Annotated in this window: 429 protein-coding genes, 1 tRNA gene, 6 pseudogenes and 1 riboswitch (2 of these 437 cut by a window edge); of the genes and pseudogenes, 181 read left to right on the top strand and 255 right to left on the bottom strand. The window is 75.3% G+C overall.

The features are described from left to right. The 3 genes from ACFPK1_RS06510 to ACFPK1_RS06500 form a co-directional block, all read right to left on the bottom strand. A protein-coding gene (locus tag ACFPK1_RS06510) for a citrate synthase (protein WP_378020076.1) crosses the window boundary here: on the bottom strand, positions 1-1,058 show its 5' portion. 247 nt of this gene lie to the left of the window's left edge; the window shows 1,058 of its 1,305 coding nt (coding positions 1-1,058); it begins with the start codon at positions 1,056-1,058; its stop codon lies beyond the left edge, outside the window. Between the two features lie 233 nt (positions 1,059-1,291). Further along, positions 1,292-2,230, bottom strand: coding sequence for a carbohydrate kinase family protein (locus ACFPK1_RS06505; RefSeq protein ID WP_378020075.1), 939 nt, complete (start codon positions 2,228-2,230; stop codon positions 1,292-1,294). Next, the gene (locus ACFPK1_RS06500) at positions 2,227-3,117 is read right to left on the bottom strand and encodes an aldose 1-epimerase family protein (protein ID WP_378020074.1); all 891 of its coding nucleotides are present in this window, start codon (positions 3,115-3,117) and stop codon (positions 2,227-2,229) included. Before ACFPK1_RS06500 ends, ACFPK1_RS06505 begins: the two co-directional genes overlap by 4 nt. An 87-nt stretch (positions 3,118-3,204) precedes the next feature. On the opposite strand from ACFPK1_RS06500, the gene ACFPK1_RS06495 reads away from it, so the two are divergent. Further along, on the top strand, positions 3,205-4,680 hold the full coding sequence (locus ACFPK1_RS06495; protein WP_378020073.1) for an NAD(P)/FAD-dependent oxidoreductase: 1,476 nt from the start codon (positions 3,205-3,207) through the stop codon (positions 4,678-4,680). Between the two features lie 86 nt (positions 4,681-4,766). Here the strand turns inward: ACFPK1_RS06495 and ACFPK1_RS06490 are convergent. Then, a pseudogene (locus ACFPK1_RS06490) lies at positions 4,767-5,936 on the bottom strand (MFS transporter); the annotation flags it as partial. Positions 5,937-5,954: 18 nt separating this feature from the next. Then, a complete protein-coding gene (gene pdxH / locus ACFPK1_RS06485) occupies positions 5,955-6,578 on the bottom strand; it encodes a pyridoxamine 5'-phosphate oxidase (RefSeq protein ID WP_378020278.1) in 624 nt (207 codons plus the stop codon). A gap of 257 nt (positions 6,579-6,835) precedes the next feature. Between pdxH and ACFPK1_RS06480 the strand changes: the two genes are divergently transcribed. The 3 genes from ACFPK1_RS06480 (at position 6,836) to sepH (ending at position 10,479) form a co-directional block, all read left to right on the top strand. After that, the gene (locus ACFPK1_RS06480; RefSeq protein WP_378020072.1) at positions 6,836-7,948 is read left to right on the top strand and encodes a citrate synthase 2; all 1,113 of its coding nucleotides are present in this window, start codon (positions 6,836-6,838) and stop codon (positions 7,946-7,948) included. Between the two features lie 159 nt (positions 7,949-8,107). Further along, positions 8,108-9,244 carry a phosphoserine transaminase gene (gene serC / locus ACFPK1_RS06475; RefSeq protein ID WP_378020071.1) on the top strand — a complete coding sequence of 379 codons (1,137 nt, stop codon included), beginning with the start codon at positions 8,108-8,110 and terminating at the stop codon, positions 9,242-9,244. 191 nt (positions 9,245-9,435) lie between these two features. Next, complete coding sequence (gene sepH / locus ACFPK1_RS06470) at positions 9,436-10,479, top strand: septation protein SepH (protein ID WP_378020070.1); 1,044 nt, start codon at positions 9,436-9,438, stop codon at positions 10,477-10,479. Between the two features lie 15 nt (positions 10,480-10,494). Here sepH and ACFPK1_RS06465 read toward each other — a convergent pair whose 3' ends face one another. Then, positions 10,495-11,181: a DUF2537 domain-containing protein gene (locus tag ACFPK1_RS06465; RefSeq protein WP_378020069.1), complete on the bottom strand. Its 687-nt coding sequence runs from the start codon at positions 11,179-11,181 to the stop codon at positions 10,495-10,497. After that, positions 11,178-11,981 (bottom strand): TrmH family RNA methyltransferase, encoded by an 804-nt coding sequence (locus ACFPK1_RS06460; protein ID WP_378020068.1) that lies wholly within the window; start codon positions 11,979-11,981, stop codon positions 11,178-11,180. Before ACFPK1_RS06460 ends, ACFPK1_RS06465 begins: the two co-directional genes overlap by 4 nt. A gap of 191 nt (positions 11,982-12,172) precedes the next feature. Here ACFPK1_RS06460 and ACFPK1_RS06455 point away from each other — a divergent pair, with 191 nt between their 5' ends. Next, a complete protein-coding gene (locus ACFPK1_RS06455) occupies positions 12,173-12,721 on the top strand; it encodes a bifunctional nuclease family protein (RefSeq protein ID WP_378020067.1) in 549 nt (182 codons plus the stop codon). 232 nt (positions 12,722-12,953) lie between these two features. Then, positions 12,954-14,468, top strand: coding sequence for a glutamate-cysteine ligase family protein (locus ACFPK1_RS06450; RefSeq protein WP_378020066.1), 1,515 nt, complete (start codon positions 12,954-12,956; stop codon positions 14,466-14,468). Here ACFPK1_RS06450 and ACFPK1_RS06445 read toward each other — a convergent pair. The 3 genes from ACFPK1_RS06445 to ACFPK1_RS06435 all read right to left on the bottom strand — a co-directional run bounded on the left by ACFPK1_RS06445 (position 14,414) and on the right by ACFPK1_RS06435 (position 16,764). Next, a complete protein-coding gene (locus ACFPK1_RS06445; RefSeq protein WP_378020065.1) occupies positions 14,414-15,715 on the bottom strand; it encodes an MFS transporter in 1,302 nt (433 codons plus the stop codon). The two genes, ACFPK1_RS06450 and ACFPK1_RS06445, sit on opposite strands and share 55 nt — an antisense overlap. A gap of 100 nt (positions 15,716-15,815) precedes the next feature. After that, entirely contained in the window at positions 15,816-16,034 is a 219-nt protein-coding gene (locus ACFPK1_RS06440; RefSeq protein WP_378020064.1) for a dodecin, read from the bottom strand. A gap of 103 nt (positions 16,035-16,137) precedes the next feature. Continuing rightward, on the bottom strand, positions 16,138-16,764 hold the full coding sequence (locus ACFPK1_RS06435) for a TetR/AcrR family transcriptional regulator (protein WP_378020063.1): 627 nt from the start codon (positions 16,762-16,764) through the stop codon (positions 16,138-16,140). Positions 16,765-16,829: 65 nt separating this feature from the next. Between ACFPK1_RS06435 and ACFPK1_RS06430 the strand changes: the two genes are divergently transcribed. The 3 genes from ACFPK1_RS06430 (at position 16,830) to ACFPK1_RS06420 (ending at position 19,402) form a co-directional block, all read left to right on the top strand. Continuing rightward, positions 16,830-18,245, top strand: coding sequence for a molybdopterin-dependent oxidoreductase (locus tag ACFPK1_RS06430; RefSeq protein WP_378020062.1), 1,416 nt, complete (start codon positions 16,830-16,832; stop codon positions 18,243-18,245). Further along, entirely contained in the window at positions 18,245-18,724 is a 480-nt protein-coding gene (locus ACFPK1_RS06425; RefSeq protein WP_378020061.1) for a hypothetical protein, read from the top strand. Before ACFPK1_RS06430 ends, ACFPK1_RS06425 begins: the two co-directional genes overlap by 1 nt. Before the next feature lie 183 nt (positions 18,725-18,907). Next, complete coding sequence (locus tag ACFPK1_RS06420; protein ID WP_378020060.1) at positions 18,908-19,402, top strand: hypothetical protein; 495 nt, start codon at positions 18,908-18,910, stop codon at positions 19,400-19,402. Between the two features lie 79 nt (positions 19,403-19,481). Here ACFPK1_RS06420 and ACFPK1_RS06415 read toward each other — a convergent pair whose 3' ends face one another. From ACFPK1_RS06415 to ACFPK1_RS06400, 4 genes are all read right to left on the bottom strand, one after another. After that, complete coding sequence (locus ACFPK1_RS06415; RefSeq protein ID WP_378020059.1) at positions 19,482-20,300, bottom strand: methyltransferase domain-containing protein; 819 nt, start codon at positions 20,298-20,300, stop codon at positions 19,482-19,484. Next, positions 20,297-21,895 (bottom strand): AMP-binding protein, encoded by a 1,599-nt coding sequence (locus ACFPK1_RS06410; protein ID WP_378020058.1) that lies wholly within the window; start codon positions 21,893-21,895, stop codon positions 20,297-20,299. The genes ACFPK1_RS06415 and ACFPK1_RS06410 overlap by 4 nt, the downstream gene beginning before the upstream one ends. Before the next feature lie 87 nt (positions 21,896-21,982). Then, a complete protein-coding gene (locus ACFPK1_RS06405; protein ID WP_378020057.1) occupies positions 21,983-22,375 on the bottom strand; it encodes a VOC family protein in 393 nt (130 codons plus the stop codon). Continuing rightward, positions 22,372-22,656, bottom strand: coding sequence for an ArsR/SmtB family transcription factor (locus tag ACFPK1_RS06400; RefSeq protein WP_378020056.1), 285 nt, complete (start codon positions 22,654-22,656; stop codon positions 22,372-22,374). Before ACFPK1_RS06400 ends, ACFPK1_RS06405 begins: the two co-directional genes overlap by 4 nt. 134 nt (positions 22,657-22,790) lie before the next feature. Here ACFPK1_RS06400 and ACFPK1_RS06395 point away from each other — a divergent pair, with 134 nt between their 5' ends. Continuing rightward, positions 22,791-25,589, top strand: coding sequence for an ATP-binding protein (locus ACFPK1_RS06395; protein ID WP_378020055.1), 2,799 nt, complete (start codon positions 22,791-22,793; stop codon positions 25,587-25,589). Here ACFPK1_RS06395 and ACFPK1_RS06390 read toward each other — a convergent pair whose 3' ends face one another. The 5 genes from ACFPK1_RS06390 to ACFPK1_RS06370 form a co-directional block, all read right to left on the bottom strand. Then, the gene (locus ACFPK1_RS06390; RefSeq protein WP_378020054.1) at positions 25,590-26,021 is read right to left on the bottom strand and encodes a YybH family protein; all 432 of its coding nucleotides are present in this window, start codon (positions 26,019-26,021) and stop codon (positions 25,590-25,592) included. It abuts the gene before it with no gap. A gap of 154 nt (positions 26,022-26,175) precedes the next feature. Further along, a complete protein-coding gene (locus ACFPK1_RS06385) occupies positions 26,176-27,072 on the bottom strand; it encodes a type IV toxin-antitoxin system AbiEi family antitoxin domain-containing protein (protein WP_378020053.1) in 897 nt (298 codons plus the stop codon). Positions 27,073-27,214: 142 nt separating this feature from the next. Next, complete coding sequence (gene sfnG / locus ACFPK1_RS06380) at positions 27,215-28,345, bottom strand: dimethylsulfone monooxygenase SfnG (protein WP_378020052.1); 1,131 nt, start codon at positions 28,343-28,345, stop codon at positions 27,215-27,217. Between the two features lie 214 nt (positions 28,346-28,559). Further along, complete coding sequence (locus ACFPK1_RS06375) at positions 28,560-29,621, bottom strand: nitrilase-related carbon-nitrogen hydrolase (RefSeq protein WP_378020051.1); 1,062 nt, start codon at positions 29,619-29,621, stop codon at positions 28,560-28,562. 13 nt (positions 29,622-29,634) lie between these two features. Beyond that, positions 29,635-31,080 (bottom strand): NCS2 family permease, encoded by a 1,446-nt coding sequence (locus ACFPK1_RS06370; protein ID WP_378020277.1) that lies wholly within the window; start codon positions 31,078-31,080, stop codon positions 29,635-29,637. Between the two features lie 78 nt (positions 31,081-31,158). Between ACFPK1_RS06370 and ACFPK1_RS06365 the strand changes: the two genes are divergently transcribed. Then, a complete protein-coding gene (locus ACFPK1_RS06365; protein WP_378020050.1) occupies positions 31,159-31,425 on the top strand; it encodes a DUF2530 domain-containing protein in 267 nt (88 codons plus the stop codon). 109 nt (positions 31,426-31,534) lie between these two features. On the opposite strand, the gene ACFPK1_RS06360 is transcribed toward ACFPK1_RS06365, so the two are convergent. From ACFPK1_RS06360 to ACFPK1_RS06350, 3 genes are all read right to left on the bottom strand, one after another. Then, a complete protein-coding gene (locus tag ACFPK1_RS06360) occupies positions 31,535-32,368 on the bottom strand; it encodes an NmrA family NAD(P)-binding protein (protein WP_378020049.1) in 834 nt (277 codons plus the stop codon). Between the two features lie 73 nt (positions 32,369-32,441). Next, positions 32,442-35,444 (bottom strand): sacsin N-terminal ATP-binding-like domain-containing protein, encoded by a 3,003-nt coding sequence (locus ACFPK1_RS06355; RefSeq protein WP_378020048.1) that lies wholly within the window; start codon positions 35,442-35,444, stop codon positions 32,442-32,444. Between the two features lie 29 nt (positions 35,445-35,473). Beyond that, on the bottom strand, positions 35,474-36,277 hold the full coding sequence (locus ACFPK1_RS06350) for a DUF3027 domain-containing protein (RefSeq protein WP_378020047.1): 804 nt from the start codon (positions 36,275-36,277) through the stop codon (positions 35,474-35,476). Positions 36,278-36,348: 71 nt separating this feature from the next. Here ACFPK1_RS06350 and ACFPK1_RS06345 point away from each other — a divergent pair, with 71 nt between their 5' ends. The 4 genes from ACFPK1_RS06345 to ACFPK1_RS06330 all read left to right on the top strand — a co-directional run bounded on the left by ACFPK1_RS06345 (position 36,349) and on the right by ACFPK1_RS06330 (position 42,208). Next, entirely contained in the window at positions 36,349-37,902 is a 1,554-nt protein-coding gene (locus ACFPK1_RS06345; RefSeq protein ID WP_378020046.1) for an MFS transporter, read from the top strand. Next, positions 37,899-38,408, top strand: coding sequence for a DUF2771 family protein (locus ACFPK1_RS06340; RefSeq protein WP_378020045.1), 510 nt, complete (start codon positions 37,899-37,901; stop codon positions 38,406-38,408). Before ACFPK1_RS06345 ends, ACFPK1_RS06340 begins: the two co-directional genes overlap by 4 nt. Before the next feature lie 138 nt (positions 38,409-38,546). After that, the gene (locus ACFPK1_RS06335) at positions 38,547-40,289 is read left to right on the top strand and encodes a ricin-type beta-trefoil lectin domain protein (protein WP_378020044.1); all 1,743 of its coding nucleotides are present in this window, start codon (positions 38,547-38,549) and stop codon (positions 40,287-40,289) included. Positions 40,290-40,510: 221 nt separating this feature from the next. Then, positions 40,511-42,208, top strand: coding sequence for a ricin-type beta-trefoil lectin domain protein (locus ACFPK1_RS06330; RefSeq protein WP_378020043.1), 1,698 nt, complete (start codon positions 40,511-40,513; stop codon positions 42,206-42,208). A gap of 60 nt (positions 42,209-42,268) precedes the next feature. Here the strand turns inward: ACFPK1_RS06330 and ACFPK1_RS06325 are convergent, their stop codons facing one another. Then, positions 42,269-42,655, bottom strand: a complete 387-nt coding sequence (locus ACFPK1_RS06325) for a cold-shock protein (protein WP_378020042.1) — start codon at positions 42,653-42,655, stop codon at positions 42,269-42,271. A gap of 289 nt (positions 42,656-42,944) precedes the next feature. On the opposite strand from ACFPK1_RS06325, the gene ACFPK1_RS06320 reads away from it, so the two are divergent. Continuing rightward, positions 42,945-43,217 carry a cupin domain-containing protein gene (locus ACFPK1_RS06320; protein ID WP_378020276.1) on the top strand — a complete coding sequence of 91 codons (273 nt, stop codon included), beginning with the start codon at positions 42,945-42,947 and terminating at the stop codon, positions 43,215-43,217. A gap of 6 nt (positions 43,218-43,223) precedes the next feature. On the opposite strand, the gene ACFPK1_RS06315 is transcribed toward ACFPK1_RS06320, so the two are convergent. Beyond that, a complete protein-coding gene (locus ACFPK1_RS06315; RefSeq protein WP_378020041.1) occupies positions 43,224-44,873 on the bottom strand; it encodes an AMP-binding protein in 1,650 nt (549 codons plus the stop codon). Positions 44,874-45,012: 139 nt separating this feature from the next. On the opposite strand from ACFPK1_RS06315, the gene ACFPK1_RS06310 reads away from it, so the two are divergent. Both ACFPK1_RS06310 and ACFPK1_RS06305 read left to right on the top strand, forming a co-directional pair. Then, positions 45,013-45,720, top strand: coding sequence for a maleylpyruvate isomerase family mycothiol-dependent enzyme (locus ACFPK1_RS06310; protein ID WP_378020040.1), 708 nt, complete (start codon positions 45,013-45,015; stop codon positions 45,718-45,720). Then, entirely contained in the window at positions 45,713-46,897 is a 1,185-nt protein-coding gene (locus ACFPK1_RS06305) for a phosphorylase family protein (protein WP_378020039.1), read from the top strand. Before ACFPK1_RS06310 ends, ACFPK1_RS06305 begins: the two co-directional genes overlap by 8 nt. Here the strand turns inward: ACFPK1_RS06305 and ACFPK1_RS06300 are convergent. Then, a complete protein-coding gene (locus ACFPK1_RS06300) occupies positions 46,894-47,586 on the bottom strand; it encodes a hemerythrin domain-containing protein (RefSeq protein ID WP_378020038.1) in 693 nt (230 codons plus the stop codon). The genes ACFPK1_RS06305 and ACFPK1_RS06300 overlap by 4 nt on opposite strands. Positions 47,587-47,657: 71 nt before the next feature. Continuing rightward, on the bottom strand, positions 47,658-49,058 hold the full coding sequence (locus ACFPK1_RS06295; protein WP_378020037.1) for an FAD-dependent monooxygenase: 1,401 nt from the start codon (positions 49,056-49,058) through the stop codon (positions 47,658-47,660). 60 nt (positions 49,059-49,118) lie between these two features. Here ACFPK1_RS06295 and ACFPK1_RS06290 point away from each other — a divergent pair, with 60 nt between their 5' ends. Next, positions 49,119-49,733, top strand: a complete 615-nt coding sequence (locus ACFPK1_RS06290; RefSeq protein WP_378020036.1) for a TetR/AcrR family transcriptional regulator — start codon at positions 49,119-49,121, stop codon at positions 49,731-49,733. A 42-nt stretch (positions 49,734-49,775) separates the two neighbouring features. Here ACFPK1_RS06290 and ACFPK1_RS06285 read toward each other — a convergent pair whose 3' ends face one another. The 4 genes from ACFPK1_RS06285 to ACFPK1_RS06270 all read right to left on the bottom strand — a co-directional run bounded on the left by ACFPK1_RS06285 (position 49,776) and on the right by ACFPK1_RS06270 (position 52,985). Then, entirely contained in the window at positions 49,776-50,849 is a 1,074-nt protein-coding gene (locus tag ACFPK1_RS06285) for a sulfate/molybdate ABC transporter ATP-binding protein (RefSeq protein ID WP_378020035.1), read from the bottom strand. 134 nt (positions 50,850-50,983) lie between these two features. Next, entirely contained in the window at positions 50,984-51,757 is a 774-nt protein-coding gene (locus tag ACFPK1_RS06280; RefSeq protein ID WP_378020275.1) for an ABC transporter permease, read from the bottom strand. Between the two features lie 41 nt (positions 51,758-51,798). Further along, positions 51,799-52,584: a molybdate ABC transporter substrate-binding protein gene (gene modA / locus ACFPK1_RS06275; RefSeq protein ID WP_378020034.1), complete on the bottom strand. Its 786-nt coding sequence runs from the start codon at positions 52,582-52,584 to the stop codon at positions 51,799-51,801. Then, positions 52,581-52,985, bottom strand: coding sequence for a TOBE domain-containing protein (locus ACFPK1_RS06270; protein WP_378020033.1), 405 nt, complete (start codon positions 52,983-52,985; stop codon positions 52,581-52,583). The genes modA and ACFPK1_RS06270 overlap by 4 nt, the downstream gene beginning before the upstream one ends. A 131-nt stretch (positions 52,986-53,116) precedes the next feature. On the opposite strand from ACFPK1_RS06270, the gene ACFPK1_RS06265 reads away from it, so the two are divergent. Continuing rightward, the gene (locus ACFPK1_RS06265) at positions 53,117-54,322 is read left to right on the top strand and encodes an acyl-CoA dehydrogenase family protein (RefSeq protein WP_378020032.1); all 1,206 of its coding nucleotides are present in this window, start codon (positions 53,117-53,119) and stop codon (positions 54,320-54,322) included. Positions 54,323-54,371: 49 nt separating this feature from the next. On the opposite strand, the gene ACFPK1_RS06260 is transcribed toward ACFPK1_RS06265, so the two are convergent. After that, complete coding sequence (locus tag ACFPK1_RS06260; protein ID WP_378020031.1) at positions 54,372-55,100, bottom strand: response regulator transcription factor; 729 nt, start codon at positions 55,098-55,100, stop codon at positions 54,372-54,374. A 204-nt stretch (positions 55,101-55,304) separates the two neighbouring features. On the opposite strand from ACFPK1_RS06260, the gene ACFPK1_RS06255 reads away from it, so the two are divergent. Both ACFPK1_RS06255 and ACFPK1_RS06250 read left to right on the top strand, forming a co-directional pair. Further along, positions 55,305-56,537: a hypothetical protein gene (locus tag ACFPK1_RS06255; RefSeq protein WP_378020030.1), complete on the top strand. Its 1,233-nt coding sequence runs from the start codon at positions 55,305-55,307 to the stop codon at positions 56,535-56,537. After that, positions 56,521-57,546, top strand: a complete 1,026-nt coding sequence (locus tag ACFPK1_RS06250) for a hypothetical protein (RefSeq protein ID WP_378020029.1) — start codon at positions 56,521-56,523, stop codon at positions 57,544-57,546. Before ACFPK1_RS06255 ends, ACFPK1_RS06250 begins: the two co-directional genes overlap by 17 nt. Here ACFPK1_RS06250 and ACFPK1_RS06245 read toward each other — a convergent pair whose 3' ends face one another. Together ACFPK1_RS06245 and ACFPK1_RS06240 are read right to left on the bottom strand one after the other, a co-directional pair. After that, on the bottom strand, positions 57,547-58,026 hold the full coding sequence (locus ACFPK1_RS06245; protein WP_378020028.1) for a hypothetical protein: 480 nt from the start codon (positions 58,024-58,026) through the stop codon (positions 57,547-57,549). It abuts the gene before it with no gap. Further along, the gene (locus ACFPK1_RS06240) at positions 58,023-59,075 is read right to left on the bottom strand and encodes an efflux RND transporter periplasmic adaptor subunit (protein WP_378020027.1); all 1,053 of its coding nucleotides are present in this window, start codon (positions 59,073-59,075) and stop codon (positions 58,023-58,025) included. Before ACFPK1_RS06240 ends, ACFPK1_RS06245 begins: the two co-directional genes overlap by 4 nt. 54 nt (positions 59,076-59,129) lie before the next feature. Here ACFPK1_RS06240 and ACFPK1_RS06235 point away from each other — a divergent pair, with 54 nt between their 5' ends. From ACFPK1_RS06235 to ACFPK1_RS06220, 4 genes are all read left to right on the top strand, one after another. After that, entirely contained in the window at positions 59,130-59,417 is a 288-nt protein-coding gene (locus ACFPK1_RS06235; protein WP_378020026.1) for a hypothetical protein, read from the top strand. A gap of 81 nt (positions 59,418-59,498) precedes the next feature. After that, a complete protein-coding gene (moaA, locus tag ACFPK1_RS06230; RefSeq protein WP_378020025.1) occupies positions 59,499-60,587 on the top strand; it encodes a GTP 3',8-cyclase MoaA in 1,089 nt (362 codons plus the stop codon). Beyond that, positions 60,587-60,865, top strand: a complete 279-nt coding sequence (locus ACFPK1_RS06225; RefSeq protein ID WP_378020024.1) for a MoaD/ThiS family protein — start codon at positions 60,587-60,589, stop codon at positions 60,863-60,865. The genes moaA and ACFPK1_RS06225 overlap by 1 nt, the downstream gene beginning before the upstream one ends. A gap of 76 nt (positions 60,866-60,941) precedes the next feature. Further along, on the top strand, positions 60,942-61,418 hold the full coding sequence (locus ACFPK1_RS06220; RefSeq protein WP_378020023.1) for a methylated-DNA--[protein]-cysteine S-methyltransferase: 477 nt from the start codon (positions 60,942-60,944) through the stop codon (positions 61,416-61,418). Position 61,419: 1 nt separating this feature from the next. On the opposite strand, the gene ACFPK1_RS06215 is transcribed toward ACFPK1_RS06220, so the two are convergent. Together ACFPK1_RS06215 and ACFPK1_RS06210 are read right to left on the bottom strand one after the other, a co-directional pair. After that, complete coding sequence (locus ACFPK1_RS06215; RefSeq protein WP_378020022.1) at positions 61,420-61,887, bottom strand: HAD family hydrolase; 468 nt, start codon at positions 61,885-61,887, stop codon at positions 61,420-61,422. A 6-nt stretch (positions 61,888-61,893) separates the two neighbouring features. Further along, the gene (locus tag ACFPK1_RS06210) at positions 61,894-62,793 is read right to left on the bottom strand and encodes a DNA-3-methyladenine glycosylase family protein (RefSeq protein WP_378020021.1); all 900 of its coding nucleotides are present in this window, start codon (positions 62,791-62,793) and stop codon (positions 61,894-61,896) included. 61 nt (positions 62,794-62,854) lie between these two features. Between ACFPK1_RS06210 and ACFPK1_RS06205 the strand changes: the two genes are divergently transcribed. Then, the gene (locus ACFPK1_RS06205) at positions 62,855-63,247 is read left to right on the top strand and encodes a VOC family protein (protein ID WP_378020020.1); all 393 of its coding nucleotides are present in this window, start codon (positions 62,855-62,857) and stop codon (positions 63,245-63,247) included. On the opposite strand, the gene ACFPK1_RS06200 is transcribed toward ACFPK1_RS06205, so the two are convergent. Together ACFPK1_RS06200 and ACFPK1_RS06195 are read right to left on the bottom strand one after the other, a co-directional pair. Continuing rightward, entirely contained in the window at positions 63,236-63,901 is a 666-nt protein-coding gene (locus ACFPK1_RS06200; protein WP_378020019.1) for an AraC family transcriptional regulator, read from the bottom strand. The two genes, ACFPK1_RS06205 and ACFPK1_RS06200, sit on opposite strands and share 12 nt — an antisense overlap. A gap of 65 nt (positions 63,902-63,966) precedes the next feature. Beyond that, positions 63,967-64,983, bottom strand: coding sequence for a P1 family peptidase (locus ACFPK1_RS06195; RefSeq protein WP_378020018.1), 1,017 nt, complete (start codon positions 64,981-64,983; stop codon positions 63,967-63,969). A gap of 95 nt (positions 64,984-65,078) precedes the next feature. Here ACFPK1_RS06195 and ACFPK1_RS06190 point away from each other — a divergent pair, with 95 nt between their 5' ends. Continuing rightward, the gene (locus ACFPK1_RS06190) at positions 65,079-66,074 is read left to right on the top strand and encodes a YncE family protein (protein ID WP_378020017.1); all 996 of its coding nucleotides are present in this window, start codon (positions 65,079-65,081) and stop codon (positions 66,072-66,074) included. A gap of 69 nt (positions 66,075-66,143) precedes the next feature. Here ACFPK1_RS06190 and ACFPK1_RS06185 read toward each other — a convergent pair whose 3' ends face one another. From ACFPK1_RS06185 to ACFPK1_RS06130, 12 genes are all read right to left on the bottom strand, one after another. Beyond that, positions 66,144-67,019 (bottom strand): SRPBCC family protein, encoded by an 876-nt coding sequence (locus ACFPK1_RS06185; RefSeq protein WP_378020016.1) that lies wholly within the window; start codon positions 67,017-67,019, stop codon positions 66,144-66,146. 103 nt (positions 67,020-67,122) lie between these two features. Continuing rightward, positions 67,123-67,974 (bottom strand): FAD binding domain-containing protein, encoded by an 852-nt coding sequence (locus ACFPK1_RS06180; protein WP_378020015.1) that lies wholly within the window; start codon positions 67,972-67,974, stop codon positions 67,123-67,125. Then, on the bottom strand, positions 67,971-70,469 hold the full coding sequence (locus ACFPK1_RS06175; protein WP_378020014.1) for a xanthine dehydrogenase family protein molybdopterin-binding subunit: 2,499 nt from the start codon (positions 70,467-70,469) through the stop codon (positions 67,971-67,973). Before ACFPK1_RS06175 ends, ACFPK1_RS06180 begins: the two co-directional genes overlap by 4 nt. Then, positions 70,469-70,990 carry a (2Fe-2S)-binding protein gene (locus tag ACFPK1_RS06170; protein ID WP_133825742.1) on the bottom strand — a complete coding sequence of 174 codons (522 nt, stop codon included), beginning with the start codon at positions 70,988-70,990 and terminating at the stop codon, positions 70,469-70,471. Before ACFPK1_RS06170 ends, ACFPK1_RS06175 begins: the two co-directional genes overlap by 1 nt. 411 nt (positions 70,991-71,401) lie before the next feature. Then, positions 71,402-74,083, bottom strand: coding sequence for a pyruvate, phosphate dikinase (gene ppdK, locus ACFPK1_RS06165; protein ID WP_378020013.1), 2,682 nt, complete (start codon positions 74,081-74,083; stop codon positions 71,402-71,404). 106 nt (positions 74,084-74,189) lie between these two features. Continuing rightward, positions 74,190-74,825: an MOSC domain-containing protein gene (locus ACFPK1_RS06160; RefSeq protein ID WP_378020012.1), complete on the bottom strand. Its 636-nt coding sequence runs from the start codon at positions 74,823-74,825 to the stop codon at positions 74,190-74,192. Next, a complete protein-coding gene (locus ACFPK1_RS06155; protein ID WP_378020011.1) occupies positions 74,822-76,354 on the bottom strand; it encodes a glycosyltransferase in 1,533 nt (510 codons plus the stop codon). The genes ACFPK1_RS06160 and ACFPK1_RS06155 overlap by 4 nt, the downstream gene beginning before the upstream one ends. 114 nt (positions 76,355-76,468) lie before the next feature. After that, positions 76,469-77,104 carry a phosphoribosyltransferase gene (locus tag ACFPK1_RS06150; RefSeq protein ID WP_378020010.1) on the bottom strand — a complete coding sequence of 212 codons (636 nt, stop codon included), beginning with the start codon at positions 77,102-77,104 and terminating at the stop codon, positions 76,469-76,471. Positions 77,105-77,115: 11 nt separating this feature from the next. After that, entirely contained in the window at positions 77,116-77,550 is a 435-nt protein-coding gene (locus tag ACFPK1_RS06145) for a PaaI family thioesterase (protein WP_378020009.1), read from the bottom strand. 108 nt (positions 77,551-77,658) lie between these two features. Then, on the bottom strand, positions 77,659-78,330 hold the full coding sequence (gene mftE / locus ACFPK1_RS06140) for a mycofactocin biosynthesis peptidyl-dipeptidase MftE (RefSeq protein ID WP_378020274.1): 672 nt from the start codon (positions 78,328-78,330) through the stop codon (positions 77,659-77,661). 94 nt (positions 78,331-78,424) lie between these two features. Next, on the bottom strand, positions 78,425-80,311 hold the full coding sequence (locus ACFPK1_RS06135) for an oxidoreductase (protein WP_378020008.1): 1,887 nt from the start codon (positions 80,309-80,311) through the stop codon (positions 78,425-78,427). Next, positions 80,308-82,224 carry an oxidoreductase gene (locus ACFPK1_RS06130; protein WP_378020007.1) on the bottom strand — a complete coding sequence of 639 codons (1,917 nt, stop codon included), beginning with the start codon at positions 82,222-82,224 and terminating at the stop codon, positions 80,308-80,310. Before ACFPK1_RS06130 ends, ACFPK1_RS06135 begins: the two co-directional genes overlap by 4 nt. Before the next feature lie 58 nt (positions 82,225-82,282). Between ACFPK1_RS06130 and ACFPK1_RS06125 the strand changes: the two genes are divergently transcribed. From ACFPK1_RS06125 to ACFPK1_RS06095, 7 genes are all read left to right on the top strand, one after another. Then, positions 82,283-82,843 (top strand): DUF1707 SHOCT-like domain-containing protein, encoded by a 561-nt coding sequence (locus tag ACFPK1_RS06125; protein ID WP_378020006.1) that lies wholly within the window; start codon positions 82,283-82,285, stop codon positions 82,841-82,843. 197 nt (positions 82,844-83,040) lie between these two features. Then, entirely contained in the window at positions 83,041-87,012 is a 3,972-nt protein-coding gene (locus tag ACFPK1_RS06120; protein WP_378020005.1) for a Pls/PosA family non-ribosomal peptide synthetase, read from the top strand. A 16-nt stretch (positions 87,013-87,028) separates the two neighbouring features. After that, positions 87,029-87,859 carry a dimethylarginine dimethylaminohydrolase family protein gene (locus ACFPK1_RS06115; protein WP_378020004.1) on the top strand — a complete coding sequence of 277 codons (831 nt, stop codon included), beginning with the start codon at positions 87,029-87,031 and terminating at the stop codon, positions 87,857-87,859. Beyond that, positions 87,856-88,470, top strand: coding sequence for a BPL-N domain-containing protein (locus tag ACFPK1_RS06110; protein WP_378020003.1), 615 nt, complete (start codon positions 87,856-87,858; stop codon positions 88,468-88,470). The genes ACFPK1_RS06115 and ACFPK1_RS06110 overlap by 4 nt, the downstream gene beginning before the upstream one ends. Then, a complete protein-coding gene (locus tag ACFPK1_RS06105) occupies positions 88,467-89,834 on the top strand; it encodes a M1 family aminopeptidase (protein ID WP_378020002.1) in 1,368 nt (455 codons plus the stop codon). The genes ACFPK1_RS06110 and ACFPK1_RS06105 overlap by 4 nt, the downstream gene beginning before the upstream one ends. After that, positions 89,831-91,048: a heparan-alpha-glucosaminide N-acetyltransferase domain-containing protein gene (locus ACFPK1_RS06100; RefSeq protein WP_378020001.1), complete on the top strand. Its 1,218-nt coding sequence runs from the start codon at positions 89,831-89,833 to the stop codon at positions 91,046-91,048. The genes ACFPK1_RS06105 and ACFPK1_RS06100 overlap by 4 nt, the downstream gene beginning before the upstream one ends. A 105-nt stretch (positions 91,049-91,153) precedes the next feature. Beyond that, positions 91,154-92,563, top strand: a complete 1,410-nt coding sequence (locus ACFPK1_RS06095) for an Hsp70 family protein (protein WP_378020000.1) — start codon at positions 91,154-91,156, stop codon at positions 92,561-92,563. Positions 92,564-92,880: 317 nt separating this feature from the next. On the opposite strand, the pseudogene ACFPK1_RS06090 reads toward ACFPK1_RS06095, so the two are convergent. Continuing rightward, a pseudogene (locus ACFPK1_RS06090) lies at positions 92,881-93,381 on the bottom strand (HAD family hydrolase); the annotation flags it as partial. 26 nt (positions 93,382-93,407) lie between these two features. After that, positions 93,408-94,352: a phosphoribulokinase gene (locus ACFPK1_RS06085; protein ID WP_378019999.1), complete on the bottom strand. Its 945-nt coding sequence runs from the start codon at positions 94,350-94,352 to the stop codon at positions 93,408-93,410. 135 nt (positions 94,353-94,487) lie between these two features. Between ACFPK1_RS06085 and ACFPK1_RS06080 the strand changes: the two genes are divergently transcribed. Genes ACFPK1_RS06080 through ACFPK1_RS06055 form a run of 6 tightly spaced genes read left to right on the top strand, consistent with a single transcriptional unit; the run spans position 94,488 to position 100,222 of the window. Beyond that, positions 94,488-95,150 carry a response regulator gene (locus tag ACFPK1_RS06080; protein WP_378019998.1) on the top strand — a complete coding sequence of 221 codons (663 nt, stop codon included), beginning with the start codon at positions 94,488-94,490 and terminating at the stop codon, positions 95,148-95,150. Next, positions 95,147-96,361 carry a GAF domain-containing sensor histidine kinase gene (locus ACFPK1_RS06075; protein WP_378019997.1) on the top strand — a complete coding sequence of 405 codons (1,215 nt, stop codon included), beginning with the start codon at positions 95,147-95,149 and terminating at the stop codon, positions 96,359-96,361. Before ACFPK1_RS06080 ends, ACFPK1_RS06075 begins: the two co-directional genes overlap by 4 nt. 36 nt (positions 96,362-96,397) lie before the next feature. Next, entirely contained in the window at positions 96,398-97,822 is a 1,425-nt protein-coding gene (locus tag ACFPK1_RS06070) for a form I ribulose bisphosphate carboxylase large subunit (protein WP_378019996.1), read from the top strand. Between the two features lie 10 nt (positions 97,823-97,832). Continuing rightward, the gene (locus tag ACFPK1_RS06065) at positions 97,833-98,309 is read left to right on the top strand and encodes a ribulose bisphosphate carboxylase small subunit (protein ID WP_378019995.1); all 477 of its coding nucleotides are present in this window, start codon (positions 97,833-97,835) and stop codon (positions 98,307-98,309) included. Further along, positions 98,296-99,285: an AAA family ATPase gene (locus tag ACFPK1_RS06060; protein WP_378019994.1), complete on the top strand. Its 990-nt coding sequence runs from the start codon at positions 98,296-98,298 to the stop codon at positions 99,283-99,285. Before ACFPK1_RS06065 ends, ACFPK1_RS06060 begins: the two co-directional genes overlap by 14 nt. Positions 99,286-99,343: 58 nt before the next feature. Then, positions 99,344-100,222 (top strand): LysR family transcriptional regulator, encoded by an 879-nt coding sequence (locus ACFPK1_RS06055; RefSeq protein WP_378019993.1) that lies wholly within the window; start codon positions 99,344-99,346, stop codon positions 100,220-100,222. A 63-nt stretch (positions 100,223-100,285) separates the two neighbouring features. On the opposite strand, the gene ACFPK1_RS06050 is transcribed toward ACFPK1_RS06055, so the two are convergent. Further along, a complete protein-coding gene (locus ACFPK1_RS06050) occupies positions 100,286-101,299 on the bottom strand; it encodes a class I fructose-bisphosphate aldolase (RefSeq protein ID WP_378019992.1) in 1,014 nt (337 codons plus the stop codon). Positions 101,300-101,457: 158 nt separating this feature from the next. Here ACFPK1_RS06050 and ACFPK1_RS06045 point away from each other — a divergent pair, with 158 nt between their 5' ends. Then, positions 101,458-102,048, top strand: a complete 591-nt coding sequence (locus tag ACFPK1_RS06045; RefSeq protein WP_378019991.1) for a hypothetical protein — start codon at positions 101,458-101,460, stop codon at positions 102,046-102,048. On the opposite strand, the gene ACFPK1_RS06040 is transcribed toward ACFPK1_RS06045, so the two are convergent. The 5 genes from ACFPK1_RS06040 to mftA all read right to left on the bottom strand — a co-directional run bounded on the left by ACFPK1_RS06040 (position 102,049) and on the right by mftA (position 105,159). Beyond that, positions 102,049-102,879 (bottom strand): alpha/beta fold hydrolase, encoded by an 831-nt coding sequence (locus ACFPK1_RS06040; RefSeq protein ID WP_378019990.1) that lies wholly within the window; start codon positions 102,877-102,879, stop codon positions 102,049-102,051. 111 nt (positions 102,880-102,990) lie between these two features. Then, positions 102,991-103,290: a hypothetical protein gene (locus ACFPK1_RS06035; RefSeq protein ID WP_378019989.1), complete on the bottom strand. Its 300-nt coding sequence runs from the start codon at positions 103,288-103,290 to the stop codon at positions 102,991-102,993. 200 nt (positions 103,291-103,490) lie between these two features. After that, a complete protein-coding gene (mftC, locus tag ACFPK1_RS06030) occupies positions 103,491-104,747 on the bottom strand; it encodes a mycofactocin radical SAM maturase (protein WP_378019988.1) in 1,257 nt (418 codons plus the stop codon). Next, positions 104,744-105,070, bottom strand: coding sequence for a mycofactocin biosynthesis chaperone MftB (mftB, locus tag ACFPK1_RS06025; protein ID WP_378019987.1), 327 nt, complete (start codon positions 105,068-105,070; stop codon positions 104,744-104,746). Before mftB ends, mftC begins: the two co-directional genes overlap by 4 nt. Next, complete coding sequence (gene mftA, locus ACFPK1_RS06020) at positions 105,070-105,159, bottom strand: mycofactocin precursor MftA (RefSeq protein ID WP_378019986.1); 90 nt, start codon at positions 105,157-105,159, stop codon at positions 105,070-105,072. The genes mftB and mftA overlap by 1 nt, the downstream gene beginning before the upstream one ends. Positions 105,160-105,320: 161 nt before the next feature. Here mftA and ACFPK1_RS06015 point away from each other — a divergent pair, with 161 nt between their 5' ends. Continuing rightward, complete coding sequence (locus tag ACFPK1_RS06015; protein WP_378019985.1) at positions 105,321-105,878, top strand: acyl-CoA-like ligand-binding transcription factor; 558 nt, start codon at positions 105,321-105,323, stop codon at positions 105,876-105,878. Then, positions 105,875-106,240 carry a GntR family transcriptional regulator gene (locus ACFPK1_RS06010; protein WP_378019984.1) on the top strand — a complete coding sequence of 122 codons (366 nt, stop codon included), beginning with the start codon at positions 105,875-105,877 and terminating at the stop codon, positions 106,238-106,240. The genes ACFPK1_RS06015 and ACFPK1_RS06010 overlap by 4 nt, the downstream gene beginning before the upstream one ends. A gap of 93 nt (positions 106,241-106,333) precedes the next feature. On the opposite strand, the gene ACFPK1_RS06005 is transcribed toward ACFPK1_RS06010, so the two are convergent. Beyond that, entirely contained in the window at positions 106,334-107,041 is a 708-nt protein-coding gene (locus tag ACFPK1_RS06005) for an SDR family NAD(P)-dependent oxidoreductase (RefSeq protein WP_378019983.1), read from the bottom strand. Between the two features lie 260 nt (positions 107,042-107,301). Here ACFPK1_RS06005 and mdo point away from each other — a divergent pair, with 260 nt between their 5' ends. The 4 genes from mdo (at position 107,302) to mftM (ending at position 112,470) form a co-directional block, all read left to right on the top strand. Then, positions 107,302-108,594 carry an NDMA-dependent methanol dehydrogenase gene (mdo, locus tag ACFPK1_RS06000; RefSeq protein WP_378019982.1) on the top strand — a complete coding sequence of 431 codons (1,293 nt, stop codon included), beginning with the start codon at positions 107,302-107,304 and terminating at the stop codon, positions 108,592-108,594. 97 nt (positions 108,595-108,691) lie between these two features. Further along, positions 108,692-109,960 carry an AAA family ATPase gene (locus ACFPK1_RS05995; RefSeq protein ID WP_378019981.1) on the top strand — a complete coding sequence of 423 codons (1,269 nt, stop codon included), beginning with the start codon at positions 108,692-108,694 and terminating at the stop codon, positions 109,958-109,960. A 30-nt stretch (positions 109,961-109,990) separates the two neighbouring features. Beyond that, on the top strand, positions 109,991-111,532 hold the full coding sequence (locus ACFPK1_RS05990; RefSeq protein WP_378019980.1) for a VWA domain-containing protein: 1,542 nt from the start codon (positions 109,991-109,993) through the stop codon (positions 111,530-111,532). After that, entirely contained in the window at positions 111,529-112,470 is a 942-nt protein-coding gene (mftM, locus tag ACFPK1_RS05985; RefSeq protein ID WP_378019979.1) for a mycofactocin oligosaccharide methyltransferase MftM, read from the top strand. Before ACFPK1_RS05990 ends, mftM begins: the two co-directional genes overlap by 4 nt. On the opposite strand, the gene ACFPK1_RS05980 is transcribed toward mftM, so the two are convergent. Both ACFPK1_RS05980 and ACFPK1_RS05975 read right to left on the bottom strand, forming a co-directional pair. Further along, on the bottom strand, positions 112,467-113,966 hold the full coding sequence (locus ACFPK1_RS05980) for a long-chain-fatty-acid--CoA ligase (protein WP_378019978.1): 1,500 nt from the start codon (positions 113,964-113,966) through the stop codon (positions 112,467-112,469). The two genes, mftM and ACFPK1_RS05980, sit on opposite strands and share 4 nt — an antisense overlap. 49 nt (positions 113,967-114,015) lie before the next feature. Then, positions 114,016-115,359 carry a nitric oxide synthase oxygenase gene (locus ACFPK1_RS05975; protein ID WP_378019977.1) on the bottom strand — a complete coding sequence of 448 codons (1,344 nt, stop codon included), beginning with the start codon at positions 115,357-115,359 and terminating at the stop codon, positions 114,016-114,018. Positions 115,360-115,939: 580 nt separating this feature from the next. Here ACFPK1_RS05975 and ACFPK1_RS05970 point away from each other — a divergent pair. Further along, entirely contained in the window at positions 115,940-116,821 is an 882-nt protein-coding gene (locus tag ACFPK1_RS05970) for a hypothetical protein (protein WP_378019976.1), read from the top strand. A gap of 282 nt (positions 116,822-117,103) precedes the next feature. After that, complete coding sequence (locus ACFPK1_RS05965; RefSeq protein ID WP_378019975.1) at positions 117,104-118,798, top strand: FAD-binding oxidoreductase; 1,695 nt, start codon at positions 117,104-117,106, stop codon at positions 118,796-118,798. Positions 118,799-118,920: 122 nt separating this feature from the next. On the opposite strand, the gene ACFPK1_RS05960 is transcribed toward ACFPK1_RS05965, so the two are convergent. Then, positions 118,921-119,445 (bottom strand): OsmC family protein, encoded by a 525-nt coding sequence (locus ACFPK1_RS05960; RefSeq protein ID WP_133825776.1) that lies wholly within the window; start codon positions 119,443-119,445, stop codon positions 118,921-118,923. A 32-nt stretch (positions 119,446-119,477) separates the two neighbouring features. Continuing rightward, the gene (locus tag ACFPK1_RS05955) at positions 119,478-120,860 is read right to left on the bottom strand and encodes an MFS transporter (protein WP_378019974.1); all 1,383 of its coding nucleotides are present in this window, start codon (positions 120,858-120,860) and stop codon (positions 119,478-119,480) included. Positions 120,861-120,919: 59 nt separating this feature from the next. On the opposite strand from ACFPK1_RS05955, the gene ACFPK1_RS05950 reads away from it, so the two are divergent. Beyond that, positions 120,920-121,456, top strand: coding sequence for a winged helix-turn-helix transcriptional regulator (locus ACFPK1_RS05950; RefSeq protein WP_378019973.1), 537 nt, complete (start codon positions 120,920-120,922; stop codon positions 121,454-121,456). A 62-nt stretch (positions 121,457-121,518) separates the two neighbouring features. Here ACFPK1_RS05950 and ACFPK1_RS05945 read toward each other — a convergent pair whose 3' ends face one another. Then, the gene (locus tag ACFPK1_RS05945; RefSeq protein ID WP_378019972.1) at positions 121,519-121,971 is read right to left on the bottom strand and encodes a carboxymuconolactone decarboxylase family protein; all 453 of its coding nucleotides are present in this window, start codon (positions 121,969-121,971) and stop codon (positions 121,519-121,521) included. Positions 121,972-122,052: 81 nt separating this feature from the next. Here ACFPK1_RS05945 and ACFPK1_RS05940 point away from each other — a divergent pair, with 81 nt between their 5' ends. Then, positions 122,053-122,937: a sigma-70 family RNA polymerase sigma factor gene (locus ACFPK1_RS05940; RefSeq protein ID WP_378019971.1), complete on the top strand. Its 885-nt coding sequence runs from the start codon at positions 122,053-122,055 to the stop codon at positions 122,935-122,937. Between the two features lie 73 nt (positions 122,938-123,010). On the opposite strand, the gene ACFPK1_RS05935 is transcribed toward ACFPK1_RS05940, so the two are convergent. The 7 genes from ACFPK1_RS05935 to ACFPK1_RS05905 all read right to left on the bottom strand — a co-directional run bounded on the left by ACFPK1_RS05935 (position 123,011) and on the right by ACFPK1_RS05905 (position 131,093). After that, positions 123,011-123,688, bottom strand: a complete 678-nt coding sequence (locus tag ACFPK1_RS05935; protein ID WP_133825781.1) for a MadR family response regulator transcription factor — start codon at positions 123,686-123,688, stop codon at positions 123,011-123,013. Further along, positions 123,685-125,112, bottom strand: coding sequence for a GAF domain-containing sensor histidine kinase (locus ACFPK1_RS05930; protein WP_378019970.1), 1,428 nt, complete (start codon positions 125,110-125,112; stop codon positions 123,685-123,687). The genes ACFPK1_RS05935 and ACFPK1_RS05930 overlap by 4 nt, the downstream gene beginning before the upstream one ends. Before the next feature lie 39 nt (positions 125,113-125,151). Continuing rightward, on the bottom strand, positions 125,152-126,456 hold the full coding sequence (locus ACFPK1_RS05925) for an iron-containing alcohol dehydrogenase (protein ID WP_378019969.1): 1,305 nt from the start codon (positions 126,454-126,456) through the stop codon (positions 125,152-125,154). A gap of 145 nt (positions 126,457-126,601) precedes the next feature. Further along, positions 126,602-127,315, bottom strand: coding sequence for a PIG-L family deacetylase (locus ACFPK1_RS05920; protein WP_378019968.1), 714 nt, complete (start codon positions 127,313-127,315; stop codon positions 126,602-126,604). Continuing rightward, positions 127,312-127,617 carry an AzlD domain-containing protein gene (locus tag ACFPK1_RS05915; protein ID WP_378019967.1) on the bottom strand — a complete coding sequence of 102 codons (306 nt, stop codon included), beginning with the start codon at positions 127,615-127,617 and terminating at the stop codon, positions 127,312-127,314. The genes ACFPK1_RS05920 and ACFPK1_RS05915 overlap by 4 nt, the downstream gene beginning before the upstream one ends. Beyond that, positions 127,614-128,342, bottom strand: a complete 729-nt coding sequence (locus ACFPK1_RS05910; RefSeq protein WP_378019966.1) for an AzlC family ABC transporter permease — start codon at positions 128,340-128,342, stop codon at positions 127,614-127,616. Before ACFPK1_RS05910 ends, ACFPK1_RS05915 begins: the two co-directional genes overlap by 4 nt. Before the next feature lie 117 nt (positions 128,343-128,459). Further along, positions 128,460-131,093, bottom strand: a complete 2,634-nt coding sequence (locus ACFPK1_RS05905) for an ATP-binding protein (RefSeq protein ID WP_378019965.1) — start codon at positions 131,091-131,093, stop codon at positions 128,460-128,462. A gap of 178 nt (positions 131,094-131,271) precedes the next feature. Between ACFPK1_RS05905 and ACFPK1_RS05900 the strand changes: the two genes are divergently transcribed. After that, complete coding sequence (locus ACFPK1_RS05900; RefSeq protein ID WP_378019964.1) at positions 131,272-132,114, top strand: class I SAM-dependent methyltransferase; 843 nt, start codon at positions 131,272-131,274, stop codon at positions 132,112-132,114. Here ACFPK1_RS05900 and ACFPK1_RS05895 read toward each other — a convergent pair. The 3 genes from ACFPK1_RS05895 to ACFPK1_RS05885 are packed head-to-tail and all read right to left on the bottom strand — an operon-like array spanning position 132,111 to position 135,386. Next, a complete protein-coding gene (locus ACFPK1_RS05895) occupies positions 132,111-133,277 on the bottom strand; it encodes an XdhC family protein (RefSeq protein WP_378019963.1) in 1,167 nt (388 codons plus the stop codon). The genes ACFPK1_RS05900 and ACFPK1_RS05895 overlap by 4 nt on opposite strands. Next, positions 133,270-134,499 carry a vWA domain-containing protein gene (locus tag ACFPK1_RS05890; RefSeq protein WP_378019962.1) on the bottom strand — a complete coding sequence of 410 codons (1,230 nt, stop codon included), beginning with the start codon at positions 134,497-134,499 and terminating at the stop codon, positions 133,270-133,272. Before ACFPK1_RS05890 ends, ACFPK1_RS05895 begins: the two co-directional genes overlap by 8 nt. Further along, positions 134,496-135,386, bottom strand: coding sequence for an AAA family ATPase (locus ACFPK1_RS05885; RefSeq protein ID WP_378019961.1), 891 nt, complete (start codon positions 135,384-135,386; stop codon positions 134,496-134,498). The genes ACFPK1_RS05890 and ACFPK1_RS05885 overlap by 4 nt, the downstream gene beginning before the upstream one ends. A 523-nt stretch (positions 135,387-135,909) precedes the next feature. Here ACFPK1_RS05885 and ACFPK1_RS05880 point away from each other — a divergent pair. Then, complete coding sequence (locus ACFPK1_RS05880) at positions 135,910-136,551, top strand: LysM peptidoglycan-binding domain-containing protein (RefSeq protein WP_378019960.1); 642 nt, start codon at positions 135,910-135,912, stop codon at positions 136,549-136,551. 392 nt (positions 136,552-136,943) lie between these two features. Beyond that, the gene (locus ACFPK1_RS05875) at positions 136,944-137,639 is read left to right on the top strand and encodes a LysM peptidoglycan-binding domain-containing protein (protein ID WP_378019959.1); all 696 of its coding nucleotides are present in this window, start codon (positions 136,944-136,946) and stop codon (positions 137,637-137,639) included. A gap of 27 nt (positions 137,640-137,666) precedes the next feature. On the opposite strand, the pseudogene ACFPK1_RS05870 reads toward ACFPK1_RS05875, so the two are convergent. From ACFPK1_RS05870 to ACFPK1_RS05850, 5 genes and pseudogenes are all read right to left on the bottom strand, one after another. After that, positions 137,667-138,592: pseudogene (locus tag ACFPK1_RS05870) on the bottom strand (molybdenum cofactor biosynthesis protein MoaE). A 19-nt stretch (positions 138,593-138,611) separates the two neighbouring features. Beyond that, positions 138,612-139,100: a cyclic pyranopterin monophosphate synthase MoaC gene (moaC, locus tag ACFPK1_RS05865; protein ID WP_378019958.1), complete on the bottom strand. Its 489-nt coding sequence runs from the start codon at positions 139,098-139,100 to the stop codon at positions 138,612-138,614. Continuing rightward, complete coding sequence (locus ACFPK1_RS05860; protein WP_378019957.1) at positions 139,093-140,559, bottom strand: NAD-dependent malic enzyme; 1,467 nt, start codon at positions 140,557-140,559, stop codon at positions 139,093-139,095. The genes moaC and ACFPK1_RS05860 overlap by 8 nt, the downstream gene beginning before the upstream one ends. A 22-nt stretch (positions 140,560-140,581) precedes the next feature. Then, entirely contained in the window at positions 140,582-141,145 is a 564-nt protein-coding gene (locus tag ACFPK1_RS05855) for a nucleotidyltransferase family protein (protein WP_378019956.1), read from the bottom strand. A gap of 53 nt (positions 141,146-141,198) precedes the next feature. Then, positions 141,199-141,414, bottom strand: coding sequence for a hypothetical protein (locus tag ACFPK1_RS05850; protein ID WP_378019955.1), 216 nt, complete (start codon positions 141,412-141,414; stop codon positions 141,199-141,201). Between the two features lie 85 nt (positions 141,415-141,499). On the opposite strand from ACFPK1_RS05850, the gene ACFPK1_RS05845 reads away from it, so the two are divergent. Beyond that, positions 141,500-143,845, top strand: a complete 2,346-nt coding sequence (locus tag ACFPK1_RS05845) for a helicase-associated domain-containing protein (RefSeq protein ID WP_378019954.1) — start codon at positions 141,500-141,502, stop codon at positions 143,843-143,845. A 239-nt stretch (positions 143,846-144,084) separates the two neighbouring features. On the opposite strand, the gene ACFPK1_RS05840 is transcribed toward ACFPK1_RS05845, so the two are convergent. The 4 genes from ACFPK1_RS05840 to ACFPK1_RS05825 are packed head-to-tail and all read right to left on the bottom strand — an operon-like array spanning position 144,085 to position 150,232. After that, a complete protein-coding gene (locus tag ACFPK1_RS05840; protein ID WP_378019953.1) occupies positions 144,085-144,687 on the bottom strand; it encodes a GTP-binding protein in 603 nt (200 codons plus the stop codon). Continuing rightward, positions 144,668-145,354, bottom strand: a complete 687-nt coding sequence (locus ACFPK1_RS05835; RefSeq protein WP_378019952.1) for a DUF742 domain-containing protein — start codon at positions 145,352-145,354, stop codon at positions 144,668-144,670. The genes ACFPK1_RS05840 and ACFPK1_RS05835 overlap by 20 nt, the downstream gene beginning before the upstream one ends. Positions 145,355-145,376: 22 nt before the next feature. Then, the gene (locus ACFPK1_RS05830; protein WP_116707154.1) at positions 145,377-145,799 is read right to left on the bottom strand and encodes a roadblock/LC7 domain-containing protein; all 423 of its coding nucleotides are present in this window, start codon (positions 145,797-145,799) and stop codon (positions 145,377-145,379) included. Beyond that, entirely contained in the window at positions 145,796-150,232 is a 4,437-nt protein-coding gene (locus ACFPK1_RS05825) for a sensor histidine kinase (protein ID WP_378019951.1), read from the bottom strand. Before ACFPK1_RS05825 ends, ACFPK1_RS05830 begins: the two co-directional genes overlap by 4 nt. 497 nt (positions 150,233-150,729) lie before the next feature. On the opposite strand from ACFPK1_RS05825, the gene ACFPK1_RS05820 reads away from it, so the two are divergent. Then, entirely contained in the window at positions 150,730-152,448 is a 1,719-nt protein-coding gene (locus ACFPK1_RS05820) for a DNA repair helicase XPB (protein ID WP_378019950.1), read from the top strand. A gap of 48 nt (positions 152,449-152,496) precedes the next feature. On the opposite strand, the gene ACFPK1_RS05815 is transcribed toward ACFPK1_RS05820, so the two are convergent. Beyond that, positions 152,497-152,898: a MaoC family dehydratase gene (locus ACFPK1_RS05815; protein WP_378019949.1), complete on the bottom strand. Its 402-nt coding sequence runs from the start codon at positions 152,896-152,898 to the stop codon at positions 152,497-152,499. Next, entirely contained in the window at positions 152,895-153,359 is a 465-nt protein-coding gene (locus tag ACFPK1_RS05810; RefSeq protein WP_378019948.1) for a nuclear transport factor 2 family protein, read from the bottom strand. Before ACFPK1_RS05810 ends, ACFPK1_RS05815 begins: the two co-directional genes overlap by 4 nt. 254 nt (positions 153,360-153,613) lie before the next feature. Between ACFPK1_RS05810 and ACFPK1_RS05805 the strand changes: the two genes are divergently transcribed. The 7 genes and pseudogenes from ACFPK1_RS05805 (at position 153,614) to ACFPK1_RS05775 (ending at position 160,494) form a co-directional block, all read left to right on the top strand. Then, on the top strand, positions 153,614-154,186 hold the full coding sequence (locus ACFPK1_RS05805; protein ID WP_378019947.1) for an OsmC family protein: 573 nt from the start codon (positions 153,614-153,616) through the stop codon (positions 154,184-154,186). A gap of 65 nt (positions 154,187-154,251) precedes the next feature. Further along, on the top strand, positions 154,252-155,412 hold the full coding sequence (locus ACFPK1_RS05800) for an NAD(P)/FAD-dependent oxidoreductase (RefSeq protein ID WP_378019946.1): 1,161 nt from the start codon (positions 154,252-154,254) through the stop codon (positions 155,410-155,412). Between the two features lie 10 nt (positions 155,413-155,422). Further along, positions 155,423-155,815 carry a hypothetical protein gene (locus ACFPK1_RS05795; RefSeq protein ID WP_378019945.1) on the top strand — a complete coding sequence of 131 codons (393 nt, stop codon included), beginning with the start codon at positions 155,423-155,425 and terminating at the stop codon, positions 155,813-155,815. A 24-nt stretch (positions 155,816-155,839) separates the two neighbouring features. Beyond that, a pseudogene (locus ACFPK1_RS05790) lies at positions 155,840-156,232 on the top strand (GNAT family N-acetyltransferase); the annotation flags it as partial. Between the two features lie 89 nt (positions 156,233-156,321). Next, a complete protein-coding gene (locus tag ACFPK1_RS05785; RefSeq protein WP_378019944.1) occupies positions 156,322-158,850 on the top strand; it encodes an ATP-binding protein in 2,529 nt (842 codons plus the stop codon). Between the two features lie 76 nt (positions 158,851-158,926). After that, positions 158,927-159,337 (top strand): YciI family protein, encoded by a 411-nt coding sequence (locus tag ACFPK1_RS05780; RefSeq protein WP_378019943.1) that lies wholly within the window; start codon positions 158,927-158,929, stop codon positions 159,335-159,337. Between the two features lie 5 nt (positions 159,338-159,342). Further along, complete coding sequence (locus ACFPK1_RS05775) at positions 159,343-160,494, top strand: RNA polymerase sigma factor (RefSeq protein ID WP_378020273.1); 1,152 nt, start codon at positions 159,343-159,345, stop codon at positions 160,492-160,494. On the opposite strand, the gene ACFPK1_RS05770 is transcribed toward ACFPK1_RS05775, so the two are convergent. Beyond that, a complete protein-coding gene (locus ACFPK1_RS05770; RefSeq protein ID WP_378019942.1) occupies positions 160,395-161,675 on the bottom strand; it encodes an FAD-dependent oxidoreductase in 1,281 nt (426 codons plus the stop codon). The genes ACFPK1_RS05775 and ACFPK1_RS05770 overlap by 100 nt on opposite strands. Before the next feature lie 235 nt (positions 161,676-161,910). Here ACFPK1_RS05770 and ACFPK1_RS05765 point away from each other — a divergent pair, with 235 nt between their 5' ends. Then, positions 161,911-162,483: a GNAT family N-acetyltransferase gene (locus tag ACFPK1_RS05765; RefSeq protein ID WP_378019941.1), complete on the top strand. Its 573-nt coding sequence runs from the start codon at positions 161,911-161,913 to the stop codon at positions 162,481-162,483. A gap of 26 nt (positions 162,484-162,509) precedes the next feature. Then, the gene (locus ACFPK1_RS05760) at positions 162,510-163,037 is read left to right on the top strand and encodes a cysteine dioxygenase family protein (RefSeq protein WP_378019940.1); all 528 of its coding nucleotides are present in this window, start codon (positions 162,510-162,512) and stop codon (positions 163,035-163,037) included. Here the strand turns inward: ACFPK1_RS05760 and ACFPK1_RS05755 are convergent, their stop codons facing one another. The 6 genes from ACFPK1_RS05755 to ACFPK1_RS05730 form a co-directional block, all read right to left on the bottom strand. Beyond that, entirely contained in the window at positions 163,038-163,469 is a 432-nt protein-coding gene (locus ACFPK1_RS05755; protein ID WP_378020272.1) for a YccF domain-containing protein, read from the bottom strand. A gap of 44 nt (positions 163,470-163,513) precedes the next feature. Beyond that, a complete protein-coding gene (locus tag ACFPK1_RS05750) occupies positions 163,514-164,812 on the bottom strand; it encodes an MFS transporter (protein WP_378019939.1) in 1,299 nt (432 codons plus the stop codon). A 64-nt stretch (positions 164,813-164,876) separates the two neighbouring features. Beyond that, positions 164,877-165,902 (bottom strand): zinc-dependent alcohol dehydrogenase family protein, encoded by a 1,026-nt coding sequence (locus ACFPK1_RS05745; protein WP_378019938.1) that lies wholly within the window; start codon positions 165,900-165,902, stop codon positions 164,877-164,879. Position 165,903: 1 nt separating this feature from the next. After that, the gene (locus tag ACFPK1_RS05740; RefSeq protein ID WP_378019937.1) at positions 165,904-167,556 is read right to left on the bottom strand and encodes an AMP-binding protein; all 1,653 of its coding nucleotides are present in this window, start codon (positions 167,554-167,556) and stop codon (positions 165,904-165,906) included. After that, complete coding sequence (locus ACFPK1_RS05735) at positions 167,553-168,362, bottom strand: alpha/beta fold hydrolase (RefSeq protein ID WP_378019936.1); 810 nt, start codon at positions 168,360-168,362, stop codon at positions 167,553-167,555. The genes ACFPK1_RS05740 and ACFPK1_RS05735 overlap by 4 nt, the downstream gene beginning before the upstream one ends. Further along, positions 168,362-169,147, bottom strand: a complete 786-nt coding sequence (locus ACFPK1_RS05730; RefSeq protein ID WP_378019935.1) for a MaoC/PaaZ C-terminal domain-containing protein — start codon at positions 169,145-169,147, stop codon at positions 168,362-168,364. Before ACFPK1_RS05730 ends, ACFPK1_RS05735 begins: the two co-directional genes overlap by 1 nt. Positions 169,148-169,244: 97 nt before the next feature. On the opposite strand from ACFPK1_RS05730, the gene ACFPK1_RS05725 reads away from it, so the two are divergent. Both ACFPK1_RS05725 and ACFPK1_RS05720 read left to right on the top strand, forming a co-directional pair. After that, positions 169,245-169,865 carry a TetR/AcrR family transcriptional regulator gene (locus ACFPK1_RS05725; protein WP_378019934.1) on the top strand — a complete coding sequence of 207 codons (621 nt, stop codon included), beginning with the start codon at positions 169,245-169,247 and terminating at the stop codon, positions 169,863-169,865. Positions 169,866-169,933: 68 nt separating this feature from the next. Next, entirely contained in the window at positions 169,934-171,316 is a 1,383-nt protein-coding gene (locus ACFPK1_RS05720; protein WP_378019933.1) for an MFS transporter, read from the top strand. Between the two features lie 493 nt (positions 171,317-171,809). Here ACFPK1_RS05720 and groL read toward each other — a convergent pair whose 3' ends face one another. Both groL and ACFPK1_RS05710 read right to left on the bottom strand, forming a co-directional pair. Next, entirely contained in the window at positions 171,810-173,441 is a 1,632-nt protein-coding gene (groL, locus tag ACFPK1_RS05715; RefSeq protein WP_337718332.1) for a chaperonin GroEL, read from the bottom strand. 179 nt (positions 173,442-173,620) lie between these two features. Beyond that, positions 173,621-175,120 (bottom strand): serine/threonine-protein kinase, encoded by a 1,500-nt coding sequence (locus ACFPK1_RS05710; RefSeq protein WP_378019932.1) that lies wholly within the window; start codon positions 175,118-175,120, stop codon positions 173,621-173,623. Positions 175,121-175,270: 150 nt separating this feature from the next. Here ACFPK1_RS05710 and moeA point away from each other — a divergent pair, with 150 nt between their 5' ends. The 4 genes from moeA to ACFPK1_RS05690 all read left to right on the top strand — a co-directional run bounded on the left by moeA (position 175,271) and on the right by ACFPK1_RS05690 (position 180,913). Next, on the top strand, positions 175,271-176,485 hold the full coding sequence (gene moeA, locus ACFPK1_RS05705) for a molybdopterin molybdotransferase MoeA (RefSeq protein WP_378020271.1): 1,215 nt from the start codon (positions 175,271-175,273) through the stop codon (positions 176,483-176,485). A 347-nt stretch (positions 176,486-176,832) separates the two neighbouring features. Continuing rightward, positions 176,833-177,594, top strand: coding sequence for a phosphatidylserine decarboxylase (locus ACFPK1_RS05700; protein WP_378019931.1), 762 nt, complete (start codon positions 176,833-176,835; stop codon positions 177,592-177,594). Continuing rightward, complete coding sequence (locus tag ACFPK1_RS05695) at positions 177,591-178,658, top strand: CDP-alcohol phosphatidyltransferase family protein (protein ID WP_378019930.1); 1,068 nt, start codon at positions 177,591-177,593, stop codon at positions 178,656-178,658. Before ACFPK1_RS05700 ends, ACFPK1_RS05695 begins: the two co-directional genes overlap by 4 nt. Next, a complete protein-coding gene (locus ACFPK1_RS05690) occupies positions 178,655-180,913 on the top strand; it encodes an AAA family ATPase (protein WP_378019929.1) in 2,259 nt (752 codons plus the stop codon). The genes ACFPK1_RS05695 and ACFPK1_RS05690 overlap by 4 nt, the downstream gene beginning before the upstream one ends. A 30-nt stretch (positions 180,914-180,943) precedes the next feature. Here ACFPK1_RS05690 and ACFPK1_RS05685 read toward each other — a convergent pair whose 3' ends face one another. Then, positions 180,944-181,708, bottom strand: coding sequence for a LytR C-terminal domain-containing protein (locus ACFPK1_RS05685; RefSeq protein ID WP_378019928.1), 765 nt, complete (start codon positions 181,706-181,708; stop codon positions 180,944-180,946). Between the two features lie 79 nt (positions 181,709-181,787). Beyond that, positions 181,788-182,087 carry a DUF3263 domain-containing protein gene (locus tag ACFPK1_RS05680; protein WP_116707140.1) on the bottom strand — a complete coding sequence of 100 codons (300 nt, stop codon included), beginning with the start codon at positions 182,085-182,087 and terminating at the stop codon, positions 181,788-181,790. Positions 182,088-182,232: 145 nt separating this feature from the next. Here ACFPK1_RS05680 and ACFPK1_RS05675 point away from each other — a divergent pair, with 145 nt between their 5' ends. The 6 genes and pseudogenes from ACFPK1_RS05675 to thiD (ACFPK1_RS05650) all read left to right on the top strand — a co-directional run bounded on the left by ACFPK1_RS05675 (position 182,233) and on the right by thiD (ACFPK1_RS05650) (position 188,958). After that, complete coding sequence (locus ACFPK1_RS05675) at positions 182,233-182,820, top strand: peptide deformylase (protein WP_378019927.1); 588 nt, start codon at positions 182,233-182,235, stop codon at positions 182,818-182,820. Positions 182,821-183,054: 234 nt separating this feature from the next. Next, positions 183,055-183,288: pseudogene (locus ACFPK1_RS05670) on the top strand (trypsin-like peptidase domain-containing protein); the annotation flags it as partial. Continuing rightward, entirely contained in the window at positions 183,264-183,860 is a 597-nt protein-coding gene (locus ACFPK1_RS05665; RefSeq protein ID WP_378019926.1) for a S1C family serine protease, read from the top strand. The pseudogene ACFPK1_RS05670 and the gene ACFPK1_RS05665, both read left to right, overlap by 25 nt. 78 nt (positions 183,861-183,938) lie before the next feature. Then, positions 183,939-187,127, top strand: coding sequence for a BTAD domain-containing putative transcriptional regulator (locus ACFPK1_RS05660; protein ID WP_378019925.1), 3,189 nt, complete (start codon positions 183,939-183,941; stop codon positions 187,125-187,127). Positions 187,128-187,219: 92 nt separating this feature from the next. Then, the gene (gene thiD / locus ACFPK1_RS05655) at positions 187,220-188,065 is read left to right on the top strand and encodes a bifunctional hydroxymethylpyrimidine kinase/phosphomethylpyrimidine kinase (RefSeq protein WP_378019924.1); all 846 of its coding nucleotides are present in this window, start codon (positions 187,220-187,222) and stop codon (positions 188,063-188,065) included. 53 nt (positions 188,066-188,118) lie between these two features. Next, the gene (thiD, locus tag ACFPK1_RS05650; RefSeq protein WP_378019923.1) at positions 188,119-188,958 is read left to right on the top strand and encodes a bifunctional hydroxymethylpyrimidine kinase/phosphomethylpyrimidine kinase; all 840 of its coding nucleotides are present in this window, start codon (positions 188,119-188,121) and stop codon (positions 188,956-188,958) included. Between the two features lie 25 nt (positions 188,959-188,983). On the opposite strand, the gene ACFPK1_RS05645 is transcribed toward thiD (ACFPK1_RS05650), so the two are convergent. The 3 genes from ACFPK1_RS05645 to ACFPK1_RS05635 all read right to left on the bottom strand — a co-directional run bounded on the left by ACFPK1_RS05645 (position 188,984) and on the right by ACFPK1_RS05635 (position 191,522). Then, positions 188,984-189,661, bottom strand: a complete 678-nt coding sequence (locus ACFPK1_RS05645; protein WP_378019922.1) for a hemerythrin domain-containing protein — start codon at positions 189,659-189,661, stop codon at positions 188,984-188,986. A gap of 79 nt (positions 189,662-189,740) precedes the next feature. Continuing rightward, positions 189,741-190,454: a hemerythrin domain-containing protein gene (locus tag ACFPK1_RS05640; RefSeq protein ID WP_378019921.1), complete on the bottom strand. Its 714-nt coding sequence runs from the start codon at positions 190,452-190,454 to the stop codon at positions 189,741-189,743. A 93-nt stretch (positions 190,455-190,547) separates the two neighbouring features. After that, positions 190,548-191,522, bottom strand: coding sequence for a D-2-hydroxyacid dehydrogenase family protein (locus tag ACFPK1_RS05635; RefSeq protein WP_378019920.1), 975 nt, complete (start codon positions 191,520-191,522; stop codon positions 190,548-190,550). A 42-nt stretch (positions 191,523-191,564) separates the two neighbouring features. Between ACFPK1_RS05635 and ACFPK1_RS05630 the strand changes: the two genes are divergently transcribed. The 3 genes from ACFPK1_RS05630 to ACFPK1_RS05620 all read left to right on the top strand — a co-directional run bounded on the left by ACFPK1_RS05630 (position 191,565) and on the right by ACFPK1_RS05620 (position 194,278). Further along, positions 191,565-192,380, top strand: coding sequence for a hypothetical protein (locus ACFPK1_RS05630; protein WP_378019919.1), 816 nt, complete (start codon positions 191,565-191,567; stop codon positions 192,378-192,380). A 69-nt stretch (positions 192,381-192,449) separates the two neighbouring features. Further along, positions 192,450-193,736 (top strand): cytochrome P450, encoded by a 1,287-nt coding sequence (locus ACFPK1_RS05625; RefSeq protein ID WP_378020270.1) that lies wholly within the window; start codon positions 192,450-192,452, stop codon positions 193,734-193,736. A 104-nt stretch (positions 193,737-193,840) separates the two neighbouring features. Next, a complete protein-coding gene (locus ACFPK1_RS05620; RefSeq protein WP_378019918.1) occupies positions 193,841-194,278 on the top strand; it encodes an SRPBCC family protein in 438 nt (145 codons plus the stop codon). Positions 194,279-194,438: 160 nt separating this feature from the next. Here ACFPK1_RS05620 and thiG read toward each other — a convergent pair whose 3' ends face one another. From thiG to thiO, 3 genes are all read right to left on the bottom strand, one after another. Further along, positions 194,439-195,206, bottom strand: a complete 768-nt coding sequence (thiG, locus tag ACFPK1_RS05615) for a thiazole synthase (RefSeq protein ID WP_378020269.1) — start codon at positions 195,204-195,206, stop codon at positions 194,439-194,441. A 2-nt stretch (positions 195,207-195,208) separates the two neighbouring features. Continuing rightward, positions 195,209-195,412: a sulfur carrier protein ThiS gene (gene thiS, locus ACFPK1_RS05610; protein WP_378019917.1), complete on the bottom strand. Its 204-nt coding sequence runs from the start codon at positions 195,410-195,412 to the stop codon at positions 195,209-195,211. Beyond that, positions 195,408-195,513, bottom strand: a riboswitch (TPP riboswitch). (Overlaps the previous gene by 5 nt.) Before the next feature lie 20 nt (positions 195,514-195,533). Beyond that, positions 195,534-196,676: a glycine oxidase ThiO gene (thiO, locus tag ACFPK1_RS05605; RefSeq protein ID WP_378019916.1), complete on the bottom strand. Its 1,143-nt coding sequence runs from the start codon at positions 196,674-196,676 to the stop codon at positions 195,534-195,536. Positions 196,677-196,702: 26 nt separating this feature from the next. Here thiO and thiE point away from each other — a divergent pair, with 26 nt between their 5' ends. Continuing rightward, entirely contained in the window at positions 196,703-197,368 is a 666-nt protein-coding gene (gene thiE / locus ACFPK1_RS05600; RefSeq protein WP_378019915.1) for a thiamine phosphate synthase, read from the top strand. Here the strand turns inward: thiE and ACFPK1_RS05595 are convergent. The 7 genes from ACFPK1_RS05595 to ACFPK1_RS05565 all read right to left on the bottom strand — a co-directional run bounded on the left by ACFPK1_RS05595 (position 197,346) and on the right by ACFPK1_RS05565 (position 202,480). Beyond that, positions 197,346-198,266, bottom strand: a complete 921-nt coding sequence (locus ACFPK1_RS05595) for a S1 family peptidase (RefSeq protein ID WP_378019914.1) — start codon at positions 198,264-198,266, stop codon at positions 197,346-197,348. The two genes, thiE and ACFPK1_RS05595, sit on opposite strands and share 23 nt — an antisense overlap. Before the next feature lie 97 nt (positions 198,267-198,363). Then, positions 198,364-199,650: a hypothetical protein gene (locus ACFPK1_RS05590; RefSeq protein ID WP_378019913.1), complete on the bottom strand. Its 1,287-nt coding sequence runs from the start codon at positions 199,648-199,650 to the stop codon at positions 198,364-198,366. A gap of 183 nt (positions 199,651-199,833) precedes the next feature. Then, positions 199,834-200,502 carry a DUF3159 domain-containing protein gene (locus ACFPK1_RS05585; RefSeq protein ID WP_378020268.1) on the bottom strand — a complete coding sequence of 223 codons (669 nt, stop codon included), beginning with the start codon at positions 200,500-200,502 and terminating at the stop codon, positions 199,834-199,836. Between the two features lie 2 nt (positions 200,503-200,504). Continuing rightward, a complete protein-coding gene (locus tag ACFPK1_RS05580; protein ID WP_378019912.1) occupies positions 200,505-200,945 on the bottom strand; it encodes a VOC family protein in 441 nt (146 codons plus the stop codon). Positions 200,946-201,026: 81 nt separating this feature from the next. After that, positions 201,027-201,695 (bottom strand): TetR/AcrR family transcriptional regulator, encoded by a 669-nt coding sequence (locus tag ACFPK1_RS05575; protein ID WP_378019911.1) that lies wholly within the window; start codon positions 201,693-201,695, stop codon positions 201,027-201,029. A gap of 50 nt (positions 201,696-201,745) precedes the next feature. Beyond that, entirely contained in the window at positions 201,746-202,153 is a 408-nt protein-coding gene (locus ACFPK1_RS05570) for a hypothetical protein (RefSeq protein WP_378019910.1), read from the bottom strand. Positions 202,154-202,195: 42 nt separating this feature from the next. Next, a complete protein-coding gene (locus ACFPK1_RS05565) occupies positions 202,196-202,480 on the bottom strand; it encodes a hypothetical protein (RefSeq protein WP_378019909.1) in 285 nt (94 codons plus the stop codon). Positions 202,481-202,655: 175 nt separating this feature from the next. Between ACFPK1_RS05565 and ACFPK1_RS05560 the strand changes: the two genes are divergently transcribed. The 6 genes from ACFPK1_RS05560 (at position 202,656) to ACFPK1_RS05535 (ending at position 211,205) form a co-directional block, all read left to right on the top strand. Beyond that, positions 202,656-203,645, top strand: a complete 990-nt coding sequence (locus tag ACFPK1_RS05560) for a chemotaxis protein CheB (protein ID WP_378019908.1) — start codon at positions 202,656-202,658, stop codon at positions 203,643-203,645. After that, on the top strand, positions 203,642-205,627 hold the full coding sequence (locus ACFPK1_RS05555; protein WP_378019907.1) for a CheR family methyltransferase: 1,986 nt from the start codon (positions 203,642-203,644) through the stop codon (positions 205,625-205,627). Before ACFPK1_RS05560 ends, ACFPK1_RS05555 begins: the two co-directional genes overlap by 4 nt. Next, positions 205,624-206,874 carry a helix-turn-helix transcriptional regulator gene (locus tag ACFPK1_RS05550; RefSeq protein ID WP_378019906.1) on the top strand — a complete coding sequence of 417 codons (1,251 nt, stop codon included), beginning with the start codon at positions 205,624-205,626 and terminating at the stop codon, positions 206,872-206,874. Before ACFPK1_RS05555 ends, ACFPK1_RS05550 begins: the two co-directional genes overlap by 4 nt. A 157-nt stretch (positions 206,875-207,031) precedes the next feature. Further along, on the top strand, positions 207,032-208,048 hold the full coding sequence (locus ACFPK1_RS05545; protein WP_378019905.1) for an AraC family transcriptional regulator: 1,017 nt from the start codon (positions 207,032-207,034) through the stop codon (positions 208,046-208,048). Between the two features lie 42 nt (positions 208,049-208,090). After that, positions 208,091-209,935: a helix-turn-helix domain-containing protein gene (locus tag ACFPK1_RS05540; RefSeq protein WP_378019904.1), complete on the top strand. Its 1,845-nt coding sequence runs from the start codon at positions 208,091-208,093 to the stop codon at positions 209,933-209,935. A gap of 226 nt (positions 209,936-210,161) precedes the next feature. Then, positions 210,162-211,205 carry an alcohol dehydrogenase catalytic domain-containing protein gene (locus ACFPK1_RS05535; RefSeq protein WP_378019903.1) on the top strand — a complete coding sequence of 348 codons (1,044 nt, stop codon included), beginning with the start codon at positions 210,162-210,164 and terminating at the stop codon, positions 211,203-211,205. Here ACFPK1_RS05535 and ACFPK1_RS05530 read toward each other — a convergent pair whose 3' ends face one another. The 6 genes from ACFPK1_RS05530 to ACFPK1_RS05505 form a co-directional block, all read right to left on the bottom strand. Next, positions 211,206-211,439 (bottom strand): hypothetical protein, encoded by a 234-nt coding sequence (locus ACFPK1_RS05530; protein ID WP_378019902.1) that lies wholly within the window; start codon positions 211,437-211,439, stop codon positions 211,206-211,208. 111 nt (positions 211,440-211,550) lie between these two features. Beyond that, positions 211,551-211,709 carry a hypothetical protein gene (locus tag ACFPK1_RS05525; protein ID WP_378019901.1) on the bottom strand — a complete coding sequence of 53 codons (159 nt, stop codon included), beginning with the start codon at positions 211,707-211,709 and terminating at the stop codon, positions 211,551-211,553. 76 nt (positions 211,710-211,785) lie between these two features. Continuing rightward, positions 211,786-212,166 (bottom strand): DUF1636 family protein, encoded by a 381-nt coding sequence (locus ACFPK1_RS05520; RefSeq protein ID WP_378019900.1) that lies wholly within the window; start codon positions 212,164-212,166, stop codon positions 211,786-211,788. 78 nt (positions 212,167-212,244) lie between these two features. Next, positions 212,245-213,543, bottom strand: coding sequence for a metal-dependent hydrolase family protein (locus tag ACFPK1_RS05515; RefSeq protein ID WP_378019899.1), 1,299 nt, complete (start codon positions 213,541-213,543; stop codon positions 212,245-212,247). 31 nt (positions 213,544-213,574) lie between these two features. Further along, complete coding sequence (locus tag ACFPK1_RS05510) at positions 213,575-214,339, bottom strand: alpha/beta fold hydrolase (protein ID WP_378019898.1); 765 nt, start codon at positions 214,337-214,339, stop codon at positions 213,575-213,577. Between the two features lie 20 nt (positions 214,340-214,359). After that, the gene (locus ACFPK1_RS05505) at positions 214,360-215,232 is read right to left on the bottom strand and encodes a fumarylacetoacetate hydrolase family protein (RefSeq protein ID WP_378019897.1); all 873 of its coding nucleotides are present in this window, start codon (positions 215,230-215,232) and stop codon (positions 214,360-214,362) included. A 175-nt stretch (positions 215,233-215,407) separates the two neighbouring features. Here ACFPK1_RS05505 and ACFPK1_RS05500 point away from each other — a divergent pair, with 175 nt between their 5' ends. Then, positions 215,408-216,121: a FadR/GntR family transcriptional regulator gene (locus ACFPK1_RS05500; RefSeq protein WP_378019896.1), complete on the top strand. Its 714-nt coding sequence runs from the start codon at positions 215,408-215,410 to the stop codon at positions 216,119-216,121. Between the two features lie 23 nt (positions 216,122-216,144). Here ACFPK1_RS05500 and ACFPK1_RS05495 read toward each other — a convergent pair whose 3' ends face one another. Beyond that, a complete protein-coding gene (locus ACFPK1_RS05495) occupies positions 216,145-217,248 on the bottom strand; it encodes a mandelate racemase/muconate lactonizing enzyme family protein (protein ID WP_378019895.1) in 1,104 nt (367 codons plus the stop codon). Between the two features lie 834 nt (positions 217,249-218,082). On the opposite strand from ACFPK1_RS05495, the gene ACFPK1_RS05490 reads away from it, so the two are divergent. Beyond that, positions 218,083-219,465: a rolling circle replication-associated protein gene (locus tag ACFPK1_RS05490; protein WP_378019894.1), complete on the top strand. Its 1,383-nt coding sequence runs from the start codon at positions 218,083-218,085 to the stop codon at positions 219,463-219,465. A gap of 210 nt (positions 219,466-219,675) precedes the next feature. Beyond that, positions 219,676-222,129 (top strand): ATP-binding protein, encoded by a 2,454-nt coding sequence (locus ACFPK1_RS05485; RefSeq protein ID WP_378019893.1) that lies wholly within the window; start codon positions 219,676-219,678, stop codon positions 222,127-222,129. On the opposite strand, the gene ACFPK1_RS05480 is transcribed toward ACFPK1_RS05485, so the two are convergent. Further along, positions 222,126-222,563, bottom strand: a complete 438-nt coding sequence (locus ACFPK1_RS05480; RefSeq protein ID WP_378019892.1) for an NUDIX hydrolase — start codon at positions 222,561-222,563, stop codon at positions 222,126-222,128. The two genes, ACFPK1_RS05485 and ACFPK1_RS05480, sit on opposite strands and share 4 nt — an antisense overlap. A 75-nt stretch (positions 222,564-222,638) precedes the next feature. Here ACFPK1_RS05480 and ACFPK1_RS05475 point away from each other — a divergent pair, with 75 nt between their 5' ends. The 8 genes from ACFPK1_RS05475 (at position 222,639) to ACFPK1_RS05440 (ending at position 227,535) form a co-directional block, all read left to right on the top strand. Next, positions 222,639-223,415 (top strand): GntR family transcriptional regulator, encoded by a 777-nt coding sequence (locus ACFPK1_RS05475; RefSeq protein ID WP_378019891.1) that lies wholly within the window; start codon positions 222,639-222,641, stop codon positions 223,413-223,415. 105 nt (positions 223,416-223,520) lie between these two features. Then, the gene (locus ACFPK1_RS05470; protein ID WP_378019890.1) at positions 223,521-223,934 is read left to right on the top strand and encodes a hypothetical protein; all 414 of its coding nucleotides are present in this window, start codon (positions 223,521-223,523) and stop codon (positions 223,932-223,934) included. Further along, the gene (locus tag ACFPK1_RS05465; protein WP_378019889.1) at positions 223,931-224,290 is read left to right on the top strand and encodes a WhiB family transcriptional regulator; all 360 of its coding nucleotides are present in this window, start codon (positions 223,931-223,933) and stop codon (positions 224,288-224,290) included. The genes ACFPK1_RS05470 and ACFPK1_RS05465 overlap by 4 nt, the downstream gene beginning before the upstream one ends. Beyond that, the gene (locus tag ACFPK1_RS05460) at positions 224,287-225,552 is read left to right on the top strand and encodes a hypothetical protein (protein WP_378019888.1); all 1,266 of its coding nucleotides are present in this window, start codon (positions 224,287-224,289) and stop codon (positions 225,550-225,552) included. The genes ACFPK1_RS05465 and ACFPK1_RS05460 overlap by 4 nt, the downstream gene beginning before the upstream one ends. Beyond that, positions 225,549-225,779 (top strand): hypothetical protein, encoded by a 231-nt coding sequence (locus ACFPK1_RS05455; RefSeq protein WP_378019887.1) that lies wholly within the window; start codon positions 225,549-225,551, stop codon positions 225,777-225,779. Before ACFPK1_RS05460 ends, ACFPK1_RS05455 begins: the two co-directional genes overlap by 4 nt. Further along, positions 225,776-226,126 (top strand): hypothetical protein, encoded by a 351-nt coding sequence (locus tag ACFPK1_RS05450; protein WP_378019886.1) that lies wholly within the window; start codon positions 225,776-225,778, stop codon positions 226,124-226,126. The genes ACFPK1_RS05455 and ACFPK1_RS05450 overlap by 4 nt, the downstream gene beginning before the upstream one ends. 3 nt (positions 226,127-226,129) lie before the next feature. Then, positions 226,130-226,312: a helix-turn-helix domain-containing protein gene (locus ACFPK1_RS05445; RefSeq protein WP_378019885.1), complete on the top strand. Its 183-nt coding sequence runs from the start codon at positions 226,130-226,132 to the stop codon at positions 226,310-226,312. Beyond that, positions 226,312-227,535 (top strand): tyrosine-type recombinase/integrase, encoded by a 1,224-nt coding sequence (locus ACFPK1_RS05440; RefSeq protein WP_378019884.1) that lies wholly within the window; start codon positions 226,312-226,314, stop codon positions 227,533-227,535. Before ACFPK1_RS05445 ends, ACFPK1_RS05440 begins: the two co-directional genes overlap by 1 nt. A 63-nt stretch (positions 227,536-227,598) precedes the next feature. Here ACFPK1_RS05440 and ACFPK1_RS05435 read toward each other — a convergent pair. Then, a tRNA-Thr gene (locus ACFPK1_RS05435) sits at positions 227,599-227,674 on the bottom strand. Between the two features lie 304 nt (positions 227,675-227,978). Here ACFPK1_RS05435 and ACFPK1_RS05430 point away from each other — a divergent pair. Beyond that, complete coding sequence (locus tag ACFPK1_RS05430) at positions 227,979-229,391, top strand: threonine/serine exporter family protein (protein WP_378019883.1); 1,413 nt, start codon at positions 227,979-227,981, stop codon at positions 229,389-229,391. Beyond that, positions 229,357-230,784 carry an alpha,alpha-trehalose-phosphate synthase (UDP-forming) gene (locus ACFPK1_RS05425; RefSeq protein WP_378019882.1) on the top strand — a complete coding sequence of 476 codons (1,428 nt, stop codon included), beginning with the start codon at positions 229,357-229,359 and terminating at the stop codon, positions 230,782-230,784. Before ACFPK1_RS05430 ends, ACFPK1_RS05425 begins: the two co-directional genes overlap by 35 nt. Here ACFPK1_RS05425 and ACFPK1_RS05420 read toward each other — a convergent pair. Then, positions 230,781-231,869: a LacI family DNA-binding transcriptional regulator gene (locus ACFPK1_RS05420; protein ID WP_378019881.1), complete on the bottom strand. Its 1,089-nt coding sequence runs from the start codon at positions 231,867-231,869 to the stop codon at positions 230,781-230,783. The genes ACFPK1_RS05425 and ACFPK1_RS05420 overlap by 4 nt on opposite strands. 165 nt (positions 231,870-232,034) lie before the next feature. On the opposite strand from ACFPK1_RS05420, the gene ACFPK1_RS05415 reads away from it, so the two are divergent. Genes ACFPK1_RS05415 through ACFPK1_RS05395 form a run of 5 tightly spaced genes read left to right on the top strand, consistent with a single transcriptional unit; the run spans position 232,035 to position 236,720 of the window. Continuing rightward, positions 232,035-233,000, top strand: a complete 966-nt coding sequence (locus ACFPK1_RS05415) for a metal ABC transporter solute-binding protein, Zn/Mn family (RefSeq protein WP_378019880.1) — start codon at positions 232,035-232,037, stop codon at positions 232,998-233,000. Between the two features lie 10 nt (positions 233,001-233,010). Continuing rightward, positions 233,011-233,808, top strand: a complete 798-nt coding sequence (locus ACFPK1_RS05410) for a metal ABC transporter ATP-binding protein (protein WP_378019879.1) — start codon at positions 233,011-233,013, stop codon at positions 233,806-233,808. Next, entirely contained in the window at positions 233,805-234,653 is an 849-nt protein-coding gene (locus ACFPK1_RS05405) for a metal ABC transporter permease (protein ID WP_378019878.1), read from the top strand. The genes ACFPK1_RS05410 and ACFPK1_RS05405 overlap by 4 nt, the downstream gene beginning before the upstream one ends. 43 nt (positions 234,654-234,696) lie before the next feature. After that, positions 234,697-236,295, top strand: a complete 1,599-nt coding sequence (locus ACFPK1_RS05400; protein ID WP_378019877.1) for an adenylate/guanylate cyclase domain-containing protein — start codon at positions 234,697-234,699, stop codon at positions 236,293-236,295. Positions 236,296-236,354: 59 nt separating this feature from the next. After that, entirely contained in the window at positions 236,355-236,720 is a 366-nt protein-coding gene (locus tag ACFPK1_RS05395; protein WP_378019876.1) for a hypothetical protein, read from the top strand. A gap of 78 nt (positions 236,721-236,798) precedes the next feature. Here the strand turns inward: ACFPK1_RS05395 and rlmB are convergent, their stop codons facing one another. Both rlmB and cysS read right to left on the bottom strand, forming a co-directional pair. Next, positions 236,799-237,821 carry a 23S rRNA (guanosine(2251)-2'-O)-methyltransferase RlmB gene (gene rlmB / locus ACFPK1_RS05390; RefSeq protein WP_378019875.1) on the bottom strand — a complete coding sequence of 341 codons (1,023 nt, stop codon included), beginning with the start codon at positions 237,819-237,821 and terminating at the stop codon, positions 236,799-236,801. Positions 237,822-237,826: 5 nt separating this feature from the next. Continuing rightward, a complete protein-coding gene (gene cysS / locus ACFPK1_RS05385; RefSeq protein WP_378019874.1) occupies positions 237,827-239,227 on the bottom strand; it encodes a cysteine--tRNA ligase in 1,401 nt (466 codons plus the stop codon). Positions 239,228-239,389: 162 nt separating this feature from the next. Between cysS and ACFPK1_RS05380 the strand changes: the two genes are divergently transcribed. Genes ACFPK1_RS05380 through ACFPK1_RS05370 form a run of 3 tightly spaced genes read left to right on the top strand, consistent with a single transcriptional unit; the run spans position 239,390 to position 242,519 of the window. Beyond that, on the top strand, positions 239,390-240,514 hold the full coding sequence (locus ACFPK1_RS05380; RefSeq protein WP_378019873.1) for an NDMA-dependent alcohol dehydrogenase: 1,125 nt from the start codon (positions 239,390-239,392) through the stop codon (positions 240,512-240,514). Between the two features lie 26 nt (positions 240,515-240,540). Next, on the top strand, positions 240,541-241,533 hold the full coding sequence (locus ACFPK1_RS05375; RefSeq protein ID WP_378019872.1) for an AAA family ATPase: 993 nt from the start codon (positions 240,541-240,543) through the stop codon (positions 241,531-241,533). A gap of 59 nt (positions 241,534-241,592) precedes the next feature. Then, entirely contained in the window at positions 241,593-242,519 is a 927-nt protein-coding gene (locus ACFPK1_RS05370; protein ID WP_378019871.1) for a VWA domain-containing protein, read from the top strand. Positions 242,520-242,668: 149 nt separating this feature from the next. On the opposite strand, the gene ACFPK1_RS05365 is transcribed toward ACFPK1_RS05370, so the two are convergent. From ACFPK1_RS05365 to ACFPK1_RS05345, 5 genes are all read right to left on the bottom strand, one after another. Continuing rightward, positions 242,669-243,487, bottom strand: coding sequence for an ESX secretion-associated protein EspG (locus tag ACFPK1_RS05365; RefSeq protein WP_378019870.1), 819 nt, complete (start codon positions 243,485-243,487; stop codon positions 242,669-242,671). Next, positions 243,484-245,085, bottom strand: coding sequence for a hypothetical protein (locus ACFPK1_RS05360; protein WP_378019869.1), 1,602 nt, complete (start codon positions 245,083-245,085; stop codon positions 243,484-243,486). Before ACFPK1_RS05360 ends, ACFPK1_RS05365 begins: the two co-directional genes overlap by 4 nt. A 65-nt stretch (positions 245,086-245,150) precedes the next feature. Then, positions 245,151-245,615 carry a 2-C-methyl-D-erythritol 2,4-cyclodiphosphate synthase gene (gene ispF / locus ACFPK1_RS05355; RefSeq protein ID WP_378019868.1) on the bottom strand — a complete coding sequence of 155 codons (465 nt, stop codon included), beginning with the start codon at positions 245,613-245,615 and terminating at the stop codon, positions 245,151-245,153. Then, complete coding sequence (ispD, locus tag ACFPK1_RS05350; protein WP_378019867.1) at positions 245,612-246,304, bottom strand: 2-C-methyl-D-erythritol 4-phosphate cytidylyltransferase; 693 nt, start codon at positions 246,302-246,304, stop codon at positions 245,612-245,614. Before ispD ends, ispF begins: the two co-directional genes overlap by 4 nt. Before the next feature lie 27 nt (positions 246,305-246,331). Beyond that, positions 246,332-246,814: a CarD family transcriptional regulator gene (locus ACFPK1_RS05345; protein WP_116707106.1), complete on the bottom strand. Its 483-nt coding sequence runs from the start codon at positions 246,812-246,814 to the stop codon at positions 246,332-246,334. A 216-nt stretch (positions 246,815-247,030) separates the two neighbouring features. Between ACFPK1_RS05345 and ACFPK1_RS05340 the strand changes: the two genes are divergently transcribed. Further along, entirely contained in the window at positions 247,031-247,573 is a 543-nt protein-coding gene (locus ACFPK1_RS05340; RefSeq protein ID WP_378019866.1) for a copper chaperone PCu(A)C, read from the top strand. 11 nt (positions 247,574-247,584) lie between these two features. On the opposite strand, the gene ACFPK1_RS05335 is transcribed toward ACFPK1_RS05340, so the two are convergent. Next, positions 247,585-249,915: a TIR domain-containing protein gene (locus tag ACFPK1_RS05335; RefSeq protein ID WP_378019865.1), complete on the bottom strand. Its 2,331-nt coding sequence runs from the start codon at positions 249,913-249,915 to the stop codon at positions 247,585-247,587. A gap of 498 nt (positions 249,916-250,413) precedes the next feature. Here ACFPK1_RS05335 and radA point away from each other — a divergent pair, with 498 nt between their 5' ends. After that, positions 250,414-251,829 (top strand): DNA repair protein RadA, encoded by a 1,416-nt coding sequence (gene radA / locus ACFPK1_RS05330; protein WP_378019864.1) that lies wholly within the window; start codon positions 250,414-250,416, stop codon positions 251,827-251,829. Here radA and ACFPK1_RS05325 read toward each other — a convergent pair. Continuing rightward, positions 251,813-252,706 (bottom strand): DUF4232 domain-containing protein, encoded by an 894-nt coding sequence (locus ACFPK1_RS05325; RefSeq protein ID WP_378019863.1) that lies wholly within the window; start codon positions 252,704-252,706, stop codon positions 251,813-251,815. The genes radA and ACFPK1_RS05325 overlap by 17 nt on opposite strands. A 111-nt stretch (positions 252,707-252,817) precedes the next feature. On the opposite strand from ACFPK1_RS05325, the gene ACFPK1_RS05320 reads away from it, so the two are divergent. The 3 genes from ACFPK1_RS05320 to ACFPK1_RS05310 all read left to right on the top strand — a co-directional run bounded on the left by ACFPK1_RS05320 (position 252,818) and on the right by ACFPK1_RS05310 (position 254,908). After that, a complete protein-coding gene (locus ACFPK1_RS05320; RefSeq protein ID WP_378019862.1) occupies positions 252,818-253,756 on the top strand; it encodes an HhH-GPD family protein in 939 nt (312 codons plus the stop codon). A 4-nt stretch (positions 253,757-253,760) separates the two neighbouring features. Then, positions 253,761-254,075, top strand: a complete 315-nt coding sequence (locus ACFPK1_RS05315) for an antibiotic biosynthesis monooxygenase family protein (protein WP_378019861.1) — start codon at positions 253,761-253,763, stop codon at positions 254,073-254,075. A gap of 83 nt (positions 254,076-254,158) precedes the next feature. Next, on the top strand, positions 254,159-254,908 hold the full coding sequence (locus tag ACFPK1_RS05310; RefSeq protein ID WP_378019860.1) for an SIR2 family NAD-dependent protein deacylase: 750 nt from the start codon (positions 254,159-254,161) through the stop codon (positions 254,906-254,908). A 52-nt stretch (positions 254,909-254,960) separates the two neighbouring features. On the opposite strand, the gene ACFPK1_RS05305 is transcribed toward ACFPK1_RS05310, so the two are convergent. After that, a complete protein-coding gene (locus ACFPK1_RS05305) occupies positions 254,961-256,103 on the bottom strand; it encodes a DNA glycosylase AlkZ-like family protein (RefSeq protein ID WP_378019859.1) in 1,143 nt (380 codons plus the stop codon). 62 nt (positions 256,104-256,165) lie between these two features. On the opposite strand from ACFPK1_RS05305, the gene ACFPK1_RS05300 reads away from it, so the two are divergent. Together ACFPK1_RS05300 and ACFPK1_RS05295 are read left to right on the top strand one after the other, a co-directional pair. Continuing rightward, the gene (locus ACFPK1_RS05300; protein WP_378019858.1) at positions 256,166-257,215 is read left to right on the top strand and encodes a YihY/virulence factor BrkB family protein; all 1,050 of its coding nucleotides are present in this window, start codon (positions 256,166-256,168) and stop codon (positions 257,213-257,215) included. 33 nt (positions 257,216-257,248) lie between these two features. Continuing rightward, positions 257,249-258,283 carry a helix-turn-helix transcriptional regulator gene (locus ACFPK1_RS05295; RefSeq protein ID WP_378019857.1) on the top strand — a complete coding sequence of 345 codons (1,035 nt, stop codon included), beginning with the start codon at positions 257,249-257,251 and terminating at the stop codon, positions 258,281-258,283. Here ACFPK1_RS05295 and ACFPK1_RS05290 read toward each other — a convergent pair. From ACFPK1_RS05290 to ACFPK1_RS05250, 9 genes are all read right to left on the bottom strand, one after another. Beyond that, positions 258,271-259,341 carry a GNAT family N-acetyltransferase gene (locus ACFPK1_RS05290; RefSeq protein WP_378019856.1) on the bottom strand — a complete coding sequence of 357 codons (1,071 nt, stop codon included), beginning with the start codon at positions 259,339-259,341 and terminating at the stop codon, positions 258,271-258,273. The two genes, ACFPK1_RS05295 and ACFPK1_RS05290, sit on opposite strands and share 13 nt — an antisense overlap. Then, on the bottom strand, positions 259,338-260,798 hold the full coding sequence (locus ACFPK1_RS05285; protein ID WP_378019855.1) for an oligosaccharide flippase family protein: 1,461 nt from the start codon (positions 260,796-260,798) through the stop codon (positions 259,338-259,340). The genes ACFPK1_RS05290 and ACFPK1_RS05285 overlap by 4 nt, the downstream gene beginning before the upstream one ends. Further along, positions 260,798-262,081, bottom strand: a complete 1,284-nt coding sequence (locus tag ACFPK1_RS05280; protein WP_378019854.1) for a glycosyltransferase family 4 protein — start codon at positions 262,079-262,081, stop codon at positions 260,798-260,800. Before ACFPK1_RS05280 ends, ACFPK1_RS05285 begins: the two co-directional genes overlap by 1 nt. Beyond that, positions 262,078-263,415, bottom strand: coding sequence for a hypothetical protein (locus tag ACFPK1_RS05275; RefSeq protein WP_378019853.1), 1,338 nt, complete (start codon positions 263,413-263,415; stop codon positions 262,078-262,080). The genes ACFPK1_RS05280 and ACFPK1_RS05275 overlap by 4 nt, the downstream gene beginning before the upstream one ends. A gap of 4 nt (positions 263,416-263,419) precedes the next feature. Beyond that, positions 263,420-265,390, bottom strand: coding sequence for an ArnT family glycosyltransferase (locus ACFPK1_RS05270; RefSeq protein WP_378019852.1), 1,971 nt, complete (start codon positions 265,388-265,390; stop codon positions 263,420-263,422). Positions 265,391-265,512: 122 nt separating this feature from the next. Next, the gene (locus tag ACFPK1_RS05265; RefSeq protein WP_378019851.1) at positions 265,513-266,967 is read right to left on the bottom strand and encodes a glycosyltransferase family 4 protein; all 1,455 of its coding nucleotides are present in this window, start codon (positions 266,965-266,967) and stop codon (positions 265,513-265,515) included. A gap of 191 nt (positions 266,968-267,158) precedes the next feature. After that, positions 267,159-267,890, bottom strand: coding sequence for a glycosyltransferase (locus ACFPK1_RS05260; RefSeq protein ID WP_378019850.1), 732 nt, complete (start codon positions 267,888-267,890; stop codon positions 267,159-267,161). 159 nt (positions 267,891-268,049) lie between these two features. Next, positions 268,050-269,150 (bottom strand): GNAT family N-acetyltransferase, encoded by a 1,101-nt coding sequence (locus tag ACFPK1_RS05255; protein ID WP_378019849.1) that lies wholly within the window; start codon positions 269,148-269,150, stop codon positions 268,050-268,052. Then, positions 269,147-269,941 carry a PIG-L family deacetylase gene (locus ACFPK1_RS05250; protein ID WP_378019848.1) on the bottom strand — a complete coding sequence of 265 codons (795 nt, stop codon included), beginning with the start codon at positions 269,939-269,941 and terminating at the stop codon, positions 269,147-269,149. Before ACFPK1_RS05250 ends, ACFPK1_RS05255 begins: the two co-directional genes overlap by 4 nt. Positions 269,942-270,165: 224 nt before the next feature. On the opposite strand from ACFPK1_RS05250, the gene ACFPK1_RS05245 reads away from it, so the two are divergent. Further along, entirely contained in the window at positions 270,166-271,113 is a 948-nt protein-coding gene (locus ACFPK1_RS05245; RefSeq protein WP_378019847.1) for a hypothetical protein, read from the top strand. Positions 271,114-271,257: 144 nt separating this feature from the next. Here ACFPK1_RS05245 and ACFPK1_RS05240 read toward each other — a convergent pair whose 3' ends face one another. Continuing rightward, complete coding sequence (locus ACFPK1_RS05240) at positions 271,258-273,795, bottom strand: ATP-dependent Clp protease ATP-binding subunit (protein ID WP_378019846.1); 2,538 nt, start codon at positions 273,793-273,795, stop codon at positions 271,258-271,260. A gap of 304 nt (positions 273,796-274,099) precedes the next feature. Continuing rightward, positions 274,100-275,377: a M23 family metallopeptidase gene (locus ACFPK1_RS05235; RefSeq protein WP_378019845.1), complete on the bottom strand. Its 1,278-nt coding sequence runs from the start codon at positions 275,375-275,377 to the stop codon at positions 274,100-274,102. Positions 275,378-275,547: 170 nt separating this feature from the next. Between ACFPK1_RS05235 and ACFPK1_RS05230 the strand changes: the two genes are divergently transcribed. Then, positions 275,548-276,252 carry a Crp/Fnr family transcriptional regulator gene (locus ACFPK1_RS05230; RefSeq protein WP_378019844.1) on the top strand — a complete coding sequence of 235 codons (705 nt, stop codon included), beginning with the start codon at positions 275,548-275,550 and terminating at the stop codon, positions 276,250-276,252. A gap of 4 nt (positions 276,253-276,256) precedes the next feature. On the opposite strand, the gene ACFPK1_RS05225 is transcribed toward ACFPK1_RS05230, so the two are convergent. From ACFPK1_RS05225 to exaC, 4 genes are all read right to left on the bottom strand, one after another. After that, entirely contained in the window at positions 276,257-276,619 is a 363-nt protein-coding gene (locus tag ACFPK1_RS05225; RefSeq protein ID WP_378020267.1) for a histone-like nucleoid-structuring protein Lsr2, read from the bottom strand. Positions 276,620-276,732: 113 nt separating this feature from the next. Further along, complete coding sequence (locus ACFPK1_RS05220) at positions 276,733-277,332, bottom strand: cysteine hydrolase family protein (RefSeq protein WP_378019843.1); 600 nt, start codon at positions 277,330-277,332, stop codon at positions 276,733-276,735. A 102-nt stretch (positions 277,333-277,434) separates the two neighbouring features. Beyond that, positions 277,435-277,872: a DUF779 domain-containing protein gene (locus ACFPK1_RS05215; protein ID WP_378019842.1), complete on the bottom strand. Its 438-nt coding sequence runs from the start codon at positions 277,870-277,872 to the stop codon at positions 277,435-277,437. Further along, positions 277,872-279,395, bottom strand: a complete 1,524-nt coding sequence (exaC, locus tag ACFPK1_RS05210; RefSeq protein WP_378019841.1) for an acetaldehyde dehydrogenase ExaC — start codon at positions 279,393-279,395, stop codon at positions 277,872-277,874. Before exaC ends, ACFPK1_RS05215 begins: the two co-directional genes overlap by 1 nt. A 249-nt stretch (positions 279,396-279,644) precedes the next feature. Here exaC and ACFPK1_RS05205 point away from each other — a divergent pair, with 249 nt between their 5' ends. Then, a complete protein-coding gene (locus ACFPK1_RS05205; RefSeq protein WP_378019840.1) occupies positions 279,645-281,141 on the top strand; it encodes a helix-turn-helix domain-containing protein in 1,497 nt (498 codons plus the stop codon). Between the two features lie 21 nt (positions 281,142-281,162). Here the strand turns inward: ACFPK1_RS05205 and ACFPK1_RS05200 are convergent, their stop codons facing one another. The 21 genes and pseudogenes from ACFPK1_RS05200 to dacB form a co-directional block, all read right to left on the bottom strand. Further along, complete coding sequence (locus tag ACFPK1_RS05200) at positions 281,163-281,987, bottom strand: type III pantothenate kinase (RefSeq protein WP_378019839.1); 825 nt, start codon at positions 281,985-281,987, stop codon at positions 281,163-281,165. Between the two features lie 246 nt (positions 281,988-282,233). Then, positions 282,234-282,608: pseudogene (gene panD / locus ACFPK1_RS05195) on the bottom strand (aspartate 1-decarboxylase); the annotation flags it as partial. A 1-nt stretch (position 282,609) separates the two neighbouring features. Then, positions 282,610-283,509 carry a pantoate--beta-alanine ligase gene (gene panC / locus ACFPK1_RS05190; protein WP_378020266.1) on the bottom strand — a complete coding sequence of 300 codons (900 nt, stop codon included), beginning with the start codon at positions 283,507-283,509 and terminating at the stop codon, positions 282,610-282,612. A gap of 14 nt (positions 283,510-283,523) precedes the next feature. Continuing rightward, the gene (locus ACFPK1_RS05185) at positions 283,524-284,432 is read right to left on the bottom strand and encodes a Rossmann-like and DUF2520 domain-containing protein (RefSeq protein ID WP_378020265.1); all 909 of its coding nucleotides are present in this window, start codon (positions 284,430-284,432) and stop codon (positions 283,524-283,526) included. Between the two features lie 320 nt (positions 284,433-284,752). Then, positions 284,753-285,994 (bottom strand): PrsW family intramembrane metalloprotease, encoded by a 1,242-nt coding sequence (locus ACFPK1_RS05180; RefSeq protein ID WP_378019838.1) that lies wholly within the window; start codon positions 285,992-285,994, stop codon positions 284,753-284,755. Positions 285,995-286,066: 72 nt separating this feature from the next. Next, the gene (locus ACFPK1_RS05175; RefSeq protein WP_378019837.1) at positions 286,067-286,963 is read right to left on the bottom strand and encodes a DUF6779 domain-containing protein; all 897 of its coding nucleotides are present in this window, start codon (positions 286,961-286,963) and stop codon (positions 286,067-286,069) included. Between the two features lie 62 nt (positions 286,964-287,025). Further along, positions 287,026-287,508, bottom strand: a complete 483-nt coding sequence (locus tag ACFPK1_RS05170) for a DUF3180 domain-containing protein (RefSeq protein WP_378019836.1) — start codon at positions 287,506-287,508, stop codon at positions 287,026-287,028. A 24-nt stretch (positions 287,509-287,532) separates the two neighbouring features. Then, positions 287,533-288,042 carry a 2-amino-4-hydroxy-6-hydroxymethyldihydropteridine diphosphokinase gene (gene folK / locus ACFPK1_RS05165; RefSeq protein WP_378019835.1) on the bottom strand — a complete coding sequence of 170 codons (510 nt, stop codon included), beginning with the start codon at positions 288,040-288,042 and terminating at the stop codon, positions 287,533-287,535. Between the two features lie 10 nt (positions 288,043-288,052). Then, a complete protein-coding gene (folB, locus tag ACFPK1_RS05160; RefSeq protein WP_378019834.1) occupies positions 288,053-288,421 on the bottom strand; it encodes a dihydroneopterin aldolase in 369 nt (122 codons plus the stop codon). Beyond that, on the bottom strand, positions 288,418-289,236 hold the full coding sequence (gene folP / locus ACFPK1_RS05155; protein ID WP_378020264.1) for a dihydropteroate synthase: 819 nt from the start codon (positions 289,234-289,236) through the stop codon (positions 288,418-288,420). Before folP ends, folB begins: the two co-directional genes overlap by 4 nt. Positions 289,237-289,315: 79 nt before the next feature. After that, a complete protein-coding gene (gene folE / locus ACFPK1_RS05150) occupies positions 289,316-289,900 on the bottom strand; it encodes a GTP cyclohydrolase I FolE (RefSeq protein WP_378020263.1) in 585 nt (194 codons plus the stop codon). Between the two features lie 161 nt (positions 289,901-290,061). Next, on the bottom strand, positions 290,062-292,680 hold the full coding sequence (ftsH, locus tag ACFPK1_RS05145) for an ATP-dependent zinc metalloprotease FtsH (protein ID WP_378019833.1): 2,619 nt from the start codon (positions 292,678-292,680) through the stop codon (positions 290,062-290,064). A gap of 186 nt (positions 292,681-292,866) precedes the next feature. Next, positions 292,867-294,432: a helicase HerA-like domain-containing protein gene (locus ACFPK1_RS05140; protein ID WP_378019832.1), complete on the bottom strand. Its 1,566-nt coding sequence runs from the start codon at positions 294,430-294,432 to the stop codon at positions 292,867-292,869. 252 nt (positions 294,433-294,684) lie between these two features. Next, positions 294,685-295,269 (bottom strand): hypothetical protein, encoded by a 585-nt coding sequence (locus tag ACFPK1_RS05135; RefSeq protein ID WP_378019831.1) that lies wholly within the window; start codon positions 295,267-295,269, stop codon positions 294,685-294,687. 22 nt (positions 295,270-295,291) lie between these two features. Beyond that, a complete protein-coding gene (locus ACFPK1_RS05130) occupies positions 295,292-296,500 on the bottom strand; it encodes an ABC transporter permease (RefSeq protein WP_378019830.1) in 1,209 nt (402 codons plus the stop codon). Then, positions 296,497-297,258 carry an ABC transporter ATP-binding protein gene (locus tag ACFPK1_RS05125; protein ID WP_378019829.1) on the bottom strand — a complete coding sequence of 254 codons (762 nt, stop codon included), beginning with the start codon at positions 297,256-297,258 and terminating at the stop codon, positions 296,497-296,499. The genes ACFPK1_RS05130 and ACFPK1_RS05125 overlap by 4 nt, the downstream gene beginning before the upstream one ends. Beyond that, positions 297,255-298,970: an efflux RND transporter periplasmic adaptor subunit gene (locus tag ACFPK1_RS05120; RefSeq protein ID WP_378019828.1), complete on the bottom strand. Its 1,716-nt coding sequence runs from the start codon at positions 298,968-298,970 to the stop codon at positions 297,255-297,257. Before ACFPK1_RS05120 ends, ACFPK1_RS05125 begins: the two co-directional genes overlap by 4 nt. Positions 298,971-299,048: 78 nt before the next feature. After that, positions 299,049-299,594 (bottom strand): hypoxanthine phosphoribosyltransferase, encoded by a 546-nt coding sequence (gene hpt, locus ACFPK1_RS05115; protein ID WP_378019827.1) that lies wholly within the window; start codon positions 299,592-299,594, stop codon positions 299,049-299,051. A 14-nt stretch (positions 299,595-299,608) separates the two neighbouring features. Then, positions 299,609-300,646, bottom strand: a complete 1,038-nt coding sequence (gene tilS / locus ACFPK1_RS05110; RefSeq protein WP_378019826.1) for a tRNA lysidine(34) synthetase TilS — start codon at positions 300,644-300,646, stop codon at positions 299,609-299,611. 6 nt (positions 300,647-300,652) lie between these two features. After that, positions 300,653-301,729, bottom strand: a complete 1,077-nt coding sequence (locus tag ACFPK1_RS05105) for a zinc-dependent metalloprotease (RefSeq protein WP_378019825.1) — start codon at positions 301,727-301,729, stop codon at positions 300,653-300,655. 30 nt (positions 301,730-301,759) lie between these two features. After that, a complete protein-coding gene (gene dacB / locus ACFPK1_RS05100; protein WP_378019824.1) occupies positions 301,760-303,226 on the bottom strand; it encodes a D-alanyl-D-alanine carboxypeptidase/D-alanyl-D-alanine endopeptidase in 1,467 nt (488 codons plus the stop codon). Positions 303,227-303,403: 177 nt separating this feature from the next. On the opposite strand from dacB, the gene ACFPK1_RS05095 reads away from it, so the two are divergent. Beyond that, entirely contained in the window at positions 303,404-303,886 is a 483-nt protein-coding gene (locus ACFPK1_RS05095; protein WP_378020262.1) for an inorganic diphosphatase, read from the top strand. 45 nt (positions 303,887-303,931) lie between these two features. On the opposite strand, the gene ACFPK1_RS05090 is transcribed toward ACFPK1_RS05095, so the two are convergent. Beyond that, positions 303,932-306,547, bottom strand: a complete 2,616-nt coding sequence (locus ACFPK1_RS05090) for an MFS transporter (RefSeq protein WP_378019823.1) — start codon at positions 306,545-306,547, stop codon at positions 303,932-303,934. After that, positions 306,544-307,065, bottom strand: a complete 522-nt coding sequence (locus ACFPK1_RS05085; RefSeq protein ID WP_378019822.1) for a MarR family winged helix-turn-helix transcriptional regulator — start codon at positions 307,063-307,065, stop codon at positions 306,544-306,546. Before ACFPK1_RS05085 ends, ACFPK1_RS05090 begins: the two co-directional genes overlap by 4 nt. 197 nt (positions 307,066-307,262) lie before the next feature. Between ACFPK1_RS05085 and ACFPK1_RS05080 the strand changes: the two genes are divergently transcribed. Beyond that, positions 307,263-308,042 carry an enoyl-CoA hydratase/isomerase family protein gene (locus ACFPK1_RS05080; protein ID WP_378019821.1) on the top strand — a complete coding sequence of 260 codons (780 nt, stop codon included), beginning with the start codon at positions 307,263-307,265 and terminating at the stop codon, positions 308,040-308,042. A 231-nt stretch (positions 308,043-308,273) separates the two neighbouring features. On the opposite strand, the gene ACFPK1_RS05075 is transcribed toward ACFPK1_RS05080, so the two are convergent. The 3 genes from ACFPK1_RS05075 to ACFPK1_RS05065 are packed head-to-tail and all read right to left on the bottom strand — an operon-like array spanning position 308,274 to position 311,019. Next, entirely contained in the window at positions 308,274-309,485 is a 1,212-nt protein-coding gene (locus tag ACFPK1_RS05075; RefSeq protein WP_378019820.1) for an acetyl-CoA C-acetyltransferase, read from the bottom strand. A 14-nt stretch (positions 309,486-309,499) separates the two neighbouring features. Further along, a complete protein-coding gene (locus ACFPK1_RS05070) occupies positions 309,500-309,952 on the bottom strand; it encodes a MaoC family dehydratase (RefSeq protein ID WP_378019819.1) in 453 nt (150 codons plus the stop codon). A gap of 11 nt (positions 309,953-309,963) precedes the next feature. Continuing rightward, positions 309,964-311,019, bottom strand: a complete 1,056-nt coding sequence (locus ACFPK1_RS05065; protein ID WP_378019818.1) for an LLM class F420-dependent oxidoreductase — start codon at positions 311,017-311,019, stop codon at positions 309,964-309,966. Between the two features lie 51 nt (positions 311,020-311,070). On the opposite strand from ACFPK1_RS05065, the gene ACFPK1_RS05060 reads away from it, so the two are divergent. Then, positions 311,071-311,499 carry an acyl-CoA thioesterase gene (locus ACFPK1_RS05060; protein WP_378019817.1) on the top strand — a complete coding sequence of 143 codons (429 nt, stop codon included), beginning with the start codon at positions 311,071-311,073 and terminating at the stop codon, positions 311,497-311,499. Here the strand turns inward: ACFPK1_RS05060 and ACFPK1_RS05055 are convergent. From ACFPK1_RS05055 to ACFPK1_RS05045, 3 genes are all read right to left on the bottom strand, one after another. Further along, positions 311,469-312,098 carry a flavin reductase family protein gene (locus tag ACFPK1_RS05055; protein WP_378019816.1) on the bottom strand — a complete coding sequence of 210 codons (630 nt, stop codon included), beginning with the start codon at positions 312,096-312,098 and terminating at the stop codon, positions 311,469-311,471. The genes ACFPK1_RS05060 and ACFPK1_RS05055 overlap by 31 nt on opposite strands. Positions 312,099-312,100: 2 nt before the next feature. Next, positions 312,101-313,435, bottom strand: coding sequence for a hypothetical protein (locus tag ACFPK1_RS05050; protein WP_378019815.1), 1,335 nt, complete (start codon positions 313,433-313,435; stop codon positions 312,101-312,103). Between the two features lie 199 nt (positions 313,436-313,634). Next, complete coding sequence (locus tag ACFPK1_RS05045; protein ID WP_378019814.1) at positions 313,635-313,802, bottom strand: hypothetical protein; 168 nt, start codon at positions 313,800-313,802, stop codon at positions 313,635-313,637. 228 nt (positions 313,803-314,030) lie between these two features. On the opposite strand from ACFPK1_RS05045, the gene ACFPK1_RS05040 reads away from it, so the two are divergent. The 4 genes from ACFPK1_RS05040 to ACFPK1_RS05025 are packed head-to-tail and all read left to right on the top strand — an operon-like array spanning position 314,031 to position 316,092. Continuing rightward, positions 314,031-315,116 carry a sulfite oxidase gene (locus ACFPK1_RS05040; RefSeq protein WP_378019813.1) on the top strand — a complete coding sequence of 362 codons (1,086 nt, stop codon included), beginning with the start codon at positions 314,031-314,033 and terminating at the stop codon, positions 315,114-315,116. Positions 315,117-315,172: 56 nt separating this feature from the next. Further along, complete coding sequence (locus ACFPK1_RS05035) at positions 315,173-315,355, top strand: hypothetical protein (protein WP_378019812.1); 183 nt, start codon at positions 315,173-315,175, stop codon at positions 315,353-315,355. 57 nt (positions 315,356-315,412) lie between these two features. After that, positions 315,413-315,775: a YidH family protein gene (locus ACFPK1_RS05030; protein ID WP_378019811.1), complete on the top strand. Its 363-nt coding sequence runs from the start codon at positions 315,413-315,415 to the stop codon at positions 315,773-315,775. Then, positions 315,772-316,092 carry a DUF202 domain-containing protein gene (locus ACFPK1_RS05025; protein WP_378019810.1) on the top strand — a complete coding sequence of 107 codons (321 nt, stop codon included), beginning with the start codon at positions 315,772-315,774 and terminating at the stop codon, positions 316,090-316,092. Before ACFPK1_RS05030 ends, ACFPK1_RS05025 begins: the two co-directional genes overlap by 4 nt. Here ACFPK1_RS05025 and ACFPK1_RS05020 read toward each other — a convergent pair. Continuing rightward, positions 316,064-316,969: a DMT family transporter gene (locus ACFPK1_RS05020; RefSeq protein WP_378019809.1), complete on the bottom strand. Its 906-nt coding sequence runs from the start codon at positions 316,967-316,969 to the stop codon at positions 316,064-316,066. The two genes, ACFPK1_RS05025 and ACFPK1_RS05020, sit on opposite strands and share 29 nt — an antisense overlap. Before the next feature lie 46 nt (positions 316,970-317,015). Beyond that, on the bottom strand, positions 317,016-318,260 hold the full coding sequence (locus ACFPK1_RS05015; protein ID WP_378019808.1) for an acyl-CoA dehydrogenase family protein: 1,245 nt from the start codon (positions 318,258-318,260) through the stop codon (positions 317,016-317,018). A 178-nt stretch (positions 318,261-318,438) separates the two neighbouring features. Between ACFPK1_RS05015 and ACFPK1_RS05010 the strand changes: the two genes are divergently transcribed. Both ACFPK1_RS05010 and ACFPK1_RS05005 read left to right on the top strand, forming a co-directional pair. Next, positions 318,439-319,401 (top strand): MSCRAMM family protein, encoded by a 963-nt coding sequence (locus ACFPK1_RS05010; protein WP_378019807.1) that lies wholly within the window; start codon positions 318,439-318,441, stop codon positions 319,399-319,401. Then, on the top strand, positions 319,398-320,237 hold the full coding sequence (locus tag ACFPK1_RS05005; protein WP_378019806.1) for a YceI family protein: 840 nt from the start codon (positions 319,398-319,400) through the stop codon (positions 320,235-320,237). Before ACFPK1_RS05010 ends, ACFPK1_RS05005 begins: the two co-directional genes overlap by 4 nt. Before the next feature lie 263 nt (positions 320,238-320,500). Here the strand turns inward: ACFPK1_RS05005 and ACFPK1_RS05000 are convergent, their stop codons facing one another. After that, positions 320,501-322,501 (bottom strand): MFS transporter, encoded by a 2,001-nt coding sequence (locus tag ACFPK1_RS05000; protein ID WP_378020261.1) that lies wholly within the window; start codon positions 322,499-322,501, stop codon positions 320,501-320,503. Between the two features lie 137 nt (positions 322,502-322,638). On the opposite strand from ACFPK1_RS05000, the gene ACFPK1_RS04995 reads away from it, so the two are divergent. Next, positions 322,639-323,157: an FBP domain-containing protein gene (locus ACFPK1_RS04995; protein ID WP_378019805.1), complete on the top strand. Its 519-nt coding sequence runs from the start codon at positions 322,639-322,641 to the stop codon at positions 323,155-323,157. A 1-nt stretch (position 323,158) separates the two neighbouring features. Here ACFPK1_RS04995 and ACFPK1_RS04990 read toward each other — a convergent pair whose 3' ends face one another. The 6 genes from ACFPK1_RS04990 to ACFPK1_RS04965 all read right to left on the bottom strand — a co-directional run bounded on the left by ACFPK1_RS04990 (position 323,159) and on the right by ACFPK1_RS04965 (position 327,892). After that, positions 323,159-323,785 carry a hypothetical protein gene (locus ACFPK1_RS04990; RefSeq protein ID WP_378019804.1) on the bottom strand — a complete coding sequence of 209 codons (627 nt, stop codon included), beginning with the start codon at positions 323,783-323,785 and terminating at the stop codon, positions 323,159-323,161. A gap of 143 nt (positions 323,786-323,928) precedes the next feature. Continuing rightward, a complete protein-coding gene (gene pcaC / locus ACFPK1_RS04985) occupies positions 323,929-324,327 on the bottom strand; it encodes a 4-carboxymuconolactone decarboxylase (protein WP_378019803.1) in 399 nt (132 codons plus the stop codon). After that, on the bottom strand, positions 324,324-325,649 hold the full coding sequence (locus ACFPK1_RS04980; protein ID WP_378019802.1) for a lyase family protein: 1,326 nt from the start codon (positions 325,647-325,649) through the stop codon (positions 324,324-324,326). The genes pcaC and ACFPK1_RS04980 overlap by 4 nt, the downstream gene beginning before the upstream one ends. A gap of 7 nt (positions 325,650-325,656) precedes the next feature. Next, on the bottom strand, positions 325,657-326,241 hold the full coding sequence (locus tag ACFPK1_RS04975) for a type 1 glutamine amidotransferase domain-containing protein (protein WP_378019801.1): 585 nt from the start codon (positions 326,239-326,241) through the stop codon (positions 325,657-325,659). Between the two features lie 91 nt (positions 326,242-326,332). Continuing rightward, positions 326,333-326,803: a DUF309 domain-containing protein gene (locus ACFPK1_RS04970; RefSeq protein WP_378019800.1), complete on the bottom strand. Its 471-nt coding sequence runs from the start codon at positions 326,801-326,803 to the stop codon at positions 326,333-326,335. A 9-nt stretch (positions 326,804-326,812) separates the two neighbouring features. Then, positions 326,813-327,892: a TerC family protein gene (locus ACFPK1_RS04965; protein WP_378019799.1), complete on the bottom strand. Its 1,080-nt coding sequence runs from the start codon at positions 327,890-327,892 to the stop codon at positions 326,813-326,815. Positions 327,893-328,144: 252 nt separating this feature from the next. Between ACFPK1_RS04965 and ACFPK1_RS04960 the strand changes: the two genes are divergently transcribed. Continuing rightward, on the top strand, positions 328,145-329,344 hold the full coding sequence (locus tag ACFPK1_RS04960) for a phosphodiester glycosidase family protein (protein ID WP_378019798.1): 1,200 nt from the start codon (positions 328,145-328,147) through the stop codon (positions 329,342-329,344). Between the two features lie 326 nt (positions 329,345-329,670). On the opposite strand, the gene ACFPK1_RS04955 is transcribed toward ACFPK1_RS04960, so the two are convergent. The 3 genes from ACFPK1_RS04955 to ACFPK1_RS04945 form a co-directional block, all read right to left on the bottom strand. Then, on the bottom strand, positions 329,671-330,237 hold the full coding sequence (locus tag ACFPK1_RS04955; RefSeq protein ID WP_378019797.1) for a DUF4190 domain-containing protein: 567 nt from the start codon (positions 330,235-330,237) through the stop codon (positions 329,671-329,673). Between the two features lie 213 nt (positions 330,238-330,450). Further along, complete coding sequence (locus ACFPK1_RS04950) at positions 330,451-332,481, bottom strand: acyl-CoA dehydrogenase family protein (protein WP_378019796.1); 2,031 nt, start codon at positions 332,479-332,481, stop codon at positions 330,451-330,453. A gap of 44 nt (positions 332,482-332,525) precedes the next feature. Beyond that, positions 332,526-333,230 carry a TetR family transcriptional regulator gene (locus ACFPK1_RS04945; RefSeq protein WP_378019795.1) on the bottom strand — a complete coding sequence of 235 codons (705 nt, stop codon included), beginning with the start codon at positions 333,228-333,230 and terminating at the stop codon, positions 332,526-332,528. Positions 333,231-333,339: 109 nt separating this feature from the next. Between ACFPK1_RS04945 and ACFPK1_RS04940 the strand changes: the two genes are divergently transcribed. Genes ACFPK1_RS04940 through ACFPK1_RS04930 form a run of 3 tightly spaced genes read left to right on the top strand, consistent with a single transcriptional unit; the run spans position 333,340 to position 336,884 of the window. Continuing rightward, a complete protein-coding gene (locus tag ACFPK1_RS04940) occupies positions 333,340-334,644 on the top strand; it encodes an acetyl-CoA C-acetyltransferase (RefSeq protein WP_378019794.1) in 1,305 nt (434 codons plus the stop codon). Between the two features lie 3 nt (positions 334,645-334,647). Beyond that, a complete protein-coding gene (locus tag ACFPK1_RS04935; protein WP_378019793.1) occupies positions 334,648-336,021 on the top strand; it encodes a 3-oxoacyl-ACP reductase in 1,374 nt (457 codons plus the stop codon). Then, positions 336,021-336,884: a MaoC family dehydratase gene (locus ACFPK1_RS04930; RefSeq protein WP_378019792.1), complete on the top strand. Its 864-nt coding sequence runs from the start codon at positions 336,021-336,023 to the stop codon at positions 336,882-336,884. Before ACFPK1_RS04935 ends, ACFPK1_RS04930 begins: the two co-directional genes overlap by 1 nt. 163 nt (positions 336,885-337,047) lie before the next feature. On the opposite strand, the gene ACFPK1_RS04925 is transcribed toward ACFPK1_RS04930, so the two are convergent. Together ACFPK1_RS04925 and ACFPK1_RS04920 are read right to left on the bottom strand one after the other, a co-directional pair. After that, positions 337,048-337,845, bottom strand: a complete 798-nt coding sequence (locus tag ACFPK1_RS04925; protein ID WP_378019791.1) for an MBL fold metallo-hydrolase — start codon at positions 337,843-337,845, stop codon at positions 337,048-337,050. Continuing rightward, on the bottom strand, positions 337,842-339,023 hold the full coding sequence (locus ACFPK1_RS04920) for a zinc-dependent alcohol dehydrogenase (RefSeq protein WP_378019790.1): 1,182 nt from the start codon (positions 339,021-339,023) through the stop codon (positions 337,842-337,844). Before ACFPK1_RS04920 ends, ACFPK1_RS04925 begins: the two co-directional genes overlap by 4 nt. A 164-nt stretch (positions 339,024-339,187) precedes the next feature. Between ACFPK1_RS04920 and ACFPK1_RS04915 the strand changes: the two genes are divergently transcribed. After that, the gene (locus ACFPK1_RS04915; RefSeq protein ID WP_378019789.1) at positions 339,188-341,200 is read left to right on the top strand and encodes a PhoX family protein; all 2,013 of its coding nucleotides are present in this window, start codon (positions 339,188-339,190) and stop codon (positions 341,198-341,200) included. 14 nt (positions 341,201-341,214) lie between these two features. On the opposite strand, the gene ACFPK1_RS04910 is transcribed toward ACFPK1_RS04915, so the two are convergent. Continuing rightward, positions 341,215-342,237, bottom strand: coding sequence for an NADP-dependent oxidoreductase (locus tag ACFPK1_RS04910; RefSeq protein ID WP_378019788.1), 1,023 nt, complete (start codon positions 342,235-342,237; stop codon positions 341,215-341,217). Between the two features lie 198 nt (positions 342,238-342,435). On the opposite strand from ACFPK1_RS04910, the gene ACFPK1_RS04905 reads away from it, so the two are divergent. Beyond that, the gene (locus ACFPK1_RS04905) at positions 342,436-345,000 is read left to right on the top strand and encodes an ATP-dependent Clp protease ATP-binding subunit (protein WP_378019787.1); all 2,565 of its coding nucleotides are present in this window, start codon (positions 342,436-342,438) and stop codon (positions 344,998-345,000) included. 186 nt (positions 345,001-345,186) lie between these two features. Next, entirely contained in the window at positions 345,187-345,522 is a 336-nt protein-coding gene (locus ACFPK1_RS04900) for a DUF1918 domain-containing protein (protein ID WP_378019786.1), read from the top strand. Positions 345,523-345,592: 70 nt separating this feature from the next. Here the strand turns inward: ACFPK1_RS04900 and ACFPK1_RS04895 are convergent, their stop codons facing one another. Next, positions 345,593-346,882 (bottom strand): hypothetical protein, encoded by a 1,290-nt coding sequence (locus tag ACFPK1_RS04895; RefSeq protein WP_378019785.1) that lies wholly within the window; start codon positions 346,880-346,882, stop codon positions 345,593-345,595. A gap of 217 nt (positions 346,883-347,099) precedes the next feature. On the opposite strand from ACFPK1_RS04895, the gene ACFPK1_RS04890 reads away from it, so the two are divergent. After that, positions 347,100-347,567 carry a hypothetical protein gene (locus tag ACFPK1_RS04890; protein ID WP_378019784.1) on the top strand — a complete coding sequence of 156 codons (468 nt, stop codon included), beginning with the start codon at positions 347,100-347,102 and terminating at the stop codon, positions 347,565-347,567. Between the two features lie 3 nt (positions 347,568-347,570). Here ACFPK1_RS04890 and ACFPK1_RS04885 read toward each other — a convergent pair whose 3' ends face one another. From ACFPK1_RS04885 to ACFPK1_RS04875, 3 genes are read right to left on the bottom strand one after another with little or no spacing between them, the layout of a single operon-like run. Beyond that, positions 347,571-348,287, bottom strand: a complete 717-nt coding sequence (locus tag ACFPK1_RS04885) for a DUF1707 SHOCT-like domain-containing protein (protein WP_378019783.1) — start codon at positions 348,285-348,287, stop codon at positions 347,571-347,573. Continuing rightward, the gene (locus ACFPK1_RS04880) at positions 348,284-349,762 is read right to left on the bottom strand and encodes a sensor histidine kinase (protein WP_465252219.1); all 1,479 of its coding nucleotides are present in this window, start codon (positions 349,760-349,762) and stop codon (positions 348,284-348,286) included. The genes ACFPK1_RS04885 and ACFPK1_RS04880 overlap by 4 nt, the downstream gene beginning before the upstream one ends. A gap of 5 nt (positions 349,763-349,767) precedes the next feature. After that, positions 349,768-350,502, bottom strand: coding sequence for a response regulator transcription factor (locus ACFPK1_RS04875; RefSeq protein WP_378019781.1), 735 nt, complete (start codon positions 350,500-350,502; stop codon positions 349,768-349,770). Between the two features lie 183 nt (positions 350,503-350,685). Between ACFPK1_RS04875 and ACFPK1_RS04870 the strand changes: the two genes are divergently transcribed. Continuing rightward, positions 350,686-352,227 carry an alkaline phosphatase D family protein gene (locus ACFPK1_RS04870; RefSeq protein WP_378019780.1) on the top strand — a complete coding sequence of 514 codons (1,542 nt, stop codon included), beginning with the start codon at positions 350,686-350,688 and terminating at the stop codon, positions 352,225-352,227. 40 nt (positions 352,228-352,267) lie between these two features. Here ACFPK1_RS04870 and ACFPK1_RS04865 read toward each other — a convergent pair whose 3' ends face one another. The 7 genes from ACFPK1_RS04865 to ACFPK1_RS04825 form a co-directional block, all read right to left on the bottom strand. Continuing rightward, positions 352,268-353,194: a hypothetical protein gene (locus ACFPK1_RS04865; RefSeq protein ID WP_378019779.1), complete on the bottom strand. Its 927-nt coding sequence runs from the start codon at positions 353,192-353,194 to the stop codon at positions 352,268-352,270. Beyond that, positions 353,191-354,201, bottom strand: a complete 1,011-nt coding sequence (locus tag ACFPK1_RS04860) for a hypothetical protein (RefSeq protein ID WP_378019778.1) — start codon at positions 354,199-354,201, stop codon at positions 353,191-353,193. Before ACFPK1_RS04860 ends, ACFPK1_RS04865 begins: the two co-directional genes overlap by 4 nt. Continuing rightward, positions 354,198-354,728, bottom strand: a complete 531-nt coding sequence (locus ACFPK1_RS33060; RefSeq protein WP_465252218.1) for a UGSC family (seleno)protein — start codon at positions 354,726-354,728, stop codon at positions 354,198-354,200. Before ACFPK1_RS33060 ends, ACFPK1_RS04860 begins: the two co-directional genes overlap by 4 nt. After that, complete coding sequence (locus ACFPK1_RS04845; RefSeq protein WP_378019775.1) at positions 354,728-355,555, bottom strand: NAD(P)/FAD-dependent oxidoreductase; 828 nt, start codon at positions 355,553-355,555, stop codon at positions 354,728-354,730. Before ACFPK1_RS04845 ends, ACFPK1_RS33060 begins: the two co-directional genes overlap by 1 nt. Next, positions 355,552-357,255: a UGSC family (seleno)protein gene (locus tag ACFPK1_RS04840; RefSeq protein WP_465252217.1), complete on the bottom strand. Its 1,704-nt coding sequence runs from the start codon at positions 357,253-357,255 to the stop codon at positions 355,552-355,554. Before ACFPK1_RS04840 ends, ACFPK1_RS04845 begins: the two co-directional genes overlap by 4 nt. A 10-nt stretch (positions 357,256-357,265) precedes the next feature. Continuing rightward, entirely contained in the window at positions 357,266-358,594 is a 1,329-nt protein-coding gene (locus ACFPK1_RS04830; protein WP_378019772.1) for an MFS transporter, read from the bottom strand. A gap of 105 nt (positions 358,595-358,699) precedes the next feature. Next, on the bottom strand, positions 358,700-359,374 hold the full coding sequence (locus tag ACFPK1_RS04825; RefSeq protein WP_378019771.1) for a GntR family transcriptional regulator: 675 nt from the start codon (positions 359,372-359,374) through the stop codon (positions 358,700-358,702). A gap of 109 nt (positions 359,375-359,483) precedes the next feature. Here ACFPK1_RS04825 and ACFPK1_RS04820 point away from each other — a divergent pair, with 109 nt between their 5' ends. From ACFPK1_RS04820 to ACFPK1_RS04795, 6 genes are read left to right on the top strand one after another with little or no spacing between them, the layout of a single operon-like run. Further along, positions 359,484-361,580: an acetate--CoA ligase family protein gene (locus tag ACFPK1_RS04820; RefSeq protein WP_378019770.1), complete on the top strand. Its 2,097-nt coding sequence runs from the start codon at positions 359,484-359,486 to the stop codon at positions 361,578-361,580. Next, the gene (locus ACFPK1_RS04815; RefSeq protein WP_378019769.1) at positions 361,581-362,318 is read left to right on the top strand and encodes an enoyl-CoA hydratase/isomerase family protein; all 738 of its coding nucleotides are present in this window, start codon (positions 361,581-361,583) and stop codon (positions 362,316-362,318) included. Further along, the gene (locus ACFPK1_RS04810; protein ID WP_378019768.1) at positions 362,315-363,460 is read left to right on the top strand and encodes an acyl-CoA dehydrogenase family protein; all 1,146 of its coding nucleotides are present in this window, start codon (positions 362,315-362,317) and stop codon (positions 363,458-363,460) included. The genes ACFPK1_RS04815 and ACFPK1_RS04810 overlap by 4 nt, the downstream gene beginning before the upstream one ends. Next, positions 363,457-364,494, top strand: coding sequence for an acyl-CoA dehydrogenase family protein (locus tag ACFPK1_RS04805; RefSeq protein ID WP_378019767.1), 1,038 nt, complete (start codon positions 363,457-363,459; stop codon positions 364,492-364,494). The genes ACFPK1_RS04810 and ACFPK1_RS04805 overlap by 4 nt, the downstream gene beginning before the upstream one ends. Further along, complete coding sequence (locus ACFPK1_RS04800; protein ID WP_378019766.1) at positions 364,494-365,297, top strand: enoyl-CoA hydratase/isomerase family protein; 804 nt, start codon at positions 364,494-364,496, stop codon at positions 365,295-365,297. The genes ACFPK1_RS04805 and ACFPK1_RS04800 overlap by 1 nt, the downstream gene beginning before the upstream one ends. Before the next feature lie 52 nt (positions 365,298-365,349). Beyond that, positions 365,350-366,033 carry an NAD(P)-dependent oxidoreductase gene (locus ACFPK1_RS04795; protein WP_378019765.1) on the top strand — a complete coding sequence of 228 codons (684 nt, stop codon included), beginning with the start codon at positions 365,350-365,352 and terminating at the stop codon, positions 366,031-366,033. Positions 366,034-366,037: 4 nt separating this feature from the next. Here ACFPK1_RS04795 and ACFPK1_RS04790 read toward each other — a convergent pair whose 3' ends face one another. The 8 genes from ACFPK1_RS04790 to ACFPK1_RS04755 all read right to left on the bottom strand — a co-directional run bounded on the left by ACFPK1_RS04790 (position 366,038) and on the right by ACFPK1_RS04755 (position 375,282). Next, on the bottom strand, positions 366,038-366,403 hold the full coding sequence (locus ACFPK1_RS04790) for a hypothetical protein (protein ID WP_378019764.1): 366 nt from the start codon (positions 366,401-366,403) through the stop codon (positions 366,038-366,040). Between the two features lie 119 nt (positions 366,404-366,522). After that, positions 366,523-366,912, bottom strand: coding sequence for a hypothetical protein (locus tag ACFPK1_RS04785; protein WP_378019763.1), 390 nt, complete (start codon positions 366,910-366,912; stop codon positions 366,523-366,525). Positions 366,913-366,932: 20 nt separating this feature from the next. Beyond that, a complete protein-coding gene (locus ACFPK1_RS04780; protein ID WP_378019762.1) occupies positions 366,933-367,559 on the bottom strand; it encodes an SRPBCC family protein in 627 nt (208 codons plus the stop codon). Between the two features lie 25 nt (positions 367,560-367,584). Beyond that, entirely contained in the window at positions 367,585-368,607 is a 1,023-nt protein-coding gene (meaB, locus tag ACFPK1_RS04775; protein ID WP_378019761.1) for a methylmalonyl Co-A mutase-associated GTPase MeaB, read from the bottom strand. Position 368,608: 1 nt separating this feature from the next. After that, positions 368,609-370,321 (bottom strand): carotenoid oxygenase family protein, encoded by a 1,713-nt coding sequence (locus ACFPK1_RS04770; protein WP_378019760.1) that lies wholly within the window; start codon positions 370,319-370,321, stop codon positions 368,609-368,611. Between the two features lie 118 nt (positions 370,322-370,439). Next, entirely contained in the window at positions 370,440-372,647 is a 2,208-nt protein-coding gene (gene scpA / locus ACFPK1_RS04765; protein ID WP_378019759.1) for a methylmalonyl-CoA mutase, read from the bottom strand. A gap of 2 nt (positions 372,648-372,649) precedes the next feature. After that, positions 372,650-374,572: a methylmalonyl-CoA mutase family protein gene (locus tag ACFPK1_RS04760; protein WP_378019758.1), complete on the bottom strand. Its 1,923-nt coding sequence runs from the start codon at positions 374,570-374,572 to the stop codon at positions 372,650-372,652. Between the two features lie 134 nt (positions 374,573-374,706). Next, the gene (locus ACFPK1_RS04755; protein WP_378019757.1) at positions 374,707-375,282 is read right to left on the bottom strand and encodes a helix-turn-helix domain-containing protein; all 576 of its coding nucleotides are present in this window, start codon (positions 375,280-375,282) and stop codon (positions 374,707-374,709) included. A 49-nt stretch (positions 375,283-375,331) separates the two neighbouring features. Between ACFPK1_RS04755 and ACFPK1_RS04750 the strand changes: the two genes are divergently transcribed. Beyond that, a complete protein-coding gene (locus ACFPK1_RS04750) occupies positions 375,332-376,285 on the top strand; it encodes an NAD(P)/FAD-dependent oxidoreductase (RefSeq protein WP_378019756.1) in 954 nt (317 codons plus the stop codon). Continuing rightward, positions 376,282-376,917 (top strand): SAM-dependent methyltransferase, encoded by a 636-nt coding sequence (locus ACFPK1_RS04745; RefSeq protein ID WP_378019755.1) that lies wholly within the window; start codon positions 376,282-376,284, stop codon positions 376,915-376,917. The genes ACFPK1_RS04750 and ACFPK1_RS04745 overlap by 4 nt, the downstream gene beginning before the upstream one ends. A 52-nt stretch (positions 376,918-376,969) precedes the next feature. Here the strand turns inward: ACFPK1_RS04745 and ACFPK1_RS04740 are convergent, their stop codons facing one another. The 4 genes from ACFPK1_RS04740 to ACFPK1_RS04725 all read right to left on the bottom strand — a co-directional run bounded on the left by ACFPK1_RS04740 (position 376,970) and on the right by ACFPK1_RS04725 (position 381,338). Then, on the bottom strand, positions 376,970-378,397 hold the full coding sequence (locus ACFPK1_RS04740; protein ID WP_378019754.1) for an acyl-CoA synthetase: 1,428 nt from the start codon (positions 378,395-378,397) through the stop codon (positions 376,970-376,972). A 102-nt stretch (positions 378,398-378,499) separates the two neighbouring features. After that, on the bottom strand, positions 378,500-379,348 hold the full coding sequence (locus ACFPK1_RS04735; RefSeq protein ID WP_378019753.1) for an ABC transporter permease subunit: 849 nt from the start codon (positions 379,346-379,348) through the stop codon (positions 378,500-378,502). After that, positions 379,345-380,304, bottom strand: coding sequence for an ABC transporter ATP-binding protein (locus tag ACFPK1_RS04730; RefSeq protein ID WP_378019752.1), 960 nt, complete (start codon positions 380,302-380,304; stop codon positions 379,345-379,347). The genes ACFPK1_RS04735 and ACFPK1_RS04730 overlap by 4 nt, the downstream gene beginning before the upstream one ends. Beyond that, entirely contained in the window at positions 380,301-381,338 is a 1,038-nt protein-coding gene (locus ACFPK1_RS04725; protein ID WP_378019751.1) for a LolA family protein, read from the bottom strand. The genes ACFPK1_RS04730 and ACFPK1_RS04725 overlap by 4 nt, the downstream gene beginning before the upstream one ends. Before the next feature lie 82 nt (positions 381,339-381,420). Here ACFPK1_RS04725 and ACFPK1_RS04720 point away from each other — a divergent pair, with 82 nt between their 5' ends. Further along, the gene (locus ACFPK1_RS04720) at positions 381,421-382,077 is read left to right on the top strand and encodes a response regulator transcription factor (protein WP_378020260.1); all 657 of its coding nucleotides are present in this window, start codon (positions 381,421-381,423) and stop codon (positions 382,075-382,077) included. Beyond that, on the top strand, positions 382,074-383,369 hold the full coding sequence (locus ACFPK1_RS04715) for a sensor histidine kinase (protein ID WP_378019750.1): 1,296 nt from the start codon (positions 382,074-382,076) through the stop codon (positions 383,367-383,369). The genes ACFPK1_RS04720 and ACFPK1_RS04715 overlap by 4 nt, the downstream gene beginning before the upstream one ends. Positions 383,370-383,721: 352 nt before the next feature. Here the strand turns inward: ACFPK1_RS04715 and ACFPK1_RS04710 are convergent, their stop codons facing one another. After that, complete coding sequence (locus ACFPK1_RS04710) at positions 383,722-384,765, bottom strand: hypothetical protein (protein WP_378019749.1); 1,044 nt, start codon at positions 384,763-384,765, stop codon at positions 383,722-383,724. An 80-nt stretch (positions 384,766-384,845) separates the two neighbouring features. On the opposite strand from ACFPK1_RS04710, the gene ACFPK1_RS04705 reads away from it, so the two are divergent. Continuing rightward, entirely contained in the window at positions 384,846-385,334 is a 489-nt protein-coding gene (locus tag ACFPK1_RS04705) for an Lrp/AsnC family transcriptional regulator (protein ID WP_378019748.1), read from the top strand. 10 nt (positions 385,335-385,344) lie between these two features. Here the strand turns inward: ACFPK1_RS04705 and ACFPK1_RS04700 are convergent, their stop codons facing one another. The 5 genes from ACFPK1_RS04700 to pcaH form a co-directional block, all read right to left on the bottom strand. Beyond that, complete coding sequence (locus ACFPK1_RS04700) at positions 385,345-386,721, bottom strand: glycosyltransferase (protein WP_378019747.1); 1,377 nt, start codon at positions 386,719-386,721, stop codon at positions 385,345-385,347. Positions 386,722-386,828: 107 nt separating this feature from the next. Beyond that, positions 386,829-387,557: an MBL fold metallo-hydrolase gene (locus ACFPK1_RS04695; RefSeq protein ID WP_378019746.1), complete on the bottom strand. Its 729-nt coding sequence runs from the start codon at positions 387,555-387,557 to the stop codon at positions 386,829-386,831. A 305-nt stretch (positions 387,558-387,862) separates the two neighbouring features. After that, on the bottom strand, positions 387,863-389,062 hold the full coding sequence (locus ACFPK1_RS04690; RefSeq protein WP_378019745.1) for a 4-hydroxybenzoate 3-monooxygenase: 1,200 nt from the start codon (positions 389,060-389,062) through the stop codon (positions 387,863-387,865). Next, the gene (gene pcaG / locus ACFPK1_RS04685; protein WP_378019744.1) at positions 389,059-389,667 is read right to left on the bottom strand and encodes a protocatechuate 3,4-dioxygenase subunit alpha; all 609 of its coding nucleotides are present in this window, start codon (positions 389,665-389,667) and stop codon (positions 389,059-389,061) included. Before pcaG ends, ACFPK1_RS04690 begins: the two co-directional genes overlap by 4 nt. Then, positions 389,667-390,374, bottom strand: a complete 708-nt coding sequence (pcaH, locus tag ACFPK1_RS04680; RefSeq protein ID WP_378020259.1) for a protocatechuate 3,4-dioxygenase subunit beta — start codon at positions 390,372-390,374, stop codon at positions 389,667-389,669. The genes pcaG and pcaH overlap by 1 nt, the downstream gene beginning before the upstream one ends. Positions 390,375-390,489: 115 nt before the next feature. Here pcaH and ACFPK1_RS04675 point away from each other — a divergent pair, with 115 nt between their 5' ends. Next, positions 390,490-391,299 carry an IclR family transcriptional regulator gene (locus ACFPK1_RS04675; protein ID WP_378019743.1) on the top strand — a complete coding sequence of 270 codons (810 nt, stop codon included), beginning with the start codon at positions 390,490-390,492 and terminating at the stop codon, positions 391,297-391,299. Here ACFPK1_RS04675 and ACFPK1_RS04670 read toward each other — a convergent pair. Beyond that, positions 391,296-391,580: a DUF6343 family protein gene (locus ACFPK1_RS04670; protein ID WP_378019742.1), complete on the bottom strand. Its 285-nt coding sequence runs from the start codon at positions 391,578-391,580 to the stop codon at positions 391,296-391,298. The genes ACFPK1_RS04675 and ACFPK1_RS04670 overlap by 4 nt on opposite strands. A gap of 91 nt (positions 391,581-391,671) precedes the next feature. Between ACFPK1_RS04670 and ACFPK1_RS04665 the strand changes: the two genes are divergently transcribed. From ACFPK1_RS04665 to ACFPK1_RS04655, 3 genes are all read left to right on the top strand, one after another. After that, positions 391,672-392,553 (top strand): Rieske (2Fe-2S) protein, encoded by an 882-nt coding sequence (locus ACFPK1_RS04665; protein ID WP_378019741.1) that lies wholly within the window; start codon positions 391,672-391,674, stop codon positions 392,551-392,553. A 65-nt stretch (positions 392,554-392,618) separates the two neighbouring features. Beyond that, on the top strand, positions 392,619-392,906 hold the full coding sequence (locus ACFPK1_RS04660; protein WP_378019740.1) for a hypothetical protein: 288 nt from the start codon (positions 392,619-392,621) through the stop codon (positions 392,904-392,906). A 205-nt stretch (positions 392,907-393,111) separates the two neighbouring features. After that, positions 393,112-394,137 carry an acyl-CoA desaturase gene (locus tag ACFPK1_RS04655; protein WP_378019739.1) on the top strand — a complete coding sequence of 342 codons (1,026 nt, stop codon included), beginning with the start codon at positions 393,112-393,114 and terminating at the stop codon, positions 394,135-394,137. On the opposite strand, the gene ACFPK1_RS04650 is transcribed toward ACFPK1_RS04655, so the two are convergent. Genes ACFPK1_RS04650 through ACFPK1_RS04640 form a run of 3 tightly spaced genes read right to left on the bottom strand, consistent with a single transcriptional unit; the run spans position 394,134 to position 396,504 of the window. After that, entirely contained in the window at positions 394,134-395,009 is an 876-nt protein-coding gene (locus ACFPK1_RS04650) for a DUF1206 domain-containing protein (protein ID WP_378019738.1), read from the bottom strand. The genes ACFPK1_RS04655 and ACFPK1_RS04650 overlap by 4 nt on opposite strands. A gap of 59 nt (positions 395,010-395,068) precedes the next feature. Continuing rightward, positions 395,069-395,395 (bottom strand): YrhK family protein, encoded by a 327-nt coding sequence (locus tag ACFPK1_RS04645; RefSeq protein WP_378019737.1) that lies wholly within the window; start codon positions 395,393-395,395, stop codon positions 395,069-395,071. A gap of 32 nt (positions 395,396-395,427) precedes the next feature. After that, a complete protein-coding gene (locus ACFPK1_RS04640; RefSeq protein WP_378019736.1) occupies positions 395,428-396,504 on the bottom strand; it encodes a hypothetical protein in 1,077 nt (358 codons plus the stop codon). An 83-nt stretch (positions 396,505-396,587) separates the two neighbouring features. Here ACFPK1_RS04640 and ACFPK1_RS04635 point away from each other — a divergent pair, with 83 nt between their 5' ends. Next, entirely contained in the window at positions 396,588-397,808 is a 1,221-nt protein-coding gene (locus ACFPK1_RS04635; protein WP_378019735.1) for an aromatic acid exporter family protein, read from the top strand. 610 nt (positions 397,809-398,418) lie between these two features. On the opposite strand, the gene ACFPK1_RS04630 is transcribed toward ACFPK1_RS04635, so the two are convergent. From ACFPK1_RS04630 to ACFPK1_RS04610, 5 genes are all read right to left on the bottom strand, one after another. Then, on the bottom strand, positions 398,419-399,966 hold the full coding sequence (locus ACFPK1_RS04630) for an FAD-dependent oxidoreductase (protein WP_378019734.1): 1,548 nt from the start codon (positions 399,964-399,966) through the stop codon (positions 398,419-398,421). A gap of 83 nt (positions 399,967-400,049) precedes the next feature. Further along, entirely contained in the window at positions 400,050-401,015 is a 966-nt protein-coding gene (locus ACFPK1_RS04625) for an FUSC family protein (protein WP_378019733.1), read from the bottom strand. 129 nt (positions 401,016-401,144) lie between these two features. Then, the gene (locus ACFPK1_RS04620) at positions 401,145-401,939 is read right to left on the bottom strand and encodes a SigB/SigF/SigG family RNA polymerase sigma factor (RefSeq protein ID WP_378019732.1); all 795 of its coding nucleotides are present in this window, start codon (positions 401,937-401,939) and stop codon (positions 401,145-401,147) included. Positions 401,940-402,107: 168 nt separating this feature from the next. Continuing rightward, positions 402,108-403,121, bottom strand: a complete 1,014-nt coding sequence (locus tag ACFPK1_RS04615; RefSeq protein WP_378019731.1) for an alpha/beta fold hydrolase — start codon at positions 403,119-403,121, stop codon at positions 402,108-402,110. Between the two features lie 132 nt (positions 403,122-403,253). Then, positions 403,254-404,945 carry a CocE/NonD family hydrolase gene (locus tag ACFPK1_RS04610; RefSeq protein ID WP_378019730.1) on the bottom strand — a complete coding sequence of 564 codons (1,692 nt, stop codon included), beginning with the start codon at positions 404,943-404,945 and terminating at the stop codon, positions 403,254-403,256. A 110-nt stretch (positions 404,946-405,055) separates the two neighbouring features. Between ACFPK1_RS04610 and ACFPK1_RS04605 the strand changes: the two genes are divergently transcribed. Together ACFPK1_RS04605 and ACFPK1_RS04600 are read left to right on the top strand one after the other, a co-directional pair. Beyond that, positions 405,056-406,747, top strand: coding sequence for a metallophosphoesterase (locus tag ACFPK1_RS04605; protein ID WP_378019729.1), 1,692 nt, complete (start codon positions 405,056-405,058; stop codon positions 406,745-406,747). Between the two features lie 82 nt (positions 406,748-406,829). Continuing rightward, positions 406,830-407,807 (top strand): patatin-like phospholipase family protein, encoded by a 978-nt coding sequence (locus ACFPK1_RS04600; RefSeq protein WP_378019728.1) that lies wholly within the window; start codon positions 406,830-406,832, stop codon positions 407,805-407,807. Between the two features lie 60 nt (positions 407,808-407,867). Here ACFPK1_RS04600 and ACFPK1_RS04595 read toward each other — a convergent pair whose 3' ends face one another. From ACFPK1_RS04595 to ACFPK1_RS04560, 8 genes are all read right to left on the bottom strand, one after another. After that, positions 407,868-408,290, bottom strand: coding sequence for a glycerol dehydratase reactivase beta/small subunit family protein (locus ACFPK1_RS04595; RefSeq protein WP_378019727.1), 423 nt, complete (start codon positions 408,288-408,290; stop codon positions 407,868-407,870). Continuing rightward, complete coding sequence (locus ACFPK1_RS04590; RefSeq protein ID WP_378019726.1) at positions 408,287-410,125, bottom strand: diol dehydratase reactivase subunit alpha; 1,839 nt, start codon at positions 410,123-410,125, stop codon at positions 408,287-408,289. Before ACFPK1_RS04590 ends, ACFPK1_RS04595 begins: the two co-directional genes overlap by 4 nt. Before the next feature lie 109 nt (positions 410,126-410,234). Further along, on the bottom strand, positions 410,235-410,813 hold the full coding sequence (locus ACFPK1_RS04585) for a propanediol/glycerol family dehydratase medium subunit (RefSeq protein ID WP_378019725.1): 579 nt from the start codon (positions 410,811-410,813) through the stop codon (positions 410,235-410,237). After that, positions 410,810-412,522, bottom strand: a complete 1,713-nt coding sequence (locus ACFPK1_RS04580) for a propanediol/glycerol family dehydratase large subunit (RefSeq protein WP_378019724.1) — start codon at positions 412,520-412,522, stop codon at positions 410,810-410,812. The genes ACFPK1_RS04585 and ACFPK1_RS04580 overlap by 4 nt, the downstream gene beginning before the upstream one ends. A 1-nt stretch (position 412,523) precedes the next feature. Next, entirely contained in the window at positions 412,524-412,949 is a 426-nt protein-coding gene (locus tag ACFPK1_RS04575; RefSeq protein WP_378019723.1) for a diol dehydratase small subunit, read from the bottom strand. Then, positions 412,946-413,848, bottom strand: coding sequence for an MIP/aquaporin family protein (locus tag ACFPK1_RS04570; protein WP_378019722.1), 903 nt, complete (start codon positions 413,846-413,848; stop codon positions 412,946-412,948). Before ACFPK1_RS04570 ends, ACFPK1_RS04575 begins: the two co-directional genes overlap by 4 nt. Before the next feature lie 50 nt (positions 413,849-413,898). After that, on the bottom strand, positions 413,899-414,303 hold the full coding sequence (locus ACFPK1_RS04565; protein WP_378019721.1) for a GlcG/HbpS family heme-binding protein: 405 nt from the start codon (positions 414,301-414,303) through the stop codon (positions 413,899-413,901). A gap of 343 nt (positions 414,304-414,646) precedes the next feature. Continuing rightward, a complete protein-coding gene (locus ACFPK1_RS04560) occupies positions 414,647-415,300 on the bottom strand; it encodes a GntR family transcriptional regulator (protein WP_378019720.1) in 654 nt (217 codons plus the stop codon). A 95-nt stretch (positions 415,301-415,395) separates the two neighbouring features. Between ACFPK1_RS04560 and ACFPK1_RS04555 the strand changes: the two genes are divergently transcribed. Further along, positions 415,396-416,850: a LuxR C-terminal-related transcriptional regulator gene (locus tag ACFPK1_RS04555; protein WP_378019719.1), complete on the top strand. Its 1,455-nt coding sequence runs from the start codon at positions 415,396-415,398 to the stop codon at positions 416,848-416,850. Here ACFPK1_RS04555 and ACFPK1_RS04550 read toward each other — a convergent pair whose 3' ends face one another. The 5 genes from ACFPK1_RS04550 to ACFPK1_RS04530 are packed head-to-tail and all read right to left on the bottom strand — an operon-like array spanning position 416,851 to position 421,221. Further along, a complete protein-coding gene (locus ACFPK1_RS04550) occupies positions 416,851-417,843 on the bottom strand; it encodes an aldo/keto reductase (protein ID WP_378019718.1) in 993 nt (330 codons plus the stop codon). Positions 417,844-417,853: 10 nt separating this feature from the next. Then, positions 417,854-418,846, bottom strand: coding sequence for a glycosyltransferase family 9 protein (locus ACFPK1_RS04545; RefSeq protein ID WP_378019717.1), 993 nt, complete (start codon positions 418,844-418,846; stop codon positions 417,854-417,856). Beyond that, positions 418,828-419,988, bottom strand: coding sequence for a glycosyltransferase family 4 protein (locus tag ACFPK1_RS04540; RefSeq protein ID WP_378019716.1), 1,161 nt, complete (start codon positions 419,986-419,988; stop codon positions 418,828-418,830). The genes ACFPK1_RS04545 and ACFPK1_RS04540 overlap by 19 nt, the downstream gene beginning before the upstream one ends. A 25-nt stretch (positions 419,989-420,013) precedes the next feature. Then, positions 420,014-420,361: a hypothetical protein gene (locus ACFPK1_RS04535; protein ID WP_378019715.1), complete on the bottom strand. Its 348-nt coding sequence runs from the start codon at positions 420,359-420,361 to the stop codon at positions 420,014-420,016. Continuing rightward, positions 420,361-421,221 carry an MBL fold metallo-hydrolase gene (locus ACFPK1_RS04530; protein WP_378019714.1) on the bottom strand — a complete coding sequence of 287 codons (861 nt, stop codon included), beginning with the start codon at positions 421,219-421,221 and terminating at the stop codon, positions 420,361-420,363. Before ACFPK1_RS04530 ends, ACFPK1_RS04535 begins: the two co-directional genes overlap by 1 nt. A gap of 38 nt (positions 421,222-421,259) precedes the next feature. Between ACFPK1_RS04530 and ACFPK1_RS04525 the strand changes: the two genes are divergently transcribed. Genes ACFPK1_RS04525 through ACFPK1_RS04515 form a run of 3 tightly spaced genes read left to right on the top strand, consistent with a single transcriptional unit; the run spans position 421,260 to position 423,111 of the window. After that, positions 421,260-422,330, top strand: a complete 1,071-nt coding sequence (locus ACFPK1_RS04525; RefSeq protein ID WP_378019713.1) for a glycosyltransferase family 9 protein — start codon at positions 421,260-421,262, stop codon at positions 422,328-422,330. Then, positions 422,330-422,647: a hypothetical protein gene (locus ACFPK1_RS04520; protein ID WP_378019712.1), complete on the top strand. Its 318-nt coding sequence runs from the start codon at positions 422,330-422,332 to the stop codon at positions 422,645-422,647. Before ACFPK1_RS04525 ends, ACFPK1_RS04520 begins: the two co-directional genes overlap by 1 nt. Before the next feature lie 17 nt (positions 422,648-422,664). After that, the gene (locus tag ACFPK1_RS04515; RefSeq protein ID WP_378019711.1) at positions 422,665-423,111 is read left to right on the top strand and encodes a DUF2267 domain-containing protein; all 447 of its coding nucleotides are present in this window, start codon (positions 422,665-422,667) and stop codon (positions 423,109-423,111) included. Between the two features lie 52 nt (positions 423,112-423,163). Here the strand turns inward: ACFPK1_RS04515 and ACFPK1_RS04510 are convergent, their stop codons facing one another. Continuing rightward, the gene (locus ACFPK1_RS04510; RefSeq protein ID WP_378019710.1) at positions 423,164-424,564 is read right to left on the bottom strand and encodes an aldehyde dehydrogenase family protein; all 1,401 of its coding nucleotides are present in this window, start codon (positions 424,562-424,564) and stop codon (positions 423,164-423,166) included. A 71-nt stretch (positions 424,565-424,635) separates the two neighbouring features. Between ACFPK1_RS04510 and ACFPK1_RS04505 the strand changes: the two genes are divergently transcribed. The 4 genes from ACFPK1_RS04505 to ACFPK1_RS04490 all read left to right on the top strand — a co-directional run bounded on the left by ACFPK1_RS04505 (position 424,636) and on the right by ACFPK1_RS04490 (position 426,933). Further along, positions 424,636-425,382, top strand: coding sequence for an SDR family oxidoreductase (locus ACFPK1_RS04505; RefSeq protein WP_378019709.1), 747 nt, complete (start codon positions 424,636-424,638; stop codon positions 425,380-425,382). An 82-nt stretch (positions 425,383-425,464) separates the two neighbouring features. Further along, positions 425,465-425,890: a MerR family transcriptional regulator gene (locus tag ACFPK1_RS04500; protein ID WP_378019708.1), complete on the top strand. Its 426-nt coding sequence runs from the start codon at positions 425,465-425,467 to the stop codon at positions 425,888-425,890. 88 nt (positions 425,891-425,978) lie between these two features. After that, positions 425,979-426,368 carry a hypothetical protein gene (locus tag ACFPK1_RS04495; protein WP_378019707.1) on the top strand — a complete coding sequence of 130 codons (390 nt, stop codon included), beginning with the start codon at positions 425,979-425,981 and terminating at the stop codon, positions 426,366-426,368. Between the two features lie 175 nt (positions 426,369-426,543). Next, entirely contained in the window at positions 426,544-426,933 is a 390-nt protein-coding gene (locus ACFPK1_RS04490) for a hypothetical protein (RefSeq protein WP_378019706.1), read from the top strand. Here the strand turns inward: ACFPK1_RS04490 and ACFPK1_RS04485 are convergent. Genes ACFPK1_RS04485 through ACFPK1_RS04470 form a run of 4 tightly spaced genes read right to left on the bottom strand, consistent with a single transcriptional unit; the run spans position 426,924 to position 429,574 of the window. Then, entirely contained in the window at positions 426,924-427,616 is a 693-nt protein-coding gene (locus ACFPK1_RS04485) for a CPBP family intramembrane glutamic endopeptidase (RefSeq protein WP_378019705.1), read from the bottom strand. The two genes, ACFPK1_RS04490 and ACFPK1_RS04485, sit on opposite strands and share 10 nt — an antisense overlap. Continuing rightward, the gene (locus ACFPK1_RS04480) at positions 427,609-428,013 is read right to left on the bottom strand and encodes a ChaB family protein (protein ID WP_378019704.1); all 405 of its coding nucleotides are present in this window, start codon (positions 428,011-428,013) and stop codon (positions 427,609-427,611) included. The genes ACFPK1_RS04485 and ACFPK1_RS04480 overlap by 8 nt, the downstream gene beginning before the upstream one ends. Positions 428,014-428,030: 17 nt before the next feature. Next, a complete protein-coding gene (locus tag ACFPK1_RS04475; protein ID WP_378020258.1) occupies positions 428,031-428,777 on the bottom strand; it encodes an HAD-IIA family hydrolase in 747 nt (248 codons plus the stop codon). A 35-nt stretch (positions 428,778-428,812) separates the two neighbouring features. Beyond that, complete coding sequence (locus ACFPK1_RS04470) at positions 428,813-429,574, bottom strand: dienelactone hydrolase family protein (protein ID WP_378019703.1); 762 nt, start codon at positions 429,572-429,574, stop codon at positions 428,813-428,815. Positions 429,575-429,605: 31 nt separating this feature from the next. Between ACFPK1_RS04470 and ACFPK1_RS04465 the strand changes: the two genes are divergently transcribed. The 5 genes from ACFPK1_RS04465 (at position 429,606) to ACFPK1_RS04445 (ending at position 433,096) form a co-directional block, all read left to right on the top strand. Next, positions 429,606-430,385: an enoyl-CoA hydratase/isomerase family protein gene (locus ACFPK1_RS04465; protein ID WP_378019702.1), complete on the top strand. Its 780-nt coding sequence runs from the start codon at positions 429,606-429,608 to the stop codon at positions 430,383-430,385. A gap of 70 nt (positions 430,386-430,455) precedes the next feature. Continuing rightward, positions 430,456-430,872, top strand: a complete 417-nt coding sequence (locus ACFPK1_RS04460) for an organic hydroperoxide resistance protein (protein ID WP_378019701.1) — start codon at positions 430,456-430,458, stop codon at positions 430,870-430,872. 2 nt (positions 430,873-430,874) lie between these two features. Continuing rightward, positions 430,875-431,843 (top strand): alpha/beta hydrolase, encoded by a 969-nt coding sequence (locus tag ACFPK1_RS04455; RefSeq protein ID WP_378019700.1) that lies wholly within the window; start codon positions 430,875-430,877, stop codon positions 431,841-431,843. Positions 431,844-431,903: 60 nt separating this feature from the next. Then, complete coding sequence (locus ACFPK1_RS04450) at positions 431,904-432,536, top strand: hypothetical protein (protein WP_378019699.1); 633 nt, start codon at positions 431,904-431,906, stop codon at positions 432,534-432,536. After that, the gene (locus ACFPK1_RS04445; protein WP_378019698.1) at positions 432,473-433,096 is read left to right on the top strand and encodes a copper resistance CopC family protein; all 624 of its coding nucleotides are present in this window, start codon (positions 432,473-432,475) and stop codon (positions 433,094-433,096) included. The genes ACFPK1_RS04450 and ACFPK1_RS04445 overlap by 64 nt, the downstream gene beginning before the upstream one ends. 79 nt (positions 433,097-433,175) lie before the next feature. On the opposite strand, the gene ACFPK1_RS04440 is transcribed toward ACFPK1_RS04445, so the two are convergent. Further along, positions 433,176-433,616 (bottom strand): L,D-transpeptidase, encoded by a 441-nt coding sequence (locus tag ACFPK1_RS04440; RefSeq protein WP_378019697.1) that lies wholly within the window; start codon positions 433,614-433,616, stop codon positions 433,176-433,178. 252 nt (positions 433,617-433,868) lie between these two features. After that, positions 433,869-434,387, bottom strand: coding sequence for an O-acetyl-ADP-ribose deacetylase (locus ACFPK1_RS04435; protein WP_378020257.1), 519 nt, complete (start codon positions 434,385-434,387; stop codon positions 433,869-433,871). 57 nt (positions 434,388-434,444) lie between these two features. Here ACFPK1_RS04435 and ACFPK1_RS04430 point away from each other — a divergent pair, with 57 nt between their 5' ends. Then, the gene (locus ACFPK1_RS04430) at positions 434,445-434,894 is read left to right on the top strand and encodes an SRPBCC family protein (protein WP_378019696.1); all 450 of its coding nucleotides are present in this window, start codon (positions 434,445-434,447) and stop codon (positions 434,892-434,894) included. Between the two features lie 41 nt (positions 434,895-434,935). On the opposite strand, the gene ACFPK1_RS04425 is transcribed toward ACFPK1_RS04430, so the two are convergent. Continuing rightward, a complete protein-coding gene (locus ACFPK1_RS04425; RefSeq protein WP_378019695.1) occupies positions 434,936-435,643 on the bottom strand; it encodes an RluA family pseudouridine synthase in 708 nt (235 codons plus the stop codon). Next, a complete protein-coding gene (locus ACFPK1_RS04420) occupies positions 435,640-436,821 on the bottom strand; it encodes an isochorismate synthase (protein WP_378019694.1) in 1,182 nt (393 codons plus the stop codon). Before ACFPK1_RS04420 ends, ACFPK1_RS04425 begins: the two co-directional genes overlap by 4 nt. Before the next feature lie 164 nt (positions 436,822-436,985). Between ACFPK1_RS04420 and ACFPK1_RS04415 the strand changes: the two genes are divergently transcribed. Together ACFPK1_RS04415 and ACFPK1_RS04410 are read left to right on the top strand one after the other, a co-directional pair. Further along, a complete protein-coding gene (locus ACFPK1_RS04415; protein WP_378019693.1) occupies positions 436,986-438,338 on the top strand; it encodes a cytochrome P450 in 1,353 nt (450 codons plus the stop codon). A 92-nt stretch (positions 438,339-438,430) separates the two neighbouring features. Further along, a complete protein-coding gene (locus ACFPK1_RS04410) occupies positions 438,431-438,826 on the top strand; it encodes a VOC family protein (protein WP_378019692.1) in 396 nt (131 codons plus the stop codon). On the opposite strand, the gene ACFPK1_RS04405 is transcribed toward ACFPK1_RS04410, so the two are convergent. After that, a complete protein-coding gene (locus tag ACFPK1_RS04405; protein ID WP_378019691.1) occupies positions 438,757-440,079 on the bottom strand; it encodes an FAD-dependent oxidoreductase in 1,323 nt (440 codons plus the stop codon). The two genes, ACFPK1_RS04410 and ACFPK1_RS04405, sit on opposite strands and share 70 nt — an antisense overlap. A 191-nt stretch (positions 440,080-440,270) precedes the next feature. On the opposite strand from ACFPK1_RS04405, the gene ACFPK1_RS04400 reads away from it, so the two are divergent. From ACFPK1_RS04400 to ACFPK1_RS04380, 5 genes are read left to right on the top strand one after another with little or no spacing between them, the layout of a single operon-like run. Next, positions 440,271-440,948 carry an energy-coupling factor ABC transporter permease gene (locus tag ACFPK1_RS04400; RefSeq protein WP_378020256.1) on the top strand — a complete coding sequence of 226 codons (678 nt, stop codon included), beginning with the start codon at positions 440,271-440,273 and terminating at the stop codon, positions 440,946-440,948. After that, on the top strand, positions 440,945-441,298 hold the full coding sequence (locus tag ACFPK1_RS04395; protein WP_378019690.1) for a PDGLE domain-containing protein: 354 nt from the start codon (positions 440,945-440,947) through the stop codon (positions 441,296-441,298). The genes ACFPK1_RS04400 and ACFPK1_RS04395 overlap by 4 nt, the downstream gene beginning before the upstream one ends. Next, entirely contained in the window at positions 441,299-442,063 is a 765-nt protein-coding gene (gene cbiQ / locus ACFPK1_RS04390) for a cobalt ECF transporter T component CbiQ (protein WP_378019689.1), read from the top strand. 34 nt (positions 442,064-442,097) lie between these two features. Continuing rightward, entirely contained in the window at positions 442,098-442,829 is a 732-nt protein-coding gene (locus ACFPK1_RS04385) for an energy-coupling factor ABC transporter ATP-binding protein (RefSeq protein WP_378019688.1), read from the top strand. A 20-nt stretch (positions 442,830-442,849) separates the two neighbouring features. Then, entirely contained in the window at positions 442,850-443,281 is a 432-nt protein-coding gene (locus ACFPK1_RS04380) for a pyridoxamine 5'-phosphate oxidase family protein (protein ID WP_378019687.1), read from the top strand. Here the strand turns inward: ACFPK1_RS04380 and ACFPK1_RS04375 are convergent. Next, complete coding sequence (locus ACFPK1_RS04375; RefSeq protein ID WP_378019686.1) at positions 443,269-444,015, bottom strand: Clp protease N-terminal domain-containing protein; 747 nt, start codon at positions 444,013-444,015, stop codon at positions 443,269-443,271. The genes ACFPK1_RS04380 and ACFPK1_RS04375 overlap by 13 nt on opposite strands. A gap of 118 nt (positions 444,016-444,133) precedes the next feature. Further along, positions 444,134-444,670, bottom strand: a complete 537-nt coding sequence (locus ACFPK1_RS04370) for a GNAT family N-acetyltransferase (RefSeq protein ID WP_378019685.1) — start codon at positions 444,668-444,670, stop codon at positions 444,134-444,136. 114 nt (positions 444,671-444,784) lie between these two features. Here ACFPK1_RS04370 and ACFPK1_RS04365 point away from each other — a divergent pair, with 114 nt between their 5' ends. Further along, the gene (locus ACFPK1_RS04365) at positions 444,785-445,534 is read left to right on the top strand and encodes a tyrosine-protein phosphatase (protein WP_378019684.1); all 750 of its coding nucleotides are present in this window, start codon (positions 444,785-444,787) and stop codon (positions 445,532-445,534) included. A 174-nt stretch (positions 445,535-445,708) separates the two neighbouring features. Then, positions 445,709-445,912 (top strand): hypothetical protein, encoded by a 204-nt coding sequence (locus tag ACFPK1_RS04360; RefSeq protein ID WP_378019683.1) that lies wholly within the window; start codon positions 445,709-445,711, stop codon positions 445,910-445,912. On the opposite strand, the gene ACFPK1_RS04355 is transcribed toward ACFPK1_RS04360, so the two are convergent. Both ACFPK1_RS04355 and ACFPK1_RS04350 read right to left on the bottom strand, forming a co-directional pair. Further along, on the bottom strand, positions 445,902-447,842 hold the full coding sequence (locus tag ACFPK1_RS04355; RefSeq protein ID WP_378019682.1) for a homocysteine S-methyltransferase family protein: 1,941 nt from the start codon (positions 447,840-447,842) through the stop codon (positions 445,902-445,904). The genes ACFPK1_RS04360 and ACFPK1_RS04355 overlap by 11 nt on opposite strands. Beyond that, a complete protein-coding gene (locus tag ACFPK1_RS04350; RefSeq protein ID WP_378019681.1) occupies positions 447,839-449,158 on the bottom strand; it encodes a PucR family transcriptional regulator in 1,320 nt (439 codons plus the stop codon). The genes ACFPK1_RS04355 and ACFPK1_RS04350 overlap by 4 nt, the downstream gene beginning before the upstream one ends. 145 nt (positions 449,159-449,303) lie before the next feature. On the opposite strand from ACFPK1_RS04350, the gene wrbA reads away from it, so the two are divergent. Together wrbA and ACFPK1_RS04340 are read left to right on the top strand one after the other, a co-directional pair. Then, a complete protein-coding gene (gene wrbA / locus ACFPK1_RS04345; RefSeq protein WP_378019680.1) occupies positions 449,304-449,912 on the top strand; it encodes an NAD(P)H:quinone oxidoreductase in 609 nt (202 codons plus the stop codon). A gap of 49 nt (positions 449,913-449,961) precedes the next feature. Beyond that, the gene (locus tag ACFPK1_RS04340; RefSeq protein WP_378019679.1) at positions 449,962-450,570 is read left to right on the top strand and encodes a maleylpyruvate isomerase N-terminal domain-containing protein; all 609 of its coding nucleotides are present in this window, start codon (positions 449,962-449,964) and stop codon (positions 450,568-450,570) included. A gap of 66 nt (positions 450,571-450,636) precedes the next feature. Here the strand turns inward: ACFPK1_RS04340 and ACFPK1_RS04335 are convergent, their stop codons facing one another. The 3 genes in view from ACFPK1_RS04335 to ACFPK1_RS04325 are tightly spaced (at most 40 nt apart) and all read right to left on the bottom strand, a layout consistent with a single transcriptional unit that may run on beyond the window. Further along, positions 450,637-451,338 carry a DUF2267 domain-containing protein gene (locus ACFPK1_RS04335; protein WP_378019678.1) on the bottom strand — a complete coding sequence of 234 codons (702 nt, stop codon included), beginning with the start codon at positions 451,336-451,338 and terminating at the stop codon, positions 450,637-450,639. Between the two features lie 40 nt (positions 451,339-451,378). Beyond that, the gene (locus ACFPK1_RS04330) at positions 451,379-451,933 is read right to left on the bottom strand and encodes a dimethylsulfonioproprionate lyase family protein (RefSeq protein WP_378019677.1); all 555 of its coding nucleotides are present in this window, start codon (positions 451,931-451,933) and stop codon (positions 451,379-451,381) included. Further along, a protein-coding gene (locus ACFPK1_RS04325; protein ID WP_378019676.1) for an ABC transporter permease crosses the window boundary here: on the bottom strand, positions 451,930-452,000 show its 3' portion. Its footprint extends 733 nt past the window's final position; the window shows 71 of its 804 coding nt (coding positions 734-804); its start codon lies beyond the right edge, outside the window; its stop codon occupies positions 451,930-451,932. The genes ACFPK1_RS04330 and ACFPK1_RS04325 overlap by 4 nt, the downstream gene beginning before the upstream one ends.

Raw genomic sequence — 452,000 nt, 5'->3', positions numbered from 1 at the left:
GCGTACTCCTCGAGGCGCATCGCGATGTCGAGCATCTCGTCGCCGCCGCCGAGCTTGTCGATGATCCCGCGCGCGGTGTCGCGCACGATCGCCGCGCGGGGGTCGTAGTTCTTGTAGACCCGGTGGCCGAAGCCCATGAGCCGGACGCCCGGCTCCTTGTTCTTGACCTTGCGGACGAACTCGTCGGCGTTGCCCTCGTTGTCGCGGATGCCCTCGAGCATCGTGAGGACCGCGGCGTTGGCCCCGCCGTGCAGCGGACCGAACAGGGCGTTGATGCCGGCCGAGATCGACGCGAAGAGGTTGGCCTGCGCCGAGCCGACCATCCGCACCGTCGACGTCGAGCAGTTCTGCTCGTGGTCGGCGTGCAGGATGAGCAGCATGTCCAGGGCCTTGGCGACCTCGGGGTCGATCTCGTAGTTCTCGGCGGGCAGCCCGAAGGTCAGGCGCAGGAAGTTCTCGACCAGGCCCAGGGAGTTGTCCGGGTAGAGGAACGGCTGGCCGATCGAGTTCTTGTAGGCGTAGGCCGCGATCGTCGGGACCTTGGCCAGCAGGCGGACGCTGGAGAGGTCGACGTTCGGCTCGTCGAACGGGTCGAGGGACGACTGGTAGAAGGTCGACAGCGCCGACACCGCCGAGGACAGCACCGGCATCGGGTGCGCGTCCTTCGGGAAGCCGTCGAAGAACTTCTTCAGGTCCTCGTGCAGCATCGTGTGCCGCTGGATCTGGTCGGTGAACGTGTCGAGCTGCTGCTTGCCCGGCAGCTCGCCGTACATCAGCAGGTAGCTGGTCTCGACGAACGTCGAGTTCTTCGCCAGCTCCTCGATGGGGTAGCCGCGGTAGCGCAGGATGCCCGCGTCACCGTCGATGTAGGTGATGTCCGACCGGCAGGCGCCGGTGTTGACGAAGCCCGGGTCGAGGGTGATCAGACCCGTCTCGCCGAGCATCTTCCCCAGGGAGACGCCCGAGGAGCCCTCGGTCGCCTCGACGATCTCCATCGTGTGCTCGCCGCCCGGGTACGACAGCGTGGCGGTGCGCTTCTCGGAATCCTCGCTGGCCATCGGCAGTCAGTCCCTCTCGCGCGCGTCGTGAGCGGGAGGGCGGCGGCGCCGGCTCGGCGAGCGAGGTGCCGGGCCGCCCGGCCGCCGGGGGTGTCCCGCGGCGCGCTCCCGCAAGCTGTGGGGGTCGTACGAGCGCGAACCGTAGCGCTCGCGAGGTCCGCCGTGCAGTACGAGTGGCGCAGGCGCGCGACGTGGTCCCCGTCACTCTGCGACAACCGCGTTACCGCGTACCGTCACGGGTCCGCCATCTCGCGGCGCCACGGCGGCTCGGCCCCGGCGCGCGAGACCGTCCACGCCGCGGCGCGGGCGGCGAACCCGAGGGCCGCCGCCCAGTCGTCGGCGTCGAGGCGGGCGACGGTGTCGCGGTGGAGGGCGTCGTGGTCGGCGAGCCAGGCCAGCAGCGCGCCGTGGACGCTGTCGCCCGCGCCGATGGTGTCGACCAGCGGGCCGACGGACGCCGCGGGCGCCGTGACGACCCCGCCGCCGCGGGTGTACGCGGCGAGCCCCGCGGACCCGCGGGTGAGCACGACCGCGCCGGCCCCGGCGTCGAGCACGTCCTCGGGCGTGCGGCCCCAGCGCTCGGCGTCCTCGTCGGAGAGCTTGACCAGCCCCGCCACCCGCGCGATCCGGTCGAGGCGGGCGACGACGGCGTCGGGGTCGTCGACGAGCCCGGGCCGCAGGTTGGGGTCGAGGCTGACCAGGCGCCCGCGCTCGGCCTCCCGCACTGCGAGGTCGGCGTAGCGCGACGCGCCGGGCTCGAGCACCAGCGACAGGGTGCCGACGGCGACCGCGGCGGTGTCGGCGGGCAGCTCGCCGGGGTCGGCGACCAGCCGGTCGGCGCTGCCCGCGACGTGGAACGCGTAGCGCGCCGCGCCGGCCGCGTCGAGGGTGACCACGGCGAGCGTGGTCGGCTCGGGGCCGCGCTGCACGAGCCCCGTGTCGACCGCGTTGGCCTCGAGGCGGCGCACCAGCGCGTCACCGAAGGGGTCGGTCGACAGGCGCGTGAGCATCGTCGTCGGCACCCCCAGGCGCCCGAGGCCGACGGCGGTGTTGAACGGGCCGCCGCCGAGACGCGGCGCGAGCGGGGTGAGGGCGGGGTCGTCGGGATGACCGTCACCGGTGGGGACCAGGTCGACGAGCGCTTCCCCGCCGACCACGATGCGACCGGTCATGACCCCTCGATCCCCCAGCTCACCGTCCACGTCTCCCCCGGCGCGAGCACCCGCAGGTCCGTGCCCGAGTTGGCCGCGTCCGCCGGGCAGGTCATCGGCTCCACGGCCACGGCGCGGCCCCGCCCGGCGAGGTCGTCGGGGGTGAAGACCATGACCCAGCCGAAGGCCGCGTCCGCCCACAGCGTGGTGGCCCCGCCGTCGGGTGCGGTGAGCACGCCGAGCACCCCGTCGGGGCCCGGCGCGGCGCCGAAGCAGGTGTCGAGTGCGAGGTCGCCGACGCGCCGGCCCCCGCGCAGGTCCTCGTCCGGGGCCACGGGGCGCACGGCGACCGGGATCATGCGCTCGTCGGTGTCGACGACGCGGTCGGCCGCGACGGTCAGCGTGCAGTCGCCGGGCGGGACGTCGCCGACGCGCAGGTAGGGATGGGTGCCGACGCCGGCGGGGACGTCGCCCTCGCCGGTGTTGGTCAGCGCGTGGGTGACGGCGAGCCCGGTCGGCGAGGCGGCGTAGGTGGTCTCGACGTGCAGCGGGCCGGGCCAGCCGGACGCGGCGTCGACGTCGGCGGCGAGGCGCACGGAGTCGCCGGCGCGGTCGACCACCCGCCACGGGCGGCGCCGCAGCAGCCCGTGGATGGCGTTGCCGCGGGCGGCCTCGGTGGCCTCCAGGCGGTACTCCTGCCCGCGCCAGGTGTAGGCGGCGCCGGCGATCCGGTTGGGCCAGGGGACGAGGACGCCGCCGGCGCCCATCGGTGGGGTGGCGTCGGCGTCGAAGGTCTCGACACGGGCCCGCCCGTCGACGTCGAGCGCCCGCAGGCCGGCACCGACCTCGGTGACGACGGCGCGGGTCGGCCCGGCGACGAGGTCGAACTGCTCGCCGGTCGGCTGCACGGCGGCACACGCTAGCGGTGTGACGATCTGTTTGCGTCCCTCCGTGCGGGGTTTCGTCCCCCGGCCGGAACGGTCACTGCACCGGACATGACGAGCGACGAGGACACCGCGTCCGGAACGCCCAGGGTCGTGGTGGTCGGCGGCGGGTTCGCGGGCTTCCAGGCGGCGCGATCCCTCGCGAGGCGCATGGGGGACGCGGTCGACATCGTCCTCGTCAGCCCGACGAACTACTTCCTCTACCTGCCGCTGCTGCCCGAGGTCGCCGCCGGCATCCTCGAGCCGCGCCGCATCTCGGTGGCCCTCGCCGCCGCGCTGCCCGCCTGCGTGCGCCACGCGCCCGGCGAGGTCGACGAGCTCGACCTCGACGGGCACCGCATCGGCTGGCTCGACCCCGAGGGCGTCCACCACGAGACCACGTTCGACCGCCTGGTGATCGCGGCGGGCAGCGTCCACAAGGTGCTGCCGGTGCCCGGCGTCACCGAGTACGCGCAGGGCTTCCGCGGCGTGCCCGAGGCGCTCTACCTGCGCGACCACCTCATCCGCCAGGTCGAGCTGGCCGCCATGTGCGACGACCCCGACGAGCGGGCCGCGCGGCTGACCGTGGTGGTGGTCGGCGGGGGCTACACGGGCACCGAGGTCACCGCCCAGGGCTTCCTGTTCACCCGCGAGCTCGCGGCGAGCCGGGGCCTGGCGGAGGTGCCGCGCTGGGTGCTGGTCAGCCGCGGCGAGCTCCTCTCCGGGCTCGACCCGCACCTCGGGCGCAACGCCGACCGGGTGCTGCGCGAGCGCGGGGTCGACGTCCGCACCCACGAGGAGGTCGACGAGGCCACCGGCGACGGGGTGTGCCTGAGCTCGTCGGGCGAGCACGTGCCCACCCGCACGCTCCTGTGGTGCGTCGGGGTGCGCCCCGACCCGCTCATCGACGACCTCGGCGTCGAGGTCGAGCAGGGCCGGATGGTCGTCGACACCCACCTGCGCGTGCCCGGGCACCCGCACGTCTTCGCGTGCGGCGACGCCGCGGCGGTCCCCGACCGCGCGCGCCCCGGCGAGTACACGGCGATGACCGCCCAGCACGCCGAGCGCCAGGGCCGCCTCGCCGGGCGCAACGTCGCCGCGTCGCTCGGCCACGGGCGCAGCAAGGCCTACAAGCACCGCGACCTCGGCTTCGTCGTCGACCTCGGCGGCTACGACGCGGCGGCGAACCCGCTGGGCCTCAAGTTCACCGGGGTGCCCGCGCACGTGGTCGCCCGCGGCTACCACCTGCTCGCGATGCCGGGCAACCGCGTCCGCACCGCCGTGGACTGGCTGCTCGACGCCGCCCTGCCGCGCCAGACCGCGCAGCTCGGGCTGGTGCGCTCGCCCGCCGTGCCGCTGGACTCCGCGTCGCCCGAGGTCCCGCAGCACGGCCTCGGGTTCCCGCACGCCACCGATCAGTCGTCGTCGCGGGCGACCTTCCCGCCGCGACCGGGCGGGTCGGCCGAGGCGGCGTCCCCCGAGGCGTCCCCCGAGACGTCCTCGGAGGCCCCGTCGGATGCCCCGTCCTCGCCGAGGGGCGCCCGGTAGCGCCAGAACACCGGGAAGATCGCGACGACCAGCACCGTCAGCACGATCACGCCGATGCCGCCGACGAACGTCGCGGTGCCGGTGCCCCAGGCGTCGGCGGCGGGGCCGTGCCAGAGGTCGCCGACGCGGGGACCACCGGCCACGACGACCGTGAAGACGCCCTGCATCCGCCCGCGCATCTGGTCGGTGGCGACGACCTGCAGCATCGTCTGCCGGAACACCGCGCTGACCAGGTCGGCGGCGCCGGCGACCGCGAGCAGCGTCACGGCGAGCCAGAGCATCGAGGTCAGCCCGGACAGGGCGACGCCGAGCCCCCAGACGCACACCGCGACCGTGACGGCCACGCCCTGGCGCCGGATCCCGTGCAGGCGCCCGGAGAACAGCCCGCCGAGCGTCGCGCCGATCGCGATCGAGGCGAACAGCGCGCCCAGCGCGAAGCCGCCGCCGGGCGGGTCGCCGAACACCCGCTCGGCGGCCTCGGGGAACACCGCGCGGGGCATGCCGACCGCCATCGCCACGATGTCGACCAGGAACGACACGAGCAGGACCTGGCTGGTGGCGATGTAGCGGAAGCCGGCCACCACGTCGGCGAGCCCGGCGCTGCGGCGCACGGCGTGGAACGCCCCGCGCAGCCCGCCCGGCCCCTCGCCGACCGGCAGGCGCGGCAGGTTGAAGGCGGCCCAGATCGCCGCGGCCAGGCAGGCGGTGTCGACGAAGTAGAGGATGCCGACCGAGCTGAAGGTCAGGACGACGCCCGCGAGCAGGGGCCCCGCGATCGCGCCGACCTGGTTGACCGTGAACAGCAGCGTGTTGGCCGCCGGCAGCTGGTCGTTGGGCAGGATCCGGGGCAGGACCGCGGCCCGGGTGGGCTGGTTGATCGCCAGGAACGCGGTCTGCACGGCGTAGAGCGACAGGATCGTCCACGGGCCGCCGATGTGCGTGACGGAGACGACGCCGAGCAGCGCCGAGGTCACGGCGATGCCCGTGCCGGTGAACACCAGCAGCCCGCGCCGGTCGACGGCGTCGGCGATCGCGCCGCCCCAGAGCCCGAAGACGATCAGCGGGACGAGGCCGAACAGGCCGACGAGCCCGACCCACGCCGACGAGCCCGTCAGCTGGTAGAGCTGCGTGGGCACCGCGACGACGGTGAGCTGCGCGCCGACGACCGTGACGATCGCGGCGATCCAGAGCCGCTTGAAGGCCGGGGTGCGCAGCGGCGTCGTGTCGGCGAGGAATCCGCGTCCCGTGCGTGGCACGGCGACGATCCTGCGCTCCTACGGCGCGAGGCGCTCCACGACCCACCCCGGATCGGTCCGCCGGAAGCGCAGCCGGTCGTGGAGGCGGTCGCTGCGGCCCTGCCAGAACTCGACGTGGGTCGGGACGATCCGCCAGCCGCCCCAGTGCGGCGGCGGCGGGATCTCCTCGTCGTCGGCGAAGCGCTCGGTGACGGTCGCCAGGAGCTCCTCGAGGGCGGCGCGGTCGCGCAGCACGCCCGACTGCGGCGACGCCCACGCCCCGAGCTGCGACCCGCGGGGCCGGGAGCGCCAGTAGACCGCGGTGTCCTCGCGCGGCAGCAGCTCCACGGTGCCGATCACCGTGGCCTGCCGCTGCAGCGCCAGCCACGGGAAGGTCGCCGACGCCTGGCGCGTCTGGCGCAGCTGGTGGCTCTTCTCCGAGGTGTAGTTGGTGAAGAACGTGACGCCGCGGGCGTCGACGTCCTTGGCCAGCACGGTGCGGGTGGTCAGGCGGTGCTCGTCGTCGCCGGTGGCCAGGACCATCGCGTTGGCGTCGGGCAGGCCGCCCTCGCGGGCCGCGCCGACCCAGGCGAGCAGCTGCTCGTGCCAGGTCGGCGCCAGGTCCGCGGCGTCGAGCGTCGCCGACCGGTAGTCCTCGCGCATGCCCGGCAGGCCCGTGCTCCGCTCCGCCACCCGACCTCCTCGTCCCGTTCGTGTCCGGCCGTCCGCCGCACCGTAGGCGACGGCGGGGTGCACACCACGTGAGCAGTCACACAGGCCGCTCCGTTGCCCGCCGGTCACGCCGCGGAGCACGGTGCTGCTGGGCGTGCCGCACCCCCGTACCCGGGCGGACGGCGCGCCGCGATGGGCGACGGGGCCCCGACCGGGATCCCCGCGCCGCCAGGCGAGGAGGTCCGGCAGTGAGCACGACGGTCCCCACCGCTCCCCCCGGCTTCTCGCCGGGCCTCGAGGGCGTCGTCGCCTTCCGCACCGAGATCGCCGAGCCCGACCGCGACGGCGGCGCGCTGCGCTACCGGGGCGTCGACATCGAGGACCTGGTGGGCACCGTCGGCTTCGGTGACGTCTTCGGCCTGCTCGTCGACGGCGAGCTCGGCCGCCCGCTGCCGCACGAGGAGCCGGGGCTCGAGCCGCCGTTCAGCGGCGACGTCCGCGTCGACGCCCAGGCCGGTCTCGCCCTGCTCGGGGCGCGCTGGACGCTGCCGCCGCTGCTCGACGCCACCCCGGAGCGCGCCCGCGACGACCTCGCGCGCGGCGCGGCCGCCGCCCTGGCCCTGGTGGCCCGCGCGGCCCGCGGGGCGGAGCTGCCGGCGGTGCCCGAGCACACCCTCGCCGCCGTCGACGACCCGGTGGAGCGGTTCCTCACGCGCTGGCGCGGCGAGGCCGACCCCACCCACGTCCGCGCCCTGGACGCCTACTGGGTGTCGGCCGCGGAGCACGGGCTCAACGCGTCGACGTTCACCGCGCGCGTGGTCGCCTCCACGGGGGCGGACGCCGCCGCCGCGCTCTCGGCGGCGGTCGGCGCGATGTCGGGCCCGCTGCACGGCGGCGCCCCGGCGCGGGTGCTGCCGATGATCCACGAGGTCGAGCGGACCGGGGACGCCGACGCCGTCGTGCGCGGGATCCTCGACCGCTCCGAGCGGCTCATGGGCTTCGGGCACCGCGTCTACCGCGCCGAGGACCCCCGCGCCCGCGTGCTGCGCCGGGTCGCCCGCGACCTCGGGGCACCGCGCTACGAGGCGGCCGCGGCGCTGGAGACGGCGGCGCTGGCCGCGCTGCGCGCGCGCCGCCCGGACCGGGCGATCGAGACCAACGTCGAGTTCTGGGCCGCGGTGATGCTCGACCTCGCGGGCGTGCCGGCGCCGATGATGCCGGCGATGTTCACGTGCGCCCGCACGGCCGGTTGGGCCGCGCACGTGCTCGAGCAGCGCCGCACCGGGCGCCTCGTGCGCCCGTCGGCGCAGTACATCGGCCCGGGCCCGCGCGCCGTCGACACGGTGGCGCGATCGGCCTGAGGGTCGATCCGGAGATCACGGGAGTCGTGGTGCACCTCGCTCCACGAATCCGGATCAGCGGCGCAGGCCGGGCGCTCGACCGGCGATCCCGCTCCCCGCGGCACCCGCGCAGTGGCCCACGCGACAGCGATGGGGCGGGCACGCTGGGAGGATGACGCGGTGACCACGTCGACCGACACGCTGCAGATTCCCGCCGAGCTCCTGCCCACCGACGGGCGGTTCGGGTGCGGGCCCTCGAAGGTGCGCCCCGAGCAGCTCGCCCGCCTGGCCGAGAGCGCCGACGTGATGGGGACGTCGCACCGGCAGAAGCCGGTCAAGGCGATCGTCGGGCGCGTGCGCTCCGGGCTGCGCGACCTGTTCTCGGTCCCGGACGGCTACGAGGTCGTGCTCGGGGTCGGGGGCACCACCGCGTTCTGGGACGCCGCGGCCGCCGGGCTGGTGCGCGAGCGCAGCCTGCACCTGACCTACGGCGAGTTCTCCTCGAAGTTCGCCTCGGTGACCAAGGGCGCGCCCTTCCTCGCCGACCCCATCGTCGTCTCCGCCGACCCGGGCAGCGCCCCCGAGCCGACCTCCGACCCGAGCGTCGACCTCATCGGCTGGGCCCACAACGAGACCTCCACCGGCGTCGCCGTCCCCGTCTCCCGGCCCAGCGGCTCCGGGGACGCGCTCGTCGCGATCGACGCGACGTCGGGCGCCGGCGGGCTCCCGGTGCAGATCAGCGAGTCCGACGTCTACTACTTCGCGCCGCAGAAGTGCTTCGCCTCCGACGGCGGGCTCTGGATCGCGATCATGTCGCCGGCCGCGCTCGAGCGCGTCGAGCAGATCGACGCCGACAAGCCGGGCGGGCGCTGGATCCCCGAGTTCCTGTCGCTGTCGACCGCGCTGGACAACTCCCGCAAGGACCAGACCTACAACACCCCGGCGGTGGCGACGCTGCTGCTGCTCGCCGACCAGATCGAGTGGATGAACGCCGGGGGCGGCCTGGACTGGGCGACCGGGCGCACCAAGGACTCGTCCGACCGTCTCTACCGCTGGGCCGAGGAGTCGTCGTTCGCGACGCCGTTCGTCGCCGACCCCGCGCACCGCTCGCAGGTCGTCGGCACCGTCGACTTCGACGACGCCGTGGACGCCGCGGCCATCGCCTCGACGCTGCGCGCCAACGGCGTCGTCGACACCGAGCCCTACCGCAAGCTCGGGCGCAACCAGCTGCGCATCGGCATGTTCCCCGCGGTCGAGCCGGACGACGTCACCGCGCTGACCCGCTGCATCGACTGGGTCGTCGAACGCCAGTCGTGACCACGCTGGGCCGAACGGGTCACCGGACCCGGTGAGGACGTCTCGCCCGTGTCGCCCGTCCACCGAGACGCGCGACGCGGGCGCGGCGCGCCTCCCTCGTCCGGGGATCCCCGTCGCCTAGCGTCGGTGGGCGAGCACCGAGCCCCACCGGTCATGCGGGGCGAGGGCCGCGAGCCGACGGGGAGGCCTTGATGCGTCAGCTGCGCGTCGTCGGCCTGGGTGACGACCACGAGACCGTGATCCTGGAGGACCCGATCCGCCACGAGCGGTTCGCGGTCTCGGGCGACGAGCGCCTGCGGGCCGCGGCCCGGGGCGACGTCCGCCGCCTCGGGCAGATGGAGATCGAGGTCGCGAGCCCGCTGCGGCCCCGCGACATCCAGGCACGGGTGCGTGCCGGCGAGTCGGTCGACGAGGTCGCCTCGGCCGCCGGCGTCAGCGCCGCGCACGTCGAGCGCTTCGCCTACCCCGTGCTGCTCGAGCGCGCCCGGGTCGCCGAGATCGCCCGGCGGGCGCACCCCGTGCTGCCCACCGACCCGGCGCGCACCGACGGGCGCACGCTCGGCGAGATCGTCGCCGCCACGTTCCTCACCCGCGGCCAGGACCTCGACGACGCCCGCTGGGACGCCCACAAGGGCGACGACGCGCAGTGGGTCGTGACGCTGTCCTGGCAGGCGGGCCGCTCGGACAACGTCGCCCGCTGGTCGTTCCGCCCCGGGAGCTCGGGCGGCACCGTCGACCCGCGCGACGACCCCGCCCGCGAGCTGCTCGGCCGCGAGCCGGTCGGCGGCCCGCGCCGCGTCGACGCCACGGCCCCCGAGCCCGCCCACGAGGCGCCGGCGGAGGCCGAGACCCCCGAGGCGCTCGACGAGACGCCCGCGCTCGCCGTCTCCGGGGACACCGCGCCCGCCCGCCGCGGCGCCCCGTCCGCGCACCCGCACCACCCGCACACCGGGTCGGGCTCCTCGAGCCCGCGCCGGGGCGAGCGCGGGACGGCCCGGCGCGCCCCGCGCGGCGAGCGCCGCGGCACCCCGCCGGTGCCGGGGGCGGGCATCGGCGACGACCAGGTGCCGACGCCCCGGACCGCGACCGCGACCCCGGCCGAGCCCGCGCCCGGTGCCGCGGAGCCCGCCGACGCGCCGGAGGCCCCCGAGGTCACCCGCCGCGGCAAGCGCTCGCACCCGATCGTCCCCTCGTGGGAGGACGTCCTGCTTGGCACGCGCTCGCCGCGCGGCTGAGCCGCCCGGCACGGTTCAGAACGCCGCGACGGCCAGGAACACCAGCGCGAGCCCGGCGCCCGCGAAGGTGCCGTACACCGCCCAGCGCCAGGTCGGCACGTGGCGGTTGAGCCACAGCGCCGGCACCAGGCCCGCGACCACCGCCGCGTCGACGGCGAGCCCGATCGGGCCGAGCCCGGCGATCAGGGGCGCGGCGAGGGCCAGGTTGGCGAGCAGCACCACGCCGGCGACCAGGACGGACAGGGTCAGCCCCACGCCCCACGGGGTCGGCTCGGCGGCCGCGGTGACCGCGGAGAGCTCGGCCTCCTCGACCACCGGGCCGGGCGCCGGGGCGCCGTCCCCGGTCCCGTGGCGGGGCAGCGGCGGCACCGGCGGCGGGTGCGGGGTGCGCGTGACGCGGCGCAGCGCCACGCGGTGGCCGGTGACCGGGTCGCAGTAGTCGACCGGGGCGGCGAGCTCCACGGAGAGCCGGGCGGCGAGCTGGCGCCCGCGGCGGCTGATCGCGTCGGCGGCCGGGTCGCGCGCCGCTCCCGCGCCGACGGGCAGGCTCGCCGCCACCCGCGCCCACTCGCGCAGCGCGTCGACCAGGTCCGGCGGCAGGCCCCAGGTGCGGCCCTCGCCCCCGTGCGGGCCCGGCTCGGCGAGCGCGACCCCGGCGACCAGGGCGGCGCCCCGCTCGGCCCGCACCTCCACGACCCTCACCGGGGCACGCCCGCGACGGCGTGGAACGCGACGGCGCCCGCGGTGGCGACGTTGAGCGAGTCGACGCCGCCGGCCATCGGGATGCGGACGCGGACGTCGGCGCGCTCGAGCGCCTCGGCGGACAGGCCCGGGCCCTCGGCGCCGAGCAGCAGCGCCACCCGCTCCCGGTCCGCGAGCGCCGCCAGCGCCCCGGGGTCGCCGCCGGGCGTCAGGGCGGCGAGGACGAACCCGGCGTCCCGCAGCCCGGCCACCGCCTCGTCGAGACCGGCCGTGGCGAACGGCACCCGCAGCACGTGGCCCATGGAGACGCGCACGCTGCGCCGGTAGAGGGGGTCGGCGCAGCCCGGCCCGACGATCACCGCGTCGACGCCGAGCGCCGCGGCGTTGCGGAAGAGGGCGCCGAGGTTCTCGTGGTCGTTGACGCCCTCGAGCAGCGCCACGCGCCGCGCGCCGGCGAGCAGGGCGGGGAGGCCGGGCGCCGGGGCGCGGTCGGCGCTCGCGAGCACCCCCCGGTTGAGGTGGAAGCCGACCACGTGCGCCATGGTGTCCGCGTCCGTGACGTAGGCGGGCACGTCGACCCCGGTCAGCTCGGGCGCGAGGTCGTCGACCCGGCGGGCCACGCCGAGCAGGGCCCGGGGCGGGTACGGCGAGGCCAGCAGGCGGCGCACCACCACGGTGCCCTCGGCCAGCACGAGGCCCCGTCCACCGGGGCGGTCCGGCCGGCGATCGGCCCGCGCGAGGTCGCGGAAGTCGGCGAGGCGCGGGTCGGCCGCGTCGTCGACCTCCACCACACGCGCCACGTGCGTATCGTTCCAGACCGCGCTGCCGGGGGCCGGACCCGGCGAGCGCCGGGCGCCGGGACCGGCTCCCGGGTACCAGGTGTCGAGCGCTCCGGGTCGGGCATCCGGGGGGCGACGCCGAGCCGGTGGCCGACGGAGACGAGCGCGACGCAACCCTCCGGCGGGGCCCGGGAACGTGGGAGGCTGGGGCCGTGAGCGAGATGCGGGTGGTCGGTGTACTGGCCGTCGACGACGCGACGCAACAGGGCGGGTCGTCGGGATCGGGCGAGAGCCGGCACCCCGTCGTGCTGCTGCAGGAGACCGACGGCAAGCGCTGCCTCCAGATCTGGATCGGGCTGGCCGAGGCCGAGGCGATCGCCCTCGAGCAGCAGGGGCGCCTGCCGGAGCGTCCGCTGACCCACGTGCTGATCTCCGACGTGGTCTCGGCGCTCGGGCGCCGGCTGGAGCGCATCGAGATCACCGAGGTGCGCGGCGGGACCTTCTACGCGGACCTGGTGTTCGACCGGGGGCTGCGCGTCTCGGCGCGCCCCAGCGACTCGATCGCCATCGCGCTGCACGCCGACGTGCCGATCCACGCCACCGAGGGCGTCCTCACCGACGCCGGTGTGGTGGTCGAGGACGACGAGGGCGACGAGGCCGCGGGCACCGGCGGCGCCGCGAGCAGCGACGAGGACGAGATGGACCGCTTCCGCGCGTTCCTCGACAACATCTCGCCCGAGGACTTCGGACGAAGTGGCTGACCTCGGGACGCAGTCGGCGGGTCAGAGGTCACCATCCGGCGACCAGCGGTCGGCCTCCGGGGTGTCCTACGCTGAACGGACGCTTTCCGCGGGCGGACGGTGTCGGCGTCTGGCGTGATCTCGCGGGCTGTGTCAGCGTGACCGCTCGTCGGGGTTCGCGTGAGGGGTCGTGGTCCGCCGGGCGTGGCGGCACGCGGTGGTTGTCGGATCGTGGACGGGAGCCGGGCGGGTAATGGGCCAGCACCTCACCGCCACCCTCTTCACGGCCTCGGACCAGGCGCGCTACCGGCACCGCATCCACCGGTGCCTCGAGGCCTTCGGGACGATGGTCAGCGAGGGTCGGTTCGCCGCGGCGGAGCCGAGCACCGGGGTCGAGATCGAGCTCGCCCTGGTCGACGAGGACATGCGCCCGGCGATGCTCAACCACGCGGTGCTCGACCGGTCCGCGTCCGACGTCCTGACCTCGGAGCTGGGGCGCTGGAACCTCGAGATCAACCTGCCGCCGCGGATGCTGCCCGGCGCCACCGCGCACGACCTCGAGCAGGACATGCTCGACGCGACCACGAACGCCGGCGACTGCGCCCGCGACCTCGGCGCCCGGGCGGTGACGATCGGCATCCTGCCCACCCTGGCCGCCGAGCACCTCGCGTCCGACCAGCTCACCGAGGACCCGCGCTACGCCCTGCTCAACCGGCAGATGCTCACCGCGCGCGGCGAGCCTTTCCGCCTCGACATCACCGAGCCGCCGGCCTCGCGCCACGGCCCCACCGACGGCGGCCCCGCCGAGCACCTCGTCCTCGACGTCGACTCGATCGCGCCCGAGGCGGCGTGCACGTCGCTGCAGCTGCACCTGCAGCTCACCCCGGACCTCTTCCCCGCCTACTGGAACGCCGCGCAGGCGATTGCGGGGCTGCAGGTGGCGCTCGCCGCCAACTCGCCGTTCCTGCTGGGTCGCCGGCTGTGGGCCGAGACGCGGATCCCCCTGTTCACCCAGGCCGTCGACACCCGCCCCGTCGAGCTGCGCAACCAGGGCGTCCGCCCGCGGGTGTGGTTCGGCGACCGCTGGACGCAGTCGGCGTACGACCTGTTCGAGGAGAACGTCCGCTACTTCGGCGCGCTGCTGCCCCTGGCCGAGGACGAGGACCCGTTCGCCGAGCTCGACGCGGGCCGGCCCCCGAGCCTGCAGGAGCTGCGGCTGCACAACGGCACGGTGTGGCGCTGGAACCGCCCGGTGTACGACGTCGCCGACGGCGTCGCGCACCTGCGCCTGGAGAACCGGGTGCTGCCCGCGGGGCCGACGGCCGTCGACGCCGTCGCCAACGCGATGTTCTTCTACGGCCTGATCCGTGCGCTCGCGGAGTCCGACCGCCCGCCGTGGCAGCTGATGTCGTTCGACGCGGCCGAGGCCAACTTCACCGCCGGAGCGCGGCACGGCATCGAGGCCGCCCTGTACTGGCCGGGCATCGGCACCGTGCGCGCCGACGAGCTGGTGCTGCGCCGCATGCTGCCGCTGGCGCAGGAGGGCCTCGCGGCCTGGGGCGTCGACTCCGAGGCCGCCGACCGCTACCTGTCGGTGATCGAGCAGCGCTGCGTGCGCCGGTCGACGGGCGCCACCTGGCAGGTCCGGGCCGTCGGTCGGGCCGAGCGCCGCGGGCTCGACCGGGGCAACGCGGTGATGGAGATGATGAAGCGCTACCTCGAGGGCATGGAGGCCAACGTGCCGGTGCACGACTGGCCGCTCGACTGACGCCGCCGGCGCTGCAGCACCAGCCACACCCCGGCGACCACCACCGCGGCGACCACTGACGCCGCGCCCCCGAGCACCAGCGGCGCGCGCCCGCCGAGCTCCTCGGCGAGCCACCCCAGCGCCGGGCCGCCCACCGGCGTGCCGCCGAGCAGCACGACCATCCACAGGCCCATGACCCGCCCGCGGACCTGCTCGTCGACGCCGAGCTGCACGGCGGCGTTGGCCGCGCTGGTGAACAGCAGCTGGGCGGCGCCCGTGGGCACGAGCAGCAGGGCGACCAGCGGGTAGCTGGGCATCAGGCCGGCGGCGACCTCGCAGGCGCCGAACACGACGGCGGCGACCACCACGGTGCGCAGGCGCGGGCGTCCCACCCGGCGCGCGGCGGTGAACGCCCCGAGCAGGCAGCCGACGGCGAGCGCCGAGGTCAGCAGGCCGTACGACTCGGCGCCGCGCCCGAACACGTTGCGGGCGACGATGGCCAGGGTCACGAAGAAGTTGATGCCGAGCGTGGAGACGAAGAAGACGAGCACGAGCAGCAGCACCACGTCGGGGTGGCGCCGGACCTCGCGCAGGCCCGCCCGCACCGCGCCCCGCTCCCGGGGGGCGCGCGCGTAGGCGAACATCTCGGCGGGGCGCATCCGCTGCAGGCCGGTGAGGACCGCGACGAACGTGACCGCGTTGAGGAGGAAGACCCACCCGGTGCCGACCCCGGCGATGAGCAGGCCGCCGACCGCCGGGCCCAGCACGCGCGCGGTGTTGAAGGTCATCGAGTTCAGGGCGACGGCGTTGGCCAGGGCGCCGGAGCCGACCATCTCGCCGGCGAACGACTGGCGCACCGGCCCGTCGAGCGCCGAGAAGCAGCCCAGCAGCACGCACAGGACGTAGACCTGGGTGAGCGACACCAGGCCCGTCACGTCGAGCAGGCCGAGCACGAGCGCGCACGCGCCCATCGCGACCTGCAGGCCCATGAGCAGGCGGCGCTTGTCGTAGCGGTCGGCGATCGAGCCGCCCCACAGGCTCAGCAGCAGGGTGGGGCCGAACTGCAGCGCCGCGGCGACGCCGAGGGCCACGGGGCTGCCGCCGGAGAGCTCGAGGACCAGCCAGTCCTGGGCGACGCGCTGCATCCAGGTGCCGACCAGCGAGACGACCTGGCCGGAGGCGAAGAGGCGGTAGTTCCGGACGCGCAGGGCGGCGAAGACGCTGCCCCGGGTGTCACGGGCGGGATGCGTGCTGTCGACCTCGCTCACCGGAGATCGCCACCGCACGCCACAGTCGTGAGCTTACCTAACGAGTTGGTCGGGGGTCGGGCGGAGCGACTCCGAAGAGCCGCCCCGCCGACGTCGACCCTCAGGGCTTGGTGTCCTCGAGGGCGAACCCGATCTTGAGGGTGACCTGGAAGTGCCCGACCTCACCGTCCTGCACGTGCCCCCGGATCTCGGTCACCTCGAACCACTCGACCTGCCGCAGGGTCGTCGAGGCCCGGCGGATGGCGCCGCGGATCGCCTCGTCGACGCTCTCGGCCGAGCTGCCGACGATCTCGGTCTTGCTGTAGGTGTTGTCAGCCACCCGGGGGCTCCTTCGCTCGTTGCGGATTCGACCTTCCGTCGAACCGGTACCCGTTCTCCCCCGGACGCCCACGTGTCGCGCCGCGCGGCGACCCGGGCCGGGCTCAGACCGACCGCGGGCGAACGTGATCGACGGCCGCATCGAGGGCGAGGGCGAGGACATGGAGGTCCCGGTGGACGCGCGCGAGCATCAGCCCGCCCTGCACGGCGGCGAGGACGGCGACGGCCATCTCGCCGGCGTCGCGCGAGGGATCCACCCCGCCGCCGTCGCGCTGGCCCCGCACGAGCAGGGCGGCGATGCGCCGCTCCCACTGCGCGAAGGCCGCGGCCTGGTGCTCGCGCCAGGCGGGGTCGTCGTCGACCTGTCCGCTCAGCACCCCCAGGGGGCAGGCGAACGGCCCGCCGCCGTCACGGTGGAGCTCGTAGATCGACGCCGCCCAGGCCCGCACCTCGTCGCCGGGCCCCTCACCGGAGGGCTCCCCCAGCGCCGGCTGGGCCGCGAGCACCTTCTCGAGCTGGCGGTCGATGACGGCGAGGACGAGGTCCCGCTTGCCCCGGAAGTAGTGGTAGAGCTGGGACTTCCCCGTGCCGCTGACCCGCAGGACGTCGCCGACGCCGGTCGCCCCGATGCCGCGGGCCTCCATCAGCCCGGCCGCGGCGTCGACGATGGCCTCCCGCGTCCGACGACCCCGAACCGTCGGCGGGACGGTCGGCGCGTGCTCCGTCGTCACGGCACCAGCCTAAGGCCGGGAACATGGACTGTACCGCTAGGTACAGTCCTGGTTAGGCTCCTGGCATGACGAGCACCGGCGCGTCCGGACGATCCGGCACGGCCGAGCCCCCGGCGTCGGCCGCGCGTCCCGGCGAGGACGAGGCCGTGCCCGAGCCGTCCTACGGCTTCCCGCGGCCGTTGTGGCGAGGGCTCGCGCGCGTCCCCGTGCCGCCGCCGTTCACCCCGCGGACCTGGCGCAGCCCGCTGCGGGGACGCTGGCTCACCTCGGTGCTCGGGCTGGTCCTGCTGATCGGGCTGCCGATCGTCGTCGTCACGGGGCTGCTGTCGTGGCTCGCCTACGGCCCGCAGTTCGGCCAGGCCATCCCGGCCGACGTCGGGTACCTGCGGCCGCCGCCGATCGAGTGGCCCACCTCGCCCTCGTGGCTCTACCGCCTCACCCAGGGACTGCACGTCGGGCTCGGCCTGGTGCTGGTGCCGGTGATCCTGGCCAAGCTCTGGTCGGTGGTGCCCAAGCTCTTCGCCTGGCCCCCGGTGCGCTCGGTCGCCCAACTGCTGGAGCGCGTCTCGCTGCTCGCGCTGGTGGGCGGGATCCTCTTCGAGCTGGTCACCGGCATCATGAACATCCAGTACGACTACTCGTTCGGCTTCGACTTCTACACCGCGCACTACTGGGGCGCGTGGGTGTTCATCGGCGGGTTCGTCTCCCACGTGCTGATCAAGCTGCCGACGATGATCCGCGCCCTGCGCGCGGGGGCGCCCGGGCGCTGGCTGCACGACACGGTCGAGGAGACGGTGCCCGAGCCGCCCGACGACGAGCCCGGCCACAGCCTGGTCGCGACCGCGCCGAGCCCGCCGACGATGAGCCGGCGCACGCTGCTCGGCACCATCGCCGGGGGCAGCGCGCTGGTCGGGCTGCTGACCATCGGGACGACGGTCGACGCGCTGCGCCCGCTCGCGGTGCTCTCACCGCGCGGGCGTTCCTACGGCCCCGGCCCGAACGACTTCCAGGTCAACCGCACCGCGTTCGGGGCCGGGATCTCCCCTGGCGTCGGCGACGGCTACGTCCTGGCCCTGCGCGGCGGTCCGGCCGGCGAGGTGCGCCTGGACCGGGCCGCGCTGGCCGCGCTGCCCCAGCACACGGCGGTCCTGCCGATCGCGTGCGTGGAGGGCTGGTCGGTGACGCGGGCGTGGAGCGGGGTGCGGCTGCGCGACCTGGCTGCTCTGGCCGGGGTGCCGGCGCCGGCGAACGCGTTCGTGCAGTCCCTCGAGCGCGCCGGTCCCTTCGCGCGGACCACCCTGCAGGCCAACCAGGTGCTCGACCCGGACTCGCTGCTGGCCCTGCGGGTGGGCGACGACGCCGGCGGCCCGATGGCCGGCCTGTCGCTCGACCACGGCTTCCCGGCGCGCGTGATCGTCCCGGCGCTGCCCGGGGTGCACAACACCAAGTGGGTCGGCGCCATCGACTTCCGGAGCGCGTGATGGCCTGGTTCAAGCGCGTCTACGGCGAGAACCCGCTGCACCTGCTCGCCCTGCTCGGCTGCTTCGCGCTCGCGGGCGCCGCGGTGCTCGCCCTCTACCCGAACCCGGGCGCGGTGACGATCGCGATCTGGTTCGCCGCCGCGGTGATCGGCCACGACCTCGTGCTCTACCCGCTGTACGCGCTCGCCGACCGCTCGCTGGTGCTCGCGCGATGGGTGCGCCGGCGGGTGTCGTCGCGGCCGGTGACGGTGGCGGCCACCAACCACCTGCGCCTGCCGGTGCTCGGGTCCGCGCTGCTCGGGCTGATCTGGTTCCCGACGATCTCCGGAGGCGGCGCCGACGTGCTGCTCTTCGCGGCCGGCCTGCCGACGACGATCGACTACGTCGCGCGCTGGCTGCTCGTCACCGCGGTCCTCTTCCTGGCCAGCGCCGTCCTGTACGCGGTGCGCCTGGGCCGGTCGGCCATGCGTCGTCCGTGAGCGCGAGCGCGATGCACCCACTCCGGTGATGGACCGTGCCCGGATGGGTCACTCCCCGGTGCCCACTTCCGCTAATGACAAACGTTCTGCAATCACTCGCCCGAGTGAATAACCCACTCGTGGATTCGTCGTTATCTAGTCGTGACCCCGAGGGGGGGATCACCACCAATTCTGGAGGATTTCGTGGGCACCCACTCCGCTCCCCGCACGCCGCGCGTCGGACGACGCACCCGCGCCGGCGTCATCGCCGGCCTGGCCGTCGTCGGCTCCGGACTCGGCGCCGGCAACGCGCTCGCGCACGACAACGAGCACGGCCACGAGAGCGACGAGTCCTCGAGCTCGAGCTCGAGCTCCGACTGCAACATCAACGGCGGCAACGCCGAGGCCAACGGCGGCATCGCGGGCAACGCCCTGCTCGGCAACGTCCTGGCGCAGGCCCCGGTCGGCAGCAACGTCGGCAACGTCGTGTGCAGCGACATCCTCAACGGCAACCTCAGCGGCAACGACGTCGCCGTGAACGTCGGCGGCAGCGACGAGGAGCCCATCAACCCCGAGCTCCCGGAGATCACGCCGGGCGGCACCGAGGGCGGCACCGAGGGCGGCACCGAGGGCACCGACGAGGGCGCCGGCGACGAGGGCGCCGACGACGAGGGCGACGGCAGCAGCGAGATCTCCTGATCCTTCGCGCGCGACGAAGGCCCTCACCGTCCCGTCGGGGCGCGGTGGGGGCCTTCGTGTGTCCGCCGTCCTCGGGGGCTCACGGCGCCGGGCCAGGACGGCGGGCCACCACGGCGAAGATCGCCATGACGAGGTCCGGGCGCTCGGTCCACGCGTCCATCGCCTGCGCCGCCGCGTCCCAGCGCGCGACGTCACGAGCGTCCGCGAGGCCTGCCGCCACCAGCGTGTCCCGCGCCGCCCAGGCCGGTCCCCGCATGCCGACCGGCAGCGCCGCGATCTCGAACCACCCCCGGAACGCCTCGACCTCGAGCCCCGCGCCGCGGGCCAGGACCGCCAGCCGCCGGCCCACGCGGACGTCGTTGCCGCGGTCGGCGTGCCAGCGGGTGTACCGCGCGTTCATGTCGTCGATCTCGGGTGGTGCGGGAATGAGGCCGGTTGCGAGCCCGTCGGCGTCGAGCAGGTAGACGTGCCCGCCCGGGTGCACCAGCGTCGCGAGGTGCTCGACGATGCGCTGCTCGGCACCCCCGTTGTGGGCGAGGACGTGGCGCGTCATCGCCACGTCGAAGCTGCCCTCGGGCAGCCCGGTCGCCTCGGCGCGGCCCCGCCGCACGCCCGCGCGGTGGACACCCGCGGCCGCGAGCACGGAGCGCGCCGCCGCGACGGCCTCGGGATCGGCGTCGACCCCGGCCACGGCGCCGTGCGGGCCGACGCACGCGGCGAGCACCGGCAGCATCGCCCCCGGGCCGCAGCCGACGTCGACCACGCGCGCGCCGGGGCCCAGCCCCGCGAGCGCCCACAGGTCGGCCTCGCGCTCGCGCGCCCGCTGCGCCATGAGCCGGTAGCGGGCGATCTCCTCGTCGGAGAGGCGCAGCGCGTAGCCGCCCTCCACCGTGGTCACCGCGCCGCCAGCGGCCGGTCGGGCGCCCGCTCGCCGGCCGGCAGCGCGCCGGCCCGGTCCTGGGCGACCAGGAGGCGCCGCAGGATCTTCCCGGACGGCGAGACGGGGATGGCGTCGACGAACGCGACCTCGGTGATCCGCTTGTGCGGCGCGACCCGGTCGGCGACGAAGGCGACGATCTCCGCGGTCGCCACCGGCCCGGCCGCGACCACCACCGCCTTGGGCCGCTCCCCCGCGCGCTCGTCGGGCACCGGGATCACCGCGGCGTCGGCCACCGCGGGGTGTGCGCGCAGGACGGCCTCGAGCTCGGCCGGCGCCACCTGCAGGCCCTTGACCTTGACGAGCTCCTTGAGCCGGTCGTCGACGAACAGGTTGCCCCCGGCGTCGAACCGGGCCAGGTCGCCGGTGTGCAGCCAGCCCTCGGCGTCGATCGTGGCGGCGGTGGCCTCGGGGTTGCCCAGGTAGCCGCGCATGAGGTTGGGGCCGCGGACCAGCAGCTCGCCGGTCTCGCCCGTGCCGAGGTCGGCGCCGGTCATGACGTCGACGATCCGCGCCTCGACGCCGGGCAGCAGCTCCCCGACCGCACCCGGCACCACCGGGACGGACGCGTCGAACAGCGCGATGGCGGCGACGGCCTCGGTCATGCCGTAGCCCTGGCCGACCGGACAGCCGACCCGCGCCGCGCACTCCTGCTGCAGCTCGGCAGCCAGCGGCGCGGCGCCGGACCCGAGCAGGCGCAGCGACGAGAGGTCGTGGCGGGCCACGGCGGGGTGCCGGGCCATCGCCAGGATGATCGGCGGCACGACGACCGACACCGTGACCCGGTGCTCCTCGATCGCGGCGAGGTAGGCGTCGACCTCGAAGCGCGGCAGCGTGACGATCGTGCCGCCGGCCCGCAGCGTGACGCCCGCGACCACGACGAGCCCGACCGCGTGGAAGAACGGCGCCACGGCCATGGCCCGGTCGTCGGGCCTCGGCGCCATGACGGCCCGCATCTGCTCGATGTTGGTGACCATCGCCCGGTGCGTGAGCATCACGCCCTTGGGGAGCCCGGTGGTGCCCGACGAGTAGGGCAGCAGCGCGAGGTCGGTCGCGGGGTCGACGAGCCCGCCCGGGAGCTCGCCGTCGGTCAGGACCTCGGCGAACGGGGTGGCGCCCTCGGCCTCGCCGAGCACCATCACGTCGATGTCCGCGCCCGCGGCCGCGGCGCGGACCACGGGCAGGAACGGCGGGATGGTCAGCAGGAACCGCGCGCCGTTGTCGCGCAGCTGCGGGGCGATCTCCTCGGCGGTGTAGAGCGGGTTGATCCCCGAGACGATGCCGCCGGCGGACATCGCCCCGAGGCACGCGACGAGCCACTCGGGGCTGTTCGGCGCGACGATCGCGAGGACGTCACCGGGCCGCATCCCGCGCCGGCGCAGCCCGACCGCGCAGCGCCGGACGTCGCGGCGCAGCTGCGCGTAGGTCACCGTGCGCCCGGTCGCCGCGTCGATCACCGCGGGCGCGTCGGGCCTCTCGTCGGCCGCGCGCAGCAGGTGGTCGGGCAGCGGGACGTCGGGGACCCGCACGGCGGGCCACCGGCTGGTGACGATCATGGAGTGCCTCCTCCGGCGGACGCGGTCCGCTCCAGGGGACCCGCGGGAGCACCCCGGGGGCGTCGGGGAGGCACCCCGAGAAAGCGGTCAGGCGGGCTTCTCGGACACGATCTGGACGAGGTTGCCGCAGGTGTCGTCGAGGACGGCGACCATCACCGGGCCGGCGTCGGTGGGCGGCTGGGTGAACACGACGCCGCGCGCGACCAGGCGCTCGTACTCGCCGGCCACGTCGTCGACGGCGAACTGGACCAGCGGGATGCCGTCCTCGGCGAGCGCGTCGCGGTAGGGCTTCACCGCCGGGTGCCCCGCCGGCTCGAGCAGCAGCTCCGGCCCGTCCGGGTCCTCCGGGGAGACGACGGTGAGCCAGGCGGCGTCGCCCAGGGGGATGTCGTGGCGCACGGTGAAGCCCAGGACGTCGGTGTAGAAGGCGAGGGCGGCGCGCTGGTCGTCGACGAAGATGCTGGTCAGGCGGATTCTCACGGGGTGTCCTCCTCGCTGGTGGGCCAGCGCCGTGTGATGGCGGCGAGCGGCTCGCCGCGGAAGTGGTGGATCTTGGTGCGGCCGCGGCGCTCGGTGACGACGAGACCGGCCTCCTCGAGCACGCCGAGGTGCTGGGAGATCGCCTGGCGGGTCGAGGACAGGCCGTGGCGGGTCACGAGCACGGTGCAGAGCTCGAAGAGCGTCTGGCCGTCACGCGCGACGAGCTCGTCGAGGAGGAGACGCCGGGTCTCGTCGTCGAGAGCGCGGAACACGTCGGCCACCCCGGAGACGATAGGCAAGTAGCCACTTGCCTTTCAAGGGCAAGCAGCGACTTGCCTGTCCGGGTTCCTGGATCGCCCGCCGCCGGGGCTCTACGGTCGGCGACGGGGAAGGCGCGGGGAGCTCGGGGGGCCGCATGGCCGTGATGCCGGCGACGCACGGCACGGCGATCCTCGAGCGCGACCGCGAGCTGGCCGCGCTCGCGGCCGTCGTGGACTCGGCGCGGGCGGGCCGCGGCGCGCTCGCGTGGGTCGAGGGCCCGCCCGGCATCGGCAAGACCCGCCTCCTCGACGCGGCGCGCGCGCGGGCGGGTGCCGGTGGGGACACCGTCCTCGCAGCCCGGGGCGGGCGCCTCGAGCGCGACTTCGCGTTCGGCGTCGTGCGCGGCCTGGTCGAGCCGCTGCTCACCGGGAAGGGGTACGAGGAGCTCCTCGCCGGCGCGGCCCGGCTGGCCGCGCCCGCGGTCACGGTCGGCGCCGTCGACGCCGGCGAGCACGACGCCGCCAGCACCCTGCACGGGATCTACTGGCTGGTCGCGAACCTCGCCGAGCGCGGCCCCCTGCTCCTGGTGGTCGACGACGCGCACGTCGCCGACGCGCCGTCCCTGCGCGCGCTCGCCTACGTGGCGCGCCGGCTGGCCGAGCTGCCCGTCGCGGTCGTCATCGCGGCGCAGAGCCCGGTCGACCACGTCGAGCCCGCCGTGGTCGACACGCTGCGCGACGCGGCGACGGTGCTGCTGCCGGCCCCGCTGAGCCCGGACGCGGTCGGCGCGCTCGTCGACGCCCGGCTGGGCCGGTCCCCCGCCGCGTTCGTCACCGCCTGCCACGAGGCCACCGGCGGGAACCCGCTGCTGGTCGCGGCCCTGCTCGACGCTGTGGCCGAGTCTGGGGCCGAGTCGGGGGCCGAGTCGGGGGCCGAGTCGGGGGCCGCGACGTCCGACGCGGTCGCCCGACTCGCCCCGGGCGTCGTCGCGGCCTTCGTGGACCGCCGGCTGCGCGAGACCGGGCCGGACGCCGTCGCCGTCGCGGACGCCGTGGCCGTGCTCGGGGGCTCCGCGGCGCTGCGCCACGTGGTCGCCGTGTCCGGGCTCGACGCCGACCGCGTCGCCCGCGCGGCGCAGACCCTCGTCGCCGCGCGCCTGCTCGCCCCCGGGCGCCCGCTCGCGTTCGGCCACTCGCTGGTCGAGCAGGCCGTCACCGACCGGATCGGGCCCGCCGAGCGGCACCGCGCCCACCGCCGCGCCGCCGAGGCCCTGGCCGCCGAGGAGGCGCCCGCGGAGCTCGTCGCCACGCACCTGCTGCACACCGAGGCCCTCGGCGACCCGAGCGTCGTCGCCGGGCTCCGCGAGGCCGGGCGGGTCGCCCTGGCCAAGGGCGCGCCCGAGACGGCGTGCCTCTACCTGCGGCGCGCGGTCGCGGAGCCTCCACCGGCCCCGGAGCGCGCGGCGGTGCTGCACGAGCTCGGCACGGCGACCGCGCGGGTGTCCTACCGCGAGGGCGTCGAGCTGCTCGAGGAGGCCTTCGCCGTCGCCGCGCACCCGATCCGGCGCGGGCTGGTCGCCCTGGAGCTCGCCCGCGCGCTGAGCGTGACGCTGGCGTTCGACCGCGCGCTGCAGGTCCTCGACGAGGCGGCCGCCGGGCTCGACGACGGCAGCGAGCTCGCGACCGAGCTGGCCGCCGCGACCGTGAGCCTGGCCCGGCGGGACCCGGCGCGCCGGGCGGCGGCCGCCGAGCTCACCCGCACGCTGCGCCGCGACGGCCGGCTGCCCCCGCAGGGCGGGCCGGCGCTGCTCGCGTTCGCCGCCCTCGACGGCCTGCAGACCGGGGACCTCGCCGCCGCCGACCTGGCCCGCGAGGCGCTGACGGCGACCCTGCGGGCGCACGCCCCCGACCCGGGCGTCGTGCTCCCGGCGACGATGGTGCTGGTCGCCATCGACCACCTCGACCCCGTGCGCGCCAGCGCCGAGGGGATGCTCGCGAGCGCGCGGCGGCGCGGATCCACCTACGACTTCGTGTCCGCGAACGTCCTGCGCGCGCAGACCCGCTACCTCGCGGGCGACCTCGCCGAGGCCGAGGCCGACGCCCGTCTCGCCGACGCCCTCGCCGCGGAGCACGAGGTGCACGCCGCGCGCCGCTACACGGTGGCGTGGCTCGTGCTGGTGCTCGTGGAGCGGGGCCGGGCGGACGAGGCGGAGGCGGTGCTCGAGGCCAGCGGGGTGCGGGGCGACCTCGCCTACCTGCTCGCCGCGCGGGGCCGTCTGCACCTCGCGCGCGGGCGGCCCGCGCAGGCCGTCGCCGACTTCCGGGCGTGCGGGGAGCGCCTCGTGCACCGCGGCATCCACCACCCCGGCCTGTTGCCCTGGCAGGTCGGCGTGGCCAGTGCGCTGCACGCCCTCGGCCGCGAGGACGAGGCCGTCGACGCCGCCGACCGGGCGGTGCGCGTCGGGCGACGGTTCGCCGCGCCGCGGGCGCTGGCGATGGCCCTGCGCACCCGCGGGCTCGTCGGCGGGACGCTCGAGCCGCTGCGCGAGGCGGTCACGCTGCTCGGGCCCACGCCGGCCCGGCTCGAGCTCGCGCGCACCCACGTGGAGCTGGGCGCCTCGCTGCGGCGTGCCAACCAGCGCGTCGCCGCCCGGAGCGAGCTCGCGCTGGGCCAGGACCTCGCGGCCCGCTGCGGGGCCGTGGGCCTGGTGGAGCGGGCGCGCCAGGAGCTGCACGCCGCGGGCGCGCGGCCGCGGCGGGTGGCGGTGACGGGGGTCGGCGCGTTGACCGCGGGCGAACGGCGCGTGGCCGAGCTCGCCGCCGACGGCCTGTCGAACCGCGAGGTCGCGCAGGCCCTGTTCGTCACCACCAAGACCGTGGAGACGCACCTCGGGCACGTGTACCGCAAACTGGGGGTGACGGGACGCGACGAGCTGGCCGAGCGGCTGGCCTGATCAGCGGGGGTCGGTGGGCGGGAAGTCGGCGTGACGGTGGGTGAGCCACCACCGGCCGCCGATCTTCCGGAACCCGTGCGTCACGCGCAGGACCATCGGCGCGGGCTCGCCGCCGTCGACCCGCGCCATACCGCGTTCGAACCCGACGGTGTAGGCGAGGTCGCCGTCGACCGCGACGACGCGGTAGTCGACGGGCTCCATGACGCCGTCGCTGAACCGCGAGGCCGCCCATCTGAAGGTGCGGGTCACGTCGGCGCGACCCTGCTCGACCGTGCCCCAGCCGCCGAAGAGCGTGACGTCGTCGCGCTCGGGCCACAGGTCGGAGTACGGCTGCGCGTCGCCGGTGTAGACGGCGCCGAGCGCGGCACCGACGCGGTCGAGGAACGCGAGGAAGTCGGCGGGCGCCTCGGTGGCCGCCGGGATGGTGGTCATGGCTCCGAGGCTCCGCCGTGCCCCTCGGCGTCGGCGTCGGGACACCACCCCGAGGTTGCGGGGCGCTGCGTCGGCGGAGGTCCGGCGGTTACTGGCTGGTATCTCTCGCCTGGCGAGGGATACCAGCCAGTAACGCCGCCACGGTGAGCTCGCCTCACGCCGCGGCGCTCGCGGCCAGGGCCCGGCGCAGGACGTCGGCGAGGTAGCCGGGATTCTCGTGGAGGTCGTACCAGGTCACCCTGATCACCCGCCAACCGCCGATGACGACCTCGTTCTGCCTCAGGCCGTCGCGTCGGAAGCGATCGACGTCGCGGTGGAACGCCCACCCGTCGATCTCGATGGCGATCCGGTGCTCCGGGAAGGCGATGTCGAGGACGGCGCGCCCGGGACCCGGGAGGTCGACGGGGAGGTTCGCGGTCCAGCCGGAGATCCGCGCGCGCCTCAACTGCCGGTGGGCGTCCCGCTCCGCCTCGGACCGCGCGCCACCCTCGGCAAGGGCGACCAGCCGGCGGGCGAGGACCACCCCGTGCCGCTGACCCATGCGCTCCAGTGCCCGGCGCAGCGACGGGACCGCGACGCGCTCCTGCTGCAGCGCGCGGTCCAGGAGACGCGCTCCCTCGAGGAGCCCGAGTCCTGCGGCGGCCTCCAGCGCGGCGTCGGCGCGGTGCGCGACCCACACCTCGTCGAGCTTCACCCGGGCGGCGTCGCCCACGTCCCGCCGGACCGCACGGATGCCCTCGGGCGGTGAGTGCCCGCCGCCGCGTCCGACGGCGACCGCGACGGTCTCCGGCGCGAGATCGGTGAGGTGCCACCAGGCCGCGCCGGCGAGCCCGATCAACGTCGCCCCATCGCCCGCCCACAGCGCGGCGGCGCGGAGTCGCGCGCGGGGCGTCAGGTCGTGGGTGGCCGAGAGGTAGACGCGCGGATGGATCTCGAGCCACTCGCCGGCCTCGACGCGGCGCCAGATCGCCGCCGGGGACATGCCCAGAGCCAGGGCCTGGTCGTGGCGGACGAGGCCGTCCTGGGTGCGCAGGAGGTCGAGGAGTTCCACACCTCGTTCGACGCAGCCGCCGGGCGAACGGCTCCATCGAACCCGGCCTGCCGCGTCGGCCCGGCCGTTACTGGCTGGTATCTCTCGCCTGGCGAGAGATACCAGCCAGTAACCGCTTCGGGGGTGCCGCGGCGAGCGGCGGTCAGGCCTGGGCGAGCACCGGGGCCGGCTCGGCGTCGGGGAGCTCGGCCTCCTTCTCCCGGATGATCGGGAGCACCTTGTCGCCGAACTGCTCGATCTCCTCCTTCACGTGCAGGAAGCACAGGAGGTTGAGGTCGACGCCGAGCTTCTTGTACTCGATCACGCGGTCGGCGACCTGCTCGGCGGTGCCGATGAGCTGGGTCTTGAAGCCGTCGTTGTACTGCACGAGGTCCTCGAACGAGGACTCCGCCCACATGCCCTTGCCGTCCGAGGCGGACGCGCCGGCCTGCTGCACGGCCTGGCGGAAGCCCTCGACCTGGTCCTTGTTGGCCTTGTCGACGATCTCGCGGAGGGTGTCGCGGGCCTCCTTCTCGGAGTCGCGGACGATCATGAAGCCGTTGAGGCCGAAGTTCACCGACCGGTCGTTCTCCGCCGCGGACGCGTTGACGTCGCGGAGCTGCTCGACGACGCCGTCGAAGTCCTTGCCGTTGGAGAAGTACCAGTCCGACACGCGGCCGGCCATCCGCCGGGCCGCCGTGGAGTTGCCGCCCTGGAAGATCTCCGGGTGCGGGCGCTCCGGGGTGTTGAGCGGCTTGGGCTTCAGCGAGTAGTCGTGGAAGCGGTAGAAGTCGCCGCGGAACGTGAAGTCGTCCTGCTCCCAGATGCCCTTGAGGCAGGCGATGAACTCCTCGGTGCGCCGGTAGCGCTCGTCGTGCTCGAGCCACGGCTCGCCGAAGGCGGTGAACTCGCCCTTGAACCAGCCGGACACGACGTTGGTGGCGAAGCGGCCGCCCGTCAGGTGGTCGGCGGTGGCGCCGAAGTTGGCGAAGACGCCCGGGTGCCACATGCCCGGGTGCACCGCGGCCATGACCTTGAGCCGCTCGGTGGCCATCATGATCGCGAGCGAGAGCGAGGTCGACTCGTGCTGGTACTCGGCCGAGTAGCTCGCCATGTACCGGACCTGGGACAGGGCGTACTCGAACCCGCTGTTCTCCGCGGCGATCGCGGTCTCGCGGTTGTAGTCCCAGTTCCAGTCGGTGCGCTGCTCGATCTCGCTGGTGACGAGGCCACCGGACACGTTGGGGACCCAATAGGCGAACTTGAGTGGCTTGGTGGGGATGCCGACGGACACGGCGGGATGCCTCCTCGTCGAGGGGGTGGGGCCGCGCGGAACCGCGCGGGGGAACGGGCAGACGGGACGAACGGGGCTCAGCGACAGAGAGACGTCGCGAGCTTCCCGTGGTCGACGTGACGACGGCGCGTCAGCGGTGCCCAACCCATCGCGCCCGACGCTTCCGGTACCGCGCGACCCTGTCAACCGGTGACCGGCCCGCGTCACACCGTGGTCAGGGGCGCCGCCACACGTCACGCTCGTGGAGCAGCTCGATCTGCTTCTCGGTGACCTCACGCCGGTAGTCGGCGTGGTCGTAGGGCGGGCGGTCGAGGTAGAGGTTCTTCGGGTAGATCGGCTCGCGGTAGATGGCGTGGTACTGCTCGGTGGTCAGGTCCTTGAGCCAGTTGCCGAACTGCGCCCGCGCCCGGAAGTCCCGCAGCGCCTGGATGTCGATCGTGCCCGCCATGTACGTCGAGTGGCCCGCGTACCCGACCTCGCCGACCACCTGGCCGCGGTAGTCGCAGATCATGCTCGGCGAGCCGAACGTGTCGATGGGGACGTCGGAGTCGGTGTGCAGGTAGTAGGTGCCGACCTGGTTGGCCACCACGTACATGTTGTTGTCCAGCGCGCGGGCCTTGTTCTGGATCTCGTAGAAGCCGTTGCCGGCGTGCGGGTGCGGGTACGGGCCGCGGTAGGCGACCTCGCAGCCGTTCATCGCCAGCCCGCGCGCGTTCTCCGGGTACGACGCCTCGTTCGCCATCATGATCCCGAGCCGGCCGATCTCGGTGTCGGCGACGGGGTAGAACGCGTCGAGACCGTCGCCGTAGAGCTCGACCCACCGGTCCCACACGTTGTGCGGGGTCACCGAGTGCTCGACGGGCAGCAGCGGGACGACCTTGTAGTGGGTCAGCACGATCTCCTGCTGCGGGGAGATCGCGAACCCGACGTTGAAGAACCGCCCGGGGAACTCGGGGTGCCGCGCCTTCGCGGTCGCCATCACGTACGCGTCCCACGTCGCGGCCATCCGCCCGAGCGCGTCGGTCTCCGGCCCCGGGATGTCGATCGCGCACTCGCGGGCGAACCACTCGTGGTCGTGGTCGAGGACCTCGTCGTTGAAGCCCTGCAGCGCGCCCTCGGGGATGGTGATCAGCCGTACCGGCAGCGCCATCGCCGAGAGCCACGAGGCGGCCTTCGCCAGGTGCTCGAGGTGCTCGATGTTGACCTTGATCTCGTCGCGGTACCGGATGCCGCGCATCGTCGGGATGAGGCCGACCACCTGGTAGGGCTCGATCACACGGGTCAGTACCTCACAGCCCGAACAGCACCCGCAACGGTGTGACGGCGAAGTAGAGGACGAACGCGACGGCGACGACCCACATCAGCGGGTGGATCTCGCGCACGCGGCCGGTGGCGGTGCGCAGCAGCACCCAGCTGATGAAGCCCGCGCCGATGCCGTTGGCGATCGAGTAGGTGAACGGCATGACGACGATCGTGAGGAACACCGGCAGCGCCACCGAGAAGTCCGACCACGCGACGTCGCGCACGCCACCGATCATGAGGGCGCCGACGATGACGAGCGCCGGTGCGGCCGCCTCCACCGGGACGATCTCGTAGAGCGGGGTGAAGAACATCGCGGCCAGGAAGAGCAGGCCGGTGACGACGTTGGCGAGCCCGGTGCGGGCGCCCTCCGCGATGCCCGAGGCCGACTCGACGAACACGGTGTTGGAGCTCGACGACGCCGCGCCGCCGGCGATCGCGCCCGCGCCCTCGACGACCAGCGCGCGCCCGACCCGGGGCAGCTGCCCGTTCTCGTCGAGCAGGTTCGCCTGGCGGCCGAGGCCGGTCATGGTGCCCATCGCGTCGAAGAAGTTGGCGAGCACGAGGGTGAACACGAGCAGCGTGACCGCGAGCGCGGGCAGCCGCGCGAACGCGCCGAACGAGACGTCGCCGACCAGCGAGAGGTCGGGCAGCGACACGATGGAGTCCGGCAGCCCCGGGTAGCCGAGGTTCCAGCCCTTGGGGTTGGTGCCGTTCGAGGGCCCGACCGCGACGATCGCCTCGACGACGATCGCCAGCACCGTCGTCGCGAGGACGCCGACGAGGATGCCGGCGCGCACGCCGCGCGCGACCAGCACACCGGTGAGCAGCAGGCCGAAGCAGAACACGGCCGTGGGCCACGACGCGATCGAGCCCTCGATGCCCAGGCCGACCGGGACCGTGGTGTTCGCGGCGTCGGGCAGGCGGCGCACGAACCCGGCGTCGACGAAGCCGATGAACGCGATGAACGCGCCGATGCCGGCCGCGATCGCGATCTTGAGTGGGTCGGGGATGGCGTTGAACACCGCCGTGCGGAACCCGGTGAGACCCAGGATCACGATGATGACACCGTTGACGACCACGAGGCCCATCGCCTCGGGCCAGCTCACCTGCGGCGCGATCGTGACCGCGACCAGCGTGTTGATGCCCAGCCCCGTCGCCATCGCGAACGGGAAGTTCGCGACGAGCCCGAAGATGATCGTCATGACGCCCGCGACCAGGGCCGTCACCGCCGCGACCTGCGGCACGGTGAGCGTCGCCCCGAGGATGTCGCGCTTCGCCGACGGCGAGGCCGGGTCGATGCTGCCGAGGATCAGGGGGTTGAGGACCACGATGTAGGCCATCGTCACGAAGGTGACGACGCCGCCGCGGACCTCCTGAGTGACCGAGGTCCCCCGCTCGTTCAGGCGGAAGAAGCGCTGCAACACGGCGGGCAGGCTAGCCGTCTCACAGACATTTCATGTCTGTGATCTTCGCTGCTCATCGCGCCCGGCCGCTCACGTAGGGTGCGTCCCGTGGCCCGACGGTTCGACCTGCACGCCGAGCCGCCGCCCCTGCCGAGCCGGCTGACCGACCCGGTCCTCGCGATCCTCGTCGGATCGGCGGTGTGGGTGGCGGTCGCCGTCGTGCTGGGCGTGCTCGCCGCGACCGGCGTGCGCCCGCTCGACGCCTGGTTCGTCGCCGCGCTCATCGGCGTCGGGCTCGGCGGCGTGGGGCTCGTCGTGCTCGCCCTGCAGCGCCGCGCGATCCGTCGCGGGGTCAAGGGCGCGCAGAAGGTCTAGCGAAGACGGCCCCCAGTTCGGCTCGTCCCTTCACGCCGAGCTCGGCGTACGCCGAGCCGAGCGCGGCGCGGCAGCGTCGTCGGACACCGTCACCGGCGCACCGTAGGACTCAGCCGGGGACCGCCCGGAACGCGTCCGCGTTCTCCTGCGCCCACGCCGCGAAGGTGCGCGGCGGGCGGCCGGTCACCTCGGCGACGGTGCCCACCGGGAGCGCGCCGACCGGCGGCGGGTCGCTCTCCAGCGCGATCGTGAACTCGATCATCTCCGCGCTCGTCCCCGCCGCGGCGAGGTCGGCGCGGGCCTGCTCCTCCGAGAGCCGGGTCAGGGTCACCGGCTGCCCCGTCGCGTCCGAGACCGCGGCCAGCTTCTGCTCGAGGGTGACCGCCTCGCCCCCGGTCAGCAGGTACTCCCGGCCGGTCGGGGCGGCGCCGGTCAGCACCGCCAGCGCCACCGCGGCGATGTCCGCCTCGTGGACCGCGGCGCTCGTGCGGCCCAGGTCGAGGACGCGCACCTCGCCCGTGGTGCGGATCGCCTCCGCGTGGTCGACGAGCGTGTTGGCCATGAACTCCGTCGGCGAGAGCAGCGCCCACGCCACCCCGGCGGCGTCGAGCGCCGGCTCGAGGGTGCCGGTGTCCCACCCGCCGAGCACGCTGACCCGCGCCACCCCCGCCGCGACCAGCGCGTCCACGATCTCGGGGCCGTTCGTCAGCCAGTCGCCGAACGCCCCGGTGAACGTGATCAGGTGCGCGGCCTCGACGCCCCCGAACGCCGCGGTCAGGGTGCCGGCGTCGGTGAGGTCGCCGCGGACGACCTCCACGCCCGCGGGCAGCGCCGCCCGCGCGGGGTCACGGGTCAGCGCGCGCACCGCGTGCCCCGCGTCGCGCAGCTGCCCCACCAGCGCGCGCCCCACCGTCCCCGTCGCCCCGGCCACCAGGATCGTCATGCGGTCCCTCCTCGATCGGCTACGCGACGATCATCGAGGGAGGAGCGGACAGGTCCGGTCCGCTACGTCCGATTCATGCGGCCAGGGCCGCGAGGAGCCCGCGCACGGGGTCGTCCGCGTGCACGACGCCGTCGTCGTCGACCCACGCCGACGGCGTGTACTCGACCGGCGCGCCGCCGCGCTCGTCGTCGACCACCAGCACGCGCAGGCGCTCGTGCAGGACCAGCGCCCCGTCGGGCAGCGGCCGGCGCAGCGCCGACGCCCACGCCACGGCCGCCGGCAGCTCCTCCCAGGGCACCGCACGGCCGCCCGCGCGCACGGTGACGCGCACGCGCTCGGAGGCGGGCGCGAGGTCGAGCAGGTCGGCGAGCAGCGCCGGGTCCCCGGTGCCGGGCAGCACGAGCACCCCGGGGGGCAGGACCCCGGCGAGCTGGGCGCGGTCGAGCACGGCCGGCGGGACGTCGCGGGCCGGGTCGGCGTCGCGCGCCACCCCGTCGGCGGTGCGGACGCGGTCGGGCGGCTCCACGTCGGCGACCGAGACCCGCCCGGCGGCCACGGCGTCGGCGAGCGCGGCGTGCGCGGCGGCCGCGCGGGCCGGGGGCACGACGCGGGCCGGGTCGGCGAGGCGGGCGAGCAGGTCGGTCGCGTCCTCCGCCGAGCCCACCCGCGCGCGGGTCCGGACGCCGATCGCCGCGAGGAACGCGGGGTCGAGGCGCGCGGCGACGTCGTCGGGGACGGGGTCGTAGAGGCCGTCGACCGCGCTCGCGCCGGGCAGGCGCCACGCCGTGGGCGGATGCCCCGCGAGGCGCCCGTGGCGCCCCAGCCACCAGGCGGTGTAGGGCCGCGGGCCCTCGGGCGCGCGCGACTCCACCGGCCGGGCGCCGCCGAGCGCCTCGCGCACCTCCCGGTCGCCCGCCAGCACCGACCACGCGGCGTCCCAGCGGTCCTCGGCCACCAGCTCGAGGTCGCGCACCGCCACCAGCGGGCCCGGCGCGTCACCGTCGGGGCCGTCCGGGCGTTCCGCGACGGGGTCGACCTCCTCGGCCCACCACGTCTCCTCGTCGTCGAGGTCGTGGTCGGGGCCGGCGGGGGTCTCGTCGCGCAGCACGGCGAACCCGTCGAGCACGCCGACCGCGGTGAGCGCGGAGCGCGGGAACGCCTCGGCGACGGCGGGGTCGAGCACCCCGAGCGGGCCGTCGGGGTCGACGAGCCCGCGCAACGCGCCGTCGGGCAGCACGAGCTCGTCGGCGCGCCGGTGGCCGCCCTCGGCGTCGCGCAGCGCCACCGCCCCGAGCGCCCGGTCGGCGTCCCCGCCGGCGGCCACGAGGGCGAGCACGAGGGCACCGAGCGCGTCGAGCGCCTCGGGATCGGCACCGGCCTCGGCGTCGTCGGCCGAACGGTCCACGGCCTCGCGCAGGGCCGGGTCGGCGAGCAGCGCGGCCCCGTCGACGCGGCGGGCGCCGAGCGCGACGAGCAGGTCGCGGACGGCGGCGTCGTCGGCGAGCCCCGGGGCGGCCACCCGCAGCCCCGGCACGGCGGCCGCGGCGAGGCGGGCGGCGAGCGCCTCGTCGTCCCCGGCGAGCAGGACCCCGCGGGCCCCGCCGACCACCCGGCCGTCGGCCAGCGGGACGGGCAGCCCGGCGAGCTCCTCGCGGGTGCCGGGGGCGACGAGCGCGGGCAGCGCCGCCAGCCGCCCGTAGAGCGCGCGCCACCAGGCCACCGGGCGGTCGAGGCCCGCGAGGGCGTCGGCGAGCGCGGCCGGCCCGACCCGCGCGACCCCGACCGCGGCGAGCGCCGGCGCGTGGCGGGGCGCGGCGAGGCGGGCGTCGGCGAGCCCGGGCAGGACGTCGGCGAGCTGGGCGGCGAGCTCGGTCGGGGCGCCGTCGAGGTCGAGCACCCGCGCGCCCGCCGGGGCGAGGTCCTCCCCGGCGACCGCCGGGAGCCACGCCGAGGTCCGCAGCGCGTCGAGCACCGCGTCGCGCAGCGTCGCGTCGACCGCCGAGGCGGGCAGCGCGGGCAGGGGCACCAGGGCCGGGCGCTCCGGCCCCGGGCGGGCGCGCACGAGGTCGGGGTAGCGGGCCGCGGCGGCGCGCAGCACGTGCTCGGTGACCGGGCCGGCGCGCACGTGGCGGCGGTCGGGGTCGAGGGGGACGGTCGCGAGCAGGCGCGCGGGCAGGGTGGTCCGCTCGTCGGTCGGGGTGGGCGCGTGCAGCACCTCCGCCGCGTCGGGGGGCACCGCCCAGGTCGCCCGCCACCCCGTGCGCGCGCGGTCCTCGACGGCGAGGTCGGCGAGCAGCGCATCCGGGACCGTGCCCTCGGCGCGCAGCACGTGCCAGGCGCGGTCACCGACGCGCACGGTGTCCCCGTCCTGCGTGCGGGTCACGACCCCGCCGGGCAGGTCGACGGCGTCCAGCGGGGGCAGGGCGAGCAGGAGATCCGGGGCCTGGGCCGCGGCGGCGACGAGCAGCTCGTCGGCGTGGACGCCGGGCCGCAGGGGCAGGCGGACCTCGGTGTCGGCGCCCGGGGGCAGGGCGGGCTCCGCGCCGTCGGTGGGCCACGCCAGCCGCAGCGCCGGCGCCGCCCCGTCACGGCGGGCCAGCTCGTCGGCGAGCGCCCCCACCCCCAGCCCGGCGACCGTCGACGCCGTCCGGGCCCGGTCGAACGCGACCCCGGCCGTCGCGCCGTCGGCGGTCCGGCTGACGACGCGCGGCGCGTCGCTGATCGCCGTGACGGCCGCGAACCCGACGCCGAAGCGCCCCACCCCGCCCTCGCCGCGCTTGCCCGACGCGCGCAGCGACGCCAGGCCCGCGACGCCGTCGGCGTCGAGCGCGGCGCCGGCGTTCGCGACGTGCAGAGCGCCGTCGACGACCCGCACCCGCAGCACGGTCGTGGTGCCGGCGCGCTCGGCGGCGTCGGCGGCGTTCTGCGCGAGCTCGACGAACCAGCGGTCGCGGTACCCGCCGCGCAGCAGGTCCTCCTCGGCGTTGGCGTCCTCGCGGAAGCGGGCCGGCGAGGCCGCCCACGCGTCGAGGACCGCCTGCCGCAGCGCGGCGGTGCCGAAGGGATCGGGGGTCACGGCTCCCCTGTCCCCGTTCCTCGTGTCGCTCAGCCGCCCGATCCGGCGGTCTCGGTCTCCATCTCGACCCCGTCGTCGTAGACCAGGTCGGCGACCGCGACGATCGCGCCGCTGTCGATCTGCAGCTCGGAGTGGCCGCCGCACCCGTACTCGGCGTGCACGACGTGCCCGTCGGCGGGGACGTTGCCGTTGCCGCACACGCCGAACGCGGCGCGCAGCGACCCCGCCACCGGCAGGTAGAACCCGCAGGTCCCGCAGTGCGCGGACGCCGCGCGGGCCATGTCGGCGCCCGGGCCGAAGTCGCCGTCGGACCATCGCACGGCGGCATCGAGGCGGCCCTCGCGGCTCATGACGCGTGGGCGGCCCATGCCCAGCTCGTCGCCGACCTCGCGGACACCCGAGCCGGCGCCGTCGTCGTCCTCGGCCTCGGGGTCCAGCGCCGCGGAGGCGGGCACGAGGCGCTCGTCGTCGTCCTCGACCGGCAGCAGGTCGCCGGGGCCGAGGTCCTCGGCGCGCAGGCGCTCGTTCCAGGGCACCCACGTCGGCGCCACGACCGACTCCGGGCCGGGCAGGAGCACGACCTCGCTGACGTTGACGTCGAACTCGGGGCCCGCGACGGTCACCGCCCAGTACCAGCCGCGGTAGCCGGGCTTGTCGGCCGCGAAGTAGTGGGTGGCGGCGTCGGGCACGTCCTCGGCGCGCACGGCGACCGACGCACCGACCTGGGCGGCGTCGCCGTCGGCGGTCTCCACCGCGGCGGCGCGCGCGAGGTCGGCCGCACCGGCGAGGTGGGCGGCGACGGCCTGTTCGGGGTCGGCGAGCTCGGGGACCACGTCACGATTGTGCCCGTCGATCCCGTGCGCGCGAGAGGCGGGCGCCCACCACCGTCGGTCATCATGGACGCGTGACCGGACCGTCGCAGGATCCCCACGGTCCGTACGGTCCCCGACCCCGGCACCGGCCAGGGCGCCTGCCGCCGACGGCGCGCTCGACGCGGCCGTTCCCCTCCGGTGAGGAGCCCGAGGGAGCCGACGACGACACCCGCTACTCGACGCGCTACGACCCGCGAGCCGACACCCGGTTCGACGCGCGGGACGAGGAGGACCCCGGCCCGCGCAAGATCACCGTCACGCGGGTCGCGGCGTGGCGGGCCCGGCGCCTGACCCAGCAGGGCGCGCGGGCGTTCCACCGCGCGGCGTCCGCCGACGGCGCCGACCGCTCCGGGCTCACGGCGCTGACCTACGCCTGGATGGCCAACTACGCCTCCGACGCGACGCTCGCCGTGGCGCTGGCCAACACCCTGTTCTTCTCCGCGGCCAGCGCCGAGAGCAAGAGCCGGGTGGCGCTCTACCTGCTCATCACGGTGGCGCCGTTCGCGCTCGTCGCCCCGGTGATCGGGCCGGCGCTCGACCGGCTCCAGCAGGGCCGGCGCGCCGCGATGGCGGTGTCCACGGCCGGGCAGGGCGTGCTGGCCGTGGTGCTGGCGCTGTGGATGGACACGTGGGCGCTCTACCCCGCCGCGCTGGGGATCATGGTGCTGAGCAAGTCGTTCGGCGTGCTCAAGGCCGCCGTGACGCCGCGGGTGCTGCCGCCGGGCATCACGCTGGTGACGACGAACTCGCGGCTCACCGTGTTCGGGCTCGTCGCCTCCGGGGTCGCCGGGGGCGTCGCGGCGGGCGTGGCGTGGCTGTTCGGGTCGCCGGGCGCCGCCTGGCTGACCGCGGCGATCTGCCTCGCCGGCGTGTGGCTGTGCCTGCGCATCCCCGCCTGGGTCGAGGTCACCGAGGGCGAGGAGCCGACGCAGATCCTGCCGGTGCACGACCCGTCCGGCGAGCGCCGCCGCACCCGGCTGAGCCGCGACGTCGTCACCGCGCTCTGGGCCAACGGCACGATCCGCAGCCTCACCGGGTTCCTCATGCTGTTCTCGGCCTTCGTCGTCAAGAACGAGACCGAGGGTGCGCCGGGCGACCAGCTCCTGCTGCTCGGCGTGGTCGGCGCCGCCGCCGGGGCGGGCGGGTTCGCCGGCAACTTCATCGGCGCCCGCCAGCGCTTCGGCCGGCCGCGCGTGCTGATGATCGTCTGCCTGGTGCTGGCGCTCGCCGGGGTCGTGCTCGCCGCGACGGTCACCGGCCTGACCACCGCCGCGGTCGCCGCGCTGGTCGCCGCGACCACGAGCGCGCTGCTCAAGGTCTGCCTCGACGCGGTGGTGCAGCGCGACCTGCCCGAGGCGAGCCGCGCCTCGGCCTTCGGGCGCTCCGAGACGATCCTGCAGCTGTCCTGGGTGTTCGGCGGCGCGCTCGGGGTGCTGCTCCCGCCGACGTGGTGGATCGGGTTCACCGTCATCGGCGTGGTGATGGCGATCGGTACGGTGCAGACCGTGCTGATCACGCGAGGCTCGTCGATGATCCCGCGGAGACGGAGCGGAGCGGAGCTCGACCCGGAGACCGGCCGCCGGTGAGGTCGCTCTCCCGGCGCACCGTCGTCGTCGGTGCCGTGCTCCTCGTGGTGGTCGTGGCCGTCGTCGTCGTGCTCGTCGTGCGCGCCACGGCCGGCCCGTCCTCCCCCGGCGACGTCACCTTCGCCGCGGGCGGCGCCGGTGCGTCGGTGGGCGCGAGCCAGTTCTGCGACGTGCAGGTCACCGAGTGCGGCGACGACCCGGAGGCCACCGCCGTCCTGCGGGTCCCGCCGAACACGCCGCTCACGGTGACGGTGCCCGAGGAGGTCGTGGGCACCCCGTGGCAGCTCGCCTTCACCTTCCGCGACACGGCCGGCGCGCTCCAGCAGGGCCGCAGCCCCGTGTTCGCGCCCGGCACGACGCCGAGCTTCACGCTCGTGCTGCCCGCCGCCACCGACCAGCTCGAGAGCGCCGAGGTCCAGCAGTACGGCGCGCGGATCAGTCAGGGGCCGAACGGCCTCGAGTTCGCCACCCGCTCCACCTGGGTGCTCAGCGTCGACGACCGCTGACACGCCGGGTCCGCCGCCCGGTCCAGTGACAGCCCATCGAGTGGCGCTGCGTGCTTTCACCCGTTCGGCGCTGGGTACGAGTCCCTGAGAGGGCCACGGTGCACGACGGCACGGGCCACTCTCGGGGGGAGACCGCACATGGACACGGCGCGCGCGAGCGTCCGTCATCGCACGTCACGCTGGTTGGCCGCGCTCGGCGTCCTGGTCGCCACCGCGCTCGCGTTCTCCACCGTCGTCACCGCCCCGCAGGCCGAGGCCGCGACGGTGCTCGGCCAGTTCCGCAACGCCGCGGGCCGGTGCCTGGAGAACCTGAACAACGCGACGACGGCGAACAACAAGATCCAGATCGCCGCGTGCGGCGCCGCGACCAACCAGGCCCAGCAGTTCAGCCGGTGGGCGAACGACGAGGCGATCAAGACCCCGGCGGGCCGCTGCCTCGGCACGCTCAACAACGGCACGGCGGCGGGCACCTCGGTCGTCCTCCAGACCTGCGCGCCCGCGAACAACAGCCAGCACTGGGTGGTGCGCACCGACGGGCTGATCGTCAACCGGGCCGCGGTGCGCTGCCTCGCCCCGCTGAGCAACAGCAGCACGGCCGGCACGCGCATGGTGATCGCCACCTGCACCACCGCGACCGCGATGCGCTGGACGGTCCCGGCCGCCTCGACGCCCACCACGCCCCCGACCACGACCACCACCACGCGGCCCACCACCACGACCACGGTGCCGCCGACGACCACCACCACGACGACCCCGCCGCCCACCCGCGACCCGCTGCGCCAGCCGTTCGCCTCGAGCTCGATCTGGAACATGCCCATCGGCAGCGGCGCGCGGTACGTGCCGGCGAACCTGCCCGCGCTGCCCGGCGGGAGCACCGGCGCCCGCGTCCCGCAGGTCGACGACGAGCCGCTGGTGCTGACCCCGACCGCGCCGCTGACCCCGATCCTCGCGAGCCCCGGCGGGTGGGGCGGCAACCGCTGCGTCACCGACCCGGCCACCACCCTGGCGACGGTGCCGATCCCGGCCGGCTACGTGCTGCCCAGCGACAACAAGAACCAGAGCGCGGCGTTCCTCGCCGCCGACGGCCGCACCGTCGTGCAGACCCAGCCGCTGGCCCGCTGCGCCGCGGGCGGCCCGGCGACGAGCTACGTGCGCTACCCCGACCAGGACATCTACGGCCCCGGCATCCAGGGCTCGCACGGCGGGTCGGGCATGAGCGCGCTGGGCGGCTCGATCCGCATCGGCGAGCTGCGCCCGGGCCAGGTCGGCCCGCGCCACGCCCTGAAGATCAACCTCTACGCGCGCGGCGAGCTGGGCCAGTGCGCCTCGCGCCCGGAGTGCTTCCGATGGCCCGCGGTGAAGTCCGACAGCTACGCGGTCGGCTGGTACGGCTCGGTCGGCGGCAACACCAACACCGCGATGCGCATGGGCTCGCTGCTCGCGATCCCGCCGACGGTGAACATCGGCTCGCTGGGCCTGACCACCGAGCCCGGCCGCCAGATCGCCTGGACCCTGCAGAACTACGGCGCCTACGTCGTCGACGACACCTACGGCCCGTCGTTCGCCTTCAACGCCGAGAACGGGCCCGGCGGCAACATGCGCACGCAGTTCCGCGCCGACTACGGCCAGGACTTCGAGGTCTACGCGAGCTCCACGAACGCCTGGGGCCGCGACGTGCAGCGCCTGCGCCAGGTGCTGCAGGTGGTCGACAACAACGGCCCGAGCAGCGTCGGGGGCGGGGGCACCCCGCGCCAGCCGCTGCTGCCCGAGCTCGTCGAACCGCTCGTGACGATCCCGCCGACGATCCCGACGGCGCCGGCGACCACCGAGTCGGCGGCCCCGATGCCGGTCACGTCGACGCCCGCCATCCCGGCCAACTGACGCGGCCGAGCGGAGCAGGCCGCACCGAACGTCGACGGCGTGTCAGCCCGAGTGGGCGGCACGTCGTCGACATTCACCCGTCCGGCCCTGGCCTGTGGTCACCCCGTCACTGAACGCTGTCGCGGCTGCCGCATCCATGGGGGGATCGCACCGTGCCGAGGCCGATCACGAGACACGTCCACGTCCGTCCGCGCACGAGGCGCTCGCTCAGCGCACTCGCGGTGCTCGCCACCGCGGCCCTCGTGGTCCTGTCGGTCCTCTCGGCACCGGCGGCCGTGGCCGACACCGTCCTCGGGCCGTTCCGCAACGCGGCCGGTCAGTGTCTCGAGAACCCGAACGATGCCACGGCGGCGGGCAGCCCGACGACGATCAACGTCTGCGACCCGGCAGGGCCGACGAGACAGCAGTTCAGCCGCTGGTCGGACGGGACGATCCGGACGCCCGCGGGCCGGTGCCTCGACACCGCCGGCGGCGGGTCCGGCAACAACACCGCCGTCGTGCTCGCGGCCTGCGGCACGGCCACCTCGCAGCGCTGGACGTTCCGCCCCGACGGGACGGTGCAGAACCAGAAGGCCGGCCGGTGCCTCGCGCCCCGCAACAACGGCACCGCGCCCGGCACCGCCGTCGTCATCACCGGCTGCTCGACCAACGCCGCCCAGCGCTGGACCGTGCCGGCGGTCTCCACCCCGACGACGACCACCACCACGACTCCGCCGCCGACGACGACGACCACCACCACCACGACCACGACCCCGCCGACGACCACCACGACCACCACCACGACCCCGCCCCCGACCGGCTCCCGCGACCCGCTGCGCCAGCCGTTCGCGTCCAGCTCGATCTGGAACATGCCGATCGGCAGCGGAGCGGTGTACGTGCCGGCGAACCTGCCCGCCCTGCCCGGTGGCTCCACCGGGGCGCGGGTCCCGCAGATCGACGACGAGCCCATCGTGCTCACCCCGACCGCTCCCCTGACCCCGGTGCTGGCCAGTTCCGGTGGCTGGGGCGGCGACCGCTGCAAGACCGAGCGGACGACGCTCGCGACCGTGCCGATCCCCGCGGACTACGTGCTGCCCAGCAACAACAAGAACGAGAGCGCGTCCTTCCTGTCCGCCGACGGCCGAACGGTGGTCTCGACGCAGCCGCTGGCGCGCTGCGCGGCCGGCGGGCCCGCCACCAGCTACGTCCGGTACCCCGACCAGGACATCTACGGCCCCGGCATCCAGGGCTCGCACGGCGGCTCGGGCATGAGCGGGCTCGGCGGGTCGATCCGCGTCGGCGAGCTGCGCCCGGGCAGCACCGAGGGACCGCGGCACGCCCTGAAGATCAACCTGTACGCCCGGGCGGAGCTCGCGCAGTGCGCCACCCGCGCCGAGTGCTTCCGGTGGCCCGCGGTGAAGTCCGACAGCTACGCCGTGGGCTGGTACGGCTCGGTCGGCGGCAACACGAACACCGCGATGCGGATGGGCTCGCTGCTCGCGATCCCGCCGACCGTCGACATCGCGTCGCTCGGGCTGACGACCGAGCCGGCGCGCCAGATCGCGTGGACGCTGCAGAACTACGGCGCCTACGTCGTCGACGACACCTACGGCCCGTCCTTCGCGCTCAACGCCGAGAACGGGCCCGGCGGCAACACGCGCACCCAGTTCCGCAACGACTACGGCATGGACTTCGAGGTGTACGCCAGCTCGGCCAACGCCTGGAGCCGCGACCTGCAGCGGCTGCGGACCGTGCTCGCCGCGGTCGACAACAACGGTCCGGGCAGCGTCGGCGGCGGGGGCACGCCGCGCCAGCCGCTGCTGCCCGAGCTCGTCCCGCCGGCCACCGCGGCGGCGCCGACGAGCCCGACCGCCCCGGCGACGGCCGAGTCGGCGGCCCCGGTGCCGGTCACCTCGAGCCCGGCGGTGCCGGCGAACTGAGAACCTGCGGTCACGTGAGTGATATGGGTCGTCGGGACGACCCATATCACTCACGTGGCGTCAGCCCTCCAGCTCGCGCGCCACGGCGCGGACGACCTCGGCGAGCTGCTTGGTGTGACGGCGGTCGGGGTAGCGGCCCCGGCGCAGCTCGGGCTGCACGCGGGCCTCCAGGACCTTGATCATGTCGTCGATGAGGCCGTGGAGCTCGTCGGGCGAGCGGCGGGCGGCCTCGGCCACGGAGGGCAGGGGGTCGACGAGCCGCACCTGGAGCGCCTGCGGCCCGCGCCGCCCCTCGGCGATCCCGAACTCCACCCGCTGCCCGGACTTCAGCGCCTCCACCTCGCGGGGCAGCGCGCCCTTGGGCACGTAGACGTCCGCTCCGCCCTCCTGCGAGAGGAAGCCGAACCCCTTCTCGGCGTCGTACCACTTGACCTTGCCGGTCGGCACCGTCGTCTCCCGTCCTGCTCGATCACGACAAAGCGCCCCGGCGACCGTGCCGGAGCGCAGGCGTCCAGTTTATCCCCGCGCGGCCACCCCGAATCCGCCCCGAAGCCGCACGGCGTTCGCCGTCCGGCTCAGCCGGCGTGCAGTCCGGCGTGCAGTCCGGCGTAGGTCCCGAGGAACAGCGCCGCCTGGAGCTCGGCCCGCCCGGAGACCCCGAACTTCGCCAGCACGGCCTTCACGTGGTCCTGCACCGTCCACTCCGAGAGCCCCAGCGTGGCTCTCGGGCGACAAGCTGTTCGCGGTCGTGGCCGGCACCGTGACCATCGAGGTCGGCGACGAGACGCGCGAGGGCGGCGCCGGTCCGGTCTGGATCCCCCCGGGCACCCCGCACTGCTACCGCAACACCTCCGGCGCGCCCGCCCGCATGCTCGTCGTCGTCACCGGCCGCAGCCAGGTGGAGTTCCTGCGCGGCATGAGCCGGCTGACCGCCGACGGCCCGCCGGACCCCGCGGCCGTCGCCGAGCACACGGCCGCCCACGGCGTCGCGATCCTGCCCGCCCCGTAGACGGCGTCAGGCCGTCGGCGCCTGCTGCAGGCCGAGGAGCTCGACGGCCTCCTCCCGCATCTGGACCTTGCGGACCTTGCCGGTGACGGTCATCGGGAAGTCCTCGACGACGTGCACGTAGCGCGGGATCTTGTAGTGGGCGAGCTTGCCGGTGGAGAACTCGCGCAGCGCCTCGACGGTGAGGGGCTCGCTGCCCGGCCGCATCCGCACCCACGCCATGAGCTCCTCGCCGTAGCGCTCGTCGGGGACCCCGATGACCTGCGCGTCGACGATGTCGGGGTGGGTGTAGAGGAACTCCTCGATCTCGCGCGGGTAGATGTTCTCGCCGCCGCGGATGACCATGTCCTTGATCCGCCCGGTGATGTTGATGTAGCCCTCGTCGTCCATCACGCCGAGGTCGCCGGTGTGCATCCAGCGGGCGCGGTCGATGACCTCGGCGGTCTTCTCGGGCTGCTCCCAGTAGCCGAGCATCACCGAGTAGCCCCGGGTGCAGAGCTCGCCGGGGGTGCCGCGCGGGACGGTGCGCCCGGTCTCCGGGTCGACGATCTTCGACTCGAGGTGGGGCATCGTGCGGCCCACGGTCGACACGCGGCGGTCGAGGGAGTCGTCGACGCGGGTCTGGGTGGACACCGGGCTGGTCTCGGTCATGCCGTAGGAGATGGCGACCTCGGACATGCCCATCCGCTCGACGACCTGCTTCATCACCTCGATCGGGCACGGCGAGCCGGCCATGATCCCGGTGCGCAGGCTGCCCAGGTCGTAGGACTCGAAGTTGTCCAGGCCCAGCTCCGCGATGAACATCGTCGGCACGCCGTAGAGCGAGGTGCAGCGCTCGGCGGCGACGGCCTCGAGGGTCAGGGTCGGGTCGAACCCGGGCGCCGGGATCACCATGGTCGCGCCCGAGCTGGTGCAGGCCAGGTTGCCCATGACCATGCCGAAGCAGTGGTAGAAGGGCACCGGGATGCACACGCGGTCGACGTCCGAGTAGCCGATGAGCTGCCCGACGAAGAAGCCGTTGTTGAGGATGTTGTGGTGCGAGAGCGTCGCGCCCTTCGGGAACCCGGTGGTCCCCGACGTGTACTGGATGTTGATCGGGTCGTCCGGCGTCAGCGTCGCCTGCACCTCGCGGACGCGTGAGGTGTCCCCGTCGCGGACGAACAGCGCGTTCCACTCGTCGGAGTCGATGATCACGACCCGCTGCAGCGCCGCCCGCTCGGGCCGGACCTCCTCGATCATCCCGGCGTAGTCGGAGGTCTTGAAGCTGCGCGCGGCGACCAGCAGCGAGATGCCGGCCTGGTCGAGCACGAACGCCAGCTCGTGGGTCCGGTACGACGGGTTGATGTTGACCAGGATCGCGCCGATCTTGGCCGTCGCGTACTGCAGCAGCGTCCACGGCGCGCAGTTCGGCGCCCAGATGCCGACCCGGTCGCCCACCTGGACACCCAGGTCGAGCAGCCCCAGCGCCAGCGCGTCGACCTCGGCCACGAACTGCGACCACGTGAAGCGCTCGCCGCGCGCGCGGTCGACCAGCGCCTCGGCGTCCGGCCGCGCCCCCGCGGTGCGGTCCAGGTTGTCGCCGATCGTGTCCCCGAGCAGCGGGATGTCCGAGATGCCGGACGTGTAGCTGGGCACGAGGGGCTGGGCTGGCGCCGTCACGTTCGACCTCCGGGAGAAGCACACCTGTGGTTGCCGACACGATGTCACGTCGATCGGCCGGAATGACAGCGATGACTCCGGGGCCCCCGCACCCGTCCCACCCTCGACACCGCCTCCCGCGACCCCCGAGGAGTCACTCGTGCGATCCGCCCGGCGCCGCTACGTCACCGAGTTCCTCCCCCACGTCGCGGCCGAGCGCCGCGACCTCGCCGACCAGCTCGCAGCGCTCGACGACGACGCGTGGGCGACGCCGTCGCTGTGCGCGTCGTGGACCGCGCACGACGTCCTCGCGCACCTGACGTTCTCGGTGGAGCTGCGGACCGTGCCGCTGATGCTCGAGGTCGCGCGGGCCCGGGGCGACCTCGACGCGGTGTTCGCCCGCCAGGCCCGCGCGCGGGCCGCCGCCCTCGGTCCGCGGGCCCTGCTCGACCGCCTGCGCGACACCGCCGACGTCCCGCGCCGCCTCGCGGTCAGCGCGCCGGCCGACCCCCTCGACGACGTGCTGGTCCACGGCCAGGACATCACCCGGCCGCTCGGGATCGTGCGGCCGATGCCCGTCGAGCGGGTGCTCATGGTGATCGACACCGTGTGCGCGACGCCGATGTACGGGGCGCGGGAGCGGTTCGCGGGCGTGCGGACGGTCGCCACCGACGCGGACTGGGCGCGCGGCGACGGCCCCGAGGTCCGCGGGCCGGTCGGCGAGCTGCTCCTCGTCGCCACCGGGCGTCCCGCCGGGCTCGACGCGCTCGACGGGCCGGGCGTCACACTCGTCACCGGACGGATGACCGGGACCGCCGCCGTCGGCCGGGGCTGCGACGATGCGCCCATGGGTGACGTGCATGGGTGACGTGGTCGAGGTGGACGGCGCCGGCCTGGGCGAGGACGACGTCGAGAAGGCGACCGACCGGCTCGTCGACGTGCTCGTCGCCGCCGACGAGGACGGCTGGTACGGCCGGCTCGAGGTGGTCCGCCCGTGGTCGGTGCACAACCCGCACATCGACGGCGAGTTCGCCCGCGCCGGTGCGATCCGCCGCTACCTGTGCCGCGAGCTGGCGTCGCTGCTCACGATCGGCGCGCGGATCACGGCGCGCCCGTCACGGGAACAGCCGCCGTTCGACGACCCGGCGTTCTTCGCCGCCCTCGACGAGGACCGCGTCGACACCCGGTCCAAGAAGCTCTTCCTCTTCTCGCCCGAGCGGATGGCGCTGTCGATCGACCGGATCGGCCACTACACGGGCACGCCCGCGGGGTCGTTCCAGCGCCACGTGCTGTTCACGAACTACGCGATGCACGTCGAGGCGTTCCTCGAGCGCTTCCCCGACGCCGTGCGCCCCGACCGCCCGGGCGCCCAGATGCCCTCCTACCACCACGTCACCGAGGCCGGCGACGGCGTGAGCCTCGTGAACATCGGCGTCGGGCCGGCCAACGCGAAGACCGCGACCGATCACGTCGCGGTGCTCCGCCCCGACACGATGATCATGATCGGGCACTGCGGCGGGCTGCGGAACCACCAGCAGAAGGGCGACTTCGTGCTGGCCACCGGCTACCAGCGCGCCGACCACGTCCTCGACGAGGTGCTCCCCCTCGACGTCCCGGTGATCCCCAACCACCGGCTCAACACGTTCCTGCTCGCCGCGCTCCAGGCGGCCGGGCGCCCGTACCGCCTGGGCACGGTGCACACCACCGACAACCGCGACTGGGAGTTCAACCAGCAGGCGACCCTGCGGGCGATGCGGCTGAGCCGCAGCGTCGCCGTCGACATGGAGTCGGCGACCATCGCGGCCAACGGGTTCCGCTACCGCGTGCCGCACGCGACGCTGCTGTGCGTCTCGGACAAGCCGCTGCACGGCTCGCCGAAGCTCGCCGCCGGGGCGCAGGAGTTCTACGAGGCCTCCAAGCGCCACCACCTCGACCTCGCGCTGACCGCGCTGGAGTCGGTGCGCCGCGAGCACCCCGAGGGCCTGCCGGGCCAGGAGATCCGCGCCGTCGACGAGCCGCTGTTCGGGGGCCCGCCCGACCTCTAGGCCGCGACCTGTCCGGCGTCCGGCCCGAAGAGCCGCTCGGTCCGGGCCCGGAAGCCTCGTTCGGTGACCGCGAGGATCGCCCGCAGCGGGGGCGGCGCGTCGGCGAGGAGAGCCCGGCGCTCGTCGGGGCCGGCGTGGGAGACCACCCACAGCACGACGAAGGTGAGCACGCGCAGCCCGAGCGTGCCGCGGAAGCGTTCCTGCAGCCGCGCGTAGTCCTCGACCCGGACCCGGTCGACGATGATCGGGAAGACGTCGCGCTCCTCGTCGGCCACGTGGCGCGCGAGCAGGTCGGCCACCTCCCGCAGGGTCGCGGCGAGCTCCGGGATCGCCGTGTGCGCGCTCGCGAGCGCCGCGGCGCGGTCGAGCAGGGGATCGAGGCGCTCGTGGTCCTCGGTGAGCGCGACCAGGGAGGTGCGGTCCCCGGCCACCGCCTCGAGGAAGGGCCAGACGTCGGCGTCCTCGACGCGGTGGTGGTTGACGATCTCGGCCGTGACCCCGCGCAGGTGGCGGCGCAGGAGCCGGAGCCGACGTCGGTCCGGACATCGCACCAGCTCCTCGGCCACGGCGGCCAGGCGCGCCGTGTCCGTGGTCATGGCGCGGTGCACCACGCGGTAGTCGAGCAGGTCGGGCGCGGGCTCGTCCGGGCGGCGCGGAACGGCGGGGTGCGGGGCGGTCGGAACGGTCATGGTGGGTCCTCTCGTGCTGGATCGGATGGAGTCAGACCAACTCGAATTGAGTAAGAGTCAAACGAAACTTCTCACGCCGCCGCGTCCACGAGCCGGTCCGGGGCCGCCGCGCCGCTGCGCAGGCCGGCGGGGACGCCGTCGGGGCGGGCGAGCAGGGCGGCGTCGGGCGCGAGGCCGAGCGCGCGGGCCGAGAGGGCGTCGAGGGCGTGGACGACGACGGGCGCGGTGCCGGCGCGCTCGGCGGCCAGCGCGCGGGCGGGCCCGTCGCCCGCCGGGCCGGCGAGGACCGTCCAGCCGGGACCGAGCAGGTCGAGCGTCGAGCGGCCGTCGGGCAGCGCGACGTGCGGGAGCCGGGCGCCGAGGTCGACGGCGAGCTCGGCGGCGACGTCGCGGCGGCTGCCGCCCGGGTCGGCGGAGCGGGCGACGACGTGCTCGGCGACGGGGCGGCGCTCGGCCTCGTAGGTGTCGAGCAGCTCCGGGCCGGCCCAGCCGCGCAGCACCCAGGCCAGCTTCCAGGCGAGGTCGACGCCGCTCTGCAGGGCGGTGTTCATCCCGGTGCCGCCGCGCGGGGTCACGCGGTGGGCGGCGTCGCCGGCGAGGAACACGTCGCCGACGCGGAACGTCTCGGCGAGCCGGGCCGCGGCGTGCACCGCGCGGATGCTCTCGACCCGCACGTCGAGGTGGGCGGCGCCCGCGCCGCGGCGCACGCTCTCGACGATCTCGTCGGGGCCCGGCGTCGTCCCGGGACCGGTGCCCGGCGCGTGGATCCAGCGGTCGTCGGGGCCGGTCGGCAGGAACAGGCCCGGGGTGTCGGTGGTCCAGTAGAGGCCGAAGCGCACCTCGCCCAGCACCGCGGCGAGCGGGGCGCGGACGACGGCCTGCGTGCCCATCAGCGTGCCCTCGTCGTCGCCGTGCACGGCGACGCCCAGGCCCTGACGGACCCGGCTGTGGGCGCCGTCGGCGGCGACGACGTAGCGGGCGTGCAGCGCGCGGCCGTCGGCGGTGGTGGCGACGGCGCCGTCGGGCCCCGGCGTCACCGTCGCGATCTCGGTGCCGGTCTCGACCCGCACCGAGGGCAGCGTGGCGAGGTGGCGCCGCAGGACGGCCTCGAACCGGTCCTGGGCGACCACCACCGGCGTCGTCGGGCTGACCAGGGCCGCCTGCTCGCGGGTCGGGTAGCCGACGGCGCGGGCGCGGCCCTCCCCGGCCGTGGCCAGCGTGGCGCACTCCCACAGCCAGACGTCGGCGTCGACGCCGGCCGCGCGGACCGCCGGCTCCAGGCCCCAGGAGCGCACGTGCTCCATCGCGCGGGTGCTGACCACGGTGGCCCGGGGCCAGGCCGATGGTGACGGGCGTTTCTCGACCACGAGCGTGCGGATCCCGTGCCGGCCGAGCGTGACCGCGGCGGCGAGCCCGGCGGCGCCGCCGCCGATCACGAGGACGTCGGACTTCTGCTGTACATGCTGTCTCATGGAAGACAGGCTGTGCAGTCGAATACAGAGTGTCAAGCCAAATCTGCTAGGTTCGGCCCGGTGGCCACCCGGAAGTACGAGCAACGGTTGCGCGCCGTGTCCGCCGAACAGACGCGCCGGGACGTGCTCACCGCGCTGGAGCACCGGCTGACCGAGACGCGCGGCGCCGCGATCGGGCTCGAGGACGTGGCGCGGCGGGCCGGTGTCTCGCGGTCGACGGTGTACCTGGTGTTCGGGTCGCGGGCCGGGCTCTTCGACGCGCTCGCCCGCGACCTGTGGGAGCGCTCGGGGCTCGCGCGGCTCACCGAGGCGGTCGCGCACCCGGACGCCCGCGAGCACCTGCGCGGCGGGCTGCGCGCCGGCACCGAGATCTTCGCGGCGATGCGCGACGTCGCCGCCGTGCTGTTCGCGATGTCGGCGCTCGACCCGGACGCGGTGGGCGGGGCGATCGTGCGCATGGAGGACCACCGGTGGGGCGGCATGCTCCACCTCGCCCGCCGCCTCGCCGAGCAGGGCGAGCTGCGCGACGACGTCACCGAGGCCGAGGCCGCCGACACCCTCTGGGTGCTCGCCGGCTTCGAGAGCTTCGACGCGCTCTACACCGGCCGCGGGCTGTCCACCGACGAGGTCGCGCGGCGCCTGGTCGCGACGGCCGAGCGCTCCCTCTGCACGTGAGTACTTTCGGGGCCTATAGCCCCCGAAAGTACTCACATGGGGTCAGCGGCGGCGCGGGTGCACGGCCACCTCGGTCGCCTTGACCGAGAACCAGAGGTCGTCGCCGGGCTCCACGCCGAGCTCGGCGACCGCGGCCGGGGTGACGTCGGCGGCGAGGCCCTCGACCCACGGCGGGCCGTCCGGGGCCGCGCCCGCGCGCAGGCGCACGACCTCGCCCTGCGGCTCGAGCGCCGCGAGGCGGACGGGGAGCACGTTGCGGGGGCTGCCCTCCGGCGGCTTGCGGTGCACGGCGACCGCGCTCGGCGGGAACACGGCGACGGCCGGCTCGCCGGCCTCGACCTGCTCGGAGGCGCGCCCGAACACGGTCTCGCCCCCGGGCGTGGTCAGGCCGTCCCCGGCGGCGACACCGGTGACCAGGTCCAGCCCGGCGATCCGGGCGGCGAACGCCGAGCGCGGGCGGGCGAGCACCTCCGCGGTCGGGCCCTGCTCGACGACCCCGCCCTCGGCGAGCACGACGAGCCGGTCGGCGAGCACCACGGCGTCGACCACGTCGTGGGTCACGAGCAGCGTGGTCTGGCCGGTGTCGCGCACGAGGCGGCGCAGCACCGAGCGCACGGCGGGGGCGGCGTCGACGTCGAGCGCGGCGAACGGCTCGTCGAGCAGCAGCAGGTCGGGCTCGACGGCCAGGGCGCGGGCGATCGCGACGCGCTGGGCCTGCCCGCCCGAGAGCTCGGCGGGACGGCGGCCCGCGAGCTCGGCGACACCGACGTCGGCGAGCCGCTCCCGGGCGGCCGCCAGGGCCTCGCGCCGCCCCCGGCCGGCGCAGCGCGGGCCGAAGGCGACGTTGTCGCGGGCGGTGAGGTGCGGGAAGAGCAGCGCCTGCTGGCTCAGCAGTCCCACCCGGCGCTGGTGGGCGGGGACGGCGATCCCGGACGCCGTGTCGGTGAGCACCCGCCCGCCGAGCGTGACCCGGGCGTCCTCGGGCGCGTAGAGCCCGGCGAGCGTGCCGAGCAGCGTCGACTTGCCCGACCCGTTGGGTCCGAGGACGGCGACGACCTCGCCCGGCGCGACCTCGACGGCCACGTCCAGCGTGAAGCCGCCGCGGCGCGTCGTCACCCGCGCCTGCAGGCCCCCGGATTCCGAGCGAAGGGCCCCTTCGCTCGATACAGCCGGCGAGAGGCGCCCCTCGCCGGAACGGCTGGCACGGTCGGGGGCGTCGAACGCGCGCGGACGGCGCCGGATCGGGGGCCTCACCGCACGCCCGAGACGTCGCGGGTGCGGGTCGCGACGATCACGAGGACCGCGACGACGACGAGCACGAGCGACATCGCCACCGCGCCGTCGAGGTCGTTCTGCGACTGTATGTAGATCAGCAGCGGCAGGGTCTGCGTGGTGCCCTGCAGGTTGCCGGCGAAGGCGATCGTCGCCCCGAACTCCCCCAGCGCCCGGGCGAAGGCGAGCACCGAGCCGGACACGAGACCGGGCAGCACCACGGGGATCGTGACCCGGCGCAGCGCGGTCAGCGGCGAGGCGCCCAGGGTCGCGGCGACCACCTCGTAGCGCTCGCCGGCGGTGCGCAGGGCGCCCTCGAGGCTGACGACGAGGAAGGGCATCGCGACGAAGGTCTGCGCGATGACGACGGCCGTGGTGGAGAACGGGACCGTGATCCCGAACCAGGCGTCCAGCAGCTGCCCCACCGGCCCGGTGCGCCCGAGCAGGAACAGCAGCGTCAGCCCGCCGACCACCGGCGGCAGGACCAGGGGCAGCAGCACGATCGAGCGCAGCACCGGCAGGCCCGGCAGGTGCGACCGCGCGAGCACCAGCGCCAGGGGCGTCCCCAGCAGCAGGCACAGCGCGGTGGAGACGAGCCCGGTCTGCAGCGAGAGCAGCAGCGCGTCGAGCGCCGCGTCGGTGGTGATCAGCGCGCCGAAGTCGCGCCAGTTCGTCCGGACGACCAGCCCGGCCACCGGGACCGCGATGAGGCCGAAGCCCACCACCGCGGGCACCCACACCGGCCAGGGCAGCGCGAGGGTGACCGCACCACCCCGGGCCGGACGGGTGCGCGTCACTTCAGCGTGAACCCGGCCTGCTGCAGGGCCGCGTCGCCCTGGGGACCGGTGACGAACTGGATCCAGCTGGTGGCCAGATCGGCGTTCTGGCTGCCGGCGACCGCGCCGATCAGGTAGTTCTGCGCCGCGCCCTGGGCGGTCGCCTGCGGGAAGTCGATGCCCTGGACCTGCCCGTTCGACGCGCGCACGTCGGTGACGTAGACCAGGCCCGCGTCGACGTTGCGGGTCTGGACGCGCTGGAGCACCGAGCGGACGTCCTGCTCCTCGCTGACGGGGTCGAGGGTGACCCCGGCCGCGCGCTCGGCGGCCTCGGTGGCGGCACCGCACGGCACCGCGGGGGCGCAGATCGACTCGGTGACCTGCGGGCCAGCCAGCGAGGACAGGTCGACGACCCCCTTGGGGTTGCCCGGCTGGACGGCGATCTGGAGCTGGTTGGACGCGTAGGTGACCGGCTCGCCCTGGATGCGCCCGGCCTGCTGCGCGGTCTGCATCGTGCGGGTGCTGGCGGTGGCCAGGACGTCGGCGGGCACGCCCTGCACGACCTGCTGGGCCAGCGTGTCCGAGCCGCCGAAGTTGAAGCGCACGGTGGTGCCCGGGTTGGCCTGCTCGAACTGCGGCTTGAGCGCCTCGTAGACGTCGGTCAGGGACGCGGCCGCGGAGACGGTCAGCGTGCGGGCGGGCGCGGGCTGTTGTTCCCCACCGGACGATCCGCCACAGGCGGCGGCACCGAGGGCGAGGGCGGCGGTCAGCGCCGTGAGGACGAGTCTGCGGGCGCTGCTCACGCCATGCCTCCGGGGGTCTCGACGATGATGTGCGACGCCTTCACGACCGAGACCGCCAGCGACCCGACCTCGAGCCCGAGCTCCTCGACGGCCTCGGTGCTCATCAGCGAGACGACGCGGTGGGGCCCGCACTGCATCTCGACCTGGGACATGACCTTGTCGCTGGTGATCGCGGTGACGAGCCCGACGAACCGGTTCCGGGCCGACCGGCCCACCCCGGACGGGTCGGGGGTGGCGTGGGCCTGCGCCCGGGCGAACGCCGCGAGGTCCGACCCGGCGATGACCTTGCGGCCGCTGGCGTCGGCGGTGACGGGCAGGGAGCCGCTGTCGGTCCAGCGGCGCACCGTGTCGTCGCTCACGCCGAGCAGCCGGGCGGCCTCGGCGATCCGGAAGTGCGTCACGGTGGGGAGTGTAGAGCCGTGAACGCGTCTGTACACGGTCGGGGCAGCCGCATGTCCGGCTCCGGCGCCTCCGCCGGGGGCGTCCACGCTCTGTCTCGCGCGCCCGGGGCGCGCGGTGGGAAGGTGCGGAGGTGGACTTCGCACCCAGTGCCGCGGCGCAGGACTACACCGACCGCATGCGCGCCTTTCTCGACGAGGCCGTCCTGCCCGCCGAGAAGGCCTACGACGCCTGGCGCGAGGAGCGGCGCGGGACGCCGGCCGAGCACGACCTGCCGCCGGTGATCGAGGAGCTCAAGGCCGAGGCCCGCGAGCGCGGGCTGTGGAACCTCTTCCTGCCGGACGTCTCGGGGCTGTCGAACCTCGAGTACGCGCCGGTCGCGGAGGTGTCCGGCTGGTCGCCGGTGATCGCCCCCGAGGCGATCAACTGCCAGGCCCCCGACACCGGCAACATGGAGACCCTGCACCTGTTCGGCACCACCGAGCAGAAGCAGCAGTGGCTCGAGCCGCTGCTCTCCGGCGAGATCCGCTCGGCGTTCGCGATGACCGAGCCGGCCGTCGCGTCCTCGGACGCCACCAACATCACGACCTCGATCCGCCGCGACGGCGACGAGTACGTGATCACCGGCCGGAAGTGGTGGATCTCGGGCGCCGCCGACCCGCGCTGCCAGATCTTCATCGTCATGGGCAAGACCGACCCGGACGCGCCGACCCACCGCCAGCAGTCGATGGTGCTGGTGCCGCGCGACACCCCGGGCATGACGATCACCCGGCCGCTGCCGGTCTTCGGCTACCAGGACCAGCACGGGCACTGCGAGCTCGAGCTGAACGAGGTCCGCGTGCCGGTGTCGAACCTCCTGGGCGAGGAGGGCGGCGGCTTCGCGATCGCCCAGGCGCGCCTGGGCCCCGGCCGCATCCACCACTGCATGCGCCTCATCGGCATGGCCGAGCGCGCGGTCGACGCGATGGTGCGCCGCGCCAACGAGCGCGTCGCGTTCGGCAAGACCCTGGGCGAGCAGGGCGTGGTGCGCGAGCAGATCGCCGAGAGCCGCATCGAGATCGAGCAGGCCCGCCTGCTGGTGCTCAAGACGGCCTGGCTGATCGACAACGTCGGCTCGCGCGGAGCGGCCACGGAGATCGCGGCGATCAAGGTGATCTGCCCGCGGATGGCGTGCAACGTCATCGACCGCGCGATCCAGATCCACGGCGGCGGCGGGGTCTCCGACGACTTCCCGCTCGCCTACGCCTACGCCTGGGCCCGCGCGCTGCGCCTCGCGGACGGCCCGGACGAGGTGCACCTGCGCTCCGTCGCGCGCCAGGAGCTCAAGGCGCACACCTAGTCCTCCGTGAGCGAAGTTCCCGGCGATAGCCGGGAATTTCGCTCACATGTCAGGCGCCGGCGCGACGGGTCGGCGCCGGCACGAACAGGCCGAGGCGCCACGCGTGGCTGACCGCCTGCGCGCGGTCGCTCGCCCCGAGCTTGCGGAACAGGTGCCCGGTGTGGGACTTGACCGTGTGGTCGGAGAGGTAGAGCCGCCGGCCGATGTCGGCGTTGGTCAGCCCGCGGCTGACGCCGATGAGCACCTGGACCTCGCGGACCGAGAGCTCGAGACGCTGCTGCGCGGCGAGGTCGACGACGACGTCGTACAGGCCGTCCTCGGGCGCGGCGACCGCCTCCACCGACCCGCGCGCCGAGGGCCCGGCCGGGCGCGGCACGAGGTCGTCGCCGGCCGCGGTGCTGGCGAGGCTGCGGACCAGCGTGCGGATCATCGCCCGCGGCGCCTCCCAGCGCAGGAAGCCCGCGGCGCCCTCGGCGAGCGCCTGCTGGGCGGGCGCGTGCGCCTCCCCCGACCCGGCGACGAGCACCGCCGTGCCGGGCGCGTCGGCCAGCACGCGGCGCACCACGTCCAGCCCGGTGGGCTCGGTCTCGGCCAGCCCGAGCACCGCGATCGCCCGCGGCGTCGCCGCCAGCAGGGCGAGCAGGTCGTCGGCGTCGCGGGCGACCGCGACCGCCTCCGGGCCCGCGACCGTGTCGACGAGCATCTGCAGCCGGCGCCGCGCCTGTGGTCGCCCGTCGTGGACGACACACGTCTCTCCTGAGCCCCCGCTCTCGTGCACCCCGATAGACGTACCTCATCGGGGTGATGTCCGGTGTGGCGACGCGCGGGGTCGCGATCACCGTAATGACAGTCATGTAAGTCGCCTCACCGGCTATCACCCACATGCGTCTCCCTGCTTTCGCTTGTCCACAGAGAGTCGGCGACCTTCCATGGTCGCCGACGTCCTCGACCCCGAACGAGGACCCGACGTACGGGAGCTCCGATGGCGGGACGCCGGACCGGATCGTGGACCCGGGGGGCGCTCGGCACCGCCGTCGCGGCGGGTGCGGTGCTCGCGTCGGTCCTCGCCGCGCCGGTGGCCGGTGCGGTGCCGACGAGCGAGTCGTGGATCGCCGAGCTCGCGATCGAGGGCGGCGACGACACCAACGTGGTCACCGGCGACGGCGCGGTGCGCCTGCGCGACCGCGAGCCCCGGGCGACCAGCACCGGCTCGGCGCCGGCCGAGGGCCAGCTCCTGCTCGCCCCGCGACGGCCCGCCGCCGTGACCGACCGGGTGTCCGCCGACGTCGCCGCCGACGTCCCGGCCGGCGCGCAGGTCGTCGTCGCGGTCCGCGGCATCCGGGACGACGACACGTGGAGCGAGTGGCGCGAGGCCGAGCCCGGCAGCCCCGCCCGCCTCGAGCAGCCGACCTTCGAGATCCAGGTGCGCGTTACGCTCGTCGCCGCACCGGACGGGTCCGGGCCCGCGCTGCGCCGCCTCGGACTGACCGCCGACCGCGGCCCGCAGCGCCTCACGGCCCCGGAGCCGACGACCACCACGCCCCTGACCTCGCGCGTCTTCGCCACCCGCATCGGCCTCGTCGGCAACGACACCGCCAACGGGCACGAGGTGGAGCGGAACGACCGCTTCGCCGCCCTCCCGTCGCGGCGCAGCCTGAGCCCGCGCGGGACGGGCGACTACACCGCGCGCGTGTGCGCCTCCGAGACCCGCTGCACCTGGGTGCCGCTCTGGGACGTCGGCCCGTGGAACACCCGCGACGACTACTGGAGCGAGAGCGCGGTGCGCCAGGAGTTCGGCGACCTGCCCCGCGGACGCCCGCAGGCCGAGGCCGCCTTCACCGACGACTACCGCGGCGGGCGCGACGGCTCGGGGCGCCGCGTCGCCAACCCGGCGGGCATCGACCTCGCCGACGGCACCTTCCGCGACGACCTCGGGCTCACCGACAACACCTGGGTGACCGTGACCTACCTCTGGACGGGCACCGGTCCCTCCGGCACGGCGATCGACCGCGCCGCCCGCCTCGAGGTCCGCGCCGCGCCCGGCGCCGACGCGCCCGTCGTCGGCGTCGTCGCCCCGCAGGCCCGCATGTCCTACGAGTGCGCGGTGGACGCCGGGGCCGGACGCACCGGGGTCGGCACCCGGTGGATCCGCCTCGGGACCGCCCAGTTCGTCCCGGCCGACCTGGTGGAGGCGCGCGATGTCCCGTCCTGCTGACTCCCGGCGTCACGGCGCCCTGGCCGTCGCGGCCGGCGCCGTGGGGCTCGCGATCGCGCTCGCGGTGCCCGCGGGCGCGTCCACGGACCCGCCCCGCACCGAGAGCTGGTCGCCCGAGCTCGCGATCGACGGCGGCGACGACCGCGGCGTCGTGCTCGACGGCGGTGCCATCCGGCTCGACGACTCGGGCGTCCGCGACGGCGAGCTGGTGCTCGCGCCGCGGCGCACCACCGGCGTCGTCGACTCCGTCGCCGGCGTCCCCACCGCCGACGTCCCCTCCGGCGGGTCCCTGGTCGTCGAGGCGCGCGGGCTGCGCGGCGACGGCACCTGGGGCTCCTGGGTCACCGTGCCCCGCGGCGGCACCGCCCGCCTCGGCGACCCGAGCACCGAGCTCTCGGTCCGCGTGCTCCTGCGGCGCGCCGACGGCGGCGCGAGCCCCGTCCTGCGCGCGCTGTGGCTCACCACGACCGCCGTGCCGGCCCCGGTGACCACCGAGACGCGCACCGAGACGCGCACCGAGACGCGGACGAAGACGGTCACGCCGGACCCGACGACCACGACGACCTCGGCGACACCGACCACGACCACCACGACCGAGTCCACGACCGAGCCCACGACCACCACGACGACGCCGCGGCCGACCACGACCACGACGACCCCGGCGCCGACGACCACCACCACGACCGTCGCGCCGACCACGACCACGACCACGACGTCGGCCGAGCCCACGACGACGACCACGACGACGACCGTCAGCGATCCCCCCGAGGAGACCCGGCCCCCGCGGCCCGGCCGGCCGGGTCGGCCGCCGGTCGAGGACACCTCGACGACGACGAGCACGACCACCACCACGACGACCACACCCCCGGTGGTGCCCCCGGGCCTGCTCACCGGGCCCCCCGGGCTGCCGGCGCCCCTGCCGGCGCCCCTGCCCCCGGCGCGGCCGGTGAACGACGCCGGCACCTCGTGGGGCCAGGGCCTGCTGGACTGGCTCGAGCGCGCCTTCTAGCTAGCCCGGCACGCCGAGCGTGTCGGCGGTGAGCACGCCGTCGGCGTCGGGCACGCCGAGCACGCTGACGCGCGTGCCCCGCGCCAGGCCGGTGACCGGCCCGGGGCGCTGCGCCTGGTCGACGACGCGGGTGGCCGGCGAGGTCCGCACGGGCACGAGGCGGCCCTCCGGGGTGCGCACGGCGATCAGCCCGTCAGCGGTGCTCTCGAGCGTGCCGACGAGCGGGACGCCGATCCCCGCGGGCGGCGCGCAGGTGCGGCAGCCGACCGCGAGGTAGCGGTCGGCGACCACACCCCCGACGACGCCGAGGACGAAGACGGTGAGCAGCGCCAGGGCGATCACCCAGCGCCGCGGGCGGGGACGCTCGCGGGAGGCCGGCTCCGGCGGGGGGCCGTCCCCGGGGTCGGTCGCGTGGTCCCGGGCGCGGTAGTACTCGTCCTCCCAGTCGTCGCTGCGCCCGAACTCGTCGCGATCGGTCACGGCCGCGGCCCCGGATCCCGCGGGACGAGGACGCGGTCACCCTCGCGCAGCCCCGCGCGGATCTCGACCGACGTCGCGTCGGCGAGCCCGGTGGTGACCGCGACGGCCCGGTCGGGACCCCGGCCGTCCGGCGGGCGGACGAGGACGGTGCCGCGGTCGGGGCCGGTCGGGCGCACGGCGGCGGGCGGGACGACGAGGACGCCGATCGCGCGCTCGACGATCACGCGCACGTCGGCGGCCTGGCCCACGCGCAGCGTCGGCGGCGGGAGCGTGCCGGCCACCGAGACGCCGTAGGCGCCGTCCGGGCCCGGCGCGGGCTCGACGCCGACGACCTCGCCGAGCACCGGGTCGCCGACGCCGTCGACGGCGGCCGACGCCGGCTGGCCCGTCGCCACCTGCGGCACGTCACGGGGCGGCACCGCGGCGCGGACGACGAGCGCGGCGAGGTCGGCGAGGCGCACGAACGGCCGCCGGCTCGGGGCGTCGTCGGGGGTGGGCGCGCCGGCGACGACGCGGTCGCCGACCTGCCCGGCCACGGCGGTCACCGTGCCGCCGCGCGGGGCGCGCAGCACCGTGCCCTCGAGCTGGCGGTTCGCCTCGGCGAGCTCGGCGCGGTCGCGGGCGGCGGCGGCCTCGAAGCGCCCGACCGCCACGAGGTCGACCGGGACGGCGCTGCGCGCGGCGGTGATGTCGCGGGTGTCGGCGGTGAGCGCGGTCTGCGCGGCGGTGATCCGCGCGCGGATCGGGGCGTCGTCGAGGGTCGCGAGCACGTCCCCGGGGGCGACCACCGTGCCCGGCGCGACGTCGACGGTCCGCACGACCCCGCTCACCGCGAACGACACGTCGGCCTCACCGCCGCTGCGGACCACGCCGGGCGCGCGGATCTCGGTGACGACGTCGGCGCGCACCACGGGCACCACCGCGGCCGTGCGCCCGGGCAGGAGCTGGGGCTCGCGCAGCAGGACCACCGCGCTGCCGGCGCCGGCGAGCAGGACCACCACCAGCACCGTCGGCAGCAGCCAGCCCAGGCGGCGCCGACCCGTGGACATGGTGTCCGACCGTAGTGCGGCGCGCCGCCCGCCTCGGGGAAGCGCGCACCCGGCGTGTCACCCGTCCGGGGCGCGCGTCGAGCGGGTGCCCTCGCGCTCGCCGCCGAGGCCCGGGCGGGACGCCTCGACCCCGCGGTCGACCCGCGCGCGTCGGCCCTGCTGCTGCTCGGGGCGTGCCAGATGACGACGTTCCTCGCGGCGTTCGGGGACACCGACGAGCGCGCCACGGCGCCGAGCCGGCGCGGGCCGCCGTGCGCGGGCTGCTCCCCCGCTGAGCGACCTCTCCGATCGGCCCGTTTCCCCGCACCGTGCGCCGCAGCTGCGATCTTCTCCGCGTCCTGATCACCGCATCTGCGGAGTAGCCCTCCGACCTGCGGAGACGCTACTCACGGCACCCCCGCGACGCGGTTAGGGTGGACGGTGATGACCGCCCTCGACCTCGGTGTGCCGGCCGTCCCCGGAGCCGCCACCGCCACCACGGACACCAGCGGACGCCCCGCCGACGCACGCCTGGTCGACTCCTGGGGACGTGTCGCGACCGACCTGCGGGTCTCGCTGACCGACCGCTGCAACCTGCGCTGCACCTACTGCATGCCCGCCGAGGGCCTGGAGTGGATGCCGACCGAGCAGGCGCTCACCGACGACGAGATCGTGCGCCTGGTGCGCATCGCCGTCGAGCAGCTGGGCGTGCAGGAGATCCGCTTCACCGGCGGCGAGCCGCTGCTGCGCAAGGGCCTCGAGGACATCGTGGCGGCCACCGCCGCGCTGCCCCACCGCCCCGAGATGTCGGTGACCACCAACGCGCTCGGGCTGACCCGCCGTGCGGCCGGTCTCGCCGCCGCGGGCCTCGACCGCGTCAACGTCTCGCTCGACACGCTGCGCCGCGACCGGTTCGCCGAGATCACCCGGCGCGACCGGCTCGACGACGTCCTGTCCGGCCTGCGCGCGGCGCGCGAGCACGGGCTCGACCCGATCAAGATCAATACGGTGCTGATGCCCGGGCTCAACGACGACGAGGCGCCCGACCTGCTCGCCTGGGCCCTCGAGGAGCGCTACGAGCTGCGCATCATCGAGCAGATGCCCCTCGACGCCGGCCACTCCTGGCAGCGCGACCGCATGATCACCGCCGAGCAGGTGCTGGCCGCGCTGCGCACCCGCTTCACGCTCACCGAGGACACGGCCGATCGCGGGGGCGCACCCGCGGAGCGCTTCCTCGTCGACGGGTGGACCGGCCACGACGGCGCCCCCGCCAAGGTCGGCGTGATCGCCTCGGTGACGCGCCCGTTCTGCGGCAACTGCGACCGCACCCGCCTGACCGCCGACGGTCAGGTGCGCAACTGCCTGTTCGCCCGCTCGGAGAACGACCTGCGCGGCCTGCTGCGCGGCGGCGGCACCGACGGCGAGATCGCCGACGCCTGGCGCGTGGCGATGTGGGGCAAGAAGCCCGGCCACGGCATCGACGACCCGGGCTTCCTGCAGCCCGACCGGCCCATGAGCGCGATCGGAGGATGATGACCGCCTCGACCGACGTCCGCGTCACGACCGTGACGGTGCGCTACTTCGCCGGGGCCAAGGCCGCGGCCGGCACGCGCAGCGAGGCCGTCGCCGTCCCGGTCGGCGCCACCGTCGCCGACCTGGTGACGGCCCTGGCCGCCGACCACGGCGACGCCCTGGCCCGCGTGCTGGGCGCCGCGAGCTTCCTGCTCGACGAGACCGCGGTCCACGACCGCACCACGGTGCTCGCCGACGGCGCGACCGTCGACGTCCTCCCCCCGTTCGCCGGCGGCTGAACGTCAGCGGTGGGCCATCGCTGACACTGGACGTCCGTACCGCCACACGCTCGACCGCGGTGGTGTTCTGTCAGGCATGAGCGTCGTCCACGAGACCCGGATCGGTCCCCTGCACCTCGAGGCGTCCGAGCACGGGCTGACCCTGCTCGGCTTCTCCCCCGTCGACGGTGACGTCACCCGCGGCGAGGCCGCCGAGGCGATCCTCGACCTGGCGCGCCGCGAGGTCGACGCCTACCTCGACGGCACGCTGCGGGAGTTCAGCGTGCCCGTCGACCTGTCCGCGCACCCCGCGTGGGACCGCCGCGTCCTCGACGAGCTCCGGTCGGTCGGCTACGGCGACACCGTCAGCTACGGCGCGCTGGCCGCCGCCACCGGGCTGGCCGCCGGCGAGGCCCGTCGCGTCGGCGGGGCCATGGCCCGCAACCCGGTGGCGATCGTCGTGCCGTGCCACCGCGTCGTCGGCGCCGACGGGAGCCTCACCGGCTACGCCGGGGGCCTCGAACGCAAGCGCGCGCTGCTCGACCTCGAGTCCCGCGACCAGGTCCTGTTCTGAGCTAGGGGCTGCGGCGCAGGCCGGCGAGCTCCTCGAGCAGCTCGCCGACCTCGTCCACGTCCTCGACCTCGTAGGGCGCGCCGGCCCCGAGCTCCTCGCCGACGCCGACGATCACGTCGGCGGACGTCCCGGTGACCGCCACCCCGACAGCGACCAGGGCGGTGGCCCCGACCTCGTCGCGCAGGGCGTCCAGCCCCTCCGGCGCGACCATCCGGAGCCCGCCCTTGGCGCCGGAGAGGAACATCAGCTCGGCGACCTCGTCGCGCGGCCGGTCGGACACCACCGCGACCGTGGTGTCCGCCAGGGCGACGAGGACGTTGAGCGCCTCGGACGACACCTGCTCGGCGCGGGCCTCGGCGGGGTCACCCTCGTCCGGCGCGAGGGCCCCGTCGAAGGCGCAGGCCACGAGCAGCGTCGGTGTCTCCGCGACCCGGTCGAGCGCGCCCCACAGCGGATCGTCGGTGTCCACGACGGATCACCCTGGCATGACGTTCACGGCGTGGTCCAGCGCCGCCCAGAGGTACTGCGTCGCGTACGCCCGGTAGGGCCGCCAGGGCTCGGCGTGGGCGACGAGGTCGCGGTCGCGGGCCGGCAGGCCGAGGCGTTCGGCGGCCGCGCGGATGCCGAGGTCGGAGGGCAGGAACGCGTCGGGGTCGCCGAGCGCGCGCATGGCGACCGAGTCGACGGTCCACGGGCCGATCCCGGGCAGCCCGCCGAGCGCGGCCCGGGAGGCGGCGACGTCGGCGGGGTCGAGCACCACCTCGCCGTCGGCCAGCGCCCGCACGAGCCCGAGCAGCGTGCGCTTGCGCGTGCGGGGCATGCCGAGCTCGTCGGGGTCGACGGCGGTGAGCGCGGCAGCGCCCGGGAAGAGGTGGGCCAGCGTGCTGCCGGGCCCGGCGAACCCGTCGGGCAGCGGCGTCCCGTGCCTGCGCACGAGGCGCCCGGCGTGGGTGCGGGCCGCGGCGGTGGAGACCTGCTGGCCGAGGACGGCGCGCACGGCGAACTCGTCGGCGTCCGGCGACCCGGGCACCCGCCGGCCCGGGGCCTCGTCGACGAGCGCCGCGAGCACCGGGTCGGCGCGCAGGGTGGCGTCGACGGTCGCGGGGTCGGCGTCGAGGTCGAGGATGCGGCGCGACAGGCGAGCGGCCTCGTCGGCGTCGGCGGGGTCGGCGAGCGTCAGCGTCGCGACGACCGCGTCCGTGCCGGGGAGCAGCGACACGACCCCCGGCCCGCCGGGCAGCGTCAGCGTGCGGCGGTACGCCCCGTCGTGCCACTCCTCGACGCCCGGCACGGCGGTCGCGACGAGGTGGCCGAACAGGTTGTCGGGGCACAGCGGCGGGGTGAAGGCCAGCGTGCGGACCTCGACGTGCACCACCCGATCATCCTGTCCGATCGGTCCAAGCCCGGCCGCGCGGGCGGTCCCTACGGTGAGCGCCATGGCACCCCGACTCTCCGTCGTCGAGCTGGTCGTCGCCGACATGGCCGCCACGCTCGCCTTCTACCGCCGCCTGGGCATCGACGCCCCGCCCGAGGCCGACGGCCAGCCGCACGTCGAGGTCGACCTCGGCGGCGGGCTGCGCCTGGCGTTCGACACCGAGGCCACGATCCGCTCCTTCGACCCGTCCTGGACCCCGCCCACCGGCCATCGCGGCGCGCTCGCGTTCGCGTGCGACTCGCCCGCCGAGGTCGACGCGACCTACGCCGCGCTGGTCGACGCCGGCTACCACGGCGAGCTCAAGCCCTGGGACGCGTTCTGGGGCCAGCGCTACGCCACCGTGCAGGACCCCGACGGCGGGTCGGTGGACCTGTTCGCTCCCCTACCGACGTAGCAGCTCGCTCGGCGTCGTGCCCGCCAGCGCCCGCACCTCGCGGGCCAGGTGCGGCTGGTCGGCGAAGCCCTCGACGGCGGCGACGTCGGCCCACGCCGAGCCGGCCCGCGCCCGGGCCAGCGCGCGCTGCAGGCGCAGGATGCGCCCGAGGTGCTGGGGGCCGTAGCCGAAGACCGGCAGGCAGCGCCGGTGCAGCGTGCGCGGGGTGGTGCCGAGGTCGTCGGCGAGCCCCGCGACGTCGCGACCCCGTGCGAGGGCGCCGAACACCCGCGCCCCGAAGCGCTCGTCCGCGTGCGGCGGCGTGGCGGTGGCGACACCGTGCAGGACGCCGGCCGGGTCGTCGGCCGCCCGCTCGGTGAGCTCGCGGGCGGCGGCGTCGCCCCGTAGGGCGTCGAGGGGCACGGTGGTGTCGCGCAGCTCGTCGGCGCGCAGCCCGAGCAGCGCGGGCCCGCGGCCGTGCGAGAAGCGCAGGCCGACGTGGCGCCGGCCGCCGCCGTCGTTGAACCGCGCGGCCCCGTCGGGCCCGGCGACCACCAGCCCGCGCCCGGTCCAGATCAGGTCGAGGCAGCCGTCGGGCAGGATCGTGCCCGGCGCCCCGTCGCTGCTCCAGAGCACGACGCCCGGCGCCACCCCGCGCTCGCGGTAGCCGGCCACGCGCCCATGGTGCCCCGGGTGGGCGGCGAGGGTCACCCTGGCTGCGTCGCGTCGTGGAGCCAGGTTCAGACGCCCGCCACGAGATCCCGGTACGCGCGCCAGTGCCCGGCGGGGGTCTCGACGGTGCGCGCGGCCAGGACGGCGTGCACCACCGCGCGGGTCACGCAGTCCGCGCCCGCGGTGAGGATCTCCTGGACGGCACCCAGGTCCGGCGCCGGGCGTGCGCTGGTGGCGAGGCCGAAGAACGTGTCGCCGTCGGTCATGCCGTGGGCGGGGCGCACGGCCCGGGCGAGGCCGCTCTGCCCGACGGCGGCGAGCTTCGAGCACTGGGCCACCGTGAGCCCCGCGTCGGTGGCGACGACCCCGATCGTCGTGTTCAGCGTGGGCGGCGCGGCGGCGTCACGCAGGGCGGCGAGGAGCGCGGCGCGGTCGTCGGGCAGGGCCGGGAGCTCGGCGTCGCCGTCGAGGTGGTGGCGCGCGCCCCACAGCTCGCCGGTCGTGGGATCCACCGCGGACCCGGCGGCGTTGGCGACGACGAGCGCCGCGACGACCGTGCCGTCGGCGAGCACCGTCGACGCCGAGCCGATCCCGCCCTTGAGCCCGCCGACCACCGTGCCGGTGCCCGCGCCCACGACGCCCTGGGCGGGCGGCGCGTCGGTGGCGGCGGCGAGGGCCGCCGCGCCGGTGTCCGCGCCGGGCCGGGCGGCGAAGCGCCCGCCGCGCCCGAGGTCGAAGACGACGGCGGCGGGCACCACCGGCACCACCTCGCCCGGACCGCCGACCGGGAACCCCCGCCCCTGCGCGCCCAGCGCGTCGGCCACCCCGGAGGCCGCGGCGAGCCCGTAGGCGCTGCCGCCGGTGAGCACCACGGCGTGCACGCGCTCGACGAGCGTGCGCGGGTCGAGCGCGTCGGTCTCGCGGGTTCCGGGTCCGCCGCCCCGCACGTCGACCCCCGCGACCGCGCCGTCGGGGCCCGGCAGCACCACGGTCGTCCCCGACAGCGCCCCCTCCCCCGTCAGCTCCGCGTGCCCGACCTGAAGGCCCGGGACGTCGACGAGGGTGTTGGTGGGTCCGCTGCGCACGGGATGAGCCTCGCAGACCGGCGCGACGGCGACCGCGCTGAGCCGAACGGGGGAAGGCCTCGCTGAGATCGGTCACGCTGTGCTACATCATCACGGTGCGCTCCCGCCCGTTCTGCGCCCTCCTCGCCCTGCTGGGCGGTCTGCTCGCCCTGTCCGCCTGCACCGGGCCACCACCCCGGCCCCCGGCGGTGGACCAGGCCGCGCTCACCGGGGCGCTCGACATGGCGCTGACACCGGACGGCACCCGGGCCTACATCGTCTGGCGGGGCGGGGTGGTGTCCGCGATGGACGTGGCGACCTCCGAGCAGCTGTGGAGCGTCCCCGTCGGGGCGACGCCCTCCGACGTCGCCGTCACCCCCGACGGGCGCGTGCTCGTCTCCACCTGGGCCGACGAGCTGGTCACCGTCGACCCCGTCGCCCGCGCGGTCACCGCCCGGACGCCGATCCCCCGCCAGCCCGACGAGGGCGACGCGGTGTCGGCCCCGGGCTCGCTGGAGATGGTGGTGACCCCCGACGGATCCCGTGCGGTGCTGGCCCGCGGCGACGCCGGCGTCACCACCGTGGACCTGCGCACGATGGCGGCGACGTCGAGCCGGCCCGGGACCGGGGAGATCAGCGACGTCGTCCTGCTCCCCGACGGGACGCAGCTGTTCAGCCAGTACATGCGCAACGTCGTCATCGCCGTCGACCCGGCCACGGGGAACCAGGCGTGGTACGCGCAGGTCGCCGACGCCCGGGAGCTCGTGGTGTCCCCGGACGGCGGCACCGCCTACGTCGTGTCGCCCCGCTACGGGACGATCTGGGTCGTCGACCTCGCGACCCGGCAGTACACGCGGGAGATCCAGCCCGGCCTCGACGCCGACGACGTCGCGATCGACGCCACCGGGCGCCGGCTGGCCGTGAGCGACCCGGGTGGCCGCGTGGTGGTCGTCGACGCCGCGACCGGCGCGCCGCAGCAGGACGCGCTGGTCGACCGGATGCCCTCGGGCCTGGCGTTCACCCCCGACGGGCGGCGCCTCGTCGTGGTCTCGGCGGGCGCGGGCGTCGGGTCGGGCACGCGGTCGATCGAGCTGCGCGGCACCGGTCCGTGACGAGCGAAGGGCCCCTTCGATCGATCTACTCGACCGGAGGGGCCCTTCGCTCAGAACGGGTGGAACGGACTACGACGAGCGGCCGCGCGCGATCAGGATGATCGCGATGATCGCGGCGAGGACGCCGGCGCCGATGCCCACGGGCGCGAGCCGCTTGAGCACGGCCTCCCGCGAGCTGTCGAGCAGGTCGATGGCCTCGACCTGCTGGCGACGCGGCTGGCTGGGCTGCGCCGCCGCCTCGCCGGCCGCGGCGGCCGCGTTGCCGGCGGACGCGCCGGGCTTGGCGCCCGTGTCGCCCTTGGCCGCCTCGGCGACGCTGGTGGGCATCGCCGCCGCCTGCGGGGCGCCCGAGCCCGCGGCGACGGGCGTGGGGGCCGCCGGCGCGCTGACCGGGGCGTCGCCGCCGGACACGGCGACGGACTCCGTGGCCGTCGGGCCGGTGCCGTTGCCGCCGGTCGAGCCGGTGTCGGACACGCTGGCCGCGCCCGACCCGCCCGCGCTGCTGCTGCCGAACTCGTCGGCGAGGCAGGACGCGAACTGGCCGAGGATCTTGTCGCCGACGTCGGACATGACGCCGCGGCCGAACTGCGCCGGCTTGCCGGTCACCTGCATCTCGGTGAGGACGTTGACCTTCGTCTTGCCGCCCTCGTCGGTCATCGTCAGCGTCGCCTTGGCCGACGCGGTGCCGTTGCCCCGCGAGTCGCGGCCCTGGGCGTCGACGACGACCTTGTGGTTGGTCTTGTCGCGCTCGACGAAGGTGCCCTTGCCCTTGTAGGTCATCGAGATGGGGCCGAGCTTGACCTTCACGGTGCCCGTGAAGTCATCGCCCTCGTGCGAGTCGAGCGTCGCGCCCGGGAAGCACGGCGTGACCTTCTCCGGGTCGTTCAGGGCGTCGAACACGGTGTCGATGTCCACCGGGACGGTGAACTCGTTCTCGAGCTTCACTGGCGTACCTCCTGGGAGGGTGCGGTTCACGACGGAGGCCCGCCCCCGCGGGTGCGGGAGCGGGCCGGCGTCGTGACGATCGGTCGTCGTCGGTCGGCGGGACTCAGCCCGCGGCTGCGAGGACGGCCCGACCGGTGAGCACCCGGGCGAGGTGCTCGCGGTAGTCGGAGCCGGCGTCCGCGTCCGCGGTCGGGCTGGTGCCCTCGGCGGCGGCCTGGGCGGCCTTGCGGACATTCTCCTCGGTCGCGGACTGCCCGACCAGGGCCGACTCCACACCGCGGGCGCGCACCGGGGTGCCCGCCATGTTGGTGAGGCCGATGCGGGCCTCGGAGATCGTGCCCCCGTCGACCTTCACGGTGGCGGCGACCGCGACGATCGACCAGGCCTGGGCGACCCGGTTGAACTTCTCGTACCGCGCGCCCCAGCCGGTGTACTTCGGGAAGCGGATCTGCGTGAGGAGCTCACCCTCGCCGATGGCGGTGGTGAAGTAGTCCTCGAAGAAGTCCGCCGCCCCGACCGTGCGGGTGCCGTTCGGGCCGGCGATGACGAACTGCGCGTCGAGGGCCAGCGCCGGCGCGGCGAGGTCGCCGGCCGGGTCGGCGTGGGCCAGGGCCCCGCCGAGCGTGCCCCGGTGGCGGACCTGCGGGTCCGCCACCGTCTTCGTCGCCTCCTGGATGAGGGCGACGTGCTGACGCAGGGTGTCGTCACGGGCGACGTCGTGGTGCGACGTCATCGCGCCGACGACGACCTCGTTGCCCTCCTCGCGGACGCCCTTGAGCTCCGCGATCCCGCCGAGGTCGATGATCAGCGACGGGTCGGCCATCCGGAGCCGGAGCACCGGGAGCAGGCTCTGGCCGCCGGCCAGGAGCTTGGCGTCGTCGCCGCCGTCGCGCAGGGCCTGGACCGCCTCCTCGACGGTGGTCGGCCGGACGTAGTCGAACTGGGCCGGGATCACGTGTGTCCTCCCTGGGTGTCGCCCCTCGAGATGTCGCTGGCGGTGGAGCCGAGGCCGGCACCGGGCGAGGCCACGTTCGCCTCGTCGGCGCGCCCGGCGTGACCCGAGGCGTTCTGGATCGCGGTCCAGACGCGGTACGGGGTCGTGGGCATGTCGATGTCCTTGACACCGAGGTGCCGGATCGCGTCGAGCACCGAGTTCACGACCGCCGGCGTGGAGGCGATCGTCCCGGCCTCGCCGACGCCCTTGACCCCGAGCGGGTTGGTGGTCGACGCGGTCGTGGTGTTCGCGGTGTCGAAGCTGATCAGGTCGGCCGCCGTGGGCAGCGTGTAGTCGACCAGCGTGCCCGAGAGCAGCGTGCCCTGGTCGTCGTACGCGGCCTCCTCGTACAGGGCCTGCGCGATGCCCTGCGCGAGACCGCCGTGAACCTGGCCCTCGACGATCAGCGGGTTGATCACGTTGCCGACGTCGTCCACGCAGACGTACTTGTACAGCGAGACGAAGCCGGTCTCGGTGTCGACCTCGACCGCCGAGAGGTGCGTGCCGTGCGGGAACGAGAAGTTCTCCGGGTCGAACGTCGCGTGGGCGTCGATGTCGGGCTCGATGCCCTCGGGGTAGTCGTGGGCGGCGAACACCGCGAGCGCGATGTCCTGGATGCCCACACCCTTGTCGGTGCCCTTGACCGTGAACTTCCCGCCCGAGAACTCGAGGTCGCCCTCGGAGGCCTCCAGCATGTGCGCGGCGATCGGCTTGGCCTTCTCGATGACCTTCTCGGCCGCCTTGACCACGGCGATGCCGCCGACCGCGAGCGAGCGCGAGCCGTAGGTGTCGAGGCCCTTGTACGACGACTGCGTGTCGCCGTGGAGGATCTCGACGTCGTCGAACGGCACGCCGAGCTGGTCGGCGACGATCTGCGAGAACGCGGTCTCGTGGCCCTGCCCGTGGGGGCTGACGCCGACGACGACCTCGGCCTTGCCGGTGGGCTGCATCCGGATGGACGCGGTCTCCCAGCCGCCGGCGCCGTAGTCGAGCGAGCCGAGCACGCGGGACGGGGCCAGGCCGCACATCTCGGTGAAGGTCGAGATGCCGATGCCGAGCTGCTTGACGTCGCCGCGCTGACGACGCTCCTGCTGCTCACGCCGCAGGCCGTCGTAGTCGAACATCTGCTTGGCCTGCTCGGTGGCCGCCTCGTAGTTGCCCGTGTCGTAGGTCAGCGTGCTGACCGTGGTGAACGGGAACTCGTCGTGCTTGATCCAGTTCTTCTCGCGGAACTCGAGCGGCTCGATGCCGAGCTCGAGGGCGACCTCGTCCATCATCCGCTCGATGCCGAAGGTGGCCTCCGGACGACCGGCGCCGCGGTACGCGTCGGTGAGCGTCTTGGTGGTGAAGACGTTGGTGCAGTCGAACCGGTACGCCGGGATCTTGTAGATCGCGTTGAACATGAACGCGCCGAGGATCGGCACGCCCGGGCCGACGAGGCCGAGGTAGGCGCCCATGTCGGCGATGAGCTTCACGTCCAGACCGGTGATCTGCCCGTCCTTCGTGACGGACATGGCCAGCTCCTGCACCTGGTCACGGCCGTGGTGGGCCGTGAGCAGCGACTCGGAGCGGGTCTCGGTCCACTTGACCGGCTTGCCCAGCTTGCGGGCCACCAGCAGCGTGAGGACCTCCTCGGGCGCGACGGCGATCTTGCCGCCGAACCCGCCGCCGACGTCCGGCGCGATGACGCGGATCTTGTGCTCGGGCAGGCCGAGCGTCAGCGCGAGCATCGTCTTGAGGATGTGCGGCACCTGGGTGGACGACCACATCGTCAGCTGCTCGCTGTTGGGGTCGACCACCGTGGAGCGCGGCTCCATGAACACCGGCACGAGGCGCTGCTGCCGGAAGCGGCGGCGCACGACGATCTGGTCGTCGTCCGACTCCGCCTTCTTCAGCGCCTCGGCGACGTCGCCGCCCGAGCCCGCCTCGCCGGAGTCGAACACCCACTGCGCGTTCGCGTTGGTGCCGATCTCGGGGTGCACGAGGGTGGCGCCGTCCTTGAGCGCCTCCTCCATGTCGAGGACCGGCTCGAGCTCCTCGTAGTCGACCTCGACGAGCTCGGCGGCGTCCTTGGCGATCGCCGCGCTGCGGGCGACGACCACCGCGACGCCCTCGCCGGCGAAGTTGACGCGGCTGCCCGCGAGCGCCGGGCGCTGCGGGGACTTCATGTCCTTGGTGATCGGCCAGGCGCAGGGCAGCTGCACCTGGTCGGCGCCGATGTCGGCCGCCGAGTACACCGCGACGACGCCGGGGACCTGCTTGGCCGCCGACGTGTCGATGCCCTTGATGTTCGCGTGGGCGAACGGGCTGCGGACGATCGAGAGGTGCAGCAGGCCGGTGAGGGCCTGGTTGTCGACCCAGCGGGTGCGCCCCGTGATGAGTCGACGGTCCTCCTTGCGCCGCCGGTCCCGCCCGATCTCGGGGGCCGGGGTGCTCGGGTTCTCCGTCGTCGTCATCAGGCGCCACCCCCGGCCACGGGCTGGGCGGAGGACTGCTGGGTGGCGGACGCGCCCGGCTTCATCTTCGAGGCGGCGTCCTGGACGGCGCGCACGATGTTCTGGTAGCCGGTGCAGCGGCAGAGGTTGCCCTCGATGCCTTCACGGATCTCGGTCTCCGACGGGTCGGGGTTGTCCCCGAGCAGGTCGATCGACTGCATGATCATGCCGGGCGTGCAGTAGCCGCACTGCAGGGCGTGGTTGTCGTGGAAGGCCTGCTGCATGGGGTGCAGCTGCCCGTCACGCTCGAGACCCTCGATGGTGAGGACCTCGGCACCGTTCGCCTGGACGGCCAGCACCGAGCAGGACTTCACGCTCATGCCGTCCAGGTGGACGGTGCAGGCCCCGCAGTTGCTCGTGTCGCAGCCGATCACCGTGCCCGTCTTGCCGAGTCGTTCCCGCAGGTACTGGACGAGCAGCATGCGGGGCTCGACGTCGTCCTCGTAGACGAGTCCGTCGACGGTGGTCCGGATGCGTGCCATGGACCTCTCCTCACTCGGCCGCCCGACGCGGTACCGGAGACCGACCGTCGTGCGCCGAGGACGTGGTGGCGTGTGCCTGAACCGCGCCTGCCACGGACGTGGCGAGCGCAGGTTGCCGACCACCTCCGGCGTGGTGGCCGACACATCACACCCCCCTCGCCGGACCAGCGCAACATCCACTGCGGCCCCGCGTGGTGGCCGTGAACACCCAGGTGGGACCCCGCCCCCGGCCGGTTTCCGCAGGCGCGGAACGATCGCGGTCGACGGGCCGATTCTGCGGCGGGACAGGCGCTGGGTGCGGGGATGCGCCGCCCGAAAGAGACCGGTCCAGGCAGTCCTGCCCCCCTCCGTTCGGAGGGGTGCAGCCGTCACGCGGAGCACACGCGACGCGACCGCCCGGAGCCGCTCCCGTCAGCCCGGCGACGACGTCGCCGCGCGGCCGGCCTCGAGGCGCGCCACCGGCACGCGGAACGGCGAGCAGGACACGTAGTCGAGCCCCGCACGGTGGAAGAAGTGGACCGAGTCCGGGTCCCCGCCGTGCTCGCCGCAGATGCCGAGCTTGAGGTCGTGGCGCACCTCGCGGCCGCGCCAGGACGCGATCTCGACGAGCTCCCCGACGCCCTCGGTGTCGAGCGACTCGAACGGCGACACCCCGAAGATCCCGCTCTCCAGGTACTCCGAGAAGAACGAGCTCTCGACGTCGTCGCGGGAGAAGCCCCACGTCGTCTGGGTGAGGTCGTTGGTGCCGAACGAGAAGAACTGCGCGGTCTCGGCGATCTGGGCGGCGACGAGGGCCGCGCGCGGCAGCTCGATCATGGTGCCGACCTGGTGCTCCACCGGCGCCCCGTCCACCGCCGACTCCGGCTCCGCGACCACCTCGGCGATCTCCGCGGCCACGGCCTGCAGCTCCTGCACGGTGCCGACCAGCGGCACCATGATCTCCGGGAGCACCGTGACGCCCTCGGCGGCCAGCGTCGCCGCGGCCCGCGTGATCGCCCGCACCTGCATGGCGAACAGCCCCGGCACCGCGATGCCCAGGCGGACCCCGCGCAGGCCGAGCATCGGGTTCTGCTCGTGCAGCCGGCGCACCTGGGCGAGCAGCTCCTCCTTCTCGTCGGTCAGCTCGCCCCGCTCGCGCGCGACGGCCACCTCCACCGACAGCTCGGTGTAGTCGGGCAGGAACTCGTGCAGCGGCGGGTCGAGCAGCCGGATCGTGACCGGCAGGCCCTCCATCGCGCGGTAGATCGCGGTGAAGTCCTCGATCTGCAGCGGGAGCAGGGCCGCCAGGCTCTTCTCCCGGTCCTCGCGGGTCTCGGCGAGCACCAGGTGCTCGACGAGCTCGCGGCGCTCCCCGAGGAACATGTGCTCGGTGCGGCACAGGCCGACGCCCTCGGCACCGAACGTGCGGGCGGTGGCGCAGTCCTCGCCGGTGTCGGCGTTGACCCGCACGCGCAGCCGGCGCACCCCGTCGGCGTGGCGCATGATCCGGTCGACGGCGGCCACCAGGTCGTCGTTCTCCGCCAGGCCGGTGGACCCCTCGAAGTACGACATCACCGGGCTCGCCACCACCGGGACCTCGCCCAGGTAGACCTCGCCGTTGGTGCCGTCGATCGACAGCATGTCGCCCTCGACCACCTCGCGGCCGTCCGGCAGCGTCAGCTTCTTCGCGCGGACGTCGACCTCGAGCTCCTCGGCGCCGCAGACCGCGGTCTTGCCCATGCCGCGCGCCACCACCGCGGCGTGGGAGGTGCGTCCGCCGCGGCTGGTGAGCACGCCCTGCGCGGCGATCATGCCGTCGAGGTCGTCGGGCGTGGTCTCCCGGCGCACCAGGATCACCTTCTCGCCGGCCTTCGCCCGGCGCACCGCGGTCGGGGAGTCGAACACCGCGGTGCCGCTGGCGGCGCCGGGCGAGGCGTTCATGCCCGTGGTCAGCCGCTCCTTGTCCGCGTCGCGGTCGAAGCGGGGGAACATCAGGTTGGCCAGCTGCGCGCCGGTGACCCGCTGGAGCGCCTCGTCCATGTCGATGAGGCCCTCGTCGACGAGCTGGACGGCGACGGTGAAGGCCGCGGCCGCGGTGCGCTTGCCCACGCGGGTCTGCAGCATCCAGAGCTTGCCGCGCTCGATGGTGAACTCGATGTCGCAGAGGTCCCGGTAGTGGTTCTCGAGCGTCGACATGATCTCGAGGAGGCGGTCGTAGGACGCCTTGTCGATCCGCTCGAGCTCAGTGAGGGGCAGGGTGTTGCGGATGCCGGCGACGACGTCCTCACCCTGGGCGTTCTGCAGGTAGTCGCCGTAGATGCCCCGGGCCCCCGACGCCGGGTCGCGGGTGAACGCGACGCCGGTGCCGGAGTCCATGCCCAGGTTGCCGAAGACCATGGAGCAGACGCTGACCGCGGTGCCGAGGTCCGCGGGGATGCGCTCCTGGCGGCGGTAGACGTGCGCGCGGGGCGAGTTCCACGACTCGAACACCGCGCGGACCGCGAGGTCCATCTGCTCGCGCGGGTCCTGCGGGAAGTCACGGTCGGCGTGCTCGCGGACGATGCCCTTGAACGTCTCCACCAGCGCGGCCAGGTCGCCGGCGTCGAGGTCGAGGTCGTTCTCCGTGCCCTTGGCCTTCTTCGCGGCGTCCAGCGCCTCGGCGAAGTGCTCGCCCTCGATGCCCAGCACCGTCGCGCCGAACATCTGCACGAGGCGGCGGTACGAGTCCCAGGCGAAACGGTCGTCGCCGGCCTGGGCGGCCAGCCCCTTCACCGACTCGTCGTTGAGCCCGACGTTGAGGACGGTCTCCATCATCCCGGGCATCGAGAACTTCGCCCCGGACCGCACCGACACCAGGAGCGGGTCGTCGGCCTGGCCGAGCGCCTTGCCCATCGCCTTCTCGAGCGCCACCAGGTGCTCGGTGACCTCGTCGGCCAGCCCGGGCGGCTCGCTGCCCTCGGCCAGGTAGACCCGGCAGGCCTCCGTGGTGATCGTGAACCCGGGCGGTACCGGCAGGCCGAGATTGGTCATCTCGGCCAGGTTGGCGCCCTTGCCGCCGAGCAGGTCCTTCTGGTCGCGGTCACCCTCGGCGAAGTCGTACACGAACTTGGTCATGAGGTGCGTTCCCGTCCCCCGGTGGTCCGACCGTGGAACTCTGGCACGCGGCGACCCGCCCGGACACGTCCGAGCGGCCGGGCCTGACCGGTCCAGTGCTGGGACGTCAGTCTCTTGACACGCGCCGCTTCCGGGCCCAGTCGTGGTACCAGGACGGCAGGCCGGGGGCGTCGAGCAGCCGCGCCGCGCGGTCGCGGTGGTGGTGGTAGATCGCGAAGACGTCGGCGACGGTGAGGCCGTGGCCGGGTTCCTCGGTGATCGTGACGGGGTCGCCGGCGGTGATCGTCCCGGGCGTGGCGACGCGGAGGTAGACGCCCGGTCTCGTGGCCGCGACGAACCGCCGGGGCATGGTGGGGTCGCCGGCGCGCAGGCCGAGCTTGAAGCACGGGATGCGGGGCTGGACGACCTCCAGCTCGGCGGTCCCGACGCGCCAGCGCTCGCCGATCACGGCGGTGCGCAGGTCGCGGCCGGCGGTGGTGAGGTTCTGGCCGAAGACCTGGTCGTCGATCCCGCCGAGCTGCTCGCGCCACCACGCGAGGTCCTCCGCGCCGTAGGCGTAGACCGACTTCTCCGGCCCGCCGTGGTGCACGCGGTCGGCCTGCTCGTCGCCGGCGAGGTTCTCCGGGCCGACCTCGACCGGCCCGTCGACGGGGAGCTTCCAGATCGCGGTGCTCGTCGTCTCGCCCGGTCTCGGCCCGGCGACCTCCTGCGGACGGCCGACGGCGACGGTGCGGATGATCATGTCGGCGCCTTCCCGGAGAGGTCGGGGCGCAGCGGGGCGAGCGTGCGGTGGCGCCACGCGCCCCACCAGAGCCCGGCGCCGTAGGCGAGGTCGTCGAGCCGGTGGGCGACGACGTGCCCGAGGGCGTCGCTCGACCCGGGCTCGCGGAACCGCCACCAGTCGGCGAGGCCTTCCGCGACGGCGGCGGCGAGGAGGGCGCGCCGGATCCGGCGGGAGACGAGCGCGCCGAGCACGGCCGCGGGCCACCAGTGCCGCGTCAGGGCTCCGGCGGCCTGCCAGAGCGCGCCCCCGAGCCCCCACGGCGCGAGCACCGCGGCGAGCCGCGCGGCGCGGAGGAGCTCGCGGGGCGTGTCAGCGGCGTGGCGCTGCAGACGTTGAGTGTCCGTGACGCCACGCGCTCGATCCTTGCCGCGGCGCGCGTCGTACAGGCCCTTGGCCAGCCGGACGGTGGCGACGAGCGTCACCGCGCCCGCCGCGGCCGTGCTCCAGCGCCGCTGGACGCCGAGGAGCGTCATGGCGGCGGCGGTCCACGGGGCGAGCGCGACCGGGGGCACGCGGCGCGGGTGGCGCAGGGCGAGCGGGGCGGCGCCGGTGCCGTAGAACGCCTTGCGGGTCAGCCAGGGGCCGACGGTGTCGCGGTGCTCGTGGGCGACCCGCGAGACGGGCTCGTAGCGCAGCCGCCAGCCCTCGCCGGCGAGGCGCCACACGAGGTCGACGTCCTCGGCGACGGGCATGTCCTCGGCGAACCCGGCGCCGAGGGCCGCGCGGCGCACCACCAGCGCGGCGCTGGGCACGTAGGCCACCCGCGAGCGCGCGGTCACCGGGGCGGGGCGGGCGCCGAGGTCGAGGCTGGAACGTCGCTCCTCGTAGCGCGCGACCACCCGGCGCGCGATCGAGCGGGGGGCTTTCCTGACGTTGAGTGTCAGCGTGGCGGCCACGCTGGCACCGGCGCCCGCCCCGGACCACGCCACGATGCGGGGGGCGGCGAGGCCGACGGCGGGGTCGGCGAGGTGGCCCAGGAGCGGGGCGAGCCAGCCGGGCTCGGGGACGACGTCGGAGTCGAGGAACGCGACGAGCTCGCCCGCCGACGCGGCGGCGCCGGTGTTGCGCGCGGCGGCCGGGCCCCGCGAGACGTCGTGCCGCACCACGCGCGCCCCGGTCGCGGCGGCGACCCGGGCCGTGGCGGCGGGGTCGGCGGACCCGTCGTCGACGACCACGACCTCGCCCACCCCGGAACCGGCCAGCGCCGCGAGGAGGCGTGCCAGCTCGCGGGGGCGGTCGCGCACGGGCACGACGACCGAGACCGCCGCGGCGTCCGGGGCGTCGGCGTGCGCCGGCTCCGGGTGCGCGACGCCGGCGTCGGTGAGCAGGCGGGCGAGCGCCGCGGACGTCGGGTCGCCGACCACCAGCCGGGCGTCGGCGGGCACGCCGGACGGGCCCGCGAGCCGCTCGTGCGCGACCCGCGAGAGGTGCAGCACGCGCGGCGGCGACCCGCCGACGAGCGTCCGCCCGCCGTCGACGCGCAGCACGCGGCGGTCGAGGACGACCGACCAGCCCTCGGGCAGGCGAGCGGGGCGCGCGGACGCATCGCGGGACGTGGAGGTGGCGATGGGCGGCGAGTCTAGGCAGCGCGGGCGCGGCGGTCAGCGACCGAGGACACGTCGCACGTCGTCGTCGGTGAGCTGGGCGAAGTCGTCGTAGACGTCGCCGACGGCCCGGAAGTCCTCGGGCACGAGCACGGCCACCACCTGATCGGCACGGTCCCGCAGGCGCTCCAACGACGGCGGCGAGGCGACGGGGACGCCGAGCAGGAGCCGCGCCGGGCCGGTCGCGGCGATCGCCCTGAGAGCCGCGCGCACCGTCATCCCCGTCGCGATCCCGTCGTCGACGAGCACGACCTCGCGGCCCGGCGCCCGCGCGCGCCAGCCCGCGCCGTAGGCCTCCTCGCGCCGCGCGGCCTCGTCCCGCTCGGCGGCGACGACGCCGGCGAGCGCCTCGGGGGTGAGGCCGGCGTGGCGCAGGGCCTGCTCGAACCACACCGGCTCGCCGTCCGCCGCGACCGCCCCGAGCCCGGCCTCCGGACGGCCCGGCGCGGTGATCTTGCGGGCGACGCCCACGTCGACCTCGGTACCCGCGCCCATCACCGCCGCGGCGGCGACCGCGACCGGCACCCCGCCGCGCGCCAGGCCGACGAGCAGCGGGCGCTCGAGCCCGGCCGCGGCGAGCTGCTCGCCGAGAGCGCGGCCGGCGGCGGCCCGGTCGGCGAAGGGGCGGGGCATCGCCGGTCAGCCTAGATCGCTCCGACGATCGACTTGGTGAGCTGGCTGAGCGCGACGGGCCGGGCGGGGGCGTCCTCGAGGCTCGCGGTGACGGCGACGAACGCCAGCTCGCGGGCGCGCCTGGTCAGCGTGCCGACCACACGGACCCGCCGGCCCCCCGGCGCCGGGCGCAGGTACTGCGTGGCGATCTGGTGGGTGACCGCGTGCTGCGCGGGCGTCAGCGTCGGCAGCACCGCGAGGTAGCCGGCGAGCTCGATCGCGGCGCCGAGCGCCGCGGCGTGGGCGGTGGCGGCGGGGGTGACGGCGAGTCCGGCGACGGGCAGGACGACACCGTCGAGCGGGGCGTGCGGGTCGACGAACTCGACGCCCAGCGCGTCGGGCAGTGCCACCGCGAGCGCGGCCTCGGCGCGGGCGAGGAGGTCGTCGCCGGCGAGCAGTCCGGTCATGGGCCCCGAGTGTCCGCCGGCCCCGTGAACGACGCGAGGACGGGCGTGGTCACGGGGATGATCGCGCCGTGACCCCGCGCATCACTCTGGCCGCGGTGGTGCGCCGGCTCAGGTGAGGCGGCCCGTCGTCTCGTCGACGGCCCAGCGCTCGACGGCGGTGACGAGCCCCGCGACCATCACCGACACGGTCTCCGCGCCCTCCGCCGCGCTCGCAGCGGTGGGGTCGCCGAGCACCCCGTTCGGGCTGACGTCGCGCACCGAGCCGGCGGCGATGGCCGGCATGAGCTCGCGCAGCGGCGCGGTGTTGCCGGGGGCGGCGAGGTCCTCGCGGACGGTGCCCGGGGCGAGCGCCAGCATCACCGCCGTCTCGTGGCGCCCGGCGTGGGCGTCGGCGCCCGGCACGCCGCACGGGAACCAGGCGACGTCGCGCCCCTCGGCCCGCAGCATCGGCACGGCGACGCGCAGGGCGCCGACGTTGCCGCCGTGCCCGTTGACGAGCACGAGCCGGCGGGCGAAGCGGCACGCCGAGCGACCGAGCTCGACGGTCACGGCGGCGAGGGTCTCGGTGCCGATCGACACGGTGCCGGGGAAGCCCTCGTGCTCGCCGGACGCGCCGTACGGCAGGGCCGGCGCGGTCGGCAGGCCGCTGCGGGCGGCCACGGTGGCCGCGACGGTGGTGTCGGTGCCCAGCGGCAGGTGCGGGCCGTGCTGCTCGGTGGCCCCGACCGGCACGAGCAGCACCGGCACGTCCTCGCACTCCGCCCACCGCGCGTCCCCCATCTGCACGCGCCCGACCCTATGTGAGCACTTTCCGGCCCTATAGCGCCGGAAAGTACTCACGTGACCGACCGGAGTACGTGAGCGAACTTCGGGGCTATGGCCCCGAAGTTCGCTCACGGATCGACTCGCCCGCGGCCGTGCCCTCGCGGACGGCGGCGTCGACGTCGCGGGGGGCGAGGCAGTCGCCGACGCGGACGACGGGCACGGCGACGTCCCCGAGCGACGGCACCTCGGGCGTCGGCGGGCCCGCGTGCACCACCCAGTCGGCGGGCCACGGCGTCACCGTGCCCGTGAGGTGCTCGAGCACGTCGACCACCAGCCCCTCGCGACACGCCACCACCACCCGGTCCGTGTGCTCCGCGACGCCCACCTCCGCCGCGCGCCGGCGCCAGCGCTCGCGGTCGAGGGTCGGGGCCAGCGCGTCCGCGGCCACGAGCGCCGGGGTCAGCGTCGCGACGTCGGCACCCCGGCGCGCCAGCAGCTCGGCCACCGAGGTCGCCGCGTGCCCCCGCCCGGCGTCGACGACCAGCACGCGCTCGCCCGGCGCCACCCGCCCCGCGAGGACGTCGGTGACGTCGACGACCCGCTCGAGCCCGCCCGCCCAGGACGGCAGCGCGGGGCGGGCGCCGGTGGCTAGCACGACGGCGTCGGCGTCCTCGACCGCGGTGACCGGCGTCCGCAGCCGCACGACGACCCCCAGGTCGCGCGCCTCGTGCGCCAGGTCGGCGACGAGGTTCGCCAGCTCCCGGCGCTCGGGGGCCCGGGACGCGAGCGCCAGCTGCCCGCCGAGGACGTCGGAGCGCTCGGCCAGCGTCACCGCGTGCCCGGACCGCGCCGCCGCGACCGCCGCCGCCAGCCCCGCGGGCCCGCCGCCGACCACGAGGACGCGCGCCGAGCCCGACACCGGTGCGGCCGTGACCGCCTCGCGGCCCGCGGAAGGGTTCACCGCGCATCCCAGTCGCTGGTTGAGGCCCACGCGCGCGATGCACTCCTGGTTGCACCCGATGCACCGGCGCACGCGGGCCCCGCGCAGCGCCTTCGCCGCGAAGGACGGGTCGGCGATCTGCCCCCGCACGACGCCGACGAGGTCGCACGACCCCGACGCGACGGCCTCGCGCGCCTGGGCCGGCGTCGTGAAGCGCCCGACCCCGATCACCGGCACCGACACCGCCGCCCGCACCGCCGATGGCACGTGCGCGGCGTAGCCCGCCGGGACGCCCATCGGCGGCTCGATCAGCGGCAGGGTCCGGGTGGCGACGCCGACGGCGGTGTTGACGTAGTCCACGAGCGGCTCGACGGCGACGGCGACCCGCACGGCGTCGGGCGTCCCCAGCCCGCCGGGCAGCCCCTCGTCGCCCTGCAGCCGCACCCCGAGCACCCGCTCCGGCCCGATCGCCGCGCGCACCGCGCGCAGCACCGCGGTCAGGAACGGCAGCGCCCGCGGCGAGCGCGCCGAGAACAACTGGCGGATCAGCGACGCCTGCGAGCACTGCACCTCGACGCCGTCGAGCCCGCCCGCCGCCACGTGCGACGCGACCAGCCCGAACCCGGTCACGAGCCGGTCGTAGTCCCCGGCGCCGAGGACCCGCGGCACCTCCCGGAACATCGGGTCGGGCTCGTCGTCGGCGCCGTCGACGGGGGCCCGCGAGTAGATCGACGACGACTGCCCGCCGTTGTGCCCGAGCTGCGCGAGCACCAGCGCGCCGTGCGCGTGCACCGCGTCGGCGATCGCCCGGTAGCCCGGCACCACGGCGGGGTCGGTGCCGTCGACGAGCTTCTCGTAGGGCCGGTCGGCGGGATCCACCGACTGCTCCTCGGTGATCACCAGCCCGGCGCCGCCCGCCGCCCGCGCGCCGTAGTAGGCCGCGTGCTGCGGGGTCGGGCGCCGCGCCACCGCCGCGTTCGTCAGGTGCGCGGGGAAGACGATCCGGTTCCGCGCCACGAGGGGCCCGAGCCGCACCGGCTCGCCGAGGACGCTCACGCCAGCAGCTCCCGCGCCGCCGCCCGGCCCTCGCGGATCGCCTCCGCGACGGTGCGCGGGGCCACGGCGTCGCCGACCGCGATCACCCCGGGACGCGACGGCAGCACCGGCGCCCGCCGCGGCCCGGCGTCGACGAGCACCGCCGCCGGCCACGACGACACCGCGCCGGTCACCACGTCGGCGACCGCCACCACGCCGTCGGCCCACCCGGTGACCGCCGACTCCGTCACCCGCCGCACCCCCGCCCGGGCGAGCCGCGCCTGGGCGTCGACGAGGTCGCCGGTGCGCGCCAGGCCCGGCCCGACGAGCAGGCCCGGCGCCACCACGGCGACCTCGCGCCCGTCGGCCGCCAATAGCTCGGCCATCGCCACCGCCGCCCCGTCGCCGACCGGGTCCTCGATCACCACGGGTCCCGGCGGCAGGCCGTCGCGCAGGGCCGCGGCGATCGGCGTCCCGCGGGCCGGACGGTCGACGCCGCCGGTCGCCAGCACGACCCGCCCCCACCCAGCGTCGAGATCGTGGTGGGTTTCCTGACGTTCAACGTCAGCATGGCCGCCAGGCTGGAACACCCCGTGCTCCGCGTCGACGTCCGCGGCGACACCGAAGGTCACCGCCACGCCCAGCGCCGCCAGCTCATCGGCGTACCAGTCGACGAGCCGCGCGAACCGCTCCCGCCCCGGCAGCCCGGCCACCCACCGCAGCAGCCCGCCCACCTGCTCGGAGCGTTCCACCAGCCGCACCGCACACCCCGCCCGCGCCAGCGTCCGCGCCGCTTCGAGCCCCGCCGGCCCCGCCCCGACCACGAGCACCGGCTCCACCGAGCGCCCGACCACCCGCTCCGGCACCTCCCGCGCCGCGACCGTGCAGGAGATCCGCGGATTGCGGACGTCGCGCACCCGGCACTGCTGGTTGGTCAGCACGCAGGGCCGCGGGGCGAATCCGGCGCGGACCAGGGCGACGAGGTCGGCGTCGGCGAGCTGGGCGCGGGTCATCTCGACGAGGTCGGCGTCCCCGGACGCCAGCACGGCCTCGGCGAGCTCGACGTCGACGACGCTGCCCGCCAGCACCGTCGCCACGCCCGGGACCCGCACCTCGCGACAGGACGCCCGCAGGAACCCCGGCGCCGTGTGCGCGTCCGGCCGCGTCGCGCCGACCGTGAGCGCCGACCCCCGCACGGGCACGACGAGGTCGACCAGACCCGCCACCCGGGCCACGACGGACGCGGCGGACGACGCCGTGATCCCCGCCCACGGCGCCAGCTCGTCCACGGTCAGCCGCAGGCCCACGACGGCGTCGGGACCGACGGCCGCCCGCACCGCCGTCAGCACCTCGACCAGCAGCGACGCCCGGTCCGCGCCGTACGCGTCGTCACGCACGTTGGTCAGCCCGGACAGGAACTGGCGCAGCAGCGCGTGCTGGCCGGCCTGGATCTCCACCCCGTCGCAGCCGGCCTCGACGGCCGAGGCGGCGGCCGTCGCGAACCCCGCCACCACGGCAGCGATCCCGGCCATCGACAGGACCGCCGGCACCTCCCCGCTCGCCGGGTCCGGCACCGCCGACGGTGCCCAGAGCGGGCCCCGGGTGTACGCCGAGGAGCCCTGCCCGCCCGCGTGCCCGAGCCCCGCGAGCACGAGCGTCCCGTACGGCCGGCAGGCGTCGACGACACCGGCCCACCCGTCGGCGCACGAGGAGGCCAGCGGCGCGTCCTCGTACGGATGGTCCTCGGCCACGACCGACGCGACCTCGGTGACGACGACCCCGGCACCCCCGGCGGCGCGGGCGCGGTAGTGCGCCACGTGGCCGGGGCCGAGCGCGCGGGGCCGGTGCGGATCGGCGAGGTGGGTGACGTGGGGACCGAACAGCACCCGGCTCGGCGCGGTGCGCCGGCCGAGCCCGATCTCCTCGCCCAGCACCTGCGGCACGGTAGTCGCGCCCCGGACGACGGGGCGGGAGACGTCTAGATTGTCCGGTATGACCGGTGACCTCAAGGCGGGCGACGCCGACCGGGAGGCCGTCGCCGAGATCCTCCGTACCGCGCTCGGCGAGGGCCGCCTCGAGCTCACCGAGGTCGACGAGCGCCTCGCGCAGGTCTACGCGGCGCGGACGTACGCCGAGCTCGAGCCCCTCGTCGCCGACCTCCCGGCGACGCTCCCCTGGGAACGACGGGTCGCGACGACCGACGAGAAGCCCCTGGTCATCACCGCGGGCTGGTCGAGCGAGAAGCGCACGGGGGCCTGGCGGGTGCCGTCGCGCATCGTCGCCGAGGCGGCGATGTCGGACGTCAAGCTCGACTTCCGCGAGGTCTCGACGTCGCTGCCGCGCATCGACCTCGAGATCAAGGGCGGGATGGGCAGCGTCGTGCTGGTGCTACCCGAGGGCTGGTCGGTGGACACCGACGAGCTGCGCTCGGCCTGGGGCACGGTGAAGAACCGCCACCAGGCGCAGGCGGCGCCGGGTCGCCCGACGATCCTGGTCACCGGCTCGATCGGCATGGGGACGTTCAAGACCCGCGGGGCCTGGTTCTACGAGTAGGTCACCCCATCGTGACCGAAATCGGTCACGGAGCGCCCACCACGATCACACTGCGTGGTGACGTTACCCGTCTGTGACGTGGTCGACGGTCCTCCCCGGTCGCGTTTCGCAGTCGGAGCCCACGAGGTACCGGTGGGGTTGGCCCGCGGCCGAGCACCACCACGCCACCGATCGCCCGGGCCGAGGGAGGGACGCCGGTGATCGGCAGCGCGACAGGGGCCACACAGGAGCTCCCGACCCCGGTCGGGCCGCAACGCGTCCGCGAGGCCCGCCTCGAGCACGTCTTCGAGCGCACCGCCGACCTTTCCCCCGAGGCCACCGCGATCGAGCACGAGGGGCGGCCGACGAGCTACGCCGACCTCGACGCCCGCGCGAACCAGCTCGCGCACGTCCTGCACGACCGCGGCGTGCGCCCCGGCGGCCGGGTCGCGCTGTTCCTCGAGCGCTCGCCGGAGACCTACGTCGCGCTGCTCGCCACCCTCAAGGCCGGCGCCGCGTTCGTCCCGATCGACCCCGAGTCGCCCGCCGACCGCGTCGGTTACGTGCTCGAGGACGCCGACGTCGACCTGGTGCTGACCTCCGACGCGCTCAGCCGGACGCCCCTCGAGCGCCCCTGGATCGCCGTCGACGCCGAGGCCGCCATGATCGACCGCGCGTCGATGCGGCGTCCCGACGGCCGCGGCCCGCCCGGGGACGACGACCCCGCCGCGTACGTCATCTACACCTCCGGCTCGAGCGGGCGCCCCAAGGGCGTCGAGGTCGCGCAGTCGAGCATCACCAACTTCGTCGCCGTCGTGCCCACCGTCTACGACGTCCGCCCCGACGACCGGGTGCACCAGGGCATGACCGTCTCCTTCGACTTCTCGATCGAGGAGATCTGGCCGACGTGGGCGGTCGGCGCCACGCTGGTGATCGGCCCGAACGACGAGCGCCGTCTCGGCGCCGACCTCGCCGACCACCTCGAGCGCGCCCGCGTCAGCGTCCTCTACGCCGTCCCCACGCTGCTCGCGACGATCCCCCGCGACCTGCCCGGCGTGCGCAGCGTCCTCGTGGGCGGCGAGGCCTGCCCCGCCGAGATCGTCGAGCGCTGGGCGCGCCCCGGGCGCCGGATGCTCAACACCTACGGCCCCACCGAGGCCACCGTCACCGCCACCTGGTGCGAGCTGGTGCCGGGCCGGCCGGTGACGATCGGGCGCCCGCTGCCGACCTACGGCGTCGAGCTCCTCGACCCCGACGGCACCGGGTACCGCCAGGTCGCCCCCGGCGAGGTCGGCGAGATCGCCCTCGCCGGGCCGGGCGTCGCCCGCGGCTACGTCGGGATGCCCGAGAAGACCGCCGAGAAGTTCGTCGCCCACCCCGCCGGCGGCGCCACCGTCTACCGCACCGGCGACCTGGGCCGCTGGACCGCCGACGGCGAGGTCGAGTACCTGGGCCGCGCGGACGCCGAGGTCAAGGTCCGCGGGCACCGCGTCGACCTCGGCGAGATCGAGAGCGTGCTGCTCGCCGACCCGGGCGTCGGCAGCGCGGTGGTGGCCCTGCACGAGGGCGACCTCGCGGCCTACGTCGTCAGCGACGACACCGAGGAGGCCCTGGCCGCCCGCCTCACCGAGCTCACCCGCGACCGCCTGCCCGCCTACATGATCCCGACGACCCTCGACCTCCTCGCGACGCTGCCGACGCAGGCCAGCGGCAAGGTCGATCGCTCCGCGCTCCCGCCGCCCGCGGGCCGGCGCCTGGTCGCGGCCACCGGGCCCGTCGTGGCGCCCGTGGGCGAGCTCGAGGAGGACCTCGCCGCGATCTGGGCCGAGGCCACCGGCATCCCGGCCGCCGAGCTCTCGGTCGAGGCCGACTTCTTCGACGACCTCGGCGGACACTCCCTGCTCGCCGCCACCACCGTGACGCTGATGCGCGAGCGCGGGGTCGGCGGCAGGGCGGGCGGGGGTGTCGCCGTCCGCGACCTCTACGCCCACCCGAGCGTGCGCGCCCTCGCCGCCCACCTCGCGAGCGCCGGCGCCGGCGAGGCGACCGCGGCCGCCGCCCGCCCCGGACCGATCCGCCACTCCGGACGCCGGGTGGCCGCGGCCGGCGCGGCCCAGGCCGTCCTGATCTACCTGCTGCTGCTCGCGGTCACGCTGCCGCTGAGCTGGGTGTACACGGCCAACGACGGCACGGTGTCGACGGGCGTGCTCGCGCAGGTCCTCGCGGCCGGCGCCGCGGCGTGGCTCGGCGTGCGCTGGGTCCTGCCCGTGCTGCTCGCCCGCCCGCTGGCCGCGGGCCTGCGCCCCGGCCGCTACCGGCTCTGGGGGCCCACCTACCTGCGCCTGTGGACCCTCGACCTCGTCCTGCGCCAGGCGCCGCTGCCGGTGCTCGCCGGGTCGCCGTTCCTCGCGCCCTACCTGCGCCTGCTCGGCGCCCGCGTCGGGCGCCGCGTCCACGTCGCGGCCAGCGACATCACCCTGCCCCGCCTGCTGCACCTCGACGACGACGTCGCCGTGGGCTACGGCGCGGTGCTGCACGCGTGGGCGGTCGAGGACGGCTGGGTCGTCGTCGGCCCCGTGCACCTCGATCGCCGCGCGGTCGCCGGCGCGAACAGCGTGCTCTCCCCCGGCAGCCGCATCGCCGAGCGCGGGATGCTCGCCGAGCAGTCCGCGCTCGGGCGCGACGAGGTCGTCCCGCCGGACACGACGTGGGCCGGCTCGCCGCCCCAGGAGGTCACCGGCCAGGACGCCGCGCTCGCGGCGATGCGCGCGGCCGGCCCGCTGCCGGGCTGGAAGGCGCGCCACCTGCCGGGCGCGCTGGCCGGGCTGGTCGGCCTCGAGCTCGCCGCGGTGCTCATGGTCGTGCCGTCGGTGCTGGTCGTGTGGGGTGCGCTGCTCGCCGCGGGCGTGCTCGCCGGGCTCGCCGCGACGCTCGTCGCCGGGCCGGTGTTCGTGCTGACGGTGTGCGGCGTGGTCGCCCTCGGACGCCGCCTCGTGCTGCCCCGCACGCCCGTCGGCATCCACCCGGTGCGCTCGCCGCTCGGGCTGCGCAAGTGGGTCGCCGACGCGCTGCTGGCCTACAGCCTCGCGTTCACCAACACGCTCTACGCGACGCTCTACACCGTGCCGTGGCTGCGGCTGCTCGGCGCGAAGGTGGGGGACGGCGCGGAGGTCTCGACGGCCGCCCACCTCGACCCCGACCTGCTCACGCTCGGCGACCACAGCTTCGTCGCCGACATGGCGAGCGTCGGCGCCGCCACCTACGCCGACGGCCGGATGCTGCTGCGCCCGACCCGCGTGGGCGACCGCGCGTTCGTCGGCAACGCCGCCCTCGTCCCGTCCGGCGTCGGGACCGGCGACGGGTCGCTGGTCGGCGTGCACACCGTGCCTCCGCCCGAGGGCGTCCCCGACGACTCGTCCTGGCTGGGCTCGCCCGCGATGCACCTGCCCCAGCGGCAGGACTCCGGCGACTTCGCCGAGGAGGACACGGTCCGCCCGGGCCGGCGGCGGGTGCGCCAGCGCCTCGCCGTCGAGTTCGTCCGGGCCACGCTGCCCGCGTCGCTGCTCGGCATCGGGCTCTACCTGTACCTGCTGGCCCTGTCGCTGGTCGCCCGCGGCCGCGACCTGCTGCCGGTCGCCCTCGTCGCGCCCCTGATCGCGCTGGCGGCGAGCACCGCGGTCGTCGCCTACGTGGTGGCGGTCAAGCGCCACGTCGCCGGCACCTACCGGCCCCGGGTCGCGCCGCTGTGGGACCCGTTCGTCCGGCGGACCGAGCTCGTCACCGGGCTCTACGAGGCGGCCGCGGTGCCGACGCTGCTCGGGATGCTCACGGGCACCCCGTTCCTGCCGGTCGCCCTGCGCCGCTTCGGCGCGCGCATCGGGCGGCGCACCTGGATCGCGACGACGTACCTCACCGAGTTCGACCTCGTCGAGATCGGCGACGACGCCGCCGTCGGCCCCGGGGTCTCGCTGCAGACCCACCTGTTCGAGGACCGCGTCATGAAGATGTCGACGGTCCGCGTGGCGCCCGGCGCGACCGTCGGCGCCCGGTCGGTGGTGCTCTACGACGCCACGGTCGGGGCGGACGTCGACCTCGACCGGCTCTCGCTGCTGATGAAGGGCGAGGAGCTCGGCGAGGGCGGCCGCTGGCGCGGCATCCCCGCCCGCGGCGTCGCCGAGCCCACGCCCTGATCCCCGGAAGGACCCCGTGCACCAGCACCTGCTCGTGTCCGACACCCGCCACTTCCGGGTCGAGGACGAGATCAACCCGTACATGGACCGCGCCCGCCAGCCCGATCCCGCCGCGGCGCGCGCCGAGCACGACGCGCTGGTCGCCGCCCACGCGGCGGCCGGGCGCACCGTCGAGCACCTGGCGAGCGCGCCCGGCGAGAGCGACATGGTGTTCACCGCGAACGCCGCCCTGGTCCGCGGCGACCGCGCCGTGCTCGGCCGCCCGCCCGCGGCCCGCGCCGGCGAGATCGCGCACGTCCGGGCCTGGCTCGCGGCCCGCGGTGTCGTCGCCGAGGACGCCCCGTACGCGTTCAGCGGGCAGGGCGACGCCCTCGCCCTGCGCGACGACCTGCTGCTCGCGGCGACCGGGCAGCGCACCGACCCGCGCATGCTCGGGGTCCTCGCCGAGCGCCTCGACCACGAGGTGGTGCCGCTGCGCACCGTCTCGCCGGAGTTCTACGACCTCGACCTCGCCGTCGGCGTGCCCGACCCCGACGGCCTGCTCGCCTGGTGCCCCGAGGCGCTGGACGAGCCCAGCCGTGCGCGCGTGCGCGGGCTGCGCCGACGCGGGTTCACGCTCGTCGAGGTGGACCTCGCCGAGGCCCGGGCGTTCGCGCTGAACCTCGTCGGCGACGGCCGCCACGTCACCATGACCCGCGGCGCCCCGCGCCTGGCCGCCGCGCTGCGCGCGCACGGTCTGACCGTCACCGAGCTCGCCACCGAGCAGCTGGCGCGCAGCGGCGGTGGTGTGCGGTGCACGGCCCTGACGCTGGACGTGCCGGGGACCCGGACGGCGGTGGCCGCGTGACGGCGCTCGTGTACCGGGGCCCGGCGAGCCTGCCCGGCTGCCCCGAGGCGGTCGCGTCCGTGGTGGCCGCGTCCGGGCTCGACGTGCGCTACGTCGGCCCGGACGAGGACCTGGCGCTCACCGACGACGTGCTGGCCGGCGCGACGCTGTACGCCCAGCCGGGCGGCGGCACCCTGCGGCAGGGGTGGCGCCGGATGCGCCGGCACCGCCGCGCCGTGCGCCGCTTCGTCGGCGACGGCGGGCACTACGTCGGGTTCTGCCTCGGCGCCTACCTCGCCGGTTCGACACCCGGGTTCGGGCTGCTGCCCGGCGACACCGACCAGGCCCTCGACACCGAGGACGACACCGTGATCGAGGTCGACTGGGGCGGGACGCGGCGCGCGGTGTTCGCGCAGGACCCGGCGGCGCTGCTGGTCGACGGGCGCGCCGACGTGCTGGCGCGCTACCCCGACGGGCAGGCCGCGGCGGTCGTGGCCCCGTACGGCGCCGGGCGCGTCGGCGTCGTCGGGCCGCACCCCGAGGCGACCACCGACTGGTTCACCGATGTCGGCCTGCCGGTCACCGACGCCCGCGACCTGGCCCGCGACCTGATCGTCAGGACCCTGTCGTGAGGGCCCTGCTGCTCGGCCTCGCCGTCCTGCTGGCCCTCGCCGGGTGCGCCACCCCGCCCGCCCAGGCCGCGCCGTGGCCCGAGCGCCCGTCGGTCGACCTGTCCTACGACCTCGCCCCCGACCTGTCCGGCGCCACCGGCCGCGAGTCGGTGACGTTCACGCCCGACCGGCGGATCTGCGAGCTCGTGTTCCGCGCCTGGCCCAACGCGCCGTCGCCGGCGTCGGAGGGCAACGCGCTGTCGGTCACCGACGCCGCGGTCGACGGCCGCCCCACCGCGCCGGTCGTCCGGCCGGGCGGCGGCGCCGGGACGCTGGTCGAGCTGCCCCTGGCGTCGTGCGTCGAGGCGGGCACGCCCGTGCGCGCCGAGCTGGGCTTCGCGCTGCGCCTCGGCCGGGACGCCGACGAGCGCCTCGGGACCTCCGCCGGCACCGCGTGGTTCGGGTCCGGGTTCCCGATGCTCGCCTGGGTGCGCGGGCAGGGCTGGGTCCGCGACGACGCCGTCCGGATCCCCGGCGAGACCGCCGTCAGCGAGGAGTTCCGCCTCGACGCGCTGCGCGTCACCGCCGCCGAGGGTGCCGCGGTCTCCGGGGTCGGCCGTGCCGAGGGCACCGCGCCGGGCCCGCGTCCGGGCACCACCACGCACACGTTCCGCGCCGACGGCGTCCGGGACGTGTCGGTCGCGGTCGGCGCCTACGAGGTGCTCGAGCGCGAGGTCGCCGGGGGCACCCGGCTGCACCTGTTCACGCCGGTCGCGGGCACCCGCGTGCCCCCGCAGCGCTGGGCCGACGAGATCGACGCGTCGCTCGGGCGGCTCGAGGACCTCCTCGGCCCGATGCCGCAGCCCGACCTGTGGGTGGCGATCGCGCCGTCGCAGTCGTCGGGCATCGAGTACCCGGGCGCGCTGCAGTTCGGCGACACCGCCCCGGACGAGCTGCGCGGGCTCGTCGCCCACGAGCTCGCCCACCAGTGGTTCTACGGGCTCGTCGGCAACGACCAGGGCCGCGATCCGTGGCTCGACGAGGCGTTCACGACCTACGCGCAGGCCCGGGTCACCGGGACCGAGGAGAGCTACGTGGTCGACGAGGACCGCGACGACCTGGGCGACCCCATGTCCGCCTGGGCCGAGCGCGGCTTCGGGCCCTACAACACCGGCGTCTACGTCCAGGGCGCCGCGGTGCTGCTCGCCGCCCGCGAGCGGGCCGGCGCCGACCGCTTCGACGACGCCCTGCGCGCCTACGTGGCCGCGAACGCGCACGGCGTGGCGACGCCCGACGACGTCGCGCGCGCGTTCGCCGACCTGCCGGCGGTGACCGACGCGCTCACGCGCGCCGGGGCACTGCCCCCGACCGGAGGAGCCCGATGACCGCCACCCCCACCGCCGCCCACCGGCGGGACGCCGCGCCCGCCGCGGCATCCCCGCCGCAGGGCCGCGTCCTCGGTGTCGACGCCGCCCGCGGGGTCGCGCTGCTCGGGATGATGGCCGTGCACGCGCTCTACGTCACCGACGCGCAGGGCCAGGAGACCTGGGTCGGGCTGATCGCCACCGGCAACGCCGCGGCGCTGTTCGCCGTGCTCGCCGGCGTGGGGATCGCGTTCCTCACCGGCCGGGCGCGGGTGCGCGGCGCCGTGGACACCCGGCGCGCGGCGGCGTCGCTGACCGCGCGGGCGGTGGTGATCGGGCTGCTGGGGCTGGCCCTCGGGGGTGCCACCGACCCCGAGGTCGCCACGGTGATCCTCGCCTACTACGCCGTGCTGTTCGTGCTCGCGATCCCGCTGGTGCTGCTGCCGACGCGCGTGCTCCTCGCCGGCGCGGTGCTGGGGGCGGCCGCGATCCCGGTCGGATCGCACCTCGTCCGCGGGCACCTGCCCCCGCCGGACCTGGACAACCCGTCCCTGTCCTGGCTGGTCACCGACCCCGCCGAGCTGCTGCGCGAGCTCTTCCTCACCGGCTCCTACCCGGCGCTGTCGTGGCTGCCGTACCTGGCCGTGGGCCTGGCGATCGGGCGCGCGCCCCTGCGCTCGCCCCGGCTCGCGGCCGGGCTCGCCGGGGGCGGGGTCGCGCTGGCGGCGGCCGCGTCCGGGGCGTCGGCGCTGCTGCTCGGCCCCGGCGGCGGCCTCGCCCGGATCACGGCGGCGTCGTCGGCGCTCGACCCGGCGGACCTGCAGGAGATCCTCACGGTCGGCCCCGACGGCACCACCCCCACGACGACGTGGTGGTGGCTCGCCGTCGACACCCCGCACTCGTCGACCCCGCTCGACCTCGCCCGCACCACGGGCATCGCGCTCGCCGTGATCGGGGCGCTGCTGCTGCTCGACCGGGTGCGCCACCCGGTGGCCACCGTGCTGCACGCACCCCTGGCCGCCGCCGGGGCGATGACGCTGACCTTCTACACCCTGCACGTGCTGTTCCTGAACTCGCCGGTCGACGTCTACGACCCGGTGCCCGGGTACGTGCTGCAGGTCGTCGCGGTGCTGCTGCTCGGGCTCGCGTGGCGGGCGAGCGCGGGGCGCGGGCCGCTGGAGTCGCTCGCGTCGGCGGCCGGCGTCCGGGCGGCGCGGTGGGTGACGCCGGGCTGATCAGCGGGTCCTCCCCCGGCGGGGTCGGGTCTTCCCCCCTCCCCGGGCGGCGCGGCGGCGTCAGGCTCGTGATCGTCCCGCCCGCCCCGTCCGCCGGAGACGACGATGACCTACCACCTCGGTGTCGACCTCGGCGCCACCATCACCACCGCCGCCGTGCACCGCGACGGCCGGGCGGGCGTCGTCCTGCTGGGCGAGTCCAGCGCGGCGATGCCGTCGGTGCTGCTCTGGCCCGCCGAGGGCGCCCCGCTCGTCGGTGACGCCGCGGTGCGCGCGGCCGTCGCCGAGCCGGGCCGCGTCGCCCGCGACATCCGCGCCCGCCTCACCGACCCCGCACCGTTCCTGCTCGACGGCGCGCCGTTCGCCGCGGGCGCGCTGCTCGGGGTGCTGCTGCGCCGGGTCGTCGACCTCACCGCCGAGCGCGAGGGCGGCGCGCCCGACGCGATCGTGCTGACCCACCCCGCGACCTGGGGCGACGAGGAGCGCGCCGCCCTCGCGGGCGTGGCCGCCTCCCTCGGGCTCGGCGCCGTCGAGCTCGTGGCGGCGCCCGTGGCCGCCGCCGTCGCGCACGCGGCCGACCACCCGGTGGGAGAGGGCGCCCCGGTCGCCGTCGTCGAGCTGGGTGGCGGGCGTGTCGAGGCCACCGTGCTGCGGCGGGCGGCGGGCTCGTTCGCGGTGACCGGCACGCCGGTCAGCGAGGAGGGCGACCCGGCCGTCGCCGACGTGCTGGGCTCGGCACTGGCGGGGGCCGGGGTCACGGCGACGGAGCTCGAGAGCGTGCTGCTGGTCGGCCGGTCGACGCGGATCGGGTCGACGGCCGCCGTGCTGGGCGCCGAGACGGGGCGCCCGGTGGCGACCGGCCCGGAGCCCGAGCACGCGGTCGCCGCGGGCGCGGCGCACCTCGCGGCCCGGCGCAGCGAGGCGATGACCTCGCTCGCTCCCGTCGCGGCCGCTCCCGTCCCCCGCCCCCGCCCGGCGGTCGCCGAGGACCCGGCGACGGGCCCGGTGCACCTGCCGCCCCCTCCCCCGGCGCCGGGCAGCCCTCGCCGGCGGGGTCTCGTGGCCGCGCTGGCGGCCGCGGCGATCGTGCTCGGCGGCGTCGGGGGCGGCGCGTACGCCCTGGTCGGGGCCGCGAGCCCCGCGCAGGCCGCCCCACCGGCCGTCGTCACCACCGAGTCCGCCCCGGTGCCCACGACGACCACGACGACCACCACGACGAGCGCCCCGGCACCGGCCACCGCGGCCGTCGCGAGCACCGCCGAGCCGACCGCCCCGCGGTCGCGCGAGACCCCACGCCGCCCGCGCAGCACCACGACCCCGGACCGGGGTGCGAGCCAGGGCAGTGGGTCGCACGGCACGACGACCACCCACGACACCGACACCCACGGCACCGACACCCACGGCACCGACACCCACGGCACCGACACCCACGGCACCGACACGGACTCCGGCGACACCGACCACGGCGGCGACGACGGCGGGGACACCGCCCCGGCCCCGGCCCCGAGCTGGTGACCGTGGGGAGTGTCAGCCTGGCGGCCACGCTGACGTTGAACGTCAGGAAAGCCACCACGATCTCGGCGACGCCGAGCTGGCGGCGAAACTGACGCTGAACGCCAGCCTGGCCGCCAGGCTGGTTCAGAAGGCGCGCACGTGCGGGGTGCGGACGAGGGCGGTACCCAGTTCGGCGGCGGTGAGCAGGGTCGGCGCGTCGAAGGCCTCGCGCACGATCGCGGCCCGGTGAGGTCGTGGTCGGCGGTGTAGTCGTTGGTCACCACGACCGTCGCCAGCCCCGCCGCCAGTGCCGCGCACAGCCCTGGCCCCGAGTCCTCGACCGCCACGGTGCGCGCGGCGTCGACGTCGAGGCGGGCGAGCGCGAGCCGGTAGGCCTCAGGGTCGGGCTTGAGCGCCGCCACGTCGTCGCCGCACACCACGACCTCGGCGGTGCCCTCGCCGAGCAGGTGGGCGAGCAGCGGCTCCACCCACGCCCGCCGCCCCGTCGTCGCGACGGCGATCCGCACCCCGTGCGCGCGCAGGTCGTCGACGAGCGCCGGCAGCCCCGGGCGCGGACCGATCTCACCGCGGCGCACCACCTCGGTGAACAGCGCGGTCTTCGTCCGGTGCACGCGCGCCGCGAGCTCGTCGGCGTCCCCGACCCCGCGCTCCCGCAGCGCCGCGGCGACCCGCCGGCGCCCCCCGGTGATCGCGAGCAGCTCCCCGTACCGCGCGACGTCCCACGCGAGGTCGATCCCGTGCGCGGCGAACGCGTCGTTGAACGCGATCCGGTGCCCGTCGCGCTCGGTGTCGGCGAGGGTGCCGTCGACGTCGAACACCACCGCGTCCGGGAGCTCCGCCGTCCTCACCGCGCCGCCTCCATCAGGTGGTAGAGCAGCAGCAGCTGGGCGATGGCGAGCGGTTCGCTGCGCGCGTCGCCGAGGCGCCCGAGGCACTCGGGGGTCTCGGTGTCGGGCGACCCGAGCGAGGTCCAGATCGCCTTCTCCACCGCGATGCTCTCCTCGCGCGGCACGTAGCCGTGCACGTGCAGCGACTCGACCGGCCGGCCGTCGGGGTCGCGCTCGAGCTTGAGGTGCATGGCGCGCGAGAGCCCGGGCTGCAGGGCCTCGGTGAGGTCGGGGTGGTCGATCGTCGGGCGCATCATCATCGTCGCCGACAGCGGCGTGTCCGGCGGATCGTTGCGGCCCTCGATCGGCGCGAACCGCACGACGAGGTCGGCGTTGCCCCGCTGCGGGCGGATGTGGGCCTCGGACTCGGGCTCGCGACGCTCCAGCTCGGCGAGCACCTTCTCCTCGGTGTAGCCGCGCTTGCTGGTGTCGCGCGCGACCTTCCACCCGCGGCGGATCTCCTCGGGCGGGTCGAGGAAGACGGTGACGTCGAAGCAGGCCCGCGAGAGCTTGCTCCACAGCGGGAAGAGCCCCTCGACGATGACGAACTCCGCCGGCTCGACCAGCTCCGGGCGCACGAGCTGCCCGGTGCCGTGGTCGTAGACCGGCTTGAGCACCGGGGAACCCGTCGCGAGCAGCTGCAGGTGCTGCTCCATGATCTCGAGGTGGTTGCAGTCGGGGTGGAGCGCGGTGAACGGCAGCTCCTTGCGCTCCTCCCGGTCGTAGCGGTGGTAGTCGTCGGTGCACAGCGACACGCACCGCTCGGGCCCGAGAGCCTCCACCAACCCCTTCGTCATCGTCGTCTTGCCGGCCGCGCTGTCCCCGGCGATCGCGAGCATCACCGGACGGCGGACCGGGGGCGCACCACCGGCACGCCGGATGCGCAGGGACTTGTCGGGCACGAGGTCTCCCTTCGACGGCCCCGACGCTAGGCAGCGGCGCCCGGCGTGTGCTCCCCCGTCACGGGGGGTCCGACGGGGGAGACGAAGCCTGCGGAGCTCGACCATCGAGACAGATCAGTGCCTAGGGTGAGCAGGATGACGGGGTCCGCACCGCTGCGCGTGGTCCTCGTCGACGACCACGAGATGGTGGTCGCCGGGCTCAAGGCCATGCTCGCGCCCTTCTCGGGGCGGGTCCGCGTGGTCGGCAGCGCCAACAGCGCCCGCGAGGCCCTCGACGTCGCGGTGTCCCTCGCACCCGACATCGTGCTGTGCGACGTGCGCCTGCGCGGCGACAGCGGCCTCGACCTGTGCCGCAGCCTCGCCGAGCGCGCGCCGGGCCAGAAGGTCGTGCTGCTGTCGGTGTACGACGACGAGCAGTACCTCTACCAGGCGCTGCGGGCCGGGGCGGCCGGCTACCTGCTCAAGCACATCGGCGGCGAGGAGCTCGTGCGCCACCTCGAGCTCGCCGCGTCCGGCACGACGGTCGTCGACGCGACGATGGCCGGACGCGCAGCGGCGTCGGCCGCCCGCCTCGAGCGCGACGAGTTCTGGCCGGGCGCGCACCTGGGGCTCACGCAGCGCGAGAGCGAGGTGCTCGCGCTGCTCGTCGCCGGGCACAGCAACCGCGCGATCGCCGCCGAGCTCGTCATCGGCGACGAGACGGTGAAGAGCCACGTGCGCGCGCTGCTGCGCAAGCTCTCGGTGCCCGACCGCACGGCGGCCGTGGCGGCGGCGCTGCGCGAGGGGGTGTTCCGGTGACGGCGCCCCGGGGCCTGGGCCTCGCCGATCCCGAGCGCGAGAACGCCGTCCTGCTCGCGATCATCGAGGCCGCGACGAGCGGACCCGGCGTCGAGCCGCTCGCCGCCGCCGTCGCGCACGTGATCACCGAGGCCACCGCCACCGACGTCTGCTTCGTGCACGTGCTCGACGACGCCGAGCCCTCGCTGACCCTGGCCGGGGCGACGCCACCGTTCGACGCCCAGGTCGGTGCGGTCCGGCTGCCGCTGGGCACCGGGGTGACGGGCTGGGTCGCGAGCCACCGCGAGCCGGTCGTGATCCCCGCCGACAAGCAGGACGACCCGCGCTACGTCGCGATCCCGGGGCTGCGCGGCGAGGCGTACACGTCGATGGTGTCGGTGCCGATGGAGAGCGAGCCGGCGGGGCTGGTCGGGGTGCTCAACGTGCACACCGTCGCGCGCCGCGAGTTCGACGACCGCGACGTGCGGCTGCTGCGCACGATCGGCCGGCTCGTCGCGGGCGCGGTGCACCAGGCCCGCACGCACCGGCGGCTCGCGGCCCGCGAGGAGGCGCACGGGCGGTTCGCCGAGCAGATGGTGGCCGCGCAGGAGGCCGAGCGGCAGCGCCTGGCCCGCGACATCCACGACGGGATCTCCCAGCGCCTGGTGACGCTGTCGTTCCACCTCGACGCGGTGCGCACGTTCCTCGACCGGGCCGAGGCGCAGGCCGCGCAGGCCGACCTCACCACCGCCTGTGACCTCGTGGTCACCACCCTCGACGAGGCCCGCGCGGCGATCGGGGCCCTGCGCCCGCCGGTGCTCGACGACCTCGGGCTCGCGGGCGCGCTCGCCGCGCTGGCCCGCGGGCTGCCCGACGTGCGCGTCGTCCTCGACCTCGACGACCGCCGGCTGCCCGAGCACGTCGAGGTCGCGCTGTACCGGATCGCCCAGGAGGCCCTGCAGAACGTCCTCAAGCACGCCGACGCCGAGGAGGTCACCGTGCGCCTCGAGTCGTCGCCGGACGGGGTGGCGCTGACGCTGGCCGACGACGGCGGGGGATTCGACCCGGCCGCCGGGTCCCGGGGCTACGGCCTCGCCTCGGTCCGGGAGCGCGCGGAGCTCGTCGGCGGTTCCGTGCGCGTGATCTCGCGGCCCGGCACCGGGACGACGGTGACCGTCACCGTCCCGCTCGACACTCAGCCGAACGACGAAGAGTCCGCCGGGAACACTTGATTGTCCTGCGCACGGTCGGCCCCGCACCCTCGTGCCATGGCCGATCGATGGAGCGCGGGCGTCATCCCCTACGCGGAGATGGGGTACTGGCAGCCCGACTACGAACCCAAGGACACCGACCTGCTCTGCGCGTTCCGCGTGACGCCGCAGGACGGCGTGCCGCCCGAAGAGGCGGGCGCCGCGGTCGCCGGCGAGTCCAGCACGGCGACGTGGACCGTCGTCTGGACCGACCGGCTCACGACCTTCGAGCACTACCAGGCGAAGTGCTACCGGGTGGAGCCCGTCCCGGGCGCCGAGGGGCAGTGGATCGCCTACATCGCCTACGACCTCGACCTCTTCGAGGAGGGGTCGATCGCCAACCTCACCAGCTCCATCATCGGCAACGTCTTCGGCTTCAAGCCGCTCAAGGCCCTGCGCCTCGAGGACATGCGCATCCCGCCGCACTACGTCAAGACGTTCCAGGGCCCGGCGCACGGGATCGTCACCGAGCGCGAGTACCTCAACAAGTTCGGCCGCCCGCTGCTCGGCGCGACCACCAAGCCGAAGCTGGGGCTGTCGTCGCGCAACTACGGCCGTGTCGTCTACGAGGCCCTGCGCGGCGGGCTGGACTTCACCAAGGACGACGAGAACATCAACTCGCAGCCCTTCATGCGCTGGCGCGACCGCTTCCTGGCCTGCATGGAGGCGGTGAACCGGGCGCAGGCCGAGACCGGCGAGGTCAAGGGCCACTACCTCAACGTCACCGCCGCGGACATGGAGGACATCTACGAGCGCGCCGAGTTCGCCCGCGACCTCGGCAGCGTCATCGTCATGGTCGACCTGACCGTCGGCTACACCGCGATCCAGTCGCTGGCCAAGTGGGCGCGGCGCAACGGCGTGATCCTGCACCTGCACCGCGCGGGCCACGCGACCTACACGCGCCAGAAGAACCACGGCGTGAGCTTCCGCGTGATCTCCAAGTGGATGCGCCTCGCCGGCGTCGACCACATCCACGCCGGCACCGTCGTCGGCAAGCTCGAGGGCGACCCGGCGTCGGTCCACGGCTTCTACGACGTGCTGCTCAAGGGCCGCTACGACGCCGACCCGTCGAAGGGGCTGTACTTCGAGCAGGACTGGGTGTCGATGCCCGCGACGATGCCGGTGGCCTCCGGCGGCATCCACGCCGGCCAGATGCACCAGCTGCTGCACCACCTCGGCGAGGACACGGTCCTGCAGTTCGGCGGCGGCACCATCGGCCACCCGATGGGCATCGCCTCGGGCGCCGAGGCCAACCGCGTCGCCGTCGAAGCGATGATCAAGGCGCGCAACGAGGGCAAGGACTTCCTCGCCGAGGGCCCGGAGATCCTCCGCGACGCCGCGAAGCGCAACAAGCCGCTGGACATGGCGCTGTCGACGTGGGGCGACGTCACCTTCGACTACGCCTCCACCGACACCGTCGACGCCACCCCGACGCCCGCCTGAGGAGGACACCGTGCGCATCACCCAGGGAACCTTCTCGTTCCTGCCCGACCTGACCGACGACGAGATCACCGCGCAGATCGCCTACGCGCTCGAGCACGGCTGGCCGTGCTCGGTGGAGTACACCGACGACCCGCACCCCCGGAACACCTACTGGGAGATGTGGGGCCTGCCGCTGTTCGACCTGGCCGACCCCGCGGCGGTGCTCGACGAGGTCCGCGCGTGCCGCGAGGAGCACCCCGAGCACTACGTGCGCGTCAACGCCTACGACGCGAGCCTCGGGCGCCAGACCGTGGCCCTGTCGTTCCTGGTGCAGCGGCCGAGCGAGGAGCCCGGCTTCCGCCTCGACCGCCAGGAGGGCGTCGACCGGCGCATGCACTACAGCGTCCACTCCTACGCCACGGAGCGGCCCGCGGGCTCGCGCTACGGCGCGACGGCGGGTCCGTCGACCCGGGGGAACGGCCAGGGGAACGGGCATGGCCGGCACTGACAACGGACGGGTCTCCTTCGCGACGGGCGGGCGGGCGTCCCGCCCGTCCGTCGCGTCGGCCCCCGAGCCCGAGGACGCACCCGACGAGACGCTCGCCCCCGACGCCGTCGTCGACCTCGACGCCGTGCGCCGGGAGGCGGGTGTCGACGACGTGCTCGACGGCCTCGACCGGGAGCTGGTCGGGCTCGCGCCGGTGAAGGAGCGCCTGCGCGAGCTCGCGGCGCTGCTGGTGGTCGACCGGATCCGCGAGCGCTTCGGCGTCGCCACCGACCGCCCGACCCTGCACATGTGCTTCACCGGCAACCCCGGCACCGGCAAGACGACCGTCGCGCAGCGCATCGGCGACCTGCTCAAGGGCCTGGGCTACCTGCGCCGGGGCCACCTGGTCACCGCGACGCGCGACGACCTCGTCGGCCAGTACGTCGGGCACACCGCCCCGAAGACCAAGGAGATCGTCGGCAAGGCGCGCGGCGGCGTGCTGTTCGTCGACGAGGCGTACTACCTGCACCGGCCCGGCAACGAGCGCGACTACGGCGGCGAGGCCATCGAGATCCTCCTGCAGGCGATGGAGGAGAACCGCGACGACCTGGTCGTCGTGCTCGCGGGCTACGCCGACCGGATGGCCACGTTCTTCGAGGCCAACCCGGGGATGCAGAGCCGGATCGCGCACCACGTCGACTTCCCGGACTTCAGCGCCGACGAGCTCGTGACGATCGCCGAGGGCATGGTCGCCGAGCAGGGGCTGGCGTTCTCGGCCGAGGCGCACGAGGCGCTGCGCGAGTACCTGGCGCTGCGCCGCGAGCAGGAGTGGTTCGCGGGCGCCCGCAGCGTGCGCAACGCGCTGGACCGCGCCCGCATGCGCCAGGCGCGCCGGCTCGCCGAGGGCGGCGGCTCGATCGGCCTCGCCGACGTCACCACCCTCGAGGCCGCCGACCTGCGCGCCAGCCGCGTCTTCGCCGGTGGCCACCGCACCTGACCCATGTGAGTACTTTCCGGGCCTATAGGCCCGGAAAGTACTCACATAGGTTCGGCGGGTGACCACCACCGCGCGCCTGCGGGCGTTCGTCGCCCTCGCCGACCAGGGGTCGGTGCGCGGGGCGGCCGCGGCGCTCGTGGTCACCGAGTCCACCGTCTCCGCCGCGGTGCGCGCGCTGGGCGACGAGGTCGGCGTCGCCCTGCTCGAGAAGGACGGGCGCGGCGTGCGCCTCACGCCCGCCGGCGCCCGCTACGCCGACTACGCGCGCCGGATCCTCGGACTGCTCGACGAGGCCACCACCGCCGCGCGCGGCGAGGCCGACCCCGAGCACGGCCACGTGCGCCTCGGCGCGGTCACCACCGCCGGCGAGCACCTGCTGCCCGCCCTGCTCACGTCGTTCCGCGCGCGCCACCCGCACGTCGGCGTCGGGGTCGAGGTCGCCCCCAGCGCCGCGGTCTGGTCGATGTTGCGCCACCACGAGCTCGACGTCGTCGTCGCCGGCAGCCCGCCCGGAGACGACGTCGACGCGCACGTCCGTGCCCGCCGCGAGAACACCCTGACCGTCGTCGGCGCCCCCGGGACGGCCGCGGGCTTCGACCCGGCGACCGCGACCTGGCTGCTCCGCGAGACGGGCTCGGGCATCCGCGCCACGCTCACGGCGCTGCTCGAGGACCTGCCCGGCGAGCCGCCGCGGATGGTGCTCGGGTCGCACGGCGCGACGATCGCCGCGGCGCGCGCCGGGCTGGGGGTGACGCTGGTGGCGCGCGAGGGCGTCGCGCGCCTGCTCGGCGAGGGATCGCTGATCGAGCTGGCGGTGCCGGGCGTGCCGATCTCGCGCCCGTGGCACGTCGTGACCCACCCGGACGCGACGGCCAGCACGGAGCTCCTCGTCCACCACCTGCTGGCGGACGAGGAGCTCGGGTGGCGGCGGGCGTGAGCCACGCCGGAGTCCCGGACCGCGACCCGTGTCCCGAGGACACGGGTCGCGCCCGGCGCGGTCTCAGGCGGCCACGGCCCGGTCGACCTCACGGCACAGGGCCGCGCGGCCCGCGTCGGCCGCCGCCGGGTCGCCGCGCCACGCGAGCAGCGCCGGCGAGACGAGCGCCCGGCCGAACGAGAACGTCAGCGGCCACGGACCGCCGCGCGCCCGGATCGCGGCGAGGTTCGCGGCGGCGACCTCCGAGGGCTGCCCGCCGGAGAGGAACGCGACGCCGGCGAGCTCGACGGGCATCGTCGCGCGCAGGGTGTCGACGGTGGCGCGGGCGACCTCGGCGGGCCCGGCCGTCTGCCGCGCGCCCTCGCCCGCGGTGACCATGTTCGGCTTGAGCACCATCGCGGCCGGGTCGACGCCGGCGCGGTCGAGGGCACGGGTCAGGGTGGCGAGCGTGCGGCCCGTCGCGGCGGCGCAGACCTCGATGCGGTGCCCGCCCGCGCTGAGGATCTCGGGTTCGACGATCGGCACGAGGCCACCGTCCTGACAGGTGCGCGCGTAGACCGCGAGCGCGTCGGCGTTCGCCTCGAGGGCGCGGCTCGACGGGCGGCCGGCGCCGAGGTGCAGCACCGCGCGCCACTTCGCGAACTCGGCGCCGAGCCGCACGTACTCGGCGACCCGGTCGGCCAGGCCGTCGAGGCCCCCGGTCAGCGTCTCGCCGTCCTCGCCGCCCGCGAGGGGCACGGTGCCGGTGTCGACCTTGATGCCGGTCTGGATCCCGGCGTCGGCGAGCGCGGCGGGGAACGGGCGGCCGTCGGCGAGGTGCTGGCGCAGCGTCTCGTCGCAGAGGATGACGCCGCTGACGCCCGCCGCGAGGTCCTCGCCGGTCACGAGCAGCTCGCGGTAGGCCCGGCGGTGCTCCTCGGTCGGCGCGACGCCGGCGTCCTCGAGGCGCTTCGACATCGTCGTCGGGCTCTCGTCGGCGGCGAGGATGCCGCGTCCGCCGGCGACGAGCCGCGCGGCGGTGGCGCGGAGCTCGTCGGTGGTGCTGGTCGGGCTGGTGGTGCTGGTCGTCGTGGTCACGGCGGCCTCCCTCGGCGTTCTGCGTCGACCGACGCTACGAACGCGCGCCCCGTGGGACGTCCCCTGCGCGGTGGAGCCGAGGGGGGAGATCGATCCCGACTACTCCTCCTCGTCATGACTCTGGTCCGGCCGTGGCGCCCCGACCAGGATCACCGGTCATGAACCCCCAGCCCCGGACCGCGGGCGTGCTGCTGGCCGCAGCGATCGTCCTCGAGGTGGTCGTCGTCCTCGTCCTCGTCACGGTCCTCGTGACGAGCCGCTCGACCGGCGCCCTCGTCGGTGCCGTGCTCGCCCTCGCGGTGGCCTCGATGCTGACGGTGCTCGCCGTCATCAACCTCGTGCGCAGCCGGATGCACCACGCGATGCACGGGTTCGCCGGCGCGGCCCTCGCCGGACGCTTCGGGCCCGGCACCGGGTTCGGCGCCGGTCCCGGGTTCGGCGCCGGTCCCGGGTTCGGCGCCGGTCCGGGTCGCGGTGGGTTCGGCGGCGGTGTCGGCCCGGGCGGCGCCCGCGGCGGCAGCAGCCCGGGTCCCTGGTACGACCCGACGTGGGAGACCTGGCCGGGCCCCGACCAGTACCACCACGGGCACCACGACCACGGTCATCACCACGACCACCACCACGGCGGCTGGTCCGACCCGGGGTGGTCCGGCTCCGACTCGGGGTCCTCCTCCGACTCCGGCTCGTCGAGCGACTCCGGGTCGTCGTCGAGCGACTCGGGCTCCTCGTCGAGCAGCTCGTCGGACTGATCAGGCGTCGACGGGCGCGGCGAGGCGGGCGAGGACCGGGCGCACGATCGCCGCGTACTCGTGCAGGTGGGTGGCCTGCGGGAGGTGCGCCCCGGGCGTCTCGATCAGCGGCACGCCGAGCCCGTCGGCGGCCCACTGCGCGGCGCCGTGGAGGCAGTGCAGGCGCGCCTCGGGGTCGGCGTTGTCCGTACCGGCCAGGACGACGGAGGGCACGGCGATCTGCGCGAGCTGGCCGGCGGTGGGCAGGTAGCCCACCGAGGACGCCATCTCCATGCCGAACACGACCTCGCCGTCGTCGAGCATGCGGTCCCGGAAGGCCGGGTCCATCGCCTCGTAGACCTCGTCCCCGTCCGCCCACCGCAGGAACAGCTCCATCGCCAGCCGCGGACCGCCCCGCGCCATCGCGTCGGCCACGATCCCCTGCAGCCCCTCGACGACCGCCCGGCCCGCCGGCGTGACCGTGAGGAACGCCGGCTCGTGGAACACCGCGCCCCGCAGCACCTCGGGGTGACGCAGGGCGAGGTTCGTCAGGACGAGCCCGCCGCCGCTGTGCCCGTACCCCACGGCCGGGGCGAGGTCGAGCGCCTCGAGCAGCGCCGCGGCGTCGTCGGCCTGCTCGTCCATCGAGGTGTTGGTCCAGCCCTCCGGCCGGGGGCTGCGCGAGGTGCCCCGACGGTCGTAGCTCAGCACCGTGAACTCGTCGGCGAGGAGATCGCCGATCTCCGTCCAGAACCCCGCGTCGCCCGGCGCGCCGGAGATGAACACGACCGGCGGGCCCTCGCCGCGCCGCTCGTAGTACAGCGTCGTGCCGTTCACCGCGATCGTCGCCATGCGCGCTCCCCTGCCCGACGGCTCCCGTGGGTCGGGGCCGTGGTCGCGAGACTCGCGCGCGGATCGATCCCGCGGACGGCCGAGGCGGGAAGTACGTACGCCGCGGCAGGGTCAGTCGCCGACCACGCGCAGGGCCGGCGCCCGGCCGTGGGCCTCGGGCTCGACGTGGTCGGTGGAGGAGACCAGACGCAGCCCCGGTCCGCTCGCGTCGATCACCTCGAGGGCCTCGATCAGGCTGCGCAGCAACGCCTCCCGCGGGACGGCGCGCGAGATCCACACCTGCCGGGTGTGGGCGTCGGCCACCCAGGCGGTCCTGCCGTCGAGGGGCACCCAGTAGACGCTGACGCCCGCCTCGGTCAGCAGCGGCAGGGCGGCGAGCGGCTCCGGCGTCGGGTCCGGTGTCGCGGTCATACCCGGCAAACGCGCTGGTCGGCGGATCGGATCGGTGCCCGCCGGGAAGTGACGACGTCCGGACCGATCACGTGCAGCAACAGGACGAACGCGCTGCGCTCATCGTCGCCGGGACGACCGGGAGAGCTCACCCCGGCGCCGCGAGGATCGCCCGCGGCGCCGGGGGAGATTTCTGCCGACCCACCCTCCGCTCCAGAGCGTCAGCCGACGCGGATCCCGGCGGGCAGGCGCGTGCCCTCGCCGGCCAGCGGGTCGGAGTCGCACGCCCGGTCGGGTCGCCGCACCGACAGCTCCAGCGGCACCGGTCCACTTCCACCGGTCGAGCTCCGCTGCGCTCCGTCTCCCGCGTCCTTGCGGGGACCCCGGGTCGTCCGGTGCGAGTGGTCCAGCGAGGGCTTGGGGATGACGGTGTCCATCTCCAGCTTCGCCAGCTCGCGCTCGCCGTTGCCGAGCACGCACTCGGGGTCGGGACCGTCGAGCGGCAGGCCGGTGAAGAACTTCGCCGCCATGCAGCCGCCCTGGCAGGCGTCGTAGTGCGAGCACTTGGTGCACGCCCCGCCCGACTGCGGCCCGCGCAGCTCCGCGAACAGCTCCGACTCCTGCCACACGGTCTTGAAGCCGCCCTCGGACCGGACGTTGCCGGCGAGGAACTGCTCGTGGATCGCGAAGGGGCAGGCGTAGACGTCGCCGACCGGGTCGATGAGGCACACCACCCGCCCGGCGCCGCAGAGGTTGAGGCCGGGCAGCTCCTCGCCGAACGCGGAGAGGTGGAAGAACGAGTCGCCGGTGAGGACGTCCTCGCCGCGCGCGACCAGCCAGTCGTAGAGCTGGCGCTGCTGCTCGCGGGTGGGGTGCAGCTCGTCCCACGAGTCGGCGCCGCGGCCCGACGGGCGGAAGCGGGTGATCCGCAGCTGGGCGCCGTAGCGGTCGGCGATCGCCTTGAAGTCGTCGAGCTGGTCGACGTTGTGCCGCGTGACCACCACGCTGATCTTGAACTGGCCGAACCCGGCCTCGTACAGGTTCTCCATCGCGCGGATGGCGGTGTCGTACGAGCCCGGGCCGCGGACGTGGTCGTTGACCTCGGCCGTCGCGCCGTCGAGGGAGATCTGGACGTCGACGTAGTCGGTGGCCGCGAGCTGCGCGGCCCTGGCCTTGTCGAGCTTGACCCCGTTGGTGGAGAACTTGACGCCGACGTCGTGGGCGATCGCGTAGTCCAGCAGCTCCCAGAAGTCGCTGCGGACGGTCGGCTCGCCGCCACCGATGTTGACGTAGAAGACCTGCATGCGCTGCAGCTCGTCGATGACGGCCTTGGCCTCGTCGGTCGACAGCTCGTTCGGGTCGCGCCGCCCCGAGCTGGACAGGCAGTGCACGCAGGACAGGTTGCAGGCGTAGGTGAGCTCCCAGGTGAGGCAGATCGGGGAGGTCAGGCCTTCGACGAAGTGCTCGACGAGCTTCATGAGGTGGTGTCCCGTCGCTGGATCGTGCCCGCCTTCGCGAGGCCGGCGAGAGCCTTCAGGTACTGCTCCCGCTGTGGTGCAGGAACCTCGGCCGCCTCGAGGGCGCCGTGGACGTCGGGGTGGTCGGCGAGCGCCTCCACGACCCGGACCAGCAGCCGCGTCTTGAGGAACGACAGCCGGCGGGTGTGGAAGTCGTACACGAGGGCGCCGAACGACTCCGGGCGCACCGAGACCGAGCCGGAGATCCGGTACGGGCTCTCGGCGTCGAAGTCACCGACGCCGGCGGGAGCCTTGGGTCCGGCCCCCGCCGCCGTCGTCGACATCAGTAGACGCCGCACATGCCGTCGATCGAGACCTCTTCGACGAGGGTCTCCTCGACGAGCTCGTTCTCCTCCATGGCCGTCCTCCTCACCAGCGGGTGCCTCGGGCGCTGCGAACGGTAAGCGGCACTCGGTGCCACCGGAAGACCGGCCGCGGACGGGATCCGCCCCTCCGTTCGGTGGGGGCGTTCTCCGTGCGGCGTTGGTAGGAGATGCTCTGATGATGGCGACCAGGAGTGCACGACGGGTTCCGGTGGCCCAGCGCCTCGAGAACGTCGCGCTCGAGCTGTTCGCGTCGCAGGGGTTCGACGAGACCACCGTCGACGAGCTCGCCGTGGCCGGCGGGGTCGGCCGGCGCACGTTCTTCCGGTACTTCCCCACCAAGCTCGACGTGGTGCTCGGCGAGCTGGACGACGGCCTCGCCGCCCTGGTCGCCGCCCTCGCCGACGAGCCCGGCGACGACCCGGTGGCCGCCGCGCGCGCCGCCTTCCTCGCGATCAACCACTACGCCGCCGCCGAGCTGCCCGCCCTGCGCCGCCGTCTCGGGCTCATCGAGGACGTGCCGGAGCTCGCCGCGCGCGCCACCGTCCGCTACCGCGACTGGGAGTCCGCGCTCGCCGCCGACGCCGCGCGCCGCTGGGACGACGACCCGGCCTCGCTGCGCGCCCAGGTGTTCGGCCGGGCCGTCGTGGCCTCGATGCGCGCGGTGTTCAGCGCCTGGCACGGCCGGCCCGAGGCGGACGCCGACGCGCTGGGCGGCCTCGTCGAGGAGGCGTTCGACGCCCTGGCGCGGGGGTTCGCGTCGCGGTGAGCGCCGACCTGATCGACCTCGACCCCGCCTCGTCCGACCCGCCCTACGAGCAGCTGCGCGCCCGGGTCACCGAGCTCGCCCGCACCGGCGCGCTGGCCCCGCACACCCGCCTGCCCGCGGTGCGCCGCCTCGCGGGCGACCTCAACCTGGCGCCCGGCACCGTCGCCCGCGCCTACCGCGAGCTCGAGGCCGCCGGCGTCGTCGAGACCCGCGGGCGGCTCGGCACGTTCGTCGTCGGCGCGGACACCGCCGCCGACCCGGCCCGCGAGCTCGCCGCCGAGTACGCCCGCGCCGTCACCGCGCTCGGCGTCTCCCGGGAACGCGCGCTGGACCTCGCCCGCGCGGCGCTGGCGGAGCGCTGACTTCGCGACCTCGCCACCTCGTTACTGGCTGGTATCGCTCGCCAGGCGAGCGATACCAGCCAGTAACCGCCGTCGTCCCGGTCGCTGAACGCCTCACCACGGCACCTCGGCGCGGTCCTCCCACAGCCGTCCGGTCGGCGCCGGGTCGGACGGGGTCGAGGCGCGCCGGCAGAGCCAGATCGCCGTGTCCGCGCCCTCCTCGATCGACCGGGGCGCGTCGGGCCCGCCCATGTCGGTGCGGCAGTGGCCCGGGCACGTCGCGTCGACGAGCACGCCGCGCCGGCCCAGCGCGAGCTCGTGGGCGAGGTTGCGGGTCAGCGAGTTCAGCCCCGCCTTGGCGACGCGGTAGGGCGCGAGCCCGCCCGCGGAGCCGGGACCGGTCATGCGCCCGAGGCAGGCGCTCAGGTTGACCACGCGTCCCCACCGCCGGCGCGCCATCCCCGGCACGAGCGCGGAGATCAGCGCGAAGGGGGCGTCGAGGTCCACGGCGCGGACGTCGCGCCACGCGGACAGCGACGCGTCGAGGGTCTTCGAGCGGGGCGCGCTCATCACCGCCGCCGCGTTGACCAGCACGTCCACCTCGAGCCCGTCCACCCGCGCGGCGATCCCGTCGACGTCGGCGAGGTCGTGCACGAGGGCCCGCCCGCCGAACGACGCGGTCGCGGCCTCGAGGGCCCCGCCGTCGCGCGCCACGCCGATCACCGTCGCCCCCGCGCCCGCGAGCCCCGCGGCGATCGCCCGGCCCAGCCCGCGGCTCGCGCCGGTGACGAGCGCGGTGCGCCCGGAGAGATCGTCGGTCACCGCACAGACGTTCCCCGCGCCACCCCCTTCCACCCGCTTCCGTTGTCGCGTATGAATGGCAACAACTCGAACCGGACAACGCCGCACGGTGGGCAGGCCCGGAACCTGTCCGAAGGTCCAGGGCGGGCACCGTCGCCGTGGTCGGGATCACCGCGCGCCTCTGTCCCGGTGACCCGCGCCACGCCTAGCGTCGCGCCGGATCGCGAGGAGCCCGCTCCCCGGGGCCGGGCTCCCGGACCGACGTCGACGAGAGGACCCCCATGCAGGTTGACGAGCTGCTCAAGCCGTTCCCGATCAAGGAGTTCCACCCCTTCCCGCGGGCGCTGCTCGGGCCCGGCTCGCACGAGCTGATCGGCCCCGAGGCCCTGAAGATGGGCTTCAAGAAGACGCTGATCATGACCTCGGGTCTGCGCGGCACGGACATCGTCCACAAGATCTCCGAGTCCATGAAGTGGCACGGGATCGAGACGGTCATCTACGACCAGGTCGAGTCCAACCCCAAGGACTACAACGTCATGGACTCGGTGAAGCTGTACCAGGAGAACTCCTGTGACAGCTTCGTCTCCATCGGCGGTGGCTCCTCGCACGACGCCTGCAAGGGCGCGCGCATCTCGGTGGCGCACGACGGCCGCAACGTCAACGAGTTCGAGGGCTTCAACCAGTCCGAGAACCCGAAGAACCCGCCGCACATCGCGGTCTCCACCACGGCCGGCACCGGCTCGGAGACCTCGTGGGCGTACGTCATCACCGACACCACGACCGACCCGAACAACCCGCACAAGTACGTCGCGTTCGACGACAACTCGGTCACGAGCCTCGCGATCGACGACCCGGTGCTCTACTACGACTGCCCGGTCGACTTCACCGCGCAGTGCGGCTTCGACGTGCTCGCGCACGCCTCCGAGCCCTACGTCTCGCGGCTGAACTTCGAGCCGAGCCTGGGCAACGCGATCCGCGCGATCGAGCTGACCAACGAGCACCTGCGCGAGGCCGTGTGGAACGGGCAGGACCTGCCCGGCCGCCAGGGCATGATGTACGCGCAGTACATCGCCGCCCAGGCGTTCAACTCCGGTGGCCTCGGGATCATCCACTCGATCTCGCACGCGGTGTCGGCCTTCTACGACACCCACCACGGCCTGAACAACGCCGTCGCGCTCCCCCGCGTGTGGGCGTTCAACATGCCGGTGGCCTACAAGCGCTTCGCGCGCATCGCCCAGGCCATGGGCGTGGACACCACGCACATGACCGACGTCCAGGCCGCGGAGGCCGCGCTCGCCGCGTCCATCCGCCTGCTGCGCGACGTGGGCATCCCGGAGAAGTTCACCGACGTCACCCAGGACTCGTACTCGAAGAACCGTCTGGGCCAGGGCCCGACGAAGTTCTACGAGGGCCAGAAGACGATCACGGGCAACGACGCCGACGTGGACCGCATCACCAACCACGTCCTCGGGGACGCCTGCACCCCGGGCAACCCGAAGGAGTGCACCTTCACGACGGTGCGCCCCGTGGTCGACCACTGCCTCAACGGCGACCTGGACGACCTGCTCAGCTGATCGGTCCTGCCCGGTGCCCGGTGAGGTCGGCGTCTTCCGCTGGCCCACCGGGCACCGGTGTGTTCCCCTCGCTCTGCCACCTCAGGAAGGACCCCGCGTGACCAGCACGACCGAGCAGTCCGGCGTCGGTGCCCCGTTCCCCTTCGATTCGGTCGACGAGGTCGTCGACGCGCTCGCGGAGCAGGGCTACATCGCCGACCGACGGCTGGCGACGACGGTGTTCCTGCTGACGCGGCTCGAGAAGCCGCTGCTGCTCGAGGGCCCGGCCGGCGTCGGCAAGACCGAGCTGGCCAAGATGCTCGCGCTGGCCACGGGCCGGCGCTTCCTGCGCCTGCAGTGCTACGAGGGCCAGGACGAGACCAAGGCCCTCTACGAGTGGGACTACGGCAAGCAGCTGCTCTACACCCAGATGCTGCGCGAGAAGATCGCCGAGATCGTCCAGGACGCCCCCGACATCAAGACGTCGGTCGAGCGGATCGCCAACCAGGACAGCGTCTTCTTCTCCGAGGAGTTCCTCGCCGAGCGGCCCCTGATGGAGGCCATCCGCTCCGACGAGCCCGTCGTGCTGCTGATCGACGAGGTCGACCGCGCCGACGAGGCCCTCGAGGCGGTGCTGCTGGAGACGCTCGGCGAGTTCCAGATCTCGGTGCCCGAGGTCGGCACGTTCACGGCCGAGAACGCGCCCTACGTCATCCTGACCAGCAACAACACGCGCGACCTGGCCGCCGCCCTCAAGCGCCGCTGCCTGCACCTGTTCCTCGACTACCCCAGCGCCGAGCGCGAGCTGGAGATCGTCCGGTCGAAGCAGACCGGGCTGCCCGAGGCCACGGCGCGCGAGCTCGTCGAGGTCGTCCGCGGCCTGCGCGAGCTCGAGCTGCGCAAGGCGCCGAGCATCTCCGAGACCATCGACTGGGCCCGCACGCTGGCCGTGCTGGGCGTCGACGAGCTGAACAGCGCGATCCTGTCCGACACGGTGTCCGTGGTCGTCAAGTACGACAAGGACGTCACCAAGGCCCTCGGCGCCCTGCCGAAGCTCGTCGACCCGAACGCCGTGGTCGACGACGCGCACGGGCACGGCCACGGGCACGGGCACGGCCATGGGCACGAGGACAACGGCCGCTCGAGCGGGCCCGCCCCGGCCACGTCGCGCCGCGTCGACGACGACGCCGACGACGGCCCCGACGGGCGGGCCGTGCGCGCCGCGAAGGACGAGGAGGGCCGGCACGTCGGGCACTACGCGGCGGGTGTGGAGGCCAAGGAGAAGGCCCGCAGCGGCGAGGTCGACCCGCCGAAGAAGCGCCCGGTGAGCTCGGGCCAGGGCAGCCGCTCGTTCGGTGCCGGCCTCGGCAAGCGCCGCGCGCTCTAGCCCGCCCGGACGCTCGAGAGGAGGGCCTCGATGGAGGCCAGCATCCACCGCTTCGTCCGGCTGCTCCGCATCCGGCAGGTCCGGATCTCCACCTCGGAGGTCCTCGACGCCATGCGCTGCGCGCGCGAGCCCGGCGTGCTCGCCGACCGCGAGACGCTCAAAGCCGCGCTGCGGGTCGCCCTGGTCAAGGACATCCGCGACGAGGACACCTACGACCAGATCTTCGACATGTTCTTCGCGCTGGTGCGGATCGGCGCGGAGGACCGGGGCCACGGCCACGGCCACGGCCACGAGGACCTCTCCGACGACGGCGCCCTGGAGAACTTCACGCTCTCCGAGGAGCCGAGCGAGACCCCGCAGGAGGGCCACGACCACGGCACGCCGGTCGACATCAAGGAGTTCTTCGACCCCGAGGACATGGCCCAGCAGTACAACCTGCACCAGGAGGCCAACAAGATCGACCTCGCGGCGATGACCGACGAGATCGTCTTCTCCAAGGACGGCGCCACCGACGAGACCGGGACCGGCGAGAAGGTCCAGATCGAGACCGACCGCCTGCACGGCGGCGGGCTGCCCGGCGACGTCGCGACCGAGGCCGGCACCAAGGTCGACGCCGACCTCAACGTCGCCCAGCAGGAGGCCCTGCTGGGCTGGCTGCAGGGCGTCGAGGACGGGGTGTCCGACGAGGGCGACGAGACCGACGCGATGGCGCTGCGCCGGCGGCTGGCCGGAATGCTCGAGAACCTGCCCGAGGCGATCAAGCGCCACCTCGAGCGGCTCCTGGAGATCGAGCAGCGCATCGTCGAGGGCGGCCACGACGAGGACGCCCACCGCGCCGAGGTCGACCGCGCCGAGGAGCACGAGCGTCAGCAGCTCGAGGACTCCCTGCGCCGGCTCGCCAAGACCCTGCACGGCGCGCTGACCCACAAGCGCCACGAGTCGGCGCGCGGGCGCATCGACCCCGGCCGCACGATGCGGCGCAACATGCGCTTCGACGGCATCCCGTTCCGCCCGGTGACCGTCGAGCGCACCGAGGACAAGCCGCGCCTGGTGATCCTCGCCGACGTGTCGCTGTCCGTGCGCGCCACCGCCCGCTTCACCCTGCACCTGGTGCACGGCCTGCAGGACATGTTCGGCCAGGTCCGCTCGTTCGCGTTCGTCGCGGACCTCATGGAGGTCACCGACCTCTTCGCCGACCACACCGTCGAGGACGCCCTCGGGCTGATCTTCGGCGGCGACCTCATCGACGTGGACGCCAACTCCGACTACGGGACGGCGTTCGGCACGTTCCTCGACGACCACGGGTCGGCGGTGAACCGGCGCTCGACGGTGATCATCCTGGGCGACGGCCGGGGCAACGGGAACGACGCGAACATGGAGGCGTTCGCCGAGATCACCCGGCGGGCGCGCGAGACGATCTGGCTGACCCCGGAGCCGCGCTACTCGTGGGGTCTCGGGGCCTGCGACCTGCCGCGCTACGCGGAGTTCGTCGACCGCATCCGCGTGGTGCGCGACCTCACCGGGCTCTCCGAGGTCAGCCACGACATGGCCGCCGAGATGATGGGGCGTTGACCGGGCTGCACGCCCCGGCGGCGGACTCGACGGGCACCGTGCTCATCGACCCCCTCGCCGCGCAGCACCCGGGGCGCTGGGAGGACGCGCGGGTCGTCGTGTGCCACGTCGACCGGGCCCCGGTGCCCGTGCGCCTCGTCGCCGCGCGCCCGCCCGAGCGGGTCACCGACCACTTCGAGGTGCACCGGCCCGGCGAGCGCCTGCTCGTGCTGCACCGGTTGCGCCCCGACGAGCTCGACGACGACATCGCCGGCCTGGTCGCCCGCGAGCTCTCCGGGCTCGTCACCTCGGCCGGCGACTTCGAGCGCATCTTCACCGGGATCGTGCGCTCGACGATCAGCGACCCGCTCACGGCCTGGTCGACGTTCTACGCCAACAGCCTCGCGGTGCTGCGCGACCCGCGGGCGCCGATCGACCCCGCCGCGCCGCCGGAGTCGTCGCTGGCGGCGTTCGCGCCGGTGCACGACCGCGCGCTGGCCGAGCTGCGGGGCCGCACCGTGCTCGACGTCGGCACCTGCTTCGGCTTCCTGCCCCTGCGCCTGGCGCAGGAGGGCTTCGACGTGATCGCCACCGACCACACCCCGGGCACCATGGGCCTGCTCGGCGCCGTCGCCCGTCGGCGCGGTGAGGCCGTGCGCCCCGTCGTCGCCGACGCCCGCGCCCTGCCCGCCGCGGCGCGCTCGGTCGACACGGTGACCGCGGTGCACCTGCTCGAGCACCTGCCCGCCGCCGACACCCTCGGGGTGCTCGACGAGATGCTGCGCGTCGCGCGCCGGCGCGTGGTCGTCGCCGTGCCCTACGAGGACGTCCCCGAGCCCGTGTACGGGCACGTGCGCACGTTCGACCACGCCGCCCTGCACGCCCTGGGCGAGCGCACCGGGCGCCCCTTCTCCGTGGCCGACGACCACGGCGGCTGGCTCGTGGTCGAGGCGGGCTAGAGGTCCTCCGGCGGCCGGACCTCGCGGCGGAGGATCTTCCCGGTCGGGCCCTTCGGCAGCTCGTCGAGCAGCCAGACGTGGCGGGGGTACTTGTAGGCCGCGACCCGCTCCTTGGCGAAGTCCCGCAGCTCCTCGACGTCCACCTCGGCGCCGGGGCGCAGGGCGACGGCCGCGCCGACCTCCTCGCCCAGGTCGCGGTCCGCGATCCCGACCACGGCCACCTCGGCGACCGCGGCGTGCTCGTAGAGGGCCTCCTCGATCTCCCGCGGGTAGACGTTGTAGCCCCCGCGGATGATCATCTCCTTCTTGCGGTCGACGATGAAGTAGTAGCCGTCGTCGTCGCGGCGGGCGACGTCGCCGGAGCGGAACCAGCCGTCGGGGATCGACTCGGCGGTCGCCTCGGGCCGGCCCCAGTAGCCCTTCATGAGGCCCTCGCCGCGGATGGCGATCTCCCCGGGGTCGTCGCCGGTCACGTCCTCGCCGGCGTCGTCGACCAGGCGCAGCTCCATGCCGGCCACCGGCCTCCCGACCGACCCGGCCCTGCGCTCGGCGTGGGGGTGGTTGAACGAGGCCACGGGCGAGGTCTCGGAGAGCCCGTAGCCCTCGAGCACGATGCAGCCGAAGGTGTCCTCGAACTCGCGGAGCACCTCGACCGGCATCGCCGAGCCCCCGGAGATGCAGCAGCGCAGCGACGACACGTCGTACTGCTCGCGGTCCTCGACGTGGAGCAGGCCCGAGTACATGGTGGGCACGCCCTCGAAGACGGTCACGCCGTCGCGCCCGATCATCGAGAGTGCCTTCGTCCCGTCGAAGCGCGGCAGCAGCGTGAGGCAGGCGCCGGACAGCACCGCGGAGTTCAGCCCGCAGGTCAGCCCGAACACGTGGAACAGCGGCAGGCACCCCATCACGACGTCGTCGGCGGTCAGCTCGGTCAGCGTGCCCGCCGAGGTGCGGGCGTTGGTCGACAGGTTCGCGTGGGTCAGCTCGGCGCCCTTGGGCGACCCCGTGGTGCCCGAGGTGTAGAGGATGACCGCGGTGTCGTCGTCGGCGCGCTCGACCGGCTCGTCGACCGGGGTGGCGCCCTCGAGCTGGGCGTCGTCGGGGCCCGCGGCACCGACCGCGATCACCTCGATGTCCCGGTCGCGCGCGGCCTCGCGCGCCGCGTCGGCGGCCTGGTCCCAGGCGAACACCACGGACACGCCCGCGTCGTCGAGGTAGAACTCGATCTCCCGGCCCTTGAGCAGCGGGTTCATCGGGACGACCACGCAGCCGGCCAGCAGGGCGCCGTAGAAGACGACCGGGAACGCCGGCACGTTGGGGAAGACCATCCCCACGCGGTCACCGGCCCCCACGTCGCGGGCGCGCAGCAGCCCCGCCACCCCCTGCGCGGCCGCGAGGAACTCGCCGTAGGTCACGGTCCGGTCGTCGAGGCGCAGCGCCGGCCGGTCACCGTGCTGCTCGGACGCCGCCACCAGCGCCGTTGCGAGATTCGTCACGGCCGCCCTGTGCCCCGTCCGGAGCAGCGTCAACCGCTCCCGGTGCGGCTCAGACCGGGCAGCCGCCCGCCCGCGCCGTGGCCTGGTCGTCGAGACGGAACATCGGCCCGGTGTCGGTCGGCTCGTCGTAGTACCGGTGGAACACCGGGGTGAGACCGCCCGAGATCGGCGGGACGATCCAGCTCCAGTCCACCGGGCACTTCCGGCCCGCCGCCTCCTCCTTCTCCACGAAGCGCAGGAAGCGGCGGGACTCGCCGTGGTGGTCGGCGAGCGAGACGCCGGCCTCGTCGAACGAGTGCTGCACGGCGGCGGTGAGCTCGACGGCCGCGCGGTCGCGCCACAGCGTGCGGTCGCTCGAGGTGTCGAGGGCCATCGCCTCGGCGACCTCGGCGAGCATGTCGTAGCGGTCGGCGTCGGCGAGGTTGCGGGCCGCGATCTCCGTGGCCATGTACCAGCCGTTGAACGGCGCGGCCGGGTAGGAGACGCCGCCGATGTCGAGGCGCATGTTGCTGATCACCGGCAGCGCGTGCCAGCGCAGCTCCAGGTCGGAGAACCACGCGTGGTCGGGGTGGGTCAGCGGCACCTCGAGCACCGCGTCGGCGGGGATCTCGTGCAGCTGCGGGCCCTCGACGACGTGCTCGCCGCCGCCGCTGACGACCAGCGGCAGGATGTCGAAGCGCCCCATCGGGCTCGGCGGCGTCCAGCCCAGGGTGCGGGCGGTGTCGGTGAAGCCGGCGTAGCGCGGGTCGCCGAGCACGCGCCCGCCGGCGCGGTAGCCCGCGTACCGGATGAGCTGCTCGTTCCAGATCCGCGGCCCGCGCCCGGACGGGCCGTCGGGGGCGAACACGGTGATCGTCGAGCGGATGCGCCCCTTGCGGGTCGCCTCGCGCAGGTGCCCGACGCACTCGGCCGCGACCTCGTCGGGCGCGGTGACGCGGCGGCGGTCCCGCAGGTGCAGGCTGCGCCAGTAGAGGCGGCCGATGCAGCGCGCCGAGTTGCGCCACGCGATGCGGGCGCCGAACTCGAGCTCGGCCGTGGTGTGGACGTAGGTCCCGGTGCGGGCGATCTCCTCGCGCACCGCGGCGACGCGGGGCTCGGCGGGGCCCGCGCCCTCGTCCTCGGCGTGGAAGAGGCGGATGAACTCCTCCGCCTCGGCGGGGTCGACGCCGGGACGGCCGGCGGGGCGCTCGGCCTCCTGGCCGCCGACGCGCGCGGCCGGGACGACGGGGGGCGCGACGGGCGCGGCCGGCGTGACCTCGGGCGCGCTCTCGGGCCCGGGGAGCGGCGCGACCGGGGCGCTCACCCGCGTCACGGCGGGGGCGCCGGCGGCGGCCACGAACGGCCGTCCGGCGCCGCGGGCGCCGACGGGCCAGCCGCCCTCGGGCGCCGGCATCGCCGGGTCGGTCGGTGGCCCGGGGGACGTGGGGGTCGGTGGTGGCGTCCGACCGTCCGGGGGTCGCGGGGAGGGGGACGTCCGGTCCCCGGTGCTGACGACCTCGATCGCCGAGCCGCGCGTCATGCCACCTCCGTGTCTCGAGCCGTCCCCGCGCGGCCACCGCTCGTCCACTCTGCCGCCCCGTCGCCGGGAACGGATCTCGCTGTTCGGATCAACCTGCCCGCGGTACGTCCGAACCGTGATGGCCTGTTCGGCGCAGCAGCAGGCCCGCGCCCGGCATGATGACCACGAACGAGGTCGCGGCGGCGGCGAGCGCCACGGGGCGTCCCGTCCGCGAGCTCGCGCGCGTGCCGGCGCGCCGAGACGGCTCCACGGCGAGCCACTGTAGAGGGTGGCTCGACCACCCAGCGCAGCCACCGCACCCTTCCGGCGACCTCCCGGATCGTCCCTGCGCACGGGTCGTCCGCAGCCGGTCGATCACGTCTGGCACGCTGTCCGGTCGACAACGTGTGATGGCCTCGTACACAGCGCGTGACGTCGTCGGGGACGACGCGCCGGCGGGGCCGGGAGGTGCACCGTGACGCGAGCCCCGTGGCCCGCGGGCCACGAGCCGGACGGCACGAGTGGGTCGCGCGCGCCCGGCGCCCCGCCGGCGGGCCCGTCGGCCGACGACGGCGAGACCGTCGTCCTGCCCGTCGTCTCCCCCGCCCCCGGGAACACCCCGCCCGGGCGCACCCCACCGGCCGTTCCCGAGGTCCCGGCGATCGCCGACATCGCCGCGCCCGGGCGCCCCGACGTCGACGCCGTGGTCGCGCCCGAGCAGCCGGCGGCCCACCGCCGCCCGCGGCCCTCGCGGCACATGCGCGCCCGCGCCGACGAGATGGCCCGGCTGATCTCCCGCGCGGCGCCCGCGGCGACCCGCCGGCGCGGGCTGTCGTCGCTGCCCGCCGCGGCCGCCGTGATGGCCGCCGTCGCGGTCGGGGGCGTCGGCATCGCGCTGGGCCTCGATGCGCAGCGCACCGGCGCGGAGCTCGCCCTGCCCGACATCCCGGACGTGCCCGCCGAGCAGACGCCGGTCCCGGAGACCCCCGAGGGCACCATCGCGACCGTCGACACCAGCGTCGTCGAGGCGCTCGACCCCGACGTGTCGAGCCGGGGGCCGGAGCCCTCGTCGGCGGTCGCCGCCGAACGCCGCGCCCCGCAGCCCGCCGCCCCGCCGCGGGCCACCACGACCAAGCCCCGTCCGACGTCGACGACGGCGCGGTCCACCACCCCCGAGCGCTCCACCACGACCTCGTCCCGGACGCCGCGGTCGACCACGCCGAGCCCGGCCCCTCGCGCGGACACGGGCGCGAGCAGCGGGACGGGCGGCGACGCCGGCGACCGCGGGCTCGGGGAGCTCGACGACCCCGGGGCGTCCCCGTCGGCCCTCGACGGCGCGGCCACCACCGCCGGCTGACGCCCGCCCGGCGACCCGCCCCGGCGCGGGACGGCCGACGTGGAGATCGACCACGGGGAACGGTCGCCCGACGAGGCCGGATGACGCGTCCGTTCGGCCCTGTCACCCGATGCGGGCCTCGGCGGGCTCCACTCACCGGGCGTGGCCGTACGCTGACCGCACGGGCACACGTCAGAGCGGTGTGCAGCGCGACCGGGAGTAGCGTTCGCAGGTCGAAGACAACCGCTAGGGTGGCGCGACGCCGGGGGAGACCAGTCATCCGGGACGAGGAGTCGACCAGACGTGACCGCAGCGAGGGACGACCGCTCCCTGGCCGGGGGACCGCTCGGCGGGTCCCGCGCGATGGGGGCGGGGCATGCCGGGCGTGACGCCGCACACCCCGTCGACGGCCGCTACGGTGCCCGGTCCGAGCCCGACGGCTACGAGACCTCCGGTCCCTTCGCCCGCCCCGACGACGGCGCCCGTCCCGCCGAGTCCGACAGCTCGGTCTTCGACATCGCCGACGACCACCGCGACGGGCGCTACCGCTCGTCCCCGCCGTCCGCACCCGGGCACGACCGCACGGGTTCCTACCGCCTCGCGTCCGAGGGGAGCTCGATGACCTACCCGCCCGGGCCGCACGGTCCGCCGTCCGGTGGCCGATCCCCCTATCCGGGGTCCGCGCCGGCGGCCGCGCCGCCGCCGCCGTTCACGGGTGGCCGGCACGCGGGCTCGTCATCGGGGTCCGGGCCGTTCGGCCCGATCCCGACCGCGCCCCCGCCGCCACCCCCGCCGCAGCCGGAGCCGACCACCGCCACCGGGTCCTTCACGCCCGACGGTGTCGGCCTGCCCGCCCCGCGGGAGGCGTCCTCGTCCAACGACGTCAACCAGATGGTGTCGTTGATCCGCTCCAGCTGGGCGGCGGTGGCGCACCGCTCCGACGAGCTGGGCAGCCTGTTCTACGGCTGGCTGTTCCGTATCGCCCCGGAGACGCGCGACCTGTTCCCGGTGACGATGGAGCTGCAGCGCACGCGGCTGCTGCGCGCCCTCGTGCACGTGGTGCAGATGGTCGACCGGCCCGAGGAGCTCTCGACGTTCCTGCGGCAGCTCGGCCGTGATCACCGCAAGTTCGGGGTCATCGGTGAGCACTACGACAAGGTCGGCGAGGCGCTCCTGGGCGCGATCCGCGAGACCGCGGGCCCGAGCGTGTGGACCCATGAGATCGAGGACGCCTGGGCGGGCGCCTACGACCTGGTCGCGCAGATCATGCGCGAGGCGGCCGACGCCGAGCGCGGCCCCGCGGTCTGGATGGGCCGCGTCATGGAGCACCGCCGGATCTCCCAGGACCTCGCCGTGGTCCGCGTGCAGACCAGCCAGCCGGTGCCCTACCTCGCCGGGCAGTACGTCAGCGTCGAGACCCCGCAGCGCCCGCGCATGTGGCGCTCGATGTCGCCGGCCAACGCGCCCGGGCCCGACTGCGTGCTCGAGTTCCACGTGCGCACGGTGCCCGGCGGCTGGGTGAGCCGCGCGATCGTGTCGCACGCCCGCGTCGGGGACGTCTGGCGCATCGGCCCGCCCATGGGCCAGATGACGCTCGACCCGCGCTCGCGCTCCGACCTGCTCATGGTCGCGGGCGGCACCGGCCTCGCGCCGGCCCGCTCGATCATCGAGCAGCTGATCGTCGAGGGCACCGACCGCAAGGTCGCCCTGTTCGTCGGCGGCCGCACGTGGAGCGACCTCTACGACATCGAGGCCCTCCGGCGCAGCGCGCAGGAGAACCCCTGGCTGTCGGTCATCCCCGTGGTCGAGGACGACGGCCGCCAGCACGGGGCCGAGACCGGGACGGTCGGCGAGGTCGTCGCCCGCTACGGCGCCTGGGCCGACCGTGAGATCACCGTCAGCGGCTCGCCGGCGATGGTGCGCGCCACCGTCAACGCGCTGCTCGACGCCGGCACCCCGTTCCTCAACATCCACTACGACCCGTACCACACGGACTGAGCGGGCCCCGGGTGTCGCAGCGAACGCGCTGTTCGCTGCCTCTAGGCGCCCGAACTCCCCGTTGATCACCGGCGAAGGCGCCGCCCACGTCGTGGGCGGCGCCTTCGTCGCGTGGCGGGGCCCTAGGCGGTCGCGGCCTGGCGCGGGGTCATCTCGACCGAGAGCTCCGGCGGCTTGGCGAGGGTCTGGAAGACGACGCAGTAGCGCTCGGTGAGCTTGTGCAGCGTGGCGAGGGTGTCGGCGTCGGCGTCCGTGTCGAGGTCGAAGCGCAGGCGGACCTCGCGGAACCCGACGGGCGCGTCCTTGGCGACGCCCAGGGTGCCGCGGAAGTCGAGGTCGCCCTCGGCGTGCACGTTGCCGCCGCGGATCTCGACGCCCATCGACGTCGACACGGCGCGCAGGGTGACGCCCGCGCAGGCGACGAGCGCCTCGAGGAGCATGTCGCCGGAGCACAGCTGGGTGCCGTCACCGCCGGTGGCGGGGTGCAGGCCGGCCTCGACCAGCGCCTGCGAGGTCTGCACCCGGCACGCGATGCCGGAGCCGTCGACGTCCCCGTCGGCCTTCAGCGTGACGACGGCCGACTCGGGGTCCTCCTTGTACTGCGACTTGAGCGGGCCCTGGGTCTCGGCGAGCTTCGACTTGTCCATGCCCCTGATCCTCCCCCGGACGTGGCGCTGCGTCACCCGGTCGTCACGGGTGTGCGCACCCGTCGAGGTCGGCAGGTGGCCACGGCGGCCGCGCCGGCCAGCGAGAAGCCGATCAGCACCGGCAGGGCGTCGTTCCAGCCCGCGACGAGCCCGGCCGCTCCCCCGCCGAGCGACGGGCGGGTGGCGACCACCGCGATCACCGTGGTGCCGATCGCGGAGCCCACGTAGCGCGCGGTGTTGTTGGCGCCGCCGCCCATCGCGCCGCGGCCCGGCGGCACGCTGGCGACGGCCTCACGGCCCAGCGCGCTGTTGACGATCCCGCTGGCCGCGCCGGCCACCACGAGCCCGGGCACCAGCGAGAGCGGGGCGTCATCCGGCGCGAGCCCCAGGAGCAGCAGCTGACCGCACGCCACGACCAGCAGGCCCCCGGCGAGCAGCAGGCGCCCGGACCACGCCGCGGGCAGGCGGCGGGCGAGCAGCGCGGTCACCACGCTCGTGCCGGACCACGCGAGCAGCAGCAGGGCCCCGACCATCGCGGTGCTGCCGAGGCCGCGCTCGACGACGGTGGGCAGGAAGGACGTCGACGCGATGATCCCCATGCCGGTGGCGAGCGCCCCGACCGTCGCCGCGACGAACGCCGGCGAGGCGAACAGCGCCATGTCGAGCATGGGGGCGGCGCGGCGGCGCTCGAGGACGACGAACAGGGCGAGCAGCAGCACGCCGGCCGCGAGCAGCGCCAGGACGCCGGGACGGGCGAACCCCGAGCGGCCCTCGACGAGGCCGGCCAGCAGGGCCGCGAGGCCGGCGGCGAGCACGAGGACGCCGGGCAGGTCGATCGGGCGCGGGGTGTCGGCGCGCGACTCGGGCACCGCGCGGTGGGTGATGACCGCGAGGACGACCGCCGCGACCGCGGCCGTCCAGTAGGCGCCGGTCCAGCCGACGACGCGGTCGAGGCCCGCGGCGAGGAACGGGCCGGCGGCGATGCCGGCGCCGAGGCTCGCGCCCCAGACACTGCTCGCGGTGCGGGCCGCCGGTGTGCCCGCGGGGAAGGCGTGGCCCAGCAGGCCCTGGCTGCACGCGACCAGCGCCGCCGCCCCGAGGCCCTGCAGGATGCGGGCGATCACCAGCACGAGGGCGTTCGGCGCGAGGGCGCCGAGGACCGACGACGCGGCCAGCACCGCCGCGCCGAGCACGAGGACCCGGCGGCGGCCCAGGTCGTCGCCCAGCGCGCCCACCGAGAGCAGCGCGACGCCCAGCCCGATGCTCATCGAGCTGAGGATCCAGGCCTGGGCCTCCGGGCCGGCGCCGAGCGCGGTCGCCGTCGACGGCAGCGTCGCCAGCGGCGTGGTGAACACGACCAGCGCGAGGAACGTCGCGGTGCCGGCGATGACGAGGGTGGCGCGGGGCGAGCTCACGGGGTCGGACGCTAGCAGGTCCGGTTCGATGACTGAACCGAACTGCTAGGCTGGTCACCGTGCCGCTGGGGCAGAACTACGACCGTCAGGACTGCGCCCTCGCCCGCGCCCTCGAGGTCGTCGGCGAGCGCTGGACGCTGCTGGTGCTGCGCGACTGCTTCTTCGGGGTGCGCCGCTTCGCCGACCTGCGCGCCCACCTCGACATCCCCCGGGCGGTGCTGTCCGACCGGCTGACGACCCTCGTCGACGCGGGGCTGCTCGCGCGGCGGAACTACGCGCCGGGCCGCGACGAGTACGTCCTCACCGACACGGGGCTCGACCTGTGGCCCGCGGTGTACTCGCTGGCCCGCTTCGGCGATCGCCACCTCGTGGGGCCGGGCGGCGGGCGCCGCCGGTTCCGGCACGCCGACTGCCGCGCCGGTGGCGCCGACCTCGCCGCCGGCGCCGTCTGCCCCGCGTGCGGGACGCTGCCGGCGCCGTCGTCGCTGGAGACGTACCTGCTCGCGCCCGCGGCCGACGCCGACCGCCCGGCACGCGACGACGCCGTCAGCGTCGCCCTGCGCCGCCCCCACCGCCTCCTGGCCCCGCTGCCGTGATGGCTTCGCCACGTGAGTGATATGGGTCGCCCTGGCGACCCGGATCACTCACGTGGCGGCCATCACCAAGCGCCCACCGGCCGGCGGATGGCGACGTTGGCGTGGTTGAACAGGTTGGTCAGGGCGATCTGCGCGACGAGCCCGGCCAGCGCGGTCTCGTCGAAGTGGCGGGCGGCGTCGGCCCAGACCGCGTCGGGCACCGGGTCCGGACGGTCGGCGATGCGCGTCGCCGCCTCCGCCAGCCCGAGCGCGGCCCGCTCGGCGTCGGTGAAGCCCGGGGCCTCGCGCCACACGACGAGCATGGCCAGCCGGTCCTCGCTCTCGCCGTTCTTGCGCATCGTCCTCGTGCCCGACTCCACGCAGAACGCGCAGCCGTTGATCTGGCTCACCCGCAGGTGGACGAGCTCACGGATGCCGTCCGGCAGGCCCGTGGCCCGGATGCTGCCGATCATCGACCCGACGGCCTCGCCGAAACCGGGCAGGGCGCGGGTGAAGTGCTCGAGTCGTCCGGTCACGATGGTCTCCTGTCTCGCGGTCACATCCGCCGGGGCGCGGCGGTCTTGGAGGAGACGCACCACGACCCGAGGATGTGACCGATGGACGCCACCGATCTCGCGGAGACCTTCGAGACCCACCGCCCGCACCTGCGTGCGGTGACGCTGCGGCTGCTCGGCAGCCCGGCCGAGGCCGACGACGCGGTGCAGGAGACGTGGCTGCGCCTGGCGCGCACCGACGTCGCCGAGGTGGAGAACCTGCGCGCCTGGCTGACCACGGTCGCGAGCCGCGTCGCGCTGTCGATGCTGCGCTCGCGCGGCACCCGGGCCGAGTCCCCGATGGACGACGCCCCGGACGCCGCCGACCCCGAGCCGGACCCCGAGGCCCGGGCGGCCCAGGCGGACGCGCTCGGCGGTGCGCTCCTCGTCGTCCTCGAGCGCCTCGACCCGGCCGAGCGCCTGGCGTTCGTGCTGCACGACATGTTCGCGGTCCCGTTCGACGAGATCGCGACCGTCGTCGAGCGCAGCCCCGCCGCGGCCCGCCAGCTCGCGAGCCGGGCCCGGCGGCGCGTGCGCGGCGGGTCGGCCGAGACCGAGCCCGACCCCGCGCGTCGCCGCGAGGTCGTCGAGGCCTTCCTCACCGCCGCGCGCGAGGGCGACTTCGCCGGGCTGCTCAGCGTCCTCGACCCCGACGTCGAGCTGCGCGCCGACCGTGTCGCCGTCGCCGCCGCGGAGGCCTACCGCGACCGCGGCGCGCCCGACGTCGCCGAGTCGATGCGCGGGGCCGAGGCCGTCGCGCGGGTGTTCAGCGGGCGGGCGCGGGCGGCGCAGCCGGCGCTGCTCGACGGCCTGCTGGGCGCCGTCTACGCGCCGGGCGGGCGGATGTTCTCGGCGTTCGACATCGTCGTCGTGGGCGGGCGGATCGCGGCGATCGAGATGATCGCCGACCCGGACGTGCTCGCCGACCTGGACGTGGAGCTGCGATGATCGTGGGGGGTTTCCTGACGTTGAACGTCAGCATGGCCGCCACGCTGACACACCCCCGTGCGTCGGTGCGGCCCTAGATCAGGCCCATCTTGGAGGCGGCGTAGACGGCCTCGGCGCGGCGGGTGACGTCGAGCTTGCGCATGAGGTTGCCGACGTGGAACTTCACCGTCGTCTCGGAGATGAACAGCTCGCGGCCGATGGTGCGGTTCGACATGCCGCGGGCGAGCAGGCGCAGGACGTCGAGCTCGCGGCCGGTCAGCGGGTCGCCGTGGGGCTGCTGGCCGTTGAGTGAGCGGACCACGGCGGCCGCGGAGCGCGAGTCGAACGCCGACTCGCCGCGCGAGACCGCGCGGATCGCCGAGGTCAGCTCGGTGGTGTCGACGTCCTTGACGACGTAGCCGCGCGCGCCGGCGTGGACGGCCTCGACCACCAGGCGGTCGTCGAGGAACGTCGTCAGCACGAGCACGCCGACGCCGGGGTGCGCCTGGGTCAGCTGGCGGCACAGCTGCAGGCCCTCGGAGTCGGAGCTGGTGGACAGCTTGAGGTCGAGCAGCACGATCGTCGGGCGCTGGTGGGCGACGACGGCGAGCGCCTCGGCGGCGCTGGACGCCTCGCCGACGATGGCGAACTGCGGCTCGCGCTCGAGCACGGAGCGCAGGCCCTGCCGGACGATCGCGTGGTCGTCGACCAGGACGATGCGCACCTCCCCGCGCTTGGCGGTGGTGCGTGCGGGCACGCGGATCTCGGTCATGACCGGCTCCCGGCTTCCTCGGGGTTCAGTGACGTCGGCCCGGCGGGCGCGACCGGGCCCGGGCAGGCGCCCAGCGGCACGCCGACCTCGACGCGGATGCCGCCCTGGGGTGCGCGACGGATGCGCAGGCTGCCGCCGATCTCGCGGGCCCGCTCGGCCATGTTGACCAGGCCGCGGTGGGAGCCGTCGAGGTCGCCGGCCGCGGCGACGCGCAGCGAGCGGCGCACGTGCTCGGGGTCGCCGGTGCCGTCGTCGGACACCGACAGCACCAGGCGGTCCTTGCGGTAGGCGAGCCGGACGACGGCGACGCTCGCCTCGGCGTGCACGGCGGCGTTGAACAGGGCCTCGCCGGCCACGCGGAACAGCGAGCGCTCGGCGGCCGACGACAGCGCCACCGGCCGGCCCTCGAGGCGCACCTCGACCCGCAGGTCCGAGGGCATGTGCACCGTCGAGAGCTCCTCGAGCATGGCGGGCAGGCTCTGCGGGCCGCGGTCGCCGGAGTGGTTGAGCGCGTAGATGGCGCTGCGCAGCTGCTCGACCGCGCGTCGGGTCAGCGCCTTGGCGGTCTCGAGGCGCTCGCGCTGGCGCTCGTCGCGCATCTCCGAGCGCACCACCTCGATCTGCATGCCGGCCGAGAGCGCGTACTGGGTGACGGAGTCGTGCAGCTCGCGCGCGATGCGGTGGCGCTCGGAGTCGAGCACCTCGCGCTGGCGGGCGACGGTCAGCGCGTCGCGGGTGCGCTGGAGCTGGTCGTTGCGCGCGGCGAGGTCCTCGGCGTGGCGGCTGGCCTCGCCGTAGAGGCGCATCGTGCGCTGGTGCAGCGCCGAGTTCTGCAGCGCCGCCGCCGTCTGCCCGGCGAGGACGCGCAGCACCGACGCGTCGGTGGCGTCGATGGCACGCTCGGCGCCGGTCCAGGCCACGATCTCGCCGACGACGTCGCCGTCGAGGTGCACCGGGACGTGCAGGTGGTGGGGGTCGTGCTCCATGTCGGACGAGCCGGACGAGCCGGACGACCCGGAGCCGCTCGAGGTCCGGGTGGCGCCGTCCTCGTGCCGGTGACCCTCCCCCGAGCGCACGGCACGCAGGTGGGACACGACCCACGGCGGCAGCTCGGGGTCGGCGGCGTCGACCTCCTCGCCGGCCGGGCCCAGCACGAGGTGGCGCGGCGCGGCCTCGGGCAGGGCGCCGTCGGCGAGGGCGAACACCACCCAGTGCGCGGTGAGGTGGTCGGCGGCGGCCTCGGCGACCGAGCGCACGAGCGTGCCCGGCCCTTCGGTGGTGCGCACCAGCGCCCGGGAGATCCGGTCGAGGGCATGGATGACCCGCCGCAGCCGCTCGGCCGAGGCCAGGTACTCGATGTAGAAGGACGGCTTGCCCGACCGGATCCCGGTGAGCTGGTCCAGATCGTGGTGGTCGACGGACACTGCTCTACCGGGTCCAGCTCCGCTGCGCTGCGTGTTCCATCACAGCGCCGCGCGGAAGAGCGTCTCGATGTCCGCCTGGCCGGCCTCGCGCGGGTTGGTCGACAGGCAGGCGTCGGCCAGCGTCATGGTCGACAGCACCGGGACGTCGGCCTCGGTCACCCCGATCTCGCCGAGCCCCGTGGGCACCCCGAGCTCGTCGGCGATGCGGCGCACCTCGGCGGCGGCCCACTCGGCGGCCTCGGCGGCGCCGGCGGTGGAGTCGGGCGCGATCCGGCCGGGCAGGCCGAGGGCCTGGGCGATCGGCACGAACCGGTGCGGGTCGGGCTCGGCGTTGAAGCGGATGACGTGCGGCAGCAGCACCCCGTTGATGACGCCGTGCGGCAGGTCGAGCAGCCCGCCGACCTGGTGGCTCATCGCGTGGGCGGCGCCGAGGATCGCGTTGGTGAACGCCAGCCCGGCCTCGAGCGCCGCCTGCGCCATGCAGGTGCGCGCGGACTCGTCGGCCGGGTGGTCCATCGTGCGCTCGAGGTGCTCGCCGACCAGCGCGATCGCCTGCAGCGCGTGGTGGTCGGTGAGCGGGTTGTGGGCGCGCGAGACGTAGGCCTCGATGCCGTGCGTGAGCGCGTCGAGGCCCGTGGCGGCGTTGAGCCAGTCGGGCATCGTCGTGAGCAGGTGCGGGTCGACGATCGACATGTCCGGCACCAGCGCGCGGCCCAGGATCGTGATCTTGGTGTTGCGCGCGGTGTCGGTGACGATGCAGAACTGCGAGACGTCCGCGCCCGTGCCCGACGTCGACGGCACCATGACCATCGGCGGGATGGGCAGCGCCATCCGGTCGACACCCTCGTAGTCGGTGATGCGCCCGCCGTTGCCGGCGAGCAGGGCGATGCCCTTGGCCGCGTCGATCACCGAGCCGCCACCGAGCGCGACGATGACGTCGCAGCCCTGCTCGCGGTAGACGACGTGGCCCGCCGCGATCTCGTGGTCCTTGGGGTTGGGCGTGACGCCCTCCCACACCGTCGGGCGCAGCCCGGCCTCCGCCAGGTGGGCACACAGCTGCGTCGGCCAGCCGGCGGCGCACAGGCCGGGGTCGGTGACGAGCAGCGGGCGGCGGGCGCCGAGGCGTACCGCGGCGTGGGCCGCCTCGACCAGCGAGCCGGGGCCGAAGAGGATCTCCGGGACGTGGAACTTCGCGAGGCGGGGGGTCCCCGTGCTCGACCGCGTGGCCGCCCGTTCGGCCGGGCTCCGCGGCGGGGCGACGGCCGCGCCGCCCACCGGCTCCTGCGAGCGACGATGGGCGATGACCGACTCCCCGGCACGGGTCACGCTGTCGACGAGGACCACGCTGCCCCCCTCTCTGCCGACCGGCCGGATGGCCGACCCGCACGACGATGTAGGCCACGTTACAGAGGGACAGCGGGCGACGGCAGGGTGACGGATGAGTTCGGACGCGTCCGATCGGAGCAGCTCGCGAGGGACGTCACACCGGTCAGGCCGCGCCCGCCGTCGCGGCCCGCGCCGGGCGGTCGACGAGGAACGCCTCCTCGGCCCACCAGCGCCGGAAGGCCGCGAGGCCGACGCCCTCGACCAGCCGCCGGGTCTGGCTGTCCTGCGCGAGCATCGCCTCGATCTTCCGGTCCAGGCGGGCGCCCTCGAGCCGCAGGTGCAGGCCCGGGTCGACGTCGTCGGCGGGGTCGTCCATGAAGACGCCGAACGCCGCGTTGGCGGCGGCGAAGCGGCGGGTGAAGCCGGGCGCGAGGACCGCCCGTAGCAGCTCGGTGTCGGGGGCGACGGCGTCGCGCGCGCGGGTCGTCCACCGGCCGACGGCGCGGTGGTCCGCGTGGCCGGTGACGCCGTCCGGGCCGAAGGTGACGATCGTGTCCGGGGCGACGTCCTCGATGATCGTGGCGATCGCCCGCGCCGCCAGCGGTTCGGCGGCGTCGGCGCACCGGCCGTCGCCGAAGCCGAGGAAGCGGTGCTCGTCGACGCCGAGCACGGCGAGCGCGGACTCGAGCTCGCGCTCGCGCAGCCGGCCGAGGCGCTCGGGCGGCCAGGCGGCGGGGTCGTCGGTGCCGTGCTCGCCGCGGGTCGCGGTGACGAGGACGACGCGGTCGCCGCGCTCGCGCGCCGCGAGGACGAGGCCGGAGGACAGGAAGGTCTCGTCGTCGGGGTGGGCCCAGACGCCGAGCAGGGTGCCGGTCACGACAGGACCTCCACGACGATCGCGACCGCGACGGCGGCCAGCACGGGCAGGGCGGGGTTGCGGGAACGCCAGGCGACGACGCCGGCGGCCGCGAGGGCGGCGAGGAAGGCGAGCCGGTCCGGGCCCGGGGCCGCCGGTCCGACGTGGCCGACGAGCGCCACGGCGACCAGGCCGGCGAGGGCGGCCGGGGCCAGGTGGGGCAGGCCGCGACGCAGGACGGCGGGCAGCCGGTGCGCGGGGACCAAGGTGATCAGCACGACCCGCAGCCCGTAGGTCGCGACGGCCGAGACGAGCAGGGTCATGACGGGCTCCGGTCGGTGAGGGTCGCCGCGGCCAGGCCGGCGGCGATGCCGCACAGCAGGCCGAGGCCGGCGGGCAGGGACGCGGCGAGGGCGGCGGTGATCGCGGCGGCCGCGGCGCCGGCCCGGGCGGGGCGGGCGCGCAGCTGCGGGACGAGCATCGCCAGGAACATCGCGGGCGCGGCGACGTCGAGCGCCGCCGACGTCGGCAGCACCGGCGCCAGCAGGGCGCCCACCGCGGTCAGGCCCGTCCACGCCACCCCGAGACCCACGCCGACGGCCGTCCACCAGCGGCGGAAGGTGGCCGGGTCGTCGAGGTCGGCGCCGGAGAGCTCCCGGCGGCGGGTGACCATCGCGTAGGTCGGGTCGACCACGAAGTGCGGGGCGATCCAGCGGAACCAGCGCGGCTGGTCGCGGAACCGCGGCTCGAGCGCCGCGGCGTAGAGCAGGAAGCGCGCGTTGACGAGGCCGACGGCGGCGAGCACGGCCCCGAGGCCGGCGCCGCCCGCCATCAGCGTGAGCGCGGTGAGCTGGCCGCTGCCGCCGTAGAGCAGCGGGGCGCTGAGGATCCCGGTACCGGCCCCGACGCCGGAGCGGACGGCGGTGACGCCGATCAGCAGGGCGAAGGGCGCGAGCCCGAGGACGACCGGCGCCAGGTCGCGCACGGCCGTGCGGACCTCGCCGCCCCGGATGGTGCGGCTGCGGGTGTGACGCTCGGTGATGGACATGGGATGACCATGCCGCCGGCCCCGGTCAGCGACATCGGTGTCGGCTCCCCATGTTGCTCAGCGTCACCACCCACGCCGGGCACGGGGGACCGCCCACGTCGCCCGGCGACGCGGAGATCAGGTCGGCTGCGCGACCCGGCGGTCCGGCACGATGCCGAGCGCGCGGGCGGCCGCGGCCGCCTCGCGGCGCGTGGGCACGTCGAGCTTCGCGAGGATCGCCGAGACGTGGTGGTCGGCGGTCTTCTCGGAGATGAACAGCCGCGCGGCGATGCCGGCGTTGGTGAGGCCCTCGGCGAGCAGGCGCAGGACGTCGACCTGGCGGGCGGTGAGGTTCGCCGGGTTGGTGCGCGTGGTGGTGCGGGGGCGGGCGGGCACGCCGGCGACCCCGCGCGCCCGCAGGTCGCGCCGGACCTTCGCCGCCACCGCGTCCGCCCCGAGCCGGTCGAGCAGCTCCAGCGCGGCGAACGCCTCGGCGGGCTCGCCGGTGTCGAGGAGCGCGAGGGCCTGCTCGTAGGGCGCGCCGAGCTCGGCCCACCGGCGCGCGGCCGCGGCGGGCTCGCCGTCGAGCAGCAGGCGGTAGGGGCCGTCGGGCGGCGGGGTCGGCGGCGCGGCCGCCCCGAGGTCGGGTCCCCCGAGCCGGCGGAGCCACACCGCGAGCTCCGCGGCGGACCACTCGGTGCCGGGGCGGGCGCCGGCCTCCGCGAGGAGCGCCGGCACGTCGTCGAGGCGGGCGTCGGGCGCGCCGGTCACCCAGCTCCGCTCGGCGAGCGCCGAGGCGGCCGGCAGCAGCCGCAGCGGCTCGCCGAACCGCGCGGCGATGTCCCAGCCCCGCTCCAGGTGGGTGTCGGCCTCGTCGCCCCCGCGGCGCAGCGCGACGAGCCCGATCATCAGCGACGGCCAGGTGTGGGTCAGCAGCGACCCGCTCTCGGTGAGCACGCCGTCCGCGTCGTGCACGGCCTCGTCCCAGGCGCCGCGCATGACGCGCAGGCGCGCCCGCACCCCGCGCTGCCAGTGCTCGCAGATGGGGTACTCCCACCGCACGGTCAGCGGCAGGCTCCGGTCGAGGACCTTCTCGGCGGCGTCGAGGCGCCGCTGCTCGACGTCGAGGTTCGCCAGCTGCGTCCAGCAGGTGGAGTGCTCGACCTTGACCTGGTCGCCCACCGCCTCGAGGGCGCCGAGGAGGCGGTCCCGCGCGGCGGCGTCGCCGGTCATGATCGAGCTGACGAGGTCGACGAGCATCAGCCGGACCTCGAGGGCGTCGTCGGTCCCGTCCGTCTCGACGGCGCGGGCGCGGTCGTGGAGCTCGCGGGCGGACGCGAGGTCGTTGTCCTGGATCGCCAGGAACCCCCGGGCCGCCAGCGCGTGGCCCAGCAGCGCGGCGGCCGGAGTGCCGGGCGCGGCCCGGGGCCCGAGCACCTCGATCGCGGTCGCCGCGTGCTCCACGGCCAGCTCGCGGTCGCCGTGGTACCACTCGAACGACGCGAGCGACCGGTGCCCGGCGCCGACGCCGTCGAGGTCGCCCTCCGCCCGGTGCCACCCGATGGCCCGGTGGCAGGCGGCGATGGCCTCGCCGAGGCGGTTGGTGAGGAAGAGCTCGTGGGCGAGCAGCTCGCAGAGCCCGGCCCGGGCGCCGAGCGCGTCCGGCGGGGCGTGCTCCAGGGCCGTCGCGAAGAACCGGGCCGCCTCGGTGTGCGCGCCGGCCGTGGCGGCCACGCGGCCCGCGCGCGCCGCGTACCGGAACACGCGCCCGTCGTCGCCCGCGGCCAGCGCGTGGTGCGCGAGGACCGCCGGGTCGGGGTCGGCGAGCGTCTCGAGGGCGTCGACCATGCGCCGGTGCAGGGCGATCTCGCCGCCGGGCGGGATCGCGCCGGCCACGGCGAGCCGGCAGATGTCGTGGCGGTAGGTGATGCCGCGGCGGTCGCGCGCGAGCAGGCCCGCGGAGTCGAGCGTGCGCAGCGGCCCGATGCCCACGCCCAGCGCCGGGAGCAGCGTGTCCGGGACCGGGCCGGGGGCGCAGGCGAGCAGGTCGGCGAGGTCGCGGGCCTCGGCGTCCAAGCCCGCCGTGCGGGCGAGGACCGCGTCGCGCACCGAGACCGGCAGCTCGCCCACCCCGCCCTGGCTCACCACCTCGGTGACGAAGAACGAGTTGCCCCGCGTCAGCGCGTGCAGGTGGTCGGGGTCGATGGCACGCCCGCCGACCAGCGCGGTGACCGCCGCGACCGAGAGCGGCCCGAGCTCCAGGCGGGTGGCGGCCGGGGTGCGCGCGACGTCGCCGAGCAGGGCCCGCAGCGCCGGTTGCGGGTCGGGCTCGTCGGCCCGGTAGGTGGCGAGGACCAGCGAGCGGGTGCCCGCGATGCGGCGCAGCAGGAAGCGCAGCAGGTCGACGGTGGCCTCGTCGGCCCACTGCAGGTCGTCGACGACGAGCAGCAGCGGGCGCGCGCCGAGGACGTCGAGCAGCACCCGGTGGATCTCGTAGGGGGGCGCGCCGGTGTGCAGCAGCCGGGCGATCGGCTCCCCGAGGTCGTCGGCGACGTCGTGGAGCGGGCCGAGGGGCCGGGGCACGCCCAGCGGGTCGCACACGCCCCACAGGACCTCGCCGCCGGTGAGGCCCGCGGCGAACTGCCGGGCCAGCGAGGTCTTGCCGATGCCCGACTCCCCCGCGAGCAGGACGACCGAGCCCGCGCCGGAGCGCGCCTCCCGCCAGGCGCGCGCGAGGAGGCGCTGCTCGTCCTCGCGCTCGAGCAGGTCCACACCCGTGACACTAAGTGATCGAGAACACCCACGGAATGTCCCGGACGGCCTAGTCCTCCCGAGAAACGTAGGGAGGTCCTCCCGATGACCGGCGCTCTCGGTGAGCGGACCGTTCTCCCCGACACCGCAGGACCACGGACCGGCGACCGCGCCGGACCCCGCAGGACGGAGAACCTCCATGACCGACACGACCGCGCCCGTCACCGACGCCGCCGCCGCCGACGCCGCCCTCAAGGCCCGCCACCGGACCATGTGGGGCCTCGGTGACTACCCGGACGTGGCCGCCCGGCTCATCGCCGATCTCGGCCCGACGCTCGTCGCCGCCGCCGGGGTCCGCCCCGGGGAGCGCGTGCTCGACGTCGCCGCCGGCACCGGCAACGTCGCCGTCCCCGCCGCGCTCGCCGGCGCGGACGTCGTCGCCTCCGACCTCACCCCCGAGCTCTTCGTCGCCGGCCGCGCGTTCGCCCAGCGCCAGGGCGTGGCGCTGCGCTGGGAGGAGGGCGACGCCGAGGCGCTGCCCTACGACGACGACACCTTCGACGTCGCCACCTCGTGCGTGGGCATCATGTTCGCGCCGCACCACCAGCAGGCCGCCGACGAGATCGTCCGCGTCGTCCGGCCCGGCGGGCGGATCGCACTGATCAGCTGGACGCCCGCGGGCTTCGTCGGCGACCTGTTCAAGACCATGAAGCCCTACGCGCCGCCGCCCCCGCCCGGCGCGCAGCCCCCGCCGCTGTGGGGCGACGAGGCGCACGTCCGCGCCCTGCTCGGCGACCGCGTCACCGACGTCGAGACGCGCACGCAGACGGTGCGCGTCTCGGCCTTCGACTCGCCGGAGACCTTCCGCTCGTACTGGAAGGAGACCTACGGGCCGACGATCGTGGCCTACCGCAACGTGGCCGACGACGCGGAGCGCACCGCCGCGCTCGACGCCGACATCGCGGGCGTGGCGCAGCGCCACGACCGGGGCGACGGGTCGATGGACTGGGAGTACCTGCTCCTGACCGCCCGGGTCGTCTAGGGGGTCGTCTGCAGCGAGGCCGCCGACACGGCGGGCTCGACGTTGGACTCGGAGTGGATGGGGCCCTCGCGATCCGAGAGCGGGGTGCCCCGTCCGCCCCACTGCTGGGCGATCATCTCCGCGGCGATCGACACCGCGGTCTCCTCCGGGGTGCGGGCGCCGAGGTCGAGGCCGATGGGGCTCGACATCCGGGCCAGCTCGGCCTCGGTGACACCGGCCTCGAGCAGCCGTTCCTGCCGGTCGAGGTGCGTGCGCCGCGAGCCCATCGCCCCGATGTAGCCGATCTCGGGCAGGCGCAGCGCCACCTCGAGCAGCGGCACGTCGAACTTGGGGTCGTGGGTGAGCACGGCCAGCGAGGTCCGGGAGTCGATGCGCCCCGCCTCGGCCTCCTTGGCGAGGTAGCGGTGGGGCCACTCGACGACGACCTCGTGGGCCTCGGGGAAGCGGCTCGACGTCGCGAACACCGGGCGCGCGTCGCAGACGGTGACCCGCATGCCGAGGAACGTGCCCATCCGCGCGACGGCGGCGGCGAAGTCGATGGCCCCGAAGACGATGAGGCGCGGCGGCGGGGCGAAGGACTCGACGAACACCTGCAGGCCCTCGCCGCGGCGCTCGCCGTCGGTGCCGTAGGACACGAGCGCCGAGCGGCCGGCGGCGAGCAGGCCGCGGACGTCGTCGCGCAGCGCGTCGTCGAGGCGCGCCGAGCCGGTGCTGCCCTCGACCTCCTCGGGCCAGACGACCAACCGGCGCCCGATGCGGTCGGCAGGACCGGACACGACCGTGGCGACGGCGACCGAGCGGTGCTCGCGCACGGCCGCGGCGATGGCGCCGAGCTGGGGGAACGACTCGCGGTCGACCTTCTCGACGTAGACGTCGAGGATACCGCCGCAGGTCAGGCCGACGGCGAACGCGTCGTCGTCGGAGACGCCGTAGCGCTGCAGGGTCGCGTCGTCGGTGCCCTCGAGGATGCCCGAGCCGAGCTCGTAGACCGCGCCCTCGACGCACCCGCCCGACACGCTCCCCACGGCCTGCCCGTCGTCGCCGACGAGCATCGACGCGCCGGGCTGGCGCGGCGCGGACCGGAACGTGCCGACCACGGTGGCCAGCGCCGTCGGGCGCCCCGCGTCCCACCAGGACTCCAGGGTCGGCAGCACGTCACGCATCCCGCAGCACCTCCAGCAGCTCGGCCAGCGTCGTCAGGGAATGGCCCGCCAGCAACCGGTCAACGTGCGGGAGGGCCGCCGCGATTCCCCCCTGCACGGGCAGGTAGCCGCTCTTGCCCGCGTGCGGGTTGACCCAGACCACCTGGTGGGCCAGGCGCCGCAGCCGCGCGGACTGCTCGCCGAGCAGGTCGGCGCCCCCGCGCTCCCAGCCGTCGGAGAACACGACGACGACCGCGCGGCGGGCGACGCCGCGCTGGCCCCAGCGGTCGAGGAACGCGCGCAGCACCTCGCCGAGCCGGGTGCCGCCCGACCAGTCGGGGATGGCCTGGCCGGCGTCGCTGAGCGCGCGCTCGGGGTCGCGCTGGCGCAGCTCGCGGGTCACCCGGGTCAGGCGCGTGCCGAGCGTGAACGTCTCCACCGCGGTCGGCGTGCGCCGGGTGACGACGTGGGCGAAGCGCAGCAGCGTGTCGGCGTAGGGGCTCATGGAGCCGGACACGTCGATGAGCAGCACCACGCGGCGCGGGCGCTCGCGGCGGGCGCGGCGGCGCAGGTCGGCGATCTCGCCGCCGTTGGCCAGCGCCGCGCGCAGGGTGCGCCGCGCGTCCGGCTCGCCGCGCCGCGCCGGCCGGCGGCGCCGGGCCCGGCGTCGCGGCGGGGCCGGGCGGAGCAGGGCGAGCAGCTGTTTGAGGTGCTCGCGCTCGCCGATGGAGAGCTCGGCGATGTCGCGGTCGCGCAGGATCTCCTCGCCGGAGGCGGCGACCCGCAGCTCCGGGGTCTCCTCCTCCTCGCCGTCGTCCCCCGTGCCCGGCGGCGGCTCGGTGAGCGCGGCCATCGTCGAGATGCGGGGCTTGGGCTGCGAGGGCCGCCCCATCCGCTGGTCGCGGGGGTCGGCCGAGAACCAGGCGGCGAAGGCGTGGTCGTAGCGCACGACGTCGTCGGGGTCGGCGCACAGCGTCAGCCGCCCCGCCCAGTAGGTCGAGACCTCGCTGGTCAGGTCGGACAGGCGCAGCGCCTGCAGGTAGGCGGCGACGCGGTCGGTCGTGACCGGCACGCCGGCGTTGCGGACGAGCCGGGTGAAGGCGACGAAGTCCTCGAGGACGGCGTCGGCGTCGGGGCCGGAGGCGCCACCGAGCTCCTGGACGACGCCGGAGGCCAGGACGGCGCCGGCGTGCGGGCGGGGAGCAGGCGCGTCGCTGCTACCGCCCCGGTCACCGGTGGTCATGAGGCGAGCAGGGCGTCCAGCTTGTCGCGCGCCCGGTCCGCGTCCTCGCGGTACTTCAGCACCGCACCGAGGGTGGCGGTGGCCGACGCGAGGTCGAGGTGGCGCGCCCCGATCAGCTGCAGCGCCTGCGCCCAGTCGATGGACTCGGCGACCCCGGGCGGCTTGAGCAGGTCGAGCCCGCGCAGCCCGTGCACGGCCTGGGCGACCTGCTCGGCCAGCTGCTCGGGGAGGTCGGGCAGCCGCCGGCGCAGGATCGCGGTCTCGCGCGCGAGGTCGGGGTGCTCGAGCCAGAGGTAGAGGCAGCGGCGCTTGAGGGCGTCGTGCACCTCGCGGGTGCGGTTCGAGGTCAGCACCACCAGCGGCGGCGTCGCGGCCTTCACGACGCCGATCTCGGGGATCGTGACGGAGTTCTCGGCGAGCACCTCGAGCAGGAAGGCCTCGAACTCGTCGTCGGCGCGGTCGACCTCGTCGACGAGCAGCACGCAGGGCGCCTCCTGGATGGCCTGCAGCACGGGGCGGGCCAGGAGGAAGCGCCGGTCGTAGAGCGAGGACTCGACGGCGTCGACGTCCAGCTCGGTGTGCGAGGCGCTGGCCGACGCCTCGAGCGCGCGCAGGTGCAGCAGCTGGCGGGGGAAGTCCCAGTCGTAGAGCGCCTGGGAGGCGTCGATGCCCTCGTGGCACTGCAGGCGCACGAGCGGCAGGCCCAGGGACTCCGACAGCGCCTGGGCGAGCGCGGTCTTCCCGGTCCCGGGCTCGCCCTCGCAGAAGAGCGGGCGACCCATGCGCAGCGCCAGGAACGCCGCCGACGCGAGGCCGTCGTCGGCGAGGTAGCCGGTGCCGTCGAGGGCGCGCGCCAGGTCGTCCGGGCTGGTGGGTTCGGTGGTCACGCTCACCTCCCCAGCATGTCGTAGCACCGGTGGGGTAGCCACCGGACGGCCCTGTGACGGCGGGCGCGCCTGAGACCCGTTGGGCCGAACGGTCGTGCGGTTTCCGTGAGGCCAGGCACAGATCGGATCTGTGATCGGCGGCCCGAAAGCGCTTGCTTCGGTGATCGACTCGCGCCTGGAGCAGGGAATTCGTGCTCGCGTCGATCACGAACCGGTCACGGGACGGTGACGAGCGCCCGATGAGGCCGGGTTGAAAGACGAACTGTGCTCCGTACCGTCCCTGGCGGCCCTCCACGAGCACCCGACCGGTGCCGAGGGCCGGACACTCCCGGGGCCGCCGCGCCGACGCTCGTCCAGCGTTCCCGGGTGACCTGCCCCGAAACGAAAGTGGCGGACCGGACGAGCGCGAGGACAGCAGGGCCCCGGGTGCTCCCCGAGCACCCACGGGCGGTGAGGCCGCGTGGAACCGGCCGTCGACCCGCTCGCGAGGCCCCGCCCGCGCGGCGCGGTACGGAGAGAGGTCATGGCTCGGAACACCGATCAGTCGCTGGCGCGCGCCCTCGGACGGCGTGCGGCCCAGATCGCCCTGGTGGGCGCGGTCGCCGCGACCCCGATGGCCTTCACCACCGGGCTGGCGTCCGCGGACACGGACTGGGACGAGCTCGCCCAGTGCGAGAGCGGCGGCGACTGGAGCATCAACACCGGCAACGGCTTCGGCGGCGGCCTGCAGTTCACCGACTCCACCTGGCGCGCCTTCGGCGGCTCGGGCCAGCCGGAGGACGCCAGCCGCTCGGAGCAGATCCAGGTCGCCGAGCGCGTCAAGGCCGAGCAGGGCATGAACGCCTGGCCGACGTGCTCCAAGAAGACCGGCAACACCGACAGCTCGGCCAACACGGAGTCCGACTCCGGGTCGTCGAGCTCGAGCTCGGACTCCGAGTCGTCCGACTCCTCGGACGCCGAGGGCGTGCGGTCCTCCGCCTCGACGGAGAAGCCGGCGCAGTCGGTCGCGCCGGCCGCCCCCGGCGCCGGCCACACCGTCGCGGCAGGCGAGACCCTGAGCTCGATCGCCGCCGCCAACGGCGTGTCCTGGCAGTCCGTCGCGCAGCGCAACGCGCTCGCCGACCCGGACAGCCTCAGCGTCGGGCAGCAGCTCGCCCTGCGCTGATCCCGAGTACCGCGCCCGACGGCCCCGGCTCCCTCGTGGAGCCGGGGCCGCCGTGTGTATGAGCTGGGTCACAGCGTCTCAGGCACGGAGCGCTCGCGACCGGTCGCTGATCGTGAGATCGAGTCCCCGGAGCTGCACGTTCGTCACCCGTTCGTGACCTGAGCGGCTCCTCACGAACCTGAGAGCCACGCGCCGTGACCCCGGTGGAGATCTAGCCTCGGTCCGTCGGCCCGTGCGGCGGTGCCGACCGAGGCCCGGGCGCTCCCCCTGTCCGACGGGCCCCGTCCCCGCCTCACCCGTGCCCGGACAGGGGCGCCCGCGACCGGTGCTCCCCCGTCCGCTCCCCCACGCGACGGCCCGGTGCGGCGTCCGCGCGGCCGTCGTGGAGACCCATGGACATCGTCGACCCCGTCCTGCCTGCTTCTCGCGGACGTCACCGCGCCGCGCGCCGCCCCGGCCGCGTCGGACGCGCCGCGCTGGCCGTCGTCGCGGCCGGCGCCCCCGTCGTGCCCGCCGCCCTGCTGGCCGCCCCGGCCGCGCACGCCGACACCGACTGGGACGCGCTGGCCCAGTGCGAGAGCGGCGGCGACTGGAGCATCAACACCGGCAACGGCTTCGGCGGCGGCCTGCAGTTCACCGACTCCACCTGGCGCGCCTTCGGCGGCTCCGGCCAGCCGGAGGACGCCAGCCGCGAGGAGCAGATCCGCGTCGCCGAGCGCGTCAAGGCCGGGCAGGGCATGGGCGCCTGGCCCACCTGCTCGCGCAAGACCGGGCAGACCGACAGCTCGCCGAACACGGAGTCGTCGGGCTCGTCGTCGTCCTCGTCGGCGAGCGATTCCGGAGCCGACGCCGACTCCGCCTCCGACGCCGAGGACGACGACTCCGGTTCGAGCCGCTCCGAGACCCGCCAGGTGCGGGACTCCGGTTCGTCGTCGTCCTCGTCCTCCTACACCGTGCGCGAGGGGGACACGCTCAGCTCGATCGCCGCGTCGCAGGGCACGACCTGGCGCGCGCTCGCCCAGGCCAACGGCGACGTCCTCACCGACCCGAACATGATCTTCCCGGGGCAGACCATCGCGACGGCCTGACGCCGCGTCCCGGCACCGGGGAGCGGGTCAGGGGCAGTTGACCCATTCCTCGGTGCCGTCGGTGAACTCCTGGCGCTTCCACACCGGCAGCTCGCGCTTGACGGCGTCGACCAGCTCGCTGCAGGCGTCGAACGCCTCGCGGCGGTGCTCGGCGGCCACGGCGCACGCCAGGGCCACGTCGCCGATGCCCAGCGGGCCGACGCGGTGGGTGACCGCGAGCGCGCGCACGCCCGCGAACTGCCCGGCGACCTCCGCGGCCACCTTCTCCACGACGGTCGCGGCGCTCGGGTGGCCCTCGTAGTCCAGGGCGGTCACCGAGCGGCCGTGGTCGTGGTCGCGGACGACGCCCGCGAACGTGACGACCGCGCCGGCGGCGGCGTCGTCGACCAGCGCGGCGTGCTCGGAGACGTCGAGCGGCTCCTCGGTGACGGTCGCCCGCAGGACGCGCGCGGGCTGTGCCCTCGGGTCCGGCTCCGCTGCGCTTCGCGTCCCGCTCACTGGTGGTCCCCTCCCAGGATCTGGTCGACGGCGTGGGCCAGCACCGGCTCGAGCACCGCCAGGCCGTCGCGCACCCCGCCCGGGGAGCCGGGCAGGTTCACCACCAGGGTGCGCTTGGCGACCCCGGCCACGCCACGTGAGAGCACCGACGTCGGGACCTTGTCGGCCCCGGCGCGGCGGACGGCGTCGGCGAGGCCCGGGATCTCGTAGTCGAGGACCGCGCGGGTGGCCTCGGGGGTGGCGTCGGTGGGCGAGATGCCGGTGCCGCCGGTGGTGACGACGACGTGGGCGCCGTCCGCCACGGCCTCGCGCAGTGCCGCGGCCACCGGCTCGCCGTCGGGCACGACCACGGGGTCGGGCGTCGTGAAGCCCTGGCCGCGCAGCCACTCGACGATGATCGGGCCGCCGCGGTCGGTGTAGACGCCCGACGAGGCACGGTTGGAGGCGGTCACCACGCGCGCGCGGCGCGTGGGGTCAGCGGCCGTCGGGGCGGGTCCAGACACCGGAGCGTCCCCCTTCCTTGCGCTCGAGGCGCACCGCGTCCAGCGTCGCCGCCGGGTCGAGCGCCTTGATCATGTCGTGCAGCGTCAGCCCGGCCACCGCGACGGCGGTGAGGGCCTCCATCTCCACGCCCGTGCGGTCGGCGCTGCGGGCGGTGGCGGTGATGGCGACGTGGTCGTCGCCGACCTCGAGGTCGACGGTGACGCCGGCCAGCGGGATCGGGTGGCACAGCGGCACGAGGTCCGGGGTGCGCTTGGCGCCCATGATGCCCGCGACCCGCGCGACACCCAGCGCGTCGCCCTTGGGGACCGTGTCGTCGCGCAGGGCGGCGGTGACCTCGGCGGTCGTGCGCACGACGCCGGTCGCGGTCGCCGTGCGGCGCGTGACCTCCTTGTCGCCGACGTCGACCATCCGCGCGGCGCCGGTGGCGTCCACGTGGGTCAGACCGGAGTGCTCACTCATCCGCCCCCTCCAGCGCCTTCGCCGTCTCCTCGCCGAGGGCCAGGGCGGCCCCGACGTCGACGCTCGCCGTCCCGTGCTCGCGGGCGCGCTCGACGGTCTTGCGGACCGCCCCGGCCACCGCGGGCGCGACGGTGTTGTCGAAGACGCTGGGCACGATGAACAGCGGGTTCGGCTCCGCGACCACGTCCCCGATGGCGGCGGACGCGGCCAGCAGCATGTCGTCGGTGATCGCCCGCGCCTGCGCGTCGAGCAGCCCGCGGAAGATGCCGGGGAACGCGAGGACGTTGTTGATCTGGTTCGGGTAGTCCGACCGGCCGGTGGCGACGACCGCGGCGTGCCGCTGGGCCAGCGACGGGTCGATCTCGGGGTCGGGGTTGGCCAGCGCGAACACGACGGCGTCGTCGGCCATCGCGGCGACGTCCGACTCGTGGAGCAGGTTCGGCGCCGAGACCCCGATGAACACGTCGACGCCGGGCATCGCGTCGCGCAGCGCCCCGGTGCGGCGCTCGCGGTTGGTCTGCTCGGCGACCCATTCCAGGCTCGCGTGCAGGCCGGGGCGCTCGGGGTGGATGATCCCGTCGACGTCCACCGCGATGAGGTCGGCGGGCTGCAGCGGCAGCAGCAGCCGGATGATCGCCGAGCCGGCCGCGCCGACCCCGCAGACCACGATCCGGCAGTCGTTCATCTCCTTGCCGACGACGCGCAGCGCGTTGCGCAGGGCGCCGAGGACGACGACGGCGGTGCCGTGCTGGTCGTCGTGGAAGACGGGGATGTCGAGCTTCTCGCGCAGCCGCTCCTCGATCTCGAAGCAGGCCGGCGCGGCGATGTCCTCGAGGTTGATCCCGCCGTAGGCCGGGGCGAGGACCTCGACGGTCCGGATGATCTCCTCGGTGTCCTGGGTGTCGAGGCACACCGGCCAGGCGTCGACGCCCGCGAACCGCTTGAACAGGGCCGCCTTGCCCTCCATCACCGGCATCGCCGCGGCCGCGCCGAGGTTGCCGAGCCCGAGCACCGCCGAGCCGTCGGTGACCACGGCGACCGTGTTGCGCTTGATCGTCAGGCTGCGGGCGTCGTCGGGACGGCGGGCGATCGCCTGGCAGACCCGGGCGACGCCGGGCGTGTAGGCGCGGGAGAGGTCCTCACGGGTCCGCAGACCGACCTTCGCGGTGACCTCGATCTTGCCGCCGAGGTGGACCAGGAACGTGCGGTCGGAGACGTTGCGGACCCGCACGCCGTCGAGGCCGCCGAGCGCGTCGGTGATCTGCTCCGCGTGCTCCTCGGACAGGGCGTTGCAGCTGATGTCGATGATGATCGAGTCGGTGCGCGACTCGACGACGTCGAACGCCGTCATGACGCCGCCCACGCGGCCGACGGCGACGGCGAGGTCACCCGCCGCGGTCGCGCTCGCCGGCGCCTCGACGCGGGCCGTGATCGCGTAACCGGGTCCCGGGACGGTCACCGTGTCTCCTTCCTGGCTGTGTTCATCGGTCCGGCTCCCGCTCCGCTCCGCGTCCGGCCCATCGCTGCAGATCCGCCGGTGTGTCGAGGTCGTCGTCGACCGCCACGTCACCGATCTCGACGGAGACCACGTCGTCCCGGCCGCGCAGGAAGCCCCGCGCGCCGGCATCGCCGCCGGCCGCCGCGTGCACAGCCTTCCAGTGCGCCCTCCCGAGCAGCACGGGGTGGCCCGCGCGCCCGCCGACGGCACCGCGGGCGAGCACCTCGGGGTCGCGGGCGTGCGCGGCGACGCGGGCGAGCGCGTCGGGCCCGATGCCCGGGGTGTCGACGAGCGCGACCAGCACGGCGACGACGTCGGCCGTCTCGAGCGCCTCCAGCCCGGCGCGCAGGGAGGCGGCCTGGCCCTCGGTGTCCCAGCCCGGCGCGGGCACCCACGGGGTGCCCTCGTCGAGCAGCGCGGCGGTCCCGGGCAGCCCGGCGCCGAGCACGACCACGACCGGCGCGAGCCCCGCCTCGTGCAGGGCCCGGGCACCGCGGCGCACCAGGGGCTCGCCGTCGAGCTCGACGGCGGCCTTCGGGCGTCCCATCCGCCGACCCCCGCCCGCGGCGAGCAGGAGGCCGGCGACCGCGCTCGGGGTGCTCAGCGGTTGATCTCGGTGACCGGGTGCTCGTAGCCGAGCTGGTCGGCCGGGAGGGGGAACTCCGTCTCACCGAACGGCGACGGCGAGCCCTGGGTGGGCGCCATCAGCTCGGTGATCGGGTGGCCGCCCTCGACCTCCGGCCACCAGGGGTCCTGGCGCGGCGGGACCTCCTCGGACGTCTCCGACTGTCCTCCGGTGGCGTGCTGGTCGGCCATCTCTCCCTGTCCTCCCGGTCGGCGGAGCACCAGTCTGCCGCACCTCGGGGGTGTGCGCGCCCAGGCCCGACTACCGTGGACGTCGATGTCCGGCCGGACCCTCCTCGACCACCTGCGCGCCCAGGACGACGACACCCTGGGCGCGCTGCTGCGTGCCCGCCCGGATCTCGCGCTGCCCGCGCCCGCCGACATGGGCGTCGTGGCCACCCGGGCGAGCGTGCGGATGTCGGTCGGGCGGGCGTGCGAGGACCTCGACGCGTTCACCCTGCAGGTGGTCGACGCGCTGCTCGTGGTGCGCGCCGACGAGGCGCCCGCGGCCCTCGGCGACGTCCTCGCGCTCCTCGGCCCGGACCGTGCCGCCGCCGGTCGCGCCGCGCTCGCCGACCTCGAGAGCCGCGCGCTGTGCTGGCCCGACGGGTCCACGCTCGTCCCGGACCTGCCCGCCGCCGACCCGGAGGCGACGACGGGCCTGCGGGCCGTGCCCGCCCTGCGCGACGTCTCGGTGCGCTATCCCGGCGGGCTCGGGCGCCCGGCGCCGGAGTTCTCGGCGATCGCCACCGCCGACGACTTCGCCGCCGTCGTCGACGCCCTGCCCGCCGACGAGCGGGCCGTCGTCGAGGCGCTGGCCGCCGACGGCCCGGTCGGGCGCAGCCGCGCACAGGGTCCCGACGACGGGCCGGTCGGCCGGCTGCTCGCCGCGGGCCTGCTGCACCGCGTCGACCACGAGACCGTCGAGCTCACCCGGGAGGCCGCCCTCGGGGTCCGCGGCGACCGCCCGCTCGGCGACGTCGCGCTCACCGACCCCATGCCGGCCCCGCGCGTCCGGGCGCCCGCCGACGTCGACGCCACCGCCGCCGGGGAGATCCTCGAGCTGGTGCGCCGCGCCGAGGTCGTGCTGGCGTCGTGGTCGGACGCCCCGCCCGCGGTCCTGCGCTCCGGCGGGCTCGGGGTGCGCGACCTGCGCCGCGTCGCCCGCGAGCTCGGGCTCACCGAGGCGGACGCGGCCCTGCTGGTCGAGGTCCTCGCCGGGGCGGGGCTGATCGCCGTCTCCGAGGGCGCCGACCCGGCCTGGACGCCCACCGTCACCGTCGACCGCTGGTTCGCCGCGGGCCCCGACGTGCGCTGGGTGATGCTCGCCCGCGGCTGGCTCGACACGCCCCGCGCGCCGTCGCTGGTGGGCGCGCGCGACGTCGGCGACAAGCTCATCGGCCCGCTGTCGGACGAGGCGCGTCGGCCCTGGGCGCCGGCGCTGCGCCGGCGCGTGCTCGACCGGCTGCGCGAGTTCGACGACGGGGCGGGCCCGCCGAGCGCCGACGACCTCGTCGCGTCGCTGGCGTGGCGCGCGCCGCGCAAGGGCGGGAGCCGGCGCGACGACATGATCCGCACGGTGCTGCGCGAGGCCACGACGATGGGCCTGGTCGCCCACGACGCGATCACCTCGGCGGCGCGCGAGCTGCTCGTCCCCGCCCGCGGCCCCGGCGACGACCCGGACGGCGCGGCCGCGGCCGCCCTGCGCAGGGCGCTGCCCGACCCCGTCGACCACGTGCTCCTGCAGGCCGACCTCACCGCGGTCGCCCCCGGGCGCCTCGAGCCCGAGCTCGCCGCCGCGCTCGACCGCGTCGCCGACGTCGAGTCCGCCGGCGGCGCCACCGTCTACCGCATCAGCGAGGCGTCGGTGCGGCGCGCGCTCGACCTCGGGCAGACCGCCGCCGACCTGCACGAGCTCTTCGCGACCCGCTCGGCCACCCCGGTCCCCCAGGGCCTGACCTACCTCGTCGACGACGTCGCCCGCCGCCACGGGCGCCTGCGCGGCGGGGCGGCGGCGTCGTTCCTGCGCTCGGAGGACGAGGCGCTCATCGCCGAGGTGATGGTGCACCCGGAGGCCGAGCGCCTCGAGCTGCGACGGATCGCGCCGACCGTGCTGATCAGCACCCAGCCGCTGGTCGACGTGCTCGAGGCCCTGCGCGCGGCCGGGCTGTCACCGGTCGCGGAGGACGAGGTCGGCGGGGTGCTCGACCTGCGCCCCCGCGGCCGGCGCACCCCGGCCAAGCGGCCCGAGCGCGCGATCGGCACCACCCCGACGCTGTCCGAGGACCAGATCACCGCGCTCGTCGCCCAGCTCCGTGCCGGCGACCGCGCCGCCACCGCCGCCCGGGGTCGCGCGACCGGCACCGGCCAGGGCCGCACGGCCACCTCGGCCACCGTCGCCGTGCTCGCCGAGGCCGCGCGCACCGGACGCAGCGTGTGGATCGGCTACGTCGACTCCCACGGCACCGCGTCCCAGCGCGTCGTGCGCCCGCTGCGCGTCGGCGGCGGCGTGCTCGAGGGAGTCGAGGACGACGGCGAGACCAACGGCGACGTCGTCGGCGGCGCGGCCCTGTCCTTCGCGCTGCACCGGATCACCTCGGTGAGCGTGCTCGCCGACCGCTGAGGCGCGCCCGCTCGCTCGCTCGCCCGGTTCGCAGCGAACGGGTATCTCGCTGCTTCTAGGCGCGCGAAGTCCCCGTTGATCACGCGGGCGCGCGGTGCCGTCGGAGATCACGAGTGCGTGGTGCACCCCGCCGGCGCGCGTCAGGTGGACGAGGTGCTCGTGATCTCCGGAGCGACGGCGCCCGGGGCACGGGTACCGCCGTCCGGACGCCGGCGAGCACCCGTGCGCGCGGGGCACGCTCAGGCCCGGGCGCCGACCGCCCAGACCTGCATGGCGTGCTCGACGAGCGCGATGAGCGCCTGCTTCGTCGACTCACGGTCGCGGGCGTCGACGGTGAGGATCGGCACCGAGGGGTCGATGGCCAGCGCCTCGCGGACGTCCTCGAGATCGTGGCGCAGGACGCCGTCGAAGACGTTGACGCCGAGCACGTAGGGCAGGCGGCGGTCCTCGAAGAAGTCCACGGCGGCGAAGCAGTCGGCGAGCCGGCGGGTGTCGGCGAGCACGACCGCGCCGATGGCGCCGCGCACGAGGTCGTCCCACATGAACCAGAACCGGTCCTGTCCGGGGGTGCCGAACAGGTAGAGGATCAGGTCCGAGTCGAGCGAGACGCGACCGAAGTCCATGGCGACCGTGGTGGTGCGCTTGTTCGGCACCGCGGAGAGGTCGTCGACGCCGGCGCTGGCGTCGGTCATCACGGCCTCGGTCGTCAGCGGGTCGATCTCGGAGACCGAGCCCACGAACGTGGTCTTGCCGACCCCGAACCCACCGGCCACGACGATCTTGGCTGAGGTGGTGCTCGGGACCGGTTCGGCGACCGCTGCGTCAGAGCCGTCGTAGTCCACTCAACACCCTTTCCATCAATGCCATGTCCGGGACGTCGCCCGAGGTCGAGGCGGTCTGGTGCACCACGACCGTTCCCTGCGACGCCATGTCGCCGATGACGACCCGGGCCACGCCGAGGGGCAGCTTCAGCATGGCCGCCACCTCCGCGACGGACCGGGGCTCGGCGCACAGCTCGGCCACGGCACGGTGCTCGTACTGGGGGATCCGCGACGGGTCGCGGCCCGCGGTGCCGACCGAGACCAGGGTCTCGACGGCGAGGTCGTAGACCGGGCGGGTCCGCCCGCCGGTCCAGGCGTAGGGGCGCACGATCGCGACGTCGTCGGCGCGCTCGGCGGGCGGCTCGGGCTCGGGGAGCTCGTGCCGCGGCGGGCCGCCGGGCTGCGGCACGCCGTAGGGAGCGGTCTGCGGCTCCCCGGGCGCGAGGGCGTGCGCGCCGTCGGGCACGCCCTCGCCGTAGAGGTAGCCGTCGGGGGCGACGGTGCCGTCGGTCGGCGGGCCGACCTCGTCGACCGGCGGGGCGGCCGGCTCCGGCGGCGCCACCGGCTCCGGAGGCTCCTCGGCGTTGCGGCGTCGCCGGAAGAGCCCACGGCGCTCGCCGCGCGGCTTCGCCGGCCCGCTGATGCCGTTGAGGACGTCGGCGAAGGACTCGCCGGGCTCATCGCTCACCGGTCGTCACCCCCTTGTGACGTCATCGCACTGCCGACCCCTGGAGCTCGGCGCGGAGCTCGGGGGTGAGCAGCTGCCCGACCCGGTCGACCAGGAGGGTCATCTCGTAGCCGACCAGCCCGATGTCGCAGTTCGGGGCGGCGAGTGTCGCCAGGCACGATCCGTCGCTGATCGACATCAGCAGGACGATGCCCCGCTCCATCTCCACCACCGTCTGCACGACCTCGCCCGCCTCGAAGCAGCGCGCGGCGCCCTGCGTGAGGCTGACCAGGCCGGACGCGACCGCGGCCAGCTGGTCGGCGCGGTCGCGCGGCAGACGGTTGGACGCCGTGAGCAGCAGCCCGTCGGCCGACACGACGACCGCGTGCGCCACCCCCGGCACCCGCTCGGCGAAGTTCGAGACCAACCAGCCGAAGCGGCTCGGCTGCGACTGGGCTCCGGTCACTGCTCCTCCTCATCCCCGGGGCGAGCGTCCTGCGGCGCGCCCTCGGTCTCCCCCGGCCGGCCGCGGCGGGTGGACCGCCCGTCGGCCACGCCCTGCTGATAGCTCGCGAGACGGCCACGGATCGCGTCGGCACTGCGCCGCGGGGCCGCGGGGCCCGGCGCCGCGGGGCCGTCGCCCGGACGAGCGGCACCCGGCACGAGCTGCGCGCGGGGCCGGCGCTTCGGTAGACCGGCCTCCGTCGTGCCGCCCGCGCTGATCCCGGCGTCCAGGGCGTCGGCGCTGGCCGCGGCGGCCCGCCAGCCCTCGTCGCCCGAGGTCGAGGCCCACTCGGCCTCGTCCGGCCCGGCCGCCGGCGGCGCCTCGCGGAACCACGCCGACGCGACCTCGTCGTAGATCGGTGTCCGCTCCCGCTGCGGGCGCCCGGCGCGGGTGGGCAGGCGTTCCGGCACCGCCCGCGCGGGCGCGCCGACGCCGCCGCCCCCGTTGCGGGGGTGCCCGTTGCCCTCGGACGCCGGTGTCGGGTCGAAGAGACGGTCCGGGGGGCCGCCCGCGGCCGGCGCGCCGGCGGGCACGAGCGGTGCGGCCGGACCGGGCGGACCCGGGCGCTGCGGACCCTGGGGACCCGGAGGGCCACCGCGTCGCGGCAGGGCACCGGGGCTCTGCGGGCCCGCGGCCGGGCGCTGCGGCTCGGGCGGGGTCAGGGGCTCGGCCGGGGCCGGCGGCTCCGGCGGGGTCACGGGCTCGGCGGGCGCCACCTCGGGAGCTGCGGTTGCCTCGGACGCCTCGGCGACCTCCGTCGGCTCCGGCGCCTCGTCCGGCTCCCCGGCCGTGCGCCGGGGACGCAGTCGCGGCGCCATGCCCGGCGAGAACGCTGCCCCGGTCGGCGGCAGGCGCCGACCCGAGGGCCGCATCCCGCGGGGCTCGCCCGGGGTCGACGGCTCCTGGACCTCCGGGGTCTCCGGGGACTCCGGGGCTCCGGAGGGCGCCTCGACGTCCGGGGCGCTCGCCACGGGCTCGTCGACGGCGGGCGTCTCCGGCGCCGGCGACGCCTCGGCCTCCGGCGACCCCGCCTGCCACGCCGGGCGCGCCTGCGGGCGCACCACGCGCGGGCGCAGCGGGAGCATGCCTCGCCGCGGCAGCGCCTCCGGGGCCGGTGCCTCGTCCTCCGCCGCCGGGGTCTCCGGGGTCGCCGGGGTCTCCGTCACCTCGTCGGCGACGGCGTCCTCGACGGGCGCGGACGTCTCGTCGACCGGCGCCTCGGCGGGCGCGGCGACCTCGTCGCGCTCCTCGACCTCGTCGGCCTGCTCCTCGCCGGCCACGGGACCGGGCGGGGGCACGACGGGCGCGCCGTTCCACATCGGCGGGCCGGCGACGGGCTGACGCGGCGGGCCACCGGGCGGCGGGGGGCCGTACGGACCGGCCGGGCCGCGTCCGGGCGGGGCACCGCGCCATCCCGGGGGCGGCACCTGCCCGGGGCCGGGGCCACCGGGTCCGGCGGGCCCCCCGGGCGGCGGGCCCCAGACCGGGCCGGCGGGCCGGCCGGGCGCGCCCGGGGTGGTCGCCCCGCCGCCACCGCCGAAGCCGCCGGGGCCCGTGGGGGCACCCATCCCGCCGGGGCCGCCGGGCTGGCCCGGGAGCCCCGGGAGCGGCCCCTGCGGCGCGCCCTGCGGCGGGCCCTGCTGCTGCCCCTGCTGCGGGCGCTCCGGCGCCGGGGCGTCGGGCGCCTCCTCGGGCGCCTCGGCGTCCTCCCGCTTCCACGAGAGGTCCTCGTCGTCGTCGGCGAGCTCGTCGTCGGCGAGGTCGTCGTCGGCGAGGTCGTCCTCGTCCTGCTCGACCGGCTCGGCGGGCGCCGCGTCGTCGTCGCCGGGCTTCTCGGCCCGGCGACTGCGCCGGCGCGCGGCGGCCGCGCCGATCAGCGCCGCCGCACCGCCCCCGGCCGCCGTACCGCCGACGAAGCCGTGACGGCCCTGTTCCTCCTGCTCGGGCGCCTGCTGGTCGGCCGCGGACGCCTCCTGCTCCTCCGCGCCCTCGGCCGGCTCCGGGGCCGGCCCGCGCTCCGGCGGCCGTCCGGGACCGGTCGGCCCGCCGGGGCCGCCGGGACGACCGGGGAAGCTCGGCCGGCCGGGACCCGCGTGCCCGTTGCTGCCGTGCCCGTTGCCGTCGTGCCCGTTGCCGTCGTGCCCGTTGCCGTTGGTGGCCGGCACGCCGTTCGACGCCCCGCGCCGCGGCAGCAGCGGGCGCCGCTCCCCGGTGCCGTCGGGCGTCGAGGGGCGGCCCTGCTCCTCGCCGGGCGCGAAGAACGACCCGGGCGCGCCGGCCGCGCGCCGCTCGCGCTGGGGCAGGCCGCCCGCGGCGCGCGCCTGCTCGGGGACCGCGCCGTTGCCCGTCGGGGCCTCGGGACGGCGGGGTGCCGACCCGGCCCCGAGCGCGGGCCGGCCCTCGCTCGTGCCCGCGAGCACCGCGGACGCCGGCACGAGGGCCGTGGCGGCGACGCCGCCGTCGTCGCGGTTGCGCAGCTCGACCGTGATGCCGTGGCGGGTCGCGAGGCGGCCGACCACGAACAGCCCCATGCGCCGGGACGCCGACACGTCGACCGTCGGCGGCGAGTCGAGCCGCACGTTGGCCTCGTGCAGGTCGTCCTCGCTCATCCCGACGCCGGAGTCGAGGATCTCGACGAGGACCGAGCCGTCGCCGTTCTGCGTCGCCTGCACCCGCACGCGCGTGTCGGGGGCGGAGAACGTCGTCGCGTTCTCGAGGAGCTCGGCCACGAGGTGCACGACGTCGCTCGCGGTGCGGCCCAGCAGCTGGGCCTGCGGCGGCGGCGCGAGGTCGATGCGCTGGTACTGCTCGACCTCCGAGGCCGCGGCGCGCAGCACGTCGACCAGCGGCACCGGCCGGCTGCCCCGCCGCGAGAGGTCGGTGCCCGAGAGCACCAGCAGGTTCTCGGAGTTGCGGCGCATGCGCGTCGCGAGGTGGTCGAGCTGGAAGAGGTTGGAGAGCGCCTCCGGGTCCTCCTCGGAGTTCTCCAGCTGCTCGATGAGCCGCAGCTGGCGCTCGACCAGCGCCTGCGAGCGCCGGGACAGGTTGACGAAGATCGAGTTGAACGCCGAGCGCAGGCCGGCCTGCTCGGCGGCCAGGCGGACCGCCTGCTCGTGCACCTGGTCGAAGGCGCGGGCGACCTGCCCGATCTCCTCGCGGGTGTTGATCGGCGTCGGGACGATCGTGGTGTCGGGCGTCTCGCCCTCGCGCAGGCTCTTGACGGCCTGGGGCAGGCGCCGCTCGGCGACGTCGAGCGCGGTGCGCCGCAGCAGGCGCAGCGGGCGCAGCAGGGAGCGGGTGACGAAGAAGACCACCGCGGCGCCGGCCATGAGGGCCAGCAGCAGGATCACCGAGGCGACGCCCGCGCCGTTGCGCGCCGCGGCCTGCAGCGAGCCCGCCTGCTCCTGGAGCTGGCCGCGCAGCTGCTCGGAGGTCGCCGCGTCACGGTCCTCCACCGCGGCGGAGGCGCGCTCCCAGTCCGGGCCCGCGACCTGCAGCGGGAGACCCGCCGCGCCGCGCCCGAGGACGACCTGGGCCAGCAGGTCGCGGTTGTCGACGTCGGGGCCGACGACGGCGTCGGCGAGCCCGGCGTTGTCGGTGCCGACGGCCGAGCGGAAGTCGTCGACGGCGATCGAGCGGCGCAGGGTCGCGTTGCGCGCCTGGTCGATCGAGGGCGCGTCGATGCGGCCCGCGGCGATGCCGGCGGCGACGACGGCCTGGACGTAGGCGTCCTCCTCGCGGACCACCGAGAGCGAGTAGAGCCCGGAGGAGAGGCCCGCGACGCTCGGGTCGGCGGCCTCGCGGGACAGCGAGCGGTCGAAGACCTCGAGGGTGTCGATGGTCTCGGTGTAGCGGGCGATCGCCCCGGCGGCGTCGACGCGGCCGTCGATGACGTCGTCGCGCAGCCGGTCGAGCTGGTCGATCTCGTCGTCGGCCTGGTCGAACGCGGTGACCGTCTGCTGGTCGAGCGAGTCGGCCGCGCCGGCGGAGCGGCGCAGCTCGGAGGTCGCGTCGCGCGTGGCGTCGATGCGCTGCTCGACGGGCCCGGAGCCGCCGGCGCGGTTGGCCGCGACGTAGACCGCCGCCGCGGAGCGCTCGTCGGCGAGGTCGCCGAGCACGCGCGACGTGCTGTCCTCCAGGGCCACGGCCTGCTGGACGCTGTCGTAGGACGCGGCCTCCTGCGTCTGCTCGACGATGCGGAGCACGCCGAGGGTCAGCACGAAGATCGTCGGCACCAGCAGGACCGCGGTCAGCTTGACCGGCAGGCTCCAGTTGCGCAGGGCCAGCCGCTCGGTCCAGTCGCCGCCGGCGCGGTCGTCCGGGCCGGGCCGGCCGTCGGGCGCCTCGCCGTACCGCACGGGCGTCCGCTCGGGTGCTCGCTCAGGGGTGGTCACGGACGGGTCCTCCCGGTTCCGCCGGTCGGTCGGACTTCGCGCGCCGACACCCCGCGCCGACCGCGTCCCTGGTCGACGCTGGGTGACCGGGGATGGGCTATGGTCGCGGCCGTCCGGTTCTCGGAGTGGCACGTGGGTGACACCGCGCGGCCACACGGAGACACGTCGGTCCGACGACGGGGAAGCAGGGCGGGCGAGCGCATCAGCGTTGTCAGGTGTCCAGAGCGGTCGGCGCGAGGTTCCCGGGCGGCGGGACCGCAGGGCACGTCGCTGCAGGCGCCACGACGACCGCGGGCGCGGCGCCGTGAGCCCATCGGGTCGGTGGTCACTCCTCGAGGGCGGGGTCGAGCGCGCCCACTGTAGCCGTCCGGTGACGGGGAATGTCCGGCCCGCCTGATGCGCTCCCCGAGCGGCGTCCCAGCTCCGCCCGACGGTGTGTCGGTCCCCCGGAGGACAATGGGACGGACCACCCGCCGACGTGCCCGGAGGTCGAGAGGTTGAGTCAGCCCGGCAACGGACCGCTCATCGTCCAGTCCGACAAGACCCTGCTGCTCGAGGTCGACCACGAGGCGGCGCCCGCCGCTCGTCAGGCCATCGCGCCGTTCGCCGAGCTCGAGCGCGCCCCCGAGCACGTCCACACCTACCGGGTGACGCCGCTGGCGCTGTGGAACGCGCGCGCCGCGGGCCACGACGCCGAGCAGGTCGTCGACGCCCTGGTGCAGTACTCCCGCTACGCCGTCCCGCAGGCCCTCCTCGTCGACGTCGTCGACACCATGGGCCGCTACGGGCGCCTGCAGCTCACCAACTCCCCCGTGCACGGCCTGGTCATGCTCTCCAACGACCGCGCCGTGCTCGAGGAGGTCCTGCGCAACAAGAAGATCAGCCCGATGCTCGGCGAGCGCATCGACGACGACACCGTCGCGGTGCACCCCTCGGAGCGCGGGCGGCTCAAGCAGGCGCTGCTCAAGGTCGGCTGGCCCGCCGAGGACCTCGCGGGCTACGTCGACGGCGAGGCGCACCCGATCGAGCTCGACCAGTCCGACTGGGAGCTGCGCGACTACCAGGCCGACGCCGTGGAGGGCTTCTGGCACGGCGGGTCCGGCGTGGTCGTGCTGCCCTGCGGCGCGGGCAAGACCCTGGTGGGCGCGGCCGCGATGGCGAAGGCCGGGGCGACGACCCTGATCCTGGTCACCAACACCGTCGCCGGGCGGCAGTGGAAGCGCGAGCTCGTGGCGCGCACGTCGCTCACCGAGGACGAGATCGGCGAGTACTCGGGCGAGCGCAAGGAGATCCGCCCGGTCACCATCGCGACCTACCAGGTGATGACCCGCAAGACGAAGGGCGAGTTCCGGGCGCTCGAGCTGTTCGACACCCGCGACTGGGGCCTGATCATCTACGACGAGGTCCACCTGCTGCCGGCGCCGGTGTTCCGCATGACGTCCGACCTGCAGTCGCGGCGCCGCCTCGGGCTCACCGCCACGCTCGTGCGCGAGGACGGCCGCGAGGGCGACGTCTTCTCGCTCATCGGCCCGAAGCGGTACGACGCCCCGTGGCGCGACATCGAGGCGCAGGGCTGGGTCGCGCCGGCCGACTGCGTCGAGGTCCGCGTGACGATGACCGACAACGAGCGGATCATCTACGCCACCGCCGAGGCCGAGGAGCGCTACCGGCTCTGCGCCTGCGCCAACACCAAGATCCCGGTGGTGAAGAGCATCCTCGCGCGCCACCGGGGTGAGCCCGCGCTGGTCATCGGCGCGTACCTCGACCAGCTCGACGAGCTGGGCGTCGCGCTCGACGCCCCGGTGATCCAGGGCTCGACCAGGAACAAGGAGCGCGAGGTCCTGTTCGACCGGTTCCGCCGGGGCGAGATCCCGGTGCTGGTCGTGTCGAAGGTCGCGAACTTCTCCATCGACCTGCCCGAGGCCTCCGTGGCCATCCAGGTGTCGGGGACGTTCGGGTCGCGACAGGAGGAGGCCCAGCGCCTCGGCCGGCTGCTGCGTCCCAAGGGCGACGGGCGCCAGGCGCACTTCTACTCGGTGGTGGCACGCGACTCGGTGGACGCGGAGTACGCCGCCCACCGCCAGCGCTTCCTCGCCGAGCAGGGCTACGCCTACCGGATCGTGGACGCCGACGACCTGCTCGGCCCGGTGATCCCCGACGTCGAGTCCGAGGGCGAGCCGGAGTCCGAGCGCCAGGACCCCTCGAGCGGGGCCTGAGGGCCGAGCGGGACCGGCGGACCCGTGTCCGGGGGACACGGGTCGGCGTCAGGGACGTGCCGTCCAGCAGACCGCCGTGCCCTCGACGGCCACGACGTCGTCGTCCCGCGTGACGCGCACGGCGAGCGTGGTGATCGGCTTGTCGGTGCGCGCGGCCGTCACCTCGGCCGTTCCGGTGATCACGTCGCCGGGCCGGACCGGGGCGAGGAAGCGCAGGTCGAGCTGCAGGAACACGCTGCCCGGCCCGGGCAGGTCCTCGGCGACGACCGCGTTCAGCACGGCGGTGGTGACCCCGCCCTGCACGACGATGCCGCCGAACCGGGTCGCCGCGGCGAACTCCTCGTCGTAGTGCAGGGGGTTGCGGTCGCCGGAGATCGCGGTGAACTGCTCGATGTCGCGGGACGTGACCGCGCGGGACCGGCTCGCCCGCTGCCCCACCCGCGCGTTCACCGGTCGTCCCCCGTGGTGAGGGCGACCGCGCCGAGGCGGTGCAGGTTCGCGAGCTCGTCGGCGACCATGACGATGCCGCTGATCCGGCCGTCGGTGAGCGTCAGGACGTCGACGACGCGCAGGTCGACGGGGCCGCCGGTGGCGGGCACGGTGCCCAGGGGCGTGGCGAGCGGGCCGGTGTGGGTCCCGAGCATCCGGAAGGCCACGACGACCTTGCCCGGGGCCTCGACCACGTCGAGCACCTCGCGGTCGAGCCCGCCGAACGCGCCCTGGACGCCGCGGGCGCGGGTGAGCAGGTCGGCGAGCGGCATCGCCGTGCCGTTGATCGTCACCGGGTCGGTGTAGAGCTCGGCGAACGCGGCCAGCGCGGCGGCGTCGTCGTCGGGCAGCGGGGTCGACCACAGGTCCATCAGGCGGGTCACGAGGGCCGTGCCCGGGGTGGTCGTCGACGGGGTGGTCACCGTGGCCTCCTGGGGTCGTGGGTCGGTGTCGCACCGACGCTAGGAGCCCGCCGGCGCCGCCGGGCCCGTCCCGCCTGCCCATCTCGGCGGGCCCGGTGCCCATCTCTCGCCGCCGCGGCCGGTCCCGGTGACCGGGGCGGGCGACCTGGGCAGCCGCCCGCCCGGCTTGGGCATGTGCTGCCGATGTCGGGGTGGGTGCCCGCGGCCGACCGTGGTGGGGCCGAAGAACAGCCCACCGACACCGGGAGCACACGATGACCGAGACGATCACCCACACCGTCCGCAACGGCGTGGACACCACCAACCTCTTCGCCACCCTCGACGTGCTGAAGGCCCAGCCCGAGCTCGCACGGTTCCGCTTCCGGGCCCGCAACCAGTGGATGGGCGGCTCGCACAACCGCAGCACGATCAAGGACTTCTACGCGGCGGGCGGCGAGGACACCTCCCGCGCGGCGGCGTTCACCCTGGACGCCGGCGAGCCCGCGATCCTCATCGGCTCCGACGACGGCCCCAACCCGGCCGAGTTCCTGCTGCACGCCCTCGCGGCCTGCGTGACGACCTCGCTGGTCTACGCGGCGGCCGCCCGCAAGGTGAAGCTCACCGCGGTGTCCTCGACCCTCGAGGGCGACCTGGACGTGCAGGGCGCGATGGGCCTCGACGACGGCATCCGCAACGGCTTCGAGCAGATCCGGATCACCGTCCACATCGCCGGCGAGGCGACCCCGGAGAAGCTCCGCGAGGTCGTGCAGCGCGGCACCGACCGCTCGGTGGTGTTCGACAGCATCACGCGCGGCGTGCCGGTGTCGGTCGAGGTCATCACCGACTGAGACCCCGCCCGGGGGCCGGGCGCGATCCGCCCGGCCCCCGGCGGCCACCACGCCAGGAGGCACCCGTGAGCACCCCGATCCGCCGGTACGACGCCGTCGTCGTCGGCGCCCGCGCCGCCGGCGCCGCGGCCGCGATGCTGCTGGCCCGCGGCGGCCAGGACGTCCTCGTCCTCGAGTCCGCCCGCCTCGGCACCGACACCCTGTCCACCCACGCGCTGATGCGCGGCGCGGTGGTCCAGCTCGAGCGCTGGGGCCTGCTGCCCGCCGTGGTCGCGGCGGGCGCCCCGGCGATCACGGCCACGGAGTTCCGCTACGGCGACGAGGTGGCGACCGTGCCCAGCCGCTCGCCGCTGCGCGCCCCGCGCCGCACCGTCCTCGACCCGATCCTCGCCGACGCGGCCCGTGCCGCCGGCGCGCAGATCGTGTTCGGCGCCCGGGTCACCGGGCTGCTGCGCGACGCGCGCGGCGCGGTGACCGGCGTCGAGTACGTCGAGCGCGGCACCCGGGCCGCGGTGCACGCCCACGCCGCGGTCGTCGTCGGCGCCGACGGGCGGCGCTCCACGGTCGCCGAGGCCGTCGGCGCCCCCGTCGAGCACGCCGGCACCGCGTCGAGCGCGGTGCTCTACTCCTACCTGCCCGGGCCGACCGGGGACCGCTACCGCTGGCACTACCGGCCCGGGCTCACCGCGGGCGTCATCCCGACCACCGGCGGCGAGTCCTGCGTCTGGGCGGGCGTCCCGACCGACCGCTTCGACGCCCTGCGCGGCGACCTCGAGGGCGCCTACCGGGCGCTGCTCGCCGAGGCGGTCCCCGAAGCGGACCCCGGCCCGGGACCCCTGCGTGTCCGGGGCTTCCCCGGCGCCCCCGGCCACGTCCGCCGCGCCGGGGGGCCGGGGTGGGCGCTGGTCGGGGACGCCGGCTACTTCAAGGACCCGCTGACCGCGCACGGCATCACCGACGCGCTGCGCGACGCCGAGCTGCTGGCCCGCGCGCTGCTGGGCTCGTCGGCACGGACCCGCGCCGACGCCCTGCGCGAATACCAGGACACCCGCGACCGGCTCTCCGCCGAGCTCGCGGCCCTCACCGAGCGGATCGCCTCGTACCGCTGGGACCTCGCCGAGCTGCGCGAGCTGCTGCCCGCGCTCAGCCACGCGATGCGCCCCGAGGTCGAGACGCTCCGCGCCCTCGACACCCCGACCGACACCCCATCCGACCTGGCCGCCTGAGGAGACCGCCATGACCACCATCACCGACCCCGAGCTCGACCTGCGCCTCGGCGTCCTCGACGCCGCGGAGACCGAGCGCGTCGAGAGGTACGCGACCGCCGCCTTCCTGTGGCGCCGCCTGCCCCAGGCCGACGCGCTCGACGTCGCCCGCGGCCTGCACTGGCGCGCCGTCGGGCGCGACCTCGGCGCCGGCGCGGCGGAGGTCGTCGACGCCCTGTCCCTGGTCCCGCCGCCGGACGCCGCGCGCGCCCGCCTCGCCGCGGTGCTCACGACGCACTGGCAGCTCGACCACACCGCGCCGGAGCCCATCGCCGGCACCCCGCGCCTCGACGACCTCCGCCGGCTCGGGCGCCGCCTCTCGCTCGCGCTCAACCTGCTCGACAGCGCGCGCACGATCGCCTGAGAGCACCGCCACGAGGGGGACACGATGACCGGCGACCTGCGCTGGGCCCGCGAGGACGAGGTGCCCGCGCTCGAGGACCTCATGCGCGAGGCGTCGCTGATCTGGCCCGACCACCGCGACGACCTGCTCGCCCACCCCGACGCGATCGAGGTGCCGGTGGACGGGGTGCGCCGGCGCCGGGTCCGCGTGCACGAGCAGGACGGCGAGGTCACCGGCTTCGCCACCGTGCTGCCCGCCGCCGGCGGGGAGGCCGAGCTCGACGCGCTGTTCGTCCGCCCCGCGCGCATGCGCCGCGGCATCGGCGCCCGGCTCGTCGAGGACGCCGCGCGGCGGGCCCGCGACGAGGGCGCGGCACGGCTCGCCGTCACCGCGAACCCGCACGCGGCGGTGTTCTACGGCCGCTGCGGGTTCCGCGCGGTCGGCGAGACGCCCACCCGGTTCGGCCCGGCGATCCGGATGCTGCGGGATCTCCCCTCACGAGTGCCCCACCGGCCTACCGTGGGACCGTGGGGGTGGGGGTGCGGGTGCTCGAGCGCGGGGAGGTCCTCGCCGAGCTCGACGCCGCCCTGGCCGCCGCGCGCGACGGTGCCGGCCGCACGGTGCTGCTGGCCGGCGAGGCCGGGCTCGGCAAGACGACCGTGCTGCGGACCTGGACCGCCGAGCTGGGCGATGTCCGCCTCCTCGAGGGCGCGTGCGACGACCTCGTCACCTCCCGCACCCTCGGGCCCTTCCACGACGCCGCGCTCGACGCCCCCGCGCTGCGGGCCGCGCTCGCCGGCGGCACCGACGCGGTGTACGACGCGGTGCTCACCGAGCTGGCGACGCCCGTGACCGTCCTCGTCGTCGAGGACGGGCACTGGGCCGACGAGGCGACCCTCGACGTCCTCGCCGTCGCCGCCCGCCGCGTGGCCCGGCTGCCCGCGGTGCTGGTGCTGAGCTACCGCGACGACGAGGTCGACCACGGCTCGCACCTGCAGCGCCTGCTCGGCGGCCTGCCCGCCGCCACCACGCGGCGCCCCGAGCTGCGGCCGCTGACGGTCGGCGCGGTCACCGAGCTCGCCGGGGCCGCCGGTCTGCGCGTCCACGCCGCGACGCTGGGCAACCCGTTCCTCGTCACCGAGCTCGTCGCCGCGCAGAGCGAGGGCCTGCCGGTGTCGGTGCGCGACGCCGTCCTGGCCCGGGTCGCCGACCTCCCCCGCCCCGCCCAGGAGCTGCTCGAGCTGCTCGCGGTGGTGCCCGGCCACGCCGACGCCGCGCTGCTCGACGCCGTGCGACCGACCTGGCGCGACGACGTCGAGGTCCCCGAGCGCCGCGGCATCGTCGGCCTGCACGAGGGCGCCGTGGCCTTCCGCCACGAGCTCGCCCGCCAGGCCGTGGAGCAGGCGCTCCCGCCGATCCGCCGGCTCGGGCTCGAGCGCGCGGTCCTGGCCGCGCTGCTGGCGCACGACCCGCCGGACCGGGCGCGCATCCTGCACCACGCGGCCCGCTGCGCCGACGTCGACGCGGTGCTCGCGCACGCCCCCGCCGCCGCCCGCGCCGCCGCCGCGGCGGGCGCCCACCAGCAGTCGCTCGCCTGGTACGCCCAGCTCGCGCCGCACGCCGCGCTCCTGCCGCCCGCCGAGCAGGCCGCGCTCGCCGAGGAGCACGCCTGGGAGCTCTACGCCGCCCACCGCGTCGAGGAGGCCGTCGCGACCGCTCGCCACGCCGTGGCCCTGCGCACCGCGGGCGACGACCCGGCCGCCACGGTCCGCGCGCTGGTCGGCCTGTCGCGCCACCTCTACATCCGCGGCGACGTCGCCGACGCCGTGGCCACCCTCGACGAGGCGGCCGCGCTGGAGCCGACGTCGGAGCTCGCGCACACCCACCGCGGCGTGCTGCGCGTCCTCGCCGACGACGAGGAGGCGGGCCTCGCCGAGCTCGCCTCGGTGCCACCGACCGCGCTCGGCACCGTCTACCGGGGCCTCGGGCGCGCGTTCCTCGGCCACGCCGACGGCCCCGACCTCGTCCGCGAGGGCCTGGACGCCGCGCGGGCCTCGGGCCACCGCGAGCACGCCGCGCGCGGCTGGACGAGCCTGGTCAAGGCGCTGCGCCGGCTCGGTCGCGACGACGAGGTCGCCGCGGTGGTCGCCGCCGGGCTGGAGAGCACGCGCTCGGGCGACTTCCTGTCCCACGGCTACTCGCTCGAGGCGTTCGGGCTGCAGCTCATGGTCGACGACGGGCGCTGGGACGCCGCGGAGGCCGGCCTGCGCCGCCTCGTCGACACCGTGCCCGAGGCCGGCATCCTGGCCCGCGAGACGCTGCCGCCCATCGGGCGCCTGCTGGCCCGCCGCGGCGACCCCGACGCCGACGCGGTCCTCGCGCGGGCGTGGGAGCTCGCGACCCGGTCGGACAGCCTGCCGGTCCTGCTCACCACCGCCGCCCGCCTCGCCGAGAAGGCGTGGCTCGACGGCGACGGGGAGCGCGAGCACGCCCGGGTCCGCGGGCTGCTCGCCCGCTCGCGGCGCCCGGGGCTGGCCGGGGCCCGCGGGGACCTGCTGCGCCAGGGCCTGCGCTGCGGGCTGCCCGTGGCGCCCGACGAGCCGGTCGGTGACCTCTGGCCCCGCCACGCGCTCGCCCTCGCGGGCGACCACCGCGCCGCCGCCGCGGCGTGGCCCGCCGGGTCGTACGAGGGCGCGCTCGAGCTCCTGGACACGCCACCCGGCGACGATGCCGAGGACGCCGTCACCGCCGGCCTGCGGGTCCTCGACGACCTCGGTGCGGCACCCGCCGCCCGCCGCGCGCGCCGCCGCCTGCAGGCGCTGGGGGTGCGGCGCATCCCGCGCGGGCCGCAGGCCGGGACCCGCGCGCACCCCGAGGGCCTCACCCCACGCCAGGCCGACATCCTCGCCCTCGTCGCCGACGGGCTGACCAACGCGCAGATCGCCGCGCGCCTCGTGCTCTCGGTCCGCACGGTCGACCACCACGTCTCGGCCGTCCTCGCGAAGCTCGGCGTGGCCTCGCGCGAGGAGGCCGCGGACCGGTTCCAGAATTCGTGACCCGGAAGCTGTCGAGAACGCGCGGGCCGCTCCGTCCCCGGGGTACGGACCGCACGACCGACGGAGGAGATCGACCATGAAGTACCTGATCCTCAAGCACTACCGGGGCGGACCGGGCCACCCCGGGATGGACTTCACGCCGATGGACGAGTGGAAGCCCGAGGAGGTCGACGCGCACGTGCAGTTCATGTCCGACTTCGCCTCCCGGCTGCAGGACACCGGGGAGTTCGTCGACAGCCAGGCACTGTCGGCCGAGGGCGCCTTCGTGCGCTTCGACGGGGAGGGCCGGCCGCCGGTCACCGACGGCCCGTTCGCCGAGACCAAGGACCTGATCGCCGGCTGGATGATCGTCGACGTGGAGAACTGGGACCGGGCGGTCGAGCTGGCCGGGGAGCTGTCGGCCGCGCCCGGTGCCGGCGGCCGCCCGATCCAGGAGTGGCTCGAGGTCCGGCCGTTCCTCACCGGGGTGCCCGGGAACGCCGAGTGACCACGGTGGACACCGCGGAGCTGCGGGACCTCGTGCCCGCGGTGATCGCGGTCCTCGGCCGGCGCGGCGCGGACTTCGCGTCGGCCGAGGACGCCGTGCAGGAGGCCCTCATCCGGGCGCTCGAGACCTGGGCGGACGACCCGCCGCGCGACCCGAAGGGCTGGTTGGTCGCCGTCGCGTGGCGCAAGTTCCTCGACGCCGCCCGCTCGGAGGCCTCGCGACGGGACCGGGAGGTCGTCGTCGACGCCGAGCCGGCCGCCGAGCCGGGCCCCGCCACCGACGACACCCTGCGGCTGTACTTCCTGTGCGCCCACCCCACCCTGCCCTCGAGCGCCGCGGCGGCGCTGACGCTGCGCGCGGTCGGCGGCCTGACCACCCGGCAGATCGCCGCCGCGTACCTCGTCCCCGAGGCGACGATGGCGCAACGGATCAGCCGGGCGAAGAAGCGGATCGCCGGGCTGCCGCTCGACCAGCCCGGCGACCTGGCGACCGTGCTGCGGGTGCTCTACCTCGTGTTCAACGAGGGGTACCTCGGCGATGTCGACCTGGCCGCGGAGGCCATGCGCGTCACCCGGCAGCTCGCGGCGCTGACCGACGAGCCCGAGGTCGCGGGCCTGCTCGCGCTCATGCTGCTGCACCACGCCCGTCGCGACTCGCGCACCGGTCCGGGCGGGCGCCTGGTGCCGCTCGCCGCGCAGGACCGCCGCCGCTGGGACACCACGCTGATCGCCGAGGGCGTCACGGTCCTGCAGACCGCGCTGGCCCGCGACCGGCTCGGGCAGTACCAGGCGCAGGCCGCGATCGCCGCGCTCCACGCGGACGCCCGCAGCGCCGCCGAGACCGACTGGGTGCAGATCGTCGAGTGGTACGACGAGCTGCTCGCGATCACCGACAGCCCGGTCGTGCGGCTCAACCGCGCGGTGGCGGTCGGCGAGGCCGACGGCGCAGGGGCCGGCCTCGCCGCCCTCGCCGCGGTCGACCCCGACGTGCCCCGGCACGCCGCGGTCGCCGCCCACCTCCACGAGCGCGCCGGCGACCTCGAGCGCGCGGCCGGCCTCTACGCCGAGGCCGCGGGCGCCGCGACCAGCGTGCCCGAGCGCGACCACCTCACGCGCGAGGCGGCGCGGGTGCGGGAGCAGTCGCGCTCCACGAGGTGACCGGCGAGGAACTCGGCGTCCGCGCCGACACCGTCGAGGAAGCTCGACGAGCGGCGGTGCAGCCACTTCAGGCCGAGGAAGTACAGGCCCTCGGCGGCCGTGACGCCCCGGTCGTGCACCGGCTCCCCGGCCGCGTCGAGCACCGGCGCGTGCACCCACGAGAAGTCGCGGCGGAACCCGGTCGCCCAGACGGCGGTGGCGATGCCGTCGAGGTCGAGGGACGTCCCGGCCTCCTCGGCCCACGGCGCCGGGCGGGGCAGCCGGGCCGGCTCGGCGGGCGCCTCGAGGCCGGTGCGGGCGACGAACCCGTCGACCCTGGCGCGGAAGCGCACGGCGTTGTCCTCGGCCTCGGCCACCATGGCCGGCAGGGTGTCGTCGAAGGTCGCCACGCCGCCCCGGAGCCCGACGAGCCGGCCGTGCGGCACGACGCCCTCGGCGACGAGGCGGTGCAGGTCGAGGTCCCGGATGCCGCCGGTGAGCACCGCGTTGGGGGTCCGGGTCGCCGACGGGTCGGGCAGGGAGGCCCGGGTGCGGCGCAGCGTGCCCATGCGGTCCATCCACCAGTAGGCGTCGTGGCCCCGGTAGCGCCGCGGCAGGCACTTGTGCCGCCCGACCGCCAGGTGCACGGTCCGCCCGGCGCGCGCGAGCTCGGCGGCGATCTGCTGGCCCGACGGTCCGGCCCCCACGACGAGCACGCCGCCGGGCGGCAGCGCGCCGGGGCGGCGGTAGTCGCGGGTGTGGAGCGGCAGGATGCGCGCGGGCAGGTCCGCGGCGAGCGCGGGCACCGCGGGGCGGTCGAGGTCGCCGGTGGCGACGACGACGGCCGGGGCGACGAGCTCCCCGTGGTCGGTGGCGACCCGCCAGCCCCGCGCGTCGCGGTCGACGGCGCGCACGGTGACGCCCTCCCGGACGTCAGCGCCCGTGTGCGCCGCGTAGTCGGCGAGCATCGCGGCGACCTCGCGTCCGGTCATGAAGCCGTCCGGGTCCGGGCCCGTGTAGGCGCGCCCCGGCAGGCGGGTCTGCCAGTTGGGGCTCAGCAGCGTGAAGGAGTCCCAGCGCTCGCGACGCCACCGTTCCCCGACCCGTCCGCGCTCGAGCACCACGTGCCCGACGCCACGCCGGGTCAGGCAGCGGCTCATCGCGAGACCCGCCTGACCTGCGCCGATCACGATGACGTCCATGGCTTCTCCTCTGTTCGTCGGTGTTCTCGACGCTAGGGAGACCGCGGCGCCCCGGGATCGGCGTCGCCTGCCCATCCCGGGCCACTGCCCTGCCCACCTCCCGACGTGGGGACCGGCATAGGTACCGCCGCGGCGCGAGATGGGGAGCGCTCACCGACGAGGGGGTCCGCCGCGCGGAGCACGCTGAGTGACATCGCCGGACACCGGGTCCGGCGACGCGGAGGAAGGACCCGTGATGACTGCCCTGCACCTCGTCACCGGCACCGCGACCGCTGCGGCGGACGGCAGAACGCTGTCCCGGCCCCGCGGTCGTTCGCCCGGGGTGACCCTGCGCGAGCTGGGCGCCGACGAGTTCGACGTGCTCGACACCGTGTTCGCCGGCCTGTCGGAGCACAGCCGCTACCTGCGCTTCCACGGCGCCACCCCGCGGCTGCGCGGCACCGTGCGCCGCAAGCTCGCCGCCGTCGACGGGCGCCGCCACATCGCGGTCGCCGCGTTCGGCCCGGACGGCGCGCCGATCGGCATCGCCCGCCTCATCGGTCTGGGGCTGCGCGAGGCGGAGCTCGCGATCGAGGTCGTCGACGCCTGGCAGGGCCGGGGCATCGGGCGCCGGCTGCTCGCCGCGGTCGCCGTCCTGGGCCGCGAGCAGTGCTACTCGCGCCTGGTCGCCGACGTGCTGACCGAGAACACCGGGATGCGGGTCCTGCTCGCCTCCGTGCTGCCGATCCTCGCCGTCGAGACCGACGGGTACGAGACCACCCTCACCGCCGACCTGCGCGCCGGCACCCCCGCCTTCGTCGCCGCCTGACCCACCGCACTCCCGAGGAGACCGCCATGACCACGACCATGATCACCCCGCTGGCCGCCCTGACCTCCGACCTCGACGCCGCCGTCCGCCACTCCGTGCCGGGTCGCGCGCGCGTCGGGGCGGTCGGCGAAGCCCTGGCCCCGTACCTCGGTGATCCACGATTGCTGTCGCCGGCCCAGTGCGTCGGCGACCCGGAGCACTACCGCCAGCACCTCCTGCACGTCGCCCACGACGGCGCGTTCTCGCTGGTCGCGCTGGTGTGGCTGCCCGGGCAGACCACCCCGATCCACGACCACCTCTCGTGGTGCGTCGTGGGCGTCCACGCCGGCGAGGAGCACGAGACCCGCTACCTGCGCGTCGCCGACCGCCTGATCGTCGACGGCGAGGACGTCGCCGGGCCGGGCACCGTCACCGGCCTGCTCCCGCCCGGCGACATCCACCGGGTCACCAACACGGCGCCGACCACCACGATCTCGCTGCACGTCTACGGCGTCGACGTCCGCAAGCTCGGCTCGAGCATCCGGCGCCGCTACGACCTGCCGGTGCAGGGGTGATCAGCGGGCGCCCACCGGCGGCGCGGCGTGGTGCCCGTCCACGCCGAAGCCGCGGGGGTCGTCGGTGTCGACGATGCGGCGCCCGAGCGGCGTGAGCGACACCGGGATCATCTTGAGGTTGGCCCAGGCGAACGGGATGCCGATGATCGTCACGGCCAGCGCGATCGCGGTGACGACGTGGCCGATCGCGAGCCACCACCCGGCGACGACGAACCAGACGATGTTGCCCAGCGTCGACCCCACGCCGGCGTCGGCGCGCCGCTCGATGCTGCTGCCGAAGGGCCACAGCGCGAACATCGCGATGCGGAACGACGCGATCCCCCACGGGATCGTGACGATGAGGACGCAGCAGATGATCCCGGCCACGACGTAGCCGAGCGCCATCCACACCCCCGCCAGCACCAGCCAGACGAGGTTGAGCAGGGTCCGCAGCAGCGCCATGACACCAGGGTGCCACCACGCGCCTGGAACGTCCCCTACGTCAGCTCCCGGCCCTTCGTCTCGGGCAGCGTCAGGATGATCAGGAAGGCGATCAGTGCACCGCCGGAGACGTACCAGAAGAAGAGGTCGGGACGCCCCGCGCCCGACAGCGCGGCGATGAGCAGCGGGGCGGTCCCGCCGAAGATCGCGACGGTGAGGTTGTACCAGGCGCCGATGCCCAGGGCGCGGAGCTCGGTCGGGAAGATCTCGCTCATGATCGCCGGCGCGATCGAGGAGAACACCGAGTAGAGCCCGAGGCCCACCACGAACACGATGATCAGGTTGATGAGCGGTGGTCGCTCGGTGATGAGCAGGCTCAACGGCACGGTCAGGACCACGAACGCCGCCGACCACACCAGCATCTGCGGCTTGCGCCCGAACCGGTCGGCCAGGGCACCCATGGGGTACTGGCCGAGGATGAACACGACGGTGCCGATCGAGAGCGCGAGGAACACGTCGCTGCCGGCCGCGTCGCGGAACTGCACCGCGAACGGCGTCAGGGCGCTGAAGAACGTGTAGTAGCAGAGCGTCGAGAGCAGCGTGAAGCCGAAGAGCTGCAGCACCGACTTCGGGTAGTGCGTCAGGGTCTTGAGCAGCGGGTTCTTCGTCGCGCGGGCCGACTCGACGTTCGCCTCGAACTGCTCGGTCTCGGCCAGCGTGCGGCGCAGCCACAGCCCGACGAGCCCGAGCACGCCGCCGACGAGGAACGCGATGCGCCAGCCCCACGACTCCAGCTGGGGCCGGGTCAGCGTGGTGGTCAGCAGGAGGCCGAGCAGGCTCGCGGCCAGCAGCGCGGTGCCGGTGGAGATGTAGAAGAAGCTGGAGTAGCGCCCGCGGCGGTTCGGCGGGGCGATCTCGGCGAGGTAGGCGCTCGCGTTCGAGACCTCGCCACCGAGGCTGAGGCCCTGCGCGATCCGGGCGAGCAGCAGCAGGATCGGCGCGAGCCACCCCACCGCCTGGTAGGTCGGCAGGATCGCGATGACCAGCGACCCGCCTGCCATCAGCAGGATGGTCACGAGCATCGCGAAGCGGCGGCCGCGCAGGTCGGCCAGGCGCCCGAGGAACACCCCGCCCAGCGGGCGGAAGAAGAACGCCAGCGCGTAGGTGCTGGTGGTGCCGATGAGCGCGAGGGTCGGGGACGACTTGTCGAAGAACTGCGACGAGAAGTAGACGGCGAACGTGGCGTAGATCGTCCAGTCGAACCACTCGACCGCGTTGCCGATGCTCGCCGCGACCAGCGTGCGTACCGGCAAACGGTGGCTCTCGGTGCTCGTCGCACCGGACACCTGACTCATCCGTACCCCTCTCGTGGCCCCCTGCGCGACGGAGGGTAGGCGAGCGCGCGCGGTCCGTATAGGTTCAGTCGCGCACGATCGCGACCTTGCCCCGCGCCCCCGCGTCGGCGACCTCGTAGGCGCGGGCGGCGTCGTCGAGCGCGAACCGGTCGGTGACCACGCGCTCGGGGTGCAGGTCCCACCGCGCGAGGCGCTCGAGCAGCTCGGCCATCCGCCACGTCGGCGCCACCCAGGAGCCGTGGACGGTGAGCTGGCGGTGGATGAGGACCTCGCTGACGTCGACGGTCAGCGTCCCGCCCTCCCCGACGAGCGCGCACCGGCCGTGCCGGCGCGTGTGCCGCAGGGCGGTCAGCTGGGCGACGCCGGCGCCGGAGCAGTCGACGGTGACCTCGGCGCCGTCACCGAGCAGGTCCTGCAGCTCGCCGTCGTCGCCCTCGACCGCGACGTCCACCGCGCCCAGGTCGCGGGCCAGCGCGCGGCGCTCGGGCGACGGGTCGGTACCGACGACCCAGGGCGAGCCCATGGCCGACGCCAGCATCCCGGTCGCGAGCCCGACCGGCCCGAGTCCCGTCACCAGCACCTGCTCGCCGCCCGCGAGCGCCACGCGGCACAGCGCCTCGTAGGCCGTCGCGAACCCGCAGGCCACGCACGCGCCGTCGAGGAACGTCAGGCCGTCGGGCAACGGGACGAGGTCGCGCTCCTCGGCCAGCAGGAGGTCGGCGTGCCCGCCGTCGCGCTGCCAGCCGTAGGCCGCGCGCCGCGGCGAGGTGCAGCTGATCTGGTAGCCGCGGCGGCACTCGTCGCACTGGCCGCAGCCGCTGATGTGGTAGACGACGACGCGGTCGCCGGCGCGGATCCGCTCGACCCCGGCGCCCACCGCGAGGACCTGCCCGCAGGGCTCGTGCCCGCCGACGACGTCCTGGTAGGCCTCGGGGCCCTCGCCGAGGTGCTCGCGGTAGATCGCCCGCAGGTCGCTGCCGCAGATCGTCGAGGCCCGCATCCCGACGACGACCTGGCCGGGCCCGGGCTCCGGGTCGGGGACCTCCCGCAGGTCCACCCGGCGCCCGCCGGGCAGGTACACGCCGCGCACGTCAGCTCCTCTCGAGCGCCCACTGCCGGAGCGTCGCCGCCTTGATCTTGGTGCCGTTGGTGCCCGACGTCGTCGGCATGGCGTCGACGACGTGCACCGCCGCCGGCACCTTGAAGCCCGCGAGCGCCTCGCGGCACCACGCGACCAGATCCTCCCCCGACGGCGTCCGTCCTGCCGCGCCGACCACGAAGCCGACGGCCCGGGTGGCGCCGTCGTCGCCCTCGACGCCGACGACCTTGGCCGTGCCGACGTCGGGGTGGGCGGCGAGCCGCAGCTCGATCTCGGCCGGGTCGACGAGGAAGCCGCGCAGGCGCAGGGCGTCGCCGCGACGGCAGACGTAGGCGAAGGCGCCCTCGTCGACGAGCACGCCGAGGTCCCCGGAGCGGAACCAGCCGTCGGCGGTCCAGACGTCCGGGGTGTCGGCGCCCAGGTAGGCGTCGACGACGTTCGGCCCCCGGAACTGGATCTCGCCCTCGCCGCCGGGCTCCAGCACGGCCTCGGTGTCGGGGTCGACGACGCGGACGGCGATGCCGGGGTGCACGACGCGCCCGCCGCCGATCCAGCGCGCGGGCGCGGGCTCGTCGTCCGGCCAGGTCGCGGTGAGCGCGAAGACCTCGGACGAGCCGTAGACCCCCGCGACCCGCGTGCCGGCCTCCGCACCGAGCCAGGCGGCCAGCTCGTGGCTGCGGCCCTGGAAGTCGGCGACGCCCCACCAGCGCCAGCTCGCGAGGTCGCGGGGCCGCGCGGTCCAGGCCTCGTGCAGGCGCAGCACCAGGTCGTCGCCGCTGGCGAGGTGGGTGACGCGGTGGGTCGCGACGTGATCGAGCACGCGGTCGGCGTCGAAGGTGGGCTCGAGCAGCACCGTCGCACCGGCGGCGAGCCCGGCCATGACGGCGTTGTAGCCGAAGACCCCGGAGAGCGGCAGCGCGCCGAGCACGACGTCGCCCTCGCCGAGCCCGAGCACCGCGGCGTCGGCCACCGCGTGCGACAGCACCGCGGTGCCGCTGTGCGCGGCGAGCTTGGGCAGCCCGGTCGAGCCGGAGGTCGTGAACGCGACCGCCAGCGCGCCCGGGTCGCTGCGCGCCGGCTCCGGGCCGTCGTCGCGGCGCGGGGTCCAGGCGCCGGCGCCGACGTCGTGCGCGGCCGGGTCGGGCTCGGCACCGAAGGGCCCGCCGACGACGGCGACCTCAGGGGTCACGCCCGAGTGCTCGGCGGCGGCGCGCAGGCGTTCCAGCAGGTCGAGACCGTGGAAGCCCACCGCGAGGGCGACCAGCTTCGGGCGCGCGCGGGCGAGCACGTGCCCGGACTCCTCGGTGCCGTAGCGGGTGTTGACGCCGACGACGTGCGCGCCGCGGGCGGCGACGGCGAACTGCCAGACCAGCGCGTCGCTCCAGTTCGGCATCCACACCGCGACCGCGTCGCCCGCACCGACGCCGTGCTCGCGGAGCTCCTCGGCCAGCGCGCGCACGCGGCGCCACAGCTCGCCGCGGGTGACGGGGTGGGTGGTGCCGTCGGGGGTCGTGTCGAGCACGACCGTCGCGTCGGGGTCGCGGTGCGCGAGGCGTCCGAGCAGGTCGGGGAGGTCCGCGGGCACCGGACCCGGCGCGGGGAAGGCGGCGACCGGGTGGGGCGTGATCGCGGGGCGCCCGGTCATGCCGTGGCCGCCGTGAGCTCGGTGAGCCAGCCGTCGAGGACGGCGTCGAAGTCGGCGATCTCCTCCATCGGGTAGTGCCCGATGCCCTCGAGGACCGTGCAGCGGGCGCCCGGGATGGCGGCCGCGGCCGCACGCACCCGCGCGACGTCGAGCCAGAGGTCGTCGTCGCCGACGACGAGGTGGGCGGGGCAGGTGATGCTCGGCAGCGCGTCGCGCAGGTCGTGCGTCGCCCAGCCCAGCAGGTCGGAGGTGGACACGGCCGGGTCCTCCCGTCGGTGCATGGTCGCGATGAGCTCGGCGCGCTCGCGGGGGACGTCGCGCCCGACGACCGCCAGTGTGCCGAGATGGGTGCGGTCGGTGCGGCTCGGCGCGGCGACGTCGGAGAGCTCGCGGCGCAGGCCGCGCACCGACGGCCGGCCGCCGGTGTGGGCGTCGGCGGCCATGGCGACGACGGCGGAGAGTCCTTCCGACTTCACGGCGATGTCCAGTGCGATCTTGCCGCCGATCGAGCAGCCGACGACGGCGGGCCTGTCCAGGCCCAGCCGCTCGATCAGCGCCAGGCACCACGCGGCGTAGGCGCCGAGGTCGGTGACGGGCCCGCCCGGCGCCGGCTCGGAGCGCCCGTGCCCGGGCAGGTCGGGCACGACCACGCGGTACCCGCGGGCCGCGAGCGCCGGGGCGACGTGGCGCCACTGCACGCCGCTCTGGCCCGCGGTGTGCAGGCACAGCACGGGCGGGGCGTCGTCCTCGCCGTGCTGCTCCACGAACGCGAGGCCGCCGGCCAGCGGCAGGTAGTCGGCACGCATCAGGCGATCTCCCGGGCGGCGTCGGCGAGGCGGTGGAGCGCGGAGGTCAGCCGCAGGTACTCGTAGCCGTCGCCGGTGGCGGTGAAGCGCCCGGCCATCGCGAGGCGCATGAACGGGTTGTCGGCGGCCTCGACCAGCTCGAGCCACGTCGCCGCGTCGGCGCCGAGGACGAACGTCGCGCCGCGCGGGGACCGGCGCGCGACCTCGATGACCCGCCCGCGGTAGACGCGCAGGTGCACCTCGTCGTCACCGCTGCGCAGCCCGATCGTGCCGTCCCAGCTCGCGAGGTCCGCGGCGAGGTCCGTCTTGTCGCTCAGCGCCTCGGCCCAGCCGACCGTGCCGAACGCGCGCCCGACCGGGTCGGGACCGGCGCCCCGGGCCGCGATCATCGCGGCCGTCGTGCCCTCCTGCACGGTCTCGCCGCGCTCGTTGCGCAGGACCATGGCCCGGGTGACGACGCCGCGGTCGCCCGACGAGGTGCGCCGGGCGCGCACGATCGTCACCTCGAGGGCGAGGGTGTCGCCGACGCGCACCGGGCGCCGGTAGGCCCAGTGGGTGTCGAGCAGGCCGAGCACCGCGTCGCCGTGGATCCCGAGCCCCTGCAGCAGCCCCATCGCGACGGCGACGCCGAACGGCCCCTGCAGGATCGCGTCCGGTCCGGCGTGCAGGGGGTGGTCGTCGCCGGAGACGCGGGTGAACGCCGCGAGGTCCTCGGCGGTGACCTCCCGCGGCGGGCTGGTCCACCGCTCCCCCACCGCGAAGTCCTCGAACCACCGATCGCCCACCCGGCACCTCCACACGAACGACTGTTCGTATGCCAATCCATCATCCGGCGCGCCGACGCGTCAAGCAGGGGCCGCGCGGACCTCTAGGCTGGCCGACGTGAACGCGCGTTCGACGGTCTCGCTGGTCGGGGACACGGGCCGGGGCAACGAGGCCGCGATCCTCAACGCCGCCCTCGAGGCGTTCGGCGCCAAGGGCTTCCACGGCGCCTCCATGCGCGACGTGGCTCGCGGCGCGGGCACCAGCCTGTCGAACCTGTACAACTACTTCCCGTCGAAGTCGCGCCTGCTCGCCGAGGTGCTGCGCCACGCCAACGACGAGCTCGTCACGCGCCTGCACGTGGCCGTCGACGAGGCGGGCGACGACGCGGTGCCGCGGATGCGCGAGGCGGTGCGCGCCTACGTCCGCTTCGTCGTCGACCACCAGCTCGCGATGATCGTGTCCACCAACGAGGTGCGCTACCTCGACGGGGAGGACCGCGAGCGCCTGGTCGTCGACCGCGACGCGACGCAGGCGGTGTTCGAGGAGATCGTCACCCAGGGCGCGGCGTCCGGCGAGTTCCGCACGCCGTACCCGGCCGACGCCGCGCGCACCGTGCTCTCGGGGCTCGCGGGCGTGGCGCAGTGGTACCGCCCGGACGGGCGTCTGTCGCGGGGCCAGCTCGCCGAGCAGCAGGCGCGCTACGCCCTCGCCCTCCTCGAGAGCCCGCTGCCGCACTGACCTTGTGGCGGGCGGCATCGCGCTCGTACGGTACGAACGATCGTTCATGTACCGAGAGGTTGGCGCCCGTGACCCCGCAGAACCCCACCGACGCACCGCCGCGCATGGGCCGGCTCGCGACGGCCGCCGTCTTCGCCACCACCCTCGAGTGGTTCGACTTCCTGATCTACGCCACCGCCGCGGCGCTGGTGCTCGGGCCGCAGTTCTTCCCGTCGTCGAACCCGGTGGCCGGGACGCTCGCGTCGTTCGCGACGTTCGCGGTCGGCTTCGTCGCGCGCCCCCTCGGCGGCATCATCGCCGGCCACGCGGGTGACAAGTACGGCCGCAAGCCCCCGCTGGTGGCCGCGATGCTGGTCATGGGCGTGGCGACGTTCGCGATCGGGGTGCTGCCGAACTACGCGGTCATCGGTGTCTGGGCGCCGATCCTGCTCGTCGTGGCCCGCCTGGTACAGGGCCTGGGCGTCGGCGCGCAGTGGGGCGGGGCGGCGCTGCTGCTCACCGAGCACGCGCCGGTCGAGCGGCGCGGGTTCTACGGCAGCCTCGTGCAGACCGGCGCCGTCCTCGGGGCGGTCGCCGGCAACCTGTTCTTCCTGATCCTCACCGCGACCCTGTCCGACGAGCAGTTCACGAGCTGGGGCTGGCGGGTGCCGTTCCTGTCCGGGCTGGTGCTCGTGCTGATCGGGCTCTACGTGCAGCTCAAGATCGAGGACACCCCGGTGTTCGCCGCGCTGCGGGAGCGCTCGACGGCCGCGAAGCGCGAGGCGGGCCTGCGCAAGGCGCCGCTGGTGGAGGCCGTGCGGAAGTACTGGAAGGAGATCCTCCAGGCGACCGGCGCGTTCTTCGTCGTCAACGCGACCTTCTACATCCTCATCAGCGGGGTGCTCGACTACGCGACCAAGACCGTCGGGATGTCGCGGACCTCGATCCTGCTGTGCGTCATGGGCGCCGGGCTCACCCAGGTGATCACGATGCCGTTCTTCGGCGCGCTCACCGACCGCATGGGCACCCGCAAGAAGCTCTACCTCGCCGGCACCGTCGGCATGGCGATCTGGGCGTTCCCGCTGTTCTGGCTGATCGACACCGGCTCGGTGCCGCTGGTGTTCCTCGCCCTGCTGGTCGGCTTCACGATCCACGCGACGATGTACGGCCCGCAGGCGACGCTGTACGCCGAGATGTTCCCCGCCGACGTCCGCTACTCGGGCGCGTCGCTGGGCTACCAGTTCGCGTCGGTGTTCGCGGGCGGGCTCGCGCCGTTCATCATGACCGCGCTGCTCGCCGCCACGGGGGCGTCGTGGTCGGTGTCGCTGTACATCATCGGCACCGCCGCCCTGACCTTCCTCGCCGTGATCACCATCCGCGAGCGCTTCCGCCGGGACCTCTACGAGACCTCGGAGGACGAGGCGGCCGCGACGTCGCCGGAGTCGGTGCGCGCCGGGACCGCTCGTCGGTAGCAGCGAACGCGCTGTTCGCTGCTTCTAGGCGCGCGAAGTCCCCGTTCGCGCTGCCGGGTCCGCCCGACCCCTGAAGATCAGGGGCGCGGGGTGCACCCCGGCGCGCGCTCGGGGTGCACCAGGTGCTCGTGATCTCGGACGGTCGGCGGCGCTCGCCCTCGCGCCGCGTCGCCCTCGCCCTCGCGCCGCGCCGGAGATCACGAGTACCGGGTGCACCCTCTTTCCGCGATCCCTGTGCACCAGGTGCTCCTGATCAGCCGACGCCCGCCACCGCTCGCGTGCGCGGGGCGCTCCGGGGCGAGGTGCGCGCGGGCGAGCCCGAGAGCGAGGGCGTCCCTCGCTGCGTCCCACGCAGCCGGGGAGTCCCTCGCTCGACACACCAGCGCCGGCGCACACCCCCTCGACACACCAGCGCCGTGCACCGCCCCGTGGAACGACGAAGGGCCGCACCCCCGCGGGGGTGCGGCCCTTCAGGTGCCGTAGTCGGCGTGGACTAGAAGTCCATGCCGCCCATGCCGCCGGTCGGGTCGGCAGCAGCGCCGCCGCCCTTCTCCGGCTTGTCCGCGACCACGGCCTCCGTGGTCAGGAACAGCGCGGCGATCGACGCGGCGTTCTGCAGCGCCGAGCGGGTGACCTTGGCGGGGTCGATGATGCCCGCGGCGATCAGGTCCTTGTACTCGCCGGTGGCGGCGTCGAGGCCCTCACCGGTGTTGAGCCCACGGACCTTCTCGGCCACGACGCCGGGCTCGTGGCCGGCGTTGTGGGCGATCTGCTTCAGCGGCGCCTCGAGCGCGGTGCGCACGATGTTGGCGCCGGTGGCCTCGTCCCCGTCGAGCCCGAGGCCCGAGAAGACGTCGCCGACCGAGGCCTGCAGGAGCGCGACGCCGCCGCCGGCGACGATGCCCTCCTCGACCGCGGCCTTGGCGTTGCGGACCGCGTCCTCGATGCGGTGCTTGCGCTCCTTGAGCTCGACCTCGGTCGCGGCACCGGCGCGGATGACCGCGACGCCGCCGGCGAGCTTGGCGAGACGCTCCTGGAGCTTCTCGCGGTCGTAGTCGGAGTCGCTGCGCTCGATCTCGGAGCGGATCTGCTGCACGCGGCCCTGGATCTGGTCGGCGGCGCCGGCGCCGTCGACGATCGTGGTCTCGTCCTTGGAGACGGTGACCTTGCGGGCGCGGCCCAGCAGGCTGAGGTCCGCGGTCTCGAGCTTGAGGCCGACCTCCTCCGAGATGACCTCGCCGCCGGTGAGGATGGCCATGTCGGCCAGCATCGCCTTGCGGCGGTCACCGAAGCCGGGGGCCTTGACGGCGACCGACTTGAAGGTGCCGCGGATCTTGTTGACGACCAGGGTGGCCAGGGCCTCGCCCTCGACGTCCTCGGAGATGATCGCCAGCGGCTTGCCGGACTGCATGACCTTCTCCAGCAGCGGGAGGAGGTCCTTCACCGACGAGATCTTGGAGGACATGAGCAGGATGTAGGGGTCGTCGAGCTCCGCCTCCATCCGGTCCTGGTCGGTGACGAAGTAGGGCGAGATGTAGCCCTTGTCGAAGCGCATGCCCTCGGTGAGCTCGAGCTCGAGCCCGAAGGTCTGCGACTCCTCGACGGTGATGACGCCTTCCTTGCCGACCTTGTCCATCGCCTCGGCGATGAGCTCGCCGATCTGGGCGTCGCCGGCGGAGATCGACGCGGTGGCGGCGATCTGCTCCTTGGTCTCGACCTCCTTGGCCGACTTCAGGAGCTGCTGCGAGACGGCCTCGGTGGCCTTCTCGATGCCCTTCTTCAGCGACATCGGGTTGGCACCGGCGGCCACGTTGCGCAGACCCTCGCGGACGAGGGCCTGGGCGAGCACGGTCGCGGTGGTCGTGCCGTCACCGGCGACGTCGTCGGTCTTCTTCGCGACCTCCTTGACGAGCTCGGCGCCGATCTTCTCCCAGGCGTCCTCGAGCTCGATCTCCTTCGCGATCGAGACGCCGTCGTTGGTGATCGTGGGGGCGCCCCACTTCTTCTCCAGGACGACGTTGCGGCCGCGCGGGCCGAGGGTCACCTTGACGGCGTCCGCGAGGCTGTTCATACCCCGCTCGAGGCCGCGACGGGCCTCCTCGTCGAACGCGATCATCTTGGCCATGCGGGTGGTCCTCCGATGAGAGACACGTAACTCGGCCAGGCGCGGTGCCCGCGACGGACGACCGGCATCCAGACCACCGGTCTCACCGTCCCGACCTGGCACTCGACGATACCGAGTGCCAAATCCATGTTGGCACTCGGGTGGGGTGAGTGCAACCGAACCCCTCGGGGGTGTCGCCGTCAGAGGATCAGCAGCACGAGGAGCACGACCACCGCGACGACGACCACGCCACCGACGACCAGCACCAGCGGCTTCGGGCGGTCGGCGGCGGCCCGGACGAACGAGCCGTCGCGGTCGGGCGGCAGCGGGTCGCGCAGACGCATCGGCGGGGCCACCGACGAGCGCGTGAGCGGCCCGGGCGGCGGGCCACCGGGCGGGCCCGCGGGTCCCGGCGCCGCCGGGAAGGGGCCGGACGCCGGACCGAACGGGCGCGCCGGCGGCATCGGCGGGCCGCCGCGGGGCGGGGTGGGCGGCGGGAGCGGGCGGCCGACGGGCGGGTCCGCCGGGCTCCGGAGAGGACGACCGCCGTCGGCCGGCCCCGGCGCGGCCGACCCCGGCGCGGACGCCTCGCTCGAGGCCGACCCCGGCGCGGCCGCCTCGCTCGAGACCGACGTCGCCGACGTCGCCGATGCCGCAGCACCCTCCGGGGCGTCCCGGTCCTGCCCCGAGCCGGACTCCCGAGCGACCGGCGCGACCGGCGCGACCGGCGCGACCGGAGCCACGGGACGCACCGGCGCCACCGGACCCACCGCGCCGACGGGCGGCACGCGTCCGGGATGCCGCGGCGGCCCGGCGGGTCGGCGCGCCGCCGGCGGGGCGACCAGCGGCCGCGGGCCCGGTCCGGTCAGCGCGCCCCGGGCCGCCTCGATGACGGCGCTCGCCGACTCGTGGCGCCGCGGCCGGTCGGGATCCATGCCGCGGCGCACGACGTCGTCGATGCGCGGGTCGAGGCCGACGAGGTCGGCGACCGAGGGCAGCTCGCCGGCGAGGTGGCCGTCGATCACCTCGGTGACCGACCCCAGGTACGGCGCGCGCCCGGTGAGGCAGGTGAACAGCACGCAGGTCAGCGAGTAGACGTCGGTGCGGGCGTCGACGGGCTCGCCGCGCAGGTGCTCGGGGGCGGCATAGGTCGGGGAGCCGAGGAAGTCGCCGCCGGAGGTCCGGTGGCCGGTGGCGCCGCGGCGGGTCAGGCCGAAGTCGGCCAGGTAGACGTGCTCGCCGGCCGACTCGCGGGTCGTGACCAGGACGTTCGCCGGCTTCACGTCGAGGTGCACGAGGCCGCGGGCGTGCACGGCGTCCAGCGCGTCGGCGACCTGCCCGAGCAGGCGCAGCGTGCGCGCCACCGCCACCGGGCGGTTGTCGATGACGCTCGCGAGGTCGGGCCCCTCGACGTGGCGCATCGCGATGTAGAGGTGGCCGTCGGTCTCGTCGAAGTCGTAGAGCGGGACGACGTGGGAGTGGTCGACCGCGGAGGTGTTGCGGGCCTCGTCGACGAACCGCTCGCGGAACTCGCGGTCGGCGGCCAGCGCCTCGTCGATGACCTTGAGCGCGACCCGGCGACCGAGCCGGGTGTCGGTGGCGCGGTAGAGCACGCTCATGCCGCCGCGGCCGATGACGCCGTCCACGCGGAAGTGGCCGAGCCGCTGCCCGGTCAGGTCCTGCGCGCTCCGGTCCGCCACGCGACGACCCTAACGCCGCGCCCCCGCCGTCCCGGGCAGAACGGCGCACCCGCCGGGCAGGTCGGCGGGGCGGGCGGGACGATGCCCGCCGTGACAGGACACGGCCACGGACACCACGGGCACGGCCACGACCACGGCGACCCCTCGGCGATGCGACCGGTGGCCGAGCACGCCGCCACCGTCGCCGCCCTGCTCGGCCCGACGGCGACGGAGATCGTCGCCCTCGCCGACGCCCGGGGGCGGGTCCTCGCCGACGACCTCGTCGCCTCCCACCCGCTGCCGCCCTTCGCGAACTCGGCGATGGACGGCTACGCGGTGCGCAGCGCGGACCTCGGCGAGACCCCCACGGTGCTGCCCGTCGCCGCCGACGTCCCGGCCGGGCGCACCGACGGCCCGCCCCTGGCTCCCGGCACCGCCCACCGGATCATGACCGGCGCGGCGATGCCGGCGGGCGCGGACGCGGTGGTGCAGGTCGAGTGGACCGACGGCGGCACCGAGCAGGTGCGCGTCGAGCGGGCCGTGGGCGCCGGGCAGAGCGTGCGGGGTGCCGGCGAGGACGTCACCGCGGGGCAGGTCGTGCTGCCCGCCGGGACGGTGCTCGGGCCGGCGCAGATCGGGCTGGCGGCCGCGATCGGGGCCGGCACGCTGCGGGTGCGCCGCCGGCCGCGGGTGCTCGTGCTGTCCACCGGCTCGGAGCTCGTCGCGCCGGGCGAACCGCTGCGCCACGGCCAGATCCACGAGTCCAACGGCCCGATGCTCGCCGCCGCGGTCGACGACGCGGGCGGGCGCGCCGAGCTGCTGCGCTTCGTGCCCGACGACGTCGAGCAGTTCACCCGCACCCTCGACGAGGCCCTCGCCGCCCGCGCCGACGACCCCGTCGACCTCGTGCTGACCTCCGGCGGGGTCAGCGCGGGCGCCTACGAGGTCGTCAAGGACGCGTTCGCCGGCCGGGGCGTCACGTTCACCAAGGTGGCGATGCAGCCCGGGATGCCGCAGGGCGCGGGCCACCACGCCGGCCCGCTCGGCGACGTCGCCGTGGTGACGCTGCCCGGCAACCCGGTGAGCTCGCTGGTCTCGTTCGAGGTGTTCGTCCGCCCCGTCCTGCGCGCCGCGCTCGGGCACCCGCAGCCCGACCGGCCGCGGGTGCGCGCGCGCCTCGCCGAGGCGCTCGACTCCCCCGCGGGACGACGGCAGTTCCGCCGGGGGCGGATCGACGCCGTCGCGGGGACGGTCGCGCCGGTCGGGGGAGCCGGGTCGCACCTGCTCGCCGCGCTGGCCCGCGCCGACTGCCTGGTCGTCGTGGACGAGCAGGTCACGCGGGTCGAGGCCGGGGAGACCGTCGAGGTCTGGCTCCTGGACGGGTGATCCCGGAACGGCTCGATGGAGCCCCGTCAACCCCTGGTCGAGCGTCCCGTCGAGCGTCATCGTTGGACCGTTGGGGCGACTCGGCCTTCCGCCGCCGCGCGACATCGGGCACCATGTGTGACAGGTGTCATGGACCCGTGCCACGTGTGTCCTGACATCGTCCGGGTGGGCCCGTCACAGGACCAACCGCTTGTCGCTGGGGAGCGGACGAGCGGTTCCCGGCCGGGGTCGCCGACTCGGGGGTTGGCGGCCCCGGCCCCATCCCGGGCCTTCCCACCTCGTCCCGCCTCCGGCTCGGCCGATAGGTTTCGGTCGCGCGCCGTCGAGGAGAGGGATCCGTACCGACGATGGTCACGTCCGACCAGTCCGCCGCCCAGCACGCCGACCGCCCGGAGATCCCCTCGGGGCTCGGCGGCACGGTGCGCCACGCCCTCGCCCTCGTGCGCGACACCATGCCCCCGCTGCACCCCGGGGGCGCCCCCGTCATCGGCGCGGTGGCCGCCGCGGCCTTCGGCGTCCGCGCCCTGCGGGGCCGCGGGACGTTCGGGGCGCTGGCCGTCACCGCCGGGGTCGCCGCGTTCTTCCGCGCGCCCCACCGCACGACGCCGCGGCAGGCGGGCATCGCGGTGGCGCCCGCCGACGGGACGGTGAGCCTGGTCGACACCGCCGAGCCGCCCGAGGACCTCGTCGCCCGCGGCTTCCCGCCCGGGCCGCGCCCGAGGGTCAGCGTCTTCCTGTCGGTGTACGACGTCCACGTGCAGCGGGTGCCGGTCGACGGCCAGGTCCAGGCCGTCGAGCACCGCCCGGGCGGCTACCTGTCCGCCGACCTCCCCGCGGCGAGCGACACCAACGCGCGCACGGCGATGTGGGTGCACGGCACCGACGGGCACGACCTCGCCGTCCTCCAGATCGCCGGGCTGGTGGCGCGGCGCATCGTCTGCGACGCCGCGCCCGGCGACGAGGTCCGGGCCGGAGACGTCTACGGGCTCATCCGCTTCGGGTCGCGCGTCGACCTGCTCCTGCCGCCGGGCAGCACGGTCCGCGTCGAGCCCGGGCAACGGGCCGTCGGCGGCGAGACGGTGCTGGCCGACCTGCCGGGGACGTCGTGACCCCCGAGGCGGCACGCGGCGGCGGGCGCGGCGTGCGGCTGCTGCCCAACGCCGTCACCGTCCTCGCGCTGTGCTCCGGGCTGTCCGGCGTGCAGTTCATGATCGCGGACAACCGCGTCGCCGCGCTGGCCGCGATCACCGTCGCCGCGGTGTTCGACGCGCTCGACGGCCGCCTGGCCCGCCTGCTCGACGCGACCAGCCGCATGGGCGCCGAGCTGGACTCGCTGTCGGACTGCGTCTCGTTCGGCGTCTCCCCGGCCCTGATCCTGTTCCTGTGGACGCTGGACGACATCCGCATCGGCTGGGTGGTCGCGCTGGTGCTGGTGGTGTCGGCCGCGCTGCGCCTGGCGCGGTTCAACACGCTCTCCGACGACGAGGAGGCGCCGCCCTACGCGGGCGAGTTCTTCGTCGGCGTCCCCTCGCCGGCCGGCGCGCTCATCGCGCTGGCCCCCCTCGCGCTCGAGGTCCAGCTCGGGCCGGGGTTCTGGTCGCTGCCCGCGGTGGTCGGGGTGTGGACGGTGCTGGTCGGCGGCCTGATGATCAGCCGCGTGCCGACCGCCTCGCTCAAGAGCGTCCGCGTGCCGCCCCCGTTCGTCGCGCCCCTGCTCGTGGCGGTCGCGTTCGCCGCCGCCGCGCTCGTGACGTTCCCGTTCGTCGTCTACGCCGTGGCGGTGGCCCTCTACCTGCTGCACATCCCGTGGGCGGTCAGCCGCTACCGCTGGCTCGGTCGGCACCCCGAGGTGTGGCACGTGCCGCCGCGCCAGCGCCGCGCCGTGCGCCGCGCCCACCGCCGCCTGGGTCTCGCGCCGCCGCGGCGCAACCTGCGCCGCCGGGTCGCGGGCGCTGCGGCCCGCGCCGGCACCGCCGCACGCAACATCGGGCGTGACCGCGACCGCCGCGTCGGCGACCCCACGGCGCCCCTGCCCCCGCCCGGCCCGATCGAGCGGCCCCCGGGACGGCCCGCCGACCGCAACGGTCACGGCGACGGGCACGGCGACCGCCGGCCGCGTCCGCGCGGCTCGCGCCGCCTCGGGCTGCGCCGGCACCGGGACGACGAGCAGTGAGCGCCCCGGTCGGCGTCGACCTCCTCGCCCGGCTGGGCACCTCGGCCGGCGACGCGCGCCGCGGCGTCGTGCGCCTGCACCCCGAGGTGATCACCGCGCTGGGCCTCGAGGCCTGGGACGCGGTGCGGGTCACGGGTGCGCGCGCCACGGCCGCCCTCGTCGCCCCCGCCGTCGCCCCCGCCGCGCCCGGCACCGCGGTGCTGGACGAGACGACGATGGTCAACGCGGGCGTCGTCGACGGGTCGACGGTCGGCGTGGCCGCCGCGCCGGTCGCGGTCGCGCGCCAGGTCGAGGTCGCCGGCTCCCGTCTGGCCACGGCCGCCCTGCCCCCGGAGACCCTGCGCCTGGCCCTGACCGGCAAGGTCCTGCTCGCCGGCGACACGCTCTCGCTGCTCCCCCAGGACCTCAGCCCGATCCCCGGCGCGGACGCCGCGGGCGCGCGCCGGGGCCTGGCCGCCGCGCTGGGCGGCACCTGGACCACCGAGCTCGTCACCGTGACCGCCGCCGAACCGCCGCACGGCGCCGACCCGTCCGCGGCTCTCGTGGTCGCGCCGACGACGGTCGTGCGCTGGCAGAACGGGGCGAGCACGGGAGCAGGCACCGGGGGCGCACCGCCCACTCCCGTCGTCCCCGCCGCGCAGGCCCCGGCGCCCGCGGCCGCCCCCGCCCCGGTCGTCGAGGAGCCGGCGGTCGCCGTCGCCGACCTCGTCGGGCAGGCCGAGCCCGCCCGACGCCTCGGCGAGTGGTTCGACCTCGTGTTCCGGCGTCCCGAGCTCCTCGAGCGCCTCGGCGCCGCGCCGCGGCTCGGGGTGCTGGTCAGCGGGCCCGAGGGCGTCGGCAAGACGACGCTCGTGCGGGCCGTCGCCGCCGACGAGGACGCGCGGGCGGTGTGCCTGCCCGCCCCCGAGGTCGCCGCGATCGAGGCGGGCGCGGCTGCCGCGCGCGTCCGCGAGGCCGTCGACGACGCGACGGCGAGCGCCCCGACCGTCCTGCTCGTCACCGACGCCGAGGTACTGCTCCCCGCGTCCGACCCCCCGCCGCTGTCGACGCTGGTGCTCGAGGCGCTGCGCCGCGCGGCGAACGCGGCCGGCACGGCGCTGGTGCTCACCTCCGCGCGGCCCGAGGCCCTCGACCCCCGCGTGCGCGGCGCCGACCTCGTCGACCGCGAGCTGACCCTGCCCGCGCCGGGCGACCGCGACCGCGCCGAGCTGCTGGGGGTGCTGCTGCGCGGGGTGCCGCTGGCGAAGGACGTCAACCTGGCGGCCGTCGGCGCACGGACCCCGGGCTTCGTGGCCGGCGACCTGGTCGCGCTGCGCCGCGAGGCGGCGGTGCGGGCGGCGCTGCGGGCGGGCTCCGGGGAGGACGACCCCACCCTGACCACCGACGACCTGCTCGGCGCCGTGTCCTCGGTGCGCCCGGCGTCGCTGTCGTCGGGGTCGCAGACGCTGTCGTCGGGCGGGCTGACGCTCGAGCGGGTCGGCGACATGGTCGAGACCAAGCAGGCGCTCACCGAGACGATCCTGTGGCCGCTGCGCTACCCCGACTCCTTCGCGCGGCTCGGGGTGTCGCCGCCGCGGGGCGTGCTGCTCTACGGGCCGCCGGGGTGCGGCAAGACGTTCCTGGTGCGGGCGCTGGCGGGCACCGGCTCGCTGAACGTGTTCGTGGTCAAGGGCGCCGAGGTGCTCGACAAGTTCGTCGGCGAGTCCGAGCGGGCCGTGCGCACGCTTTTCCGGCGCGCGGCGGCGGCCGCACCGGCGCTGGTGTTCCTCGACGAGATCGACGCCCTGGCCCCGCGCCGTGGCGGGTCGACCGACGCCGGCGTCTCCGACCGGGTCGTCGCCGCCCTGCTCACCGAGCTCGACGGCGCCGAGCCGCTGCGCGACGTCGTGGTGCTCGGCGCCACCAACCGCCCCGAGCTCATCGACCCCGCCCTGCTGCGGCCCGGGCGCCTCGAGCGGCGCGTGTACGTGCCGCCGCCGGACGCCGCCGCGCGGGCGGACATCCTGCGGGCCTCCGCCCGGGACACCCCGCTCGCCGACGACGTGGACCTCGACGCGCTCGCCGCGGACCTCGACCGCTACTCGGCCGCCGACTGCGCCGCCCTGATCCGCGAGGCGGCGCTGACGGCGATGCGCACGTCGCTGGAGTCGACCGAGGTCTCGGCGCGCGACCTCGCCACCGCCCGCGAGGCCGTCAAGCCCTCGCTGGACCCGCGCCAGCTCGCCGAGCTCGAGGCCTACGCCGGGGAGAACTAGGCGCCGGGGAGAACTAGGCGCCGGGGAGAACTAGCCCCGGCTCTGGCCCCAGTTGTTCGTCGCGATGACGATGACGCCGGGCGAGGCGCTCGCGATGCCGTCGAAGCGGGGCATCGAGCGCAGCCCGAACTCGCGGGCGATCGCCTCGGCCGCGCCCTGCTCGCCCGTGCCCGGGCGGTAGTAGACGGTGCTCTCCGGGATGATGCCGCTCGGGTAGTTGCCGACCTCGACGACGTTCCAGCCCTGGGCGCGCATCTCGGCGGCCGCGCGGTCGGCGAGACCCTGGATCGTCGAGTTGTTGAAGACCCGCACCGCGACCGACGAGTCCACGCCGCCGCCCCCACCGGAGCCGCCACCGGAACCGCCGGCGCCACCGGCCACGGCGCCACCGCCGCCGGGCGCGCCGCCCCCGGGGACGATCGGTGCGCCCACCGCGGGACCGCCGGCCGGAGCGCCGCCGGGCTGGCCGGGGGCGCCGGCGACACCGCCGGGGGGCACCGGGCCACCGGGCGGGACGGGGCCGCCGGGCTGTCCGGGCTGGCCGGGCTGGCCGGGCAGGCCCTGGCCGGGGACGCCGGCCTGGTTCGGTGCGGGCGCCGGCTGCGGGGCCGGGGATCCGTTGCCGGTCGCCCCGGGGAGCGGCGCCGCCGGGCTCGCGGGCGCGGCCGTGGGGCTCGAGGGCCCCTCACCCCCGAGGGCGAGCAGGCCGACCACGGCGGCGACACCGGCGATCGCGAGCAGCACGATGCCCGCGATGCGCATGCGGGAGGCGTCGGCGGACCCGGGCCCAGTCATGTCCTGCTCCCCTCAGCGGACCGTCGGTCCGCTCCCTGCTCGCTCGGCGGAAATGCCGCGTCAGGGAGTCAGGAGACCATCAACGAGGCTCGACTCCGAGGCGACGCGCCGCACGGGCCCGCTGCCGACTCTGTCGCAGGCGCCTCAGGCGTTTCACGAGCATGGGATCGGCCGCGAGGGCCTCCGGCCGGTCGACCAGGGCGTTGAGCACCTGGTAGTAGCGGGTGGCGGACATGTCGAAGAGCTCGCGGATCGCCTGTTCCTTGGCGCCCGCGTACTTCCACCACTGGCGCTCGAACGCGAGGATCTCGCGGTCGCGTCGGTCGAGCCCGTCCGACGGCTCGTCCTGCGGGGGATGCACCCGAACCGCGTCCGCCACGCTCCTCGCCTCCTACCCCACGGCGTCCCGCTGGCCGCGAATGACACGCCTGTCATTCGGGCTCCTCCATTCAATCACGGCGCCCCGACAGCGCGGGGCCCAACGCGTGAGAACCGCGCGATCGCGGGGCACTACGGTGCCCGCCGTGACCGTCAGGCCCGTCGTCATCGTCGGCGACCCGGTGCTGCACCGGCCGACCCGGCCCGTGACGCCCGAGGAGCTCGGCGGCGCCGCGCTGCGCACCCTGGTCGAGGACCTCTTCGACACGATGGACGCCGCCAACGGCGTCGGGCTCGCCGCCAACCAGATCGGCGACGACCGCCGCGTCTTCGTCTTCGACTGCCCCGACCCCGAGCTGGACGGGGAGCGGCGCCGCGGCGTCGTCGTCAACCCCGTCCTCACCGCCGACGCGCCCGCGGAGACGATGCCCGACCCCGACGACGACGAGGAGGGCTGCCTGTCGGTGCCCGGCGAGTCCTTCCCGACGGGGCGCGCGCCGTGGGCCGAGGTGCGCGGCGTCGACGTCGAGGGCACCGAGGTCGTCGTCACCGGCACCGGCTACCTGGCCCGCTGCCTCCAGCACGAGACCGACCACCTCGACGGATACCTCTACGTCGACCGCCTGGTCGGCCGCTACCGCCGCGCCGCCAAGCGGGCCCTGCGCGACCACGGCTGGGGCGTGCCGGGGAACTCGTGGATGCCGGGCGTCGACCCGGACCCGTTCGGGCACTGAGGCCCGGGCTGTTGCAGCGAACGTGGCGTTCGCTGCTTCTACGCGTGCGAACTCCCCGTTGATCATCCGCGCGGTTCCGCCCACGGCGGACACCGCAGCCGTGCGCTCTGCAACGGTGTAAGCACGGGAGGTATGGACGAGCTCGACGCCTACTCCCGCACCGTGAGCACGGTCGCGGCCGCCGTGGGCCCGTCGGTCGCCGCGGTGCGCGCCGGCCGGGGCAGCGGGTCGGCCGTGGTCGTCGACGACGGTGTCCTGGTCACCAACGCGCACGTCGTCGCCGGCAACCGCGACGGCGAGGTCGCCTACGCCGACGGCACCGAGGGGCGGGTGACGGTGCGCGGCACCGACCCGCTCTCCGACCTCGCCGTCCTCACCACGCGCGACCCCACCCCGCCGGCGCTCACGCTCGGCAACGCGGGCGAGCTGGTGGTGGGCAGCTCGTGGTGGCGGTCGGCAACCCGCTGGGGCTCGCCGGGTCGGTCACCGCCGGCGTGGTCAGCGGGCTCGGGCGCGCCCTGCCGGTGCGCAGCGGGCGGGCGAGCCGGGTCGTCGAGGACGTCATCCAGACCGACGCCGCGCTCAACCCCGGCAACTCCGGCGGCGCGCTCGCCGACGCGGCGGGCCACGTCGTCGGCATCAACACCGCGGTCGCCGGGGTCGGGCTGGGCCTGGCGGTGCCGATCACGGGCACGACCCGGCGCATCCTCGACGCCCTGCGCGACGAGGGCCGCGTGCGGCGCGGCTACCTGGGGCTCGTCGGGGCGCCCGCTCCCCTGCCCGCCGACGTCGCCGCCCGCCTCGGCCGCCAGAAGGGCCTGCGGGTGGCCGAGGTCGTGCCCGGCAGCCCCGCCGCGCGCGCCGGGCTGCACGCCGGCGACCTCGTCGTCTCCGCCGACCGCGAGCCGGTCAGCGACGCCCAGGGCCTGCAGCGGCGCCTGTTCGCGCCGTCGATCGGGCGCACGATGCCGGTGACGGTGCTGCGCGGCGAGGCGATGGTCGACGTCATCGCGGTCCCGTCGGAGCTGACGGACCACTGACGGGCCACTGACGGACCACTGAGAGGGCCCCGCGCGGCCGAGCTGCCGACGCCCGGGTGCACGACCTACCCTCGGCCGGTGGGGGGAACCGGGTCCACCGTGGAGATCGGGGTCCTGGGTCCGTTGCGCGCCACCGTCGACGGCGCGCCGGTGGAGCTGGGCGGCCCGGCCCGGCGCGCCGTGCTCGCGCGGCTGGCCGTCGCGGGCGGGGAGGTCGTCACCGCCGACCGTCTCGTCGACGACCTCGCCGGCGGTCACCCCGGGCCGAACGCGCTCGCGTCGCTGCAGGTCCACGTGTCGCACCTGCGCCGGGTCCTCGAGCCCCGCCGGGCGCCGCGCACCCCGTCGCGGGTCCTCGTCACCGCCGCCCCCGGCTACGCGCTGCGCCTGCCCGGCGCCGACGCGCTCGACGCGGCCCGCCTGACCCGCCTCGTCGACCGCGCCCGCGGCGAGGCACCCGACCGCGCCGCCGCCCTGCTGCGCGAGGCCCTCGGGGTGCGGCGCGGCCCGGCGTACGCCGAGTTCGCCGACGAGGGGTGGGCGCGGGCGGAGGCGGCCCGGCTGGACGAGGTGGTCCGCTCCGCCCGCGAGCGCCTCGCCGCCGCCGAGCTGGCCCTGGGCCGCCACGCCGACGTCGTCCCGCTGCTCGAGGGCCACGTCCGCGACCACCCGCTGCGCGAGGAGGGCGTGCGGCTGCTCGCGACCGCGCTGCACCGCGCCGGGCGCGCCCCCGAGGCCCTCGAGCTGCTGCGACGCACCCGCGGCCACCTGCGCGAGGAGCTCGGCCTCGACCCCGGCCCGGCGCTCGTCCGCCTCGAGTCCACGGTGCTGACCGTCCGGGGCCCTGAGGCCCCGGCGTCGGCACCGCCGCTGGGCCGCGACCGCGAGCTCGCGCGCTGCGACGCCGCGGCCGAGCGCGTCGCGGCCGGCGCCGTGGAGCTGGTGCTCGTGGCCGGCGAGGCCGGGTCGGGCAAGACGACGCTGGTCGACGCCGTCGCCGAGCGGCGCGCCCGCGCGGGCTGGACGGTGGCGCGGGGGCGGTGCCCCGAGGTCGACGGCGCCCCGCCGGCCTGGCCCTGGACCGAGGTGCTGCGGGACCTGGGTGCCGGCAGGACCGACACCGACGGCGACACCCCCTTCGCCCGCGACCGGGCCGTGCTGGACGCCCTCGTGGACCGCGCGCCCGTGCTCGTCACCCTCGACGACCTGCACCGCGCCGACGACGAGACCCTGCGCCTGCTGCGCATGGTCGCCACCGGCGCGGGCGCCGGGCTGCTCGTCGTCGGCACCCACCGCGGCGAGGAGGACACCGCCGCCCTGCACGCGACGTGGGCCGCGCTGGCGACGGTCGTCTCCGACCGCCTGGCCCTCGGCGGGCTCGCCCCCGACGCGGTCGGCGCCCTGCTCGCGCGCCACGGGCTGCATGCCGACAGCGCCACCGCGGCCGCCGTCGCCGACCGCACCGGCGGCAACCCGCTGTTCGTCCGCGAGGTGGCCCGCCTGGCCGTGACCACCGGCGAGCACGGGCTGCCCGCCGGGGTCCGCGACGTCCTGCGCCGCCGGCTGCGCGAGCTGCCCGGGCCCTCGCGAGCGGTGCTGACCCACGTGGCGCTGCTCGGGCGCTCCGCCGACGTCGACCTCGTGCTCGCCGTCGAGGCCGCGGTCACCGGCCGCACGACCGCCGAGATCGAGGAGGAGGTGCTCGACGGGCTCGAGGACGCGGTGGGCGCGGGGGTGCTCGGCGAGGACGACGGGGCGCACGCGGTGCGCTTCGTCCACGACCTGTGGCGCGAGGTCGTCGCCGCCGAGGTCCCGCGCCTGCGCCGGGCCCGGCGGCACGCGCGCATCCTCGACGTGCTCGAGGCCGGCGTCGCCGGGCCCGCCTCCCCCGCCGCGCTGGCCCACCACGCCCTGGCCGCCGGCGACCGCGTCGCTCCCGACCGGATGGTCGCCCACGTCGCCGCGGCCACCGACGCCGCGATGGCGCGCGGGGCGTTCCGGTCGGCGGTGGCGCTGTGCCGCGCGGCCCTGGCGCGCGTCCCCGACGGGCCGTCGGTGGTGGGGCTGCGCTGCGCGCTGGTCGCCGCCCTCGCCGCGTCGGGGGCCGGCGAGCACGCCCACGCCGAGCGCGGGCTCGCCGTCGAGGCCGCGCGCGCGACCGGCGACCCGGACCTCGTCGCCCGGGCCCTGACCAGCGTCGACGCGCCGATGCCGTGGCCGGTGCGCGGCACGGGCGGGCGGATGGCGCCGCTGTTCGACGACCTCCTCGCCCTGCCCCTCGACGACGAGGGGCACACCCGGCTGCTGGTGGCGTTCGCCCGGGAGATCGAGTTCGTCGAGCCCGCGCGGGCCGCCGCGCTGGCCGAGGAGGCCCTGCGGCGCGCCCGCGCGTCCGGCCGCACCCGGCTGCTGTGCACCGCGCTCAACACCGTCTTCCTCGTCAACTCGCAGCCGGAGTGGTGGGACCGGATCGAGCCGGTGGGGCGCGAGATGCTCGAGGCCGCGCAGGCCGGCGGGCACGCCGACCACCGGGCCGAGGCCCACCACGTGCTGTTCTGCGCGGCGGTGGTCCGCGACGACCCGGCCGCCGCGCGCCACCACGCCGACGCCGCGCTGGCCGCCGCGACCGACGGGCAGCTGGAGATGACGCTGGCCTTCGTCGGCCTGCACGAGGCGATGCTGGCGCTGACCGGCGGCCAGGACGACCTCGCCGAGCGGACCTACGCCGCGGAGGGCGAGCGCCTGGCCGCGGCGGGGGTGCCGCACGCGGTGGTGCTCGTCGAGGTCGCCCGGTTCACGCTCGCGCTGGCCCGCGGGGACACGTCCGCGACGCTGCCGGCGCTGCGGCGCATCGACGCCGCGTTCCCGCGCTACGCCCACGACCTGCTCGCGCTCGCGCTGCTCGACGCCGGGCACGAGGAGGAGGCGCGGGCGCTGTGGGCGCAGCGCCTGCCGGTGCCGCGCGACTGGAGCTGGGGCGGCCTGCTCACCGTGCAGGGCCTGGTGGCCGCGCGCCTGGGCGACCGCGAGCGCGGGGCGGAGGCCTTCGCGGCGCTCGAGCCGTACGCGGGGCGGTGGGGCCTGTCGGTCACCGGGATCCTGGCGTTCGCGCCGATCGACCTCGTGCTGGCCCGGCTCGCGCGGACCCTGGGGCACGGCGACGCCGCCGTCGCGGCGCACCTGGCGCGGGCGCTGACCGTGGTCGGCGGGGCGGGGCCGTGGCGCGACCGGGTCGACGAGTTGCTGCCCCTCGACGCGCGCGGTTAGCGTCCGCGCCGATCGTTCGCGCGGGAGCCCGTCATGACCGGGCTGAGAGGGCGGGGAGCCGCCGACCGCTGGACCGGCCGGGTCATGCCGGCATGGGAGGAACCGTGGCCCCGTCGACCCCGCCCGTCGCGCTCGCGATCGCCGGCACGGACTCCGGCGGCGGCGCCGGGCTCACCGCCGACGTCCGCGCCTTCACCGCCTGCGGGGTGCACGGGGCGGTGGCGGTCGCCGCGGTCACCGTGCAGAACTCCGTGGGCGTCGAGGGCTTCCACGCGATCCCGCCCGACGTCGTCGCCGCCCAGATCCGCACGGTGGCCGGCGACATGGGCGTCGACGCGGCCAAGACCGGCATGCTCGCCTCGACCGAGATCATCACCGCGGTGGTGGAGGCCGGCGACGAGGTGGGGCTCGGGACGCGCGTGCCCTTCGTCGTCGACCCCGTGGCCGCCTCGATGCACGGGCACCCGCTGCTGGCGCCGGACGCGCTCGACGCCGTGCGCACCCTGCTGATCCCCCGCGCCACGCTGGTGACACCGAACCTCGACGAGGTGCGCCTGCTGGTCGGGGTCGACGTCGTCGACGACGACTCCGCGCGCGCGGCGGCCCGCGCGCTGCTCGACCTGGGAGCGGGCGCGGCGCTGGTCAAGGGCGGGCACCTCGCCGGGTCGCCCGAGGTCGTCGACCTGCTGGTGACCGCCGACGGCACCGAGCACCGGTTCACCTCGCCGCGACGGCGGACCGAGCACACCCACGGCGGCGGCGACTCGCTGGCGTCGTCGGTCACGGCCGGGCTGGCGCGCGGGATGGCGCTCGTCGACGCCGTCGCGCTCGGCAAGGCCTACATCACCCGCGCCGTCGAGCACGCCTACCCGCTCGGCGCCGGCCACGGCCCGGTGTCGGCGCTGTGGTCGGTGGCGCGATGGGCTCCGCCCACGTGAGTGATATGGGTCGTCATGGCAACCCGAACCACTCACGAGGGCGGAGCCCATCCATGGCCGAGACCCCACCGCGCGCGCTGACGATCGCCGGCTCCGACTCGGGCGGCGCCGCCGGGCTCGAGGCCGACCTGCGCGCGATGACCGCCTGCGGGGTGCACGGGTGCGTGGCCGTCACCGCGGTCACCGTGCAGAACTCGCTGGGCGTCTCCGGGGTGCACCTCGTGCCCGCGGACACGGTCGCGGCGCAGGTCCGGGCCGTGGTCACCGACATCGGGGTGGGCGCGGCCAAGACCGGGATGCTGGCCTCGCGGGAGATCATCGACGCGGTCGCCGACGTCGTCGACGAGGTCGGCATCGGGCGCGACGCGGACCTCGTGCCGTTCGTCGTCGACCCCGTCGCGGCCTCGATGCGCGGCGACCCGCTGCTCGCCGACGACGCGATGGAGGCGATCCGCACGCGGCTGTTCCCGCGCGCCGCGCTCGCGACCCCGAACCTCGACGAGGTGCGCCTGCTCGCCGGCGTCACCGTCACCGACGCCGCCACCGCCCGCGAGGCCGCCGCGGCCCTGCACGCGATGGGACCGCGGTACGTGCTGGTCAAGGGCGGGCACCTGCGCGGGTCGCCCGAGGTCGTCGACCTGCTCTTCGACGGCGAGCAGACCTGGGAGTTCTCCGGCCCGCGCATCGACACCCCGCACGTCCACGGCGCGGGCGACGCCCTGGCCAGCGCGACCTGCGCCGCGCTGGCCCGGGGCGCCTCGATGCCCGACGCCGTCGCGTCCGCCGAGCGCTACATCCGCCGCGCCGTCGCCGAGTCGTACCCCCTGGGCGCCGGCGTCGGGCCGGTGTCGCCGCTGTGGGCGGTCGACGATGCGCTGCGCGCACGTGAGTGATCCGGGCCGCCGGGACCCAGATCACTCATAAGCGCGAAGCGCCTCCGAACACGAGCCTCTCGGCGCGGCGCAGCCGCCGGCGGGTCAGGGGCAGCAGGACCGTGAGCACCGGGCCGGCGACGCGACGCAGGGCGGCCCTCTGCTCCGGGCTCGCCACGGCGGCGACGCGGGGCAGGACGAAGCCCATGTCGCCGCCCCGGTCGCGCACCGCGGCCTCCACACCGTGCCACTCGTGCTGCGGGACGTGCGCCAGGATGATCGGGAAGACCTCGCGCTCCTCCTCGGCGATGTGCTCCGCGAGCAGGTCGGCCAGCGCGCCGAGGTGGCGGGCCAGCGCCCGGGCCGCCGCGGCGTCCGCGGGCGCCTGCGCGAGGTCGTCGGCCGCCGCGCGCACCTGGACGAGCAGCGGGTCGAGCGCCGCGTGGTCGTCGGTCAGGGCGGCGAGGTCGACGCGGTCGCCGGCGCGGGCCTCGAGGACCGGCCAGAGCACGTCGTCCTCCGCCTCGTGGTGGTGAAGGATCTCGTCGGCGAGCCGCCCGACCCAGCGGGCGATCGCGACGGCGCGGGTCCGGTCCACACGTTCGGTCCCGTCCACGACGCGCGCGGCCAGGTCGGCGAGGCGGCGGCTGTCGGCGCACATCGCGCGGTGACCGAGGGTGATGCCGAGCAGGTCGTCCTGGCGGGTCGGCGTCGCGGTGGTCATGGTCGCTGCTCCGTTCGTGGCGGTCGCCGACCTCGGTGATCGGCACACCGTGAGCATCGGCCGCGCCACTTGCGAACGACTAGTCGCCGAACACCAGACGCTCGCGCCGCCGCAGGGCGCGCCGCGCCAGCACGCCCGCCAGGCCCCGCCCGCCGAGCGCGGCGTCGACCGCGGCGAGCTCGCCGGGCGCGGCCGTGGCGTGCGCGCGGGCCGCGGTGAACGCCGGGTCCGGGGCCTCGGCGTGGTGGTCGCGGGCGGCGCGCAGCCACTCCGCGCGCGGCACCCGGGGCAGCAGGCCGCGCAGCTCGCGCTCGGCGTCGCGGCGGTGCTCGTCGAGCAGGTCGGCGAGCTCGCCCAGCAGGCGCGCCAGGCGGCGGATGCGGGCGAAGTCCTCGGCGCTCGCCACCGCGATCGGGCGCACCAGCACCGCCCCGACGAGCCCGCGGGTGGCGCGCCGGACCTCGCCGAGCAGGCCGCGCAGGGCGACGTGGTCGTCACGCAGCCCGGAGAGGTCCAGGGTGCGTCCGGCGTGGCGCTCCAGCACCGGCCAGAGCCCGGCCTCCTCGCCCTCGTGCCGGTGGCGGATCGCCTCGCAGACGTGCTCGACCCAGTCGCCGACGGCCAGCGCACGCCGCTCCCCGAGGGGCACCGTGCCCGCCGCGATGCCGTCGGCGAGGCGCGCGAGGCGCGCGACGTCGGCGAGCAGGGCGCGGTCGGTGACCCGCAGCGGGGCGAGGTCGCGGTCGGTCGGCGAGGCGGGGTCGGTGTCGGTGTCGGGCGGGGCGGTGGGCACGCCGGGCTCCTGGGGATCACGTGCTGCTCGTCGGATGCCGAGAGCGTGACCCGTCCCGCTTGTCGTCGACTTGTCGCGCGCTTACCGCGCGGGTCAGCCCCCGTCCTCCGGGCCCAGCTCGCGGATCGGCGCCCCGTCGGCCCACGCGCGGACGTCCTCCACCGCGTCGCGATAGAAGACCGCGTAGCTGCCCTCGGTGACGTAGCCCAGGTGCGGCGTGAGCACCGTGCGCGGCGCGGTGCGCAGCGGCGCGTCGAGCGGGAGCGGCTCGGTGCCGAACACGTCGAGGCCCGCCCCGCCGATCGTCCCGGCGTGCAGGGCCTCCACCAGCGCGTCCTCGTCGACGATCGGGCCGCGCGAGGTGTTGATCAGCAGCGCGGTCGGCTTCATCCGCGCCAGGTCGTCGCGCCCGACGAGGCCCCTGGTGCGCGCGGAGAGCTTGAGGTGGATCGTCACGACGTCGGACGTCGCCAGCAGCTCGTCCCTGCCGACGGGCGTGACGCCGTGCGCGCGGGCCTCGTCGGGGTCCAGGTGCCGGCTCCACGCCACCACGTCCATTCCGAACGCGAGCCCGACGGCGGCGACGGGGGCGCCGATGCCGCCGAGCCCGACGACACCGAGGCGCCGGCCGGCCAGGTCGCGGCCCACGGTGTGCTGCCAGCGGCCCTCGCGGATCGCCCGGTCCTCGGCGGGGACGTGCCGGGCCAGGGCGTGGATCAGCGCCCACGTCATCTCGACGGTCGGGGCGTTGCTCGAGACGCCGCCGGTGCCCGACACCGTGATGCCGCGCTCGCGGGCCGCGGCGACGTCGATCGCGACGTTCGCCGGCCCGGTCGTCACCAGCAGGCCGAGGTTCGGCAGCCGCGCCAGGACGTCGGCGGGGAACGCGGTGCGCTCGCGCATGGCGACGACGACGTCGAAGGGCTCGAGGGCGGCGACGACGTCGTCGGGGCCGCCGAGGTGCCCGGCGAAGGACGTCACTTCGGCGCCGAGGGCGTCCCAGTCGGCGTACGAGGCCGCGACCTGCTGGTAGTCGTCGAGCACGGCGATCCGGCGGGGCTTCGGCACGGGCGGGGTGTGCCCTCGGGGGTCCGGGGGCACACACCCGTCGTGCCTGCCGACCTCCCGGTGCTGCGCCCGACCCGGGCGGGCTGGCCGGTGTACGCCGAGCGCCCCCGCCGGCGCACCCGCCAGTTCCTGGCCGACGTCGCGGTGCTCGTGTGGGTGGCGGTCGTCGTGTCGCTCGCGGTGGTCCTCTACGACACGGTGCTGACCCTGCAGGGCCCCGGCCGGCAGATCGGCGCGGCCGGGACCCGGGTGCGCGACACGTTCACCGGCGCCGCGGACACCGCGTCCGGCGTGCCGTTCGTCGGCGACGACCTCGCCCGTGCCCTGTCCGGCGGCGCCCGCGCCGGCGACGACATCGTGGCGGCCGGCGACCAGCAGATCGCCGCGGTGGAGGCGCTCGCCACCGGGGTGTCGTGGACGGTCACGCTGCTCGCGATCGTGCCCGTCGTGGCGGCGTGGCTGTGGTTCCGGGTGCGCTGGATGATCGCGGCGCGGGCCGTCCTGGCCCTGCGCGACGGGCTGCGCGGCGGCGTCGGCGACGCCGACCTGCTCGCCCTGCGCGCCCTGGTCCACGCCACGCCGCGCCGCCTCGCCCGGGTGCCCGACGCGGCCGCCGGCTGGCGTCACGGCGACCCCCACGTGCTGTCCCGGCTCGCCGAGCTGGAGCTCGCCCGGCTCGGTCTGCGGGCCCCGACCCTCGTGCGCGCCCCGGCCGGGGGCGTACGGTTCGGGGCCTCAACGGACGAAACGGACGACGCCGCCGAGGCGCCCCCGGGGCATCCGCCCCGGGTCGACCCCGACGAACGGTGGGGTGACACACCCCCGTCACCGGGTCCATCGGGCACTCGAACGTCCTAGCCTCGGCCCCCGAGCGGCGTCGTCGCGCGCGGGGAGGGCAGAGTGGTGACGGTGGTGGACCGTTCACGGCTGGCCGCAGTGCGGTCACGGGTCGTGGGCTGGGCAGCGCGCCGGTACCTCGCCTGGCGCAGTCGTCGCGGCCTCGACCCGGTAACCATGCTGCCGGATCACGCTCTGATGCCCCTGCGCCGCGACGGGCTCGACCCCGTGCCCGCGCTGCGCGAGGCCCGCGAGGACAACCCCGTGCGGCACTTCCCGCTGCCGTTCGGGGTCACGGCGTGGCTGATCACCGGCCACGAGGAGGCGCGCACCGTCCTGGGCCGCACGCGGGGCCTGTCGAACGACTTCGGGCACCTCGTCGGGCAGGCCGGCGTCAACGAGGGTCAGAATCCCGGCGGGCTGGGCTTCACCGACCCGCCCGAGCACACCCGGCTGCGTCGCCTGCTGACCCCGGAGTTCACGTCGCGGCGTCTGGCCCGCCTCGGCCCGCGGATCACCGAGATCGTCGAGGGCCGCCTCGACGCCATGGCCGAGCTGGCCGCGGCGGGCGAGCCCGTCGACCTCGTCCGCGACTTCGCGACCCCGATCCCCTCGCTGACGATCTGCGAGCTGCTCGGCATCCCCTACGACGAGCGCGACGAGTTCCAGGCGCTGTCCACCGCGCGGTTCGACCTGTTCGGCGGGGCCGGCGCGGTGTTCGACAACATCTCGGGCTCGCTGCAGTACCTCCGCGGCGTCGTCGAGCGCCAGCGCGTCGAGCCCGGCGACGGCCTGCTCGGCCAGCTCATCCGCGAGCACGGCGACGAGCTCGACACCGACGAGCTCGCCGAGCTCGCCGACGGCCTGCTCACCGGTGGTCTGGAGACCTCGGCGTCGATGCTCGCCCTCGGTGCCATGGTGCTGCTGCGCGACCCCGACAGCTTCGCCCTCGTGCGCGACGACCCCGGCGCCGTGCACGGGTTCGTCGAGGAGCTGCTGCGCTACCTGACCGTCGTCCAGATCGCCTTCCCGCGCTTCGCGACCGAGGACATGACCCTGGGCGGCGTGCAGATCAGCAAGGGCGACGGGCTGCTCGTGTCGCTCTCGGGCGCCGACCGCGACCCGCGCCTGGTGTCCGACCCCGAGCGCTTCGACCCCCGCCGCCCCCCGACGCCACACCTGGCCTTCGGGCACGGCATCCACCGCTGCATCGGGGCGGAGCTGGCGAGGATGGAACTGCGCACGGCCTACCCCGCCCTGCTGCGCCGCTTCCCGAACCTCACGCTGGCCCCGGACGCGGCGTCGCTCGACGACCAGCCGTTCCGCAAGACCTCGATCGTCTACGGCGTCGACGCCCTCCCCGTCGCCCTGGGCTGACTGACCCACGGAGTGCGTCAGCGTGGCGGCCACGCTGGCGTTGAACGTCAGGAAAGCCACCACGTCATGCGTCCGGCCCGCCACCGGCGGGTAGGCGGCTCCACGTGACCGACCGCCGGGTGTCCCGCTCCATCGAGATCGACGCGCCGCCGCGCACGGTCTTCGCGCTGCTCGCCGATCCGCGCCGTCACCCCGACTTCGACGGTTCCGGCACCGTCGAGTCGTCGATCTCCGGGCCGGCGCGGCTCTCGCTGGGGTCACGGTTCGGTGTCGCCATGCGGATCAAGCTGCCGTACCGGATCTCCAACACCGTCGTCGAGTTCGAGGAGGACGAGCGCATCGCGTGGCGGCACGTCAACCGCCACCGCTGGCGCTACGAGCTCGAGCCCACCGCGAGCGGCGGGACGAGGGTCACCGAGACCTTCGACTGGTCGACCGCCCTCGTCCCCGTGCTCCTCGACCGCAGCGGCTTCCCGACCGCCAACGCGCGCGGCATCGAGAAGACGCTGCCGCGGCTCAAGGCGCTGGCCGAGGGACGCTGACCTCGGGCTGCGCCCGGTTCGAGCGGGCGGCTTTCCTGACGTTCAACGCCAGCGTGGCCGCCACGCTGACACACCCCGTGCGTCAGCCGAGCCCCCGGCGTGTCGCGCGGGCGAGGATGTGGCGTGCGATGCCAGGAAAGCCGCATCGCTCGCACCGGGACTAGTCCACGTGCGAGTCCACGTCCGGGCTCGAGGCCTGCGCCCAGTACCGGCGGGGGATGCGCCCCGCACCCCGGGCCGCGCGGCCCGCCTCGACGGCCAGGCGCATGGCCGTCGCCATCAGCTCCGGGTCCGAGGCGCGGGTGACGGCGGTGGCGAGCAGGACCGCGTCGCAGCCCAGCTCCATCGCCTGCGCGGCCTCGGACGCCGTGCCGATGCCTGCGTCGAGGACGACGGGCACGGGCGACGCCGCCGTGATCATCTCGATGTTGTGCGGGTTGCGGATGCCCAGCCCGGTGCCGATCGGCGACCCCAGCGGCATCACCGCCGCGCACCCGGCGTCCGCCAGCTTCGCCGCCAGGACCGGGTCGTCGTTCGTGTACGGCAGCACCGTGAACCCGTCGTCGACGAGCTGCTCGGCCGCGTCGAGGAGCTCGATCGGGTCGGGCAGCAGGGTGCGCTCGTCGGCGATCACCTCGAGCTTCACCAGATCCGTCGACAGCGCCTCGCGCGCCATCCGCGCCGTGTGCACCGCCTCGGCCGCCGTCCGGCACCCCGCGGTGTTGGGCAGCGCCTCGATGCCCAGGCGCCCCAGCAGCGCCAGCACGCCGGGGCCGCCGGCCGCGTCGAGGCGGCGCATCGCCACCGTCGTCAGCTCGGTGCCCGACGCGACCAGCGCGCGCTCGAGCACCGCGAGCCCCGACGCGCCGCCGGTGCCCATGATGAGGCGCGAGCCGAACTTGCGGCCCCCGATGACCAGCGGATCCATGCTCATCCCCCCTGCACCGCGGTGAGCACCTCGACGCGCGAGCCCTCGATCAGCGCCACCGTCGCCCAGCTCGCGCGGGGCACCACCGTGCCGTCGACGGCCACCGCGACGCCCCGCTCGGGCACGCCGTGCTCGGCCATGAGCGCGGCGACCGTGGTGCCGGGCCCGATCTCGCGGCGCTCGTCGTTCAGCCAGACGATGGTCATCGCTGCCCCTCCCTCCCTGCGCCGGCATGACCCGGATCAGGTTCGACGGTCGGGGCCGGCCGGCCCCCTCTCAGCCCCGCAGGGCTCCCGTGGTGTCCGATTCCCACCGTACGCGCGGTGCTCAGCCCGACGCGACGGCCGAACGATCCGCCGCGGCCGCCCGGGCCGCGTCGGGCAGCGGGTCGCCGCGCAGCGCCGCCACGACCGCGTCCACGCTCACCGCCACGAGCAACATCCCGTTGCGCCCGTGCCCGGTGGCCGCGACCAGCCCCGCCGGCCCGACGGGCCCGAGCAGCGGCAGGTTGTCGTCGGTCCCCGGACGGAACGAGGCGGCGGACTCCTCGAGGGCGTAGTCGGCGATCCCCGGCAGCACGCGCTCGACGTCGGCGACGAGGTCGCGCACGCCGCCGACGGTCACGTCCGGGTCGAAGCCCGCCTCGTACTGCGTCGCCCCGACCACCAGCCCGCCGGCGTCCCGCGGCACGGCGTAGACCGGCCGCCCGCTCACCGCCGCCCGCACGGTGCGCGACGGCGGCGCCAGTGACGTCCGGCGCGCCCGCACCCGCAGGATCTCCCCCTTGACGGGCCGCACCCGGCCCTCGAGCACGGCGTGCAGCGTCGACGACCACGCCCCGGCGGCCACGACGACGCGCGACGCCTCGAGCACCCCGCCGTCCTCGAACGACACTCCCGTCACGCGCGCCCCGTCGTCGAGCACCCGCACCACGCGCCGTGCGAGCGTCACGACGCCGACGGCGGACCCCGCCGCCCCCAGCGCCCCGAGCAGCACCCGGTTGTCGACGGCCAGGTCGTCGGGCACCGCGAACCCCGCCCGCACCGACGGCCCCAGCGACGGCTCCAGGCGCCGCAGCTCGCGACGGGTCAGCCGCTCGACCGGGCGCCCCCACGCCTCGAGGTGCGCGGCCACCCGGTCCAGGTCCGCCACGTCGGCGGCGTCCACGGCCACCTGCAGCGTCCCCTCGCGCCGCAGCCCGACCGGCCGCCCGGCGTCCTCGGCCACGCGAGAAGCGAACGCCGGCCACGACGCCAGCGACGCCGCCCCGAGCTCCAGGACGTCGCGCTCGCCGGGCCACGCCTCGCTGATCGGGGCGAGCATCCCCCCGGCCACCCGCGAGGCGCCCGAGCCCGGGTCGGGGTCGACGAGCACCACCTCGTCCGCGAGCCCCTCGCGCGCCGCCGCCCAGGCGATCGCGGAGCCCACGGCCCCTGCCCCCACGACGACGAGCCGGTCCCGCACGGTCACCGAAACTACGCGATACCGTCGTCACGGTGAGTGCATCGAGGACCGACCGCCGCGCCCGCCTCCAGGACGCCCGGCTCTACCTGTGCACCGACTCCCGCGCCGCACGCGGCGACCTCGCCGCGTTCGCCGACGCCGCCCTGCGCGGGGGCGTCGACGTCGTCCAGCTGCGCGAGAAGGGCCTGGAGGCGCGCGAGGAGCTCGCCGCGCTCGAGGTCCTCGGCGACGCGGCCCGCCGCCACGGTGCGCTGCTCGCCGTCAACGACCGCGCCGACATCGCCCTCGCCGCCGACGCGGACGTGCTGCACCTCGGGCAGGACGACCTGCCCGTGCCGTGGGCGCGCCGGGTGGTCGGCGACGACGTGCTCGTCGGGCGCTCCACCCACGACGCCGACCAGGCCGCCGCCGGCGCCGCGGAGGTCGGTGCCGACTACTTCTGCACCGGCCCGTGCTGGCCCACGCCGACCAAGCCCGGCCGGCCCGCCCCGGGCCTCGACCTCGTGCGCAGCACCGCCGCCGCGGCCCCCGCCCGGCCGTGGTTCGCGATCGGCGGGATCGACCACGCCCGCCTCGACGAGGTCCTCGCGGCCGGCGCCACCCGCGTCGTCGTGGTCCGGGCGATCACCGAGGCCGACGACCCGGAGCAGGCCGCCCGCCGGCTCAAGGACGCCCTCAGCGCGCCACCGACAACGTGAGCCGCTCGGAGGCCAGGACCTCGTCGATCGGCTGGTAGAGGCTCGTGCCGCCGGCCGTGGTGCAGTCGCCCGTGCCGCCGGAGAGCAGCCCGAGCGCCGAGCTGCCGGACACGAACGGCCCGCCCGAGTCGCCGCCCTCGCTGCAGGCGTCGGTGAGCACGAGGCCCTGGACGGGGCCCGCGGCGTAGTTCGCGGTGACGTCGACGGCGGTCACCTTCCCGCAGCGCCATCCCGTCGTGGAGCCCGAGCGGCAGACGGTGGCGCCGACGGGCGCGGTCGCGGTGCCCGTGATCGACCGGGTCGTCGACCCCTCGGCGGCCACCGACGGGGTCGCCCGCCAACCGGGGCCGACGTCGACGACGCCCCAGTCACCCGTGCGGTCGAACACCGAGCTGCGGACCGGACCGACGGGGGCGTTGTTCGCCCCGGTGACGTCGCCGCCGCGGTTGGTGCAGTGTCCGGCGGTGATCAGCCGCGGCGCCCCCGACGCGGTGGTCGCCGTGAACGCCAGCGAGCACCGCGTCCCGTTGACGCGCACGGCGTCGCCGCCGACGAGGTCGTAGACGGGCGGGTCGGCGCGCGGGGTCGGCGCGGCCACGCCCTCGACGACCCGCACCGACGCGTCGACCTCGCGCGCCTGCTGCACGTAGGCCGCCGACCGGGAGTCCCGCGGCGCCGTGTTGAGCGCCAGCACGACCGCACGGTCCGCGAGGTCGACCCACCAGGCGCTCACCGCGGGCGGCGCGCCGTGGCGCTCCGCGAGGGCGTCGAGGCGCTCCTTGACCACCCCGAGCTCCGCGGGTGACGAGGCCGGCGCGGCCGCCACCGCCGGCGCCGGTCCGGCGAGCAGCGAGGTGAGGACCGCCCCCGCCAGCACCAGGAGGACCGCCCGACCCATCGCCACCCCCGACTCGATCGTTCGTCGGCACAGACGCCGACGGCCGGACGAACGCTAAGGCGTCCGTCCGGCCGTCGGTGGGAGCCGGGGTGGGATCTCAGCCGTTGGTGGAACCCCCACCGGAACCGCCCGAGTCGCGCGGCACCAGGTTGGGCAGGGGGTTGTTCTGCGAGGTCCGCGTCGACTGCTGCGAGGTGGTCGTGTCGGGCTGCCGGGTCCCGGTGCTGCCGGTCCCGCCGCCCTGCTCGTCCTGCAGGTTCGACGAGGTCGTCGTGCTCGGGGCGTCCGTCTCCTCGGTCGCCGAGTCGGACGGCGCCGTGGTGGCCTCGGACGTGCCGGTCTCCTGACCGAAGAGGCTGCCGACCGACGTCCCGCTCGACCCGCCGGAGAGCGGGCGCCCGGCCGCGGTCTCGACGCCGACCGTCGCGATGAGCGCGATGACGAACACGCTCGCCGCGACGCCGCCGAGGGTGACCCAGGTCTTCCACCCGAGGCCCTTGAGCACGGCGAGCATCGCCGCCGGGTCGAAGCGGCGCCGGGCCGGCTCCGGCTCGAGCGGGGCGACCCGGGTGACCGCGTCGTCGCCGCCGGGAGGACCGCCGGGGCCGCCGGGGCCGCCGGGGCCGCCGGGGCCACCAGGACCCGTCGGGCGCCCGGGCTGGCCCATCATCGCGGTCGGTCCGCCGCCCGGAGGCGTGCCCGTCTGGCGGCTCTGCGGGATGAACGCGGTCGGGCGCACCTCGGTGGGCGCACCCGGCGCACCCGGCGCGAGGGCGGTCGCCGGGTCGACGCGCGAGTGCACCCGCGTCGGGTCGGCGCCCTCCGCGCGCAGCGCCACCCGCCCCGGGTGGACCGGCTGGCCGGGCTGCCCCGGCTGCCCCGGCTGGCCGGGGCGACCGGTCGGCGGGCCCGCGGCACCGGGGACCCGGCGCGTGGGGTCGGCCGGCGGCATCCCCGGGCGCACCTGGCGCTGGCCCGGCGGCACCGGGACGCCGGGACCGGGCGTAGGCGGACCCGCGACCGGACGGCCGGGCGGGCCGGGCTGCTGCACCGGCGTCGGCGCAGGCGCGGACGACCGGGCCGACGCGCCGCCGGCGATCTTGCCGACCGCCGTCGCCACGCGCGTGTTGTTCGGCCCCGCCACGACGAGGCGCTGCTTGACCCGGTCGCGGGTCACCTCGAGCGACTTCTGGTACAGGGCCGAGCCGACGGTGGAGACGATGGAGGCGACCGCCGCGCCGCCGATGGTGCCGAGCACGCCCATGAACGACCCGAGGATCGCCGCGGTCGCGGCGGCCAGCGCACTGGCGATGATCTGCGGGAAGGTCAGGCCGATGCCGGAGGAGGCGGTCTCGGACTTCGCTTCAGGGTTCGCTGGTGACATGGCTCCCGGTGGGCGCGGATCGGGGTGACACGGGCAGGTCGGGGTGCGTCCGGAACGTGGTGACGTACCCGCCGACCACTACGGACGACGCCCACCATCGTGCCGCGTTGCCCCCCGGTGAGAGCGTTCACCCACGGACGCAGTCACCTGCCCCCGAGCAGAGCAATCGCTGGACCGAACGGCTCAGGCGTCGGGCACGACAGGGCGTCGTGGGCCCGGATGCCCGGGCGGCAGGGCCGAACGAACCAACGGCCAGGACGCTGCGACGCACACCACCACCAGGGGCCACGTCAGCACGAGCTGGGCGACGGCCAGCGCCGCCGTCTGCCCCGCCGCCCACAGCCCGAGGAACACCACCACCCGCACCGCGTACTGGGCCGCCCACACCCAGCTCGCGCGGCTGTAGCCGCGGACCAGGTCGGGGTCGCGGCGCCACAGCGTCGGGTGGCCCGTGAGCGTGCCCACGACGACCCCGAGCAGCGGCCACCGGATCGCGATCGAGACCAGCCAGGCGACGAGGCTGCCCGCGTTGGCGACGATGCGGGGCAGGAAGAAGTCCTCCGCGCGCCCCGTGTAGAGCGCGAGCAGCGCCGCGCCGACCGCGAGCAGCAGGCCCACCGCGAGCGCGCGGGGCCGCTCGCCCCGGCGCAGGCGCCACACGGCGATCACCGCGGCGACGGCGACCGCGGCGACCCCGCCGAGCAGGATGGGCTGCACCCACGCCAGGGCGTCGGCGGTCAACCAGACGGCGACGAACACCACGCCGGGCACCGACGCGTCCACGGCCTGGCCCCGACCGCCGAGGAGCTCGGTGAACGGGTTGACCCCCTGGGCGCGGTCGTCGTCGGGCACGGTCAACCGAGGGGCTCCGCGGCGCGGCCCCGGCGCGCGAGCTCGGCGGTGAAGGCCGGGGACGGCGTGCTCGGGCTCGAGATCTCCACGAGCATGCCGTTGGGGTCGGTGACGAGCATCTGGCGGCGGCCGTGGAAGAGGTCCCGCGGCGGGGCCACGAGGGGCAGGCGCAGCCGCCGCGCCTCGGCGTGCACCGCGTCGACGTCGTCGACCACGAACGTGAGGATCACCCCGGCCGGGTCGGCCCGGTAGGGCGGCGGCACGAGCTCGTGGCCGACGGCCCAGATGGCGAGCTCGTGGACGTCGTCACCGTCGGTGCGGGAGAGCGCCACGTACCAGTCGCTGTCGAACGCGACCCGGAAGCCGAGCAGCGCGACGTAGAAGTCCCGCGTCTCGGGCAGCCGGTCGGACAGCACGGTGGGGAACGAGCGGCGCATCGCCATGCCTTGAGATCCTCTCTCCGGCGGGGTCCCCATCGTCGCGCACCGCCGCCGTTCCCCGGGTCGCGGGGCCGATCACGCCGGTCACACCTCGAGCGGACCGACCGTCACCCGGATGACCGCCCAGCACGCCTCGGTCAGCTGGGTCGCCAGCTGGTCGCGCGTCGCCCCGTGCGGGTCGTCGAGCCAGTGGGCGCTCGCGGAGTCGACCATCCCCACCAGCCCGAAGGCGAGCGGGTGGGCCACCGGCGGCGGGAGCTCCGCCCCGAGCGACCCGTCGACGAGCATCCCCGCGACGTGCTCGGCGACGGTGGCGCGCACGTTGGTCGTCGCGGACTCGCCGCCGGTGCCGAACGAGGTGCGCTTGAGGTAGCGGTAGACGTTCGCGTTCGCCTCCAACCAGCCCAGATGCGCCCGCAGGGCCTTGGCCAGCATCTCGAACGGGCGCCCCGAGGGCCGCCACACCGGCTCCAGCTCGTGGACGAGCCGCTCGACCGAGCGCGCGGCGATGGCGCTCTGCAGGTCGTCGCGGCCCTCGAAGTGCCGGTAGAGCCCGGGCCGCGAGACGCCGGCCCGCGCGGCGATCTGCTCGGTGGTGACCTCGGGACCGTGCTCCCCGATCGCGGCGACCGCGGCGTCGACGAGCTCGAGCCGCCGGGCCGCGCGGTGCCCGGCCCACCGCGCGGCGCGCCCGTCCACGGGCGTGTCCCCGGTGGTGTCCTCGGGGGTCTCCCCGGCGGGTGCGTCGGTCATGGTCGTCCCAGGGTGGCACCGCGGGGGGCGAGCGGCCAGTGAAGCGCAGGTCAGGACCGGGTTCCGACGTGCTCGCTCGCGCGGCCCACCAGCACCAGCACGCACCCCGCGAGCAGTCCCGCGACCACCGCCCGCCCGCCGTGGGCCGGGTCGGCGAGGGCCACGAGCGACGAGAAGATCGTCACCGCCCACCCGAACACCGCGAGCCAGCTCGAGATCGGGCGCAGGCCGTCGACGTTCGTGGTGTCCCGGCGGGCGCGCACCGAGCGCCACGCCGCGAGCACGAACGCGAGGACGACGGCGACGACGACGGCGACCGTGCGCCCCGGCCCCGGCGGCACCAGCCCGACGACCAGCAGCGTCGCCGCGGCCACGACCAGCGCCGCCCCGGTGACCAGCCAGCCGGCGCGTCGCACGCGGGCGGCACCGCCCTCGCCGGCGGCGGTCCCGATGGGCATGCCGGGCAGCGTAGCCGCGCCCCGGCCCGCACCGGTCGACGATCACCCCGCGCCGCGCGGCTCCTCGTCGCCGTCTCCCTCACCGCGCGCGAACGCCCGTTCCCGTGCGGCGTACTCCCGCGCCTGGCGGGCGCTCTCGCGCAGCCGCTCGGCCGCGTGGGGCCGCAGCCGCGCCGACTCCTCGTACACGTGCGCCACGGTGTCCTCCGACTCGGCGATCCGGCCGGCGACGGCCTCGATGCGGCGCCGGAGGTGCTCGGCGTGCTCGAGCGCCGACCGATGGTCGGCCACCACGTGACGCTCCACGTGCCGCGGGGTCTCGTCCATCGGTCCTCCGCACGGGTTCCGGGCCGAGCACCGTGTGCCCGGCGCCACCCTGTCCGGACTAGCATGGCCCAGCTACCCGGTCGACGCCTCCGGCCGTTCGGCGACATCGCCGGCACCGGCCGTCCGCCGTCGGGGTGGACGTCGTGGGAGAGGCAGGCGCCAGAAATGGAAGCGGATGTGCCCCCCCGTGATCGGGGTGGGCGCCTCGGCCGGGGGCGTGGAGGCGCTGCTCGAGCTCGCCGCGGGCCTCGAGCCCGACCTGCCCGCCACGGTCCTCGTCGTACTGCACCAGCCCGCCGAGGCCCCGACGGTCCTGCCGCAGCTCATGGACAAGCGCTGCGCGCTGCCCGTCCGGCACGCCGAGAACGGGGACGGCCTCGTGCCCGGCACGGTCCTGCTGGCCCCGCCGGACCACCACCTGCTCGTCGTCGGCGACCGGGTGGAGGTCACCCGCGGACCGCGGGAGAACGGCCACCGCCCGGCGATCGACCCCCTGTTCCGGTCGATGGCCGTGGAGCTCGGGCCGAGCGCGATCGGCTGCGTGCTGTCGGGGCTGCTCGACGACGGAGCCGCCGGCCTGCTGGCGCTGGTGCGCCACGGCGGCACGGCCGTCGTCCAGGACCCGGAGGAGGCCCACTTCCCCTCGATGCCCCGGTCGGCCCTCGACCAGGTCCCGGGTGCCGTCGTGCGGCCGGTCGCCGACCTGGGCGTGGTGTTCTCGACGCTCGCCGCGCGCCCGGTGATCGGCGGGCGCCGCCCGAGCCCCGAGCTCGTGCGCGAGGTGGCCCTCGTCCGGTCGGGAGGCAGCGTGGACGACCAGGAGAAGCCGCCCGGGCCGCCGGCCGGGCTCGTGTGCCCCGACTGCTCGGGGCCCTTGTTCGACCTCAGCGAGGGCAACCTGCTGCGCTACCGCCGGGTGGGTCACGCGTGGTCGGAGCAGAGCCTCTCGAGCGTCCAGGAGGACGGGATCGAGCGGGCGCTCTTCACCGCGCTCCAGGCACTGGAGGACAAGGCGGACCTGCAGCACCGGATCGCGCGGTCCGCGGGAGATCGCGGCGCCGCGCGCACCGCGGAGCGGGCCCGCGAGACGGCACACCAGGCCCTGCACTCGGCCGGTCTGGTCCGTGACCTGCTGGCCGATCGGAGGGCCGGGGACAGCGCATGAACGAGGACGAACGGGTGGACGAGGCCGAGGACGGGGTCGGGGACGAGACCGTCGACGGGACCGCGGGCGCCACCGGGGAGGGACCCGAGGCGACCGTCGCGGGGCAGGAGGCCGCGTTCGAGACGCTGCTCGAGTTCCTCAAGGAGAGCCGCGGCTTCGACTTCACCGGCTACAAGCGCTCCAGCATCTGGCGACGGGTCACCCGGCGGATGCAGCAGCTCGGTGTCGCATCCTTCAACGACTACCTCGACGTGCTGCAGGTCGACCAGGACGAGTTCACGCACCTGTTCAACACGGTGCTGATCAACGTCACCGGCTTCCTGCGCGACCCCGAGGCGTGGCGCGAGCTGCAGGAGGAGATCGTTCCGCAGCTGCTCGCCCCCAAGACCCGCGGCGAGTCGGTGCGTGTGTGGTCGGCGGGGTGCGCGAGCGGCGAGGAGGCCTACGGCCTGGCGATGGTGTTCGCCGAGGCGCTCGGCATCGAGGAGTTCCGCCAGCGGGTGAAGGTGTACGCCACCGACGTCGACGAGGACGCGCTGGCCACGGCGCGCCAGGCGACGTACGGCGACCGCGAGCTGCAGGCCCTGCCCGACCAGTGGCGCGAGCGCTACTTCGAGCGCGCCGCGGGCCGGTACACGTTCCGCAGCGACCTGCGGCGCAGCGTCATCTTCGGCCGCAACGACCTGGTGCAGGACGCGCCGATCGGGCGCCTCGACCTGCTCGTGTGCCGCAACACGCTGATGTACCTCAACGCCGAGACGCAGGCGCAGGTCCTGCGGCGCTTCCACTTCGCGCTCAACCCGGCCGGCGTCATGTTCCTGGGCAAGGCCGAGATGCTGCTGTCCCACGGCCGCCTCTTCCTGCCGATCGACCTCAAGCGCCGCTTCTTCCGCAAGTCCGACCAGGTCGACCAGGCCGGCCGGCTGGCGGTCATGGCCGGGCGGGACGGTCAGTCCGAGACCCGCCGCGACGTGCAGCTCGAAGACGAGACGCTGCTGTTCAGCCCGCTCGCGACGATCGTCGTCACCTCCGACGACGTCGTCGCCAAGGCCAACCAGCGCGCCGAGGCCCAGCTCGGGGTCTCCACCCGCGAGATCGGGCGCCGCTTCACCGACCTGGAGATCTGTCACCGGATCACCGGTCTGCGGTCGTCGTACGAGGACGTCCGGCGCCACCGCACGTCGATGTGGCAGCACGAGGCGGAGTTCTCGCGCTCGACCTCGGAGACCCTCGTCTTCGACATCCAGATCGTGCCGCTCGAGGCCCACAGCGACGACGGCGTCTCCATCGCCCTGTTCTTCACCGACGTCACCCGCTACCGCCGGATGACCGTCGAGCTCCAGTCGGCCCACCGGCAGGTGGAGACCGCCTACGAGGAGCTCCAGTCCACCGTCGAGGAGCTCGAGACCACCAACGAGGAGCTCCAGTCCACCGTCGAGGAGCTCGAGACCACCAACGAGGAGCTCCAGTCCACCGTCGAGGAACTGGAGACCACCAACGAGGAGCTCGAGTCCACCAACGACGAGCTCCAGTCCATGAACGACGAGATGCGCGAGCGTTCGAGCCAGCTCGACCGGGCCAATGATTTCCTGGAGTCGGTTCTGGGCAGCCTCCGGACAGCAGTGATCGTGGTGGATACGGAGCTGATCGTGCAGGCGTGGAACGGCCGCGCGGACGACCTGTGGGGCGTGCGCAGCGACGAGGCCGTCGGCCAGCACCTGCTCAACCTCGACATCGGCCTCGCCATGGACCGCGTGCGCCCGCTCGTCCGCGACGTCCTGGCGGGCAACGTGCCGCGGGAGGACCCCCTGCGCACCGACGCCATCAACCGGCGCGGGCGCTCGGTGCAGCTCGCCATCGCCGTGTCCCCGCTGACCGGGCGGGAGAGCCGCCCCGGCGGCGCCATCATCCTGATGGACCACGTCGACGGGACGGGACCGAGCGCCGCCGAGCCAGTGCCGGAGGACCGGACGACGTCGTGAGTGGCACCGAGCAACGCCGAGGCGGGGCGGGGACCGACGCGGGACCCGGCCCGGCGGGCGTGGACGTCGACGGGCTGGCCGACCTGCTCGACGACATCTCGGCCGAGCTCGAGGCCCTCGGCGGTCCCGACCGGGGTGCGGTCACCGGCGACGGGCCGGAGGCCAGCGAGAACCGCACGGTCCAGGGGACCCAGGCGTCGCTGGCCCGCGCGGCGGCGCGGGCGCTGCGCGGGGAGGCCGGCGAGGCCCGGCGGGCGATCCGCGCGACGCTCGACGACGTGCAGCGCGCCAAGGACCGGGCCCGTCGCGCCGGTGCGGCCCGTCCCGGGGTGTCGGACGTGCCCCTCGCCGACCTCGAACGGCTGGCCCGGCAGGCCCTCGCCGTGGCCGGGCCGGTGGTGTGGGCCGAGCTCGCGGTGCCGGCCGCCGACGGCTCCGTGGTCACCGCGACGGCCGGACGTCTCCCGCCCGCCGTCGCCGAGGCACTGCGAGCCGGACCGCGGGCCGCGGTGCTCCGCGGCGGCGTGGGTGTCGCCGTGGAGGGCGCCGACGCCCGCTGGCCCGAGCTGCGCTCGTCGGGCGCGGGGTTCCTCGTGCTCCCGCTCGGTGTGTTGGGTGCCGTGTCCCTCGCGGCGGCGGAGCCGGCGGCCTTCGACGAGGCGGCCCGCGCCATCGCGCGCGAGATCGCGGCGCACGGCGCGGGCCTGCTCACCCGCGAGGGCACCGGTCCCGCCGCGCGGGCCCACGCGCTGGTGGTCACCGCGAGCACGCTGCTCGCCCGCACGCTCGAGCTCGACCCGTCGGACGGCCTCGACGCGCTCCTCGAGCGGGCCACCACGGCCGGCAGCACGATCCTGGACAGCGCCCGCGTCGTCGTCGACGAGCTGGGTCCGCCGGGGGAGGACGGGACGTCCCGGGCGCCCGAGCCCGCGACCCTGCGCCGGGCGATCGCGTACCTCGAGGACCACGCGGCCGAGGAGGTCGACGTCGCCGCGGTGGCGGCGGCCGCGGGCCTGGGCGTGCGCGGCCTGCAGACGACCTTCCGCCGGTGGCGCGGCACGACCCCGCTCAGCCACCTGCGCGAGATCCGTCTCGCCCGCGCCCACGAGGAGCTCCGGGGCTCCGACCCCCGCCGGACCACCGTCGGCGACGTCGCGCACCGGTGGCGGTTCTCCAACCCCGGGCGCTTCTCGGTGACCTACCGCGGGCGCTACGGCTGCTCGCCCGGCGAGACGCTGCGCGCCTGAGGATCACCTCGGGCCGGTGTCCCGATGTGGGGCAGGTGCGTCCGGTCGTCCGCGATACCATGGCCGCCCATCGGTTGACGTCCCAGCCGTCGCTCGACTCTGCCGTGCCCGCGGCACAGTCGACGATCTTCAGGGCCCTCGTCCTGAGAGGACCACGATGGACTCGACCGCTCCTGCGGCGCCGAACCACACCGCGCGCCCCGGCCCGCTCCGCCTCGACGCCGAGCAGGTCCCCGTCCCCGACCTGACCCGCTTGTGCCGGCACGCGCTGCGCGTGTCGGGCGCGGTGCGGTGGGCCCAGATCGCGGTGCCGGTCCGGCACGGCACCAAAGTCACGTCCTCGGCGGGCGAGCTCTCGTCCGCCGCGGCCGACGCCGTCGGCCGCGGTCCCCGCGCCGCCGCCGCCCGCTCCGGCGTCCCGGTGGTGGTCGACGACGTCGCGTCGGACCAGCGCTGGCCCGCGCTGCGGCGCGAGAGCCCCGGCGCCCCGGCGTCGCTGCTCGTGCTCCCGCTCGGCCCGGTCGGCGGTACGCTGAGCCTCGCCGCCGACACCCCGTGGACGTTCGACCCCGAGGTGCGCGCCGTCGCCGGCGAGGTCGCCCGCCTCGCGGGCCGCGTCCTGACCGCGCGCGACCAGCCCGGCAGCGACCCGGGGGCGCGGGCCCGCGACGTGGTGGTGGCCGCCCGCGCCCTGCTCGCGCGCCACGAGCAGGTCAGCCCGGACGCCGCGTTCGAGCTGCTCCTCGAACGGGCGCACCGGTACTCCGAGACGGTCCTCGCCTGCGCCGAGCAGGTGCTCGACGAGCTCGGCGGCGCGCCGGCGGACGAGCAGACGCGCCCGCCCGAGCCGGCGACGCTGCGCCGGGCGATCGCGTACCTCGAGGAGCACGCGTCCGTCGACGTCGACGTCGCCGACGTGGCGGCCGCCGCGGGGCTCGGGGTGCGCGGGCTGCAGATGGCGTTCCGGCGCTGGCGCGACACCACGCCGCTCGCCTACCTCCGCGAGGTGCGCCTGGCCCGCGCCCACCAGGAGCTGCGCGACGCCGACGCGCGCACCAGCGGCGAGACCGTCGCCGACATCGCCGCGCGCTGGCACTTCACCCACCCCGGGCGCTTCTCGGTGACCTACCGGGAGCGCTACGGCTGCTCGCCCAGCGAGACGCTGCGGGCCTGACCTCTTGGGCGCCGCCCCGGCCGCGGGCTAGCGTGTCGTGACGTGGGCCACGCGCGGGAAGTGGACGCCGCGCGGCGGCGCTTCCTGCGCCACGGCCGGGAGGCGGTGGCGGCCGGCGCCGTCCGGCCCGCGGTGCTCGCCTCGTGGGAGCGGGCCCGGGGCGTCGACGTCGGGCGCCTCGCCCCCGCCGCGCGGGCCCTGCCGGAGGGGCCGCGCACCGCGGCCGCGCAGCGGGTGGCCGACCGCGTCCACGCCCGCGACCCCGACCTCGACGCGTCGGTCCTCGTCGTCGACCGCGACGGCACGGTGGTGGCGCGCCGCGACGGCGACGCCGCCCTCGCGGAGATCCTCGACGCGCTGCGCCTGGCGCCGGGGTGGTCGCACGCCGAGCGCGTCGTCGGCACCACCGCGGCGGCGCTCGCCCTGCACGAGGGCGTCGCGGCCGTGGTCGAGGGGCCCGAGCACCTGCACCCCGCCCTCGGCGTCCTCGCGGGCGCCGCGGCCCCCGTCGACCCCGGCGACCTCGCCGTCGTCGTCGTGCGCCACGCCGAGGACGGCGCCGCCCGCGACCTCCCGCTGGCCCGGGCGCTGGCCCGCGAGATCGCCGACGAGGACGCGGCCGCGCGGCGCGGGCGGATCCTCGCCGTGCACGACGCCCTGGCCGCGGCGGCCGCGGAGGGCGCCTCGTGGGTGGTGGCGACCGACGGCGACGACCTGGTGCTGGGCGCCGGCGCGCGCCGGCTCCCGCCCGCCGACCAGCAGGTCCTCGCCGACCTCGCCCTCGCGGGCCTGGCGCTGGAGAGCCCCGACGACCCGTACCACGTCGACCTGCCCTCGGGCGGCTGCGCGGAGGTGGCGGTCCGCGAGATCCGGCACGAGGGCCGCCTCGTCGGCTGCGTCGTGGGCGGGTGGCCCGCGGTCGACGAGCACAGCCGCCGCGAGGCCGAGGCCCGCCGCCGCCAGGGCTCGCACGTCGCCCCCACCTCGCGGCGCGACTTCGCCGCCGACGTCCGCGGCGCCGGTGCCGCCGAGCGGGCCCACGCGGAGGCCCGGGTGCGCGCCAACCGCGACCTGCTGACCCCGTCGCTGCGCGCCCGCCAGGAGCTCGCCGCGAACCTCGGCCAGCGCCGCCACCAGGTGCTCGTCGGCGAGGCCGGGGTCGGCAAGCGCACGCTGGCCGTCGAGCAGTTCGCCCGGCTGCACCGCGACGGCACCGTCAGCGTCGTCGGCGCCGACGCCTCCGACGACGGCGTCCGGGCCGCCGAGCCCCTCGAACGCCTCGCCCACCGGCCGCCGGCGCGCCCGCACCTCGTCGTGCTGCGCGGGCTGCAGGGCGTCACCCCGCTGACCGCCCGCCGCCTCGACGAGCAGCTGGGCCTGCTGCTGGCGCGCTCGTCGACCGTGGTCGTCGTCGCGTGCCTGGACACCACCTCGGTGGACGCGAGCCGCCCCTACGGCCTGCTGCTGCGCCACTTCCACGAGACCGTCCGCGTGCCCGCGCTGCGCCACCGCGCCGACGAGCTCGCCGACATCGCGCTCTCGGTGCTGCGCGCGATCGGCGGCGGGCGCTCGCTGCGGCTCTCGCACCAGGTCATCCGCGTGCTCGAGGGCTACGCGTGGCCGGGCAACATCAACGAGCTCGAGGACGTGCTGCGCTACGTCGTGGCCCGCAAGCCGGTGGGCGTCATCCAGGCGCCCGACCTGCCCGCGCTGTGCTTCACGAGCCGCCCGCGCCTGACGATGCTCGAGACCGCGCAGGCGGACGCGATCATCCAGGCGCTCTACGAGGCGCGCGGCAACCGCTACCAGGCCGCCGCGATGCTCGGGATCGCCCGCTCCTCGCTCTACCGCAAGATCGACGCCTTCGGGATCAGCTACATCGCCTGAGGGCCTGCGGCCACGTGAGTGATATGGGTCGTCAGGGCCACCCATTTCACTCACGTGGCCGCAGGCCATCTGTCCCGGAAGCGGGTCAGTGATCGACTTCTGGGCCGGGGCCGCCCGGCGGGACGTCCCATCATGGGACAGGTCCGTGTGTGCCACGCCACTAGCGTCGGATCCCGGCGTCCCGGGGAGCGGCCGGGGCGCCGGCGGCGAACGACGGGAGCACACGATGAAGGCACTGGTGTACCACGGCCCCGGCAACAAGGCCTGGGAGGACGTCCCCGACGCGACGGTGCAGGAGCCCACCGACGTCGTGGTGAAGGTCGAGACGACGACGATCTGCGGCACCGACCTGCACATCCTGCAGGGCGACGTCGCCGCGGTCACCGACGGACGCATCCTCGGGCACGAGGCGGTCGGGACGATCACGGCGGTCGGCGACGCCGTCCGCGGGTTCTCCGTGGGCGACCGGGTCCTCGTCCCGGCGATCACGAAGTGCGGCCGGTGCGAGTACTGCCAGCGCGGGATGCCGTCGCACTGCCAGACGGTCGGCGGCATCGGCTGGATCTTCGGCCACCTCATCGACGGCACCCAGGCCGAGTCCGTGCGCGTGCCCTACGCCGACACCTCGCTCTACGCCGTCCCTCAGGGCGTCTCCGACGAGCAGGCGATCTTCCTGGCCGACTCACTGCCCACCGGCTACGAGGTCGGCGTCCTGGCCGGCGGCGTCCGGCCCGGCGACACCGTCGCGGTCGTGGGCGCCGGGGCGGTCGGCCTCTCGTCGGTGCTGACGACCGGCCTGTGGGGCGCCTCGAAGGTCATCGCCATCGACTCGAACAAGTTCCGCCTGGAGAAGGCGATCGAGTTCGGCGCCACCGACGCGGTGGAGGTCGGGCCGGGCACCGTCGGCGACGTCGTGGCCCTCACCGACGGGCTGGGCGTCGACGTGGCCATCGAGGCGGTCGGCTACCCCGAGACGCTGCTGACGGCGGCCTCGCTGGTCCGCCCGGGCGGCACGATCGCCAACGTCGGCGTGCACGGCACCCCGGTCGAGCTGCCGATGCAGGACATGTGGATCTCGAACGTCACGCTGACCATGGGCCTGGTGGACACCGTGTCCATCCCGACCCTGCTGAAGATGGTCGCCTCCGGCCGCATCCCGGCCGAGAAGATGGGCACGCACTCGTTCACGTTCGACCAGATCGACGAGGCCTACGACGTCTTCGCGAACGCGGCGGCGAACCAGGCCCTGAAGGTCGTCATCACGCCCTGATCAGGGCAGCAGGACGAGGACGGCAACCAGGCCGACGGCGACGAGCAGCGCCAGCCGGCCGACCCACGAGACGGTCGCCGCCTGGCCGACGAGCCGGGCGGCGATCAGCTCGGGGTGCTCCGGCGGCGTCGTGTCCTGCCGGGCGCCCGCGGCCCGCACGGTCATCGGCACGGTGGCCGGGCGGGCCAGGGGCGTGCGCGGCGCCGGGACCTCGACGTGCTGCTCGGTGATCATGAGTCTGCCTCCCCGCGGACGTGGTCTCGCGGGGGACGTCGAGGCCGGTCAGAGCATCGTTAGCGGATCTCCATGGAGATCCACCCACCGGGTGGCGGGTCGTGGCGCCGACTACTGACCGTCGACGAGGAACCGCCCGAACGAGCCGTGGACGAGACGTGCCGCGCGGGCGTAGTGCGCGAGATCCATGAGGTCCTGGCGGGCGATCCAGACCGAGAGGTCGACGACGTCGAGCTCGCCCGAGGGGTGGGGGTCGTCGTGGTCCGGCACGGGCGCTCCTCGATCCATCGCTCACGCCCGTCCGGCGGAGCGTGGACGCCGACCGTACACCTCGCTCGCTCCGTGGCTACAGCGGCGCCTCGCCCCCGACCCGGCCGAAGCGGCCGCTGTCGATGATGCGCTTGGGGGTGACCGCGGTGAGCCGGCCCTCGAGCGGGGCCGGCACCTCCCAGTCGCCCGGGACGCCGGTGGCGCTGGCGTCGTACGCCGCGCTGGCCTCGACGAGGTCGTCGGCGTCGTCGGCGGTGAGCGAGGAGAACCGGACGCGGGGCTTGCCGGGCCCGTCGAGGGCGACGTTGCCGGCGCGGGGGCACCCGCCGACGCACGGGACGTGGCGGACGCGCACCCCGCGGGCCGCGGCCCGGGTCAGGGCGGGGTCGAGCTCGTCGCCGAAGGAGCCGCTGTCGGACTCGTAGCGCGGGCAGGTGCGGCAGACCAGGAGCGGCACGACGGGTGGCCTCTCGAGCGGGAACACGCCGCGGCGGGCGCCACCCGGTGGTGACGCCCGCCGCGCTGTGGGAGCCGGTCAGGGACGGGCCTCGACGTACTGCCGGGTCGTGTCGCTGACGGGGCCGGCGGGGTCGTCGAGGGCGTTGTGGCCGGCCAGCGGCGCGTCGGCCTTGTGGAACTTGCCGTCCTTCATGATCGCGTGCAGCTTGTCGTGGTCCTGGAGCACGGTGATGTCGGCCAGCGGGTCGCCGTCGACGAGGATCAGGTCGGCGAGGTAGCCGGGCTGGACCTTCCCGAGCTCGTCGGGGCGCAGCATGATCTCGCCGCCCCATGCGGTGGCCGAGATGATCGCCTCCATCGGCGTGAAGCCGAGGCGCTCGACGAAGTGCTCGAGGTCGCGGGCGTAGGTGCCGTGCGGGGTCCACGCGAAGCCGTAGTCACCGCCGGGCAGGAGCTTGATGCCGCGACGGTGCATCTCGCGCAGCCCGTCGGTGGCCATCTCCAGTTCCTTCTTGTACCCGACGGCCTCGGCGGCCTCCTGCGGGAAGCCAAAGGCCTCGGCCTCGTAGAGGGTCGCGATGAGCCAGTTGATGCCGGGGGCGACGAACACCCAGTCCTTGTTGGCCTCGAGCATGTCCATGCCCTCGGCGTCGGTGAACGAGGCGTGGTAGATGATGTCGACCTTGTTCCGCAGGCACATCTTCACGCTCTCCGCGGACCGGGCGTGGGCGCAGACGCGCTTGCCGCGGCGGTGGGCCTCGGTGACCGCGGCGGCGACCTCCTCGTCGGAGAAGTAGGTGTCCTCGGCGCGCTGGGTGCCGGTGATCTCCTCGCCGGTCATCGACAGCTTGATCTGGTCGACGCCGAGGTCGATCAGCTGGCGCACCGCGAGCCGCATGCCCTCCGGACCGTCGGCGAACTTGGTGATCGACTTGATGAGCGCACCGCCGGTCACGGCGATCTCGGGCCCGTTGGCGAGGTAGCGCGGGCCGGGGATGCGCCCCGCGTTGATCGCGTCGCGGCACACGACGTCGAGGCGCTCCTTGGCCGACGCGGCGCCGACGCACATCGTGTAGCCGGAGTCGATGTACTTCTTCGCCGACTCCATCGAGAAGAGCAGGTGCTCCTCGACCGGCATCGTCCCGAGCCCGTCGAGGTCGGCGGAGTTGTTCCAGCTGAAGTGGGTGTGCGCGTCGCACAGCCCGGACATCAGCGTGCGCCCCCGGCCCTCGACGATCTGCGCGTGCAGCGCGCGGGCCTCCTCGACGGTGCCGACGGCGGCGATCCGGTCGTCCTCCACGAGCACGTCGCCGGGATAGGGGTCGGCGCCGGTGGAGTCGAGGATCGAGACGTTGCGGAAGAGGACCTTGCTCATGACGATCTCCTCGTCGTCGAGGGGTGTGGGGTCAGAAGAACTTGAGGAGGTGCTCGGTGACCTCGTGCGGCCTCTCGAGCGCCGTCCAGTGGCCGCAGTCGCCGAAGATCTCGAGGACGGCCGAGCCGTGGGCGTCGGCGAGCGACCGCGAGACCGCCGGGACGCCGACGCCGTCCTCCGCGCCGGTGAGCAGCAGCAGGGGCAGGGCCGGGTCGACCGGTCCGGGATCTCCTGCGCCGGCCAGCGCCTCGCACGAGCGGGCGTAGCCCTCGGGGTCCTGGCGCAGGACCAGCTCACGGACGCACGCGGCGGTCGCGGGATGGTCGCGACGGGTCGCCTCGGCCGTCGCGTTGGTCATCACCGCGTCGGCCACGGCCGCCATGCCCTCGGCGCGGACCTTCGCGGCGCGGTCGTGCTGGCCCTGCTGTCCGGCCTCGGGCAGCGGCGCGGGCACGGCGCCGAGGAGCGCGAGGTGGCTGACGAGCTCCGGGCGGCGCGCGGCCAGGCTACGCACGGTGATCGTCCCCATCGAGTGCCCGACGACCCGGGCCGGCCCGGCGTCGAGGCCCTCGACGAGGGCGGCGAGGTCGTTGGCGAACCCCTCGATCGAGAGCGTGCCCGCGACGGCCGAGCGCCCGGAGCCCTCCGTGTCCGGGCGGACCACGGTGAACCGCTCGGCCAGCGCTTCGACCTGCGGCTGGTAGAAGTTCGAGGTCCCGCCCAGCCCGTGGACCAGCAGGACCACCGGGCCCTCGCCGGTGATCTCGACGGCCAGTTCCTTGCCGTTGACCTGCACGCGGTCGTCCTCCTCGAGGTTCAGCGGATGGTGTTGCGGAGCGAGCCGAGGCCCGTGATCGCGCACTCGACGACGTCGCCGGGGTGCAGGAAGCGGGGCGGGTCGAACCCGATGCCGACGCCGGCCGGGGTGCCGGTGGCGATGACGTCGCCGGGCAGCAGCGTGATCCCCGCGGAGATGACGCGGATGAGCTCGGGGACATCGAAGATCAGGTCGGCGACCGGCGCCTTCTGCCGGGGCTCGCCGTTGACCGTGCAGGACACCTCGAGCGCGCCGAGGTCGCCGACCTCGTCGGCGGTGACCGCCCACGGGCCCATCGGGGCGTGGGTGTCGAGCGACTTGCCCAGAAGCCACTGCTTGTGGTCGCGCTGCACGTCGCGGGCCGTGACGTCGTCGACGATCGTGTAGCCCCACACGTGCTGCATCGCCTGCTCGCGGGCGATGCCGCGCCCGCCCCGGCCGATGATGACCGCGAGCTCGGCCTCGTAGTCGAGCTCCCGGGTGACCGACGGGTGGGCCTCGACGTCGTCGTACGGCCCGGTCACCGCGGTCGTGGCCTTGGAGAACACGATGGGCTTGTCGGGCAGGTCCTCGGAGCGCTGCGGGGTGTCGTAGCCGGAGCGGCCGAACTCGGCGACGTGCTCGCGGTAGTTCTTCCCGACCGCGAACAGGTCGCGGCGCGGCTCGGGGATCGGCGCCCGCAGGCGGGCCCCGTCCACGACGGCCAGGTCGCCGGCCGCGGCGATCGCCGGGCCGAGGCGGTCCCACTGCTCGATGACCTCGAGCAGCGAGCGGTCGCCGACCACCGGGCCCAGGTCCCGCACGGTGGTCGCGTCGTCGTCGACCCGCCCGAGCGCCTCGCGCCCGCCGGACACGAACGTCACCAGTTTCACGGACACCTCCACCGCCCTCGGCACCCTCACGAGTGGCGTATTACCGACCGATCTTGACCAATCGCGGCGTGTGGTGCGCCACCTCGCCGCCCATCCGACCGTACGACGCGGCGCGGTGGATGCCAATAGAGCGAATGAGATAGCATTGGTCCGTTATTGGTCAGGAGGTGGGACGATGGCCGCGCCCTTCGCCGACGGGTCGCCGGAACCGGCGCCCGGTCCGGTGGTCCGGCGCCTGCGCACCCTGCTCGAGCAGGGGCTCTCCGACGGCACCCTGGGCACCGGCTCGAAGATCCCCACCGAGCGCGCCCTGAGCGAGAGCCTCGGCGCCTCGCGCGGCGCCGTCCGCGCCGCCCTGGCCGAGCTCGAGCGCGAGGGACGGATCACCCGTCACGTCGGGCGCGGGACGTTCCTGGCCGAGCTGAGCCAGGACCTCGGCCTGCCGAGCGGTCTGGCCGGACCATTGCAGACCAGCCCGGCCGAGATCATGGCGACCCGGCTGGTGCTCGAACCCGAGGTCGCCGCGCTCGCCGCCCGGCACGCCACCCAGGCCGACATCGACCACGTCGAGCACTGCCTGCGCCGCGGCAACGCCACCACGACCTACGAGGAGTTCGAGGCCTGGGACTCCGCCCTGCACCGGGCCATCGCCGCCGCCGCGCACAACGGGCTGCTGCTCCGGCTGTTCGACACCATGAACGCCGCCCGCGACCTCCCGGTCTGGGGCAACATCAAGCGCCGCTCCGCCACCCCCGAGCGGCGCCGCGGCTACGAGCAGTGCCACGGCGAGATCGTCACCGCCCTGGTCGAGCGCGACCCCGACGCCGCCCGCGACCACATGCGCGCCCACCTCGTCGACGTCCGGACCAATCTGCTCGGGGCGCACTGAGGGCCGGCCCCCGGGACGCCGACCTAGGCGAACGACGCGACGGGGTCGCCGAGGGCGCCGCCGTCGGGGACCACGCCGAGCCCGGGACCGGTGGGCACCCGGATGCGGCCGCCCTCGACCCGGACCGGGTGCGCCGGGTCGTAGTGGAGGTCCATGAAGGGTTCGGCGAGCCAGACGCCCTCGAGCAGGCGGGGATCCACGGTCGCGGCGATGTGGACGCAGGCCGCCGCGATGACGTCCCCGCCCCAGGCGTCGTCGCAGGTGTGGGGCAGCGAGCGCGCCTCGCAGACGTCGCGGACCGTGGCCATCGGCCCGAGGCCGCCCAGCCGGGTGACCTTGAGGCCGAACCCGTCGCACACCCCGAGCGAGATCGCCCGCAGCACCTCGCCGAGGTTCTCGGTGCTCTCGTCCAGGTAGACCGGGTGGTCCAGCTGGGCGCGGATCGCGGCGATCTCCTCCACGGTGTCGCAGGGCTGCTCGAACGCGAACGGGATGTCGGCGCACTCCCGGTCGATCCGCAGGACGTCGCGCGTGAGCAGCGCCCGGTTGGCGTCGACGACGAGCCGTGGGCAGCCGGTCGCCTCCCACACCTTCCGGATCGCCTCGATGTCGGCCTCGACCGGCCGCCCGCCGACCTTCACCTGGAGCCGGGGATAGCCCTCCGCGATCCTCTGCGCCGCGATCCGGGCGGTCTCGTCGGGGTCGTCGAGCGTCAGCGACCAGTAGGAGTCGACCTCATCGGTCGTCGCGCCGCCGAGCATGTCGCACACCCGCAGGCCGTGGGCCTTGCCGAGCAGGTCGTGCACCGCGATGTCGATCGCGGCCTTCGCGTAGTCGTGACCGTGGAGCAGGCCGTGCAGCGCGCGCCGGACCGCCGCGGGCCCGGTCACGGTCCGGCCGATCAGCCCCGGGGCCATCTGGGTCAGGGCCGCGCGGGCACCGAGGGCGTGGGCCGCGGCGTGGGTCGGGCCGATGGGGCACGTCTCGCCCCATCCGGAGAGCCCGGTGTCGGACACGATCTGCACGAGCGTCGAGTCCAGGGCGGTGTGGGCGCCCTCGGACATCCGGTAGACCGTGCCGTTCAGCGGCAGGTCGACCTGGTAGAGGTGGATCTCGGCGATCCGCACGGCGCTCCTCCCCGATGGCGGTCAGCGAAGGATGCACGACGGGCGCAAGGCCGTTGATCTGGAGCCGGCGCGGGGAATCGAACCCCGGACCTTTCGCTTACAAGGGCCAGGCAACTCGTCTAGAGAAGTACGAGGCGTCGGGCTGACTCGCGCCCGTGAGCTGGTCCCGTTCTGCTGGACCGCCTCGGATCGCCTGCCGCTGCTACACGGCTGCTACACGGCGCCCGCCGCACGGAACGGCCTCGGGGTCTCTCCCTCGGCGGCGCGGGGTCGTCTCGGACAGGTCGATCGTGCCGGGGCAAGGGCCGCTGCGTCCACACCGCCGGCCTGCTCGCTGATCCTGGCCCTTGCGGCGGGGCGAGTGGGCTGTCAGACCCCGGAAGCGCCGCCGAGGGCGAGACCTCGTCCCGACCACCACCGCACTCCCGACCCGCTCGCCACTCGGGCTCCCTCTCCTGAGGTCGGTGCCCTGGTCCAGGGCGGAGTGCCTGGTCGCCGAAGGCCCGCGAACTCCTGCCCGCTGATCCCGTCCGCCGCCGTCTCGCCGCTCTGACCGCCAGGGCCCGCGCGACGGCCCTCCTGACGCGCGCCCCCGCAGACCCCGACGGGTCCTGCGGTGATGCCGCGCGTCCGCATCCGGTCACACGCCGCGAGACGGCCTCTCCGAGAGGCCTCGCCGTGTCCCCCTCCGCCACCTCGAGCACACGGTCCCGCGCGTCCTCGTCGCCGTCGCCGGCTCGCACGTCGCGGCGGTCGCTACCCGCCCTGCCTGATCCATGGCGCACGTACACGCCCGGTGGCTCGCTCTCGTCGTCCGTGGCGGCCGTGGGAGGCGTGGCCGGCCCGCCGGCGCGGGTCGAAGACAGGAGCGGCCGGCGGAAGCCGGCCGCGTCCGACCCGGCCGCCCCGGTCGCCGAAGGCGGCCGGCCTGGGCTTGTTCTATGTGCCATATCGGGCCGCGGGCCCAGCGACCACGTCGACACAGAGCCTGACGACCTCGACGAGACGCCGGTCCCGGACTCGGTCGCGGGGCTGTGGACCCCGGCGTTCCCCTCCCCCGAGCTCGTCGACGCGGCCGCCGCGATGCTGCCCGCGATCCACGAGGAGTCCGGCACGCTCGCGGAAGGGCCGCGGTGGGAGCTGACCGTCGGACCCGGCATCTTCGCGGTCGCCTGCCACGACTGGGCGAGACGAGAGCGCACCGAGGAACGCGCGAGGGCCGCGCACGTAAAGGACGTCGACGCCGCGGTGGCCGCGCACATCGCCACCGGTGAGTGGCCCGACCCGCCGACGCCGCGGACGGCGATCACGTCCTGGTCGCGGAAGTCGCGGGCGAACATGGTGCGCCGGCTCTGCGAGCTGGACTACACACCCCTGTACGGCTCGGGTCGGCTGCCGGCGATGGTGACGCTGACCTACCCCGGGGACTGGCTGACGGTCGTCCCGACCGGCGCCGATCTGAAGCGGCACCTCAAGGCTCTGCGCAAGCGCTACGTGCGCGCCTGGGGCGAGGAGTGGGCGTGCGTGTGGAAGCTGGAGTTCCAACGCCGGGGCGCCCCGCACGTCCACATGCTCTGCACCCCGCCGCACGGTCGCGCCCGGACCACCGGGGAGACCTTTGCGGTGTGGCTCTCCGCGGCGTGGGCCGACGTCGTCGACCACCCCGACCCCGAGCAGCGCCGCCGCCACGAACGCGCCGGGACGGCCCTGGACTACGCCGAGGGTCTGCGCGCCACCGACCCGCGCCGGGTCGCGGCCTACTTCACCAAGCACGGCCTTATGGCCTCGAAGGAGTACCAGCACCACGTCCCGCCCGAGTGGTCCGAGCCAGGCACCGGGCCCGGCCGCTTCTGGGGCGTCTGGACCCTCCACCGCGCCGTCCGCACCGTCCGTGTCTCGCCCGAGGACGGCGTCCAAGCTGGCCGGATCGCTCGCCGCTGGGCCCACGCCCAAGGCCGCGTCCAGTCCCGCTGGGTGCAGCGCATCGACCAGAGCACCGGTCGCATCCGACACCGACGGAGTCGGACCCGTGTCCGCCTCCTGACCAACGGCAACCGTGGCTGGATCGCTGTCAATAGCGGACCAACGTTCGCAAGAACGCTCGCCAGACTCGCCTCCACTCACATAGCTGGATCTGACTCCGGAGTGCTACATCCTGCTAGTGCGGTCGGGTACTCCTGCAAACACGAGCGCGTCACAACCCCGAAACAGAGGTGAGCGTCGATAAGTTGTCGTTAGGGGAGGAACGCATATGTCGCAGATTGAAGGAAACATATACTCCGCGTTCTTTGAGAGACTCGAAGCGTCGGAGGGGTTGCCAGACACCCTCGTCTCGGCACTACGGGAAAGGATGACAGCCAATGCGCCGGCCCTGAAGCCGGATGAGCTGGTGTCACTCGTCAATGAACATGTGAATCCGGAGCAGCTTTGATTCAGCTGGGCAAACTTTCGATTCGAGAGTTTCGTGGTATCAGAAATCTGACCTTGGAACTCGGCCGCAAACCATTTGTGGTTTGGGGACCCAACGGGTCCGGCAAGAGCGGAGTGGTGGACGCGATCGATTTCGCACTGACCGGTGACGTGACTCGATTGAGAGGAAAGGGCTCAGCCGGAGTATCGCTCACAAAGCACGGCCCGCATGTTCACAAGCGTAACGACCCGGCAGCAGCAGAAGTTGAGTTGGAAGTAACATCGACAGGTAGCGGAAAGACTGCAACGCTACGTCGTAGCGTTCGCTCGCCCCTAACCTTCCACTTAGAGCCCGAAATACCTGAAGTACGTAACGCGATCGAACAAGCAGCCTCGCACCCGGAGATCACTCTATCGCGGCGCGAGATCATTAAGTACGTCGCGTCGGAGGCTGGACAGAGAGCAAAAGAAGTCCAAGCACTCCTTAAACTCGAGCGGCTTGAGAACCAGCGCTCTACGTATCGCACAGCTCTTACACGGATAGATAACGCGACAAAGAGCGCGGCCGACTCGCGCGACACTGCACGGAACGCGCTAAAAAGACAACTGGACGTGGCCCAACTGACTGGCGACGAGATTCTCGAGTCCGTGAATCTTCGCCGAAGGACGCTCATTCTCGACGAGTTCACCACTTTCGACGCGTCAACTGACGTGAGCCAAGGCGTTGATCAATCCGCGACATCGAGCTTCGATAAAGGCGGAAGCCTCAGAGACATCGAGGCACTAACCACCTCAATCGCCACTCTTCGCGAGAACGGCGTGGAAGGCCAGAGCGAGATCGTAGAGCTCTTGCACACCATTGACTCCGACCCCGAGCTCTTGGACGCAATCAAGCACCAGGACTTTTGGACGTCCGGGCTCGCGCTAGTTGTCGACGCCTCTTGCCCTCTCTGCGACCACCAGTGGAATGATGCGGAAAGCTTGCGGGCCCACATAGAACACAAGCTAAGTCGTGCTGCGCATGCGAAGGAAGTGCGAACGTCAATCCTGACCCACGCACGGAAGCTTCAAAGTCGGCTCAACGGCCTTGCCGGCGAGGTTGCTAGCGTACAGCGACACGCGGTTCACCTGGGAGACGCCGACCTCGGGGCTCAGCTAGCTGCCTGGGAACAAGCCCTGAGAACGACGTCCAATGCTTTGACCTCGCTTGACAAAATCCGAGAAAACGCGGAAGCGAGCGTGTTGGCAGACGTCAGCCAGGGCAACGCAATCGAGCTCTTTGCCGAAGCTGTTCGGTCGCGACCGGACCAAAGCGCGCAGGTTACAGCGCAGAAGTTCCTCATAGTGGCGCAGGATCGCCTCCGAGCATCGCGACAGGAGGCCGCTAATCACAAACTTGCCGAGAAAGCGTCTGCGGCCGCCAAGGCCTTGTACGACTCTTACGTCAGCGCGGTCGAGGATGGCCTGAAGAGTTTGTACGATTCAGTAGAGGCAGACTTGAGTAGCTTCTACCAAAAGCTAAACAGCGACGACGAAGCGGCCTTCAAGGCCGAGCTCACACCGTCCGGCGGAAAGCTGAATATGGCCGTAGACTTTTACGGGCTTGGAATGTTTCCGCCGACTGCATACCATAGCGAGGGCCATCAGGACGGCATGGGTGTTTGCTTGTACCTCGCTCTAATGCGACACCTACTTGGGCCGGAGTTTCGACTCGCCGTCCTAGATGATGTTGTCATGTCGGTCGATTCCGAACACCGGCGTCAATTCTGCACACTACTTAAAGAGCAGTTTCCCAATGTGCAGTTCATCGTGACCACTCACGACACAGTCTGGGCGCGTCAGATGATGGCCGCCGGGGTCATGCAGAGGACGAGTCAAGCGCGGTTCTTCGGATGGTCCGTGGACGGTGGACCAATTGTCGAGCACGCCGCCGACTTCTGGAAGCTAGTTGACGACGACCTGGCCAAAGACGCAGTCCCCGACGCGGCGGCGAGATTGCGCAGGAATCTGGAATCGACGCTGTCGGATGTAGCAGAAGGACTTGGCGCAAAGGTAGTTTACAATCCGACGGGGAAGTACGATTTTGGCGACCTCGCATCCGGCGTGAGGGAGCGCTTTCGCGAGCTACTCAAGAAGGCCAAGAAATCGGCAGAATCCTGGGGGCAGACTGATCGGGTAGCGGCGATCGAGCAGATGGATTCAAAGCGAAAAGAGATAGAATCGGAGCTGGGTCCGGAAGGCTGGGTGGTAAATCCTGCGGTCCACTACACCTCTTGGGCCGACCTGTCGGCCGCCGACTTCGCGCCTGTGGTCGCAGCCTACAAGAAGTTTCTGGGCCAGTTCGAATGCAGTAATGCAGGGTGCGGCTCATGGTTGTACGTGAGCGGCTCAAAGACGTCGCCTGACTCCCTTAGGTGCGGCTGCTCAGCGGTCTCTCTAAATCTACAGCCGAAGTCCAGCGCTTCCAATTAGCCGTAGAGTGCACCAAGCAGGTCATGTCCATCGTGCGACCGAACAGAGACCTCGTCGCTAAACGCGTCCCTTACTCGAACAGAGAACGCGGGAGACATACTCAGGTCCACCTCGTTCAGTGTGATCCAACGCGCGTCTCGGCTCTCGTCGGTAGTCACTGGGATGCCGATCTCTGGTCGACAGAGAAACACGAGGGCGACAATGCCTTTGGACATGTTCTTGTAGACGCCTGTCAGGCGCTCGACGACCACACGAACACCGGTTTCTTCCAAGACCTCTCGCCGGGCGCCCTCGTCCGGGGTCTCATCTAGTTCGAGGACGCCGCCTGGCGGCTCCCAGCGATTGTTGTCGCGGCGCTGGATAACGAGGACGCGGTCCTGGTCGTCGACGACGATGCCAGCGACGCTGACCGAGTGCTTGGGCGTGTCTGCCACTCTCGCCTCCTGACGTCCATGACTGTTCGGTAGCGTTCGGCACCGATCGTAGAGGTCCAGTCGTCTGGAGGAGTCGTGCAGCTCGGGGCCATCGACCGCGCGGACGACCGGCCGCCGTACCGGCAGATCGCCGACCACCTCCGTGCCGCGATCGACCGCGGCGACCTGGTGGCCGGTGACAAGCTGCCCAGCGAGGCCGAGCTCATCGGCAACTACGGCGTGGCCCGCATGACGGTCCGCCAGGCCGTCCAGGAGCTGCGCAACGAGGGCCGCGTGGTCGCCGAGCACGGGCGTGGGACGTTCGTGCGCCCGCCGGTCCAGGTGCGCCGGCTCGCCTCGGAGCGCTTCGCCCGCCGCCACCGTGAGGCTGGCCTCGCGGCGTTCAGTGTGGAGGCGCAGAAGACGGGGTTCACGCCGAACGTCGACCAGCTGGAGATCGCGACCGGACCGGCGACGCCGGAGATTCGCGACCGGCTTCGCCTGGCCGAGGACGAGGAGGTCGTGAGCCGGTCGCGGCGCTACCTCGCCGACGGGCAGCCGGTCGAGACCGCAGTCTCGTACCTGCCTGCCTCCGTGGCCGCCGGCTCGCGCATCGTCGAGGCCGACACCGGCCCGGGCGGCATCTACGCGCGCCTGGAGGACATGGGCTTCGAGCTGGACCACTTCACCGAGGAAGTCTCGGCTCGGATGCCCAGCGCCGAGGAGCGCCGCCGGCTCCAGCTCACCGATGGCGTGCCCGTCGTGGTGCTGGTGCGCACCGCGTACGACACGACCGGTCGCCCGCTGGAGGTCTGCGACACCCTCAAGGCCGCCCCTGCTTACGTGCTGGAGTACGAGGTTCCAGCGCGCTGACCAGGGCAGACAACGGCTCGGTAACAGCTCGCACAGCTCCTCTAGACGTCTATCTGACTACTGCTAGTCTCAGGACGTCTAGAGGAGTTCGAGCGAGGAGAAGTAGTGATCCAGAACTACGTCATCGACCAGGCGGCCACCTTCGAGTGGCTGATGTTCCTGTCGTCCGGGCCCAAAACGGCGTTCGGCGACAACTACCGCCAGGAGACGACCAAGGACGGGCTGCCCAAGTGGCAGCTGCAGTTCGCGGCGTGCTTCCGGCAGTTCGGGCGCCCGACCAACGAGATCGTCACCGTCGGCATCGCCGCCGAGCGAGACCCGGGCGAGGACCTCGCCCCGGCCACCCCGGTGCAGCTCGTGGGCTTCGAGATCGGCGTCATGGACAAGAAGAACCGCGAGGGCCAGGCCATCGGCGCTCAGGTCTGGTACCGCGCCCAGGAGGTCCGGCCGCTGTCCGCGACCGGTAGCGGCGCCCGCAGCACCAAGCAGGCGCCCCATTCCGAGGCGGCTGCGTCATGACCTGGCAGACCGACGCGGCCTGCCGCGACACCGATCCCGAGCTGTTCTTCCCACCTTCCGAGGACGACACCAGCACCATCGTCGCCCGCCACCGGATCGCCGTCGCCCCGATCTGCGGCGGCTGCCCGGTCGCCACCGAGTGCCTGCGCTGGGCGCTGGACACCGGCCAGGACTACGGCCTGTGGGCCGCCACCACGCCCACCGACCGCCGCGCCATCCGCCGCGCCCGCCTCGCTGGCGTCCCGGACCCGGTCGCCGACGCCGAACCCATGTGCTCGGGGTGCGCGCTGCTGTTCCCCATGCCCGCTGTCGACGGCCAGCTCTGCGCCACCTGCACGGAGAGGACCCTCCGATGACCGCCCTGGAGCACACGCGCCGCCTCGAGCACCGCTCCGGGCGCACCCGCGGGCCCGGCGCCCACGGGTCCGGGCTGTTCGCCCGGCTCCGCGCCGAGTGCGCCCGCCGCGAGTACGAAGCGTCCGTGCTGGCGTTCGCCGCCTCGCTCAAGGCGGTGTTCCGGGAGGCCTGCACCGGCATCGCCCTCTGCCAGTACGTCCACGTCGCCGCGGGCGTCACGATCCGCACCCCGCGGGTCGGGGAGGTCCGCCTCGGCCCACCGACGTCGTTCACCGTCGAGCTGATGGCCGGCCAGGAGCCGGCGGACTTCACCAAGGGCGAGAACGGCGCCCGGCTCGCGCACACCCTCGGCGCCCACGGCCTGCGCGTCGAGCCGGTCGCGGGTCGCTGGGTCCGTATCCACCTGCTCGACCACGACCCGCTGCGCGACGGGTTCACCCTGCCTTCGCTGAGCGTGGCCTCCGGCATTGAACCGGTGATCATCGGTCGGACCGAGGACGGGCTGACCCTCGGCCACGCCCTCACCGAACCCGGCCACCTTGGGGTGCAGGGGCAGAACGGCTCGGGCAAGACCCAGCTCGCCGAGGGCATCCTCACCCAGCTCGCCGCCGCCCCCGATGTCCTGATCACCGGCTCGGACATCACCGGGCTGTTGCTCGGCCGCCCGTGGGACGGCACCGTCCATAGGCCCCACCAGGTCACCGGCACCCAGGACATCGCCGCGCACGCGGCACTGCTGGAGGACCTGGTCGCCGAGATGGACCGCCGGCTGGCGACGATCCCGCCGCGACAGGACAAGATCGCCCCTGACGCGGTCACGCCGACCAAGTTCGTGGTGCTGGAGGAGTTCCCCGGCCTGCTGCGCGCCGCCGACGGGCTCCCCAGGCCCAAGCGCGGCGAGGGCGTCCCGGTCGGCGATCGCATCCGCACCGCCGTGCTTCGCCTGCTCTCGGAGGGCCGCAAGGCCGCGTTCCGGGTGCTGATGCTGGCCCAACGGTTCGAGGCCACCGCTGTCGGCGGCGGCTACGCCCGCGATCAGTTCGCCCTGCGCATCTCGTTCCGGGTCCCGGCGGACTCGCTGGAGATGCTGCACGGCGTCGACGCTCGCCCGCTCGGGCAGGAGCACGCCAACGCCGCCCCCGGCGTCGCCTACCTCTCCGGGCTCGGCCGGGACTGCCAGCGCATCCGCGTGCCCTACCTCGGCGACTACGGCGAGTACTGCGACCGCATCGCCGCGCACGGACGGCGGGCCCACCGATGAACCTCCTCGCGATCGTCATCATCGCCGGCCTCGTCACCGCCCTGCTCATCAAGAGCCATAAGGCTGCCCCCGCGCTCGTCTCCGGCGTCGTGACCCTCGTCCTGCTCTTCGCCGCCTTCCCGACCCTCGGGCCCGCGGTGTCAAGCAGTGCCGGCGAGTTCGCCCACCAGCTCGGCGCCGCCACCGACCGCGCCGCCGACGTCCCGCCGCAGGAGGTCCAGCGATGACCAACCTCGTCGCCCGCGACATCGAGCGCGCCGCCGAGGCGGTGCGTAGTGCCAACCACGCCAGCATGCGCGGAGTCCTCGACGGACCCCAGTCCGCCGTCGTCGTCGGCAACCTCGTCGAGCTGGCCCAGCGCCTCCCCCAGGTCCTCGACTTCCTGTCGCGCTCGCTGCGTCGCGCCGACCCCGCCGAGCACTACGACGACCGCGGCGCGGATGTCGCCTGGCTGCTCCAGCTCGCCGGAGCCGAGGTCGACGACGCCCGCACCGCGCTCGGCGACGCCGCCGGCCACCTCACCCACGCCCACAACCACCTCGGCCACCTCGGCCACCGGCTCTCGGAGGACTGATCGATGGACGCGCTGCTCTACACCGCCGAGGAAGCGGCGGAGCTACTCAAGATCAGCCGGTGCAAGGTCTACGACCTCCTCCGCAACCACGACCTCCGCTCGGTGAAGATCGGCGGGTCTCGCCGCATCCCGCGCGGCGCCCTGGAGGAGTACGTCGCCCGCCTGCTCGACATGGAGCCCGACTGATGGCCGGCGAGAAGCGGCCCCGGCGAGCCAACGGGGAAGGGTCGATCTACCAGCGCTCCAGCGACGGCAAGTGGGTCGGGAGCGCCTACGTCTACACCTCGTCCGGGCAGATCAAGCGGCGGCCGGTGTACGGGTCGAGTTTCGACGAGGTCCGGGCCAAGCTCGACGAGCGCAAGGTCAACTCGGCCCACGGCATCCCGGTCCCGGACCGCTCCTACAGCGTCGCGCAGTGGTTCGAGCGCTGGCTGGTCACCGTCCGCGAGGAGCGCCGGCCGACCACCTACGTCGGCTACGAGAACGCCGTCCGGCTCTACATCGTCCCCGGACTGGGCCGCAGAGCGCTCCCCCGGCTGACGGCCGCCCACGTCCGCGCCTTCATGGCCGGCGTCCGCGAGCGGTGCCTGTGCTGCATGCACGGCTGGGACCTGCGCCGGCCCGAGGAGGACCGCTGCTGCTCGGTCGGACGCTGCTGCGGGCACCGGCCCTCGCAGCGACAGGTCCAGTACGTCCACGCCGTGCTCCGGAACGGGCTCGCGGCGGCCGAGCGCGAGGAGCTGGTCACGCGCAACGTCGCCAAGCTCGTCCGGGTTTCCGTGCCCCGCTACAAGGTCGGGAAGGGCCTCACGGTGGCCCAGGCGCACAAGCTCCTCCAGGCGGCCAAGGGCCGGCGCCACTACGCGCTCTACGTCGTCGCCGCGACGCTCGGGCTGCGCCACGGCGAGCTGCTCGGGTTGCGCTGGCAGGACGTCGACTTCGAGCGCGCCACGGTGACCATCGCCCAAACCGTCCAGCGGGCCGACGGCCGGCTCTACGTCGCCGAGGCCAAGACCGAGGCCTCCGAGGCGACGATCCCGCTCCCGAAGGTCACCCGTCGCGTCCTGGAGGAGCACCGCACCCGGCAGGACGAGGAGCGAAGGACAGCCGGCGACGCCTGGCAGGACCGTGGCCTCGTGTTCGCCTCGACCGTCGGCACACCCACCGAGCCCCGCAACCTCGGCCGCGACTTCGAGCGTGTTCGAGAGCTGGCCGACATGCCCGACGTCCGCCTCCACGACCTGCGGCACACCGTCGTGAGCCTGCTGCTCGACCTCGGCACCCCGCCGCACGTCGTCCAGGCGATCGCCCGCCACGCGCACATCGACGTGACCATGGCGATCTACGCCCACACCAACCTCGACGCCATGCGCCAGGCCCTCGACGCCATCGAGTGGAAGGAGCTGTGATGGCTGTTGCTACACGCGTTGCTACATCGCGATCATGGTCGGCCCCGGACACACGGTCTGACTTGGAGCCGACGGACGGACTCGAACCGTCAACCCCTCGCTTACAAGGCGAGTGCTCTGCCGATTGAGCTACGCCGGCACGGGTGCCCATGGTACGAGGGTCCGCGAGCGGCCGAGACCCCGCCCACAGGTGCGGGCACGTAGCCTCGGCCGGTCGGCACGGTGGTCGGGCGGGGGCCGCCACCAGCCCGTCGGGTGGGACGTGGCGCACGCTCCCCGGCCGGCAACCACGATCGACTCCCGCGCGTCTGGGCAGGTGGTCCGTGATGAAGTTTCCCGGGATGCCCCGATCGCGCTTCGCGCATCCCGATGAGCAGGGAGAGGAAGGTCCGCCCGTGGGGGTGGCCCAGCGAGCCCGCGGCTCGCTCCGTCGACAGTTCCCCGTGGACGACATCCGTCGTGCCGCCGTGGACGCGCCGACCGTGCGCGACAACCTCCTGCCGGCGATCACCGGCCCGGAGGTCGCCGACGACACGCTGGTGCTCCGGGTGCTCGACCTCGCGCTGCGCATCGGCGAGGTCCAGATCGCCTCGGGCGCCGGCGCGGCGGTCGCGCACGACACGATGCTGGCGATCGCCGGCGCGTACGGCCTGCCGGCCTGCGACGTCGACATCGCGTTCTCGACGATCACCATGTGCTGTCACCGCGGCAACGAGGCCGGCCCGGTGACCACCATGCGCAACGTCCGCTACCGGACCCAGGACTACACCCGGCTCACCGAGGTCGACGACATCATCACCGCCATCGTCGACCGCGACGAGCCGATGCGCGTCGAGGAGGCCATCACCCGCCTCGGCAACGCGGTGCGGGCGCCGCACCCCTACCCGCGCTTCGTCGCCGCCATCGCGCGGTCGCTGTTCGCCGGGGCGGTCGCGTTCCTCCTCGGCGGCGGGCTGTTCGTCGCCGCGCTGGCGACGGTGGCCACCGGCGTCATCTGGGGCGTGGCCCGCTGGCTCGGGCGGCGCCGCGTGCCGATGTTCTTCCAGCAGATGGTCGGCGCGGCCATCGTGACGCTCTCCGCGACCTCCCTGGCCTGGTCCGGGACGCTCGAGGACTCCCCCGCCTTCGTCATCGCGGCCGGCATCGTCGTGCTGCTCTCGGGCCTGTCGCTGGTCGGCCTCGTGCAGGACGCCATCTCCGGCTTCCCCCTCACGGCCGCCGGGCGCGCCGTCGAGGTGGTGCTCGCGTCGGCGGGGCTGCTGGTCGGCGTCGTCGTCAGCATCAAGCTCGTCGGTGCGGTCCTGGGCACCGACGCGGGCGCCTACGCGGCTGTGGTGCCGCCGAGCCCGGCGCCGTCGCTGCACCCGATCTCGCTGCTCGCCGCCGCGGCCGCCGGCATGCTGTTCGCCCTGTCGGCGTACGCGCCGTGGCGGTCGCTGCCGTTCGCGGCGCTCGCCGGGGCCGTGGCGTGGGCCGGTTACGGGCTCCTGGGGATCCTCGGCGCGGGCGAGGTCGTCGCCGCGGCCCTCGCGGCCGCCACGCTGGGGCTGGTCGCGATGGTCCTGCCCCGCATGTTGGGTACACCCCCGCTGGTGCTGGTGATCGCCGGGATCACGCCGCTCCTGCCCGGCCTGACGATGTACCGCGGGTTCTCCCAGCTCGCGTACGGCAGCGTCGCGGTGGGGGCGGTGACGATCCTGCTGGCCCTGACCTTCGGCCTCGCGCTCGCGGCCGGGGTCTCGGTCGGGGAGCAGATCGGCTGGCCCCTGCAGCGGCTCGCCCGCCGCCTGCTGCCCGGAGTCACCGCGGAGGACAGAGAACGTGACGCACGCCGAGGACGCCCCCGGGTCTTCTGACCTGCTCGTGGTGGCCAACCGGTTGCCCTTCGACCTCGACGCCGACGGGGAGTGGCACCGCAGCCCGGGTGGGCTGGTCACCGCGCTGGAGCCGACCCTGCGCGCCCGCGGCGGCGCGTGGGTCGGCTGGCCGGGCCGGCCCGACGCCGACCCCGACCCGTTCGTCGAGGACGGGCTGACGATCCGCCCGGTGCCGATCAGCGCCGACGAGGTCGCCGCCTACTACGAGGGCTTCGCCAACGCGACGCTCTGGCCGCTCTACCACGACGTCGTCGCCCGGCCGCACTTCGAGCGCTCCTGGTGGGAGATCTACCGGCGCGTCAACGAGCGCTTCGCCGACGCCGCGGCCGACGCGGCGGCCGACGGCGCGACGGTGTGGGTGCAGGACTACCAGCTCCAGCTCGTCCCGCGCCTGCTGCGCGAGCGCCGTCCGGACCTGCGGATCGGCTTCTTCCTGCACATCCCCTTCCCGCCCGCCGAGCTGTTCGCCCAGCTCCCGTGGCGCCGGCCGGTGGTGGACGGGCTGCTCGGGGCGGACGTCGTCGGGTTCCAGACGGCCGGGGGCGCCGAGAACTTCCGCCGCGTCGCCGCCCGGCTCACCGAGGCGAGCGCCGACGACGTCCCCATCACCGTCGGCGGCGACCCGGGCCACGTCACCGCCCCGGACGGGCGCACGATCACGATCGGCGCGCACCCCATCTCCGTCGACGCCGCGGACCTGGAGGCGATCGCCCGGCAGGACGACACCGTCGAGCGCGCGCAGGCCCTGCGCCACGAGCTCGGCGACCCGCGCACGGTGCTGCTCGGCGTCGACCGCCTCGACTACACCAAGGGCATCGACGTGCGCCTGCAGGCGTACGCCGAGGTCCTCGACGACCGCCGTCTCGACCCGGCCGAGACCGTGCTGATCCAGGTCGCGACGCCCAGCCGCGAGCGCGTCGAGCACTACGCCGAGACCCGCGACGCCATCGAGCTCACCGTCGGGCGGGTCAACGGCGAGTACGGCTCGGTCGGTCACCCCGTCGTGCACTACGTGCACCAGTCGACCCCGCGCGAGGAGCTCGTCGCCTTCTTCCGGGCCGCCGACGTCATGCTCGTGACGCCCTACCGCGACGGCATGAACCTCGTCGCCAAGGAGTACGTCGCCAGCCGCCCCGACGGCGCCGGCGCGCTGGTGCTCTCGGAGTTCACCGGCGCCGCCGACGAGCTGGGCGAGGGCGCCTTCCTGGTCAACCCGCACGACCTCGACGCCGTCGGCGACGCCATCGTCACCGCGGCCACCCAGGACCCCGCGGACGCCCGGCGGCGCATGGAGCACATGCACGCCCACGTCCTCGAGAACGACGTCGAGCGCTGGGCCGAGGGGTTCCTCGCGGCCCTGGGCGTCACCTAGCCCTCGCGGGCCGGCCCGGAGGTCGCGCGGGCGAGGAGCTCGGTGGGCAGCAGGAGGGTCCGCGAGCGCTGGCGGTCGCCCCGGTCGAGCAGGAGCTCGCCGGCGGCGCGGCCCTTGTCGAGGGTGGGCTGGCGGATCGTCGTCAGCTCCGCGCGCTCGGCGGCCGGGACGCCGTCGAACCCGGTGACGGTCAGCTCGTCGGGCACCTTGCGGCCGGCCTCGCGGGCGTGGCGCAACGCGCCCAGCGCGAGGATGTCCGAGGTGCACACCAGGGCGGTGACGTCGTGCTGGGCGAGCAGCTGCTCGGCGGCCGAGGCGCCCGCCGACTCGCTGTGGTCGTAGCGCTCGACCACCGGCACCCTCGACCAGTCGACGCCCGCCTCGGCGAAGCCCTCGCGCAGCCCGGCGAGGCGCCGGCGCTGGACCTCGTAGCGGGCGCGCTGCTGGCGGTCGACGCTCGCGAAGCCGTCGTTGCGCTCGGTCGACAGGCGCATGCAGAGCACGCCCACCTCCCGGTGGCCCAGCCCGGCGAGGTGGCGGGCCATGTCGACCATCGCGGCGTGGTCGTCGATGCCGACGCGGTCGACGTCGGGGACCGCCGTCGGCTGGTCGCAGACGACGACGGGCACGGGGCGCTCGAGCACGGCGGCGAAGTTGTCGTCGTCGTCGGGCATCGAGTACACGACGAAGCCGTCGACGCCCGCCCGCGCGACGGCGCCGGGGTCGTCGGCCTCCGGGCTCACCGGGACGAGCAGCAGGCCCGATCCGTTGTCCTCGCAGGCCAGGGCCAGTCCCTCGAGGAACTGGACGGCCACCGGGTCGCGGAACGCGTAGGAGAGGGCCTCGGTGAGCAGCAGGCCGACGGCTCCGGCCTTGCGGGTGCGCAGCGAGCGCGCGACCGGGTCCGGGCCGGGGTAGCCGAGGCGCCGGGCAGTGTCCAGCACGCGGCGCCGCAGCGCCGGCGACAGCTGGTCGGGGCGGTTGTAGGCGTTCGACACCGTCGTCCGGGACACGCCCAGTTCCGCCGCCAGCGAGGCCAGCGTGGCGGTACGCCGCGACCGGCGCCCCTCGAGTGCCTCACCCACTGCCCGAACGTATCGACTGTTTCGATCTAGGGCCACTCCGGGCGACCGATGGTGGTCCTCGTGCGCCGGGTGTGACCTGGTCGGACGAACCACGGCTCCCACTCGCAATCGATAACCGTTATCGTTTGCGGTCGTCGGGAACCCACCGCCACGAGGAGCTGCACCGTGCCCGTTCGTCCCCGCGCCCGCCTCGCGTCCCTGGCGGCCGCCCTGCTCGGCACGCTGCTGGTGCTCGCCGCCTGCGGGGGTGGCGGGCAGACCGCCGCCCCGGCGCCCGCTCCGGCTCCGGCGCCGGCCCCGGAGTCGCCCGCACCCGCCCCGGGGCGCACGCTGACGGTCGTGGCCACCACGAACGTCTGGGGATCGGTCGCGAGCGCGGTCGCCGGGCCCGGCGTCGAGGTGCGCTCGATCATCCAGGACCCCGCCGCCGACCCGCACTCGTACGAGAGCACGCCGGCCGACGCGGCGGCGCTGACGAACGCCGACCTCGTCGTGTTCAACGGTGGGCACTACGACGACTGGGTCGAGCAGGTCATCGACGGCGACCCGGCCCTGCGCGAGCGCTCGATCGAGGCCTTCGCGCTGCGCGGCGACCAGGCCCAGGAGAACGAGCACGTGTGGTTCGACCCGACCGCGGTCAAGGGCGTCGTGAACCAGGTCGCCGAGCGCCTCGCCGCCGTGGAGCCGGCCCAGGCCGCGGCGCTGCGCGAGCGCGCGACCGCCTTCTCCGCCCGCGTCGACGACCAGGCCGCCCGCCTCGCGACCATCGGCCAGACCCGCCCGGGCGCGCGCGTGCTGGCCACCGAGCCGATCGCGCAGTACCTGCTGACCACCGCGGGCGTCGCCGACGCCACCCCGCCGCAGTTCAGCGAGGCCATCGAGAACGAGACCGACCCGCCGGCCGCCACCCTCGCCGAGACGAACCAGCTGGTCGCGAGCCGCGGCGTCGACGCGCTGGTGTTCAACCCGCAGACCGAGACCCCGATCACCACGCAGCTGCGCGACGCCGCGACGGGGGCGGGCGTGCCGGTGGTGAACGTGACCGAGACACTGCCCGCCGGGCAGGACTACCTGACCTGGCTCGACGCGACCCGCGCCGAGCTCGCCCGTGCCCTGGGAACGCCTGCGTGAGGTACCGATCGTGACCCCGTCCATCCGCCTGTCCGGAGCGGAGGTCCGCCGCGGCGGGCGCACGCTGTGGACGGGGCTCGACCTCGACGTCGCGCCCGGCGAGTTCGTCACCGTGCTCGGCCCGAACGGCTCGGGCAAGACGACGCTGCTGACCGTCCTGCTCGGGCTGCTCCCGCTCGCGGCGGGGACCTGCGAGGTCTCCGGGCGCCCGCCGCGGCGGGGCAGCGCCGACGTCGGGTACGTCCCGCAGCAGACCAGCGTCGACCCGCTGACGCCGCTGCGGGGCCGCGACCTCGTCGGGCTGGGGCTCGACGGGCACCGGTTCGGCCTGCCGTTCCGCGGGCGGGCCGAGCGCACGCGCCGCGTCCACGAGGCGTTGCTGCAGGTCGACGCCCTGGAGCTCGCCGACGCCCCCGTCGGCGCGCTCTCGGGTGGCGAGCAGCAGCGCCTGCGGATCGCGCAGGCGCTCGTCGGCGATCCGGGCCTGCTGCTCGCCGACGAGCCGCTGCACTCGCTCGACCTCGCGCGCCAGCGCACCGTCGTCGAGCTGCTCGAGCGCCGCCGCCGCGATCACGGCACGGCGGTGGTGTTCGTGACCCACGAGCTCAACCCGGTCCTGCCCGTCACCGACCGGGTGCTCTACCTCGTCGACGGACAGTTCCGGATCGGGACGCCGGACGAGGTGATGACCTCGGAGACGCTCTCGGAGCTCTACCGCACCGACGTCGACGTCGTGCGCGTCCGCGACCGCATCGTCGTCGTCGGCGCGGAGGACCGTCTCGTGCACACCGGGGGCGGTCCGCGGTGACGACGCTCGACCTGCTCTCGCTCGACTTCGTGCGCAACGCGCTGATCGCGGGCGTGGTGCTGGCGGTGCTCGCCGGCCTGCTCGGCCCGATCGTCGTCGGGCGCGGCATGGCGTTCTCGGTGCACGGCACCGCCGAGCTCGCGTTCGCGGGCGGGGCGGGCGCGCTGCTCGTCTTCGGCACCGACGCGATCGGCTGGGGCGCGCTCGCCGGGGCGGTGCTCGTCGCGCTGCTGTTCGGCGCGCTCGGACGGGCCCAGCGCGAGCGCGACTCGGTGATCGGCGTGCTCCTGTCGTTCGGCCTCGGGCTCGGCGTGCTGTTCCAGGCGCTCTACACCGGGCGGTCGGCGAACAAGTTCGGCCTGCTGGTGGGCCAGATCGTCGGGGTGGACGTCGGCGACGTGCTGACGCTGACGGGTGTGGGCGTGGTCGTGCTCCTGGTCCTCGCCGTCGTGCGGCGCCCGCTGCTGTTCGCCAGCCTCGACCCCGACATGGCGGCCGCGCGCGGCGTGCCGGTGCGCCTGCTCTCGATCCTGTTCGCGGTGCTGCTGGGCGTCACCGTCGCGCTCGGCGTCCAGATCGTCGGCGCCCTGCTGGTGCTCTGCCTGCTCATCACCCCGGCCGCGGCCGCCGCCCAGGTGACGGCGTCCCCGACGCTGGCCTCGGTGCTCGCGGTGGTGTTCGCCGAGGTCGCGGTGATCGGCGGGATCGTGGCCTCGCTCGACGCCGGTCTGCCGATCAGCCCGTTCGTCGCCACGATCGCCTTCGTGATCTACGTGGTCTGCCGCGGGCTCGGCGCGCTGCGCACCCGGCGGCGTGTCGCCCGAACGGCGGTTGCCGCCCGGTGAGCTGCGGTGAGCGGGGGGGGCGCCCGGCGCTAGAGTCCGCCCCATGCCCGGAGCCACCCGCGGGGCGAGCGCGGAGGACCACGGCCTGCGACTGGTCACGCGCGTCGCGCTCGGCCTCGTCGTCGTCACCCCGAACATCGTCGGTGCCGGGGTCGTGCTGGTCGTGGCGGCGTGGGTGCTCCCGCTCGGCGAGCTCGTGGCGTTCGACCCCGCCGCCCTCGTGCGCAACCTCATCGCGTTCGGCGCCTACCTGCTCGGCGCGATCCTCGTCGGCTCGATCTGGGGCCACTTCCGGATGCGCGTCCCGCGCGCGCCCGGGCCCGGCGCCGACGAGGCCACCGTGCGGCGCCACCGCCGGCGTGTCCGGCGCGTGGTGCTGCGCGGGCCGCTGCGGCTCGCGACGGTGCAGGCCGTCCTCTGGATCGCGGCCCTGGTCCTGTTCGTGCTGATCAACGTGTTCTCGAGCCCACGGCTCGGGGCGTCGGTCGGCGTGACGGTCGCGCTCGGCGGGGTCGCGACGGTCGCCGTGACCTACCGCCTCGTCGAGCGGGTGCTGCGCCGCGAGGTCGCACGCGTGCTCAACGACCGCCCCCCGCAGGGGCGCCTGCTGCCCGGCGTCGTGCTGCGCGCGGTCGGATCCTGGGCGCTGGGCACGGCGGTGCCCCTCGTCGGGGTGCTGCTCGCCGCCGCGGCCGCGCTGGTGTTCGGCGGCTACACCACCGAGCGCCTCGCCATCGTCGTGCTCGTGCTCGGCGGCGTCGCGCTGGTCGTCGGGCTCCTGGTCACCGTGCTCACCGCGAACTCCACGGCGGCCCCGGTGCTCGCCGTCCGCCGGGCCCAGCGCCGCGTCGAGGACGGCGACTACGACGCCGAGGTCCCCGTCTTCGACACCACCGAGCTGGGCGTGCTGCAGGCCGGCTTCAACACGATGGTCGCGGGGCTGCGCGAGCGCGAGCGGGTCCGCGACCTGTTCGGCCGCCACGTCGGCGAGGACGTCGCCCGCACCGCGCTCGAGAACGACGTCGAGCTCGGTGGCGAGGTCCGCGAGGTCGCCGTGCTGTTCGTCGACCTCGTCGGCTCCACCCGCCTCGCCGCGACCCGCCCGCCGCACGAGGTCGTCGAGGCGCTCAACGCGTTCTTCGCGGTGGTCATCGACGTCGTCGAGCAGAACGAGGGCTGGATCAACAAGTTCGAGGGCGACGCGGCGCTCGCCGTCTTCGGGGCGCCGACCGAGCTGCCCGACGCCGCCGCCTGCGCCCTGCGCGCCGGGCGCGAGCTGTCCCGCCGCATCGCCGGGGAGCTCGACGACATCTCCGCGGGCATCGGGGTCTCGGCGGGCGAGGCGGTCGCGGGCAACATCGGCGACACCCGCCGCTACGAGTACACGGTGATCGGCGACCCCGTGAACGAGGCCGCCCGGCTCACCGAGGCCGCCAAGGAGATCGACGGCTGCGTCCTGGCCTCGGGCGCGGCGCTCGAGCGCGCGGGCGGCGAGGCGCGGCGCTGGTGCGTGATCGAGTCACGCGTCCTGCGGGGTCGCGAGGACGAGACGGACCTCGCCGTGCCGAACGAGCACGCCGGCGCGTGCGTGGGCGCCGAGGTCTCCGATCTATCCGAGCGAAGGGCCCCTTCGCTCGGATAGAGGGGCGAGGGCGACCCCTCGCCGGAACGCCGGGTGCGGCTCGTGGAGATCAGGAGCACGTGGTCGACGTCGGCGCGGCCCTCGGGGTCGATGACGTGCCCTTGATCTTCGCGGAGGCGCCGGCCCGTCGGGCTGGCGGAGATCAGGAGCACGTGGTCGACGTCGGCGCGGCCCTCGGCGTCGATGAGGTGCCCTTGATCTTCGCGGAGGCGCCGGCCCGTCGGGCTGGCGGAGATCAGGAGCACGTGGTCGACGTCGGCGCGGCCCTCGGCGTCGATGAGGTGCCCTTGATCTTCGCGGAGGCGCCGGCCCGTCGGGCTGGCGGAGATCAGGAGCACGTGGTCGACGTCGGCGCGGCCCTCGGCGTCGATGAGGTGCCCTTGATCTTCGCGGAGGCGCCAGCCGGGTGGAGCGCGCGCTCCTGATCTCCGCGCGTCGCGCCGCCGCCCCACACGAACGGGGACTTCGCGCGCGTAGAGGCAGCGAACCGCCCGTTCGCTGCGTCAGGCCCCCGCAGCGCGCCGGCGCCGCGCGACCTCCGCGAGCGCGACGCCCGCCGCCACCGAGGCGTTGAGCGACTCCACGTCGCCCGCCATCGGGATCGACACGACGCCGGTGCAGGTCTCGCGCACGAGGCGGGAGAGGCCCTTGCCCTCGGAGCCGACGACGAGCACGAGCGGCCCCCGCGCGGCGTCGGGGGCGACGTCGTCGAGGTGGTCGAGGTCGGCGCTCGCCTCGCCGTCGAGCCCGATCGTCACGAGGCTCTCGTCGAGCCACGCCGACAGGGTGCGGCTGAGGTTGGTCGCGCGCCCGACGGGGATGCGGGCGGCGGCGCCGGCCGAGGTCCGCCAGGCCACCGGCGTCACGCCGACCGAGCGGCGCAGCGGCAGCAGCACCCCGTGCGCGCCGAACGCCGCCGCCGAGCGCAGCACCGCGCCCAGGTTGCGGGGGTCCTGCACGCCGTCCAGGGCCACGAGCAGCGGCTCGACGCGGGCGAGGTGCGCACGCTGGCGCGCCTCCTCCAGCAGGTCGTCGGGGTGCAGGTACTCGAACGCCGGCACGGCCAGCGCGAGCCCCTGGTGCACCGCGCCGTCGGCCATCTTGTCGACGTCGCCGCGCGGCACCTCGAGCACCGAGATGCCCCGCTCGGACGCCATCTTGATCGACTCGCGGACCCGGTCGTCGACCTCGATGTTCTGGGCGACGTAGAGCGCGGTCGCGGGACTGTGCGCCCGCAGGCTCTCGACCACCGGGTTGCGGCCCAGCACGACCTGCGGGCCATCGGGGTCCTCGCGACGCCCCGGGGAGCGCTTGGCCGCGGCGCGGTCGTCGGACGCGGGCTTCCGCGGCGCCGACGACGCCGCACCGCCGGACCGGTAGGCCTTGTGGTTCGGGCGCTTCTCGGCGGGCGGGGTCGGCCCCTTGCCCTCGAGGCTCCGGCGGCCCTTGCCGCCCGAGCCCTTCGTCGGGCCCTTCTTGGAGCCCGGGTTGCGGCGGGCCCCGGGGCGCCGCGAGTTGCCGGCCATCGTGCTCAGGCACCGTCCTTGAGGGTCCAGGTGGGTCCGTCGGCGGTGTCCTCGACGACGACACCGGCGGCGGTCAGCTCGTCGCGCAGGGCGTCCGCGCGGGCGAAGTCGCGCTCGGCACGGGCGCGGGTGCGCTGCTCGAGCAGCGCATCCACCAGCGAGCCCAGGGCCTGCCGCGCGCCGTCGCCCGAGCTACCGGCGCCGGTGGTCTCGGCCCAGACGACGGGGTCGAGGCCGAGCACGCCGGTCATGGCGCGCACCGCCCCCGCGAGGGCCAGGGCCTCGCTGCGCCGGCCCGCGTCGAGGGCGGCGTTGCCGCGGCGCACCGACTCGTGCACCTCGGCGAGCGCGGCGGGGGTGGCGATGTCGTCGTCCATCGCGGCGGCGAACGCCTCGCTGACGCGCCCGACCTCGACCGCGCCGACGCGCTCGTGCACGCGGTGCACGAACGTCTCGATGCGGTGGTAGGCCGCGGCGGCCTCGGCGAGCGCCTCCTCGGAGAACTCCAGCGTCGAGCGGTAGTGCGGCGCGACGAGGTAGTAGCGCAGCTCGACCGGGCGCACGCGCTCGAGCACCGCGGGGATCGTCAGCGTGTTGCCCAGCGACTTCGACATCTTCGCGCCCGACATCGTCACCCAGGCGTTGTGCATCCAGTACTCGGCGAACCCGTCGCCCGCGGCACGCGACTGCGCCAGCTCGTTCTCGTGGTGCGGGAAGACGAGGTCGAGCCCGCCGCCGTGGATGTCGAAGCGCGGCCCCAGGTACCGGGTGGCCATCGCCGAGCACTCCAGGTGCCAGCCCGGGCGCCCCCGGCCCCACGGCGTCGGCCAGTCCGGCTCGCCGGGCTTGGCGCCCTTCCACAGCGTGAAGTCGCGGGGGTCGCGCTTGCCGCGGGGGTCGCTGCCCTCGCCCTGCTCCATCTCGTCGACGCGCTGGCCGGAGAGCTCGCCGTACGACGGCCACGTGCCGACCGCGAAGTAGACGTCGCCGTCGACCGCGTAGGCGTGCCCGCGCTCGATGAGGCGCTCGATGAGCTCGACCATCTCCGTGACGTGCCCGGTCGCGCGCGGCTCCACCGACGGCGGGATGCACCCCAGCGCGTCGTAGGCGGCGGCGAACGCGCGCTCGTGGGTCGCGGCCCACTCCCACCACGGCCGCCCGGCGGCGTCGGCCTTGGTGAGGATCTTGTCGTCGATGTCGGTGACGTTGCGGACGAGCAGCACGTCGTAGCCCGTGTGCGCGAGCCAGCGGCGCAGCACGTCGAAGTCGAGACCCGAGCGCACGTGCCCGACGTGGGGCACGCCCTGCACGGTGGCCCCACACACGTAGATCGACGCCGTGCCGGCGTGCTGCGGGCGGAACTCCCGCAGCGCGCGTCGTGCGGTGTCGTACAGGTGCAGGCTCACCGCCCGGATCCTACGGAACGGCCGTCGGAGTCCTGTCGGCCCATCAGCCCAGAGGGGCAGGCCGACCGATCGATCGTTCGGGACGGCCCTTCCCAACCTGTGAGGGGGGACATAGAGTCGCGTCGTCATTCGACGGTTTCGCTACGCAAGGAGTGGTCAGCGTTGTCCATCACGTGCCGGACGTCTCTCGTCCGCCAGGCCCCGGGCAAGTACGAGACGGCGACGGTCGAGGTCGACGACCCGCGTCAGGACGAGATCCGGGTGAAGATGGTCGCCTCGGGCCTCTGCCACTCCGACGACCACATCGCCACCGGTGACATCCCCGTCGGCACCTATCCCTTCGCGGGCGGCCACGAGGGCGGCGGCATCGTCGAGTCGGTCGGCCCGAACACCTCGGGCTTCGCGCCGGGCGACAAGGTCCTCTTCTCGTTCCTCCCCGCCTGTGGCCAGTGCCGCTGGTGCGCCACCGGACACTCGAACCTCTGCGACCTCGGCGCGGGCCTGCTCGCCGGCACCCGCTGGACCGAGGACTCCACCCGCCTGCACCTCGAGGACGGCACCAACGTCGGCCAGATGTGCGGCATCTCGACGTTCTCCGAGTACACGACGGTCGCCGTCGACTCGGCCATCAAGGTCGCCCCGGACACCAAGCTCGAGGTCGCCTGCCTGCTCGGCTGCTCGGTCGGCACCGGCTGGGGCACCGCCGTCAACACCGGCGAGGTCAAGCCCGGCGACACCGTGATCATCCAGGGCATCGGCGGCATCGGCGCCAACGCCGTCCAGGGTGCCGCGCACGCCGGCGCCGCGAACGTCCTCGCCGTCGACCCGGTCGCCTTCAAGCGCGAGAAGGCCCTCGAGCTCGGCGCCACCGAGGCGTTCGAGTCGATCGAGGAGGCCACCGAGGCCGCCAAGAGCTACACCAACGGCCAGGGCGCGGACGTCTCGATCGTCACGATCGGCATCACGAAGCCCGAGCACGTCGGCAACGCCTTCGCCTCGATCCGCAAGCAGGGCACCGTCGTCGTCACCGGCCTCGGCGACATCACCGAGGTGGGCGTGCCGATCCCGATCGGCGAGCTGACCCTCTTCGAGAAGAAGCTCAAGGGCTCGCTGTTCGGGTCGTCGAACCCGAAGGCCGACATCCCGAAGATGCTCGACCTCTACAACAAGGGCAAGGTCAAGCTCGACGAGCTCGTCACCAAGCAGTACAAGCTCGACGAGGTCGCCCAGGGCTACGAGGACATGCACGCCGGCAAGAACATCCGCGGCGTCCTGATCTTCGACTGACTCACCGATCGAGGTATCCACACCCCGTGACCAACGGTTCCGCGGCCCCGGTGTCCCTGGTGGACACCGGGGCCGCCCCCGGTCTGCCCACCGCCGGCCCCCTCCCGGTCCGCGCGATGATCGAGGCCTCGCACGCCCGCGTCGTCGGACGCGAGCGCGAGTCCGAGGTCATCGCCGCAGCGCTCGCCGCCGGGCGCAGCATCCTGCTCGAGGGACCGCCCGGCACCGGCAAGACGACCCTGCTGCGCGCGCTCGCCGAGGGCGCCGGCGTCGGCCTCGAGCTCGTCGAGGGCAACGCCGAGCTGTCGCCGGCGCGCCTCGTCGGCCACCACGACCCCTCCCGCGTGCTCACCGAGGACTACCGGCCCGACAACTTCGTGCCCGGTCCCCTGGTCCGGGCGCTGACCTCGGGCGCCCTGCTGTACGTCGAGGAGCTCAACCGCGTCCCCGAGGAGACGCTCAACGTGCTGCTCGGCGTGCTCTCCGAGCGCCGCCTGCACGTGCCCCGCCTCGGCGTCGTCGACGCCGCGCCGAGCTTCCGGCTGGTCGCGGCGATGAACCCGTCCGACGCCGTCGGCACCGGGCGCATCACCCCCGCGCTCTACGACCGCTCGTGCCGGGTCGGGTTCGTCCACCAGAGCGCCGACGAGGAGACCGCGATCGTGCGCCGCGACCACCACGTGGTCGACGCCGCGTTCGTCGAGCGGGCCGTGCGCGCCACCCGCTCCACGCGCGAGCACCCCGACCTGCGGCTCGGGTCCTCGGTGCGCGGCGCGCTCGACCTCGTCGCCGTCGCGGAGTCGCTCGCCGAGCTGCGCGCCGTCGCCCTCGCGGGCCGGCTCGCCCCGGCGGCCGAGACGACGGGTACCGACGCCGCGCTGGCCGCCCTGTCCGGGCGCGTGCAGCTGCTCGAGGGCTCGACGCGCACGGTCGAGGAGGTCGTCGCCGAGCTGTGGGCGGCGAGCGCCCCGGTCGATCCGTCGGAGTCGTCGCAGGACGGGGACCCGGGAAAAGCCTGAGCCCCGGCGCCTCGCCCCCGCAGGAGCAGGGGCGCTCCCCCGGGGCCCCGCCGCGCGTGGTGTCCGACCCCAAGGAGGTCGAGGCGCTGCTGCGCGACCAGGCCCGGCGCACCGAGACCCGCGCCGACCTGCAGCGCCGCCACGACGACCTCCAGCAGGTCAGCCCGACGGTGGGTGTCCTCGACGAGGCCGCCGTCGCGGGCGCCTACGACGAGGACCCGGACGGGACCGTCGACCTGCTCGCCGACCTCGCCCGCGCCACCGATCCGACGCTGCGCGCCGCCGCCCGGCGGCTGGCGGTGCGGCTGCTCGTGCCGCCGGCGCGGGCGGGCGAGACCGAGCGGCGGGGCTCGAGCCGGCTCACCACCGTCGCCGGCGACGGTCTCGACCTGGACCTCGACGCGACGCTGGAGCGCTCGCTGGCCCACCGCCCCATCCGCGCGGAGGACCTGCGCTGGCGGGGCTGGCGGTCGCCGGCGCGGGCGCTGATCCTGCTGGTCGACGCGTCGGGGTCGGTGGCCGGGAAGCCGCTGACGACGGCGGTGACCACGGCCGGGGCGCTCGCGGCGGGGCTGCGGACCGACGACGAGCTCGCGGTCGTCGCGTTCTGGTCGCGCGCCGTGGTGCTGCGCCACCTGCACTCGCCCGCGCCCGCCTCCGCGGTGCTCGACGCCCTGCTCGACCTGCGCGGCGGGTCGACCACGGACCTCGGGCTGGGGCTGCGCGTGGCCCTCGCGCAGGCCACGGCGGCGCGGGTCCCGCACGCGGACGTCCTCGTGCTCACCGACGGCGCGTGGAACGAGGGCGAGGACCCGGCGCCGATCGCGGGCGGCTCGGGCGCGGCGCGCGTGCACACCCTGGTCACCGTGGACGACGACGAGGCCCGCACGTCCTGCGCGCGCCTGGCCGCCGCGGGCGGCGGGCGCTCGGTGCCGCTGCACAAGCCCTCGGACGCGCCGGCCGCGGTGCGGGCGGTGCTGCGCTGAGGGCCCGGCTGTTCTGAGCGAAGGGCACCTTCGGTCGGATAGATGGGCGAGGGGCGCCCCTCGCCGGATCGTCGTGGTCCGCGAGGGGCACGGTCGGCATGATCGACAGGCGTGCGGGCCTGCGGAACGTGCCTCTCGCGGGGGATGTGCTACGCCGGGCCGCGGCGGTCGGCGACGTCGCGGGCGTGGCCGTCGAGCAGCCGGCGGAGCTCGGCGTGCAGGCGGGCGCGGTCGAGGGGCTGGGCGAGGACGCGGCGACCGGTCGCGTCGAGGCCCCAGGCCACGCGGCCGGCGGCGGTGTCGAGGACGGTGACGGTGCGCGGGCCGCGGCGGGGCGCGCCGTCGGCGTCGCGGGCGGTGACCCCGAAGGTCATCGCCCGGTCGGGGGTGCGCGCCCATAGGGCCCGGAGACGGTCGACGTGGTGCGACGGCACCCCGGCCCGGCGCAGGCGCCGCGCGCGCTCGTCGAGGGTCAGGCCGGCGCCGAACAGGGCGTCCGCCGGCAGCGCCAGCGGCACCCCGGGCGCCGGGCGCACGTCGGGGAGGCGGGCGAGCAGCGCGCCGGGGAGGTCGTGCGGGTCGGTGGTCTCGAGCAGCAGGCCCGCGTCGTCGAGGCGGGTCACGAGGCCGAGCGCACCGCGCGCCGCCGCGAGCGTCGCCCGGGCCCGGCGTCCGTCCCGCGCCACGACGTCGAGCTCGAGGGACGGGCGCGCGAGCACCCCGAGCGCGTCGGCGAGCCCCGGGTCGGGCGCGCCGTGCTCGTCGAGCAGCCCCTGGTCGGCGAGGCGGCGCCAGGCGGCCGCGTCGAGGGCGTCGCGCTCGGCGTAGGTCTGCCCGTGGTCGAGGACGTGCAGCACGGCCGGGCGCGCGGCGAACCCCAGCCGGCGCCACAGCGCGCGGTACTGGCCGACGTCGAGCCGTGCGCCCGCGAACTGCGTGCCCAGCGCCATCGGCAGGACGCCCCTCACTCGCCGATCACCGGCGGCGCCGTCGCGGGCAGCACGCCGGCGATGGCGTCGGGGTCGTCCTCGGAGAGGTAGTCGGGGCGCCGGCGCTCGCCGTCGCCGCCCTGGCCGCCGACCATGCCGGCGGGCGGGATCATCGGCACCGCGCCGCCACGCCCCTCGGCCGCCGCGGCACCCGCCGCCCGTCCCGCCGCCGTCTCCGCCACCGCGCCCCCGCCGACGCCCGCCCGCGCGCCGGAGCCGAGCTCGCCGGCGGCTCCGCCGGCCCGGGCCCCGGAGCCCGGCTCGCCCGCGGCACCACCACCGCCGAGAGCCCCGCCCAGGCCCCCGCCGAGAGCCCCGCCGAGCCCCCCGCCCGTCCGGCCGCCGGCGACGCCGCCCTCGCCGGCGCCGACCGCCGTGCCCGGCAGCCGGGGCACTCCGCCCGTGCCGCCGGCCCGGCCGGCGCCGCCGCCCTCCCCCGCCGCACCCGGCAGCGCGGGGACCCGTCCGGCGCCCGTCGCGGGCCCCGGTGTGACGCCCACGCCGACGCCGCCCGCCGCCCTCCCGGCGCCGCCCGGGACCGCGCCGACGGGCGGCACGGCGCCGGCACCGGGGACCGCGGCGCCACCGGCCCCGGGCGCGCCAGCAGCACCTCCCGGCCCGGCACCTCCCGGCCCAGCACTGCCCGGAACGTTCGGTGCGGCCGGGACGGCGGGCGCCCCGGTCGACGTCGTCGACGACGGACCCGACGGCACCCCGCCGGCGCCCCCGGCACCACCCGTCCCGGCACCACCCGCCCCGGCACCACCCGGAGCTGCGCCGCCCGGCACGGGCACCCCGCCGGCCGGGACGGCCCCGGGCGGGACACCGCCGCCCGGCACCCCGCCGCCCCCGCCGGGCACCGGCGCCGCGCCCCCGGTCGCTGCGGGCACCCCGCCCGCGCCACCGGGCAGGCCGGCGCCCCCGCCCGGCGCGGTGAGGGACGACGCCTGGGACGACGACACCGCGGGCCCCGCCCCGGGCTGGACGGCGGAGCCCTCCGGGCCCACGAACTGCGGCAACGTCGCCATGCCGCCACCGCTCGCCTGCTGGTAGCCGGTCATCGCCTCCTGGGCGAACTCCTCGGCCTGGTGGTACCGGATCGCGGCCGCGACCGCGTCGACACCGCCGATCGGCGCGGTCAGCGGGGCGGCGACCACGGGCGGCACCGTCCCGTTGAGCGAGGTCCCGTCGAGGAACCCGTCGATCCCGGCCTCCATCATCGACCCGGCGGACGGGGGTCCCTGGCCGAACACCGTGTTCTGGACCGTCGTCAGCCGGTCGCCCTGCTCGACGTTGACGTTCTTGACCTGCGCGGCCAGCTCGCGGGCCTGGTCGGCCCAGGGGCGCAGCGGCTCGATCTTCTTCTGCGCGCTCGCCGAGGCGTTGCCGTCCCAGACGGCGTTCAGCGTGGCGTTGGCGCGGCCGACGGCGTCGGTGACCGCGATCATCCGGTCGGCCAGCCCCTGCCAGCGCCCGCCCGCGCCCCCGAACCCGTCGCTGCCCTGCGGCTGCAGCGCGTCCCAGATCGCCTGGTGCGGGACCGCGAACCAGTTGTGTCCAAACGCCTGCTCGGGCACCGGCCACCTCCCCTCGCGCGGAGCGTAGGAACGTCGCGCGACCGGTGGGTGCGGTTTCGGGAAAGTCAGCCCGCGAGCAGGAGCGCCGTCGCCACGGCGGCGAGACCTTCGCCACGTCCGGTGAGCCCCAGCCCGTCGGACGTCGTGCCCGACACCGCCACCGGGCCGCCGAGCGCGTCGGACAGGGCCGCCTGGGCCTCGGCGCGACGCGTTCCGATCTTCGGTGCGTTGCCGATGACCTGCACCGCGGCGTTGCCCAGCACCCACCCCTGCGCGCCGACCAGCCGGCGGACCTCGCCCAGCAGGCGCACCCCCGACGCCCCGGCCCACTCGGGCCGCCCGGTGCCGAAGACCGCGCCCAGGTCCCCGAGGCCGGCGGCGGACAGCACGGCGTCGCACAGGGCGTGCGCGGCGACGTCGCCGTCGGAGTGCCCGGCGCAGCCGTCGACGCCCTCCCACAGCAGGCCGGCGACCCAGCAGGGCACGCCGGGCCGCACGGGGTGCACGTCGGTACCCACGCCGACCCTCACGCCGGGCCCGCCGTCACGAGCGCCTCCGCCATGGCCAGGTCGAGCGGGGTCGTCACCTTGAACGCCCGCGGGTCGCCGGGCACCGTCACGACGGTCACCCCGAGATCCTCGGCGAGCCCGGCGTCGTCGGTCGCCGCGACCGGTCCGCCGGCCGCGCGCAGCGTCCGGGCGCGCTCGTGCGCGGCCCGCAGCGTCGCGGGGGCGAAGCCCTGGGGGGTCTGGACGGCGGCGAGACCGCTGCGGTCGACGGTGGCGGTGACGACGCCGGCCTCCCCGGTGCGCTTGAGGGTGTCGGCGACGGGGGTCGTCGGGACGACGGCGAGATGGCCCGCGCGGACCGCGTCGATCACCGCGCGCACCACCTCGGGCGGGCAGAGGCACCGGGCGGCGTCGTGCACCAGCACCACGTCGGCGTCGCCGGGCAGCACGTCGAGCGCCGCCCCGACCGAGCCGACACGGTCGTCGGCTCCGGTCACCACGACGGCCCGGCGCGACCCGAGGGCCGCGCGCATCGCGTCCTCGCCGCCGGGCGGGGCGGCCACCACGACGGCGTCCACCCCACCCGCGACGAGGCCGTCGACGGCCCGCGCCACCAGCGCGAGCCCGCCGACGACCGCGAGCGCCTTGGGCCGGCCGAGGCCGAGCCGCTCACCACGTCCCGCCGCGGGCACGATCGCCGCGACGGTCACCGCGTCACCGCGGTCATCGTGCGCGGTTCAGGACGCGAGGACCTGGTCCAGCAACGACTCGGCGGCCACCTCGTCGGTGCCCTCCGCGAGCGCCAGCTCACTGACCAGTATCTGCCGCGCCTTCGCCAGCATCCGCTTCTCACCCGCGGACAGGCCGCGGTCCTTCTCGCGGCGCCAGAGGTCGCGGACGACCTCGGCCACCTTGTTCACGTCGCCCGACGCGAGCTTCTCGAGGTTCGCCTTGTACCGGCGCGACCAGTTGGTCGGCTCTTCGGTGTGCGGTGCACGCAGCACCTCGAACACCCGGTCCAGCCCCTCCTGGCCCACCACGTCGCGGACGCCGACGATCTCGGCGTTGTCCGCGGGGACCCGGACGGTCAGGTCGCCCTGGGCAACCTTGAGGACGAGGTACTTCTTCTCCTCGCCCTTGATCGTCCGGGTTTCGATGGCCTCGATGAGTGCGGCACCGTGGTGCGGGTAGACGACGGTCTCGCCGACCTTGAAAACCATGTGTCCCGAGCCCCTTTCGCTCCTCCCAGATTAACACGCCCGGCGCACGGGCATCGCAGGGGATTGCGCCGTCTTCGCAGGTCAGGGACTTGACAACTCGCCATGCGCCGTGCTCGCCCCGGTGACGGGCGCGCCCGGACGGCCGGGAGACGGCCGCGGTACTAGGGTGTCGCTGCCGCTGGAGCACCAACCCCCACCCGAGAGGACGCTCGGACCATGAGCCGCCGCCCGCGCGGGCCCCGCCCCGGGATCGTCGCCGCGACCCTGCTGACCGCGGCTCTCGCCCTCGCGGGCTGCAGCGCCGGAGCCGTCACCCAGACCGACACCATCGTCTCCCAGGCCGACGGCGCCCGGGGCCAGGTCGGACCGGTCTCCATGGAGGACGTATCGATCGAGCCCGGTCCCGCCGGTGCCGTGCCCCCGGGCGCCGAGGCCACGATCCGCGGCTCGATCATCAACGACGGCCCGACCACCGACCGCCTCGTCGCCGTGTCGACCCCCTACGCGCAGAACGTCCGGCCCGAGGGCGCCCTGGTGATCCCGGCCAACAACGCCGTGCGGCTCGTCGGCGACGAGCCCGGTCCCGTCGGCCCCGCGGACGCCGCGCTCGGCCTCGGCGCCACCGCCCGGCTCACGCTCACCGGTGTCACCCAGCAGCTGCGCCAGGGCCCGACCTACCCGGTCACCTTCACCTTCGAGCGCGCCGGCACGGTGACGGTGCCGGTCATCGTCTCCGGCCTCGGCCCGCCCGCGGGCTGAACCCACGACGGTCAGGCGGGGATCTGACTGCTCGGGAGCAACGGTAGCTGGGACAACAGCTCGTCGGAGTCGGCCAGGGTCGGGGTCGTCATCAGGAACCCGTAGGGCACGCGGCCGTAGACGGCGGACGTGGCGACGCCGGGGTCCGTGGAGCGGGCATGGAGCGTGCCCTGGGGCACGCCGTCGACGTCCCAGCGGTCGATCCCGTCCAGACTCTTCCCCTTCTGGATCTGGTTCGCCTGCCACCGCTGCGTGTCGGCCACGGTGGCCCACTGGAAGTAGACGACCTTCGCGCCCGGGGCCACCTCCGGGTGGGGACACTCGACGGCCGCCGAGGCGGTCTGGCCGGCTGCGACGGCGACGGGCCGGCAGGCCGAGTCCGGACGCTGGATCTCCGGGAAGGCCACGGCGAGAGTCGCCACGCCCGATTCCGCGCCCGGCGGCTCGGGCGCCTGCTCGAACGGCGGCGCCGCCGTCGTCCGCGGCGCTGCCGCGGACGATGCGGGCGGCGGGGCGTTCGCGCTGTTGACCCCGATGGCGATGCCGATCACCGCCAGCACGGTCGTCGCGGCGCCACCCACGAGGGTCCACCGCGTCCGGCGACCCGGGCGGCGGGCAGGTCCGGCGGGCGGCGGCGGTGCCGACGGTGCCCGGGAGCCGCCCGACCGGAGATGCGGCGACCGACCGAGCGGGGTCGACGGCGATCCCCGCCGCGGATGCGGAATCTGCACGGCGGGCGGAGATTCCGGGCGGCGGGGCTGCGGTCGAGGCGCCGACGTGGCGACGGTTGCCGGGGGCGGTGTGCCACCGGCCCGGCCGACGGGGATCAGGGCCGGGCGGTCGGAGGCGCCGGGCGGGGGCGCCGGGGGGAGCCACGCCCAGTGCAGAGCCCCGATCTCGGGGGGCGGCAGTCGCTGTGCCGGGTCGACCGGGCGGGGCTCCTCCCAGTAGACGGGGCGGATGAAGCCCTCGCGACCGAGGCGCAGGGCGAACTCCCATTCGCGGCGGACCTGCGGCGACCGCATCGCGTTCCGCGACCAGAAGAGCTGGAAGACGTCCGCCCGCGCGATCAGCTCGTCCAGCCGGCTCTCCCAACGTTCCCCGCTGCGCAGCGCCTGGCTGTCGATCACGTAGCGATCCCCGGTCACCGCGACGGTGCTGGCGACCGCCCGCACGATCGCGACGTCCCGTCGTGAGTAGGAGGCGAAGATCTCCCGGTACCAGCGCGCCGAGACGGGCTCCGGGGAATCGGCGAGGGCGGCGGATCCCGAGACCGACACCGTGAAGGTGACCTCGCTCACGAGCACGACGCCCAGGAACACCCGAAGGCCTCCCGACAGCCTCCGCCCGTCGCGCTCGCCCGGGACGCGGAGCCGGAAGGGGAGCCGGTGGACGGGCTCCTCCCACGCGAGCCACGCGCGGGGCGGGTTGACCACCCCGCCCTCCAGCCACGGCTCGACGACCAGGGTGCTGCCCCGGGCGAGCGGAAGAGCGGTGTCCGCGACGACGGGGCCGAAGACGCCCTCCTCGTCGGCCAGGAAACGATCGGCCTGCTCCCGGACCATCGCCAACGGGTCGAGCCGCCGCCCGGTGTCCGTCTCGGTCGTCGGCTCGCAGCGGTGGACGAAGGCGAGCAGCGTGTACCACCGCTCCGGCCGGATGCGTGTCGGGCGGTAGACGGTCACCTGGACGTCGTCGTCGAGCACCGGCGACGAGGGCAGGGCCGGATCGGCGGCATCGTCGTGGACGGACGGAGAGCCTGCCTCTACCGACCCGACCTCCGACCCGACCTCGCCCACCGCGGCCGCCGCCCCGAGGACGACCGTCATCTCGGTGTCGGGGTCGACGGAGACAGGGCGACCGATGAGCTCCGAGAAGAGCGACGCCGAGCCCGGTTCCCGACTCCACCTCCCGACCAGGAGCACCTCGGCGACCGCCCGGAGCTCCGTCCCCGCGTCGCGCAGCGCCTGGTGCACGGCCTCGGTCGACGAGGCAGCCGCGGCCGTCACGCGCCGGTGCCGGTGCGGCGAGAAGGTGCTCGGAGGTCCCGCGAGCTCGGGTCCGGCCCGTTCGGTCCGGAGCACGGAGGCCTCGACGCCCTGCTCGTCGAGAAGGACCACGAGGACGTACACGCCGACGGGGAGCGGGTCACGGCCCCGCAGAGCTGCGACCGGGGCCGGGACGAGCCGCACCGACGTCACGCCGGCGTCGCGGGCGATCGAGCCCAGGTGCGCCAGCGCGGAGGAGGGGCAGGCGGCGGGATGCGCGAGCACCAGCTCGTCGGGAGGCTCGCCCTCGCGTTCGACGACCGAGGCCAGGACCTCGTCGAGCAGAGCACGCACGCGCTCGGCCGTCGTGGGCCCGCCGCCGTCCCCCTCGGAGCTCGTCGGCCGGTCGAGATCGGCCAGGTGGAGAGGCGAGGGAGCGCGGGCGGGCGCGTGCGTCGACATCGGCAGGCGGTCGCCGCCGAGCGGCACGACGGTGACGACACCCCCACGTTCGACGGCGGCCGTGACCGTCGCGACGCCGATGTCGATCGCCAGGGTGTAGGACCCCGGCCCGGCCGTGGTCCGCGCCCCCTCGCCAGGGCACCCCGAACTCGCCGCCCGACGATTCGGTACGCCGGGCGACCGCGAGCCAGCTCGGACCTCATCGCCGGACAAGGAGCTTCCCCCCGTGATGCACGTACAGTAACGATGCGCCCGCCGAACTTCCCTGTGGTACCGCCACGCGTGCTACCCAGCGTGCGCAATATTCGGCCAGTTGACGGCACGGCGTGACCGTTCGCCGGATGTCGCCGCACCGCCACCGTTGTCGGGGGTCCGTCCTACGGTGCGCTCGTGCCGTCACGCGCCCGCGCCAGCCGCTTCGAATGCACCGCCTGCGGCCACCTCGCCGCCAAGTGGGTCGGCCGCTGCCCCGACTGCGGGGGCTGGGGCACCGTCGAGGAGGCCCCGCCGCTGCCCGCCGCGGGGTCCGCCGGGCGGCCCGGCCTGTCGCCGGCCCCGGCGGTCCGCCCGAGCAGTCCCGTGCGCCAGATCGGCGAGGTCGGCCTCGAGACGGCCACGGCGCGGCCGACGGGCGTCTCCGAGCTCGACCGGGTGCTCGGCGGCGGGCTCGTCCCCGGCGTGGTCGTCCTGCTCGCGGGCGAGCCCGGGGTGGGCAAGTCCACACTGCTGCTCGAGGTCGCGGCCCGGCGGGCTCGCGACGGCGCCACCGTGCTGTACGTCACGGGCGAGGAGTCGGCGGGCCAGGTCCGGCTGCGCGCCGAGCGCACCGGGGGCATCGCGCCCCACCTGTTCCTGTCCGCCACCGGCGACCTCGAGGAGGTCGCCGCGCACGTCGAGGCCGTCGACCCCGAGCTGCTCGTCGTCGACTCCGTGCAGACCGTCGGCACCGCGACCGTCGACGGGACGCCGGGCGGGGTGTCGCAGGTGCGCACGGTCACGACGGCGCTGGTCGCCCTGGCCAAGCAGCGCGACCTGCCCGTGGTGCTCATCGGCCACGTCACCAAGGACGGGGCGGTCGCCGGCCCGCGCACGCTCGAGCACCTCGTCGACGTGGTGCTGTCCTTCGAGGGCGAGCGCCACTCCCCGCTGCGCCTGGTGCGCGGGCTGAAGAACCGCTTCGGCGCCACCGACGAGGTCGGCTGCTTCGAGATGAACGACTCGGGCATCGCCGAGGTCACCGACCCGTCGGGGCTGTTCACCGCCGGCCTCGAGCGCACGGTCGCGGGCCAGGCGGTCACCGTGGCGATGGAGGGCAAGCGGCCGATGATGGCCGAGGTCCAGGCGCTCGTGGCCCGGCGCGTGAGCGACACCCCGCCGCGCCGCGTCGTGTCCGACCTGGACAGCGGCCGGGTGGCCAAGATCCTCGCCGTCCTGCAGGAACGGTGCCGGCTGCCCCTGCACGACAAGGACGTCTTCGTGGCGACCGTCGGGGGGATGAAGCTGCGCGAGCCGTCCGCGGACCTCGCCGTGGCCGTCGCCGTCGCCTCGGCCTTCCACGGCGAGGCGGTGCGCTCCGGGCTCGTCGCGATCGGCGAGGTGGGCCTGGGCGGCGAGATCCGCCGGGTGGTCGCCCTCGAGCGCCGCCTCGCCGAGGCCGCGCGGCTCGGCATCAGCCGCGCGATCGTGCCGCCCGGCGAGGTCCGCACACCGAAGGGGCTCACCGCGGCCCCGGTGGACGACCTGCGTGGTGCGCTGATGCGCACCAGCCTGGGCGGCGTGAACGAGGACTTCAGCCCTCGAGGGTGAACGGCGCCGGGTCGCTGATGATCCCGTCGAGGCGGGCGAGCAGCTGGTAGGAGCCCGGCGGCACGGTCGTGCGCTCGCCGACGCAGCCCGGCTGCGACGTGCGCCCCGACCAGGTCACCGAGAACACCGCCTCCTCGCCCGGGGCGAGGGTCCGGACGTCGGTGGTGTCGCCGGGCGAGCAGTCGTTGCTGCCCCAGAGCCCGTCGCCGACCTTGCGCACGACGGCGACGGCCTGCTTGGCGGCGTCGAGGTCGCGCACGCACGGGGCGTCGCCGGTGTTCGTCACCACGAGGCTCAGCACCGGCTTGCGGCCGGGCGCGTAGCTCGGGGCGTCGGTGCGCGCGGTGACACGGATGTCGCCGTCGGCGCAGGGACCCGGCGCCGGTTCGGCGGCCCGCTCCGGCGGCGGCGCCTCGGTGGTCGCCGGCGTGCTCGGCGCGGGCGTCGTCGTGGGCGTCTCCAGCAGGGGGCCGGACGAGCCCGTCGGCACACCGGGCGGGAGGAAGCCGCGGAAGTTCCCGCCGCCCGGCGGGACGAGCAGCGCGTCGCCGGGCGCCGGGGTGCCCACGAGCCCGGGCGCGTCCCCGGGCGGGAGCACCGAGGGCAGGGCGGCGGCGATGGGTCCCGGGGCGGCGTCGGGGGTGCCCTCCGGTGCCACGTCGGGCGGGACGTCGGTGTCGGTGGTCTCGGTGGTCTCGCTGCTCTGCATCGCCGCCGCGCGGGCGCGCGCCTCCACCGTCGCCGGGTCGGGCTCACCGCCCGACAGGCCGGCCAGTCCCCAGACGAAGCTGCCGAGCACCAGGACGGCGACCGCGAGCGCGACGGAGCGACGCCGCCAGTAGACCGACGGCGCGAGCGGTCCGACCGGCTCCCACACGTCACGGAAAGTAGGGTCGACCTCGCGCAGCGCGACCGTTCGGCACGCGGTGACCCGTCCGTTTCACCCGACGGTGGCGACGGCGGGGGCCCGGGGCAGGATCGGCGGTCGATGGGCACCACCACGTCCGCCGCGTCCCACGCCGCCGCACCCACCGCAGGCGGGACCGCGCTCGCCGACGTCCTCGTCCCCTGGTTCCGCGCGCACGCCCGCGACCTGCCGTGGCGACGCCCGGGGACGACGCCGTGGGGCGTGCTCGTCTCCGAGATCATGTTGCAGCAGACCCCGGTGGCGCGGGTGGAGGAGCCGTGGCGGGCGTGGCTCGAGCGCTGGCCGCGCCCCTCGGCGATGGCCGCCGCGCCCGCGTCGGACGTGCTGCGCGCGTGGGGGAAGCTCGGCTACCCGCGCCGCGCGCTGCGCCTGCACGCGGCCGCCCAGGCGATCGCCACCGACCACGGCGACGTCGTGCCCGCCGACGTCGAGACCCTCGAGTCGCTGCCGGGGATCGGGACCTACACCGCCCGCGCGGTGGCGGCGTTCGCCCACGGGCAGCGCGTGCCGGTGGTCGACACCAACGTGCGGCGCGTCGTCGCCCGGGCGGTGCACGGGGCCGCCGAATCGGGCGCCGCGGCCGCGCGGGATCTCGCCGACGTCGAGGTGCTGCTGCCCGAGGACGAGGCCGACGCGGCGACGATGTCGGCGGCGCTGATGGAGCTCGGCGCCACCGTGTGCGTCGCCCGCGGACCGCGCTGCGCCGACTGCCCGGTCCTCGACCGCTGCGCGTGGCAGCGCCGCGGGCGCCCCGCCTGGGACGGACCGGTGCGCAAGGCGCAGACGTGGGCGGGGACCGACCGCCAGGTGCGCGGGCGCCTGCTCGACGTGCTGCGCGGGGCGCCGGGCCCGGTCGTCGCCGAGGCCCTCGAGGCGGCCTGGCGGACCGACCCCGGCCAGCGCGCCCGCTGCCTGGACTCGCTGCTCGTCGACGGCCTCGTCGAGCAGCTCGCGGACGGCCGTTTCGCGCTGCCCGGCGAGGCGGGCGACGTAGGCTGACGGCATGGCCGTCGTGAAGATCAACGCCATCCACATCCCCGAGGGCAGCGGCCCCGAGCTCGAGAAGCGCTTCGCCGCGCGGGGCGAGTCGATCAAGGACACGCCCGGCTTCCTCGGCTACGAGCTGCTGCGCCCCACCGCCGGCGACACCCGCTACTTCGTCTACACGAAGTGGGAGTCGGAAGAGGCCTTCGCCGCCTGGCGCGACGGGGGTGCCGCGGCCGCCGCCCACGCCGGCGAGCGCAAGCAGCCCGTGTCGTCGGGGGCCGACCTGCTGGAGTTCGAGGTGGTCCTGCGCGTCGACGGCGCGGACTCCTGACCGCACCCGAGACCGACCGCGTCGCCGGGGCGGCCCAGCTCCTCGGCGACGCGTCGGCGCTCCTGATCTGCGCGGGCGCGGGGATGGGCGTCGACTCGGGCCTTCCCGACTTCCGCGGGCCGGAGGGCTTCTGGCGCGCCTACCCGCCCTACCGCCGGCTCGGGCTGCGCTTCGAGGAGATCGCCGACCCCGAGCACTTCGACGACGACCCCGAGCTCGCGTGGGGCTTCTACGGCCACCGGCTGGCGCTCTACCGCCGCACCGACCCGCACGCGGGGCACACGGTGCTGCGGCGGTGGGCCGACCGGTGGCCGGCGCGCGTCTTCACCTCCAACGTCGACGGGGCGTTCCAGCGCGCGGGCTTCGCCGACGAGACCGTCACCGAGTGCCACGGCGCCATCGGCACGCTGCAGTGCACGGCGCCCTGCCACGAGGGCACCTGGTCGGCCGACGGCGTCGACGTCGCGGTCGACGAGGACACGATGCGCGCCCGCCCGCCGCTGCCGTCGTGCCCGCGGTGCGGACGGGTCGCGCGCCCGAACATCCTCATGTTCGGCGACGGCGCCTGGGTGCCCGGGCACCACGAGGCCAAGGAGACCGCCCACCGGACCTGGCTGCGCGGCCTCGACGCGCGCCGGCTGGTCGTCGTCGAGCTCGGTGCGGGCACCGCGGTGCCGACCGTGCGCCGCCACGCCGAGCTCGCCGCGGCGGCGTCGGGCGCGCTGGTCCGGATCAACGTCCGCGAGCCCGGGATCCGGCACGGCCGCGGGATCGCGCTCGCCTCGGGCGCCCGCGCGACGCTCGAGGCGATCGACGCGGCCCTCGCTGGGTGATCGACGGGGACTTCGCGCGCGTAGAAGCAGCGAACGCCACGTTCGCTGCGACCTAGACGCCGGTGAGCCCCGCCAGGCGCAGGCCCCGGGCGGCGGCGACGCGTTCGGCCTCGTCGTCGAGGCGCGCCCGGACGTCGGGGGCCAGCGGCACGACGGGCGCGACGTCCACCGTCAGCTTCTTCCCCGACGCCTTCGGCCGCCAGGTGCCGACGATCTCGCCGTCCGCCAGCAGCGCCCCCGGGTTCCCGATGATCTTGTACAGGTCCTTGCGGAGCGCCTCGTCGGGCGCGAGGAGCGGGCGGTCGCGGGCCTGGAGCATCGGGTCCAACGGCGGCAGGAGGCGCACGACGTCGGGGTCGGGCGCGCGCAGCGCGGCGTCGAGGTCGTCGGCGGGCAGCCACGCCGGGCGGACATCCCGGGTCGAGCTCCGCTGCGCTCCGTCTCCCGCCTCGACCGCCACCTCGACCAGGCCGGGCAGCGCCGCCTCCCACGCCGGGGCGAACGCCGTCGTGGACGTCCCGACGAAGTCGGCGACCTCGCGCGGCCCGGCCGGTCCGAGGACGCGCAGGTAGTCGAGGACCAGCCGGGCCGCGCGCGCCGGGTCGCCCTCGACCGGCCGCTCCCACCCGGCCGGCGGGGGCGTGAGCAGCAGCGTGCGCCCCGTCGGGTCGAGGCCCACGCCGACCGGGAACGCCGAGAGCCGGAAGAGCTGCTCGTTGACGTGGACCGTCCCGCAGCCGCGGCAGTCGCGGAGCAGGGCGTCGGGCAGCAGCTTCGTGACCCCGGTGCTCGCCGCGCCCTTGGTCATCGGCTCGGTGACGACCTCGACCAGCGCGTCCGCCGCCCGGTCGACGGCCTCGCGCGCCGGGATGCCGACGCGCCGCTGCTCGGGGCCGCTCCAGTTCAGGCGCGCGGCCGCGTCGGCGTCGCCGAAGGGGTGCGCGGCGGCGGCGATCGCGTTCCGCTCGGCGGGCGGGTGGTGGTGCGGCGCGCCGCGGTGGGTCCAGCCGTCGACGAGGCCGAGGGCGAGCGGGTCGGTGTCGCCGTCGGTGCGCGCGGCGAGCGCGAGCCGCGCCGTCGGCCCGGAGTCCTGGAGGCCGAGCGAGAACAGCGGGTCCAGGGCCCGGTCGCGGTGCAGGCCCTGCGCGGCGATCCGGTGGGCCATGACCTGCTCGCGGGTCAGCGTCTCGACCATGCGCGCCAGCTTCCCGCACCGTGACTGACACCCACGGTCAGGTTCCGGGGAAGAATGGCGTCGTGAGCTCGGTGCGCGCGGTGCCCGTCACCACGGACATGGACGGCGAGGAGCTGTCGGCCGACGACGCCTGGCACACCGCGCGCCGCGTCGGGCTGGTGACCCTGCTGCGCGACGCCCTCCTGCGCTTCCGCTACGGCGACGGCTTCAGCCACGCCCGGGGCTTCGCGCTCCAGCTGGCGCTGGCGATCGTCCCGCTCGTCATCGCGGGCAGCGGGCTCGCGACGGCCATCGGCGCGGAGTCGGTCTCGCAGGTCGTCGCGCGGACGGTGGTGGCGGTGTCGCCGGGGGCGGGCGACCAGCTGCTCGCCGACGTCGTCGCCCGCGGCCCGGCGGAGCTGCCCGAGGAGGACGGCGAGCCGGAGGACTCGCGCAGCGAGAACGTCGGTGAGCTCGCGGTGGCGCTGGGTCTCACGACGGCGTTCCTCGCCATGACGAGCGCCATCGCCCAGCTCGAGCGCGGCACCAACCGCATCTACGGCACCGAGCGCGACCGCCCGTTCCTCCGCAAGTACACGCGCGCCGCGCTGCTGACGCTGACCGCGGGCACGGCGCTCGGCGTCGGCCTCGTGCTGATCATCGCGGGCGGTCCGCTCGGGGACGCCGTCGAGGACGTCTACCGGTGGGGCGACGTCGCCGAGACGGTCTTCGACGTCCTGCGCTGGCCCGTGGGGCTCGGCGCGCTGGTGGTCGCGGTGACCGTGCTCTTCCGGCACTCCCCGCGGCGCCACCAGCCGGGCCTGTCGTGGCTCGCGCTCGGCGCCGGGCTGACCGTGCTGCTCTGGCTCACCGCGTCAGGCGCCGTGGCCCTCTACGTCGCGGTCTCCGGCGACTTCAGCGACACCTACGGCCCGCTCGCCGGGATCATGGCGCTGCTGCTCTGGGCCACCGTCACCGGCGTGGCGCTGCTGCTCGGCGTCGCGGTCGCCGCCCAGCTCGAGGCGGCACGGGCCGGGATGGGCGACCCGCTGCTGCGCGACGAGGACGCCGACGGCATCCCGGACGAACTGCAACCGGCTGAACCCGTCGGGCCGGACGGGGGACGTGCCTGACAGGGTCTGTCAGCCATGGGGTACATCTGACCTGTGCGCGCCAGCCGCCTGCTCTCCGTCCTCCTGCTGCTGCAGAGCCGCGGGCGCCTGACCGCGCGCGAGCTGGCCGACGAGCTCGAGGTCTCGATCCGCACGATCTACCGCGACATGGACGCGCTCTCCGCGTCCGGGGTGCCCGTCTACGCCGACCGCGGCCCCGACGGCGGCTACTCGCTGCTGGAGGGCTACCGCACCCACCTCACGGGCATGACCGCCGACGAGGCCGACGCGCTGGCGCTGTCCGGGATGCCCGAGGCCGCCGCCGAGCTCGGTCTCGGCCGGGTGCTGGCGGCCGCCCAGCTCAAGGTCCAGGCGGCCCTGCCCGGCGAGCTCTCCGACCGCGCCGGGCGGATCGCCGAGCGCTTCCACCTCGACGCGCCCGGCTGGTTCCGCGAGGCCGACCACGTCCCCACCCTCACCGGCGTCGCCGACGCCGTGTGGAACCAGCGGCTGCTGCGCGTGCGCTACCGCCGCTGGGCCACGGGCGGGCGCGAGCCGGAGGTGGAGCGCGAGCTCGCCCCGCTCGGTCTCGTGCTGAAGGCCGGCACCTGGTACCTGGTCGCCGTGCCGAGCGGCGAGTCCGGCGCGGCGGGGACACGAAGCGGAGCGGGAGCTGGACCATTGACACAGCCGCGCACCTACCGCGTCGCGCGCATCCTCGAGCTCGAGACCCTCGACGTGCGCTTCGACCGCCCCGAGGGCTTCGACCTCTGGAAGTACTGGCACCAGCGCACCCAGGAGCTCACCGAGGCGCTCTACCAGGCCGAGGCCACCGTGCGGTTCTCCCCGCGCGCGCTCGAGCTCGCCCCGGTGATCCTGCGCCCGCACACCGCCCGCGCGCTCGCCGAGGGCACCTGGCCGACCGAGGACGACGGCTGGGTCCGCGCCGTGATCCCGATCGAGTCGATCGCGCACGCCCGCTCCGAGCTGCTCGCGCTCGGCGCCGAGGTCGAGGTGCTCGGCCCGCCCGCGCTGCGCGAGCAGATGGCCGAGACCGCCCGCACGCTGGCGTCGCTCTACCCGGTCTGACGCTCCTCCTGGCCCTCACGACGCCGCGCCCGCCACGCCGACGCCTCCGCGACGACGTGCCGCAGGCCCCGGTCGGCGCGGGTGAGCGGGAGCCGCTCGAAGCGCAGCGCCTCGTACGGGCGGGACGCCGCCCCGAAGTAGGCCTTGAAGCGCTCCGGGGCCGAGCCGGGGTCGGACTCGCCCATGTGGAACCAGTGCACGCCCTCGGACGCGGCGTCGGCGAACGAGCGGGTGTGCAGGACGTAGGTCGCGAGCGTCTCGCGGGCCAGCGCGTCGTCCATCGCGGACAGCCAGCCCAGCGCGTGCTGCCCGTGCTGGAGGACGACGTTGACCGCGACCGGCCGGCCCTCGTGGAACGCCGACCACACGATGCACCGCTCCCCCAGCGCGGCCGCCACCGCGGCGACCTGGCCCGGGCGGTCCTGCGCCGCGGCCACGCGGTGCGCGAGCCACAGCGGCTGCCCGCGCTGGGCGGCCCAGCGGTCCACCTGCTGGCCGTAGAGCTCGGCGAACGCCCGGACGCCGACGCCGTCGGGGTCGTCGCCGCGCTCGCGACGGACGTCGAGGGCGAAGCGCTCGGCCTTGCGGACGGAGTTGCGGACCTGGCGCTTGAACACCTTCTCCCAGAGGTGGTCGTAGCCCGGGGACAGGTCGACGACCTGGGCGGTGTAGGGCACGCGGATCGCGCCCGCCGGTGCCGCCGCGGCCCAGGCGTCGCCGGCGAGCGAGGTCGGGACGACGCCGGTGCGCACCACCGGGCGGCGGGCGAGGTCGGCGAGCACGACGCGGCAGTCGTCGGCGGTGACCCCGCCCTCGGCGACCAGGCCGCCGTAGCCCCAGCCGTACGGGAACGACTCCTCGGCCACCCGGACCCCGGCCACGGTCCGCGCGACCAGCGGCAGCACGCCCCGGCGCCCGCCCGGCAGGTCGTAGAGCCGGCTCGCGTCGGTCCGTCCGGTCCGGGCGCACAGGCAGTCGAGCCACGCGGGGGTCTGGGTGGCGACCGCCAGCGGGTCGGCCTCCAGGACCCGGTGCCACTCGGTGTGGGGGACGTTCACGCGGCGACCTCCTCGGCGGGCGCACGGCGGGTCAGGCGGGCGAGCAGGTCGCGGGCGCGGGCGACGTCCTGGGCGGGCACGACGCCCCACCGCACGGCGAGCACCGCGTAGCCGACCAGCCCCAGGGCGATCAGCGGCAGGTCCAGCCCGGCACCGGCCACGGCCGCGGCGGCGAGCAGGCCGGCGAGGACGGCGACCGCGGCGCTCCAGCGGACGACGACGCCGGCGCGGACACGGCCGGGGCGGTGGTGGCGCAGGTACACCGAGGCGAGGGCGAGGACGCCGACCCACGCGCCGACGGCGAACCCGGCGGCGGCGCCCATCGCGCCGTGCCCCGGGACCAGGACGATCATCGTCGCGACCTCGGCGACGGCGGCGAGCGGGATGCGCGCCGCGGCGGACCCGGCGAACCCGCGGGCGAACAGGGCCTTGAGCAGCATGTCGCCGACGATCAGGCCCAGCGCGCCGATCGCGACGACGCGCGTCGGGCCGACGGCGGCCGCGTACTCGGCGGGGAACAGCCGCCCGACCAGGGTCTCCGGGGTCACGACGAGCACGAGCACGACGGGCGTCAGGGCCAGCGGGACCCAGCGGAACGCGGTGACGAACCACCCGTGCGCCTCGGCGGCACCGCGGGAGCGGGCGATGAACGGGAACACGGCCTCGGACAGCGCGCTGCCGGCCAGGAACGGCGCCTTGGCCAGGATCGCGGCCACCTGATAGATGCCGACCGCGGTGAAGGTGACCCCGTGGCCGTGGCCGAGCGCCCCCAGCAGCAGCACGTCGAGGGTGCCGATGAGGCCGAAGCCGGTGGTGCCGGCGGCCATCGGGGCGGCGGCCGCGAACGAGCGCCACCCGGCGACCGCCCCGCGCAGGCTCGGCAGCCGGTCGCGCAACGTCCACCACGCCCAGCCCGCGGCCCCCGCCGCGCCGAGCAGCAGCGCCCAGCCGACGCCCAGCGCGCCGGAGCCGAGCAGCGCGACGATCCCGACGCCGAGCACGACCTTGAGGACCACCTCGACGATGCGGGCGGTGCCCACGGCGGTGAACCGCTGGGCGCCCTGCAGCCCGCCGACGAGCACCTGGCCGAGCGCGAGCAGCACGATCGTGCCCGCGACGAGCAGCGTCAGGCCGGCGCCGACGCCGGGCAGGATCGCCCCGGTCGTCAGCTGGACGGCGGCGAACCCGCCGGCGAGGGCGAGCCCGAGGCCGACGTTGCCGACGAGCGCGCCGCGGAAGGCGGTGTCGGTCCCCGCATCGGTCTCCGTGTCCGTCTCACGGGCCTGCGCGACGGTGCGCGCCAGTGCCCACGGGAAGCCGGCGGCGAGCACCGAGGTCGCGAGGAGCAGCACGGTCAGCAGCACGCTCACCACGCCGAACTCGGCGGTGGGGAGCAGCCACGCCAGGGCGAGCCCGAACCCGTAGTTGAGCGGGGCCGTGAGCACGATGCCGATCATCAGGACGGCGGTCCCGGTGGCGGCGGACTGGTGTCCCCGAAGCGATCGCATCCTGGTTCGCCCTCCCCGTTCGCTGGTGGTACCAGCGTCGTTCCCGGGGCGTCGGGCGAGGAGGGAGCCGACCCCCGGGCGGCGGGGGCTGTCCCTACTCCTGCACGGGGTTCGGGGATCCGGTCGGTGACGTCGGGCAGCCCGCTGGCGACCTCGCGGAACACCGCGAGCTGCGCCTCGGCGAGCCGGTCCCAGTCGTAGCCGCGGGCGAACGCGCGTCCGCGGGCGCCCATCGCGGCCAGGCGCTCCGTGTCGCCCGCGGCGTCGACCAGGCACGCGGCGAGGGCGTCGACGTCGAACGGGGGCACCGTCCACCCGACCTCGGGCGGCACGACCTCGCGCAGGCACGGGATGTCGAACGCCACGACCGGGGTGCCGGTCGCGAGCGCCTCGACGGCCACCATCCCGAACGTCTCGTGCCGCGACGGGACGACGACGAGCCGGGCGCCGGCCAGCAGCGCGGCCTTCTCGGGGCCGTCGCGCCAGCCGAGGAAGCGCACCCCGCGCACGCCGAGCTCCTCGGCGAACCGCCGCACCCGCGGCTCCTCGGGGCCGCCGCCGGCGATCAGCAGCTCCCCGCCGACCCGGTCGCCCACCCGCTGCCACGCCCGCAGCAGCAGGTCGAGGCCCTTGCCCTCGAGCTCGAGCCGCCCGAGGAACACGACGTCGCGGCCCACGGTGGTCGGGGCCTCGAGCAGGGCGGCGTCGACGCCGTTGCCGACGACGTCGACCCGCGCGGCCGGGTTGAGCCCGCGCAGCTTCTCGGCGGTGCCCTCCGAGACGGCGACGAGCCGGTGGTGGCGGCGCACCCCCGCGCGCTCCACGAGGTGGAGCGGCAGCCTGTACTGGCGCGCCTTGTCGCGGGCGTGCAGCCACTGGACGACGCCGACCGTCGGGCGCCCGGTCCAGCGCGGCGCGCCCATGGTGGAGAACGGCGCGAAGAAGTCCTCGACGACGACGTCGGCACCGGCCCGGTGGCGGCGCACGGCACCCGGCAGCCCGAGCACGTAGCCGGCGAGGCGGCTCAGCCGGTTGCTGCCCGTCCACGGTCCGACCGGGACGTAGCGCACGCCGTCGACCACGGCGTCGGTCGCGCCGGGGAACCGGGTGGTGAGCACCGTGACGCGGTGGCCGGCCGCGGCGAGCCTGCGGTCGATCTCGTGGGTGCGCCGCGACCCGCCGCCCGCGCCGGGCATGCCGGGGTGCTCGAAGCCGAGGTGGAGGATCCTCACGAGCCACTCCCCGCGATCACGCGCCCGTAGGCCTCGGGGTCGACACCCGAGCCGGGCGTGAACAGGTCGTCCTCGAACGCCAGGTAGAACGCCTCGAGGCCGCACTCGCGGGCGTAGCGGGCGCCCTGGACCATCTGGTCGGCCTCGCTGTCGGAGAACGCCGAGCCGCCGGTGGTCGGTCCGGGCGGGCCGGGGTTCTCGGCGACGACCCCGAGCCCCGCCGACCGGGCCAGCGCGATCGTCCAGCGCTGCGCGGCGCCGCGCTCGAGCCCCGCCGCGGTCAGGCTCTCGGGGGTGTCGCCGGGCCGGCAGGTGTCCTGCGGCGGGTCGGCGGCGCGGGCGCGCGTCGCGGTGTCGTCGTCGAGCCCGGTGTAGTCGACGACGACGCGCGCCGGCGGGGTGAGCGCGCGCGAGCGGGCATCGAGGTCGGCGAGGACGCCGAACTGCTGGGGGTAGTCGAGACCCCGGCCCAGGGCGCCGTCCGGGTCGGCGCGCCCGTCGAGACGCCCGGCGATGGCGTCCTCCCTGTCGGCGGGGAGCACCCCGCGCCCCGCCAGCGGCACCTGGAGGTCGCCGGTGAAGCCGACCGCGCGCCACGTCTCGGCGAGCCAGACGACGCTGCCGACCAGGGCGGCGGTGTACCAGTCGTACCAGCCGGCGACCTGCTCCGGGCTCACCGGCGAGCCCTGCCAGACCGGCACCGCGGGCAGCCAGCCGGGCATCGGCGTCGGGAACACGCCCTCGGCGAGCCCCGGGCCGCCCTGCGCCGCGTCGTCGAACGCCCAGAACGAGGGGCCCTCGGCGCGATTCGCGGGCGCCGGGTACCCCAGCTCCCCGACCAGGCGGACCGCGGCCACCCCGTCGAAGCCGACGCCCTCGGCGATCTCGCGCAGGTAGCCCGCGGCCGCGTCCCGGGCGGCGGCACCGAACACCAGGTTCGCCTCGCCCTGCGACGACGTCGTCCCGTACTGGTCGACGTAGCCGGCGCCGGGCAGGTCCAGGACCCAGGCCGGCGGGTTGTGCACCCCGGCGCCGAGCACCACGCGCATCCCCGCGCCGGTGCAGGTCGCGATGCGCTGCCGGACGCCGGCGAGGTAGTCACGGTCGACGACGTCCCGGGCGGGCTGGGCCTCCGCCCACTGCATCTCGGTCATCACGGTGGTGACGCCCGCCCGGCGCAGGGCCGCGACGCGCTCGGGGTCGCACGACGACCCGAGCACGCCGAACGCCGGGACGCCGCCGGCCGCCCGTGCCCCGGACTGCTCGCCGGAGGCGCAGGCCGCGAGGACGAAGGTCAGCGTCGCGACCAGGGTGACGACACAGCTCCGGGACACCGGCTCACCCGCTCTCGGAGACCGGTGGCACGTCCTGCCCGGCGGCGACCGCGGCGTCGAGGCGCTCGCGGTCCACCCGCCAGACCACGGTGTCGCCGTTGGAGGGGCCGGTGGCGACGAACACCGGCTCGGCGTTCTGCTCCAGCCACGTGAGCACCTGCGGGGCGGCGTCGCCGTAGCCCTGCTGCAGCGGGCGCTGCGAGGTCAGGACGTACTGCGCGTCGTTGTCGCGCAGCGCGGTGAGGCTCGGCCAGTCGCCCCAGTTCGGGCGGGGCAGGAACGCGAGCTGGGCGACGGGGCCCGTGAGCCCCACCTTGGCGTCCGGCGGCAGCGTGTCCAGGTACGCGCGCGCCTGCGGGAAGCCGTCGTCGACGGTGAGGCGCGCGGAGACACCGAGCACGAGCGTGGCCGCGACGAACACCGCCCCCGCGACGGCCAGGGGCCGGCGCAGCGGGGGCCGGCGGTCGCGGAGCTCGGCGATCGCCGTCGCGCACACCACGACCGAGACGACGACCGTGTAGTAGCCGAACTGCTCCTCGAGCGCCCCGGCCGACGCCGCGTACACCCCGAAGAGGCCGGTCGAGACCCCGATCAGCCCCATCAGGCGGCGGCCGGTCGGCTTGGCGAACACCGTGCCGAGCCCGGCGAACAGGCACAGGCCCAGCAGCACGTAGCTCGTGCCGAAGCGCGAGAGCTCCGCGATCAACCGGTCGACCAGGCTGACGTTGCTCGCGTGGAAGCCGGTCATCTGGTCGATGCCGAGCATCCGGCGCACACCGCTGAGCTTCTGGAAGGTGAAGTCGCCGAGCATCCCGTTCGCGGCGATCACCGCGATGTAGACCAGGTAGGGCACCGCCGCGCCGAGCGCGATGCGCCCGACCTGCACGGCGGCCAGGGTCCGGCGCCAGAAGATCGCGAGGACGAGCGGCACCACGATCTGGAAGGCCGTCATGTCCTTGGTCGCCAGCGCGCACCCGAAGACGACGCCGACCCCGACCTCGCGCCAGTGCCGGGTCCGCTCGCTCGCCGGGTTCGTGAGCACCCCGAGCAGGAGCAGCCAGGCGAGGAGGGTCCACATCGTCGCGGGCGTCTCGAGCATGACGCGGCTGTCGCTGCGCAGGACGAACGGGTCGAATGCCAGCACCGCCGCCCCGCCGAGCGCGATCGGCAGCGGGGTGACCTTGCGCAGCAGGCGGAAGGCCAGCACCACCGTGATCGCGCCGAGGATCGCGGTGAGCCAGCGCAGCCCGTAGACGAGATCCATCACCGGCAGCGAGCCGAGACCGAAGACGTTGATGAACACGGCGTCGAGCAGGAACGAGCCGACCGGGTGGAGGAAGAACGGGCTGTTCTCGAACGTCGGGAGGTGCCCGTCGGCGACCGACGCGCCGATCTGCGCGTAGAGCAGCTCGTCGACGAACAGGTCGTTGGCGCGCCCGAGGCCGACCGCCCGGAAGACGAAGGCGACGACCCCGATGGCCGCGGTGAGCGGCCACGCCCGGCCGACGGTCAGCGCGCCGAGCTTCTCGCGCGCCGCGAGCGGGACCAGCATCGTGCCCGTGGCGGGCGGGGCGCCGGCGGCGGGGCGCGCGGGCGTCCGGCTCGTGTCCCGGCCCTTGTCCGCCTCGCTCCCGTCGCCCCTCGCGGGCCACCGGGGCCGCCAGCCCCGGCTCTTGCCCTTGTCCTTGCCGGTGTCGCCGAGCGGCGGGGGTGGCGTGCCGGGCGCCAGCGGCGTCACGCGGGAGCCACCGGGGGCCGCCGGACGCTGCGGGGCGGGCTGCTGGCGGTCGGGCTGCCGGCGGTCGGGCTGCTGGTGGGGCTGGGCGCCGGGGTGCCTCGGCGGCTGTCCCGCCGGGCGTCCGGGCACCGGCCCCTGCGGGCGTCCCGGCGGCGGGCCCGCCGGACCGGGGCGCCCGGCGCCGGCCGGTCCCGGGGGTCCGAGGCGCCCGGGCGGCGTGCGGTGGCCGTCGCGCACGCCCCCACCTCCCCCTCGCGACGCTCGGTGCGATGACGCCACGGACCGTGACGATGGCCGCGCCGGCTCGTGATCCGTCACTCTAAAGCCTGATTCCTGATCACGGACAGTCCCGATTTCGCTCACGCCGCGACGCCGACGCTCGCGGCGGGCCCGGCGAGAAGGTCGCGCTTCTCGGCGAGCCGGTACGAGGCCTCGGTGACCCCGAGCCGCGCGAGGACCGCGGCGGCGTCCGTCTCGTCGCAGCCGGTGAGCAGGACCGCCACCTCGCCGCCCTCGACGTGGACCTGGTCGGTGCTGCGCAGCGCCGCGGCGAGCGCGCGGGCGTCGAGCCCGGCGGGGCGGCGGAAACGGGCGACGGTGGCCAGGTCGGAGCGGGCGGGACGGGCGTCGGCGAGCAGCGCGCCGGCGAGCAGGTCGGCGCTGCGCTCCCAGGTGAAGGCGCCCGCCCACTCGCGGCAGGCGTCCTCGCGGACGCGCGCGCGGGCGTCGTCGGCGAGCTCGCGGAGCACCTCGGTGATCGCCGCGCCCATCGCGGTGACGTCCGGGACGAGGCGGCCGGTGCGGCCGTCGACGACGGAGTCGCGGATGCCGGGGACGTCGACGGCGACGCACGGCACGCCCTGCGCGGCGGCCTCGATGACCGTGCAGCCCCAGCCCTCGGCGTCGCTGGTGGAGGTGGTGACCCACGCGCGGGAGATGATCGCGTCGCGGACGGCGTCGGGCGCGAAGCCGTGCAGGGTGACCGTCCCGGCGAGCCCGAGCTCGTCGACGAGGGCCTCCAGGCGCGGGCGCTCCGGACCGTCGCCGACGATGTCGACCCGCAGGCCGGGGACCGCGCGGGCGACCTCGGCGACCTGGCCGAGCAGCGCGTCGATGCGCTTGTGGGGCACCAGCCGGCTGACCACCGCGACGGTCGGCGCGGTGGCGCGCTCCGCCCGCGGCGCGGGCAGCGGCGCGCTGCCGTTGGGGACGATCGCGACGGGGCCGCGGAAGCCGAGGCGGCGGCGCAGCTCCCGGCGCGTCGACGGGGAGACCGCGGCGACGGTGCGCTCGCCGTAGACGCGGCGCGCGGCCCGCCCCTCGAGGAACCGGCCCAGCGCGGCGAGCGGGGCCGGGAAGCGGGTGGCGAACTGGTCCTGGTGGACGTGGTGCAGCACCTGCAGGACGGGCAGGTCGCCGGCGACCAGCGGGGAGAAGAAGGGGATGCCGTTCTGGCAGTCGACGATCGCGTCGAAGCGGCTGCGGGTGCGGGCCAGGCGGGCGAGCACGCGGGGGTAGAGGGTCAGCTCGCCGCCGCAGCGGACGATCTCGATGCCGTCGACGACCTCGCGGCGCGACAGGCCCTCGGGGCGGGCGGCGTACCAGGTGACCCGCACGCCCGCGGCCACCCAGCGGCGCGCGATCTCGTGCATGTACTGCTCGGCGCCGCCGGCCTGCGGGTGGCGGACGTCGCGCCAGTTGAGCACCAGCACGTGGCGGCCGACCAGCCGCGCGACCTGTCCGTCGGCCGGCACCGGCGCCTCGCGGCGGGCGCGACGCTCGGCGGCGAGGTCGATGATCTGCGTGGCGCTCATGGTGTGCTCCTCGGGCCGTTCTCCTGCTGCTGGTGACGACCTTGCTCCGCGCGCGCCGGAGATCGGATGGTGCGGACCCGCCGCCGCCCGGGGCGGACCCGCTTTCCGGGGTGGGGTTCTCCCCCCATGGCCTCCGGCCACGTGAGCGATGTGGGTCGCTCCGGCGACCCACATCGCTCACGTGCGCGGCATCAGGCGGCGTGCAGCTGCAGGACGGCGAGGAAGCTCGGGATGCCGTCGCGCACCGGGTGGAAGGTGGAGCGGGCGTCGTCGGTCCAGGTCACCGAGACCTCGACGATGTCGCCGCCGGCCTGGCGCACCCGGCGCAGGAGCTCGACGTCGAAGGCGAAGTTGGTGACCCGGCACTCCTCGAGCGCGCGGACGACCAGCTCGCGGGCGAAGAACTTGAAGCCGCACTGCGAGTCGTGCACGCCGGGGACCAGCGACCGGCTCAGCGCCCGGAAGGCGGCGCCGCCGAGGCGGCGACCGAGCGGCTGCGGCTCGGCGAACGCGGCGCCCGGGGCGTGGCGGGAGGCGATGACGGCGCTCGCGCCGAGCTGGAGGTGGTGCATCGCCGCAGTCAGCGTCTCGACGGGCGTGCTCAGGTCGGCGTCCATGAACCCGACGAACGTCGACGTGCTCGTCGACAGGCCGCGGGCGACGGCGGCCCCCTTGCCCCGGATCGAGCAGCCGATGACGTCGATCTCCACGACGCCGGCCCAGCGGGCGGCCGCGCGGCGGGCGACCTCGGCCGTGTCGTCCACGCTGCCGTTGTCGACGACCACGATCCGCACGTCCCACGGCTGGCGCGCGAGGAACGCGGCGGTCGCCTCGAGCGTGCGGGGCAGCCGCTCGGCCTCGTTGTACGCGGGGATGACGATCTCGAGGTCGGCGGCCCGGCGGGTGGCGGTGACGGCGTTCACGGCGGGCTCCTGGGGGTGTGCCGCCCGGGTGGGCGGCGTCCGTTCTGGCAGGAACCAGAGTCGTGAGTGATCGCCCGCGAGCCATTGGTGCGGACCCGCCGACCGTCGGTGGGGACCCGCCTCCCGGGGTGGGGTGTTCCCCCGTCCGGCGGGTGGGGCTCAGCGCTGCAGGCGGTTCCGGAGCGCGAGCAGACGCGCGCGGGTGGAGTCGGAGAGGCGGTCGACGGCCTTCCGGCGCAGGTCGGCGACGGCCTCCGTGGCCGCGCGCTGCACCCCGCCGAGGACCGGGGTGGGGTACACCCGCACCCGGACCTGCTCGCGGACCCCGCTGGCGAGGTCGGCCTTGTAGGACTCGTTCTCGCCGAGCAGGTCGAGCTCGCGGACCCCGGGCTGGGCGAAGGCGTGGTCGATCAGCCGCTTGGTGATCATCATCCCGGGCCCGAGCTTGGCGTGCTCGTCGTCCATGCCCAGCTTGAGGAAGTGCAGGGTGGGTCCCTGCTGCAGGCAGTAGCCGAACGCGATCGCGCGCCCGTCGAGGCGCAGGAACGCCAGGCGCAGGACGCCGGCGTCCGCGGCCCACCGCGCCGCCCGCGTGTAGAAGGCGACGCGGGCGGGGCTGGAGGCGATCGCCGTCCCCGCGGCGAGCTTCCAGTCGCGGGCCTCGAGGCGCAGACCGTCCCGGAGCAGCTCGTCGAGGTCGTCGTCCCCGCTGTCGTTCCTGCCGTCGGACACGTCGAACGAGACCTCGCCGGCCTCGTCGAGCCGCTTGGCGAGGCGCTTCAGGCCGTGGCGGCGGTTCTTCGACAGCCGCCGCAGGAAGTCGGCGGGGTCGCCCGACGTGTCGACCCAGGGCGACGAGCAGCGCACGGTCTCGAGCGCCGGGGTGCTCCCGGCGGCGGTGCGCAGGGCGGCGGTCAGCGGGTGGTCGGCGAGGACGGCGTCGAGGTCGACGGTCCCGGCGCGGCGGGCCAGCAGGCGCTGGGCGAGATCGCCCGCGGCGTCGTCGTCGGCGACGACCGGCGCGATCAGCGCGGTCTCGGAGTTCGTGGGCGTGCGCAGGCCCAGCGGACCGGAGATCACGGGCAGCAGGGCGACGAGCGCGCCGTCGCGGTGGACGGTGAGGGCCCGCAGGTGCTCGCGCGCGCCGAAGGCGTCCGCCCAGGCCGTCAGCCACCCGGGGCGCGCGAAGACGGGCGCCCCCGTGGCGAGGGCGAGGGCGTCCCAGGCCTCGAGGAGGTCGGGGTCGAGGCGCTGGATCACCGGGCGCCCGCCGCGTAGTAGACCTCGGGCGTGGCCGGGACGGTGCCGTCACCGAAGAGGGCGTCGACCTGGGTGGCGTACCCGCGGACCAGGCGCTCGCGGTCGGCGGTGCCGTCGGCGAACGAGCGTCTCGTGGCGCCGTGGGCCGCGAGGAAGGCCGGGTCGGTGGCGTGGGTGAGGTCGTACGGGAAGTCGGAGTAGTGGATCACCCGCAGGCCGAGGGCCTCTCCGACGCGCCGGGTGAGCAGGTGGTCGACGTGGCGTCCGACGCCGACCGGGCAGAACACGGTGCGCGCGCCCGCCTCGTCGGCGAGCGCGCGGACGCGCGGGGTGACGGCGTCCACGAGCGCCCCGTCGCCGCCCGACACCCGGCCGAGGGCGATGTCGAACCGATAGGTCGGGTAGCGGTGGACGAGCTCGGGGACGGCCCGGCCCGCCCGGTCGAGGGCGGCGGGGACGTCGCGGCGCCGGAACAGCGCGTCGACCTCGCCGAGGTGCACGGTCCGCGCGCCGAGCCCGTCGAGCACCGCCCGGTCCTCGGCCCGGCGTGCGGCGAACAGCGACGCGGCGTCGTCCGCCCCGCACTGGCGCAGGAAGGTGCGCGCCGCCCGCGTGTGGGGCGGGTCGCCGGCCTCGCTGAAGACGGTGACGACGACCAGCGGGTGCCGGTCGGCGAGGTGCGCCATCAGCCCGCCACAGGAGAGGACGGCGTCGTCGAGGTGCGCGGAGAGGAACAGGAGCGCCTCGCCGGGTGCGACGTCGGCGAGGAACGGCGGCGTCTGACCCCTCACGCCAGCGGATCGTAGACCGGCGTGGTGTGTCAGCGGAGTGCCGTCGCAGACGTTGAGTGTCCGTAACGCCACGCGCTCGATCCGGAGGTCAGGCACTTGTGCACAGGGTTCGCTGCGCTCGGACGCCGCTGACCGAGTTGTCCACAGCCTGCGCGAAATCGCCCCCGCACCAAGAGGCCGGTCGCCAACCTCGGTGCGTGCGGCGAGGGAAGTGGGCCCAGGAGATGGAGCGGCTGCGTGCCGCGAGCTGGGAGGGGGTCATCGGGATCGACGAGCTGGTCGCCCAGGGAGTCCCCGAGCGCACGGCCTATCGCCGAACCCAGGAAGACGGGCCGTGGCAGCTTCTCGCGCCGGCCACGTTCCTGCTCTCCAACGGGGAGCCCACGTACCGTCAGCTGGAGATCGCAGCGCTCGTCTACGCGGGCGAGGGCGCCGTCATCACCGGCATCGGTGGAGCCCGGCACCACGGGATCCGGGCGGGCGACGATCCCTCGACGGTCCATGTCCTCATCGACGAGCCGCGACGGGTCCTCAGTACGTCGCGGATCATCGTCGAGCGCACCAGACGCCTCCCCAGGCCGGTTACTCGAGACGGACTCGCCGTCGCGCCCCTCGTTCGCTGCCTCACCGACGGCACGCGGCGGATCAAGGACCTGGCGGTGATCGCCGCCGTGCTGTCCGAGGCGGTGCGTCGTCGGATGGCGCTGGCAGCCGCCCTGCGCCGAGAACTGGACGCCGGATGCCGCAAGGGCTCCGCGGCCCCGCGACGCGTTCTGCAAGCCGTGGACGACGGCGTCTGGTCCGCCGCGGAGTACGAGGCTCGCGAGTTCTGGAAGGCGTGGGACGACCTTCCCGAGATCGAGTGGAACGTGCGCATCTGCGATGAAGCAGGCCGCTTCCTGGCCATCGCCGACGGAGTCGTCCGGGAGCTGGGCTTCGTCTGGCAGATCGATTCGGTCGAGCACCACTTCGCCACACCGGAGCAGGTGGAGGAGACGCTCGCCTATCAGCGGCGGTTGAGGGCGGCCGGGCTCCATGTGCTGAGCACCCGGCCCGCACAGCTTCGCGGCGACGCCACCGGCCTGCACGCCGACGTCCTCGACGCGCTCGCCACGGCCGCGCTCCTCCCGTCGCCGCGGGTCCGCTACGAGCCGCCGCGCACCACGACCTGAGCAAGATCGAAGCGAGCGCGTGGCGTTACGGACACTCAGCGTCTGCGACGCCACGCCGCTGACACGACACGCCGACCCCGGACACGCCGGAGCCCCGGCCCCTCGCGCGAGGGACCGGGGCTCCGGTGACGTGCTACAGGCGGATCACTCCGCCGCGGCGACCTCCGGGGTGTCCGGAACCGGGGTCGGCTTGGCCTCACCGCGGAAGGTGAAGGTGGCCGACTCCGGGGCCGGCTTGGTGACCCCGTTCTCGTCGGGCTCGGGCGACCAGCCCTCGACGTCGACGAGCACGATCTGGCCGGACTCGACCTCGCCGAAGAGGATCTTCTCGGAGAGCTGGTCCTCGATCTCGCGCTGGATCGTGCGGCGCAGCGGACGGGCGCCGAGCACCGGGTCGAAGCCGCGCTGCGCGAGCAGCTTCTTCGCGGCGTCGGTGAGCTCGATCGACATGTCCTTGTTCTGCAGCTGCTTCTCGGTGCGACCGATCATCAGGTCGACCATCTGCACGATCTCGTCCTCGCGCAGCTGGTGGAACACGATGATGTCGTCGATGCGGTTGAGGAACTCGGGACGGAAGTGCTTCTTGAGCTCGTCCGTGACCTTGTTCTTCATGCGCTCGTAGTTCGAGCCCGAGTCCTGCCCGGACTGGAACCCGAGGCCGACCGCCTTCGAGATGTCCTGCGTGCCGAGGTTCGACGTGAACACGATGACCGTGTTCTTGAAGTCGACGATGCGTCCCTGACCGTCGGTCAGGCGGCCGTCCTCGAGCACCTGCAGCAGCGTGTTGTAGACCTCGGAGTGGGCCTTCTCGATCTCGTCGAAGAGGACCACCGAGAACGGCTTGCGGCGCACCTTCTCGGTGAGCTGGCCGCCCTCCTCGTAGCCGACGTACCCGGGGGGCGCGCCGAAGAGCCGCGAGGCGGTGTAGCGGTCGTGGAACTCGCCCATGTCGATCTGGACGAGCGCGTCGTCGTCGCCGAAGAGGAACTCCGCGAGCGCCTTGGTGAGCTCGGTCTTACCGACACCCGACGGGCCGGCGAAGATGAACGAGCCCGAGGGGCGCTTCGGGTCCTTGAGGCCGGCCCGCGTGCGGCGCATCGACTGCGAGACCGCCTTGACGGCGTCCTCCTGGCCGATGATGCGCTTGTGGAGCTCGTCCTCCATGCGGAGCAGACGGGTGGTCTCCTCCTCGGTGAGCTTGAAGACGGGGATGCCGGTCCAGTTGGCCAGCACCTCGGCGATCTGCTCGTCGTCGACCTCGGCGACGACGTCGAGGTCACCCGACTTCCACTGCTTCTCGCGCTCGGTCTTCTGCCCGATGAGGGTCTTCTCCTCGTCGCGCAGGCGCGCCGCCTTCTCGAAGTCCTGCGCGTCGATCGCGGACTCCTTCTCGCGACGGACGTCGGCGATCTTCTCGTCGAACTCGCGCAGGTCCGGCGGCGCGGTCATGCGGCGGATGCGCATGCGGGCGCCGGCCTCGTCGATGAGGTCGATGGCCTTGTCCGGCAGGAAGCGGTCGTTGATGTAGCGGTCGGCCAGGGTGGCCGCCGCGACCAGCGCCGGGTCGGTGATCGAGACGCGGTGGTGGGCCTCGTAGCGGTCGCGCAGCCCCTTGAGGATCTCGATGGAGTGGGCCACCGAGGGCTCCCCCACCTGGATCGGCTGGAAGCGGCGCTCGAGCGCGGCGTCCTTCTCGACGTGCTTGCGGTACTCGTCGAGCGTGGTCGCGCCGATGGTCTGCAGCTCGCCGCGGGCCAGCATCGGCTTGAGGATCGACGCGGCGTCGATCGCGCCCTCGGCGGCACCCGCGCCGACGAGCGTGTGGAGCTCGTCGATGAACAGGATGATGTCGCCGCGGGTGCGGATCTCCTTGAGGACCTTCTTGAGGCGCTCCTCGAAGTCACCGCGGTAGCGCGAGCCCGCCACCAGCGACCCGAGGTCGAGGGTGTAGAGCTGCTTGTCCTTCAGCGTCTCGGGGACCTCGCCCTTGACGATGGCCTGGCCGAGCCCCTCGACGACGGCGGTCTTGCCGACGCCGGGCTCGCCGATGAGCACCGGGTTGTTCTTGGTCCTGCGGGACAGGACCTGCATGACCCGCTCGATCTCCTTCTCCCGGCCGATGACCGGGTCCAGCTTGCCCTCGCGGGCCGACTGGGTGAGGTTGCGACCGAACTGGTCGAGCACCAGGGAGGACGACGGGGTGCCCTCGCCGCGCTGGCTGCCGGACTCCGCGGGCTCCTTGCCCTGGTAGCCCGAGAGCAGCTGCAGCACCTGCTGGCGCACGCGGTTGAGGTCCGCGCCCAGCTTGACGAGCACCTGGGCGGCGACGCCCTCGCCCTCACGGATCAGCCCGAGCAGGATGTGCTCGGTGCCGATGTAGTTGTGGCCGAGCTGCAGCGCCTCGCGCAGCGACAGCTCCAGCACCTTCTTGGCGCGGGGGGTGAAGGGGATGTGGCCGGACGGGGCCTGCTGGCCCTGGCCGATGATCTCCTCGACCTGCTGGCGCACGCCCTCGAGGGCGATGCCCAGCGACTCGAGGGCCTTGGCGGCGACGCCTTCGCCCTCGTGGATCAGCCCGAGCAGGATGTGCTCGGTGCCGATGTAGTTGTGGTTGAGCATCCGGGCCTCTTCTTGGGCCAGGACGACCACCCGCCTCGCGCGGTCGGTGAACCTCTCGAACATCTGTCACTCCTGACTGCTGCGCCGGCGGTCCGCCACCGAGTGTCCCCGACGAGACGGCCCGGTGGCCCCTTGGCTGGTGCCCGATGACGGATCGGGACCCCCACGGTGCCCGAACTGCCCTTGCACCGTAAGGCCATCGTAGTCGTCGCGCGTGACGTCACGGGACGGTGACGGTTGCACCACCGTGACGGCGGACACGCGCGACGGACCGTCATGGGCCGTCCTCGTTCCGTCCTGTCCAACCATCCACGACGTTCGCGTCATCCCCCGGAGGCGTTCGCGGCGGGCGAACCACTCTCTCGGATCACGGGTATCCCATGATGTCCAGCCCCAGCGGCGACACCCCCGACCGCGGACCCGCGCCGGCCCGGTCGATCGCGAAGGGGTTCGGGCCCGCCGTGCCCTGCTGCAGCGACTCCTCCGAGGTCACCCGGCCCTCGAGGGTGAAGGTGTCGAACTCGAACGGCAGGCCGTTCGCCGCGAGCGGGTCCGGGCGGTCCATCACGTGGAAGTGCAGGTGGGGCGCATCGGAGTTGCCGGAGTTGCCCAGCTTGCCGAGCACCTGGCCGCGCGTCAGCTGCTGGCCGACGGCGAGGTTCATCGGGTTGCCTGTCTGCAGGTGCGCGTAGAAGGCGTAGCGCCCGCCGCCGATGTCCTGCACGACGTGATTACCCCCGTACTGCTGCAGCGTCAGGCCGCTCGGGTTCCCCCCGGGCGGCTGCTGCGGGAGGTCGCTGACGAGCCCGACGACCGGCCCGTCGGCGACGGCCAGGACATCGGCGCCGACGTAGGCGTAGCTCGCGATGTCGGTGGGCGGACCGCTCATCATCCGGCCGGCCGGGTCGACCTGCACGTAGTCGATGGCGAAGCGTTCGGGCGCGTACAGCTGCCCGTCGATCGGGCTGACCGCGCCCCGGTGCGCGCCGAGGCGACAGCAGCTGTCGCCGTCGAGCCACCCGGCTCCGCGCAGCGGCGGCGCGATGCGCGCCGGCGGCGTCCGGTCGACCGTGGTCGGGGCCATCGTGGCGGTGAGGGTCGGCGGCACGAGCGGCGGCGCGGGCTGGGCGAAGGACAGGTCGAGCCGGTGCTCGAGGCGCGCGGGGACGGGGTCGGTCGGCGCGAGCGTCACGTCCAGCCAGAGCAGCCCGCCCTGGCCGCCGGCCAGGTCTCGCGAGCCCGGCTGCCCGCCGAAAGGTCTGATCCAGGAGGCGAGGGCGTCGCCCTCCAGCCGCAGCAGCGAGCGGCCGTCACCGAGGACCTCGACCGCGTTGACCGTCGCGGGCGAGGCGAGGACGTTACCGAGCTCGAGCTCGTAGGCCAGGTGGACGCGGCCGTCCGTGGCGGGCACGGGGATCGGCGCCCGGAGCACCGACGCCGTCACCGGGGTGAACACCGACACCGCGCCGGGCACGACGTCGGGCGCCGACGGTCCGCCGAACGGACCCTCCTCCACCGTGCCGGGGGGCGGCGCCGGGCTCGGCGGTGCCGCGCCCGCCGTCGGCCCGCCGCACGCCGCCAGGACCGTCACCGCCGCGAGCAGGGCACCGACCAGTGCCGCCCGCCTGCTTCTCCCGACCCGCACTGCGTCTCCCGGTGCTCGTGCCCCGCGACCCGTGGTGTCGGAGTTCCGACCGGACCGTCGACGCCGGACGCTAGGGGCTCGCATGATCGACGCGCTGTCATGGCGATGACCACGCCATGAGGCCGAACGGGTGAAGAGCATCCGGGCCGGAGCACCAGGGGGTGGTGAGGGTGACGGTGACCGTGTCGGCGCCGGAGGCGCGGGGCGAGCACGCCCGGGACGTCCTGCGGGCCTGCCCGCAGCTGCGCGGGCTCGACGTCGCGGCGGTCGAGATGCTCGCCGCCGCCACCACCACGCGGCACTACGCCGCCGGCGAGCCGGTCTTCCTCGAGGGCGGCCCCGGCGACGCGATGTTCGTCCTGCGGCGGGGCTCCGTCGTCGCCCGCATCAGCTCGGCCGGGGGCGACGTCATCGACCTCGGGGTGGCCGCCGTCGGCGACGCGTTCGGCTACTTCGAGGTCCTGCACCCGGGGCCGCGCACCGAGGACGCGGTGGCCGTGCGCGACTCCGTCGTGCTCGTGATCCCGGCCGGCGTGGCCCTCACGGCGCTGCGCCGGTGCCCGGAGACCCTGCTGGCGCTCGCGGGCGACCTCATCCGGATCGTGCGCTACCAGAACCGCACCTGGACCGGGCGGGCGCTGCGCAGGCCGGTGACGCAGCGGGTGGCGGGCCTGCTGCTCGAGCTCGTGGCCGACGGCGACGTCATCGTCTTCGACGGCCCGCAGACCCTCCTCGCCCAGCGCCTGGGCATCGCCCGCCAGACGCTGAACACCGCCCTGCGGGCCCTGGCCGACCGGGGCCTCATCGCGATCCACCCGGGCGGGCGCACCGTGACGCTCGACCGGCGCGCCCTCACCGCCTACGCCGAGCGGTGAGCTCCTAGTGGGCCTTGTGGTAGGCCTCGCTGACCTCGCTGGGGATGCGCCCGCGCTCGGACACCGTCATCCCCTGCTTGCGCGCCCACTCGCGGATCGCCTGGTTCTGCTCGCGGTCGACCGCCGCGCGGCCGCCGCTGCCCCGGCGCGCCGCGGGGGCCGGGGACGCCGTCGACGACGACTTCCGCCGGCCCCCGCTGCGCCGGGCGTGGGCGACGAAGTCGGCGAGCGCGTCGCGCAGCGCGGACGCGTTGGCGTCCGAGAGGTCGATCTCGTACGTGGCGCCGTCGAGCCCGAACTCGACGGTCTCGTCCGCCTCCGACTGGTCCAGGTCGTCGACGAGGGACACCACGACTTTCTGCGCCATCACGCGACCTCCGCAGCCGACTCGCATTGAATACGGCCGGACCCTATTTCCGGGATCGGGACGTTGTCGAGTGATCCACGCCGCGATTTCGGGTCGGATCGCAGAATTGCGCGTCAGTCGGGGATCGCGGCGGTGTCGGGAACCACGACCGCGAACATGTCGGAGAGCGCGGCGAGACTGGCGCTCTGCAGTGACGAGGCCGAAACCGTACCGTCCGGTCCGGGAAGGGCGCGGGTGGCGGTGGCCCCGGCGACCACCGAGGGCGCGAATCCGGCGTTGAACGCGCCGCGCGCGGTGGAGTTCACGCACATGTGCGTCATGAAGCCCGCGAGCACGAGGTTCGAGGCGGACTTGCTGCGCAGGTGCTCCTCGAGGTCGGTGCCGACGAACGAGTTCGGGAAGTTCTTGACGACGATGTGCTCGCCCTCGCGCGGTGCGACGCGGTCGACGATCGCCCCGATCTCGGCGCGGACGTCGTAGGGCGTGCCCTCCCCCGCGTCGTGCTGGACGTGCACGATCGGGATGCCGGCGCTGCGCGCGCGGTCGAGCAGGGCGGCGGCCTCGTCGATGGCCGGCTCGACGTTCTCGAGGGCCATGACGCCGCGGGTGTAGGTGTTCTGCAGGTCGATCATCACGAGCGCGGACTCGCGCAGGGATGCGGGCGCCGCGGGCATGCCGGTCAGCTCGCGCAGCGTCGTGGACGGGGTGCTCATCGTCGAACTCCTTCGTCAGGGTCTCGGGGCCGGACGTGCGAGGGGCGCCCCTGCTGCGACCTGCGCAGCGGGGGCGCCCCTCGATCGTGCTCCGGTGACCGGCTACAGGTCACCCAGCTCGCGCATCTCGTCGTCGGTGAACAGCCGCGAGCGGATGATGAAGCGCACGCCCTCGGGCGCCTCCACCGAGAACCCGCTGCCGCGGCCCTTCACCACGTCGACGGTGAGGTGCGTGTGCTTCCAGTACTCGAACTGCGAGGCGGACATGTAGAAGCCGATCGGCTTCTCCAGGCCCCCGACGGTGAGGTCACCGAGGTGCACGTCCTGGCCCCCGATCTTGAAGTCCCCGTCCGGGTAGCACATCGGGGCGCTGCCGTCGCAGCACCCGCCGGACTGGTGGAACATCAAGGGCCCGTGGATGTCGGTGAGCGTCACCAGGAGCTCGGCGGCCTGCGGCGACAGGGCCACGCGCCCGGTGCCCGAGCCCGGCACCTCCGGCACCTGCTCGGTGACGTCGGTGCTGGTGCTCACCCCGTCCATCAGAAGAACCCGAGCGCGTTGTCCGAGTAGCTCTGCAGGATGTTCTTGGTCTGCTGGTAGTGGTCGAGCATCATCTTGTGGTTCTCGCGGCCGATGCCCGACTGCTTGTAGCCGCCGAAGGCCGCGTGCGCCGGGTAGGCGTGGTAGTTGTTCACCCAGACCCGGCCGGCCTGGATCTCGCGGCCCGCGCGGTAGGCCGTGTTGGCGTCACGCGACCACACGCCGGCGCCGAGGCCGTAGAGCGTGTCGTTGGCGATCGCCATGGCGTCGGCGTAGTCGGAGAAGCGCGTCACCGACAGCACCGGCCCGAAGATCTCCTCCTGGAAGATCCGCATCGAGTTGTTGCCCTCGAAGACGGTCGGCTGGACGTAGTAGCCGCCCGAGAGGTCGCCGCCGAGGTCGGCGCGCTCGCCGCCGGTGAGGACCTTCGCGCCCTCCTGACGACCGATGTCGATGTAGGACAGGATCTTCTCGAGCTGGTCGTTCGAGGCCTGCGCGCCCATCATCGTGTCGGTGTCGAGCGGGTTGCCCATCTTGACCTGCTCGGCGCGCTTGACGCCCTGCGCGACGAACTCGTCGAAGATGCCGCCCTGGACCAGCGCGCGCGACGGGCAGGTGCAGACCTCGCCCTGGTTGAGGGCGAACATCGCGAAGCCCTCGAGCGCCTTGTCGTAGAAGGCGTCCTGGTAGGCGGCGACGTCGTCGAAGAAGATGTTCGGGCTCTTGCCGCCCAGCTCGAGCGTGACCGGGATGAGGTTCTCCGAGGCGTACTGGGAGATCAGGCGACCGGTCGTGGTCTCGCCGGTGAAGGCGATCTTGCGGATGCGCGGGGACGACGCGAGCGGCTTGCCCGCCTCGACGCCGAAGCCGTTGACGATGTTGAGGACACCGGCCGGGAGCAGGTCGCCGACCACGTCGATGAGCACGTGGATCGAGGCCGGGGTCTGCTCGGCGGGCTTGAGGACGACCGCGTTGCCCGCGGCGAGGGCCGGGGCGAGCTTCCAGATCGCCATGAGGATCGGGAAGTTCCACGGGATGATCTGGCCGACGACGCCCAGGGGCTCCTGGAAGTGGTAGGCGACCGTGTCCTCGTCGATCTGCGAGAGGTGGCCCTCCTGCGCGCGGATCGCGCCGGCGAAGTAGCGCAGGTGGTCGACGGCGAGCGGGATGTCGGCGACGAGGGTCTCGCGGACCGCCTTGCCGTTCTCCCAGCTCTCGGCGACCGCGATCTTCTCGAGGTTCGCCTCGATGCGGTCGGCCATCTTGTTCAGGATGTTGGCGCGCTCGGTCGTCGAGGTCCTGCCCCACGCCGGCGCCGCGGCGTGGGCGGCGTCCAGGGCCTTCTCGACGTCCTCGGCCGTGCCGCGGGCCACCTCGGTGAACGTCTGCCCCGTCTGCGGGGTCGGGTTCTCGAAGTACTGACCCTTCACCGGCGCGACGTACTCGCCGCCGATGTAGTGGTCGTAGCGGGGCTTGAACGTGACGACGCTGTCCGCCGAGCCCGGTGCCGCGTAGATGGCCATCGGTTTTCCTCCACATCTCGGGACTCCGTGATCGCGGACACTAGGGACGCGGGGGTTGCAGGGGCGTTGCAACGCATCTGCGGCGACTTCCTTGCCGTGCAGCCGCTCCCGAGGTTGTGATGAAGGGTTGCCTCACCGGAGGGCATGCAGCACCATCCGTCGGGAGGGGTCCCTCGCGGCCCCCCGACGGGCAGGATCGGTGCCGATGACGGCCCTCACCCGCCGTCAGGTCCAGCGCAGGGGGCGCCGATGCCGGAGAGCCAGCGTGGCGCGCGCGGGACCGCCCGCCTGACCGTCCCGGGGACGCTGTCGACCCGCCTCGGGCCGTCCGACCCCCTCGAGCGCGCCCACCTGCTCGAACGCATCCGTGACGCCGTCCTGTCCGGCACCGCGGGGCCCGGCTCGCCGCGGGAGGTCGTGTCGGCGTCGTGGCGGCGCTCGCTCGACGCGCACATCGACCCCGAGGGCGGGCGCCCCCAGCACGTCTACTCCGACGGCGAGCTCCGCGACGTCCGCGGGGGCCACCTGCTCGCCCCGGTGCTGCCGCTGCTGCGCCGCACGCTGCTCGACGTGGCCGACGACGCCGTCCACATGATGATCGTGACCGACGTGCGCGGGCACATCCTGTGGCGCGAGGGCAACCGCACCGTGCTGCGCCGCGCCGAGCGCTTCGAGCTCGTCGAGGGCACCCGCTGGAGCGAGGACTCGGTGGGCACCAACGCGATGGGCACCGCGCTCGCGTCCGGCAACGCCGTCCAGATCCACTCCGCCGAGCACCTCGTGAAGCTCTACCGCTCGTGGACGTGCGCGGCGGCCCCGATCCGCGACCCGGACTCCGGCGAGGTCGTCGCGGCCATCGACCTCAGCGGGCCGCTGCAGACGTTCCACCCGAGCACGCTCGCCCTGGTCAAGGCGGCCGCGGAGCTCGCCGAGGTGCACCTCGCGGCCCGCCTGGTCGAGCGTGACGAGCGGCTGCGCCACCGCAACCTGCCCCACCTCGAGGGCCTGCACGGCGCCCCCGGCGCGCTGCTCGCCCCCGGCGGACGCGTCATCAGCGCCCAGTCCGCCGACTGGCTGCCCGAGCGTCTCGACATCCCCGACGGCGGCGGGCGGGTCGACCTCGGCGCGCGCGGCGAGGGCGTCGTCGAGCCGCTCGCCGAGGGCTGGCTGCTGCGCCTGGTGCCGCGGGCGTCGCACGGGCCGACCCTGTCGCTGACCTTCCTCGGCGCCGAGCGGCCGGTCGCCCGCCTCGACGGGCGCCCGGTGCGGCTGAGCCTGCGCCACGCCGAGATGCTCGTCGTGCTGGCCCTGCACCCCGAGGGGCTCACCGCCGACGGCCTGGCCCAGGCGCTCTACGGCGACGCCGGCAACCCCGTGACCGTGCGCTCCGAGGTGCACCGGCTGCGCAACACCCTCGGCTCCTCGATCATCAGCACCCAGCCCTACCGGCTGCGCGCCCGCGTCGACGCCGACTTCCTCGACGTCCGCAGCGCGCTGCGCGACCGCCGCCTGCCCCCGCCCGCGGTCCTGCGCCGCGGCGCGCTGCTGCCCACCTCCGACGCCCCCGGGGTGCGCGAGGAGCGCGACCACCTCGACGTGGCCGTCCGCAGCGCGGTCCTGCGCCGCGGCGACGTCGAGGCGCTCTGGGCGCTCGCGGGCGCCGTCGGCGGTGACGATCCCGAGCTCGCCGAGCGCCTGCGCCTCCTGCTGCCCGAGGGCGACCCGCGCCGCGACGAGCTGGTCTGACCCGGCGCCCCGGGACGTCGCTCAGGAGCGGGCGGCGCGGCGGGCGGCACGGTCGTCGCGCCGTTCGAGCCAGCGCCGGTGCACCGAGCGCAGACCCAGCAGGGTCAGGTCGGGGACGTGCTCGGTGATCGTCACGCACTCGTCGACGACCACCGGCGCGAGGCCGCCGGAGGCCACGACGGCGACCGGGGTGCGGCCGTCGGGGTCGCGGGCGCTGAGCTCGCGGCCGACCCGGGCGACGAGGCCGTCGACCTGCGCCGCGGCCCCGAGGACGAGCCCGGCCTGCATGCTCTCCACCGTGTTGCGCCCGAGCACCGAGCGCGGCACGACGAGCTCGACCGGGCGCAGCGCCGCCGCCCGGATCGCGAGGGCCTCGGCGGACACGGCGACGCCCGCGGCGATCGCCCCGCCGAGGAACTCCCCGCGCGCCGACACCCCGTCCACCGTCGTCGAGGTCCCGAACGTGACGACGACGCAGGGCCCGCCGTGGCGCTCGAACGCGGCGAGCACCTGCACGACGCGGTCGGCGCCGACCTCCTTGGGGTTGTCGACGAGCAGCGGCACGCCGGTGCGCACCCCGGGCTCGACGAGCAGGTGGTCGAGCCCGGCGAAGTGCCGCGTGACCATGCCGCGCAGCTCGCGCAGCAGCGCCGGCACCGTCGACAGCGCCGCCACCGCCGTCACGTCACCGACCCGGGCGCCGAGAACGCCCCGCACCAGCAGCGCCATCTCGTCGCCGGTGGCGCGCGGCTCGGTGCGCAGCCGGGCGTCCCAGACCGCGGGACCGTCCTCGGGGTAGAGGGCGAGCGCGGTCTGGGTGTTCCCGACGTCGATGCAGAGCAGCACGGCCGGGTCGCGTCCTCAGTGGTCCGCGGAGAGCAGCGCGTCGAGGCGCCGGGCGTCGGTGGTCTCGGAGCCGTCGCGGCTGCCGCGGCGGCGGCGCGGCGGGGCCGCCGGCGGCTCCTCCGGCTCCGTGCCCCAGCCGCCCACCGTGGTCATGGCCGGGCCCGCAGCGGCCCCGTGGCGGCGGGGCGGGCGGGCCCCCTGGGCGTCCGCGCCGGGCCGCAGCAGCGACGTCGTCGGGGCGGCGTCGGGCACGTGGGTCGGGTCGGTGCCGCGGTCGAGGACGCGGTTGGCGTCGTCGACGAAGACGACCCGCGGCTGGTAGGTGCGCGCCTCGGCGTCGTCCATCACCCCGTAGGAGATGAGGATGACGAGGTCGCCGGGCGAGACGAGGTGCGCGGCGGCGCCGTTGATCCCGATGACCCCGGAGCCGGCCTGCCCCGTGATCACGTAGGTCTCGAGGCGCGCGCCGTTGGTGACGTCGACGATCGCGACCTGCTCGCCGGGCAGCAGGTCGGCCGCCCGCATGAGGTCCTCGTCGACGGTCACCGACCCGACGTAGTGCAGGTTCGCGTCCGTCACCGTCGCGCGGTGGATCTTGGACTTCAGCATCGTGCGCTGCACGTCAGACTCTCCTCACGAGGGACACCGCGGCGTTGTCGATCAGGCGGGTGCTGCCGGCCCGGGCGGCGACGAGCAGCCGCGCCGGACCGATGTCGGGGGTGGGGCCGAGGTCCTCGTCGCGCAGCTCGAGGTAGTCGACCTGCAGGCTCGGCTCGGCGGCCAGGACCTCGCGGGCGGCGTCGAGCACGGCCTGCGCGCCCTGCTCCCCGGCGTACTGGCCCGCCGAGAGCGCCGCGGACAGCGCCACGGCGGCGTGGCGCTCGGCCTCACCCAGGTAGGCGTTGCGGCTCGACAGGGCCAGGCCGTCGCGCTCGCGGACGGTCGGGACACCGACGACGTGGATGTCGATGTCGAGGTCGCGGGCCATGCGGCGGATCAGCGTGAGCTGCTGGTAGTCCTTCTCGCCGAAGAACGCGACGTCGGCCACGGTGATCGCGAAGAGCTTGTTGACCACCGTCAGCATCCCGGCGAAGTGCCCGGGCCGCACGGCGCCCTCGAGCTCGTCGCCCAGCGGGCCGGGGTGGATCGACGTGGCGAAGCCGTCGGGGTACATGTCCTCGACCGACGGCGCGAAGACCAGCTCGACGCCCTCCTCGCGGCAGAGCTCGAGGTCGGCCTCGAAGGCGCGCGGGTAGCGGTCGAAGTCCTCGTCCGGCCCGAACTGGCGCGGGTTCACGAAGATCGACACGACGGTGGTGGCGCCGGGGACGCCGCGGGCGCGGCGCATCAGCTCGCGGTGGCCCTCGTGCAGCGCGCCCATGGTCGGCACGAGCGTGACGCGGCGCCCGCTCGTGCGCAGGGCGCGGGTGACGCGGCGCAGGCCGGCGGGGTCGCGGTGCACGGTCAGCTGGTCCGCGCGGTACTGGGGCCGGGCGCGCCCGACGAGGTCGTTGGTGCGCAGGCTGGAGGGTCGGGTCACGGTCGGGGCCTCTCGAGGGCGGCCACCACGTCGTCCGCGGCGGCCGGGTCGACCAGTCCGCCGGCGCGGGCGCGCTCGGCGGTGCGCCGGGCCAGGGCCCGGTAGAGCGGGGCCGCGTCGGGGGCGCGGTCGTCGAGGTGGCGCAGGTGCGTGGCCACCGTGCCGGCGTCGCCGCGGACGACGGGGCCGGTGAGCGCCCGGTCGCCGTGGCGCAGCGCGTTGTCCAGGGCGGCCGAGAGCAGCGGGGCGAGGACGCGCTCGGCCGGCTCGATGCCGGCGCCGGAGAGGATGTCGGCGGCCTCGCGCACGAGCGTGACCAGGTGGTTCGCGCCGTGGGCGAGCGCGGCGTGGTACAGCGGGCGCATCGCCTCGGGGATGCGGACGGGCTCGGCGCCCATCTCGACCACCAGCGCCTCGCCGACGAGCCAGGCGGCGTCGGCGTCTTCGGAGACGGAGCCTGCGGAGCTCGACCATCGATCCAGCCCCGGACCCTCGGGACCGGTGACGCCGACGCAGGCGCCGGTCAGGCGCGCGACGTCCTCGGCGCGCCCGGTGACCGTCATCGCCGGGTGCAGGGCGATCGGCAGCACGGCGTGCTCGGCGGCGGGGGCCAGCACGCCGACCCCGGCCGCCCCGCAGGTGTGGACCACGATCTGCCCCGGGCGCAGGCAGTCCGAGGCGGCGAGCCCGCGCACGAGGCCCGGGAGCACGTCGTCGGGGACCGCCAGCAGGGCGAGGTCGGCGCGGCGCACGACCTCGTCGGGCGGGAGGATCTCGGCGCCGGGCAGCAGCTCCTCGGCGCGGGCGCGCGAAGCCCGCGAGACCGCGGAGGCGGCGACCACCGTGTGGCCGGCGTTCGCGAGCGCGGCGCCCAGCACCGCGCCGACCCGCCCGGCGGAGACCACGCCGACCGCGAGCCGTGAACCTTCCCGAGGGGTGGGTGACGGGGCCGGTCCGGCCTCTCCCCACCGCCCGGCGTCCTCGCCGTCGGTGCCCACGCGCCACCTCACTCGTTCGGCTCGTTCCCGTCCCGCTCCCGCGGGTACCGGACGATCACTGACGCCCACGGTAACCGCCCCGGAGCGCCGCGGCGGGCGCGGTGAGCGGGTTCACGCGCGCTCGTCACCCGGGGTGGGGGGGTGGCCGAGCGAGGGCGTCCCCGACGGCGTGCGACGCACCCAGGGCGTCCCTCGCTCCCCCGGCGCGTCCCCTCCCCGACCGGACCTCACACGCCGGGCGGGCGGTGCGCGCCGTACGACCCCGCGGGCCCCTGGGGCGCGCCGGGCCAGTTCGGCGGCGGGCCGCCGGGCCCCGGGGGCGGGCCGGTCGGGCCCTGGACGCCCGGCGCGTTGATGGCCGCGAGGCGGGTGCGCACGACGTTGTCGAGCAGCTCCGCGTGCCAGTCCGACCGTGGCGGCAGCGCGCCCTTCTCCGCGCGGGCGCGCAGGAAGGCGAGCTCGGTCACGGCGTGCTGGTAGTCCTCGACGGCGCGGGCGGCCGGGGCGCCGGCGCGCCGGTGCACCGCGGTGCGCCAGCGGCGGCGCCCGGCGAGGCTCGAGAGCAGCGGCACCTCGCTCGGCGCGATCCACCCGGCGGCGGCGAACCCCGGCATCTGGCGGGCGAGGACGTCGGCCTCGCGGCGTCGCTGCCACACGACGAGCCCGATCATCCCGGCGAACAGCGGCAGCATGATCAGTACGTAGATGCCGAAGAAGCCGGCCCCGAGCTGGGTGGACGAGTTCCACAGCGCGTGCAGCACCACCGCGAGCACGTAGCCGCCGAGCACCGCGAGCGTGCCGACGACCCGCGACCGGGCCTGCGAGGCGATCCCGACCCCGATCCCGATCATCGACGTGAACAGGGGGTGCGCGAACGGCGAGAGGACCCCGCGCAGCACGAACGTCGCGAGCACGGCGGGCCCGACGGCGCCCTCGTTCTCGGCGAACGCGCGCCCGAAGTAGATGATGTTCTCGGTGAACGCGAACCCGGCCGCCGTGATCCCCGCGTAGACGACGCCGTCGACGATCCCGTCGAACTCGCGGCGCCGGATCAGCAGCAGCCCGACGACGAACGCGCCCTTGACGAACTCCTCGACCAGCGGCGCCGAGATCACCGCGCCGACGACGTCGCCCTGGCCCCGCCCGAGCAGCAGCTCCGCGGCGATGATCGCGCTGGAGTTGATGACGACGGCGACCAGCGCCGAGATCCCCGCGCCCCACAGGAACGCGCCGAGCAGCAGGCGCGGCGGCTCGGGCTCGAAACGGTCGATCCACAGGAACGCCGCCACGACCGGCGCGACGGGCAGCAGCGCGAGCACCACGCCGATGACGACGCCGACCGGCCCGATCTCGGTGCTCGCGAGCCCGACCGTCACGAGGGCGCACATGCCGAGGACGATCAGGCCGACGACCGGCCACACGAGCGTCCGGCGCTGCTGCGGCGCCAGGCGGACGGGAGGGGCGATCACTCTGCCGGAGGGTAACGACTCGTCCGCAGGTCGGCCCGCCCGAGGGGTGTCCGGATCACCCCGCCGACCGGGTCAGGGCTCGCGGCGACGGCGGCCGACCGTGCCGCCGGAGGCCGCGTGCGCGGCGAGCAGCTCCGCCACCGTGCGGCCCGTGGTGGCCGACTCCCCCGGCGCGCGCCGGGGTCGGCGGTCGTCGGGCTCGTCGGGCGCGTCCGCCGCGGGGTCGTAGCCGGCGGAGCGGACGTACTGGTCGACGAACGAGCCGGCGGCGAGCACCGACGGGTCGGCCTGCGGGGCCTCGGGGTGCGGGCGGGACGCCGCGCGCCCGGGCGGGGCTGTGCGCAGGGCCGCGGGCGCGCGGGGGGCCGGCGCCGCGGGGACGATCGGTGCCACCGGCGCGACGGGCATCGACGGCCGCCGCGGGGCGGGCGGCGGCACGGCGGGCAGGCCCGGCTGCGGGCCGGAGTCGCCGACGACCCGCAGGCGCGGCCCCGGCGGACGGGTCGGGACGCCGGGGAGGGCGATGCCCTGCAGCGTCACGGCGTCGGCGCCGCTGCGGGCCCGCTCGAGCTCCTCGCGCAGCGACGCCGCGTCCTCGCGGGCGCGCGCGGCGTCCTGCTCGGCCTCCTCGCGGGCGGCGACCTCGCGCGCCACGCGCTCGTCGGCGTCGCGCTCGAGCGCGGCGACCCGCTCCTCGGCGTCCTCCTGCGCGGCGTCGAGCTCGTCGGCGGCCGCGCGGGCCTGCCCGGCGAGGTCGGCCTCGGCGCGGGCGCGGCGCGCGAGCACCACACCCGCGAGCACCGCCGCCCACAGCGCGGACACCACGCCCAGACGCAGCAGGCGGGCGTCGTCGGAGAGCAGCACCGCCATCGCGGCGAGTGCGGCGAGCACGGCCGCGGCGGTCAGCAGCGCGGCCCGTCGGCGGTCGGGGCCGGCGCGTCCGCGCAGCTCCCCGTCCGGGGTGCTCATCGCTGCAGCGTACCGAGCCCCTCCGGCCGCCCCGATCCCCCCGCGCAGGCGCCAGGTCGCCGTCACGACCGGCCCCGCGCGGAGTCCCGGGGGTCGTCGTCGCGCGGGTCGTCGGGCGTGCGCAGGCTGTACTCCAGCCACAGCCCCGCCCCGACGAGCACCGCCGACCCCACGACGCCGACCACCGCGCTCGCGGTGTCCGCGCCGGCGGCGTCGACGCTGTCCTGCAGCGGGAGCACGTAGGCCAGGACGCCGAGCCACGCGCCGCCGACCAGGGACCCCGCCAGCGACGACGCCTTCGCCAGCGCGACCGCGCGGGCGGTGGCCAGCGCGTCGACCGGGCGGGCACCCGGCCGGCGGCGGATGCGGGCGCGCAGGACGACGGCGAGCACCAGCTCCGCGATCCCGAGCACCAGCGGGGTCAGCCCCGCGAGCAGCGGCAACGGCGGCAGCGCGCCGTAGGCGGCCTGCAGGAGCACGTTGACCGCGAGGCCCGCGGCGACGGCGGCCACGAGCAGCAGCGACGGGCTCGTGCTGGTCCTCACGGTGCCTTCCTCACGGTGCCGTCCTCACGGTGTCGCCCCCAGGCTCGTCGCCTCGGCGCGCACGCCCTCGCGCTCCGGGGCCGGGAGCGCGGCGAGCAGGTCCGCGACCCGCCCGCGGCCGGCGATCTCGGCATCCGGGTCGACGTCGAGCCACGGCACCAGCACGAACGCCCGCTCGTGGGCGCGGGGGTGCGGGAGCGTCAGCACCGGGTCGTCGTCGACGGTGCCGTCCACGTCGAGGACGTCGACGTCGAGCGTGCGGGGCCCCCAGCGCACATCGCGCGTGCGCCCGGCGCGGCTCTCCGCGGCGCGGGCGCGGGCCAGCCAGTCGCGGGGCCGGGAGTGCGGGTCCTCGAGCACCACCACGGCGTTGAGGAAGTCGTCCTGCTCGACCCCGCCCCACGGCGCCGTGGCGTAGACCGGCGACACCGCGACCACCCGCGCCCCCGCCGCGCGCAGGGTCGCCAGCGCGCCGCGGAGGTGGGCCGCACGGTCGCCGATGTTCGACCCCAGCGACAGCACGGCGCGGCTCACGGCGGGCACCTCACGAGCCGGCCCGCTCCCGCCGCAGGACCACCGCGACGTCGTCGAACGGCACCGTGATCGGCGCCTGCGGCTTGTGCAGGGTGACCTGGACGGCGGTCACCCGCTCGTCCTCGAGCACCCTGTCGGCGACCTCGCCGGCCACCGCCTCGATCAGCCGGCGCGGCGGGCCCCCGACGATCGCCGCGGCGCCCTCCGCGAGGGCCCCGTAGTCCACGGTGTCGACGAGGTCGTCGGACGCGGCGGCCGCGGTGAGGTCCACCTCGAGCGCCAGGTCGAGGACGAAGTCCTGCCCGTCGCGGCGCTCGTGGGAGAACACGCCGTGGTGCCCGCGCACGCGCAGGCCGGTCAGCTCGATGCGGTCGCTCACGGCTCGATCTCCGCCGGCGACGTCCCCCACGACCAGGCCGCGGCGACCGCGACCGCGTCCAGGGACGGCCCCACCTCGTGCACCCGCACGCCCCAGGCGCCGTTCGCGGCCGCGAGCGCGGACACCGCCGCCGTCGCGATCTCCCGGCCGTCGGGCGGGCGCGGGGTGCCGTCGTCGTCGGCGAGCAGGGCACCCAGGAACCGCTTGCGCGAGGCCCCGACCAGCACCGGGAAGCCCAGCCCGGTGAACACCGGGAGCTTGCGCAGCAGCTGCCAGTTGTGCGAGGCGGTCTTGGCGAACCCGAGCCCCGGGTCGAGGACCAGCAGCGACGGGTCGACGCCGGCGAGCACCGCGCGGTCGACCTGCTCGACCATCTCGGCGCGGACCTCGCCGACCACGTCCTCGTAGGTCGCGAGCTCGGACATCCGGTTGCTCGGCCCGCGCCAGTGCATGATCACCCACGGCACGCCGGTCTCGGCGACCGTGCGCGCCATGTGCGGGTCGGCGAGGCCCCCCGACACGTCGTTGATCATCGTGGCGCCCGCCTCGACCGCCGCCGCCGCGACCGCCGCACGCGTGGTGTCGACGCTGACCCGCACGCCGTCGGCGACCAGCTCGCGGATCACCGGCACCACGCGCTGCGTCTCGGTCTCCGCGTCGATGCGCTCGGCGCCGGGCCGCGTCGACTCCCCGCCGACGTCGACCAGGTCCGCGCCGCGGCGGTGCAGGTCGATGCCGTGGGCCACCGCGTGGTCGCGGTCGAGCCAGCGGCCGCCGTCGGAGAACGAGTCGGGCGTCACGTTGAGCACGCCCATCACGACGCAGCGCCCCGGTTCCGGCAGGCGGTGCGCGCGGGGTCCCGGGTCGGGCACGGAGTCGGGCGGACCGCCCACGTCAGCCGCTCCGGATGAGGTTGAGGGCCTCCGCCCGGGTGCTGGCCGACGTCTTGAAGATGCCGCGGACCGCGGAGGTGGTGGTGCGGGCGCCGGGCTTGCGCACGCCGCGCGCCGACATGCACTGGTGCTCGGCGTCGATCACCACGAGCGCGCCGCGGGTGTCGAGCTTGTGGTCGAGCGCGTCGGCGATCTGGCTGGTCAGACGCTCCTGGACCTGCGGGCGGCGGGCGTAGAGGTCGACGAGCCGGGCGAGCTTGCTGAGCCCGGTGACGTGACCCTGCGGGCCCGGGATGTAGGCGACGTGCGCGACCCCGTGGAAGGGCAGCAGGTGGTGCTCGCACATCGAGAACATCGGGATGTCGCGGACGAGCACGAGCTCCTCGTGGTTCTCGTCGAACACCCGCTCGAGCACCAGGGACGGGTCGGACCGGAGCCCCGCGAAGAGCTCCTGGTACGAGCGCGCCACGCGGGCCGGGGTGTCCCGCAGGCCCTCGCGGTCCGGGTCCTCGCCGATCGCGAGCAGCAGCTCGCGCACCGCGGCCTCGGCGCGCGGGGCGTCGAACCCCGACCACTCCGGGGCCACCTCGGCGCCGACCGGGCCGCCGGCCCCGTCGTCGGTCGGGCGCACCCGGCCGTCCAGGTCGCCGTCCAAGTCCTGACTGGTGGTCACGTCTCCCTCGCGGTCTCCCTCGACCCGACCGGCACGCCCGTCAGGACGCGCCGGCCCTCTACGCCTCGGCCGTCTCAGCCGCGCGGGGTGTCGGACGAGCCGCCGGCCCCGTCGGCCCCGGAGGAGCCGTCGTGGCCCCAGCCCGGGGACGTCCCCGTGTGGCGGCCCTCCGACCGGCCCTCCCGGGTACGGCCATCCGGGTCACCGTACGGGTTCGCGGCGGGCTCGCCAGCCGAGCGTGACGTGCCGTACGGGCTGGTCGCGCCGTCGCCGTAGCCACCGGACCCACCCGAGCCGCCGGACCCGCCGTCGCCGTACTGGCCGGCGCTGCCGGAGCGCCCGGCGCCGCCGGGGTTCCAGGTGGTGCCGTGCGGGACGGTGGCCGGGGTCCACCCGGGCGGGGCGCCGTAGTTGGGCGCCACCGACGAGGGCTTGTCGCCGCTCTCGGCGCCGCGCCGCCCGTTGGCGCCCGTGCGGTAGACGTCCGGGATGCCCGTGGCCGGCATGCCGGCCGGGGGCGTCGGCGTCGAGCCGCCGTCCTGGGCCGGGCGGCCCGCGCCGTACCCGGTGTCGTGGCCGGACCCGTACCCGGCGTCGTGGCCGTTGCCGCCGGCGTGGGCGCCGGCGTAGCTGCCGTTGGCGCCGTGCGCCGCGTGCCCGTTGCCCGCGACCGAGCCCACGGCGGTGCGCTCGGTGCGCTCGGTGCGCTCCGGGTCGGTCGCCTCGCCGGGCGGCGGCCACGGCTCGCCGCGCTCGGTGGCGAGCTCGCGCCGCGTCTTGATCGGCGGGCGGTCCGACGGCACGCGCTCGCCGAAGTCGTTGAACGTCGTGATCCGCGGCCGCTTGGTGACCGACGCGAACACGCGCTCGAGGTCGCGGCGCTGCAGCGTCTCGTGCTCGATGAGCTCACCGGTCAGCGCGTCGAGCGCGTCGCGGTGGGTGTTGAGGATGTCCCACGCCTCGGTGTGCGCGGCCTCGATGAGCTTGCGCACCTCCTCGTCGATCTCGTGGGCCACCTCGAGCGAGTAGTCGGCCTGGCGGCCCGCGGTGCGGCCGAGGAAGGGCTCGCCCTGCTCCTGGCCGTACTTCACGGCGCCGAGCTTGGCGCTCATGCCGTACTCGGTGACCATCGCGCGGGCGATCTTCGTGGCCTGCTCGATGTCGGACGACGCGCCCGTGGTGGGCTCGTGGAACACGAGCTCCTCGGCGGAGCGTCCCCCCATCGCGAACACCAGGCGGGCGATCATCTCCGAGCGGGTCATGAGCTCCTTGTCGTCCTCGGGGACGACGAGGGCGTGCCCGCCGGTGCGGCCGCGCGGCAGGATCGTGACCTTGTAGACCGGCTCGATGTCCGGCATCGCCCACGCGGCCAGCGCGTGGCCCGCCTCGTGGTAGGCCGCGACCTTCTTCTCCTGCTCGGAGATGATGCGGCTCTTGCGGGCCGGGCCGCCGATCACGCGGTCGACCGACTCCTCGAGCGCCGAGCCGGTGATCTGCGTCTGCCCGAGACGGGCGGTGAGCAGCGCGGCCTCGTTGATGACGTTGGCGAGGTCGGCGCCGGAGAAGCCGACGGTGCGCTTGGCGAGCCCGTCGAGGTCGGCGTCGGGCGCCAGCGGCTTGCCCGCCGAGTGCACCTGCAGGATCTGGCGCCGGCCCGCCAGGTCGGGCGCCGCCACCGGGATCTGGCGGTCGAACCGGCCGGGGCGCAGCAGCGCCGGGTCGAGGATGTCGGGCCGGTTGGTGGCCGCGATGAGGATGATCCCGCCGCGGGAGTCGAACCCGTCCATCTCGACGAGCAGCTGGTTGAGCGTCTGCTCGCGCTCGTCGTGGCCGCCGCCCATGCCGGCGCCGCGGTGGCGCCCCACGGCGTCGATCTCGTCGACGAACACGATGCACGGGGAGTTCTGCTTGGCCTGCTCGAACAGGTCGCGCACCCGGGAGGCGCCGACACCGACGAACATCTCGACGAAGTCCGAGCCGGAGATCGTGTAGAACGGCACGCCCGCCTCGCCCGCGACCGCGCGCGCCAGCAGCGTCTTGCCGGTGCCGGGCGGGCCGTACAGCAGGACACCCTTGGGGATCTTCGCGCCGAGCTGCTGGTAGCGCGAGGGGTTCTGGAGGAAGTCCTTGATCTCGTAGAGCTCCTCCACCGCCTCGTTCGCCCCGGCGACGTCGGCGAAGGTGGTCTTCGGCATGTCCTTGTTGAGCTGCTTGGCCTTGGACTTGCCGAAGGACAGGACGCGGTTGCCCCCGCCCTGGGAGTTCATCATCCAGAACAGCAGCAGCAGGACCAGGCCCAGCGGGATCAGGTAGATCAGCATCTGGGTCAGGAAGGAGTCCTGCGTGACCCGGGTGTCGAAGCCCGAGGGGGCCGGGTTGTCGCGGACCAGGGCGAACACCTGGTCGGTCGCGGCGGCCGGGTACTGCGCGTAGATCTGGTTGGTCGTCGTCGGCTGCGCGCCATCGGCGCCCGGCACCTGCACCGGGTTGGTGAGCGTCAGCCGCAGGCGCTGTTCCTTGTCCTCGATCGTGATCTCGGACGCGTTGCGCGCCTCCACCTGCTGCAGGGCGAGCGACGTCGGGGCCTCGGTGTACCCGCGGGTGTCGCTGAGCAGCGACGAGATCCCGAGGTAGACCAGGAAGAACACCACGATCCAGATGAGTGGATTGCGGAGAAGGCGCTTGCGGTCCATGCGGTTGCGGCCTCCAGGCGGCCCTCGACCCTCCCCGGGTGGACCCTGCGGTCGGTGTCAGTCGTCTCGGCTCCGGGTCCGCGCACGCACGGACGTCCGTGGGGCCCTGATCTGCTCAATGTACCCCCCGGTCACGACACGGGTCCGCGCGCGACCGGCCGAACCGGACAGGCCGGGTATCCGCCCTCAGCGCCGCCGGCGGGCGGTGCCGAACAGGCCGCGGGTGATCTCGCGACCGAGCTGGCTCGCCAGCGAGCGCACGAACGACTTCACCGCCGGGTTGCTCGCGGCCTTCTCGAGGAAGCCGGGGCCCTCGTCCTGCTCGGGCGGCGGCGCCTGGGGCGGCGCCGGCTGCGGCGGCTGACCGGCCGGGACGGGCTCGGCGGGGGTCGGGGCGGTGGTCGCCCCGGTGCTCGCCGAGAGCTTCTCGTAGGCCGACTCGCGGTCGACCGGCGTGCCGTACCTCCCCCACAGCGGCGACGCCTTCGCCGCCTCGGTGACGGCGGGCTCGCCGATCGCGGCCATCAGCGAGCGCGGCGCCCGCACCCGCGTCCACGCCACCGGCGTCGGGGCCCCGCGCTCGGAGAGGACGGTGACGATCGCCTCGCCGGTGCCCAGCGACGTCAGCGAGGTCTCGATGTCGTAGACCTTGCTCTTCGGGTACGTGCGCGCGGTGCGCGAGAGCGCCTTCTGGTCGTCGGGGGTGAAGGCCCGCAGCGCGTGCTGCACCCGGGCCCCCAGCTGCGAGAGCACGTCGTTGGGGACGTCGGTGGGCTGCTGGGTGCAGAAGAAGACGCCGACGCCCTTGGACCGGATGAGCTTCACCGTCTGCTCGATGCGGTCGAGGAACGCCTTCGACGCGTCGGAGAAGAGCAGGTGCGCCTCGTCGAAGAAGAAGACGAGCTTGGGCTTGTCGATGTCGCCGGCCTCGGGGAGGTCCTCGAAGAGCTCGGCGAGCAGCCACATGAGGAACGTGGAGTAGAGCATCGGGTCGGCCTGCTGGTCGGCCAGCTCCAGCAGCGTCACCCGGCCCTTGCCGTCGCCCTCGACGACGAGCAGGTCGGCGGGGTCGAACTCCGGCTCGCCGAAGAACCCGTCGCCGCCGCGCGCCTCGAGGTTGACCAGCGCCCGCAGGATCACGCCCGCCGTCGACGTCGAGACCCCGCCGATGCCCTTGAGCGCCGCCTTGCCCTCGTCGGAGAGCAGGTGCTGGATGACCGAGCGCAGGTCCTTGGTGTCCAGCAGCGCGAGGCCCTGCTGGTCGGCCCAGTGGAAGATCAGGCCGAGTGTCGACTCCTGGGTCTCGTTGAGCCCCAGCACCTTCGCCAGCAGGATCGGCCCGAACCCGGTGATCGTCGCGCGCACCGGGATGCCGATCCCCGCGCCCAGCGAGAGGAACTGCACGGGGTACGCGGTCGGCGTCCAGTCGTCGCCGGTGTCGGTGGCTCGCTGGGTGACGCGGTCGTTCTGCTCGCCCGGGCGCGCGAGCCCCGACAGGTCGCCCTTGATGTCGGCGAGCAGCACCGGCACCCCGGCCGCCGAGCACTGCTCGGCGAGGTTCTGCAGCGTCTTCGTCTTGCCGGTGCCCGTCGCGCCGGCCACCAGGCCGTGCCGGTTCAGCGTCGCGAACGGGATCCGGACCCTCGCGGCGGGGTCGACGGTGCCGTCGACGACGACGGTCCCCAGTTCGAGGGCCGCGCCCTCCGTCGCGTACCCGGCGGCGATCTCTGCAGCAGCACCCTGGTCGGCCACGGGAGGCAGGCTAGCGGGGTCGGGGCTCGCGGGGGTGGATCAGCGTGGCGGCCACGCTGACGTTGGACGTCAGGAAATCCGCCGGCTCGATGCGGTCAGCACGCTCCGGGGACGCGGAGGCGCCACGACCGGCACGTTCGGCAGGCTTTCCCGCCTGTCGATCATGCGCAACGTGCCCCTCGCGGCGCGAGGGCGTCCCTCGCTGCCTGCTACGCAGCCGGGGGGTCCCTCGCTCGACGTGGTGCGGCGCGCTCAGGGCCCCGCGGGGACGTCGACGCGCACCGCGGTGATCGCGCCGTCGGTGCCCCGCTCGGCGTGCACCGTGACCTGCTGCCCGACGCGCAGGCCCGCCGGCCCGTCGGGGCGGGGCACGGCGACGCTCGTGCCCGCCGTTGTGCGCAGGGCGGTCTGGGTGCCGTCGCCCGAGCGGATCGTGACGATCGGGTAGCCGCCACCGGTCGGCTGGACCGACTCGACGACGCCCAGCAGGTCGGGCACCGAGCCGGGCCCGGTGTCGGGGGCCGTGGCGCGGCCGATGAGCGCGCCGAGCGCGACGCACACGATCGCGCCGAGCACCAGCAGCAGGATGCGCGTCGAGCGCGCCAGCCCGGGGCGGCGCAGCCGGGTGGCGAGGTCGACGTCGTCCACCGGCTCGTCGAGCACCGCCGCCGCGTGGTCCTGCCGGCTCCGCTCGACGTCCGCGTCAGGGCGCTCCTGCTCGGCCGTGCGGGTGCTGCCCGGCGGCGGGTCGGAGCGCCGGGCCGCCGGAGGCACCGCGATCTGCTCGGTGGCCGGGGACGAGTCGGTCGGGCGGTCGCCGTCGGACGGCTGGGTCACGAGATCCTCCCGGGAGCGCGCCTCACTCACGGCGCAGCGCTTCGATGGGCCGCAGGCGCGCGGCGCGGCGGGCGGGGTAGGCACCGAAGAAGATGCCGATGGCGGCCGAGACGCCGACCGCGGCGACGACGGCGGAGGGCAGGACGACGGGCCGGAAGTCGCCGAGCGGCACGAGCGTGCCCGCGTAGCCGACGGCGACGCCGAGGACGCCGCCGACCACGCTGAGGATGATCGACTCGACGAGGAACTGGCCGAGGATCGCCGATGGCGGGGCGCCGAGGGCCTTGCGGATGCCGATCTCGCGGGTCCGCTCGGTGACCGACACCAGCATGATGTTCGTGATCCCGATGCCGCCGACCACCAGCGAGATCGCCGCGATCGCCGCGAGCAGCAGGGTGAAGGCACCGAGCGTGTCGTCGAGGACGTCGGCGAGCTGGCGGGCGGACAGCACCTGGTAGTCGCGGTTGTCCGGGTTCTCGATTCCGTGGCGGCGGTCCAGGATGCTGTTGATCTCGCTCTCGGCGGCGGCCTGCGCCTCCGTCGACCGCGCCTGCACGACGATCTGGCTGAGGTCGCCGAACCCGGTGAGCGAGCCCTGCACGGCCGTGATCGGCGCGAGCACGTTCTCGTCGGGGTTCGCCAGCCCCTGCCCCTGGCCGGCGGGCGCGAGCGTCCCGATCACGTCGAACGGCACCCCGCGCACGAGCACGTCGCGCCCGACGGGGTCGGAGCCGACGCCGAAGAGGTCGTCGGCGACGGTCCGCCCGAGCAGGATGACCTTGCGGCCGGCCTCGACGTCGGCGTCGGTGTAGGCGCGGCCGGTGCCGATCTGGACGTTGGCGCCCGGGAAGTAGGACGGGGTGCTGCCGACGACGGTGGCGTCGGTGCGCGAGCGCCCCGCGTCCACCGAGGCCGACAGCTGCGCCACCGGCGAGACCGACGCGACGTCCGGGGCGCCCTGCGGGTCGGCGAGCGCGCGCACGTCACCGGTGGTCAGCGGGCGCCCGCTGGTCCCCGCGCTCTCGGGCGGCTGGCGCGGCAGGACCGTGATGCTGTTGGCGCCCAGGCCCGCGATCTGGCCCTGGATGTACTGCGACGCCCCGTTGCCCAGCGCGGTCAGCAGGATGACCGCGGCGATCCCGATGATGATCCCGAGCATCGTCAGCAGCGACCGCAGCCGGTTCGCGATGAGGCCCCGGACCGCGAAGCGGACGATCTCCACCACGCTCATCGTCGGGCGCCCGCGGTGCCCGGCCTCCGGCGCGGCAGCTCCCCTATCGGCGTGCTCCCCTGGATGCTGCGTGCCGCCTCGGTGAGCCGCCCGTCGGAGACCACCACGACGCGCTCGGCCCGCTCGGCGACCTCGTCGTCGTGGGTGATCAGCACGATCGTCCGCCCGCTGGCGTGCAGGCGGTCGAAGAGGGCGAGCGCGTCGGCGGTGCTCTGCGAGTCGAGGTTGCCGGTGGGCTCGTCGGCGAGCAGCAGTGCCGGGGACGTGACGAGGGCGCGCGCGACGGCGACGCGCTGCTGCTGCCCGCCGGAGAGCTGGTTGGGGCGGTGGTCCTCGCGGCCCTGCAGCCCGACGAGCGCGAGCGCGGCCATCGCCCGCTCGCGGCGCACGCGCCGCCCGACCCCCGCGTAGACCAGCGGCAGCTCGACGTTCGCGAGCGCGGTCGTGCGCGGGATGAGGTTGAACGCCTGGAACACGAACCCGATCTGCCGGTTGCGCAGGACGGCCTGCTGGCGCTCGTCGAGGTCGGCGACGTCGAGGCCCTCGAGCAGGTAGCGCCCGGAGGTCGGGGCGTCGAGGCAGCCGAGCATGTTGAGCAGCGTCGACTTGCCCGACCCGGAGTGCCCGATCACCGCCACGTACTCGCCGCGGCGCACGGTCAGGTCCACGTCGCGCAGCGCGTGCACGGCGGTCTCGCCCGCGCCGTAGACCTTCGAGAGCTTCCGGACGTCGAGGACGTGGTCGACCTGCCCGGTCATCCTCCGCCGCCGCCCTGACCGCCCTGGGTGCTCGGCGGCGGGCCCTGACCGGGACCGAACGGGTTGGCCGTGTCCGGACCCGGCAGGACCACGAGCTCGCCCGGCGCGAGGCCCGAGCGGACCTCGGTGGTGGTGTCCGAGCTCAGCCCGAGGCCCACGGTCCGCGGCTGCGGCGTGCCGTCGGGCCCGAGCACCTGCACCGTCCCGGCGATCGCCCCCTCCCCGCCGATCGGGATGACCGCCACCGACGGCAGGAACGTGACGTTCGGCGACTGCTGCACGGTGACCGCGACGCTCGCCGACATCCCGGGCCGCAGGTTCGGCGGCGGCCCGGTCAGCGTGACGACCGTGCCGTACTGGACCGACGTCCCGGCGCCGGGCAGCAGGTCGATCGCCGTGACGGTGCCCGGCAGCGCCTGCCCGGGCAGCGCGTTCACCGACACCTCCACCGGCTGGCCCACCGCGAGCCGGCCGACGTCGAGCTCGGGGACGTCGGCGCGGATCTGCAGCGACGTGAGGTCGAGGACGGTCATGGCGGCCGGCGTGCTCGGCGACCCCGTCACCGACGAGCCGCCGCCGCCCGTGGCGCCGCCACCGCCGGCCGCGCTCGCCCCGGAGGCGCCCGCCGCGGCCGCGCCGGCCGCGGCGCCGGTGCCCCCGGCGGTGCCGTCCGGCAGCGTGCCGCCGGTGGGGTTGCCCGACGACGTCGAGCTCGTCGTCGTGCCGCCGGCCGGGACCAGCTGCCCGGGGCCGATGTCGAGGCTGACGACCGTGCCGTCCTGCGGCGAGGAGAGCTCGAGGTCCTCGGTCGCGTTCTCGGCCTGGATCACCGACGCCTCGGCCTGCGCCAGCGCCGCCTCGGCGGACGCGACCTGCCCCTCCGGCGTCGTCCCGCCGGCTGCACCGCCGGCCGCCCCTCCGGCTCCGGCACCGGTCGAGCCACCGGCCCCGGCCGAACCACCGGCACCCGGCGTCGGCGTCGGCGTGGGCGCCGGCGCGGCCTTCGGATCGGCGGCGGGCATGCTGCGCAGCCCGTTGACCCCGACGAGGGGCCTGCTCTGCGGCTGGGACTGCGGGGCCGCGGGCGCCTGCGGGCCGCCCGGCCCACCTGCACCGCCGTGACCGCCCTGGCCACCGTTGCCCCCGATGACGCCCGGACCGCCCTGGCCGCCGGTGCCACCGGTCCCGCCGTTACCGCCCGCGCCGGCGGGGGCCGGAGCGGGCGCGACCGGGGCCGCCGCCCCTCCCGCGGGAGGCACGGCGGCGCCTCCCGCGGCCGGGGCTGCCGGCTGCTGGGCTGCCGGCGCCGCCGCGGTCGTGGACGGGTTGTCGCGCGCCTCGCGGGCGTCGCGCAGCTGCTGGCGGGCGGAGTCGCGCTGGGCGCGGGCGGCGTCGAGGTTGGCCTCGGCGTACTCGGGGTCGAGGGTCGCGAGGACGTCGCCGGCCGCGACGCGGTCGCCGACCGCCACGCGCACGTCCTCCACGCGCCCGCCGGCGGCGAAGTTCAGCGTCGAGCTCCGGGCGCTGGTGACCGCGCCGGAGGCGGTGACCGTCTCGGCAACCGTCCCCCGCCCGACCGGCGTCGTCCGCAGCCCCGCGTCGTCGCTGCCGCCGCTCGCCGTGAGCCCGACGACCGTGCCGCCGATCGCGAGCAGCACCACGAGAGCAATGGCTCCGTTGACGAGCCACAGAGAGCGACGCGCACCCGCCATGTGGCGGACGCTATCCAGTCGTCACCGGAGGCCGTCGGCCGGGGTCCGATCGACTGAGTGACGGTTCACCGACCGCGCTCAGGCGTAGACGTGCGGGTCCAGCGTCCCGATGTAGGGCAGGTCGCGGTAGCGCTCGGCGTAGTCGAGCCCGAAGCCCACGACGAACTCGTTGGGGATGTCGAACCCCACCCAGGCCACGTCGACGTCGAGCTTGGCCGCCTCCGGCTTGCGCAGCAGCGTGACGACGTCGAGCGACGCGGGCCCGCGCGACTCGAGGTTCTTGCGCAGCCACGACAGCGTCAGCCCGGAGTCGATGATGTCCTCGACGATGAGGACGCGACGCCCGGAGATGTCGCGGTCGAGGTCCTTGAGGATGCGCACGACCCCCGAGGACGAGGTCGACGACCCGTACGAGCTGACGGCCATGAACTCGAGCTGGGTCGGCACCGGCAGCCGGCGGGCCAGGTCGGTCATGAACATCACGGCGCCCTTGAGGACGCCGACGAGGACGAGGTCCTGGTCGCCTTCGCCGTGCGTGGCGCCGATCTCCTCGGCCAGCTCGGCGATCTTGTCCTGGATCTGCTCCTCGGTGATCAGTACGGACGCGATGTCGCCGTCGTACACCGTTGTCGGGCTCCTCACCGGGTCGGGGACGGCCCGGCGGTACGGGCCGGGGCCGTCGGGCCCACGAGCACCCGAAGCCTGCCATGAGCCCGCACCACCACCAACTCGCCCGGCAGCGGCGGCACCCCCTGCCCGCGCCACTGCGCGACGACGCTGTCCACGGCACGAACATGCGCGTCGGAGAGCTCCCGGGCGCCGGCCGCGGCCAGCCACGCCCGCAGGACCCGGCGGCGCACGGCGGGCGCCTCCCCGGCGAGGGCGACCGCGTCGAGCGTCCCGTCGGCGCCGACGAGCACCTCCAGACGCCCCGCGGCCAGCGCGGAGAGCGCGGCGTCGTCGTCGGCCAGCTGCGCGGCGGTGCGGGCGAGGGCGGGCGCGACACCGCCGCCGAGCGCCTCCTCGAGCACCGGCAGGACCTCGTGGCGCAGGCGCACGCGGGTGTAGCGCGGATCGTCGTTGTGAGGGTCGTCCCACACCGCGAGGTCGAGGGCCGCGCACGCCGCGCGGGTCGTCGCCCGGCGCACGCCGAGCAGCGGGCGGCACCACGGTGGGGCCCACACCGCCATGCCGGCGAGCGAGCGCGCCCCCGAGCCCCGGCCCAGCCCGAGCAGGACCGTCTCCGCCTGGTCGTCGAGGGTGTGCCCGAGCAGCACCGGCGCGTCCCCCCGGTCCCGCGAGGCCGCCCGCAGCGCGGCGTACCGGGCGTCGCGGGCCGCGGCCTCGGGTCCGCCCGCAGCGCCGACCTCGACGGCGACGACCTCCGCGCTCGCCACCCCCAGCTCCCGCAACTGCCCGGCGACCCGCTGCGCCTGGTCCGCGGAGCCGTCCTGCAGCCCGTGGTCGACGACGACGCCCTGCACCGCGCCCGGCGCGACGTCCACCGCCGCGGCGGCGAGCGCGAGGGAGTCCGCACCGCCCGAGCACGCGATGATCAACGGGGAGTTCGCGCGCCTAGAAGCAGCGAACCGCGCGTTCGTTCCCTCGGGGCGAGCCTCCAGCGCCTCGCGCACCGCGCGCCGGACCTCGGCGACCGGTGCCGGCACGCGCGCCACGGGACGTCAGCCGTGGACGCGGGCGAGCCAGGCGTCCGGGTCGGTGATCTCGGCGCGCCGGGGCAGGGTCTCGGGCGAGGTCCACACCGCGTTGAGCCCGTCGATACCCGCGCGGGCGACGACGTGGTCGACGAAGACGCGGCCCTGCTCGTACTGCCGGATCTTGGCGTCGACGCCCAGGAGCGTGCGCAGGAGCCGGTCGACGAGGCTGCCGCCCCGGCGGCGGTGGGTGAAGCGCGCCCGGATGGTGGCCACCGACGGCACGACGGCCGGGCCCACCTCGTCCATGACGTGCTCGGCGTGGCCCTCGAGCAGGGTGGTCAGGGCGAGCAGGCGGTCGAGGACGGCGCGCTGCTCGGGGCCCTGGAACATCTCGACCAGCGCCATCCCGTCGCGCGGGGGCTCGCGGCGGATCGCCTTGACGATCTCGGGCAGGCGGTCGACGGCGCCGGACGCGGTGCGGTCGAAGCCGCCGGCGAACGTCGCGACCTCGCCCTGGAAGTAGTCGCGCAGCCAGTCGACGGCGGTGAACTGGAGCCGGTGGGTGGCCTCGTGCAGGCACACCCACAGCGCGAAGTCGTCGCCGTCGACGTCGAGCGCCTGGCGGGCGGCGACGACGTTCGGCGCCACGAGCAGCAGGCGCCCGGCCTGCTCAGGGCCACCGAACGGGTCATACTGGCCGAGCACCCGGCTGCCGAGGAACGCGAGCAGGGTGCCCATCTGCAGCCCGGCCGCGGAGCGCGTGACGCGTCCGACCGTGCTGCCGACGATGCCGTCGGGCGGGCCGGGCAGCGGCGCGTCGGCCAGCAGCGCGGCGATCCCGTCGACGGCGGAGCGGATCCAGCCGGGGCGGTCGACGACGTCGGCCTCGGGCACCGGCAGGCCGGCGCCCATCCCGGTGAGCGCGCGCACGTGCTGCTCGCCGACGCGGGCGCCCTCGCGGAGCCGGGCCACCTCGGCGGCGGCCTCCGCGGGCGAGACCGCGGGCCCTGCGGGCACCAGGCGCGTGCCGGTGGCGATCGCGAGGCCCCAGTCGACGGGCAGCCCCGTGCCGCGGGGCGCGGAGGTCAGGTCGACGGACACGGCTCCACCGTACGTCGCGGCCGGCACTCCTCAGCGGCAGCCGCAGTCGTGCAGCGCCGCGGCCAGTGCGTCGAGGCGCGGGCGGGCCGTCCCCGGGTCGACGCCGTTGCTCATGAACGAGAAGACGAGCGTGCGTCCGTCGGCGGTGTCGACGACCCCGGCCAGCGCGTTCGCGGCCGTCAGCGTCCCGGTCTTCGCCCGCACCCAGCCGCGGCCGTCGGCGCTGGGCGTGCCGGCGACGTAGCGGTCGGCGAGCGTGCCGCCCCCGCCGGCCACGGGCAGCCCGTCGAGCAGGGGGCGCAGCGCCGCGGTGCGCGGGTCGGTGCCGGTCGGGGCGGCGGCGGGCGCGAGGACCCCGGAGAGCGCGGTGGCCGGGACGCGGTCGTTCACCGAGAGCCCGCTGGTGTCGGCGAGGACGACGCCGGTGGTGTCGATGTTCGCCTCGCCCAGCACCCGGGTCACCGCCCGCGCGGCACCGTCGAACGTCGTCGGCTCCCCCACGGCGCGCGCGACCTCGCGGCCGAGGGCCTCGGCGAGGACGTTGTCGGAGTTCTGCAGCGCGGTCCGGACGAGCTCGGTGACCGGCGGCGACTGCACCTGGCCCAGCACCGGCGCGTTGGGCGGCGCGGACCCGACGGCGACGGTCGGCGCGGCACCACCCGGGGACAGGCGGGCGCCCAGCTCGCGGGCGGCGTCGGAGGCCGGGGTGGCGGTGCGGGGCACGTCGAGCACCGTCGGGTCGCTGCGCCCGCCGTCGAGCATCACCGGCACGATCGGCGCCACGAACCCGCTGGCCACGTCGGTGGGGTCCCAGCCGGGCGCGACACCGTTGCCCCCGCCGTTCTCGTAGTGCGAGACGTCGACGAGCACGCGCGTCACCGGCGGCTGACCCGCGCGGGACGCGTTGACCGCCGCGACGAGGTCGTCGAGGCGCGCGGCGTCGGGGTAGACGGTCTGGCGCCCGGCGGGCAGCGACGACAGCGTCGGGTCGCCGCCCCCGACCAGCACGACCGTGTCCGGCGTCGGCCCGGCGACCACCGAGGTCGTCAGCCGCATCGTCGGGTCGAGCCGCAGCAGGGCCGCCGAGCTCGTGAGCAGCTTGGTCACCGATGCCGGCACCTGCGGGTCGTTCGGCCGGCGGCTCCACAGCGCGGTGCCCGTGGCGGGGTCGAGGACGGCGCCGGTGAGGTCGCCCAGTGCTGCGGCGCGCGCGTCGAGCACGGCCGCGAGCCCGGCCTGGGTCGGCACCGGCGCGTCGGCGCCGACGGCGGCGAGGCGGATCGGCGGCGTCGAGGGCTCGGGCGGGTCGGCGGTCTCGCCGCCGAGCAGCGTCACGGGCAGCCCCACCGCGCGCGCGAACGACGGCGCGGTCAGCGTGACGCCGACGACGACACCGGCGAGCAGCGCGACGACTACGGCCACCGACAGCAGGCGCGGTCCCCACCGGCGAACGGCGGACGACGCGTCGGGGACCGCGCGGTGTCCTTCGCCGCTCACGACCCCGCACCCCTCCTCACCTGCAGTTCACCTCACCCGGACGAGAGCCGGGTCACCCCGTGGTGTGCCGGGTCACCCCGATCGGTGCCCCACACTAGAGAAGGGCGGGGGCCTCCGGCCGACCCACCGGGGACCGACGGACACGACGACCGAGCACAGGAAGCGGTGAGCGACGCCGTGGAGTTCGACGTACTGATCGAGATCCCCAAGGGGGTCCGCAACAAGTACGAGATGGACAAGACCACCGGCCGCCTGCGGCTGGACCGCACGCTCTTCACGGCCACGCAGTACCCGGCCGACTACGGCTACATCGAGGACACCCTCGGCCAGGACGGCGACCCGCTCGACGCGCTGGTCCTCATCCAGGAGCCGACGTTCCCGGGCTGCGTCGTCTCGGCCCGCGCGATCGGCATGTTCCGCATGACCGACGAGGCCGGCGGCGACGACAAGGTGCTCTGCGTGCCCGCGGGCGACCCCCGCCAGGAGCACCTGCGCGACATCCACCACCTCTCGGAGTACGACCGCCTCGAGATCCAGCACTTCTTCGAGGTCTACAAGGACCTCGAGCCCGGCAAGAGCGTCGAGGGCGCCTCGTGGGTCGGTCGCGCGGAGGCCGAGGCCGAGATCAAGGCGTCGCTGGAGCGCGCGCCCGCGAAGTGAGACGCCGCCGGCCGCCGGGACCTGGTCCCGGCGGCCGGCGTGCTCTCAGCCCCCCGTGGGGGTGAGGTCGGGCTCCTCGTGGCGCCCCGCCGCGGCGGGCTGCGGGGGCGTCACCGTCAGGGTCACGTCGCCCGGCACGGCGCCGCCGTCCACGACGATCTGCCGGCTGACCGGCGCGAACCCGCTCGCGGTGAGCATGTGCCGGCCGGGGGCGAGGTCGTCGAAGCGGAACCGGCCGTCGGCCCCCGTCACCGCGGACGCCACCACGCCGCCGTCGCGCCCGACGAGTACGACCAGCGACTCCGGCACCGGCGCCCCGCCCGCGGCGCGGACGGCCCCGGCGAGCGTGTAGCGCGCCGCCGGCACGGTGACGTCGCGGCGGGCCCCCTCGTCGCCGACGTCCACGCGCGTGGCCTGCGGCGCCCGGCCGGGGGCGAGCACGGTCAGCGTGTAGGCGCCGGCCGCGATCTCCCCGGCGTCCCAGAGGCCGTCGGCGTCGCTGCGGCGCACGCCGACCACCCCGCCGGCGCCGTCGGTGACGGTCACCGTCGCCCCGGGGACCGGTGTCCCGTCGGCCTCGGTGACCCGCCCGCCCAGCGTGGTGACGCGGGCCAGGGCGACGTCGCGGCGCACGGGGGTGCCGTCGACGGTGACGAGCTCGGCGAACGGCCGGCGCCGCGGCGAGGCGGCGATGAGCACGTAGGTGCCCGACGCCGGGGCGACGAGGGTGTAACCGCCCTGCTCGTCGAGCTGCGTGCGCTCCATCGGGGCGCCGTCGAGCCCGTGCAGGGAGACGGTGACCTCGTCCTGCGCGGTGACCGGGCTGCCGCCCGTCCCCGTGATCCGCCCGTGGACCGTCGGCCCGGGGGCGCGCGTGTGCCGCCCCGCGTCGGCGGTGTCCGGCGGCCCCCACCCGGTGGTGGTCGGCGCCGCGACCGGCGGCGTCGAGGCCGGGGTGTTGACCGCTGCCGCGCTCGCGGCCTCCGTCGCGGGCGCCGCGCTCTCGGCGTCACGGGCCTGGATGCCGGACTGGGTGCGCAGCGGGACCTCGCGCAGGAAGAGCACCAGCACGAAGCCGACGGCGATCACGCAGGCGGCGATGAGGAACACCGTGTCCATCGCGGTGGAGAACCCGACGAGGTACGGCTCGGCCAGGCGCGGGTCCATCCGCTGCAGCACCGAGGAGTCCTGCGCGACCTGCGCGGCGCCGGCGACCGGGTCGAACGCGACCTGGTTGGCCGGGTTGGCCAGCGCCGCGGGGTCGGTGAGGGCGGCGCGGAACTCCGGCGTGGGCGCGATCGTGGTGAAGGCGTCGCGGATGCGGTCGCCGACGGTCGAGAACAGCACGGAGAGGAAGACGGCCACGCCGAGCGTGCCGCCCATCTGCCGGAAGAAGGTCGCCGACGCCGTCGCGACGCCCATGTCCCGGGCCGGTACGGCGTTCTGCACGGCCAGCACGAGGGTCTGCATGCAGTTGCCGAGCCCGAGGCCGAACACGACCATCAGCAGCGCGATCTCCCAGTACGGGGTGTCCGCGTGCAGCCGGAAGTGGAACAGCAGCATGCCCGCGGTCACCAGCGCGAGGCCGATCACCGGGAAGATCTTGTAGCGGCCGGTGCGGCTGGTCAGCTGCCCGGAGACGATCGAGGCGACCATGATGCCGCCGACCAGCGGGATCATCTGGAGGCCGGCCTGCGTCGGGTCGGCGCCGGTGACGATCTGCAGGTACTGCGGGACGATCGCGATGCCGCCGAACATCCCGACGCCGGTGATGACGGCGATGATCGAGGTCAGGCTGAACACGCCGTTGCGGAACAGGCGCAGCGGCAGCAGCGCGTCCTCGCCGTAGGCCCGCTCGGCGAGGTAGAAGGCGACCAGGCCGACGGCCCCGATGGCGTAGCAGATGATCGCGGACGTGGAGCCCCAGCCCCACTCGCGGCCCTGCTCGGCGACGATCAGCAACGGCACCAGGCCGACGGCCAGCGCGGCCGCGCCGGGGAAGTCGAGCCGGTGCTCGCGGCGGGTGTGCGGCAGGCGCAGCACGTTCCAGACGACGAGGAACGCGATGGCGCCGATCGGGACGTTGACGAGGAAGACCCAGCGCCAGCCGGTGATCCCGAGGATCTCCTGCTGGCCGGCCAGGAAGCCGCCGACGACGGGGCCGATGACGCTCGACGTGCCGAACACGGCGAGGAAGAAGCCCTGGTACCGGGCGCGCTCCCGCGGCGGGACGATGTCGCCGATGATCGTCAGGGCCAGCGACATGAGGCCGCCGGCGCCGAGCCCCTGGACGGCGCGGAAGGCCGCCAGCTCGTACATCGACGTCGAGATCGTGCACAGCACCGAGCCGAGCACGAACAGCGCGATGGCGATGAGGAAGAACGGCCGGCGCCCGTAGAGGTCGGAGAGCTTGCCGTAGAGGGGCGTCGTGATCGTCGCGGTGATCAGGTACGCGGTGGTCGCCCACGCCTGGAGGTTCAGGCCCTGCAGGTCGTCGGCGATGGTGCGGATCGACGTCGAGACGATGTTCTGGTCGAGGGCGGCCAGGAACATGCCCAGCATCAGGCCGCTCAGGATCACGAGGATCTGGCGGTGGGTGAAGCCGGTGCTGCTCCCGGTGGATGCCGCCGGGGGAGCCGCGGCGACGGCGGGCGTGCTCATGAGGCCTCCTGGCCGCGCAGGGCGGCCGACGGCGGGGTGGGGGCGTGGTGGTGCTCGAGGTCGCCGGCCAGCTGTTCGAGCAGTTCGGCGAGGCGGACCCGGTCGGCCTCGTCCCAGTGCTCGGTCATGGCGCCGATCTCGCGGTTGCGGCGGTCGCGGTTGGCCTGGAACACGCGCAGGCCCTCGTCGGTGGGGGCGAGCAGGGTCGCGCGGCCGTCCTCGGGGTCCGGGCGGCGCTCGACCAGCCCGGCGCGGACCAGGCCGGCGACCTGCCGGCTGACCGTCGAGGGGTCCGAGTGCACGGACTCGGCGAGCGCGTTCGACCGGCGGGGGCCCTCGAGCACGAGGCGGGCGAGCAGCACGTAGGCGGCGCGCTCGACACCGTCCGGGCCGACGGACTTCCCGGCCTTCGCCCGCTCGACCGCGCGCATGACGCGGATGAGCTGGTGGCCGAGGCGGTCGGAGACGAACCAGCGGTCGTCCACCCCCGGCGGCGCCGGGAGCCGCGAAGATTCCATTGCATGCTCCGTACAATCGGTTGCTGCGTACAAGCATGCGCCAGCCCCGCGGTCAGCGCCACCGGGGTCCCCCCGACGAGCGCGTCACACTCGCGGCTGGGCCCGCCCGTGGGTTCTGAGCGAAGGGCACCTTCGGTCGGATAGACGGGCCGTGGGCACCCTTCGCCGGCACGCCGATCGCCCTACGGTGTCGGACCGTGGAGAGCGAGCGCGTCACCTACGAGCGCGACGGGCACGTCGCGACGATCACCTACTCCCGCCCGGAGAAGCTCAACGCGATCGACGGGGCGATGCGCGAGGGCCTCAACGAGGCGTTCGACCGCTTCCGCGCCGACGACGAGGCGTGGGTCGGGATCGTGACCGGCGAGGGGCGCGCGTTCTGCGTCGGCGCGGACCCGCGCGGCGAGGGCAACCCGGCCGGCGACTTCCCCGGCTCGTTCTGGGAGCGCCCGACCGTCAACTCGTTCGAGAGCGGTTGGGAGATCTTCAAGCCGGTGATCGCGGCGGTGAACGGGCACTGCCTGGGCTACGGGCTGACGCTCGTGACCTGGTGCGACCTCGTCGTCGCGAGCGAGAACGCGACGTTCGGCTTCCCCGAGGTCCGGCTGGGCATCCCGACGATCGTCGGCGCGATCCGCCTGCCCCAGCGCATCGGCTGGCAGCCCGCGATGGAGCTCCTGCTCACCGGCGAGCGGGTGGACGCCGAGCGGGCGCGCGAGATGGGGCTGGTGTCGCGCGTCGTGCCGCACGACGACCTGATGAGCGAGGCCCGCGCCCTCGCCGACCGCCTGCTCGCCGGCGCGCCCCTGGCCCAGCGCGCGATCAAGGAGATGGCGCGCCGGGCCCCGGACCTGCCCGCGAGCGAGGCGATCCGCTTCGGCGAGACGATGCGCCGCGTCGCCGGGGCCACCGAGGACGCGGCCGAGGGCGCCGCCGCCGCGCGGGAGAAGCGTGTGCCCCGCTGGCAGGGCAAGTAGGTGATCGCTCCGGGTGCTCCGCCGGGTCGACGTCATCGACCGGCGGGAGCACCCGGGCGGATCATCGACCCGCGCACCGGCCCCGGGGTGACGTGGGGGCTTTCCTGACGTTCAACGCCGGCGTGGCCGCCACGCTGACACACCCCGTGCGCCAGGCGAGCCCGGCGTGTCGGGCGAGCGAGGATGTGGCGTTCCTGGCGTCGGACGCCAGGAAAGCCGCATCGCTCGCAGTCAGGCGGTGCGTTCGAAGATCGCGGCGAGGCCCTGGCCGCCGCCGATGCACATCGTCTCCAGGCCGTAGCGGGCCTCGCGGCGGTCCATCTCGCGCACCATCGTCGCCAGGATCCGCACGCCCGTCGCACCGACCGGGTGCCCCAGCGAGATGCCCGAGCCGTTGGGGTTCACGCGCTCGTCGGTGACGAGGTCGATCCCCCACTCCCGCCCGACCCCGAGCGCCTGGGCCGCGAACGCCTCGTTCAGCTCGATCACGTCGATGTCCGCCAGCGACAGCCCGGCGCGCCCGAGAGCAGCCGCCGTCGCCGGCACCGGCCCGATCCCCATCACCTCGGGACCCACGCCCGCGAGCCCCCACGACACCAACCGCGCCAAGGGCCGCAGCCCCAGCTCCTCGGCCTTCTCCGGCGTCGTCACGATGCACACCGCGGCGCCGTCGTTCTGGCCCGAGGCGTTCCCCGCGGTCACCGTGGCTTCCGGGTCCTGCTTGCCCATGATCGGGCGCAGCCCCGAGAGCTTCTCCAGCGAGGCGTCCGGACGGATGTGCTCGTCGGCGTCGACGATCGTGTCCGACTTGCGCCCCGGCACCGTCACCGGCACCAGCTCGTCGGCGAAGCGCCCGTCCTTGACCGCCGCCGTCGCCTTCTCGTGGCTGCGCACCGCGAGGCGGTCCTGCTCCTCGCGACCGATCGCGTACTGCTTCCGCACGTTCTCCGCGGTCTCGATCATCCCGCCCCACACCGGGTGGTTCACCCCGCCGGCGTGCACGCGGCCCTGGGCCAGCGCGTCCTTGAACTCGAACCCGCCGGCCTTGGTGCCCCACCGCGGCGCCTGGCTGTAGTAGGTCGCGCCCGACATCGACTCCGCGCCGCCGGCCAGCACCAGCGACGCCCCGCCGGTCTGCACCGCCATCGCCGCGTAGAGCACCGCCTGCAGCCCCGACCCGCAGCGCCGGTCGACCTGGATGCCCGGCACCGACACCTCGAGACCCGCGTCCAGCGCCGCGACCCGGCCGATCGCCGGGGCGTCCATCGTCGGGTAGCAGTGCCCGAACGCGACGTCGTCGATCTGGTCGGCGGTGATCCCGGTGCGCGACACCAGCTCGCGGATCACCGTCGCCGCCAGCTCCTGGGGCGCCACGTCGCGCAGCGCACCCCCGAACCCGCCCACCGGGGTCCGCAGGGGCTCACAGATCACCGCATCGGCCACGACAGGACCCTCCTCTAGTACGCGTAGCGCAGGATGACCTCGGCGACGCACGCCGGCTTGGGCCACCCCTCGATCTCCACCGTCCCCCCGATCGTCGCCTGCACGCCGTTCGGGACGTCGGAGACGTCCACCAGGCGGCAGTGACCTCGCACACGGCTGGGCACGGGGACCGGCGCCGGGAACCGCACCTTGTTCAGCCCGTAGTTCACGGTCATCGACACCCCCTTGACCTCGAAGGTGTCCCACCCGAACTTCGGCATGAGGGCGACGGTGAGGAAGCCGTGGGCGACGGTCTTCCCGAACGGCCCCTTCGCGGCGGCGTCCGGGTCGACGTGGATCCACTGATGGTCGTCGGTGGCGTCGGCGAAGATGTCGACGCGGTGCTGGTCGACCGTGACCCACGCGCTCGTGCCGAGGTCCTCCCCCACGGCAGCACGCAGCTCTTCGACGTCGGCGAACACACGCATGGGAGGCGCTCCTAGAGATCGGCGGCGAGTTCCTTGACCTGCCCGACCAACGAGACCCGCTCGGCCGGCGTCCCCGCCAGCGGCGTGACGTTGATCGTCGTGACGCCCGCGCCCGCGAACGCCTGCAGCCGCTCGGCGACGTAGGAGCGCGGCCCGATGAGCGACATCGCCTTCACGAGGTCCTCGGGCACCGCGGCGGCGGCCTCGTCCTTCTTGCCGTCGAGGTAGAGGTCCTGGACCTTCGCGGCCTCCTCCTCGTACCCGTAGCGCTGCGCGAGCTCGTTGTAGAAGTTCTTGCCCTTGGCGCCCATCCCGCCGACGTAGAGCGCGACGAACGGCCGCATGCCGTCGAGCATCGCCTGCGCGGTGTCCGCGTCCTCGGTGATGCACAGCGACGCCTGCAGGTAGGTCTGCAGCTCGCCCAGCGACGGGTCGCGCTTGGCCTTGCCGGCCTCCAGCGACTCGCCCCACACCTCGTGCGCGCGCTCGGGCACGAAGAGGATCGGCAGCCAGCCCTCGGCGATCTCGGCGGTCAGCGCCACGTTCTTCGGGCCGATCGCGGCGAGGACGATCGGGATCCGGTCGCGCACCGGGTGGTTGATGATCTTCAGTGGCTTGCCCAGCCCGGTGCCCTGGTCGGGCGGCAGCGGGATGTCGTAGTAGCGGCCCGAGTGCTGCACCTTCTCGCGGCGCCACACCTGACGGCAGATGTCGACGATCTCGCGGGTGCGGCCCAGCGGGCCGTCGTAGCGCACGCCGTGGAAGCCCTCGATGACCTGCGGGCCCGACGCCCCGATACCGAGCGTGAAGCGCCCGCCGGAGACGTAGTCGAGGCCCGCCGCGGTCATGGCCGTCAGCGACGGGGTGCGGGTGTAGATCTGCAGGATGCCCGAGGCGATCTCGAGCCGGCTGGTGCGCGCGGCGATGAAGCCGAGCTGGCTCACCGCGTCGAAGCTGTACGCCTCGGGCACGAACGCGATGTCGAGCCCGGCCGCCTCGTGTTCGGCGAGCTCCGCGACCGTCTCCTCGAACCCGCCGCTGTAGTTCAACCCCATCCCGATGCGCACGGGGGCAGCCTGCCACGATCGCGTTGATCACGGCGCGGTGCGGGAGGTCCGGTGTTCACGACGACGGTGACGGTGCGCGGCTACGAGTGCGACGCCAACGGGCACGTCAACCACGCGGTCTACCACCAGTACGGCGAGCACGGCCGGACCGAGACCTTCCGGGAGCTCGGCCTGGAGATCACCGACCTCTCGGCGGCGGGCATCGGCCCGGTCATCCTCGAGACGACGGTGCGCTTCCTCGCCGAGCTGCGCGCCGGCGACGAGGTCGACGTCGTGCTCGACCTGCGCTTCGGGCAGGGCAAGACGTTCCGGATGGACATCGAGCTGCGCCGCGGGGACGTCGTCGCCGCGACGATCACCGGGACGATGGGCCTGCTCGACCACACCACCCGGCGCCTCGTCGCCGACCCGCGCGGCCGGCTGAAGGCCCTGGCCTCCCCGGCGGGGGCTCAGCTGCTCGAGGACTCCCCGGAGAAGTGACCGGGCCAGTCGCGGTAGCGGATCCGCGGCGTCGCGACGACCTCGCCCAGCGTCGACCACTCGTCGCCCCCGAGCCGCGCGAGCGGCGCGAGCCGCCGGGCGTCGGGGCGGCCGTCGACGAGCACGTCGTCGGCCACCGCGATGTGCACGACCCGCCCGAGCACCAGCGTGCAGTTGCCGACCTCGAGGGTGCGCTCGAGACGGCACTCCAGCGCCACCGGGGACTCGGCGATCCGCGGGGTCGCGATCACCGACGACGGCTCGCGGGTCAGGCCGGTCGCGTCGATCTCGCTCTCGTGCGCCGGGAAGTCGGTGGCGGTGGCGTTGATGTGCTCCAGCAGCGGCTCGGGCGTCAGGCACACCGTGAACTCCCCGGTGTCGTGCGCGTTGCGCAGCGAGTCCTTCTCCCCCACCGACGTGAACTGGACGACCGGCGGGTCGGTGCTCGCCACGGTGAAGAACGAGTGCGGCGCGAGGTTGTCGACGCCGTCGGCCGAGCGCGTCACCACCCAGGCGATCGCGCGCGGGACGATGACCGCGGTCAGCAGCTTGTAGACGCCGCGGGCGCCCACGGCGTCCGGGTCGAAGTCGGTGCGCACGGTCAGTTGTTACCCGGCAGCAGGCCGCTCGGGACCAACTGTGGGGCGCGCGACGTGGTGGTCGTCGACTCCGGCTCGCTGGTCTCCTCGGCGCCGCTCGCCGGCGCCTCCGAGGTCGTGGTCGCGTCGGCGCCGCCCGTCGGGGCGCTCGGCGTGGTCTCCGGCGCCGAGGGCTCGGTGGAGGTGGACGGGGCCGTGCCGATCACCGACCCGACGCTGGTGCCCGACTCCCCGCCGGACAGCGGTGAGCCCTTGATCCGCTCGATGCCGGTGATGGCGAGCATGGCGATGAGGAAGATCAGCAGCGCGGTGGCCGCGAGCAGGGCGTAGCGCTTCCAGGGCGGGCGGCGGGGCGGCTCGTCGTCGCCGTCCCCGTCGTCGCCGCCCGGCCCGTCGGGACCGCCCGGGCTGCCGACGAGCGCGGTCGCCTGGTCGTCGTCCGGGGACAGGACCCGCGTGCCGGGTCCGTGGACCTGCGTCGCCTCGCCGGCACCCGACCCGATCACCATGGTCGGGGTGTCGTCCGGGGACGTGCCCGTGACCCGCGTGCGGTCGTCCGCGCCGTCCCCGGCGGACATCGCGCTCGCCACCACGGTGCGGTCGTCGCCCACGCGCCCGGGACTGTCGGTGGGGCGGCGGGTGGTGCGCAGGCGGCCGCGGACGTGGTCGCGGGTCCGCTCGATCGAGCGCTGGTAGAAGGCGTCGCCGACCGTGGTGATCACGGCGGCGATGCCCGCGCCGGCGACGGTGCCCATGGCGCCGCCGACGAACGAGCCGACGCCCGCCGTCGTCACGGCCGCCGCGGCCCCGCCGCTGAGCTTGACGACCGACAGCTGCGACCCGGCCGACCCCGTGGCGGCGTGGGTGGTCGGGGTGTCGGTGGGCCCGGCCGCGGGGGCCGCCGCGTGCCGGGTCGGGGGCTCGGCGGACACGGCCGGCCGCGGCGGGACGTCGGCGGGCGGGTGACCGGGGCCGGACCAGCCGTTCGGCGCCGGCCCGGGACCGGGCGTGCCGTACCCGCCGGCCGGCCCGGCCGGGGGACGACCGGGCGGCCCGTACGGGCCGGGCGGCGGGCCCTGCGGGGCGCCGGGGGGCGGGCCGGCGTGGCGCGGCGGCATCGGGGGGCCGGGCGGCGGCGATCCCGGCGGCGGGGGACCGGACCACCCGGGCGGGCCGCCGGCGGGCGGCCGGGCACGGCCGTCCTGGGGGCCGTCGCGGGGGCCGTCGTGGTCCGCGCCGTGCCGCCCGGAGGCCGGCGGGGCGGCGGCGTCGTCGGGATCCGGCCCGGGCGCGGCGTGTCGCCCGCGGGGCCCGGGGGGTCCGGACTGCTCGCTCATCCTGCCCTCGCTGACCTCGACGATGCGCCCGCCGGCACCGGCCGGGCCGCCCTCAACCCTGCCCCACGGCCCCGACGGCACGCGGCCTGGGGCCCCGGGAGGCCACCGGACGCGGTCGTCCGCGCACGGACGGTCATCGGGCGGCCCCGGGCATCACGGTGTCGGGGTCACCCCGACGAGATCGGCCCGCGACCGGCGCTCAGTCGCCCGAGCGGCGGTGCCGGCCGCCGTTGCCGCGCAGCATCACGGGCCGGGACGGCCGCTCCTCGCTCCCGCCCGCGTCCTCGCGGAACGCACGCCGTTCGAAGCCGCGGTCGGTACGACCGAACGCCCGGCGGACTTCCTCGTAGATCGGCGTCTGCGACATGTGCGGCACCCTACGACTCCGTCCGGGGGTGCCGACGGGCACACCGTTTTCGCTGCCACGCGTGTGATTCGGCCCCTGACCTGGGAACACGCCAGGGAGGGCGACCGCGCGGAGATCAGCTTCTCGGGCATCGGAAGGGTCGATCACGAACCCGGATCCGAGGTCCACCCGGTCGGATCAATCTCTCCGGCGCGGCCCTCACCCGGTGTCGCCGAACCCAGGAGGACCATGACCACCCACCCGGCCGAGATGACCGTCCACTCGTCGCAGCCGTACAACGCCGAGCCGGTGCGCACCGTCCTCGCGGGCCGCGACCTGACGCCCGTCGAGGCCTTCTACCACCGCAACCACGCGAGCGAGCGGCCGCGGATCGACCCCGCAGCGTGGTCGCTCCGGGTCGACGGGATGGTCGAGCGTCCGGCGACGTTCTCGCTGGGCGCGCTGCGCGAGCGCTTCGCGGAGCACGCCGAGGTCGTCACCCTGCAGTGCGCGGGCAACCGCCGGGCGGGGCTGATGGAGGTCGCCGACCTCCCCGGCGAGACCCCGTGGGGTCCGGGCGCCACGGGCACCGCGCGGTGGGCCGGCGCGCGGCTCGCCGACGTGCTGCGCGACGCGGGCGTGGACCCCGCCGCGACCGACGTCGTCCTCACCGGCGCCGACGTCGCCGACGAGCCCGGCGAGCCCTACGCGGTGTCGGTGCCGCTCGAGAAGGCGCTGGGCTCCGAGGTGCTCTTGGCCTGGTCGATGAACGACGACCCGCTGCCCGCCGCGCACGGAGCGCCGGTGCGCGTCGTCGTCCCCGGCTGGATCGGCGCCCGCAGCGTCAAGTGGCTCGACCGCATCACCGTCGCGGACGCGCCGTCGCCGGGCTTCTACCAGGCGGTCGCCTACCGCCTCCTGCCCGCCGACGCCTCCCCCGCGCCGGGCCGGGGCGTGGCGCTCGGCCCGATCGCGGTCAACGCCGACGTGCTGTCGCCCGCCGACGGCGCCGAGGTCGCCGCGGGACCCGTCCACGTCACCGGGTACGCGCTGGCCGGGGGCGACCGGACGGTGGTGCGCGTCGACGTCTCCACCGACGACGGCACGACCTGGACCGAGGCGGACCTCGCGCCGCAGGCGAGCCGGTGGAGCTGGCGGCACTGGCACATCGACCTGGACCTGCCCGCCGGCACCACGCGGGTCGTCGCCCGTGCCTGGGACTCCGCCGGCGGTGTGCAGCCCGCCGACCCCGCCGAGCTGTGGAACCCCAAGGGCTACGTCAACAACGCCTGGGCCCGCGTGACGCTGCACGCGGTCGCGGCCGCCGACGGGTGAGCCGACGCCCAGCGGGCACCCGCCCGGGTCATGGACACGGGGTGGAGGAGAAGCTCATGAGCACGGACCCGCGGGGATCGACCAGTCGCCGCGTGACGATCGGGATCGTCGTCGCGGCGTTCCTCCTCGCGCTGATCGCGCTGGCCGTCGGGCTGTTCCTCGCCGCCCAGAGCACGGTCGCGCCGACCAGCCCGCAGACGAACGGCATGGTCGTGGTGCTGGCCCCCGGACTCGTCTGAGCGTGCCCCGATCGGGCACGATGCGGGGACCAAATGTCCCTACATCCGGGGGTGCGCGTGGGTCAGGCGCCCGATGAGGAGCAGGAGCACGAGCCCGACTACCGCTTCACCCTGGCCAACGAACGCACGTTCCTCGCCTGGCTGCGGACCTCGTTGTCGCTCCTCGCGGCCGGTGTCGCGGTCGTGCAGCTGCTGCCCGAGTTCGCCGTGCCCGGCACCCGCGGGGTGGTGGGCGGCCTGCTCGCGGCGCTGGCGGTCGTCACCGCGGCGGGCGGGGTGCTGCGCTGGCGCGGGGTGGAGTTCGCGATCCGCCGCGGCCGGCCGCTGCCCCGCCAGCGCCTGCCCTGGGTGCTCGCCGCCGGTCTCGTGGTGCTCGCCCTGTTCGGCCTCGCCCTCGTCGCGCTGCGGGCGCTCGCGTGAGCTCGCCCTCGGACGCGGGGCTGCAGGCCGAGCGGACGGGCCTGGCGTGGAGCCGGACGTCGCTGGGCGTCGCCGCCAACGCGGTGCTGCTCGCGGTCCGCGAGCTCACCCACGACGGCCCCGGCCCGTCGCTGGTCCTGGCCGGGGCGGCGGCCGTGCTCGCCGTGGTCGTCGCGGTCTACGGCCGGTGGCGCACCGCGCGGATCAGCCACGCCCCGCTGCCCTCGCCGCTCGCCCCGCACCGTGCGGTCCCGCTGCTCGGCGGCGCGGTGGCGCTGCTGGCCCTGGTCACGGGCGTGGTGCTGTCCCTGCGGTAGCCGGCACCCGCTGCTCGGGGGTGGGCCCGGAGCGGATGAGCGTGACGAGACCCGTCACCGCCACGACCGCGCTCAGCCCGGCGAGGACCGCACCCGAGACCCCCAGCGAGAACCGCTCGCCGAGCACCACGATGCCGATCGCCATGGCCGCCACCTGGTCGACGGTGATCTGCGTCGACAGCCCGGCGTCGAGCCCGCCGTCGCGGTAGGCGGTCTGCAGCAGCAGGATCGAGGCCACCGGCAGGATCGTCGCCGCGCCGAGCACGGCGGCGATGAGCCACGGCGAGCGCCCGTCCTGGACCAGCCGGAACGTGAGCCGGACCAGGCCCGACGTCGCGCCCGCGCACAGTCCCGAGACCGCGGCGCGGACCACCGCCCGGGGCACGGGCGGGGCGCGCCCGCTGGCGACGGTGACCACCGCCGCGAGCACCAGGACGACAACCAGGGTCCCGAGCACGAGGTCGGCGTCCGGGGGGACCTGCGAGGGCTGGTGCTCGGCCAGCCCGAAGAGCCCGGCCAGCCCGATCACCAGCACGACCGCGCCGAACCACTCCGCGCGGTGGATCCGCCGCCGCTCGAGCCACGCGTCGAGGGGCAGGGCGAGGATCAGCGCGGTCACGCCGATGGGCTGGACCAGCGTGATCGAGCCGAAGCCGAGCGCGACGACGTGGATCATCGCCCCGACGACCATCGCCGCGACGCCGCCCCACCACCAGGGCCGGCGCAGCAGCGCACCGAAGAACGGCAGGCCGGCGCCCGCGTGCTCCGCGCCGTCGACGGTGCGCCCGGTCTCGCGCCGCTGCAGGGCCGCCGAGAGCGCGTACGCCAGGGCCGAGCAGCAGGCGAGGGCGACCGCGATCGTCGAGTTCGCGGTCACGCGAGGGGCACCGGGTGGTGAGGCACGGCGAGGTCTACCCGGGCCGTCAGCGCACGAACGCGCTGTGGCCGGTGATCGCCTTGCCGACGATCAGCGTGTTCATCTCGCGGGTGCCCTCGAAGGAGTAGAGCGCCTCGGCGTCGGCGAAGTAGCGGGCGACGCCGTTGCTCAGCAGCACCCCGTTGCCGCCGACGACCTGGCGGGCCCAGGCGACGGTCTCGCGCATGCGGGTCGCGCAGAACTCCTTGGCCAGCGCCGAGTGCGCGTCCGACCCGCCCCCGGCGTCGAGGAGCTGGGCGTTGCGCACCGCCATGCCCAGCGACGACGTCACGTTGCCCAGCATCTGCACGAGCAGCTCCTGCATGAGCTGGAACCCGGCGATCGGGCGCCCGAACTGCTCGCGCTGCTGCGCGTAGGACAGGGCCGTCTCGTAGGCGCCCATCTGTGTGCCGGTCGCGCCCCAGGACGCGTTGGCCCGCGTGACCCGCAGGACCCCGCCCGCGTCGGCGAACGTGCCCGAGCCGCCCGCGAGGCGGTGGTCGTCGGGGACCCGCACGCCGCGCAGGGCGATGTCGGCGTTCTGGACGATCCGCAGGGCCGTCTTGCCCTCGATCTTGGCGATCGTCATGCCCTCGGTCTCGCGCGGCACGACGAACCCGCGCACCTCGCCCGTCTCGAGGTCCCGGGCCCAGACGACGACGATGTCGGCGAAGGTCGCGTTGCCGATCCAGCGCTTGTCGCCGTCGAGCACCCAGTGGTCGCCGTCGCGGCGCGCGGTGGTCTCCATGCCGCCGGCGACGTCGGAGCCGCCGTGGGGCTCGGTGAGCCCGAAGGCGCCGATCGTCTCCATCCGCGCCATCGACGGCAGCCAGCGCTGCCGCTGCTCCTCGGTGCCGCCCGCCCAGATCGAGCCCATGGCGAGACCCGAGTGGATGCCGAAGAAGCTGTTCACCGACGGGTCGACGCGCGCGATCTCGGCCGCCACGAACCCGAGGAACAACCGGCGCGCGGGCTCGTCGGTGCTCGCGCCCAGCCCGTAGGGCAGGCCGGCGAGGTCGAGGGCCGCGAAGCCCTTGACCAGCTGCATCGGGAACTCGGCGCGCTCCCAGGCCTCCTCGACCAGCGGGGCGACGTCCTCGGCGAGGTACGAGCGCAGGCGGCGCAGCGTCGCGGTCTCCTCGGCGGTGAGCAGGTCGGCGTAGTCGTAGAAGTCGGCGATCGCGTCGCGGTCCGCGGCGAGGTCGAGCACGGGATGCGGCAGCGCCGGGAAGTCCGACGGGAGCTCGGGCATGCCCCCAGCCTGGACCGCACCACCGTCCGGGCGCCATCCGGCCGGCGAGCCCGCCCAGGATGATGCTTGTACTATCCAAGCAAATGCGCCCCGTCGAGGGATCGTCCGGGCGCGGGGTGCGTGATCGGTGGACGATGGGTCGCGCAGGACGCGGCGCGTTCGAGAGAGGTGGACGTCGGTGGACGGTCAGGAACCGATCATGATCTTCGGTCGGGTGACGCGGGGCGACGGCGCGCCGGTGCCCGGCGCGGCGCTGACGCTGTGCGACCTCTCCGGCGACCAGCTCGACCGCGCCGCCTCCGACGAGGGCGGCCACTACCAGCTTGTGCCGCCGACCGGCGGGACCTACCTGGTCATCTGCGCCTCGTCCACCCACCAGCCGCAGGCCTCGCTCGTGGCCGTCGCCGACCGCCCGCTGCGCCACGACGTCGGCCTCGCCGGCGGCGGCGCGACGCTGGGCGGCACCGTCGGCGTGCGCCACGCGGCCGGCACCAACGGTGACGGCGCGGGCGTCGGCAGCGGCTGGGGCGACGTCGTGCTCACCCTCACCGACGTGCGCGGCACCGTCGTCGCCGTCACCCGCTCGTCCCCCGACGGCGGCTACCGCTTCGCCGACCTCACCGAGGGCACCTACACGCTCACGGCCGCCGCGCCGCGCCTCGCGCCGGTCGCCGAGACCGTCCGCGTGCCGGCTGAGGGGCACGTCGCCCACGACATCGCCCTGGCCACCCGCACCCGGCTCTCGGGCACCGTGCGCTCCGCGGGCGCGGGGCGTCCGGTCGCCGAGGCCCTGGCCACGCTGGTCAGCGAGGACGGCCACGTCGTCGGCTCGCGCGTCACCGGCGAGGACGGGTCGTTCCGCTTCGACGACGTCGCCCACGGCGTCTACACGATCACGGCGAGCGGCTACGCCCCGGTGGCCTCGGAGATCGAGATCGGCCCGGGCCACCCGTCGGACGTCGTGCTGAGCCTCGTCCCACCGGCCGTCGACGCGCCCGCCGGCGCCTCCGAGCCGCCGTCGCGCCCGGACGCGCCGCGTGGCGACGACGGCGCTGCGGCCGGCAACGGGTTCGGCGGCCGCCACGGCCAGCACGAGGACGCGACCGAGCCCCGCAGCGGGTCGGGCGGCGAGCGCCGGTGAGCTCCGGGCACACCGCAGGCGGGGTCACCGAGGTGACCCGCGGCGGCGGCTGGGTCCGGGGCGCCGCCGTCACCAGCGACGGGTGGCCGGTGCCCTTCGCCGTCGTGACGGTGATCGACGCCGCCGGCACCCAGATCGGCGGGACCTCGGTCGGCGGCGACGGCACCTTCCTCGTCGAGGGGCTGCCCGAGGGCCCGGCCACCGTGATCACGTCCGCGGTCGGGCACACCCCGGCCGCGCGCCCGCTGGCCGGGAGCGGCGACCTCGGCCGCGTGGTGCTGACCCGCTCGGGCGCCCTGTCCCTGCCCGCCCCCGGGCGCTGGGAGATCGACCCCGTGCACTCGCGGATCGCCGCGTCGGCGTTCCACCTGGGCATCACCAAGGTCCACGGCCGCCTGCGCACCTTCACCGGCGCGATCGAGATGGCCCGCGACCTCGCGGGCACGCGCGTGCACGCCGCCATCGACCCGGCGAGCGTCGACACCGACGACGACACCCGCGACCAGCACCTGCGTGCCGGCGACTTCCTCGACGTCCTCGCCTTCCCGCGGATCGAGTTCACCTCGACGCGTATCGTCGGGCACACCCCCGACCACTGGACGATGACCGGCGACCTGGTGCTCAAGGGCGTGCGCAACACCGTCGACCTCGACGTCGTCTACCACGGCGCGGGCCCCGACCTCTGGGGCGGCGAGCGCGCCGGGTTCTCCGCGACGACCCAGCTCTCGCGCGACGACTTCGACATCCGCTGGAACCAGTCGGTGATCGCCGGCATCTTCGCGGTCGGCCGGACCCTGCGCATCGAGATCGACATCGAGGCGGTGCGGACCGCCTGACCCGCGTGCGCCGTGCGGAGGGTCGGCAGGGGCCCGGCGTGGCCCGGCGTGGCCCGGCGTGGCCCCGGGAGATCACGAGCACGTGGTCGACCCCGGGCACGCCGGCCGGGGCGACGAGGTGCCCCTGATCACCGGGCGCCCGCCGACCACGACCTTCCCGGGCCCCCGCGCGCGCCGACCCCGCGTTACTGGCTGGTATCCCTCGCCAGGCGAGCGATACCAGCCAGTAACCGCCGGCCACGGGTCCGCGCGGCGAGCAAGCCTCAGCCCGGCAGCGCCGCCCGGGCGCGCAGGACCACGTCGATGTGCACCGGGGTGCCGTTGACGGTCACGCGCGTGACGGCCGGGGCCGCCGCGCCGGGCCCCCGCGGGCTGGCGATCACCAGGTAGTCACCGGAGCGCCCGTCGGCGCTGAGGGTGAAGTGCCCGTCGTCGTCGGTGGTCGCGCGGTCGGCCTCGTGCCCGCCGGCGTCGACGAGCGTCAGGACCGCGGACGCGGGGCCGTCGTCGGGCGCCACGATCCGCCCCGCCACCGCGACAGGACGCTCGGGGGCGAGCTCCTGCCCCAGCGCCTCCCCCACCGCCCCGGCCTCGGACACCGACGGCTTCGCGTCGTCGAACAGCGACGCGATCGCGGCGACGAGGCAGCATGCGGCGGCGAAGCCGAGCGCCAGGAACAGGCCGTCGGCGAACGGTCCGGAGATCAGCTCGGGGAAGAAGCTGCGCCCCGTCAGGAACTCCGCCTGCTGCGGGCCGACCTGGGCCAGCACGCCGGGGCCCAGCAGCGTCTCGATCGGGTTGTAGCCCAGGAGCGCGGCGAACAGCGTGCTCACGGGCGGCAGCTCGGAGATGCGGCCCGCGACGTCGGGCGGGACGCCCTGGCCGGTGAGCCCGCCGAACAGCGCGCTCGGCAGCGTCGAGGCGAGGCCGAGGATCAGCATCGAGAAGAAGATGCCGATCGAGAGCACGGTCGCGCCGTTCATGAACGTCGCGGTCATGCCCGCGGCCGCCCCGCGCTGGCGGGCCGGCACGCTGTTCATGATCGAGGCGCGGTTCGGCGAGGAGAACAAGCCCATCGCCAGCCCGTTGACCCCGAGCAGGACCGCGAACAGCGGGTACGGGAAGTCGACCGGCAGGAAGCCCATGAGCAGGAAGCTCGCGGCGGCCACGAGCATCCCGCCCGCGGCGTACCAGCGGGCGCCGTGCCGGTCGGAGAGGAAGCCCGAGACCGGTCCGGCGACGAGGAAGCCGATGGTCAGCGGGACCATGTAGATGCCGGCCCACAGCGGCGTCGACTCGTAGTCGTAGCCGTGGCGGGGCAGCCAGATGCCCTGCAGCCAGATGATGAGGATGAACTGCAGGCCGCCGCGCCCGAGCGCGGAGAGCAGGTTGGCGATGTTGCCGGCCGTGAACGAGCGGATGCCGAACAGCGACAGGTGGAACATCGGGTGCGCGACGCGCCGCTCGACGGCCACGAACACCGCGAGCACCACGACGCCGCCGATGAGGCAGACGAGCACCGTCGGGCTGGTCCAGCCCATGACGTGCCCGCCGTAGGGCTGGATGCCGTAGGTGATGCCCATCAGCACCGCGACGAGGCCGACGGCGAAGGTGATGTTGCCCCACCAGTCGATGCGGCCCTCGTGGCGCTCGCTGGTCTCCTTCAGCTTCACCCAGGCCCAGATCGTGCCGCCGACGCCGATCGGCACCGACACGACGAACACCAGGTGCCAGGCCACCGGCGCGAGCACCCCGCCGATGATCAGGCCGAGGAACGAGCCGGCGATCGCCGCGATCGAGTTGATGCCGAGCGCGAGGCCCCGCTGCTGCGCGGGGAAGGCGTCGGTGAGGATCGCCGTGGAGTTGGCGAGCAGCAGCGCCCCGCCGATGCCCTGCAGGACGCGCATGCTGATCAGCCAGATCGCGCCGGCGTCGCCCTGCAGCCAGGTGACGGCCAGCAGGATCGAGAACACGGTGAACACCGCGAAGCCGAGCGTGTACATCCGCGTGCGGCCGTACATGTCGCCGACCCGGCCGAACGTGACGACGAGGACGGCCGTCACCACCAGGTATCCCATGATCAGCCACAGCAGGTAGCTGATGTTCTCCGGCCGCAGCGGGTCGAGCGCGATGCCGCGGAAGATGTCGGGCAGCGCGATGAGCAGGATCGACATGTTGATCGTCACGATCAGCACGCCGAGCGTCGTGTTCGTCAGCGCGACCCACTTGTACCGCGGGCCCAGGTGCGCCACCGCGGGCGCCACCGCCGTCCTGCTCGCCACGTCGCCTCCGGGCTCACACCGAGTTGATTAGGTTCGGGCAACTATCCTAAGCATGCCCCGGGCCGCCGCGCGGCGCGACGTCGGGAATCGGCTCGCCGGCGTCGGTAGCGTGCCGAGCCATGCCCACCCTGCTCACGGCCGACGCCGTGCGCCGCTCGATGATCAACTGCTCGAAGGGCGACGCGAAGCGGATGACGGTCGTCGACGCCGTCGTCGGCACCGACCTCGACGCCGTCGAGTTCGCCGGCTGGCACGACCCCCGCATGCCGCAGCGGGCCTACCTCGTGACGCTGCACGAGGGGGCGGTCACCGGGGTGCTGCTGCGCCCGGCTGCCGGCGGCGCCCGGCGGACCGCGATGTGCGCGCTCTGCCGCACGACCCACACCGACGGCGAGGTCACGCTCTACACCGCGGCGCGCGCCGGGGCGGCGGGCCGCGAGGGCAACAGCGTCGGCACCTACGTGTGCACGGACCTGGCCTGCCCCGCCACGACCCGCCTCGAGCGCAAGCCCAGCGCGAGCGTGACGCCCGACCTCAGCCTGCCGGTCGACGAGCGCGTCGCCGGCCTGCGCGTGCGCGTCGACGGCTTCGTGGCCGCCGTGCGCGGGACCGGGGACGCGGCGCGGACGCCTGCCTAGATCACGACCCGGACTGCGGCACGAGCACCGGCAACGCCCGCAGGGCCAGGTCGACGAGCACCGGCTGGGCCTGGTCCAGCGGCACCGGGCGGTTCGGCGTGAGTGTGAAGCTCGCCGTCACGCGGCCGTAGACCACCACGAGGACCGGGCCGTCGGGGTCCGGGTAGTAGATCGCCTCAGCCGCGCCCAGCGGCACCGGCTGGGCCGGCACCCCGGCGCTCGCCTGCGCGTCGCGGTTGACCCGCGACTGCGCCGCGGCGGCCGGCGGGTCGGTGTAGCCGCTGGTCAGCACCTTGAGCACCAGCGTGTTCGACGGCGGGGCGCCCGGCCCGCCGAGCGAGGTGTAGTTGCAGGTGACGCGCTCGAGGCGCCCGACGGACGGGGCGGGCACGTCCCGCAGCGCCGTCACGCGCACCGAGCCGAGCGGCAGCCCGAGGTAGTTGGGCACCTGGTCGGACGCCAGCACCTGGTCGCACTCGGTGGGCAGGATGCTGTTGCGCGGCGGCGGCGCGCTGGTGACCGGCGCGGCGCCGGGGCCGGGGAACTCCGGGATCGGCGGGGTGCCCGACGACGCGCCGGAGGAGCAGGCGGCCGCCAGGAGGGCCGCGGCGGCCAGCGTGCCCGCCACCAGCGCGCGTCGTGCCCTCAGTGCCGCTCCCGCGCGCCCCATCGCCCCCGCCCGTCGTGTCTCGCCCCGTGGCCTGTCCCCGGGGACCGTACTGGCCACCCGCCCACGGTAGTGCCGTCGGCCGGGACCCGGCGCGGCGCGGGTCAGTCGCCCTCGTCCAGCTCGCGCAGGACCCGCTGGGCCACCGCGAACGCCCGGTTGGCCGCGGGCACCCCGGCGTAGACGCCGACCTGGAGCAGCACCTCCACGATCTCCTCGCGGGTCAGCCCGTTGCGGCGCGCGGCGCGCACGTGCAGGCCCAGCTCGCCCTCGTGGTGCAGGGCGGCGAGCACCGAGAGCGTCACGATGCTGCGCTCGCGCCGCTCGAGGCCCGGGCGGGTCCAGATGCCGCCCCAGGCGTAGCGGGTGATGAAGTCCTGGAACTCGGCAGTGACGTCGTCGGTGTTCGCGACGGACCGGTCGACGTGCTCGTCGCCGAGCACCGCGCGGCGCACCTCCTCGCCGGCGGGGTCCCAGTGCTCGGTGGAGGGGTGGGGGCTCACGGGCGGTCCTTCCTCGTCCTGGACTCCAGGAAGTCGTCGACGAGCGCGGCCGCCTCGCCCACGGCCGCGGCCGGGTCGAGCAGGGCGCGCGCCTCGTCGGGGTCGCCGAGCGCCTCGGCGAGCACGTCGGCGAACGGCCGGCCCTCGTCCTGGGCCGCGCCCGCCGCGGTCGTGACGAGGTCCTTCGCCGCGGCGTGCCCCAGGCGGGCGCGCAGGCCGGTCGTCGCCTGCTCGGCGAGCAGCAGGCCGCCGGTGACGTCGAGCGCGGCCGCGACCCGGTCGGTGTCGACGACCAGGTGGCCCAGCGCGTCGGCGAGCCACGCGGCGCCGGACCCGACGGTGCGCAGGAGCTCGGTGAGCGGGCGCCACTCGGCGTGCCAGGGACCGGCGGCACGCTCGTGCTCGTGCAGCGACGCGCCCGTGAGCACCGAGGCCACGAGGCCCGCCACGGCGATCGCGGCGGCGCGGGCGGACACCGCGGCGACCGGGTTGCGCTTGTGGGGCAGCGTCGACGAGCCGCCGCGGCCCGGGACGTCCTCGCGGACCTCGCCGACCTCGGTCTGCGCGAGGAGCACCAGATCCGTGGACACCGAGCCGACCGCGGCGCCGGCGCGGCCGAGCAGCCCGGCGAGCTCGGCGACCCGCCCGCGCTCGGTGTGCCACGCGAGCGTCGGTTCGGCGAGGTCGAGGCGACGGGCCAGCGCCGCGCGGACGGCCCGCCCGTGCCCGTCGAACGCCGCCAGGGTGCCGACCGCGCCGCCGAGCTGCACCGCGGGGCGCCAGGCCGCCAGCGCGGCGGCGGCGTCGTCGAGGCCGCCGGCCCAGCCCGCGAAGCGCAGCCCGGCGGTGATGGGCGCGGCCTGCTGGAGCAGGGTGCGCCCGGCCGCGGGGCGGTCGCGGTGGGCCGCGGCGAGGCCGGCGGCGGCGTCGGCGGCCTCGCGCAGGTCCGTGGTGATGGCCGCGACGGCCCGGCGCGCCACCAGCATCGCCGCGGTGTCCACGACGTCCTGGCTGGTGGCGCCGCGGTGCACGCCCGACGCGGCGGAGCCCTCGAGCCCCGCCCGCAGCCGCGTGACCAGCGGGACCACGGGGTTGCCCGACGCCGCCGCCTCCTCGCCGAGCTCTTCGGCGTCGACGGGCCGGCGGCAGGCGTCGCTGATCGCGTCGGCGTCGGCGCGCTCGAGGGTACCGACGTCGGCCGCGGCCTGCGCCAGCGCCGACTCGACCTCGAGCAGCGCCTCGATCCAGGCCGCGTCGGCGACCGCCGCCCGGGCCTGGCCACGCGCGAGCACGGGGTCGAACAGGCCGGGGCGGTCGGTCACCGGGGCATCATGCCTGCGCAGTCGCGCCCTCGTCGTGGACCGGGTGCGCGCCCTCGCCGAACTCCTCGACGATCTTCGCGCAGAACGCGTCGAGGTCGTTCGGGTTCCGGCTGGTGACGAGGCCCTTGTCGACGACGACCTCCTCGTCGACGGCGTGGCCGCCGGCGTTGCGGATGTCGGTGCGCAGGCTCGGGTAGGACGTCAGCGTGCGGCCGCGCACGAGGTCGGCCTCGACCAGCGTCCACGGCGCGTGGCAGATGGCGCCGACCGGCTTGCCGGCCGCGAAGATCGCCTGCACGAACGACACGACGTCGCCGCTCTGGCGCAGCTGGTCGGCGTTGATCGTGCCGCCGGGCAGCACGAGGGCGTCGAAGTCGTCGGCGGACACGTCCGAGATCGCCGCGTCGGGCGTGAACGTGTCGCCCTTGTCGATGTCCGAGTTCATCGCCTGGATCGCGTCGGTCGACAGGGACACGAGTGTCGAGCGCGCACCCGCCTGGTCGACCGCCTGGCGGGGCTGCTCCAGCTCCGCCTGCTCGACGCCGTTCGTGGCGATGATCGCGACCCGCAGTCCGTCCAGTGCGCCGGCCATACCCGGGGGTTCCTCCTCGCGTGCGTCGACGGCGGCGCGGTGGCCGCCCCTGCGCCCCTCGGGTCCCCCATCGACGGCGGGCCCGAAACGGTCAGCGGTGGCGCAGCACGAGCCCCGGCGCGAGCGGTCCGGACGTCTCGCGGGCCGCGGCCCAGCCCGCGAGCGCGGTGAGGTCGACCCGGTGGCGGTGGGCCGCCTCCGGCGCCTGCGCGGCCGTCTCGACGCCGCGACGCAGCAGGGACGAGGCGCCCCGGGCGTTGCCGCGCTGCTCGTGGGTGAGCCCGACGGCGAGCTGCGCGAGGCCCTTCCACAGCAGCCGCTCGTCGTCCGGCGCCGCCTTCCACGCGGCCTCGAGCACGTCGTGGGCGTCGAAGGGCCGGTTGTCGTCGAGGAACGCCTGGGCCCGCGTGAACACCTCGTCGGGGGTGAGGTGCTCGTCCTCCTCGTCGGCGCGCGGGACGCCCGTGGCCCCGTAGGGCAACGGGCGTCCACTGGCGTCGCGGGGCCGCGCGTTGCGCGCCCGGCCCTCGGCGTCCCGGTCCCGTTCGCGATCTGGGGCCATGCCCCGACCCTAGGACGAGGAGCGGGTCTCCTGCTCGGCGCTCCCCGGGCCGGCACCCTCGGCGCTGTCCTGCGTGTCGGCGCTCTTCTCGCCGGACTCGACCTCGGCGCTCTCCTCGGAGTGGCCGCCCTTCCCGTTGCGCGTCGCCATCAGGCTGGTGACCGTCACGACGGCCAGCGTCACGACGATGACGACCAGCGAGAGCCAGGTCGGCACCTCGGGGATCGACGGCGAGATGTCCTCGTGCAGGTAGAGCAGGATCAGCTTGACGCCGATGAAGGCCAGGATGAACGCCAGGCCGTAGGACAGGTGCACGAGGCGGTCGAGCAGCCCGACCAGCAGGAAGTACAGGGCGCGCAGGCCGAGCAGCGCGAAGGCGTTGGCCGTGAACACGATGTACGCGTTCTGCGTGATGCCGAAGATCGCGGGGATCGAGTCGAGCGCGAACACGAGGTCCACCGAGAGGATCACGGCGACGACGATGAACAGCGGGGTGACGCCCCACTTGCCGTTGATCCGGGCGGTGAGCTTGCCGTCGTCCTTGTAGCCCTCGTGGTCGCCGGCGTCCTCGTGCACGGTGACAAACCGGCGGACCAGCTTGACCGCCCGGTTGTCGTGCATGTCCTTCGGCTCCTGGCCGTGCTGCTTGATCAGCGTGTAGGCCGTGTAGAGCAGGAAGCCGCCGAAGATGACGAACACGAAGGCGAAGGCGGAGACGACCGCGGCGCCGATGGCGATGAAGATCGCGCGCATGACCAGGGCGCCGATGACGCCCCAGAGCAGCACCTTCTGCTGGTGGCGCTTGGGTACCGCGAACTGGCCCAGGATCACCGCGAAGATGAACAGGTTGTCGACCGAGAGGCTCTTCTCGACGAGGTAGCCGGCGAAGTACTCGGTGCCGGACTGCGTCCCCATCGTGAACAGCAGGATCACGCCGAAGACCACGGCGACGACGATGTAGATGACCGACCAGAGGGTCGCCTCGCGGAAGCTGACCTCGTGCGGCGACCGCGCGTGCCAGATGTCGATGGCCACGAGCACGGCGATGCCACCGATCGTGGCCGCCCAGACCCAGAAGGGGACCGTCACGCCTGCTCCTCCACCACTCGCCTGCTCGTCCGTTCGGGATTCCGCGCTCGCCAACGGGTGGCTCGGAGCGGGGGTTCCCCGGTGTGACGATACCGACGCCTGCGCGTTTCGTTCCGCGATGTCGGTTTCTCTCACCTCGTCACCCGACCGGGCGGCGCCCGACGGCGTCCCGTGTGTCGCCGCGGGCCGCCGGCGGCGCCGCGCCGAAGGTCGTCGCCGACCGCCGGACCGTCCGGCCGACGGGAGGCAGGCGTGGCCCCGAGCCGGTGGCGGGCCGCGCTCGCGCTCGTCGCGGGCCTCGCGCTCGGCGCCGCGGTGCCCCCGCCCCCGGACGGGCGGGTGCTCGACGAGCTCCTCGTCCCGCGGGGAGCCGCCGCCGACCTGCCCGGCACCACCTACCGCGAGTTCACGACCACGCTGCCCGACCCGCGCGGCGGGCCCCTGCGCGGTGACGTCGTCGAGGTCGACCTCGCCTCCCCCGCGGTGCGGGTCGAGCTGCTGACCCCGCCGGTCGTGCCCGCGGTCGCGACGGTGCCCGAGCTGGCGGCGCGGGCCGGGGCGATCGCCGCGGTCAACGGCGGCTTCTTCGACGAGGGCGCCACCGGGGCACCGGTGGCGGCGGAGATCGTCGACGGTGCGGCGCGCACGTCGGGGGTGCCGGCCGGCCGCCGCCCGGCGCCACCGGGCGAGGGAGCGGACACGGTCGTGGGCCTCGACGACGGGGGCCGGGCGCACCTGGCGCGGGCGCGGTTCCGGGGAGCGCTGGTGGCCGCGGACCGCACGGTGCCGCTCGACGGGCTGGACGGCTACGCGGTGCCCGTGGACGGCGTCGGGGTCTTCGACCCGTCGTGGGGCGACCTGGCGCGCGGCCCGGCGACGTGCGGGTCCGACACCGACCCCGACGTCCCGTGCAGCGCGGACACGCTCGAGGTCCGGGTGGCCCACGGGCAGGTCGTCGCCGTGGGACCGCCGGGCGCCGGGCGCCTGCCGGGCGGGACGGTGGCGCTGGTCGGCCGCGAGCGCGGGGCTGCGGCGCTGCGGGGAGTCGCCGTCGGGACGCGGGTGACCGTCTCCACCGGGTTCGAGGCGGTCGGCTCACCGCCGCTGCGGGTGGCCGTCGGCGCGCTGCCGCTGGCCCGGGGCGGACGCGCCCTGCCCGGGCTGCAGGACACCGAGCGCGCACCACGGACCGCGGTCGGCCTCGCCGAGGACGGCCGGCGGCTGTGGCTGGTCACCGTCGACGGGCGCCAGGACGCGAGCACCGGGGTGACGCTGGCCGAGCTCGCCCGCCTGCTGACCGACCTCGGCGCGCCCGTCGCGGCGTCCCTGGACGGCGGGGGCTCGACGACCATGGTCCGCCGCGGGCGTGACGAGGCCCTCAGGATCGTCAACGACCCCGCCGCCGCCCCCGTGCGCGCCGTGACCGACGCTCTCGCCGTGGTGCCCCGCTGACCTGCAAGCCTGGCGGCCACGCCGGCGTTCACCGTCAGGAAAGCCCCCAGCTCGCTCGGCGCCGTCACGCCACGTGGCGGACAGCCCGGACGAATCCGTCGGCATCCCCGGGAACACACGGCGCCGTCATGGGGTTCAATGAGGCGTCCGGACCGGGCGCCATGTGCCCCCGGGTCTCATTAATAAGAGCCGCCAGGGACGATCGTTCGGCTGAAGCCCTGGTGTGCCACGCGCCGCGAGGCGGCTCATCGCCCGGTCCGGACACCCGACGCAGAACGGCCCCCGCACCCATCGGGTGCGGGGGCCGTCGTCGTCCGGGGGGTGGCTCAGCCGCCGCCCTCGCCCTCGGGCTGCGTGCCCGGGAGCTGCTGGTTGAACTGCTGCCCGCACTGCTCCACGGCCTGCTGCACCGCCGCGGGGTTCGGCTGGTTGGAGGCCTGGGAGAGGCAGTCCTGGAACTGCTGGACCGACGCCCCGCCACCGAAGTTGAGGAACGCGATGCCGGCGACGAACACCAGGATGCTCAGAACGATGTTGAGGAGCAGACTGATGATGCCCAGGACGAGGCCCGTCGTGGCCACGCCCTTGTTGTTGGCCTCGAGCCGCTTGGCCCGGCCCCGGCCGACGACGCCGAGGACGATCGCGACGATGGCGAGGATGCCGCCGACGACCGGCAGCCACCAGCACGTCAGCAGCGCCAGGATGCCGAAGACGAGCGCCGCGATGCCCATGCCGTTGCGCGGCTTGGTCGGGACCGCCGGCTGGCCCCAGCCCGGCGTCTGACCCCCCGGCCCCGCGTAGCTCGGCTCGCCGTACGGCTGCTGCCCGTAGCCACCCTGCTGCCCGTAGCCCGGCTGTCCCTGCTGGCCGTAGCCGTCGCCCGGAGTGCTCACATCGACGTCCTCTCACCCTGGATAGGCCCGGCCCGCGGCCGGGGCGGCCATCGTGCCACCGGTACCCGTTCCGACCGGAGACCACCGAAGGGGGCGATTCGAGCGGGGGGATTTCCTGACGTTGAACGCGGTCGTCCGCCTCCGGCGCGGCAGCTCCGCTTCGCTGCGTGCCGCCGGTGGCCGCCACGCTGACACCACTCCGTGCGTCGCCGCTCAGGCCAGGGACGCGGCGTGGGCGCGGGCCTCGTCCTGGCGGCGCTGCTCGGCGCCCGTCGCGATCGGGGCCCCGATCCACGCCTCCGGGATCCCGAACGCGTCGACCAGCGCGCGGGCGTGGGGGCGCAGCTCCCCGCACAGGCGGTTGACCTCGGCCGTGATCGCCTTCGACCGGGTCGCCGAGATGCGCCCGTGCTCGAGGAACCAGCCCTTGTCCTCCTCGATCAGCGACAGGGCGTAGAGGTCGCAGACCTTGCCCAGCAGGGCGCGCGCGGACGGGTCGGTGCACGCGTCGATCCCGCGCACGAACGCGTCGAGCACCAGGCCGTCGAGGTGGGCCCGCGCCGCGCGCAGGAGGTGGTCCTGCGCGCCGTTGAAGATCGCGAACTGGCGCTCGGGGCTGATCCCCTTGTCGCGCGCGGGGCGCAGGCGGCGCACGAGCCCGTCGAGCGTGTGCTCCTCGCGGTCGTCGAGCAGCTTGACCTGCCACGACCGGTCGCGCACATCCTCCTCGTCGCGGCCCGGCGCCACGGCCCGCAGGCGCTCGGCGAGCTGGCGCAGCGAGGTGCGCTCGGCGACGGTGTCGAGCACCTGGTCGGCGACGAAGCGCACGGTGCCCAGGGTGTCGAGGTGGCCGAAGTCGTCGGCGTAGCCCGAGATCAGGCCCTTGGCGACGAGCTGGAGCAGGACGGTGTTGTCGCCCTCGAACGTCGTGAACACGTCGGTGTCGGCGCGCAGCTGGCCGAGGCGGTTCTCCGACAGGTAGCCCTGCCCGCCGCACGCCTCCCGGCAGGCCTGGATGGTCGCGGTGGCGTGCCAGGTCGAGAGCGCCTTGGTGCCCGCCGCCCGCGACTCCAGCTCGCGCTGACGCTTCTCGTCGACGTCCTCGCCGGCCTCCCGGGCGGTCTGGACGTCGTGGAGCATCTCGACGAGCTCGTTCTGCGCGAACCGCATCGCGTAGGTGCGCGCGAGCCCCGGCAGCAGCTTGCGCTGGTGGGCGAGGTAGTCGAGGACGGTGATCTCCTCGTCGCTGCCCGGTGCCGCGAACTGGCGGCGCGCCTCGCCGTAGCGCACCGCGATCGTCTGGGCCAGCGACGCCGCCCCGACCGCGCTGCCCGACACGCTGACCCGCCCGCGCACGAGCGCGCCGAGCATCGTGAAGAAGCGCCGGTTCTCGCTCTCGATCGAGCTGGAGTACGTGCCGTCCGCGGCGACCGTGCCGTAGCGGTCGAGCAGGTTCTCGCGCGGGACCCGGACGCCGTGGAACGCCAGGCGCCCGTTGTCGACGCCGTTGAGGCCCTCCTTGTGACCGTCGTCGACGATCTCGACGCCGGGCAGCACCTCGCCGTCGTCGCCGCGCAGCGGCACCAGCACCGCGTGCACGCCGTGGCGCTCCGGTGCCTGACCGGCCGGGGCGGACCACAGCTGCACGAACACCGCCGCCATCCGCCCGTCGCGCGCGGCGTTGCCGATGTAGTCCTTCTTCGCGGACTCGGTCGGGGTGTCGATGACGAGCTCGCCGCTCGAGGCGTCGTACGTGGCCGTCGTGTGCACCGACTGCACGTCCGAGCCGTGGCCGGTCTCGGTCATCGCGAAGCAGCCCGGCAGCGAGAGGTCCATGACCCCGGGCAGCCAGCGCGCGTGCTGCTCGGCGTTGCCCAATGCCTGGATCGCCCCGCCGAACAGCCCCCACTGGACCCCGCTCTTCACCTGCAGCGACAGGTCGGCGTAGGCCAGCATCTCGAACGAGACCACCGACCCGCCGATGTCGCCGCGCCCGCCGACCGCGACGGGGAAGCCGTGCACGGCGTGCCCCTCGTCGGCCAGGCGCGCGAGCATCTCCCACACCGCGGCGCGGTGGGACCCGACGTCGGTGGCGGGGTCGACGCGCAGGTCGGCGAAGTCGCGCCGGTCGCGGATCTCGTCCCGCAGCGCGTGCCAGCGGCCGTCGAGGGTCCGCCGGACGGCGGCAACGGTCGCGTCGGAGAGGTCGTACTGGTCGGTAACCGAAGGGGTGGGGGTGTTCACGGGGTCCTCCCGGGGGAGCGGTGCGTGATCGCGGAAGTGCCCCGTCAGGACGCGGACGACGCGGCCGACGGGGTGACGGTGCGGGCGAGACCCGACCAGGCGAGGTCGGCGAGCTGGCCGGCGAGGGTCTCGCGCTCGAGGTCGGGACGGGCGGCGAGCCACTGGTCGCCCGCGGCCCGGACCATGCCGACGAGGGCGTGGCCCCAGGTCTGGGCCGGTGTGGTGTCGCGGTTCTGGCGGCGCAGCTCGGTGGAGATGATCTCCGCGATGTGGTCGCCGATGACCGTGCAGAGGTCGGTGACGGGGTCCTCGCCCTCGGGGCGGTCGAGCTTCGGCGGGCGCATCACGTAGCGGTAGACCTCGGGATCGGCCTCGATGAGCCCGAGGTAGGCGTCGATGCCCGACACCAGCGTCTGGCGGGGGTCCTCGGCGGCGTCGCGCATCGCGCTCTGCAGCTGGCCGACCAGCACGGCCGCCACCCAGTCGCAGACCGCGAGGTAGAGGTCGTTCTTGTCGGCGAAGTGCCGGTACACGACGGTCTTGCTGGTGCGGGCCTGCGCGGCGACCTGGCTCATGCCGACCTCGGCGCCGTGCGCGCGGATCGCCACGATGGTGGCCGCGGTGAGCTCCTGGCGCCGGGCGCGACGGTGCTCGTCCCAGCGGCTGGAGCGCCGGTCGCGCCGCGGGCGGGACGCGTCGCGCTCACCGTCACGCCCGGACTCGGGGTGATGTGCGGAACGACGGCTCACGTTACCGACGGTACCTGATACTTTCGGGTAACTACGGCCGCACGGCGCACGTCACGCCGCCGTGCCCGCCGGGCGGAACCCCGCACCCCTGCAACGACCGGGAGGAATCGTGCCCTCCGCATCATCTGCCCTGCCCCGCCGGGCGGCGATCGTCGGCGCCAACCGCATCCCCTTCGCCCGCTCGAACGGCGCCTACGCGCGGGCCTCCAACCAGGACATGCTCACCGCCGCCCTCGACGGGCTCGTCGCGCGGTTCGGGCTGGCCGGCGAGCGTCTCGGGGAGGTCGCGTCGGGCGCGGTGCTCAAGCACAGCCGCGACTTCAACCTCACCCGCGAGGCCGTGCTCGGCAGCCGGCTCTCGGCCGCGACGCCCACCTACGACCTGCAGCAGGCCTGCGGGACCAGCCTGCAGACGACGCTGCAGGTCGCCAACAAGATCGCCCTCGGGCAGATCGAGAGCGGCGTCGCCTCGGGTGTGGACACCACGAGCGACGCGCCGATCGAGGTCAACGACGACCTGCGCCGGGTGCTGCTCGCCGCCAACCGCGCGAAGTCCACCGCGGGCGTCCTCAGGGCCCTCGCCGGCCTGCGCCCCGGCCAGGTCGTCCCCGAGATCCCGGCCAACCGCGAGCCGCGCACTGGCATGGCCATGGGCGAGCACGCCGCGCAGACCGCCGCCGCGTGGGGCATCAGCCGCACCGCGCAGGACGAGATCACGGTCGCGAGCCACCACAACCTCGCCGCCGCCTACGACCGCGGCTTCTTCGACGACCTGCTGACGCCTTTCCTGGGCGTCACCAAGGACAACAACCTGCGCGCCGACTCGACCCTCGAGGGCCTGGCCAAGCTCAAGCCGGTGTTCAAGCCGGCCGGCTACCCCGACACCGAGGCCACGATGACCGCGGCGAACTCCACGCCGCTCACCGACGGCGCCGCCACCGTCCTGCTCGCCAGCGACGAGTGGGCCGCCGAGCGCAACCTGCCGGTGCTCGCGCACTTCGTCGACGCCGAGACCGCCGCGGTCGACTACGTGCACGGCGACGAGGGCCTGCTCATGGCCCCGACCTACGCGGTGCCGCGGCTGCTCGAGCGCCACGGGCTCACGCTGCAGGACTTCGACTTCTACGAGTTCCACGAGGCCTTCGCCTCGACGATCCTCGCCACGTTCGCCGCGTGGGAGGACCCGATCTTCTGCAAGGAGCGTCTGGGCCTCGACGAGCCGCTGGGCACCTTCGACAAGAGCAAGCTCAACGTCGCGGGGTCGTCGCTGGCCACGGGCCACCCGTTCGCCGCCACCGGCGCCCGCATCGTCCCGACGCTGGCCAAGCTGCTGCACGAGAAGGGCTCCGGTAGGGGTCTCATCTCGATCTGCGCAGCCGGTGGCCAGGGCGTCGTCGCGATCCTGGAGGTCTGATCCGTGAGCAACGACTGGTACTCCGACTTCGTCAACTCCGGCTTCGGCAAGTCGATCGCCGGCACCGTCGGGCTGCCCCCGGTGCCGCGCCTGCGCCGCTACGAGCCCGGGCAGCCGCTGCTGTCGGGCGCGGCGCTGCTCGGGACGGCCACGGCGCACGGGCGCGTCGCGAAGGTCGTGCGCTCGCTGCTGACCGACCTGGGCGTCGAGGTGCACGACGACCCGCAGGCCCCGGTCGGCGGCGGCAGCTCGACCTCCAAGGTCGCCGCCGGGATCGTCGACGCCACCGGGCTGTCCTCGCCCGCCGACCTCGCCGAGATCCAGGCCTTCCTCACCCCGGTGATGCGCCGGGTCGGGCCGTCGGGCCGCATCCTCGTGATCGGCGACGTCCCCGGTGAGGCCACCTCGCCGTCGGTGCGCGCCGCCCGCCGCGCGCTGGAGGGCCTCGTGCGCTCCGCGGCCAAGGAGGCCCGCTACGGGGCGACGGCGAACCTGATCCACGTCGCCGACGGCGCCGAGAACGACATCGAGTCGACGCTGCGGTTCTTCCTGTCCTCGCGCTCGGCGTTCGTCGACGGGCAGCGCCTCGAGGTCGGGACGGTGCCCGGCTTCGCCGGATCGAGCCAGGGGGTCGACTGGGACAAGCCGCTCGCCGGGCGCACCGCCGTCGTCACCGGCGCCGCCCGCGGCATCGGCGCGACGGTCGCGAAGACGCTGCGCCGCGACGGCGCGACGGTGATCTGCGTGGACATCCCGGCGGCCGGCGACGCGCTGGCGCGCACGGCCAACGACGTCGGCGGCAGCGCGCTGCAGCTCGACATCACCGCCGACCACGCGCCGGGCACGCTGCTCGACCACGCGCAGCGCCACGGCGGGCTCGACATCGTCGTGCACAACGCCGGCATCACCCGCGACAAGCTGCTCGCCAACCAGGACCGCGACCGCTGGAACTCGGTCATCGACGTCAACCTCAACGCTCAGCTCGCGATCAACGACGCGCTGCTGGCCTCCGACGTCTTCCACCGCGGCGGGCGCATCGTCACCGTGTCCTCGATGGCCGGGATCGCCGGCAACCGCGGCCAGACCGCCTACGGCGCCTCGAAGGCCGGGGTCATCGGGATGGTCGACGCCACGGCGCCGCTGCTCGTCGAGAAGGACGCGACGATCAACGCCGTCGCGCCGGGCTTCATCGAGACCGCGATGACCGCGGCGATGCCGGTCGGCACCCGCGAGGCGGGGCGACGACTGTCGTCGATGACGCAGGGCGGGCTGCCGGTCGACGTGGCCGAGACGATCGCATGGTTCGCCCAGGGCGCCTCCTACGCCGTCAACGGGCAGGTCCTGCGCGTCGACGGCCAGAACTACCTGGGGGCCTGATGGGGACCGAGACGCTGGACGCGTCCCCGACCCTCGGCGTCCTCTACGGCCGCGCGCTGCTCACGGCGCGGTCGGGCGGTACGACGCTGCCCGACCGCGCCCTCGAGCTCGCCGGAGTGCGGATCGACGCCGACGCGGTCGCCGACTACGACCACGTGTGCGGGTTCTCCGTCGGCGGCGTCGTGCCGCCGACCTATCCGCACATGCTGGCGTTCCCCCTGCAGATGCGGCTGATGACCGACCGCGAGTTCCCCCTGCCCGCGCCGGGCATGGTGCACCTGCGCAACGTCATCACCCAGGCGCGCCCGCCGGAGATCGGCGAGCCGCTGCGCGTCCTCGTGCACGCCGAGCGGCTCGCCGCGCACCCCAAGGGCGCGCAGGTCGACCTCGTCACCGCGGTGACCGACGTCGACGGCGCGGAGATCTGGGGCTCGCGCAGCACCTACTTCGTGCGCGGCGCCCCGGCCCCGGCGGGTGCCGACGACGTGCCCGCGGCGCCCCGCGAGCCCGATCCGCAGGTCGGACGGCTCCCGCACGCGATCTGGCGGATCCCCGGCGACATCGGCCGGCGCTACGCGGCGGTGTCCGGCGACGTCAACCCCATCCACGTCAACGGGCTCGCCGCCAAGGCGTTCGGGATGCCGGGCACCATCGCGCACGGGATGTGGACCAAGGCCGGCGCGCTCGCGGCGCTGGCGGGCCGGCACGGCCCGGCGTTCACCGTCGACGTCGTCTTCAAGGCGCCGGTGCGCGCGCCGTCGACGGTCTACTTCCACACGGCGGCGGCCGATGGCGGCTGGGACGCGAAGCTCGTGAGCCCGAAGGGCCGCGACCACCTGCTCCTGACGCTGCGCGAAGCCTGACGCTCGCCAGCCTGTTGCAGCGAACGCGCTGTTCGCTGCTTCTATGCGCGCGAACTCCCCGTTCGCGTCGACGCCCCCGAGAACGGCCCCGGCACGAACGGGGAGTTTGGCCGCCTAGAAGCAGCGAGATACCCGTTCGCTGCAACAACCCCGGCGAAGCGCGCTACAGGTCGATCGTCTCGCCGCGGCCGACGACGTCGACGCGGTCGCGCCAGCCGCGCCGGTCGACCTCGTCCAGGAACGCCGAGAGCGGCGAGCGGAACACGCTGTAGTCGTCGTAGTGCACCGGCGTCGCGCGCCTCGGCGCGATCGTCTCGAGGACGTCGGCGCCCATCTGACCGTCCATGGTGACGACGAGCCCGCCGGGCAGGGTCGTGCCGCCGAGGTGCAGGACGGCGCGGTCGACCTCGCCGATGTGCTCGCGGATCATGGAGATGCCCTCGAAGGGCAGGGTGTCGCCGGAGAGGTAGATGCGGCGCAGCACCGCGCCCGAGGCATCGGCGAACTCGAGCAGGCTGCCCATCACCGGCGGCAGCAGCCTGGTCAGCGGGCGGGGCGAGTGGCGGCCGGGCAGCGCGGTGACCCGCAGCGTCGCGCCGTCGGGGCGCACGAGCGTGTGCGACTCCCACACCGCCAGCCCCAGCGCGCGCCGGAAGCCCTGGCGCGACTGCAGGGTGCGGGCGGCCTCCGGCGTCGTGACCACGGGGACGGAGCGGTCGAGACCCCGGCGTGCCACCCGGTCCCAGTGGTCGCCGTGCAGGTGCGAGAGCACGACGGCGTCCAGGGCGGGCAGGTCGTCCGGGGTCAGCGCGGGCTCGGTGAGCCGCTTCGACACGAGTCCCTTGCCGAGGTAGGCCCGCTGGCCGCGGTGCAGGAAGTTCGGGTCGGTGAGGACCGTGAACCCCGCGCACCGCAGCAGCGTCGTCGCCGTCCCGATGAAGAACAGCGATGGGTCGGTCACGGCGACAGGACCACCTTGATGCACTCGTCCTGCTTCTTCTGGAAGATCTCGTAGCCGTGCGGCGCGGACTCCAGCGGCAGGCGGTGGGTCTCCAGGTCGTGCACGCCGAGCGGGTCCTCGTCGGTGAGCAGCGGGAGGATCTCCGGGGTCCAGCGCTTCACGTGCGCCTGGCCCATCTGCAGCGAGATGCCCTTGTCGAAGATCTTCAGCATGTTGATCGGGTCGGCGGTGCCGCCGTAGACGCCCGACAGCGAGACGACGCCGGCGCGGCGCACCGCGTCGACGGCCCCGACGAGCGCGGCGGTCCGGTCGACGCCGGCCACCTGCATCAGCGGCGCCGAGATGGCGTCCGGGAGCTTGTTGACCATCTTCTGCGCGAGCTCCGGGATCGCCGAGCCGCCGTGGGCCTCCATGCCGACCGCGTCGATCGCGGAGTCGGTGCCCCGGCCGTCGGTGAGGTCGCGGATGGCCGTGGTGACGTCGTCGACCGTGCCCGCGTCGACCACCTCGATGCCGTGCCGGCGCGCCATCGCGTTGCGCTCGGGCACGCTGTCGACGGCGATGACCCGGTAGCCCCGGTGGCGGGCGATCCGCGAGGCCATCTGCCCGATCGGGCCGAGCCCGAACACCGCGACGCTGCCGCCGTCGGGGACGCGGGCGTACTCGACGGCCTGCCACGCGGTGGGCAGCACGTCGGAGAGGTAGAGGAAGCGCTCGTCGGCCGGGCCGTCGGGGACCTTGATCGGACCGAACTGCGCCTGCGGCACCCGCAGGTACTCGGCCTGGCCGCCCGGGACCTGCCCGTAGAGCTTCGTGAAACCGAAGAGCGAGGCACCCATGCCCTGGGAGCGGTTCTGGGTGGTCTCGCACGCCGCGAACCACTGACGCTCGCACATCCAGCAGTGCCCGCACGAGATGTTGAAGGGCACGACGACGCGATCGCCCACCTTCAGGTCGCCCGCGTCCGAGCCGACCTCCTCGACGATGCCCATCGGCTCGTGGCCGAGGATGTCGCCCTTGTCGAGGAACGGGCCGAGCACCTCGTAGAGGTGCAGGTCCGAGCCGCAGATCGCGGTGCTCGTGACCTTGATGATGGCGTCGGTCGGCGCCTGGATCGTCGGGTCGGGGACGGTCTCGACGCTGACGTCGCCCTGCCCCTGCCAGGTGAGTGCTCGCATGGATTCGGCTGCCCGACGGCGGCGACGGCCGAAACGGACCGTCGGATCGGTCACGCCGTGGAGCTGGGCGTGTTCGACCCGTGTTCACCTCCCCCACCCCGCCGCGACGCCCGGACGTCCTAGCGTCGCGGCGACCACCACACCCGGATACACGCGGAGATTCCGTGCGCCTGCTGCCGCTCGCCGTCCGCCGCCCCCACGGACGCCCGGCCGTCTCGTGCCGCTACCGGTGCGCCGACGCCTGCTCCCGCGAGGCGCCCAACCCCACGGACAGCACGCCGTTCCGCGAGATCGCGGCCGCCGCCCTGAGCCGCCGGCGCGTGCTGCAGGCAGGCCTGGTCGCGGGGATGACCGGAACGCTGGCCGCCTGCGGAATGGGTGGCTCCGGCGGCGCCGCCCCGGCCCCCGGCGCGAGCGCCCCGATGCCCTCCCCGTTCGGCTTCACCGCGGTCGCGCCGAACACCGACGACGCCGTGCGCGTCCCCGCGGGGTTCGCCCAGCAGGTCGTCATCCGCTGGGGCGACCCGGTGCTGCCCGGTGCGCCCGCCTTCGACGCGAACGCGCAGACCGCCGCCGCGCAGGCCCAGCAGTTCGGGTTCAACAACGACTTCCTCGCGCTGCTCGACGTGCCGGGCAGCCCGGGCCGCGCGCTGCTCGTCGCCAACCACGAGTACACGACCGAGCCGTTCATGATCCCGGGCTACAACGGTGACGCGCCGACGCCCGAGCAGGTCGCGATCGGCATGGCGGCGCACGGGATGTCGGTGGTGACGGTCCAGCGCGACCCCGCGTCGGGACGGCTGACACCGGTCATGGACGCGGTCAACCGGCGGATCACTGCGAGCACCCCGATGACGCTGACCGGCCCGGTCGCGGGCGACCCGCTCGTGCGCACGAGCGCCGACCCCGAGGGCCGCACCGTGCTGGGGACGCTGAACAACTGCGCGGGCGGGGTCACGCCGTGGCGCACGGTGCTCACCGGCGAGGAGAACATCGACCAGTACTTCGCGAACGGGGAGGCGGTGGGCGACCCGGCGCTCGCCCGCTACGGCATGGACGGCGGCGCCACCGAGCGCAAGTGGGAGGGCGTCGACCCGCGCTTCGACCTGACCCGGGAGCCGACCGAGGCCAACCGCTTCGGCTGGGTCGTCGAGGTCGACCCGTTCGACCCCGCCTCCACCCCGCGCAAGCACACCGCCCTCGGGCGGTTCAAGCACGAGGGCGCGAACGTGCGGGTCGGTCCCACCGGCACCGTCGCGGTGTACATGGGCGACGACGAGCGCTTCGAGTACCTCTACAAGTTCGTCTCGTCGCGCACCCACCGGGCCGGCGACACCCCGGCCGACCGCGAGTCGAACGCGCGGCTGCTCGACGAGGGCACGCTGTTCGTCGCCCGCTTCTCCCCCGACGCCCCCGGCGGCGGGCCCGACGGCGGCGGCGAGTGGCTGCCGCTCGTGGAGTCCCTGGCCGACGGCACCGGGCGCTCGTTCGTCCCGTCGATGAGCGCGGCGCAGGTGCTCGTGCACACCCGGATGGCCGCCGACACCGTCGGCGCGACCCCGATGGACCGCCCCGAGGACGTCCAGCCGCACCCGACCACGGGCCGCGTCTACGCCGCGCTGACCAACAACGACGAGCGCGGCACCCCGGGCAAGCCCGGGCCCGACGGCGTCAACCCGCGCGGGGAGAACACCAACGGCCAGGTCCTCGAGCTCACCGAGGCCGGCGACGACCCCGGCGCGCGGAGCTTCGCCTGGTCGCTGCTGCTGGTGTGCGGCGACCCCGCGGCCGCCGACACGTACTTCGGCGGCTTCCCGAAGGACCAGGTCTCGCCGATCTCGTGCCCGGACAACATCGCGTTCGACGCCGCCGGCACCCTGTGGATCGCGACCGACGGCAACGCGCTGGGCTCGAACGACGGCCTGTTCGCGGTGCCGCTGGAGGGCCCGCAGCGCGGCCGCGTCCAGCAGTTCCTCACCGTGCCGCGCGGTGCGGAGACCTGCGGGCCGGTGGTCGAGGAGCGGCTGGCGCTGGTGGCGGTGCAGCACCCGGGCGAGTCGGACGACGCGAGCCTCGCGAACCCGATCTCGCACTGGCCCGACGGCGGGACGAGCATCGCCCGTCCCGCCGTGGTGTCGGTCTGGCGCGCCGACGGGGAGGCGCTGACGCGCACGTGAGTGGCCTCCGGCCATCACACCGTGACGATCATCTTCCCGGTGTTCTCGCCGCGGAGCATGCCGCGGAAGGCCTCGACGGCGTTGTCGATGCCCTCCGCCGTGGTCTCGGCGAACTTCACCCGGCCCTGCGCCACCCACGGGGTGACCTCCTCGAGGAACGGGCGCATCCGGTCGATCGAGTCGGTGACGATGAAGCCCTGGATCGACAGGCGCTTCTTGACGATCTGGAAGAGGTTCGCCGGGCCGGGCGTCGGGTCGTCCGCCGTGTCGTTGTAGTGCGCGATCGCCCCGCAGGCCGCGACACGGGCGAAGTCGTTGGCGCACGCGATGGCGGCCTCGAGGTGGTCCGCGCCGACGTTGTCGAAGTAGACGTCGACGCCGTCGGGCATCGCCGCACGGAGCTGGTCGACCACGGGGCCGTCCTTGTAGTTGAACGCCGCGTCGTAGCCGAGCTCGCCGGTCAGCCACGCGACCTTCTCCGCGCTCCCGGCGCTGCCGACCACGCGCGAGGCGCCCTTGAGCTTCGCGAGCTGCCCGACCAGGCTGCCGACCGCGCCGGCCGCCCCGGAGACGAACACGGAGTCGCCCTCGCGGAACGCGGCCTTGTCGAGCAGCCCGACCCAGGCGGTGAGGCCCGGCACGCCGAGCACACCGAGGTAGGCCGTCGGGTCCACGCCCTCGGGCGCGGCCACCTTCTGCACCTGCTTCGCGGGCACGACGCCGTGCGTGCGCCACGCCAGGTTGCTGGTCACGGTGTCCCCGACGGCGACGTCGGCGCTGTTGCTCGCGATCACCTCGCCGACCGCGCGCCCGTCCATCGGCTCGTCCAGCGCGAACGGCGGAACATAACTCGGCACGTCGTTCATGCGCCCGCGCATGTAGGGGTCGACCGAGAACGACCGGTTCGCCACGAGCACCTCACCGTCACCGGGCTCGCCGAGGTCGCGGTCGACGAGGGCGAAGTCGTCGGGCTCGGGCATCCCGTGCGGGCGGCGGACGAGGTGGACCTCGCGGGCGGTGACGGTGGCGGTGCTCATGTGTCCCGCGTGCCCGCGCGAGCGCGTGCCCATGCCGTGATCCGGGTAGCCCCCGAACGTGAGCGCAATGGACTCATGGCCCGCGTCACGACTTGAGTCGCACTCACTCAGGAATGAATGATCCCCGCGCGTTGCTGAGCAGATCAGTGCCGGCACCACCGCCGGCTCGAACTTCGCCAGACCCCCCTGAGGAGCTTCATGACCAGCGCCTTCGGGCCCGGTGGTCCCGGGTCCGGCCCGTTCGACGACTTCCTCGCGAGCTTCCTGGGCGGAGCGTCCCCGCGAGGCGTCCAGCGCATCGACATCACCCAGCTCATGACCGAGCCCGCGCGCCAGCTCGTCGGGGCCGCGGCCCAACAGGCCGCCGAGCGCGGCAACACCGACCTCGACGCGTGGCACCTGCTGCTCGTCGTGACGCAGGTGCCGCCGCTGCGTCAGCTCCTGTCCGGGGCCGGCGCCGACGTCGACGCGCTGCAGCGGACCGCCGACGAGCAGCTGCCCCGCGGCGAGGCGCGCACCGAGCCGCCGTCGCTGACCCCGACGGCCAAGCGCACGCTGCTCGACGCGCACCAAATTTCCCGGGCCCTCGGCTCGAGCTACATCGGCCCCGAGCACATCGTGCTCGCGCTGGCCGCGAACAACGACAGCCCGGTCGGCCGCGCGCTCGGCGCGCAGGGCGTCACCCCGCAGTCGCTGCAGCGGTCCGCCGCGTCCGGCGGCCAGCGCCCCAGCACGGGCGGTGGCCAGGGCGGCTCCGGCGGGCAGGGCAGCGAGAGCGACACCCCGACCGTCGACCAGTTCGGGGTCGACCTGACCGCCAAGGCCCGCAACGGCGAGCTCGACCCGGTCGTCGGGCGTGAGGACGAGGTCGACCAGACCATCGAGGTCCTCTCGCGCCGCACCAAGAACAACCCCGTGCTCATCGGCGAGGCGGGCGTCGGCAAGACCGCGGTCGTCGAGGGCATCGCCCAGCGCATCGTGTCCGGCGACGTCCCCGAGCAGCTCGAGGGCAAGCGCATCGTCCAGCTCGACCTGTCGGGCATGGTCGCGGGCACCCGCTACCGCGGTGACTTCGAGGAGCGGATGACCAAGCTGGTCGCCGAGGTCCGCGAGCACTCCGACGAGCTCATCGTCTTCATCGACGAGCTGCACACCATGGTCGGTGCCGGCGGCTCGTCGGAGGGCGGCATGGACGCCGGCAACATCCTCAAGCCGGCCCTGGCCCGCGGCGAGCTGCACATCGTCGGCGCGACCACGTTGGACGAGTACCGCCAGTCGATCGAGAAGGACGCCGCGCTCGAGCGCCGGTTCCAGCCGGTCCTCGTGCCCGAGCCCTCGGTCGAGGACACGGTCTCGATCCTGCACGGGCTGCGCGACCGGTACGAGGCGCACCACCAGGTGCGGTTCACCGACGAGGCGCTGACGGCGGCCGCGGAGCTCTCCGAGCGCTACGTCACCGACCGGTTCCTGCCCGACAAGGCCATCGACCTCGTCGACCAGGCCGGCGCGCGCAAGCGGCTGCAGGCCAAGGGCCCGCACACCGACTCGCGCGAGCTCGAGCGCAAGCTCGAGTCGCTGACCCGCGACAAGGACCAGGCCGTCGCCGACGAGGACTACGAGCGGGCCGGCGCCCTGCGCGACGAGATCGCGCAGACGCAGCACCAGCTCGAGCAGGCGCGCACCGACCGCCGGTCGGACCACCCGGCCGTGCTCGAGGTGACCGTCGAGGACATCGCCGAGATCGTCGCGCGCTCGACCGGCATCCCGGTCAGCCAGCTCACCGAGACCGAGCGGGACCGCCTGCTCAAGCTCGAGGAGCAGCTCCACGAGCGGGTCGTCGGCCAGGACGACGCGGTCACCGCGATCGCCGAGGCCGTCCGCCGCTCGCGCGCCGGGCTCGACGACCCGAACCGGCCGATCGGCAGCTTCCTGTTCCTCGGCCCGACCGGTGTCGGCAAGACCGAGCTGGCCAAGGCCCTGGCGGCGACGATGTTCGGCGACGAGGACCGCATGGTCCGCGTCGACATGAGCGAGTACTCCGAGCGGCACACCGTCTCGCGGCTCATCGGGTCGCCCCCCGGCTACGTCGGGTACGGCGAGGCCGGTCAGCTCACCGAGGAGATCCGCCGCCGGCCGTACTCGGTGGTCCTGCTCGACGAGATGGAGAAGGCCCACCCCGACGTCTTCAACACGCTGCTCCAGGTGCTGGACGACGGGCGGCTGACCGACTCGCAGGGCCGCACGGTCGACTTCCGGAACACGGTGCTGATCATGACCAGCAACGTGGGCTCGGAGCTGATCACCACGAACACGCAGGCCCTGGGCTTCGCGCCCTCGAGCGTGAACCCCGACCAGTCCCTGCAGGAGCGGCTGATGCCGCGGCTGCGGGAGTCGTTCCGGCCCGAGTTCCTCAACCGGATCGACGAGGTCATCGTCTTCAAGCGGCTCGACGAGGCGCAGCTGCGCCGGATCACCGACCTGATCCTCGACGAGACGCGCGAGCGCCTCGACACCCAGGACATCGGGTTCGCCATCACCGAGGCGGCCGTCGACCGCCTGGCCGAGCTGGGCTTCCAGCCCGAGTTCGGGGCCCGGCCGCTGCGCCGGACGATCCAGCGCCAGGTCGGCAACCGGCTGTCGTCGATGCTGCTCGGCGGCGAGCTGCACGGCGGCCAGACGGTCACCGTCGACGTGGCGGACGGCGAGCTCACGTTCGGGGTCGCCGAGACCCCGACCGGGGCTGCGGCGGTCGCCGCCGGCTGACCCCCGGCCCGCCCGTACTGAGCGAAGGGCACCTTCGATCGGCTAGATCGGCCGGGGGTGCCCTTCGCCAGTGGGCGCGGTTCTGAGCGAAGGGCACCTTCGATCGACTAGATCGATCGGGGGTGCCCTTCGCTCGTCTCGGGGGTACCTGTCGCGGCGAGAGCCGTTCGAGAAGGAGGACCACCCGTGAGCGCGTCCGTGGGCGACCGCATCCGCATGCACTCCAACACCACCGACGTCCCCGACCGCACGGGGACCGTGGTCGGCGTGCTCGGCGACGACGGGCCGCCCTACCGCGTCCGGTTCGACTCCGGCGAGGAGACGATCGTGACGCCCGGCCCCGACGCGACGATCGAGGCGGGCTCGGTGGGCGACAAGCTCGGCCTCGCCGCCGAGCAGGCCGGCGACAAGGCCGCCGAGGTGGCCGGCGCGGCGAAGGCGCAGGCCGAGGGCGCCGCGGGTGCCGCCGCCCGCGTCGTGTCCGATCTCGCCGACGACGTGGCCCAGCGCTTCGAACGCTGATCCGACCCCCACGCACGCCACGACCGGCGACCGCCACTCGGGCCGGGTCGCCGGTCGTGTCGCGCAGCGGTCACTGACCGCCGTGGCCCTGCCCGCTCGAGGAGGACCCGGAGCTCGAACCGCCGGAGCTGCCGGAGCTGCCGGAACTGCCGGAGCCGTTCGACGTGCCCGAGCCCGAGCCCGAGCCGCCCGAGGTGTCCGTCCCCGACTCCGGGGTGGTGCCCGTGCCGGTCGCGGCGTCCGTCCCCGCGGGCGTGGCGGACTCGTCCGCGGGCGCGGCGGGCTCGTCCGCGTCGACCGGGGTGCCGCTCTCCGGGTGCGTCACCGGCGCCGGGTGGGCCGGGTCGGCGGGCTGGTGGGGGGTGTCCGTGGCCGGGTGCCGCGGGTCGACGGTCGTGCCGCCCGGCAGGGTCACCGGCGTGCGGGTGGTCGAGCCGTTGGGGTCGGCGACGGTGCCGTCGGCGCGGGTGATCGAGCCGTCGTGGTTGACGGTCTCGCCGGGCTTCGCGTCGTAGCGGGAGGCGAAGTTGCCGTCCTTGTTCCAGACGTCGACGTGCCCGCCGGTGATCACCGTGGCGGTGCCGTCCCAGTTCCACACGACGCGGGCGTCGGCGTTGGCCGGGGTCAGCGTGCCGTCGGCGTTGATGGTGAAGCCGGGGACGGTGATGGGCCCGCCCTCCGGGGTGTTGACGGTGCCCGGCGGGATGACGATCGCGGCGCGCGGCGTCCCGTTCGCGTTCAGCACCGTGCCGTCGGCCAGGGTGATCGAGCCGTCCGGGCCGCGGTGGGCCCCGTGCGGGAGCGGGAACGCCGGTGAGCGCACCACGCCGTCCGGGCCCACGACCCGGCCGTCGGAGAGCAGGATCGAGCCGTCGTAGGTGAAGCGGCCGGTCAGGGCCGGCGCGGGCGCACCGGGCGCGCCGGGCACACCGGGCCACGGGGAGCCGCCGGCCTCGGGAGCGCCCGGCGAGCCCCCGGCGGCGGCGCCGGCGGGGCCGCCCGCCCCCGCGCCCCCACCCGGCGAGGAGCCCGACGCACCGTCGGCGCCCGACGCGCCTGACCCACCCGGTGCACCCGACTCGTCCGAGGACGCCGACGCGTCCGCCGCGCCGCCCGTCGTCTCGCTGGAGGAGGCGGGCGCGAACGCGCCGGCGATGGTCCCGTCGGGGCTGGTCGCCATGGCCACGAGGGCGCCCAGCCCGAGGCCCGTGCTCACGGCCACCACCGACGCCACGACCATCGTCGCGACCCGGCGGGCCCGCGGCGGCGGTGCCTCCCGGACCGGAGCGCTCCCGTGGCCGTACCCCGGGCCGCCCGCCACCGGGCGCTGGGGGCGGGTCTGGTCGGGGCTGGTGCGCATCGCGGGCTCCTCGGGGGGATCGGGCCGGCCACCGCGGCCGGGCTCCTCGAAGCCTCCGATCTCGCGGGGCCCGCGACGATCGCGTACTCCCTACGATCAGTGGGGGCTGTCCCTACCCCGTCCGATCCGATCACCCGTCTGCCGCTGTCGCCGTCGCGCTGACGGTCACCTAGAGTAGCCATGCCGTGAGTGATCGACCGACGCGGAAGGGACGACCGTGACCGAGCCCTGGGGACAGCCGCCGCCGCCCGGCCCGCCGCCCCCGCCGCCCCCGTTTCCGCCGCCTCCCGGGCCGCCGGTCGAGCAGCACGTCCACCACCATCACCACGAGGAGGAGGACGGCTTCCTCGAGGAGCTCCTCGACCGCGACGACCACCGCCACCGCGCCCACCGCCCCGCGCACGGCGGCGGCGACGTCCTGCGCCAGCGCGTCCGGACCCGCTACGGGCGCACGATGGACGTGGGCGACCTGCTCGCGTGGCTCGACTTCCGCGTCAACGAGCTCCACGCGGCCGTGCTCGAGGGCGAGCGGCACCCGTCGCGGGTCCCCGGGTCGCCGGTGCGGATGTCGGGGCTCGACGCGCTGCTCAACACCGACGCGACGGCGTTCCGCACGCTGACCGAGCTCGGCGCGCGGATGGACCGGATCGAGGAGAAGCTCGACCGGCTGTTGGCGACGGAGTAGCGCTCAGCCCTCGATCTCGAGCGGCTTGCGGTTCACCGACACCCCGCCCATCAGCGCGAGCCCGCTCACGCGCACCCGCGCGCCGTCGGTGGACGTCGGGGCACCGGAGCCGTCCTCGAACGCGCCCATGAACCCGAACCCGTCCTCGATCACGGTGGTGCCCGGGTCGACGGTCACGTCGATACCGCCCATGATCGCGACGGCCTGGATGGTGACCTCGACGCCCGCGGGGACGCCCCGCAGGTCGATGGTGACGCCACCCATGATCGCGATCGCGCCGATCGACAGGCCGGCCTCGTCGAGGCGGGCGTCGCGGAAGTACAGCTCGGCGCCGCCCCAGAACGCGATGACGCGGTGGGTGTGGCCCGGCGTCCAGTCGCCGCGCTTGGTCACCCCGGACAGCACGGCCACCGACGTCGTCGACGGCGGCCGGTCGAGACGGCCGACCGGGCGGCGGGCCGGCGACGCCGACGACCCCGCGGCCGACTCGACGGGCTGGAGGTCCGCGGTGAGGGGCTCGAGGTCGCGTCGGTGGATCGCGGCGTAGACGTCGCGCAGGCGCTCGTCGCCCTCGACCATCGTGAGCCGCCCGTCGGAGACGGCCTGACGGACGACCTCGGCGACCTGCTCGCGGTCAGCGTCGGAGGCCCGCATCGGCGGCGGGGCGGGCACCGCCGGGCGGTGCTCGGGCTCCGGTCCGTCCTGTGCGGGCTCGCTCATGGCCGGGAGGATAGGCCGACGCCCGGATCGGCGGCAGTGATCGCGGCGGGCAGGTCGACGGTGAAGCGGGTGTCCCCCGGCTCGCTCGCGATCCGCAGCTCGCCGCCGTGCTCGGCGACCACCGCCGAGACGATCGAGAGGCCGAGCCCTGTGCTGCCCGTGGTGCGGGCGCGCCCGGTGTCGCCGCGGGCGAAGCGCTCGGCGACGTGGGGCAGCAGGTCGGGCGGGATGCCGGGCCCGTCGTCGGCGACGTCGAGGCGCACGGCACCGTCCACCGTGTGGAGCCCGACCGTGACGCGCGTGCCGGGCGGGGTGTGGGTGCGGGCGTTGGCGAGCAGGTTGGCGACCACCTGGTGCAGCCGCTCGGGGTCGCCGACGACCTCGACCGGCTCGTCACCCAGGTCGAGCGACCAGCGGTGCTCCGGTGCGGCGGCGTGGGCGTCGGTGACGGCGTCGACGACCAGGCGGGTGAGGTCGACGGGCTCGCGGGCCAGCGGCCGCCCGGCGTCGAGGCGCGCGAGCAGCAGCAGGTCCTCCACCAGCGCGGTCATCCGCTGCGTCTGCGAGCCCATGCGCTCGAGCAGGCCCGCGACCTCGGGCGGCAGCTCGCCGGCCCGCCGCGCGGCGAGCTCGTTGTAGCCGCGGATCGCGGCGAGCGGGGTGCGCAGCTCGTGGCTGGCGTCGGCGACGAAGCGCCGCAGCCGGGTCTCGCTGTCCTGGCGGGCCGCGAGCGCGGCGCCGACGTGGCCGAGCATCCGGTTCAGCGCGGCCCCGACCTGGCCGACCTCCGAGCGCGGGTCGGCGTCGGCGTCGGGCACCCGCTCGGCGAGCTCGACCTCGCCCGACGACAGCGGCAGCTCCGAGACGCGCCGGGCCGTGGCCGACACGCGGTGCAGCGGGCGCAGAGTCCGCCGCGTGGTGAACGCGGCCGCGACGGCGGCGAGGACGACGCCGATCCCGAAGATCACCGCCTCGCGGACCACGAGCTCGCCGACGGTGTTCTCGAGCGCGTCGGTCGACAGCCCCACGACGGTGACGGTGCCGTCGTCCCCCCGCGCGGCGGCGAGGCGGAAGCTGCCCAGGCCCTCGAGCTCGAGGGTGCGCGGGGGCTGCCCGGGCGTCGTCGCGATCGCCGGGGCGACCTGCTCGGGCGCCACCGGGCGGCTCGTGCCCGGCCGCCCGAGCAGGACGGCGCGCACGATCCGGCCGTCGTCGACGGTGACCTCGAGGGTGCCGGCGGGGCGGTCGGGACCGCCGCCGACGAAGCCGCCGCCGGCGTCGGGCGGGGGCGGGCGGCGATCGGGGTCGCCCGGCGGCGGGTCGCTGCGGAAGCGGGCGACCTCGGTGACCTGGTCGTCGAGCTGGCGGTAGAGGTAGCCGCGCAGCGAGAGCGCCGCGCCCACCCCGACGACGAGGAAGACGACGGTCAGCAGCAGCACCGTGGACAGGACCAGCCGGTGCTGCAGCGAGCGCACGCGGCTCATCCCGCCGCCGGCTTGAGCACGTAGCCGGCGCCGCGGACGGTGTGGATCATCGATGGGCGCCCGGCGTCGATCTTCTTGCGCAGGTAGGAGATGTAGAGCTCGACGATGTTGGACTGGCCGCCGAAGTCGTAGTTCCACACGCGGTCGAGGATCTGGGCCTTCGACAGCACGCGGCGCGGGTTGCGCATGAGGAAGCGCAGCAGCTCGAACTCGGTCGCCGTGAGCTCGATAAGCGCACCCCCGCGGGTGACCTCGTGGCTGTCCTCGTCGAGGGTCAGGTCGCCGACGGCCAGCGTGGCGTCGCCGCGGACCGCCGTCGCCACCGCCGCGCGCCGCAGCAGCCCGCGCAGGCGGGCGACGACCTCCTCGAGGCTGAACGGCTTGGTCACGTAGTCGTCGCCGCCGGCGGTGATGCCGGCGACCCGGTCCTCGACGGCGTCGCGGGCGGTGAGGAACAGGACGGGCACGTCGGGGCTGTCGGCGCGCAGGCGGCGCAGCACCTCGAAGCCGTCGATGTCGGGGAGCATCACGTCGAGCACGACCACGTCGGGGCGGAACTCGCGGCCCTGCCGGACCGCGCCCAGCCCGTCGCCGGCGCTGCGCACGTCCCAGCCCTCGTAGCGCAGGGCCATCGAGAGCAGCTCGGCGAGGGTCGGCTCGTCGTCGACGACGAGCGCGCGCACCGGTGTGCCGTCGGGTCGGCGCAGGTCGGCACGGGTCGCGGCGTTCATGGGCGTCAGCCTCGCAGCCGCCGGTCGGGCTCCGCTGGGTGCTTCCTGTGCGTCCGCTGTGTGCGCTGCGTCGGTCCGGTCACGGAACGTCCGAACCACCGGGGAGGGGTCATCCGTTGGTGAGGGTGGGGGAACGGCTCCGACCGTCGGCGCTTCCCCGGTCCGGCCGGACGGAGGAGGCGCATGGGTGGAGCCCGGGTGTCTCGCCGGACGCTGCTCGGCGGCGCGGTCGCGCTCACCGGCGCGGCGGTCACCCTCGGGGCGCCCTGGGTGTCCGCCGCGGACGCGCCGGCGGCGATGCCGTACCCGTTCACGCTCGGGGTCGCGTCCGGTGACCCGACGCCCGACGGGATCGTGCTCTGGACCCGCCTCGCCCCCGACCCGCTCGCCCCCGACGGGCGCGGCGGGATGGGCGAGCGGCCCGTGCTCGTGGCCTGGGAGATCGCCGAGGACGAGGGGTTCGTGCGGGTCGTCGCGCGCGGCAGTGCCGTGGCGCGCCCCGAGGACGCGCACGCCGTGCACGTCGAGGTCGCCGGCCTGCGCCCGCGGGCCGACCACTGGTACCGCTTCCGCGCCGGCACCGACATCAGCCCGGTGGGCCGGACCCGCACGGCCCCGGCGCCGGGCACGCGGGTCGAGGAGTTCGCGTTCGCGGCGGCGAGCTGCCAGTGCCGCCAGGACGGCTTCTACGACGCCTGGGCCGCGATGGTGCGCGACGACCTCGACCTGGTCGTGTGGCTCGGCGACTACATCTACGAGAGCCCCGCCGCGAGCGCGATCGGGCGCGGGCACCTCCCCGCCGCCGAGGCGTCCTCGCTCGCCGACTACCGCGTGCGTCACGCCCAGTACAAGACCGACCCCGACCTGCAGGCCGCGCACGCCGCGTTCCCGTGGGCGGTGACCGTCGACGACCACGACGTCGAGAACAACTGGGCCGGGGACGTCTCGCAGGCCGACGGCGAGCCCGACGACGACCCCGCCGTGTTCCGCCGGCGGCGCGCCGACGCCTACCGCGCGTTCTGGGAGCACCTGCCGCTGCGCCGTGCCCAGCGCCCGGTCGGCCCCGACATGCTGCTGCACCGCCGCCTGGCCTTCGGCGACCTCGTCGACCTGCACCTGCTCGACACCCGCCGCTTCCGCAGCGACCAGGACCCCGCGCACCCCCGCGACCCGTCCCGCACCCTGCTCGGTGCCGGGCAGCGCGCGTGGCTGTGGGACGGCCTCGCGCGCCCGGCCGCGCGCTGGACCGTGCTCGCCCAGCAGGTGTTCTTCACCCCGCGCGACCTCGCCGCCGGCCCGGCCGTCGCGCTCGACGAGGACTCGTGGGACGACTGCGCGGCCGAGCGTGACGCCCTGCGCGACCACCTCGTCGCCGCGCGGACGCCCAACCCCGTGATCCTCACCGGCGACGTGCACGCCCACCACGCCGCCGACGTGCTCGCCGACTTCGCCGACCCGGGCTCGCGGACCGTGGCGACCGAGCTGGTGACCTCGTCGATCAGCTCCGGGGGCGACGGGGCGCCGCGGTTCGCGGGTGATGCGGCGTTGCTGGCGGAGAACCCGCACATCCGCGTGCTCGACCGCCGTCGCGGCTACGTGCGCAGCACGGTGACGCCGCGGGAGTGGCGCGCGGACTTCCAGGTCGTCGACCGCGTGTCCGTGCGCGGCGCGCCGCCGCGGACGGCGGCGACGGTCGTGGTCCCGGACGGCGGCGCCCGCGCCTGACCACGTGAGCGAACTTCGGGGCTATAGCCCCGAAGTTCGCTCACATAGCCAGAGTGACCGGGCGGCTGCCGCCCATCCAGCCGGGCAGGTGCAGCATCTTGACGCCGGGGCCGCCGGCCACGATCGGGAGGATCTCCGCGGCGCACGGGCGGCCCCCCAGCGCCGCGGCGCCGCGTTCCCGCAGCGCGGACACCAGGGCGTCGACCTCCGGGAACGTCGGTGCGAGCCGGGTCGCGACCTCGGGCGGGAGGACGACGGCCTGGGTCATCTCGCCGCCCCGGCCGAGGTCGCCCGCGGCGCGGACGGCGCCGGCGAGTGCGTCGGCGAGCGCCTCGAGGACCGCGTCCGGGTCCGGGTAGTCGTCGCGCGGCAGGACCTCGGCGGTGCCGCCGATCGGCAGCACGGTGACGGCGTCGACCGGGGTCGTCCAGGGACCGTCGGGGTCCGCCGCGAGGCAGCACGTGTAGCGGGCGGGCTGGGCGGTGGTCGCCATCGTCGTCTCCCCCGCCCGCACGCCGCCCGCCGTGGCCAGGGTCAGCGCCAGCGCGCGGCCGACCGCGCCGTTGGTGTGCGGGCCGGGACCGAGCATCCCGGTGCGGTGGGTGAGGCCGATCCGGGCGCCGACCGGTCCGGACACGACCACCGCGACCGCCGCCGTCCCGGTCGTCGTCGCGACCCCGAGCAGGTTGAGCTCCGGCGCGAGGCACGCCGTCGCCGCGGCGAGCACGACGGGCAGCGCGGCCGCCGGTGCCCCCGCGATGACGCAGCAGGTCGCGACGAGCCGCGGCGTCAGCGACCCGAACAGCGGCGGCACGAGACCGAGCACGGCGTCCGGGTCGTCGACGCCCTCGAGCGCGGCCGCCACCCGCGACGGGGTCGGCGGCACCACCGGCAGCCCGTCGCCGATCCCCTCGGCGAGCAGCGCCGCGGTCGCCGCGACGACGTCGGTGCCCTCGGGAACGATCACGGCACCGCGCGGGACACCAGCGCCGTCCCGCCGAACGACGGGATCCACGCCGAGTGCTTGCCGGCCCCGCCCGCGACGGCGATGTGCAGGTTCTCCGGGTCGTCGCTGACGGTGTAGTGGTCGCCGTCGGGCTCGACGCCCCATTCGACGAACTGCCGCCGGTTGCCCTCCGAGACCTTCTCCACCGGGATCCGCGCGTGCGCCCAGAGGTGCGCGCGGATCGACGCCGGCGTCCAGCCGTCGCGGTGCAGCGTCGCGGCGTGCTCCGGGCCGAGCAGCAGCAGGTGCGGGCCGCGCACGTAGACGTTGTTCGATCCCGGCTGCGCCATCGTCCCGGCGACGGTCAGCAGGATCTCCGCGCCGGTGGTGCTGCCGTGGTCGTTGACGTTGTGCGGCGGCTCGGCGGCCATCACCGACACGACGCTCTCGTCGGCGGCGAACCCCCGCTGCACCGCCAGCGACGCGAACGGCGAGTCGGCCTCCGCGAAGCAGAACGTGTACTTGGCCGGCGATCCCTGCGTCGAGCGGTCGAGCACGCCCGGCCGTGCACCGCCGACGTGCAGCAGCACCAGCGAGAGCGCCCGCCCGATCACCGCGTTGGCGCGCGTGCCCTGGCCCAGGCAGTTGCCGCCCGAGTTGAGCCCCAGCGTCTCGCGCACCGGGCCCGAGACCAGCACCATCGGCGCGCACGGGTGCGTCGTCGCGAGCGAGCCGTGCAGGTTGTAGGCCTCGTCCTGCACCGCGGCGAGCGCGGCGAGCAGCACCGGCAGGTCCGCCGGGCGGCACCCCGCCATCACCGCGTTCGCCGCGACCGAGCGCGGCGTCGGCGTGACCCCGCGCGGCGGGAGGGGGCCGAGGTCGACGGGCGGCGCGCCCGCCAGCATCGCCGCCACCCGCTCCTCGGTCGGCGGGATCGTCGGCAGCCCGTCGCCCCAGCCGCGCTCCTCGCAGGCCGCCATCCAGGCCCAGGCGTCGTCGACGTCGGGCAGGTCCAGAACATCGCTCACGTCAGCTCCCCCATCGACCGCAGCTCCGCGACCACCCCGGCGTAGGCGGCCTCCTCGCGTCCCGCGAACTCCGCCGGCGACAGCCCGCCGATCGGGTGGTCGATCACGACGAGGCGCGGGTCGGCGCGGCGGGCCTTCGCCTGGGCGGTCACCAGCGGCAGGAACGACGAGGTGACGACGAGGACCGAGCGCACGCCGCGGCGCTCGAGCTCGAGCGAGTCGTGGAGACTCCACGACGAGCACGAGCCTCAATCGCCGATGGCGACGACGGCGAGGCGGTACTGCGCGGCGAGGTGGTCGAGCAGCTCCGGGTCCGCGCCGACCGCCGCGCTCGGCTTCGCCTCCAGCCCGTTGGGCCCGATCCCGTGGTCGTCGGCGAGACGCCGGCCGATGGCCGCGAGCAGGTCGTGGGCGCCGGGCTTGGAGTTCGACAGCCCGCACAGGGCGCCGGCGGGGGTGCCCGCCGCGGCCGCCACCGCGACCGGCTCCGACGGCGACGTCCCCGACGTCGGGTCGACGATGCGCATCAGGCCTCCTCGAGGTGGGTGACAACGGCGAGCCCCGCGCGCAGCCCGTCAGCGGCGGCGGTCAGCAGGGTCCGGTCGGCGCCGGTGACGTCGCCGGCCGGGAACACCGGGGCGTCGCCGGGCAGGCCGTCGAGCAGCTCGGCCCGCGGGTCGGCGTGGGTGTAGACGAAGATCCCCGACGCGTCGAGCACCTCGCCGTCGGCGAGCCGGACGGCGCCGAGCGTCCCCTCCCCCTCGAGCGCCGCCACCGTCGCGGTCCGCCGGTCGACGGCCTCGCCCAGGCGACGCCGGAGCGACGCCGGCCAGGCCGGCGCGGCGCTGACCAGCGTCACCCGCTTCGCGATCCCGGCGAGCTCGAGCGCCTCGCGCGCCGTCCACTCGTCGTCGCCGACGACCACGACCTCGCGCCCGGCGTGCAGCGGCCCGTCGCAGGTTGCGCAGTGCGAGAGCCCGCGGCCCTCCCAGGCCTCGGCGCCGGGGACGTCGAGGCGACCCGGCCGCCGCCCGGTGGCGACGACGACGGCGCGCGCGGTCACCGGCCCCTCCGCTCCCTCGACGGTGAGCGGGTCGGTGCGCAGGCCCGTGACCTCGCCGTAGGCGATCTCCACGCCGCGGTCCACGACGTCGGTGAGCAGCGCGCCCATGAGGTCCGGGCCGGTGGTCGCCTCCCCCGGCCAGTCGGCCAGCGCGCCGAGGTTGATGAGCTGCCCGCCCGGCGCGAGCGCGTCGTGGGCGACGACGCGCAGGTCGCGCTCGGCGCAGGCGCGGGCCGCGGTGAGCCCGGCGATCCCGGCCCCCACGACCACGACGTCCCAGTCGGTGCTCACGTGACCTCCTCGATCCGCCGGCTCACCGGCACACCCTGCACGTGGTTCTGCACGAAGCCGCGGGACTGGTTGCGGCTCGCGTTGCCCGCCAGCACGATCCCGATGTCCCCGGCACGCGGCACCATCGGCACCAGCCGGTCGGGGTCGGTGCCGGCGTAGCGCCCGTCGAGCTCGCCGGCGGCGACGGCGGCGTCGAGGTCGAAGCTCGTCGAGCCGACGTTCCAGGCGCAGGCCTGCAGCTGGCGCACCGGCACCCGCATGTGCTCGGCGAGGTGGCCGCGCAGCGCGTCCTTGTCGACGCCGAACCCCGCGAGCGCCGTCGCCACCGCCGGTCCGAGCACGAGCAGCGGGTGGAACGCGCCGAACTCCAGCCCCGTGTAGGCCCAGGGGCCGATGGCGTTGCCGAAGATCGTCGTCAGCGCCTCGAGGTGGTCGGCCGCGGTCTCGCCGCCCGAGTAGATCGGCGCGCTCACCGCGACGACGCTCTGCACGGTGACGACGCTGTCGGCGTCGTCGAAGCCGCGGTCGGCCCGGAACGACGGCCAGCCGAGGGACCGCACGGCGGCGTCGTCCTCGGCCAGCGCGACGTGCCAGGTCGAGGCGATCGCGCCCTGGTCGGTCTGCCCGGGTGGGATGCGCAGCCCGGCGACGTTGCGCAGGTAGAGGCGCAGGAAGCGCCCGACCGCGGTGTTCGCGCGCCGTCCCACCCGCAGCGCGCCCGTGCCGCTGTGGAAGCCGAGCCGCTCCACCACCGGCCCGGACAGCACGACCAGGGGCTCCCACCCCGGCGTCGAGCCCGCGTCCTGCACCCGGAAGACCGGGTCGGCGGCGCACTCGACGATCGCCAGCAGCACGGGGAGGTCCGGCGGGCGGCAGCCCGCCATCACCCCGTTGACCGCGACGCTGCGCACCGTCGCCTGCCGCTGGTCGGGGGCGAGCACGCCGAGGACCTCGTCGGGATCGCGGCGGGTGTGGTCGAGGAACGCCGCGACCCGCTCCGGGGTGGGCGGCACGATCGGCAGGCCGTCGGTCCACCCGCGGGCCTCGAACAGGTCGGTGATCGCGTCCAGGTCGCCGCGCGCGACGACGTCGGTGGGGCCGTGCTCGGCCTCGTCCTCGACGTCGTCGACAGCCGCAGACCCCGCCACCAGCGCGTCCACCACCGCCGGCGCGACGGTGTCCCGCATCTTCGACCGGAACACCTCGGTCGGGTCGGTGAGGATCACGCCGGGGTAGCTGACGATCGGGACGTGCCCGACGCCCAGCGAGCGCCCGACGGCCCGCCCCATGCCCTCGAACCCCGCGCCGCCGATCGCGACCGCCGGCACCCCGGCGCGCTCGGCGGTGGCCGCTGCCCGCATCACGGCAGGCATGCAGGAGCCTCAAGCACCGACCGCGGCGACCACGAGGTCGACACGGTGAGTGCGCAGGAGCTCCGGCAGGGCCTCGAGGACGCGACGCTCCTCGGCGGCCGAGGCGTGGAAGTTGCCGAACTCCTCCCACCCGACGAACCCGACCTCGCCGTGCCGCTCGCGGGCGACCTCGGAGATCACGTCGAACATCTCCGGGCCGCGGAAGAGCTCGTCCCACAGGTAGGCCACGCGCCGGCCCGCCAGCGACGACGGGCGCTCGTGCTCGGCGACGTCGCCTACGACGCGCGGACCCAGCGGCCCCAGGACCTCGTAGCGAGGCTCGCTCACGGTGCTCCCCCTACTCGTCGGCGGTGATGACGCGACCGGCGCGGTCGCGCAGGAACAGGGCGGCGACGGTGACGATCGCGGCGCCGACGACGGCGATGCCCACCGCGATCCCGTAGCCGGCGCTCGTGGCGACGACGCCGCCGATGATCGTCCCGATGCCCGAGAGGCCGCGGCCGATGTTGTAGGCGGCGGCCGAGCCCAGCGAGCGGATGCGCGTCGGGAACAGCTCGCCGTACCAGACCCCGAAGATGCCGAAGTAGCCCAGGAACAGGCTCGAGGCGAGGTAGAGCCACACGAAGTTGCCGAGCCCCTCGCCGGAGACGGCGAGCGCGAGCATCACCGCGAAGGTCACGGTCTGGAGCGCGGCGAACGCGACGAACACCGGGCGCCGCCCCCAGCGGTCCGACAGCCAGCCGGCGAGGATGAAGCCGACGAACGAGATCGCCGCGGCGACGTAGAGCACGGTGCTCGCGGTGCCGGCGTCGAAGCCGAGGTCGCTCTTGAGCATCGAGGGCATCCAGGCCGTGGCGGTGTAGGGCACCCACTGCGCGCCGAACGCGACGACCAGGCCCACGAGCACGATGGGCAGCGAGTCCTTGGCGACCAGCTGGCGCCACGGCGAGCGGGAGGTCTTGGCGGCGGTGGTGTCGGTGAGCAGGCCCGCGGCCTTGCGGGCCTGCAGCTCCTCCCACTGGCGCGACTCGCGGCAGCCGAAGCGGATCCAGATGCAGGCGAGCGCGGGCAGGACGCCGAGCAGGAACGCGACCCGCCAGTCGACGACGAGCTGGGCGACGAGCACCGCGAGCGCGTACGCCGGCCACAGCGAGGCCTGCACCACGCCGCCGCCGAGCCCGCGGCGCTTCGGCGCCCACGCCTCGTTGAGCCAGGCGAAGCCGACCGCCCACTCGCCGCCGGTCCCGATGCCGGTGAGGATCCGCAGCACGAGGAACACCGCGAAGTTCGGCGCGAAGAAGACCAGGCCGGTGGCGATCGAGTAGATCAGGATCGACCAGATCAGCGTGCGGCGCCGGCCGTAGCGATCGCCGAGCCAGCCGAAGAGCACGCCGCCGATCGCCGACCCGACGAGCTGGCCCGCGATCGCGACGCCGAACACGCCGGCCGAGACGCCGTAGTGGTTCATGATCGCGCCGGCGAGCAGCGTCGGGAGCATGAAGTCGAAGTACTCCATGCCCCAGCCCAGGCAGGCCGCGCCGAGGATGCGCCGCCGTTCGCCGGGGGTGTACTCGGGCGGCTCGGTGCCGGGTGGTGCGGCGGTCCGCGTGCCCGTGCCGGAGGTGTCCGTGCCGGAGGTGTCGGGGCGGTCCTGCTCGGCGGTCATGGGCTCCTCCGCTGCTGACCGCGCGTCGCTGCGCGCGCCGTTCGTGTGGCGGAGGTTAGGTGGGTCACACGACGGAAGTCCAGAGTGGATTGGATACGATCTCGGCTACGGCCGGGGCGGCAGCCCCAGCGCGGCACTGAGGTCGGCGACCGTGTGGTCGCGGTGCGCGTCCATGAGCGCCACCAGCGCACCGGTGTCCCCGCGCCGCAGCGCGGTGATCATCTTGCGGTGCTCGCGGACCACCCGGGCGCGGCCGCCGGAGTCGTAGAGGTGGACGGTCCGGTAGGGCTCGCTGCGCCGCCAGAGCCGGTCGATCTCGTCGACGACGAGGTCGAGGCCCGAGAGCCGGAACATCGCGAAGTGGAACGCCTGGTTGGCCGCGACGATGCCGGCGACGTCGACGTTCTCGACCTGCTCGGTGATCGCCTCGTTGAGGGCGGTGAGCTCGCGCAGCTGGTCGGCGGTCAGGCGCGGGAGAGCGCGGAGGACCTCGGTCTCCAGGGCCCGGCGCATGAGGTAGACCTGCGCGAGCTCGTCGGCGTTGAGGCGCGCGACCGCGTAGCCGACGTGCGGCTCGTGACGCAGGACGCCCTCGGCCTCGAGGGTCTTGAGGGCCTCGCGCACCGGGATGCGGCTGACGCCCAGGCGCGCGGCGAGGGTCTCCTGGCGGACCTGCTGGCCGGGCACCAGCTCGCGCGAGCGCAGCATCCGGCGGATCTCCGTCACCGCGCGCTGCACGCTGGTCGCCCGCCGGGCGGGCTCCGTCTCGGTACCGACCACGCTGCACCTCCCCCGACGCAGGGTACCGGGGCGCTTCCTGCCTTCATTGGATACGAAACGGTGTTCGATCGGTTGTGCGAGGCCGGGGTGCCGACCTAGGTTCGCGGTCGTGAGCACCGACTGGCACCGGGTCCTCGCGCCGCGCTCGGTCGCGCTCATCGGCGCCACCGGCCGCGCCGACAACCCGATGGCGCGCCCGCTGCGCTGGCTCACCGAGCGAGGGTTCGCCGGGCGGGTGCACCCGGTCAACCCCAAGTACGCCGAGCTGGGCGGGGTGCCGTGCGTGTCCTCGCTCGCCGAGGTCCCGGGCGGCGTCGACCTCGCGCTCGCCCTCGTCCCCGCCGAGCGGGCCGCGGCGGCCGTCACCGAGGCGGGGGCGGCCGGCGCGGCCGCGGTCGTCGTCTTCGCCTCCGGGTTCGCCGAGGTCGGCGACGAGGGCCGGGCGCGGCAGGAGGAGCTGGTCGCCGCCGCGCGCGCGTCGGGCACCCGCGTCCTCGGGCCCAACTGCCAGGGTCTCTACGACGCGCGCAGCCGCCTGTTCGCGACGTTCACCGGCGCCGGCGAGCGCCCGCTGACCGGCTCGAGCGGCATCGCGTACGTCGGGCAGAGCGGGGCGATCGGGGGCTCGGTGCTCGACGTGGCCGCCGAGCGCGGGCTCGACCTGTCGGCCTGGGTGAGCACCGGCAACGAGGCCGACGTGTCGCTCACCGAGATCGGGCGCCACCTCGTCGCCGACCCGGAGATCACCGTCCTCACCGTCTACGCCGAGTCGCTGCCCGACCCGGACGACTACGCCGCGCTCGCCGCCGAGGCCCGCGCGCACGGCACCGCGCTCGTCGTGCTGCGCTCGGGGCGCTCCGAGCCCGGGCGGCGCGCCGCGGTCTCGCACACCGGCGCGATGCTCGGCGACGACACCGCGTTCCGCCTGGTCTCGCGCCGGTACGGGGTGGTGCTCGTCGACGACGTCGAGGAGCTGCTCGCCGCGGCCACCATGCTCCGGGGCCGGCGCGGTCCGGCCGGGCGCGCGGTCGGGCTGGTCACGAGCTCCGGCGGCGCCGGCATCCTCGCCGCCGACCGGGCCAGCGACGCGGGGCTCGCCGTGCCCGAGCTGACCACGCAGACCCAGGAGAAGCTCGCGCGGATCGTGCCCCCGTTCGGGGCGGTGGCCAACCCGGTCGACGTCACCGCGCAGCTGTTCAACACCGGCGGCGGGGGCTTCGGCGAGGTCTGCGGGATCGTGCGCGCCGACGCCGAGGTCGACGCCGTGCTCGTGCTGCTCACCATGCTCGTCGGCGAGACCGCGATGGCCCTGGCCCGCGACCTCGCCGCCACCGTCGCCGAGCAGGGCCCCGACGCCCCGCCCGTCGCCGTCGTCTGGATGGCCGGCGAGGACGGCACCGCGCCCGCCCGCGCGCTGCTGCGCGAGGCCGGCATCCCGGTCTTCTCGTCGATCGCGCTCGCGGTCCGGGTGCTCGACGCCGTGGCCGCGCCGCCCGGGGCGGATCCCGCGCCCGTCGAGCCCGCGGCGCCCGTGTCCGGCGACGGCTGGGCCCTGCTCGACGCGCTGGGGGTGCGCCGGCCGCGGTCGGTGCTCGCGACCGACCCGGCCGCCGACGTCGACGCCCTCGGCGGGGTCGCGGTCCTCAAGGCCGCGGGGCTCGCGCACAAGACCGAGACCGGCGGCGTGCGGCTCGGCGTCCGGAGCGAGGACGCGGCCGCGGTGCACGCCGAGCTCTCCGGCCTGCCCGGCGTCACCGGCGTGCTCGTGCAGGAGCAGGTGCCGGCCGGGGTGGAGCTGCTCGTGGCGGTCGACGGCGGGCGCGACGGCTGGCCGCCGGTGCTCACGGTCGGCCACGGCGGCACGGCGACCGAGGTGCACCGCGACGTCGTCCACGCCCTCGCCCCGGTCACCCCCGACACCGCGCGGGCGATGCTGCGCGAGCTCCGGTGCTGGCCGCTGCTCGCGGGCCACCGCGGCGCGCCGGGCGTGGACCTCGACGCCGCCGTCGACGCGATCGTCCGCCTCTCCCGCGCATCCGCCGTGCCCGGGCTCGGCGAACTGGAGGTCAACCCGTTGGTCCTCCTGCCGAGCTCGCATGTCAGCGGCGTGGCGTCGCTGACACCGAACGACAGCAACGCCACGCGCTCGGATCCGCGACACGCCGGGGCAGCGATCGCCGTCGACGTCCTGAGAACGGAGACCTAGATGGGCAGCATCGGGCTCGAGATCGCCGACGGCGTGGCGGTGCTGACCGTCGACGCCCCGGACGTCCGCAACGCGCTGACCCCGGCGATGGGCCGCGAGCTCGCCGACGCGTGCGACACCGTCGACGCCGACCGCTCCGTCGGGGCCGCCGTGATCCGCGGCGCGAACGGCGCCTTCTGCTCCGGCGCCGACCGCCGCACCTGGAATCCCGGCGCCGACCAGGCCGAGGACTCCGCGTTCCGCGACACCGGCGCGGTCTACGGCGCGTTCCGCCGCGTCGGCACCCTCGCGGTCCCGACGATCGCCGCCGTCCGCGGCCCGGCGGTCGGCGCCGGCCTCAACCTCATGCTCGCCACCGACCTGCGCGTCGTCGCCCGCGACGCCCGCCTGCTCGCGGGCTTCCTGCGCATCGGCCTGCACCCCGGCGGCGGCTTCTTCACGATCGCGCACCGCACGGCCGGCCGCGAGGCCACCGCGGCGATGGGCCTGTTCGGCGAGGAGATCGACGGCACCCGCGCCGCGGAGATCGGGCTCGCGTGGCGCGCGGTCGCCGACGAGGACGTCGACGACACCGCCCTCGCGCTCGCCGCCGTCCCGGCGAAGGATCCCGACCTCGCCCGCGAGGCCGCCCGCTCGTTCCGCACCGAGATCGGGCCGCCGGGCCTGCCGTGGGACGCCGCCGTGGAGTTCGAGCGCGCGACGCAGATGTGGAGCCAGCGCCGGAGGGGGACCCAGTGATCTTCGACCCGACCCCGCTGTCGGCCGACGAGGAGGCGCTGCGCGAGGAGGTGCGCGCGTTCCTCGCCGAGACGCTGCCCGACGACTTCCGCCCCGGCCTCGGGCTCGGCGGTCGCCACGACCCCGAGTTCACGCGCACCCTCGCCAAGCGCGGCTGGGTCGGCATGTCGATACCGACCGAGTACGGCGGCGCGGGCGCGAGCACGGTGCGCCGGTTCGTCGTCATCGAGGAGCTGCTGGCCGCCGGCGCCCCCATCGCCGCGCACTGGATCGCCGAGCGCCAGTCCGCGCCCGCGTTCCTGCGCTTCGGCACCGAGGAGCAGCGGCAGTGGTTCCTGCCGCGCATCGCCGCCGGCGAATGCTGGTTCTCCCTCGGCATGAGCGAGCCCGACGCCGGCTCCGACCTCGCGTCGGTGCGCACGACGGCCACGCCGGTCGAGGGGGGTTGGCGGGTGTCGGGCACGAAGGTGTGGACCACGAACGCCCACCTCAACCACTTCGCCGCGATGCTCTGCCGCACCACGCCGCAGGGCGAGGGCGACCGCCACGCCGGGCTCTCCCAGCTCATCGTCGACCTGTCGGACGACGGCGTGCACGTCTCGCCCATCCCCCTGATCGACGGCGAGGAGCACGTCAACGAGGTGGTGCTCGACGGGGTGTTCGTCCCCGACGAGCGGGTGCTCGGCGAGGTCGGGCAGGGCTGGGCGCAGGTCACCGCCGAGCTCGCCCACGAGCGGTCGGGCCCCGACCGCTACCTGTCGATCCTCGGTCTCTACCGCGCGTTCCTCGACGTCCACGGGCGCGATCCCGACGACGTCCGCGCCGCCGCGATCGGCCGCGTCGGCGCCCGGCTGTGGACGATCCGCCAGCTCTCGCTGGCCGTCGCGCGCTCGCTCGACCAGGGCGAGGCGCCGGCGGTGGAGGCGTCGCTGGTCAAGGACATCGGCACGACGTTCGAGCAGCAGGTGGTCGAGACGCTGCGCGACGCGGCGGGCATCGAGATCGACCCCGGAGGCCCGACCATGTTCGACCGGCTGCTCGCCGAGTGCGTGCTCAACGCCCCGACGTGGACGCTGCGCGGCGGCACCACCGAGGTGCTGCGCGGGATCGCGGCCAAGGCCCTGACGCGGGGTGCGCGATGAACGCCGACGTCCGGGAGGCCGTCGCCGACCTGCTCGCCGACCGCGTCACCCCCGAGGTCCTCGAGGCCGCCGAGCGCGACGGCTGGTCGGCCGGGGTGTGGGAGCCGCTGCACGCCGGCGGGTTCACGACGGTCGGCGTCCCCGAGGCCGCCGGGGGCGCGGGCGGCTCGGTCGCCGAGGCGTGCGCGGTGCTCGAGGCCGCCGGGGCCGCGGCCGCGCCGGTGCCCGTCGCGGAGACGGGACTGCTCGCCGGTCGCCTGCTCGCGGCGGCCGGCCTCACGCTGCCGGACGGGCCGCTGACGACGGGGACGGGGTCGGTGACGCTGGCCGACGGCGCCCTGACGGGCCGGCTCGCCCGCGTCCCCTGGGCCTCGGCGTCGGCGCGGATCGCCGTGCTCGCCGACGGGCCCGACGGCTCCGTCGTGGCCGTCGTCGATCCGTCGGACGCCCGCATCGCCGCCGGCCACAACCTCGCCGGCGAGCCCCGCGAGACCGTCGACCTCGACGGCGTCGTCCCCGAGACCACCGCGCCGGCCCCCGCCGACGCCGCCGACCTGCTGGCGAGGAGGAGCGCCCTGGCCCGCGCCGCGCAGATCGCCGGGGCGGCGCGCCGGGTCCTCGAGGTCACCGTCGCCTACACCGGCGAGCGCGTGCAGTTCGGCCGCCCGGTGTCACGCTTCCCGGCCGTCGCCGACCACCTCGTGCGGATCGCGGAGCAGGCCGAGATGGCCGCGATGGCCGCCCGCTCGGCCGCCGTGGGCGCGGGCCCGGACGGCGAGCCGGCCGAGCTGGACGTCGCCGCGGCGGCGGCCGTCGCCTCCGAGGCGGCGGGGCTCGTCGCCGCGGCCGCGCACCAGGCCACCGGGGCGATGGGCGTGACGCGCGAGTTCGCGCTGGGCGTGCTCACCCGGCGGTTGTGGTCGTGGCGCGACGAGTGGGGTGGCGAGCGGGCGTGGTCGACGCGCCTCGGTCACACTCTCGCCGCGGGCGGCCCGGAGCAGCTGTGGCCGACGCTGTCGCGAGGGGTGCGGTGATGGAGGCCGGGAAGGGGAGCCGCACCGAGGACGGGCTGGTCGTCGAGGTCGCCGACCGGGTCGCGACGGTCACCCTCGACCGGCCGGAGCGCCTCAACGCGCTCTCGACGGGCCTGCAGCGGGACCTCGTGGCGGCGTTCGACGGGTTCGCCGACGACCCGGACGTCTGGGTCGTCGTGCTCACGGGCAGCGGGGAGCGGGCGTTCTGCGCCGGGGTCGACCTGCGCGAGATCCGCGAGAACGACGGCGCCTCCGACCGCGGCATCCGCCCGATGGGCGGCGTGTCCCGCAACGTCTTCGAGACCGTGCTCGAGTGCCCCCGCCCGACGATCGCCGCGATCAACGGCTGGGCCCTCGGCGGCGGCTTCGAGCTGGCGCTGGCCTGCGACATCCGCCTGGTCGCCGACCACGCCCGCGTCGGGCTGCCCGAGGCCAGGCGGGGCATGGGCGCGAACTTCGGCGCCCACCTCGTGAGCCGCATGCTCCCGCCCGGCATCGCCTACGAGATCCTCTACACCGGCGACGACATCGCCCCCGCCGACGCCGCCCGCTGGGGCCTGGTCAACCGCGTGGTGCCCGCCGCCGAGCTCGCGCGGGAGGCCGCGGCACTCGCGGCGAAGATCGCCGCCAACGCGCCGCTGACCGTGCGGCGCTACAAGGCGGCGCTGGGCAAGGGCGGCTCGTTGCCCCTGTCGGCGGCGCTGCGCCTCGATGTCGGCCCCGACCCCTACACCAGCGAGGACCGCGTCGAGGGCGTCGCGGCGTTCGTCGAGAAGCGGGACCCGGTCTGGCGGGCGCGCTGAGCCGTGTGACGCGCGTGACGCGCGGCCATCTGCGCAGCGGGTACACGGCTGTGTGGACGTCACCGTGTTCGGCGGCACCGGCAAGATCGGCCGCCTCGTCGTGGAACGCCTGCTCGACGAGGGGCACGAGGTCACCGCGCTCGTGCGCTCGCCCGAGAAGCTGACGATCGACGACCAGGGCGGCACGCAGCGAAGCGGAGCTGCCGCGCCGGAGGCGCGTGGCAGCCTCGAGGTCGTCGTCGCCGAGCTGGACGACGCGCCCGCGATCCGCAAGGTCGTCGACGGCGCCGACGCCGTGATCAGCGCGCTCGGCCCGGCGATCGACCCGTTCCTGCGCAGCGGCCCCCTCACCGAGGCGACGCGCACGATCGTCGCCGCGATGCACGAGTCCGGCGTCCGGCGGCTCATCGCGCTCGGGACCGTCAGCGTCCCCGACCCGCGCGACCGCCCCGGTCTGGTCGAACGGCTCGTCCCGGTCGGCATCGGGCTGCTCATCCCCGGCGCGCTCGAGGAGGTCCAGGGGATCAGCGAGGTCATCTCCACCTCGGGGCTGGACTGGACGCTCGCGCGGATGTTCGCGCCCGTGGACGTCCCGTCCAACGGAACTCTGCGCGCCGGGTTCCTCGGCCGCGACGACATCGGGACGCCGATGGCGCGCACCGACGTCGCCGCCTTCCTCGTCGACCAGCTCACCGACGACCGGTTCGTCGGCGCCGCGCCGGCGATCAGCAACTAGTCGCTCAGCGACCCCGGCGGAAGTCGTCCTCGAGGCTCTCCTCGCGGCGCCGGCTGCGCGCACGCTCCAGCGCCAGCACCGCGAGCCCGTACACCCCGCCGAGGACCAACAGGAAGATCCCGATCCGGACGACGATCTGCTGGACGCCGGTGAGGCCGACGTCCGCGCCCGCCACCAGGGTCAGCAGACCCAGGGCGAACAGGTGGTAGAGGGTGACCAGCAGGTAGTTCAGCGAGGTCGAGAACGACCGGTCGCCGTACACCTCGGCGAGGAAGTCGCGCCCGATCCGGCGCAGCAGCACGCCCACCACCAGCGTGATGACGATGCCGACGACCACCGTCGTCACGAAGCTCGCCGTCGAGACCCCCATCGGTGACCGCCCTCGTCGATCCGGTGCGCGACGGGACCGCCATCGACGTGGGGTCCCGGAGCGCGCGGTGTACCGGTCGGGCTACCCGGGCCCCGGCCGCCACCAACCCGAACGGCCGCTCACGCCTCGCCGTGGTCGGTGTCGGCGTCCTTGGCCGGCCGGCCGCCGGGGACCACGCGGCTCTCCAGCCGCGCCCAGGTCGCGCTCCACTCCGCGAGCGGGACGAGCAGCCGCTGGAGCACCTCGAGCTGCTCGTCGAACGCCGCGAGCTGGCTCTGCATCGCCGCCACCGCGTCGCGCTGCGCCTGGATCGCCGAACGCATCGCCCCGAGCTGGGCCGCCGACATGGCGCCGGGGTGCGTCGCGACCTCCGGCAGCCCGGGCAGCTCGCTCAGCGGCGACGTCGCGGTCCCGGCGGCCTTCACGACGTTCTCCGCGATGCCGCGCAGGCCGGTGACGACGCTCCACAGCGGGTTCTGGCCGCCCGTGGGCTCCGGTGCCTCGCTCATGGACACCGGTTACCCGCGCGTCAGACCTCCGCACCCGTGTAGAACGCGACCGTGCGGTCGGCGCGCGCCTCGGCCTCCCCGCGGTCCATCCCGGATGCGACGCTCGCCTCGGCCCACGCCCGCCCGGCCGCGACGATGAACAGCCGTCCCTCGTCCGACGTCGACCACGCCTCGGCCTGGTCGGGCGTGATCCCGGAGCCCGTGAGGTGCGCCGCGAGCCCGAGCAGCCCGAGATCCCACCCGATCCCGGCGGCCCCCGGACCGAACCGACGCCAGTGGTCGTCGTCGACGTGCGCGATGTGGGTCAGGGTGAAGCGCGCCCCGCCGTCGTCGGGGGTCAGTCGCACCTCGATCCAGCTGACCCCGCCCCCGAACTCCCACGTCGCGTCGAACCCGCTCGGGGGGTCGCAGGCCGTGACGGTGCCGCCGGCGTTGCCCTCGAGCTGGTAGCGCCCGCCGAGGCGCAGCTCGCCGCTGACCGGCAGGAACCAGCGGGCGATGCGGTCGGCCTCGGTGCACGCCGACCAGAGGTCGGCGACGTCGGTGGGGAACGCGCGGCTCAGGGTGACGACCGCCGCCTCGCCGGCCTCGAGGGTGCGAGCGCCGACGACGCGGCGGGTGGCCGCGATCTCGTGCTGGATGTCCATGAGTATCAGTATCGACTGATATTAGTCAGGACTCAAGGAACGCGTCGAGGATCCTGTCGGCCGCCAGCGCCGCCGTGAGCTCGCCCGCCTCGACCTCGCGCTCCAGCTCGCCGCGCAGCTCCTTGACCTGCGGGTGGTCCTGGAGCCGCCCGAGCAGGCGGTCGCGCACCATCTGCCAGGTCCAGTCGACCTGCTGGCGCGCGCGCTTCTGTCTCAGGCCGTCCTCGGCGTCGAGGTGCTCCTGGTGCCGCACGAGCGCCGACCACACGTCGTCGAGCCCGGTCTTCTCGGCCGCGCTGCAGGTCAGGACGGGCACCTTCCACGTCTCGCGCTCCCCCCGCAGCATCGCGAGCGCCTGCTCCAGCTCCCGCGCGGCCCGCTTGGCCTCGCGGGCGTGCGGCCCGTCGGCCTTGTTCACCGCGATGACGTCGGCGATCTCGAGGATGCCTCGCTTGATGCCCTGCAGGGAGTCGCCGGTGCGCGCGAGCGTCAGGAAGAGGAACGAGTCGACCATCTGCGCGACGGTCGTCTCGGACTGCCCGACGCCGACGGTCTCGACGATGACGACGTCGTAGCCGGCCGCCTCCATCACGACCATGGTCTCCCGCGTGGCCTTGGCGACCCCGCCGAGCGTGCCCGCCGTCGGCGACGGGCGGATGAACGCGTCGTCGTCGGTCGCGAGCTCGTTCATCCGCGTCTTGTCGCCGAGGATCGAGCCCCCCGACTTCGTCGAGCTCGGGTCCACGGCCAGCACCGCGACCTTCGAGCCCTGGGCCGTCAACGTCGAGCCCAGAGCACCGATGAACGTCGACTTCCCGACCCCGGGCACCCCGGAGATGCCGATCCGCCGCGCTCCGCCGGCGTGCGGGAGCAGCTCGACGAGCAGCTCCTGGGCGGCCTCGCGGTGGTCGGGACGCGTCGATTCGACGAGCGTGATCGCCCGCCCGATCCAGAGCCGCGAGCCGGACCGGACGCCCTCGACGTACTTCTCCAGGTCGATGTCGCTCACGTCGCCTGCCCGATGAACCCGCACGACACGGTCGGTCATCCTACGGACACGGGTCGACCCCTTCGTCGAGATCGCCGGGCCTCCGCCGCCGCCGCGGTGCACAGCACACCCCGCCGCCATGGCCGGGAGCGGACAGTGGAGGACGACCGTCGGCGACACGGAGGTGCGGCACGTGCCCGGGCAGGGGCTCTCCCCGAACATCCTGGACGGCGTCCTCGTCGTCGTCGCCCTGCTCGCGCTGCTCCGGGGCTGGCGGCAGGGCGCGCTGGTCCAGCTGCTCTCCCTCGGCGGGCTGGTCCTCGGGCTGCTGGCGGGGGCGTGGGCCGCGCCCCGGATCACGGCCTGGTTCCTCGACGACCCGGGCGCCGGCACCGCGCTGCTGAGCCTCGGCCTCCCGCGGCTCCGGGATCCAGGAGCCGTGGAAGCCCGAGGGCACGCCGCGGGGCAGGGTGACCGCGGCGACGGTCCGGGTCACGTCGGTGGCGTCGAGCACGAGCAGCCGGGACGCCGAGCCGTCGGCGCGCGTGGTGATCGTCAGCAGCCAGCCGTCGTCCTCGCTCCGGTCGGCGCGCCCGGCCGGGACGAACACGGCCTCCCCGGCCTTGACGTCGGGCCCGAGCTCGTGGGCGACGGTCGTCCCGGTCGCCAGGTCCATCTTGACGATCGCGTTGGCGGCCGGCGACGACGTGACGCCGTAGCGGTGGCGGGCGGCGCGGCCGACGCGCTCCGGGTCGAGCGTCGGGAACTCCACGGGCCGGTCGTCGAGCGGGCCCTCGGACACGCGGCCGGTGGCGGGGTCGAGCACCCAGCGGTGCATCCGGGCCGCGCCGGTGCCGGCCGCCCGGCCCGCGGGGTCGGCGCCGGCGGCTCCCGCCGCGGCGCGGGCCGCCTCCGGGGCGCCGGGTCGGCCACGTCGCCGACGTCGCGGCGGCGCCCACTGCGCCGCCATGTCCGCGGCGTCGTAGCGGGACCCGTCGACGACGATGCGCCCGTCGGCGTCCTCGTGCGCATTGCCGACGTGGAAGACGTAGCCGGGCTCGATCTCGAACCACCGCACCCGCGCGGCCGGGTCGTCGTGGCGCATCACGCCGAGGCGCGCGCCGTAGGACTCGTCCCAGACGAACGGGAAGCCGGCCCGGATGTGGCGCAGCGAGAACCTCAGCGGGAGGTCCAGCCACACCGTGTGCCGCGCCGTGACCGCGGCGTCGTGCATGAGGGTGGGGCGCCGGACCGAGACCCGTCGGCTCACCACGAGCTCCCCCGCCGCGGAGAGCCGATGGTAGGTCAGGAAGGGCGGCACCGGCGAGTAGCCGTAGAAGTGCAGCTCGCCGGTGACCGGGTCGGCCTTCGGGTGCGCCGTCATCGCCGTGCGCAGCCGCCCCCCGAAGTCGCACGGGCCGACGGTGCCGAGGTCGCGGTCGACCTCGTGGGGCAGGCCCTGCTCGACGAGGGCGAGCAGCTTCCCGCCGTGCTCGATGACGTGGGTGTTGGCCGGCACCGCGGAGAGGTCGACCCCCCGCCAGGTCAGGTAGCGGCGGCCCGCCAGCGCGCCCGTGCGCACCCAGCGGTTGCGGTACCAGAGCGCCCGCCCGCGCGCCAGGCGCACGCCGTGCAGCATCCCGTGGCCCCGGAACCAGTGCCCCGGGTCGGCGCCGGGCAGCGGGTTCGGTCCGTTGCGGACGTAGCGCCCGTCGAGCTCCGGCGGCAACGTGCCCTCGACGGGCAGGTCGACCGCGTCGATCTCGTCGGGCACCGGCGCGTAGTGACCGGACAGGTGGAGAGGGCGGGCGTCCTCGGCGGCGGTCAGGAGAACCTCCGTGCTCGACTCCTCCGAGCCTCCCCCGCGGGGTCCGGGCCTGCCACCCGGGCGCTCAGCCGGCGGTGTGCCCCAGGCGCTCGGTCAGCGTGCCGAGCAGCTGGGTCGCGGCCTCCGCGATCACCGTGCCCGGCCCGAAGATCGCGCTGGCGCCGTTGTCGAGCAGCTCCTGGTGGTCGCCGGGCGGGATGACGCCGCCGGCCACGATGAGGATCTCCTCGGCGCCCGCCTCCGCGAGCTCGTCGCGCAGCGCCGGGACCAGCGACAGGTGCCCGGCCGCCAGCGACGAGACGCCGACGACGTGCACGTCGGCCTCGACGGCCTGGCGCGCGACCTCGGCGGGCGTCTGGAACAGCGGGCCCACGTCGACGTCGAAGCCGAGGTCGGCGAACGCGGTGGCGATGACCTTCTGCCCGCGGTCGTGGCCGTCCTGACCCATCTTCGCGACGAGGATGCGGGGCCGGCGGCCCTCGGCCTCCTCGAACCTCGCGGCCGCGGCGCGCGCCTGCTCGACGGCGGAGTTCTCGCCCACCTCGTCACGGTAGACCCCGGAGATCGTCCGGACGTCCGAGCGGTGCCGGCCGTAGACCTCCTCGAGCGCGTCGGAGATCTCGCCGACGCTGGCCTTGGCCCGGGCGGCGTCGATGGCGAGCTTGAGCAGGTTGCCGTCGAGACCGCTGTCCCGCGTGCCCTCGTCGGCGGCACGGGCGGCGTTCGTCAGCTGCTGCAGCGCCGAGCGGACCGCATCGTCGTCCCGGTTCTCCCGCAGCTCGCGCAGCCGCTCGACCTGCTGGCGCAGCACGTCCTTGTTGTCGACCTTGAGGACGTCGACCTCCTCGCCGGAGGTCAGCGGGTACTTGTTGACGCCGATCAGGGGCTGGCGCCCGGAGTCGATGCGGGCCTGGGTGCGGGCGGCGGCCTCCTCGATGCGCATCTTGGGCAGGCCCTCGTCGATCGCCTGCGCCATGCCGCCGGTGGACTCGACCTCACCGATGTGGGCCCAGGCGCGCTGCGCGAGCTCGCGGGTCAGGCGTTCGACGTACGCCGAACCGCCCCACGGGTCGACGGTGCGCGTGGTGCCCGACTCCTGCTGCAGCAGCAGCTGGGTGTTGCGGGCGATGCGCGCGGAGAAGTCGGTCGGCAGCGCCAGCGCCTCGTCGAGGGCGTTGGTGTGCAGCGACTGGGTGTGGCCCTGGGTCGCGGCCATCGCCTCGACGCAGGTGCGGACGACGTTGTTGTAGACGTCCTGGGCGGTCAGCGACCAGCCGGAGGTCTGGCTGTGCGTGCGCAGCGACAGCGACTTCGGGTTCTGCGCCCCGAACGCGTGCACGAGCTTGGCCCACAGCAGGCGCGCGGCGCGGAGCTTGGCGATCTCCATGAAGTAGTTCATGCCGATGCCCCAGAAGAACGAGAGGCGCGGCGCGAACTTGTCCACGTCGAGGCCGGCGTTGCTCCCGGCCCGCAGGTACTCCACCCCGTCGGCCAGCGTGTACGCCAGCTCCAGGTCGGCCGAGGCCCCGGCCTCCTGGATGTGGTAGCCGGAGATGGAGATCGAGTTGAACTTGGGCATCTTCTCCGAGGTGTAGCTGAAGATGTCCGAGATGATCTGCATCGAGGGCTTGGGGGGATAGATGTAGGTGTTGCGGACCATGAACTCCTTGAGGATGTCGTTCTGGATGGTCCCGGCCAGCTGCTCCGGCGACACCCCCTGCTCCTCGGCGGCGGCGACGTAGAGCGCCATCACCGGCAGCACGGCCCCGTTCATGGTCATCGAGACCGACATGCGGTCCAGCGGGATGCCGTCGAACAGCTGGCGCATGTCGAGGATCGAGTCGATCGACACCCCGGCCATCCCGACGTCGCCGGAGACGCGCGGGTTGTCGGAGTCGTAGCCGCGGTGGGTGGGCAGGTCGAACGCGACCGACAGGCCCTTCTGCCCCGCGGCGAGGTTGCGGCGGTAGAACGCGTTGGACTCCGCCGCGGTCGAGAACCCGGCGTACTGGCGCACGGTCCACGGCTGGGTCACGTACATCGTCGGGTAGGGCCCGCGCAGGTAGGGCGTGACGCCCGGGTAGGTGCGCAGGAAGTCGAGGCCCTCGAGGTCGGCGTCGGTGTAGAGCGGCTTGACCCCGATGCCCTCGGGGGTCTCCCAGACGAGGTCCTCGGCGCCCTTGCCGGTGGCCTCCTCGAGGGCGGCCTCCCAGTCGCCGGACGGGCTCTCGGGCGTGCCGAGCTCGACGTCACCGAAGTTCGGGATGCTCATCGTCAGGCTTCCCCCTGATCTTTGGCTAGGGTGTCGAGCGTGTCGCGGAGGACGGCGGCGGCGTCGCATCCGGCGTAGAGCGTGGCGTCGACGCCCTCGACGTCCTTCTTCCCCGCCAGCAGGATGCGCGTCGCCCCGGCCTCGCGCAGGGCGGCCGCGACGTCGGCGGCGTGCTGGTCGTAGACCTTGTCCGACGACGCGATCACCGCCACCGGGGTGCCGGCCTCGCGGAAGGCGTCCGCGATCTCCTGGGCGTCGGTCCCGCCCGGCCCGTCCACTCCTGCGACGCCGCCGGCGTTCATGAGGTTCGTGGTGAACGACGCGCGGGCGGTGTACTCGGCGAGCGTCCCGATGCTCGCGACGAAGACGGTCGGCCGCTCCCGGGCGGCGTCGGCGCGGTCGCGCAGCTCCTCGAAGACCTGTGCGTAGCGCCGCCGCGGCAGGCCGCCCTCGTGCTCGGCGTCCGGGAGCGGCTCCCGCTGTGGGAGGACCTCCTGCAGGTTCGGGAACTCGCTGACGCCGGTGATCGGGTCCTGGCGGCGCGCGATGCGCGTCGCCCGGCGCTCCCACGTCGCGTCGAGCCTCCCGGCCAGGCTGCCGTCGTCGAGGACGGCCTCGATCCCGCCGTCGCGCTCGATGCGCGTGAACTCCTCCCACGCGGCGTGGGCCAGCGCGTCGGTGAGCGACTCGACGTACCAGGAGCCGCCGGCGGGGTCGATGACGTGCGCGAGGTGCGACTCCTCGAGCAGCAGCGCCTGGGTGTTGCGCGCGAGGCGCCGGGCGGCCTCGTCGGGGCGGCCGAGCTCGCTGTCGAAGGGCAGCACGGTGACCGCGCCGGCCCCGCCGAGCCCGGCGCCGACGGCGGCGACGGTGGTGCGCAGCATGTTCACCCAGGGGTCGCGGCGGGTGACCATCGCCGGGCTCGTGACGGCGTGCTGGTCCATGGCCCGGGACGCCTCGGACGCGCCGCTGACCGCGCCGATGCGCTCCCAGCACCGGCGCGCGGCGCGGAGCTTGGCGAGGGTGGCGAACTGGTCGGCGGTGGCGGCGAAGCGGAACTCGAGGCGGGCGAAGGCCTCGTCGGTGGTGAGCCCTGCGTGCGTCAGGACCCGCAGCGCGTGCACCCCGGCGGCCAGGGCGGCGCCGAGCTCCTGGGCGTCGCTGCCGCCCGCGCGGTGGTAGGGCAGGGCGTCGGCGACGACGGTGCGCAGCTGGGGGTGGCTCTGCGCGGCGGCCCTGCTGTGCTCGACCAGGGCGTCGCGGTAGGCGTCGGTCAGGGCGGCGCCGCCCTGCGTGCGGTCGAGCAGCGGGTCGTAGCCGAGCGACCCGCCGATCGCCCCGGACCCGGCCTGCTCGGCGAGGCGCAGGAGCGCGGCGGCGGCCTCCGGGGTGTCGCGGCCGGCCTCGAGCGCGATCGGCGCGAGGTCGACGAACACGCCCTCGAGCAGCGTCGGCAGGGCGTCGACGGGCGGGCCGCCGGCGTCGCCGAGCACGAGCCAGAGCGACGAGACGCCGTTCTCCAGCTCGGCCATGAGCACGTCGTGGGCGTCGGCCGGGGACGCGTCGCGCGCGAAGGCGTGGCGCTGGCGGACCAGCCAGCCCTCGGCGACCTGACCCTCGGGCCTCGCGCCGCGCACGAACGGCGGCAGGCCCGGCACCCCGGTGGGGACGTCCGGCGCGTCCTCGGCGGCGTAGAGCCCGGCGATGGTGATGTCGTCGTCGGTGACCGTGGCGAGCGCCGCCTCGGCCTCCTCCGGCGAGAGCTCGCGGCCGGACTTCGCCAGCACCCCGGCGACCAGCTCGCGCCACTGCTCGCGCGTCGGGGCCTCGAACTCCCCGGCCAGGGTGAGCTCCTCCGGGGCCTCGTCGTCCAGCTGAGCGGAAGGGTCCAGCTCCGCTGCGCTCCGTGTCCCGCCCGATGTCATGCGCCGGATCGTAGAACGGTCGCTACCGACTGTTTCCTCACCGTGCGACAGGCCACCGGTGCGGGCGAGCGGAATCGTTCGAGATGGGCTGCGCCCACGTGAGTGATATGGGTCATCAGGACGACCCATATCCCTCACCTGGGCGGAGCCCCTCGCATGTGCACCCGCTCGCCCTGGCGCCCGAAGAGCGCGAGGACCTCGACGGGGCCGTCGCCCGTGCTGCCCAGCCAGTGCGGGCGGCGGGTGTCGATCTCGGTGGCCTCGCCGGGACGCAGGACGAGGTCGGCGTCGCCGTTGATCACGCGCAGGCGCCCGGCCAGCACGTACACCCACTCCCAGCCCTGGTGGGTCGGCAGCTCGGCGGGCGGGGTGTCGCGCGTCGGGGCGAAGACGAACTTGTAGGCCGCCGGCTGCCCGGGGCTGCGCGAGAGCCGGTACATCACCGTGTCCTCGGTGCGCGAGACCGGCGCGTCGCGCGCCGGCGCGGCCTCGCGGATCCCGATCAGCTCGTCGATCCCGGTGCCGTAGACGGTGGCGAGCGGGAGCAGCAGCTCGAGGGTGGCGCGCCGCCCTCCGTGCTCGAGCCGCGAGAGGGTGCTGGTGGAGATCCCGGTGCGCGCGGAGAGCTCGGCCAGGCCGAGCCCCTCGCGGCGGCGGCGGGTGGCGAGGCGGGCACCGAGGTCGTCGAGCACGTCGGTCACGTTTGCCATCCTGGCAAGAATCCTCGTCGTCCGTCGACCGCCGTCGCACGCTGGGGCCATGACCGACGAACCCCTCGACGTCCTCGTCCTCGGGGGCGGCGCGGCCGGCCTGTCCGGCGCGCTGACCCTCGCCCGCTCCCGCCGCTCGGTGCTCGTGCTCGACGCCGGCGAGCCCCGCAACGCCCCGGCCGACGGGGTGCACGCGTTCCTCACCCGCGACGGCCTGCCGCCCGCCGAGCTCGTGCGCCTCGGGCGCGCCGAGGTCTCCTCCTACGGCGGCGAGATCCGCTCGGGCACCGCGGTGACCGCGCGCCGCGACGGCGACCTGTTCGCCGTCGACACCGCCGACGGCGACACGCTGCGCGCCCGCCGGCTGCTCGTCGCCACCGGGCTGGTCGACGAGCTGCCCGACCTGCCCGGCGTCCGCGAGCTGTGGGGTCACGACGTGCTGCACTGCCCGTACTGCCACGGCTGGGAGGTCCGCGACCGGGCGGTCGCGGTGCTCGGCACCGGGCCGAACGCCCTGCACCAGGTCAAGCTGTTCTCCCAGCTCACCGACGACCTCGTCTACCTGCGCCACCACGCGCCCGCGCTCACCGTCGAGGAGGCCGAGCAGCTGGCGGCGCTGGACGTCGCCGTCATCGAGGAGGAGGTGACGGGCCTCGAGATCACCGATGGTCGGCTGGTCGGCGCGCGCCTGGCCGACGGACGCGTCGTCGCCCGCCAGGCACTCGTCGTCGGGCCGCGGTTCGTCGCGCGCAGCGGAGTGCTCGAGGATCTCGGTATCGAGGTCCTCGACCACCCCCTCGGCGGGCGCTACGTCGCCCCCGTCGACGCCACCGGGCAGACGGCCGTGCCCGGGGTGTGGGTGGCGGGCAACGTGAGCAACCTGTCCGCCCAGGTCGTGGCGGCGGCCGCCGAGGGCACGCTCGCGGGGGCGCGCATCAACGCCGACCTCGTCGACGAGGACATCGCACGGGCCGTGGCCCGCTACCGGGAGGACGCCGCATGAGCATCCACGACCAGTTCACCGCCGCCTTCTGGGACGAGCGGTACGGGAGCTCCGAGAGGATCTGGAGCGGCGCGCCGAACGACGTGCTGGTGCAGGAGATCGCCGACGTCGCGCCCGGCACGGCGCTCGACGTCGGCAGCGGGGAGGGCGGCGACGCGGTGTGGCTCGCCGCGCGCGGCTGGACGGTGACGGCGATCGACGTCTCGCCCGTCGGGCTCTCCCGCGTCGCGGCGCGCGCGGCGGCCGACGGCGTGGCGGACCGGGTGACGACGACCCCGGTCGACGTCCTGCACGACCCGATCCCCGGCACGCACGACCTCGTCACCGCGCACTTCCTGCAGCTCCCGGCCGACGTGCGTCCCCGCGTCCTCTCGGCGCTCGCCGGGGCCGTCGCGCCGGGCGGGCGGCTGCTGATCGTCGGGCACGACCCTGAGGGCATGCCCGCGGAGTTCGCGGGCCACCACCCGCCGGAGATGTTCGCGACCGCCGACCAGCTGGTGGCCGAGCTCGCCGGCGCGCTGGCCGGCTGGTCGATCGAGGTCGCCGAGCGCCGCGCGCGCACCGGCGTCCAGCCCGACGGGCGCCCCGGCTTCCCCTACGACGCGGTCCTGAGGGCCCGTCGGGCCACGTGAGTGGAATGGGTCGTCCCGACGACCCATTCCACTCACGTGGGCCGCAGGCCCCTCACAGCCGCGCCTTCTGGACCTTGCCCATCGCGTTGCGGGGCAGGGCGTCGACGACGCGGACCTCGCGGGGGCGCTTGTGGGCCGAGAGGCGGTCGGCGACGAAGGCGATGACCTCGTCGGGGTCGATCGGGTCGCCGGTCACCACGACGTGGGCGACGATCCGCTGGCCCAGGTCGTCGTCGGGCTCGCCGACCACCGCCGCCTCGCTGATGCCGACGTGCTCGAGCAGCGCGGTCTCGATCTCGCCCGCGCCGACGCGGTAGCCGCCGGTCTTGATGAGGTCGACCGAGCGCCGGCCGACGATGCGGTGGTAGCCGTCGGCGTCGATCACGGCGGCGTCGCCGGTGCGGAACCAGCCGTCGGCGGTCCAGGTCGCGGACGTCGCCTCGGGCCGCCCGAGGTAGCCGGAGAAGAGGCCGGGGCCCTGGAGCTGCAGCTCGCCGATCGTCTCGCCGTCGTGCGGGAGCAGCTCGCCGTCCGACTCCTCGTCGGTGGAGACGAGCCGTGTCCGCACGCCGGCGACGGGCTGCCCGACCCAGCCGGGCCGGCGCTCGCCGTCGGCCCGGACCGACAGTGTGATCATCGTTTCGCTCATGCCGTAGCGCTCGACCGGCGCCTGGCCGGTGAGCTCGTGCAGCCGCTCGAACACCGGCACGGGCAGCGGCGCACTGCCGGAGACCAGCAGGCGCGCCGGGCGCAGGGCGGCGGCCGACTCCGGGTCGGCGGCGATGCGCGACCAGATCGTCGGCACCCCGAACAGCAGGCTGGCGCCGTGGTCGCGGACGGCGGCGGCGTACGACTCCGGCTTCGGGCGCCCGACGTGCACGAGGCGCGACCCGATCCGCAGCGCGCCGAACACGCCGAGCCCGAGCCCGTGCACGTGGAACAGGGGCAGGCCGTGCGCGAGCGTGTCCTGCGCGGTCCAGTCCCACGCGTCGGCGAGGCCGTCGAGCCCGGCGGCCATCGCGGCGCGGGACAGCAGCACGCCCTTGGGCGCCCCGGTGGTCCCCGAGGTGTAGAGGATCAGCGCCGGGCCGTCGTTCGGCGCCTCCCGGGCGGCGTCCCCGCTGCGCCGGCTGATGTCGACCCGGCGCACCGGCAGCGTGACCTCCGGTGGCCGCTCGCCGATCCACAGCGAGGCCCCCGAGTCGGTGAGCACGTGGCCGCGCTCGCCCGGCCCGGTGTCGGGCGGCACCGGGACGACGGGCACGCCGGCGAGCAGGGCGCCGACCATCGCGACGACGGTCTGCGCGGTCGGCTCGGCGAGCACCGCGACGGGGCCCTCGTTGGGCCGGTCGACGATCTGGTCGGCGACGACGGCCGCCGCGCCGAGCAGTTCGGGACCGGACATCGCGACGTCGCCGACCCGGATCGCCTCGGGGTCGTCGAGTCCCCCGTCGAGCAGCGCAGCGAGCAGCGTCGTCATGGCGCCCATCATGGGCACCGCCTCCCCGCGGCGCGCGCCTACCCCTGCCTCACCAGCCCGTCCACGATCACCGGGAGCTGCCACGCGTGGCGTCCGGCCGACCTAGCCGTCCCGGCGCCGCATCCGCCAGACCGTCACGGCGACGCCGAGGACGAGGTAGACCAGCGCCCGCAGGCTGCTCGAGGCCAGGCCGTCGAGCGGGAGCGGGTCACGCAGGGCGTCCGCGCCCGCGGCCCAGCCCGAGGTCAGCAGCAGCGGCTGGAGCCACTCGAGCGACGGGATCGCGGCCAGCACCCCGAACACGATGAGCCCGCCGAGCACGGCCGCGAGCACCACGAGCGGGTGCTCGGTGAACGCCGAGATCGCCAGCGCCACGGCCGCGACCGCGAGGAGCTGCACGACGGTCCAGCCGGCCACCAGGGCGACCCGGCCGAGCGCCTCGCCGAGCCCGAGCGTCGTGCCGGACAGGGTGATCAGGGTGCCGCCCGGGCCGCCCACGACGACCATGCCGGTGATCACGCCGACGACCGCGACGACCACGACGGCGAGCACCGCGACCGCCAGCACCCCGACGGCCTTCATGACCACCAGCCGGCCCCGACCGACCGGCGCCAGCAGGAGCCCACGCAGCGTGCCGTGAGAGGACTCGCCGGCCAGGGCGTCGGCGGCCGCGGTGGACACCGTCAGCGGCAGCAGCAGCGTCAGCGCGAGCCCCAGCGCGGCGATCGGCAGGACCAGCCCGTTGCCGGCCACCGCCGCCACGAGCCCGGGGCCGTCACCGTCGCCGCCGCCGGGTCCGCCGGTGAGGGCGATGCCCACCCCCAGCGCGACCGGGATCAGCCCCAGCAGGACCAGCAGCACCAGCGTGCGGGGCCGGCGCAGCACCCAGCGGACCTCGGCGGCCGCGAGCCGGCCCAGCGGCGCCGTCGTGCGCGTCGCGACCGTCGTCACGCGTCCTCCTCGGTCAGGCGGGCGAAGAGCTCCTCGAGGTGGGCGCGGCGGCGGTGGACCTCCCACACCGCCACCCCGGCCCCGACGAGCGCCGCGACGATCTCAGGGGCCTCCAGCGAGCCCGGGGGCACGGCCACGCCGCCGTCGGCGCGGTACGACGGCGCCCCGGCCCCGCGCAGCGCGAGGATCGCGTCGTCGACGTCCGGGGTGCTCACCACCAGCCCGCCGGCGTCCGCGTCGAGCAGCGCGCGCAGCTCGCCGGACACCAGCAGCGTCCCGGTCTGCAGCACGGCCACGTGGGTGCACACGGCCTCGACCTCGGCGAGCAGGTGCGACGACAGCAGCACGGTCGCGCCGGCGTCGCGGAGGTCGGCGACGACCCGGCGCACGTCGCGCGTGCCGGCGGGGTCGAGCCCGTTGGTCGGCTCGTCGAGCACCACCAGCCGGCGCGGCACGAGCAGCGCCGCCGCGAGCCCGAGGCGCTGCTTCATGCCCAGCGAGTAGCCGCGGTAGCGCCGGCGGGCGGCGTCGGTGAGCCCGACCCGCTCGAGTGCGGCGTCCACCGGCGCGCGCAGGTCGCCGTCGAGGCGGGGCTCGGCGGCGGCGCAGCGCAGAAGGTTGTCGCGCCCGGACAGGAACGGGTGGAAGCCGGGGCCCTCGACGAGCGCGCCGACGTCGGGCAGCGCCGCCGCCAGGTCGTCGCCGGCGTGCCCGAGGAGCTCCACGGTGCCGGCGGTCGGGCGGGTCAGCCCGAGCAGCATGCGGATCAGGGTGGTCTTGCCCGACCCGTTGGGCCCGAGCATCCCGAGCACGGCGCCGGCGGGGACGTCGAGGTCGACGTCGTCGATCGCGACCGTCGACCCGAACGTCTTGCGCAGCCCGCGGACCCGCGCGGCGACCGCGTCGGTGCCCGACGCGGCCGCCTCCGCCGGCGGGGTGGAGGTCGCCGCCGTCACTGCGCGAGGGCCTCGGTGAGCACCTGCTGCGGCACCGCGCCCGCGGCGATCCGGCCGTCGTCGGTGACGATCACGGTGGCGACCGCCGTGGTGATCACGCGCCCGCTGCCCCACGGGCCGCTGACCGGGGTGCCGATCGCGGAGAGGTCCGGCGCGCCCTCGGGTCGCTGCTGCTCCCCACCCTCGCGCGCGGGGGCCTGCCCGACGACCACGGTGTCCCACCCGTGGCCGACGGTCCGGCGCTCGCCCCCGGGACGGTCCTGCTGCCCGTCGGGCCGCTGCCGGTCCTGCGCGTCGCGCACGGTGGTGCCCGGCGGCGGGGTGAAGGTGAACAGCGCCGGGTCCTGCGGGCCGTAGGTGAGCTCGGAGAAGCCGACCTGCAGCGCCGGCTCGGCCGCGCCCTGCGCGAGCACCGTGAGCTGCAGCGGCAGGCGCGTCTCGGCGTCGACCGCGACGCGGACCTCGCGCAGCAGCGTGCGCTCGGTGGGCTGCGGGGTCAGCACCAGCTGGTAGGCCGCCCGCCCGGCGACCTCGGCGGTGCCGTCGACGGCGACCGTGCTGGTCTGGCGCAGGGTCGCGATGGCCTGGGTGGCCGCCGCGGTGGGGTCCTGCTGGCCGTGGCCCTCCGGCGGGCCCTGCTGGTCGCCGGCGGGCGAGCGCGTCGCGGTGCGGTCGCGCGAGTCGTACGCCCAGCGCGTGGTGCCGTCGGAGACCAGCGTGCGCTCGCCGTCGGGCGACGGGATGGCCACCCGCCCGCGGTCCTCGCCGCCGGACCACACGCGGATCGTCGAGGTGCCGTTCGCGAGCTGCGGCACGCCGGGGACCGCGGGCAGCCCGAGGGCGTTGTCGACCTCGACCTCGCCGGCGAAGGGGCCGCGCTGCGCGGTCATCACCGAGGACACGAGGTCCTCCGGGCTCACCGGCGGCAGCGGCGGCGCCGCGGCGGCACCGGCCGGCGCGACCACGAGCCCCACGCCGACCGCGGCCACCAGCGTCGCCCCGAGCCCTGCCCCGACCCAGCTCCTGCGTCCCATGACCCCATCGTGGCCGCGCCTCGCTGAGACGGTCTCAGCATCGGCCGGCGAGTGACGCCCTACCGTCGGGGGCGTGCCGAGGGTGCTGGTGGTCGACGACGAGCTCGGGGTGCGCGAGGCCCTGACCCGCGGGCTCGTCGCCGAGGGCATGGAGGTGCACGCCGTCGCCGACGGCCCCGCGGGCCTGCGCGAGGCGGCGACCGGCGCCTACGACGCGGTGGTCCTCGACATCATGCTGCCCGGGATGTCGGGCTACCGGGTGCTCGAGACGCTGCGCCGCGACGGGGTCACGACCCCGGTGCTGCTGCTCTCGGCCAAGGACGGCGAGGTCGACCAGGCCGACGGGCTCGACCTCGGCGCCGACGGCTACCTGGTCAAGCCGTTCTCGTTCGTCGTGCTCGTCGCCCAGCTGCGCGCGATGCTGCGCCGCTCGGGCCCCGCGACGGCGCGGGTGGAGCGCGGGGCGCTGCGCCTCGACCCGACGACCCGGGCGGTGACGTGGGAGGGCCGCGACGTGGAGCTCTCGGAGCGCGAGTTCGCCGTGCTGTACGCGCTCGCCGTCCACCCCGTGCTGACGAAGGACGAGCTGCTCACGGCCGTGTGGGGCGGGGGCGGCTCGGCGAGCCGCAACGTCGTCGAGGTCTACGTCGGCTACCTGCGCCGCAAGCTCGCCGCCGTCGGCGCGGACGACCTGGTGCGGACCGAGCGCGGGCGCGGCTACCGCCTGGGGGTCGGGTGAGCTGGTGGGCGCGGCGCTCGCTCCGGACCCGGATCACGCTCGTCGTGGGGGTCGTCGCCGTCACGGCGCTGCTCGCGCTCGGCCGGGTGGCCGGCGGGCTGCTGTTCTCGGCGGCGCTGACCAGCGGGGACGGCGCGCTGGGCGAGCGCGCCGCCGTCGCGGCCGGGGCGGTCGGCGCGGGCACGGCGGTGCCCCCGGGGGTCCGGGTGACCGACGTCGCGGGGACGCCCGTCGACGGCCGCGGGCCGCGCCCGGTGGACGCCGACGCGATCCGCCGGCTCGGGGCCGGCGAGCCGGTGACGGTGCCGGGCGGGCCGGACGGGCCGCAGCGGTGGGTCGCCGTGGCGGTCCCGGCGCCGGACGGGTCGCCGCGGCTGGTCCTCGCGTCGGGCGACCTGGTCGGGGCGGCGGGCCTGTTCGCCGACGCCGCCCGCGGGCTGGCCGTCACCGCCCTGCTCGGGGCGATCGCCGTCGTCGCCGCGACGTGGACCGCGACGCGGCTGGCGCTGCGCCCCGTCGACCGGCTGCGCGCGTCGGCGGCCGCGCTCCCGCCCGGCGAGCGCCTGCCCGTCCCGCCCGCCCGCGACGAGCTCGCCGCCCTCGCCGTCGAGATCAACGAGCTGCTGGCCCGCCGGGACGACGCCGTCGCCCGCCTCGAGCGCTTCACCAGCGAGGCCGCGCACGAGCTGCGCTCCCCCATCGCCGCCCTGCGCGCCCAGGCCGACGTCGCCGTCGCCCACCCCGACCGCGCCTCGGCCGACGAGACCTGGCGCTCGGTGGCGCGCGAGGCCGAACGCCTGTCGGGGCTGGTCGGCGACCTGCTGGCGCTCGCCCGCGCCGACGCCGGCGAGCGGATGCCGGCCCGGCCGGTGGACCTCGTCGACGCGGTGGGCGACGCGTTCGCCCGCCTGCCCGAGGAGCCGACGGTCGCGATGACGCTGTGGGCGCCGATGCCCGTGGCGGTCGCGGCGACGCCCGCCGAGGTGGCGATCGTGCTCGACAACGTGCTCGCCAACGCCCGCCGCCACGCCGCGACCGTGGTGCACGTGTCCGTCGTGCCCGCCGGGCGGTGGGTGCGCCTGCTGGTGGACGACGACGGGCCCGGGATCCCGCCCGACGAGCGCGAGCGGGTCTTCGACCGCTTCACCCGCCTGCAGCCCGACGCCGGCGAGGGCAGCGGGCTGGGCCTGGCGCTCGTCGGCCGCCTGGTCGCCGGACGCCACGGCACGGCGCGGGCCACGACGTCCCCGGACGGCGGTCTGCGCGTGACCGTGCGCTGGCCGGTGGGCTGAGCGCGTGCTCGTCGACGGGGCGGGGTACGAGGTCGCGCGGCGGTTGTCGGAGCGACGGACGCCCTGACTGCCTGCCACGCACCGAGGGACGCCCTCGCCCCCACCCCGGACCCACCCACCCGCAGCCCCGCGCGCCGCACGGGGGCGCCGTTGTCGGGGGTCGCGGGCAGAATCTCCCCCGTCGCGCTTCCCCCGCGGCACCGCCGAGACGGCCCTGCCCGAGGGGAGCCCGCATGTCCTCCGTCGACCACCGCCGCGCCCGCGCGCGCCTGGACGCCGAGACCATCGACCGCGCCGCCGCCGTGCTCCGGCGGCGGGTGGCGATCGGTCGCTACGCCGGCCTCGCCGGCGACTACGCCGGGTTCGAGGTGTGCGCGCTGCTCGAGGCCGTCGCCCACTCCTCGGCCGAGGACCCGCGATCGTCGCGCATCCGCGACGCGGCGCTGCGGGTCGCGCGCGCCGTGCTCGCCGACGAGCCGGGGGCGGGAGGGGCGTCATGAGCCTCCGCGCGCTCGCGACGCCCGTCGGCCACGACCGCGAGGGCGACGCCGGCGACGAGCGCCACCTCGCCGATGAGGGCGATCGAGCCGGGCAGGGCGCCGGCGAGCAGGGCCGCGAACACGAAGCCCCACGCGGTCTCGAGCGCCATCAGCTGGCTGACCAGCACCGGCGAGAGCCGGGCGGCGGCCGCGTGCCACGCCCGCACGGCCAGCCACGACGACACCAGCCCGAGGAAGAGCACGACGAGCAGCGCGCGCACCGGCTCGGCGGGCACGCCCCCGCTCGCGAGCAGCCAGATCGCGATCGGCAGCGCGAGCACGCCCGCGGCCAGGCCCTGGGCGCCCGCGAGCACCGGGCCGAGGTCGGGGCGGGCGGCGAGGAGGCGGTGCGAGTCGAGGCCGTACCAGCTCCACGAGGCGACGGCGACCAGCGCGAGCACCGTGCCGAGCACCGCCGACGCCCCGCCGGGCCCGGGCACGGGGCTCAGGTGCACGAGCACCTGCCCGACGCCGACGAGCACCAGCGCGGGCAGCAGCGCCCGCACACCGGCGACCCCCCGGCGGTTGGAGAGCAGCGCCATCACCACGGGCACCAGCCCGATCGTCGCGACCGCGATGGTCGGGCCGGCGAGGCGCACCGCCACCGCGACCAGGCCGAAGTACAGCAGCGAGCCGGTGACGGCGTGCCCGAAGACGCGCAGCCACGGCACGTCGGCGCGCAGCACCGCGCGCGCCTGGGGCAGCGAGACCGCCCCGAACGCCACGAACCGTCCCATCGCGAGCAGCAGGGCGGGGGCGAGCGGCGCCAGCTCCGGCGCCACGAACACCGCGGCCCACCCCGCGCACGCGAGCGTCATCAGTACCAGTGCCGTCCGTCGCGACATGCCTCCCGCCATGACTCCACGATGCGCGCGCCGGGGCGGGCGATGTCGGGCGATCTCGGACCCCGGGGGCCGCCGAGGCGCACGATGGACCCATGACCGCGCCGAAGCGTGCACGATCCGCCCAGCCCACTCTCGACCGTGTCGACCGTCGCATCCTCGATCACCTCGCCGATCACGGGAGATCGAGCATCGCCGACCTCGCGGAGGCGGTGTCGATCTCCGCGTCGTCGGCGCAGCGGCGGCTGCGGCGCCTCGAGGGCGAGGAGGTCGTGCGCGGCTACCGGGCCGTGCTCGACCCGGAGGCGGTCGACCGCGGGCTGGTGGTGCACCTGGCGGTGACGCTCGTCGACCACACCACCAACACCGTCGGCCGGTTCGAGCGCCACGTCCTCGACCTGTCGGGGCTCGTGAGCTGCCACCACGTCACCGGCGACATCGACTACCTCATCCGGATGGACGTCGCCGACGTCGAGGCGCTCGACGTGCTACTGCGCCGCACGCTCGCCCGGGTGCCGGGCGTCGCGCGGTTCACGACGATGGTGGCGACGTCGGCGGTGGTCGACCGGGTCACGCAGGTCTGACCCCGGCCGATCAGGAGGTGAGCCGGTCCACCTCGCCGAGCAGGTCCGACACCTGCTTGACGACGCTGAACCCGTCGCGCGCGTAGCGGGCCGCCTCCGGACCCTTGGCCTCTTTCCAGCCCTCGTCCAGCGCGCGCGCCACGGCGGCGGCCAGCGAGTCGGCGAGCGCCTGCCGGTCGTCGGTCTCGGGCACGAGCGTGCCGACCGCGTCGGTGACGAAGTCGCGCGGGCCGCCCGAGTCGGCGCCGATGACGGGCGTGCCGCAGGCCATGCACTCGAGGAACACGAGCCCGAACGGCTCGCGGTAGGAGGGGAAGACGCCGACGTCGGCGCAGGCGAAGATCGTGGCGAGCTCGTCCTGCGGACGCGGGCCGAGGAAGTAGGTGCGCTCCAGGCCGAGCTCGGCGGCCAGCTCGTGCATCTTGACCTGCTCCTCGACGGGCCCCGAGCCCGCGACGAGGGTCAGCACGCGCCGCTCGCCGCGCTCGTACTCGGCGGCCGCGCGCAGCAGCGCGTCGAGGCGCTTCCAGTCGGCGAACTTGCCGACGAAGGCGACGACGGCGTCGAACCCGCCCTCGGGCGCGACGGCCTCCGGGGTCCGCCCGCCCCCGGGCGGCGGCTGCGTCGTGACGCCGGCGAGCACCCGCTCGCGGTCGGCGTAGGTCTCCGGCGCCGGGTGGAAGACGTCCTGGTTGTAGCCGTTGTGCGAGAGCACGATCCGCTCGCGCGGGAACTCCGGGAAGACCGACGCGAACGCCTCGATCTGCTCCGACGAGATCGAGGCGACGACGTCGACGCCGTGCTCCGGGCCCGCGGACCAGTCGAAGATCTTCTCGTCCTGCATGAACGGCAGGAAGCGCCACGGGAACTCCGCCGGGTTCTCCCCGCGCTGCTCGTGGACGTACATCTTGAGCTCGGTGCCGTGCGCGAAGTCCAGCAGCGGGATCCGCGGCCGGCCCGCGACGACCCGCGCCCGGACGACGTCGCGCATCACCACGGCGTTCATGAAGGCGTGGTGGGCGATCGCGAGGGAGAACTCGTCGCCGGTCGCGGCCTCGACGTCGTCGATGAACGCGGTGACCTCGGCGGTCAGCCGCGCCCGGTAGGCGGCGACCTCCTCGGGAGGCATGGCGTGCCAGCGGTAGCTGCTGACCGGGGAGATCGACTCGCAGATCGGGATGTCGTGGTCGAGCGCGAACACCCGCACGTCGTCCTCGCCCGGGCGCGTGCGCTGCACCCGCGAGGGATACATCGAGTAGCAGCGCACGCCCGGCAGCTCGTTGTACGCGCGGTGGTGGGCCTCGTGGAGGATCCCCGAGCCGGGGGCGAACTCCCCGTCGCGCTGCCAGTTGTTGGTGCCCAGCTGGAAGATCAGCCGGTCGCCCATGCGGTACCCCCGGGTCTGGAGATCGTCGGGAGCCGCAGCCTAGGGCGCGGCACCTGCTCCCGGCACGAGGGTCCGGACCCCCGCGGGTCCGCCGCGGGACCGCCCCGTCAGGACTGCTCGGCGGCCGCCATCCAGGCGTCGAGGTCGGTCTGGGTGAACTCCTGCCACGGCTCGACGTCCGGGAGCCGGTGGAGCAGGTCGAACGCCTCCGCCACCCGGGGCCCACGCAGCACCGGCGTGTGACACCCCGCGATGACCTCGGCGCCGAGCGAGGAGAAGCGGTCGACGACCGCGCCGAACCTGTCGCTGTCCAGCCACGCCGTCCACGGCGCCACGAGACGGCCGCCGAACAGCTGGCCGTCGCGGAAGTCGCCGTCACCCAGTTCCCCGATCTCCCCCATGGGCGCCGGCAGGTTCGTCGCGAAGGTGTCGACCGACCACAGGACGCTGGTCGCGGGGTCGAAGAGGGCGCGGGTGGTGGGGTTGTCGAACAGCGGCGGGCGCATCGCGACGAGCGTCCGGTCACCGACGTCGACCGTGCCGCCGTCGGTGACGAACCGGCACCGCTCGATCGGTGTCTCCCACTCCTCGGCCATCCGTCCGAGCGAGAACCAGGTGGTCAGCAACGTGGCGTTCGGGCAGGCCGCCAGGACCGGCAGGAGGTTGCCCGCGTGGTCGCGGTCGTCGTGGGTGAGGAACACCCACCGCACGTCGAGCGGGTCCACGATCGACCAGACGGCGTCCAGCCACTGGGCGCGCACGGCCGGGCAGCCGGTGTCGACGAGCACCGGCTCCGCCCCGCGGATCACCATCGAGTTCATGGGGAAGTGCCCCATCGGCGGGGCCTCCAGGACCCACCGGGATCACGAACGTCTCCTCGGCGATCGGGTACGGCTCGAGGATCTCGAAGGTCTCGGTCGTCGTCATGACACCTCCCGGACGAAGCCACCGCGCGGCGCGGGCGTCGCCGCTCCCGGTGAGCGGCGTCCGTGCACGGTGGACCCGCGTGGGGGCGCCCACAGCGGCCCATCGGGTGAGGGCGCGGAAGTTCGGCCGGGAGGTCTACGGAGATCCCCGCGGACGGGGTCCTGCGTACCGGTCGTCGGCGTCGGGAGATCCGCGCGGCGCGGCCGGCGCGCCGTCAGACCGCGCCGAGCGCGAGTCCCCGGTAGTTCTCCGCGAGCGCGCGGCGGGCGGACTCCGAGGACTCGATGTGGTGCAGGTGCGACAGGGCGAGCTGCTCGTCGAACGGGTCGCCGTCGGGGTCGACGTGCAGCATCGTCGTCATCGTCCAGGAGAAGTGCGAGGCCCTCCAGACGCGGCGCAGCACCGTGTCGGAGTAGGCGTCGATCAGGCGCTCGTCCTTGCTCGCGAACCACTCGCCCAGCGCCTCGGCCAGCACCCGCACGTCGGCGACGGCGAGGTTGAGGCCCTTCGCGCCGGTCGGCGGCACGATGTGCGCGGCGTCGCCGGCGAGGAAGAGCCGCCCGTGGCGCATCGGCTCGGTGACCATGCTGCGCATCGGCGTCACCGACTTGTCGGTGATCGGCCCGCGCGCCAGCGTGAACGACCCGTCGTCGAGCGCGAAGCGGGCGGCGAGCTCGTCCCAGATCGCCTCGTCGGCCCACGCCTGCGGGTCGGTGCCGTTGGGCACCTGGATGTAGGCGCGGGTCACCGACGGCGAGCGCATCGAGGCCAGCGCGAACCCGGTCCGCCCGCGCGCGTAGATCAGCTCGTGGGACGAGGGCGCGACGTCGGCGAGGATCCCCAGCCACGAGTACGGGTAGACGCGCTCGAAGCGGCGCACGAGGTGCTCGGGGATCGCGCGGCGCGCCGGCCCGTAGGACCCGTCGGCGCCGACGACGACGTCGGCGCGCAGCTCGTGCTCGGCACCCTGGTGCCGGTAGCGGACGAGCGGCGAGTCGGTCTCGACGTCGGAGACCGAGAGCACCTCGGCGTCGAACACCAGCGGCTCACCCTGCTCCAGGCGGAGCGCGATGAGGTCCTTGGTGACCTCGGTCTGCGCCCAGATCATCACCCGGTGCCCGGTGAGCTCCTGCATGTCGACCCGCACGCTGCGCCCGGCGAAGCGCAGCTCGAAGCCGTCGTGGGGCAGGCCGAGCTCGTCCATCCGCGCGTCGGCGCCCACCTCGCGCAGGGCGTCGACGGTGCCGTGCTCGAGGATGCCGGCGCGCTGGCGGGTCTCGACGCGGTCGCGCGGGCGGGCCTCGAGCACCACGGCGTCCACCCCGCGCAGGCGCAGCAGGTGCGACAGCATCAGCCCGGCCGGGCCGCCCCCGACGATCGCGACCTGGGTGCGGGCGGGCGCCGGGGCGCTCATGCCGGGGTCTCGGTGGCGGCGGCCGGCGGCTGGGCGAGGCCGTGCGTCGACAGGTCGAGGAACACGGTCTCGCCGGGGCCCTGCATGCGGACGTCGAAGCGGTAGCCGGGGCCGGTGAAGCCGCCGTCGGGCACCGCGACGAGCGTGGCCCGGCGCTCCTCGTCGAGGGACGAGAGCAGCGGGTCGGCGGCGTTCGCCTCGACGTGGTTCGGGAAGTAGACGCGGGTGAACAGGTGGTGCAGCAGGCCGCGGGCGAACACGGTGACCGCGAGGTGCGGGGCGTGCGGCGCGCCGGTCGGTGCGGCCGGGCGCAGGGTGCGCAGGTGGTAGTCGCCGGCCCGGTCGGTCGGCACGCGGGCGAACCCGGTGAAGCTGCGCCCGTCGCGGTGCAGGGAGCCGGGCCGGGTGGGCAGGCGTCCGTCGGGGCCGGCCTGCCAGAACTCGAGCAGCGCGTCGGGGACCGGGGCGCCGGCGCCGTCGCGCACGGTGCCGTACAGCGTGATCGCGCCGGGCGTGCCGACGGGGACGACGTCGCCGCCGCCGTCGAAGGGCAGGCCGAACGCGAAGAACGGCCCCACGGTCTGGGAGGGCGTGAGGTCGAGCATCAGTCGCGGTCCTCCGGGGTGGCGTGGGCGCCGTCGAGCACGATGTCCCAGGTGTAGCCCAGCGCCCACTCCGACCGGGTGACGTCGTGGTCGTAGGCCGCGACCAGGCGCTGCTGGGCCTTCTCGTCGGTGACCGACTGGAAGATCGGGTCGAGGCCGAACAGCGGGTCGCCCGGGAAGTACATCTGCGTCACCAGCCGCTGGGTGAACGCGGTGCCGAACAGCGAGAAGTGGATGTGCGCCGGACGCCAGGCGTTGTGGTGGTTGCGCCACGGGTAGGCGCCCGGCTTGATCGTCACGAAGCGGTAGCGGCCGTCGTCGTCGGTGAGGGCGCGCCCGCCGCCGGTGAAGTTCGGGTCGAGGGGCGCCGGGTGCTGGTCGCCCTCGTGGCGGTAGCGCCCGGCCGCGTTGGCCTGCCAGATCTCGACGAGCTGGTCGCGGACCGGACGGCCGTCGCCGTCGAGCACCCGGCCGGTGACGATGATCCGCTCGCCGAGCGGCTCGCCGGCGTGGTGGCGGGTCAGGTCGGCGTCGAGCGGCGCGACGTCCCGCGGGCCGAAGACCGGGGCCGCGAGCTCGGTGAGGCTCGGCGGCGACACCACCAGGGGCTGCCGGGGAGCCCGCAGCGCGGTGCTGCGGTACGGCCCGTAGGCCCGGTCGGGGTGGCCGCCGGGCAGCGGCGGGGCGGCGGCGGCGGCCGCGGCGATCTCGACCGAGACCTCCTGCTGCGTCGCGGGCTGCTGGGGTGCGCTCACCCGCGACAGGGTGCCTTCTCCGCCCGGCGTGCCAGAATCGAGCTTCCGGTGACCGGAAGGAGGCACGGTGAGCCCAGCAGGACCGTCGGTCACCGAGCGCGTGCTCGGCATCCTCTCCGCGTTCGGCCCGGGCGCCGAGGCGCTGACGCTCTCGGGCATCGCCCGCGCGGCGGGGCTGCCGCTCTCGACCGCGCACCGGCTGGTCGGCGAGCTGGCCGCGTGGGGCGCGCTCGAGCGCGGCGAGGACGGGCGCTACCGGATCGGGCTGCGGCTCTGGGAGGTCGGCGCGCTCGCCCCGCGGAGCCTGGGCCTGCGGGAACGCGCGATGCCCTACCTCGAGGACCTCTACGAGGCGACCCGCCAGAACGTGCAGCTCGCGGTGCGCGACGGGCACGAGGTCGTCTACGTCGAACGGCTCGCGCACCCCGAGGCGGTCCGCGTGTTCAGCCGCGTGGGCGGGCGGATGCCCCTGAACGCCACCGGCGTCGGCCAGGTGCTGCTCGCGTTCGCGCCGCCGCCCGTGCAGGAGGAGGTGCTCGCGGGCCCGCTCCCCGCGCTCACCCCGCGCACGATCACCGACCCCCAGGTCCTGCGCCGCACGCTCGCCGCGGTCCGCCGCGAGGGCGTGGCGGTGTGCGACGGGATGGTCGATCTGCTGTCGCTGTCGGTCGCCGCCCCGGTGCGCGGCGAGGACGAGCGGGTCGTGGCGTCGCTGTCGGTCGTCGTGCCCAGCGCGGGCGCGGAGCCACGCATGATCGTCCCCGCGGTGCGGGCCTCGGCGCGCGGGATCTCCCGCGCCCTGGGCGCCCCGTCCGCGCGGCGGCGGCCCGCGGGCGTCGTCACCCCCGTCCCCGGCCTGGCCGCCGACGCGACCTAACCCGGCTCGCCGCGCGCCTTGCGGTGGAGCACCCAGACGAGGTCGACGAGGCAGACCAGCGCGACGGCGCCGAACGCGACGGCGGCCCAGGGCAGGTAGAGCACGACGAGGAAGACGACGACGCCCGCGATCGAGCTCAGCAGCCCGAACGTCGCGAGCACCGCGCGCAGGGTCAGCGCGCTGTAGGTCGGGGCCGCGCCGCCGAAACCGGCGGTCGGGTCGTGGTGGTCGGGCAGTCCGCGCTCGTAGTCCGCGCGGGTGCGTCCGCTCCGGTCGGTCACTCCGGGTCCTCCGTCCGCCGGTGAGCCGTCGGGTTTGCCCGGGGGCCGTGATCGGCGAAACCCGGGGACCACCACGTCCCGGAGGTCTCCCGTGCGCCCGTTCGACGACATCGACCGCCTCGCCCAGTCGCCCGCCCTCGACAAGGTCGCGGCGCCGCTGCGCGACGCCGTCCACAAGGTGCTCAAGCGCCAGGACGTGAAGGACGCGCTGCACGGCGTGTGGCTGGGCCACCCGCTGCACCCGGTGCTCGCCCAGCTCTCGATCGGCAGCTTTGCGTCCGCCGGGATCCTCGACGTGCTGCCCCGCACCCGGCGCCCGGCCACCGCGCTCATCGTCGTCGGTCTGGTCTCGGCGGTGCCGACGGCGGCGGCGGGGTGGGCCGACTACGCCGACGGGCACGAGGAGCAGCAGCGCGTGGGCGTGGTCCACGCGGCGGCGAACGGCGTGATGCTCGCGGGCTATGCGGCGTCGCTGGCGGCCCGGGCGCGGGGACGGAGCCTGCGCGGCGCGCTGTGGGGCTGGGCGGCCCTGGCCGTCGGCACCGCGGGCGCCACGCTGGGCGGCCATATGGCCTACCACCAGGCGATGGGCGCCAACCACGCCGAGGGCTACCCGCACATCGGCCCCGGCGACTGGACCGACGTCGGCACCGTCGCCGAGCTGCCCGAGGGCGAGCCGACACGGCGGATCGTCGGTGACGTCGGCGTGCTCGTCGTCCGGCACGGCGAGGACATCCACGCGCTGGCCGACCGCTGCGCGCACGCCTCGGCGCCGCTGCACGAGGGGCAGGTCACCGACGGCGACGGCCCGCCGTGCGTGGTGTGCCCGTGGCACGGCAGCGTCTTCCGCCTCGAGGACGGTTCGGTGGTGCACGGGCCGGCCACCGCGCCGCAGCCGACCTTCCGGACGCGGGTGCGCGAGGGGCGCCTCGAGCTCGCCGTCACCGGCTACCCGGGCGTGCCCGCGAGTTGAGTCACGAGTGCGGGGTGGCGCGCGTCGGGCACCCCGGGTCGTTCCCGACCACGAAGAGGTGCCCGATGAGCGCGCACGCCCTTGCCGACTTCCCCACCGAGGGGTTCGACCACTTCCGCCAGGCGTTCCGCGACGCCCTCGACGACGGCCCCGCGCACGAGTGCCGCGAGGCCCGCGTGTTTCACGCCGACGACGGCCGCGTCGTCGTCCTGCTGTCCTTCGACGACACCGACGCGCTCGCCCGCTTCCGCGCCGAGATGGAGAAGGACACGGCCTCGGGCGGCGACATGGCCCCGCCGGTGTTCACCGAGCTGAGCGAGGACGACGACCTCGTCACACGGGCGAGCGCATGAGGCCGTCCGCCTGCGTCGTCCGGGTGAGCGCCGAGCGACCGTCGGGCGAATCCCGCCCGGCGGTCGTCCGCCCGTCCGTGCCCGCAGGGTCCCCGCTCCGTCACGCCGTGTCAGGGTGGGACCGCACAGCCTTCAACCTCTGCCTCAACCTCTGGCCGACGAGCCCGTCGCCGAGGACCGCCCGCCCCCTCGGGAGCTTCCCCGCATGACGCCCGGTCCGGCTTCTCCGCCCGCCGACCCGCCTGTCGACCCCGTCGTCGACACCCCCGTCGTCTCCCCCGTCGACTCCGCTCCCGAGCGCCCCACGGCGCCGCAGGGCGACCTCTCCGACCACGAGCGCCACATCGCCCCGCACGTGATGGTCTACGTGTTCGCGTTCGTGCCGTTCCTCGCGCTGATCGCCGCGATCCCGCTGGTGTGGGGCTGGGGGCTGACCTGGCTCGACGTCGGGCTGACCGGCGGCTTCTACGTGCTGACGATGCTCGGCGTCACCGTCGGCTTCCACCGCTACTTCACCCACGGCGCCTTCCGGGCGCGGCGCGGGCTGCGGATCGCCCTGGGCGTCGCGGGCAGCATGGCCGTGCAGGGCCCGATCCGGCACTGGGTGGCCGATCACCGCCGCCACCACCTGTTCGCCGACAAGGAGGGCGACCCGCACTCGCCCTGGGCCTTCGGCACCTCGCCGGCGGCCCTGGTGCGCGGCTTCTGGCACGCGCACATGGGCTGGATCTTCGAGCGCTCGCTGACGAACCAGCAGCGCTTCACCCCGGACCTGCTCGCCGACCCGGACATGCGCTTCGTGCACCGCTCGTTCACGTGGCTGACAGTGGCGAGCCTCGCCGCCCCGCCGCTGATCGGCGGGCTGGTGACGTGGTCGTGGTGGGGCGCGCTGACCGCGTTCTTCTGGGCGAGCCTCGTGCGGGTCGGTCTGACCCACCACGTCGCGTGGTCCACCAACTCGATCTGCCACCTCGTCGGCGAGCGCCCCTGGGGCGCGCGGGACCGGTCGACCAACGTCTGGCTGCTGGCCATCCCGAGCATGGGCGAGTCGTGGCACAACCTGCACCACGCCGACCCGACCTCGGCCCGCCACGGCGTCGGGCGCGGGCAGCTCGACATCTCGGCGCGCACGATCTGGCTGTTCGAGAAGCTCGGCTGGGTCTCGCACGTCAAGTGGCCCACCGAGCGCCGTCTCGGCCGGCTGGCGGCCCGCGCGGCGGCGTCCGGCTAGTAGGCGCGGCGGTACCGCGCGTCGAGGATGCAGTAGAGGCCGAACGCCCCGAGGCCGAGCGAGATCGCGACCAGGGGCGTGACGCCCTGCCAATGGCTCACGAGCGAGCGCAGCGCCTGGTCGAGCCCGCCGACCCGCTCGGGGTCACCGCGCAGCGCCGCGACGGCGAACAGCACCCCCACCGCCCCGAACGCGACGGCGCGGGCGATGTTGCCGACCGCGCCGAGCACCACCCCGGCGTGGTGCGCCCAGGTCGGCAGGTCGTCGACGAGGTCGCCCATGAAGGTGCGGGCGGCCCCGGTGTAGATCATCGAGCCGGCGATGACGAGGACCGTGACCGCGACCGCGCCGACCAGCAGGTTCCCGGCGGGCAGGCTCAGCAGCGACGCCACCAGCTTCTGCGGCCCGGCCCGCCCGTTCGGGGAGCTGCCGAGGACGGTGCGCGCGGCGACGAACGCGACCGCGAGCACCGCGATCGCCTTGGCGGCGGCGCCCACCCGCTTGCGGAAACGCTCGCCGCCGGACACCCAGCGGAACCCGGCGACGGTCGCGGTGATCTGCCAGACCGCGAAGGCCACCAGCCCGGCGACGAACAGCACCAGGACGACCACGCCCGCGACACCGACGGAGGCGACCGCCGAGACCGCGCCCTGCTGGTCGACCTCGGCCGCGTCGCCGAACGCGAGCCGCAGCCCGAGGGCGGCCACGAGCAGGTGCACCGCGCCGTAGGCGACCAGTCCCGCCCGCCCCAGGACCTCCACGAGGCGGCTGGGCGCGTCGCCGCCGCCGTGCACGGTGCGGTCGGCGGCCTCGTGCACGGCGTGCTCGGCGGCCTCCTCGACCGCGTCCACGCCGTGGGAATCGGTGGTCACGGCGGAGGCTTCACCGGTCCCGCCGGTCGGACAAACCCGCTGCGACGGGCTTCACCGGCTCAGAAGTCGGGCCCGTAGTCGGTCGGCACGGCCCCGGCCATCGGCACGCGCTGCAGGTGCACCCGCCGCGAGAAGCGGATCACCGGGCGGATCAGCAGCTCGACGCTGCCGATGACGAAGAACCACGTGCCCACGTAGGTGGTCTCCTCGGAGAAGAACAGGATGCTGCCGATGAGGAACCACAGGCCGACGAGGATGTCGTTGACGATCGACAGCACCTCGTAGCGACGCCGGATCACGAGCTCCTCGCGCCCCAGCTTGTAGACCAGCGGCGGGGCGTGCCCGCTCGGGGTCTCGCCGCCGCTGCCGCCCGCCGGTGCACTCATGGTGCGGAGCCTGCCTCCTCGCGGGCGGCTCGTCAGGTCCGCGCGCCGATCGTGCGCGCGTGGCGCTCCGCGGTGTCGGCGTCCTCGCGGGCGCGGTCGGCCTCGCGGCGGCGGGTGTCGCGCTCGCGGCTCGCCGTGTCCGCGCGCTCCCAGGCGGCCCGCCGGGCCTCCTCGGCGGCGTCGAGCCGGGCGCGCAGGTCGCTGACTCCTGCGTCGGCCTCCTCGGCCTCCTCGCTCGCGGTCTCGGCGGCCTCGGCGGCCTCGCGCGCCTGCTCGGCGAGGGCGTCGGCGCGCTCGCGGGCCTCCCGGGCGGCCTGCTCGGCGCGTTCGCGCTCCTCGCGTTCCCGGCGCTCGCGCTCGGCGCGCTCGCGTTCCTCCTGCTCGGCGCGCTCGCGGTCCTCGCGCTCGCGGGTCTCCTGGTCGTCCCGGATGTCGTCGGTGTCGTCGGTGTCGTCGTCCTCGTCCGCCACCGGTGGGGCGGGGCGGGTCGTGCGCCGGTCGGGACGGACGCGTGTCGGGCGGGCGGGCCGGTCGCGGCGGGCCGACCGGGCCCCCGACGCCGGGCCGCCGAGGGCCGCGCTGATCCCGCCGTCGCCGAGACCGGGGCCCGCCTCCATCCCGCCCGCGAGCTGGCCGCCCGCCAGCGCCCGGGCCGCCGCCGGGTCGGCGAGCGCGGCGCCGATGGTGCGCTCCAGCTCGCGGATCGCGGGGTCGCCGAGGCGCACGGCCTCCTCGCGGGCGATGCGCCGGCCCCGCTCGACCAGCGCGTTGATGAGCCCGTGGCGCTGGCGGGAGAGCTGGCGCAGCGCGTCGCCCTCGAGCTTCTCCTGCGCCTCGCGCAGCGACCCCCCGAGCTCCTCGAGCGCCTCGACCTCCTCGGGGTACTCGCGGGCCAGGCGGTTGGCGACCCACGCGGCCACGGACGGCTTGCGCAGCGCCGCGATCTCCTTGGCGAGGTCGCGGTCGCGGGCACGCACGTCCTTGACCATCGCGTCGCGGACCGGGATGAACTCCTCGCGCCCGATGCCGTAGAGCAGGTCGGCGGCGTCCTCGAGGGAGGTGGGGAGCTCCTCCTCGGTGTCGGTCTCGGTGTCGCTCCCCGGGCTCATCGGTGCACCTCACCGCATCGTCGTGTGTTCCGTCGTCCGCCGATCGTTTCGCGCCCGTGGCGCGGGTGGGAACACCGTGCCCCATGGCGCCTTCTCCGCGCACGCTCGCTCGCCGGGCACGCCGTCAGGTCCTGCGCCCGGCACGGTTGCTCGCCCGCGCCGGGCGGGCGAGCGGCCCCGAACGCGAGGCCGTCATCCAGGCCGCCAAGGCCGCCGGCGCCGCCGGGGCTGCCTGGCTGCTGGCCCGCTGGGTGCTGCACGCCCCACAGCCGTTCCTCGCGCCCTACGCGGCGGTGTTCCTCGTGGTCCAGGTGACGGTGTACCGCTCGGTGCGCGACGCCGGGCAGCAGCTCGCGGTGGTGGCGACGGGCGTGCTGCTCGCGCTCGGGGTGACGGTGCTGACGGGTTCGGTGGTGGTGCTCGGGCTGGTGCTCGTCGTGCTCGTGGGGCTGCTGCTCGGGCGGCTGCGCGTCTTCGGGGAGCACGGGCAGTGGGTCGCGGTGACCGCACTGATCCTCGTGGGGCAGTCCGGCCCGGCGGCGAGCTCGCCGGTGGAGGCGCTCGTGCGCCTCGCCGAGATCGGCGTCGGCGCCGCGGTGGGCGTCGTGGTCAACATGCTGGTGCTGCCGCCGGTGTACCAGCGCGACGCGAGCGCGGCGCTCGCCGGTGTCACCGCGCGCATCGCCGACCTGCTGCGGGGCATGGCCGCCTCGCTGCGGGAGGACCAGGAGGCCCGCTCCGACCTCGCCCACGACTGGCGGCAGCGCGCCCGCGGCCTCGACGGCGAGGCCCGCCGCGCGCGCGACAGCGTCGCCTGGGCCCGCGAGAGCCTGCGCCTCAACCCGCTGCGCCGGCGCCTGCGGACCCCGTCGCCGACCGCGGTCCTCGTGCCCGCCGCCGACGCGGTGGTGGAGGTGGCCGCGCACGTGCACGACCTGTGCGAGGCCGTGGTGGACGCCGCGGAGGAGGCGGCGGAGGACGAGCAGGACCAGGCCGAGCTCGACCCGCTGTTCGTCGGATCGTTCGCCGACCTGCTCGACCACCTGGCCGATGCGCTCGAGGAGATCCGCGACGACCCGGGCGCGCTGTCGCCGCACTCCGACCGCCACCCGCCGGGGTCGGCGGCGCTGGAGCTGATGTCCGCGGTGCACCGCGACGCCACCCAGCGCCTGCCCGGCGCCTCGGGCGAGGTGCGCGCGGGCTGGAGCGTGGAGGGCGCGCTGCTCAACGCCGCCCAGCGCGCGGTCGTCGACCTCACGGGCCGTCGCCCCGGGCGCGATCGCACCGGCGACGGGCCGGAGTGACGTGCGCCGGGTGGCGCCGGGGTGCGGGGTGGTTGTCAGCCTGGCGGCCACGCTGACGTTGAACGTCAGGAAATCCACCACGATCACCCGTCTGGACGGCCCCGAACGTCGGGGGACTCCCCCCGTCGACCTGGTGGTTCTCCCCCTCTCGGTCCGTACCCCTGCTCCGTAGCGTCCCGACCTGTCGTCGCAGGTCGGCGACGGTGGGAGGAGGAGGCCATGCGTCACTGGTGGGCACGGCGGGGGCGGGTGGAGAGCCCGTCGACGGAGCCGCTCGACGGGACGCCCCGGCCGGACGACGCCGACGATCCCGCTCCGCAGCCCGCGCAGGACCGGCGCGGGCCGCCACCCGCCGAGCGCCCGGCGCGACCCCGCCCGCTCCCCGAGGAGCGTCTGCTCCGCGAGCAGCGGCCGCGGCGGTCCCGCCACACCGACCGGAGCCGGCCGTCCGACTGATCGTGGGAGGTTTCCTGACGTTGGACGCCAGCGTGGCCGCCACGCTGGAACACCCCGCACCCCGGCGTGTCGTGCGAGCGGGCGTGTGGCGATCCTGGCCCTGTCGGCGTGCTGAACAGGATCGCCAGCAAAGCCGCACTGCTCGTAGAACGGATCAGGCGCGGGGAGCCACGACGCGGGCGAGGCCGGGCGGGTCGGCCATGCCCGCGGTCGCCGGGCCCTCCAGCACCTCGCCGTCGGGGGCGAAGCGCGAGCCGTGCAGCGGGCAGTCCCAGCTCTGCGCGGCGTCGTTCCACGCCACGATCCCGCCCAGGTGCGGGCACACCGCACCGCGCTCGTGCTCCACGCCGCCGACGCGGCAGCGCGCGATCTTCCCGCGCGTGGTGGTCTCGACGAGTCCCTCGCCCTCGGCCAGCGGGGTGTCGGTGGGCAGGTGCGGGCGCGCCCACCCCGTGGCGAGGTAGCGGCCCACCTCGCCGTTCGCGCGCGCCAGGGTCGGCAGCGCGGAGGCGGTGGGGGCACGGTCGGCGCGCAGCGCGTGCGACCAGGGGTTCGCGCGCCCGACGACGTGGTCGCGCAGCGCCAGCGCGGCCGCGGTCCCGCCGGTCATGCCCCACTTCGCGAAGCCCGTCGCCACGAGGAGGCGCGGCTGCCAGCGCATCGGGCCGACGAACGGCAGGCCGTCCTCGGGCAGGTAGTCCTGCGCCGACCAGCGGTGGGTGATCTCGCGGACCGCGAAGCGCCGGGCGGCCCAGTCGGCGAGGGCCCGCTCGTGCGACGACGTCGGCGTGCTCGCCCCGACGCGGTGCCCGAACCCGCCGGTGAGCAGGCGCCGCTCGCCTTCGATCACCGCGGTCCGCAGCGACACCGTGGGCTCGTCGACCGAGAGGTACATCGCCTCGGGCAGCTCGCCCTCGACCCGCACCGCCTGCGCGTACGAGCGCGACGGTTCCACCCGGGCGAAGTACAGCCCGCGGTCGAGCACCGGGATCCCGGTGGCGAGCACGACCCGCTCGGCCCGGATCTCCCCGTGCTCGGTGCGCACCCGCGGCGCGCCCAGCAGCGAGACGCTGCGCACGCGCGTGTTCTCGTGGATCCGGTGGCCGCCCTCGTGCAGCTCCTGGGCGAGGTCGGCGAGGTAGGGCATGGGGTCGAACTGCGCCTGGTCCGCGAGCGTCACGGCCTCCGAGACCGCGAACGGCAGGCCGACGTCGGTGCCCAGCCCGACGGGCAGCCCGGCCCGGCGCAGCACCGCGGCCTCGCGCCGCACGGCGTCCGCGCCCGCCGAGGAGCGCCCGGACGTCGCGAACGTGACGGCGTCGCGGCGCTCGAGGTCGCAGTCGGCCCGCCGGGCGCGGTCGAGCAGCCAGTCGAACCCGGCGCGGTGCGCCGCGACGTAGGCGTCGACGGTGTCGGCGGAGTGCCGCGCGTCGAGCGTCGCCGTCCGCGTGCCCTGCAACAGCGAGATCTTGGCGGTGGTGTTGCCGCTGGCGACCGCCCCGATCCGCCGGCCCTCCACCAGCGCCACGTGCAGCCCCTCGCGGGCGAGCAGCACCGCCGTCGTCAGCCCGGTGATCCCGCCGCCGATCACCGCGACGTCGACGCGCGCGTCACCGTGCAGCGCCGGGTAGGTGTCGGGCTCCTCGGCGTGCTCGGGGTCGTGCCACGGCGAGAGCTCGTGGGCGGGCAGTGGTGGCGCCATGCCGAGGAGGTGTCCGCCGCGCTCCCCGCACAAACGACACCGGCTGTGGGAGCACTTTCCGGGCCCATAGGCCCGGAAAGTGCTCATGTGGTGGCGCGCGTCCCCGAGTGGTCGACGAGCGCGGCGACGTCGCGGGCGAGCACGTGCAGCTGCGCCGCGAGCTGGGCGTCGCGGTCGGCGAGGCCGCCGGGGCGGGTGGCGGCGAGCTCGTCGGCGATCTCGTGGGTCGGGCGCGGGCCGCCAAGGTCGTCGGCGCGCGGGTCGGGCGCGCCCGGGTCGGCGGCCACCGCGCGCACCGCGGCGGCCAGCTCGTCGACCCCGTCCGCGAGGTGCGCCGGCACCGACGCGCCCGCGGCGCGCACCTCCACCGCCGTGCGCGCCAGCAGCACCGTGCTCGCGTGCACGTACTCGACCCCCGCGAGCCGGCGGCGCAGCACGGCGACCCGCGCCCGCTCCCGCCGACCGCGCACGGTCGTGGACGCCAGGGACCCCGCGGTCTCGCTGGTGTCGAGGAACGTCGCAAGCGGGGCCTGCCCGCCGCGCAGCGCCGTCACGGCGTCCTCGGCCCGCGCCGCCGAGCCCTCCCGCAGGGCCGCGGCCACCTCGCCGAGCGCCTCGGCGGGCCCGCGCAACGCCTCCCGCGCCGCGCCCACGAGCAGCCGCACCGGGCTGGGCGAGACCAGCACCTGGCTGACGACCAGCGCGAGCACCCCGCCGATCACCGCGCTCAGCAGCCGCGTCCACCCGGTCGCGGGCGACGCGAGGCCGACGACGAGCAGCGCGGCGATGCCGGCCTGCAGCAGGGTCAGCGAGTTGATGCTGCCCAGCGCCACGACGAGCATGCCGGCCGCGACGGCCGTGCCGACCTGCAGCCACCCGCTGCCGGTGACGCGCGTGGCGAGCTCGCCGACGGCGACGCCCACGCACACCCCGGCCAGCAGGCGCAGGGCGCGGCGCCCGCGCTTGCCGGGGTCGTCGGTGAGGCAGACGACCGCGGCGATCGGGGCGAAGATCGGCGCGGGCTGCCGGAGCAGGTGCTGGGCGAGCACCCAGGCGACGGTGGCGGTGGTCGCCCGCGAGGGCGATCCGCCACGCTCCCCCGCGCAGACGCGACGCCGCCCGCCCGACCCACGCGGACAGGGCGGGGCGGGCGGGCACCGAGGAGGTCACCGGCGCGGTCAGACCGCCACGAGCTGCTCGTCGGCGGCGGTCTCGCGCTCGATCTGCTCGCGCAGCGCGGCGAGCGTGCGCGAGAGCAGCCGGGAGACGTGCATCTGCGAGATGCACAGCACCGCGGCGATCTCGGCCTGGGTCTTCTCGTGCACGAACCGCAGCGCGAGCATCGTGCGCTCGCGCTCGGGCAGGTCGCGGACCAGGTCGCCGACCAGCGCACGGACCTCGACGCGGTCGAGCTCGCCGTCCATCACGCCGAGGATGTCGACCAGCGCGGAGTCGTCGCCCTCGCCGAGCGACTCGTCGAGCGAGGCCGGCTGGTAGGAGCCGTGGGCGGCGACCGCCTCGGCCACGTCGTCGCGGCTCATGCCGAGGTGCTCGGCGAGCTCGGCGGCCGTCGGGGCCCGGCCGAGCCGCTGCGACATCGCGGCGGTCGCCGAACCGACCGCGACGTAGCGATCTTTGACGCTGCGCGGCGTGCGCACCGACCAGGCCGAGTCACGGAAGTGACGTCGGACCTCACCCATGATCGTCGGGACGGCGTAGGAGAGGAAGTCGCGCTCGCGCCCCGGGTCGAAGCGGTCGAGCGCGTGGAGCAGCCCGAGGGAGGCGACCTGCTCGAGGTCGTCGGTCGGTTCGCCGCGCCGGGCGAACCGTCGTGCGATGTTGCGCGCGACGGGCAGGAAGCCGACGACGAGCTTCTCGCGCACGCGTTCGCGGCGCGGGTCGTCGTCGGACAGGTCGGCGTACTCCTTGAGGAGCGGGACGTACTCGTCGTAATCGCTGCTGCGGCCGGCCATCGGTCACCCCCGTGACGGGGCCCCGGACACCGGACCGTGCTCAGACGGGTCGGGCGGGGGCTCGTGATGTGTGAGCTGACCCGGCTTGTGTCTGAACCGGAGTTCCTTCGCTTTCTGTCTGTGCCCCGTGTCGCCGGATGTCACACCTCTCCGGGCGCCCCGGTGGGTTCAGCGGTGACGCAACCCGTCGACGAGGTCCAGCAGCGCGGCGTCCACGACCTCGTGGTGGGTCTGGTTGACGGCGTGCCCGGCGTCCTCCACCAGCACCAGCCGCGCCCGCGGGCCGAGGGCCTCGGCGATCCGCTGCCCGTGGGCGGCCGGGGTGAGACGGTCGCCGGTGGCCGCGACGACCGTCGTCGGCACCCGCGCCAGCGCCGGCAGCGACTCGGACTCGTCGTGGGCGAGCAGCGACAGCGCGAACGCCGAGCTGACCGGCAGCGGCAGGCTCTCGGTGACCGCCTGCAGGCGGCGCACCTCGTCGTCGGTCGCGTCCGGGGTGAACGCGAGACGCCGCACCAGCCAGCGCCCGACGACGGAGTCGCGCCACGGCAGGGTGTCGGCGATCGGCGCGGCGCGGCGGGCGCCCTCGAGCACCGCGGGCAGCACGCCGGCCCGGCGCGCGGCGGCGTGCAGGACGCCGAGCGGGCCGTCCGAGACGAGCTGACCCGCCGAGGTGGCGACGAGGAACACTCCCGCCACGCGCGTCCCGAACCACTCCGGGTGCTGGCGGGCCAGCGCGAGGACGGTCATCCCTCCCATCGAGTGGCCGCCGAGCACGACGCGCCCGCAGGGGGAGACGGCGTCGACGACGGCGGCGAGGTCCTGCCCGAGCTGGTCGATCGTGGCGTTCGCGGGGTCGCCCCAGCCCGAGCGCCCGTGGCCGCGCTGGTCCCACGTGACGACCCGCGCGCGATGGGCGAGCGCCGCGATCTGCGGGGACCACTCGTCGGAGTCGACGGTGAACCCGTGGCTGAGCACCACGATCGGTCCCTGGTGGCCCCGGATCTCGACGTGCAGCGGCACCCCGTCGGAGGTGCGCACGCCGTGCACGGGACGCGGGCGCGTGGCACCGCCGGTCGCCGCGGACGGCGACGCCGGGGTGGGACCTGCGGGCGCCGGCGCGGGGGTCCGGCCCGGAGGGGCGGACGCCGCGCCGACCCGCTCGGTGGGCAGGACGGCCATGCCCCCAGGATCGGCGTTCCAGGCGCGCTCTCCACCCGCGACGGAGGTGACGTCGACCAAGTGCCCGCGGCACCCGACGGGCGGTGTGACCTGGGTCACGCGGGGGAGGCGCGGGCGCCGCTCACCGACCCGTCAGTGCCGCGCCTCCACTGCGAGCGTCACGGCCGTGGGGTGCGCGGCGTCGTGGAGCACCTCCCGCGGCTGGGGCACGAGCGTGCTGGCCTCTCCGAGCGGGTCGCCGGTGCCGGGGTGGCGGGCGAACCGCGGGTGCGCACCCCCGCTGACCTGCAGCCGGAGCCGGTGCCCGGCGGCGAAGCGGTGCCCGGTGGGCCACAGCTCGACGGTCGCCGCCCGGGTGCCGTCCGCGGCGGTGGCGGGCGCGCCGGGCGAGAGGCGCACGAGGCCGTCGGTGACGTTGACCGAGCGGCCCCGCGGATCGACATCACACACCCGGACGAACACGTCGAGGTGCTCGGTCGCCGCGCGCAGGTGCACGGTCGCCGACACGGGGCCCAGCGCGACGAGGTCCTCGGGCAGCACGTCCGAGGTGAACACGGCCACGTCGGGGCGGGCCTCGAGCGCGGACTGGTCGCGCGGCCCCGACTTCCCGGTGAGGATCGGGCCGCCGACGGCGGGCGTGGGGTCGGCGGGGTCGTAGTCGACCCGGGTGCCGGGCCAGTGCACGGCGCCGCCGGTGCGGTCGGGCGGCGGCTGCACCGACAGCGAGTGGTCGGCGCGCAGGTACCAGGTGCGCCGGGCGGCGTCGGGCGGGGGCCAGTCGGTGAGGTGACGGGTGCCGCCGTCGCCCGAGAGCGTCACGGCGACCGGCGCCTCCTCGGTGGTGGCCGCGGCCACGCCGCCGCTGCCGTGGGTGCCGTCGAAGGCGCGCTCGAACGCGGCGAGGGCCTCGCGCAGCCCGGCGGCCAGGCCCGGTCCCGACGTGTGCACCCACGGGCCGACGACCAGGCGCGGGCGGGCGCCGGCGGCGCGCAGCGCGGCGTGGTCGGCGAGCTGCCAGGGCAGGAAGATGTCCTGCCAGCCGCCCAGCATCGTCACCGCGACGTCGGCGCGGGCGACCTCGGCGACGCCGCGGGTGTAGTCGCGGCGCGCCCAGTAGGCGGAGTCCGGGGCCGACTCGCGCAGCCAGTCCTGGTACCAGTCGACCTCGCCGCCGGTGGCGTGGTGGTCGCCGCTGCGCAGGGGCAGGGCGTCGAGGGCGTCGACGAGGGTCCGGCGCCCGCGCAGCAGCCGCGTCGAGCGCGCGAAGGGGCCGGCGGCCATCGTGCGCATCATCGAGGTCCAGGACAGGGCGTTGTCCAGGGAGAACGCGCCGCCGGCGTAGGTCTGGTCGCGGAACGAGGACGCGGTCACCAGCGTGCCCATCGCGCGCAGCGAGCGGCCCGCGGCCGGCGCGAGCGCCCACTGCGTCAGACCCAGGTAGCTCGGCCCGAGCGTGCCGAGGCGGCCGTCGCACCAGGGCTGGTCGAGCACCCAGGTCACGGTGGCGGCGCCGTCGTCGGCCTCGTCGAACGGCGCGAGCCGGCCCTGCGAGTCCGCGGTGCCGCGCACCGACTGCACCACGACCTGCAGGCCGCGCTCCGCGACGAGGCGCCCGAACACCGTGCCCACCCAGCCCGCGCGGCCGTACGGACTGCGGACGATGACGACCGGTCCGCGGTGCACGCCCGTGGGCCGGTAGAGGTCGTGGCGCAGCACGACGCCGTCGGGCATCGGGACCGCGACGTCGCGGTCGACCGTCACCCGGGGCGTGCGCGGCGCGGGCAGGCGCAGCGCCCGCCGCAGGATCCCGGTCGCGAGGCTCACGCCCGCAGTCTCGCCGATCAGGTCGGGGGCCTCGCCGAGGGGCGCCGCGCGCGGCCCGTCCCACCGCCCGGGCTGGCCCCGCGCGCCGCGAGGGGCGAACCTGCCCTCTCGTGACCCACACCCCGCCCGGCGGCGCCCCCGACGTCGGCGTCCCCGCGGACCTGGCCGCCCGGATGTCGGTGGGCGAGCAGCACGAGTGGCTGACGGCCCACCTGCGCCGCCACCCGGTGAGCCGGCGGACCGCCCTGCGCGGCGGCGCCGGGGTCGTCGCGGCGATGGGGCTGGCGTCGGCGCCGTGGACGCTCGCGGCGTGCGCGCAGGCGGCGCAGGCACCGGTGTCGGTGGTGGGACGGCACCTCGCGTTCGGCGCCGACCCGCAGCGCCAGGTGGCGTTCGCGGGCGAGCTGACCGCGGCGCCGCCGGCCGGGCCGGTGGTCGTCGACCTGGGCCACGACGGCGCGTTCGGCACGACGCTGCCGGTGGAGGTGCGCCGGCTCGTCTCGCAGGTGCCGCAGGCCGACGGCGCGATCCGGGGCAGCGAGCAGTTCTTCGTGCACGCGCGCGCCGACGGCCTCGCGCCGGGCGAGCGCTACCGCTACCGCTTCCGGCTCCCGGACGGATCGACGACCCCGGAGGCGGAGTTCACGACGGCGCCGCCGCCGGGGTCCACCGAGCCGTGGAGCTTCACCGCGTTCGCCGACCAGGGCGTCGACACGGCGCCGCCGAGCGGGCGCGACGAGTACGCGAACGAGTACACGCCCGACGACACCCGGCGGACCATGACGCCCTCGACGGCGCTGGTCGACCGGGTCGCGGCGCAGCGCCCGGCGTTCCACCTGCTCGCGGGCGACATCTGCTACGCCGACCCCTCGGGCCACGGGCTCCCGGAGCGCAGCGACGGCGGCAGCGGGTTCGACAGCTTCGACCCGACGGTGTGGACCACGTACTTCGGGCTGATCGAGCGCAGCGCCGCCTCCACCCCGTGGATGTTCGCCACCGGCAACCACGACATGGAGGCGCTCTACGACGACAACCGCGCCCGCGGCGCGAGCCACGGCTACGGCGGGCACGCGGCGCGCCTGGACCTGCCGGGCAACGGGCCGGCGGGGTGCCCGTCGGTGTACGCGTTCCGCTACGGCACGGTCGGCGTCGTCAGCGTCGACGCCAACGACCTGTCGACGGAGATCCCGACCAACGCCGGCTACTCGGGCGGGCGCCAGACGGCGTGGTTGCGCGACACGCTGACCGCGCTGCGCGCCGACCCGGGCGTCGACTGGGTCGTGCTGTTCTTCCACCACTGCGCGTTCGCGACGTCGCGCGCGCACGCCTCGGACGCCGGGGTGCGCGCGGCGGTCGCGCCGCTGTGCGACGAGTTCGCCGTCGACCTCGTGCTGCAGGGCCACAACCACCAGTACGAGCGCACCGACCCGATCCGGCGCGGCCGCGCGGCCGTGCGCGCACCCGACGGGGCGACCGTGCGCCCGGAGACCGACGGCACGACGTACCTGTGCGTCGGGTCGGGCGGGCGGCCCCGCTACAGCTGGCAGCCCGGCGAGACCGACCGCTATCGCGGCCACCCGGGCCCGGACAGCGGGACGACGGTGGCGAGCTACGTCGCGCTGGGCGAGGACGCGCAGCAGCCCGAGCAGATCGACTGGTCGCAGGCGCGCTACCTCGACTACGCGTACGTCACCGTCGACGTGGCGCCGGGACCGGGCCGCACCACCCTGACCGTCCGCGCGACCACCGACACCGGCCGCGAGATCGACCGCGTCGTGCTGGAGCGCCGGTCCCCCATGTGAGTGCTTTCCGGCCCCATAACGCGGGAGAGCGCTCACATGGGCCGTTCGGACGATCGACTTGTGAAGCGGGCATGATGCCCGGGTGCGCGCTCATCCGGTCCTGGACGTCCTCGCGGCTCGTCGCGCCGAGGGCACCCTGCCGAGCACCCGTACCGACCCCCACCGCGTCGCCCTGGCCGTCGAGGGCGGCGGGAGCCGCGCGACGTACTCCAGCGGCATGGTCCTGGCCCTCGAGGAGCTCGGGCTCGCCGAGTGCTTCGACGCGGTCTACGGCTCCTCGGCGGGCGCGCTCGCGGGCAGCTGGCTGGTCGGCGCGCAGGCCGCGCACTGCTGCGCCGGCTGGTACCGCCCCGGGCTCATGGAGCGCGTCACCCGGCCCGGGCGCGGGCTGCGCGGCCAGCCGGTGGTCGACGTCGAGTACCTGATCAACACGGTCGGCGAGGAGGTCGTGCCGTTCGACTGGCAGCAGGTCCTCGACGCCGACGTCCCCCTGCACCCCATCGCCACCGACGTCGAGACCGGCGAGGCCGTCGACCTCCACGACACCCTCGTCGACAAGGCGTCGCTGCAGCTGGCCCTGCGCGCGAGCGCCGCGGTGCCGGTGCTCGCCGGCCTGCCCGTCGAGATCGACGGCCGGCGCTACGTCGACGCCGCCGTCGCCGAGCCCATCCCGTTCCGCACCGCGCTCGCCCAGGGCGCCACGCACGTGCTCGTGCTGCGCACCCGCCGCGCCGACCAGACCGCCATCGACGTGACCCGCCTCGAGCGCGCCCTGGTGTCGCGGCTGGGCGCGGTGAACGTGCCGGGCCTCGTGCAGGTCATCGGGTCGCGGCTGGAGAACCGCCGCGCCGACGACTCCCGCCTCGCCCACGCCACCGCGTCGCCGGGCGAGGAGCCCTACCTGTTCGAGGTCCGCCCGCCGAGGGGCGCGGACACCATCAACCCGCTCGAGACCGACCCGGACGTCCTGCGTCGCGGCATCGAGACCGGGCGGAGCGCGCTGCGCGAGGCGCTCGACGTGGCGGGCGAGGAGGCGGGCGAGGAGCGCACGATCGCCTGACGAGGAGCGGTTACTGGCTGGTATCTCTCGTCTGGCGAGAGATACCAGCCAGTAACGCGGTCATCCCGTGCCCGGCACCATCCGCAGCGGCAGCCCCGCGACGATCCGGGCGGCGTCGCCCCCGAGCACGCGCAGGTGAGGGGTCGGCGCTCCTGCGTGCAGCGTCAGCACCGCATGGGGCACGAGCGCGTGCCGGACGACGACGGCCCCGTCGACGCCGACGCCCACCCCGACCTCGAGGCGCGACTCCGACGCGGCGTGGCGCCCGGCGGCGTCGGCGCCCGTGGCCGCGGAGCCGAGCAGCGCGGTCGGGACGCCCTGCTCCTCGGCGCCCGCGCACACCTCGCGCACCACCTCGTCCGGGGCGTCGTCGTGCACCGCGACGAGCACCGCGGGCGGCAGTGCCGGATCGTCGGCGCGGTCGATGCGCCCGTGGCAGCCGGGACCGCCCGACGCCGACACCCCGGACAGCGGGCTGGTCACGATGCGACCTTCTCCGGCCCGGCCGCGGTGCCCGCGTGCGCGTCGACCAGCCCGGCGGCCACCGCGTTGCGCGGGCCCTCGGTGCCGTGGACGTTGCCGATGCCGCACACCACGCCGTAGGGCGCGAGGGCGTCGGCGACCATGCCGGGGATCTCGAAGTCCAGCGCCGACCCGCCCAGCAGCACCACCGAGCCGAGCAGGCGCAGCGAGCCCTGCGGCGCCACCTGCACCAGCGCCCGCAGGGCGTTGACGACGAACACCCGCCGCTTCGCCTCCCGACGCACGGCACGCACCGACTCCAGCGAGCCGCGCACCGGTACCGCCGCGAGCCCGTCGGGGGTCACGGTGACGACCTTGGCGAACACGTGCGGGGGCAGCGGCTCGGTGAAGAACTGCACCGTGCCGTCCTCGTGGCGCACGTGGAAGAAGCTCTCGACCTTGGCCAGCGGGTGGCGCTTGACCGACTCGGCGGCCTCGCGGTCCTCCAGGCCCAGCTCGGAGTCGATCAGCTTGGTGACGAGCTCGCCCGCGCCCGCCACGTGCACCGCCGACACCGCGCCGTCGCGGTCGAGCAGCGCCGCGTCGGTGGACCCGCCGCCCATGTCGATGATCGCGATCGGCACCGACGACCCCGGCGTCGTCAGCGCCCCGCGCACCGCCACCTCGCCCTCGACGCCGCCGATGACCGCCTCGCAGCCGAGCTCGTCGGACAGCGCGTCGGCGACGGCCTGCATGCGGCTGCGGCTGGTGCGCACCATCGCCGCGAGCGCGACGGCGTTCTCCTTCGACACCTCGCCGGCGAGCCCGCCGCGGACCGTGGCCGGGACCAGGGTGTCGACGGCGAGCACGTCGCGGATGCGGATCTCCGAGGACGGCTGCCCGGTCACGTCGGTCATCGTGTCGCGCACGGTCGCGAGCATCCCGCCGACGTGCGTGCCCGCCTCGCCGTGCACGTCGGTGAGCGGGGCGACCCGCCCGATCGCCTCCATGATCGCGTCCGCGCCGCCGTCGACATCGACGTCGAGCGTGCGCCCCGTGCCGGTGAGCGTCAGCGTGCCGACCGGGATGCGCCGGTCGGTGACGTCGCCGGCGGGCGTGCGCACGACGACCGCGGACCGGTTGCCCGACAGCGCGCGGGCCACCGGGGAGACCTGGCGGGTCTGCTCGGCGTCCAGGTCGAAGGTCGAGGCGAGCCCGTAGGAGTCCGACAGCGTGCGGATCGTCCGCCCGGGCGGCGCGACCTCCACCGCCGCGAGCATCCCGAGCGGTACCCGGTCGACCGCCGACACCTCGTCGACCACCGGGATGCGCCGGGAGAGCCGGTTGACGACGAGCACCGCGTCGTCACCGTGCATCACCGCGGCGACGACGTCGACGCCATGCCCGAGCGCGCGGTTCAGCGCGCCCGCGACGTCGTCGAAGTCCGCGCCCGCGCCGACCACGACGACCGCGGGCGTGCCCGGCTCGACCTCGCCGAGCGACTCGAGGGTCACCGTCGTGCCGACACCGAGCCCCTCGCCGCCCGGGGTGTCGGGGTTGTGCCCGATCATCGTGGACTCGGTGATGATCGTCTCGGTGATCGTCTCCATGGCGAGGCCGCTGATCACGGGCGTGGCCTCGTTGAGCAGCACCGTCGCCAGCGCGTCCGACGGGCGCCCGGCGGCCTCGAGGGCACGCCGGACGGCCGTGACGGCCCCGGCGGTGTTCGCCGGGGTGCCCTTCACGCCCGTCGTCGCCGTGAGCGACGAGGCGAGGCGCTCGACGCCGTCGCCCACCTCGGCGATGCACGCCTCGGTGGTGGAGTTGCCGATGTCGACGCCGATGACCAGCGACACGCCTGTCCCTTCTCGCTCCCGTGACGACCGCCGGCTCCCGACGAGGAGCGAGGGTCGCCCTCGCTGCGTCCCGCGCAGCGGAGGCGACCCTCGCTCCCCCACGGGACCGCTAGTCGACCTTGGTGATCACCGGTTCGACCTCGACCGCGTTGCGCTCCTTGTCGATGCAGTCGAACTCCTTGAGGTGCAGCAGCGCCGCCTTGGCCTGCCAGCGCGGGCGGGCCATCTGGTCGTTGCGCGTCGGCACCGGTCGGGGCGACTGCCCCTGCGCGTACTGCGCGGCGTTCGCCCCGATCATGCGGAACACCTCGGCGTCGAGCAACGGCGCCTGCGGGAACAGCTCGAGGTTGCTCAGCCGCGCCAGGTCGCGCTGGTGGAGCACCGTGGTGCCGCGCGACAGCACGCCCACCGCGATGCCCGAGCCCGACAGCTTGGCCCCGAAGTGCGCGATCGCCGCCAGGTCCGCGGTCTTGTAGACCTTGATGACCCGGGCCGAGCCGCCGCGCTCCTCGATGCCCGCCAGGAGCTGGCGGATCACCTCGGCGTGCGGCACGTCGACGATCGTCTTGGTGAAGGGGTCGCCGAACGCCGGCGACAGCGCGATGACGACCTCGTCGGGACGGGTGCCGCGCTCGGCGGGCCCGATCTCGTTCAGCGAGAGCGTGCGGACCGACTCGGTCGTGGTCATACGACCTCCTCCTCGGGGTTCTCGGCGGAGGTGACGTGGCGGAGCTTCTTGAGCTCTTCCCACCGCTCGCCGGTCAGGCGGTAGCCGGTGCCGGGGCCGGCGTAGTCGTTGGCGTCGTTGATCGCCGCCCGCGGGACGAAGCCGGCGTCGAGCACGGCGGCGGTCTGCAGCAGGTCGCCGGAGACGCGCTGGCGCAGGACCTTGAGGTAGTTCTCGGCGACGTCGCCGAACCCGGAGCGCTCGAGGTAGCGCACCAGGTCGATGCCGGTGATGCCCCGCTCCATGACGGAGCGGGCGCCCTCGAGATCGGCGAGCACGTCGCGGTCGGGGTAGTCGTCGCTGGAGTCCGCGTAGGTCGCGGCCTCCACCTCCTCGTCGGTGATCGCCGGGAGGTCGAGCTCCGCGAACAGCGCCTGCATGGCGCGGGCGGCCTTGTTGCGGACCTGCAGGATGACGTCCTCGCGCACGTGGCGCAGGCCGCCGTCGACCTGCATGTCGCGCTGGATGACGTTCCAGTCGTCGTAGTCGTCGGTCTCGAGGTTCGAGCCGGCGAACATGTTGTCCTTGTTCGGCACGGCCGAGTACCCGGAGCACACGAAGTCGGTGCCGGGCAGCATCTGCGGCAGCAGCCGGCTGGTGCGGCGCATCGGCGAGTGCGAGAACGACTGGTCGTTGCCCGAGGCGCACTCGAGGTCCATCCAGCTGGCGACGAGGTTCTCCGCCGCCACCGCGCGGATGCCGCCGGGCACCGCGCCGGGCACGCCGATGCACGAGATCGACCCGTTCTGCAGGCCCTGCACCCCCGCACCCTTGGCCATGAGGATGCAGCGGATCTCCAGGTACAGCATGGAGCGGCCCTCGGCGTTGCCCATCTGCACCTCGGAGCCGGTGCCCGAGGTGAAGCGCATCTTGATGCCGCGGGAGGCGTAGGCCGAGGCCAGGAACGCCTTCGACCAGGGCGTGTCGTCGCCGTCGACGAACACCGACTCGGTGCCGTAGATCGAGATCGTCTCGGCGTAGGCGGTGATGCCGCGCATGCCGAGGTCGAGCTCGGTGGCCTCCTCCAGCGCGCACTGGGTGAGCGTGCCGCCGCGCCCGACCTGGCCGCCGACCTGCAGGCCGATCGCCACCAGCGGCGCGTAGCGCACGACGCCCAGGGTGGTCTCGAGCTCGGCGAACCCGCGCACCGCTCCCTCGGCCGCGTCGGCCGCGACCTGGATCGGGTTGTCCTTGGCGCTCGTCGAGTGGGCCTGGTTGGCCGGGGTCCTCCGCGAGCGGGTCTTCTGGATGCCCATCATGATCTCGACGACGTTCATCAGCTTGACGACGTCGAGGATCTTGGCGGGCGTGAGGCCGCGGCCGAGCGCGACCACGTCGGCGCGGGAGGTCCGCGGGTCGACGATCATGCGCGCGATCTCCACCGACTCGGTCGCCATCGCGGCCTCGCAGGTGTCGACGTCGATCGCGTGGTCGGCGATGAACGTGTCCATGAAGTCGAACTGGTCGCGCGTCCGGCCGTCGAGCTCGACGATCCGGCCGTCCTCGACGCGCACGCTGGGCTGCGGGTCGAAGTCGGACTCCATCGCGACGAGGCCCTTCTCGGGCCACTCCTCGACGAAGCCGTCCAGGTTGACCGGACGGGCCTCGAGGATCTCGGTGCGCTTGGACGTCCGGACGGTGCTGTCCGAGCGGGGTGCCACCGCGGTCATCTCAGGCCTCCTCGGCGAGCAGGTTGCGGGCCGCGTAGACCTGCGCGGCCTCGCGGACGAGGGCGGCGCACGTGGTGGCGGAGTAGGTGTCCTCCAGCCGGGACGCGAGCTCCTCGAGCTGGGCCGCGCTCGACGCGTTGGGGCGCAGCGCGTTGTACATGTCGAGCACCTCGGCGTCGGGGATGGCGGTCATCTCCGAGGCGCGGGTGAAGTTGTCGGCGAGCTGGCGCCGGCCGGCCGCGGCGGCCAGCCGGCCCTGCAGCTTCAGGGTGTCCGGGCTGATGCGCAGGTCCTCGGCGGTGATGTCCCCGGCGACGACCGCGTCCATCGTCAGGTCGTCGAGGCTCTTGCCGGTGGGCGTGTGCAACAGGTCCGGGCGGTTGACCGACAGCGGGTAGTCCGCGGCGGTGAGGTCTGTGCTGGTCACGATGTCTTCTCCTTCGCGCCGTCGGTCGAGGTCAGCACGACGTCGGCCGGGGTGGCGGGGTGGCGGGGGTCGGCGTTGACGCCGGCCTCGGCGGACTCGGGCGTCGGGGCCGGCGCCGGCGAGTCGAGCTCGGCGGGCACCTCGAGGCGCTCGATGAGCAGGATGTAGAGGCCGCCGCCGACGAGGGCGCCGATGATCGGCGCGACGATGGGCAGCCACCAGTAGGGCGTGCCGTCGGCGGTGCCCCAGGCGCCGTCGTAGCCGGTGAGCCACTGGGCCAGGCGCGGGCCGAAGTCGCGGGCGGGGTTGATCGCGTAGCCGGCGTTGGTGCCCCAGGCGAAGCCGATGCCCAGCAGCAGGAGGCCGACCATGAGCGGGAGCAGCTGGCCCGCCGCGCCCTGCAGGGTCGCGATCAGCGCGAACAGCACGAACACGAGCAGTGCGGTGCCGACGACCTGGTCGAAGAACGCGGTGCCGACGCCGTGGTTCGGCAGCGTCGAGAAGATCGTCTGCGACGCGGAGGTCAGGCCCGGGTCGACCGCGACGATGCCCGAGTTGTAGACCGCGCGGGTGACCAGCGCGGCGAGGAACGCCCCGAGGAACTGCGCGGCGATGTAGGGCAGGACGCTGCGCCAGGGCAGGTTGCGGTAGACCGCCATGGCGATCGTGACCGCCGGGTTCAGGTGGCCCGCGCCGAGGCGGCCGGCCACGTAGATGCCCATGATCAGACCGGCGACCCAGCCCCAGGTCAGGGTGGCCCAGTCGCCGGCGTCGCCGCCGGACACGACCATCTGCGCCACCGAGGCGGTGCCGAAGATGATCAGAATGAAGGTGCCGGCAAACTCGCCGACGAGCTCGCGGGTGAGGGGTGAGACGGACTGTCCAGCGGGACGGGCCACGGGTGTCTGCTCCTGGCGGGGTGGGTCGGCGAGGGGGTGGAGCCGCGTGCTCAGGACTTGATGGCGGCGGCCGCGGCCTCGGCGACCTGCACGTCCTGCTCCGCCGAGCCCGCGCTGACGCCGACGGCGCCCACCAGCTCGCCGTCGCGGTACACGGGGACGCCCCCGCCGAACACGACCATGCCGCCGGCGGTCTGCTCGAGGCCGTAGAGCTCGGCGCCCGGCTGGACCAGCGACATGAGGGCCGCGGTCGGCGCCTCCATGAGGATCGACGTCGTCGCCTTGCGCTGGGCGATGTCGATGCTCGCGCGGATGGCGCCGTCCTGGCGCGCGAACGCCACCAGGTGCCCGCCGGCGTCGAGGATCGCGACGTTCATCGGCTGGCCGATCTTGTCGGCCTCGGCGAGCCCGGCGTCGAGCATCCGACGGGCGTCGGCGAGGGTCAGTCCGGGCATGCGGGGTCCTCCGACCGTTCGGGGCAGGGAGTGGTCGCCCCGCGCCCGACCGGTCGTTGCGGGGACCGGTCGGGCGGGGCGGCCGGGCGACGGCCCGGCGACGCAGGACGCTAGGTACTCCGATCGGATCCGGGCCACGGGGACTGTCCCCACCCCCGGGGATGGGGGATCTCCCCTACATCGCTCGGCCGCCCGGCTGATGGCGCAGCGCCGTGTCAGCGGAGTGCCGTCGCAGACACTGGACGTCCGTATCGCCACGCGCTCGATCCGGGGCGCGGCGGCCGATCGGACCAGCGGGAGCGGTCGGCGCCCCTTCGGCCGGCGCCCCGCCCCGCCCCGACGGCTAGCGACCCACGACGGAGACGCGGGTCGCGTCCAGGTGCACGCGCAGCCGGAGGCGCGCCTCCTCCGCGTCGCCCGCCCCGAGCGCGGCGACGATCGCCTCGTGCTGGGCGAGGATCGCCCGCGGGCGCGTCGGGCCCTTCTCGAGGGAGCCGAGGTTCATCCGCAGCTGGCGGTCGCGCAGCGAGGCGTAGAGCTCGAGCAGGATCGGGTTGTGCGCGCTCTCGACGAGCGTGATGTGGAACCGGCGGTCGGCCTCGGCGAAGGCCTGCTCGTCCTCGGCGGCGAGCGCCGCGCGCTGGATGTCGAGCACCGCGTGCAGCGCCCCGCTCACCACCGCCCGGTCCTCCTCGGGCGCGGCGCAGAGCTTGGTGAGCGCGTGGCCCTCGACGAGCTCCCGCGCCTCGAGGACGGCCTCCACCTCACTGGGGGACACCGCCACGACGAGTGCGCCGCGCTTGGGGAACAGCCGGAGCAGCCCCTCGGCCTCCAGGCGGAGGAACGCCTCCCGGACCGGGGTCCGGCTCATCGCGAGGGTGTCCGCGACCTGCCCCTCGGTGATCAGGTCGCCGCCCGGCAGCGACCCGTCGAGGATTCGTGACTTCGTGTCGCGGTACGCGCGTTCCTTGGCGGACAGCCCGCTGATCCCCGTCACCGCACCGCCCTTGCCGTCGAGTCCGCGTGACCCTACTCTCACCACATCGATGCATCTTGTATGCATCATGCGTCCGACGTCGAGGAGGACTGCCCGTGACCGTCGCAGCAGCGTGGAACGCGCTCCCGGTGATGCCGGGGACGGTCGCCCCGCCGCCGCGGTCCGGAGACTCCCGCTCCGTCGAGACCGACCCCCTGCTGGGCCGGCTCGCCGACCACCTCGCCACCCTGACCGGCGGCGCCGGCTGGGTGGTGCGCGTCGACCAGGCCGCCGGGTCGTGGACGGTCGTCGCCGGCGTCGGCACCGTGCCCGACGAGGTCGTCGCCCGGATGCTCGCGTCCGGTGACCCGGTGCTCGAGGGGTCGGTCCTCGCGGTGCCCGTGCGACGCGGCCCCCGCATCGTCGGCGCCTGCCTGGCCACCGCCGGGCGCGACGGCGGCTTCTCCGACGCCGACGTCCACCTCGCCGAGCTCTTCGCCGACTACGCCGCCCTCGCGCTCGCCGACAGCGGCGTCCTCGGCGGCCGCACGCTCGAGCAGGCCGTGCGCCAGGAGCTGGACTGGGTGGAGGCCCACGCACCCACCCGCGCGGACCTCGTCACCGTCGGCGCCGGGAGCATCCCCGACGAGATCGCCGACGAGGTCTTCCGGATGACCCAGGAGGCGCTGCTCAACGCCGCGGTGCACGCCGGCGCCGAGTGCGTCCGGGTCGGCGTGCTGCACGGCCCCGGGACGCTGACCGTGCTGGTCGAGGACGACGGGTGCGGGTTCGACACGAACGACCGGCACCAGCACGCCACCGCCGGCGCGCGCCTCGGGCTGCGCGCCATGGCCGCCCGCGCGCGGCGCCTCGACGGCGAGCTGGAGATCGACAGCGCGCCCGGGCACGGCGCCCGGCTGCGCCTCACGCTGCCCTGCTCGTCGGCGCCCCCGCCCGTGCCCGGCCGCACCCGCACCGGCGTGCTCGTCGCCGCGGTCCGCCCGGTGGTGCGGGCGGGCGTCGTGCGCCTGCTGCAGCTCGGGGCGCCCGGGCTGGGGATGGTGTCCGAGGTCGACGGCGCCGACGACCTCGTCGGCACCTGCCGCCTGCTGGGTCCCGACGTGCTGGTCGTCGAGCACGACCTGCTCGGCGACGACCTCGTCGTCATGCTCGACCGGCTCGCGGCGCTGCCGGACCCGCCCGCCGTCGTGCTCCTCGCGGGCGACTGCGCCGACGAGCGCCTGCGCGTCGCCGTCGGCGCGGGGGTGAAGGGCTGCGTCGACCCGGACGCGGACGACACCCGGCTCGTCGCCGTCGTCAGCGCCGCCGGCCGCGGCGAGACGCTGCTGGCCGACGACCAGCTCGAGCGCCTCGCCGCGCCGTCACGCACCGCCGGGGCCTCGGCGATCACCCCGCGCGAGCGCGAGGTGCGCACGCTCGTCGCGCGGGGCTTCACCGACCGCCAGATCGCCCGCGCCCTGACCATCTCGGCGAAGACCGTCGAGAAGCACGTGGGCTCGCTGCTGCGCAAGACCGGCACGCGCAACCGGACGATGCTGGCCGCGCTGTAGCTAGCGGCCCGCGCCGATCTGCGCGCGGGCGATGCCCGCGAGCGCCGCGAAGCCCGAGACCGGCCGGAACGACTCGGCGGCCGCGGTCAGCGCGGTGTACTCGTCCTCGGCGAGGGTGATCTCCGCGGCGGCGCAGTTGCTCTCGAGCTGGGCGACGCTGGACGCGCCGGGGATCGCGACCACGACGGGGTGGTGGATCGTCCACGCCAGCGCGATCTGCGAGGGCGTCGCGTCGTGGGCGTCGGCGACCGCGCGCAGGGTCTCGATCAGCGGGGTGATCCGGCGCAGGCTCTCGGGCAGGAACACCGGGCGCAGCGAGCGGACGAAGTTCTCCGGGCGGTGGTCGGCGTCGTACTTGCCCGAGAGCAGCCCCTGGGCGAGCGGGCTGTAGGCGAGGATCCCGCGCCCGGCGGTGCGGGCGTAGGGCAGCAGGTCGGCGTCCGGCTGGCGGGAGACGAGGCTGTACTCGACCTGGTTCGAGATCACCTGCGTGCCGAGCGCCGTCTCGGCGCCCTGCCAGCGGTCGAGCCCGTAGTTGCTGACGCCGACCTCGTCGACGACGCCCGCGGCCTGCAGCGTCCGCATGCCGGCCATGGTCGTGCCGTCGCCGACGACCGGGTTGGGCTGGTGCACCTGGTACAGGTCGATCTTGCGACGCAGGCGGGCGGCGCTCGACGTGCCGCGCTGCACGACGACCTGGTCGACGGGCAGCACCGGGAAGATCTTGGTGGCGACGACCGTGGTGGCCGGGTCGGCGTCGGCGCGGTCGAGGGCCTCGCCGAGGATGCGCTCGCTGCGCCCGAAGCCGTAGGCCTCGGCGGTGTCGAACACGGTGACGCCGAGCTCGAGGGCGCGGGCCACGATGCGCGAGGCCTCGCTGTCCGGGCCCTGCGCGTAGTCGGCGCCGTAGCCCCACTCGCGGGACCCGAACTGCCAGGTGCCCAGGCCGATCGCGGACCACTTCTTGGCCGTCGGGAGGTCGAGGTAACGCATGCCCTCGTTTCTACCCGCCCGCGAGGACCTGCCCACGGACACGGTCGACGGGGAGATCGAGCAGACACGCGGGCTCGGTCGCGAGCGGGCAGCGCGCCTCCCACCAGCAGACCTGCTCGGTGATCGCGGTCGGCTCCCGGTGCGGGCACTCGGGCAGGCCCTGCAGGTTGGTGCCCTCCTCGAGGCCGTAGCGCGACGCGGCGGTGGGCCCGAAGAGGGCGACGGTGCGCGTGCCGACCGCCGCGGCGAGGCGCACCGGGCCGGTGTCGGGGCCGACGACGACGCCGCCGGCCTCGCCGGCCGCGGCGAACCGGGCGGCGAGGCCGCGCAGGTCGGTGGGCGGGAGCTCGGCGGCGCCGTCGACCGGACCGACCGAGAGCACCGGGCCGGGCAGGCTCGCGGCGAGCGCGGCCCAGCGGCGCGCGGGCCAGCGCTTGACGGCCATGCCGGCGTCGGGGACGAGGACGGTCGGCGTGTCGCGCGAGCGAGCGCGTGGCGTTTCGGACGTTGAGTGTCTGCGACGCCACGCCGCTGACACGAGCGCCTCGCGTCCGGCGCAGCGTTCGTCGTCGGTGAGCACGACGCGCGGCGGCCGGATGCGCTCGGGGATGACGCCCTCGGCGGCGAGGATCCGCTGGTAGCGCTCGCCCACCAACTCGTCGGCCGGCGGGCGGCGCCAGAGGTTCGCGACGGCCCGGGTGCCGCGTGCCGCGGCGTCGGCCTCCACCAGGTCGCCGATGCCCTCGAAGCGTGTCGTCGTCACCACGAGGTCCGGGGCGAGGTCGGCGAGGGCCTGCTCGACCGCGGCGCGCTCGTCGTGCTTCTCGGCCGTCCGCACCGCGGTGACGGCGGGGTCGTGGGCGAGCAGCGGGGCGCCGGGCGCGTGGGTCAGCACGGTGAGCTCGGCGCCCGGGTGCGCCTCGGCCAGCGCGTGGACGCTCGGCAGCACCATGATCAGGTCCCCGAGGCCGCCCAGGAGGTCGATCAGGAGGATCCGGCGCACGCCTGCTCCAGCACCTCGCGGTAGGTCGCCACGTGCGACGCCGCGAGCGCGTCCCAGTCGTGGCCCCGGACCAGCGCGTGCCCGCCGGCCGCGACCCGCCCGCGCAGGTCGTCGTCGTCCAGCAGCCGGCGCAGCCCCTGCTCGAGGACGTCGACGTCGCGCACCTCGGGGGCGACGACCACCGTCTCGCCGTCGACGAGGTCCGGGTCGGCGGGCGCGTCGGAGCGCCGCGTGATCAGCGTCGGCAACCCGTGGTCGAGCGCCGCGAGCAGGGCGCCGCTCTTGAGCGTCGCGCCGGCGGTGAAGGGGAACGCGGCGACGTCGGCGGCCTGCAGCGCGGCGGAGACCTCGGGGGCGGGACGGTGCCCGGTGATCGTCACGCGGTCCTGCGCGCCGGCGGCGGCGACGTGCGCGGTCAGCTCGTCGCGGAAGGCCGCGGCCTCGTCGGCGGGCAGGGCGAGCGAGGTGAACCCGCCGAGGACGAGCAGGTGCAGCGCCGGGTGCTCCCCGGCGAGGCGCGCGACCGCGTCGACGAGGTAGCGCAGCCCCTTCACCGGGTGCACGAAGCCGAAGAACACGACCAGCTCGGCGTCGGCGGGCACGCCGAGCGCGCGGCGGGTGGCGGCGCGGTCGGGGGCGGTCGGGTCGACCTCCACGTTCGGCAGCAGCGGGGCCCGCCCGGCCTCCACCCCGCAGCGCTGCCGCAGCGTCGCCGCGTGGTCGCCGTTGGTCGTCAGCACCGCGGCGCTGCGCGGGACGAGCCGGCCGGTCTCGCGGTCGGCGAGGCGGCGGCGCTCGAGGAACGTCCACACCCCCTCGGGCACCTTCGGCGCGACCGACCACCAGCCGTACTCGTGCAGCGTCGTCACCAGCGGCATCCCCGCGAGGTCGCCGAGCAGCCCGGGCGCGCCGGAGAACCCGAACGCCGACGGGGCGAACTGCACGTGCGCGACGTCGGCGCGGCTCGCCCGCAGGTAGCGCGCGGCGCGCAGCAGCCCGAGCGGGCCGGGGTCGACGGGGACGTCGACGACGTCGACGCCCCGGCGGTCGAGCGCCGCGGCGAGGTGGACCGTGTAGTCGGCGACGCCGTCGTGCGCGGGGTCGGCGCGCCCGTGCACGAGCGCGACGCGGAGGGGTGTCACCGGGCGCCGGTACCCGATCCGCCCCTCACCAGAACCCGACGCGCATCCCCACGGGCCAGTACGCGTCGAGCGGCGGCTCCTGTTCGTTCACCAGGACCTCGAACCAGGTGTAGCCGTACTCGTGCGGGTCGGCGGCGAGGGTGAACACGAAGCGCAGGACGACGTCGCCGCCCTCGGCGCGCGACGCGGGGACCTCGAGCGTCACCAGCTCGAACCCGCCGCGGTGCGGCCCGAACCCGTCGTGCAGCCAGCCGCGCAGGAACCGCAGCGCCCGCGCGACGAGGTCCGCGCGCGCCGCCACCGCCCGCTGCGCCACGGCGAGCCGGCCCTCGTCGGCGAGCACCTCGACGCCGTCCGGGGTCTCCCAGCGCATCAGCCCTCCGCGGCGACGTAGATCGAGCAGGCGTCGAAGACGGCCTCGCGCACCGGGTCGTCGTCGCAGTCGCGGGCCGGGCGCAGGACGGCGTCGCCGGCGCGCAGTCGGGCGAACGCGTCGGCGACCTCGCGCACGTACCGGCCCTCGGCGACCCCGCGGCCGAAGTGCGCCATGAGCACCAGCGCGACGTCGAGCTCGGCGAGCCGCGCGGTGGAGGCCGCGAACGCCGCGAGGTCGGACTCGGGCGCCTGCGCGTAGACCGGACCGGTGTTGACGGTGTCGCCCGCGAACAGCAGGCCGTCGCGCTCGTCGAGGAAGCAGACCGAGTCGGGGGTGTGGCCCGGGGTGTGCAGCACGCGCAGGGTGCGCCCGCCGAGGTCGACGACGTCGCCGTCGACCATCAGGTCGGGCTCGGGGCCGGGCGACGGGTGCCACGTGGCGTCGACGTCGGGCGGCAGCGGGCGCGGGTCGGAGTCGGCGGAGAGGAGGTGGAAGAACTCGTGGTCCAGGGCCCGGTACCGCTGCGCCGCGGCGAGCATCCGGCGGGCGTGGCCGAGGTAGCGGGTGCGGTCGGCGGATTCGGCGCCCGCGCGCAGCTCGGCGACGCCCGCGGGGTGGATCGCGACCCGGTCGAACTCGGCGTCGCCGCCGACGTGGTCGAAGTGCGCGTGGGTGTGCACGACGTCGATCGGCCGGTCGGTGAGCGCCGCCACGGCCGGGCGGATCGGGGCGATCCCGAGCCCGCTGTCGACGAGCACCGCGCGGTCGCGCCCGGCGACCAGCCAGGAGTTGACGTGCCCCGGCTCGGCGACCAGCCACACGTCGCGGGCGACGGGCCGCGTGTGGAACCAGCTCACGGGGGTGAGCCTGCCAGCAGGTCCGGGTACTCGCGGCCGTGCAGGTCGATCTCCGCCACCCCGCCGCGCACCGCCCGGGCCACGGCGACCCGGAGTGGCGCGCGATGCGCCGCATCCTGGTCGTGCGCCCCGACAACGTCGGCGACGTCCTCATGACCGGACCGGTGTTCCGCGCGCTGCGTGCCGCCGCGCCGACGGCGCACCTCGACCTGCTCGCCTCCCCCGCCGGCGCGGCCGCCGCCGCCCTGCTGCCCGAGATCGACGGCGTCGTCACCGCGTCGGTGTCGTGGCAGCAGCTCGACCTCGTGCCGGGCGCGGACCCGGACGCCGCGCTGGTCGACGATCTCGCCGCCAGGGGCTACGACGCCGCGATCGTCCTCACGTCGTTCTCGCAGTCGCCGTGGCCCGCCGCCGAGGTGGTCCGGCGGGCGGGGGTGCCGGTGCGCGCCGGCCTGTCCAAGGAGTTCGGCGGCGGGCTGCTGACGCACTGGGTGCCCTCGCCCCCCGACGAGGAGCACCAGGTCGACCGGATGCTCGGGCTGCTCGCGGCCGTCGGGGTGCCCTCGCGGGGTGCCGCGCTGGCGGTTCGCGTCCCGGACGACGCGGCGACCCCGCTCGCGGTGGTGGGCACGCGCTACGCCGTCGTGGCGCCGGGCGCGAGCTGCCCGTCGCGCCGCTGGCCCGCGGAGCGGTTCGCCGCGGTCGTCCGGGGGCTCGCCGCGGACGGGCTGACGGTGGTGGTCAGCGGCACCGAGCGCGAGCCCGAGCTCGTCGACGCGGTCGCCGGCGACGTGGGTGTGGCGCTGGCGGGCGGGCTCGGGCTCGGGGACCTCGCGGCGCTGCTGGCGGGCGCCGAGGTCGTCGTCGCCAACAACTCCGGCGGCGTGCACCTGGCCGACGCCGTCGGCGCGCCGGTCGTCGAGCTGTTCGCCGGCACCGAGACCGTCGACCAGTACCGGCCCCGCTCCACCCGCGCCGAGGTGCTGACCCGCCCCGTGTCGTGCGCGCCGTGCCGCCAGCTCGTGTGCCCGTTCGGTCAGGAGTGCCTGGCGATCGGTCCCGACGAGGTGCTCGCCGCGGCGCGGCGGCTGCGCACGGTGGCGGTGTGATGGTCGAGCGCACCGACGACGGGCGCTGGATCGTCGTCGACGGACGGAAGTGGCGGGCGACCGATCCGCTGATCCCCGAGGACGAGGCCGCCGTCCTGCGCCGCTGGCTGATGGCCGCCCGGCGGGACGTCGGCACCGCGAAGAAGGCGAGCGACGAGGACGCCGAGAAGGCGGCGCGGGCCCGGGTGCACGCCGCGAAGACCGCGCTGGGCGAGCGGGGCCCGGCCTGGTGGGAGCAGCCGGACGACGACCGCCGGGCGCGCTGGAGCGAGGGGCTGCGCCGCGCCGAGCAGGAGGGGTTTGACGGGGCGGGGTGAACGGGTGCCCAGAGCCCATGACGACACCGCCGATCCAGGGTGACGAGAACCCGAACGACCCGAACCCCGCGAACTCCAGCCAGACGCTCGCCGCCTTCAGCGGCCAGGTGCAGCGCCGTCTCGGGCTGGAGCAGCCGTCCGAGGCCGAGGTGCTCGTGCGCAGCACGCTCAACGAGTTCGGCAAGACGATCTCGAGCGGTCTCGCGCAGGAGCTGACGATCAGCCTGCCGCCGGAGCTCTCGGCCGAGCTGCGCGCCCAGCGACCGAAGGACGACGCCGCCCGCGCGATCGGCAAGGACGCGTTCGTCGACGCGGTCAGCGGGCACGTGACGTCCGTCGACGCCGAGAAGGTCGAGCAGCAGGTCGAGCAGGTCCTGCGCCTGCTGCGCGAGTGGCTGCCCGAGGACCAGGTCGACCGCACCCTCGAGCAGCTCCCCGGCGACCTCGTGGCCCTGATGCGCTGAAGGATGTGAGCGAACTTCGGGGCTATAGCCCCGAAGTTCGCTCACATCGGCGCTACGGCAGCGGGGACCAGTGGACCACCTTGGTGGTGGTCATCTCGTCGAGGAGCTCCGGTCCGTAGCCGAACCCCGTGCCCGACGTGCCGCGGGGCTGGGCGGCGCCGCCCGGGGCGCCGCCGAACACCGCGTTGATCTTCACGGTGCCGACGGGGAGCTCGCGCCACGCCTGCTGGGCGTGGGCCATGTTTCCGGTGAGCACGGTGGCGGCGAGCCCGTGCGGGTCGTCGACCGCCTCGGCGAGGCCCTGCGCGAAGTCCTCGACGACGCGCACCGCCGCCACCGGACCGAACGTCTCCTCGCGCAGGATCGACATCGCCGGGGTCAGCCCGGAGAGCACCGTGGCCGGGTAGAACGCGCCCTCGCCCTCGGGAACGTACCCGCCCGCGTGCACGGTGGCGCCGTCGGCGATCGCGGCGGCGACGTGGCTGTGGACGTGCTCGCGGTGCCGGCGGTCGACCACCGGCCCGAGCGCCTTCTCCCCGGCTGCCGCGGGCCGGTAGACCCAGCGCGCGGCCTCCTCGGCCAGGGCGTCGAGGAACGGCTCGGCCACCGCGGCGGCGACGTAGATGCGCTCGACGGACACGCAGACCTGCCCGCCGTTGGCGTACGACCCGAGTGCCGCCTGCTCGGCGGCCCAGCGCGGGTCGACGTCGGCGTCGACCACCAGCGGGTCGTTGCCGCCGTTCTCGAGCAGGACGTGCGCGCCGGTGCCCGCCGCGGCCTGGCGGATGGCCTGGCCCGCGGCGATCGAGCCCACGTGGGCGATGAGGTCGACGTCGTGGTGCCCGGCGAGCGCCGCCCCGGTCGGCCCGGCCCCGTCGACGATCTCGAGGACGCCCTCGGGCAGGAACGACGCGACGAGCTCGGCGAAGCGGCGCCCGAGGTGCGGGCAGCGCTCGCTGGGCTTGTGCACGACGGTGTTGCCCGTGACGAGCGCCGCGCCGACGAGGCCCGCGGCGACGGCGACCGGGTCGTTCCACGGCGTGATCACCGCGGCGACCCCGCGGGGCTCGGGGACCATGAGGTCGGTCGCCGACCACGACCCCTGCAGCGAGCGGCCGCGATGCACCGGGCCCAGCTCGGCGTACTGCTCCAACGTGCCGGCGGCCGCGAGCACCCCGCCGAGCCCGTCGTCGTAGGGCCGCCCGGTCTCGGTCTCGTTGAGCCGCGCGAGCTCCTCGGCCACGGCCCGCACCGCGCCCGCCGCGTCGCGGACGAGCCCCGCGCGGTCGCCGGCCGGCGTGCGCGCCCAGCCGTCGCGGGCGGCGCGCGCCCGGCCGACGGCCGCGTCGACCTCGTCGGAGCTCGCCGGCCGGACGCGCCCGACGAGCTCGCCGGTGGCCGGGTCGTGGACCTCGATGTCGGTGGCCGTGTCGTCGACGGTGGCTGTGCTCATGGGGCCGGGGGTTCCACCTCGAGCTCCCGGGTACGCATGCTGCTGATCGACGTCGATGTGGGGGAGGACGCGTGACGGGTGCACTCGAGGGCACGACGGCGGTGGTCACCGGCGCGTCGAGCGGGATCGGCGCGGCGACGGCCCGGGCGCTGGCCGGTCAAGGCGCGCGGGTGGCGCTGCTGGCCCGGCGCCGCGACAGGCTCGAAGCCCTCGCCGGCGAGCTCGGCGAGCGCGCGGCGGTGTTCGAGGTCGACGTCACCGACGACGCCGCGGTCGCGACGACCATGGCGGCCGTGGTCCGCGAGCTCGGCGCGATCGACGTGCTCGTCAACGACGCGGGGTACGGCTCGATGGTCCCGGCCCTCGAGGCCGACCTCGCCGAGTGGCGGACCATGGTCGACGTCAACGTCAACGGCGTGCTGCTCACCACCCACGCCGCCCTGCCGCACCTCGTCGAGGCCGCGCAGGGCCCGCGGGGCGTCGCGGACGTCGTGACGATCTCGTCGGTGGCCGGCCGCAAGGTCGCCTCGCCGGGGGCGGGGGTCTACGCCGCGACCAAGCACGCGGTGAACGCGTTCTCCGAGGCGCTGCGCCAGGAGCTGGCCGCCCGCCACGTGCGCGTGGGGCTGGTGGAGCCCGGTCTCGTGCGCAGCGAGATGACCGAGCACAGCGGCGCCGCCGCCGACGCCGAGGAGCGCTTCGCGCTCGGTCTCATGGAGCCCGAGGACATCGCCGACGCCGTGGTCTACATGGTGACCCGCCCGCGGCGCACGGCGGTCAACGAGATGCTCGTGCGACCGACCGAGCAGACGCGTTAGCGAACGAGGGGTGAGACAGCCCGCCGGGTGGCACGCGCCCGGGTAGGTTCCCGGGCCCGGACCGCGGCCGAGGGAGGAGAGCGTGGCCCTCGACCGTCTCGACGATCCCGACCACCCCGTCTACTCCATGGGTCAGGCCGCGGAGCTCCTCGGGGTGACGCCGGCCTTCCTGCGCAGCCTCGACGCGTCGGGGTTGCTCCGTCCGGGCCGGTCGGACGGGGGACACCGGCGCTACTCGCGGCGCCAGCTCGACCGGGTCGTCGAGCTCCGCCGCCTGTCCGAGCAGGGCCACACCCTGGCGAGCGCGGCCGAGATCCTCGACCTGCGCGCCGACCTCGACGGCGAGCGCGCCCGGCACGCGGCCACGACCCGCGAGCGGGACGAGGCCGTCCGGGACCGTGACACCGCCCTCGGGGAGCGTGACACCGCCCGTCGCGAGCGCGATCGCGCCCGCGACGAGAGGGACGGCGCGCGCCGCGCGGGCCACGGTGACGGCGACCAGAACTAGGTGTTGACCCTCCGAAAACCTCTATCTAGAGTTGGAGATATCCGGCTCACAGTGTCGACGCCCTGGGTGACGGGAGGAGGTGTTCGCCGTGCCGGCCGACGTGCTCGATGCCCCTCGGGACGAGGTCGCCGACGCCGGGCCACCCGGCCGTGGCGGGGAGCCGTCCGCGGAGCCCCTGCGCCTGGACCGCGACCCGGACGCCGCGGACCAGGCCGTCGTCGACGCCGAGTTCGTCGCCATCGTCCTGTGCGAGCGTCCCTGGGGTGAGGACCTGCCCTCGCCCTGCCCGCCGCCGCCCGCGGCCGTGACCGGCGCTCGCCGCGATCCTCCGCCGCGCGACCGGCGGGTGCGCCCCGGGCCGCCGGACGGCCCGGTCCCGGCGGTCGGTGCGACCCCTCAGGTCCGGCGACGAGCCGGCCCCGGCCCCCGATCGCCTCCGCCGCGCTCGACCCCGGTCACCGATCCGACGAGGAGGTGAGCACCGAGCGCGGATTCCCTCCGGGAGGTCACCGGACCTCCCGCTCCATCTCCGACCGACTCGGCCCGGGGCCGAGCGGGACGACCGACGAGCGGCCGGACGCCGCGTCGATCGACAGGACAGGGTCGTCCCCGCTCGGCCCCGGGCCCTCGTACGCGCGACGGGAGGACCCGCCATGGGCCTGCAGCGGGTGTGGATCGAGACCCTCGACGGCGGGCTGGTGCGCGCCGATCAGGTCGTCGAGGTCCGCGCGCACCAGACCGCGGCGTTCTCGGGCAAGCCGGCTCGCTGGCTGGTCGACGTCGTGCTGCCGGTCGGGCAGGGCGCCGGCACGGCAGGGCAGTGGAACCTCGGGGCGTGCCACCGCACGCTGGTCCAGACCGCCGACGAGCCCGAGGGCGCCGCGGCCCGGCTGGTCCGCCTGCTGTGGCAGCTCGACGAGAGCGACGCCGCCGGGATCGTCTCCCTCCGGCGGACCCCGGACGGCCTCCACCTCGGGGTCCGACCCTTCGGGTCGTCGGCGCCGCCGATCACGGAGCCGTCCCCGGTCTCCGCTCAGACCTGAGACCCGACGGCGAGCACCAGCACGAACGAGATGAGGTTGAACGTCGCGTGCGCGGCCGCCGGCGGCCAGATGGAGCCGGTGCGCTCGTAGAGCAGCGCGTTCACGACGCCCAGGACGAACGCCGCCGCGAACACCACGTTGAGCCCGTGCGCGAGCGCGAAGACCGCGGCGGTGACCACGACCCCGAACACGCGCCCGACCCGGCGCAGCACGCCGTAGACCAGGCCGCGGAACAGCAGTTCCTCGCCGAGCGGGACGAGGAGCCCACCGATGACGATGACGAGCGCCGCCGCCACGGGCCCGCTGAACAGCGTCAGCGCCTCCTGCGGGTCGGACCGGTCGCCGGTGACCACGACGTAGACGACGATCAGGACCCGCGACACCAGCCACACGAGCACGCCCAGGCCGACGCCGAGCGCGACCCCGCGCAGGGTCGGCCGCACCAGCCCGACGGCCGCCGGCGTGCGGACCCGCAGCACCAGGGCGATCGCCACCGCACCGAACGCCGACGCCGCCGAGACGCCCACCAGCACGGGCGCCGGCGGCGTGCCCTCCGCGAGCAGTCCGACCGCGACGAACAGCGCGAGCTGCAGCGCCACGTAGGAGACCGCGCCGACGACGAGCTCGATCCAGCCGAGCGCCGGCCGCGGGGCGGGGGGCGCGAGGACGGGCTGTTCAGTCACCCCGCGCCTTGCGGGTCTCCCGGTCGTTCGCCTTCTGCACGGCGTCGACGAGCTCGTCCTTGTCCATCGTCGAGCGCCCCTCGACGCCGAGCTGCTGGGCGCGCTCGTAGAGGTGCTCCTTGCTGGCGTTGGCGTCCACGCCCCCGGCGCTCTCGCCGCTCGGGTCCTGCCCGCCACTGCGCGCGCGCGAGTCGGACGGGCCCTTCTCCTCCTTGGGCTCCCAGTGGTCGCCGACCTTCTCGTGCGTGTGCTTCAACGCCGAGTACGCCGTGCGGCTGGCCCGCTCGCCCTTGCCGTAGGTCCCCTCCGCGGATTCCTTGGCCTCGGCGTACGTCTTGCGCGCGCTCTCCGGAGAGCGCTGCAGCGTGGACGGCAGGTCCTCGAAGTCTTCGGGCATGCCCACCGAGTACCCGGTCAGCCCCGCACCCCTACCTCGAGGTCGGCGACGCTCTGCACCACCTGCTGCGGGCGGTACGGGAAACGGTCCATCTCGGCCGGGTCGGTGACACCGGAGAGCACGAGGATCGTGTGCAGCCCGGCCTCCATCCCCGCGACCATGTCGGTGTCCATCCGGTCGCCGATCATCGCGGTCGTCTCGGAGTGCGCGCCGATGGTGTTGAGGCCCGCCCGGATCATCAGCGGATTGGGCTTGCCGACGAAGTACGGGTTGCGCCGCGTCGCGTGCGTGATGAGCGCGGCGACGGACCCGGCGGCGGGCAGCGTCCCTTCCGGCGACGGCCCGGTCGCGTCGGGGTTGGTGACGATGTAGCGCGCGCCGCCCTCGATCAGCCGGATCGCGCGGGTGATCGCCTCGAACGAGTAGGTGCGGGTCTCGCCGATGACGACGTAGTCGGGATCCCGGTCGGTGAGGATGTAGCCGACGTCGTGCAGCGCGGTCGTCAGCCCGGCCTCGCCGACGACGAACGCGCTGCCGCCCGGGCGCTGGTCGACCAGGAACTGCGCGGTGGCGAGCGCGGAGGTCCACAGGTTCTCGGCGGGGATGTCGATGCCGCTCGCGTGCAGGCGGGCCTGCAGGTCGCGCGGTGTGTAGATGGAGTTGTTGGTCAGCACGAGGAAACGCTTGCCGGCCTCGTCGAGCCGGCGGATGAACTCGTCGGCGCCGGGCAGCGCGTTCTCCTCGTGGACGAGCACCCCGTCCATGTCGATGAGGTAGCTCTCGAGCGGGTCGTCGGTGGTCACGCCGCCTCCTGGCGCAGGTGGGTGTCGAAGAACCGCAGGATGCGCCCCCACGCGTCCTCCGCGGACTCCCGGTGCAGGCCGAGCCCGAACACGGCGAGCGGTGCCGGCATCGGCTCGAGGAAGCTGTGGTTCGCGTCCGGGTAGGTGTGCACGTCGTGCTCCACGCCCAGCGCGGTCAGCGCCGCCTCGAGACGCTCGGGGTGCCCGCGCAGCGACGGGTCCCTGCCGCCGAAGCTCGCGACCACCGGGCAGATGCCGGCGAGCGCGCGCTCGGCGTCCTCGGGCACCCGCCCGTAGTTCGGGGCCGCGGCGGCGTAGTCGTGGCGGGCCGCGGAGATCAGCGCGAACCCGCCGCCCTGGCAGAAGCCGATGACGCCGACCCGCCCCGTGCAGTCCTCGCGGCCGGCGAGCCAGGTGCGCGCGGCCTCGATGTCGTCGAAGACGGGGCCCGTGCCGGTCGTCATCGACCTCATCGTCGAGGCGATGCAGCGGGGGCCGCCGCCGCGCGCGGTGTAGAGCGCGGGCGCCACGGACAGGTAGCCCGCCGCGGCCAGGCGCTCGGTGTGCTCGCGCAGGGTGCCGCGCAGGCCGAAGGCGTCCTGCAGGACGACCACGCCCGGGAACGGGCCGTCGCCGACCGGCGGCACGGCCAGGAATGCGGCTTGGTGGCTGCCCGCGGACGCGGGGATGTGCAGGTCGGGCACGGCGACGTCCTCGATGATCTCGGCCGGTGCTGGCGCGCCCGAGCGTGGCAGCATCCCCGAGGCCGTGCGCGACGAGGGAGTGCTGATGAGTGAGCCCGAACGGATCCGGGTCGAGCAGGAGGCCGGGGTGTGCCGGCTGGTGCTGGCGAGCCCGGAGCGCCACAACGCGGTCGACCACGCGTTCGGGCGGCAGTTCCTCGCGGCGCTCACCGGGCCCGCGCGGGAGGCTCGCTGCGTCGAGATCGTCGCCGAGGGCGCGAACTTCTGCGTCGGCGGCGACATCTCCGGCTTCGCCGCCGAGCCCGACCGCAGCCTCACCGAGCTCGCCGACGCGATCCACGCCGGCGAGCGCGCGCTGCTCGACCTCGCGGCGCCGGTCGTCGTCGCCGTCAACGGCTGGGCGGCGGGCATCGGGCTCTCGCTCGCGCTGTGCGGGGACGTCATCCTGCTCGGCGCGGGCGCCCGGCTGCGCCCGGCGTACACCGCGATCGGGCTGACCCCCGACGGCGGCATGACCGCGACGCTGCCGGCGGCGGTCGGGCGGGCGCGGGCCATGGAGATGTTCCTGACCAACAGCCCGATGGGGGCCGCCGAGGCGCTCGGGGCCGGGCTGGCGTCCCGGGTCGTCGACGACGACGCCCTGCGCCTCGCCGCCGACGGCGTCGCCGAGCAGATCGCCGCCGGGCCGCCCGCCGCGCTCGCCGCGACCAAGCGGCTCGTCCGGCAGGCGGGCGGCGTGCTGAGCGACGCGCACCTCGACGCCGAGGCGGCGAGCATCGGTGAGCGCGGGTCCTCCCCCGAGGGGCGCGAGGGCATCGCGGCGTTCCTGGAGAAGCGGGCGCCGGCATGGCCTGCGGCCACGTGAGTGATCCGGGTCGCCCCGACGACCCATTTCACTCACGTGGCCGGAGCCCATGGCGGGTACGCCCGGTCGTATGGACATCAAGTACACCGCCGAGGCCGTGTCGTCGGGCGACGCCCGCAACGGTCACGTGCGCAGCTCGGACGGCGTCATCGACCAGGCCATGACCATGCCGAAGGAGCTCGGCGGGCCGGGTGGGGGCACCAACCCCGAGCAGCTGTTCGCCGCCGGGTACGCCGCGTGCTTCCACCAGGCGCTCAAGCTCGCGGGCGGGCAGTCCGACGTCGACGTGAACTCGACCAGCGTCGAGGCGAGGGTCGGTCTCGGCCCGGACGCCGAGAGCTTCGGGCTGCAGGTGTGGATCACCGCGACGGTGCCGGGCACCGACCAGGAGACCGCGGACCGACTCGTCGCCCGCGCGCACGAGCTCTGCCCGTACTCGAAGGCCACCCGCGGCAACATCGGCGTGGAGGTCACCGCCAAGGTGTGAGGGTGCGTCTCCCCCTCTCCCTGCGTGCCGTGGGCGCCGTCCGCCGTCGTCTCGGCGGGTCGGTGGCCCACCTCGATCCCGCGGACGTCCCCGCCGCCCGGGCCGCCGTGCTGCGTCTGCAGCACGGCGCGCTCGGCCGGGCGATCATCGGGACCCCGCCGCGCGACGTCGTCGTCGAGGAGACGGCGCTGCCGACGGCCGCGGTGCCCGGCGGGCTGACGGTGCGCGTCTACCGGCCGCCGTCGTGCGACGCACCGGCGCCCGTGGTCGTGAACTTCCACGGCGGCGGGTTCGTGCAGGGCGACCTCGACCAGTCCGAGTGGTCCTGCGCGCACGTGGCCCGAGCCGCGTCGGCGGTCGTCGTCTCGGTCGACTACCGGCTGGCGCCCGAGCACCGGTTCCCCGTGCCCGCGCAGGACTGCTACGACGCCGTCGCCGCGCTCGCCGCCGACCCCGGCCGCTTCGGCATCGACCCCGCGCGGCTCGCGGTGATGGGCGACAGCGCCGGCGGCAACCTCGCCACCGTGGTGTGCCTCATGGCCCGCGACCGGCGCCGGGAGGGGCGGGACGCGCCGGCGATCGCCGCGCAGGCGCTCGTCTACCCGGGCGTGGAGATGGTGGACGTGCTGCCCTCGGAGCGCGAGATCCCGGTCGCCCCGATCCTGTCCGCCGCCGACATCCGGGGGTTCCACGCGCTCTACCTCGGCGACGCCGACGGCCGGGTGCCCTACGCCTCGCCGCTGCGCGCCGACCTGGCCGGGCTCCCGCCGGCGCTCGTGCAGACCGCCGACCACGACCCGCTGCGCGACCACGGCGAGCGCTACGTGGAGGCGCTCGACGCCGCCGACGTCCCGGTGCGCCACACCCGCTACCTCGGCGCCGCGCACGGCTACGTCGCCACCGGCGGGCTGACCCCGCGGACCTCCCTGCAGGCGGTCGCCGAGATCGCGGCGTTCCTGCGCGCCATGTGAGCGAACTCCGGGGCCACAGCCCCGGAGCTCGCCCACACAGCAGGGCTACCGTGGAGGCCCGTGACACCTGACCGAGCGACGCCGGCGCGTGCCGCGCTGCTCGGTACCGGCGCCGCGGTCCTCGGCGTCGCGGCGCACGGGGAGGCCGGTGGCGCGGTCGCGGCCGGCCCGGCCGCGCTCGCCGTGGGTGTCGCGATCACGCTCGCCACGGCGGTGCTCGGTGCGCGCCCGCGTCCGGCCGCGCTCCTCGCGACCGTCCTCGCCGGCGGGCAGGTCGCCCTCCACCTCGCGCTGTCCGCCGGCGCCCACGGCCACCACGCCGGCCACGCCGCCCCGGACACCCACGGTCCGGGCATGCTCGTCGCGCACCTGGCGGTCGCCGTCCTCGTCGCCGGCGGCATCGCCCGCGCCGACCGCTCGCTCGCCCGCGCCGCGCGCCGGGCCGTCCGGACCTGGTGGGGCCGGCTGCTCGCCGGACCACCCCCGCGGTCGGCGCACGACCCGGTCCTCCCGCCCCGCCCGGCCCGCGCCAGCCGCGAGCGCCGGGCCGCCGTCACGCTCCACCCGCGCCGGGGTCCCCCGTCGCCGCGCTCCACCGCGACGACTCCCCGACACGGAAGGACCCCTCCATGCCCACATCGCGGACCCCGTCCGCCCGCACCCGCCCGCGCGGCGTCCTCGCCGCGCTCCTGACCGGCCTGCTCGCCCTGTCCGCCCTGCTGTTCACGGCCGGCACGGCGAGCGCCCACGACGTCGTCACCGGCAGCGACCCGGCCGACGGCTCGACCGTCGCCACGGCGCCGACACAGGTGTCGGTGACCTTCAGCGACGAGCCGCAGGGCCAGCTGTCCACGCTCACCGTGGTCGGCCCCGACGGCACCCACCACGAGCAGGGCCAGGCCGCGACGCAGGGCAACGTTGTCTCGGTGCCCGTGGGCCCGCTGCCGCAGGCCGGGACCTACGAGGTCGGCTACCGGATCATCTCGAGCGACGGCCACCCGACCAGCGGCTCGGTCTCGTTCGAGCTGACGACGCCCTCGGCCCCGGCCGGGACCGCGGCCGCCGCGCCCGCGGACCCCGCGGCGCCGTCGGACCACTCGGCCCACGGCGGCCAGCCGACCGCCCCGCCGTCACCGGCCGCCGCGGCCGGTCCCGACGGCGGGAGCGGCGGCGTGCCCGCCTGGGTGTTCGTGGTGATCGCCGTGGTCGTCGTCGGCGGCGCGGTCGCCCTCGTGCTGCGCCGCCGCGCCTAGCACCCCCGGAGAGCCGGACGGGCGAGGGGCACCCCCCTCGGATGCCCCTCGCCCGCCGCGATCAGCCGGGCCGATCCCGCTACTCGACGATCTGCACCCGGTCGTTCGGGTTGAGGTGCTCGAAGAAGCGCTTCGCGTCGTCCGGGCCGAGGCGCACGCAGCCCGCCGACTGGCGGTCGGTGCTGCCGCCGTGGAACGCCCGGCCCTCGTTGTCGAAGAACACCGCGTACGGCATCGGCGAGCCCTCGTACTCCTGGCTCACGTGGTGGCGTTCCTTGCGCTGGATGATGTAGTCACCGGTCGGGGTCTCGTAGCCCTCGGCCCCGTGGCTGTTCTTCACCGGGCCGTAGACGACGTTGCCCTGGCCGTCGAGCAGCCACGCGCGGTTCTCCGAGAGGTCGACGCACGCCTTGATCCGCGCGTCGGTGCACGGCGTCCCGTCGACCCCGCCGGCGTTGCCCGCCGGCGCCGCGAGCGCGACCCCGCCCAGCTGGAGCGCGCCCAGACCGATCGTGGCCACCGAGACCGCGATCCGTCCGGACGACACCCCGCGCTGCGCCCCCCTGCGATGCCTGCCCGCCATCGACGTCCTGCCCCTCGTTCGCGTCCCGCGGCTCCCACACCGCGCGATCCGAGTGGCACAACGACGTAGTGACGGCGGGGTCACGCACCGTTCACGGTGGTCAGGGGCACGTCACCGGAACCGGTTCGGCGCACAACCACAGTGGGTCTGGAGCGTCATGCCCACGGGGCGTACGACGGGACGGGCATTTCACCCACTCGATTCGTCCGCCCGAGCGAAGGCCTCGTAGACTTCATCGCTGAAGAGGATGAACCTCGCCTCGCGCACCGAACTCACGGTGTCCCGCACCGTGGTCACGGCGATCCGCGCCGCGTCGTCGAGCGGCCACCCGTACACGCCGGCCGACACCGCGGGGAACGCGACGGTCCGCGCGCCGACCTCGTCGGCGACCCGCAGCGACTCGCGGTACGCCGAGGCCAGCAGCTCCGAGCGGTCCTGGGATTTCGCGTACACCGGGCCGACGGTGTGGATCACCCACTGCGCGGGGAGCTCGCCGGCCGTGGTCGCGACGGCCTGGCCGGTCGGCAGGCCGTCGGGCAGCGTGGTGCGCCGCAGCTCCCGGCACGCCTCGAGGATCGCCGGCCCGCCCGCGCGGTGGATGGCACCGTCGACGCCCCCGCCGCCGAGGAGCCCCGAGTTCGCGGCGTTGACGACGGCGTCGACCTCGGCCTTCGTGATGTCGCCGCGGTGCAGGGTGATCTCCGGCATGGCCTGCGGGTACCCCGCGCGCGGACCGCCCACGACCGCCCCTGGGACGATCGCGCGGTGAGCGACACGCGCATCTCGGTGACCGACACCCTCGACGCCCCGGTCGAGCGGGTCTTCGCCCTCCTCGCCGACCCGGACCGCCACCCCGACCTCGACGGCAGCGGCACGGTCCACTCCTCGCACACCCACCTGGCGATCACCGAGGTCGGCGACGTGTTCGTCATCGAGATGGACCACCCCGACCGCGGGCGCTACCGCGTGGAGAACCACGTCGTGGTCTACGAGCCGGACCGCGCGCTGGCGTGGAAGCCCGCGGCGGTCGGCAAGCCGCCCTCGGGGCATGTCTGGGGCTGGGAGCTCGAGCCCGACGGCGACGACCGCACCGTCGTGACGCACTACCACGACTGGGCGGAGGTGACGGATCCCGAACTGCTCGCGCGCATCCGCGAGGTCACGCCGGACGAGATGCGCATGACGATCGGGAACCTGGCGGAGGCGCTCGCCTGACCCATGTGAGCACTTTCCGGCGCTATGGGCCCGGAAAGTGCTCACGTAGCGAGGGGCCCCAGGGCCTCGAAGTCCTCGCCCGGCGGGGCCTCGAGGTCGTGGCGGACGCCGTCAGGGCCCGTGAAGCCCAGACGCCAGGCGTGCAGACCCGTGCGCGTCCCCGGGTTCTTCGTGAACAGCGGGTCGCCGACGAGCGCGTGGCCGATCCAGGCGAGGTGCACGCGGATCTGGTGGCGGCGCCCCGTCGTCGGGGTCACCGCCAGCAGCGTGCGGTCGTCGCCGGTGCGCAGGACCTCGAAGGTGGTCGTCGACGGGTAGGTGTCGCCGGGCAGGACGGCGTCGGCGGGTACCGACCACCGGCCGTCCGTACAGGTGATCGCCTCGCGCGGCGCGGCGATGCGCACCCGGTTCTTGCGGCCCACCGACAGCGGGAGCTCGATCGTGCCCCGCTCGGGCAGCCCGGTGCCCGTGGCGACGGCGAGGTAGGTCTTGGCGACGGTGCGGTCGGCGAACTGGCGGGTGAGGTCGCCGTGCGCCTCCAGGCGGCGGGCGAACAGCACGATCCCCGAGGTCACCTTGTCGATGCGGTGCGCGGGCCAGAGCTTCTCGCCGGCGTCGGCGGCGAGGCGGACGAGGTCGGTGTCGTGGCGCTCGCCCATCACCGACCAGCCCGCCGGCTTGTCGAGGACGAGCAGGTCGTCGTCGCGCAGCAGCTCGCGGCCAGCGCGGACCTCGTCCCAGGTGCTCACGCCTCGTCGAGCCCCAGCGCGTCGAGCAGGGTGCGCAGCTTGACCCCGGTCTCGGCGAGCTCGTCGGCCGGGCGCGAGGCGGGCACGATGCCGGCACCGGCCCACAGCCGGACCCGGTCGGCCTGCACCTCGCCGCAGCGCAGCGCCATGACCCACTCGCCGTCGCCGCGCGCGTCGGTCCAGCCGACGGCGCCGGTGTAGAAGCCGCGGTCGAACGGCTCGATCTCGGTGATCGCGGCGTGCGCGGCGGGCCGCGGCACCCCGCAGACCGCGGGCGTCGGGTGCAGCGCCTGCGCGAGGTGCAGCGCCGACGCGTCGGGGTCGGTGGCGCGCGCCCGCACGGTGGTGGACAGGTGCCACAGGGTCGGGGTGCGCACCAGCGACGGCTGGTCGGGCACCTCGAGGTCGTCGACGAGGGGGCGCAGGCGCCGGGCGACGTCGGCGACGACGAGCGCGTGCTCGTGGCGGTCCTTGTCGGAGGCGAGCAGGGCCTCGCCGCGCCGGCGGTCCTCGTCGGGGTCGGGCGAGCGCGCCGCGGATCCCGCGAGGGGGTTCGCGCTCACGGTGCTCCCGCGCCGGGAGAGCAGCAGCTCCGGGCTGGCGCCGAGCAGGGTGCGCGGGGCGCCCGGGTGCTCGGGCGGCAGGTCGACCGCGAACAGGTAGCTGCGCGGGTCGCGGCGGGCGAGCTCGCGCAGCATCGGCACGGGGTCGACCGGCCCGTCGGCGACGACCTCGAGCGCGCGGGCGAGCACGACCTTGTCCAGCCCGCCGGACGCCATCCGCCTCAGCGCCTCGGCGACCATCGCCTCGTAGACGTCCGGGGCGGGGACCGGGTGCGCCGTGGCGGCCACGGGACTGCGGCCCGGGCCGGCGACGAGGACCGCGCCGAGGGGGTCCGCGCGCTCGACGTGCTCGGGGACGACGAGGTGGGCGGGCGCGGCCGGGTCGAAGGGCAGGGCGCCGACGGCCAGCGCGGGGCCGCCGCGCACGTCGCGCAGGTGCGCCAGCACCGCGTCGGCGTCACCGGACGGCAGGCGCGTGCGGGCGCCGCGGGTGAGCAGCGCGCCCTGCGGGCCCGAGAACCAGGAACCGCCGCCCGGCGTCCAGGAGCGGAGCAGCCGCACCGGGTCGGCGACGGCGCCGAGCGGCGCGCGCGTCGCCGGGCTGGTGCTCGTCACTCCCGCTCCCCCTCGTATCGGGCCGCTCGCACGCCATCGTGGTCCACGCGGCGGGACCACGCCTTCCGGGACGTCGCGGACGCGCACCACCCAATGTCCGCCCGCCGTGACGCCCGGTCCAGCGGCGGGGGGCGTGACGCGCCGCACCGTCATACTCTGGGTATGTGACCACCGACCAGGCGGACACCCGCCGCGCGCCGTCACCCCTGCCGCGCTGGCGGGCCGACCTCCGCCTGGGCAGCCGCATCGCCGTGATGCGCGCCGGCGGGCTGGCGCTGGCCCTGCGCGGCGACCCCGTCGCGCGGCTCATGCACCGCCCGTGGCGCCTCGACCCGTACCCGACCTACGCGCGCCTGCGCGCCGACGCCGCGGGGCAGGGCGGCGTCGCCCGCAGCCGCACCGGCATCCGCGCGGTGGCTTCGCACGAGGCGTGCACCGCGGTGCTGCGCGACCGCCGCTTCGGGGTCCGGCTGGCCGACGGGCGGATGCCGTTCGACCCGACCGACGACGCGAGCACCGGCGGGGACCCGACGGACCCCGAGGCCGCCCTGCTCGAGCCGATCGACCTCTCCCTGCTCGGCCTCGACGCGCCCGACCACACGCGGCTGCGGCGCCTCGCGCAGCCGACGTTCGCGCCGCGGCGCCTCGAGCAGTACCGCGAGACCGCCCGCACCGTCACCGGCCGCCTGCTCGACGCCGCCCCCACCGACGGGCCGTTCGACCTGGTCAGCACGCTCGCCGCGCCGCTGCCGATCAGCGTGATCTCCGAGCTGCTCGCGATACCGGACGTCGACACGCCCCGCTTCGCGCAGTGGGGCCGGGTCGTGGGCGCGGCGCTCGACGGGGTGCGATCGGTGCGCCACGCGCACGCGCTCTCCCGCGCCACCGCCGACCTGCGCCTGCTGTTCGCCGACCTCGTCGAGCGCCGCCGCGCCGACCCCGGCGAGGACGTCATCTCCCAGCTCGTGCACGCGCTCGACGAGGAGACCCTCACCCTCGACGAGCTCGTCTCGCTCGCCCAGCTCCTGCTGATCGCCGGGTTCGAGACCACCACCAACCTCGTCGGCAACGCCGTGCGCGCCCTGCACGCGAGCGGGACGTGGGACGACCTGGTCGCCGACCCGGGGCTCGCCGCCGGGGCGATCGAGGAGACCCTGCGCTTCGACCCGCCGGTGCAGCTCACGGCGCGGTTCGCGCACTCCGATGTCGAGCTCGGCGAGCGGACGGTGCGCCGGGACACCGGCGTGCTCGTGCTGCTGGCGAGCGCGGGCCGCGACCCGGCCGTGCACCCCGACCCCGACCGCTTCGACCCGCGCCGCGAGCAGACCGTCGCCCACCTGGCGTTCTCCGGCGGCGCGCACTACTGCCTCGGCGCCGCCCTCGCGCGCATGGAGGGCGAGGTCGCGCTGGAGATGCTCGCGCAGCGCCTGCCCCGCCTGCGCCCGGCCGGGCGGTTCGTGCCCCGCGTCGCGACGGTGCTGCGCGGGCCCCGGCGCTTCGGGGTCCGCGCGGACTGAACCCGCCGCGGCGTTGCCGCGAACGGGTATCTCGTGCGCATAGAAGCAGCGAACGCCACGTTCGCTGCGTCCCTCACCCCGGAGGAACCCCCGTGCCCGAGCTGCCCTCGATCTCCCACGTCGCGCTGTCGGTGACCGACCTCGCGACCAGCCAGCCCTGGTACGAGCGGCTGTTCGGCGTCGAGCCGGCGATGACGCTGTCGGACGGGCCCTTCGAGCGGAAGGTGTTCGCGCTGGCCGGCGGGCAGCTGTTCGGTCTCACCGCGCACGACGGGGCGCGCTCGGGCGACAGGTTCGACGTCGTGGCCCCGGGTCTCGACCACGTCGGCTTCGCGTGCGCCGACCGGCCCGCGGTCGCCGCGTGGCAGACCCACCTCGACCAGATCGGCGTGCCGCACAGCGGCGTCGTCGAGGCCGACTACGGCTGGGCGCTGTCCTTCACCGACCCCGACGGGAACGCGCTGGAGTTCTTCGCGCTCGCCTCCTGACCGCCCCCGGCAGGAGATCGCCGCGCCCACGCGGGCGCGCGCTCGGGCAGGAACCCGATGCCGACCAGGTAGGCCGGCACGACCTGCAGCGCCGGCACCTTCTGCAGCAGCCGCACGGGCAGCGGCAGCCGCCCGACGCCCAGCCCGCCCCCGCGCAGCACGTTGCGCACCACCACGCGGTGCGCGATGCGCTGGGCGGTCTGGGTGGCGACGGTCGGGACGGTGCGCCGGCGCTGCACCCGCGCGGCGGCGGCGTCGACGGCCGCGGGGTCGGGGTCGGCGGCGGCGAGCACCGGGCCGAGCAGGCGCGCGGCCGCCACCGCGTCCTGCACGGCGAGGTTGATGCCGACCCCGCCGACCGGCGACATCGCGTGCGCCGCGTCGCCGATGCAGAGCAGCCCCGGCGCCGCCCACGTCCGCAGCCGGTTCAGCGTGACCCGCAGGAGCTTGACGTCGTCCCAGGTCCGCAGGGCGTCGACCCGGTCGCCGAGCCAGGGTGTCGCTCGGGTCAGTTCGTCGCGCAGCGCCTGCACCGGCCCGCGCCGGGCCTCGGCGTCCGTGCCGCGGGCGATGAGGTAGGCGACCTGGTAGTGGTCGCCCCGGTCGATCATGACGATCATCCGGCCGTCGTCCGAGAGCCGCCCGAGCCCGCCGGCCGGGTCGTCCTCCTCGCGCGGCAGCCGGAACCACCACACGTCCATCGGCACGGCGAAGTCGCGCTGCGGCAGGCCGGAGAGCTCGCGGACCCGGGAGTCACGCCCGTCGCACGCGACGACCAGGTCGGCGGCCAGCTCGTTCCCGTCGCCCCAGCGCACGCCGGTGACGCGGCCGCCGCGCCGCACGAGGTCGGTGACCTCCGCGTCGCGGACCAGCGTGAACGTCGGCTCCTCCTCGCCCGCGGCGGCGAGCATGTCGAGCAGGTGCCACTGCGGGACCATGGCGACGAAGGGATGGGGCACCCCGAGACGACCGAGGCGCGTCAGGTCCCCGATCCGCGCCGGCCCGGCGTCGAGGACGACCTGCACCGTGTCGATCGGCTTCCACGGCAGCGCCGCGAACCGGTCCCAGAGCCCGAGCTCGTCGATGAGGGTCATCGTCGACGGGTGGACGGTGTCGCCGCGGAAGTCGCGCAGGAAGTCCCCGTGCTTCTCCAGCACCGTCACCTCGACGCCGGCCCGCGCGAGCACCAGACCCAGCACGATCCCCGCCGGCCCGCCACCCACCACCGCGCACGTCGTCCGCTGCTGTGTCACGCCCCGAGCATCCCGCGGAACCGGGCGCCCACGACAGCGTCCGATGCACACCCTCCATTCGGCCAGTAATCGGTTGTCGCAGGAGTAGTGCGACAGCCGATCCCCTGCGACACACTGTTCTGCGGCCACCCGTCCGGGTGGACGTGCCCGCATCCGTGGGGGGACCCGTGGAACCCACCGACCTCGTCGCCATGCACATGAGCGACGGGATCGTGAACGCGCCGACGTCGATCGTCTTCGGTGTCGTCGCCGTGCTCGGTCTCGCCGTGTGCGTCGCCCGCGCGCGCCGCGACCTCGACGACCGCACCGCGCCGATGGCCGGTCTGGTGGCGGCGTTCGTGTTCGCGGTCCAGATGCTGAACTTCCCGGTCCTCCCCGGGGTCAGCGGGCACCTGCTCGGCGGCGCGCTCTGCGCGATCCTCGTCGGGCCCTACGTCGGCGCCGTCTGTGTGTCGATCGTCCTGCTGCTGCAGGCGCTGCTCTTCGCCGACGGCGGGCTCTCCGCGCTCGGCACCAACATCACGAACATGGCCCTCATCGGCACGTTCGTCGGCTACGGGGTCGCGGTCGCGATGCGCCGGATCGCCGTGCGCAGCCGCGGCGGGCTGATCGCCACGGCGTTCGTCGCGGCCTGGGTCAACACCGTGGTCGCCTCGCTCGGCTTCGTCCTCGAGTACGCGATCGGCGGCCAGGGCCTCGCGCTCGGCACGGTGTTCGGCCTGATGAGCGGCTTCCACGCGCTGATCGGGATCGGCGAGGGGATCATCACCGCGCTCACCGTCGGCGCCGTCGCCTCGGTGCGCCCCGACCTCGTCTACCTGACGCGGTCCGCCGCGCCGACGCTGACCATCAAGGGAGCGAACGCGTGAAGAAGCTGCCGCTCGCCTTCTACGCCGGCTTCCTCGTCGTCGCCCTGCTGCTGGCCGGGGTCGTGTCCTACGCGGCGAGCAGCAGCCCCGACGGCCTCGACGCGGTGACGCAGACGGGCTGCGAGCTCGACGAGGCCGGCGAGCCCGTCGGCGGGACCTGCATCGCGCAGAACGCCGGTGAGCACGCCACCGCCGCGAGCCCGCTCGCCGACTACACCGTCGGCGGCAGCGAGGGCACGACGGGCGTCGCCGGGGTCGTCGGCGTGCTGGTCACGCTGGTCGTCGCGGGCGGGCTGTTCTGGCTGCTGCGGCGCCGGTCGCGCGACGACACGACGAGCCGGGTCGACTAGGTGGGCGCCGGCCACGCGCACCCGCTGCACCGCCCCGGCGACTCGGTGGTCCACCGGCTGCCGGCGCACGTCAAGATCGTCGTCGCGTTCCTGTTCGTGCTCGCCGTGGTGGCGACGCCGCGCGAGGCGTTCGCGGTCTTCGGGCTGCAGTTCCTGCTGCTCGTCGGCGTGTGGGTCGCCGCGCGCATCCCGCCGGGCTGGCTCGCGACGCGCGCGCTGATCGAGGCGCCGTTCGTGGTGCTCGCGGTCCTGCTGCCGTTCTTCGCCGAGGGGCCGCGCGTCGAGTGGTGGGGCATGTCGCTGTCGGTCGACGGGCTCCTCGCCGGCTGGAACATCCTGGTCAAGGGCACGCTCGGCGTCCTCGTCTCGGTGACCCTCGCGGCCACCACCCCGCTGCGCGACCTCGTCTCCGGGCTCTCGCGGCTGCGGGTGCCCGCGATGGTGTGCGTCATCGCGACGCTGATGCTGCGCTACCTCGAGGTGATCGTGGCCGAGGCCCGGCGGATGCGCCTGGCCCGCATCTCGCGCGGCCACGACCCCCGCTTCGTGTGGCAGCTCGGGGCGACCGTGCGCTCGGTGGGCGCGCTGTTCCTGCGCTCCTACGAGCGCGGCGAGCGCGTGCACCTGGCGATGCTGTCGCGCGGCTACACCGGCGCGATGCCCGCGTTCACCACGGCGTCGGCCTCGACGGCGACCTGGTCGGTGGCGCTGCTCCCCGCCGTCGCCGCGGCGTTGCTGGCGGTGTCCGGATACTGGGCCTGGTGACCGACGGGAGACGAAGCGGAGCGGAGCTCGACCGATGATCGCGAGCCTCGAGGTCTCCGGACTGGCCTTCGCGTACCCCGACGGCCACCAGGCCCTGTTCGGCGTGGACCTGCGCATCGAGCGCGGCGAGCGCGTCGCGCTGCTGGGCCCGAACGGGGCGGGCAAGACGACGCTCGTGCTGCACCTCAACGGCGTGCACCGGGCGGGCGCGGGCCGGGTCGCGGTGGGCGGGCTGGAGGTCACCCGCGAGAACGTCCAGGAGATCCGCCGCCGGGTCGGGATCGTATTCCAGGACCCCGACGACCAGCTGTTCATGCCCACCGTCGCCGACGACGTCGCCTTCGGGCCGGCGAACTTCGGGGTCACCGAGCCCGAGCTGTCGCTGCGGGTCAAGCAGGCGCTCGACGCGGTCGGGATCCCCGAGCTCGCCGACCGTTCGCCCATGCACCTCTCCGGGGGCCAGCGCCGGCGCGCCGCGCTCGCCACGGTGCTCGCCTGCGACCCCGAGATCCTCGTGCTCGACGAGCCGTCGACCCACCTCGACCCGGTCGCCCGCCGGGAGCTCGCCGACGTGCTGCTCGGGCTCGACCGGACGATGCTCATGGTCACCCACGACCTGCCCTACGCCCTGCAGCTCTGCCCGCGCTCGGTGGTGATCGACGGCGGCGTGGTCGTGGCCGACGCCCCGACCCGCGACCTGCTCGCCGACGCCGACTTCCTCGCCGCCCACCGCCTCGAGCTGCCCTTCGGCTTCGCCCTGGGCTGACCGCGTGCCAGGCTCGCCGCATGGACCTCGACGACTTCCGCGAGCGGGCCGCCGGCGAGCACTTCCTGGTCGTGGTGTCGACGGCCCGGGCGGACGGCTCGATCCAGTCGTCGGTGGTCAACGCCGGCGCGATGGACCACCCGCGCCACGGCACCCCGATCGTCGCGCTCGTCGCGGCGGGCGGGTCGGTCAAGCTCGCCAACCTCCGCGCGCGGCCGCACATGACGGTCACCGTTCGGGCCGGCTGGCGCTGGACCACGGTGGAGGGGACCACCGAGATCGCGGGGCCGGACGACCCGCTGACCGGCGTCGACGACGTCCCGGCCCTGCTGCGCGAGGTGTTCACCGCCGCCGGCGGGCGGCACGACGACTGGGTGGAGTACGACGCGACGATGGCGCGCGAGCGCCGGGCCGCGGTGCTCGTGACGCCCTCGCGGATCTACGGGGTCTGAGTCGCCCCGGGGTCCTGCGGCGCGCCGGAGAGCATCGACAGCGTCCGCACGACCTGCCCCTCGACGGCGTCGCGCCCCAGCCCGAGGCCGGTGAGGGTCCCGGCGCCGTCCTCCTGCTCGAGCAGCGCGAGCAGGACGTGCTCGGTGCCGACGTAGTTGTGGCCCAGGCGCAGGGCCTGGCGGAAGGTCAGCTCGAGCGCCTTCTTGGCGGCGCCGTCGAACGGGATGAGCGCGCCGATCTCGTCGGAGCGCGCCGGCAGCTGCTCGACGAGCGTGCGCCGCACCGTCTCGGGCGAGACCCCGAGCTCCTTCATGGTCAGCACCGCGAGCGACTCGGGCTCGTGGAGCAGGCCGAGCGCGAGGTGCGCCGGGGTGATCTCGGCGTTGCCGGCGGAGCGGGCCTCCTCCTGCGACTTCACCACCACGTTGCGGGCGCGCGGGGTGAAGCGACCGAAGCCCTCCTCGAAGTCGATCTCCTCGCCGGAGCCCTTGGGCACGAAGCGCTTCTGGGCGGCCTGCTTGGTGACGCCCATGCGCTTGCCGATGTCGGTCCAGGACGCGCCGGACCGGCGCGCCTGGTCGACGAAGTGGCCGATGAGGTGGTCGGCCACCTCGCCGAGGTGCTCGGCGGCGAGCACGGCGTCCTGGAGCTGTTCGAGGGTGTCGGAGTGCACCGACGTGATCGCGTTGATGAGGTCGTCGAGACGGACCGGGGTCGCGGGCGTGTCTGGCATGCGTCCACCTTAGGTTGACGATAGGTGGATTCGTCAACCCAGAGTGGACGATTGGCGAGGGTGTTGGGAAGTTGGTGCCGACCCGTGTCCTCGGGACACGGGTCGGCTGGAGCTCCGCTCAGGCCGGCGGGATCCAGAACCGGAGCAGCGGGGCGCCCGCGTCCCCGTCGGGCCGCGACGAGGGCCAGCCCGGGTCGAGGACGCCGCCGCAGCGGCGGATCACCTCGAGCGAGCCGGGGTTGTCCTCACGGCACGTGACGAGCACCGGCCCGACGCCGCGGGCGCGGAGAATCTCCAGGCTGCGGCGCAGGATCGCGGTGGCGTAGCCGCGCCGGCGCTCGGCGGGCAGCACGGCGTAGCCGACGTGACCGCCCTCGACGCAGAGCGTGTCGGTGAGCGTGTGACGGATCGACGCCCGCCCGACGACGCGCCCGTCGACCTCGGCGTAGAGGAACGTGCTCGCGACCCGTCCCGGCGGCAGGTCCTCGCCACGGTGCTCGCGGTCGAGCCGGTCGAGGTAGGCCAGCCAGGGCTCGCCGTCGGGGCGCAGCCCGAAGTCGAACCCGTCCGCCGCGAGCGCGGCCTGGGCCGCGCGGGCCACCGGCTCGTCGGAGGGCAGGGGCGCGCGCAGGATGAGCGCCTCGGCGTCGGCCATGGGATCCACCCTGCCCTCGCGTCCTCCCGCGTGCGCGGGTGACCTCCGCTACGACCGGCAGAGGAAGAGCGCGGCGCGCGGGACCATGGAGGTCCCAGCCGAAGGAGACACGCGGTGCCGGCCACGCGCACGGATCAGTCCACCCCCGACCTGGTCGTCCCCCACCACCCCCGGCTCGCCAACCTCCGCGACGTCGGCGGGCTGCCGACGCTCGACGGCGGCCGCACCCGCCCCGGTGTCCTGTGGCGGGGCGACGCCCCGCTCGAGGGCGACGAGACCCGCGGGCCCGGCGGCCTCGCGTGGCCGCCCGGCAGCGTCGTCGACCTGCGCAACCCCACCGAGCTGCCGGCGGTGCACCCGCTGCCCGCCCTCGGCGCCGAGCTGACGTCGCTGCCGCTGATCGCGTCGCTGGCCCCCGCCGCGCAGGCCCGCGGGAAGCGCGGCGAGCTCGACGCCGGCGAGCTCTACCTGCTGCTCGTCGAGACGATCGGCGAGGCGTGGCTGCCCCAGCTGGTCGGCGTCGCCGCGTACGGGCCCGGGCCGCTGTTCGTGCACTGCGCGGCCGGCAAGGACCGCACCGGCGTGGCCGTCGCGCTGCTGCTGCGCGCGGCCGGCGTCGACCGCGCCACCGTGGCCGCCGACTTCGCCGCCACCAACGAGCACCGCGCCGCGCTGCGCGACCGGCTCGTGGCGCAGGGCGCGCTGGACCCGTCGGTCGAGGCGAGCCGGGTCGGCGTCACCCCGGAGCACATCGAGCCCGTGCTCGACCTCCTCGACGACGACCCGCGGGACCCGCTGCGCGACGCCGGCGTGCCCGACGCCGACCTCGACGCCTGGCGCGATCGGCTCGTCGAGGACGCCTGACATCGGCCGTCCGGGGGAACCGGCGGCCGACGCTGTGCCGGGCCACAACGGCGCCGTCGTGATCTCTGTGGGCGGGCACAGTGCCCCGCCGGGGTCGCGGCCCGAAGACTGGACGGCGAGCGGGTCCACTCGGCGGCCCGCAGGCGCCGACCGAGCTCCCGAGGTGACCCGGATATGAACCCGACGACGTGCCCCTGCTGCGGTGTCGTGGTCATGCCCCGCGAGATGTCCTACGACTTCGACGGCGAGACCATCGCCTCGCTGACCCGCGAGGTCGCGTACCTGCGGGCCACCGTCGCCCGCCTGCGCGGCGCCTCCCACGCGCCGGTGCTGCACGCCGCCCCGCAGCCGGTCGAGCGCGAGGCCGTCAGCGCCTGACGCGCGCCCCGTCGGCCCCGTCGGCGGCGGCGCGCAGCCGGGTCACGGCGGTCGTCGGGTCCAGGCCCGGCACCGCCGACCCCGGCCAGCGCACGACGACGCCCTCCACCAGCGTGGCCGCCTCGGCGACCAGCTCGGCCGCCAGCGCCAGGCCCGTGCGCGCCGCGTCCGGGCCGTCGCCGGCCCGCCGCATCGGCTCGACCACCGCGTCGGGCACCACGACGTCGGGCACCTCGTGGCGCAGGTGCTCGGCCTGGGCGTAGCCCGTCAGCGCGCCCACCGACGCCAGCACCGGCACCCTCCGGCCCGCCGCCCCCAGGGCGTCGAGGACCGTCCGCAGCCGCTCGAGCTCGAACACCGGCCGCGTGACGAGGAACTCCGCCCCCGCCTCGACCTTCGCCACGGCCCGCTCGGCCTCGTGCTCGAGGTCGTCGGCGCCCGGCGTGACGCGCGCCCCGAGCCGGAACGCGGTCGCCGCACCGACCTCCACGCCGTCGGCGTCGGAGCCGCGGTTGAGGTCGGCGGCCAGGCGCAGCAGCTCGAGCCCGTCGACCTCCCACACGCCGTCGCCGACGGCCTGCTCGGCGTGCACCGGCGGGTTGCCCGTCTCGCACACCAGCGTCCGGACGCCCAGCGCGTGCAGCCCGAGCAGGTCGGCCTGCAGGGCGAGCAGGCTCGTCTGCCAGCTCGTGACCGTGAGCGCGGTGTCGACGTCGATGCGGTCGTGCAGGTGCACCGCGAGGCCGGTGGTGCTCGTGGTGGCGCGGCGGGCGCGGGGCCGGCTGACCCACAGCACGGACGCGCCTCCCGACACCGCCCGCCGGGCGCGCGCCAGGTGCTCCTCGGGGCCGCCGGCCCCGGCGACCTCGGCGGCGACGAGGAACCCGCGCGACCCCGGGCGCCCGCGCAGCCAGCGGTCGACGGCCCCGCGGCCGGGGCCAGTGACCGGCTCGTCGGGCTCCTCGTCGGGGGCGGGCTCGGGGTCGGGGGCGACGCGCGGCGCGGGCACGACACGCGGGGTGGTCGGCGGGGACCACGCGTCGTGGGTGGTCAGCGCGCGGGCCGCGGCCGCGGTGTGCTCCGGGGTCGTGCCGCAGCAGCCGCCGACGAGCCGCGCGCCGGCCTCGACGTAGCGCAGGACGTAGCGCGCGAAGTGCTCGGCGTCGCCCGCGAACCGCACGCTGCGGTCGGCGACGACGTGGGGCAGGCCGGCGTTCGGCTGGGCGGACAGGGCCGGCCCGCCGGTGGGGCCCATGCGCCGCACGACGTCGAGCAGCCCCTGCGGCCCGAGCGTGCAGTTGGTGCCGACCGCGACCGCGCCGGCGTCGGCCAGGCGCGCCACGACCTCGGCGGGCGACTCCCCCGCCGCGGTCAGCAGGTCGCCGTCCTCGTCGACGAACGTCGCCTGCGCGACGACGGGCAGGTCGGTGACCTCCTGCACCGCGCGGATCGCGGCGAGCAGCTCGCCGGCACGGCTGAACGTCTCGAGCACGATGAGGTCGACGCCGCCCTCGACCAGCGCCTCGACCTGCTCGCGGATCGCGATGGCCGCGCGCGCCTCCTCGACCGGGACCGCGAGCCCCGGCGGTGTCGCGGGCGACACGGAGCCCGCCACCCAGGCCGGGCGCCCGGCGGCGTCGCGCACGTCGGCGGCGAGGCGGGCCCCGGCGAGGTTGATCTCGCGGACGCGGCGGGCCAGGCCGTGGCGCTCGAGGCGGGGCCGCGAGGCGGCGAAGGTGTGGGTCTGCAGGACGTCGGCGCCGGCCGCGAGGTAGCGCTCGTGCAGCGCGGACACCAGCTCGGGGGCGATCACGCACAGCTCGGCGCCGTGCCCCTCGACGAGCCCGCCGCTCGCGCGGGCCAGGGTGCCCATCGCGCCGTCGCCGAGCAGGACGCGGCGCCCGAGCGCCTCGGTGAACGACTCGCTCACGCCTCCATCTCCCCGAGGATCTCCAGTGCCATCTGGGCGGCGAGCCGGTCGCGGTAGGCGTCGAGGTCGAGGCCGGACAGCTCCTCGGCGCGCCGCAGCCGGTAGCCGACGGTGTTCGGGTGGACGTTGAGCACCCGCGCGACGCGCTGCGGGCTGCCGTCCTCGCGGAAGTAGCGCGCGAGGGTGCGCAGCAGCTCGACGGTGCGCTCGGAGCGGTCGGTCGCGAGGCGCCCGAGCACCTCGCGGGCGAAGGTGCGGGCGGCCTCGGGGTCGGGGATCTGCAGCAGCAGGCGGTGCACGCCGAGGTCGTCGAAGCGCAGCACGCGCCCGGCGCGCCCGAGCCGGCGGGCGGCGACGAGGGTGCGGCGCGCCTGGTCGTAGGAGGTCGCGATCTCGGACGCCGCGCGCACGGTGCCGCCGACGGCCACCGTGACCGGCCACAGCGCGTCGGGGTCAGGCACGCGGCCGCGGGCGAGGCGCCGCGCGCAGGTGGCGCCGACCGCGGCCGGGTCGGCGGTCTCGGGCACGACGGCGACGGTCTCGGTGTCGCGCACGACGGTCAGCGCGGACGGGGCGGCGGCGAGCAGGTGCTCCTCCGCCTCGCCGAGCAGGCTCGCCGGCCCCGCGCCGTAGGCGCCGTCGTCGTCGGGCGACACGACCACGACGCGGTGCTCGACGCCCGGGTCGTAACCGACGTGCTCGGCCCACTGGGCGGCCTGGTCGGCGTCGCGGGCACGGTCGAGCAGCAGCCCGGACACGAGGTCGCCGCGCACCTGGCCCGCGGCGGTGGCGAGCACCCGGTCGCGCCCGGCGATGACGCCGACGACCGTCGCGGCGTGCTCGGCGACGAGCAGCAGGACGTCGTCGCCCGCGAGGGCCTCGGGGCGGTCGCGCGCCGCCGTGTCCTCCTCGGCCAGCAGGAACGCGGGCACCTCGCGGCCGAAGAGCACCGGCGCGACGACCTGGACCCGGCGCCCGGGCCCGGGGATGCGCAGGGCCCGGCCGACGGTGGCGGCCATCTCGAGGGTCCGGGGCCACACGGCGCTGCGGGCGTCGGCGCGCACGAGGGCGGCGGCCTCGGCGATGCCCATCCCGGGCGCGGCGGCGGCCAGCACCTCGCCGCCCGGCCCGACGACGGCGGCGAGCACCCCGAGCTCGCCGGCCATCACCGTCGCCACGGCCTGGGTGTCGACCGACGGCGCGGCGACGAGCCCCGAGAGCCGGCGGTAGAGCGCGACGAGTCCGCGCGGGCCCGCGGCGTCGGCGCCCGGGGCGTCGGGCGTCCCCGGACGCGCCCGCAGCTCGCCCCTCGTCACGGCCACATCCTCCCCCGTCGGCGCCGTTCCCGGGGTGCGTGGAGCGATCAGAACCGAGTCGGCACCGATACCCCGGCCCGACCCCGCGCAGCCCGCCTCGTCCGCACGGGCCATGATCGGGGCTCCACACGACCCGGGAGGACCCGTGAGCGACCGCGCTCCCCGCATCGCCGTCGTCTTCTACTCCGCGACCGGCAACGTGGCCGCGCTCGCCGAGTCGCTGGCCGAGGGTGCCCGCGAGGCGGGCGCCGAGACCCGCGTGCGCCCGGTCGCCGAGCGCGCCCCCGCCGAGGCGATCGAGGCCAACCGGCGCTGGAAGGCGTGGGTCGAGGACAACCCGTACGACACGCTCGCCTCGCTCGACGACCTGGAGTGGGCCGACGGCCTGGCGCTCGGGAGCCCGACCCGCTTCGGCAACAGCGCCGAGCAGCTCAAGGCATTCCTCGACACCACCGGCGGGCTGTGGGCGCAGGGCAAGCTCGCGGGCCTCGTCGGGACGTCGTTCACCAGCGCCTCGACCGGCCACGGCGGGCTCGAGGCGACGATCCTGTCGATGAACAACGTGCTCTACCACTGGGGCGCGCTGGTGATGCCGCTCGGCTACGCCGCCGACCCGTCGCTGATGTCGTCGGGCAACCCGTACGGAGCGTCGTGGGTGTCGCGGAAGTCGGCGGCGCCGGACGACGCGGCGCTGCAGGCCGCCCGCGTCCAGGGCACCCGCCTCGCCCAGATCGCCGCCAAGCTGATCGCCTGACCTCCCTATGTGAGTGATTTTCGGGGCTATAGCCCCGAAAATCGCTCACATGCTGGAGGGGTACGCCGAGGCGGCGCAGGCGGTCAGCGGGCTGGTGGCACGGATCCCGGACGACGCATGGGAAGGGCCCGGGCTCGGCGAGTGGGACCTGCGCGCGCTGGTCGGGCACACGAGCCGGGCGTTCGTCACCGTGCTGACCTACCTGGAGCGGCCGGCCGACACCGAGGACATCGACTCGCCCGAGGGGTACTACGCGCTCATCCCGGCGATGACCGGCGAGGGCATCGACCGGGCGGCGGTCGCCCAGCGCGGGCGCGACGCCGGGGCGGCGCTCGGCGACGAGCCGGCGGCAGCGTTCGCGGCGCTCGCACAGCGGGCCGTCGCGGCCGCCCGCGCCGCCGACCCGGACGCGCTGATCTCGTCGATCGCCGGCGGCGTGCGGGTGGCGTCGTACGTGCCCACGCGCACCGTCGAGCTCGTGGTGCACGGCCACGACATCGCCGTGGCCACGGGTCTCGCGGTCGCGTTCACCGAGCACACGGTGACGCAGGTGGCGACGGTGCTCGCGCGCACCGCGGTGCGCCTCGGGCACGGGCCGGCGCTGCTGGACGCGCTCACCGGTCGCGCCCCGCTGCCCCCGGGCTTCTCGGTGGTGTGAGGGGCCTGCGGCCCACGTGAGTGTTCTGGGTCGCCCTGGCGACCCAGAACACTCACGTGCGGAGCATCAGGCGCTCGCGACCAGCTCGTCGAAGCGGCCGGCCAGGTCGAGGTCGCCGGCCGTGACGACCTCGTGGCGCTCGGTGCGGGCGCGCACGGTCAGCGAGGTCGGGGTGCGCTCGACGATCCGCAGGCGCTGGCCGGTCTCGTGCTCGACGGCGCGCAGGCGCTCGAGCAGCAGGTCGAGCTGCTCGGACGGGAGCGAGACGGTGCGCTCGATGCCGGCGCGGTCGCCCGCCCACGCCGTGAGCCGCTGCTGCAGCGTCCGCGCGAGCTCGTCGTCGTCCACCGGCTGCGGGCGGCCCTGCGCGGCCTCGGACGCGGCGTCGGGCGGCTGCGTCGGCCCCGCGCCGAGCAGCGAGGGCGGCAGGATGCGGGTGATCCGGGCGCCGACGTCGCCGTCCTCGGCCTGGAGCTGACCGGTCACGGCGGTCAGCGCGTAGCGGGCGCGCTCGGCGGTCCATCCCGTGCGCCGCGCCACCTCGTCGACGAGCCCCGCCTCGGAGGGGGTGCCGCCGTCGGCCTGACGGTCGACGCCGGACTCCTGCTCCAGCAGGTTCGGCAGGGCGTCCGCGAGCGCGTCGCGGTCGTCGGCGGGCAGGTGCGCGGCCACGGTCGCGAGCACGGCGTCGGCCGCCCGGCGGGCGTCGTCGGTCTGGACGAAGCCACCTCGGGTGGCCACGCCCGCGAGGAACTCCTGGTGTCGCATGATCGGGGCCTACCCGGACGATCGGGACGCGTACCCCCGATCAGCAGAACGCGGAGGGCGTCCCCACCGCACCGGTCCACACGTAGACGAGCAGCACCGCGCGCTCGCCGGTCCACATCCCGTGCGGCTGCCAGGGCGCGTGGTGGATCAGCGTCCCGGCCGGCTCGGGGGCGGGCGCCTCGTCCCGCCCGTGCACCCACCGGATCGTCCCGCCCGGCAGGTAGAACTCCTCGGCCGGGTGGTGGTGCGGCGGGTAGCGCACGCCGGGCCCGAGCAGGACGAGCCCGGCCGCGACGTCCGGCGCCTCGGCGAGCGTCGCGTGCGCGTAGAGGTCGAGGAACGACGCGTCGGGCGGGTCGGCGACGTAGGCGGCGGTCTGGCGCCACGGCACGGTGGTGGCCAGCGGACGCAGGACGTCGGCGAGCTCGGCGTCGACCTCCTCGCCGGCGCGGGCCAGCGCGTCGTCGAGGTGGGCCAGGACGGGCAGCGTCCCCGGCTCGCCGACCTCGGGGCGGTCGGGGAGGCCGTCGAGGACGCCGGCGGGCAGCGTCTCCTCCAGCCGGTGCACCAGCGCCGCGAAGGCCGTCGGGCTCAATCGAGCGCCCGCCGCAGGAACCCCTGGATGCCGATCGCGCCGAAGATCGCGCACGACGCGACGAGCG

This window comes from Actinomycetospora rhizophila (genome assembly GCF_042657905.1).
GTDB lineage: Bacteria > Actinomycetota > Actinomycetes > Mycobacteriales > Pseudonocardiaceae > Actinomycetospora > Actinomycetospora rhizophila.
The sequence above is the reverse complement of the archived record's forward strand: the minus strand, read 5'-3'. Positions and strand labels throughout refer to the sequence as shown.

Bases quoted from the DNA above. Each gene is read 5' to 3' on its own strand.
- ACFPK1_RS06505 (WP_378020075.1), bottom strand. From the start codon at position 2,230: ATGACCGGTCGCATCGTGGTCGGCGGGGAAGCGCTCGTCGACCTGGTC.
- ACFPK1_RS06495 (WP_378020073.1), top strand. From the start codon at position 3,205: ATGACGAGCGACGAGGACACCGCGTCCGGAACGCCCAGGGTCGTGGTG.
- pdxH (WP_378020278.1), bottom strand. From the start codon at position 6,578: ATGCGCGAGGACTACCGGTCGGCGACGCTCGACGCCGCGGACCTGGCG.
- sepH (WP_378020070.1), top strand. From the start codon at position 9,436: ATGCGTCAGCTGCGCGTCGTCGGCCTGGGTGACGACCACGAGACCGTG.
- ACFPK1_RS06450 (WP_378020066.1), top strand. From the start codon at position 12,954: ATGGGCCAGCACCTCACCGCCACCCTCTTCACGGCCTCGGACCAGGCG.
- ACFPK1_RS06430 (WP_378020062.1), top strand. From the start codon at position 16,830: ATGACGAGCACCGGCGCGTCCGGACGATCCGGCACGGCCGAGCCCCCG.
- ACFPK1_RS06425 (WP_378020061.1), top strand. From the start codon at position 18,245: ATGGCCTGGTTCAAGCGCGTCTACGGCGAGAACCCGCTGCACCTGCTC.
- ACFPK1_RS06410 (WP_378020058.1), bottom strand. From the start codon at position 21,895: ATGATCGTCACCAGCCGGTGGCCCGCCGTGCGGGTCCCCGACGTCCCG.
- ACFPK1_RS06395 (WP_378020055.1), top strand. From the start codon at position 22,791: ATGGCCGTGATGCCGGCGACGCACGGCACGGCGATCCTCGAGCGCGAC.
- ACFPK1_RS06390 (WP_378020054.1), bottom strand. From the start codon at position 26,021: ATGACCACCATCCCGGCGGCCACCGAGGCGCCCGCCGACTTCCTCGCG.
- ACFPK1_RS06360 (WP_378020049.1), bottom strand. From the start codon at position 32,368: ATGACGATCCTGGTGGCCGGGGCGACGGGGACGGTGGGGCGCGCGCTG.
- ACFPK1_RS06335 (WP_378020044.1), top strand. From the start codon at position 38,547: ATGGACACGGCGCGCGCGAGCGTCCGTCATCGCACGTCACGCTGGTTG.
- ACFPK1_RS06305 (WP_378020039.1), top strand. From the start codon at position 45,713: ATGGGTGACGTGGTCGAGGTGGACGGCGCCGGCCTGGGCGAGGACGAC.
- ACFPK1_RS06300 (WP_378020038.1), bottom strand. From the start codon at position 47,586: ATGACCGTTCCGACCGCCCCGCACCCCGCCGTTCCGCGCCGCCCGGAC.
- ACFPK1_RS06295 (WP_378020037.1), bottom strand. From the start codon at position 49,058: ATGAGACAGCATGTACAGCAGAAGTCCGACGTCCTCGTGATCGGCGGC.
- ACFPK1_RS06255 (WP_378020030.1), top strand. From the start codon at position 55,305: ATGGCGGGACGCCGGACCGGATCGTGGACCCGGGGGGCGCTCGGCACC.
- ACFPK1_RS06250 (WP_378020029.1), top strand. From the start codon at position 56,521: ATGTCCCGTCCTGCTGACTCCCGGCGTCACGGCGCCCTGGCCGTCGCG.
- ACFPK1_RS06240 (WP_378020027.1), bottom strand. From the start codon at position 59,075: ATGTCCACGGGTCGGCGCCGCCTGGGCTGGCTGCTGCCGACGGTGCTG.
- moaA (WP_378020025.1), top strand. From the start codon at position 59,499: ATGACCGCCCTCGACCTCGGTGTGCCGGCCGTCCCCGGAGCCGCCACC.
- ACFPK1_RS06225 (WP_378020024.1), top strand. From the start codon at position 60,587: ATGACCGCCTCGACCGACGTCCGCGTCACGACCGTGACGGTGCGCTAC.
- ACFPK1_RS06220 (WP_378020023.1), top strand. From the start codon at position 60,942: ATGAGCGTCGTCCACGAGACCCGGATCGGTCCCCTGCACCTCGAGGCG.
- ACFPK1_RS06205 (WP_378020020.1), top strand. From the start codon at position 62,855: ATGGCACCCCGACTCTCCGTCGTCGAGCTGGTCGTCGCCGACATGGCC.
- ACFPK1_RS06175 (WP_378020014.1), bottom strand. From the start codon at position 70,469: ATGACGACGACGGAGAACCCGAGCACCCCGGCCCCCGAGATCGGGCGG.
- ACFPK1_RS06170 (WP_133825742.1), bottom strand. From the start codon at position 70,990: ATGGCACGCATCCGGACCACCGTCGACGGACTCGTCTACGAGGACGAC.
- ppdK (WP_378020013.1), bottom strand. From the start codon at position 74,083: ATGACCAAGTTCGTGTACGACTTCGCCGAGGGTGACCGCGACCAGAAG.
- ACFPK1_RS06160 (WP_378020012.1), bottom strand. From the start codon at position 74,825: ATGATCATCCGCACCGTCGCCGTCGGCCGTCCGCAGGAGGTCGCCGGG.
- ACFPK1_RS06150 (WP_378020010.1), bottom strand. From the start codon at position 77,104: ATGCCCCGCCCCTTCGCCGACCGGGCCGCCGCCGGCCGCGCTCTCGGC.
- ACFPK1_RS06145 (WP_378020009.1), bottom strand. From the start codon at position 77,550: ATGACCGGACTGCTCGCCGGCGACGACCTCCTCGCCCGCGCCGAGGCC.
- mftE (WP_378020274.1), bottom strand. From the start codon at position 78,330: ATGGGGGACGCGCGGTGGGCGGAGTGCGAGGACGTGCCGGTGCTGCTC.
- ACFPK1_RS06125 (WP_378020006.1), top strand. From the start codon at position 82,283: ATGACCGGTGACCTCAAGGCGGGCGACGCCGACCGGGAGGCCGTCGCC.
- ACFPK1_RS06100 (WP_378020001.1), top strand. From the start codon at position 89,831: ATGACCGCCACCCCCACCGCCGCCCACCGGCGGGACGCCGCGCCCGCC.
- ACFPK1_RS06095 (WP_378020000.1), top strand. From the start codon at position 91,154: ATGACCTACCACCTCGGTGTCGACCTCGGCGCCACCATCACCACCGCC.
- ACFPK1_RS06080 (WP_378019998.1), top strand. From the start codon at position 94,488: ATGACGGGGTCCGCACCGCTGCGCGTGGTCCTCGTCGACGACCACGAG.
- ACFPK1_RS06070 (WP_378019996.1), top strand. From the start codon at position 96,398: ATGGCCGATCGATGGAGCGCGGGCGTCATCCCCTACGCGGAGATGGGG.
- ACFPK1_RS06060 (WP_378019994.1), top strand. From the start codon at position 98,296: ATGGCCGGCACTGACAACGGACGGGTCTCCTTCGCGACGGGCGGGCGG.
- ACFPK1_RS06045 (WP_378019991.1), top strand. From the start codon at position 101,458: ATGAACCCCCAGCCCCGGACCGCGGGCGTGCTGCTGGCCGCAGCGATC.
- ACFPK1_RS06040 (WP_378019990.1), bottom strand. From the start codon at position 102,879: ATGGCGACGATCGCGGTGAACGGCACGACGCTGTACTACGAGCGGCGC.
- ACFPK1_RS06035 (WP_378019989.1), bottom strand. From the start codon at position 103,290: ATGACCGCGACACCGGACCCGACGCCGGAGCCGCTCGCCGCCCTGCCG.
- mftC (WP_378019988.1), bottom strand. From the start codon at position 104,747: ATGAAGCTCGTCGAGCACTTCGTCGAAGGCCTGACCTCCCCGATCTGC.
- mftB (WP_378019987.1), bottom strand. From the start codon at position 105,070: ATGTCGACGACGGCGGCGGGGGCCGGACCCAAGGCTCCCGCCGGCGTC.
- mdo (WP_378019982.1), top strand. From the start codon at position 107,302: ATGCAGGTTGACGAGCTGCTCAAGCCGTTCCCGATCAAGGAGTTCCAC.
- ACFPK1_RS05990 (WP_378019980.1), top strand. From the start codon at position 109,991: ATGGAGGCCAGCATCCACCGCTTCGTCCGGCTGCTCCGCATCCGGCAG.
- ACFPK1_RS05975 (WP_378019977.1), bottom strand. From the start codon at position 115,359: ATGCCGGCGCCCGAGGGCGGCTGGCCCGTCGGCGCCCGCGGCGCCGGA.
- ACFPK1_RS05960 (WP_133825776.1), bottom strand. From the start codon at position 119,445: ATGGACAAGTCGAAGCTCGCCGAGACCCAGGGCCCGCTCAAGTCGCAG.
- ACFPK1_RS05940 (WP_378019971.1), top strand. From the start codon at position 122,053: ATGGACGCCACCGATCTCGCGGAGACCTTCGAGACCCACCGCCCGCAC.
- ACFPK1_RS05935 (WP_133825781.1), bottom strand. From the start codon at position 123,688: ATGACCGAGATCCGCGTGCCCGCACGCACCACCGCCAAGCGCGGGGAG.
- ACFPK1_RS05915 (WP_378019967.1), bottom strand. From the start codon at position 127,617: ATGACCCTGCTCGTCTCGGCCGTCGCGACCTACGGGCTGCGGGTCGTG.
- ACFPK1_RS05910 (WP_378019966.1), bottom strand. From the start codon at position 128,342: ATGTCCATCACCGAGCGTCACACCCGCAGCCGCACCATCCGGGGCGGC.
- ACFPK1_RS05900 (WP_378019964.1), top strand. From the start codon at position 131,272: ATGACCGACACGACCGCGCCCGTCACCGACGCCGCCGCCGCCGACGCC.
- ACFPK1_RS05895 (WP_378019963.1), bottom strand. From the start codon at position 133,277: ATGCGTGACGTGCTGCCGACCCTGGAGTCCTGGTGGGACGCGGGGCGC.
- ACFPK1_RS05890 (WP_378019962.1), bottom strand. From the start codon at position 134,499: ATGACCACCGGTGACCGGGGCGGTAGCAGCGACGCGCCTGCTCCCCGC.
- ACFPK1_RS05880 (WP_378019960.1), top strand. From the start codon at position 135,910: ATGGCTCGGAACACCGATCAGTCGCTGGCGCGCGCCCTCGGACGGCGT.
- ACFPK1_RS05875 (WP_378019959.1), top strand. From the start codon at position 136,944: ATGGACATCGTCGACCCCGTCCTGCCTGCTTCTCGCGGACGTCACCGC.
- moaC (WP_378019958.1), bottom strand. From the start codon at position 139,100: ATGAGTGAGCACTCCGGTCTGACCCACGTGGACGCCACCGGCGCCGCG.
- ACFPK1_RS05855 (WP_378019956.1), bottom strand. From the start codon at position 141,145: ATGGGACGCCCGAAGGCCGCCGTCGAGCTCGACGGCGAGCCCCTGGTG.
- ACFPK1_RS05850 (WP_378019955.1), bottom strand. From the start codon at position 141,414: ATGGCCGACCAGCACGCCACCGGAGGACAGTCGGAGACGTCCGAGGAG.
- ACFPK1_RS05845 (WP_378019954.1), top strand. From the start codon at position 141,500: ATGTCCGGCCGGACCCTCCTCGACCACCTGCGCGCCCAGGACGACGAC.
- ACFPK1_RS05805 (WP_378019947.1), top strand. From the start codon at position 153,614: ATGACCGAGACGATCACCCACACCGTCCGCAACGGCGTGGACACCACC.
- ACFPK1_RS05795 (WP_378019945.1), top strand. From the start codon at position 155,423: ATGACCACCATCACCGACCCCGAGCTCGACCTGCGCCTCGGCGTCCTC.
- ACFPK1_RS05780 (WP_378019943.1), top strand. From the start codon at position 158,927: ATGAAGTACCTGATCCTCAAGCACTACCGGGGCGGACCGGGCCACCCC.
- ACFPK1_RS05770 (WP_378019942.1), bottom strand. From the start codon at position 161,675: ATGGACGTCATCGTGATCGGCGCAGGTCAGGCGGGTCTCGCGATGAGC.
- ACFPK1_RS05765 (WP_378019941.1), top strand. From the start codon at position 161,911: ATGACTGCCCTGCACCTCGTCACCGGCACCGCGACCGCTGCGGCGGAC.
- ACFPK1_RS05760 (WP_378019940.1), top strand. From the start codon at position 162,510: ATGACCACGACCATGATCACCCCGCTGGCCGCCCTGACCTCCGACCTC.
- ACFPK1_RS05750 (WP_378019939.1), bottom strand. From the start codon at position 164,812: ATGAGTCAGGTGTCCGGTGCGACGAGCACCGAGAGCCACCGTTTGCCG.
- ACFPK1_RS05740 (WP_378019937.1), bottom strand. From the start codon at position 167,556: ATGACCGGGCGCCCCGCGATCACGCCCCACCCGGTCGCCGCCTTCCCC.
- ACFPK1_RS05735 (WP_378019936.1), bottom strand. From the start codon at position 168,362: ATGCGTGCCGACTACCTGCCGCTGGCCGGCGGCCTCGCGTTCGTGGAG.
- groL (WP_337718332.1), bottom strand. From the start codon at position 173,441: ATGGCCAAGATGATCGCGTTCGACGAGGAGGCCCGTCGCGGCCTCGAG.
- moeA (WP_378020271.1), top strand. From the start codon at position 175,271: ATGCGACCGGTGGCCGAGCACGCCGCCACCGTCGCCGCCCTGCTCGGC.
- ACFPK1_RS05700 (WP_378019931.1), top strand. From the start codon at position 176,833: ATGGTCACGTCCGACCAGTCCGCCGCCCAGCACGCCGACCGCCCGGAG.
- ACFPK1_RS05685 (WP_378019928.1), bottom strand. From the start codon at position 181,708: ATGACTGGGCCCGGGTCCGCCGACGCCTCCCGCATGCGCATCGCGGGC.
- thiD (WP_378019924.1), top strand. From the start codon at position 187,220: ATGGGAGGAACCGTGGCCCCGTCGACCCCGCCCGTCGCGCTCGCGATC.
- thiD (WP_378019923.1), top strand. From the start codon at position 188,119: ATGGCCGAGACCCCACCGCGCGCGCTGACGATCGCCGGCTCCGACTCG.
- ACFPK1_RS05645 (WP_378019922.1), bottom strand. From the start codon at position 189,661: ATGACCACCGCGACGCCGACCCGCCAGGACGACCTGCTCGGCATCACC.
- thiG (WP_378020269.1), bottom strand. From the start codon at position 195,206: ATGGATCCGCTGGTCATCGGGGGCCGCAAGTTCGGCTCGCGCCTCATC.
- thiS (WP_378019917.1), bottom strand. From the start codon at position 195,412: ATGACCATCGTCTGGCTGAACGACGAGCGCCGCGAGATCGGGCCCGGC.
- ACFPK1_RS05595 (WP_378019914.1), bottom strand. From the start codon at position 198,266: ATGGGTCGGGCGGTCCTCCTGGTGCTGGCGGGGGCGGTCCTCACCTCG.
- ACFPK1_RS05590 (WP_378019913.1), bottom strand. From the start codon at position 199,650: ATGTCACCAGCGAACCCTGAAGCGAAGTCCGAGACCGCCTCCTCCGGC.
- ACFPK1_RS05580 (WP_378019912.1), bottom strand. From the start codon at position 200,945: ATGGCGATGCGCCGCTCGTTCCCCACCGTGCTGTCCGACCGGCTGCCC.
- ACFPK1_RS05575 (WP_378019911.1), bottom strand. From the start codon at position 201,695: ATGACCGACGCACCCGCCGGGGAGACCCCCGAGGACACCACCGGGGAC.
- ACFPK1_RS05570 (WP_378019910.1), bottom strand. From the start codon at position 202,153: ATGCCCATCGGGACCGCCGCCGGCGAGGGCGGTGCCGCCCGCGTGCGA.
- ACFPK1_RS05565 (WP_378019909.1), bottom strand. From the start codon at position 202,480: ATGGACGAGACCCCGCGGCACGTGGAGCGTCACGTGGTGGCCGACCAT.
- ACFPK1_RS05560 (WP_378019908.1), top strand. From the start codon at position 202,656: ATGTGCCCCCCCGTGATCGGGGTGGGCGCCTCGGCCGGGGGCGTGGAG.
- ACFPK1_RS05555 (WP_378019907.1), top strand. From the start codon at position 203,642: ATGAACGAGGACGAACGGGTGGACGAGGCCGAGGACGGGGTCGGGGAC.
- ACFPK1_RS05545 (WP_378019905.1), top strand. From the start codon at position 207,032: ATGGACTCGACCGCTCCTGCGGCGCCGAACCACACCGCGCGCCCCGGC.
- ACFPK1_RS05535 (WP_378019903.1), top strand. From the start codon at position 210,162: ATGAAGGCACTGGTGTACCACGGCCCCGGCAACAAGGCCTGGGAGGAC.
- ACFPK1_RS05530 (WP_378019902.1), bottom strand. From the start codon at position 211,439: ATGATCACCGAGCAGCACGTCGAGGTCCCGGCGCCGCGCACGCCCCTG.
- ACFPK1_RS05515 (WP_378019899.1), bottom strand. From the start codon at position 213,543: ATGAGCAAGGTCCTCTTCCGCAACGTCTCGATCCTCGACTCCACCGGC.
- ACFPK1_RS05500 (WP_378019896.1), top strand. From the start codon at position 215,408: ATGGCCGCGCCCTTCGCCGACGGGTCGCCGGAACCGGCGCCCGGTCCG.
- ACFPK1_RS05465 (WP_378019889.1), top strand. From the start codon at position 223,931: ATGACCTGGCAGACCGACGCGGCCTGCCGCGACACCGATCCCGAGCTG.
- ACFPK1_RS05460 (WP_378019888.1), top strand. From the start codon at position 224,287: ATGACCGCCCTGGAGCACACGCGCCGCCTCGAGCACCGCTCCGGGCGC.
- ACFPK1_RS05455 (WP_378019887.1), top strand. From the start codon at position 225,549: ATGAACCTCCTCGCGATCGTCATCATCGCCGGCCTCGTCACCGCCCTG.
- ACFPK1_RS05450 (WP_378019886.1), top strand. From the start codon at position 225,776: ATGACCAACCTCGTCGCCCGCGACATCGAGCGCGCCGCCGAGGCGGTG.
- ACFPK1_RS05445 (WP_378019885.1), top strand. From the start codon at position 226,130: ATGGACGCGCTGCTCTACACCGCCGAGGAAGCGGCGGAGCTACTCAAG.
- ACFPK1_RS05440 (WP_378019884.1), top strand. From the start codon at position 226,312: ATGGCCGGCGAGAAGCGGCCCCGGCGAGCCAACGGGGAAGGGTCGATC.
- ACFPK1_RS05400 (WP_378019877.1), top strand. From the start codon at position 234,697: ATGCCCGGAGCCACCCGCGGGGCGAGCGCGGAGGACCACGGCCTGCGA.
- rlmB (WP_378019875.1), bottom strand. From the start codon at position 237,821: ATGGCCGGCAACTCGCGGCGCCCCGGGGCCCGCCGCAACCCGGGCTCC.
- ACFPK1_RS05345 (WP_116707106.1), bottom strand. From the start codon at position 246,814: ATGGTTTTCAAGGTCGGCGAGACCGTCGTCTACCCGCACCACGGTGCC.
- ACFPK1_RS05340 (WP_378019866.1), top strand. From the start codon at position 247,031: ATGAGCCGCCGCCCGCGCGGGCCCCGCCCCGGGATCGTCGCCGCGACC.
- ACFPK1_RS05320 (WP_378019862.1), top strand. From the start codon at position 252,818: ATGGGCACCACCACGTCCGCCGCGTCCCACGCCGCCGCACCCACCGCA.
- ACFPK1_RS05315 (WP_378019861.1), top strand. From the start codon at position 253,761: ATGGCCGTCGTGAAGATCAACGCCATCCACATCCCCGAGGGCAGCGGC.
- ACFPK1_RS05310 (WP_378019860.1), top strand. From the start codon at position 254,159: ATGGGCGTCGACTCGGGCCTTCCCGACTTCCGCGGGCCGGAGGGCTTC.
- ACFPK1_RS05305 (WP_378019859.1), bottom strand. From the start codon at position 256,103: ATGGTCGAGACGCTGACCCGCGAGCAGGTCATGGCCCACCGGATCGCC.
- ACFPK1_RS05285 (WP_378019855.1), bottom strand. From the start codon at position 260,798: ATGATCGGCATCGTGCTCACGGCCCCGCTCAACTACGGGTTCGGGCTC.
- ACFPK1_RS05265 (WP_378019851.1), bottom strand. From the start codon at position 266,967: ATGAGCGCCACGCAGATCATCGACCTCGCCGCCGAGCGTCGCGCCCGC.
- ACFPK1_RS05245 (WP_378019847.1), top strand. From the start codon at position 270,166: ATGGAGCGGCTGCGTGCCGCGAGCTGGGAGGGGGTCATCGGGATCGAC.
- ACFPK1_RS05240 (WP_378019846.1), bottom strand. From the start codon at position 273,795: ATGTTCGAGAGGTTCACCGACCGCGCGAGGCGGGTGGTCGTCCTGGCC.
- ACFPK1_RS05225 (WP_378020267.1), bottom strand. From the start codon at position 276,619: ATGGCGCAGAAAGTCGTGGTGTCCCTCGTCGACGACCTGGACCAGTCG.
- ACFPK1_RS05220 (WP_378019843.1), bottom strand. From the start codon at position 277,332: ATGAGCACCCCGTCCACGACGCTGCGCGAGCTGACCGGCATGCCCGCG.
- ACFPK1_RS05215 (WP_378019842.1), bottom strand. From the start codon at position 277,872: ATGGACGGGGTGAGCACCAGCACCGACGTCACCGAGCAGGTGCCGGAG.
- exaC (WP_378019841.1), bottom strand. From the start codon at position 279,395: ATGGCCATCTACGCGGCACCGGGCTCGGCGGACAGCGTCGTCACGTTC.
- ACFPK1_RS05205 (WP_378019840.1), top strand. From the start codon at position 279,645: ATGCCGGAGAGCCAGCGTGGCGCGCGCGGGACCGCCCGCCTGACCGTC.
- ACFPK1_RS05175 (WP_378019837.1), bottom strand. From the start codon at position 286,963: ATGAGCACCCCGGACGGGGAGCTGCGCGGACGCGCCGGCCCCGACCGC.
- folP (WP_378020264.1), bottom strand. From the start codon at position 289,236: ATGGGCGTGCTCAACGTGACGCCCGACTCGTTCTCCGACGGCGGCCGC.
- ftsH (WP_378019833.1), bottom strand. From the start codon at position 292,680: ATGGACCGCAAGCGCCTTCTCCGCAATCCACTCATCTGGATCGTGGTG.
- ACFPK1_RS05130 (WP_378019830.1), bottom strand. From the start codon at position 296,500: ATGAGCGTGGTGGAGATCGTCCGCTTCGCGGTCCGGGGCCTCATCGCG.
- ACFPK1_RS05125 (WP_378019829.1), bottom strand. From the start codon at position 297,258: ATGACCGGGCAGGTCGACCACGTCCTCGACGTCCGGAAGCTCTCGAAG.
- ACFPK1_RS05120 (WP_378019828.1), bottom strand. From the start codon at position 298,970: ATGGCGGGTGCGCGTCGCTCTCTGTGGCTCGTCAACGGAGCCATTGCT.
- ACFPK1_RS05090 (WP_378019823.1), bottom strand. From the start codon at position 306,547: ATGAGCACGCCCGCCGTCGCCGCGGCTCCCCCGGCGGCATCCACCGGG.
- ACFPK1_RS05085 (WP_378019822.1), bottom strand. From the start codon at position 307,065: ATGGAATCTTCGCGGCTCCCGGCGCCGCCGGGGGTGGACGACCGCTGG.
- ACFPK1_RS05070 (WP_378019819.1), bottom strand. From the start codon at position 309,952: ATGCGTGTGTTCGCCGACGTCGAAGAGCTGCGTGCTGCCGTGGGGGAG.
- ACFPK1_RS05050 (WP_378019815.1), bottom strand. From the start codon at position 313,435: ATGAGCGAGCAGTCCGGACCCCCCGGGCCCCGCGGGCGACACGCCGCG.
- ACFPK1_RS05045 (WP_378019814.1), bottom strand. From the start codon at position 313,802: ATGTCGCAGACGCCGATCTACGAGGAAGTCCGCCGGGCGTTCGGTCGT.
- ACFPK1_RS05040 (WP_378019813.1), top strand. From the start codon at position 314,031: ATGACCACCCACCCGGCCGAGATGACCGTCCACTCGTCGCAGCCGTAC.
- ACFPK1_RS05035 (WP_378019812.1), top strand. From the start codon at position 315,173: ATGAGCACGGACCCGCGGGGATCGACCAGTCGCCGCGTGACGATCGGG.
- ACFPK1_RS05015 (WP_378019808.1), bottom strand. From the start codon at position 318,260: ATGCCCGAGCTCCCGTCGGACTTCCCGGCGCTGCCGCATCCCGTGCTC.
- ACFPK1_RS04995 (WP_378019805.1), top strand. From the start codon at position 322,639: ATGCCCACCCTGCTCACGGCCGACGCCGTGCGCCGCTCGATGATCAAC.
- ACFPK1_RS04975 (WP_378019801.1), bottom strand. From the start codon at position 326,241: ATGGCCGGCGCACTGGACGGACTGCGGGTCGCGATCATCGCCACGAAC.
- ACFPK1_RS04970 (WP_378019800.1), bottom strand. From the start codon at position 326,803: ATGGCCCCAGATCGCGAACGGGACCGGGACGCCGAGGGCCGGGCGCGC.
- ACFPK1_RS04930 (WP_378019792.1), top strand. From the start codon at position 336,021: ATGGGGACCGAGACGCTGGACGCGTCCCCGACCCTCGGCGTCCTCTAC.
- ACFPK1_RS04920 (WP_378019790.1), bottom strand. From the start codon at position 339,023: ATGCGAGCACTCACCTGGCAGGGGCAGGGCGACGTCAGCGTCGAGACC.
- ACFPK1_RS04910 (WP_378019788.1), bottom strand. From the start codon at position 342,237: ATGAGCACCGCCACCGTCACCGCCCGCGAGGTCCACCTCGTCCGCCGC.
- ACFPK1_RS04905 (WP_378019787.1), top strand. From the start codon at position 342,436: ATGACCAGCGCCTTCGGGCCCGGTGGTCCCGGGTCCGGCCCGTTCGAC.
- ACFPK1_RS04895 (WP_378019785.1), bottom strand. From the start codon at position 346,882: ATGCGCACCAGCCCCGACCAGACCCGCCCCCAGCGCCCGGTGGCGGGC.
- ACFPK1_RS04885 (WP_378019783.1), bottom strand. From the start codon at position 348,287: ATGAGCGAGCCCGCACAGGACGGACCGGAGCCCGAGCACCGCCCGGCG.
- ACFPK1_RS04875 (WP_378019781.1), bottom strand. From the start codon at position 350,502: ATGAACGCCGCGACCCGTGCCGACCTGCGCCGACCCGACGGCACACCG.
- ACFPK1_RS04870 (WP_378019780.1), top strand. From the start codon at position 350,686: ATGGGTGGAGCCCGGGTGTCTCGCCGGACGCTGCTCGGCGGCGCGGTC.
- ACFPK1_RS04830 (WP_378019772.1), bottom strand. From the start codon at position 358,594: ATGACCGCCGAGCAGGACCGCCCCGACACCTCCGGCACGGACACCTCC.
- ACFPK1_RS04815 (WP_378019769.1), top strand. From the start codon at position 361,581: ATGGGCAGCATCGGGCTCGAGATCGCCGACGGCGTGGCGGTGCTGACC.
- ACFPK1_RS04805 (WP_378019767.1), top strand. From the start codon at position 363,457: ATGAACGCCGACGTCCGGGAGGCCGTCGCCGACCTGCTCGCCGACCGC.
- ACFPK1_RS04800 (WP_378019766.1), top strand. From the start codon at position 364,494: ATGGAGGCCGGGAAGGGGAGCCGCACCGAGGACGGGCTGGTCGTCGAG.
- ACFPK1_RS04790 (WP_378019764.1), bottom strand. From the start codon at position 366,403: ATGGGGGTCTCGACGGCGAGCTTCGTGACGACGGTGGTCGTCGGCATC.
- ACFPK1_RS04785 (WP_378019763.1), bottom strand. From the start codon at position 366,912: ATGAGCGAGGCACCGGAGCCCACGGGCGGCCAGAACCCGCTGTGGAGC.
- ACFPK1_RS04780 (WP_378019762.1), bottom strand. From the start codon at position 367,559: ATGGACATCCAGCACGAGATCGCGGCCACCCGCCGCGTCGTCGGCGCT.
- meaB (WP_378019761.1), bottom strand. From the start codon at position 368,607: ATGACCGACCGTGTCGTGCGGGTTCATCGGGCAGGCGACGTGAGCGAC.
- scpA (WP_378019759.1), bottom strand. From the start codon at position 372,647: ATGAGCATCCCGAACTTCGGTGACGTCGAGCTCGGCACGCCCGAGAGC.
- ACFPK1_RS04760 (WP_378019758.1), bottom strand. From the start codon at position 374,572: ATGACATCGGGCGGGACACGGAGCGCAGCGGAGCTGGACCCTTCCGCT.
- ACFPK1_RS04755 (WP_378019757.1), bottom strand. From the start codon at position 375,282: ATGGCAAACGTGACCGACGTGCTCGACGACCTCGGTGCCCGCCTCGCC.
- ACFPK1_RS04750 (WP_378019756.1), top strand. From the start codon at position 375,332: ATGACCGACGAACCCCTCGACGTCCTCGTCCTCGGGGGCGGCGCGGCC.
- ACFPK1_RS04745 (WP_378019755.1), top strand. From the start codon at position 376,282: ATGAGCATCCACGACCAGTTCACCGCCGCCTTCTGGGACGAGCGGTAC.
- ACFPK1_RS04740 (WP_378019754.1), bottom strand. From the start codon at position 378,397: ATGACGACGCTGCTCGCTGCGCTGCTCGACGGGGGACTCGACGACCCC.
- ACFPK1_RS04725 (WP_378019751.1), bottom strand. From the start codon at position 381,338: ATGGGACGCAGGAGCTGGGTCGGGGCAGGGCTCGGGGCGACGCTGGTG.
- ACFPK1_RS04710 (WP_378019749.1), bottom strand. From the start codon at position 384,765: ATGGCGGGAGGCATGTCGCGACGGACGGCACTGGTACTGATGACGCTC.
- ACFPK1_RS04705 (WP_378019748.1), top strand. From the start codon at position 384,846: ATGACCGCGCCGAAGCGTGCACGATCCGCCCAGCCCACTCTCGACCGT.
- ACFPK1_RS04700 (WP_378019747.1), bottom strand. From the start codon at position 386,721: ATGGGCGACCGGCTGATCTTCCAGCTGGGCACCAACAACTGGCAGCGC.
- ACFPK1_RS04695 (WP_378019746.1), bottom strand. From the start codon at position 387,557: ATGGGGCACTTCCCCATGAACTCGATGGTGATCCGCGGGGCGGAGCCG.
- ACFPK1_RS04690 (WP_378019745.1), bottom strand. From the start codon at position 389,062: ATGAGCGCCCCGGCGCCCGCCCGCACCCAGGTCGCGATCGTCGGGGGC.
- pcaG (WP_378019744.1), bottom strand. From the start codon at position 389,667: ATGCTCGACCTCACGCCCTCCCAGACCGTGGGGCCGTTCTTCGCGTTC.
- ACFPK1_RS04660 (WP_378019740.1), top strand. From the start codon at position 392,619: ATGAGCGCGCACGCCCTTGCCGACTTCCCCACCGAGGGGTTCGACCAC.
- ACFPK1_RS04655 (WP_378019739.1), top strand. From the start codon at position 393,112: ATGACGCCCGGTCCGGCTTCTCCGCCCGCCGACCCGCCTGTCGACCCC.
- ACFPK1_RS04645 (WP_378019737.1), bottom strand. From the start codon at position 395,395: ATGAGTGCACCGGCGGGCGGCAGCGGCGGCGAGACCCCGAGCGGGCAC.
- ACFPK1_RS04640 (WP_378019736.1), bottom strand. From the start codon at position 396,504: ATGAGCCCGGGGAGCGACACCGAGACCGACACCGAGGAGGAGCTCCCC.
- ACFPK1_RS04635 (WP_378019735.1), top strand. From the start codon at position 396,588: ATGGCGCCTTCTCCGCGCACGCTCGCTCGCCGGGCACGCCGTCAGGTC.
- ACFPK1_RS04630 (WP_378019734.1), bottom strand. From the start codon at position 399,966: ATGGCGCCACCACTGCCCGCCCACGAGCTCTCGCCGTGGCACGACCCC.
- ACFPK1_RS04620 (WP_378019732.1), bottom strand. From the start codon at position 401,939: ATGGCCGGCCGCAGCAGCGATTACGACGAGTACGTCCCGCTCCTCAAG.
- ACFPK1_RS04615 (WP_378019731.1), bottom strand. From the start codon at position 403,121: ATGGCCGTCCTGCCCACCGAGCGGGTCGGCGCGGCGTCCGCCCCTCCG.
- ACFPK1_RS04585 (WP_378019725.1), bottom strand. From the start codon at position 410,813: ATGACCACGACCGAGTCGGTCCGCACGCTCTCGCTGAACGAGATCGGG.
- ACFPK1_RS04580 (WP_378019724.1), bottom strand. From the start codon at position 412,522: ATGACCGCGGTGGCACCCCGCTCGGACAGCACCGTCCGGACGTCCAAG.
- ACFPK1_RS04565 (WP_378019721.1), bottom strand. From the start codon at position 414,303: ATGCCCGGACTGACCCTCGCCGACGCCCGTCGGATGCTCGACGCCGGG.
- ACFPK1_RS04550 (WP_378019718.1), bottom strand. From the start codon at position 417,843: ATGCGTTACCTCGACCTCCCGACGGCCAAGAAGTGGTCCGCGATCGGC.
- ACFPK1_RS04535 (WP_378019715.1), bottom strand. From the start codon at position 420,361: ATGCGCTGGGAGACCCCGGACGGCGTCGAGGTGCTCGCCGACGAGGGC.
- ACFPK1_RS04520 (WP_378019712.1), top strand. From the start codon at position 422,330: ATGGTCGAGCGCACCGACGACGGGCGCTGGATCGTCGTCGACGGACGG.
- ACFPK1_RS04515 (WP_378019711.1), top strand. From the start codon at position 422,665: ATGACGACACCGCCGATCCAGGGTGACGAGAACCCGAACGACCCGAAC.
- ACFPK1_RS04510 (WP_378019710.1), bottom strand. From the start codon at position 424,564: ATGAGCACAGCCACCGTCGACGACACGGCCACCGACATCGAGGTCCAC.
- ACFPK1_RS04490 (WP_378019706.1), top strand. From the start codon at position 426,544: ATGGGCCTGCAGCGGGTGTGGATCGAGACCCTCGACGGCGGGCTGGTG.
- ACFPK1_RS04480 (WP_378019704.1), bottom strand. From the start codon at position 428,013: ATGCCCGAAGACTTCGAGGACCTGCCGTCCACGCTGCAGCGCTCTCCG.
- ACFPK1_RS04475 (WP_378020258.1), bottom strand. From the start codon at position 428,777: ATGGACGGGGTGCTCGTCCACGAGGAGAACGCGCTGCCCGGCGCCGAC.
- ACFPK1_RS04470 (WP_378019703.1), bottom strand. From the start codon at position 429,574: ATGCTGCCACGCTCGGGCGCGCCAGCACCGGCCGAGATCATCGAGGAC.
- ACFPK1_RS04465 (WP_378019702.1), top strand. From the start codon at position 429,606: ATGAGTGAGCCCGAACGGATCCGGGTCGAGCAGGAGGCCGGGGTGTGC.
- ACFPK1_RS04460 (WP_378019701.1), top strand. From the start codon at position 430,456: ATGGACATCAAGTACACCGCCGAGGCCGTGTCGTCGGGCGACGCCCGC.
- ACFPK1_RS04445 (WP_378019698.1), top strand. From the start codon at position 432,473: ATGCCCACATCGCGGACCCCGTCCGCCCGCACCCGCCCGCGCGGCGTC.
- ACFPK1_RS04435 (WP_378020257.1), bottom strand. From the start codon at position 434,387: ATGCCGGAGATCACCCTGCACCGCGGCGACATCACGAAGGCCGAGGTC.
- ACFPK1_RS04400 (WP_378020256.1), top strand. From the start codon at position 440,271: ATGCACATGAGCGACGGGATCGTGAACGCGCCGACGTCGATCGTCTTC.
- ACFPK1_RS04385 (WP_378019688.1), top strand. From the start codon at position 442,098: ATGATCGCGAGCCTCGAGGTCTCCGGACTGGCCTTCGCGTACCCCGAC.
- ACFPK1_RS04380 (WP_378019687.1), top strand. From the start codon at position 442,850: ATGGACCTCGACGACTTCCGCGAGCGGGCCGCCGGCGAGCACTTCCTG.
- ACFPK1_RS04375 (WP_378019686.1), bottom strand. From the start codon at position 444,015: ATGCCAGACACGCCCGCGACCCCGGTCCGTCTCGACGACCTCATCAAC.
- ACFPK1_RS04370 (WP_378019685.1), bottom strand. From the start codon at position 444,670: ATGGCCGACGCCGAGGCGCTCATCCTGCGCGCGCCCCTGCCCTCCGAC.
- ACFPK1_RS04360 (WP_378019683.1), top strand. From the start codon at position 445,709: ATGAACCCGACGACGTGCCCCTGCTGCGGTGTCGTGGTCATGCCCCGC.
- ACFPK1_RS04340 (WP_378019679.1), top strand. From the start codon at position 449,962: ATGCTGGAGGGGTACGCCGAGGCGGCGCAGGCGGTCAGCGGGCTGGTG.
- ACFPK1_RS04335 (WP_378019678.1), bottom strand. From the start codon at position 451,338: ATGCGACACCAGGAGTTCCTCGCGGGCGTGGCCACCCGAGGTGGCTTC.